At 60.9% G+C, this 458,057-nt stretch carries 409 protein-coding genes, 6 tRNA genes, 12 pseudogenes and 2 riboswitches (1 of these 429 only partly in view); of the genes and pseudogenes, 192 read left to right on the forward strand and 235 right to left on the reverse strand.

From position 1 onward, the window contains the following. Positions 1–410: 410 nt before the first annotated feature. Both K3555_RS18120 and K3555_RS18125 read right to left on the reverse strand, forming a co-directional pair. Positions 411–1,136 carry an NAD(P)-binding domain-containing protein gene (locus K3555_RS18120; RefSeq protein ID WP_259987819.1) on the reverse strand — a complete coding sequence of 242 codons (726 nt, stop codon included), beginning with the start codon at positions 1,134–1,136 and terminating at the stop codon, positions 411–413. A gap of 1 nt (position 1,137) precedes the next feature. Next, positions 1,138–3,183, reverse strand: coding sequence for an NADH:flavin oxidoreductase (locus K3555_RS18125; RefSeq protein ID WP_260006524.1), 2,046 nt, complete (start codon positions 3,181–3,183; stop codon positions 1,138–1,140). Positions 3,184–3,322: 139 nt separating this feature from the next. Between K3555_RS18125 and K3555_RS18130 the strand changes: the two genes are divergently transcribed. After that, positions 3,323–3,937, forward strand: a complete 615-nt coding sequence (locus K3555_RS18130; RefSeq protein WP_129369429.1) for a TetR/AcrR family transcriptional regulator — start codon at positions 3,323–3,325, stop codon at positions 3,935–3,937. A gap of 136 nt (positions 3,938–4,073) precedes the next feature. Here the strand turns inward: K3555_RS18130 and fdhF are convergent, their stop codons facing one another. The 5 genes from fdhF to K3555_RS18155 form a co-directional block, all read right to left on the reverse strand. Then, positions 4,074–6,848, reverse strand: a complete 2,775-nt coding sequence (fdhF, locus tag K3555_RS18135) for a formate dehydrogenase subunit alpha (RefSeq protein ID WP_260006525.1) — start codon at positions 6,846–6,848, stop codon at positions 4,074–4,076. A 3-nt stretch (positions 6,849–6,851) separates the two neighbouring features. Continuing rightward, on the reverse strand, positions 6,852–8,540 hold the full coding sequence (locus K3555_RS18140; RefSeq protein WP_259987828.1) for an NAD(P)H-dependent oxidoreductase subunit E: 1,689 nt from the start codon (positions 8,538–8,540) through the stop codon (positions 6,852–6,854). A gap of 95 nt (positions 8,541–8,635) precedes the next feature. Continuing rightward, a complete protein-coding gene (locus K3555_RS18145) occupies positions 8,636–9,544 on the reverse strand; it encodes a LysR family transcriptional regulator (protein WP_259996620.1) in 909 nt (302 codons plus the stop codon). Between the two features lie 53 nt (positions 9,545–9,597). Continuing rightward, positions 9,598–10,251: a winged helix DNA-binding protein gene (locus K3555_RS18150; protein ID WP_260006526.1), complete on the reverse strand. Its 654-nt coding sequence runs from the start codon at positions 10,249–10,251 to the stop codon at positions 9,598–9,600. A 356-nt stretch (positions 10,252–10,607) separates the two neighbouring features. Then, a tRNA-Arg gene (locus K3555_RS18155) sits at positions 10,608–10,684 on the reverse strand. 289 nt (positions 10,685–10,973) lie between these two features. Between K3555_RS18155 and K3555_RS18160 the strand changes: the two genes are divergently transcribed. Both K3555_RS18160 and K3555_RS18165 read left to right on the forward strand, forming a co-directional pair. Continuing rightward, positions 10,974–11,561: a GNAT family N-acetyltransferase gene (locus K3555_RS18160; RefSeq protein WP_260006527.1), complete on the forward strand. Its 588-nt coding sequence runs from the start codon at positions 10,974–10,976 to the stop codon at positions 11,559–11,561. A gap of 71 nt (positions 11,562–11,632) precedes the next feature. Next, complete coding sequence (locus K3555_RS18165) at positions 11,633–13,405, forward strand: adenylate/guanylate cyclase domain-containing protein (RefSeq protein WP_260006528.1); 1,773 nt, start codon at positions 11,633–11,635, stop codon at positions 13,403–13,405. Between the two features lie 74 nt (positions 13,406–13,479). Here K3555_RS18165 and K3555_RS18170 read toward each other — a convergent pair whose 3' ends face one another. From K3555_RS18170 to torT, 5 genes are all read right to left on the reverse strand, one after another. Then, on the reverse strand, positions 13,480–14,340 hold the full coding sequence (locus tag K3555_RS18170; RefSeq protein ID WP_260006529.1) for a hypothetical protein: 861 nt from the start codon (positions 14,338–14,340) through the stop codon (positions 13,480–13,482). A 148-nt stretch (positions 14,341–14,488) separates the two neighbouring features. Then, positions 14,489–15,787, reverse strand: coding sequence for a hypothetical protein (locus K3555_RS18175; protein ID WP_260006530.1), 1,299 nt, complete (start codon positions 15,785–15,787; stop codon positions 14,489–14,491). Positions 15,788–15,811: 24 nt separating this feature from the next. Next, positions 15,812–17,176 (reverse strand): TfuA-like protein, encoded by a 1,365-nt coding sequence (locus tag K3555_RS18180; RefSeq protein ID WP_260006531.1) that lies wholly within the window; start codon positions 17,174–17,176, stop codon positions 15,812–15,814. Further along, the gene (locus tag K3555_RS18185; protein ID WP_260006532.1) at positions 17,173–18,378 is read right to left on the reverse strand and encodes a YcaO-like family protein; all 1,206 of its coding nucleotides are present in this window, start codon (positions 18,376–18,378) and stop codon (positions 17,173–17,175) included. The genes K3555_RS18180 and K3555_RS18185 overlap by 4 nt, the downstream gene beginning before the upstream one ends. Positions 18,379–18,521: 143 nt before the next feature. Beyond that, the gene (gene torT / locus K3555_RS18190; RefSeq protein WP_260006533.1) at positions 18,522–19,574 is read right to left on the reverse strand and encodes a TMAO reductase system periplasmic protein TorT; all 1,053 of its coding nucleotides are present in this window, start codon (positions 19,572–19,574) and stop codon (positions 18,522–18,524) included. 92 nt (positions 19,575–19,666) lie between these two features. On the opposite strand from torT, the gene K3555_RS18195 reads away from it, so the two are divergent. Continuing rightward, positions 19,667–22,594 carry an ATP-binding protein gene (locus K3555_RS18195; RefSeq protein WP_260006534.1) on the forward strand — a complete coding sequence of 976 codons (2,928 nt, stop codon included), beginning with the start codon at positions 19,667–19,669 and terminating at the stop codon, positions 22,592–22,594. Here K3555_RS18195 and K3555_RS18200 read toward each other — a convergent pair. Continuing rightward, positions 22,575–23,267 carry a response regulator gene (locus tag K3555_RS18200; protein ID WP_260006535.1) on the reverse strand — a complete coding sequence of 231 codons (693 nt, stop codon included), beginning with the start codon at positions 23,265–23,267 and terminating at the stop codon, positions 22,575–22,577. The two genes, K3555_RS18195 and K3555_RS18200, sit on opposite strands and share 20 nt — an antisense overlap. A gap of 186 nt (positions 23,268–23,453) precedes the next feature. Between K3555_RS18200 and K3555_RS18205 the strand changes: the two genes are divergently transcribed. The 4 genes from K3555_RS18205 to K3555_RS18220 all read left to right on the forward strand — a co-directional run bounded on the left by K3555_RS18205 (position 23,454) and on the right by K3555_RS18220 (position 28,508). Then, the gene (locus K3555_RS18205; RefSeq protein WP_259987889.1) at positions 23,454–24,401 is read left to right on the forward strand and encodes an ABC transporter substrate-binding protein; all 948 of its coding nucleotides are present in this window, start codon (positions 23,454–23,456) and stop codon (positions 24,399–24,401) included. A 69-nt stretch (positions 24,402–24,470) separates the two neighbouring features. After that, positions 24,471–25,502, forward strand: coding sequence for a glycine betaine/L-proline ABC transporter ATP-binding protein (locus K3555_RS18210; protein WP_259987892.1), 1,032 nt, complete (start codon positions 24,471–24,473; stop codon positions 25,500–25,502). Then, positions 25,499–27,463 (forward strand): proline/glycine betaine ABC transporter permease, encoded by a 1,965-nt coding sequence (locus K3555_RS18215; RefSeq protein ID WP_260006536.1) that lies wholly within the window; start codon positions 25,499–25,501, stop codon positions 27,461–27,463. Before K3555_RS18210 ends, K3555_RS18215 begins: the two co-directional genes overlap by 4 nt. A gap of 4 nt (positions 27,464–27,467) precedes the next feature. Then, the gene (locus K3555_RS18220) at positions 27,468–28,508 is read left to right on the forward strand and encodes a GlxA family transcriptional regulator (protein WP_260006537.1); all 1,041 of its coding nucleotides are present in this window, start codon (positions 27,468–27,470) and stop codon (positions 28,506–28,508) included. Positions 28,509–28,670: 162 nt separating this feature from the next. Here the strand turns inward: K3555_RS18220 and K3555_RS18225 are convergent, their stop codons facing one another. Further along, entirely contained in the window at positions 28,671–29,588 is a 918-nt protein-coding gene (locus tag K3555_RS18225) for a LysR family transcriptional regulator (RefSeq protein WP_260006538.1), read from the reverse strand. A 115-nt stretch (positions 29,589–29,703) separates the two neighbouring features. Here K3555_RS18225 and K3555_RS18230 point away from each other — a divergent pair, with 115 nt between their 5' ends. The 5 genes from K3555_RS18230 to K3555_RS18250 all read left to right on the forward strand — a co-directional run bounded on the left by K3555_RS18230 (position 29,704) and on the right by K3555_RS18250 (position 33,663). Next, positions 29,704–30,669 (forward strand): glutathione S-transferase family protein, encoded by a 966-nt coding sequence (locus K3555_RS18230; RefSeq protein ID WP_260006539.1) that lies wholly within the window; start codon positions 29,704–29,706, stop codon positions 30,667–30,669. Positions 30,670–30,730: 61 nt separating this feature from the next. Beyond that, positions 30,731–31,543: a hypothetical protein gene (locus K3555_RS18235; RefSeq protein ID WP_260006540.1), complete on the forward strand. Its 813-nt coding sequence runs from the start codon at positions 30,731–30,733 to the stop codon at positions 31,541–31,543. 64 nt (positions 31,544–31,607) lie between these two features. Then, positions 31,608–32,279: a DsbA family protein gene (locus K3555_RS18240; protein WP_260006541.1), complete on the forward strand. Its 672-nt coding sequence runs from the start codon at positions 31,608–31,610 to the stop codon at positions 32,277–32,279. Between the two features lie 674 nt (positions 32,280–32,953). After that, positions 32,954–33,250 (forward strand): IS66 family transposase, encoded by a 297-nt coding sequence (locus tag K3555_RS18245; protein WP_260006542.1) that lies wholly within the window; start codon positions 32,954–32,956, stop codon positions 33,248–33,250. Positions 33,251–33,465: 215 nt separating this feature from the next. Continuing rightward, a complete protein-coding gene (locus tag K3555_RS18250; protein ID WP_260006543.1) occupies positions 33,466–33,663 on the forward strand; it encodes a transposase in 198 nt (65 codons plus the stop codon). 589 nt (positions 33,664–34,252) lie between these two features. Here the strand turns inward: K3555_RS18250 and K3555_RS25035 are convergent. From K3555_RS25035 to K3555_RS18260, 3 genes and pseudogenes are all read right to left on the reverse strand, one after another. Further along, entirely contained in the window at positions 34,253–34,375 is a 123-nt protein-coding gene (locus tag K3555_RS25035) for a CGNR zinc finger domain-containing protein (RefSeq protein WP_409201665.1), read from the reverse strand. Between the two features lie 260 nt (positions 34,376–34,635). Continuing rightward, positions 34,636–34,818, reverse strand: a pseudogene (locus K3555_RS18255) (ATP-binding protein); the annotation flags it as partial. A 60-nt stretch (positions 34,819–34,878) separates the two neighbouring features. Beyond that, entirely contained in the window at positions 34,879–35,694 is an 816-nt protein-coding gene (locus K3555_RS18260) for a response regulator (protein WP_260006544.1), read from the reverse strand. 92 nt (positions 35,695–35,786) lie between these two features. Between K3555_RS18260 and K3555_RS18265 the strand changes: the two genes are divergently transcribed. The 4 genes from K3555_RS18265 to K3555_RS18280 are packed head-to-tail and all read left to right on the forward strand — an operon-like array spanning position 35,787 to position 39,768. Further along, positions 35,787–35,987 carry a NepR family anti-sigma factor gene (locus K3555_RS18265; RefSeq protein WP_260006545.1) on the forward strand — a complete coding sequence of 67 codons (201 nt, stop codon included), beginning with the start codon at positions 35,787–35,789 and terminating at the stop codon, positions 35,985–35,987. Then, entirely contained in the window at positions 35,980–36,537 is a 558-nt protein-coding gene (locus tag K3555_RS18270; RefSeq protein ID WP_260006546.1) for an RNA polymerase sigma factor, read from the forward strand. Before K3555_RS18265 ends, K3555_RS18270 begins: the two co-directional genes overlap by 8 nt. Further along, a complete protein-coding gene (locus K3555_RS18275; protein ID WP_260006547.1) occupies positions 36,534–38,306 on the forward strand; it encodes a sensor histidine kinase in 1,773 nt (590 codons plus the stop codon). Before K3555_RS18270 ends, K3555_RS18275 begins: the two co-directional genes overlap by 4 nt. Continuing rightward, on the forward strand, positions 38,284–39,768 hold the full coding sequence (locus tag K3555_RS18280) for a phospholipase D-like domain-containing protein (protein WP_260006548.1): 1,485 nt from the start codon (positions 38,284–38,286) through the stop codon (positions 39,766–39,768). Before K3555_RS18275 ends, K3555_RS18280 begins: the two co-directional genes overlap by 23 nt. A 106-nt stretch (positions 39,769–39,874) precedes the next feature. Here K3555_RS18280 and K3555_RS18285 read toward each other — a convergent pair whose 3' ends face one another. Together K3555_RS18285 and K3555_RS18290 are read right to left on the reverse strand one after the other, a co-directional pair. Then, complete coding sequence (locus K3555_RS18285) at positions 39,875–40,000, reverse strand: entericidin A/B family lipoprotein (RefSeq protein WP_129369379.1); 126 nt, start codon at positions 39,998–40,000, stop codon at positions 39,875–39,877. A gap of 10 nt (positions 40,001–40,010) precedes the next feature. After that, positions 40,011–40,499 (reverse strand): hypothetical protein, encoded by a 489-nt coding sequence (locus tag K3555_RS18290; RefSeq protein ID WP_259987919.1) that lies wholly within the window; start codon positions 40,497–40,499, stop codon positions 40,011–40,013. Between the two features lie 322 nt (positions 40,500–40,821). Between K3555_RS18290 and K3555_RS18295 the strand changes: the two genes are divergently transcribed. The 12 genes from K3555_RS18295 (at position 40,822) to K3555_RS18350 (ending at position 47,454) form a co-directional block, all read left to right on the forward strand. Next, a complete protein-coding gene (locus K3555_RS18295; RefSeq protein WP_260006549.1) occupies positions 40,822–41,298 on the forward strand; it encodes an MgtC/SapB family protein in 477 nt (158 codons plus the stop codon). A gap of 175 nt (positions 41,299–41,473) precedes the next feature. Continuing rightward, positions 41,474–41,641: a NepR family anti-sigma factor gene (locus K3555_RS18300; protein ID WP_259987923.1), complete on the forward strand. Its 168-nt coding sequence runs from the start codon at positions 41,474–41,476 to the stop codon at positions 41,639–41,641. Continuing rightward, complete coding sequence (locus tag K3555_RS18305) at positions 41,638–42,186, forward strand: RNA polymerase sigma factor (RefSeq protein ID WP_260006550.1); 549 nt, start codon at positions 41,638–41,640, stop codon at positions 42,184–42,186. Before K3555_RS18300 ends, K3555_RS18305 begins: the two co-directional genes overlap by 4 nt. Positions 42,187–42,355: 169 nt before the next feature. After that, the gene (locus K3555_RS18310) at positions 42,356–43,081 is read left to right on the forward strand and encodes a Crp/Fnr family transcriptional regulator (RefSeq protein ID WP_260006551.1); all 726 of its coding nucleotides are present in this window, start codon (positions 42,356–42,358) and stop codon (positions 43,079–43,081) included. Positions 43,082–43,411: 330 nt separating this feature from the next. Beyond that, a complete protein-coding gene (locus K3555_RS18315) occupies positions 43,412–43,660 on the forward strand; it encodes a hypothetical protein (protein WP_259987929.1) in 249 nt (82 codons plus the stop codon). A gap of 171 nt (positions 43,661–43,831) precedes the next feature. Beyond that, the gene (locus tag K3555_RS18320) at positions 43,832–43,993 is read left to right on the forward strand and encodes a DUF1328 domain-containing protein (RefSeq protein WP_259987931.1); all 162 of its coding nucleotides are present in this window, start codon (positions 43,832–43,834) and stop codon (positions 43,991–43,993) included. Between the two features lie 62 nt (positions 43,994–44,055). Continuing rightward, positions 44,056–44,337: a hypothetical protein gene (locus tag K3555_RS18325; RefSeq protein ID WP_260006552.1), complete on the forward strand. Its 282-nt coding sequence runs from the start codon at positions 44,056–44,058 to the stop codon at positions 44,335–44,337. Between the two features lie 189 nt (positions 44,338–44,526). After that, on the forward strand, positions 44,527–44,712 hold the full coding sequence (locus tag K3555_RS18330) for a PLD nuclease N-terminal domain-containing protein (protein ID WP_019296341.1): 186 nt from the start codon (positions 44,527–44,529) through the stop codon (positions 44,710–44,712). 125 nt (positions 44,713–44,837) lie between these two features. After that, on the forward strand, positions 44,838–45,275 hold the full coding sequence (locus K3555_RS18335; protein WP_260006553.1) for a hypothetical protein: 438 nt from the start codon (positions 44,838–44,840) through the stop codon (positions 45,273–45,275). Continuing rightward, positions 45,262–45,663, forward strand: coding sequence for a phage holin family protein (locus K3555_RS18340; protein WP_260006554.1), 402 nt, complete (start codon positions 45,262–45,264; stop codon positions 45,661–45,663). The genes K3555_RS18335 and K3555_RS18340 overlap by 14 nt, the downstream gene beginning before the upstream one ends. Continuing rightward, complete coding sequence (locus K3555_RS18345) at positions 45,650–46,417, forward strand: hypothetical protein (protein WP_260006555.1); 768 nt, start codon at positions 45,650–45,652, stop codon at positions 46,415–46,417. The genes K3555_RS18340 and K3555_RS18345 overlap by 14 nt, the downstream gene beginning before the upstream one ends. Before the next feature lie 53 nt (positions 46,418–46,470). Then, the gene (locus tag K3555_RS18350; protein ID WP_260006556.1) at positions 46,471–47,454 is read left to right on the forward strand and encodes an AI-2E family transporter; all 984 of its coding nucleotides are present in this window, start codon (positions 46,471–46,473) and stop codon (positions 47,452–47,454) included. A 43-nt stretch (positions 47,455–47,497) separates the two neighbouring features. Here K3555_RS18350 and K3555_RS18355 read toward each other — a convergent pair whose 3' ends face one another. Further along, positions 47,498–48,844 carry a mechanosensitive ion channel domain-containing protein gene (locus tag K3555_RS18355; protein WP_260006557.1) on the reverse strand — a complete coding sequence of 449 codons (1,347 nt, stop codon included), beginning with the start codon at positions 48,842–48,844 and terminating at the stop codon, positions 47,498–47,500. Between the two features lie 638 nt (positions 48,845–49,482). On the opposite strand from K3555_RS18355, the gene K3555_RS18360 reads away from it, so the two are divergent. The 3 genes from K3555_RS18360 (at position 49,483) to K3555_RS18370 (ending at position 51,781) form a co-directional block, all read left to right on the forward strand. Then, on the forward strand, positions 49,483–49,902 hold the full coding sequence (locus K3555_RS18360; protein WP_260006558.1) for a hypothetical protein: 420 nt from the start codon (positions 49,483–49,485) through the stop codon (positions 49,900–49,902). A 256-nt stretch (positions 49,903–50,158) separates the two neighbouring features. Next, entirely contained in the window at positions 50,159–50,356 is a 198-nt protein-coding gene (locus K3555_RS18365) for a CsbD family protein (RefSeq protein WP_260006559.1), read from the forward strand. A 183-nt stretch (positions 50,357–50,539) separates the two neighbouring features. Then, positions 50,540–51,781 carry a cation:proton antiporter gene (locus tag K3555_RS18370; protein WP_409201701.1) on the forward strand — a complete coding sequence of 414 codons (1,242 nt, stop codon included), beginning with the start codon at positions 50,540–50,542 and terminating at the stop codon, positions 51,779–51,781. A gap of 170 nt (positions 51,782–51,951) precedes the next feature. On the opposite strand, the gene K3555_RS18375 is transcribed toward K3555_RS18370, so the two are convergent. Next, complete coding sequence (locus K3555_RS18375) at positions 51,952–52,377, reverse strand: hypothetical protein (RefSeq protein ID WP_259987952.1); 426 nt, start codon at positions 52,375–52,377, stop codon at positions 51,952–51,954. Between the two features lie 83 nt (positions 52,378–52,460). On the opposite strand from K3555_RS18375, the gene K3555_RS18380 reads away from it, so the two are divergent. Further along, a complete protein-coding gene (locus K3555_RS18380) occupies positions 52,461–53,198 on the forward strand; it encodes a Crp/Fnr family transcriptional regulator (RefSeq protein ID WP_260006561.1) in 738 nt (245 codons plus the stop codon). Between the two features lie 196 nt (positions 53,199–53,394). Here the strand turns inward: K3555_RS18380 and istB are convergent. Then, positions 53,395–54,164: pseudogene (gene istB, locus K3555_RS18385) on the reverse strand (IS21-like element helper ATPase IstB). Beyond that, positions 54,094–55,694: pseudogene (gene istA, locus K3555_RS18390) on the reverse strand (IS21 family transposase). Before istA ends, istB begins: the two co-directional pseudogenes overlap by 71 nt. A 300-nt stretch (positions 55,695–55,994) precedes the next feature. Here istA and K3555_RS18395 point away from each other — a divergent pair. After that, on the forward strand, positions 55,995–56,165 hold the full coding sequence (locus K3555_RS18395; RefSeq protein WP_259987956.1) for a DUF1328 domain-containing protein: 171 nt from the start codon (positions 55,995–55,997) through the stop codon (positions 56,163–56,165). Between the two features lie 694 nt (positions 56,166–56,859). On the opposite strand, the gene K3555_RS18400 is transcribed toward K3555_RS18395, so the two are convergent. Genes K3555_RS18400 through K3555_RS18415 form a run of 4 tightly spaced genes read right to left on the reverse strand, consistent with a single transcriptional unit; the run spans position 56,860 to position 60,538 of the window. Beyond that, the gene (locus K3555_RS18400) at positions 56,860–57,624 is read right to left on the reverse strand and encodes a hypothetical protein (RefSeq protein WP_260006562.1); all 765 of its coding nucleotides are present in this window, start codon (positions 57,622–57,624) and stop codon (positions 56,860–56,862) included. Beyond that, positions 57,614–59,536, reverse strand: a complete 1,923-nt coding sequence (locus K3555_RS18405) for an AAA family ATPase (RefSeq protein ID WP_260006563.1) — start codon at positions 59,534–59,536, stop codon at positions 57,614–57,616. Before K3555_RS18405 ends, K3555_RS18400 begins: the two co-directional genes overlap by 11 nt. Further along, positions 59,523–60,050 (reverse strand): ABC-three component system middle component 5, encoded by a 528-nt coding sequence (locus K3555_RS18410; protein WP_260006564.1) that lies wholly within the window; start codon positions 60,048–60,050, stop codon positions 59,523–59,525. Before K3555_RS18410 ends, K3555_RS18405 begins: the two co-directional genes overlap by 14 nt. Beyond that, positions 60,050–60,538, reverse strand: a complete 489-nt coding sequence (locus tag K3555_RS18415; RefSeq protein WP_260006565.1) for an ABC-three component system protein — start codon at positions 60,536–60,538, stop codon at positions 60,050–60,052. Before K3555_RS18415 ends, K3555_RS18410 begins: the two co-directional genes overlap by 1 nt. 662 nt (positions 60,539–61,200) lie before the next feature. On the opposite strand from K3555_RS18415, the gene K3555_RS18420 reads away from it, so the two are divergent. Both K3555_RS18420 and K3555_RS18425 read left to right on the forward strand, forming a co-directional pair. Continuing rightward, entirely contained in the window at positions 61,201–62,034 is an 834-nt protein-coding gene (locus tag K3555_RS18420) for a DUF4339 domain-containing protein (protein ID WP_260006566.1), read from the forward strand. 174 nt (positions 62,035–62,208) lie between these two features. After that, positions 62,209–62,448 carry a hypothetical protein gene (locus K3555_RS18425; RefSeq protein ID WP_260006567.1) on the forward strand — a complete coding sequence of 80 codons (240 nt, stop codon included), beginning with the start codon at positions 62,209–62,211 and terminating at the stop codon, positions 62,446–62,448. 245 nt (positions 62,449–62,693) lie between these two features. On the opposite strand, the gene K3555_RS25040 is transcribed toward K3555_RS18425, so the two are convergent. Further along, on the reverse strand, positions 62,694–62,963 hold the full coding sequence (locus K3555_RS25040; RefSeq protein WP_409201666.1) for a carboxypeptidase-like regulatory domain-containing protein: 270 nt from the start codon (positions 62,961–62,963) through the stop codon (positions 62,694–62,696). Between the two features lie 5 nt (positions 62,964–62,968). Then, the gene (locus tag K3555_RS18430) at positions 62,969–65,416 is read right to left on the reverse strand and encodes a S8 family serine peptidase (RefSeq protein WP_260006568.1); all 2,448 of its coding nucleotides are present in this window, start codon (positions 65,414–65,416) and stop codon (positions 62,969–62,971) included. Positions 65,417–65,827: 411 nt separating this feature from the next. Between K3555_RS18430 and K3555_RS18435 the strand changes: the two genes are divergently transcribed. After that, complete coding sequence (locus K3555_RS18435; protein WP_260006569.1) at positions 65,828–66,478, forward strand: recombinase family protein; 651 nt, start codon at positions 65,828–65,830, stop codon at positions 66,476–66,478. Positions 66,479–66,664: 186 nt separating this feature from the next. On the opposite strand, the gene K3555_RS18440 is transcribed toward K3555_RS18435, so the two are convergent. From K3555_RS18440 to K3555_RS18450, 3 genes are all read right to left on the reverse strand, one after another. Next, a complete protein-coding gene (locus tag K3555_RS18440; protein ID WP_260006570.1) occupies positions 66,665–67,087 on the reverse strand; it encodes a hypothetical protein in 423 nt (140 codons plus the stop codon). A gap of 8 nt (positions 67,088–67,095) precedes the next feature. After that, entirely contained in the window at positions 67,096–69,357 is a 2,262-nt protein-coding gene (locus tag K3555_RS18445) for a hypothetical protein (protein ID WP_260006571.1), read from the reverse strand. A gap of 818 nt (positions 69,358–70,175) precedes the next feature. Next, a complete protein-coding gene (locus K3555_RS18450; protein ID WP_260006572.1) occupies positions 70,176–70,319 on the reverse strand; it encodes a hypothetical protein in 144 nt (47 codons plus the stop codon). 87 nt (positions 70,320–70,406) lie between these two features. On the opposite strand from K3555_RS18450, the gene K3555_RS18455 reads away from it, so the two are divergent. The 3 genes from K3555_RS18455 to K3555_RS18465 all read left to right on the forward strand — a co-directional run bounded on the left by K3555_RS18455 (position 70,407) and on the right by K3555_RS18465 (position 73,044). Further along, complete coding sequence (locus K3555_RS18455; RefSeq protein WP_039185128.1) at positions 70,407–70,730, forward strand: H-NS family nucleoid-associated regulatory protein; 324 nt, start codon at positions 70,407–70,409, stop codon at positions 70,728–70,730. A gap of 977 nt (positions 70,731–71,707) precedes the next feature. Next, entirely contained in the window at positions 71,708–72,625 is a 918-nt protein-coding gene (locus K3555_RS18460) for a hypothetical protein (RefSeq protein ID WP_260006573.1), read from the forward strand. A gap of 2 nt (positions 72,626–72,627) precedes the next feature. Next, positions 72,628–73,044 (forward strand): hypothetical protein, encoded by a 417-nt coding sequence (locus K3555_RS18465; protein ID WP_260006574.1) that lies wholly within the window; start codon positions 72,628–72,630, stop codon positions 73,042–73,044. Between the two features lie 129 nt (positions 73,045–73,173). Here the strand turns inward: K3555_RS18465 and K3555_RS18470 are convergent, their stop codons facing one another. The 11 genes and pseudogenes from K3555_RS18470 to K3555_RS18520 form a co-directional block, all read right to left on the reverse strand. Next, positions 73,174–75,990 (reverse strand): DNA polymerase, encoded by a 2,817-nt coding sequence (locus K3555_RS18470; RefSeq protein WP_260006575.1) that lies wholly within the window; start codon positions 75,988–75,990, stop codon positions 73,174–73,176. Positions 75,991–76,900: 910 nt separating this feature from the next. Beyond that, positions 76,901–77,266, reverse strand: coding sequence for a hypothetical protein (locus tag K3555_RS18475; protein WP_260006576.1), 366 nt, complete (start codon positions 77,264–77,266; stop codon positions 76,901–76,903). A gap of 67 nt (positions 77,267–77,333) precedes the next feature. Beyond that, positions 77,334–78,344 (reverse strand): hypothetical protein, encoded by a 1,011-nt coding sequence (locus tag K3555_RS18480; protein WP_260006577.1) that lies wholly within the window; start codon positions 78,342–78,344, stop codon positions 77,334–77,336. A 211-nt stretch (positions 78,345–78,555) separates the two neighbouring features. Then, positions 78,556–78,714 (reverse strand): annotated as a pseudogene (locus K3555_RS18485) (helix-turn-helix domain-containing protein); the annotation flags it as partial. A gap of 162 nt (positions 78,715–78,876) precedes the next feature. Further along, a complete protein-coding gene (locus K3555_RS18490) occupies positions 78,877–80,064 on the reverse strand; it encodes a site-specific integrase (RefSeq protein ID WP_260006578.1) in 1,188 nt (395 codons plus the stop codon). Positions 80,065–80,162: 98 nt separating this feature from the next. Beyond that, positions 80,163–80,237: transfer RNA gene (locus tag K3555_RS18495), tRNA-Phe, on the reverse strand. Positions 80,238–80,318: 81 nt separating this feature from the next. After that, the gene (locus tag K3555_RS18500) at positions 80,319–80,522 is read right to left on the reverse strand and encodes a DNA gyrase inhibitor YacG (RefSeq protein ID WP_260006579.1); all 204 of its coding nucleotides are present in this window, start codon (positions 80,520–80,522) and stop codon (positions 80,319–80,321) included. Continuing rightward, on the reverse strand, positions 80,519–81,541 hold the full coding sequence (locus K3555_RS18505) for a ribonuclease E/G (protein WP_260006580.1): 1,023 nt from the start codon (positions 81,539–81,541) through the stop codon (positions 80,519–80,521). Before K3555_RS18505 ends, K3555_RS18500 begins: the two co-directional genes overlap by 4 nt. After that, the gene (locus tag K3555_RS18510) at positions 81,538–82,119 is read right to left on the reverse strand and encodes a nucleoside triphosphate pyrophosphatase (RefSeq protein WP_260006581.1); all 582 of its coding nucleotides are present in this window, start codon (positions 82,117–82,119) and stop codon (positions 81,538–81,540) included. The genes K3555_RS18505 and K3555_RS18510 overlap by 4 nt, the downstream gene beginning before the upstream one ends. Positions 82,120–82,297: 178 nt before the next feature. Further along, the gene (infA, locus tag K3555_RS18515; protein WP_005978431.1) at positions 82,298–82,516 is read right to left on the reverse strand and encodes a translation initiation factor IF-1; all 219 of its coding nucleotides are present in this window, start codon (positions 82,514–82,516) and stop codon (positions 82,298–82,300) included. Between the two features lie 83 nt (positions 82,517–82,599). After that, complete coding sequence (locus tag K3555_RS18520; RefSeq protein WP_260006582.1) at positions 82,600–83,478, reverse strand: carbon-nitrogen hydrolase family protein; 879 nt, start codon at positions 83,476–83,478, stop codon at positions 82,600–82,602. A 257-nt stretch (positions 83,479–83,735) separates the two neighbouring features. On the opposite strand from K3555_RS18520, the gene K3555_RS18525 reads away from it, so the two are divergent. Beyond that, positions 83,736–84,656, forward strand: coding sequence for a hypothetical protein (locus tag K3555_RS18525; RefSeq protein WP_260006583.1), 921 nt, complete (start codon positions 83,736–83,738; stop codon positions 84,654–84,656). Positions 84,657–84,695: 39 nt separating this feature from the next. Here the strand turns inward: K3555_RS18525 and K3555_RS18530 are convergent, their stop codons facing one another. Genes K3555_RS18530 through K3555_RS18545 form a run of 4 tightly spaced genes read right to left on the reverse strand, consistent with a single transcriptional unit; the run spans position 84,696 to position 86,616 of the window. Then, positions 84,696–85,283: a GNAT family N-acetyltransferase gene (locus tag K3555_RS18530; RefSeq protein ID WP_260006584.1), complete on the reverse strand. Its 588-nt coding sequence runs from the start codon at positions 85,281–85,283 to the stop codon at positions 84,696–84,698. Continuing rightward, positions 85,280–85,678 (reverse strand): ketosteroid isomerase-related protein, encoded by a 399-nt coding sequence (locus K3555_RS18535; RefSeq protein WP_260006585.1) that lies wholly within the window; start codon positions 85,676–85,678, stop codon positions 85,280–85,282. The genes K3555_RS18530 and K3555_RS18535 overlap by 4 nt, the downstream gene beginning before the upstream one ends. Continuing rightward, the gene (locus K3555_RS18540; protein ID WP_260006586.1) at positions 85,675–86,133 is read right to left on the reverse strand and encodes a low molecular weight phosphatase family protein; all 459 of its coding nucleotides are present in this window, start codon (positions 86,131–86,133) and stop codon (positions 85,675–85,677) included. The genes K3555_RS18535 and K3555_RS18540 overlap by 4 nt, the downstream gene beginning before the upstream one ends. Before the next feature lie 3 nt (positions 86,134–86,136). Next, positions 86,137–86,616 carry a UPF0262 family protein gene (locus K3555_RS18545; protein ID WP_027256610.1) on the reverse strand — a complete coding sequence of 160 codons (480 nt, stop codon included), beginning with the start codon at positions 86,614–86,616 and terminating at the stop codon, positions 86,137–86,139. Between the two features lie 160 nt (positions 86,617–86,776). Here K3555_RS18545 and K3555_RS18550 point away from each other — a divergent pair, with 160 nt between their 5' ends. After that, positions 86,777–87,535: an SDR family oxidoreductase gene (locus tag K3555_RS18550; protein ID WP_260006587.1), complete on the forward strand. Its 759-nt coding sequence runs from the start codon at positions 86,777–86,779 to the stop codon at positions 87,533–87,535. Positions 87,536–87,778: 243 nt separating this feature from the next. On the opposite strand, the gene hisD is transcribed toward K3555_RS18550, so the two are convergent. The 5 genes from hisD to K3555_RS18575 form a co-directional block, all read right to left on the reverse strand. After that, entirely contained in the window at positions 87,779–89,080 is a 1,302-nt protein-coding gene (hisD, locus tag K3555_RS18555; RefSeq protein ID WP_260006588.1) for a histidinol dehydrogenase, read from the reverse strand. Positions 89,081–89,238: 158 nt separating this feature from the next. Then, positions 89,239–89,751 (reverse strand): GNAT family N-acetyltransferase, encoded by a 513-nt coding sequence (locus K3555_RS18560; protein WP_260006589.1) that lies wholly within the window; start codon positions 89,749–89,751, stop codon positions 89,239–89,241. 3 nt (positions 89,752–89,754) lie between these two features. Next, a complete protein-coding gene (locus K3555_RS18565; protein WP_260006590.1) occupies positions 89,755–90,231 on the reverse strand; it encodes a DUF2948 family protein in 477 nt (158 codons plus the stop codon). Next, on the reverse strand, positions 90,231–91,499 hold the full coding sequence (gene murA / locus K3555_RS18570) for a UDP-N-acetylglucosamine 1-carboxyvinyltransferase (RefSeq protein WP_260006591.1): 1,269 nt from the start codon (positions 91,497–91,499) through the stop codon (positions 90,231–90,233). The genes K3555_RS18565 and murA overlap by 1 nt, the downstream gene beginning before the upstream one ends. 6 nt (positions 91,500–91,505) lie before the next feature. Further along, positions 91,506–91,661 carry a hypothetical protein gene (locus K3555_RS18575; RefSeq protein ID WP_164982766.1) on the reverse strand — a complete coding sequence of 52 codons (156 nt, stop codon included), beginning with the start codon at positions 91,659–91,661 and terminating at the stop codon, positions 91,506–91,508. Positions 91,662–91,746: 85 nt separating this feature from the next. On the opposite strand from K3555_RS18575, the gene K3555_RS18580 reads away from it, so the two are divergent. The 3 genes from K3555_RS18580 to K3555_RS18590 all read left to right on the forward strand — a co-directional run bounded on the left by K3555_RS18580 (position 91,747) and on the right by K3555_RS18590 (position 97,841). Further along, positions 91,747–91,821: transfer RNA gene (locus tag K3555_RS18580), tRNA-Thr, on the forward strand. A gap of 479 nt (positions 91,822–92,300) precedes the next feature. Continuing rightward, complete coding sequence (locus K3555_RS18585; protein WP_260006592.1) at positions 92,301–94,649, forward strand: methyl-accepting chemotaxis protein; 2,349 nt, start codon at positions 92,301–92,303, stop codon at positions 94,647–94,649. Between the two features lie 405 nt (positions 94,650–95,054). After that, complete coding sequence (locus K3555_RS18590; protein WP_409201667.1) at positions 95,055–97,841, forward strand: ATP-binding protein; 2,787 nt, start codon at positions 95,055–95,057, stop codon at positions 97,839–97,841. 51 nt (positions 97,842–97,892) lie between these two features. Here K3555_RS18590 and K3555_RS18595 read toward each other — a convergent pair whose 3' ends face one another. From K3555_RS18595 to K3555_RS18635, 9 genes are all read right to left on the reverse strand, one after another. Further along, the gene (locus K3555_RS18595; protein WP_260006594.1) at positions 97,893–98,732 is read right to left on the reverse strand and encodes a DMT family transporter; all 840 of its coding nucleotides are present in this window, start codon (positions 98,730–98,732) and stop codon (positions 97,893–97,895) included. 41 nt (positions 98,733–98,773) lie between these two features. Beyond that, complete coding sequence (locus K3555_RS18600; protein ID WP_260006595.1) at positions 98,774–100,450, reverse strand: Na/Pi cotransporter family protein; 1,677 nt, start codon at positions 100,448–100,450, stop codon at positions 98,774–98,776. Between the two features lie 160 nt (positions 100,451–100,610). Then, on the reverse strand, positions 100,611–101,402 hold the full coding sequence (locus K3555_RS18605) for a DeoR/GlpR family DNA-binding transcription regulator (protein ID WP_260006596.1): 792 nt from the start codon (positions 101,400–101,402) through the stop codon (positions 100,611–100,613). A gap of 384 nt (positions 101,403–101,786) precedes the next feature. Next, positions 101,787–103,070: a serine hydroxymethyltransferase gene (glyA, locus tag K3555_RS18610; RefSeq protein ID WP_260006597.1), complete on the reverse strand. Its 1,284-nt coding sequence runs from the start codon at positions 103,068–103,070 to the stop codon at positions 101,787–101,789. A gap of 13 nt (positions 103,071–103,083) precedes the next feature. After that, positions 103,084–105,744, reverse strand: coding sequence for a phosphoenolpyruvate carboxylase (locus K3555_RS18615; protein ID WP_260006598.1), 2,661 nt, complete (start codon positions 105,742–105,744; stop codon positions 103,084–103,086). After that, positions 105,744–106,715 (reverse strand): D-glycerate dehydrogenase, encoded by a 972-nt coding sequence (locus K3555_RS18620; RefSeq protein ID WP_260006599.1) that lies wholly within the window; start codon positions 106,713–106,715, stop codon positions 105,744–105,746. The genes K3555_RS18615 and K3555_RS18620 overlap by 1 nt, the downstream gene beginning before the upstream one ends. A gap of 99 nt (positions 106,716–106,814) precedes the next feature. Continuing rightward, positions 106,815–107,708, reverse strand: a complete 894-nt coding sequence (gene sucD / locus K3555_RS18625) for a succinate--CoA ligase subunit alpha (protein ID WP_027256624.1) — start codon at positions 107,706–107,708, stop codon at positions 106,815–106,817. Continuing rightward, positions 107,705–108,904, reverse strand: coding sequence for a malate--CoA ligase subunit beta (locus K3555_RS18630; protein WP_260006600.1), 1,200 nt, complete (start codon positions 108,902–108,904; stop codon positions 107,705–107,707). Before K3555_RS18630 ends, sucD begins: the two co-directional genes overlap by 4 nt. Positions 108,905–108,936: 32 nt before the next feature. After that, on the reverse strand, positions 108,937–110,187 hold the full coding sequence (locus K3555_RS18635) for an aminotransferase (protein WP_260006601.1): 1,251 nt from the start codon (positions 110,185–110,187) through the stop codon (positions 108,937–108,939). 310 nt (positions 110,188–110,497) lie between these two features. Between K3555_RS18635 and K3555_RS18640 the strand changes: the two genes are divergently transcribed. The 3 genes from K3555_RS18640 (at position 110,498) to K3555_RS18650 (ending at position 113,610) form a co-directional block, all read left to right on the forward strand. After that, positions 110,498–111,112 (forward strand): response regulator transcription factor, encoded by a 615-nt coding sequence (locus K3555_RS18640; protein WP_259992685.1) that lies wholly within the window; start codon positions 110,498–110,500, stop codon positions 111,110–111,112. A 177-nt stretch (positions 111,113–111,289) separates the two neighbouring features. Next, positions 111,290–112,267, forward strand: coding sequence for a CoA ester lyase (locus K3555_RS18645; RefSeq protein ID WP_260006602.1), 978 nt, complete (start codon positions 111,290–111,292; stop codon positions 112,265–112,267). A gap of 80 nt (positions 112,268–112,347) precedes the next feature. Next, positions 112,348–113,610: a glycerate kinase gene (locus K3555_RS18650; RefSeq protein ID WP_260006603.1), complete on the forward strand. Its 1,263-nt coding sequence runs from the start codon at positions 112,348–112,350 to the stop codon at positions 113,608–113,610. 72 nt (positions 113,611–113,682) lie between these two features. Here K3555_RS18650 and K3555_RS18655 read toward each other — a convergent pair whose 3' ends face one another. After that, positions 113,683–114,099: a group II truncated hemoglobin gene (locus tag K3555_RS18655; RefSeq protein WP_259988081.1), complete on the reverse strand. Its 417-nt coding sequence runs from the start codon at positions 114,097–114,099 to the stop codon at positions 113,683–113,685. 29 nt (positions 114,100–114,128) lie between these two features. Beyond that, positions 114,129–116,498: a trimethylamine-oxide aldolase Tdm gene (gene tdm / locus K3555_RS18660; protein WP_260006604.1), complete on the reverse strand. Its 2,370-nt coding sequence runs from the start codon at positions 116,496–116,498 to the stop codon at positions 114,129–114,131. 181 nt (positions 116,499–116,679) lie between these two features. Between tdm and K3555_RS18665 the strand changes: the two genes are divergently transcribed. Next, the gene (locus K3555_RS18665; RefSeq protein ID WP_260006605.1) at positions 116,680–117,522 is read left to right on the forward strand and encodes a DMT family transporter; all 843 of its coding nucleotides are present in this window, start codon (positions 116,680–116,682) and stop codon (positions 117,520–117,522) included. A 90-nt stretch (positions 117,523–117,612) separates the two neighbouring features. Here the strand turns inward: K3555_RS18665 and folD are convergent, their stop codons facing one another. From folD to K3555_RS18710, 9 genes are all read right to left on the reverse strand, one after another. Then, positions 117,613–118,515, reverse strand: a complete 903-nt coding sequence (folD, locus tag K3555_RS18670; RefSeq protein WP_259988087.1) for a bifunctional methylenetetrahydrofolate dehydrogenase/methenyltetrahydrofolate cyclohydrolase FolD — start codon at positions 118,513–118,515, stop codon at positions 117,613–117,615. 103 nt (positions 118,516–118,618) lie between these two features. Continuing rightward, a complete protein-coding gene (locus tag K3555_RS18675) occupies positions 118,619–118,924 on the reverse strand; it encodes a chorismate mutase (RefSeq protein ID WP_260006010.1) in 306 nt (101 codons plus the stop codon). A 59-nt stretch (positions 118,925–118,983) separates the two neighbouring features. After that, positions 118,984–120,660 carry a formate--tetrahydrofolate ligase gene (locus K3555_RS18680; protein ID WP_260006606.1) on the reverse strand — a complete coding sequence of 559 codons (1,677 nt, stop codon included), beginning with the start codon at positions 120,658–120,660 and terminating at the stop codon, positions 118,984–118,986. A gap of 298 nt (positions 120,661–120,958) precedes the next feature. Beyond that, a complete protein-coding gene (gene glnT / locus K3555_RS18685) occupies positions 120,959–122,290 on the reverse strand; it encodes a type III glutamate--ammonia ligase (RefSeq protein WP_259988089.1) in 1,332 nt (443 codons plus the stop codon). A 73-nt stretch (positions 122,291–122,363) separates the two neighbouring features. Beyond that, positions 122,364–123,701: an FMN-binding glutamate synthase family protein gene (locus tag K3555_RS18690; RefSeq protein ID WP_259988090.1), complete on the reverse strand. Its 1,338-nt coding sequence runs from the start codon at positions 123,699–123,701 to the stop codon at positions 122,364–122,366. A 12-nt stretch (positions 123,702–123,713) separates the two neighbouring features. Continuing rightward, positions 123,714–124,397, reverse strand: a complete 684-nt coding sequence (locus tag K3555_RS18695) for a protein GlxC (RefSeq protein ID WP_259988092.1) — start codon at positions 124,395–124,397, stop codon at positions 123,714–123,716. 1 nt (position 124,398) lies between these two features. Then, positions 124,399–125,295, reverse strand: a complete 897-nt coding sequence (locus tag K3555_RS18700; RefSeq protein WP_260006607.1) for a glutamine amidotransferase family protein — start codon at positions 125,293–125,295, stop codon at positions 124,399–124,401. 133 nt (positions 125,296–125,428) lie between these two features. Beyond that, entirely contained in the window at positions 125,429–125,644 is a 216-nt protein-coding gene (locus tag K3555_RS18705; protein ID WP_260006608.1) for a hypothetical protein, read from the reverse strand. An 11-nt stretch (positions 125,645–125,655) separates the two neighbouring features. Further along, positions 125,656–127,029 (reverse strand): ammonium transporter, encoded by a 1,374-nt coding sequence (locus K3555_RS18710; protein ID WP_259988097.1) that lies wholly within the window; start codon positions 127,027–127,029, stop codon positions 125,656–125,658. Between the two features lie 555 nt (positions 127,030–127,584). Between K3555_RS18710 and K3555_RS18715 the strand changes: the two genes are divergently transcribed. From K3555_RS18715 to K3555_RS18730, 4 genes are all read left to right on the forward strand, one after another. After that, positions 127,585–128,730, forward strand: coding sequence for an aminomethyltransferase family protein (locus K3555_RS18715; protein ID WP_259988099.1), 1,146 nt, complete (start codon positions 127,585–127,587; stop codon positions 128,728–128,730). 72 nt (positions 128,731–128,802) lie between these two features. Then, entirely contained in the window at positions 128,803–129,414 is a 612-nt protein-coding gene (locus K3555_RS18720) for a dimethylamine monooxygenase subunit DmmA family protein (protein WP_259988101.1), read from the forward strand. Next, positions 129,411–130,376, forward strand: coding sequence for a PDR/VanB family oxidoreductase (locus K3555_RS18725; RefSeq protein WP_260006609.1), 966 nt, complete (start codon positions 129,411–129,413; stop codon positions 130,374–130,376). Before K3555_RS18720 ends, K3555_RS18725 begins: the two co-directional genes overlap by 4 nt. Before the next feature lie 11 nt (positions 130,377–130,387). Further along, the gene (locus K3555_RS18730) at positions 130,388–131,431 is read left to right on the forward strand and encodes a DUF3445 domain-containing protein (RefSeq protein WP_260006610.1); all 1,044 of its coding nucleotides are present in this window, start codon (positions 130,388–130,390) and stop codon (positions 131,429–131,431) included. 315 nt (positions 131,432–131,746) lie between these two features. On the opposite strand, the gene K3555_RS18735 is transcribed toward K3555_RS18730, so the two are convergent. From K3555_RS18735 to K3555_RS18765, 7 genes are all read right to left on the reverse strand, one after another. After that, the gene (locus K3555_RS18735; protein WP_129372311.1) at positions 131,747–132,403 is read right to left on the reverse strand and encodes an XRE family transcriptional regulator; all 657 of its coding nucleotides are present in this window, start codon (positions 132,401–132,403) and stop codon (positions 131,747–131,749) included. Between the two features lie 242 nt (positions 132,404–132,645). Beyond that, entirely contained in the window at positions 132,646–133,254 is a 609-nt protein-coding gene (locus K3555_RS18740) for a tetratricopeptide repeat protein (RefSeq protein ID WP_260006611.1), read from the reverse strand. Next, positions 133,205–133,912, reverse strand: coding sequence for an ABC transporter ATP-binding protein (locus tag K3555_RS18745; protein WP_260006612.1), 708 nt, complete (start codon positions 133,910–133,912; stop codon positions 133,205–133,207). The genes K3555_RS18740 and K3555_RS18745 overlap by 50 nt, the downstream gene beginning before the upstream one ends. Beyond that, the gene (locus tag K3555_RS18750) at positions 133,902–134,669 is read right to left on the reverse strand and encodes an ABC transporter ATP-binding protein (protein ID WP_259988112.1); all 768 of its coding nucleotides are present in this window, start codon (positions 134,667–134,669) and stop codon (positions 133,902–133,904) included. The genes K3555_RS18745 and K3555_RS18750 overlap by 11 nt, the downstream gene beginning before the upstream one ends. Continuing rightward, positions 134,666–135,646, reverse strand: a complete 981-nt coding sequence (locus K3555_RS18755) for a branched-chain amino acid ABC transporter permease (protein WP_260006613.1) — start codon at positions 135,644–135,646, stop codon at positions 134,666–134,668. Before K3555_RS18755 ends, K3555_RS18750 begins: the two co-directional genes overlap by 4 nt. Continuing rightward, positions 135,639–136,508 carry a branched-chain amino acid ABC transporter permease gene (locus K3555_RS18760; protein ID WP_259988116.1) on the reverse strand — a complete coding sequence of 290 codons (870 nt, stop codon included), beginning with the start codon at positions 136,506–136,508 and terminating at the stop codon, positions 135,639–135,641. Before K3555_RS18760 ends, K3555_RS18755 begins: the two co-directional genes overlap by 8 nt. Positions 136,509–136,582: 74 nt before the next feature. After that, a complete protein-coding gene (locus K3555_RS18765; protein WP_260006614.1) occupies positions 136,583–137,872 on the reverse strand; it encodes an ABC transporter substrate-binding protein in 1,290 nt (429 codons plus the stop codon). Positions 137,873–138,351: 479 nt separating this feature from the next. On the opposite strand from K3555_RS18765, the gene K3555_RS18770 reads away from it, so the two are divergent. Then, positions 138,352–139,077, forward strand: a complete 726-nt coding sequence (locus tag K3555_RS18770; RefSeq protein WP_259988120.1) for a FadR/GntR family transcriptional regulator — start codon at positions 138,352–138,354, stop codon at positions 139,075–139,077. A 22-nt stretch (positions 139,078–139,099) separates the two neighbouring features. Here the strand turns inward: K3555_RS18770 and K3555_RS18775 are convergent, their stop codons facing one another. Next, the gene (locus K3555_RS18775; protein ID WP_260006615.1) at positions 139,100–140,401 is read right to left on the reverse strand and encodes an ABC transporter substrate-binding protein; all 1,302 of its coding nucleotides are present in this window, start codon (positions 140,399–140,401) and stop codon (positions 139,100–139,102) included. A gap of 163 nt (positions 140,402–140,564) precedes the next feature. Between K3555_RS18775 and K3555_RS18780 the strand changes: the two genes are divergently transcribed. Beyond that, complete coding sequence (locus tag K3555_RS18780; protein ID WP_260006616.1) at positions 140,565–141,911, forward strand: NAD(P)-binding domain-containing protein; 1,347 nt, start codon at positions 140,565–140,567, stop codon at positions 141,909–141,911. 105 nt (positions 141,912–142,016) lie between these two features. Continuing rightward, a complete protein-coding gene (locus tag K3555_RS18785) occupies positions 142,017–143,021 on the forward strand; it encodes a GlxA family transcriptional regulator (protein ID WP_260006617.1) in 1,005 nt (334 codons plus the stop codon). A gap of 95 nt (positions 143,022–143,116) precedes the next feature. On the opposite strand, the gene K3555_RS18790 is transcribed toward K3555_RS18785, so the two are convergent. Next, entirely contained in the window at positions 143,117–144,340 is a 1,224-nt protein-coding gene (locus K3555_RS18790) for a PA14 domain-containing protein (protein ID WP_260006618.1), read from the reverse strand. 1,076 nt (positions 144,341–145,416) lie between these two features. On the opposite strand from K3555_RS18790, the gene K3555_RS18795 reads away from it, so the two are divergent. The 4 genes from K3555_RS18795 to K3555_RS18810 are packed head-to-tail and all read left to right on the forward strand — an operon-like array spanning position 145,417 to position 150,581. After that, positions 145,417–145,578: a hypothetical protein gene (locus tag K3555_RS18795; protein ID WP_260006619.1), complete on the forward strand. Its 162-nt coding sequence runs from the start codon at positions 145,417–145,419 to the stop codon at positions 145,576–145,578. A gap of 39 nt (positions 145,579–145,617) precedes the next feature. Continuing rightward, positions 145,618–147,075 (forward strand): ABC transporter transmembrane domain-containing protein, encoded by a 1,458-nt coding sequence (locus tag K3555_RS18800; protein ID WP_260006620.1) that lies wholly within the window; start codon positions 145,618–145,620, stop codon positions 147,073–147,075. Between the two features lie 22 nt (positions 147,076–147,097). Next, entirely contained in the window at positions 147,098–149,239 is a 2,142-nt protein-coding gene (locus K3555_RS18805) for an ABC transporter transmembrane domain-containing protein (RefSeq protein ID WP_260006621.1), read from the forward strand. Between the two features lie 16 nt (positions 149,240–149,255). Next, a complete protein-coding gene (locus tag K3555_RS18810) occupies positions 149,256–150,581 on the forward strand; it encodes an HlyD family secretion protein (RefSeq protein ID WP_260006622.1) in 1,326 nt (441 codons plus the stop codon). A 90-nt stretch (positions 150,582–150,671) separates the two neighbouring features. On the opposite strand, the gene K3555_RS18815 is transcribed toward K3555_RS18810, so the two are convergent. The 5 genes from K3555_RS18815 to hpaR form a co-directional block, all read right to left on the reverse strand. Then, entirely contained in the window at positions 150,672–151,253 is a 582-nt protein-coding gene (locus tag K3555_RS18815) for a sarcosine oxidase subunit gamma (RefSeq protein WP_260006623.1), read from the reverse strand. After that, the gene (locus K3555_RS18820; protein ID WP_260008561.1) at positions 151,246–154,257 is read right to left on the reverse strand and encodes a sarcosine oxidase subunit alpha family protein; all 3,012 of its coding nucleotides are present in this window, start codon (positions 154,255–154,257) and stop codon (positions 151,246–151,248) included. The genes K3555_RS18815 and K3555_RS18820 overlap by 8 nt, the downstream gene beginning before the upstream one ends. 11 nt (positions 154,258–154,268) lie before the next feature. Continuing rightward, complete coding sequence (locus tag K3555_RS18825; RefSeq protein ID WP_260006624.1) at positions 154,269–154,556, reverse strand: sarcosine oxidase subunit delta; 288 nt, start codon at positions 154,554–154,556, stop codon at positions 154,269–154,271. Positions 154,557–154,571: 15 nt separating this feature from the next. Next, positions 154,572–155,822: a sarcosine oxidase subunit beta family protein gene (locus K3555_RS18830; protein ID WP_259988140.1), complete on the reverse strand. Its 1,251-nt coding sequence runs from the start codon at positions 155,820–155,822 to the stop codon at positions 154,572–154,574. A gap of 273 nt (positions 155,823–156,095) precedes the next feature. Further along, positions 156,096–156,536, reverse strand: coding sequence for a homoprotocatechuate degradation operon regulator HpaR (gene hpaR / locus K3555_RS18835; protein WP_129372328.1), 441 nt, complete (start codon positions 156,534–156,536; stop codon positions 156,096–156,098). A gap of 114 nt (positions 156,537–156,650) precedes the next feature. Here hpaR and K3555_RS18840 point away from each other — a divergent pair, with 114 nt between their 5' ends. The 7 genes from K3555_RS18840 to K3555_RS18870 all read left to right on the forward strand — a co-directional run bounded on the left by K3555_RS18840 (position 156,651) and on the right by K3555_RS18870 (position 163,533). After that, a complete protein-coding gene (locus K3555_RS18840; protein ID WP_260006625.1) occupies positions 156,651–157,043 on the forward strand; it encodes a 5-carboxymethyl-2-hydroxymuconate Delta-isomerase in 393 nt (130 codons plus the stop codon). Beyond that, positions 157,043–158,554 (forward strand): 5-carboxymethyl-2-hydroxymuconate semialdehyde dehydrogenase, encoded by a 1,512-nt coding sequence (hpaE, locus tag K3555_RS18845; RefSeq protein ID WP_260006626.1) that lies wholly within the window; start codon positions 157,043–157,045, stop codon positions 158,552–158,554. The genes K3555_RS18840 and hpaE overlap by 1 nt, the downstream gene beginning before the upstream one ends. Positions 158,555–158,645: 91 nt before the next feature. Next, a complete protein-coding gene (gene hpaD, locus K3555_RS18850) occupies positions 158,646–159,626 on the forward strand; it encodes a 3,4-dihydroxyphenylacetate 2,3-dioxygenase (protein WP_260006627.1) in 981 nt (326 codons plus the stop codon). Positions 159,627–159,686: 60 nt separating this feature from the next. Next, positions 159,687–161,099: a pyridoxal-dependent decarboxylase gene (locus K3555_RS18855; RefSeq protein WP_260006628.1), complete on the forward strand. Its 1,413-nt coding sequence runs from the start codon at positions 159,687–159,689 to the stop codon at positions 161,097–161,099. Next, positions 161,096–161,950, forward strand: coding sequence for a fumarylacetoacetate hydrolase family protein (locus tag K3555_RS18860; protein ID WP_260006629.1), 855 nt, complete (start codon positions 161,096–161,098; stop codon positions 161,948–161,950). The genes K3555_RS18855 and K3555_RS18860 overlap by 4 nt, the downstream gene beginning before the upstream one ends. Beyond that, the gene (gene hpaH, locus K3555_RS18865) at positions 161,947–162,747 is read left to right on the forward strand and encodes a 2-oxo-hept-4-ene-1,7-dioate hydratase (RefSeq protein ID WP_260006630.1); all 801 of its coding nucleotides are present in this window, start codon (positions 161,947–161,949) and stop codon (positions 162,745–162,747) included. Before K3555_RS18860 ends, hpaH begins: the two co-directional genes overlap by 4 nt. A gap of 15 nt (positions 162,748–162,762) precedes the next feature. Continuing rightward, complete coding sequence (locus K3555_RS18870) at positions 162,763–163,533, forward strand: HpcH/HpaI aldolase/citrate lyase family protein (RefSeq protein ID WP_260006632.1); 771 nt, start codon at positions 162,763–162,765, stop codon at positions 163,531–163,533. 191 nt (positions 163,534–163,724) lie between these two features. On the opposite strand, the gene K3555_RS18875 is transcribed toward K3555_RS18870, so the two are convergent. The 4 genes from K3555_RS18875 to K3555_RS18890 all read right to left on the reverse strand — a co-directional run bounded on the left by K3555_RS18875 (position 163,725) and on the right by K3555_RS18890 (position 168,234). Further along, positions 163,725–165,374: a DUF4139 domain-containing protein gene (locus K3555_RS18875; protein WP_260006634.1), complete on the reverse strand. Its 1,650-nt coding sequence runs from the start codon at positions 165,372–165,374 to the stop codon at positions 163,725–163,727. 102 nt (positions 165,375–165,476) lie between these two features. Beyond that, positions 165,477–165,824 (reverse strand): hypothetical protein, encoded by a 348-nt coding sequence (locus K3555_RS18880; RefSeq protein WP_260006635.1) that lies wholly within the window; start codon positions 165,822–165,824, stop codon positions 165,477–165,479. Between the two features lie 132 nt (positions 165,825–165,956). Further along, positions 165,957–166,979 carry an aspartate-semialdehyde dehydrogenase gene (locus K3555_RS18885; RefSeq protein WP_259988161.1) on the reverse strand — a complete coding sequence of 341 codons (1,023 nt, stop codon included), beginning with the start codon at positions 166,977–166,979 and terminating at the stop codon, positions 165,957–165,959. Between the two features lie 82 nt (positions 166,980–167,061). Further along, entirely contained in the window at positions 167,062–168,234 is a 1,173-nt protein-coding gene (locus tag K3555_RS18890; RefSeq protein WP_259996511.1) for an MFS transporter, read from the reverse strand. Positions 168,235–168,350: 116 nt separating this feature from the next. Here K3555_RS18890 and K3555_RS18895 point away from each other — a divergent pair, with 116 nt between their 5' ends. Continuing rightward, positions 168,351–169,514, forward strand: a complete 1,164-nt coding sequence (locus K3555_RS18895; protein WP_260006636.1) for a DUF3095 domain-containing protein — start codon at positions 168,351–168,353, stop codon at positions 169,512–169,514. A gap of 2 nt (positions 169,515–169,516) precedes the next feature. Here K3555_RS18895 and K3555_RS18900 read toward each other — a convergent pair whose 3' ends face one another. Then, complete coding sequence (locus tag K3555_RS18900) at positions 169,517–170,167, reverse strand: carbonic anhydrase (protein ID WP_129372341.1); 651 nt, start codon at positions 170,165–170,167, stop codon at positions 169,517–169,519. 193 nt (positions 170,168–170,360) lie between these two features. Here K3555_RS18900 and K3555_RS18905 point away from each other — a divergent pair, with 193 nt between their 5' ends. The 3 genes from K3555_RS18905 to K3555_RS18915 all read left to right on the forward strand — a co-directional run bounded on the left by K3555_RS18905 (position 170,361) and on the right by K3555_RS18915 (position 173,002). Then, on the forward strand, positions 170,361–170,705 hold the full coding sequence (locus K3555_RS18905; RefSeq protein ID WP_259988167.1) for a hypothetical protein: 345 nt from the start codon (positions 170,361–170,363) through the stop codon (positions 170,703–170,705). 85 nt (positions 170,706–170,790) lie between these two features. Then, entirely contained in the window at positions 170,791–172,173 is a 1,383-nt protein-coding gene (locus tag K3555_RS18910) for a M17 family metallopeptidase (RefSeq protein WP_260006637.1), read from the forward strand. A gap of 4 nt (positions 172,174–172,177) precedes the next feature. Beyond that, a complete protein-coding gene (locus tag K3555_RS18915; RefSeq protein ID WP_260006638.1) occupies positions 172,178–173,002 on the forward strand; it encodes a C40 family peptidase in 825 nt (274 codons plus the stop codon). Positions 173,003–173,095: 93 nt separating this feature from the next. Here the strand turns inward: K3555_RS18915 and K3555_RS18920 are convergent, their stop codons facing one another. The 3 genes from K3555_RS18920 to K3555_RS18930 form a co-directional block, all read right to left on the reverse strand. Next, a complete protein-coding gene (locus K3555_RS18920) occupies positions 173,096–173,440 on the reverse strand; it encodes a DUF2794 domain-containing protein (protein WP_129372345.1) in 345 nt (114 codons plus the stop codon). 115 nt (positions 173,441–173,555) lie between these two features. Then, positions 173,556–174,245 carry a helix-turn-helix transcriptional regulator gene (locus K3555_RS18925; RefSeq protein ID WP_260006639.1) on the reverse strand — a complete coding sequence of 230 codons (690 nt, stop codon included), beginning with the start codon at positions 174,243–174,245 and terminating at the stop codon, positions 173,556–173,558. 72 nt (positions 174,246–174,317) lie between these two features. Continuing rightward, positions 174,318–176,000: a DNA polymerase Y family protein gene (locus K3555_RS18930; protein WP_260006640.1), complete on the reverse strand. Its 1,683-nt coding sequence runs from the start codon at positions 175,998–176,000 to the stop codon at positions 174,318–174,320. 112 nt (positions 176,001–176,112) lie between these two features. Between K3555_RS18930 and K3555_RS18935 the strand changes: the two genes are divergently transcribed. Then, positions 176,113–176,589 carry a cytochrome c gene (locus K3555_RS18935; RefSeq protein ID WP_260006641.1) on the forward strand — a complete coding sequence of 159 codons (477 nt, stop codon included), beginning with the start codon at positions 176,113–176,115 and terminating at the stop codon, positions 176,587–176,589. 49 nt (positions 176,590–176,638) lie between these two features. On the opposite strand, the gene K3555_RS18940 is transcribed toward K3555_RS18935, so the two are convergent. After that, positions 176,639–177,256 (reverse strand): TetR/AcrR family transcriptional regulator, encoded by a 618-nt coding sequence (locus K3555_RS18940; RefSeq protein WP_259988178.1) that lies wholly within the window; start codon positions 177,254–177,256, stop codon positions 176,639–176,641. 137 nt (positions 177,257–177,393) lie between these two features. Here K3555_RS18940 and mbfA point away from each other — a divergent pair, with 137 nt between their 5' ends. After that, on the forward strand, positions 177,394–178,368 hold the full coding sequence (gene mbfA, locus K3555_RS18945; protein WP_260006642.1) for an iron exporter MbfA: 975 nt from the start codon (positions 177,394–177,396) through the stop codon (positions 178,366–178,368). A 375-nt stretch (positions 178,369–178,743) separates the two neighbouring features. Further along, a complete protein-coding gene (locus K3555_RS18950) occupies positions 178,744–179,667 on the forward strand; it encodes an AEC family transporter (RefSeq protein ID WP_260006643.1) in 924 nt (307 codons plus the stop codon). Positions 179,668–179,674: 7 nt separating this feature from the next. Here K3555_RS18950 and K3555_RS18955 read toward each other — a convergent pair whose 3' ends face one another. After that, positions 179,675–180,016 carry a cupin domain-containing protein gene (locus K3555_RS18955; protein WP_259988184.1) on the reverse strand — a complete coding sequence of 114 codons (342 nt, stop codon included), beginning with the start codon at positions 180,014–180,016 and terminating at the stop codon, positions 179,675–179,677. Between the two features lie 226 nt (positions 180,017–180,242). Here K3555_RS18955 and fghA point away from each other — a divergent pair, with 226 nt between their 5' ends. The 7 genes from fghA (at position 180,243) to K3555_RS18990 (ending at position 186,588) form a co-directional block, all read left to right on the forward strand. Continuing rightward, a complete protein-coding gene (gene fghA / locus K3555_RS18960) occupies positions 180,243–181,076 on the forward strand; it encodes an S-formylglutathione hydrolase (RefSeq protein WP_259996491.1) in 834 nt (277 codons plus the stop codon). Between the two features lie 18 nt (positions 181,077–181,094). Continuing rightward, positions 181,095–182,591, forward strand: coding sequence for a Si-specific NAD(P)(+) transhydrogenase (gene sthA, locus K3555_RS18965; protein ID WP_259988188.1), 1,497 nt, complete (start codon positions 181,095–181,097; stop codon positions 182,589–182,591). Beyond that, complete coding sequence (locus tag K3555_RS18970; RefSeq protein WP_260006644.1) at positions 182,588–183,043, forward strand: YaiI/YqxD family protein; 456 nt, start codon at positions 182,588–182,590, stop codon at positions 183,041–183,043. The genes sthA and K3555_RS18970 overlap by 4 nt, the downstream gene beginning before the upstream one ends. A gap of 83 nt (positions 183,044–183,126) precedes the next feature. Beyond that, the gene (locus tag K3555_RS18975) at positions 183,127–184,089 is read left to right on the forward strand and encodes a DMT family transporter (protein WP_260006645.1); all 963 of its coding nucleotides are present in this window, start codon (positions 183,127–183,129) and stop codon (positions 184,087–184,089) included. A gap of 5 nt (positions 184,090–184,094) precedes the next feature. Then, on the forward strand, positions 184,095–184,715 hold the full coding sequence (locus tag K3555_RS18980; RefSeq protein ID WP_260006646.1) for an HAD-IA family hydrolase: 621 nt from the start codon (positions 184,095–184,097) through the stop codon (positions 184,713–184,715). 29 nt (positions 184,716–184,744) lie between these two features. Next, the gene (locus K3555_RS18985; RefSeq protein ID WP_260006647.1) at positions 184,745–185,662 is read left to right on the forward strand and encodes an ornithine cyclodeaminase family protein; all 918 of its coding nucleotides are present in this window, start codon (positions 184,745–184,747) and stop codon (positions 185,660–185,662) included. Then, complete coding sequence (locus K3555_RS18990; RefSeq protein ID WP_260006648.1) at positions 185,659–186,588, forward strand: alpha/beta fold hydrolase; 930 nt, start codon at positions 185,659–185,661, stop codon at positions 186,586–186,588. The genes K3555_RS18985 and K3555_RS18990 overlap by 4 nt, the downstream gene beginning before the upstream one ends. Positions 186,589–186,688: 100 nt before the next feature. On the opposite strand, the gene K3555_RS18995 is transcribed toward K3555_RS18990, so the two are convergent. Beyond that, complete coding sequence (locus K3555_RS18995) at positions 186,689–187,933, reverse strand: MFS transporter (RefSeq protein WP_260006649.1); 1,245 nt, start codon at positions 187,931–187,933, stop codon at positions 186,689–186,691. A gap of 193 nt (positions 187,934–188,126) precedes the next feature. Here K3555_RS18995 and zapE point away from each other — a divergent pair, with 193 nt between their 5' ends. Next, positions 188,127–189,200, forward strand: coding sequence for a cell division protein ZapE (gene zapE / locus K3555_RS19000; protein WP_260006650.1), 1,074 nt, complete (start codon positions 188,127–188,129; stop codon positions 189,198–189,200). Further along, positions 189,197–190,102, forward strand: a complete 906-nt coding sequence (locus K3555_RS19005; protein WP_260006651.1) for a bestrophin family protein — start codon at positions 189,197–189,199, stop codon at positions 190,100–190,102. Before zapE ends, K3555_RS19005 begins: the two co-directional genes overlap by 4 nt. Positions 190,103–190,272: 170 nt before the next feature. On the opposite strand, the gene K3555_RS19010 is transcribed toward K3555_RS19005, so the two are convergent. The 3 genes from K3555_RS19010 to K3555_RS19020 form a co-directional block, all read right to left on the reverse strand. Continuing rightward, the gene (locus tag K3555_RS19010) at positions 190,273–191,544 is read right to left on the reverse strand and encodes a folylpolyglutamate synthase/dihydrofolate synthase family protein (protein ID WP_260006652.1); all 1,272 of its coding nucleotides are present in this window, start codon (positions 191,542–191,544) and stop codon (positions 190,273–190,275) included. A 110-nt stretch (positions 191,545–191,654) separates the two neighbouring features. Continuing rightward, positions 191,655–192,605 (reverse strand): acetyl-CoA carboxylase, carboxyltransferase subunit beta, encoded by a 951-nt coding sequence (gene accD / locus K3555_RS19015; protein ID WP_259996476.1) that lies wholly within the window; start codon positions 192,603–192,605, stop codon positions 191,655–191,657. A gap of 63 nt (positions 192,606–192,668) precedes the next feature. Then, a complete protein-coding gene (locus K3555_RS19020; protein ID WP_259988211.1) occupies positions 192,669–193,583 on the reverse strand; it encodes a CPBP family intramembrane glutamic endopeptidase in 915 nt (304 codons plus the stop codon). 181 nt (positions 193,584–193,764) lie between these two features. Here K3555_RS19020 and K3555_RS19025 point away from each other — a divergent pair, with 181 nt between their 5' ends. The 3 genes from K3555_RS19025 (at position 193,765) to K3555_RS19035 (ending at position 195,803) form a co-directional block, all read left to right on the forward strand. Further along, positions 193,765–194,562: a hypothetical protein gene (locus tag K3555_RS19025; protein WP_260006653.1), complete on the forward strand. Its 798-nt coding sequence runs from the start codon at positions 193,765–193,767 to the stop codon at positions 194,560–194,562. Positions 194,563–194,651: 89 nt separating this feature from the next. Continuing rightward, positions 194,652–195,413 (forward strand): DUF6478 family protein, encoded by a 762-nt coding sequence (locus K3555_RS19030; protein WP_260006654.1) that lies wholly within the window; start codon positions 194,652–194,654, stop codon positions 195,411–195,413. Between the two features lie 12 nt (positions 195,414–195,425). Beyond that, positions 195,426–195,803: a hypothetical protein gene (locus tag K3555_RS19035; RefSeq protein WP_129372367.1), complete on the forward strand. Its 378-nt coding sequence runs from the start codon at positions 195,426–195,428 to the stop codon at positions 195,801–195,803. A 7-nt stretch (positions 195,804–195,810) separates the two neighbouring features. On the opposite strand, the gene K3555_RS19040 is transcribed toward K3555_RS19035, so the two are convergent. The 6 genes from K3555_RS19040 to K3555_RS19065 all read right to left on the reverse strand — a co-directional run bounded on the left by K3555_RS19040 (position 195,811) and on the right by K3555_RS19065 (position 205,107). Further along, positions 195,811–196,554, reverse strand: coding sequence for an isocitrate lyase/phosphoenolpyruvate mutase family protein (locus K3555_RS19040; protein ID WP_259988217.1), 744 nt, complete (start codon positions 196,552–196,554; stop codon positions 195,811–195,813). Continuing rightward, positions 196,551–197,615, reverse strand: coding sequence for a bifunctional transcriptional activator/DNA repair enzyme AdaA (locus K3555_RS19045; protein WP_260006655.1), 1,065 nt, complete (start codon positions 197,613–197,615; stop codon positions 196,551–196,553). Before K3555_RS19045 ends, K3555_RS19040 begins: the two co-directional genes overlap by 4 nt. A gap of 429 nt (positions 197,616–198,044) precedes the next feature. Next, complete coding sequence (locus K3555_RS19050) at positions 198,045–199,379, reverse strand: S41 family peptidase (RefSeq protein ID WP_259988221.1); 1,335 nt, start codon at positions 199,377–199,379, stop codon at positions 198,045–198,047. Positions 199,380–199,386: 7 nt separating this feature from the next. Beyond that, on the reverse strand, positions 199,387–200,520 hold the full coding sequence (locus K3555_RS19055) for a murein hydrolase activator EnvC (RefSeq protein WP_259988223.1): 1,134 nt from the start codon (positions 200,518–200,520) through the stop codon (positions 199,387–199,389). Next, a complete protein-coding gene (gene gpmI, locus K3555_RS19060; RefSeq protein WP_260006656.1) occupies positions 200,517–202,034 on the reverse strand; it encodes a 2,3-bisphosphoglycerate-independent phosphoglycerate mutase in 1,518 nt (505 codons plus the stop codon). Before gpmI ends, K3555_RS19055 begins: the two co-directional genes overlap by 4 nt. Before the next feature lie 145 nt (positions 202,035–202,179). Further along, on the reverse strand, positions 202,180–205,107 hold the full coding sequence (locus K3555_RS19065; RefSeq protein WP_260008563.1) for an error-prone DNA polymerase: 2,928 nt from the start codon (positions 205,105–205,107) through the stop codon (positions 202,180–202,182). Positions 205,108–205,334: 227 nt separating this feature from the next. Between K3555_RS19065 and K3555_RS19070 the strand changes: the two genes are divergently transcribed. Beyond that, positions 205,335–205,799 carry a DUF1203 domain-containing protein gene (locus K3555_RS19070; RefSeq protein WP_260006657.1) on the forward strand — a complete coding sequence of 155 codons (465 nt, stop codon included), beginning with the start codon at positions 205,335–205,337 and terminating at the stop codon, positions 205,797–205,799. A 135-nt stretch (positions 205,800–205,934) separates the two neighbouring features. Here K3555_RS19070 and K3555_RS19075 read toward each other — a convergent pair whose 3' ends face one another. Then, entirely contained in the window at positions 205,935–206,873 is a 939-nt protein-coding gene (locus tag K3555_RS19075) for an ABC transporter ATP-binding protein (RefSeq protein ID WP_260006658.1), read from the reverse strand. Positions 206,874–206,944: 71 nt separating this feature from the next. Between K3555_RS19075 and K3555_RS19080 the strand changes: the two genes are divergently transcribed. The 3 genes from K3555_RS19080 (at position 206,945) to polA (ending at position 210,891) form a co-directional block, all read left to right on the forward strand. Further along, a complete protein-coding gene (locus K3555_RS19080; RefSeq protein ID WP_129372375.1) occupies positions 206,945–207,139 on the forward strand; it encodes a zinc-finger domain-containing protein in 195 nt (64 codons plus the stop codon). 131 nt (positions 207,140–207,270) lie between these two features. After that, entirely contained in the window at positions 207,271–207,756 is a 486-nt protein-coding gene (locus tag K3555_RS19085; RefSeq protein WP_260006659.1) for a flavodoxin family protein, read from the forward strand. 333 nt (positions 207,757–208,089) lie between these two features. After that, positions 208,090–210,891, forward strand: a complete 2,802-nt coding sequence (gene polA / locus K3555_RS19090) for a DNA polymerase I (protein ID WP_260006660.1) — start codon at positions 208,090–208,092, stop codon at positions 210,889–210,891. Between the two features lie 342 nt (positions 210,892–211,233). Here the strand turns inward: polA and K3555_RS19095 are convergent, their stop codons facing one another. Then, positions 211,234–211,470, reverse strand: a complete 237-nt coding sequence (locus K3555_RS19095) for a DUF2798 domain-containing protein (protein WP_260006661.1) — start codon at positions 211,468–211,470, stop codon at positions 211,234–211,236. Positions 211,471–211,560: 90 nt separating this feature from the next. After that, on the reverse strand, positions 211,561–212,313 hold the full coding sequence (locus K3555_RS19100) for a hydroxypyruvate isomerase family protein (RefSeq protein ID WP_260006662.1): 753 nt from the start codon (positions 212,311–212,313) through the stop codon (positions 211,561–211,563). A 288-nt stretch (positions 212,314–212,601) separates the two neighbouring features. Here K3555_RS19100 and K3555_RS19105 point away from each other — a divergent pair, with 288 nt between their 5' ends. Then, complete coding sequence (locus K3555_RS19105; protein ID WP_260006663.1) at positions 212,602–212,742, forward strand: hypothetical protein; 141 nt, start codon at positions 212,602–212,604, stop codon at positions 212,740–212,742. Between the two features lie 109 nt (positions 212,743–212,851). Here K3555_RS19105 and K3555_RS19110 read toward each other — a convergent pair whose 3' ends face one another. Beyond that, complete coding sequence (locus K3555_RS19110; protein WP_260006664.1) at positions 212,852–213,448, reverse strand: DUF1285 domain-containing protein; 597 nt, start codon at positions 213,446–213,448, stop codon at positions 212,852–212,854. A 64-nt stretch (positions 213,449–213,512) separates the two neighbouring features. Between K3555_RS19110 and K3555_RS19115 the strand changes: the two genes are divergently transcribed. The 4 genes from K3555_RS19115 to K3555_RS19130 are packed head-to-tail and all read left to right on the forward strand — an operon-like array spanning position 213,513 to position 220,254. Continuing rightward, the gene (locus K3555_RS19115) at positions 213,513–214,520 is read left to right on the forward strand and encodes a MoxR family ATPase (RefSeq protein ID WP_259988245.1); all 1,008 of its coding nucleotides are present in this window, start codon (positions 213,513–213,515) and stop codon (positions 214,518–214,520) included. Continuing rightward, complete coding sequence (locus tag K3555_RS19120) at positions 214,517–215,422, forward strand: DUF58 domain-containing protein (protein ID WP_260006665.1); 906 nt, start codon at positions 214,517–214,519, stop codon at positions 215,420–215,422. Before K3555_RS19115 ends, K3555_RS19120 begins: the two co-directional genes overlap by 4 nt. Further along, positions 215,419–218,202, forward strand: coding sequence for a DUF4159 domain-containing protein (locus tag K3555_RS19125; protein WP_260006666.1), 2,784 nt, complete (start codon positions 215,419–215,421; stop codon positions 218,200–218,202). The genes K3555_RS19120 and K3555_RS19125 overlap by 4 nt, the downstream gene beginning before the upstream one ends. Positions 218,203–218,211: 9 nt before the next feature. Beyond that, complete coding sequence (locus tag K3555_RS19130; protein WP_260006667.1) at positions 218,212–220,254, forward strand: hypothetical protein; 2,043 nt, start codon at positions 218,212–218,214, stop codon at positions 220,252–220,254. A 180-nt stretch (positions 220,255–220,434) separates the two neighbouring features. On the opposite strand, the gene pbpC is transcribed toward K3555_RS19130, so the two are convergent. Further along, entirely contained in the window at positions 220,435–222,435 is a 2,001-nt protein-coding gene (gene pbpC, locus K3555_RS19135) for a penicillin-binding protein 1C (RefSeq protein ID WP_260006668.1), read from the reverse strand. Between the two features lie 125 nt (positions 222,436–222,560). Further along, positions 222,561–228,011, reverse strand: a complete 5,451-nt coding sequence (locus tag K3555_RS19140; RefSeq protein WP_260006669.1) for an alpha-2-macroglobulin family protein — start codon at positions 228,009–228,011, stop codon at positions 222,561–222,563. Between the two features lie 148 nt (positions 228,012–228,159). Here K3555_RS19140 and K3555_RS19145 point away from each other — a divergent pair, with 148 nt between their 5' ends. Then, positions 228,160–230,448, forward strand: a complete 2,289-nt coding sequence (locus K3555_RS19145) for an ATP-binding protein (RefSeq protein WP_260006670.1) — start codon at positions 228,160–228,162, stop codon at positions 230,446–230,448. A 360-nt stretch (positions 230,449–230,808) separates the two neighbouring features. Here the strand turns inward: K3555_RS19145 and yaaA are convergent, their stop codons facing one another. The 3 genes from yaaA to K3555_RS19160 all read right to left on the reverse strand — a co-directional run bounded on the left by yaaA (position 230,809) and on the right by K3555_RS19160 (position 234,123). After that, positions 230,809–231,573 (reverse strand): peroxide stress protein YaaA, encoded by a 765-nt coding sequence (gene yaaA, locus K3555_RS19150; RefSeq protein ID WP_260006671.1) that lies wholly within the window; start codon positions 231,571–231,573, stop codon positions 230,809–230,811. Between the two features lie 56 nt (positions 231,574–231,629). After that, a complete protein-coding gene (recQ, locus tag K3555_RS19155; protein WP_260006672.1) occupies positions 231,630–233,711 on the reverse strand; it encodes a DNA helicase RecQ in 2,082 nt (693 codons plus the stop codon). A gap of 124 nt (positions 233,712–233,835) precedes the next feature. Beyond that, positions 233,836–234,123: a YggT family protein gene (locus tag K3555_RS19160; protein WP_259988262.1), complete on the reverse strand. Its 288-nt coding sequence runs from the start codon at positions 234,121–234,123 to the stop codon at positions 233,836–233,838. Between the two features lie 133 nt (positions 234,124–234,256). On the opposite strand from K3555_RS19160, the gene K3555_RS19165 reads away from it, so the two are divergent. The 12 genes from K3555_RS19165 to K3555_RS19220 all read left to right on the forward strand — a co-directional run bounded on the left by K3555_RS19165 (position 234,257) and on the right by K3555_RS19220 (position 244,389). Continuing rightward, complete coding sequence (locus tag K3555_RS19165; RefSeq protein ID WP_259988264.1) at positions 234,257–234,805, forward strand: acyl-CoA thioesterase; 549 nt, start codon at positions 234,257–234,259, stop codon at positions 234,803–234,805. Positions 234,806–234,855: 50 nt separating this feature from the next. Continuing rightward, a complete protein-coding gene (locus tag K3555_RS19170; protein ID WP_260006673.1) occupies positions 234,856–236,220 on the forward strand; it encodes an MFS transporter in 1,365 nt (454 codons plus the stop codon). Continuing rightward, positions 236,217–237,086 carry a penicillin-insensitive murein endopeptidase gene (gene mepA, locus K3555_RS19175; protein ID WP_260006674.1) on the forward strand — a complete coding sequence of 290 codons (870 nt, stop codon included), beginning with the start codon at positions 236,217–236,219 and terminating at the stop codon, positions 237,084–237,086. Before K3555_RS19170 ends, mepA begins: the two co-directional genes overlap by 4 nt. Next, entirely contained in the window at positions 237,059–237,973 is a 915-nt protein-coding gene (locus tag K3555_RS19180; RefSeq protein WP_260006675.1) for an esterase-like activity of phytase family protein, read from the forward strand. Before mepA ends, K3555_RS19180 begins: the two co-directional genes overlap by 28 nt. Before the next feature lie 189 nt (positions 237,974–238,162). Then, the gene (locus tag K3555_RS19185) at positions 238,163–238,798 is read left to right on the forward strand and encodes a queuosine precursor transporter (protein WP_260006676.1); all 636 of its coding nucleotides are present in this window, start codon (positions 238,163–238,165) and stop codon (positions 238,796–238,798) included. Between the two features lie 246 nt (positions 238,799–239,044). Beyond that, positions 239,045–239,464 carry an alternative ribosome rescue aminoacyl-tRNA hydrolase ArfB gene (arfB, locus tag K3555_RS19190; protein WP_259996396.1) on the forward strand — a complete coding sequence of 140 codons (420 nt, stop codon included), beginning with the start codon at positions 239,045–239,047 and terminating at the stop codon, positions 239,462–239,464. 67 nt (positions 239,465–239,531) lie between these two features. After that, positions 239,532–240,278 (forward strand): SDR family oxidoreductase, encoded by a 747-nt coding sequence (locus tag K3555_RS19195; RefSeq protein WP_260006678.1) that lies wholly within the window; start codon positions 239,532–239,534, stop codon positions 240,276–240,278. Then, positions 240,275–240,628 (forward strand): cupin domain-containing protein, encoded by a 354-nt coding sequence (locus tag K3555_RS19200; protein WP_260006679.1) that lies wholly within the window; start codon positions 240,275–240,277, stop codon positions 240,626–240,628. The genes K3555_RS19195 and K3555_RS19200 overlap by 4 nt, the downstream gene beginning before the upstream one ends. Positions 240,629–240,764: 136 nt before the next feature. Continuing rightward, positions 240,765–241,787, forward strand: coding sequence for a P1 family peptidase (locus K3555_RS19205; protein WP_260006680.1), 1,023 nt, complete (start codon positions 240,765–240,767; stop codon positions 241,785–241,787). Positions 241,788–241,896: 109 nt separating this feature from the next. After that, on the forward strand, positions 241,897–242,358 hold the full coding sequence (locus tag K3555_RS19210; protein WP_260006682.1) for a cytochrome c family protein: 462 nt from the start codon (positions 241,897–241,899) through the stop codon (positions 242,356–242,358). A 153-nt stretch (positions 242,359–242,511) separates the two neighbouring features. After that, the gene (gene idi, locus K3555_RS19215) at positions 242,512–243,054 is read left to right on the forward strand and encodes an isopentenyl-diphosphate Delta-isomerase (protein ID WP_259988282.1); all 543 of its coding nucleotides are present in this window, start codon (positions 242,512–242,514) and stop codon (positions 243,052–243,054) included. Positions 243,055–243,132: 78 nt separating this feature from the next. Further along, the gene (locus K3555_RS19220; protein WP_260006683.1) at positions 243,133–244,389 is read left to right on the forward strand and encodes a flavin-dependent oxidoreductase; all 1,257 of its coding nucleotides are present in this window, start codon (positions 243,133–243,135) and stop codon (positions 244,387–244,389) included. 307 nt (positions 244,390–244,696) lie between these two features. Here the strand turns inward: K3555_RS19220 and glpK are convergent, their stop codons facing one another. The 3 genes from glpK to panB all read right to left on the reverse strand — a co-directional run bounded on the left by glpK (position 244,697) and on the right by panB (position 247,954). Continuing rightward, entirely contained in the window at positions 244,697–246,187 is a 1,491-nt protein-coding gene (glpK, locus tag K3555_RS19225; RefSeq protein WP_260006684.1) for a glycerol kinase GlpK, read from the reverse strand. Between the two features lie 67 nt (positions 246,188–246,254). Beyond that, positions 246,255–247,115, reverse strand: a complete 861-nt coding sequence (panC, locus tag K3555_RS19230; RefSeq protein WP_260006685.1) for a pantoate--beta-alanine ligase — start codon at positions 247,113–247,115, stop codon at positions 246,255–246,257. An 8-nt stretch (positions 247,116–247,123) separates the two neighbouring features. Then, the gene (gene panB, locus K3555_RS19235) at positions 247,124–247,954 is read right to left on the reverse strand and encodes a 3-methyl-2-oxobutanoate hydroxymethyltransferase (protein WP_260006686.1); all 831 of its coding nucleotides are present in this window, start codon (positions 247,952–247,954) and stop codon (positions 247,124–247,126) included. Between the two features lie 164 nt (positions 247,955–248,118). Between panB and K3555_RS19240 the strand changes: the two genes are divergently transcribed. Beyond that, positions 248,119–249,597: an ABC transporter substrate-binding protein gene (locus K3555_RS19240; RefSeq protein ID WP_260006687.1), complete on the forward strand. Its 1,479-nt coding sequence runs from the start codon at positions 248,119–248,121 to the stop codon at positions 249,595–249,597. Positions 249,598–249,680: 83 nt separating this feature from the next. On the opposite strand, the gene K3555_RS19245 is transcribed toward K3555_RS19240, so the two are convergent. Next, positions 249,681–250,799 carry an acetoin utilization protein AcuC gene (locus K3555_RS19245; RefSeq protein ID WP_260006688.1) on the reverse strand — a complete coding sequence of 373 codons (1,119 nt, stop codon included), beginning with the start codon at positions 250,797–250,799 and terminating at the stop codon, positions 249,681–249,683. Between the two features lie 200 nt (positions 250,800–250,999). Here K3555_RS19245 and K3555_RS19250 point away from each other — a divergent pair, with 200 nt between their 5' ends. The 5 genes from K3555_RS19250 to K3555_RS19270 are packed head-to-tail and all read left to right on the forward strand — an operon-like array spanning position 251,000 to position 256,268. Beyond that, entirely contained in the window at positions 251,000–251,947 is a 948-nt protein-coding gene (locus tag K3555_RS19250) for an ABC transporter permease (protein WP_260006689.1), read from the forward strand. Further along, positions 251,944–252,759, forward strand: coding sequence for an ABC transporter permease (locus K3555_RS19255; protein ID WP_260006690.1), 816 nt, complete (start codon positions 251,944–251,946; stop codon positions 252,757–252,759). The genes K3555_RS19250 and K3555_RS19255 overlap by 4 nt, the downstream gene beginning before the upstream one ends. Then, positions 252,756–254,348, forward strand: a complete 1,593-nt coding sequence (locus K3555_RS19260) for an ABC transporter ATP-binding protein (protein WP_260006691.1) — start codon at positions 252,756–252,758, stop codon at positions 254,346–254,348. The genes K3555_RS19255 and K3555_RS19260 overlap by 4 nt, the downstream gene beginning before the upstream one ends. Next, a complete protein-coding gene (locus K3555_RS19265; protein ID WP_260006692.1) occupies positions 254,345–254,818 on the forward strand; it encodes a GNAT family N-acetyltransferase in 474 nt (157 codons plus the stop codon). The genes K3555_RS19260 and K3555_RS19265 overlap by 4 nt, the downstream gene beginning before the upstream one ends. Then, positions 254,811–256,268: an aldehyde dehydrogenase family protein gene (locus K3555_RS19270; RefSeq protein WP_260006693.1), complete on the forward strand. Its 1,458-nt coding sequence runs from the start codon at positions 254,811–254,813 to the stop codon at positions 256,266–256,268. The genes K3555_RS19265 and K3555_RS19270 overlap by 8 nt, the downstream gene beginning before the upstream one ends. A gap of 155 nt (positions 256,269–256,423) precedes the next feature. Here the strand turns inward: K3555_RS19270 and pncB are convergent, their stop codons facing one another. The 3 genes from pncB to pncA all read right to left on the reverse strand — a co-directional run bounded on the left by pncB (position 256,424) and on the right by pncA (position 260,714). Beyond that, a complete protein-coding gene (gene pncB, locus K3555_RS19275) occupies positions 256,424–257,713 on the reverse strand; it encodes a nicotinate phosphoribosyltransferase (protein ID WP_260006694.1) in 1,290 nt (429 codons plus the stop codon). Positions 257,714–257,775: 62 nt separating this feature from the next. Then, positions 257,776–260,043, reverse strand: a complete 2,268-nt coding sequence (locus K3555_RS19280) for a PAS domain-containing hybrid sensor histidine kinase/response regulator (protein WP_259996336.1) — start codon at positions 260,041–260,043, stop codon at positions 257,776–257,778. A gap of 74 nt (positions 260,044–260,117) precedes the next feature. Continuing rightward, a complete protein-coding gene (gene pncA, locus K3555_RS19285; protein WP_260006695.1) occupies positions 260,118–260,714 on the reverse strand; it encodes a bifunctional nicotinamidase/pyrazinamidase in 597 nt (198 codons plus the stop codon). Between the two features lie 178 nt (positions 260,715–260,892). On the opposite strand from pncA, the gene K3555_RS19290 reads away from it, so the two are divergent. Then, positions 260,893–261,804: a rhodanese-related sulfurtransferase gene (locus K3555_RS19290; protein ID WP_260006696.1), complete on the forward strand. Its 912-nt coding sequence runs from the start codon at positions 260,893–260,895 to the stop codon at positions 261,802–261,804. 80 nt (positions 261,805–261,884) lie between these two features. Here the strand turns inward: K3555_RS19290 and K3555_RS19295 are convergent, their stop codons facing one another. From K3555_RS19295 to K3555_RS19330, 8 genes are all read right to left on the reverse strand, one after another. Then, positions 261,885–262,553 (reverse strand): NapC/NirT family cytochrome c, encoded by a 669-nt coding sequence (locus K3555_RS19295; RefSeq protein WP_259988312.1) that lies wholly within the window; start codon positions 262,551–262,553, stop codon positions 261,885–261,887. Then, the gene (locus K3555_RS19300) at positions 262,553–263,038 is read right to left on the reverse strand and encodes a nitrate reductase cytochrome c-type subunit (protein ID WP_259988314.1); all 486 of its coding nucleotides are present in this window, start codon (positions 263,036–263,038) and stop codon (positions 262,553–262,555) included. The genes K3555_RS19295 and K3555_RS19300 overlap by 1 nt, the downstream gene beginning before the upstream one ends. A gap of 8 nt (positions 263,039–263,046) precedes the next feature. Beyond that, entirely contained in the window at positions 263,047–265,557 is a 2,511-nt protein-coding gene (gene napA / locus K3555_RS19305) for a nitrate reductase catalytic subunit NapA (RefSeq protein ID WP_260006697.1), read from the reverse strand. Next, entirely contained in the window at positions 265,554–265,832 is a 279-nt protein-coding gene (locus K3555_RS19310) for a chaperone NapD (protein WP_259996304.1), read from the reverse strand. The genes napA and K3555_RS19310 overlap by 4 nt, the downstream gene beginning before the upstream one ends. Continuing rightward, positions 265,829–266,344, reverse strand: a complete 516-nt coding sequence (locus K3555_RS19315; protein WP_259996302.1) for a ferredoxin-type protein NapF — start codon at positions 266,342–266,344, stop codon at positions 265,829–265,831. Before K3555_RS19315 ends, K3555_RS19310 begins: the two co-directional genes overlap by 4 nt. A gap of 12 nt (positions 266,345–266,356) precedes the next feature. Then, the gene (gene napE, locus K3555_RS19320) at positions 266,357–266,506 is read right to left on the reverse strand and encodes a periplasmic nitrate reductase, NapE protein (protein ID WP_129372422.1); all 150 of its coding nucleotides are present in this window, start codon (positions 266,504–266,506) and stop codon (positions 266,357–266,359) included. 495 nt (positions 266,507–267,001) lie between these two features. Continuing rightward, positions 267,002–269,419 (reverse strand): DNA topoisomerase (ATP-hydrolyzing) subunit B, encoded by a 2,418-nt coding sequence (gyrB, locus tag K3555_RS19325; RefSeq protein WP_260006698.1) that lies wholly within the window; start codon positions 269,417–269,419, stop codon positions 267,002–267,004. Positions 269,420–269,512: 93 nt separating this feature from the next. After that, positions 269,513–270,103, reverse strand: coding sequence for an NAD(P)H-dependent oxidoreductase (locus tag K3555_RS19330; RefSeq protein ID WP_260006699.1), 591 nt, complete (start codon positions 270,101–270,103; stop codon positions 269,513–269,515). Positions 270,104–270,212: 109 nt separating this feature from the next. Between K3555_RS19330 and K3555_RS19335 the strand changes: the two genes are divergently transcribed. Further along, the gene (locus K3555_RS19335; protein WP_259996296.1) at positions 270,213–270,806 is read left to right on the forward strand and encodes a TetR/AcrR family transcriptional regulator; all 594 of its coding nucleotides are present in this window, start codon (positions 270,213–270,215) and stop codon (positions 270,804–270,806) included. Here the strand turns inward: K3555_RS19335 and K3555_RS19340 are convergent. The 11 genes from K3555_RS19340 to K3555_RS19390 form a co-directional block, all read right to left on the reverse strand. After that, complete coding sequence (locus tag K3555_RS19340) at positions 270,803–271,423, reverse strand: LysE family translocator (protein WP_260006700.1); 621 nt, start codon at positions 271,421–271,423, stop codon at positions 270,803–270,805. The genes K3555_RS19335 and K3555_RS19340 overlap by 4 nt on opposite strands. Beyond that, entirely contained in the window at positions 271,420–272,517 is a 1,098-nt protein-coding gene (gene recF, locus K3555_RS19345) for a DNA replication/repair protein RecF (RefSeq protein ID WP_259996294.1), read from the reverse strand. The genes K3555_RS19340 and recF overlap by 4 nt, the downstream gene beginning before the upstream one ends. Positions 272,518–272,595: 78 nt before the next feature. Then, complete coding sequence (dnaN, locus tag K3555_RS19350) at positions 272,596–273,717, reverse strand: DNA polymerase III subunit beta (RefSeq protein ID WP_260006701.1); 1,122 nt, start codon at positions 273,715–273,717, stop codon at positions 272,596–272,598. Between the two features lie 295 nt (positions 273,718–274,012). Then, positions 274,013–276,463 carry an FAD-dependent oxidoreductase gene (locus tag K3555_RS19355; RefSeq protein WP_260006702.1) on the reverse strand — a complete coding sequence of 817 codons (2,451 nt, stop codon included), beginning with the start codon at positions 276,461–276,463 and terminating at the stop codon, positions 274,013–274,015. A gap of 83 nt (positions 276,464–276,546) precedes the next feature. Then, complete coding sequence (locus K3555_RS19360; RefSeq protein WP_259988335.1) at positions 276,547–277,560, reverse strand: GlxA family transcriptional regulator; 1,014 nt, start codon at positions 277,558–277,560, stop codon at positions 276,547–276,549. Positions 277,561–277,583: 23 nt separating this feature from the next. Beyond that, positions 277,584–278,480 (reverse strand): homocysteine S-methyltransferase family protein, encoded by an 897-nt coding sequence (locus K3555_RS19365; RefSeq protein WP_260006703.1) that lies wholly within the window; start codon positions 278,478–278,480, stop codon positions 277,584–277,586. A 124-nt stretch (positions 278,481–278,604) separates the two neighbouring features. Further along, entirely contained in the window at positions 278,605–281,052 is a 2,448-nt protein-coding gene (locus tag K3555_RS19370) for an FAD-dependent oxidoreductase (RefSeq protein ID WP_259988339.1), read from the reverse strand. A 15-nt stretch (positions 281,053–281,067) separates the two neighbouring features. After that, positions 281,068–281,439 carry a GFA family protein gene (locus K3555_RS19375; RefSeq protein ID WP_260006704.1) on the reverse strand — a complete coding sequence of 124 codons (372 nt, stop codon included), beginning with the start codon at positions 281,437–281,439 and terminating at the stop codon, positions 281,068–281,070. A gap of 9 nt (positions 281,440–281,448) precedes the next feature. Beyond that, a complete protein-coding gene (locus K3555_RS19380) occupies positions 281,449–282,018 on the reverse strand; it encodes a helix-turn-helix domain-containing protein (protein ID WP_260006705.1) in 570 nt (189 codons plus the stop codon). Positions 282,019–282,219: 201 nt separating this feature from the next. Beyond that, positions 282,220–282,675 (reverse strand): GAF domain-containing protein, encoded by a 456-nt coding sequence (locus K3555_RS19385; protein ID WP_259996268.1) that lies wholly within the window; start codon positions 282,673–282,675, stop codon positions 282,220–282,222. 93 nt (positions 282,676–282,768) lie between these two features. Further along, complete coding sequence (locus K3555_RS19390) at positions 282,769–283,941, reverse strand: acetyl-CoA C-acyltransferase (protein ID WP_260006707.1); 1,173 nt, start codon at positions 283,939–283,941, stop codon at positions 282,769–282,771. 95 nt (positions 283,942–284,036) lie between these two features. On the opposite strand from K3555_RS19390, the gene K3555_RS19395 reads away from it, so the two are divergent. The 3 genes from K3555_RS19395 (at position 284,037) to K3555_RS19405 (ending at position 286,744) form a co-directional block, all read left to right on the forward strand. Then, a complete protein-coding gene (locus tag K3555_RS19395) occupies positions 284,037–284,381 on the forward strand; it encodes an STAS domain-containing protein (RefSeq protein WP_129372437.1) in 345 nt (114 codons plus the stop codon). Between the two features lie 35 nt (positions 284,382–284,416). Further along, positions 284,417–284,866, forward strand: coding sequence for an ATP-binding protein (locus K3555_RS19400; protein WP_260006708.1), 450 nt, complete (start codon positions 284,417–284,419; stop codon positions 284,864–284,866). Between the two features lie 303 nt (positions 284,867–285,169). After that, complete coding sequence (locus K3555_RS19405; protein ID WP_260006709.1) at positions 285,170–286,744, forward strand: gamma-glutamyltransferase family protein; 1,575 nt, start codon at positions 285,170–285,172, stop codon at positions 286,742–286,744. Between the two features lie 36 nt (positions 286,745–286,780). Here K3555_RS19405 and hspQ read toward each other — a convergent pair whose 3' ends face one another. Continuing rightward, on the reverse strand, positions 286,781–287,107 hold the full coding sequence (gene hspQ, locus K3555_RS19410; RefSeq protein ID WP_260008565.1) for a heat shock protein HspQ: 327 nt from the start codon (positions 287,105–287,107) through the stop codon (positions 286,781–286,783). A 98-nt stretch (positions 287,108–287,205) separates the two neighbouring features. Between hspQ and K3555_RS19415 the strand changes: the two genes are divergently transcribed. The 3 genes from K3555_RS19415 to K3555_RS19425 all read left to right on the forward strand — a co-directional run bounded on the left by K3555_RS19415 (position 287,206) and on the right by K3555_RS19425 (position 288,403). Further along, the gene (locus K3555_RS19415) at positions 287,206–287,337 is read left to right on the forward strand and encodes a hypothetical protein (RefSeq protein ID WP_260006710.1); all 132 of its coding nucleotides are present in this window, start codon (positions 287,206–287,208) and stop codon (positions 287,335–287,337) included. A 103-nt stretch (positions 287,338–287,440) separates the two neighbouring features. Next, positions 287,441–287,632 (forward strand): hypothetical protein, encoded by a 192-nt coding sequence (locus K3555_RS19420; RefSeq protein WP_260006711.1) that lies wholly within the window; start codon positions 287,441–287,443, stop codon positions 287,630–287,632. 183 nt (positions 287,633–287,815) lie between these two features. Then, positions 287,816–288,403, forward strand: coding sequence for a lytic transglycosylase (locus tag K3555_RS19425; RefSeq protein ID WP_027256819.1), 588 nt, complete (start codon positions 287,816–287,818; stop codon positions 288,401–288,403). Positions 288,404–288,578: 175 nt separating this feature from the next. Here the strand turns inward: K3555_RS19425 and K3555_RS19430 are convergent, their stop codons facing one another. The 4 genes from K3555_RS19430 to K3555_RS19445 form a co-directional block, all read right to left on the reverse strand. Continuing rightward, the gene (locus K3555_RS19430; RefSeq protein ID WP_129372440.1) at positions 288,579–289,163 is read right to left on the reverse strand and encodes an outer membrane lipoprotein carrier protein LolA; all 585 of its coding nucleotides are present in this window, start codon (positions 289,161–289,163) and stop codon (positions 288,579–288,581) included. A 79-nt stretch (positions 289,164–289,242) separates the two neighbouring features. Further along, positions 289,243–292,263 (reverse strand): DNA translocase FtsK, encoded by a 3,021-nt coding sequence (locus tag K3555_RS19435; RefSeq protein ID WP_260006712.1) that lies wholly within the window; start codon positions 292,261–292,263, stop codon positions 289,243–289,245. A 116-nt stretch (positions 292,264–292,379) separates the two neighbouring features. After that, entirely contained in the window at positions 292,380–293,558 is a 1,179-nt protein-coding gene (locus K3555_RS19440; RefSeq protein ID WP_260006713.1) for an aminotransferase class I/II-fold pyridoxal phosphate-dependent enzyme, read from the reverse strand. A gap of 109 nt (positions 293,559–293,667) precedes the next feature. After that, a complete protein-coding gene (locus tag K3555_RS19445; protein WP_260006714.1) occupies positions 293,668–294,999 on the reverse strand; it encodes an amidase in 1,332 nt (443 codons plus the stop codon). A gap of 111 nt (positions 295,000–295,110) precedes the next feature. Here K3555_RS19445 and K3555_RS19450 point away from each other — a divergent pair, with 111 nt between their 5' ends. Next, entirely contained in the window at positions 295,111–296,337 is a 1,227-nt protein-coding gene (locus K3555_RS19450) for an FAD-dependent monooxygenase (RefSeq protein WP_260006715.1), read from the forward strand. A 26-nt stretch (positions 296,338–296,363) separates the two neighbouring features. On the opposite strand, the gene K3555_RS19455 is transcribed toward K3555_RS19450, so the two are convergent. From K3555_RS19455 to K3555_RS19465, 3 genes are read right to left on the reverse strand one after another with little or no spacing between them, the layout of a single operon-like run. Beyond that, a complete protein-coding gene (locus K3555_RS19455) occupies positions 296,364–296,552 on the reverse strand; it encodes a Trm112 family protein (protein ID WP_259988363.1) in 189 nt (62 codons plus the stop codon). Beyond that, complete coding sequence (locus K3555_RS19460) at positions 296,549–297,193, reverse strand: LON peptidase substrate-binding domain-containing protein (RefSeq protein ID WP_259988365.1); 645 nt, start codon at positions 297,191–297,193, stop codon at positions 296,549–296,551. Before K3555_RS19460 ends, K3555_RS19455 begins: the two co-directional genes overlap by 4 nt. 27 nt (positions 297,194–297,220) lie before the next feature. Next, complete coding sequence (locus K3555_RS19465) at positions 297,221–298,147, reverse strand: tetratricopeptide repeat protein (protein WP_259988367.1); 927 nt, start codon at positions 298,145–298,147, stop codon at positions 297,221–297,223. A 125-nt stretch (positions 298,148–298,272) separates the two neighbouring features. Here K3555_RS19465 and K3555_RS19470 point away from each other — a divergent pair, with 125 nt between their 5' ends. Then, positions 298,273–298,743, forward strand: coding sequence for a DUF6653 family protein (locus tag K3555_RS19470; protein ID WP_311200042.1), 471 nt, complete (start codon positions 298,273–298,275; stop codon positions 298,741–298,743). A 158-nt stretch (positions 298,744–298,901) separates the two neighbouring features. Here K3555_RS19470 and K3555_RS19475 read toward each other — a convergent pair whose 3' ends face one another. Then, a complete protein-coding gene (locus K3555_RS19475) occupies positions 298,902–299,690 on the reverse strand; it encodes an exodeoxyribonuclease III (RefSeq protein ID WP_259988369.1) in 789 nt (262 codons plus the stop codon). Positions 299,691–299,924: 234 nt separating this feature from the next. Further along, positions 299,925–300,611, reverse strand: coding sequence for a response regulator transcription factor (locus tag K3555_RS19480; RefSeq protein WP_129372450.1), 687 nt, complete (start codon positions 300,609–300,611; stop codon positions 299,925–299,927). Between the two features lie 173 nt (positions 300,612–300,784). Between K3555_RS19480 and ribA the strand changes: the two genes are divergently transcribed. Beyond that, positions 300,785–301,873 carry a GTP cyclohydrolase II gene (ribA, locus tag K3555_RS19485; RefSeq protein WP_260006717.1) on the forward strand — a complete coding sequence of 363 codons (1,089 nt, stop codon included), beginning with the start codon at positions 300,785–300,787 and terminating at the stop codon, positions 301,871–301,873. A gap of 14 nt (positions 301,874–301,887) precedes the next feature. After that, positions 301,888–302,382, forward strand: a complete 495-nt coding sequence (locus tag K3555_RS19490; protein WP_260008567.1) for a L,D-transpeptidase — start codon at positions 301,888–301,890, stop codon at positions 302,380–302,382. A 57-nt stretch (positions 302,383–302,439) separates the two neighbouring features. On the opposite strand, the gene K3555_RS19495 is transcribed toward K3555_RS19490, so the two are convergent. Continuing rightward, on the reverse strand, positions 302,440–303,090 hold the full coding sequence (locus K3555_RS19495) for a YggS family pyridoxal phosphate-dependent enzyme (RefSeq protein ID WP_260006718.1): 651 nt from the start codon (positions 303,088–303,090) through the stop codon (positions 302,440–302,442). 123 nt (positions 303,091–303,213) lie between these two features. Beyond that, entirely contained in the window at positions 303,214–304,260 is a 1,047-nt protein-coding gene (locus K3555_RS19500; protein WP_260006719.1) for a porin, read from the reverse strand. A 310-nt stretch (positions 304,261–304,570) separates the two neighbouring features. Here K3555_RS19500 and K3555_RS19505 point away from each other — a divergent pair, with 310 nt between their 5' ends. From K3555_RS19505 to K3555_RS19525, 5 genes are all read left to right on the forward strand, one after another. Continuing rightward, positions 304,571–305,059: a DUF3576 domain-containing protein gene (locus tag K3555_RS19505; protein ID WP_260006720.1), complete on the forward strand. Its 489-nt coding sequence runs from the start codon at positions 304,571–304,573 to the stop codon at positions 305,057–305,059. Between the two features lie 88 nt (positions 305,060–305,147). Beyond that, the gene (gene leuS, locus K3555_RS19510) at positions 305,148–307,712 is read left to right on the forward strand and encodes a leucine--tRNA ligase (protein WP_260006721.1); all 2,565 of its coding nucleotides are present in this window, start codon (positions 305,148–305,150) and stop codon (positions 307,710–307,712) included. Continuing rightward, entirely contained in the window at positions 307,699–308,214 is a 516-nt protein-coding gene (lptE, locus tag K3555_RS19515; protein WP_260006722.1) for an LPS assembly lipoprotein LptE, read from the forward strand. The genes leuS and lptE overlap by 14 nt, the downstream gene beginning before the upstream one ends. Then, complete coding sequence (gene holA, locus K3555_RS19520) at positions 308,211–309,239, forward strand: DNA polymerase III subunit delta (RefSeq protein WP_259988384.1); 1,029 nt, start codon at positions 308,211–308,213, stop codon at positions 309,237–309,239. The genes lptE and holA overlap by 4 nt, the downstream gene beginning before the upstream one ends. Before the next feature lie 75 nt (positions 309,240–309,314). Next, on the forward strand, positions 309,315–309,905 hold the full coding sequence (locus K3555_RS19525) for a glutathione S-transferase family protein (protein ID WP_260006723.1): 591 nt from the start codon (positions 309,315–309,317) through the stop codon (positions 309,903–309,905). On the opposite strand, the gene K3555_RS19530 is transcribed toward K3555_RS19525, so the two are convergent. Together K3555_RS19530 and K3555_RS19535 are read right to left on the reverse strand one after the other, a co-directional pair. Further along, positions 309,878–311,077: a TIGR03862 family flavoprotein gene (locus K3555_RS19530; RefSeq protein WP_260006724.1), complete on the reverse strand. Its 1,200-nt coding sequence runs from the start codon at positions 311,075–311,077 to the stop codon at positions 309,878–309,880. The two genes, K3555_RS19525 and K3555_RS19530, sit on opposite strands and share 28 nt — an antisense overlap. A 135-nt stretch (positions 311,078–311,212) precedes the next feature. Beyond that, positions 311,213–311,914 (reverse strand): GntR family transcriptional regulator, encoded by a 702-nt coding sequence (locus tag K3555_RS19535; RefSeq protein ID WP_260006725.1) that lies wholly within the window; start codon positions 311,912–311,914, stop codon positions 311,213–311,215. 204 nt (positions 311,915–312,118) lie between these two features. Here K3555_RS19535 and K3555_RS19540 point away from each other — a divergent pair, with 204 nt between their 5' ends. The 3 genes from K3555_RS19540 (at position 312,119) to K3555_RS19550 (ending at position 315,314) form a co-directional block, all read left to right on the forward strand. Then, positions 312,119–313,204, forward strand: coding sequence for a TRAP transporter substrate-binding protein (locus tag K3555_RS19540; protein WP_260006726.1), 1,086 nt, complete (start codon positions 312,119–312,121; stop codon positions 313,202–313,204). A gap of 65 nt (positions 313,205–313,269) precedes the next feature. Beyond that, positions 313,270–313,767 carry a TRAP transporter small permease subunit gene (locus K3555_RS19545; RefSeq protein WP_259996172.1) on the forward strand — a complete coding sequence of 166 codons (498 nt, stop codon included), beginning with the start codon at positions 313,270–313,272 and terminating at the stop codon, positions 313,765–313,767. Further along, entirely contained in the window at positions 313,764–315,314 is a 1,551-nt protein-coding gene (locus K3555_RS19550; RefSeq protein ID WP_260006727.1) for a TRAP transporter large permease subunit, read from the forward strand. Before K3555_RS19545 ends, K3555_RS19550 begins: the two co-directional genes overlap by 4 nt. A gap of 43 nt (positions 315,315–315,357) precedes the next feature. Here K3555_RS19550 and K3555_RS19555 read toward each other — a convergent pair whose 3' ends face one another. Genes K3555_RS19555 through K3555_RS19565 form a run of 3 tightly spaced genes read right to left on the reverse strand, consistent with a single transcriptional unit; the run spans position 315,358 to position 317,398 of the window. Continuing rightward, positions 315,358–316,044, reverse strand: coding sequence for a VOC family protein (locus K3555_RS19555; protein ID WP_260006728.1), 687 nt, complete (start codon positions 316,042–316,044; stop codon positions 315,358–315,360). Then, positions 316,041–316,652, reverse strand: coding sequence for an enoyl-CoA hydratase/isomerase family protein (locus K3555_RS19560; RefSeq protein WP_260006729.1), 612 nt, complete (start codon positions 316,650–316,652; stop codon positions 316,041–316,043). Before K3555_RS19560 ends, K3555_RS19555 begins: the two co-directional genes overlap by 4 nt. Beyond that, positions 316,649–317,398, reverse strand: a complete 750-nt coding sequence (locus K3555_RS19565) for an SDR family oxidoreductase (protein ID WP_260006730.1) — start codon at positions 317,396–317,398, stop codon at positions 316,649–316,651. Before K3555_RS19565 ends, K3555_RS19560 begins: the two co-directional genes overlap by 4 nt. 135 nt (positions 317,399–317,533) lie before the next feature. On the opposite strand from K3555_RS19565, the gene K3555_RS19570 reads away from it, so the two are divergent. From K3555_RS19570 to lpxK, 5 genes are all read left to right on the forward strand, one after another. Beyond that, the gene (locus K3555_RS19570; protein ID WP_260006731.1) at positions 317,534–319,057 is read left to right on the forward strand and encodes a DUF2125 domain-containing protein; all 1,524 of its coding nucleotides are present in this window, start codon (positions 317,534–317,536) and stop codon (positions 319,055–319,057) included. A gap of 122 nt (positions 319,058–319,179) precedes the next feature. Next, positions 319,180–320,526, forward strand: a complete 1,347-nt coding sequence (locus K3555_RS19575; protein WP_260006732.1) for a TldD/PmbA family protein — start codon at positions 319,180–319,182, stop codon at positions 320,524–320,526. Next, positions 320,513–321,316, forward strand: a complete 804-nt coding sequence (locus tag K3555_RS19580; protein ID WP_260006733.1) for a 3'(2'),5'-bisphosphate nucleotidase CysQ — start codon at positions 320,513–320,515, stop codon at positions 321,314–321,316. The genes K3555_RS19575 and K3555_RS19580 overlap by 14 nt, the downstream gene beginning before the upstream one ends. A gap of 182 nt (positions 321,317–321,498) precedes the next feature. Then, entirely contained in the window at positions 321,499–322,620 is a 1,122-nt protein-coding gene (locus tag K3555_RS19585; protein ID WP_259996143.1) for a 3-deoxy-D-manno-octulosonic acid transferase, read from the forward strand. After that, positions 322,607–323,608 carry a tetraacyldisaccharide 4'-kinase gene (gene lpxK, locus K3555_RS19590; RefSeq protein WP_260006734.1) on the forward strand — a complete coding sequence of 334 codons (1,002 nt, stop codon included), beginning with the start codon at positions 322,607–322,609 and terminating at the stop codon, positions 323,606–323,608. The genes K3555_RS19585 and lpxK overlap by 14 nt, the downstream gene beginning before the upstream one ends. 104 nt (positions 323,609–323,712) lie before the next feature. Here the strand turns inward: lpxK and K3555_RS19595 are convergent, their stop codons facing one another. Both K3555_RS19595 and K3555_RS19600 read right to left on the reverse strand, forming a co-directional pair. Beyond that, complete coding sequence (locus tag K3555_RS19595; protein WP_260006735.1) at positions 323,713–324,384, reverse strand: DsbA family protein; 672 nt, start codon at positions 324,382–324,384, stop codon at positions 323,713–323,715. Next, complete coding sequence (locus K3555_RS19600; protein ID WP_134831128.1) at positions 324,381–324,908, reverse strand: DUF721 domain-containing protein; 528 nt, start codon at positions 324,906–324,908, stop codon at positions 324,381–324,383. Before K3555_RS19600 ends, K3555_RS19595 begins: the two co-directional genes overlap by 4 nt. 84 nt (positions 324,909–324,992) lie before the next feature. On the opposite strand from K3555_RS19600, the gene mutY reads away from it, so the two are divergent. Then, positions 324,993–326,057, forward strand: coding sequence for an A/G-specific adenine glycosylase (gene mutY, locus K3555_RS19605; protein WP_260006736.1), 1,065 nt, complete (start codon positions 324,993–324,995; stop codon positions 326,055–326,057). Between the two features lie 85 nt (positions 326,058–326,142). Continuing rightward, on the forward strand, positions 326,143–327,276 hold the full coding sequence (locus K3555_RS19610; protein ID WP_260006737.1) for an alkane 1-monooxygenase: 1,134 nt from the start codon (positions 326,143–326,145) through the stop codon (positions 327,274–327,276). A 2-nt stretch (positions 327,277–327,278) separates the two neighbouring features. On the opposite strand, the gene K3555_RS19615 is transcribed toward K3555_RS19610, so the two are convergent. From K3555_RS19615 to K3555_RS19630, 4 genes are all read right to left on the reverse strand, one after another. After that, positions 327,279–328,667 carry an adenylate/guanylate cyclase domain-containing protein gene (locus tag K3555_RS19615; protein WP_260006738.1) on the reverse strand — a complete coding sequence of 463 codons (1,389 nt, stop codon included), beginning with the start codon at positions 328,665–328,667 and terminating at the stop codon, positions 327,279–327,281. Between the two features lie 192 nt (positions 328,668–328,859). Then, positions 328,860–329,963, reverse strand: coding sequence for a site-specific DNA-methyltransferase (locus K3555_RS19620; RefSeq protein WP_024092002.1), 1,104 nt, complete (start codon positions 329,961–329,963; stop codon positions 328,860–328,862). A gap of 107 nt (positions 329,964–330,070) precedes the next feature. Then, on the reverse strand, positions 330,071–330,688 hold the full coding sequence (locus K3555_RS19625) for a ribonuclease HII (protein ID WP_260008568.1): 618 nt from the start codon (positions 330,686–330,688) through the stop codon (positions 330,071–330,073). Positions 330,689–330,785: 97 nt separating this feature from the next. After that, the gene (locus K3555_RS19630) at positions 330,786–331,298 is read right to left on the reverse strand and encodes a hypothetical protein (RefSeq protein ID WP_260006739.1); all 513 of its coding nucleotides are present in this window, start codon (positions 331,296–331,298) and stop codon (positions 330,786–330,788) included. Positions 331,299–331,467: 169 nt separating this feature from the next. Between K3555_RS19630 and K3555_RS19635 the strand changes: the two genes are divergently transcribed. The 4 genes and pseudogenes from K3555_RS19635 to K3555_RS19650 all read left to right on the forward strand — a co-directional run. Further along, positions 331,468–331,761 carry a hypothetical protein gene (locus tag K3555_RS19635; RefSeq protein ID WP_260006740.1) on the forward strand — a complete coding sequence of 98 codons (294 nt, stop codon included), beginning with the start codon at positions 331,468–331,470 and terminating at the stop codon, positions 331,759–331,761. Then, positions 331,733–332,434 carry a hypothetical protein gene (locus K3555_RS19640; RefSeq protein ID WP_260006741.1) on the forward strand — a complete coding sequence of 234 codons (702 nt, stop codon included), beginning with the start codon at positions 331,733–331,735 and terminating at the stop codon, positions 332,432–332,434. The genes K3555_RS19635 and K3555_RS19640 overlap by 29 nt, the downstream gene beginning before the upstream one ends. A 142-nt stretch (positions 332,435–332,576) precedes the next feature. After that, positions 332,577–334,136: a DUF427 domain-containing protein gene (locus tag K3555_RS19645; protein ID WP_260006742.1), complete on the forward strand. Its 1,560-nt coding sequence runs from the start codon at positions 332,577–332,579 to the stop codon at positions 334,134–334,136. A gap of 478 nt (positions 334,137–334,614) precedes the next feature. Continuing rightward, a pseudogene (locus K3555_RS19650) lies at positions 334,615–334,935 on the forward strand (IS481 family transposase); the annotation flags it as partial. A gap of 223 nt (positions 334,936–335,158) precedes the next feature. Here the strand turns inward: K3555_RS19650 and K3555_RS19655 are convergent. Then, positions 335,159–336,279, reverse strand: a pseudogene (locus tag K3555_RS19655) (transposase). Positions 336,280–336,292: 13 nt separating this feature from the next. Then, positions 336,293–336,851 (reverse strand): annotated as a pseudogene (locus K3555_RS19660) (tyrosine-type recombinase/integrase); the annotation flags it as partial. A 3-nt stretch (positions 336,852–336,854) separates the two neighbouring features. On the opposite strand from K3555_RS19660, the pseudogene K3555_RS19665 reads away from it, so the two are divergent. Next, a pseudogene (locus tag K3555_RS19665) lies at positions 336,855–337,220 on the forward strand (transposase); the annotation flags it as partial. Between the two features lie 1,071 nt (positions 337,221–338,291). Here the strand turns inward: K3555_RS19665 and K3555_RS19670 are convergent. Together K3555_RS19670 and K3555_RS19675 are read right to left on the reverse strand one after the other, a co-directional pair. Next, positions 338,292–339,485 (reverse strand): IS91 family transposase, encoded by a 1,194-nt coding sequence (locus tag K3555_RS19670; protein WP_260005205.1) that lies wholly within the window; start codon positions 339,483–339,485, stop codon positions 338,292–338,294. A 12-nt stretch (positions 339,486–339,497) separates the two neighbouring features. Next, a complete protein-coding gene (locus K3555_RS19675) occupies positions 339,498–340,385 on the reverse strand; it encodes a site-specific integrase (RefSeq protein WP_260005203.1) in 888 nt (295 codons plus the stop codon). A gap of 977 nt (positions 340,386–341,362) precedes the next feature. Here K3555_RS19675 and K3555_RS19685 point away from each other — a divergent pair. Then, positions 341,363–342,338: pseudogene (locus K3555_RS19685) on the forward strand (IS5 family transposase). Between the two features lie 124 nt (positions 342,339–342,462). Here the strand turns inward: K3555_RS19685 and K3555_RS19690 are convergent. Next, positions 342,463–342,539 (reverse strand) — tRNA-Arg (locus K3555_RS19690). Between the two features lie 287 nt (positions 342,540–342,826). Between K3555_RS19690 and K3555_RS25045 the strand changes: the two genes are divergently transcribed. The 3 genes from K3555_RS25045 (at position 342,827) to K3555_RS19700 (ending at position 345,668) form a co-directional block, all read left to right on the forward strand. Beyond that, a complete protein-coding gene (locus K3555_RS25045; protein ID WP_409201702.1) occupies positions 342,827–343,063 on the forward strand; it encodes a hypothetical protein in 237 nt (78 codons plus the stop codon). Between the two features lie 377 nt (positions 343,064–343,440). After that, a complete protein-coding gene (locus K3555_RS19695) occupies positions 343,441–344,466 on the forward strand; it encodes a LacI family DNA-binding transcriptional regulator (protein ID WP_134831119.1) in 1,026 nt (341 codons plus the stop codon). Beyond that, entirely contained in the window at positions 344,466–345,668 is a 1,203-nt protein-coding gene (locus K3555_RS19700) for a winged helix-turn-helix domain-containing protein (protein WP_260006743.1), read from the forward strand. The genes K3555_RS19695 and K3555_RS19700 overlap by 1 nt, the downstream gene beginning before the upstream one ends. Positions 345,669–345,672: 4 nt before the next feature. On the opposite strand, the gene K3555_RS19705 is transcribed toward K3555_RS19700, so the two are convergent. The 5 genes from K3555_RS19705 to K3555_RS19725 all read right to left on the reverse strand — a co-directional run bounded on the left by K3555_RS19705 (position 345,673) and on the right by K3555_RS19725 (position 350,363). Continuing rightward, the gene (locus K3555_RS19705; RefSeq protein WP_259988434.1) at positions 345,673–346,116 is read right to left on the reverse strand and encodes a thioesterase family protein; all 444 of its coding nucleotides are present in this window, start codon (positions 346,114–346,116) and stop codon (positions 345,673–345,675) included. Between the two features lie 13 nt (positions 346,117–346,129). Further along, a complete protein-coding gene (locus K3555_RS19710) occupies positions 346,130–347,635 on the reverse strand; it encodes a TRAP transporter large permease (protein WP_259988436.1) in 1,506 nt (501 codons plus the stop codon). Continuing rightward, positions 347,632–348,213: a TRAP transporter small permease gene (locus K3555_RS19715; protein WP_260006744.1), complete on the reverse strand. Its 582-nt coding sequence runs from the start codon at positions 348,211–348,213 to the stop codon at positions 347,632–347,634. Before K3555_RS19715 ends, K3555_RS19710 begins: the two co-directional genes overlap by 4 nt. An 81-nt stretch (positions 348,214–348,294) precedes the next feature. Continuing rightward, positions 348,295–349,338, reverse strand: coding sequence for a TRAP transporter substrate-binding protein (locus K3555_RS19720; protein ID WP_260006745.1), 1,044 nt, complete (start codon positions 349,336–349,338; stop codon positions 348,295–348,297). 326 nt (positions 349,339–349,664) lie between these two features. Continuing rightward, positions 349,665–350,363, reverse strand: a complete 699-nt coding sequence (locus K3555_RS19725) for a fumarylacetoacetate hydrolase family protein (protein WP_260006746.1) — start codon at positions 350,361–350,363, stop codon at positions 349,665–349,667. A gap of 230 nt (positions 350,364–350,593) precedes the next feature. Between K3555_RS19725 and K3555_RS19730 the strand changes: the two are divergent. The 3 genes and pseudogenes from K3555_RS19730 to K3555_RS19740 form a co-directional block, all read left to right on the forward strand. Then, a pseudogene (locus K3555_RS19730) lies at positions 350,594–351,117 on the forward strand (hypothetical protein); the annotation flags it as partial. A gap of 338 nt (positions 351,118–351,455) precedes the next feature. Continuing rightward, complete coding sequence (locus tag K3555_RS19735; RefSeq protein ID WP_260006747.1) at positions 351,456–353,645, forward strand: alpha-ketoacid dehydrogenase subunit alpha/beta; 2,190 nt, start codon at positions 351,456–351,458, stop codon at positions 353,643–353,645. Continuing rightward, entirely contained in the window at positions 353,642–354,676 is a 1,035-nt protein-coding gene (locus K3555_RS19740; RefSeq protein WP_260006748.1) for an ACP S-malonyltransferase, read from the forward strand. The genes K3555_RS19735 and K3555_RS19740 overlap by 4 nt, the downstream gene beginning before the upstream one ends. A 768-nt stretch (positions 354,677–355,444) precedes the next feature. Here the strand turns inward: K3555_RS19740 and K3555_RS19745 are convergent. Further along, positions 355,445–355,520, reverse strand: a tRNA-Lys gene (locus tag K3555_RS19745). Positions 355,521–355,707: 187 nt separating this feature from the next. Between K3555_RS19745 and dapF the strand changes: the two genes are divergently transcribed. Together dapF and mtaB are read left to right on the forward strand one after the other, a co-directional pair. Beyond that, a complete protein-coding gene (gene dapF, locus K3555_RS19750) occupies positions 355,708–356,550 on the forward strand; it encodes a diaminopimelate epimerase (protein WP_260006749.1) in 843 nt (280 codons plus the stop codon). Next, complete coding sequence (mtaB, locus tag K3555_RS19755) at positions 356,547–357,809, forward strand: tRNA (N(6)-L-threonylcarbamoyladenosine(37)-C(2))-methylthiotransferase MtaB (protein WP_260006750.1); 1,263 nt, start codon at positions 356,547–356,549, stop codon at positions 357,807–357,809. The genes dapF and mtaB overlap by 4 nt, the downstream gene beginning before the upstream one ends. Positions 357,810–357,826: 17 nt before the next feature. Here the strand turns inward: mtaB and K3555_RS19760 are convergent, their stop codons facing one another. Next, positions 357,827–358,201, reverse strand: coding sequence for a nuclear transport factor 2 family protein (locus tag K3555_RS19760; protein ID WP_260006751.1), 375 nt, complete (start codon positions 358,199–358,201; stop codon positions 357,827–357,829). A gap of 302 nt (positions 358,202–358,503) precedes the next feature. Between K3555_RS19760 and K3555_RS19765 the strand changes: the two genes are divergently transcribed. Then, a complete protein-coding gene (locus tag K3555_RS19765) occupies positions 358,504–358,941 on the forward strand; it encodes a glyoxalase superfamily protein (protein WP_260006752.1) in 438 nt (145 codons plus the stop codon). A gap of 150 nt (positions 358,942–359,091) precedes the next feature. Here K3555_RS19765 and K3555_RS19770 read toward each other — a convergent pair whose 3' ends face one another. The 4 genes from K3555_RS19770 to K3555_RS19785 form a co-directional block, all read right to left on the reverse strand. Further along, positions 359,092–359,880: a cytochrome c1 gene (locus K3555_RS19770; RefSeq protein ID WP_259996035.1), complete on the reverse strand. Its 789-nt coding sequence runs from the start codon at positions 359,878–359,880 to the stop codon at positions 359,092–359,094. A gap of 19 nt (positions 359,881–359,899) precedes the next feature. Then, positions 359,900–361,234 (reverse strand): cytochrome b, encoded by a 1,335-nt coding sequence (gene petB / locus K3555_RS19775; RefSeq protein ID WP_260006753.1) that lies wholly within the window; start codon positions 361,232–361,234, stop codon positions 359,900–359,902. Positions 361,235–361,246: 12 nt separating this feature from the next. Continuing rightward, the gene (gene petA / locus K3555_RS19780; RefSeq protein ID WP_129372721.1) at positions 361,247–361,807 is read right to left on the reverse strand and encodes a ubiquinol-cytochrome c reductase iron-sulfur subunit; all 561 of its coding nucleotides are present in this window, start codon (positions 361,805–361,807) and stop codon (positions 361,247–361,249) included. A gap of 211 nt (positions 361,808–362,018) precedes the next feature. Continuing rightward, entirely contained in the window at positions 362,019–362,621 is a 603-nt protein-coding gene (locus tag K3555_RS19785) for a glutathione S-transferase (RefSeq protein ID WP_260006754.1), read from the reverse strand. Positions 362,622–362,735: 114 nt separating this feature from the next. On the opposite strand from K3555_RS19785, the gene K3555_RS19790 reads away from it, so the two are divergent. Then, positions 362,736–363,032: an antibiotic biosynthesis monooxygenase gene (locus K3555_RS19790; protein ID WP_260006755.1), complete on the forward strand. Its 297-nt coding sequence runs from the start codon at positions 362,736–362,738 to the stop codon at positions 363,030–363,032. 48 nt (positions 363,033–363,080) lie between these two features. Further along, a riboswitch (FMN riboswitch) is annotated at positions 363,081–363,230 on the forward strand. A gap of 74 nt (positions 363,231–363,304) precedes the next feature. Next, the gene (locus K3555_RS19795; protein WP_260008569.1) at positions 363,305–363,745 is read left to right on the forward strand and encodes a 6,7-dimethyl-8-ribityllumazine synthase; all 441 of its coding nucleotides are present in this window, start codon (positions 363,305–363,307) and stop codon (positions 363,743–363,745) included. Positions 363,746–363,804: 59 nt separating this feature from the next. On the opposite strand, the gene K3555_RS19800 is transcribed toward K3555_RS19795, so the two are convergent. The 3 genes from K3555_RS19800 to thiB are packed head-to-tail and all read right to left on the reverse strand — an operon-like array spanning position 363,805 to position 367,005. Further along, positions 363,805–364,497, reverse strand: coding sequence for an ATP-binding cassette domain-containing protein (locus K3555_RS19800; RefSeq protein ID WP_260006756.1), 693 nt, complete (start codon positions 364,495–364,497; stop codon positions 363,805–363,807). Next, a complete protein-coding gene (locus K3555_RS19805) occupies positions 364,484–366,040 on the reverse strand; it encodes a thiamine/thiamine pyrophosphate ABC transporter permease ThiP (protein WP_260006757.1) in 1,557 nt (518 codons plus the stop codon). The genes K3555_RS19800 and K3555_RS19805 overlap by 14 nt, the downstream gene beginning before the upstream one ends. Further along, on the reverse strand, positions 366,016–367,005 hold the full coding sequence (gene thiB / locus K3555_RS19810) for a thiamine ABC transporter substrate binding subunit (protein WP_260006758.1): 990 nt from the start codon (positions 367,003–367,005) through the stop codon (positions 366,016–366,018). Before thiB ends, K3555_RS19805 begins: the two co-directional genes overlap by 25 nt. A 32-nt stretch (positions 367,006–367,037) precedes the next feature. After that, positions 367,038–367,129, reverse strand: a riboswitch (TPP riboswitch). 221 nt (positions 367,130–367,350) lie between these two features. On the opposite strand from thiB, the gene aroC reads away from it, so the two are divergent. After that, entirely contained in the window at positions 367,351–368,451 is a 1,101-nt protein-coding gene (gene aroC, locus K3555_RS19815; protein WP_260006759.1) for a chorismate synthase, read from the forward strand. Between the two features lie 52 nt (positions 368,452–368,503). On the opposite strand, the gene K3555_RS19820 is transcribed toward aroC, so the two are convergent. Continuing rightward, positions 368,504–368,920, reverse strand: coding sequence for a helix-turn-helix domain-containing protein (locus K3555_RS19820; protein ID WP_259988470.1), 417 nt, complete (start codon positions 368,918–368,920; stop codon positions 368,504–368,506). Positions 368,921–368,993: 73 nt separating this feature from the next. Here K3555_RS19820 and K3555_RS19825 point away from each other — a divergent pair, with 73 nt between their 5' ends. Next, positions 368,994–369,632, forward strand: coding sequence for a cation transporter (locus K3555_RS19825; protein ID WP_260006760.1), 639 nt, complete (start codon positions 368,994–368,996; stop codon positions 369,630–369,632). Between the two features lie 122 nt (positions 369,633–369,754). Here the strand turns inward: K3555_RS19825 and K3555_RS19830 are convergent. From K3555_RS19830 to K3555_RS19860, 7 genes and pseudogenes are all read right to left on the reverse strand, one after another. Next, positions 369,755–370,003, reverse strand: a pseudogene (locus tag K3555_RS19830) (AMP-binding protein); the annotation flags it as partial. A gap of 78 nt (positions 370,004–370,081) precedes the next feature. Further along, positions 370,082–370,277: pseudogene (locus tag K3555_RS25050) on the reverse strand (transposase); the annotation flags it as partial. Positions 370,278–370,613: 336 nt separating this feature from the next. Beyond that, entirely contained in the window at positions 370,614–371,720 is a 1,107-nt protein-coding gene (locus K3555_RS19840) for a flagellar basal body P-ring protein FlgI (protein WP_260006762.1), read from the reverse strand. Continuing rightward, complete coding sequence (locus tag K3555_RS19845) at positions 371,720–372,724, reverse strand: flagellin (RefSeq protein WP_260006763.1); 1,005 nt, start codon at positions 372,722–372,724, stop codon at positions 371,720–371,722. The genes K3555_RS19840 and K3555_RS19845 overlap by 1 nt, the downstream gene beginning before the upstream one ends. Before the next feature lie 3 nt (positions 372,725–372,727). After that, entirely contained in the window at positions 372,728–374,176 is a 1,449-nt protein-coding gene (gene flgK / locus K3555_RS19850) for a flagellar hook-associated protein FlgK (protein WP_260006764.1), read from the reverse strand. Between the two features lie 46 nt (positions 374,177–374,222). Beyond that, positions 374,223–375,530 (reverse strand): flagellar hook protein FlgE, encoded by a 1,308-nt coding sequence (locus K3555_RS19855; protein ID WP_259988482.1) that lies wholly within the window; start codon positions 375,528–375,530, stop codon positions 374,223–374,225. Positions 375,531–375,654: 124 nt separating this feature from the next. Continuing rightward, on the reverse strand, positions 375,655–376,491 hold the full coding sequence (locus tag K3555_RS19860) for a flagellar motor protein MotB (protein ID WP_259992702.1): 837 nt from the start codon (positions 376,489–376,491) through the stop codon (positions 375,655–375,657). A 305-nt stretch (positions 376,492–376,796) separates the two neighbouring features. Between K3555_RS19860 and nirK the strand changes: the two genes are divergently transcribed. Further along, the gene (gene nirK / locus K3555_RS19865; protein WP_260006765.1) at positions 376,797–377,921 is read left to right on the forward strand and encodes a copper-containing nitrite reductase; all 1,125 of its coding nucleotides are present in this window, start codon (positions 376,797–376,799) and stop codon (positions 377,919–377,921) included. A 77-nt stretch (positions 377,922–377,998) separates the two neighbouring features. Beyond that, the gene (locus tag K3555_RS19870; protein ID WP_259988486.1) at positions 377,999–378,790 is read left to right on the forward strand and encodes a formylglycine-generating enzyme family protein; all 792 of its coding nucleotides are present in this window, start codon (positions 377,999–378,001) and stop codon (positions 378,788–378,790) included. A gap of 325 nt (positions 378,791–379,115) precedes the next feature. Here the strand turns inward: K3555_RS19870 and hemN are convergent, their stop codons facing one another. Next, entirely contained in the window at positions 379,116–380,471 is a 1,356-nt protein-coding gene (hemN, locus tag K3555_RS19875; RefSeq protein WP_260006767.1) for an oxygen-independent coproporphyrinogen III oxidase, read from the reverse strand. 217 nt (positions 380,472–380,688) lie between these two features. Between hemN and K3555_RS19880 the strand changes: the two genes are divergently transcribed. The 9 genes from K3555_RS19880 (at position 380,689) to K3555_RS19920 (ending at position 387,471) form a co-directional block, all read left to right on the forward strand. After that, a tRNA-Leu gene (locus K3555_RS19880) sits at positions 380,689–380,775 on the forward strand. Positions 380,776–381,001: 226 nt separating this feature from the next. Then, positions 381,002–382,483, forward strand: coding sequence for a M10 family metallopeptidase (locus K3555_RS19885; RefSeq protein ID WP_260006769.1), 1,482 nt, complete (start codon positions 381,002–381,004; stop codon positions 382,481–382,483). Positions 382,484–382,642: 159 nt separating this feature from the next. Beyond that, on the forward strand, positions 382,643–383,257 hold the full coding sequence (locus K3555_RS19890) for a ribonuclease D (protein ID WP_259988492.1): 615 nt from the start codon (positions 382,643–382,645) through the stop codon (positions 383,255–383,257). Further along, positions 383,254–384,222, forward strand: coding sequence for an SIS domain-containing protein (locus K3555_RS19895; RefSeq protein ID WP_259988495.1), 969 nt, complete (start codon positions 383,254–383,256; stop codon positions 384,220–384,222). The genes K3555_RS19890 and K3555_RS19895 overlap by 4 nt, the downstream gene beginning before the upstream one ends. Before the next feature lie 23 nt (positions 384,223–384,245). Continuing rightward, complete coding sequence (gene lptC / locus K3555_RS19900) at positions 384,246–384,845, forward strand: LPS export ABC transporter periplasmic protein LptC (RefSeq protein WP_259995981.1); 600 nt, start codon at positions 384,246–384,248, stop codon at positions 384,843–384,845. Positions 384,846–384,848: 3 nt separating this feature from the next. Beyond that, positions 384,849–385,361 carry a lipopolysaccharide transport periplasmic protein LptA gene (gene lptA / locus K3555_RS19905; RefSeq protein WP_259988500.1) on the forward strand — a complete coding sequence of 171 codons (513 nt, stop codon included), beginning with the start codon at positions 384,849–384,851 and terminating at the stop codon, positions 385,359–385,361. Beyond that, a complete protein-coding gene (lptB, locus tag K3555_RS19910) occupies positions 385,361–386,119 on the forward strand; it encodes an LPS export ABC transporter ATP-binding protein (RefSeq protein ID WP_129372594.1) in 759 nt (252 codons plus the stop codon). Before lptA ends, lptB begins: the two co-directional genes overlap by 1 nt. A 270-nt stretch (positions 386,120–386,389) precedes the next feature. Then, positions 386,390–386,950 carry a ribosome hibernation-promoting factor, HPF/YfiA family gene (hpf, locus tag K3555_RS19915; protein WP_129372595.1) on the forward strand — a complete coding sequence of 187 codons (561 nt, stop codon included), beginning with the start codon at positions 386,390–386,392 and terminating at the stop codon, positions 386,948–386,950. A gap of 56 nt (positions 386,951–387,006) precedes the next feature. Beyond that, the gene (locus tag K3555_RS19920; RefSeq protein WP_129372596.1) at positions 387,007–387,471 is read left to right on the forward strand and encodes a PTS sugar transporter subunit IIA; all 465 of its coding nucleotides are present in this window, start codon (positions 387,007–387,009) and stop codon (positions 387,469–387,471) included. Positions 387,472–387,688: 217 nt separating this feature from the next. On the opposite strand, the gene K3555_RS19925 is transcribed toward K3555_RS19920, so the two are convergent. From K3555_RS19925 to cysQ, 8 genes are all read right to left on the reverse strand, one after another. Further along, positions 387,689–389,137 carry a sulfotransferase domain-containing protein gene (locus K3555_RS19925; RefSeq protein ID WP_260006770.1) on the reverse strand — a complete coding sequence of 483 codons (1,449 nt, stop codon included), beginning with the start codon at positions 389,135–389,137 and terminating at the stop codon, positions 387,689–387,691. 6 nt (positions 389,138–389,143) lie between these two features. Then, positions 389,144–390,844 (reverse strand): beta-1,6-N-acetylglucosaminyltransferase, encoded by a 1,701-nt coding sequence (locus K3555_RS19930; protein WP_259995976.1) that lies wholly within the window; start codon positions 390,842–390,844, stop codon positions 389,144–389,146. Next, entirely contained in the window at positions 390,841–391,827 is a 987-nt protein-coding gene (locus K3555_RS19935; protein ID WP_259999695.1) for a glycosyltransferase family 2 protein, read from the reverse strand. Before K3555_RS19935 ends, K3555_RS19930 begins: the two co-directional genes overlap by 4 nt. A 193-nt stretch (positions 391,828–392,020) precedes the next feature. Beyond that, complete coding sequence (locus K3555_RS19940) at positions 392,021–393,061, reverse strand: glycosyltransferase family 2 protein (RefSeq protein WP_260006771.1); 1,041 nt, start codon at positions 393,059–393,061, stop codon at positions 392,021–392,023. 7 nt (positions 393,062–393,068) lie between these two features. Further along, complete coding sequence (galE, locus tag K3555_RS19945) at positions 393,069–394,052, reverse strand: UDP-glucose 4-epimerase GalE (RefSeq protein ID WP_260006772.1); 984 nt, start codon at positions 394,050–394,052, stop codon at positions 393,069–393,071. Between the two features lie 44 nt (positions 394,053–394,096). Then, positions 394,097–394,990, reverse strand: coding sequence for a UTP--glucose-1-phosphate uridylyltransferase GalU (gene galU, locus K3555_RS19950; RefSeq protein ID WP_259988512.1), 894 nt, complete (start codon positions 394,988–394,990; stop codon positions 394,097–394,099). 177 nt (positions 394,991–395,167) lie between these two features. Further along, positions 395,168–395,968, reverse strand: coding sequence for a 3-deoxy-manno-octulosonate cytidylyltransferase (locus tag K3555_RS19955; protein WP_260006773.1), 801 nt, complete (start codon positions 395,966–395,968; stop codon positions 395,168–395,170). After that, positions 395,968–396,765, reverse strand: a complete 798-nt coding sequence (gene cysQ, locus K3555_RS19960; protein ID WP_260006774.1) for a 3'(2'),5'-bisphosphate nucleotidase CysQ — start codon at positions 396,763–396,765, stop codon at positions 395,968–395,970. Before cysQ ends, K3555_RS19955 begins: the two co-directional genes overlap by 1 nt. A 112-nt stretch (positions 396,766–396,877) precedes the next feature. On the opposite strand from cysQ, the gene K3555_RS19965 reads away from it, so the two are divergent. After that, on the forward strand, positions 396,878–397,699 hold the full coding sequence (locus K3555_RS19965) for an ABC transporter permease (RefSeq protein ID WP_259988518.1): 822 nt from the start codon (positions 396,878–396,880) through the stop codon (positions 397,697–397,699). A gap of 75 nt (positions 397,700–397,774) precedes the next feature. Here the strand turns inward: K3555_RS19965 and K3555_RS19970 are convergent, their stop codons facing one another. Then, on the reverse strand, positions 397,775–398,377 hold the full coding sequence (locus K3555_RS19970) for an alpha-ketoglutarate-dependent dioxygenase AlkB (RefSeq protein WP_260006775.1): 603 nt from the start codon (positions 398,375–398,377) through the stop codon (positions 397,775–397,777). A gap of 214 nt (positions 398,378–398,591) precedes the next feature. On the opposite strand from K3555_RS19970, the gene dnaK reads away from it, so the two are divergent. From dnaK to radC, 3 genes are all read left to right on the forward strand, one after another. Further along, entirely contained in the window at positions 398,592–400,514 is a 1,923-nt protein-coding gene (dnaK, locus tag K3555_RS19975) for a molecular chaperone DnaK (protein ID WP_259995967.1), read from the forward strand. A 78-nt stretch (positions 400,515–400,592) separates the two neighbouring features. Beyond that, positions 400,593–401,753 (forward strand): molecular chaperone DnaJ, encoded by a 1,161-nt coding sequence (dnaJ, locus tag K3555_RS19980; protein WP_027257040.1) that lies wholly within the window; start codon positions 400,593–400,595, stop codon positions 401,751–401,753. Positions 401,754–402,005: 252 nt separating this feature from the next. After that, positions 402,006–402,770: a RadC family protein gene (gene radC / locus K3555_RS19985; RefSeq protein ID WP_260006776.1), complete on the forward strand. Its 765-nt coding sequence runs from the start codon at positions 402,006–402,008 to the stop codon at positions 402,768–402,770. Between the two features lie 101 nt (positions 402,771–402,871). On the opposite strand, the gene K3555_RS19990 is transcribed toward radC, so the two are convergent. From K3555_RS19990 to secA, 3 genes are all read right to left on the reverse strand, one after another. Next, on the reverse strand, positions 402,872–404,425 hold the full coding sequence (locus tag K3555_RS19990) for a phosphate ABC transporter substrate-binding/OmpA family protein (protein WP_260006777.1): 1,554 nt from the start codon (positions 404,423–404,425) through the stop codon (positions 402,872–402,874). A gap of 24 nt (positions 404,426–404,449) precedes the next feature. Then, positions 404,450–405,352 carry a hypothetical protein gene (locus K3555_RS19995; RefSeq protein WP_260006778.1) on the reverse strand — a complete coding sequence of 301 codons (903 nt, stop codon included), beginning with the start codon at positions 405,350–405,352 and terminating at the stop codon, positions 404,450–404,452. A 313-nt stretch (positions 405,353–405,665) separates the two neighbouring features. Then, complete coding sequence (gene secA, locus K3555_RS20000) at positions 405,666–408,368, reverse strand: preprotein translocase subunit SecA (RefSeq protein ID WP_260006779.1); 2,703 nt, start codon at positions 408,366–408,368, stop codon at positions 405,666–405,668. Positions 408,369–408,545: 177 nt separating this feature from the next. Between secA and K3555_RS20005 the strand changes: the two genes are divergently transcribed. Genes K3555_RS20005 through mutT form a run of 3 tightly spaced genes read left to right on the forward strand, consistent with a single transcriptional unit; the run spans position 408,546 to position 411,021 of the window. Next, a complete protein-coding gene (locus K3555_RS20005; RefSeq protein WP_260006780.1) occupies positions 408,546–409,397 on the forward strand; it encodes a peptidylprolyl isomerase in 852 nt (283 codons plus the stop codon). A gap of 2 nt (positions 409,398–409,399) precedes the next feature. Beyond that, entirely contained in the window at positions 409,400–410,626 is a 1,227-nt protein-coding gene (gene argJ / locus K3555_RS20010) for a bifunctional glutamate N-acetyltransferase/amino-acid acetyltransferase ArgJ (protein WP_260006781.1), read from the forward strand. Next, complete coding sequence (mutT, locus tag K3555_RS20015; RefSeq protein ID WP_260006782.1) at positions 410,623–411,021, forward strand: 8-oxo-dGTP diphosphatase MutT; 399 nt, start codon at positions 410,623–410,625, stop codon at positions 411,019–411,021. Before argJ ends, mutT begins: the two co-directional genes overlap by 4 nt. Before the next feature lie 644 nt (positions 411,022–411,665). On the opposite strand, the gene infB is transcribed toward mutT, so the two are convergent. The 6 genes from infB to K3555_RS20045 all read right to left on the reverse strand — a co-directional run bounded on the left by infB (position 411,666) and on the right by K3555_RS20045 (position 418,394). After that, positions 411,666–414,158, reverse strand: a complete 2,493-nt coding sequence (gene infB, locus K3555_RS20020) for a translation initiation factor IF-2 (protein WP_260006783.1) — start codon at positions 414,156–414,158, stop codon at positions 411,666–411,668. Between the two features lie 8 nt (positions 414,159–414,166). Continuing rightward, positions 414,167–414,787, reverse strand: a complete 621-nt coding sequence (locus tag K3555_RS20025; RefSeq protein ID WP_259988542.1) for an RNA-binding protein — start codon at positions 414,785–414,787, stop codon at positions 414,167–414,169. A gap of 26 nt (positions 414,788–414,813) precedes the next feature. Then, positions 414,814–416,430, reverse strand: a complete 1,617-nt coding sequence (nusA, locus tag K3555_RS20030) for a transcription termination factor NusA (protein WP_259995937.1) — start codon at positions 416,428–416,430, stop codon at positions 414,814–414,816. Continuing rightward, the gene (gene rimP, locus K3555_RS20035) at positions 416,430–417,020 is read right to left on the reverse strand and encodes a ribosome maturation factor RimP (RefSeq protein WP_134831092.1); all 591 of its coding nucleotides are present in this window, start codon (positions 417,018–417,020) and stop codon (positions 416,430–416,432) included. Before rimP ends, nusA begins: the two co-directional genes overlap by 1 nt. Positions 417,021–417,210: 190 nt before the next feature. Then, positions 417,211–417,960, reverse strand: coding sequence for an anti-sigma factor (locus K3555_RS20040; protein WP_260006784.1), 750 nt, complete (start codon positions 417,958–417,960; stop codon positions 417,211–417,213). Continuing rightward, positions 417,957–418,394 carry an RNA polymerase sigma factor gene (locus tag K3555_RS20045; RefSeq protein ID WP_259988550.1) on the reverse strand — a complete coding sequence of 146 codons (438 nt, stop codon included), beginning with the start codon at positions 418,392–418,394 and terminating at the stop codon, positions 417,957–417,959. Before K3555_RS20045 ends, K3555_RS20040 begins: the two co-directional genes overlap by 4 nt. 170 nt (positions 418,395–418,564) lie before the next feature. On the opposite strand from K3555_RS20045, the gene K3555_RS20050 reads away from it, so the two are divergent. After that, positions 418,565–419,503: a c-type cytochrome gene (locus K3555_RS20050; protein WP_260006785.1), complete on the forward strand. Its 939-nt coding sequence runs from the start codon at positions 418,565–418,567 to the stop codon at positions 419,501–419,503. Positions 419,504–419,527: 24 nt separating this feature from the next. Here K3555_RS20050 and K3555_RS20055 read toward each other — a convergent pair whose 3' ends face one another. Together K3555_RS20055 and pip are read right to left on the reverse strand one after the other, a co-directional pair. Then, complete coding sequence (locus tag K3555_RS20055; protein WP_260006786.1) at positions 419,528–420,373, reverse strand: ABC transporter substrate-binding protein; 846 nt, start codon at positions 420,371–420,373, stop codon at positions 419,528–419,530. Further along, entirely contained in the window at positions 420,370–421,350 is a 981-nt protein-coding gene (gene pip, locus K3555_RS20060; RefSeq protein ID WP_260006787.1) for a prolyl aminopeptidase, read from the reverse strand. The genes K3555_RS20055 and pip overlap by 4 nt, the downstream gene beginning before the upstream one ends. Positions 421,351–421,400: 50 nt before the next feature. Between pip and ubiG the strand changes: the two genes are divergently transcribed. Beyond that, positions 421,401–422,147 carry a bifunctional 2-polyprenyl-6-hydroxyphenol methylase/3-demethylubiquinol 3-O-methyltransferase UbiG gene (gene ubiG, locus K3555_RS20065; RefSeq protein ID WP_260006788.1) on the forward strand — a complete coding sequence of 249 codons (747 nt, stop codon included), beginning with the start codon at positions 421,401–421,403 and terminating at the stop codon, positions 422,145–422,147. A gap of 303 nt (positions 422,148–422,450) precedes the next feature. Here ubiG and K3555_RS20070 read toward each other — a convergent pair whose 3' ends face one another. The 4 genes from K3555_RS20070 to K3555_RS20085 form a co-directional block, all read right to left on the reverse strand. Continuing rightward, the gene (locus K3555_RS20070; RefSeq protein WP_129372623.1) at positions 422,451–422,891 is read right to left on the reverse strand and encodes a MarR family winged helix-turn-helix transcriptional regulator; all 441 of its coding nucleotides are present in this window, start codon (positions 422,889–422,891) and stop codon (positions 422,451–422,453) included. Beyond that, positions 422,891–423,721, reverse strand: a complete 831-nt coding sequence (locus tag K3555_RS20075) for a carbon-nitrogen hydrolase family protein (RefSeq protein ID WP_260006789.1) — start codon at positions 423,719–423,721, stop codon at positions 422,891–422,893. The genes K3555_RS20070 and K3555_RS20075 overlap by 1 nt, the downstream gene beginning before the upstream one ends. A 15-nt stretch (positions 423,722–423,736) precedes the next feature. Next, on the reverse strand, positions 423,737–423,994 hold the full coding sequence (grxC, locus tag K3555_RS20080; protein ID WP_129372625.1) for a glutaredoxin 3: 258 nt from the start codon (positions 423,992–423,994) through the stop codon (positions 423,737–423,739). Between the two features lie 82 nt (positions 423,995–424,076). Further along, positions 424,077–424,805: a ComF family protein gene (locus K3555_RS20085; protein ID WP_260006790.1), complete on the reverse strand. Its 729-nt coding sequence runs from the start codon at positions 424,803–424,805 to the stop codon at positions 424,077–424,079. A 13-nt stretch (positions 424,806–424,818) separates the two neighbouring features. On the opposite strand from K3555_RS20085, the gene K3555_RS20090 reads away from it, so the two are divergent. The 3 genes from K3555_RS20090 to K3555_RS20100 all read left to right on the forward strand — a co-directional run bounded on the left by K3555_RS20090 (position 424,819) and on the right by K3555_RS20100 (position 429,887). Then, complete coding sequence (locus tag K3555_RS20090) at positions 424,819–425,640, forward strand: methyltransferase domain-containing protein (protein WP_260006791.1); 822 nt, start codon at positions 424,819–424,821, stop codon at positions 425,638–425,640. 105 nt (positions 425,641–425,745) lie between these two features. Beyond that, the gene (hemH, locus tag K3555_RS20095; protein ID WP_260006792.1) at positions 425,746–426,807 is read left to right on the forward strand and encodes a ferrochelatase; all 1,062 of its coding nucleotides are present in this window, start codon (positions 425,746–425,748) and stop codon (positions 426,805–426,807) included. A 71-nt stretch (positions 426,808–426,878) separates the two neighbouring features. Beyond that, positions 426,879–429,887, forward strand: coding sequence for an aminotransferase class III-fold pyridoxal phosphate-dependent enzyme (locus K3555_RS20100; RefSeq protein ID WP_260006793.1), 3,009 nt, complete (start codon positions 426,879–426,881; stop codon positions 429,885–429,887). A 79-nt stretch (positions 429,888–429,966) separates the two neighbouring features. Here the strand turns inward: K3555_RS20100 and K3555_RS20105 are convergent, their stop codons facing one another. Together K3555_RS20105 and K3555_RS20110 are read right to left on the reverse strand one after the other, a co-directional pair. After that, positions 429,967–430,149: a hypothetical protein gene (locus K3555_RS20105; protein WP_024092111.1), complete on the reverse strand. Its 183-nt coding sequence runs from the start codon at positions 430,147–430,149 to the stop codon at positions 429,967–429,969. A gap of 138 nt (positions 430,150–430,287) precedes the next feature. Next, positions 430,288–430,905, reverse strand: coding sequence for a L,D-transpeptidase (locus tag K3555_RS20110; RefSeq protein ID WP_259988572.1), 618 nt, complete (start codon positions 430,903–430,905; stop codon positions 430,288–430,290). A gap of 170 nt (positions 430,906–431,075) precedes the next feature. Between K3555_RS20110 and K3555_RS20115 the strand changes: the two genes are divergently transcribed. Further along, positions 431,076–431,558 (forward strand): CAP domain-containing protein, encoded by a 483-nt coding sequence (locus tag K3555_RS20115; protein WP_259988573.1) that lies wholly within the window; start codon positions 431,076–431,078, stop codon positions 431,556–431,558. A 65-nt stretch (positions 431,559–431,623) separates the two neighbouring features. Here the strand turns inward: K3555_RS20115 and K3555_RS20120 are convergent, their stop codons facing one another. The 8 genes from K3555_RS20120 to K3555_RS20155 form a co-directional block, all read right to left on the reverse strand. After that, positions 431,624–432,151 carry a murein L,D-transpeptidase family protein gene (locus K3555_RS20120; protein WP_259988575.1) on the reverse strand — a complete coding sequence of 176 codons (528 nt, stop codon included), beginning with the start codon at positions 432,149–432,151 and terminating at the stop codon, positions 431,624–431,626. A 67-nt stretch (positions 432,152–432,218) separates the two neighbouring features. Further along, complete coding sequence (locus K3555_RS20125) at positions 432,219–433,028, reverse strand: ion transporter (RefSeq protein WP_259995914.1); 810 nt, start codon at positions 433,026–433,028, stop codon at positions 432,219–432,221. A 1-nt stretch (position 433,029) separates the two neighbouring features. Continuing rightward, positions 433,030–434,277: a class I SAM-dependent RNA methyltransferase gene (locus K3555_RS20130; protein ID WP_260006794.1), complete on the reverse strand. Its 1,248-nt coding sequence runs from the start codon at positions 434,275–434,277 to the stop codon at positions 433,030–433,032. 54 nt (positions 434,278–434,331) lie between these two features. Further along, the gene (locus tag K3555_RS20135) at positions 434,332–436,176 is read right to left on the reverse strand and encodes an ABC transporter ATP-binding protein (RefSeq protein WP_260006795.1); all 1,845 of its coding nucleotides are present in this window, start codon (positions 436,174–436,176) and stop codon (positions 434,332–434,334) included. Continuing rightward, positions 436,173–438,011 carry an ABC transporter ATP-binding protein gene (locus tag K3555_RS20140; RefSeq protein ID WP_260006796.1) on the reverse strand — a complete coding sequence of 613 codons (1,839 nt, stop codon included), beginning with the start codon at positions 438,009–438,011 and terminating at the stop codon, positions 436,173–436,175. The genes K3555_RS20135 and K3555_RS20140 overlap by 4 nt, the downstream gene beginning before the upstream one ends. A 217-nt stretch (positions 438,012–438,228) precedes the next feature. Next, a complete protein-coding gene (locus K3555_RS20145) occupies positions 438,229–439,380 on the reverse strand; it encodes a CCA tRNA nucleotidyltransferase (protein ID WP_260006797.1) in 1,152 nt (383 codons plus the stop codon). Then, on the reverse strand, positions 439,380–439,988 hold the full coding sequence (locus K3555_RS20150; protein ID WP_260006798.1) for a CoA pyrophosphatase: 609 nt from the start codon (positions 439,986–439,988) through the stop codon (positions 439,380–439,382). The genes K3555_RS20145 and K3555_RS20150 overlap by 1 nt, the downstream gene beginning before the upstream one ends. Continuing rightward, positions 439,981–440,967: an Hsp33 family molecular chaperone HslO gene (locus tag K3555_RS20155; protein WP_260006799.1), complete on the reverse strand. Its 987-nt coding sequence runs from the start codon at positions 440,965–440,967 to the stop codon at positions 439,981–439,983. The genes K3555_RS20150 and K3555_RS20155 overlap by 8 nt, the downstream gene beginning before the upstream one ends. A gap of 77 nt (positions 440,968–441,044) precedes the next feature. Here K3555_RS20155 and K3555_RS20160 point away from each other — a divergent pair, with 77 nt between their 5' ends. Continuing rightward, positions 441,045–441,488 carry an NUDIX hydrolase gene (locus K3555_RS20160; RefSeq protein ID WP_260006800.1) on the forward strand — a complete coding sequence of 148 codons (444 nt, stop codon included), beginning with the start codon at positions 441,045–441,047 and terminating at the stop codon, positions 441,486–441,488. 78 nt (positions 441,489–441,566) lie between these two features. On the opposite strand, the gene K3555_RS20165 is transcribed toward K3555_RS20160, so the two are convergent. Next, the gene (locus tag K3555_RS20165; RefSeq protein ID WP_259988592.1) at positions 441,567–442,820 is read right to left on the reverse strand and encodes a PP2C family protein-serine/threonine phosphatase; all 1,254 of its coding nucleotides are present in this window, start codon (positions 442,818–442,820) and stop codon (positions 441,567–441,569) included. A 187-nt stretch (positions 442,821–443,007) separates the two neighbouring features. Between K3555_RS20165 and K3555_RS20170 the strand changes: the two genes are divergently transcribed. Continuing rightward, positions 443,008–443,331 (forward strand): Hpt domain-containing protein, encoded by a 324-nt coding sequence (locus K3555_RS20170; protein WP_260006801.1) that lies wholly within the window; start codon positions 443,008–443,010, stop codon positions 443,329–443,331. A 14-nt stretch (positions 443,332–443,345) separates the two neighbouring features. On the opposite strand, the gene ilvA is transcribed toward K3555_RS20170, so the two are convergent. Together ilvA and K3555_RS20180 are read right to left on the reverse strand one after the other, a co-directional pair. Beyond that, the gene (gene ilvA, locus K3555_RS20175; RefSeq protein ID WP_259988596.1) at positions 443,346–444,572 is read right to left on the reverse strand and encodes a threonine ammonia-lyase IlvA; all 1,227 of its coding nucleotides are present in this window, start codon (positions 444,570–444,572) and stop codon (positions 443,346–443,348) included. 72 nt (positions 444,573–444,644) lie between these two features. Further along, positions 444,645–445,418, reverse strand: coding sequence for a hypothetical protein (locus tag K3555_RS20180; protein ID WP_260006802.1), 774 nt, complete (start codon positions 445,416–445,418; stop codon positions 444,645–444,647). 137 nt (positions 445,419–445,555) lie between these two features. Between K3555_RS20180 and K3555_RS20185 the strand changes: the two genes are divergently transcribed. From K3555_RS20185 to K3555_RS20195, 3 genes are all read left to right on the forward strand, one after another. Continuing rightward, entirely contained in the window at positions 445,556–446,782 is a 1,227-nt protein-coding gene (locus tag K3555_RS20185; protein ID WP_259988600.1) for an argininosuccinate synthase, read from the forward strand. Beyond that, the gene (locus K3555_RS20190) at positions 446,779–447,243 is read left to right on the forward strand and encodes a DUF1810 domain-containing protein (protein WP_260006803.1); all 465 of its coding nucleotides are present in this window, start codon (positions 446,779–446,781) and stop codon (positions 447,241–447,243) included. The genes K3555_RS20185 and K3555_RS20190 overlap by 4 nt, the downstream gene beginning before the upstream one ends. A 79-nt stretch (positions 447,244–447,322) precedes the next feature. Then, a complete protein-coding gene (locus K3555_RS20195; protein ID WP_260006804.1) occupies positions 447,323–447,607 on the forward strand; it encodes an SCP2 sterol-binding domain-containing protein in 285 nt (94 codons plus the stop codon). Between the two features lie 73 nt (positions 447,608–447,680). Here the strand turns inward: K3555_RS20195 and K3555_RS20200 are convergent, their stop codons facing one another. Both K3555_RS20200 and K3555_RS20205 read right to left on the reverse strand, forming a co-directional pair. After that, positions 447,681–448,394, reverse strand: coding sequence for an HAD family hydrolase (locus K3555_RS20200; protein WP_260008570.1), 714 nt, complete (start codon positions 448,392–448,394; stop codon positions 447,681–447,683). Then, positions 448,394–449,302 (reverse strand): D-amino acid aminotransferase, encoded by a 909-nt coding sequence (locus K3555_RS20205; RefSeq protein WP_259988605.1) that lies wholly within the window; start codon positions 449,300–449,302, stop codon positions 448,394–448,396. Before K3555_RS20205 ends, K3555_RS20200 begins: the two co-directional genes overlap by 1 nt. 185 nt (positions 449,303–449,487) lie before the next feature. Here K3555_RS20205 and msrA point away from each other — a divergent pair, with 185 nt between their 5' ends. After that, positions 449,488–450,117 carry a peptide-methionine (S)-S-oxide reductase MsrA gene (gene msrA / locus K3555_RS20210; protein WP_260008571.1) on the forward strand — a complete coding sequence of 210 codons (630 nt, stop codon included), beginning with the start codon at positions 449,488–449,490 and terminating at the stop codon, positions 450,115–450,117. A gap of 77 nt (positions 450,118–450,194) precedes the next feature. Here msrA and K3555_RS20215 read toward each other — a convergent pair whose 3' ends face one another. Both K3555_RS20215 and K3555_RS20220 read right to left on the reverse strand, forming a co-directional pair. Then, positions 450,195–451,067, reverse strand: coding sequence for a ribokinase (locus K3555_RS20215; RefSeq protein ID WP_260006805.1), 873 nt, complete (start codon positions 451,065–451,067; stop codon positions 450,195–450,197). Between the two features lie 6 nt (positions 451,068–451,073). After that, positions 451,074–453,329 (reverse strand): NADP-dependent malic enzyme, encoded by a 2,256-nt coding sequence (locus tag K3555_RS20220; protein ID WP_259995869.1) that lies wholly within the window; start codon positions 453,327–453,329, stop codon positions 451,074–451,076. Between the two features lie 300 nt (positions 453,330–453,629). Between K3555_RS20220 and K3555_RS20225 the strand changes: the two genes are divergently transcribed. Beyond that, on the forward strand, positions 453,630–454,463 hold the full coding sequence (locus tag K3555_RS20225; protein ID WP_259995867.1) for a flagellin: 834 nt from the start codon (positions 453,630–453,632) through the stop codon (positions 454,461–454,463). Between the two features lie 101 nt (positions 454,464–454,564). After that, positions 454,565–457,195 carry a DNA mismatch repair protein MutS gene (gene mutS, locus K3555_RS20230; RefSeq protein WP_260006806.1) on the forward strand — a complete coding sequence of 877 codons (2,631 nt, stop codon included), beginning with the start codon at positions 454,565–454,567 and terminating at the stop codon, positions 457,193–457,195. Between the two features lie 87 nt (positions 457,196–457,282). On the opposite strand, the gene K3555_RS20235 is transcribed toward mutS, so the two are convergent. Next, the gene (locus tag K3555_RS20235) at positions 457,283–457,846 is read right to left on the reverse strand and encodes a nucleotide exchange factor GrpE (RefSeq protein WP_259988617.1); all 564 of its coding nucleotides are present in this window, start codon (positions 457,844–457,846) and stop codon (positions 457,283–457,285) included. A 9-nt stretch (positions 457,847–457,855) separates the two neighbouring features. After that, a protein-coding gene (gene hrcA / locus K3555_RS20240; protein WP_259988619.1) for a heat-inducible transcriptional repressor HrcA crosses the window boundary here: on the reverse strand, positions 457,856–458,057 show its final stretch. The gene runs 863 nt beyond the window's last position; only the last 202 of its 1,065 coding nucleotides appear in the window; the start codon falls outside the window, past its right edge; its stop codon occupies positions 457,856–457,858.

Raw genomic sequence — 458,057 nt, forward strand, 5'->3', positions numbered from 1 at the left:
TGCCGGTGAAGGGGGTTCTAAGGTTAGACCAACAAACCCGCAAGCCAAAAAACAGCAAAAACCGAACTTTCCGCAGAGAAAAGATACAAACACAACAAAATCAACGGCTTACGCATCAAAAAAGTCAGTAATCCTGACCCGGATGCTGCAGCCGCAAACACCGCAGAACACCCAAACCGCCCCAGCACCGGACTTACCCACAGAAAGCCCCCGCTTATCCACAGACCCGCCGCCCGGAATCACAGCAAATCACCCCTCCGGAAACGAGTCGCCCCGCCCGGTACCGCAACAATCCAGACAAAAGCCCCCTCCCCGCGCCTCCCCGGTCAAAAATACCCAGCCAGAAATCCCGCCACAAAACAAAAAGACGGCCACAAAGGGCCGCCTTTCTAGTCAATCAGTTTGCCCTTTCAACCTTCGAGGTTACTCAAGCCCTTCGCAAGGCTGCTGCGCAGGCCGGCGTTCTCCATATGCAGCCGCAGCCGCTGGTTATAGCCCCCCGGGGTGTTCAGCGCTTCAATCAGTTCCGCGCAGCCCGAAGCCTGCAGACTGGTCGACACCAGCATCCGCAAAAAGGCCTCGCCCTGCGCCTTGTCCGAGACCCGATCGCCGAGCCATTCCGCGGCATCCCCCACCAGGCGCGCCGCTGGTGAAAGCACGGCCTGCGCTGACAGATACGCATTCAGTTCTCCCGCGTCCTTAAGCACAAAGACCTGGTTGTCCGGCTCAAAGAGACTGCCAAGCAGCGCGGTATTCCCCAGCGCCATGACCGGAGAGCCGCCCTGTGCGATGCCCGGAAAGGGGATCATCACTGCAACGGCTTCAGCCGGAGCGGCCAATTCTGCCACCCGGCCAAGATCCGCACCGGCCATGAAGGAGACCACCTGCTGATCTTCGCGGAAGGCCAGCTCCTTCAGAATGCGCTCGGCGGACTCAGCCATCAGGCCGAGGAAGATCACGTCGCTGGCGTCGATCACAGCCTGGTTTCCGGTTACGGTCACATCCTCGTAAGCCTCAGCAAGCGCCGCGGACTGCGCCTTGCTGCGCTCCGAAACCGTGATCTGGTGGCCCTTGCCGGCCAGTCCCCGCACCACGGCAGAAGCAATGGTGCCGCATCCCAAAAATCCCAAACGCATATCAGATATCCTTCATCAGCCGCAGCGCATCATAAACCGCCGCATGGGTGTTGCGGGCAGAAACCGCATCGCCGATGCGGAACAGCTGAAACTGCCCTTGCGGGTTGGAGAGTATCTTCTGCGGGCGGCCCGCAATTAGTGCCCCTTGTTCGATCTCACCGCGATTGGACGACTGCTCCTTCAGGTCGAAGTACAGGTCATCCAGCGGCAGCGTCCCGTAGTTGAGAACCACCTGATCATAAACGGCCTCATACACATGACCGCTGTAGTCTGTCCCGATGGAGGCTGTCAGCTTATTGCCGCTGCGCGCTACCTCCAGCAAGCGGCGGGTTACGGTAAAAGTGACGTCCTTGTCCTGCAGCGCCCGCATGTAGGGCACCAGGTTCATCGCCATGATGTCGGGGGCAAAGGTCCGGTCGGGCGTCATCACTTCTACTCTGGCACCAGCATTGGCGGCGATCTCTGCTGCCATCAGCCCAGGATGGTCGCCGCTCTCGTCATAAATCAGCACATTTGCGGCCGGTTTCACGTCGCCGGAAATGATGTCCCAGGCAGAAACAACATGCGAAGCCTCGCCGCGGGTTTCGAACAGTTCGATGTTTGGCAGGCCTCCCGTCGCGACGACAACCACATCCGGGTTCAGCGCTGTCACGTCTGCGGCCTCAGCCCAAGTGCTGAAGCGGAACTCCACGTCCCGCGCGGCGCATTGAGCCATGCGCCAGTCAATGATCCCGATCATCTCGGCCCGGCGCGGATTCCGTGCGGTCAAACGCACTTGGCCGCCCGGCTCTGCCGCAGCTTCAAACACGGTGACATGATGACCGCGCTCTGCCGCCACCCGCGCGGCCTCAAGCCCGGCGGGTCCGGCACCAACGATCACAATCTTCTTGCGGGCCTTAGCAGGTGCAATTTCATGCGGCATCGTCAGCTCGCGGCCCGTCGCTGCATTGTGGATGCACAGCGCATCCCCGGCCTGATAGATCCGGTCCAGGCAATAGGTCGCCCCCACACAGGGGCGGATCTCATCCTCGCGCCCCTCAATGATTTTCTTCACCACATGCGGATCAGCCATATGGGCGCGGGTCATGCCAACCATGTCCAAAAGCCCCGCGGCAACCGCATGGCGGGCAGTTGCCACATCCGGGATGCGGGCGGCGTGGAATGTGGGCATGCCGGTTGCATTCTTCACCTCCCCGGCAAAATCCAAATGCGGGGCTGATTTCATGCCCTGAACCGGGATCACGTCGGTCATCGCGGGATCAGTGTGAATACGGCCGCGGATCACGTTCAGAAAATCCACCATACCGCTGCCCGCCAGGCGCTTGGATATCTCAAGGCCTTCTTGCGGTGTGATGCCACCCTTCTGCGCCTCATCCGCCGTGTAGCGCAGGCCGACGATGAATTTCTCTCCGACCCGGTCCCGCACGGCCTGCAGCACGCCCATCGGGAATTTCATCCGGCTCTCCAGCGTCTGGCCGCCGTATGGCCCGTCCAGATCATTGGTCAGCGGCGACCAGAACTGATCCATCAGATGGCCATAGACCTGGAGTTCGATCCCATCCATGCCGCCGTCTTTCATCCGCTCTGCGGCATCGGCGAAGTCGCTGATGATCCGGGCGATATCCCAATCTTCGGCCAGTTTTGGAAAGGCGCGGTGAGCCGGTTCGCGGTGCCTGGACGAGCTGACTGAGGGCAGCCAGTCGCCTTTGTTCCAGCCAGTGCGGCGTCCAAGGTGGGTAAGCTGGATCATCACCGCGGCGCCATGTTCATGCACCTGATCCGTCAGGCTGCGGATCCACGGCACCACCTCATCCTTATAGGCCAGGATATTGTTGAACACCGGCGGGCTGTCCTTGCTGACTGCAGCAGACCCGGCGGTCATCGTTAGCGCCACGCCCGCCCTGGCCCGCTCCGCGTGATAGGCGGCATAGCGTGCCTTGGGCATCCCGTCCTCAGGGTAAGCCGGTTCATGGCTGGTGGTCATGATCCGATTGCGAAACGTCAGGTGCTTCAGCTGATAAGGCTGCAGCAGCGGGTCCTTGGACATGATGCGGGTCTCCTGGAACGATGTCTGGGCAAGCGCGGCATTGGCGAGTCGCCAACCGATCTTGACATATGTGTCGATTAAACAATCATACCTGTCAAGAAAAGTTGCACCCGCCCTGCCCCGCTGTTATGGCTGCCACATGGACACTCAGGACATTACCCGCACCCGGCTGGGTGACGAAGACTGGCTATCAGCCGCTTACGAAGTATTGACCGAGAGCGGCGTGGAAGCCGTGAAGGTGATGCCACTGGCCAAGCGGCTTGGCGTGGCCCGCACCAGTTTCTACTGGCACTTCAAAGACCGCGAGGCGCTGCTGGAGGCGATGGTGCGGCGCTGGGAAGAAAAGAACACCGGGAACCTGATCGCCCGATCCGAGGCTTATGCGGAAACCATTGCCGAGGCGCTGTTCAACCTGTTTGACTGCTGGATTGACGCAGGCCTGTTCGACTCCCGGCTGGATCTGGCGATCCGCAATTGGGCGCGCAATGACCCTGACTTGCAGGCCAGGCTGGACCAGGCAGATACCCGGCGCGAGAAGGCACTAACAGAGATGTTCATCCGCTTTGGTTTCGACGCCGGCGTCGCACTGATCCGCGCCCGGGCGATGATCTACACCCAGATCGGCTATATCTCGATGCAGGTGCACGAAAGCACGGAATACCGGATTTCACTTATGCCCGGCTGGGTTGAGGTTTTCACCGGCGCGCCACCGTCAAAGCGGGATCTGGACCGTTTTCTGGCCCGCCACAGCTGATGTAACTGACCGCTCGGGGCACAGGCCGGCCGCCTGCCTCAGATGTTCCGCTGGATAACCTGAAACCTCAAACGCAAAACGGGCGCGAAGCCGTCAGCTCCGCGCCCTCTCTGATCTCGCTCACACGCGGCCGGGATTACTCGGCAGCGATCTGGCTTTCTACCTTCTCAACCCGGACCGCCGAGAACTTGAACTCGGGGATCTTGCCGTAGGGGTCGACCGCAGGGTTGGTCAGGATGTTTGCTGCTGCCTCAACATAGGCAAAGGGCACAAACACCATATCCTCGGCAATTGCCCGGTCGGCCCGCGCCATGATCTCGATCGAGCCGCGGCGGGTGGACAGGCGCACCATCTCGCCCGGTTCCACGCCCATCGCCCGCAGGGTTTTGGGGTTGAGCGAGCAGTTGGCTTCCGGCTCCACCGCATCCAGAACCAGCGACCGGCGGGTCATCGACCCGGTGTGCCAATGTTCCAGCTGGCGGCCGGTGGTCATGATCATCGGGTACTCTGCATCCGGTGCCTCATCCGGCGGGATCACCGAGGCCGGAGTGAAACGGGCACGGCCTTCGGGACGCGGGAAGCCATCGCCGAACACAATCGCCTGACCGGGATCGGTCTCATGCAGCGACGGATAGGTGATGGTCTCGGTCTCAAGGCGTTCCCAGGTGATGTTGTTCAGGGACTTCATGTTCAGCTTCATCTCGTTAAAGACTTCGCTGACATCCTTGTAGTCCCAAGGCAAACCAATGCGCCGCGCCAGTTCCACGGTGACTTTCCAGTCCTCGCGCGCTTCACCCGGAGGTGCCACGGCAGGACGCACCCGCTGCACCTGACGGTTGGTGTTCGACACGGTGCCGTTCTTTTCATAGAGCGCCGAGGCCGGCAGGATGATGTCGGCATAGTTCGCCGTCTCGGTCAGGAAGATATCCTGAACGATCATCAGCTCCAGCTTGGCAAAGGCATCGCGGGCGTGATCGGCATCCGGATCCGACATCGCCGGGTTTTCGCCCTGAATGTACATGCCCTTGATATTGCCGGCATAGGCCTGATCGACGATCTCGGTCACAGTGAGACCCTTCTCGTTTGAGAAGTCGCCGCCGCCCCAGACATCGGTGAAGGATTTGCGCACATCATCCGAGGTCACGGTCTGGTAATCCGGCAGGAACATCGGGATCAGGCCCGCGTCGGAAGCACCCTGCACGTTGTTCTGGCCGCGCAGCGGGTGCAGGCCGGCGCCGGGCTTGCCGACGTTGCCGGTCATCAGCGCCAGCGAAATCAGGCAGCGCGAGTTGTCGGTGCCGTGAATGTGCTGGGATATGCCCATGCCCCAGAAGATCAGGCCCGCATTGGCATTGGCAAAGATCCGCGCCACACGGCGCAGCTGGTCCGGTTCGATGCCGCAGATCTCCGACATCTTTTCGGGTGTGAACTGCTTCAGATGCTCTTTTTCAGCTTCCCAGTTCTCGGTCCAGCGGTGGATATACTGGCTGTCATACAGCTCTTCCTCGACGATCACATGCATGATCGCGTTCAGCATCGAAACATCCGCACCCGGGCGGAACTGCAGCATCTCGGTCGCAAAGCGACGCATGCCCACACCGCGCGGGTCCATCACGATCAGCTTGCCGCCGCGTTTGGTGAACTGCTTGAAGTAGGTCGCAGCCACCGGGTGGTTTTCGATCGGGTTGGAGCCGATGATGATCGCCACATCCGCGTTTTCGATCTCGTTGAAGGTCGCGGTCACAGCACCGGAGCCAACGTTTTCGATCAGCGCCGCAACGGACGACGCGTGGCACAGACGGGTGCAGTGGTCGACGTTGTTGTGCTTGAACCCCTGGCGGATGAACTTCTGGAAGAGATAGGCCTCTTCGTTGGTGCATTTTGCCGAGCCGAAACCTGCAACCGATTTCGGGTCTTCATCGCGCAGCTTCATCAGGCTTTTGCCAGCCAGATCCATCGCCTCTTCCCAGGTCGCTTCGCGGAAGTGGGTGGAGAGATTGCCCGGATCGACATTCAGCCCCTTGGCCGGCGCGTCGTCGCGGCGGATCAGCGGCTTGGTCAGGCGGTGCGGGTGGTGGATGTAATCAAAGCCAAAGCGGCCCTTGACGCACAGGCGGCCTTCGTTTGCCGGGCCGTTGATGCCCTCAATATGCTTGACCTTGCCATCCTTAACCTTAAGCGAAACCTTGCAGCCGACGCCGCAGAACGGGCAGACGCTTTCGGTCTCGCTGTCATAGTCTTTCAGGTCGCCCTGACCTGCATCGTCCAGTACCGCAGAAGGCATCAGCGCGCCGGTCGGGCAGGCCTGCACACATTCACCGCAGGCCACACAGGTGGACGCGCCCATCGGGTCGGCAATGTCAAAGGTCGGATAGGCATCATGCCCGCGTCCCGCCATGCCAATCACGTCATTGACCTGAACCTCGCGGCAGGCGCGGACGCACAGACCGCAGGAAATACAGGCGTCCAGGTTCACTGACATCGCCACATGGCTGTCATCCAGCAGCGGAATGCGGCCTTCTTCCAGCTTGGGGAAGCGGGATTCCGTAACACCGTTCAACTCGGCCATGTCCCACATGTGGGAGGACTTGTCGTGCGCCTCTTCCTTCTTCGGCTGGTCGGCCACCAGAAGTTCCATCACCATCTTGCGGGCATTCTCAGCCCGCGCGTTATTGGTGGTGACAACCATGCCATCAGCAGGCTCGCGGATACAGGAGGCCGCCAGCGTGCGCTCGCCTTCGATCTCGACCATACAAGCCCGGCAATTGCCGTCCGGACGGTAGCCCGGCTGCGGCTTGTGGCACAGATGCGGGATCTTCAGCCCGCGGCCGTTGGCGACTTCCCAGATGGTCAGACCTGCGTCTGCCGTGACCTGTTCGCCATCGAGGGTGAAAGTGATTTTTTCGCTCATGGCTTATACCTCCTCGGGGAAGTGTTTGATGGTCAGGCGGATCGGGTTGGGTGCTGCCTGGCCAAGACCGCAGATCGACGTATCAACCATCGCGGCACTCAGCTCTTCCAACAGCCCCTGATCCCACTTCTTTTCGCCCATCAGCTTGACGGCTTTTTCGCAGCCCACCCGGCACGGAGTGCATTGACCGCAGCTTTCATCCTCGAAAAAGCGCAGCATGTTCAGCGCCGCATCGCGGGCCGAGTCCTTGTCGGACAGAACCACAACAGCGGCTGACCCGATGAAGGTGCCATGCGGCTGCAGCGTGTCAAAATCGAGCGGGATGTCATGCATCGACGCAGGCAGCAGACCGGAGGAAGGGCCGCCCGGCTGATACGCCTTGAAGGCATGGCCATCCAGCATGCCGCCGCTGGCCTCGATAACGTCGGTGATGGTGGAGCCGGCGGGCAGCAGATGCACGCCCGGGTTCTTCACACGTCCCGACACCGAATAGCTGCGCAGGCCCTTGCGGCCGTTTTTCTCAACCGAGTTCAGGCACTCCGGGCCTTCGCGGTTGATCTTGCATACCCAATACAGCGTTTCGACGTTATGCACGAGGGTCGGACGACCGAAGACACCCACCTGCGCCACAAACGGCGGACGGTGGCGCGGCTCGCCGCGCTTGCCTTCGATCGACTCGATCATCGCGGATTCTTCGCCGCAGATATAGGCCCCTGCCCCGCGGCGCAGATCGATATAGCCCGCCTCGACGATGCCTGCGTCTTCCAGCGCCTTAATCTCAGCCGCGAGAATTGCCAGCACCGCCGGATACTCGTCACGCATGTAGATAAAGGCTTTCTCGGCCTCAACAGCCCAAGCCGCCATCAGCATGCCTTCCAGGAAGACATGCGGCGTGCGTTCCAGGTAGTAGCGGTCCTTGAAGGTGCCGGGCTCGCCCTCGTCGCCGTTCACGGCAAGGTAACGCGGGCCTTCGTTGGCGCGCACGAAGCCCCATTTGGTTCCGGACGGGAAGCCAGCGCCGCCAAGACCGCGCAGGCCGGCTTCTTTGACTTTCGCCTGAACCGCCTCCCAGTCGCCACCCGCACGCAGGTCTTTCAGCGTGGCGTAACCGCCTTCGGCCTCGTAGGCCGCAAAGGTCTCATACTCGGGAACATGGGCGTGGGTATCATCCGCCGCAATCGCCGCTTCCACCTTTTCGACGGTGGCGTGGTCGATGTGGTTGTGGCCGATCTCCAGCACCGGCGCGGTATCGCAGCGGCCCATGCAGGGCGCGCGCAGCACGCGGACCTGAGAGGCATCAAGACCGTCTTCCAGCGCCTTCTGCAGCGCTTCGGCACCTGCCAGTTCGCAAGACAGCGAATCGCAAACCCGGATGGTCAGCGCGGGCGGCGGGGTCTCGCCCTCCTTCACCACATCGAAATGGGCATAGAAGGTGGCCACTTCATAGATTTCCGCCTGGCCGGTGCGCATCTCCTCCGCCAGCGCCCGGATATGCGCGGCGCTGAGGCAGCCGTATTTGTCCTGAATCAGGTGCAGGAACTCGATCAAGAGGTCACGGTTGCGCGGGCGGTCACCCAGCAGCTCCTGAACCTCGCTCAGCGCAATGTCGTCAACCTGGCGGCCTTTGGGCGTCTTGCGCCCTTTGCCCTTGCCGGACTTCCATACGCCCTTGCTATCATCCAATGGTGCCATGGGGTCCTCCAGTCAGCACGTAATTCAACCCGAAATGCCATCAAGAATGAATATCGTCAAATCTGGAAATTGGATTGCACGATAAGCCTAGCTTATCACGCCATTTGCGGCATCCCATCGTCCACAAACGTCGCAACCACCTCTTTTAAAGCATGCACAGTTGTGAGTTCCGGTGTCCGGTCCAAAGAAGCGATGCAAATCTGCCGGGTTTGTTCCGGCTTGTTCAGCGTCAGAACCCGGGTTCCGCCGAGGTTTCCCAAGGCGTGCATCAACGCACGCGGCAGAATCGTCGCCACCGAGCCTTCACGCGCCAGCACCATCGACGCCATGAAACCGTTGGATTCGGACACAATCTCCGGCTTCAACCCTAGATCGGCAAAGATCCGGTCCAGAATGCGGCGGTTCTGCATCTGCTGATCCAGCAAGCTGAGCGGCAGTTCTGCTGCTTCTGCCCAGCTGATCGCGTCGCCCCGGCCCGCCACCATCTGCTCCGGCGCCAGCAGAACATAGCTTTCCTCATAGAGCGGCTGAACTGTCACCAGATCCCGGCCCATGCTGTCGGAATAGGTGATCCCGGCATCAATTGTACCATCATAAAGGCGCTGCTGAATAGCCAGCGATGTGGTGACTTCCACGCGGGCCAGGATCCGCGGATAGGCCTGATGCACCTGATCCACCAGCTGCGCGGCCCAAGCGGTGGCAGTCGGCACCACCCCCAGCACCAGAGTGCCAGTCACTTCGCCGCGGGATGCCGCAATCTCCTGCTCCAGTGCCTTGGCATCGTCCAGGATCGAGCGCGCCCGGCGCACAATCATCATGCCTTCCTCGGTCAGCCCTTGGAACCGGTTGGCCCGGCGCACGATGGACAGACCCAGCCGTTCCTCCAGATTGCGGATCCGCATCGAAAACGCAGGCTGCGAAATACCGCAATCAGCAGCGGCCTTGGCGAAATGCTGATGCCGCGCCAGCGCCGTCAGCAGCTGAAGGTCTTTAAGTTCGATCATGACCAAACCTTACGCTGCCGCTGCCGCACTGCGCAATGGGATCTGCTGCGCCCTCAGGAGCCGCTGTGCGCTTCGGCCTGACGAGCAGCCGCGCCGAAAAGCTCAGTCAATTCTTCCAGGGTTTCCGCAGCGCTGTGCAACCGTCCGGTTAGATCCGGGTGCTCCGCCAGTGCCTGCAGCAGCAGGCGTTCACGGAAATCCTGCAGGCTCTCTGACACATGGCAGCCTTCCTCAGTCAAGCTGTAGGTGACTCCGGAGCGGCCCGCCCCTTGTTTGCGGGTCAGCCCGGCAGAGGCAAGTTTGCGCAAGGAATACTGAATGTTGGGAATGTCGGTCCGGTTGGTGGCCCGGGCCAGTTCCTTGATTGTTTTGGACTGGCCACCCTTGCCGATCAACTGCAGCAGAGTAATCTCTGCACTTGCCAAGGACATGGTGCTGAGCTGCTCAAAACTGCCAGCCTGCCATCGGGTCAAACCCTCTCCCGCCCTTTGAATCGCCATTTCCAGCATATGCAACCCGCCATCCGGCGACATCTCAACAGCCGTGTCAGCGGCCAGGCCAGCAGTCAAACAAGATAAAGGGGAACGGTCGACTTTTTTATCCAACGAACAACTCCGAAAAAAATAAATTATAGCTGCCCTGAAAAGGCATGAAGACAGCGGATCAGAAAATGTCTCTGCCCAAAGCCGCCTGTCTGGCAACGGCATGCAGTCAATCCCTGCATGTAGCGGCGGCGCCGGATGTCCTTCTGAAAAACCAACTCAAATTACCCGCAACATATCCAACCAAATCCAAGAGATTTCAATACCCGGCGTCGCCATCTGTTGCGCAACACCAGCAACAAACCGGCGACAAATAAGGGCATGCTCCGGTGGACTCTCGCGTTCACCACTTGACAGATCAGCAGGAACAGGCGGCTTCGCCAACTGAACCTGCAAATCAGCCCTGACTTTCCGGAAGGAAGATCAGATCAAAAGCAACTGGACGCGCGGGCCAAAAGCGGAAATTGGGTCAACGATCTGACAGAAAAGTCAGTTTTGCTTGGCATTTAACATGTAAAAAGTGGCGGACCGAGGAGGATTCGAACCCCCGACCCCTTGATTCGTAGTCAAGTACTCTATCCAGCTGAGCTATCGGTCCACTGCGGCGGGGTGTAATCGCAGCACCGCACAGGCGCAACCCCAAAAGAGATCAATGCCCTTATTTCTTGCCTGCCTTTCCCGCCAACGTGCACAGGCCGGTTGAGCACTGCCAGCTTCTGCAACCCCAGCCCGGCTAAATGTGGTATAAGGCAAAAGCTGACGATCTTGCCACTGCCCTTGAGCCAAGGGAAGCAACACTTAGAAACGGAAAAAGGGGACAGAAAATGCCGGACCGGCAGTCCGCAGAGTTTCAGCTTAGGCCGCTTGAATCAGAAGACCTCGCCACAATGGCCGACTGGTTTCAGAATGTGACCGACCTGGCCTGCTTTGACCGCGCTGCCCGGTCCCCCCTCAGCCTGCCTGCCATTGCACAGGCCTGGATCCCCCCTGCCGGTACTGCGCCGGATACCAGCAAGTGCTGGTTTGCAATTGTTACAAATACCAATGCACTGTGCGGTATTGCCGGGCTGGAAAGCATCTCCATGGTCAACCGGGACGCCATCATTGCGCTTTTCATTGAGCAGTCCAGACGCCGGCAGGGCATCGGGATCCGGTCGCTTGCGCTGCTTCTCGACTTTGCATTCCGCCAGATCGGGCTAAATCGCATTACATCATATTACCGTGCCGACAATACCCGCAGCGAGGAACTCACCACGCGCGCAGGCTTCGCAACCGAAGGCAGGATGCGGGCAGCCTGGTATGCAGAAGGCCGGTACTTCGACATGATCACTGTAGGCCTCCTCAGGGAGGAATGGGAGGCCGGCCGCAGGGTTCTCGCGCAGGAGCTTGACGCCTGTGTGAAGGCAAGCTTCCACGGCGCGGAGATTACAGGCTGGGCCTGGCCGCCGGGCCCGGCAGATCCGCCAGCAGGCTGACTGAAAGACCAAACGGGCAGAACCGGCTTCTCCGGCAGTTCTTGCCGACACTCACAGGAGGAGGACAGCTTGTGAGCGGCCAAAGTAAAAAAACAACGGTCCGGCGCCAGCTTGGAGCAGTGCTGTTTGCCGATGTTGTCGGCTATGCCCGGCTTATGGGCAATGACGAAATCGACACATACAGCGCGCTGAAATCCCTGCTGGAAGAACTGGAAACAGCATGCAATGCGCATGACGGTCAGGTGGTTGCCGTTCGCGGCGACGGGGTTCTAGCGTTGTTTGAAACAGCGACTAACGCGGTGAAATTCGGTGTCGAACTGCACCGCATTGCAGAGCAGAACAACAGTGCACGGCCAGAAGACCAGCAGCTTCGGTTTCGGGCCGGTGTGCATATGGGCGAAATCCTGGTCGATGACCGCGGCATTCACGGCGACAATGTCAACATTGCCGCCCGGCTGCAGGAAATTGCCGAACCGGGCCGGGTTTTTGTAAGCGGGTCGGTTTATGAACAGATCCGCAACCGGTTACGCTTTGGTTTTGAGTTTCTTGGCCCGCAGCGCCTTAAGAACATCGCGGAACCGGTGCCCTCTTATTGTGTCCGCAGCGAGGTCGCCGGAGCGGCCATGGCCGCCACCCGGCGCCCTCCGGAGGCTCAGCCCGCAGGCCGTCCGCCCCCCGGCATACCATCGGTCGCCGTGCTGCCGTTTGCCAGCCTGAGCGGCGATCAATCCGACAGCTGGTTTGCGGACGGGCTGACAGAAGACATCATCCTGAACCTGTCCAAATTCAAAAATCTCTTTGTCATAGCCCGCAATTCAGCCTTTTTCTTCAAGACCCGTTCGATGCCCCCTCAGGAAGCCGCGCGTGAGCTAGGGGTACGCTACGTCGCACGCGGCAGCGTCCGTCGGGCCGGAGCAAGGGTACGGATCGCCATTGAACTGATTGACGCGGATTCGGGGCGAACGATCTGGGGCGAGCGTTATGACCGGAACATCGACGATATTTTTGCCATCCAGGACGAGGTAACGGATGCAATCGTTGCGGCAACTGCCGTTCTGATCGAAGCCCAGGAACGCAAACGGATGGCGCAGGCAGCACCGGCAGATCTTGCGGCCTATGGCTTTGTTCTGCGCGGGCAGCAGTTTATTTTCCGCTACACCAGGCAGGATAACCGCGAAGCCCAGACCCTGTACGAACGCGCCCTTGCGCGGGATCAGGATTATGCCCGGGCCTCGGCCGCAATATCACGTACCCTGAACATTGATTGGCGCTATTCCTGGGCCAAGGATGCCGAGCACGCGCTGGATACAGCCCTGTCTTATGCCCAAAAAGCAGTGGAGCTGGATCCAACCGATGCCCGCGGTTTCGGTGAGCTGGGATTTGTGCATCTTTACCGGAAAGAGCATGACGCAGCGATCGGCGCTTACCGGCGCGCCCTTTCGCTTAACCCGAATGATGCCGACCTTCTGTCGGATTACGCTGACGCGCTGGCCCATTCCGGTGACAATGAAACAGCCATCGAAAGCCTGCAACAGGCGATGCGGCTGAACCCCTATTTTCCCGATCAATACCTCTGGCACCTGGGCGGCGCCTACTACAACCTCAAGCACTATGAGGCGGTCATAGAAACGCTCACCAAAATGAACAATCCGACCGAGGGACAGCGGATGCTGGCCGCCAGCTATGCGCAGATGGGCAAGATGGAACTGGCCCGGGACATGGCCGCCCGGCACCGCGAAGCACATCCGAATTTTTCACTGGAACGCTGGACCGAGGTGCAGCCGGACCGGCTGGAAGAAGACACCCAGCATTTTGTCGAAGGTCTGAAGAAAGCCGGTTTCTAAAAGGCCGGCCCCCAGGACAGGAACACCAGCCCTTTCCTATCAAGTCACAGCAACCCTCTGCCAGATACTCAAGCTCAGTCGCCGGACCCGCGTGCTTTCGCGCCGCTGACCTTGGCGCCGCTGACTTTGGCGCCGCTTACTTTGGCGCCGCTTACTTTGGCACCACTCACCTTGGCGCCGCTGACCTTGGCGCCGCTTATCGAAGGTCCACCGTCACCGAAATAGACATCCAGCAGCACCTGTTCCAGCCTGCCAGCCATCACATCCATCCGGATCGTGTAATCGGCCTTGTCATAATCCCAAACCCGGATGTCGTTTGCGATCTGATACTCCGCCGAGGCAACACCGGTCACCGAAGGGTCCAAAGGTGCCCTGGAAACTTGAACCTGGCCGGCGGGCGATTGTTGACCCGTCGCACTGTCGCCGTCACCATGCACAAGGAATATCACCGGTTCCGGCAGTTCAAAATAGGTGCCCTCATAGGAAAACCCGTAGATACGGGCGAGATTCGCATCATCGCTCAGCTGATCGCCAAGCAGGTTGTTTCTGCCCTGGCCTTTCTGCCGCCGCTTTCCTGCCTTTTCATAGTCCTGCTGCCCAGCGCCATAATCGCCGACTTGACGCCACAAACCTTGGCGGGGACCGTGAGCAATATCTAGTAGGGTTCCTTTAGGAAACTGGCGCTGATGAATCCAAGGATTTCCGCTTCCCGACCCAACCTCATAGAGGCCATTCTCCCCCTTGTCATTCTGGCCCATAACCAGAACTTTGTCGCCAGCCGCAACAGTTTCGCCGTTAACCTTGGTACCATCCAATTTCGGCAAATTACCAACCGTGCCAACAACAGCCCCCGCAATTTTGGGGACAATTTTCATGTCGTCGATCAAACGGCCAAATAACAACACTTCAGAAAAACTCAGCAAAGACTCGGCCACCTTACACACTCCTGTGGCTATGGAAACAACTCAGGATGACAATTCAAAAAAGGACAGGTCTGGAATTTCTGCAGGTTCTGATGCCTTGAATGTCCCCCTAAGGGGTAAAATAGCACAAAAAGAATAGAATTTGTAGACAATCAGCCTGTCAGCCGCCGGGCACCCGTGTCCGCACGGAATTGGCATGGCTGTCCTCATCCGCTTCGGCCAGTCGCGGTCCAGCCTGGGCAAAGCCAATTCCCCGCATGCGGAAGTTGCCTTCTATGATCGAGTGGAAGGCGCCACCGGTTGTTTCCTGGTCAACAATCAGCAACGCCTTCTCCACTGCCGCATAGGTGAGGTTTTCGGCATCCAGCATGCTCCACGCCGCCGCCAGATAGGCGCCCAGAAAGTCACGGGCTTCCAAAAGCGATACACGGAACCCTTCGGGATCAAGAGCATAGCGCGCATCAAACAGCGCCTGCATGACATCGCTGTAATAGGGGGTTTCCTCCAACTGGTCAGACAGGTCCTCCATTTCAGGCGTGATCAGCTCATGCACCAGCAGCCGCTCGTGAAAGATATCGACGAGGATATCGAACATCGCCCCCGTCAACGGTTCGGACAGCGCGTGTTCACTGCTCCAGCCGGAAACAAATTCCTGAAGTGTGCGGGTATTCGCTGCCATCCGGATTTGCGCGCTTCCGGCAAGTTCGGCAAAGCGGTTCAACTGATTGAACGTGTAAAGATTGCCCCTCGTGTTCTCCAGCAGTTCCTCCACAACCGATCCAAAGTGAAGCGAAGCTATCAGCGCCACCATATCGGCTGCAGATTCGTGAAACCCAAAGTATTCGCCCGGCACATCGTCCGAGACCGGCATGCCTGCGACACTGTAGATTATGGCGTGGCCGATCTCGTGGGCGACCACATCAAAGTTCAGGCTGTAGGCGCGGTATTCGCCGCCATGCTCCCAGGTGCCGCCGGTTTCCAGAAACCCCCAGCCAATATGCGCGTTGTCCAGGCTAGGCAGCAGCGACAGCTCCAGCCGGTCATAGTCGCGCGTAAAATGCCAGGGGATCGGGTGCCCGAAATACGCCTCCCACACATCCAGCGTGAAATGGGCGGCGGCAAACAAATGCGCGGCCTCAAAACCGGGATCCGACGGCAGAACATGCGTAAAGTGGCCATCTTCATCCGGCGCCGGCGGTTCCTGGACCTCTCCGTGCCAGGGCGGCAGATACATGCCGGGCCCCGACGGGCCAGGAACGATGGCCCCAAACGGAATGGTTTTGCCCAAAGGGTTGACTGTATACATCCGCGGCCCTGACGGTCCCGGCCCGATAGTACCGGGCGGCGCCGAAATCTCGACCAGTTCCGGTTCCGGGTCCGCAGTCCGGAACGGAGATTGCGGAAACAGAAGAAACCGGGTTCCCGGCGCTTCTTCAGCCATCTCAAACGTGTCGTCCATGTGCCCTCCAATTCTACGGAGGTTTCACCGTATTTTCCCTGCCTGGTCCCTGCTTTCCGGTGCAGACTGTGTTTTGCCCTTTTGATGATACATGAATTCACGCCGGATCATCGCATAGAATTCATCAAGGTCTTTAAGGCCGATACCCGAGGCATACTTATCCAGGTCATCTGGAACTTCCCGCTGCAGGCGTGTTTCAAAGTACCAGAGGGCCAACCGCACCCGGTTCTGGTCAGGCAGGTTGCTGCGCGGCTGATTTTGTTCAGCCAGCCACTGCGACTTGGAAATTGCACGGGATTTCAGCTGCGCATAAGCGCCTGCCTGCCGGAGCTCTGCCAGTAAATGCAGATCCAGCTGTTCGCCCAAGGCATTCACGGCGGTGCCAGCCAGCGTTGTTCCTTCAAGCAGCGCTTCATACCCGTCAGCCGTCAGCCTGTTTTCAGCCAGCCACTGTTTAAGGTCGGCGCTGCGGAAAAGCCTGAGTGTTTTCCGGTGGCTATTCAATTGTTCCAATATCTCTTGCCGGTCCGCGCGCAGATCTTTTCGTCTGGCAGTCTCCAGCGCCAAACAGCGCGCTGCAGCGCGGGTCCGGAAAATACCAAAGCGCTCCGGCTCCAGGCGCAACTCATCCAGCACCTGCAGGTCCGCGTCTGGCAGGCTGTAGTCCTCCGCCTCGATCCGCCGCACCAAACCCTGCCAGGCAAGCGAGCGTTCAACTTTCTCAGGCGGAACGGGAACGGTCTTGCCCCTTGCCTCCAGAAAGGCCGCCATACGGATCAGCATCTTCTGCGCATCCTCGCGCTTGGCGTCCACCCGTCCGGTTTCAAGCCAGGCCGAAAACTTGCCAAGCCAGGATGCATCCGCAAACCCCGCAATGATCTGTTCCCAGGTCCTGTCGTGGTAAAACAGTTGCTTGGCCGTTTTGAGAAGTTTCGCAGCCTGATCCGCTTCCAGCGCCGCATCAGCGACCGCGCGCGCCACGGTTGCCCGGATCGAGACCATCGGCTCACTCAGCGGTGCAAAGCCCAATTCTGCCGGGCTGTGCAGAACGGCAACTTCATCATCGTCGCAAATCTCACCAGCAGCATAGGCTTCATAGATGCCTCCGACGCCAACCATCCCGAACGCAGACAGCTCAGCCGCCCGCAGCGCCCCCATGCTGGCGCTGCCGAACACCGCAATCCCCTGCTCCAGCGCCCATAGGATTTCCTTGTGCCAGACCGAGGGCACGCCTTCGAAGTACCCGTCGATCAAGCCGATGACAGATGCACCTTGACGGGCAGCCCGGTAAATGTCGCCTTGACCAGCTGGCGGCAGAACAGTGGCATTCAGCAGGTTCAAGACCTCCTCAGCGCTGATTGTCGGGCCCGTGAAAACAACCGCCGTCAAATCTGCGCCTCCGCTGCCCTCAGAGCCCGCGGGCCTGCAATGAAATCCGGATCGTCATGCGGCGCCTCCAGTCCCGGGATCACCGCGCGCACCACAGAAATGCCCAGACCCGGGCGCGACAAATCAACCGTCAGAACTTGCCCCATCCCGGCATCCCCCAGCTGGTTCAGGAGCCATGCCAGGTCACCTTCGAAGGACGGCGATGAATAGGACGGACAATCTTGCAGCCGGTCCACTGGTTCGGTTCGAGCCAACAATGCCCGGACATATTGCGCGCGTTCTGCCGACGCCTTGGGGGTAAACTCATCCGGGTCCAGATCGTCGCGCGCGCCGGATATATAGGTCAGCCGCGTCTGAGCCGCCTCGGTCAGCGCCCGCAGCAAGGCAATGGCCCGGTCCGGGTGGCAACCGCTGCCAATGCCGATATGACCGGGCCGGCTGCCGGCTTCGCAAATCATGCAATGAAACGCCGGCACTCCGGTGTCCGAGGCAATATTCCAAACTCCGGCTTTCAATCCTGCTGCAGCAAACCGTTCCAGCGCCGCACGGCAGCGCGGATCGTCTATAGTTTCGGGATTGATACGCGGGCCTGGCGGTGCATGATGCCACAGAGTGATCGCATCCCTTTCAATCAATTCGCAAATCGCGTGGCAGGTGGCTTCTTCCAAACTGTTGCCGGACGCAAGACCGTTGGTAGTGCGCGGAAACGCCCCCAGTCCGCCGCAGGGCCGCGCGGTATAGTCGGTGTCCACCATTTCATAGGGCAGCCAATGTGGCTGGCCTGACGCAAGATCCTCCCCCTCAATCCACAGCATCGGATGGTGCGGATCAAAGCGGCCTCCGGTCACGCGGGGCAGACGATCAACATCCGTCACCAATGCGTCTTGCCGCAAGTCGTGATAGCTGGCCGCCCGCAAGGGCAGTGTGATCCGTTCCGCGTGCCAGGTCTCAATCGCTTCCATCACGCCCGAAGCCTGCGCCGCTTCCAGCGTCAGCCCCTTGCCCAGCGCTACCGCGACTGAACGGGAATTAGGCCGCGTCACCATCACGGTGGGCAGGCCGACCCGGTCCAGCCCGGTCAGATTGGCGATGCGGGTGATGCCCATACCGGCAAGATGCGGCCGGACTGCAGCCAGCGTCTGCGCGGGATCGCACAGCCGGTGGGTATCCAGAACATATCCCTTCTGCTGCGCCGTTGGCATAGGGCAGACCTCATTGTCACGACCGCCACAGAACGTCTGATCGCCGCCTGGTGGTATCCCGCAGTATTGAAAGAAGGATGGTAGATCACACGCCGCCGGTCAACAGACCTGCCGCCTGCCGGTCCAGCGCTGCCGCAGCACCGTCACCGCTGGGGAAGAAAATCAAACACCGGCACAAAACTAGCCGGTGCCAGGGATTGCTCCAGCATGTCCCCGCGCAGCGAATTCTGATCAAAGATCTGGATTTTCGGCCCGGCATGCTTGACTTGCAGCTTTCCCTCAATCGCGCGAACAGCCATTTCCACAGCCAGCCGCCCTTGCAGCACAGGGAAATCCGTGGGGGCTGCAATGATGCGGTCACGCAGAACACCCCGGTAGACGGCGTGGGTCATATAGTCAGACACAACCAGAACCTTCCCCTGCAAACCACGGGCACGCAGGACCGACACCGCAGCCTCGGCAGCCGGCGCAGACCCGGCGATATAGTCCAGATCCGGCGCCTCATCCAAAGCCTCTTCGACGAGGCGGACCTGAATCTCCCGGCCGGTGTCTCCGTATTTCGTCACCGCGACCACCGCCGAGCTTTCCGTCAGCGCCGCGCAGAACCCTTGTTCAACAAATTTCACCCAGCCCGCATTCTCCGGACCCGGAAACCAGGCCACTTTCACCGGCGGCGTGCCTTTGGGGTGCCGCGCCGCGATGATGCGCCCGGCCACAGCGCCCATTTCCGTCCAGGACACACCGACCTTGGCAGTGATTCCCGCATCGGCGATGTCATTCACTGCTGCAATTACCGGAACTTTCGCCGAAATCCGCTCCACCATTCCGGTCAGCCCCGCAAAAGAGACCGTCCCCAGGATCAGAGCATCTGCCCCCGCCACCACACAGTCTTCGGCCTGGCGGATCTGCCGCTGCAAGTTCGGATACCCGCCGGCCTCAACCAGTTTAAAGGAAACCCCCAGCCGTTCAGCCTCAGCCACCATTCCGTAGTTGACGCTCAGCCAATAGGCATCCTTCAGATGCGGATACGCAATACACAGCCGCCACATCTGCGCGGCCCGCTCCAACGGCTGATAATCTGCAGTCTCGTACCCGCTTTCGTAATCGAACGGAGTTTGCGGAACCTGCAGGCGCCAGCTGTCCGCGGCGGCTGCAGTGCAAAGCCCTGAGAAGAACAAAAACCAGAGTGCGCGCATGAAAATCCCTTCCAGACACTGAGGATAGGCAGCAGAACGCAAAAGGGAAATTCAAATTTGCACTACAGGCAAATGCGCGCGACAGTTCAGGGATGTTGAAAAAGCTTGGTCTTGGCGGAAAATTAAGCCTCGCATTCGTCGTCATTGCAGGACTGCCCACCCTTGCGGGCATCCTTGGCCTGGTTGAACTGCGAGTGCTTGCACGCCGCCAGGCAGAGGTGATCAGCCAGACCATACCTGCCATAGCCGAAGTTCGCGGCATGGCCGAGGAAAGCACCCGCATCATTGCCATCGCCCCTGAGCTGGCCGCAGTTGATACCCAGTCCGAACGGGAAACCCGGGCAAAATTCCTGTCCGCCCAAGTCCAAGCACTGACCCGGCGGCTTGAAGCGCTGGAGACAGCCGGCGGCACAGGGTCCGCCCGGCTGCGTGACACAGTGACAGAGGCATCCCGCGTTCTGCCCCTGCTGAACGCCCTGGTCGAAACCCGCATCGCCCTGCACAGCGAGTTCAACCAGCTGGCCGGGCAAAATCTTTCCGCTGCGAACAACTTGCTCAGCATGGCCGACACTTTGGTGGCAAATGCCGAGATGGGCACTACTGCAGTGATATCAAGCCTTTACGGACCCGGCTCCTCTCCGATCGAGGAGCAGGCCCGTACCGATACGCTGGACAAGCTGATCGAGGTTGACCTGTTCCAACTGGGCCTGATGTTCGAGTTGCGCTCGCAAACCGCTGAAATCGGGCTGCTGATCAACCGGATCGAAGACGCCGGCGATGAAACCGAGCTGGGTGAGATCGAAGCAACGCTGACCAGCCGGCTGCTTGTCGTTTCCCGCCGGATCAAGGCAATCCGCGACCCAGGACGGCGCCAGCAGGCCGAAAGCCATGCCGCGCAATTGCGCACCGTCTCAGAGCAGGACATCGGGCTGTTTGTGCTGCGCGACAGGATTCTGGCCACCGAAGGCCGAATAACCGCGCTCCAGCAGGGCCTGCAGGCTACCGCATTGCGGCTTGGCGACGAGGCCGCAGCCGTTGCGGATCAGGCTCAAGCACGGGTGATCCGGTCCGGCAATGCTGCCGCTCTCGACGTCCAACGGGCCCAATTGCGCAACGGCTTTGCTGCGATTGCAGGGTTTGTGCTGTCGCTTGCAGTCCTGTGGTTTTATGTGCGCGGAAGTATCACCCGACGCCTTAATCAGCTGTCGGGCACGATGGCGGCCCTGATGCGCGGCCAGCTGGACCACCGGGTACGGCCGAAAGGGCATGACGAAATCGCCCGGATGGAGGCAGCCGTCGAAGTTTTCCGCCAGCAAGCCATCGACAAATTGGAACTGGAAAGTGTCCGGGACCGCAACGAACAGGAACTTCGGGAACACCGCAACAATCTGCAGGTCCTGGTCAATGAACAGACCGAGCGGCTGCAGGAAGAAGTCGAAGCCCATGACGAGGCCCGCCGGAAAGCGGAAACCGCCGATCAAGCCAAATCCGAGTTCCTCGCAATGATGAGCCATGAAATCCGCACGCCAATGAATGGCGTGCTTGGCATGCTGCGGAGCCTTTCGGACGATGGCCTGCCGCCTACGCAGATGGAGCGGCTGCGGGCAGCTTTGGTCTCCGGCCAAAATCTGCTGAAGATTTTGAATGACATTCTGGACTACTCGAAAATCGAAAGCGGTGCACTTAAGCCGGAGATCAGCACATTTTCTTTGCGGGAACTGGTAACCGACATCGTCGTGCTGCTGCGGCCCGGCGCGGACAGCAAGGGCGTCCACCTGTGGCTTGATGCCCCCGGAAATCTGCCAGTGGCAGTGCAGGGCGATGCCGCCAAGCTCCGTCAAATTCTGTTCAACCTGCTTTCCAACGCCCTGAAGTTTACTGACGACGGCGAGGTCATTCTGCGGATCCGGATCAACGATACTGCCAGCGGACGCCACCGGGTGACCTTTGAAGTCAGTGACACTGGCAAGGGCATATCGGTGGAAGCAAAATCCAGAATCTTTGAGGCCTTCGAGCAAGAGGACACAGATACCGCCCGCAAATTCGGCGGCACCGGGCTGGGGCTCGCAATCAGCAGGCATTTCGCCGAAACCATCGGTGCCAGGTTGTCGCTGGAAAGCACCTCCGGCGTGGGATCCGTTTTCACACTGTCCCTGGAATTGGACCCGGGCAACCTCGCTGATCTTGTGCTTGAAGACCCGCCCGCACCGGCAAAGAAAGCTGAACACCCCCTGTCTGTTCTGGTGGTCGAGGACAACGAAATCAATCAGATGGTCGCGCGAGGGTACTTGGAGCGTATGGGGCACAATTGCCAATGCACCGGCAGCGCCGAAAGTGCACTGGAACTGCTGCCCGGCTCCGGTTTTGATCTGGTGCTGATGGATGTGAACCTGCCGGGCATCAGCGGCACCGAGGCCACCCGCCGCCTGCGCGCCCTGCCCGACCGGCGGATTGCCGAACTGCCGGTCATCGGCATTTCGGCGCATGTGCAAAAGGACCAGATCGAGACTCACCTGCAGGCTGGCATGAACGGTTTTGTCGCCAAGCCGGTCTCCCCTGAACGGCTGGCCAAGGCATTGGACAGCGTCATGCAAGGCCGCGAGGGCGCGATCTATTTATCGGCCCGCCAGGCAGTTCTGGAACAGCCGGACCGCCGCGCCGGCCTTCAGAAACAGATGCAGGAAAACATACGGGACCTTGGCAAAGTGCAAGCTCTGAACATCGCAAGAATATTCAAACAGGAGCTTCCACGAGGCCTTGCCCGGATGACTGCGGCTTTGGAAATGCAGGATTTAGGATCACTTGCCAAAGAAGCGCACCGCGCCAAAGGGGCTGCCAGCACCTTTGGCCAGCAGGATCTCGCGGCGCTGCTGGCAGCGTTGGAAGCACACTCAGAAAACGGGGAACTGAACGCAGCCCAGGACCAGCTGAAAAGGCTGACCGGTCTGGTCCCGCACATCCTGGAGGCGCTGGCCGCAGTGCTGCGCGAGTGCGAAACTGTCAGTTCAAAGGCGCCGTGAACACATAGCCCTCGCCATGCACGGTGGTGATCACCCGAGGATTGGCAGGGTCCTCCTCCAGCTTGCCGCGCAGACGCCGGATCAGCACATCCACGGTACGGGGGTTTGCGCCGTATTGCCGGTGGGTGACCCGGCTCATCAACGCATCGCGCGAGGCCACCTCGCCTGCCCGGCTGATCAGCATGTCCAGCACTTCGAATTCGGCCCGGGTCAGGGAAATGCTGTCACCCTGCACCGTTTGCAGATGCCGCGCCGCGACGTCGAACTGGAACCGCCCGAATTTGTAGATCCGGCGCGACAGACGCCGGACATCCTGCGTCCGCCGCAGCAGGTTTTTCAGCCTAGCCAGCAATTCACGCCGGTTGAAAGGCTTGCAGACATAATCATCCGCGCCAAGCTCCAATCCGACAATCCGGTCAATCTCATCATCCCGGCCGGTCACCAGGATAATCCCCACTTCGGACTTGGCACGCTGTTCCCGGGTAATTTGCAGCCCGTCTTTTCCGGGCAGGTTGATGTCGACGAGCAGAAGATCAACCTCCTGTTCTTCCAGAATACTTTCCGCGTCTTCGGCAGTTTCAGCCTGCGAAACACTGTACCCTTGGGCATCCAAATAACTGGCGAGAGTGGCCCGGGTGACCGGCTCGTCCTCAATGATCAAAATATGCGCCATGATTTTGAAACCCCCGAAAATATTCCTACCGGTTAACAAATTTTAACATAACTGACCAGCCTGTTCATCCCGCCGGGCTGACCTGTTCACAACTGCTGCCTAACTTCTTGTCTCGAAAGCCCGGCTTTCAAAACGCGGAAAGGCTCAGGCCATCAGGACCAGGGCTGCGACAATAGGGAGACACACATGAAATACCGGCAATACCTAATGGCCAGCGCTGCGGCCATGATGATGACGGCCCCGATGGCGATGGCCGAGGATTCCTCGGACCCTATCATCATTCCGATCCATAACTGGTCGAGCCAGATCGTGATGAGCCACGTTGTCGGACAAATCTTTGAATCGATGGGCAACAGTGTCGAATACGTATCGACCGACAGCCAGGCAGTCTATGAATCCGTCCGCCTTGGCGATGTGACCCTGGAACTGGAAGTCTGGGAAGGCGCCTTTGGCAAGTCCTTCAACGAGGCGCTGTCCAAAGGCGGCCTGCATGACGCAGGCGACCATAACGCCGTGACCCGCGAAGACTGGTGGTACCCGGCCTGGACCAAAGACGCCTGCCCTGGCCTGCCAAGCTGGGAAGCGCTGAACGACTGCGCTGCAGCCTTTGCCACACCTGAAACTGGCGACAAGGGCCGCTTCCTGGGCGGTCCCGTTGACTGGCTCAAGCACGACGCCGAGCGTGTCGAGGCGCTGAACATGAACTTCACAGTTGTGAACGCAGGGTCTGCCTCGGCGCTCTGGGCCGAAGTTGCCGCGGCAGAAAGGACCAAAAAGCCGGTGGTGATCTTCAACTGGACGCCGAACTTTGCCGAAGCTGTCTGGCCAGGTGAATTCGTCGAATTCCCCACCTGGGTCGAGGGCTGCGACAAGGACCCGTCCGTCGGCCCGAACCCGGATGCCACCTATGACTGCGGCAATCCGGCCAACGGCTACCTGAAGAAGGCCGCTTGGGACGGCATGAAAGAGAAATGGCCGGCGGCCTATGAAACGCTGACCGAAATCAGCTTCACCAACCCGCAAATCGCAGAAATGGCCAAGCTGGTCGACATTGACGAGATGGAGCCTGAGGACGCCGCAGCTGAATGGCTGGCCGCGAATGAGGGCCTCTGGAAGCCTTGGACCGGTTCCTGATTCCCCCTTCAGAACCCTTATTCCGGGGCGGCGCGCTGCCCCGGTTTCCCTGCCAATGAAAGAAAAGCCATGACCGCCGCCACCCCCGTCATTTCCTGCAAAAACGTCTGGAAGCTGTTTGGCGCCCAACCGGAACAGTATCTGAAGTCGCTGACCGGCAACCCCGGCTTTGATGAGATCCGCCAGGCTGGCTACATCGCAGCTGTGCGTGACGTCTCCCTGGATATCGCCAAGGGGGAAATGCTGGTGATCATGGGGCTGTCAGGTTCCGGCAAATCCACGTTTGTTCGCTGCCTGTCCCGTCTGATTGATATCACCGGCGGCGAGGTTCAGGTTGACGGTCAGAACATCGGCGAGATGTCCGAGAAAGAGCTGATCGGCCTGCGCCGCAACAAGATGGGCATGGTGTTCCAAAGCTTCGGCCTTTTGCCGCACCGCACGGTGCTGGACAACGTGGCATTCCCGCTGGAAATGCGCGGCCAGGACCGCCACGCTCGCCGCGCCCGTGCATTGGAAGTGATTGAACTGGTTGGCCTGTCAGGGCGCGAGGATTACTTCCCGCGCGAACTCTCCGGCGGCCAGCAGCAACGTGTCGGCATCGCCCGCAGCCTGGCGATTGAGCCTGATATCTGGTTCCTGGATGAGCCGTTTTCAGCCCTCGACCCGCTGATCCGCCGCGAGATGCAGGACGAATTCCTGCGGCTGCAGGAAATGCTGGGCAAGACCATCGTCTTCATTACCCATGATTTTGACGAGGCCCTGCGCCTTGCCGACCGGATTGCCATCATGAAGGACGGCGTGGTTGAACAGTGCGATACCCCCGATCAGATCGTGCTGAACCCGGCCACCGAGTATGTTGCGAAATTCACCGAAGAAATCGAGAAATCCCGAGTGGTGCACGCCGGTGTTTTGGCACGCGAGGTGAATGGACACAGCCTGACCGGCACGCCCATTGGCGAGAAACAGACCATCGCCGAACTGGCGCGCCTGCTGGTCAATGACAGCCGTGATTTCCTGCCGGTTGCGAACACCGCAGGCAGCCTGATTGGCGCGATGAACCGCCAGGAAGCACTCGACGTGCTTCTGGGAGAGCCGTCATGACAGATCAGACGATGGTTCTTTCAGAAAAACCTCAGACATGGACACGCGCCAGAACCGGCTGGGTGCTGTTTGCGCTGTCCTGCGTTCTGGCGGCGGGCAACGCCGTGCTGCCTGCAGGGCTGGTAAGGCCGCCTGAATGGCTGGTGCTGCCTTTTGCCGACTGGATCAACGCGATCTTTAACTTCCTGCGCGACGACCTAGGGCTTATCTACCTGACCCGCGCCTTTGCTGACGGGGTTGAATGGCTGCTCGATGTGACCGCCAACCTGCTTTACGGCAAGAACCGCTGGCCGCGCGTCGGCCCCATTCCGTGGACCGTGATTGCCAGCATCGGCTTTGTTATCGGCTATGCCTTGCAAGGCTGGCGGCTGTCGCTGCTGACCGGCGGTACCTTTGTCTGGATCGCCGTCATGGGACAGTGGAAATGGGCGATGGAAACCCTTTCGGTTATCGTTGTCGCGGCCCCGTTCTCAATCCTGTTCGGGCTGCTTATGGGCATCCTCGCCTGGCGCTCGAAAAGCTTTGAGCGGATCTTGAATCCAATCCTCAACATCGCGCAAAGCCTGCCGCATTTCGCCTATATGATTCCGGTGGTTGTCTTTATCGGCGTCGGCCCCAAGGCGGGTGCGATTGTCACAATTATCTTTTCGGTGCCGCCGATGATCCGCATGTCCCTGCTGGGCCTGCGCAAGGTCCCGCATGAGGTGATCGAGAGCGGGCACATGTGCGGCTCGACCCGCTGGCAGCTGCTGCGCCACGTCCGCATCCCCACCGCCCGGACCGAGATCCTGGTTGGTGTGAACCAGGTGATCATGCAGTGTCTTGCAATGGTGGTTCTGGCCAGTTTCATCGGCATGCCCGGGCTGGGCCAGAAACTGCTGCAGCTTTTGCAGGCGCTGAAGATCGGCCGCTCGGTCGAGATCGGCATCACCATCGTCCTGCTGGCCGTCATGCTGGACCGTTGCACCAAGGCCTGGGCGACCAAGCAGCCCGAGCATTTTGAAAAAGGCACGTCGTTTGCGGTCCGCAACAAGTTCCTGCTGATCGCTGCGGGCCTGTCGCTGGCCTGCATCCTGCTGGCACAGTTCCTCCCAGTAATGGACCAGATCGGCCGCCGCGACGCCTTCACCATTTCCAAACCGATTGATGCCGTCGCGGACTGGTTCATCGTACTGATAGATCCGGTCACCCAATGGCTGCGCTGGTTCCTGATCACTTGGGTGCTGATCCCGATCCGCGATGCCTTCCTATGGATGCCCTATGCCGCAGTGCTGGCGCTGCTGGCGGCCGCAGGCTGGGCCATCGGCGGGCTGCGTTCGGCGCTGGTGTGCGTTGCCTTCTTCGGCCTCATCGCTATGTCCGGCTGGTGGGACCGCGCGATGATCACCGTCTATACTGTCGTCGTCGCGGTCTCGATTGCGACCGTGCTGGGTTTTCCGCTGGGCATCTGGGGATCGTTTCACGAGAAACGTGCTGCCATTGCCCTGCTCATCTGCGACACATTGCAAACTTTTCCCAGCTTCATCTACCTGATCCCGGTGGTCATGCTGTTCGGGGTGAACGATGTGGCGGTGATCGGCGCGGTTGTCCTGTTCGCAGCCGTGCCGCTGGTGCGCTACACAATTGAAGGGTTGCGCCAAGTGCCCGAAACCCTGATCGAAGCCGCTGATATGTCCGGTGCCACCCGTATGCAGACCTTATGGAAGGTCCGCCTGCCGATGGCGCTGCCCACCATCATGGTCGGGGTGAACCAGTCGGTCATGTTCTCGCTGTTCATGGTAATCATCGCCGCCTTCATCGGCACCCAGGACCTGGGCCAGGAGATGCAACGCGCGCTGTCCTCCACCGATGTGGGCAAAGGGCTGGTGCTTGGTCTTGCCGTCGCTTTCATGGGGCTGATGGTCGACCACCTGGTCACCACTTGGGCGAAGACCAAGAAAGATGCGCTGGGGCTGGAGTGACATCATGACTATCCATTCCAACGACTTTGGCCCCGCCCCATCCACCCGCATAGGCTTTCTGCTGTTTCCAGGCTTTCCCATGGCCTGCCTGACCTCGGCAATGGAGCCGCTGCGTGCTGCCAATGAAATCGCTGGGCACCAGGTGTTTTCCTGGTCCTTGGTGACGGAAACCGGCGCGGACGCAGCGGCTTCAGCCGGGGTCCTTTTTCCAGCGGAAACCAGCCTTGCCAGGATCAAAGGACTGGACTGCCTGTTCCTGTTGTCCGGCCCGGAAGGTGAATTCGAAGATCCTGTCTCAGGGCATGGGCGGCTGCGCTACTTATCGCGGCATGGTGTGACCTTGGGCGCAGTGTCCGGCGGTGTTTTCCCGCTGGCGCGCAGCGGGGTTTTGTCCGGACGGCGCTGCGCTGTTCACTGGTGTTACCGCAGCGCCTTTGAGGCCGCCTTTCCCGATTGCCCGGCTGTTGACCGGCTGATTGTGCGGGACGGCAATGTTCATACGATTTCTGGTGCGACCGCCATGTTCGACCTGTCACTGGAACTGATCGGCACTACTCTCGGTGCAGACGCCAAAAATGAAATCGCCTGCCTGTTCCAGCATCCCGTCATCCGCAACGGCAGTGCCCGCCAGAAGGTCCCGGTGCTGCAAAGCGACCGCACCGTCGACCAGATGCCGCCCGCAGTAAAAGAAGCTATGGCGATTTTCTCGGAAAATTACGAAACACCGGTCTGCATCCGCGACGTGGCCCGCATGGCCGGCATCTCGCCGCGCCAGCTGGAGCGCAGCTTCCGTGCCGCCACCGGCCTCAGCCCCGGCGAATACTATCGCCGCCAACGCCTGAAAGCCGCACGGCAGATGGTGCTCCATTCCTGGGATACGGTGTCCCATATTGCCCATGCTGTTGGCTATGCCAGCTCCTCGACCCTGACACTGCATTACCGGAAGTTCTATGGAGTCACACCGGTTCAAGACCGCAAACACGCTTTCCAGCTGCCCGGCCGCCGCCAAGTTCAAACAGCGCCACCGCCTCCGGGCGGGCTCTAAGCAGGCTTGGCCGTTTACCCAGCTGCCGCCGGACCAAAACTGAAAGCGCCGTGTAAGGGCGCGCTGCTTGCGATACAGGGCAATAGCATATGCGTCGCGGCCCTGACCCGGTGGCCAAGGTGCTTAGTTAAAGGATTCCGGCGGGCAGCACCGTCGCGGCTTTCACACACGTGCGTCCCGATCCCAGGGCGGGACATCGCCGCCAAGATGTACCAGGATGAAATCAATAAAAACCCGCACTTTTGCAGGCAGATAGCGGCGTTCTGGATAGATGGCATATAGCGTCTGCGACGGCAGCGGGCAGTGTGGCAGCACCCGTACCAACCGCCCCGCCGCCAGGTCCGGGCCGGCAGTGAAAGTCGGCAGCCGGCCGATCCCCGTCCCGCCCAGGATCGCTTCCCGCAGCGCCTCGCCGTTGTTGACGCTGAAACTCCCGCCGGGCCGGAAGGTTTGCACCTCACCATCGCAATCGAAAACCCACTCCTGAAAATCCCGGCTGTAGGAATACTGCAGGCAGTTGTGGCGGCTCAGACCGCTGACCGTTTCCGGTGTGCCATAGCGATCAAGGTATGCCGGGGCAGCAGCCAGGACGTTGTGCAAAGGTGCGATCTTGCGGGCGACCAGCGCGGAATCCGCCAGGGTTCCGCCGCGCAGCGCCAGGTCGAACCCTTCCGCAAACAGATCCGCCACCCGGTCATCCATCACCATGTCCACCGACACACCGGGGTACCGCGCCAGAAACCCGGACACCAGCGGTGCCACATGCAGTCGCCCGAAGGCCATCGGCACATTCACCTTCAGACGCCCCTTGGGGGCCTCTTGTAACGCCAGCACGCCGTCCTCGGCCTCCTGCGCCGCCTCTTGCGCCCGGACCGCATGGGCATAGAAAAGCTCGCCCGCCTCGGTCAGGCTGACATTGCGGGTGGAGCGGTGAAACAGTTGCGCACCCAGCCTCTTTTCGATGAGCGTGATCCGTTTGCTGACCGCGGATTTGCTCACCCCCAGCCGCCGCGCCGCTGCGGCAAACCCCTGAGTTTCGGCAACCGCCACAACCACCGGGATATCTCCCATTCCTTCCATTTCTCTCTCTTACTCCGGATGGGGTGAGTTTTTCTCAACATTAGGTTTCAGTCTATCCGGATTATCGCGAACTTGGAAACCGCATACCTTTGCCAGGTCATCAAGGAGACGAGCCATGGCAAAGATGCTGATCGACGGTGTGCTCACCGAAAAGCCGAAACCGGGAGACGGGGTGTTCCGCCGCATGGGCAGCGGCTTCCGCGGGTGGATCGAGCCGCAAGCAGATGCTGAGTTCCCGGCGGAGCCCGGGCGCTACCACCTCTATGTCTCCATGGCCTGCCCCTGGAGCCACCGCACCACCATCCTGCGCGCGTTGAAAGGGCTGGAGGAGATCATCACCGTCACCCAGATGGTGCCGCTGGCAGGTCCTGACGGCTGGCAGATCCGCACCGCTGACTATAACCCCGCCGCCGGGGTGCCGCGGGATGAGTACCTTTATCAGGTCTATCAGCGGGCGGATCCCGGCCACACCGGTCCGGTTACGGTGCCAGTGCTGTTCGACAAGAGCACCGGCCGCATCGTCAACAACGATTCCGGCGACATCATGCGGATGCTGAATTCGGCCTTCGATGAGCTGGCAGGCGCCACGCCGGATTTCTACCCGCCGGATCTGCAGCAGGACATCGACCGGATCAGCACCGAAATCTATGCCCCGGTCAACAATGGCGTCTACCGTGCAGGCTTTGCCACCACCCAGGCCGCCTATGACGCAGCAATCACCGATTTGTTCGGCAAGCTGGAGGAGCTGGACACCCTGCTCGGCACCCGCCGCTACCTGACCGGGGAGCGGATCACCGAAGCGGACTGGCGCCTGTTCACCACCCTTGTCCGGTTCGACCCAGTTTATGCGACGCACTTCAAGACCGACCGCAAGCGGATCGCCGATTACCGCAACCTCGGCCCCTATCTGCGCGACCTATACCAAGTGCCCGGCGTGGCCGCCACGATCGAGATGGAGGCCATCCGCCAGCACTATTTCCTGAGCCACCGGCACATCAACCCGCACGGGATCATCTCTACTGGTCCGGATCAGGATCTCGATGACCCGCATGGGCGGGACGGCACAGCCTTCCCCACCTGAGCACATCACCCACAACCCCGCCGGGTCCACTGCCCCGGACACTGAACTGGAGAACTCCACTATGAAACTGCTTTCAAAACTTGCCGCAGCCGCAGCCGTGCTGTGGCTCCCCGCCCAAGGGCTTGCCGGCGCTGCGGACACCGCCGGCCTCCTGAAACTGGAATACACCGATGGCCGCCCGACCTCGCTTGGCGTGGAGGACGTGAACGCGGTGCTGAACAGCGTCGGTGTCCGCGTCAGCACTGTTGCGATCCCGGATGAAGCACTGCCGATCCTTGAGGCCTCCCGCAGCCGCGCCATCACAGCCGAGGAGGAGGCGCAGCTGATCTCTGCCTTTGAACTGACCCGCGAAGACCTGCTGGCAGAAATCGCTGCCGCAGGGCGGCAGCCGACGGTCGAAAACGGCGGCTCGCTCACCACTTCGGAACCGGGTGTTGCGCCCTACCCCAAGGTCTATGACATGAACAAGATGGACGCGGAGACCCGGATCTGGGTCCACAAGAAATTCGGCCCGCTGCACATCAACCACGCCGAGGACGGCACCGGCATCGACGAGGTGATGACCGTCATCTCCGGCGGTCCTTGGGTCTGGTTCTTTGAGCTGCCCGGCGATGTCATCGGCAAGCTGACCCTTGGTCATGTCGGCCCGGAGGGCGAGGCCTGGCGCATCAGCTATCCGGGCATCCGACCGCACGGCGGATTTCTTAACCCGGAATACGGGCTTGTTGTCGCCTATGCACACGGGCCCGAGCAGTTCGAGATCCATTTTGATGCGGACAATGTGGCCGGATCCCGCCTGAATGGCACCAATGCCTGGATCGACTTCTCCGGGGACAAGCCGGTGCTTCTGGATACCCCGCTAAGCGGCAACTGATGCATCTGCGGCTGCCGGCGCTTGACCTGCCGGCAGCCCTTTTCCTTCTCATCCAGGTGAAATGATGAAATCCCCCTTTCTGACCATCGACTTCTTCCACGACACCGTTTGCGGCTGGTGCTTTGTGATGTCCCCTAAGCTGCGTAAGCTGGCCTCCGAATTTCCAATCCGGGTGCGTCATCGCACCTTTGTCTTGCAGGACTCGCCCGCCAAACTGGCCGCGGCCTTTGGCTCTGCGAAGAAAGCCAAGGACGTCATTCTGGGCCATTGGGAGCGGTGCGCCGAACACGATGAAGGCGATCGCATCAGCGTGGAGGGAATGCGCCGCCAGAACTTCCCCTATCCCCCCGGCCTGCTGAGCGCCAAAGCCTGCAAGGCTGCAGAACTGCAGACCGGGGACGCCGGGCACTGGGACTATTTCGATGCGGTGCAGGCCGCGCATCTGACGGAGAACCGCAATATCGCAAACGAAGGCGTGCTGCTGGATGCGGCCCGTTCCTGCGGGCTGGATGCCGGACGGCTGCGCAAGGACATGTACAGCGCTGAAGTTACGCAATTGGTTTCCCAGGACCGGCAGCTGGCTGCTTCCTGGCGGATCAGCGCGGTGCCGACGCTGGCGGTTGCCGGCGGAAAATGGCAGTTGCACCATGGCCCGCTCGCTCAGATGCGCGCAGAGCTGGCTTTGGCTGTGACCGATGTGGCGGGTCAAGCCCCAGCCGGCAAAGATCTGCGGTGAGCAGTGCCCCCGGCATTTCGTAGAGCACACTGCCTGCTGCCAGTGTGGTTCAGTCACTTATCGTATTTGTGATATGCGTGCCGCCTATAGAGCAGCTTTGGAACCCGCTGCGCCATTAACACTGACGGCACACACCTGCCAGGGATCAGAGTTTCCGTTGCTAAGGCGCAGCTTTCGTGTTCCTGCCGTTCATGTGCCTTGCAGCATTGCAGACATACAGCGACTCTGCTTGGACAGCCGGGGCAGCAGCCGGCAATGATTAGCGGTTGGAAAAAACGGCGATCTCGAACATGGCTTCCGCGTTTGGCGGAAGGCCGACTGCCATTTCTAACTACGAACTAGAGATAAATTCGCGTACAAGGCGCGTGATCTGTTCAGAGACACCCTCCGGACCGTAATACCCTACCCACTCAGGTAGATGTACCTCCGCATCTGGAAACAGGGTAACCGTCCGGCTTCCTGCTCTACCTTGGGTCACTATGACCAGATACTGTCCATTTTGAAGTTAAGCGACCCTCCGGTAAAGGTGCCCTGGCGCAGTTCCCGCGATCCCTGTTACGCTTCGGGAGCAGCGTAGCGCCATGGTATGAGCTCATTCAGACGTGTGATCTTTGTGGTCTGCAATCCGGGCCAGCTGCGCGGCCAGCCAGGCCTCCAGATCGTCGAGCAGAGTATTGAGCGGGATTGGCGCAACTGTCTGTGATGAATGCCCCTGTGGCGGCGGCGGCCCGCCCGCTGCCTGGTACCGGTTTACGGCAAACCGCAAAGGCGGGCATCCTTCGGCCCATCTGGCCAGCGACCAGGGTTGGATGCATGCGGACGGCTTTTCCGGTTTCAATGAGCGGTACCGTTCCGGGGCAATCAGCGAGGCCGCCTGCATGGCTCATATCCGCCGCAAGTTCGTGGATGTGTTCCCATCTCAGGGCCTGCAAGCAGCCGAGGAGGCGATCCGGCGCATCGCCGGTCTCTAGCCCGTGGAAAAGGACGCCCGGAGTTTGCCGACTGGAGACCGCGTTCACCTGCGGCAAACCTGGTCAAAGCCTTTGTTCGATGAACTGGAGGCCTGGCTTGCCGTCCAGCTGTCCAGCGTTCCCGGCAAATCCGAACTGGCCAGGGCCATCTACTACCGGCATGTGATTGCAGCGCAATCACCGAAAGGCGTTATGCCCCGGCCCGGATCAAGAAATTGCGCCTGTTTCTGGATCACGGCATCCTGGAACCCGACAACGATTCCGCAGAGCGGGCGATGAAGCCAATTGCCATAGGCCGCAAAAATTACCTGTTTGCCGGCTCAGAGAGCGGCGGGAAAGCTGCGGCCATTGCCTATTGCTTGATAGAAACCGCCAAGATGAACGGCCGAGATCCGCAGGTCTGGCTCGCCTGAGTTCTGGCTCAAATCGCGGATCATAAAATCACCTGCCTGAATGAGCTCATGCCATCGCGCTACGCTGCTACCGCAGCGTAGCAGGCAGCACTGGAACCGCGCCAGAGCACCTTCACCGGACGGAAATCATGCCGCCGTAGCGCGCCACCCGGAACAGACACTTCACCCCCGCCAGGGTCTGGTTGCGCGTACAGATGCTGGTGCCGCTCTCCATGAGATGCCGTTGGACGTCCCGACATCATCCGGTGGCGCGGTCCCGGGGGATCGTCCGAGCCAGGCTGCAAACCGTGTGCAGGCCCGCAAGCGGCTGGTTTAAGGCGCCGGGCCCAGATTGCGTGCCGGCATATCCGCGATCAGGCACGTGAAGGGGTGCCGTCGGGATAGAACGCTGAATGGTCACGGCAAAACTCTCAGTCAACCAAGGTGAAATCACCTCTCCCGGCAGCACACACCCTGACCTCCGAAACCGCGAAAAGCAGCCCGCTTGCGCGCAACGCCTGCCACCCAGAGCCCCTATCGCGGAGCGATCCAATACCCGGGACAAAGTCTGCATTTGCCGCAAGCTGCCTGAAGGGCTGCTTGCAGCAAGTTAATCCAGGCTCTGCGCTCTATGTAAGTACCGTTTGGTGAACACCTTCTCTTTGGCCTTGTTGCCGCAGCGGCTCATGCTGCGCCACCGCCTTCTTGGATGCGAAAGACCCACATAATACACAGAGCAGTCTTCCGCCGCGCTCAGTCTGAGTTTGGAAATTCATTGCAGGTGAAGACGTCGATTGCTCCCCTCGCAATTACACTGTCTACGGGTTTGCCGTTAAGATCAGCATTTGTGCCAATCGGCATGATATCTGGGTTCAGTATAGAAATTCAAAAGGGATCCGGTTGACGCGCAGGAAGCTGGCCCGAGGCGCTATAATCTTCAATTCGCGCTGGCCGTTTAGGCCAGCGGATTTCATTGGACAACACTTGTGCATTGAAGCGCCGGCTTTCGTTGCCAGCTTCGATTAGGTCAAAGTGACGAGTGAACCGTTCAAGCAGCGCCAACGTCATCTTGGGATAGGCTAAGACGCTGGGCCATTCACCGGCGGCGAGGTTGGTTGTGCCTGCAATTGAGGTGCGCTCGTAGATGCGGCCGATCAGGTGAAAGAGCAGCTGGCCCCACATCTTACCCGGTCCGAAATCCGGACCGGGCCATGCGCTTCACATCCCCGGACCTGATCAGGCCTTCAGCGTTTCGGTCGAGGAAAAAAACATCGCCTGGCTCACTGCCGAACGCACCTGATCCTCGGTGTAGGGTTTTGAGATCAGGAAGGCCGGCTCTGGCCCTTCGCCGGTCAGCAGGCGTTCGGGGTAGGCCGTGATAAAAATCACCGGGCGATCGCCATGCTTGGCCAGGATACCGTTGACCGCGTCGATGCCGCTGGAGTTATCCGCCAGCTGAATGTCCGACAGGATCAAATCGGCCGGGGCCTGAGACGCCAGATCCAGTGCACGGGCTTCGGTTCGGGCAATGCCTGTCACACTGTGGCCCACTCCGGTCACGATGGCCTCGAGGTCCATTGAGATGATCGCTTCGTCCTCGATGATCATGATCCGGCCTGAGGTGGCACGCGACATTTCCTCGTAAGCGATCGCAATCAGTTCCGAAGCTTCGTCATCGCTCACGCCCATGATGATGCCGGTATCGGCTGCACTGAACTCCTCGATCGTGTGCAGCAGCAGCGCTTCACGGGTGTTCGGCGTAAGCCGCCGCATGTGTCTCTGTGCCTTCGCCGCCAGGCTTGTAACGCCTTCTTCTTCCCCGGCGGGCGCGCCGGAAGAGGACCAGATCGCATGAAAGACGCGGAACAGCGCAACCTTGGGTGAAAGTTCGCTGTCGTAATCGCTTTCGCCAGCCAGGATGGCTTCAAGCGAAGCCAGCGCATATTTGTCGCCGCTGCTCTGGCTGCCGGTCAGCGCCCGGGCATAGCGGCGCAGGTAGGGCAGGTTTGCGCCAATCTGGCTGGCGATCAATTCTCCCGATTGAGCAGTCATTTTGCGTCGTCCCTTTTTTTGCAATACATATGGAACTATACGCGCCTCAACGCGTTTGGTTCCAGAAACTGCGCAAAAAACCGATGGATTGCATGACACAGCCACGACGCGCCCGGCCGCGCAATGAACAGGCCGACCGCGAAATAGACGAAAACCTCAAACGGGCCTTCGATGAGATCGCGAGCGAACCGGTGCCGGACCGGTTTACCGATCTGCTGAAGCAGTTGAAGGAGAAGGAGGCGCACGCGACCCGCGCCCCGGACCAGCCGGAGGAGAACCGCTCCGATGACTGACTCCGCGCATGACCCGAGAGAGGACCTGGTCAACCACCTGGGCGCGCTGCGCGCTTTTGCCCTCAGCCTTGCCCGCAATGGGGCCACAGCCGATGATCTGGTGCAGGAAACGCTGGTCAAAGCCTGGACCAATATCGACAAGTTCAAAACCGGCACCAACATGCGGGCCTGGTTGTTCACCATTCTGCGCAACACCTATTATTCGCTGCGCCGCAAGCGCAAGCGCGAGGTGGAGGATGCAGATGGCGCGTTGTCAGGCGCCCTGGCGCAAAAGCCCGATCATGACGGGCGGCTTCACATGCGCGATTTCAACGCCGCCTTTGCGCAATTGAACGACGAGCAGCGCGAAGCTTTGGTGCTGGTTGGCGCAGGCGGATTTTCCTATGACGAAGCAGCAGAAATGTGCGGCGTGAAGACCGGAACTGTCAAAAGCCGGGTGAACCGTGCCCGTGCCCGCCTGGCAGAGCTGATGGAACTGGATGAAGAAAGCGAAATGGAACTGACTGATACGGTCACGGCTGGGATCGTCGCCCAGCAAAGCGCCGCATGATCAATGTCCCGCGGCTGCAGGCCGGCAGCCTGCTGGTACGCCTGGCCGCGCTGATGACATTTGCGCTGTTGCCGCTGGGCCTGATCGCTCTGTACCAGACCAACGCCGTGGTGGCAGAAGCCAACCGGCTGTCCCATGCGTCCTTGCTGGCACACACACAGCAGGCCGCCGCCAAGGAGCGTGAACTTTTGCAACGGGCCGGCGGCGCCACAGAAGGGCTGGCCGCAGCCATCCTGCCAGTGTTCGGCAGTGGCGACCGCTGTGCAAACCTGATGAAGGCGTTCATCCAGGGCCAGAACCCGTTCATTTTTGCCGCCTTCATCACGCCCGGCGGCTCGATGGAATGCACCTCGGACGGCAGCATCGGGGATGTCTCCGAGACGTGGCTGTTTCTCAAGGCCCGGAAGACTGCTCGCCTCTCGTTTGCGGCGGGCCAGGATATACTGGGCGGAGGCGGCCCCCAGCTGGTGGCGACCAGCCCGGTGCAGCGCGACGGTATCCTGCTGGGCTACGTCTCCATCGCGGTTCCGCACCAGCTGACCAAATCACTGTCCGGTACCAAATGGGCCGAGCAAGGTATCCGTTTTGTCACCCTGGACGCGCAAGGGGAGATCCTGTCCGCAAGCGTTCCAGAGCAGCAAGCCGCACAGTCACTGCCGGTTTCGGTACCGCGCCGGGAACTGCTGCAGCGCAGCGGCGACACATTTTTTGAAGACGCGCGCTCCGGCCAGGAACGGTTTTTCGCGGTGAGTGAAATTCTTCCCGGGCAAGTTTCCGTAGTCGGCAGCTGGCCGGTGGAAAATGCCATGACCGTAAGCGCCAGCCCAACCTCCTGGATGACGCTCGCTTTCCCGGTCCTGATGTGGCTTGCCGGGATTTCCGTTGCTGTTCTCGGCCTGCAGCAAATGGTGATCCGCCATCTCAGCGCGTTGCGCAGGGCAATGCGCCGTTATGCGCTGGGAGAGCGGGATGACCCAAGCCTGAAACTCAGCAGCCCTCCGCGCGAGTTCGAGGAAGCCCGGCTGTCTTTTAACCGCATGGTGGCAATCCTCAGCGAAGCAGAGCGGCGGCGTGAACTTGACCTTGAGGAAAAGACCATGCTGCTGCGCGAGGTGCATCACCGGGTGAAAAACAACCTGCAACTGGTGGCCTCTATCATGAATATGCAGGGCCGGAACGCGCAGACCCCCGAAGCACGGCGGATGCTGGCACAGCTGCAGCGGCGGGTGCGCGGCCTGGCGACGATCCATCGCAGCCTGAACACCAACCCCGACGTTTCCACCGTGGACAGCCGGGAGCTGATCAATGAGCTGATCGCGGAGATCGGCACGATGAATGCAGGAACCGGACAGGATGTTGCGATCGAAACGAACCTTGCACAGATGCCGCTCAGCCAGGATCAGGGGGTAACCTTGTCGATGCTTGTCTCAGAGGCGATGACCAATGCGGTCAAATACATCGGTGTGCCCGACGGGGGACGGCCGGAAATCAGCGTCAGTTTGCGCGAAACAGCCAAAAATTGGCTGGAGCTGGAATTGACCAACACCAAAGGGCAGCCTCTGCTGGATCCGGCGGAGGAATTCGGCGGAACTGGCATCGGAACACGGCTGATGGCTGCGTTTGCGACTCAGCTTGACGGCGAAGCCGCCACGCATGAAACAGAGCACAGTTTTACTTACCGGCTGGGCTTTCCCGCCGTAGCAGGGGCCGTACCACCGGCAGCGCCGATGCCGGAACAGGAGCAAGATGCAGCAGAACCCGCCGCCTGAACTCCGCCGCGGGGATTTTCAAGTTCTGATCACCGCAGAACAGGCCTGGCCCGCTTTTGAGCGCGCAGTCCTGAATGCCCGGAGCGAAATCACCGCCAGCTTCCGCCTGTTCGATTTCGCCAACCGCCTGCTGAGCCCCGAAGCGCTGGAAACCGGGGAAACCTGGGCCGATCTGATTGCTGACGCTTTACAGCGCGGGGTCCGGGTCCGGCTGGTTGTAAGCGACTTTGATCCTGTCATGGCCGCGCCGCTGCATGCCGCCGCACAAGACACGTTAAAACAGGCGCAAGAGATCGCGGCCGGGCTTGCACCGGATCAGGCTGCGCGGCTATCGGTCTCGGCCGTTCTGCATCCGGCGCGGGCGGGGCTGTTGCCGCGGCTTGCCTTTTCTCCGTTTGTTATGCGCAAACTGCGCAAGCTGCCGCAACGGTTGCGGCCTGCCGCGGCCAGCCGTCAGGGGGTGCCGCAGCTTTACCCGGTTTCGCAGCACCAGAAAGTCGCGGTGATCGACCGTGAGGTTCTGTATATCGGCGGGCTGGATCTGAACCGGCGCCGTTATGACACGCAGGAGCATGACCAGCCGGCGCATGAAACATGGGCCGATGTGCAGCTGATGCTGCGCGGCCCCGAAGCCGAAGAGGCTGCAAGCCATCTGGAGCGCTTTCAGGACGAAATCGCCCTGCGCAAGCAACCGCCCGATGGCAAGCATATCCGCCGCACGCTGTCTGCACCGCGTCGCGCCGGTTTCTGGGCCTTGTCACCAAGGACGGTCCTGAAGGAGATTGAGGAGGACCACCTGAAGGCCTTCAAACAGGCCCGGCAGATGATCTATCTGGAAACCCAATACCTGCGTTCCAGCGTAATTGCGCGCGGGCTGGCCGATGCCGCACGCCGCAACCCGGACCTGTCGCTGATCCTGATCCTTCCCGCGCTGCCCGAGGAAGTCGCCTTTGATGAAAGCCGCGGATTGGACGCGCGCTATGGCATGGCGCTGCAGGCCGAAGCACTGCAGGAGATTAGCGCCGCCTTCGGTGCGCGCGCCTGCATTGCCAGCCCGGTGCAGCGGCGCATGGCAGCCCGCGAAGCGCCTTCGGTGCTGGCGGGATCTCCGATGATCTACCTGCACAGCAAGGTTCTGCTCACTGACCAGGATTTCGCCATGGTGGGTTCAGCCAATCTGAACGGGCGCTCAATGCGATGGGATACTGAGGCAGCGCTGCGGATCACGCAGCAAGACAGGATCAGGACGCTGTGGCATGCGCTGACGCGGCACTGGTGGCAAGAAGAATTGCCGGCTGAAGCACTGGATCCGGCCCGTGCAGCTGCTTGGTGGCAGAACGAAATCCGCCGCAACAAGCTGCGCCGCCCCGAGGCGCGCCGCGGACTTTTGGTTCCGCATGACCCCGATAGGATGTCGGAACTGCGGCAACCCTTGCCGGGGGCGACTGAAGACATCGTCTGAACCGCCGCCAGTCCCGTTGCCTGGTGCTTCGACACAACCGGCGCAAAAAAGGCCCGGCGCCGATAAGCCGCCGGGCCAATAAACATCCAGGAAGTACAGCAGCTCTCTACTGTGCTTCTTGGGATTCTTCGGTGATTTCGTTGCCCAGGTTCGACACATCCCTGCCAAAGCCTTCGGTGGTTTCACAGGCGGCCAGGCCGGCCAGTGCGAATAGTGCGAGAATGATGCGCATAGTGTTTTCCTTACTTCAGTTTCGACGCAACGTTGCCTGCAAAGGCATCAATGATGGCGGTGTAAAACACCTCGCTGTCTACAGCGACGGCGGCCGGGTCAGTGCCTTCGGGGTAATATGTGCTCAGCTGGTCAGCTGAAACGGTCAGATCGTAACGCATATCCTTGGATGCGTCGGGCATATCGATGTCCACATCGCCTTTCAGCATCCATTCTCCAACGCCCAGCGCCTGTTCGAAATTGCTGGCCAGCATGACGGAGTCGATCTCGACATGGATTTCCGCCGCCTCTTCAGCATCTTTATCCGCGATTTGGCCGACAAGGCGCTCAGCCAGGGCGGTTTCCAAGTCTGTTTCCAGGCTGGTCCAGACTGCGGCTGCCGGGTAATTCTCGATCGCGCTCAGGTCTGCCGTCACGTCTATTTCGGAGACTTTTGAGCCGGCTGCAGCTGCCGTCGCCATAGCCGTAACAAGGGCGGTGGTGCGGATCAGATGAGTCATGTTTTAAGCTCCTTGCGTTTCTGCCCCTTCTTGGGGATGCACCGAAGCAACGCGCGGGCTTCTTGAAAGGTTCCTGAATTGCCTGGAGAAATTTTTGAAATGATCGGATTCCCGCAAGTATTCCCCTAATGATCAGCCCTTAAGCGCAGGAAACTGAGGACGGATGCAAGCGCTTGCTCGCGCAGAGAGGCATTCGAACTGGCGCCGGGCAGCGCGCCCGCAAAGGAGCCAGGCCAGGGAACCCGGCGCCGTTTCAGGCGTTTGCCCGTCATGCCTGTGCAGCCGCGCGGGGAACAGGGGGGATGTCGGGAGGATCGGCTGAATGGACATATTCGCAGGCGTAGGAAGCTTTTCAACACAGCTGGACTGGGCATTGCGACTGGCCGTTGCCTTGGCAGGCGGTGCGCTGCTGGGGCTGGACCGGGAGTTGCGCCACCGCCGGGTTGGCATCCGCACCTACATGATGGTTTCGCTTGGTGCGGCCGCTTTTGTTATCTTGGGTCTGGAATTCGGCCGTCAGATGCAGGCCGAGGGCCTGTCTTCCGATCCGACCCGCGTGGCTCAGGGGCTGATGGGCGCAATCGGCTTTATTGGCGCGGGGGCGATTATCAAGGGTGACAAGCGGGTCGGCGGCATCACCACGGCAGCCAGCATTTGGGTTGCCGGAGCGGTTGGAATGGCGGCGGGCCTCGGCTTCACTGTGATGGCCTTTCTCACGGCGGGGCTGGCGGCCGTGCTTCTGTCGGTCAGCCGTTTAATGACACACCGTGGCGCAGATGACCGGCCTGACATCAAATGACGTCCCTGGGGACGTTTCTGGCTGCGGGCAGGCAAGCAAGCTAGCGTAAACGCGGCTATTGATATCAGCGGCGGCCAGAGTGCTCGTCCAGCCAACGCCTGTTTTATTCGGCACCGGCAGGAACCATTCCCATCTTGACGCGTTGGCTTCCGGTGAGCGTCGAGCAGAGGGAAGAATGGCAAACCTAAAACATCAACAACAAGTGCCCCGTGCTGCGGACCATATCGACCGCAATTTGAAAAAGGCCTTTGACGAACTGGCAGCGGAACCGCTGCCCGAGCGGTTCACCGATCTGCTTGAACAGCTGCGCAAAGCTGAGCTTCATAAGAAGGACATCCAATGACAGCTGATCCGCGCGATGAGTTGACCGAGCATCTCGGCGCGCTGCGCGCCTTTGCGCTCAGTCTCACCCGGAATTCCGCAACCGCCGATGATCTGGTGCAGGACACGCTGATTAAGGCTTGGACCAACATCGACAAGTTCAAAACCGGCACCAACATGCGGGCTTGGCTGTTTACCATTCTGCGCAATACTTTCTATTCGCTGCGCCGCAAGCGCAAGCGCGAGGTAGAAGATGCCGACGGATCGCTGGCTTTGGCACTGGCCTCCAAGCCCGATCACGACGGCCGCCTGAACATGCGCGACTTTATGCAGGCCTTCGATCAGCTGCCTGACACCCAGCGCGAAGCACTGACCCTGGTGGGTGCAGGCGGATTTTCCTATGAGGAAGCCGCCGAAACCTGCGGTGTCGCGGTCGGCACGATCAAAAGCCGCGTCGGGCGCGCCCGTGCAACCCTTGCGGATCTGCTGCACCTGAAAGATGACGAGGCACTGGAGCTGACCGACAGTGTGACAGCCGGGATTCTATCCAAGACCCCCGCTGCCTGAATGTCTGGTCTGTGTGTCACTCCTGCGCTGTTCCTGGCGGAGAGCGCGGGCTTGTCCTGCGTCTTTTTTCTTCCCAGAGGTCGGACCAACTGACAATAGTAGCGCAGGCGCATCCGCTGGGCATCTGCACAGGCAGAACGGAGCCGTGCCTCTGCCGGTGAGGCTGGTCATGACAACCAAATGCGAAAACTGCCCGCTGCGCAGGCAGTCCCTGTTCCTGGAATTCTCGCCGGAAGAGGCCGACTTCATGCAGCGCTTCAAGACTGGTGAAATGCAGGCAGGCCCCGGAACCCACCTGCTGACCCAGGGGGAAAAATCACCGCAATTGTTCACCGCCCTGTCCGGCATGGGGCTGAAGTACAAGATGCTCAGCGATGGCAGCCGCCAGGTGGTTGGCTTTGTGATGCCCGGGGATTTCCTGGGCCTGCAGGCCGGGGTGATGGGGGAAATGGGCCACTCGGTCGAGGCGGTGACGGATATGACGCTCTGCGTGTTCAACCGGGCCGGCATCTGGGATCTGTTCACCTCCCACCCCGAACGCGCCTTTGCTATTGCCCATCTGGCTGCGGTCGAGGAGCATTTCCTGGGTGATGCGCTGGCCGCAGTCGGGCAGCGCCCGGCCTACGAGAAGATCGCCTGGGCAATGGCCCGTTTCTTTCACCGCGCGGAAGGTACTGGTCAGGTTCGCAAGAATTCGGCGCCCCTTCCCTATACCCAGCAGGATTTTGCGGACGCTTTGGGCCTTTCTCTTGTCCACACCAACAAACAACTTGCCGAATTGCGCAAGAATGGCGTCCTGAGCTGGCAGCAAGGTACGCTGACGATCCATGATATGGAAAAGCTGGAAGAGCTGGCGGGTGAGGAAAGCCATGTCCGTGAACGCCCGCTGGTCTGATCCCTCGCATTGCCAGACTGGCGCCCCGCAGCGCCTTTGCGCAGGCGAAGGAGCCACAGAATTTTGCGTTCCGCGCCTTTCTTGCGGAACCTTTCCGCGTGCGGTGCGTCTTTCAACTGTTAGCAGCCTGTAAACGCTGCAGGACCCGTCCCCGATTTGGTCCATTCACTGGACCCCTGCCTTTAATCCGGCTGGGGTCATTTTCTTTTTCACTCAGCGCGTTGAGCCTTGAAACGACTTGCATTTTTCTGCTGTGCCGGGCGGCTTTTTACGGAACCTTTCTGCCCGCGGGCGCGTTAGCCTGATGAAGCAACCCGAAAGGACAGTATCGTGAAACCTCCTATTATTCTTGCCGCCGCCGCTGGCATCCTTGTACTGGTTTTTGGTATCTATATGATCGACATCGATCAGACTCAGGATACCCGTCTTCCTGATGTGGAGGTCTCCGTCGAAGGCGGTCAGCTGCCGGAATTCGACGCCGAGGTTGGCGACATTGAAACCGGCACCAAAGAAGTGACCGTGACCGTCCCCACCGTCGACATTCAAAGCCCTGAAGAAGACGCCAGCGACGGTGGCTGATCAAGCGTCCCGGTTTCACAAAGCGCAGCGCCGGCCGCTGCGCTTTTTCTTTTACGCAGCATCCGCAGCATTGCAGTCATGGCAACGGAAGCCCGGAACCATTCGCCCGCTCAGCCGTTAAATTGCCAGATGGCGCTCATCGCAGCGCGCTAACAATGAAGGGAAAGAGCCATGCTTGGTTGGGCAATCACGTTTCTCATCGTGGCACTCGTCGCCGCAGTTCTTGGATTCAGCGGCATCGCGGGCGCATCCGCCGGGATCGCACAGATCCTCTTTGTGATTTTCCTGGTGCTCTTTGTCCTCTCGATCATTGTCCGCCTCTTAAAAGGCTGACCTGACACATCGCCCGCCACCCGCACACCGCAGAATGGCAGCAAGTAAAAGGAACCCGACACATGACCAACACAGCCGAAGCACAGCAGAAAACCAAAGGCAGCGCCGCATCCGCTTCAGACAGCGTGTCCGGCAATCTCGCAGGACGCGTAAAGGAGCAGGCCGCTCAAACGGTTCAGCAGGCACAAGAGCAGATTGACGCCGGGCTTCAGTACAGTTCCGGTGAAATGCAGCGTCTGACCAAAGAGGGGCAGGCATTTGTCAGGAAAAACCCGGGCCTTGCCATTGCCGGCGCCTTGGGTGTTGGGGTGCTGCTGGGCCTTGCCATGCGCAGCCGTTTTTGACCCTGCCGCCCGCAGGGGCTAGCCGGTTACTCGCCATTTGCCAAAGCCGCGCAGCCAGCGCGGCTTTTTTGCGGCTGGCCGGCCGCCATCACGAAGAAAATGAGCGCCTTCCAAATTTGCCCTGACAGGGAACCTTTCACCGGTTTCGCGCGTTTCCCCTTCAGAACAACAAACCGAAGGGAGCAAATCATGGAATATGGACTTATTGGCCTGCTGGTGCTGGCCGCCGACATTTATGCGATCATTCAGATCCTGTCTTCTGGCGCCTCCACCGCGGCCAAGATCCTTTGGACGCTGGTGATCCTCATTCTGCCCGTTGTGGGATTTATCATCTGGCTGATTGCAGGTCCAAAGTCCTCTGCCGCGAAAATCTGACACGACTGCCGCAGGCATTGTGCGGCCCGGACTTCGGACGCCGGGCCGTCTTCTTTTGACCCAGGGAACAAAAAGCGTCAGTGCGCGTTTTCCCTTTGAACACCGAGACCAAAGAGGCCGATGACATGACCGATACTTCTGATCTTGAATCGCAAGCCCGCGCCCAAGCTGCCTATCTGGGCCGCAAGGCCAAGGGTGCGGTTAAAGACACGGTTCGCGATGCCGCAGACGCCGCGCAGTCGCAGGCCGCCCGCGAGGTGCAGGCTACGGCGGATGCCGCTGGCGCCGCAGCGGATGCTTTTGCACCGGGCACCATGCAGTCGCAGGCCGCACAGATGGTTGCGGGTCACCTTGAGGACGCCGCCCACCGGGTGCGCAGCTTGGACATTGAACAGACTGCGCGTGATGTCAGTGCCTTTGCGCGCCGCAATCCGCTGCTGTTCCTCGGCGGTGCGGCACTGGCCGGGTTCGCCGCCACCCGCTTCCTCAAGGCAAGCGAACCGGACGGCCGCAGCAACGGTTCGGCAGATATGACTCAGGAGGCCGGTCATGGCACGTCATGATCTGCGCCAAGCACCGGATATGTTCCTGGAAGCTCTCCGGCATTTCACAGCACTGCTGCGCAGTGAAGCGGAGCTTGCCAAGAACGAGCTGAAGGAGAATGCCGCCCGCGCCGGAACCGGGCTGGCTTGTTTCGCCATTGCCGCTCTGGTGGCGCTGGCCGGACTGCATGTGCTTGCGGCAGCGCTGGTCGCCTGGATCGCATCCGCAGGCCTGTCCGCCGGATGGGCCGCGCTGATCGTCGGCGGCGGGCTGATCGCCATTGCCCTTGGTCTGTTGCTGTTCGGCAAGTCGCGGCTCAGCAGCGAGGCGCTGCTGCCATCACGCACCATCAGCAATGTTAAAAAAGATGCCGCCAGCATCAAGGAGGCCGCAAATGCCCGCTACTGAAGAGATCGAACAGCGCGTGGACGCAAACCGCCGCCGGCTGGCAGAAACCCTGTCCAGCCTGTCCGGCACCGTTGCGCCGCAATCGGTGACCGAACAGCTTTCGGCAGCGGCAAACGGCTATGGCGGCGAACTGGGGCGCCAGGCAATTACCGCAGCCAAGCGCAATCCCGCAGCCCTGGTTCTGGCCGGGGCTGGGTTGGCTCTTCTATTCACCGGAACCGGCAGCAGCCGCCGCCCGCGCACCGCCGCCAAGCCGGCCGCCGCCGTTCCCCCCGAAGCCGCTTTTGCCGGTTTCGACGCGCGTGTCGCCGCGGCAGATGCCGCCATGAAACAGGAGATGACCGGTATGAGTGAAGAACCCCTCCGCGCTGGCAAGATGCGCGAGACACTGAACGCAGGGCTGGACGCCCTGCCCGCAGCTGCCCGCAAGCGGGTGATGAAGGCGCGTACCGCTGCCCTGCAGGCGCAGGAGAAAGTTGAATCGCATACAGCCAAAGCCGCGGCCCGCTCGCGAAGTTTTTTCGATCAGAACCCGCTGGCCGCCGGGGCCATTGCCCTGGGTCTGGGCGCACTGATCGGGGCCTTGTTGCCTTCTACCCGCCAGGAGGACGAGTTGCTTGGCGCCCGCCGTGATGCGCTGGCCGCCAAAGCCGAGGCCGCCCTGCGCGAGGAAATGGACAAGCTGCACCGCAAGGCCAGCGCAAGTCTCGATCCAGCAGAAACCGACCCGGCACCGCACGCAGCTTCCGTCTGAAAGCAATGCCAGGTTATTTAAAGACCACACTCAGCGGCCGGGGGGTCCGGGTGATGCTGATGATCCTTACGATCATCAGCATCACAGCGGCATTGCAGCATGCACAGCAGATCCTGGCACCGATGAGCTTTGCTTTGGTGCTGGGCATCGTTGTGTCACCGCTTGCAGACAAATTGGCACGCCTTGGCGTCCCGCGGCTGGTGATTGCCTTGTCCCTGTTGCTAGCCTGCACATTGTTTGTAGCCACCGCCATACTGCTGATCGAGCCGGTCGTGAATGCCCTGATCGAGGAACTGCCGCGCATCAAGGCGGTCATGTCCTCATTGATCGACAAGGCCTCCTCCTTGTTGCGCGGGATAGAGACCATCAGCGAGGAAATCGAAAACACTGTCGGCGCTGAAGCCATGGAGCCTCAGACCGCCATCCCCTCCGTGGGGGACGCGCTGTGGCTGGCGCCCAGCTTTCTCTCTCAAGTGTTCATCTTCGTGGGCACGCTGTTCTTCTTCACGCTGACCCGGGACGATCTCTACCGCCTCACCGGTCCGTTGTACGGCCGGCTCAAGCATGCCGATAAGGCCGTGGCCCGCTATTTTGCCGCGATCACCGTGGTGAATGCTGGTCTTGGCGTGGTGACTGCAGGCATTTTCTTGGCTTTGGGGCTGGAATACGCCGTGCTCTGGGGGCTTGCGGCAGCTCTGCTGAACTACGTTCTTTACCTTGGCCCGCTGCTGATGATTCTGGGGCTGGGTATTGCCGGCGCTTTGCAATTCACCGGTGCCCTTGCTGTGGCGCCGCCGGTGCTGTTCCTTATCATTAACCTGACCGAGGCGAATATCGTCACTCCATTGCTGGTCGGCAACCGTCTGGCAGTGAACCCGTTGCTGGTGTTTCTGGCCATTGTTTTCGGCCTGTGGCTGTGGGGTCCCATCGGTGCATTTGTGGCGCTGCCGCTTCTGTTGTGGCTGGGGGTTATGCTGGATCCGCGCCACAGCCTGCCTGCAAAGACGGCTGAGGATCCGTTGCACAAGATTATGTAAGAGAAACATGCCCGCACCGCCAGGTGCGGGCGGCAGCCGGCCCTCACTCGGCGCGCTGCTGCGCATCCAGCAAGTTTTCCACACCATCCAGCCCCTCACGCTCCCGCTCAGCGGCCCCGGTCACCGCCGGTTCCGCCCGCGCCGGATCGGAGGCCTCGGGCAAATCAGCGCTGCTGGCCGCTGGCGGGGCTTTCCGGGTGTCAGCGCGCTTCGCCGGGGCGGCAGCAGCGGCGTCTTGCGTCCCGTCCAGACGGACCCGGTAGATTGGCTCAGGCAGGCCGAATCCCGCACCTTCCAGCGCCATTTTGGCTGCCCGGATCGCCTCACCGCGCGCCTTGGCGAAATCCACTTGGGTCTGATCTACCCAGCCGGTGAAGGTCAGGATCACGTTGGAAGCCCCGACTTCGCTGATCCAGGCGCCAACCTCCGGATCTTCCAGCACAAATGCCTGCGCCTCAAGTGCGGCAACTGCGGTGGACAACGCCGCTGCCAGATCGGCATCGGCATCCACGCCCAGATCAAAGCCGAAACGGCGATGGGGATCGCGGGTGAAATTCACGATGCGCCCCTTAAAGACCGTGGCATTGGGAATTCGGATATGGTTGCCCTCAGGAGAGATCAGGATGGTTGCCCGCGACGTCAGCCGCGCCACCGTTCCCTGATCGCCCTGAATGTCCACGTAATCATTGGGCCTGAACGGCTGGCGCAGGCTAAGCAGGATGGAGGCAATGAAGTTCTCCACCGTGTCGCGCACCGCAAAGCCAAGCGCCAGGCCAACCACCCCTGCCGCCCCCAGCACGGCACCAATCAGCGCCGTTGCGTTCATGATATCAAGCGCCAGAACCAGCCCCGTCAGAATGAACATGATACGCGCAACCGCCCGGTAGACATCCGCGATAAAGGGGTTGGGCGCCAGCCGGGTCCAGATGCCGATCCGCGTTGTCAGCAGCCAGCCTCCCGCCGCCACCAGAACGAAAGCCGTCACCGCGACCAGAAAGATCGGCCCGTTCGCCAGCAGGTTCCGCGTACGGGCGGCAATCCGGTCCACCGCGGGCGCCAGCCGTTCTTCGAGCGTGCCGCTGATTTCGGTTTCGTTCTCAAATGCCACGACACCCGCCACGCGGTTGACGATCTGCGTCAGCCTGTCTTGCGCCGCATTGTCGATCACCTGGCCGGTGATACGGACAACACCTTCGGAAACCGACACTGTCACGGCCCCATAGCCTTCAATTTCAGCGAGCAGTTTTTCGATCCTGCTCAGAATCGCGCTATCACGCACTGCCGCGTCGCCGACTTCGATCAGGCCGTCGGTCTGAACCGGATCAGTGGCGGTCTGTGCCTGGCCGCTGGCCGTTCCAAGGCAGAGTGCAGCCGCAGCAACCAGGCACACTAAAAACGCCTTCAGTCTAGGCCCAAGCGTCGGGATGCGTCCCTGATGCCGCCCGACAAAAATCTTTCTACGGTTCAAATCCGCATCCTCCCGATCAATTCCAAGGCAGTTGCACCACTCGGCTGCCATCGCTGCGGCAGTTCCGCACTGTTATGCTGATGACGGTCCGCCTGCCGGAGCAGTGCGTTCTCCGCATCCGGCTGCTGCTAACGGTCCGCAGGCAAAAAGCCGGATGACTGGCGAACTGGATTGTCCTCATACAAAAATTCATAAAGCAGTCCCCCTGGCTTTAACACGCCTTGAGGCAACCGAGCCGTTCGGCATGGGTCACGTTGCAAATCCGCCATATGACGCCCCAAAATCCCGCGCTGACCAAGGGGGCATAGCCCCTAACGTGCCGCCCGCTGGAGTAAAGTGTCCTGTGACAATTGGCTTTACCCGCCGCTGCGGCCGAAGCTTTCACGGAAGACTTTCCTCTTCCGAGCGCACCACCCCAGGGCAATGCACGACAACCAATATTTATCAATACGTTAGTTGACACCCTCCCTTGCCCGCCTTCGGGTTCGCCACCCCGCGGCAGAGTCCGGACAGAAAAACACTCTGATGGCATTTTTCGAGGCACGGTATGTCATAGTTTAATGCCAGCTGCCCGGCGCAATGCCATGGCTCCTCTACAAGTGAATGGAGACCTTATGGGTACTGAAACTCGCGGCGCGGAAGCGCCGGTATTGATCCTGACAAAGAACGCTTTTGAAGCGCTTGACATAAGCGACTATCTGATGCGGCGCGGTCTGGATCCCGTTTTGAGCGAAACCAAAATTGAGCAGTGTTCCGCATTTTTCGATGACAGCCTGCCGCCGCCCCGGCTGGTGTTCTTTGCCTTCCCGCTTAGTGATCCGGCGGCGCGTGACTGGCTTTACACCGCTCTGTCAAAAAAATGGCCCGTCATTCTGGTAAATGGGGACACCACCGAGCCGGAACTGCAATCCCTGCCCATGCTTTCCCGCCCGTTCAAGACATCCCACCTGGATGCTGTGATGGAGATGGTCAGCGAATAATGCATTCCGGCACAATGAATGAAGGTCACGCCCGGCTTCGAAGGGAGACACCCTGTCACGACGGTAGAGACCGCCCGGCAGCCAGCCGGTCCTGAAACTCCAATGTGGCCACTGCCGCACGCCGTCTGTGGTTTGCTGCCGATGCAAGTTTCATGGCCTACACGGAACCTTACGGCCTCGGCAGCGTTTTCTTATTGAGAGCGCGGCACCGCGGCACACCCTCGGTTTCCGCCCGATCTTGAAAGGAGAACACGACATGGACGACGACCGTTTCACCGGCAAATGGACCGAACTCAAGGGCCGCCTGCGCGAGACCTATGGCGATCTGACCGACGACGAACTGGAACAGGCCAGGGGCGAGCGCGAACAATTGGAAGGGCTGCTTCAGCAGAAACTGGGCAAGACCAAAGACGAAGTCCGCCAAGCTGTCGACCGCATGCTGGAGAGCATCTGAAATGGGCGCAGACCGCATAGCGTTTCTCACGCTATGCGGTGAGTACCGCCTATCAGGTACCAAACCCGTGCGGCCATCTGATGGCAATAATCTTAGGCCGCACGCTCTCCTGCAATTCAAAGACCGGTCCGCCAGACTGCCTAAGACTGGTCTGGCGGCGCAAAATGCTGCTCAATGGCGCTCATGGACCACACTGAATTCTTTGGCTTCGCCTCCTATCACCTGATGCTTGCAGCCATGGGCGTAGTGATCATTCTTGCGCATTGGTCACCGCGCTTCTTTTCAACGCGAGAGCCTGCCGCCGCACCGCTTCTCATTCTGCTCGGAATGGCGGCTTACTGGCTGGTTCCGGGCCTGCCTGAGCTTCCAGACCCGCGCTCTCACCCGAAACCTTGGGAAGTTGTCAGCGAGCTGACCGTGATAATTGCGCTGTTTGCAGCCGGTCTCCGCCTCGACAGCCTGAGGCCATGGAAAAAATGGGGCCCGACGGTCAGGCTTCTCCTCATCGGGATGCCGCTCACAATCCTGGCGGTTGCCGTGCTGGGGTGGGGCTTGGGCGGCATGACTGCTGCCGGCGCAATACTTCTGGGTGCCGTGCTGGCCCCGACAGACCCGGTGCTTGCGGGTGACGTGCAAGTCGGTCCGCCGATGGAAGGCAACGAACACCCGGTGCGTTTTACTCTGACAACTGAAGCGGCGCTCAATGACGGGCTCGCCTTCCCCTTTGTCTACCTAGGCCTCATTGTTGCCGTGCAGGGGTTGAACCCTCAGGCTTGGCTGGCTGACTGGCTTATCATCGATGTCGCGTACCGTATCTCAACAGGTGTTGTGATGGGCGCCTGCGGTGGGTGGGCGCTGGGGCAAGTGCTGTTTCGGTTTCCCCGTTCTGCGGTTCTGGCTGACACTGCTTCGGGCGTTGTGGCGGTTGCCGGGGTATTGCTTTGCTACGGTTCGACCGAACTGGTCGAAGGCTACGGGTTCATCGCCGTCGCTGTCATGGGGCTGACACTGCGCCGGATCGAAAATGAACACCGTTTTCACCGCAGGCTGCACGATTTCTGCGAAACAATCGAACACGCGTTGACCGCACTGCTATTGGTTGCCCTTGGCAATGTCCTGCCGGTTCTTCTTGAAGATCTAACTTGGGCACATCTCCTATTGGCGCTTCTGCTCATCGGTGTGATCCGGCCTCTGGCCGGCTGGCTCTCGCTGGCTGGTTCGCAGCTCCGCAAACGCGACCGTTTTGTGGTGTCCGTGTTTGGCGTCCGGGGGATCGGGTCAATCTACTATCTCTGCTACGCCGGCGCACATTTGGAGTTTGTGAACGAACCGGAATTATGGGCCCTGATCGGGCTAACCATTCTGCTTTCGACCATGTTGCACGGCTTCACTGTCGGCCGCGCTATGGATGCGATCGCAAAATAGGCAGGCCGGTCAATCTGAAAAACGCAGCCTATAGCCTCAAGCGTGCAAGAAACGGGAGAAATTCCGGGAAAGGGCGACCAGACATCCCTGGCATTCATGCGCACTTTAACACGCGCATCCAGTGCAACAGCCATCAACATTCACGGACTTCGGCAATTTTCCTGCAATCCCTATCTCAGCCCGGCAACACCGCGATTGTTCCGCGTCCTGCACTGCTGCTGCGCCAGATGTGCCAGATGCGCCTGAATCATCCGGGTGGAAACTGGCCGGGCAAGCACCGGCCATCTTAAGCGCGGTGAATGCCCGTCCAGTTCGTCTTCGGCAGCATCACCCAATAGGACCAGCCTCCCGCCGCGTCCCTGAACCGCCTGATCAATCTTGAGTCTGGTAACCTGTTCGGATCCCGCTTCGACAAAGGCCACCGCAATCCGCCGGTATGGCGTGATCGACATCAGCGCGCTTTCATGCCCCTTTTGCACACTGATTTCGGCCACCGGGTCAAAGTCCGAGATGGTATCGCAGATATCGCAGGTGATCAGATAGTTTCTGGACACGATCAGATAAACATGTGCCCTGTCTTGATTGGGCTCTTCCATTGCTTCCGCTCCCCCTACAGTCAAGCATTTTGGAACTTTTCAGGTTCAGGCGCATTAAACTGTGACATAGCTGCGAAAGAGGAATGCCCGTGTCACCAACCGCCTGCCAGAATTGCCCGCTGCGCAAGCGGCCCGTTTTTACACCGATGTCGCGTGAGGAAGTCATCTTTACCCAGGAGTTTAAAACTGGAGAGCTAACGGTGGATGCAGGCACGGCGATCCTGCTGGAAGGATCTAACAGCCCGCAGCTTTATACAGTACTGAACGGCATGGGCACGCGCTACACGACATTGGAAAATGGCCGCCGGCAAGTGATCAACTTTCTTTTCCCCGGCGATATTGCCGGCCTGCAGGCCAGCCTGATGGGAGAGATGAAGCATTCAGTGGAAGCGGCCACCCCGATGACGCTGTGCGTGTTCCGCCGCGCTGCGCTGTATGAGCTGTTCCAGCGGCATCCAGAGCGCGCATACGACTTGACGTGGATTGCCGCGGTCGAGGAGCATTTCCTGGGGGAAACCATTGCGTCTCTGGGGCAGCGGGATGCTTCGCAGCGCATTTCCTGGGCACTGGTGCGGATTTACGAGCGGCTCAAATCTGTTGGCATGGAGGTGAAGGACACAGTGCCGCTGCCATATCGCCAGCAGGATCTGGCAGATGCGCTTGGCCTGTCTCTGGTACACACCAACAAGATGCTGAAAATGCTGCGGGACAGTAAACTTGCACAATGGCAGAATGGAAATCTGCAGATCAGGAACCTGCCTGCGCTTGCCGAGGTAGCGATGATCGAATTGACCGCGCCCGAACGGCGGCCGTTGATCTGACACAGCATCGCCAGGTGCTTCTGCCAAATCTTCCGCCTGCCTCCAGCTTGGGCTTCCCAGGTTTCAGCGGTCTCTCTGCGTCGAGTTTCTTCCGCGGGGCATCACCACTTCAAAGATCAACAATGTCAATCGGCATGGAACTTTGACCCCCTATAGGCATCCAAAATTGACCCCCTGTTTGGCCAGCGTCGGTCGACTATTCTCGGGTTTTGAAGCGCCAGCTCTCGTTGCCTGTTTCGACGATGTCGCAATGGTGGGTAAGGCGGTCGAGCAGTGCAGTGGTCATTTTGGCGCCGCCGAAGACCGAGGGCCATTCGCCGAAGTCGAGGTTGGTCGTCACGATGATCGATGTGCGCTCGTAGAGGCGGCTGATGAGATGGAACAATAGCTGACCACCGGTTTGTGCGAAGGGGAGATAGCCAAGCTCGTCGAGGATCAGGAAGTCGAGGCGGCACAGCAGATCTGCCGTGCGTCCCTGTCGGTCGGCGCGGGCTTCCGTATCGAGTTTGTTCACCAGGTCCACAACGTTGAAGAAGCGCCCCCGTCTGCCGCGGCGGATGCACGCCCGGGCGATGCTGACGGCCAGGCGGGACTTACCGGTCCCTGTGCCGCCGATCAGCACGACATTGCGTTGCTGCGCCAGAAACTCTCCGGTCGCCAGATCACGGACCAGCGCCTCGTTGACCGGCGTGCCTTCGAAGCTGAACTCATCGGCTTCTTTCGCCAGGGGCAGTTTGGCAATCGTCATCTGGTATTTGATCGAGCGCACCTGCTTCTCACTGATCTCGGCGTTCAGCAGATCGCCCCCTCTCGGCAGCATGCTGCGCATGCGCCTGCCGGGCAATGGATGATCTGTTGCGGTTCGTGCTGACGCTTCACTGCCGTGGCGATGGTCTCATCGTAGGCGGCCTTCATGCCGTAGAGCTTCAGCTGGCTCATCGCGTCCAGCACCTGTGATCTTTCCAGGGATGGGTCTCCTTAGGCTGTCATAGCGTTTGCAGTCGGCCACGGGCTCGCAGGTCAGTCGCAGCGCGTCGGGCGTATCGATGGTCAGCGGCGGCGGCGGTTCACGATGCCGGGCCAGAATGTTGATGACGACCGAGGCCGCGGGGGCCCCTTCGTTCAGCGCTTCGGCACAGGCAGCATCCACTGCATCCAGCCCATCGGTCGGGATCATGCTCAGGATCTGGACCATCTGCCGGTCGCCATTGGGCACCTTGCCCAGTTTGCGCTGAATGCGCCTGATCGCTGATGGCAGCTCCCAGTCCTTGAAGGGAGCCCCATTCCTGAGGGCGTCCCGCTGCCCGGCAGCGCCCGAAGGCTCGATCATGCCGCCCTACGATCTTGCCGTCCTGCCAGATCTCGACCCGCTCGGCATAGGCGCGGATCTCGACTGGCCGGCCGACGGCGCGGCCATCCACCGAATAGCGGTTCTTGTCGAACCGGACGAGACAGGTCTTCGAGACTGATGCCGGAACAGCGTGGAATCCATCAAAGGGGCCGGCATATGGCACCAGACTCGCCCGCTCGCCCTCGAAGACCTCCCAGATCGTGCGGTCTCGAAGCTCCTGATGCGGATGAGATTTGGCCCAAGCAACGCAGCGGTCCTCGAGCCAGGCGTTTAGTTCGGCGAAGCTCTTAAACTTGGGCCTGGGCACGAAGAAGCGACGCCGGGCAACGCCGACCTGGTTCTCGACCTGCCCTTTCTCCCAGCCAGACGCCGGTGTGCAGGCAGCGGGATCGACAAGATAGTGCCCGCACATCTGCTGGAAGCGCCGATTGCAGGCCCGGTCGCGGCCCACGAAGATCGTGTCTGCCGCCGTCTTCGCTCGGCCTGGCCTCGGACCCATGGCGGCCAAACCTCGCTATCGTAGATCCCGCGCGTGCAGGCCCCGCCGAAGAAGGCGAAGGCCTTGTCATGGGCATCGAACACCATCTCTTGCGTCTCGCGCGGATAGGCCCGGACAAACAGCATGCGGCTGTGGCAAAGCCTGACATGCGCCACCTTCACAGTGGTGGTCGCGCCGTCGATCACCACAATCTCGTGGCTCCAGTCGAATTGGTAGGCCTCGCCCGGATCGAAGATCAGCGGGACATAGGCGGCCGCGGAGGCCTCTTGTTCTTCCTTGGACCACGCGGCCGCGTAACGCCGGACAGCATCATAGCCGCCGTCATATCCAAGGGCTCTCAGTTCTTCGAATATCCGGATGCGGGTCAACCGCTCGCGCTTTGGCTTCCTCGCATTCGCCGCCAACATCTCTTCGAGCTTGTTTTTCCATGGCCCGATCTTTGGCAGAGGCTGAACGCTGCGTTCGTAGGTTGCTTCCGTCACACCAGACCGGATCACCTTCCGCACCGTATTCCGCGATACCCGCAGTACCCGGCAGATCTGCTTGATCGGTTTGTTCGGCATTGGCCTCGGACCAATGGCGGCTCAATGCCTCAATCCTGAAAATACGCCCGCCGGATCTTTGCTATCGTCTCCACGACCAACATCCCACTCTGTGCTCCCCGATAAGCTCGGGGGCATCATTCACATCAGTGTAAGGGGGTCTTTTTGGACGCCGATTTCCCCGCTACGGGGTCAAAATTGCATGCTTGTTCACAGACAACAAATGCGCGCCGCGTATAGGTCCCTGGCCCGGCCTTGCGCCCGGATCGGCCGCCAGAACTATGTTTTGTCCTGACGTGTCGCGGTAAGCACTTTGCCGCTAACGAGGTTCCGGACCGCAATACGGAACTTTTGGCTGCCTGACGGGTTTTACTAACAGCAACTCGCAACCGAAAGGACAAGGTATGCTCAATTGGGCTCTCGTTTTCCTGGCCGTTGCCATCATTGCCGGCATCTTCGGATTTGGCGGCATCGCTTCGGCCTCCGCTGGGATCGCACAGATCCTGTTCTTTATTTTTCTCGTGCTGTTTGCACTGGCGCTGATCCTGCGCGTGATTCGCGGCGCCTCCCGCTGACGGCCAGTGCGGGCGGCCAGTGTGGGCCGCCGTCCGAAATCGCCGGATTGTTAACCCGGCACTGCACTTCAATCAAACTGGACCACGCAGGTGGGGCTGATCAAGGCTTTGGCGAAGGGCAAAGTGATCTCAAGACCTTCTTCAGCTACGGCAATGTTGAACACAGCACAGACTTTTTCAAAGTCCGGGTGATGCTGCTCCCTGTCAATCAGCGCTTGATCAGAGCATCACAAAAGGCGTTGGCGTCTGACTTTGTGTTGTCCGGTAGTGGTTTGTCGCCGCAAACATCGATCACATTGGACTTGCCGCTCAAAAGTTCCGGTCTCTCAGCTCATGTCAGGCAGCCCGTCTCTCGAAAGCCAATGGACTTTTCCCGCCAAGGGACGGCCCCCGCCTGCGCGGATTGCTGACTACATTGATGTATTGAAATGGGCTTTCGCGTCGAAGGCGTGCGGGCCAAGCGCAGACCGCGTAACGGGCATGGAACTGATACCCACAGCGAAATAGCACTATAGCAAACGACTCGCGGGGTGCTCCAAGTTTTTGTTTTTATTTAGATTAATTGTCGCCCCCCCCCGGGGGGGGGCAGAATCGAACCACCGACACGAGGATTTTCAATCACATTACCAAACGTGATTTCAATGGATTATGCGAAATTGTCAAGGCGAGTGTGGAGCTTTTTTCCGTGGACAGTTCAACTGCCTATGGGCCAGAAATTCAAAGATGCAATTACCCCATTAGGAAACCAACCGCTGTAGATCACACACAGAACTCGCTGAGTAAACGCTAACCCTGGTAATGCTAGCAAAGAAAACCCGAATGCGAAAAGTATGAGCACAAAATAAACCCAAAACCGCGAAGTATTGCGATCCTGCGCGCTGTAGTAGCTACTAAGCACGTCCATCTTCAGTTGGCCGTCTTCATCTTTTCGCAATCCATCTGAGGCAGTTTTTAAGCTTTTCGAGCGATCTAGCCACGGGGCTCTTTCAACGAGAGCTTTTGCTGCACTTGGCCGCCGGGACTTAATGGTTACGTACATGGCCCTCAGATTTCGCGCTGAAACGCTGTCGAGCGAAGTCGTCACATAGTCTTGTTTATTGCTAGCGCTCTTTATGACAGCCGGGGCGAAGACCCTAAATGCGATAGCTCCAAGCCCCAAACACATCAAACCAAGATACAGTATGTTCAAACGTGTCGGGAAATCGAACCATGGGCTACAGACTTGCGCAGAAGCCTGCTTTTCGAGCAAGCCTCCAAGACCACCTAGATAGGTTTCAATTTCAGAATGGTAGAGGACCAAGTATCCAATAAACGGCGCAGACATCGAAATTGTCGCCGGGACACTTTGACCGAAGCCTCTGAGTAAGTGCCAATTTATGACACGTTTTCTCCACCCCTCAGGTCTCCAACCTTTAGTTTTTTCACTTTTGCTAGAAGTCAAAATAGTGCTATCTGACATTTAGGTTCAATGTTCTGTTTTCATGGGTGTAGAAATCACCAACTGTAATGCCTGGCTTATTTAGCTCATCCGCAATCATTGAAGTAGCGATAATAATTTGGTTGCTAGAAGCGGCATTGGTAGACTTTTCGTGCAATATCCTCTGAAAGTTCTTACTACGATCGGGTTCCATGCCCTTATCTTCAACAGTATCCATCAACATGAAGCGAGGGTGTGAGAATGATTTTGAATTCGCCGCAGCAACGGCAAGTGACGCGATGAAGCTGTTCCGAAGATACACCATAGAGCTTGCCGAAAAGAAAGATTCTCCATTCACGTTCAAACGATCACCGTCAAACTCAAACCCAACAGTTTGCGCATTCGTAAATGTAGATTGCCGCTCGAGATCTCTCCTAAGGAAATCCAGAACTTCATTTTCCACAGTTCTTCTGGCGTTAGATATTTGCTCTCGATTTCGCCGCTCTGAAACCGCTATAATAGCCTTGGCATCATCAATCTGTCTTTGCAGATCATCTCTTCGTTCCTGAGCTTCCCTCAATTCGGCGATGGCGGCTTTGCGGGTTGCAAGCTCTTCCAGCTTTCTTTGGGAGTATCCTGCTTCACGGTTGAGTTTGCGAAGCTCTGTACGCAGCTCAGTTGTTGGGCTTCGAACAGAGATTGTGTAGTGGCGCCCTGCTTGCTCCCACAACTCAGTTTTAGCAGCTAGCTTAGCCCGAAGATCAGTGACTTTCTGATGCCTCGAAGCTTGCAAATCTAGAGAGCTTTGCCGTTGGCGTGCATACTCATTTATCAGGCGCAGGGCCCGCTCCTTAGTCTTCTCATGATCAGTAGCTTGCTTACATAGTGAACATGCCCCTTCTACTTCCACTTTGCTCACAGGAGCAAAGCAAGCTGGGCAGAAATCAAAGGCAAGTGCATTTAATTCATCGACAATGAGTTTGGACTCATGCAAAGCTTCAAGCTTCTTTGTAAGGGCGTCGATGAATTCGTCTGAATCAGCGGCATCCAATTCGACAGCCTGAAGCTCAGATGTGATTTCTGCAATCTCAGCCTGCAAAGTTTGCAACCGTGCAAAAGTTTCCTTTTGGTCGTTGAGTGACAACCTATCTTCGAACTGCGCTGAGAAGATCCGAGCTTCGATTTCTTCGATTTGAAGGTTCAATTTGTTTAGGTCATCCTCGAGGCGATTTTGCTCTTGATTGACCCAATCCAAAGTAAGAGGGTGGCCGTCTCTACCATGCACACGTGTAAGTGTAGAAATGCGATCTGAAGCGTCTTTTATTTCGGCCTCAAGAGCTTTCAGCCTTAAGCGAGCAGAATAGTACTCTTGACTATAGGCTCCGAGAAGCAAATCACCAACAGTTTGCCTAGTTATGGCGTCGTCGAAGGGTTGGCTTCTAAAAATCTTTTCCACAGAGCTAAGCTGGTCAGAGTACAGGAGCCTCAAAACCTGATTCATCGTAATCTTTGTATTGGTCTCACCGTACTGAACTTCTGGGAGCCCCAGCAGGCGGAATATTACCTGCGAAAAGCTCTCGGATTTCCCTCGTCGAAAAGAGTACCTTTCCCATCCTTGCTCTGCGCTTTTTGTCGCTTCCTCAACAGGCCCAAAGAAAATTTTCATAGGCTGCGACGATTTTCGCTCAACCTCTCTTCGTAATGTTAGCTCCTTGCCGTTCAGTTTTACACCCAGAACAACCACGTCGCAAAGAAGTGCAGCTTCCCTCCATTGGTTTTCGAGGAGGTCACCTCCCAAACCAAAAAAGATAAAGTCCATAATCGTTGATTTTCCAGAGCTATTTTCACCCCGGATGATGTTGAGGCCAGTGTGAAATTTCTCATCGAAGACAGCATGACCCCGACGAAGAACAGTTAGCGAGGTTACTTCGAGGTTGGGCTTATACGATATCATAGCTATAGTCACCTAATCTGGTCCGCGCAAAGATGCCGTCTTTCCCACGCTCGTCTATTTGCGGGAGTTTAGTGGACAAGAAATCTACGAGAGACGCGTGTGTTTCCGTAAATAAGTCAATGGCTTCTTGCATTCGTTCGCTGATTGCATCCCGATTTAAGATAATTTCCTCGTTTTGCAAATCGTTCGCTTCGATCATTTTGGCTCCCGCTAAAGCACTTACTGCAGCCGCGTGAATAACCTCCATTCTTTCAAACACTACGCGATCATTGGGCACACGTTCGTATGAACTAGGGGTGTAATCCTTCACAAGCGAGTTTCGGTGCCTCGCAAAGCCCTTTACATCTCTGGGAGCTTTCACGTCTTGCAACGCCCAGGGGAAGCAAAGAAAAAAATCAGCAACTCTAGCGGAACGGTAAGGTAGCCACGCACCCTCAGCAGAGTTCAGAAGAACAAGGTATCTAAACACCGTGTGATAGGGGTCATAGGCGGACGTGTAGGACAATGAAAACATTATTTCCACCTCACGAAGCACCGGTCAGCAAGCCAATATATCATGCCACGCACGTGGGCATGATTGATGGTGAAATGCTCGAAGCCCTCCCCCATGTCTTGGAGAGTAGGTTGAACAATCTTTTCCTCAATAATCCCATCGACCGCCCTCCGATCCAGGCCGGACTCGTTTGCGTGAGGGGTGATATGATGTTCGAAGACGTCGTTGATACGCGCTAGAAACAACGCGAAAATTCGCTGTGCGGACGGATAATGCTGCATCCTTAGAAGAAGCTTGGCGAACAGCTCTTTCTTCAGCTCGGCACTGTCAATTTCGTCTTCACGCTCGGCATCGGTCAACTTGGCTTTCAAACCCACGACACTCGAGGACGAGCGATGGTCTTGGAACATTTGTAGGTCATCGATGAAACCTTCTATGCCTGGACCGCCCTCTTCGATTTCTTTACCCAAACGCCTCAAGAGACCGGGTATCTGTGAATGGTTGCTCAAAAGGATAACCTAACTGTGTCTTCTTTTGGCCAAGAGGCGTAATCAACCTAGGGCACAAGAAGTCAGCACGCAATCAATCAAATAGATTTCTTGTGCCGAAATTTCCAGTTCCCAGCTTAGAGAGCCTAGAACGCATTCTAGGCTAGCGCGCATGCTACGGATATTCGTTCGCGAAACTAGAAGCTCTTCAGCTTCCCCAGATTAGCTGCTACGACTGCACTCGACATGGCAGACGCGGCCATGTTGGGGCGTGGAAACCCCTTCTCTGACTAGGCCGTAAACTCGGCTGAACACCTTTGACCTATGGTCGGGGTGCCTGTGTTATACAACAGGCTCCGGCTAAAGGCACAGGGTCCGTGTCAGAGCGGATTTCCAACACCCCGATCACCAGTCAACCGCGAGGGCGCTCGCTGATCGGGGCCGCATGAAGCCAAACACACTGAACCCAAGCCTGACGGCAGACACGGCGGTCCGCAACACGGATCGGTTTGCCCGTGATGTGTGCTGCAAAGCCGTCCCAACTTTTCCAACGCCAGCCCATTTGAACCTGTTGGCCTTCGGCCGTTCAGGAGGGATCGCCTTCTGGCCAAGGAGCGGAATTACCCAAAACACGGCTGGCCCTCGACAGGCCAACGGCTGCCAAGAAATTACGGAGGTCCGGTGTGACTGAAGCGACAACAGAATGGTTTTACATCATCGGCGGTGAGCGTCTGGGGCCGGTTACTTTCCCCGATCTGAAGGAGCGCTACGAGAACGGCGAGCTGACGGAAAAAACGCTTGTCTGGACCAAGGACTTTGCCGACGACTGGAAGAAGGCCTCGGAAGTTCCAGGGATGAGGGAAGCGAGCGAACCACCGCTGGTACCGACAACCGAGATACAGAACCACTGGCTGTACATGCTGATCTCGGTGCCGCTGGTGATGTCATTTGCCGAGGTCATATTGCTGAGACACGGCACAGAATCCTTCAACACGGGTGGCCTGCCTGGACTGTCGTTCCTGCTGTTCTTTTTTGCCAACACGATCTGTGCGCTGCTCGACCAGAACGCTGTTGAGCGAAGTGGCCGTAGGGATGCCGTGAACGGCTTGCTGCTTTGGATTCTGCTGCTCGTCCCAGCCTATATCTACTTGCGCTCGAAGCGGACAGGCCTCGGCAGCGGCCCATTGGTGGCGTGGATCGTTGCCTTGGTGCTGGGCGGTTTCATCACCGCGGCATGGCCAGGAGGCGGCTATGCTGGGGTGGGCTTGCCGAAGTGCGACAGCAAGGCATCCTTAAGCATGGTCGAAGACCTCTATCCTGATATCCCGATCAACTTCGGCAAGGCGAAGGCGGTCAGCATCACTGGTGTTGAGCAGGTTTCATATTCGGAAGCGTCCAGTCAGCGAAAGTGCCGGGCCGTCGTGACTAACACCAGCGGCATCGACACACCAATCGCCCTCACGATCTCCGAGCAAGACGGACAGTACTATTTCCACGTGCGTTTCGATGGCTTCTAGGCACCTGGCCTCCCAGATTTCAAACCAGGAAAGCATCTAGCAATGACAAGGTTTTTCAAACTCGCCGCGACAACAGCAACGCTACTGACGACACAGGCATGTATCCCGGCATCGGTCCCTATCAGAAACGCTGATGGTGAGGCGTTGATGGTAAGGTTTTACCCTGGTGGCGAAATGCTGCTTGATCTCCTGATCATCAACGACGTCAACTACTTCGGCAAAGCGCAGTACCAGTTTGACGACAATCTAGGGGATATCGGGTTCCGCTTCGAGACCGGTGAGCGCGTCCGGGCTGAGTGCATCGAGGCCGGGAAGGACATACTCGGCCAGGACCAATGCCTCATGTACAAAGTCTTCTGGAGCGATTTCGACCTATTCCCAGTGGGGACCATCGCTCCGAACCCCATTGTCTAACATCTCGACTCGCCCCGCATATCGTTCACGTATCGGCGGCAGAGTGGTCACCCTGCGGGAGTATCAGCAACGGTCAAGAGAGGACTGAACGCCTACCGGCTGGCGCCGGTAGGATCTCCGAAGAATATACTGCAGTCGTCGTATTTTCAAACAGCCTCGGACGTAACAGACAAAGCTCAAGTCATTGCTATCGCTATGTACTGTTCCCCGAATGCAAAATAGCCTGGCCGCAACACATTCGTCTTCTATCGTACCAACGTGACCACGGCTTCGAAGGTGTCCTCACTTCCCACGGTGATGGTTCGGGAGGTGGTCTCAAAGCCCTCCGCTGTACAGGTGATCCTGTATTCCGCATTCTTGAAAGCACCTAAGCGCACCTCGCCGCGATGATCGCTAAGCGCGGCGATATCTGGCAAGTCCACGTCCCTGGAGGTCATCATGACACGTGCATCGGGCACGGGACTTCCCCCCTCGCGCAGGACATGGACCCGGATTATCGTCGCGGCTCCCGGCATACAGGTCAGGTGGATAGCCAGTGGATGAAGTTCTGGTGGACGGGTGTTGTGATCCGTGTGGCAGAGTTCGTTGTTGCGCCGCCGTATGCATGAATTCCGAATGCCGTACGTTCGCCATCATGGATCCGATATACAGCCGATCCGCTCTGTCCGCCCGCTGTGTCGATGTCGTAATACACTTTCCGCGTGGAGACCGAAGCGATTCGATTATGATGATACCATTGCGTGCCCGCCGACTTGTCTCCGGGATATCCGGACAGATTGCCATGGGCCGCAAGGATCTCAGCATTCGACAACACGCCGAACCCGATTGTCCCGACCTGTTCACCCAGATTGGTGGGGATCGTGATTGCGCCATAATCGTACTGCGGGTCACCGTTATCAGCCCAGCCAACCACTGAATGGAATATCTCGCTTTTCACGATGTCATACGGCAAGTCAGTACCATTCCGCCCAGGCATAACATCGATATGGCGCACCCAGCCATTGCGTTCTGGGACCGGACTATTTGTGATGTAGACGACATGGCCCGCAGTGACCAGAGTGTGCGGCCCAATGAACCAAGCGGTGCCGATCCAGCGCGATCCATCCCGCGCAGTGATGAGCAGCGATGCGTGCGCCCGCCAAGGATAGTTGTGAGTCTGGGTGATCTGGATTCGATCATCAGCACCGTGCACGGTTGTCGGCTCAAATTCGGGAGATCCGTAGGAGGCCTCGGCGATGTTTCTCAAGCCTTCTGTATTGGGAGCGGAACGAACCAAGCTGGACGCATCAAGGCTGCCGCCACTGACGCTCTCGAGCGCCCCCCGAGTACGAGCGCGTGCCGTCTTCACGGACCCGGTAGATGCCGGATGCGTGACCAGAACCTCGACCTCGCTCTCGCTGTCGGGATCGGCATTGGTCACCGGCGCGTGGAGTCCCACCGGCACGACGACATCTTGCTGACCAAGCGCCGCCTTGACCGCACGCAGTACGTTCAATCTGCCATAGCCCATGCGGTCATTACGACCGTTCACATAGGGCAAGGGTCCGACTTTGTCTGCGGTCGAGCGGATGATCTGGCGAACCTCATCCTCCTTGAGGTCTGGGTTAACGGAGAGTACCAGACCGACCGCTCCCGCGACGATAGGTGTCGACGACGAGGTCCCGTTGAAACTGTCGTAGTAGTTTCCATGCGGTGCAGGCGAGGTGTTGTAGCCCCCCGACCCGGAATTATCGGTGGTGTAATTATGAACGCCTGGTGCTGCGACATCGATCTTCGGCCCCCAGTTGGAGCCCCACCAATGCTCACCATCCTGACTGGTCGGGGTCTTGGGCTCGTCGTACTCATTACTTGCCGAAATCGAGAGCACATTGTCGAGGTTGCTGGGATAGTCGTGCAGGGCATTGGCGTTACCGGCAGCAATCGCGATGACACAGCCCTTGCCATTACGGCCCTGGGTTCTCGCCCGTTCAAAGGCGTTGGTAATCGCAGACGACGGAGCGCCACCGCCCCAGGAGTTGCTCAGGACATCGGCGCCGTTTTTCCAAGACCAATCAATGGCGCGCATGATCCAGGAATTGCGCGTCACCCAATCAGCACCTTGCTGCGGTGAGTAGGCGATGCGAACTGCGAGGATCGAGCATCCACCGCCAATTCCCAAGACGCCCTTACCATTTCCATGGATGGCCGCGGCGAGCCCCGCACATGACGTGCCATGAGCATCCCAAGGATTGGGTTCTTGATAACTGTCGTCATCCGAACCGTCGTATGAACCTACAATGGCCGCTGCTAGGTCTTCGTGAGCAGTATCAACTCCCTCATCAAGGATCGCGATCTTTATTGCCGGATCGCCGACGGCCAACTTCCAAGCGTCGCGCGCCTCGGTGATGTCAATCGCGTACTGTTTGTTTGCTAAAGGGTCGGTGACAGACGACTCCCGCTGCTGCGGCTTCACGGTGTGTTTTCCGAAGATAACGAAGTCAGGTTCGACATAGTCGACTTCGCTTTGACTATCTAACGCTGCGATAACCTCAAACGGATCCTTCCCCGGATCCATGGTAACGACATACTCGTTCTTATCAGTTGCCTCGATGTCCAGATCGTAGCTCTTGAAGAACCGCGAGGCGTTGGTGCCAGACTTCAAGCCGACGAGCAAACGATCAGTGGCGACGCCGAAATTCTCACCGAACACGAAGACCGGCGAAGCACGCTCGACCACTGACTGTTGGCGAACACTATCCAGCGCGGCTTTCACGCGGACGTCCGGAGCAATCGGAGACCGTGCGACTGGGAAGATCGTGAATTTTTCTTTCGGGATCTCGAAGCGTTTGTCGAAATTGCCGAATTCCGGAGTGGACACACCGGCCAGACGATTGCTGTAATGTGCAGGCTCTTTGAATCTAACGGCAACGAACTCCGTTGAAACCTTCAGTTCAACACCCTCTCCATTAGCGCTATACTTGAAATCCATAACATTTCCCCTCCTAAAAACTGTATATGGGGGGAGACCCGACAGGGATCAATTTGTCCAAGCTAGCCAGCTTCCCCGCAGTACTTTTCTACCTTATTTTCACGAACGCATAAAGCCTGACATTCCCTCATAGGGTGAGCAAGCTCCGAGCAGCATCTCATCAACACCTCTCAGCGAAGCGCGAGAGCGTTCGCCTTTCACACTACAATGTAGCAATTATAACATATTGATATAAAGTAATAACTTTCACTTACCTTTGGGCGCTGACCACACTTTCGAAACGGGTTGCGCTAGTGTCCGCTATCAGAAAAAGGGTTGCGGACCTAAAGCCTCATACCAGTTGATATCTCGCCCAACCTCCCGGACGCCGTCTACGACAAACCAACGTTTGTCTGCTACGGAGGGATCAGAATGCCTGAATATGTTGTCTACTATCGGGTTTCGACGGAACGGCAGGGGCGGTCCGGCCTGGGGCTGGAAGCGCAGCGGGCGATGGTTGAGCAGTTCCTTCAGCCCGCCGACAACGTGATCGCCGAGTTCACCGAAATCCAATCCGGCAAGCGTGACGACCGGGCCGAGCTGTGGAACGCGATCAACCTCGTGAAGAAGACCCGGTCCAAGCTGTTGATCCCGAAGCTGGACAGGTTTTCCCGGAAGGTGTCGTTCATATCGGGGATCATCGACCAAGGCATTGAGCTGACTGTCTGCGAACACCCGAACGTCTCGACCTTCTTCCTGCACTTGCTGGCCTGCTTCGCCGAGGAGGAGCGCCGCCAGATTTCAGAACGCACCAGAGCCGCGCTCAGAGCCGCCAAGAAGCGGGGAACCGTGCTTGGCCGGAACGCCCAAGCCTTGGCGGCTAAACGGCGGTTAGAGAAGCGAGATTTCTTCGAGACAATACGCCCTGAGTTCGACCAAGCCCTCAGCGACGCGGGCAGCTATTCAGGAACCGCAGTTTTGCTGAACGAGCGGGGGGTAAAGACATACAAGAAAGGGCGTTGGCACCCTCAAACTGTGAAGAACTACGTTGCATTGACCCGTGAACCTCACGATGCTTCCTAGGGGGCAGGATCAATCTTCAAATAGGTCTAAGGTCGGGAAAGCGCAGACGAAGCTGACCACTCGTCAGTTCCTAAGATTGCCTGTTGTCAGTGTGATCACGAGCATGACTGAGTTTTATGACTCGGCGGTTGTCCACGTTCATTGAGATTGCCGCGTTCGGCCTGTTTAGGTCGCAGATCGTTCGTGTCATTCAGGTTCTTTTTTCGGTGCTTTTCCAACCACTGTAGCGATGACATGGTTTACAAAAAAACCGTTCTGAAAACTCAACGCAATAGTTTGCATGGTCTCTATGCCGTCGTCAGCAGTTTGGTAAATAGCAAAGAAGACAAGAGGTGAAACAAAGATGGAGAGATAAGTGTCACGTGAATTTCGAAATGATTTGACTATGTGCAAGAGCGGCACACGCGATGTCTTGCGTGACCAGACATACCGGAATGCTTGCCCGAGAACGATGCCAAAAAACAGCGGTATAGCGATCCAAACAATTCCGTCAATTATGGAAGCACCGGAACTGTCAAATGCCGCACCATAGGACGGCCAGTAATCGAAGGAGAATATCATCGCGCCAACGAGCAGCACACAGGCAAGGAATTGCAACAAAAGCGCCATCGAACTTCCTAGTTCTCCGCCCAAGCCAACATGCTACTAAGAGGTTCAAATCCTCCACATTTCGCAACCCTAGCTTCCGCACCACTGTAAGTAAAGGCAAACGTCTGAAGCGTGAGCTCATCGATTTCACCTATTAGTTCGCGCACTCTATCCTTGTTCCCCAAGAGAAAAGCAGCAGAATTATTGTAACTGAGGGTATTGATGCGCTCATTGTTTGTACGCGGCACGCCGTGGTCCGCGATTGCCTTCTCAGCTTCCACCATTGCTGCAGCCGCTGCGGCACCGTCGCAAAGTTGGATATGTGCCTCAGCTAAGGTTTCCCAGATACCAATCAAGGCTTTAGCCTCAGAAGTTTCGCTTGCCTGCCGCTCAAGTATTTCAATTGCTTGACCTGCTTCATTACGCAAAATTAGAATGCGGGCGAGTTTGAACTCCGCAATTTGCCGCCGGTTCGTGACCCATTCGTCGCCATGATCGCTAGACGCGTTTTCCACTTCCACAATCAAATCAAGAAGCTGTTCGACAATCGGAAGTGCACACTGCGTGTCATAGTCGCGCTCGCACTCGAACAATATCTCAAATAGGAGTTGGATGCGCTCAGGTCGAGGCAGTTGTTCTAGAGCAGGATTTTCTGCAACTGCAAGCAAGTGCTCGCGTACAGGCTTGATCGTTTGCAATTCACCAAAAAGAAAACCTGCTATAAGATCGGCATTAAACCGATCTGCAATATCTTGGCGCGCGGATAAACTGCGCAGGAGTGCGAACCAAGCTGGCAAAATAGTACCTTCAAACTCACTCGTCAAAGAAATAGCCGCAATCTTTAAGACCTTTTCATGCGAAAAAGGGTCTCTCAGGTCTTCTGACATAGCAATGTTGAGTGAGTGAATTCCCGAAATAGACCATTGCCCCATAGTCCGCCTCACTTGCTCGGCATACTCGACGCAATTGAAGGACGGCTCTGTGTGCAATCCCATATGGTTGGCGCCGCAATCGACAAACATGCCCTCGCCACCGAGAAAGGCTAAATAACTGTAGACGGGGTGCCCAGGCGTTTGCGACCAATCACGATCGCCATACCATGCGTACCAAAGCCTCTGATCAACCGCCGCTCCAGCCCCGTTAATGAACTGTACTGCCCAGTCGCGTCCTTCATCATCTGGCTTCAATAACACGGTTTGAGCGAGCGCAACCCAGAAGAAATGCTCAAGTGGAGCCACGTCCCGCATTGCTTCCAAAACCTTCACAGGAGCGACCGCGCATTTGGCACTGTTATCTAACAGCAACTGGGCCTGACACTCCATTAAGTAGATGTCCCAGTCCTTCCGCACGGTACCCGTGATTTCACCACGGCGCGAGATGACGTGTGCAGCAAGATTTTGGCGCTCTTCCCAAGACGATCTAAACCAGGAGAATGCGACGGATTGTAGGGTTGCTGGAGCGAGAGACTGCGCGCATGGCGAACCACAATGCGATGGGTCGATTTCCGGGACAACTGGTACCAAACCGGCGAACTCGGCTCTGTTTCCAAAGACCTGAACGCTTCGTGCCGCAATACTTTCAAAGCGATGTGAAAGATCATCGTGCTGAGTACGGGGCTGGTTAAGGAAATCCCAGATTCGGTTAAGGAAACCAGGGTCGCTAGGTGGCTCTGCGTCAGAGAAAACTGACTGCAGGAAAGCTTTTCGGAATGCTGGCTCCGCTAACATAATGGCAGCTTCATTGTCGGCTTCGCGCTCCCAGTTTCTGATCTGCAAGGTATCGGCTGAAAAATCCGGGGCAAGGGTCGGATGATCGTAGAAATGATGCGCCATTTCGTGTCCGAGTACTAATCGCGAGAAGAATGTTGGTTCGATAGCACCACCTAAAAGGCCAACCATTTCCTTAGAGGCGAACCTGAGTATTCCCAGATCGCAAAAGATGTATCTCAGTTCATCCTGCTTTATTGCTTTGCAGACTGAACCACTTTGAAAGCCTAGGCGCTGCAAGTCTTCACTGGGCAGTATGTATATGTTCACCAAATCTGGTTGAGGCAAGCCTTGCAGGTTGAAGTGAAGCCAACCTGTATCGCCATCAGTCTTATAATTAAGTGCTACGCTAAAGTTGGGTGGAAGCGACCGGTTGATGAATTCATAATCAGCATCTCTCAGTACCAGACGGCCTTCAGCATGCAATTCTCTAAGAATTTCGGAATATGCCTCCGCCCTTTGTCCCCAAACCATAGCTGAAACGGAAACGAAGCCAGCAGCTAGATAAATAAATATTTTTGCCATTCGCCCCTCATCTGAAACTAACTCACTTCAACAGCTTGAGATGCTCGATATCCTCTGGTTGCAGGTTACAGCTCCACTGATCAGAGGAGCCATCTTGAGGTAAGGCAAGCAGTGAAAATGTCAAAAGATGTAGGTTTCAAACTTTTTTCACGCACTGGTAGAGACGTCGACCCATAAGTGATACACTCCGAAGCAACGCTCTTACTGGTTTAGTTGTGTTTTGGGGTGGGTGATGCTGGAGCTTTATGTTGTGTGTGCAGGACTCGGGTACTTTGCCGGATTTGGTGCCTGCTTCTGGATAATGCGCTCAGAGTAGGTCGCGGCAAGTGTTCCGGTTTCATGAAGCTGATGGTGCCTGCTCGGCAAATTTCGAGTGCCCGGTGTGCCAGATCAAAATGGACATAGCTTTTGACGCAGTGCCTGCGAAAGGGGACGAATTCGATTGCCCGAATTGTCAGGCGCAGTTGATCGCGCACTATGCGCAGGACGAGCACAGTTAGGGGCTGCGGGATGGATAGCGGCGGGCTACCGGTCAGATTGGCAAAGGCGGATGAGGTCGCCGAGGTCCGGCAAAATGGGCGACGCGTCATCGGCTCCTACGAAGGTTTGACAGTTGTCGTCTACCACGATGAGGAACGGAACCTGGTTGCAGTTTCCCACGTTCTGCAAGTGGTAGCATCCAGCTAGGGCGCTGAGCGCTTAGGCATGGCATTCCCAGGTCACAGATGCCACAGCGAAACCGGCAGAAATGGTGATTGTCAGGCGCTCTCACCCACATAGTGCTTTTACCATGTTTTTAGACCGGGTGGGCCCCTGGGTCATTCGCTGAACGATAAAACCCAGTCCTTCATCGGGTCACGGGAATGCAGCTTCATGTCAGCCTGCAGCATATCCACGCTGAACACCGCCTTCAGGGCCAGGAATTGGTTAATCTCCAACTGCAGCGGTAGCTCATGTTTCACCTTCCTGAACCGCAGGTGTGTGGCTATTTGACTGTCTAAGTTTCACATATTAGTTCTCTATCAAAGACAGGCATAAGGAGCTGTAAAATGACCACGACACTCGAGGAACTGGAGAGGCAGAAAATCGAAATCGAAGCTGCCATCGAGCGTGAGCGCGGTAAAGAGGAAGCGAAGAAGAAGCTTGAGGCGTTGGCTGAAAAGCTGGGCTATTCGATTGAAGAGTTGTTTGTCTCGACAGCAGATGGAGAGCATACGAAACAGCGCCGGGCCAAAGCTAAGCCGAAGTACCGTGACCCTGAAAACCACCGCAAGAGCTGGGCAGGTGAAGATTCCGGGCGTCCGATGCCCGACTGGCTGCGAGAAAAGCTGGACGCTGGCCACAAGCTGGAAGAGTTCCTTATCAAGGAATGACCACAGGTCGGCTCCACCACCGACAGGGCGGGGTTCCAGGCCCCGTCCTTGCTGTTTCCGCATACCAAAACTCCTGCACGCCGAATACACAGACACTAAGAATACTTCGAACACACAGTAACCTAAACCGATACTAGACACGTCCGCAGCCTAGTAGACAAAAGGGCGGTTCAGAGTGATGTAACGTGACAATACCTCGGTCAGTTCCATGCAGTACTAAGGTATCAGCGACCGCTTCTCGTACTCCATCACATCCGACTCTCGGTTCTGCGTTAGCGGCGAGAAGATCGAAGCTGCTGACAAGGGTCGGATCACTTTCACATACAATGGTGACGACTGGTTGTTCATGCAGAAGGCACAAATGCGCTTCAAAGACAGTCGAAAAATCCACACTCTCTTCAACGCTAGTTACAACGGGGTCAACCGTGATGTCATCTATGAGGGAGAGGTCGAAGAATGGTACACTCACTCCTTTAAGCCAAGCACAACAAAGCAGAACCGGCACGGCTACGCTCAGTTCATACGAGAGCACGAACGGCGTCAAAAGGAAGGTCTTCCTACTGATTGCGCGATTCGTGCTCATGGTCGTCAGCACTACACAGATTACGACTGCCGATCTAGTATACACTTAGATGTTCCTATAATGTGGTGCATGAGGCGCTCATCTTAGAGCGCCACTTTGTTACTATTGATTCTCTTTTTTAGATTGACTGCTGCATAATCTCGTGATTAAAGCAGCGACATGACACGATGAGGATCAACGCCCTCCAGTGTCACTTTCAAAACAAAACACAAAACAATCCCTTTCGAGGGAAATGCGATAGGTTTTCCTGTCGTATTGGAAAGGTAACAAACATGACTGTTCAGGATTTCAAGTCAAGCTGGCCCACCATGGTAGAGGATATCGACACATACTGCGACTTAACCGACGACTGAACCCAAGCCTCAAAAAATAGTACCAAAGGAAACAACGCCATATGACTAATAATAAAATCCCCGAGTCCAACAAGCAGGCATTTGTAGAATTTGTCGAGCGGGCGGGACTCTGCCGACCTGCTGAGTGGTATCTCGAGCGGGTGACTGAAAATGCCAAGAAAAACCCTCATGGAGGCACAGGGCTATACAATCTCAGAGTCTACGGGCAGGAGGAAATAGTCTCCGAGAACAAAGACTATATTGGTCCTCTTACACCGTTCCTGCAGGCAATCGAAAATGTCATGGACATGGAAGTGTATCAGCATGGATATGATAGCCCATTCTGCGACGAGATGCTGCGGCAAGAAGAACACGATAAGGCACACCTAGTCTGTTTGGACGCGTGGCGGAAGGCTGACCATGAGGCGTTTCGGAAGTACGAACATGACCGGGGATACCACATTAGATTTGGTGACGAAGAGATTACTGCTGACCCTAGACAGGTGGACGTAAAGGTAGCAGGACAGATCGCTGAAATTCTCCATCGGTGGATTAATCAGGCCGTTCCTGAGTGGGTATCTACCGAAAATCTTCCCAGGTTGCCGATTTGGGACTTCTCACATCCTGTTGGTGACGTTCTACTGTTGATCACCCAATGTTTCAGCTTTCAGCCAACCAGAATGGAAGAGGACATGTGGATGTATGCCTACTACTGCGGAGATGAGAAAATTCTCTCGGAGCTTCGCCTAATCGACCAATGTCTTACAAAGCAGAGAGAAATCCTGTGCGCGTCGTCGGACAAATTTGAGACCGCTGAACGACGCCTTCTCATTCGCGAGATAAAAAACGAAGACCGAGATGAGCTGCACTCCCATGTCAACAAAATCAGGTCTTTGTTGGGCTTTGAGGACCTTATCACAGCACAGGCGAGGGTTTACGGAGAAAAGTGGAAGCAGATTAACAGCCGGGTGGAGGGTTGAACATGAACGATATCGAAGTCATCAAGTTCACCCCTTCAAAAGTAAGCGGTTCCCGTTCTGAAAACCGCTTAGCCATGAAGTGGATGCGAGAGAACGGCAAGGACCCGTCAAAGAAGGTCATGTTTGAGGGTGTTGGAAGAATGGAAGGGAAGAGCATCCACTTCGCCCTGATCAGAGGTGTGTCCGCTGCTGATGTGAAAAGACTCCTCAAGGAGAAGAAATCACAGTTGAAGGATGAGACGTGTTTCTACTGGGCATATTACCCAGCGGATGGTCACGGCGATACGATCGCAGATGGAGTGGACAGGTCTCAAGACCACCTTGACGACGTTCTCTTTGGACTCGGAGAGCGTGTCTTCGCAAAAGAGAATTCTGACAACGGCTTGCTTTTAAAACGTCCCCCAAAGGAAGATGTGTGAGAGGGGTAAGGTTTGATTGTGAACAACCACGAGGGCTGCCATTCGGCGGCCCTACGTTTGAGAAATGAAAAGAGCTAGAGTGGCTATCCAGAGGTCGCCACACTGTTGAGCAGTAAGGGTATAGAAGCGTCAAAAGTATCGAGGTTGCTCACCGAATGTTGCAACCCAGTCCTTCATCGGATCACGCGGATGCAATGTCATATCGGCGTCTTCCACATTCAGGTTGAACGCCGCCTTGGGCGTCAGAAATTGATCAATTTCCAGCTGGGGGAACAGGTCACGCTTCACCTTCCTGAGCACGACCTCGGCCTGGAAGCAGTTTGGCACCTGGTGCGGCACAAATGCTGTCTTCTTCCGCGTGTTGTCCACGTCCGTCTTGGTGCAAGGGATGCCAAGACCACCCGCTAGAATGTCAGCAAACTCCTGAGCCTTGAGCTTGTAGGTCGGGAAAATCTTCTTGTTGCCGAAGGCGTGAGGCTTGAGCTCGTGGGTTCCAGCTTTCCGAAGTTTATGGGCAATGATCAGATCCCTGCGCGCCCGTTTCAGGAGGCCGTCTTCCTTGGCCAGATAAGCTCCGGCTGGGCCTTGGGCGGCAAGCTTGCTCTCGAAGTATTCGGCCCATGCCCGGTAATCCGCCAACGTTTTCAGGCAATGGGGTGATTGCTTGTTATACTCTGACCAAATTTCACGGACGGTGTTGAACTGATCAACGGAGTCCCAAGCCCGCGTTGAGAATGCCAAGTGGTCGCACATGCCACCACTGCCGTAGGATGCCGGCACATTGCCTGCCTGGGCCGGGCGGCGTTTCCAGTCGAACTCCATCGACAGCCGCTTCTCCATCGTCTTGTCGACAAAATCCATGCCCTGTTCATACATCTCGCGAATGCCAGCACCCATGGTTACCGTCAGTGTGTCTGTGGGTTTGCGTTCAAAGAACAGACGCGTGATGTCAGCGTTCTGTTCAGCCTTGGTAAGGATGCCATTGAGCTTGATGCCGCCTTTCGCCAGCACAATATGTTCATCATCTTTCGGCACCATCCCAGTACCCTTCCAGTCGTCACCTTCTGAAGGTTGCAATGTCGCCTGACCACGTGTCCGCCACCCAACGGGCTGACGGACGACATGTTTGATTTCATAGATCTTGGATTCGACCTCTGATGGATCTTTGTCGCCAGCAGCCAGCCGGTATCTTGAGGCCGTGTAATTGCGGCCAAGAAAGCCCGTTGCAGCGTCCTGCATCTGCTGGTCTGTGGCCGTTGTTAGGAAACCATCTGTAGTCACGCTGAATATGCTGACGTCCAGAGGAAGGGCATTCATGATCTCCCCTAGGACCCCTCTGCAGAAGGCCGTGATGAAGGCAGCGTAGACAGGGTTGGTGATTGGGCTGGGCTCCAGAGGTTTCGTCTCAGCATCCCGCAAATCGTAGATTCGGCGCTCCCTGAGCCCTTGAGCCGTCTTGCCGTAGGTCGAGTTGACCAGCTCTTTCCAGAACAGGTTTTTCAGAGTCTTCTTGGGGTACTTGGACCGCTCCTCGATGCAGTGGAGGGCAAAGCCTGCAAAGGGGAGTTTTGGTTTAACGCCATCCGGACGAGTGCGTCTGGCAGAGTCGATTCGACGTCCCTCTACCATTTCAATGTCGGCGCCAAGCTGCAGGGCCAACAATATCTCACTGATGTGTGTGGTGCTGTTGCCCCGTCTTGGGAACAGCAACCCGTTTTCGGTTCGCACCGGCAGAACTGGATACCGAACATCCTCAGGGAACTCAAAATTCACATTGGCGAAAGCAAGGTCGCCGTGTGTCAGCTCACCGCTCAACAGCTCCTGCGTATCCCGGATAGACCGAATGCTAGACCAGTCCGGCTCACCGATCAGCGCCATCGCCGACGGATAAGCACTAGTCAGGTCATAGTCATACCAAACGCCCTCGGGAGCAGGGCCGAACCAGAATTGCTCATTCCTCCCGCCGTGATAGCACTCAGTAAAGAAGTCCTCGTTCCAGAATAGCTTTTTGACAGACACGGTCTTCTTCGCCGTCTGGAACCTTTGGTTTTTCTTGCTCCAGTATTTCTCGGTTATCTGTTCCTTACCGACAATGCCGAGAGGGTTGACACCTTGGGACCGCCAGTGTTCCTGGATCAGATCGACGCCTATCGAGGTCAATGTCACGGGAAGTTTGAACTTGCCGGTCTTCTCAAAATACAGCCGGATCATACTGACTGTGTACTGAGCGCAAACTTCGGCATCGCGAATGGCATATTCCCGAAATAGCGGCCAATTCGTCTCCATGACCTCGGCCATGTGTTGCTTGTAGTGCCGCTCTTGGTCAGGATCGTCAGATAGCTTCAACTTCTGAAAACCTAGGATGTCCCCAAGCTGGGCAAGGCTCTTTGCACCTGTGGGCGCGAGGGCAATCGTGTCACGAATTTTGACATTCAGCTGGATGGGGGCACCGCCACCGGTCTGCTTCAATTTGACGGAAATGTTCTTAGCAATATTCATGAACAGGTTGCGGACGTTTTCGAGGTTCATGGCTTTGCGGGAGGCCTCGTCCTTGAAGTCACTGAACCCCGGCACATCGGCACGGGTGAAATGCGCCACCAGATAGATGTCCACAGGGATCTTCAGATCCGGTATCGCACTGGCCCCAGCTGCAAGAGCATGTTCCACAAATTCAGACAGTGTTAGGCGATCATCATCACTTGTCCCTTCGGGCAACACGATCCCGGACCAATGCGGCTCGCTGTCGGCGTTATCAGGTGTGATTACGCGGCAGCTGTACTGATAGGAGAGCACCTGGTTCCGCAGCTCTACCTGACTGTCAGCATTGGTGACGGTCTCCCGTTGATACTCGGTGTCAAAGCCGATGATCAGATAGCGGGGATTCGGGTCGTTCTTCTTGTTCTGCGGAAGGAATTGATCTGTCCGAAACACACTGCTGCCTTGCATGGGAACCTGATTGTCGTGAAGCTACGAGATGAAGGTGCCGACTTGTCAATAATGGTAAAAGTCGTGCACCCACACCCATACGACACTTTTACTATTTTTGCCAGCCGTGATGGCAGCCAAACGCATGCCGCTGAGGTCGTGGGATAATCTGCCCCGTTCCCCGGTGTTTGGGGGACATTTTCCCGAATTTGCCAAACCGCCAAAAATCTCAGAAAACTCTTGGGTCTCAACGTATAAATAACCCCACACACAGAAAACACTTCGTACACACAGCCATATTGAACACAGCTCGCAGCTCTCTCGTATCAAGAACGCGATACAAACACACACATAGACAGCCCGAAGCGTCATGCAATCGGACCCAGTAGGGTCACGGCAATCTCCGCCAGTGGTGCAGAACCGAATTGAGTAGGTCGGCAGACATGACGTCATCGAAAAGTAGGGTTAGGAGACAGCGAAAGCGGGGGAAGGATGAAAGCCCCCATCAGAGAGCCAGAGCAAAATAATTGTCATCACGAGACGGGGAAGTGCCGTCGCCGAGCTAGCCGAACTGCCGTCCACGTAAAGCTAGCACATCGGTCCGCTGTTTAAGCAGCACGTAGGCTGAGACCGGATAACCGCCAGCCGCGCTTTGGAAAGCAATCGTGTGTGGATGGTTTGTCAGACCTTCGGGTCTCACAGGCTTCTCCTCAACGGATAGGAGAAGTATGTCCAAAACCCAATAATACCAAACAGATACAAACGCAGTTCTTGATCACGGAGTGATCAAGCGAATGGCCAAAGATTGGCTATGGCTTCACTTCGTGAAGTGCTTCGCAAGTGTCATAGGAATTACTGGCTGGTTGGGCCGGGCGGGCTGAGTTTCGAGTTCGGCCTTTGGCCAAACTGGCTCTGCAGCCCGCCTGCCATCTCATTTGCCGAAGCGGCTGCGGATGGCCGAGGCGGCCCCTTCCAGCACCTCATCCAGCTTGCCTTCGCTGGCGAGCGTCTTCAACTTCAGAAGGTTGTCGGCCACATCCTTGGCATCTGTGCATTTGATGGCGTTCAGGCCGGGGGCCAGCTCAAGCGGAGCCTTCCCGTAACGGGGCGAGATGAACCAATCGCCCTGATCCGATTTCCACACCCAAGTGCTTTTGATCGTGCTGGCATCACCATCCGGCATACCCGCCAACTGCTTGTCGACGGCAGTGATGAATTTCTGACGGCGTTGGCTCGACGGCTGACTTGCCTTCGGCTTCTCGGCGGCTTCAAGTTTGAACTGTTTCTCAAGTGCCATTGGGGTCTCCTTTGCTACCCCAACGGCGTCCCCTGGTTGCCCGCCAGAGACAACACGCTTACATCAACTAAAAATCACAGTATGCCTTGGTAATGTGCCCAAATACTGTCCATTCGCTGCGCCCACCGCGCGGAGAGCCATCGAGATTGACGTTTCTCCAGCAGAGCTTTGGCGTCCCCACAACCAGCCTGCTAAAAGCCCCTGGATCGACATGTTCTCGATCATCTTCGGAATTCGCCCACCTATTCTTTGCAAGCAATCTGAGGTAGCTGTGTTCAACCTCCCCCAAGAACAGCCTCTCGATTACTCCGGAGTTCTTCCAGCGCTCAGCCAAAGACCGACTGGTGCAAGCCTGCGACAATTCTGGAAGCGGTACAAATATTTCGATTTTCATCCATCTGCAATTTTCGAACCCAGGGCTCGTTGGCGTGCCATGATTGCAGTAGTTCCATTGCTCTGGGACCATGTTTCCGTCGGCCCGCGGACCGCTGTATATGGAGACACCGGATCGATACTCAGTATCGTGAAAATTTCCAATTTTCTCTTCAAAACCACATCCGTCTTTCTTAAATATCTGCTTCCTGCTACCCAAATCCTCCCAAAGAAATTGATTTGCCTCAGCAAAAACCGAAAACTCATGCCATCTACTCCTTGCGGAAGGGGATGAGACATCTCCATCGATCAACATGTTGGAAGAAACAAGTAATTTTGTTGAGTTGAGATCTAGGTCGACAGCACGCCCCAAGTTTACAAACTCAACAGCAATCACGGCGTCTTGTTTGCAATCTCGGGACTTGCCAAATTCCAGAGTGTCACCATTTTCCCCAGCAAATGCTTCAGTATCACCAACTGCTATGTTCTGGCAGGAGTGATCTGGCTTCAGAGGGCTCGGCAAAAGCTCAGGATTTCGATAAACAAATACAGCAACCAACATAAAAATCGGGATCAACAAAATTGGATTTCGTGCAACTAAGTTGAGGGCAGCCCGATATGAGGACTTAAGAAATGCAATAACTTTGCGCGCCCATGGTAATCGCCTAGCAATTTTGTAAGTTAACTCGACGAAAATTTTCCACATACTCCCTCACCAATGACAATCATATCAAGCGGTTACTGGTAAATAGGCAGTTAGCTGAACCCTGCAACACTAAGTGCGCCAAGCAACCGATAAGCAAATTCCCATTCCGGAAAACGCCTCACACTAAACTTTCCATGCAAGCTGCCGTAGTATTACTTAGTGCATTTTCACCAAAGATCCATCAAAATACCAACCAAGAAGGTTGTCCTAAGAGGCCGTGTTCCAGATGCTTGCGCACTGTCTTGCGGTCACAGCCAACTTTCCGCGCAATCGCGGAAATGCTGAGCCCCTGTTTCTTCAGATCATGGATCAAAACGATCTCCCTCAATCCCTTCACATGCCTGCCCCTGTCACCCTCTATTTGAAACATCAGGCCTGTGTCCCGCGGCAGCGCCAGTTCCGAATATTTGAGGTTCGGAATTGGCCCTGCCGCTCATGGCTGGGGATTTTTCAAACGGCGGTTTTGGGGAGATTACGCCCGGCGATTACAGATATTCCCAAAAACACATTTAGACAGCTGTCGGATGTCCCTCTAGTCATCGCCACGGGTCTGCAGGTTCTCGATCAGCTCTTTCGTCGGAGCCATGTTCTTTAGGTAGAAGCGCTCTAGCTGGTCCACAGAGGTGCCAGCATTCTTGGCTAGGGTGTAAAGGTTCACCTTCCCCTGAGAGCCCCTGAGGCGTGCCTGGATGGCGTAGTGCCGGAGGGAGTATGGAGACAGCTTCCTGTCCTCATCCAGCAGCTCAGCCTTCTCCAGGATGTGATTGAACAGACGCCGGGCCGTGTTGATGGCTGTCCTGCGGTTGGAATATTCCGGCATCCACACATAGTTGTTCCGATCCGGACTGCTCTCGTCGAACGGGTTCAATGTCCCCTGATAGAGGGGAACAGCCAGCGGCATGGTCACGCTAGTGCGTCCGCCGGTCTTGCCGCCGCGAACGTTCATTTCCAGATGCGGCGGGTCGCCTTTGACCTGAATATCCTTGTGCTTCAGTCCGAACAGCTCGCCCTCAGTAGGACGAAGGAACGTGTGGACGACAAAGCGGAACATCTTTGCATGGTGACCGGTGATCTGAACGCCACGGACCACATCCCCACGTTTGGCACACTCACCGGCAGCCTTCATGAACCGTTTGTATTCGTCGTCCGTGAAGGTGTGGCGGGGCGTGTCCACGGTCTTCTGCTTCGGCATCACCGGCAGGACGTTCAGGATGCCGTCTTCCACCGCCAGGGTCAGGACCTTACGGATGATGATGGTGTGTTTGGCCTTGGTCGATTCTGCCAGCCGCTTTGGCCGGTTCTCGTCCAGATGAATCAGGTAATCCCGAACCTTGCCGGTGGTGATCTTCGTGACGTCATACTTACCGAAATAGCATATCAGGCCGTCCTTAGACCGGTTCAGCAGCTTATTGTCGCCGTCCGACCACTTGGACTTGCCCTTCTGAATGCCCATCAGCTTCTTGGCATAGTGTTCGAAGCTGGTGGCTTTCTTCTGAGCATGGTCGCTGTTGGCCTTGCTGCGGTATGAGTCGGCAAACTCATAGGCCACTTCAATCGCATCCAGCCTCGATGTCTCCTTGGACGACCGGTGGACATATTTCCCTGCCAGGGGGTCTCTGAAGCGGATGTAGTAGTAAGGGGTGCGACCTGTCTTGTAGATCGCCAGCCCCTTCCGGAGGTGTTTGATCGTTGTAATTCGATTTTCGGAATCTTTGGCCAAACCGAGCCCATATGAGAAGTGTATAACCGTGTATAACTTTTAGAGTCGGCTCCGATGATCATCAACGGCCGAAATTCTTCAGTCATATCAGGATGTTATGGTGCCCGGGGGCGGAATCGAACCACCGACACGAGGATTTTCAATCCACTGCTCTACCCCTGAGCTACCCGGGCACCGGAAGGCTGTCCGCCTTGGGTGAGGGCCTTCTATGCCGGGCGCGCGGCGGTGTCCAGAGGGTTTTGCAAAGAAAAACACTAATGGCGGGTTTGCTGCGGATTTTTTTCCGGCGCCTGCACGCGGCCAGCTTCTTCCAGAGCGTTTTCAATGTCTTCCAGGTCCTGGCTGGGCACTGAATAGGCACCGGTCAGCCATTTCCCGAGGTCGATATCAGCACAGCGCTTGCAACAGAAAGGCCGGTGTGTCTTTTGCGTTTCCCCGCCGCAGATCGGGCAGCTCATTTCAGCACCTCATTCAGGGCAATGCGGCCGCGCTTTCGCTGCAACTCAAAATGGCCGAGGTTGGTCCAGCCGGCCAGAACCGTTTCCTCGGAATCGGCCCGGAAGGCGGCCCGCAGCGCGGTTTCAAAGCCGCGCCGGTCCTTCTTGGGCATCGGGGCCAGGTCCAGGATGATCTGGCCGCCCAGACCGCGCACCCGCAAGGCCCGGGGCAGGGCTTTGGCGGCCGCCATATTGGCCTTAACCCCCGACGCAAGCGAAGTGTCCGAGCCGGTGTTCACATCCACCGCCACCAGGGCGCGGGTCGGCTCGATGAACAGGAAGGCGCCGCCCGGCAGCGGCTCGCGGATACCCTGTGCAATGTCCAGCGCATCCAGTACGCCCAGGCGTTCGAACCCGCCGGGTTCGCGCTCAACATCAGCAGGCTCCACCCAGTCCCGCCAGGCCAGCAGATGGGGGGTGTCACCTTCGGCCAATACCTCCGGCTCGGAACCTTCATCCTGCATTACCTGCGCCGCCAGCGCCGCCATGGCAGCAACGTCTTCGGCGATCTCTTCGCTGTCCGCGCCGGCGCAGGCAGAGCGCAGGATCAGGCCGTAACCCGACTCGCCCATTTCCTCATGTGCAATCTCCAGCAGCCGGTCGCGCTCGTCCTCGTCGCGGATGCTGCGCGAGATGTTCAGACCCGGTGCCTCCGGCGTGACAATGGCATAGCGGCTCTTGCACAGCAGCTTCTGTGTTACCGGAATGGCCTTGCCCGATTCGGCATAGCCGGAGACCTGCACCAGGATCATCTGGCCAGGCGCCAGTCCTTTGACCTGGCGCAGGAAGGCCGGGCCGTCAGGCGTGGTCAGGAACATGCCGCCCTGCCCCTTGACCGGCCGGTCGGCGCGGGCGCGGTAGATGGTGCCGGGCGCGGGGGCGTCGCTTTCGGCCAGGAAGTCCTCCAGTTTGCCGTCCACCATCAGTGCTGCGGCTTCACGGTCCTGGATGTGGTCGAGAATGATGGTGCGGCCTTTCATGCGGCGGCCTCCTGGTACAGCGGCAGCCCGGCGGCGCGCAAAAGATTGGCAGTCTCGGACAACGGCAACCCGACAATCCCGGTGAAGGAGCCGCTGATCCATGGAATGAAGGCTCCCGCCGGTCCCTGGATGGCATAGGCGCCGGCCTTGCCTTTCCAGTCGCCTGTGGCGAGATACGCGTTCAACTCCTCGTCGGAGAGGTTTTTCATCTTCACCTGGCTGACCACGTCCTTCTCCCAGACATGGCCGCCGCGGCGCACAGCAACGGCGGTGATCACCCGGTGGCGGCGGCCTGACAGGGCCAGCAGGAACCCTGCTGCCTCACCTGCATCGCGCGGCTTACCCAGTATGCGCCGGCCTAATGCGACGGTGGTGTCGGCACAAAGAACAATATCCTCTGTCCCCGCGGGGACAGCTTGGGTTTTTTCCCGAGTCACCCGGGTGCAATAGGCGCGCGGCAGCTCGCCCTTCTGCGGTGTTTCGTCAATTTCCGGCGGGCGCACCTCGTCCGGATGCACGCCAAGCTGCGCCAGCAATTGCAGCCGCCTCGGGCTGCCCGATCCCAGGATAAATGCCATGCCGTGGCCCTCTTACCTCTTTGCGCCTGTCATAAGGCGAATTCCCTCAGCGGGAAAGCAGGCCGGGTCTTTTCCTCTTGCCCGAAATATCCCCGCCGGAGGCAGCGGCCCCCAGGGCCGCTTCAAAACAAAAGCCCGGCAGAATGCCGGGCCTTGATATTTCTTCCAGATCAACAGCTTACTTGAAGCGATAGTTGATCCGGCCCTTGGTCAGGTCATAGGGGGTCATTTCCACCTGGACCTTGTCGCCTGCCAGAACACGGATGCGGTTTTTGCGCATCTTGCCTGCCGTATGCGCGATGATCTCATGGCCGTTCTCAAGCTCGACCCGAAACGTCGCGTTAGGCAGGAGTTCCTTCACGACACCGGGAAATTCGAGCGTATCTTCCTTGGCCATGTTGTCTCCATCATTGGGTTAGCCCGCAAACTGCGGGACGTGCGCCTAAATGGGGTCATTTTTCCAATATTTCAAGGGCTCAATCAGCAAAGAGCGGCCTTTGTGACCGATTTCACCCGCGGCATTTGTTCTTCCCAATGCAGCCGGTTCAGCACCCCGCCAGCTGCCCGCACATGGGCGATGGCCTCCAGGTCGGCCTCGCCGTAGGTCCAGCCCGGCTGGTTCAGTGTGCCCTCGGCCAGAACGCCGGTTCCGGGGAAGCCCTTGTCCGGCGGGCCGAAAATGCCGCCGGTACCGGTGTTCAGGTCCACCGCTTCGGACCACTCGTTGGCGCCGACGATGGATGCCATGGCGGTCACGCATTGGTTTTCCAGCGCCCGCGACATGGCACCGATGCGCACCCGCCAGTATCCGGCCAGCGCCTCGGTGCAGGAAGGAACGAGAATCACATCCGTTTCCGCCAGCGCACGCCCCAGCAGCGGGAATTCGCTGTCATAGCAGATCAGCACCCCGATTCTGCCCAGAGCGGTATCGAAAATCTTGAGCGGCCCGCCGCCCATTATGCCCCAGTCCTCGCGCTCGAACCGGGTCATGATCTGCTTGTCCTGATGATCCCGTTTGCCCGCGGGCGTATACAGCTCTGCCCGGTTTACCGGCCTGTCCAGCCCGCTGTTCACCGGGGCAGAGGCGCCCAGGATATGCACCCCGTGTTCGGCGGAGAGCCGCAGATGCAGCGCGGCAGCATCCTCCATCTTTTCCGACACCGAATGGATCGACTGCTCCAGATCGGCGGCAACCGCCGCGCCGTCCAGCGTTGACAGCTCCATCGCGCCGTATTCCGGGAATACCAGCAAATCGGCGCCGTTTCCGGCAGCCTCTGCCACCCAGGCGGCCAGCTTGTCCTCATACTGTGCCCAGCTGTCGAGCCAGTCGAGCGGATAGGCGGCGGTAGCGATTTTCATGCGGTCTCTCCGGCGGCCGGCAGCCGCATCCCGGTGCGGCCTTGCGGCAGGATTGCCCTGCAAAGGCGCCCGGCGCAAGACGGGGCGGTATACAGAGTGCAGTTGCCGCCGGACCGATCCGCAATAATAGTTCGAAAAGGATGCGCATTTTTGCAACGGAAACAGCTGCATCCAGCGTTCCATCTTGGTGTTGCGCGGCTATTTGGCCATTCTCGGGCGCAGACACTCATTTGTTGATTTGAAAAAGGACCACTCCCTTGGCGACCAAACTTGATGACAGGAATCTGAAAGGCGTCATTGCCGATCTTCCCAAAAAAGGCTTCCGCACCAAATTCTGGCGCGAATACCGGGCCGGCGCCTGCAAGGGCAGTGGCGTGGGCAAATATATGGATCTGCTGGAGGAAATGGGGGTGCCGCCGTCGGGCGATCCGTCCAAGGCAGATCTGGACCAGATGCCTGACATCGTGCAGGCGTTCAGCATGCTGGCCAATGCGATGCTGAAGGCACGCGGCAAATGCGGCAAGCTGCAATCGCACAGCCGGGACCTGTGCCTGGCCTATGCCAAGCTGATCGAAAAGCGAGAGGATGCGGCAGCAGAGCTGGCCCGCAATGCGGACAAGATCAAGCAAAAGCAGATGGCGCAGCAGCTGAAGGTCGAGAAGGAAAATGAAGAAACCGACAAGCATCTGGAAAAGCTCAAGAAGGAGCATGAAGATACCCGCAAGCTGATCCTTAAGGAGATCAAGGCAGCTGAGGTGCGCGGCAAGAAGATCGAAGCCGCTTGCCTGGATATCTCCAAGGATGTGAACGCCGCGCTGGACAAGCTGGAAGCGATCAAGAAGGCTTGGAAGGGCGCCTATAACAAGGAAGGCGCCGACCGCCCCAAGATCGAAGCTCAGGCCGGCAAGGGCATCCGCGATCTGACCAAGGCCTACAAGATCGATGCGCACGCCAAGAACGTGAAAGGCGCCCTGCCCAAACTGTTCAAGGAACTGGCGGAGAACTACAAGCAGTTCAAACAGGAAGACTACAACAAGAAGGAATATGTTGCGGCCGGCAAGGCAGTCACTGCAGCCAAGCGCACCTTCGACGATGCCCGCGATTCCGTGAAGCTGTACGCAACTCAGCAGAAGATCGCACTGGAAGAAGTGCAGGCAGCGCGGCCTGAAGGCGTCTGAAGCAGCGCAAACAGGCGCCCGCGCGGGCGCCTGACCCCTTTACAGATCCCGGATCCAGAACTGCAGCGGCTTGCTGGTTTCCCCGGGCTGATCCACGTCCTTCCAGGAAAAATGCGCGATGGCACCCTCAAGCGGGGCATAGCCGCGCTTGCGCCAAAACGGGTCCAGCGGCGCGTAATCCGCAGGCCGCAGCGGATGGTCCGCCGGGCGCTGCACGCTGCAAAAGGCGATCTTGCTGAACCCATGCTTGCGGGCATGGGATTCGCGCGCATCAAAGAACCCGTGGCCGACGCCAGACCCGCGGCATTCCGGCAGCAGCACGGATTCGGCGCAGTAGAAGACGCCGTTCAGATCAATGCCCGTGCCCTCAAACGCCGCCGCGAAATCATCCGCATGATCGCTCAGCGGTGCGCCGGTGGAGGCCCCGACCAGGGTTTCACCGTCAAAAGCTCCGACCACCACGGCGCGGGGGCTGTCACGGTAGTTTTGCAGGTATTCCCGCTCATATGCCAAGTCGCCGTCATAGAGATACGGCCAGGCGCGGAAGACCTTGATGCGCAGGTGTGCCACATCGTCCAGCGCGGCCTCCAGCGCCGCGCCGGTTGTTGCTTCGACCCGGATGGTCATCCGGCAGAGACCTGGGCGGTCCAGTCCGCGAGGTTGTAATAGGTGGTGACGCGGGAAATCTTGCCGTCTTTCAGCTCAAAGAACGACCCGCCCGGCAGCCGGTAGGTCTGGCCCTTGGCTTCCGGCAGGCCTTCGTCGGTCACCAGATAAGTGCCGTTGACAATGAACTCTGCCGCTGCACGGGTGCCGTCGCCGTTGGAAAAGATCACCATGTCGGTCAGCTCTTCCTTATAGCAGTGGCTCATGTGGGCGCAGAATTCCGCGAATTTATCTTTGCCTACCCGGATTTTGCCCTCGTTCACATGGTGGGCAATCTGCTCATCCAGGCAGTCCAGCATGGTGTCCGTGTCGCCTGCGTTGAAGGCCGCGAAATAGCGCGCGATGGTATCGGTCATGTTCTCTCCGTCGGTTCACCCCAGCGGCTCTTCAAGTGCCGGATGATTTGGTCCCGTGATTGCCGGTAGACATCTAGCTTGGCTGCGCGTGTCTCGCCGAGCCCGGTAGGGTCCATAATCGGCCAATATTCGACATCGAGGTGAAAAAAACGGGTAAGTTCCAGCGCCCGGCGCTGGCTGGCCGGCGACAGCGCCACCACCAGATCAAAGGACGACAGGTCATCGCCCCAGCGTTCCATCTCGTCAAACGAGCGCGACCGGTGGCGCGACAGCTCGACATCAATTTCCTGGCAGACCGCGATGGCGAAACCGTCGATCTCCATGTCGTTCTTGACACCGGCGGACTGCACATAGGTGCCGGTGCCATAGAATTTCTTCATGATGCCCTCGGCCATCGGAGAGCGGACCGAATTGTGGTCGCAACAGAACAGAATGGACTGCGGCAGCTCCTCCACCCGTCAGCCTCCGAAATGCAAGACGCAGATCAAGGTGAACAGGCGTCTGGCGGTGTCGGTATCGACTTCGGCCTTGCCTTCCAGCCGTTCCTGCAGAACCCGGCTGCCTTCGTTGTGGATGCCGCGCCGCGCCATGTCGATAGTCTCGATCTGACTGGGCGGCATGGTTTTCACCGCGCTGAAGTAGCTTTCGCAGATTTGATAGTAGTCCTTGACCACCTGACGGAACGGCGACAGCGACAGGTGGAACTCTGCTGCTTTCTCGCCCGCTTCCGTATTGATATCAAAGACCAGCCGCTTGTCACGGATTGCCAGTCCCAAATGGTAGGGGCCGGCGGGCTGGTTATACCCTTCGCGAGGCGGCAAGGCAAAACTGTTGTCTTCGATCAGGTCATAGATCGCAACTTTTCGCTCCTGCTCAATCTCAGGCGTCGGAGGCGGCAGGTTGCGGTCGTCAAGTTCGATATGGCTGATGCGGCTCATGGGTCTTTGTCTCTAATATGCGCTGAGGCGTCCGGCCATGACTATCGCACCGGCGTGCCTGGGGCAATGCAGCAGCAGGCGTCAATGATATGCCGGTTTGCGGCAGTGCTTGACAGGCCACGCCTGTACGAACAGCTTGCCAGCAACAGGAGACAGGATGATGACAGGGCTTAATCAGTTTTCCCTCAAAGGCCAGCGCGCGCTGGTGACCGGGTCCACAGACGGGCTGGGGTTTGCCGCTGCCCGCCTTCTGTCTGAAGCCGGGGCCGAGGTTTGGGTGAACGGACGCAATGAAAAGAGGGTGGCAGAAGCCTTGAGCCGGATGCCTGGAAAGGCCCGCGCATTGGTTCTGGATGTGGCAGATGAGGGATCTGCAACCGCGGCATTCGAAGGCATCGCTGGTGAAGGCGGTCTCGACATTCTGGTCAATAATGTGGGGCAGCGAGACCGGCGCAGCCTAGCGGAATTCACGCGATCCGATTTGCAAGCGCTATGGGATGTTGATCTGATCGCCCCGTTCCGCCTTGCGCAATTGGCCGCCGCCCAAATGGCGCCAAAAGGGTATGGCCGTATCATCAACATATCCTCGATTGCCGGCCTCATCGCGCAATCCGGGGATGCGGCCTATACAACAGCCAAAGCCGGTATCAACGGCATGACCAAGGCACTGGCGGCGGAGCTTGGCCCCAAAGGCATCACAGTGAATGCCATTGCCCCGGGGTTCTTCAAAACCAGCCCCAACATGTCCGCGGCCGCTGACCCGGAAATTGCAGTGAAATTGAAAAATGCCACCTCGCTCGGCCGCTGGGGCGAGCCTGAGGAACTGGCGCCCGCCATCCTGTTCCTCGCCTCCCCTGCCGCGTCCTACATCACCGGGCAGGTGCTGGCTGTGGATGGCGGCTATACCGCGCACTATTGAGTGCTGCGTCATTTTTCCGGGAAAAATGACTTGCGGCCTCCGGCGGGGATATTTGGGGCCAGATGAAGCAACGGATCATTAACCAAACTTGGCGACCCTAGTCACGCGGTACAGGCGGGGACGCCGATGACCGCGCCAGGTGAAGCGCCCCGGCGGGCCCGGGGCGCGGATCCCTTTCATCTGGCGGAAAATATCCCGGGGTGAATGCGCGGCTCGCGCAGAGGGGCGGCGCCCCTTTCTGCCTCAACCGTTCAACGCATTCAGCCGCGCTGTGACCGACAGCCCATGCGCCTCCAGGCTTTCGCTGGTGGCCAGAATCTCGGCTGCCGGGCCAATTGCCCGCAGCGCGTCCGATGTCATCTGGCTAAGGGTCGTGCGCTTGAGGAAGTCCAGAACTGACAATCCGGAGGAAAACCGGGCCGAACGCGCAGTCGGCAGCACATGGTTCGGGCCGCCGACGTAGTCGCCAATGGCTTCGGGCGTGTATTGACCCAGGAAGATGGCGCCTGCGTGGATGGTTTTTTCGCTCAAAGCCACCGGATCGGCGACACACAATTCCAGATGTTCCGGTGCAATGCGGTTGGACAGCGCCGCCGCCTCATCCAGGTCCCGCACTGTTATCACCGCACCGAAATCCCGCCAGGAGAGGCCGGCAATTGCGCGGCGTTCCAGCGTTTCCAGACGCTTGTCCACCGCCGCGGCCACAGCCAAGCCAAATCCTTCGTCATCGGTGATCAGAATTGACTGGGCGCTTTCGTCATGCTCGGCTTGGCTCATCAGATCCAGCGCGATCCAGTCAGGGTTGTTGTCCTTATCCGCAATCACCAGGATTTCAGATGGCCCGGCGATCATGTCGATGCCGACCTTGCCGAACACCCGCCGCTTGGCAGCTGCAACAAAGGCATTGCCCGGGCCAGTGATCTTATCGACCGGAGCGATAGTTTCAGTGCCATAGGCCAGCGCCGCCACCGCCTGCGCGCCGCCGACCCGGTAGATTTCATCCACCTCTGCAATCTTTGCGGCCAGCAGCACCAGCGGGTTGATCTGCCCGTCCGGGGTTGGAACCGTGACCGCCAGCCGCTGCACCCCTGCAACCTTGGCCGGGATCGCGTTCATCAGCACCGAAGACGGATAGGAGGCCAGCCCGCCCGGAACATAAAGCCCAGCTGCCGAGACTGCCGACCAGCGCCAGCCCAGCGTTGCACCGGCCTCGTCCGTCCACTGCGCATCTTCCGGCATCTGGCGCATGTGATAGGCGCGAATGCGGTCGGCCGCCAGTTCCAGCGCCTGACGCTCTTCAGCAGAAACCGTGGCGATGGCCGCCTCCACCTCTGCATCGGTAATCCGCAGTTGCGCAGGCTCCAGCTCCATCCGGTCAAACTTCGCTGTCAGCTCCACCAGCGCCATATCGCCGCGGTCGCGCACGTCAGCGATGATCCTGGCCACGACAGCGTCCACATCCGGGCTATCCTCGCGCTTGGCGCCCAAAAGCACGGCGAAGGATTGTTCGAAATCGGAATCGGCGGTGTTCAGAAACTGCGGCATCGGAATCTCCTTTGGTCCTCGCATAGCTTTATGCCGGAGCGGCCTCAAGAACTATGGCGCAGAGCGGTGCAATTGGACGCAAGGACGGGGCGCTGCCCCTCTTGGCCGTATGGCCAATTCACCCCGGGGTATTTGCAACCAGAAAGAAGCAGCTGCAGTCAGAGAAGGGATTTTCGCATCGGGATGCAGGCTGTGCCGCAGCCCCCCTGAGCGGCATCAATTCTTTGCCAGCCATTGCTGCTGTAAAAGCCCAGCGCTGTTCGGGTCGCGTTCAGCCGCCCTTCGCTATGCCCTGCCCTGCGCAGTTCCGTTTCAAGGTGGCTCAGCACTCCAGACCCGGAGCCTTGCCCAACAGCGTCAGGGGAAACATAAAGCAAGGAGACCGTCCCATCCGGGCCCAAGCCGCCGACCGCCGCGGGTCCGCCGCCCCGTTCTGCCAGCCAGTAGCGACCCGGCCCATCAATCCAGTTGCGGATCTGTGCAGGCGACTTGTTTGCAGTCCAATCGGCTATCTTTCCAGCGTCGCCGCCGTGATCGGCCTGGCACAGATCGCGGATCGACGCGATGAGCACCTGGCTCATGGCAAATACATCAAAGACCGTGGCAGGGCGGATCACCAGCTCCGCTGCGGGGCGGGCAAAAGCCTGGGAAATGCCGCGCTTGTTCTGCACGGGTCAATCGCCATGATCCGGCGCGTGACCCGACGGTGCGCGGTAAGGCCGGGTGACATCCCGCAGCGACACCTCCAGCGCCTCGACCGCCAAGCGCACCGCGCCGTCGCCGGCCAAGGTCAGCAATACATGGCCGGCACCGTCCTCATCCGGCTTGAAATCAACCGAGAGCAGCGACAGGACCAGGTCCTTGTCCTTGCGGTCCACGCCCTGCGACGAAACCGCCAGCACATTGTCCACCACCAGCAGCGACTGCACCCGCTCAAATGCCTGGCCACGGCGTTCCGCAGCCTCGCGGTCTTCCCAGCGGAAACGGTTCACCAGCAGGGCAAAGCGGCGCTCGGATGCGCGCCAGCTCATTTCGGTGACCGGAAACACCGCATCCTGGACCAGCGTGGACAGGATCTTGAGATCCTCCTCCTCCAGTGCGCCCAGATTCAGAGGCGCCTCGCGGCCGTCTTCAAAGCTTGCATCCGCCATCACTCTTCCCTGATCCGTTCGATTTTGGCGCCGAGGCCAGACAGTTTGCGCACCACATGCTCATAGCCACGGTCCAAGTGGTAGACCCGGCTTACCTTGGTTTCGCCTTCCGCCGCCAGGCCGGCAAGAATCAGCGAGACCGAGGCGCGCAGGTCGGTTGCCATCACCGGAGCGCCTTTCAGCATTTCAACGCCAGTCACGGTTGCATGGCCGCCGTGCACTTCGATCTGAGCCCCCATACGGGTGAGTTCCGGGGCATGCATAAAGCGGTTCTCAAAGATCTTTTCTTCCAGAACAGACGTGCCTTCAGCAGTACACATCAGTGCCATCATCTGTGCTTGCAAGTCGGTCGGAAAGCCCGGGAAAGGCTCGGTCACCACATCCACGGCCCGCAGCCGGCCGTTCTTGCGGCTGACGGTCAGGCTGTTTTTACCCTCGGTGATCTCGATGCCGGCCGTCTCCAGTTTGCTGCAGAAGCTTTCCAGCAGGCTGCGGCGGCCGCCCAGCAGTTCCACCTCGCCGCCGCAAATCGCGGGCGCCAGCATATAGGTGCCCAGCTCGATCCGGTCGGTTACCACCTGATGAGTCGCCCCATGCAGGCGGTCGACGCCCTGAATGGTGATGTCCGGGGTACCGTCGCCGTCGATCTGTGCGCCCATTTTCCGCAGGCAATCGGCCAGATCGACGATCTCCGGCTCGCGGGCGGCGTTCTTGATGACGGTGGTGCCCTTTGCCAGGGTGGCTGCCATCATGATGTTCTCAGTTGCCCCGACCGAGGCAAAGCTCAGCTCTATCACAGCACCTTTCAGCCCCCCCGGGGCCTTGGCGTGCAGATAGCCGTCCTTCAGTTCAATCTCGGCGCCCAGCGCCTCAAGACCCTGGATGTGCAGATCCATCGGCCGGGCGCCGATTGCGCAGCCGCCGGGCAGCGACACCACCGCCTGCCCCAGCCGCGCCAGCATCGGACCCAGCACCAGGTTGGAGGCGCGCATTTTCCGCACGATGTCATAGTCAGCCACGTGGCTGGTCAGGTCATGGCTCGACAGTGCCAGCACCTGGCCGTCCTGCAGGCTGGACACTTCGGCGCCTAGTGACTGCAAGAGCAGTGTCATTGTCTTGATATCGCTCAACCGCGGTGCATTGGTCAGCGTCAGCGGTTCCTCGCTCAGGAGCGTCGCAGGCATCAGGGTGAGGCAGGCGTTTTTGGCCCCTGCGATTGGAATCTGCCCGTTCAGCGGGCCGTTGCCAGTTACCAGAATCGAATCCATCTGCCCTTACTCTCCGTTTTTGCCCGTATCCTGGTCCGGCTTTTCCGCCCGCGCCTTGGCCTGAGCCTTGCGCCGGGCCATGTTTGCCTTGAGCGCTGCCTTCAGCCGGTCTTCGCGCGATGCCGCTGACCTGTCGTTTTTCGGTGTTTTCTTTTCCGCCATAAGACTTCTGTAACTGAGTGGGAAAAAACCGTCCAGAATGCTCTTGCGCCCCTCAGCGTTTATGCCTAAAAGCCCCCTCACCGGCGCTGCTGTAGCTCAGAGGTAGAGCACTCCCTTGGTAAGGGAGAGGTCGAGAGTTCAATTCTCTCCAGCAGCACCATCTTTCAAAAATTGAATGTTTTCAGAATACTGGCCAGATAGCGCCGGTTATTCGGCAGCATGCTCCAGTAAGACGAGCGCTGCAAACACGCAAAATCACCGTGAGCTCAGGGGTTTTCATATCCTCAGACTCGCAGTCCGCCTGTCCCACCACCCTTGAATGCAATTTGCCCTGTGCAGCGGATACTGAAGCTGGCGCATGGGATTCGCTGCTATCCCAAGCCCCGGCCGGAGGGCGGCACGGCTCGGCGGTGCACCGGCGATTCGCAACAGGCTCGTAAGGCCACAGATAAAAATGGATCTGCTTTTTTGCTGCATCTGACCCGGCAAATGCAGCAAATCGGGGGTTTTGGCACATAATTTAACGCTGCCGAAATGAATCCCATCAAGTGTTTTCCATCAGGCGCCACCCGGCTGGCACCGTTCACGGCTGCTCCCAGGCTGCCGGCAGACTCAAATGTTGATGGGAACTACGCTGCAATGACTCGACTGTTCAAATTCTGGGCGAATATGCCATTGGGCCGCAAACTGCCGCTGTCTATCGCCGCCCCCACGATAATTCTGACCCTCGCCTCTGGCATTTTCTTTGCCTGGGAGGCCGGACAAGCCCTGAAGGCCAACCGGGAAGCCGCATATGCGACGCTGCTGGAAGAGCGCAAAGAAGCATTGGAGAACTGGGTGGCCGACCTGCGCTCGCAGACCCGGACACTGGTTGCCAGTAAAGCAGTTGAAACTGCATTGCGGGATTTCTCCAACGGTTTCTATTCTCTGGGCGATGACCCCAGCGGGCATTTGCGCGCCGCCTATGCAGACGGCAACCCCAACCCTGCAGGCGAACGCTACAAACTTCTCGATGCCAAAGACAAATCCGCCTGGTCCATCCGGCACAAGATGAATCACACTGGGTTTGTCACCTTTCTGGAGGAACAAGGCTTCCTGGACGCCTACCTTTTGGATGTGCAGGGCAACATGGTCTATGCGGTGCAAAAGAACGATGATTTTGCACTGAATTACCTGGATGGACCGTATCGGGACAGCGGGCTGGGCGTGGCATACCGCGCCGCGCTGGAGCTGGAGCGCGGCCAGGTGTTCCTGTCGGAAATGGCTGACTACAAAGCCGATGGCGGCCGTCCGGCAATGTTCATCTCTGCTCCGATCCTGAAGAAAGGCGCAATGATGGGGGCGCTGGTGCTGCGCGTCCCGGTTGAAGACATTTCAGAGCTTCTGTCCCACTCCAGTCTGCTGGGGGAAACCGGCCAGGCCTATCTGGTGCGCGGCGATGGCGTGGCACTGACTGCTTCGGACCGCGGCAACGGGCATCAGGCATTGTCGGATCTGCCCGGTTTGCCTCAGATTACGGCGGCACTTGGCGGCGGGAAAAGCAGTTTTTCGGGCACTCCGGGTCTGGCGGGCCAACCGGTCGAAGCCATGGCTGCGGGCGTCGCCCTCGAAGACCGGACCTGGGGTATTGTCCTGGAAGTTGACAGCGCAGAGGCGCTGGCGGCCCAAAACAGTTTATCCAACGCCGCCATGCTGCAGGCCGTTGGCGTGGCACTGGCTGTGGCACTCCTGTCCTGGGTGGCAGCCCGCAGCATTGCCCGCAAGGTTTCGGCCCTGTCCGATAGTGTCGAACACATCGCAGCCAAGGATTACAATCACCCGGTCGCGGGTCATGGCACCGGCGATGAATTCGGCAATATTGCCGGCATCCTCGAAGGTTTCAAAACTGACTTGCAAAATGCCCGGACGGCAGAAGATGAACGGGCTGAATTGCAACGCCAGCAGGATCTCGTGGTTGGCGAACTGCGCAATGGCCTGAAGCATCTGGCAAACGGGGACTTTTCGAACCCGATAACAGAACCCTTCCCCGAAGCGTACAAAGGCCTGCGCCTCGACTTCAACCAGACAGCTGACACTTTGAACAATACGGTGCGCGAAGTGGTGGAAGCCACCACCAGCATCCGCAATGGCACCTCGGAAATCAGCCAAGCCTCGGATGATCTGTCGCAGCGCACCGAAAGCCAGGCCGCCACGCTGGAGCAGACCGCTGCAGCGCTGGACCAAATGACCGCCAGCGTCAAGGCTGCTGCCGATGGCGCACGCCGGGTGGAAACCGCCATGAACGAGGCCCGGGACGAAGCCGAAGCCAGCGGTGAAGTAGTGCGGAACGCGGTTTCTGCGATGAACGGGATCGAAGCATCGGCCTCCCATATTTCGCAAATCATCGGGGTGATCGACGATATCGCCTTTCAGACAAACCTGCTGGCGCTGAATGCAGGCGTCGAGGCGGCGCGCGCAGGCGATGCCGGGCGCGGCTTTGCAGTTGTCGCCTCCGAGGTGCGGGCCCTGGCACAGCGGTCCTCGGATGCGGCCATGGAAATCAAGGCGCTGATCTCCAATTCCGGCGACCAAGTGGCTAAGGGCGTGGATCTGGTCGGCAAGGCCGGCGAGGCGCTGAACAGCATCGTCTCCCAGGTCACCCATATCTCGGGGCTTGTCTCGGGAATTGCCGAGGGCGCAGCGGAGCAATCCACGGGCATTGGTGAAATCAACACTGGCGTGATGCAACTGGACCAAGTGACCCAGCAGAACGCGGCGATGGTGGAGCAGATGACAGCAGCAGGCCAGCTGCTGAACGGTGACGCCTCCAAGCTGGCCGGACTGGTGGACAATTTCAATGTCGGAATGGACACGCCTTCGCCCCGCCAGGTGCCGGAACCAGTCCAGCCATCCGCTCATGGCTCTGGCTGGGATGATTTGCCAGAGACGCATTCCGCCATTCCGGCCACGGACGGCTCGGCCGCCTTGGCAAAATGGCAGGACTTCTGATCCTGTCTGGAACGGGGCACATTGAGGCAAAGACAACAGCCTGACTGCAAAACCCGTTGCGCAACGGCCCGCTGCGGCCGCTGCGATGGCCGCCGCAGCGCCGCTCAGCCTGCACCGGTGTTGTGAAAACCCTATTTTCAGACTTTAAGAGGACATTGGGGCTGAACCGAACACTTGGCATACATTCAGGACACGGATGCCAGCTGTGCGTCGTGCAAATGCAAAGGTGGCAAGATGGCCGTGTCTAAACTTCCTGCTCGCTGGCTGCGCGCCTTCAGCAACCGGACATACCTGCCCGCCCTGCTTGCCTTGGCGGTAGTCTGTGCAGCGGGGTTTTATGCTGAGCAGCAAAACGCCACAATCCACCACCAGTCTGAACGTGCCAGGGTCCAGCAAGAGGCAGGGATGCTCAAGTCCCGGCTGGAAGGCCAAGTCAATGGCGACTATCAGCGGCTGCGCGGGCTGGCCGCGATGCTGGCCACCGAACCGGACATGGGGCAGGCGCGGTTCAGCCGGATGGCCGCACAGGTGCTCGAGGGAAAGACCGCCATCCGGCACATCGCTGCAGCACCCGGCCTGGTGGTCTCGCTGGTTTACCCGGTGAAAGGGAACGAGCCCGTCATTGGGCTGGACTATAATCAGAATGCCGCGCAGCGGGCGGCGGCGCACCGGGTGCGTGATAGCGGTGACATGGTGCTGGCCGGGCCGGTAAACCTGGTACAGGGCGGCTCCGGGTTCATCTACCGGCTGCCGATTTTCACCGGGTCAGGGACTGACCGGCAGTTCTGGGGCATTCTCTCGGCTGTGGTCGCCACCGGCACTCTTTATACGGAGACCGGGATCAACGGAAACAAGGGCGGCCTGGAGATAGCGCTGACAGGCCAGGACGGGACGGGCCCCTCTGGCCGCCAGTTTTTCGGCGTGCCGGACATGCTGACCGGAGATCCCGTTCTGCTGGACATAAACCTGCCAGTTGGCTCCTGGAAACTGGCCGCCCGCCCCGAGGGCGGCTGGCAAAGCGTTCCTGGCAACCTGTGGAAGCTGAGGCTGGGTTTGCTGGCGGCGGCGGCACTGGTCGTTTTCCCAACGTTTCTGGCCGGCAGGCTGTCTGCTGCACGGCAAACCGTGATCGGCAAGCTGCGGCACAGGGAGGCGGAACTGGAGGCAGTCTCGCGGCGGTTGGAAATTGCAGTCAAAACATCCCGGGTTGGCATTTGGGAATGCGACTCGGAGAGGCAGGAAGTGAGCTGGGACAGCCGCATGCATGAACTCTACTGCGTACCCGTGCAGCACGGGCCGCCGGAGGGGGCCGAATGGATGGCCATGCTGCATCCCGGCGACCGGGACCGGGTGGCCAAGGCACTGCAGTCAGCAGAACGGAACAAGACACATTTTGCCTCGGATTTCCGGATTGTTCTGGAAGATGGCACCTTCAAGCATATCCGGGCGCTGGCAAGCCCGTTTACAGATGCGCAAGGCCGCGACTGGATGATCGGTGTGAACTGGAATGTTTCGGAGGATGTCCATCTTCGCGAAGAACTGATCCGCGCGAACCAGACACTGTCCGAGCGGAACAGCGAACTGAAACACGGCAAACGCGCATTGGAGGACGCCCACGCCGAATTGCAAAAACAACAGGCGGAACTGCACCGTCTGTCGCTGGTCGCAAAACACGCGTCCGACAGTATCATCCTGACCGATGCTGAGCGGCAGATCCTCTGGGTCAACGAGGCCTTCACCCGCGTCACAGGCTATGCCGCCAGCGAGGCGATTGGCCGGACACCTTCAGAATTGCTGGACGGCCCGGATACCGATCTTGGCGTGATCCGGGAAATGAACCGCCACAAGGACCTTGGCATCCGCTATCACAACGAAGTGCTCACCTACACCAAGTCAGGGGAAGAAGCCTGGTTCGACACCAATATCGTCCCGGTGACCGGCGAAGATGGCGAAGTCGACCTGATTATCGGCATTGAACGCGACATAACTCATAGCAAATTGCGTGAACGGGAACTGGCCGAGGCCAAGGTTGCGGCTGAACAGGCCGATCGGGCCAAATCCGAGTTCCTGGCCAACATGAGCCATGAAATCCGCACTCCGATGAACGGTATCATCGGCATGGCTGATTTGCTGGCAGAGGCGGAGCTTTCGCAGGATGAACAGCAAAATGTGGAAACCATCCGCAGTTCGGCCCAGGCACTGCTGAAAATCATCAATGACATCCTTGACCTGTCGCGGCTGGAAGCAGGGAAATTCTCTATAACCGAAGAGGACTTCGATCTGCGCGACTGTATTGGCAGTGCGGCGGGGCTGTTCCGCCCGAAAGCGCTGGAAAAAGGCCTGTCGCTGCAGGTCTCTTACGCGGATGGGCTGCCGGAACGGCTGCATGGAGATGACGGGCGCTTGCGGCAGATTCTGGTTAATCTGATCGGCAATGCTGTCAAGTTCACGCCGCAAGGCAGAATTGACGTCCGCGTCTCGCATGCAGTCGGAAACCCATGCCGCCTTGTCGCTGAAGTTGAGGACAGCGGGATCGGAATTTCCGAATCTCAAGCGCGCCATATCTTTGACCGTTTCACCCAAGCAGACGCAGCAACGACAAAGGAGTTTGGCGGAACCGGGCTGGGGCTTACCATTTCCAGCATGCTGGCCAAGCGGATGGGCGGCAGTATTTCCGTTAAATCAGATCCCGGCGAAGGCTCCTGCTTCCGGCTGGAGCTGCAGATGGCGCCAGCCAAGCAAGCGTCCTCCCCGGCTGCAGAGTTTTTACTGGACACCGCGCCTCAGATCAGACCTTGCAAGGTTTTGCTGGCTGAAGACAACCAGACCAACAGGCTGCTGATCCGAAAATTCCTGCGCGGTCAGCCGGTGGAGTTGGCTGAAGCCGGCAATGGCCGCGTGGCAGTTAACATGTTCAAGGAACAGCAGCCGGATATTATCCTGATGGATATGTCGATGCCCGAGCTGGACGGCATTGCCGCCACCCGGGAGATCCGCAACCTGCCCTTTCCCCAGCCAGTAATCATTGCCCTGACCGCAAACGCGTTTTCCAGCGACCGGCAAGCCTGCCTGGATGCGGGCATGGATCACTTTTTGGCCAAGCCGGTCAAAAAGGCAGTCCTGCTGCACACTTTGGCATCATTTCTGACAGATACTGCCGCCCTTGAGCAGCAGCCCAAAGCAAGAGCCTGAGGTCTCAACCCAATCCCATTGACTGCGCCAGCACATCAAACCGCACAGGAACTAGACAGCCATTCCGATCAGGGCCACGCCGCAGGCCATCAACACCGCAGAACCAAGCCGCCGCATCCAGTATCCTTCTTTGAGGAAGAAAAATCCGATCAGCGCAGCAAAGATCACAGAAGTTTCCCGCAGCGCAGAAACAGCACCCAGCGGGGCAAAGTTCTTGGCATAAAGCACCAGCCCGTAGGCCGTCATAGATACCAGCCCTCCGGTAATCCCCAGGATCCATGTCCGCCTGGGCAAAGCCGCCAGCGTGCGGCGCTTGCGCACGGCGATGAACCCGGCAATGAAAATGTGCAGAAATGCACCCCAGGCCCAGTAGCTGAGTGTGTTACCGGACAAACGCACGCCGATACCGTCGACCAATGAATAAATCGAAATGCAAAAACCGGTCCCCGCGGCAAAACCAAGAGCCGCGCGCCCAACACCCGAGCGCAGCGCCTTCCAGCTGCTGAGCTGGATGCCAAGGGCAATCACCGCAATGCCTCCCCAGGCCTGCAATGGCAAAACCTCGCCGGCAAAGATCATCGCCCATATGCCGACAAGCGCCGGCACGATACCCCTGGCAATCGGGTATACGACGCTAAGGTCACCGTGCTGATAGGCGCGGCCAAGCATGTAGTAGTAGCCGAAATGAACCACCGTTGAGAGCAGGATATAGAAAAAGCTTTCAGCAGAAGGCAGCGGCAGGACTGTGATCATCACGGCACTGGGGATCACTTGGCCAAAGGCAACCAGCCCAAGTGTGGTGGTGCGGTCCGCAGCCGTTTTCACAATGGCGTTCCACACAGCATGCAACAGCGCTGCCGACAAGATGATAGCGATGATAAAAAGGGTCATGTTCTGGACAGGTCTTTAGGCAGGCGGCAGGGTTTCAAGCGTCACTCGGCGTCTTCCGGCAGCATTTCATTGATCAGCCGGGTCTCCAGCAGCTGGCCATTCTGGTACAGAACCGGATAGGCTACCGCCGCAATGTGGCTGTTGAACTCACGCAAGGCACGCAGCGTTTCCAAATGGATGTCGGAGGTGTCAAAGCTTTCCCGGGCGCCATTTTGCAACCGTTTCAGATGGCGTTTCCGGCTGTCGTGCTCCATCCGCTTCAATTCGGTTTTTTCCAGGCTCAACAGCCGCGCACTTTCCAAGTCATCAGAAATCAGCACATTGGAGGCCAGCTGCATATTGGCCAGAATTGCCTCATGCATCCGGGTGATCTCCATCCAGCCTTCCCTGGAAAAACTCAGATTCCTTTTGTTCAAATCACCCGCCAGGACTGTCAGACGACGGGCCACCACATCGCCAGCGGTTTCCAGCCGGATCGCGTATTCCATCAGGCTGCGGGCCGTCTTCAGCTGTTCTTTGTCAAAGCCATCCTCGGGGATCGCAGCCACATATTTCCGGACACCGGAGAGACCAGCGTTGACCTCGGCGTCCATCGACTGAACGGTCTTGATTTTCTCCTTGCCACCCGATTGGTACAATTCCAGTACCGGGCGGAACATGGCATTGACCTGGTCCGACATCCGCAGCAGTTCGCGTTTAAGGTTCGAAACAGACACAGCAGCTGAACCATAGCTGCCCTGTTCCAGCGCACTGACAGGCCGCCCTGGATGGTTCATCTCTGTCTGCGCGGGTTCGGGGAACAGCCGGGCAAAGATATCTCCCAACTGTGTGCAAACCGGCAGCGCGAGCACCAGCAGTGACGCATTGAAGGCCAGATGCGCGTTGACCAGCATCTGGCCGCCTTGCGGATCCCCCAACAGCCCCTGGCGCAGTGCCAGATTGGCACCGAACAGGCAGATCACCGCCCAGGTGCCGCGCAAAACAAGGTTGGCATAAGGAATGCGGCGTGCCCGCAAATCCATTCCGCGGCTCAGCCAGACGGGAATGAAGGCAGAACCGAAATTCGCCCCCAATACCAGTGAAAGGCCAGCGGCAAAGGGGATCGCTCCGATCTGCACCAGCGTCACGCACATCAGGATAGCGGCAACTGACGAATGCATCACAAAAGCCAGCGCGCCACCGACCAGAAACGCCGTGATGTAATCCCGCGCCAGATAGCCCGCAACCGCCGGCAGAAAGGCGCTGTCGCGGATCGGATCCATCGCTTCGCGCAGAAACCGCAACGAAATCAGGATGAAGGCGACCCCCATCAAGATCCTGCCCAGCTGCCGCGCCTTCTTTGCCTCGGTTTTGACGAACAGATACCCGCCGGCCGCCAGCAGCAGCGGCACCAGCCAATCGAGATCAAAGGAGAGGATCTGAATGATCAGCGCCGAGCCCAGATCGCCACCCAGCACGATGGCCAGCCCAGTGGGAAAGGCCAGATAGCCGCTGGCCGCAAACCCGGAGGTAAGCAGCGCCACGGCAGCCGAACTTTGCAGTACGATCGCCAGCATCAGCCCCATCAGGCCCGCCTGCAGATGGCTTTGCCGTCCGGTCAGCAGCCGCTGGAACGAGGCGCCATAGCTGCGCTCGATCCCGGTGCGCACCATCCGCACCGCATAAAGAAGCAGCATCGTGGCTCCCGCCAGACTGATCAAAAAAGTCAAAATCGCCATGTCAGTTCCTGTTTGCGGCCTGTAGCCGGGGTGTATCTGTCCCAGTCGCAATCAATGCAACCTTACCCCGTTCTTGAGGCCGCTGCTTCGGGCATTTCCAGCGGCCGCCCATCAGGCCGCCTGCTTTCCAGGCAGCCGCAGGGGCAGAGTCAGCTGTTCGTCAGTCATCTTTGCCACCCGGAGCAACGTCCACTTTCACCCCCCAGCCTGCCAGCGCTGCAGAGAGTTTCTTGTCAGGTCTGCGGTCAGTAAACAGCAGGCTGATCTTGCGCGGAGAGGGTCCGCAATGCGGCGCAGTTTCGGTAAACTTGGGATGGGCCATGGCCAGGGCCACCTGCTCTGTGCAATCGGCAACCACCCCGGCCAGCTGCGCTTCGGCCGCACTGTGATAGAGCACGCCCTGTTTGGCAGAAAATGCATCTGCTGACAGTATTGCCAGATCCAGCGCAAACCGCCGGACTTGCTGCTCAGCCACAAAACCAAAGGTGCCGCGCTCATTGCTTTGCAATTCGCCACCCAGAAAATGCACCCTGTTGCCATTGTGGTTTGCCAGCGCCTGCGCAGCTCCGATAGAATTGGTGACCACGATCAACCCGGTCTTCTGCCGCAGTTCCTCGGCAACAAATGCGGTAGTAGAGCCAACATCCAGAAACAGCGCCATGCCATCACGGGCATGTACAGCGATCCGGGCCGCGATCCGGGCTTTTTCCTTTTGGTTCTCGGAAATCCGCCTGGCGAAGCTGGTCGCACTTTGCGGTCCTGCCAGAAAGGCTCCGCCATGCACCCGTTGCACGGCTCCAGCCTTGTTCAGCGCCTTGATGGTGCGGCGCACAGTTTCCTCGGAAACATCCAGCATTTTTGCAAGCTCCGCACTGCGGGCTGATCCGCCCAAACGCCGCAAAGCGTCCACCAGCTCCAATTCGCGGTGAGAAAGAGAAAGTGAGTCCGACAAGAGTGAGCCTGTTCGCGTTTAACTGCCTGGCGCTATAAGGCATGGCTTTTTTCCGGCTTACAAGATCAACCCACATTTTCCCACAAATTTCTGGGTCTTTCCACTTTTTTCCGGGCATTCTCCGGCAAACGGGCACCTTCGCGTCCAGTCCCCAGCCGCTCCCGCCCCTTTCCAGCCTGCCACAGGCAGGCCCGAAAGCGTTGGGCATGGCGCCGTGCTGGTGCACGGCGCGGGCAGCGCCCGGCAGGGGCGCTGCCGGGTCCAAGGCCCGTGCCGGGGCATCTTTGATGCACCTGCGGGGCGCGGGAGCCTTGCCCTTGCCGCAATAGAAAACCGCCGCGGCTGATGAGCCGCGGCGGTTTGTGGTCTCACTCCTGCAAAGGCTTACAGGTTCGGATACAGCGGGAACCTGGCGCAGAGATCCGCCACTTTGGCGCGCACCGCGGCTTCCACATCGGCGTTGCCGTCTTCACCGTTGGCCGCCAGCCCGTCAATCACCTCGATGATCAGGTCGGCGATCTGGCGGAACTCGCCCTCGCCGAAGCCGCGGGTGGTGCCTGCGGGGGTGCCCAGACGCAAACCGCTCGTCACGGTGGGCTTTTCCGGGTCGAACGGGATGCCGTTCTTGTTGGTGGTGATATGGGCGCGGCCCAGCGCCTTGTCGGCGATGTTGCCGGTCACACCTTTGGGGCGCAGGTCGACCAGCATCACATGGGTGTCGGTGCCGCCGGTGACGATGTCCAGGCCGCCTTTGATCAGCTGGTCCGCCAGCGCCGCGGCGTTGGCGCGCACCTGCTTCTGGTAGGTTTTGAATTCCGGCTTCAGCGCTTCGCCAAAAGCCGCCGCCTTGCCGGCGATCACATGCATCAGCGGGCCGCCCTGGATGCCGGGGAAGATCGCCGAGTTCACTTTCTTGGCAATCGCTTCGTCATTGGTCACGATCATGCCGCCGCGGGGGCCGCGCAGGGTCTTGTGGGTGGTGGTGGTGGCCACATGCGCATGCGGGAACGGCGAGGGGTGCTCACCGGCGGCGATCAGGCCCGCGATATGGGCCATGTCGACCATGAAATAGGCGCCGACGCTGTCTGCGATTTCCCGGAACCTGGCAAAGTCGATCTGGCGCGGAATGGCGGAGCCGCCGGCGATGATCAGCTTGGGGCTATGCTCGGTGGCCAGCGCCTGGATCTGGTCGTAGTCGATCAGGTTGTCGCTTTCGCGCACGCCGTAATGCACCGCGTTGAACCACTTGCCGGACTGGTTTGGGCGCGCGCCATGGGTCAGGTGGCCGCCGGAGGCCAGATCCATGCCCAGGATGGTGTCGCCGGGCTGGATCAGCGCCTGGAACACGCCCTGGTTCGCCTGGCTGCCGGAGTTCGGCTGCACATTGGCGAATTCGCAGCCGAACAGCGCCTTGGCGCGGTCGATGGCCAGGTTTTCAGCGACGTCGACATACTGGCAGCCGCCGTAATAGCGGCGACCCGGATAGCCTTCGGCGTATTTATTGGTCAGCACAGAGCCTTGCGCTTCCATCACCGCCGCCGAGACGATGTTCTCGGAGGCGATCAGCTCGATCTCGTCGCGCTGGCGGCCCAGCTCGGCGGTGATCGACGCATAAAGCTCAGGATCGCGCTCGGAGAGGGGTTGGGTGAAAAAGAGATCTTTGGACATTCGGGGCTCCTGTCTATCCTGTCCAGCCAAGCCCCGCGGCGACACAGTTCATTGACTGCATCAGCGGAACCGGCACTGTTGAGGGCTTCTCGGCGCGCTCTTCCCTTAGGAGACGCACCTGGGTTTTGTGAATTTCGCGCAGCATGGTCTCAACCCGGCCAAAGCGGGTGCGCAAGCGCGGGAAGCGGTCGGCGAGGCTGCTGTCACCCGTCAGGAATAGAATTGCCTCGCGGGCCAGTTGGTATTCCTTGCGGATGGTGCCAAAGATACGCTCGCGGATTTCCGCGTCCTGCACCAGTGTAGCGTAATCCGAAGCAATCTCCATATCGCTTTGCAGAAGCGTCTTTTCGACCTCATCCACCACCAGGCGGAACAGTGGCGAGTTACGGAACATGTCCTGCAGAACCCCATCACCGCGCGCGCCGCGGAACTTGCGGAAGCTGGCCACCGCCGAGCCGAAGCCGTACCAGCCAGTGATCATGTGGCGGTTTTGCGACCAGGCAAAGACCCAAGGGATGGCGCGCAGATCATCCAGTGAGCCCGCGCCGAAGCGACGGGCGGGACGCGAGCCGATCTTGAGCATGGCAAGCTCTTCTACCGGGCTGGCCTGCTGGAAGTAGTCCAGGAAGCCGGGCGCATTCAGCAGATTGGAATAGGCTGCCTGCGACATGCCGGCGAGGGCCTCGAACGCGTCGTCATGCTCTGGACACACCGGAGGCGTATCTTCCTGCAGCGAGTGGCGCAGGACCGAGGACGCCATCAGCTCCAGCTGGTGCAGCGCGGTGCCGCGATTGGCGTATTTGGAGCTGACCACCTCGCCCTGTTCGGTGATCCGCATCTGGCCTGCGATGGTGCCCGCGGGCTGGGCGGCAATCGCACGTTCGGCAGGGGCGCCGCCGCGGGAGACCGACCCGCCGCGGCCGTGGAAGAACACCGGCTTCATACGGTGCGCCGCCAGGGTACGGGTGATCAGGCGCTGCGCCTTCTCCAGCTCCCAGGTAGAGCAAAGGAAACCGCCGTCCTTATTGCTATCGGAATAGCCCAGCATCACCTCGATCCGGTTGTCGCCGGATTTCAGCGAACGGCGGGCAAAAGGCACGTTCAGCAGCCCGTTCAGAATGCCGGGCGCGGCACGCAGGTCGCCGATGGTTTCAAACAGCGGCACAACTTTCAGCGCGGCCTTTTCTGCGCCAAAGCCTGCGTAACGCGCCAGCAGATAGACGCCGAGCAGGTCGTCTGTAGAGCGGGTCATCGACAGGATAAACGGCCCCATCGCATGCGGGTCTTCGCCGGCACCGGCATCGCGCATCAGCCGCAGCAGTTTCAGCAGCTCGCCGCTTTGCGGGCTCAATTCATCCGGCATCATATAGGGCAGCGAGGCACTGCCCAACTCAGAGCGGAGGCGCGCCGACCATTCGGCGCTGCCGAATTCCGGCACCTGGCCGGAGCGCGACCAGATTTCAGTCAGCGTTTCAGTGGTCACGGTGGAGTTCTGGCGGATGTCCAGGGTCACTGTGCGAAAGCCAAAGACATCGGCCTGCCAGCGGATCGGACGCACGTAGCGGGCCGCCAGCCGGTTGGCGCCGATTTCCTCCAGCGCTTCCTCAACCCGGGTGAGATCGCTGACGAAATCGCCCAGATGCGCATAGGCACCGGTTTCCTCGGCGGCGGTGGCCTTGATACGGGCATGAATAGCTGTCAGCGCCTGGCGAAAGACTTCGCCCGGATTGCGGGCCGCAAGGTCGGCAGCGCCCGGCGCCGCTTCGAAGATTTTTGCCAGCCGGCTGGAGGCGCTGCCAGGCAACGCAAACACGGCGGCCGAGATCGAGATCCGTTCAGCAGCGGTGGTCAGCGCCTTCTGGTAGCGCTTGAGAATGGCTGCACGGTTCGCCGTGAGCGCTGCCGCCGTGGCATCCACCGTCACATTCGGGTTGCCGTCGCGGTCGCCGCCGATCCAGGAATGGAACTTTAGACAGGGCGCATCAGCGCTGTCACCCAGCCGCGGTTCGGCCGCGGCGATGTAGCGTTCGAACAGCTGCGGCACCGCCTCATACAGACTGTCGCGGAAGAATTGCAGCCCCCATTGAATTTCATCCTGCAGGCTGGGCCGGTCGCGGCGCAGCTCGCCTGTCATCCACAACAGGTCGATTTCCGATCGCAGATCCTCCAGCAGGCCGGCGCGTTCACGCGGAGTCCAGCGCTTGGCCTCCAGCGACACCAGCCCGCGGTAGATGCGGCGGTGAATTTCCAGAATTGTGACCCGCTTGGCTTCGGTCGGATGCGCGGTCAGGGTCGGACCGATCGAGAACTGGCTCGCCACTTCCTGCAACCGTTCGGGCGTTGCCAGCTCGCCGGCCAGATCAAGGGCGCGGGCAAAGCTGCCTTCGACCACCTCCGGGCCATCCTGGGTTTCGGCCATACGGCGGTCGCGCATGGCGGCATTTTCCTCGACGATCTTCAGCAGCTGGAACCAGATGTTGAACGCCTGCATATAGGCGGTCGCGTGCTGGCCATCGGAAAGATCCCAGGCAGGCTCGCCGGTGGCCCGTTCTGCCACCTCAGGCGCGCGCTGGCGCAGGACATCCAGCCAAAGGGCGTGCAATTCGGTGCGGAGCTCGGCGGCATAACCCGCGCCGGTATACTCCGCGTGGGCGGTTTCAGCAGGATCTGCCATCACATCACCCGGTCCCGTGGTTCGCGCCCTGCAAAGAAATCAGTCAGGTTGTCGAGCACACGGAAGCCCATCGCCTCGCGCGCCTCGCGGGTGGCGCTGCCCAAGTGCGGCAGCATCACCAGGTTGTCGCAGCCCATCAGATCCGGGTTGATGCGCGGTTCGCCATCGAACACATCCAGCCCGGCGCCGCCGATGGTTTCGAACCACAGGGCGCGGGACAGGGCCAGCTCGTCGATAATCTCGCCGCGGGCCGTATTGATAAGGAAGGCATCCGGCTTCATCAGGTTCAGCATCCGGGTGTTGATCAGATGCCGGTTTGCAGCGCCGCCAGGGCAGTGCAGTGACACGAAATCGCACTGCGGCATCAGCTCTTCCAGGCTGCCGGCCTGAGTAGCGTTGTAGCGGGCCAGAACATCCGGCGACACGCGGGAGCGGTTCTGCACCACGATCTTCATGCCAAAGCCATGATGCGCGCGGCGGGCCATTTCCTGGCCGATACGGCCAAAGCCAACGATGCCCAGCGTCTTGCCGGAAACCTTGGTGCCGACCAGATGGGTCGGACGCCAGCCGGTCCAAGCGCCAGCGCGCACTTCACGCTCACCTTCACTGGCGCGGCGGGCCACCATCAATAGCAGCGTCATGGCGATGTCGGCGGTACATTCGCTAAGAACATCGGGGGTGTTGGTCACAGTCATGCCGTGGCTTGCCGCACTGGGCATATCAATATGAGAGTAGCCCACACCGTAGTTGGCGAGGATCCGTGCCTGGGGCTTAGTGATATCAAACGCACTGGCCGGAATCTTGTCGGTCACCGTCGGCAGTACAGCGTCATAGGATCTCATTGCGTCGCGCAGTTGCGCTTCGCTCAATGGCTTGTCGCCAGTGTTCAGCACAGCATCAAAGGCTTCAGAAAGCTGCGCCTCAACTGCGGCGGGCCAGCGGCGGGTCACCAGAACCTTGGGCTTTGCCATGACTTCATCTCCCTGTCGTGCTTATGCTTTATTAATGCGCCCCACCCCTGCCATTGCCCCAGGCCAGGGGTGGAGCGTCGCGCCTGACCCAAAGCCGGATCAGGCGGCGTTCTTTTTCATCACGCTTGCGATGGTTTCGCCGATCACGGCGGGGTTTTCGGCAACGGTCACGCCGGCCGCCGACAGGATCTCCACCTTCTCGGAAGCGCTCTCGCCGAAGGCCGAGATGATCGCGCCCGCGTGGCCCATGGTGCGGCCCTTGGGTGCGGTCAGACCCGCGACATAGGCCACAACCGGCTTGGTCACATGGTTCTTGATGTAATCCGCCGCTTCCGCTTCCTGCGGGCCGCCGATTTCACCGATCATCGCGATGACCTCGGTTTCCGGATCCTTCTCGAACCATTCCAGGATGTCCTTGAAGGAGGAGCCGTTGATCGGGTCGCCGCCGATGCCGACCGAGGTCGAGATGCCCAGGCCCAGCTCTTTCAGCTGCGCTGCGGCCTCATACCCCAAGGTGCCCGAGCGGCCGATGATGCCCACGGTGCCCGGCAGGTAGATGTGGCCCGGCATGATGCCCAGCAGCGCCTTGCCCGGCGAGATGGTGCCGGCGCAGTTCGGTCCCGTCAGGATCATCCGCTTGTCCTTGGGATAGCGGTACATGTAGCGCTTCACCCGGATCATGTCCTGGGCCGGAATGCCGTCGGTAATGCAGACGCAGTAGTTGATGCCCGCATCCGCCGCTTCCATGATGGAGTCAGCTGCAAACGGCGGCGGCACAAACACCAAGGATGCATTGGCGCCGGTGGCCTCCACCGCTTCTTTCACGGTGTTGAAAACCGGCACGCCTTCGACGGTTTCGCCGCCCTTGCCCGGCACAACGCCGCCCACGACATTGGTTCCGTATTCGATCATGTCCTTGGTGTGGAACCGGGCAATCTTGCCGGTGATGCCCTGAACGATGACTTTGCTTTCGCGATCGAGAAGGATGCTCATTTGATTGCCCTCACACGAGTGTTCTGGTCGAGGTCGTTTTTCCACGCGCCGACGGCCCGCTCAGCGGCTTCCATCAGCGAGGTTGCGCGGATCAGCGGCAGGCCGGACTGGGCCAGGATCTTCTGGCCTTCCTCCACATTGGTGCCGGCAAGACGCACCACCACCGGCACGTCAACCTCAACTTCGCGCAGCGCCTGCACGACGCCTTCGGCCACCCAGTCGCAGCGGTTGATGCCGGCGAAGATGTTGACCAGAACCGCCTGCACATTGCTGTCGGACATCACCAGACGGAACGCCTTGGCCACCCGTTCCGGTGTCGCACCGCCGCCGATGTCCAGGAAGTTGGCAGGCTCGCCGCCGGCCAGCTTGATGGTGTCCATGGTCGCCATCGCCAGACCTGCGCCGTTGACGATGCAACCGATGTTGCCCTCAAGGCCGACATAAGACAGGCCGCGGTCAGCAGCGCGGCTTTCTCGCGGATCTTCCTGGCTCTTGTCGCGCAGCTCGGCGATCTGCGGGTGACGGAACAGGGCGTTGTCGTCAAAGGTCATCTTGGCGTCCAGCGCGATGACCCGGTTGTCCGAGGTGACCACCAGCGGGTTGATCTCAACCATGGTGGCGTCCAGTTCGGAGAACGCCTGGTAGCAGCCCTTGAGCGTGCGCACCATCTGCTGCGTCATGGCCGGTTCGATGCCCAGCTTGAACGCAATCTCGCGCGCCTGGAAATCCTGCAGACCAACGGCAGGCTCAACGGTCGAGCGCACGATGGACTCGGGGCGCTCGGCGGAGATCTCCTCAATCTCCATGCCGCCTTCGGACGAGGCAACGATCATCACCCGCTGGCTGGAACGGTCCAGCACAAAGCCCAGATAGATCTCGCGGGCAATCGGCACCGCACCTTCGACATAGACACGGTAGATGCCTTTGCCCTCGGGGCCGGTCTGGTGGGTCACCAGCTTCTTGCCGAACAGGTTCTCGGTCGCCTCATAGATCTCGGCTTCCGAGTTGCACAGCTTGACGCCGCCCGCCTTGCCGCGGCCGCCGGCGTGGACCTGAGCCTTGACGATCCATCTGTCGCCGCCCAGTTCCCGCGCGCGGTAGGCCGCTTGCTCGGGGCTGTAGGCCAGTGCGCCGGGCGGAACCGTCACGCCGAAGTTGCTCAGAACTTCCTTGGCCTGGTATTCGTGGATATCCATGGTCCTCTCCTCCTCATGGATGCGGAAATCTATTACTCAGCGGGCTCAAGAGCTGCTGTGTAATGCTGGTCGAGAAGGGCGTTGATCGCCTCCATGTCGACGCCTGCGCCCATGTCGTTCATCGCCTTGCCGAAGCGGTTGACGATGTCGGTGATGGCCGCAGGGGTGATCTGGTTCAGGATGCCGATGCGGACCTGGACCGGCTCCGACAGGGTCGGCCAGATGCCAAATCCCACGGCGCGGCAGTTGCCCACCAGCTCTTTTTCGCGCCCTGCCAGATCGCCGGGCAGGTTCAGCACGATAAGGCTGGTCATGTTGCTGGTCACGTCGCAGCCCATGGCGGTCACGGCATCGCGCAGCGCTTTCTCGTGGAAGGCATAGTCGCGGGCCTTCTGCGCACGGCCGTGCTGCAGGGTGATGCGCAGCGCCTCATGGAAAGCGGCAACCGCATAGCCGGAATGGGTGCGGTGGTAAGTGCCGACAGCAACGTCCTGGCCGTCCACGATGCCCCAGTGGCGGGCTTCCAGGATCGGGTTGTGGACATAGGAATGGCAGCCGTTCTCGCGCACGGTCTGGATGTAGCGGTCAGTGAAAGACACCGGCGCATAGGTCAGCGGCAGGCAGAGCACGCCTTTCTGCGGGCAGGAGGCCCAGCCGGCAACGCCCGGGAAATCGTCGATCGAGAAATCCTCGATGCCCAGCGAGGACACCGCGTCGATCAGGCCCATTACGCCGTGCTTCTCACAAGCGTCCGAGAAACCTTTGAGGTCGTTGATGCGGCCCGAGCCGGTTTCCCAATGCGCCATGAAGGCCCACTTAGGCTTCTTCTCAGCCAGCACCTGCTCCACCAGCTTGCCGGAGACCGACTCGCCGTGCGGCACGTCGACCACGGTGACGGAGGCCGGCTGCGGGTTCATCGCATCGGCGGCCAGCTCCTCGCGGGTGGCGGCTTTCATGCGGATGGTCATCGCGTCAATGCCGGAGAAGGTACCGTTCTGGAAGGCAACTACGGTGTCGCCCGGCAGGATTGCGTTCAGCATGCAGTCCAGCCCCGAGAAGCCGGTACCGCCAACGCCGTAGGTGTAGGTGTTGGTGGTGCCCCAAAGGTCGCGCAGCATCTGCTTGCACTCGATCATGCCGCGCAGCACATCCGCCTGCATGTGATCGGCCAAGCCGGTGTTGGCAAAGGCCTGCAGCACGCGGGGGTCGGTATTGCCCGGGCCAGGGCCTGCGGCCAGGGTTTCCGGGATTTCCAGGCTGGGGAAGATCGTGGGTTCTGTCATCGGGTCAAACCTCTGTTGGTGTCCGTTTGCCGATGTGCCGGAGGTCACGGGCCTTCATCACGGTGGTCTTCACTGCGGGAAGGTTTGTTTCCTGTCGTGCAACATCTGTTAATCCAAGGAAACCCTAGGTCGACAAAACCCGCAACATTCCTATATCCTGCTTTTGGGTATCTAATAGGATAGTAAAAAACCTACCGAAACCGGTAAAAATACCGTTGCATACCGAAACTGAACCTACCCATTCAGGTAGTTTTAAACAAAAGGGCACCAAATGGCTCCTATACGCGACAAAGTTTCCCCGATTTCGGTCATGCTTGCTGACGCAAATCCGCTGGTGCTGTCGGCGATGTCCGAGATCTTCGACAAGGACCCGCGATTCTCGCTGGTCGCGACCTCCGCCACCGCCGAAGGCTTCCTTGGAACGGTGATGCGGGTGCCGGTCCAGGTCGGGATTATCGACTGGAACCTGCCGGCACTTGGCGGTGCCAAGCTGATCGAGGTGCTGCGCGAGCAAGCCAACGCGCCGCGGCTGGTGGTCTACGCCGACGAAAGCGGCGACGTGCCCCGCAAGGCGATGAGCGCGGGCGCGGCCGGCTTTGCGCCGCGCTCCAGCGCCGTCGAAGACGTGCTGGACACCTGCCTCGCCGTCGCCGAGGGCAAGATGGTCTTCCCCTTCCTCGACGTGCGCGGTCTGCAGGCCGATCCGATCGAGCAGCTGTCCCGCCGCGAACGCACCATGCTGGAGGCACTGTCGAAAGGGCTGACCAACAAGGAGCTCAGCAAGGAGCTGGAAATCTCCACCAACACGGTGAAGTTCCACCTCTCGAACCTTTACGAAAAACTCTCGGTCAAGAACCGCGCCCAGGCGATTGCGTTCTACTACGCCAACCGCGCCGCCAAGGGTGACTTCCACTTCGAACAATGACCCCGGCGTGCCGCCCTCGCGCGAGTGTGCGCCCGCACGTACGCGAGAGCGCGACGCGCGGGCGCACACTCGCGCGAATGTATTCAAATGAAATCTTTTTTCTTGACAGGAAACACCCTGATGAGGAATGCCTAGAGAGGAGAGGACGAAAACCCGTCACGAATGAGGAGCAAACCCATGTCATTCCACACCATTGAACAAGCCCCCGGCCGCCTGAACCGCAGCGAATTGGCGATCCCAGGATCTCAGCCGCAAATGTTTGAAAAAGCGGCGAAATCTGACGTAGACGTGATCTTCCTGGATCTCGAAGACGCGGTTGCGCCGGACGAAAAAGAACAGGCCCGGAAAAACATCATCCAGGGCCTGAACGACATCGATTGGGGCAACAAATCCATGTCGGTGCGAATCAATGGCCTCGACACCCACTACATGTACCGCGATGTGGTCGATGTTGTTGAACAGGCAGGTGAACGTCTTGACCTGATCATGGTTCCGAAAGTCGGCACCGCAGCCGATGTTTACGCCGTCGACATGCTGGTCACCCAGATCGAAGACGCCAAGGGCCTGAAGAAGCGGATCGGCTTTGAGCACATCATCGAGACCGCGCTCGGCATGCAGAATGTGAGTGAAATTGCCGCAGCCTCCAAGCGCAATGAATCGCTGCATTTCGGCGTTGCCGACTATGCCGCCTCGACCCGCGCCCGCACCACCATCATCGGCGGTGTGAACCCCGATTACTCGGTGCTGACCGACCCCGCCGCAGACGGCTCCCGCGAAGTGCACTGGGGCGATATGTGGCACTATGCGCTGGCCCGCATGGTGGTTGCTGCACGCGCCAACGGTCTGCGCCCGATCGACGGCCCGTTCGGTGATTTCCAGGATCCGGAAGGCTACAAGGCCGCCGCCAAACGCGCCGCAGTTCTGGGCTGCGAAGGCAAATGGGCCATCCACCCCAGCCAGATCGAACTGGCCAACGAGGTGATGTCGCCGTCGGATGCGGAGATCACCAAGGCGCACCGTATTCTGGAAGCCATGGCCGAAGCCGAAGCCGCCGGAAAAGGCGCGGTGTCGCTTGATGGCCGCCTGATTGACTATGCTTCGATCCGTCAGGCAGAAGTGCTGGTGGAAAAAGCCAAGCAGATCGCCGGCAACTAAACCGCCGTTCTGTTTCAAGATCTTACGCCGCCCCGGTTTTGGCCGGGGCGGCTAAGCGCCGCTATGCCAGGGAGATGCAGATGACCGGATTGCTGACCACCGCCAAGGCCCTGTTTCAGGCCGCCGTAGACCGGGCCGACCCGGCACAAGCCCTGCGTGCCCAGCTGGCGTCTACGCCATTAGCTCCGCTGCCAGAAGGCGGCAGCAACGTGCTGCTGGCAGTGGGCAAAGCCGCCGTCCCGATGATGCGCGAAGCGCTGAAGCTGATCCCCGGCACCGCCCAAGCCCTGGCCATCACAAACCCCGAAAATTACACCGAAATTCCTGGCGCCACAGTGATCTGCGGCGCCCATCCGGTGCCGGATGAAAACAGCGCTGCCGCAGGTCAGGCTGCCATAGAAATGGCTCACTCCCTGGGCTCCGATGACCGGCTGATTGCGCTGATCTCCGGCGGCGGCTCCGCGCTGATGGTGGCCCCCGCCCCCGGCCTCTCGCTGGCCGACAAGTCGGCAGTGAACAAACTGCTGCTCGCCTCCGGGCTGGAAATCAACGAGATGAACCTGATCCGTCAACAGTTGTCGGACACCAAGGGCGGCGGCCTGCTGCGTCATGCCGCACCAGCCCAAGTGCAGGCCTTCATCCTGTCGGACGTAATCGGCGATGACCTGCGTGCCATTGCCTCCGGCCCAACCGTGGCCCCCATCGGCACACGCGCTCAGGCGCGGGAAATCATGCAGCGGGCGGAGCTCTGGGACAGCGCGCCTGAGGCGGTCAGAAACCACCTCAGTGCCGCTGAGGGGACCAAGGACGCCCCGCCTCCGGCCACCAACACCCTGATCGGCTCCAACCGCCACAGCCTCAAGGCGATGATGGCGGCAGCCGCGGAAGACTGGAACCCCAAGCTGGTCTCCCACCGGCTGGTCGGCGATGTGTCAATGGCCGCTGAAACGGTCGTTGCGGCTGCGGAGGCCGCCCCCAAGGACAAACCTGCCGCATTGATCTTCGGCGGCGAAACCACTGTTCAGCTCCGCGGCAAAGGCCTTGGCGGGCGCAACCAGGAATTGGCCCTGCGCGTCGCCAAACTGGGTGCTGACCGGCTGAATGGCGATTGGCTGTTCCTCTCCGGCGGCACTGACGGGCGTGATGGCCCTACAGACGCAGCTGGCGGCATCGCCACCCCCGCCACCTGGGCCGCAATCAAGGCTGCCGGTCATGACCCGGACGCTCTGCTTGCCGACAATGACAGCTTTGCCGCTCTCAAGGCTGCGGACGCATTGCTGACCACCGGCGGCACCGGCACTAATGTGGCCGATGTGCAAATCTTCCTTAGACGGCCGGATTGATCAACCAGCCAGCCATTCACCTTTGCAAAATACTCCCGCCGGAGGCTCCCGAAAGTGCAACAGGCGCTGCGCTCAAGCTGACGCGCGCGCCTCGCCCCACTCGGCAAGGTCATTGACCAGCATCAGCGCCACGCGCCGGAACACCTGGCGCAGCCGCTCCACATGCGGCCCTTCCAAGGACAGGTCCGCCAGCGCCTGATCCATGCACTGGAGCCAGTTCTCGGCGTCCTTTTCAGTGATGGGCACATGGGCGTGCATCAGTTTCACGTCCATGTGGCCGTGTTTTTCTTCGTAATACCGGCGGCCGCCCATGAAACCAGACAGAAAATTAAACTGCTCCATCCGGGCATGGTCCATCCCATGCCCGCGCTTGTGCAGCTTGACGATCCGGGCGCCGGTTTCCGTTTCCTCGACAATATCGTAGAACCGCTCGACCAGCGCGCGGATCACCTCTTCGCCGCCGATCTGGTCAATCAACTTCTGAACCATGTAACCTCCGTGCACCGAACCGGCCGGCCTCAGGATTGAGGCCGGGTTTTCTTGGGGTCGTAATGGGCAAAGGGTACGATCTTGGCGGGCAGGCGTTTTTGATGTCCATCAAGTTTACCGATTTCCACCTTTGTTCCCACCTCTGAACAGGATACGTCCACCCGCGCCAGCGCGATGTTCTTGCCCAGCAGCGGCGACCGCATTGCAGAGGTCACCTCGCCAATTTGCGCGCGGCCAATGCGAACACAGTTGCCATGCGCCACGTCAATTGCCGAATCGATATCCAGCCCCACCAGCTTGCGCGCTGGCGTGGTCTTGCGCCGGATCAGCGCGTCGCGGCCGATAAAATCATCCTCTTTCGACTTCAGCGGCACGGTAAAGCCGATGCCCGCCTCAAACGGATCAGTCTGGTCGCTGAAGTCATAACCCGCGAAAATCAGCCCGGCCTCGATCCGCACCATATCCAGCGCCTCCAGCCCCATCGGGCGGATGCCGTGGTCCTGTCCGGCATCCCAAACCGCGTCGAAGACATCGCTGGCGTGTTTCGGATGACAGAAGATTTCATAGCCCAGTTCGCCCGTGTAGCCGGTCCGCGAGACCACAACCGGGACACCATGCTCACCGCCGATGCGAGCGGGGGTGAAACGGAACCAGCCCAGTTCTTCCAGCGTCGGGTTATGCGGCATTGTCCAGATGATCTTCTTCAGCAAGTCCCGGCTCTCGGGGCCTTGCACGGCAATATTATGCTGCATGTCAGTGGATGAGCGGATCAGAACGTTCAGTCCCAGCTTCTCTGCCTGTTCGCGGATCCACTCTCCGCCATAGTCCGAGCCGCCGATCCAGCGGAAATTATCCTTGCCCAGACGGAACACGGTTCCGTCGTCGATCATGCCGCCATGCGGGTAGCACATCGCGGTATAGACCACCTGTCCTACTGCCAGTTTCTTGATGTTGCGGGTAAAGATATACTGGCACAGCGCCTCTGCATCCGGCCCGTGGATCTCAAACTTGCGTAAGGGCGTCAGATCCAGCAGCACACATTTCTCGCGGCAGGCCCAGTATTCCTCCAGCGGTCCGGATTCAGCATAGCAATTGGCCAGCCAATAGCCGTTATACTCAATGAAATTGCGGGTCATCTTGCTGAGGCGGTCGTGGAAACCGGTTTCCTTGGTCATCTTGGGCTCCGATTCAGGGGTCGCGCGGTACGCAATCGCCCGCTTGAAAGTTTCTTGGCCGCTGTATGTGCGGACGTGAATATCAGTGGGGTTCCAGCCATTGGCGGCGCTGGTGTCATCCGGGCAGGCCGAGCTGACACAGATCAGATCGGTCAGCGCCTTGAGCAGCACATAGTCGCCGGGCCGGGTCCAGGGCTCGTCAGCATGCATCACACCGTGCTCATCCAGGCCGGTGTTGAAGAAGAAGTTGATCGCCATCCAGCCCGCGCGCGGCGTCACCCCGTGCTGGGCCAATACGCCGTTGAAATTATCCGAACAGTTGGCATGGCCGGGATAACCGATGTCGTCATAGTATTTCGCCGCACAAGCCAGGGCAAAGGCATCGTGACGGCCAACCGTATCCTGCACCACTTCGACCAGCGGCAGCATCTCCTGGTCATAATATTTCGCGTGCAGCCCCGGCATCGGGTAAGCATGGCCCATCAGCGTCCGGGTTGTGGTCACATCCAGCGCATGCTCGATCCCCTTGTCCAGCTTGCGGGCCGCAAAACACTGAAAATCCGTACATTGGCGCCCATCAACATCAAGCACCTGGATGTAGTCGCCAGCCTTCACAAAATAGGCTTCGGCTGTCGCGCTTTTCACCCGCAGGTCCAGCACCGGATCAGCCAGCGGATCAGGCAATTCAAACCGTGCCACTTGCTTGATCACCGCCCGCTTGACCATGGCCGTCAGCGGCGTTGCCGTATCCTGCTGTTCAAAGTCCATGATGCCGCCCGGTGCGGCGATGATCACCACACCCTCTCGCTGCGCGGTAAAGCTCTCCCCGGTCTTTGCAGGCGTCGCCGCATCAAACAGCCGTACCGCACCGCCCTGCGCCAAGTCGATACCGCGTGTTTCCATCCCCAGCCGCAAGCCGCGCAAGGACTGGTCCGTCGAGGTCAGCAGCGCCTTCAAACCGCCGGCATCACTGTTGGCTGCCGCGCCGATGATGCCCGCATCAATGCGCCCTTTGTCGTCAGCCGCGACGATCTCGCAAGGCTGGCCGCCTTCGTCATTGGTCACCGTCACCGTATCGCCGGTTTCCACCCGGATCAGGATCGCGCCACATCCTTCGACGACGTAACGCTCGGTCCCCTTGGGCAGTGAAAACACCGACGGCTGATACAGTCCAGACGGCTTGGGCGGCCCTTTGACAACTTCAGGGAAGCTCATGTCATTCATCGCGCATCTCCTGTTGGACACCGGCCAAAAATTGCACAGCCGGAATATTTATTTATTGAAAAGAATATTCCGTTCCCCCACTCTAATCAACAAACATGTTGATTTTCTGCAGTAAAATGGCAGATGCCCGGGATGCGTCATTTTCCTGGGGGTGAATGCCGCAAACAAAAGGATAACCGCTATGCACTCGCTGCTCCTGGGTTTGATTGCCGCGCTTGCCTGGGGCATACATGACCTTTGCGTACGGTTTGTCTCGCAACGAACCGGCATTCTGCCTGCCATGCTGATCGTCTTTTCCACCGGGGCGATTCTGGTGGCCGGGGCTGCCCTGCCCCTGGGCAACTGGCAGGCAATGACCCTGCAGGCTGCATGGCTGGCCGGGCTTTCGGGCACCATTTTCGCCCTTGGGTCCTACGCCCTTTACCGTGCCTTTGCCCTAGGCCCGGTCAAGCTCGTGGCACCTCTGGTGGGCGCCTACCCGGTTCTGTCGCTTGGCATGGCATTGCTGCAAGGCCAGCCGGTCGGCCCGGGCCACTGGCTGGCGGTTGCCGTCGTGGTTGGCGGCGTCGGCTGCATAGCCGTCTTCTCCACTGAAGACGACGACAGTCCGGTCAACCTGCAAGCAGCCGCTTGGGGGCTGGCCGGCGCCATCGGTTTTGCGCTCACCTTTGCAATTGGCCAGACAGCCAGCCAGGCCGGCGCTGAGCTGCCAGTGCTGATCGTCGCCCGCCTGGCCGCGATCCTGCTGCTGCTGGGCCTGGCGCTGCAAGCCAGGATGGCGCAGCTGCCCGCACGCAAGATGCTGCCGCTTCTGGTTCTGATGGGTGCGCTGGACGCCTTGGCCCTCGGCTTGGTGATTTACTCCGGCACTCTGCCCCGGCCCGAATTTGCTTCGGTCAGCGCCTCGCTGTTTGGCCTTGTCACCGTGGTGCTCGCCTGGCTGGTGCTGCGCGAAAGCATGAACCGCGCGCAATGGATCAGCGTCGCTGTCACTTTCGGCGGAATTGCCTACCTCGGCTTTTGAACCCCGCCCCTTCTTCTTTGTAAAAAAATACTCCCGCCGGAGGCGTCCGGCGGGAGCTGTTTGGTACAGGTTTCAGCGTTCTGCGCTGCCTCAGGCGGTCAGGCCTTCGGGCTCTTTCAGACCGTTGGCGCGGCAGCAGGCGGTGACGGTGTTCGCGAGCAGGCAGGCAATCGTCATCGGGCCGACACCGCCCGGAACCGGGGTGATGGCGCCGGCGCGCTCGGACGCAGAGGCAAAGTCGACGTCGCCGACCAGCTTCATCTTGCCTTCCCCTTTTTCGGGCGCATCAATCCGGTTGATGCCCACGTCAATCACGGTGGCGCCTTCCTTGATCCAGTCGCCCGGCACCATTTCCGGGCGGCCCACGGCGGCCACAACGATGTCGGCGCGGCGCACCACCTCGGGCAGGTCCTTGGTGCGCGAATGCGCGATGGTCACGGTGCAGCTGTCGCCCAGCAAGAGCTGCGCCATCGGCTTGCCGACGATGTTGGAGCGGCCAATGACAACCGCATCCATGCCCGACAGCGAGCCGTGGTGCTCGCGCAGCATCATCAGGCAGCCCAAGGGCGTGCAGGGCACCATCGATTTCTGGCCGGTGCCCAGAAGGCCGACATTGGAGATGTGGAACCCGTCGACGTCCTTCTCCGGCGCGATCGAGTTGATCACCAGGTCTTCGTTCATGTGCTTGGGCAGCGGCAGCTGCACCAGGATGCCATGCACCGAAGCGTCGTTGTTCAGCTGCTCGACCACGGCCAGCAGGTCCGCCTCGGAGGTGTCCGCATCCAGCTTGTGCTCATAGGAGTTCATGCCGGCCTCAACGGTCTGCTTGCCCTTGGAGCGCACATAGACCTGGCTTGCCGGGTCTTCGCCGACCAGAACCACGGCGAGGCCCGGGGTGATGCCGTTTTCCTCTTTCAGCCGCGCCACATGCTCGGCCACCTGGCCGCGCACCTTGGCCGCAAAGGCCTTGCCGTCAATCAGAGTTGCTGCCATTTGATCTCTTCCTCTTTGCCGCAGACGCGGGCGTCCGCCCGGATGCCTGCCCTATTCCTCTTTAGCGGTCGCGATGCCCGAGCCGCAGGTGCCCTGCTCAGCATCACTCCTCACGGATCACCCGCGCCTCGCGGGCAATCGACCACTCCACCAGCTGCCGCCACAAACGCTCAGCCAGATCGGGGTCCAGCCCTTCCCTGTCAGCCGCGGCGCGGGCATTCAGCACCACTTCCTCAACCCGGTCCGGGATCCGCGCCGGCCAGCCGTTTGCCTGCTTCAGCGCGACCGCCCGGTCGATGTATCCAGCCCGCACGGCCAGCAGCGCCACCAGTTCCCGGTCCAGATGGTCGATCTGAAGCCGAAGGCTGGCCATATCGCTGCAGGCATCTGGCGGGGTGCGTGTGCTCATGTCTTAAAACTCTCACGGCCCGGGATGGGTCCCGGGCCGTGAGTGCCGCATATCGCCGTTTAGAACAAGCCTTCGATCTGGCCGTCGTCATTCAGGCGGATGGTTTCCGAGGCCGGCTTGCGCGGCAGGCCCGGCATCGTCATGATCTCGCCGCAGACCGCCACGATGAAGCCGGCACCGGCCGACAGGCGGACCTCACGCACCGGCACCGAATGGCCGGTGGGCGCACCGCGCAACGACGGGTCGGTCGAGAAGGAATACTGGGTCTTCGCCATGCAGACCGGCAGATTGCCGTAGCCCGCGGCTTCCCATTCCTTCAGCTGGGTGCGGATCTTGTTGTCCGCCAGCACCTCGTCGGCGCGGTAGATGCGCTTGGCGATGGTTTCGATCTTCTCGAACAGCGGCATGTCATCGGGGTAGATCGGCGCGAAGTTGGCAGTGCCGGCATCGACGATCTCGACAACTTTCTCGGCCAGCGGCGCGGAGCCCTCGGAGCCCAGCTCCCAGTGGCGCGACAGAACCGCCTCGACACCGTGGTTGGCGCAGTAGGCCTTGACCGCGTCAACTTCGGCATCGGTGTCGGTGACGAAGTGGTTGATCGCAACCACAACCGGCACGCCGAAGGATTTGACGTTCTCGATGTGGCGGCCGAGGTTGGCACAGCCGGAGTTCACCGCCTCGACGTTCTCGGCGCCCAGATCCGCCTTGGCAACGCCGCCGTTCATCTTCATCGCGCGCACGGTGGCAACCAGCACCACAGCCGACGGCGCGATGCCTGCCTTGCGGCACTTGATGTTCATGAACTTCTCGGCACCGAGGTCAGCGCCGAAGCCTGCCTCGGTCACCACATAGTCGGCGACTTTCAAGGCGGTCTTGGTGGCGATGACCGAGTTGCAGCCGTGGGCGATATTGGCGAACGGGCCGCCGTGCACAAACGCCGGGTTGTTTTCCAGGGTCTGCACCAGGTTCGGCTGCATCGCGTCCTTCAAGAGAACGGTCATAGCGCCTTCGGCCTTGATGTCGCGGCAGTAGACCGGGGTCTTGTCGCGGCGGTAGGCCACGATGATGTCGCCCAGGCGCTTTTCCAGGTCCTTGAGGTCGTTGGCGAGGCAGAGGATCGCCATCACTTCGGAGGCCACGGTGATGTCAAAGCCCGCTTCGCGCGGGAAGCCGTTGGAGACGCCGCCCAAGCTGGCGGTGATCTGGCGCAGCGCCCGGTCGTTCATGTCGACCACGCGGCGCCAGGCGACGCGGCGCACGTCGATATCGCACTCGTTGCCCCAGTAGATGTGGTTGTCGATCATCGCCGACAGCAGCGAGTGGGCCGAGGTGATGGCGTGGAAATCGCCGGTGAAGTGGAGGTTCATTTCCTCCATCGGCACCACTTGCGCGTAACCGCCGCCTGCCGCGCCGCCCTTCATGCCGAAGTTCGGACCCAAGGACGCCTCGCGGATACAGATCATCGCGTTCTTGCCGATCCGGTTCAGACCGTCGCCCAGACCCACGGTGGTGGTGGTCTTGCCTTCGCCCGCCGGTGTCGGGTTGATCGCGGTCACCAGGATCAGCTTGCCGTCTTCCTTGGACTGAACCGAGTTAATGAACGACTGGGACACCTTTGCCTTGTCGTGGCCGTAGGGCAGCAGATCGTCGCTGGAAATCCCGATCTTCGCACCAATCTCCTGGATCGGCTGCTTCTGCGCTTCACGCGCAATCTCGATGTCACTCTTGTAGCTCATGGCTCTCTCCCTTTTGCCGTCTCGTCTGGCTGAAACCCCGTGGCACGTGCCCTGGCGAGATGCTTTATATTCCTATTAATTAAATTATTTTCCTGAACGTCAACACATTCCTGGCTACATTTGCCTGAAAAACAGGGCCTTTTCAGCGCATCGGGCGCCGATCGGAAACAGGCGGAATTTCACCCGGGGTGAAGACGGCGCATATGCGGCAAGTGCTGCCGCAAACAAAAAGGGCCCGGGCAATGCCCGGGCCGTGCAGGGTCCGGCCCGAAGGCCAGACGGGGGAATCACTGCCGGGTCAGATATCCAGCGTGTTGTCCTTTTCCCAGCGGGAGAAGTGGTTCACGAAGGAGTTCCACTCCTGCTGCTTCATCTTCAGATAGGCTGCCGAGAACTCCTCGCCCATCATCGCTTTCAGGCCGTCGTCCTTGTCGTAGAACCGCAGTGCATCCAGCATGTTGAGCGGCAGTTTCGGCGCGTCGGTGATGGTGTGGCCTTCGGCGTACATGTCGATGTCATGGCGCGGGCCGGGATCGGCCTTGGCCCGAATGCCTGAGAGGCCGGCGGCAATGATCACCGCCTGCAGCAGATAGGGGTTCACCGCGCCATCGGGCAGGCGCAGCTCAAACCGGCCGGGACCGGGGACACGCACCATGTGGGTGCGGTTGTTGCCAGTCCAGGTGACGGTATTCGGCGCCCAGGTGGCACCCGACATGGTGCGTGGCGCGTTGATGCGCTTGTAGGAGTTCACCGTCGGATTGGTGATCGCCGCCAGCGCCGAGGCGTGCTTCATGATGCCGCCCAGGAACCAGCCGCCCTGTTCGGACAGACCCAGTTCCGCAATATCGCCAGCGCCCTTGTCAGCGGCAAAGACGTTGGTGCGCGAATCCGCGCCCGGAGCATCCCAGACCGAGATATGCGCATGGCAGCCATTGCCAGTAAGGCCTTCTACGGGCTTCGGCATGAACGTCGCGCGGAAGCCGTGCTTTTCCGCCACCGATTTTGCCATGAACTTGAAGAAGCTGTGCTTGTCAGCCGTCGCCAGGGCATCGTCGAAGTCCCAGTTCATTTCCCACTGGCCGTTGGCGTCCTCGTGGTCGTTCTGATAGGCACCCCAACCCAGTTCCAGCATGTAATCGCTGATTTCGCGGATCACATCCAAACGGCGCATCATCGCCTGCTGATCGTAACAGGGCTTTTCAGCGTTATCGAAGGGGTCCGAGATTTCCTCGCCGTCGGGGGTCAGCAGGAAAAACTCGGCCTCGATGCCGGTTTTCACATGCAGGCCTTCATCCGCGGCTTCCTTGATCAGGCGGCGCAGCACGTTGCGCGGCGCCTGGGCGACGTCTTCGCCCTCCATCACGCAATTGCCTGGAACCCAGGCGATTTCCTTGTTCCAAGGCAGCTGGATCACCGCGTCGGGATCCGGCACTGCCAGCATGTCGGGATGCGCCGGTGTCAGGTCAAGCCAAGTGGCAAAACCAGCAAATCCCGCGCCGTCTTCCTGCATATCCGCGATCGCCCGCGCCGGCACCAGTTTGGCGCGCTGGCCACCGAACAAGTCGGTGAAGGAGATCATGAAATACTTAACGCCTTTTTCTTTTGCGAAAGCAGCCAGATCTGTTGTCATGGTCCCACTCCCTTTCCCTGTTGAACGTATTTTGAAAAAGGCGCGGCCATTGCCCGGCCGCGCCTGCCAATCATCAGAACCCTGCTTTGCCAGGGTACCAGTCGGTACCGGCCAGCGGCACACGCGCCATGGCGGCGGCCTCCATTGTCAGGGCGCACAGATCCTCGGGCTCGAGGTTGTGCAAATGGTTGTGGCCGCAAGCCCGCGCAATGGTCTGCGCTTCCAGCGTCATTACCTTAAGATAGTTGCGCAAGCGGCGGCCGGCTTCAACCGGGTCAACGCGCTTCATCAGTTCGGGATCCTGAGTGGTGATACCCGCCGGGTCCATACCTTCGTGCCAGTCATCATAGGCGCCGGTGGTGGTGCCCAGCTTCTGGTATTCGCTTTCCCATTTCGGATCATTGTCGCCCAGTGCAATCAGTGCCGCGGTGCCGATGGCCACCGCGTCAGCGCCCAACGCCATCGCCTTGGCCACATCTGCGCCGGAGCGGATGCCGCCGGAAACAACCAGCTGCACTTCGCGGTGCACGCCCAGATCCTGCAGCGCCTGTACGGCCGGGCGGATACAGGCCAGCGTCGGCAGGCCGACATGTTCGATAAAGACGTCCTGGGTCGCGGCGGTGCCGCCTTGCATCCCGTCCAAAACCACCACGTCTGCGCCGGCCTTAACCGCCAGCGCGGTGTCGTAATAGGGCCGGGTGCCGCCAACCTTGATATAAATCGGCACCTGCCAGTCGGTGATTTCACGCAGTTCCAGGATCTTGATTTCCAGATCGTCCGGGCCGGTCCAATCCGGGTGGCGGCAGGCAGAACGCTGGTCGATACCTTTCGGCAATGTACGCATATGCGCGACCCGGTCCGAGATTTTCTGCCCCAGCAGCATACCGCCGCCGCCGGGTTTGGCGCCCTGGCCGACCACAATCTCAATCGCATCAGCCTTGCGCAAATCATCCGGGTTCATGCCGTAGCGGGACGGCAGATACTGATAGACCAGCTTGCTGGAATGACCGCGCTCTTCCGGGGTCATGCCGCCGTCGCCAGTGGTGGTCGAGGTGCCTGCAGCGGATGCACCGCGGCCCAGGGCCTCCTTGGCGGGACCGGACAGCGCGCCAAAGCTCATGCCCGCGATGGTGACCGGGATATCCAGTTCAATCGGTTTCTTGGCAAAACGGGTGCCAAGCGTCACCTTGGTTTCGCATTTCTCACGGTAGCCCTCCAGCGGATAGCGCGAAACCGAGGCGCCGAGGAAAAGCAGGTCATCGAAATGCGGCACCTTGCGCTTGGCGCCGCCGCCGCGGATGTCATAGATCCCGGTCGCCGCAGCGCGGCGGATTTCAGCGTTGATCGGGTTGGTGAAGGTCGCCGACTGGATCGGCTCGGTGCGGGGGATTTTAGTATCCTGATCTGACATAGCCTTAAATCCTTAGTACGCTTGCGCGTTGTCGACATCGAAGTTGTAAAGCTGACGGGCAGACCCGTAACGCTTGAACTCCTCCGGCTTGGCATCGGCGCCGGCGCGCGCCAGCAGATCCTTGAGGATAGCGATATGCTCGGGGCGCATTTCCTTCTCGATGCAGTCAGCGCCCAGGCTCTTGACCGAGCCGCGCACAAAGAACCGCGCCTCATAGCAGCTGTCGCCCAGCGCGTCGCCGGCATCGCCCAGCACCACCAGGTTACCCGCCTGCGCCATGAAGGCGCACATGTGGCCGATATTACCATGCACGACGATGTCGATGCCCTTCATCGATATCCCGCAACGCGAGGAGGCGTTGCCCTTGATCACCAGCAACCCGCCATGGCCGGTAGCACCGGCGTACTGGCTGGCGTCGCCTTCGACGATCACGGTGCCGGACATCATGTTTTCAGCAACACCGGGACCAACCGAGCCTTCGACCTTGACAGTCGCCTGCTGGTTCATGCCGGCGCAGTAGTAACCGGTGGACCCTTTGACGGTGACTTCAATCGGCGAATTCAGACCCACGGCAATTGCATGGCTGCCCTTGGCATTCACAATTTCCCAGGCGGTTTTGTTGGTGCCGCCATTCTGTTCCTGCAAGGTGGAGTTCAGACCGCGCAGGCCATTTGCTTCAAGATCATATGTCTGCATCTTAATGGTTCCAGAAGTAAACGGTTGCGGGTTCGGGCTCCCATACACGGGCAGTTTCAATGCCCGGCAGATTCACCAGCGCGCGGTATTCGCTGCCGAACGCCACATACTGATCAGTTTCTGCCATCACGGCCGGTTTGCAGGCGATCGGGTCACGGACCACGCCAAAACCGTCCTTGGTGCCCACCACGAAATTGAAGAAACCATCCAGATCTTCCAGGGTGCCTTCCAGCGCTTCCCCCAGAGTGGCGCCGTTCTGCATCTTCCAGGTCAGATAAGCGGCACCGACTTCGGTGTCGTTCTGGCTTTCAATCCGTACACCGTCACGGCGCAGCTTGCGGCGCAGCGAGTTATGGTTGGACAGAGATCCATTGTGCACCAGGCACTGATCCGAACCGGTGGAGAACGGGTGTGCGCCCTCAGTGGTCACTGCAGATTCCGTGGCCATACGGGTGTGGCCGATGCCGTGGCTGCCACCCATGCCGCGCACGTCGAAACGCTCGGCGACTTTTTCCGGCAGACCCACTTCCTTGTAGATCTCGATGGTGTCGCCTGCGCTCATGACACGCAAGCCGGGGCGCAGTTCGGCCAGCGCGCTGCGGGCCTCTTCGGCCTTGCCCGCGGGCACATCCAGCACCGCGTGGGTATCGATCACCCGGATCGACACATCGGTGCTCAGCGCTTCGGCAAGCGCACCGTCCAGCCCGTCAAAGGCCTCCTCCGGCGCATCGGACTGAACGGTGAGCTTGGTGCGCCCGTCCGCCTCGGATCCGTAGATTGCAATGCCCGCACTGTCCGGACCGCGGTCCGTCATGGTGATGAGCATATCGGTGAGCATATCGCCTAATTTCGGCTCAAGTGATTTGTCTTTTAGAAAAAGACCGACAATCCCGCACATGGGTAAGCCTCCTGCTTTTCATCTCGAATCAACGCTAGCAGTTTGCGATCTGCCATTCAACTCTTGTGAAACTTTTTTTCCTAAGAAGGTGAGGTGGGACGCGCCAATCTGGCGCGTCCCTGAAGGGGCAGAGTTAGTATTTTTCAAGCAAGGAGTTTATTTTATCCTTATCTCCCATTTGCTTGGCTTTCTCCAAATGGGCACCCTCACGCACAAATTGTATCCGGTGCCAGGCAATCCAGAAGACTACCCCCAAGACCACCATCAACCCTTCTGATCCCTGGAAGGGGTAGACCGCCCCTACATCAGCCAGGTCCACTGCCCAGCTGTCGTAACCGATCGTAGACATTTCAATTCTCCTTATTCAGCTGGAACACTGCCACCGTTCAGCGCTGCCTTGTCAGCGGCGATGATTTCGGCCTTGGCTTCTTCGTAGGCATGATGTTCGGCGTAATCGAGACCTTGCAGTTCGACCTCAACCGGGATGCGCAGCACACCTGCGGCGGCCTGCATCTTGGCAATCAGGAAACCCGGCAGCCAGCCCAGAACACCAAACATGATCACCGCGCCAATGGTCTGACCAACCGGGTTCACGGTTGCATACCCCTCATACGGCGAGCTCGGCGCACCCCACAGCAAGAACCCTGCAAGGATCAGCCCGACAATGCCGGAGTACCCGTGTACGGCAACCGCACCAACAGCGTCATCCAGCTTAAATCTACGCTCGACCCAGTAGTGCAGCTTGTAGACGATCACGACACCAACGGCGCCAACAAGCATCGCCTGGATCGGGTGATACAGATCATTGCCCGCAGAGGCGGTAATGATCCCGGCCAGACCGCCGGAGAAGGTCCAGAACGCATCGCCTTTGGACACCACATAGGCCGCCATCAGACCGCCTGACAGCGACATCAGGAAGTTGAAGGTGATCGCAGACAACGAAGTCGGTGCCAGATAGATATTGGTTGCGGTCCAAGTGTCACCAGTCAGCAAGCCACCAATGCCTTCAGGTGAGATTACCGGAATGTTGCAGGCCGCATAAAAGCCCCAGAACCCGGAATAGATCAGGAAGATACCAATGGTCAGCATCCAGGGATTATGCGGCGGGATATCGCGCGGCGTGCCGTCAGCGGCAAACTTGCCCAGGCGCGGGCCAAGAACCATGATCACACCCAGCGCGTAACCGCCGGCAATCGCGTGGATCACACCCGATGCATAGGCATCGTGATAGCCGAGGTACTTCACCATCCAGCCTTCGGCATGCCAGCCCCAGGCCGCATCGATGATCCAGAACACCGAGCCGATCATCACCGCATGCACCCACAACGCGGATGACCGGATCCGTTCGATTACAGCGCCCGATACAATCGACGCAGCAGTCCAGGAAAACAGCAGGAACGCTGCCCAGAACACACCGGTGATCCGGTCGGACAGGTTGGTGGCCATATTCTGCGACCACGGCAAGTTTGCCGCAGCGGCCTCGTGGTTCAGGCCTCCGAAGAACGGGAAGTTCGGGAATGCCCAGTAAATCCACCAGCCGAAGAAGAAGAATGTCACCGTGACCAAGGGAATGATCATGATGTTCTTCATCAGCGTGTGCATATGGTTGCGGTGGCGGCTGGCGCCGACCTCATACATACAAAAGCCTACGTGTATGAGGAACATGAAGACAACGGTCACCCAGTAGTAGAACTCGGTGAACACCGTTGTTAACGCGTTCAGATTTCCATCCAATGTTTTGCCCTCCTGTTGGCAGTTCTCCCGGGCATTTTTTGCCTCTCGGGAATATTATTTTCATTTATTATTGTGTCTCTGGAGGTCAGACTGTCAATAATCATGTGAAAGTTTGTTCACCCTCAGAAAAGCTCAAACTGCCCTGCAAGCGCCGTATCTGCGCTCCTGCCAGCCGCCTAAAGCCTACCCTCTCAAGGGTTTAAGGCGTTCTGCCTTCATCCCCCTCACGGCAGTCTCCCAGGCCCTGGGCATTAGGCAAATGCGTGGTGCAATCGTGGATTTGCGACAGAATCAAGCGAATCTCCGGCACCGGAAGGGAGCGATTCTCCCCTGGAACAGGGCACTCTGCAGCCGTCTCCGCCACTAGCAGCCTGCCGAAAAGACCATTTCGGGCCAATCCTTGCCGCAAACCCGTTCGGAATCGGCCTTTTAAGCAAAATCTTTTTCCTGTTAGGAATAATCGTTGACACAGCGCCCCCTCTTTTGGCTAACTGGACCGGACCAATGGAACCAAATCGAGAAATTTGGTCCACCACTATCAGGGAGACATAGACGATGGCCATTATCTGGCGGACTTCAGCACTGGCTCAGCGGCACAAGGAAATCGGCGGCGAGCTGGAAGATTGGAACGGCATGGGAACCGCCTGGTTCTATGACCATACCCCTGAACGCGCTAAAGCCGACTATGAAGCGGTCCGCACCAAGGCCGGCCTTATGGACGTATCAGGCTTGAAAAAAGTCCACGTCGTGGGTGAGCACGCAGCACAGGTCATCGACCGGGTCACCACCCGCAACGTCGAAAAGATCATGCCCGGCCGCTCGACCTATGCCTCGATCTTGAACGATCAGGGCAAGTTTGTCGACGATTGCATCATCTACCGCCTGTCAGTGAACAGCTGGATGGTTGTGCATGGCACCGGAACCGGCATGGAACAGCTGAACGCGGTTGCCGCAGGCAAGAATTGCTCGGTGATCTTCGATGACAATCTGCACGACATGTCGCTGCAGGGGCCTGTCGCAGTTGATTTCCTGGCCGAATATGTCCCAGGCATCCGCGATCTGGCCTATTTCGGCATCATCCAGACCAAGCTGTTCGGCTGCCCGGTGATGATCTCCCGCACCGGCTATACCGGCGAACGCGGCTACGAGATTTTCTGCCAGTCCAAAGACGCGGTTCACCTGTGGGACAGCATCCTGAAAGAGGGCAAAGGCCTGGGCATCGTCCCGGTCCAGTTCTCGACGCTCGACCTGCTGCGCACCGAAAGCTATCTGCTGTTTTACCCGGGCGACAATTCCGAGACCTATCCGTTCGATGATGAAACCTGCGGCGACACACTGTGGGAGCTGGGTCTGGAATTCACCGTATCCCCCGGCAAGACCGGTTTCATCGGCGCCGAGAACCACTATGCCGCTGAAGGCAAGGAACGGTTCAAGATCTACGGCGTCGTGCTGACAGGCACCACCCCGGCGGATGAGGGCGCGGACCTTCTGCAAAATGGCGAAAAGGTCGGCGTGGTCACCTACGGCATGTATTCCGAGGTCAACAAGCACAACGTGGGCATCGCGCGGATGCCGGTGGCCTGCGCCAAGCCGGGCACCGAGCTGACAGTCCGCAATGGCGATGGCACCGAGATTGCAGCCACCGCTGAAGAAATGCCCTTCTACGACAAGGACAAATCGATCCGCACCGCAAAGGGCTGAGCCGGATCCGGGGCGCCCTTTCTCAGGGGGCGCCCGCTTTCGTTCACCCGGACTGCAGGAAAAGCGACCCACATGTCTAAAACCGAATTCCCCCCCTCCATCAACAGCCGCCCTGTCTATGGCGAGCTTGAAGCCCGCCCGGGCAGCGGCCACCTGATGATTGCCGACGCGGCAGGTGCCGAGGCAATCCTTGAATTGGCCAAATTCGTCGACCCGGGTTTCTGGGCCAAAGCCCATATCATCTATATCCCCAAGGGAACCGGCACCAAATTCACCAGCCAGCTGGAAGCGATTGGTGCGGGCCAGTATTATGCGGGTCCCTCCTATGAGGCCGCGCAAAGCCGCATCCGCCGTGCCCTGCAGGATTGCCACATGGGCACCCAAGTTTACCTGACCGGCACCGAAAGCCTGATGGGCCAGGCCATGGCCGAGGCCACCGCAGCCGGCATCCCGCATACCGCGATCCAGACCGAACACCGCGGCTCCACCGCACGACGCATGCAGTGCGTCCACTGCAAAGGCATCACCGAGGACGTCACCACCGACCCGTTTGAATGCAGTCACTGCGGCCTCAGCCTGTTCGTGCGCGATCACTACTCGCGCCGCCTGGCGGCCTTCCAGGGGGTGCGGGTGGATGCCGAGGATCCGGGCAACATCCCCGAAAAAGTGGAGCTGTTCAAATGAGTGCTGGCACCGCAAAACTGAATGTCACCGTGGCCGAAGTCAAACCGGTCAATGATCTTGTCACCCGATTCAAATTTGTCCGCACCGGCGGCGGCGACCTGCCCACCTTCTCGGGCGGAGCGCATACCGTGGTGGAAATGCAGGACGGCGATATCACCCGGCTCAACGCCTATTCCCTGATGTCCAATCCGGCCGATCGCGGCGCCTACACCATCTCGGTCCGCCGCGACGACCAAGGCCGCGGCGGCTCCAAATTCATGCACTCCCAGGTGAAAGAGGGCATGGAGATGGTGATCTCCAACCCGGTGAACCTGTTCTCGCTGGATCTGCGCGCCAAGAAGCATCTGATGCTGGCCGGCGGCATCGGCATCACACCCTTCATGGCCCAGATGCATCAGCTGGCAATGATGGGCGGCCAGTTTGAGCTGCACTATTCCGTGCGCAATGCCTCGCTTGGCACCTACGCCGAGGACTTGGCGGCAAAATATCCGGGCAAGGTGCACATCTATCACGACGACCAGGGCGAGGCGATCAACCTTACGACCCTGCTCGCCACCCAGCCGCTGGGCACCCATGTCTATGTCTGCGGCCCCAAGGGCATGATCAACTGGGTACACGGCACCGCATCGGAAATGGGCTGGCCGCGTGAGGCGGTGCATTCCGAGGAGTTCCTGGCCCCTGCCTCCGGTAAACCGTTTGAGGTCAAGCTGGCGGTCTCTGGCAAGGTGATCCAAGTCGGCGAGCACCAATCGCTGCTGGAAGCGATTGAGGCCGCAGGCGTCGACGCCCCCTATCTCTGCCGCGGCGGCGCCTGCGGCCAGTGCGAAACCAATGTCGTCGGCTACGACGGCAAGTTCCTGCACTACGACCATTGGCTCGACGACGAACAAAAGGCGGGCGGCAAACACATCATGCCCTGCGTGTCGCGCTTTGAAGGCAAGACACTGGTTCTGGACCGCTGAGGGAGAAAAAGATGACTATCCAATTCAACGACGAAACCTTCTACGGCGATTTCACCTTTAAGAACTCGGAATGGGCAATCAAGCGCTTCCCCTTCCCGTTTCACGAAGACAGCTACATGTATTCCGTGAACATGGAGCCGCATAAGTCTTACCGGCCCGGCTCGGTTTTCGAACGCACCTTCGATGTGGACGAGCATTACGTCTCGGAAATGAAGGACCGCGCGCGGGTGCTGGCCAACGACCCGCTGCGCTGCCAGTCGCTGCCGCATATGACCCTGGCCGGCTGGGACCTGGTTGAGCTGATCATGGAGGCCAAGGCGGCTGAATATCCTGATCTGTTTGAACTTCACAAAGACGGCAACCGCTGGCGCTGGGTCAACAAGCCGCTGGGCATCGACGACACGTTCACGTTCCTGGATGAAAGCACCCTGCCCTACGGGCCGATGGAATACATCACCCGCCAAACCCAGGGCGACTTTGCAGTGCTGGACCAGCGCGACGACAACCTGTGGATGGATGCCGGCATGGTCACCACCCAGGCGGACTGGAGCCTGGATTTCGACATCGGCATGAACTTCTTTGAGTGGCATGCGCCGGTGCCCAAGGCAAATGAAATGGGAATCTTCGTGCGCGCATTGAAGTTCCTCCTCAACATCCAGCAGGGCCAGCCGGCCCGCCGCCTGAACTGGACCATGACCGTCAATCCGCTCTTGGACACCAGCCCTGAGAATTATCACAAATGGGGCACCATGAAGCAGGAACTGACAAAGGAAAACATCGGCGAGAAGCAGCACCTTAGGGTCGAACTGCAGACCTTCTTCCGCCTGCCCCGCTCCAACGCGCTGGTGTTCCCGATCCGCTGCTACCTGATCCGGTTTGAAGATCTGGTAACGGTGCCGAAATGGGCACGCCGCCTGCACAGGGTGATCCGCGACCTGCCGGAGGAGCTGGCCACCTACAAAGGCTTCATCGACAACCGCCCGCTGATGGTGGAGTACCTGTCGCAGTTTGATGACGGCAGCCCGACCTCGGACGGTATCTGGGCAGACGACTGATTCTGAACCAACCCGGCGGGCCGTCCCTACCCCCTGTCATTCAGGCCCGCCCCACTGACTGCCGCCGCCTCTGGCCCGGCAGTTTCTTTTTGCCCGGAGATAAGCGGCGTTGCACTCCCGCCCCCGCACCAGACAGCAGGCTCCGCCTGCCCCCTGTGCAGCGTTGGGCCGGGCAGCGCGCTTCGCGCGCTGCGGGCTGTTTCGGCAACATCAGCCCCATAACGCAACCGCGCCGCGCAATGCGCGGCGCCACGCCCAACTGTGCAGGGGCATCTTCAGATGTTCCGCAGCAGGCGGGAGCGCTCCGGCTGCGGCTCAGCTCGATTGCGGATACGAAATGATCGACAGATAGCGCGCGGGCAGCTTGATCAGCTGTTCCGGCCCATGCGGCGCGTCGGCATCAAAAAACAGCGTGTCTCCAGGCTTCAACGGAAAAACCTTGTCGCCATGCCGGTAATCCACCTCACCTTCCAGCATATAAAGCAATTCAACGCCATCATGCTGGAAGGTCGGGAAGACATCCGACTCTTCGGTCAGGGAGATCATGTAAGGCTCCACCAAAACACCCGAGGCATTGGCGCCCAGATGCCCCAGCAGCTGATACTGATGGCCCGCCCGCGTTCCGGCACGCTCGGTCTCGACGCCTTCGCCCGACCTGGTATGCACCGCTTCGCGGGTTTCCTCGAAACGGCGGAAGAAAGATGTGATCGGAACGCTCAGCGCGTTGGCCAGCAATTGCAGCGTGGTCAGCGACGGGGATGTATTGCCGTTCTCGATCTTTGACAGCATTCCGATCGACAGCCCGGTCAGCGTGGCCAGATCGGCCACAGTGATCCCCTGCTGGCGCCGGAACGACCGGACCTCGCGGCCAATCGCTACTTCCAGAACTTTTTCCGCGCCGTCGCGGACCCGATGCGGATCTTGAGAAAGGTTATTTGCCACTGCGTCGCTATCGTCTTTGGGTTTAGCCACTGTGTTATCTTCCTTATGGACGGCCTCTGACAAGCGCGCAGCGGGCGATACGCAAAAACTTTTCCGGACGCAAGAAACCACGCGAAAATTATTTTACTGACATTACCACTTTTTCCCAAGCCCTCACCGTCACAGGAAAGAAAATTGTTGCTGTGCAACCCAGCTGAACAATAACGCTGACAAGGAAACCCGGACCATCCGGCCCGGGCATTCAATCGCCAGCTTTCCGGATCTCCCAATCTTCAGTCATCCAGCAGCAGTAAACAGGCGCCAAGAACCTTGCGCGTGCCGTCAAACACCACTGGTTTTTCGCCGCGCCAACGGCTGGCATGGCGGTGGCCGACCGGCCAGCCGGAGGTCAGGCTGCGAAGGGTTTCACCGGTCTCCGCTGCGATCCGGCCCACCCGGGTTTTCAGATTGGCATGAAAAGTATCCCGGTGCAGTGCTTCCATCCGCAGATGAAACAGAGATGACCGGCTGCGCGGCGCGATTTGCATGGCGTCCACCTGCTCTTCCGCTCCGGCCCAAATCGCCAATGCACGGGCTTGCAGCCGTTCGGCCTTTTCCGACGCACCTGCCCGGAACTGCAGCACCGCCAAATTGGCAACCGCCGCCGAACGGCGCAGATCATCTGCCGCAAAGGCAACCCGCGCCACAAGATCCGCCAAGCGGAACAGCTTCACCGCCTTGCGCGGGCGGTCACGCCCAGCCTCAGCCAGCGCCCTCTCCATCAGCCGCTCCCAGATCAGATCGGCGCGGGACCATCCCGCTTCGCGCGCGACCCGCATTTCCGCGTCAGGCTTAAAGCCCCAGATACGCGGCCCGGACGTGTTCATTGCCGTGAAGCTCATCTGCTGGCCCCTCCATTGCTGCATTTCCCGTTTCCAGAACATAGGCGTAATCGGCCAATTCCAACGCCAGTTCGGCGTTCTGCTCAACCAGCACCACCGACAATCCGTTGGCGTTGATCTCCTCGACGATCCGGGCGATTTCCTCGACAATCACCGGTGCCAATCCCATCGAAGGCTCATCCATCAGCAAAAGCCGCGGCTTGGACATCAGTGCGCGGCCAATCGCCAGCATCTGCTGCTCACCCCCGGACATTGTCTTGGCCATCTGTGTGCGACGCTCGCGCAGGCGCGGGAAGCGGCTGAAGACATCTTCCAGATCCTCCTCCACTCCATCCGTATCCTTGCGCAAAAACGCCCCGGTGCGCAGGTTTTCCTCCACTGTCATATCGGGGAAGATCCGCCGCCCCTCCGGCACATGGGCGATGCCGTGTGCCACCACCTTATGCGCGGGCAGATGGTCGATCCGCTTGCCCTCAAACGTGATCTCGCCCGCAATGATCGGCATCATCCCCGACATCGCCCGCAGGGTGGTGGTCTTGCCCGCCCCGTTGCCGCCGATGATGGTGACGATCTTGCCCTCCGGCACCGCAACCGAGATGTTCCGGATCGCGTTGATCTTGCCGTAGTTGACAGCAATGTTCTTCATCTCAAGCAACATGGCGTGCGCCTCCCAAATAGGCCTCAATCACCGCCGGATGGTTGCGGATCTCCTGCGGGCCGCCTTCGGCCAGAAACTTGCCAAAACTCATGCAGGTGATGTTGTCGCACAGCCCCATGATCGCCTGCATGTCATGTTCAACGATCAGGATGGTGATCCCGTCCGCCTTCAGCCGTTCCATCAGATCCATCATCTGCCGGGTCTCTTCCGGGTTCATGCCGGTGAACGGCTCGTCCAGCAGGATCACATCCGGATGGCTGGCATAGGCCACCGCCATGCCCAGCGCCCGCTGGTGACCATGACTCAAGTCGCCCGCGCGCTCGTGCATCACATGATCCAGGCCGAAGAACTCTAGCGCCTCCTTGGCGCGCGCCTCAGCACCACTGCGGTCCTCGTGGTCCCAGCCGATGATCGCGGCAAAGATATTGGGGCGGAACGGCATATGGGTGCCGACCAGCGCATTCTCCAGCACCGTCAGCTCGGCAAACAGCGTCGAGTGCTGAAACGTCCGCACCACCCCGCGCCGCGCAACCTCGTGCATTTGCAGGCCGGAGATATCTTCACCACGCAGCAGCACCTGGCCCTCGGTGGGCTTATAAAACCCCGAGATCATGTTGAACGTCGTGGTTTTGCCCGCCCCGTTCGGGCCGATCAGCCCGTGGATGGTACCGTGTTCCACCTTGAACGACAGGCTGTCCACCGCTGTCAGGCCGCCAAACCGCATGGTCAGGTCTTTGACCTCAAGAAAATCAGTCATTCTGCCGGCCTCCGTTCCGGCGCGCCGCCCGCGGCACGTCTCTGGGTGAACTTCTGCACGATGCTTTCCAGCCCGTTGGGCAGGAACAGGATCGACAGGATCATGATGGCGCCATAGATCAGCGGCCGCATCTGCTCGAGGCCCAGCTCACGCAGCACAACCTCGTTGATCACCGTCAGCACCACGCAGCCCAGGATCGGGCCGTAGAATGTCGCGGTGCCGCCAACAATCGCCCAGGTCAGCACATAGACCATCAGATCAATATCAAAGGCGTTGGGATTAATGGTGCCAATGTAATGCGCCAGCAGCGCACCCGAGATGCCGGCAAAGCCCGAGGCAATGGCAAAGGCCAGCGTCCGGTAGGCCCGCACATTCACGCCCGAGGCCTGCGCCAGCTTGTCTTGCCAATGCACCGCATGGAAGGTCAGACCAACCGGCGATTTCTCAATCCGCCACAAGATCCACAGGCAGACCGCCACAATGACGCCTGCGAAATAGTAGTAGGATGTCGGTTCAAAGAAATCGAACTGATAGAATCCGACCGAGAAATCCGGCATCGGGTCGATCCCCTTGATCCCTTTGGCGCCGCCAAACGGATCGCGGAAGCGCTTCCACAGCAGGCGGATGATTTCACCCGCTGCAAACGATCCGATCAGGAAGTAAAACCCCTTCATCCGGAACAGCGGGAAGGACAGCAGCACCGCAATCAGCGCCGCAATCACCCCGCCCAGCAGCATCGAAACCGGCACATAAACGCCCAGCTTCTTGGTCAGCAGCGCCGAGGAGTAGGCCCCAACCCCCATGATCACCACATGCCCCAGCGACCATTCGCCGGTCAGCGTCAGCAGCCGGTAGCTGGCAACCAGCAGCACATTGATGGTCAGGAACACCAGGATTTCCTGCTGCGAAAAGCTAAGGCCATGCGGCAGGGCAATCAAAGCGGCCAGCGCCGCGATCCATATCAGGAACTTAGGCACGGTCCGCACTCCCAAACAATCCGGTGGGCTTCACGATCAGCACAACCAGCATCAGCGACAGACCAACGATGTCAGCCAGCACACCATCATAGAAGGTGGTCACAAACGTATGCACCAGCGCATAAGCGACCGAGGCGACAATGGCGCCTTCCAGCGAGCCGACCCCGCCGACGATGATGACGATAAAGGCGGTGACGATCACCGAATGGCCCATATGCGGGTTGACCGAAACCAGCGGCGCGGTCAGCGCGCCTGCAATCCCGGCCAGGCCCGCCCCGATGAACATGGCAATCCGCGCAGTCATGGTGATTGAAATCCCCTGCAGCGCCGCGGCTTCAGGATCCTGGGCTGATGCGCGCAGTGCCCAGCCGAACTTGGTCCGCTTCAAAAAGTACCAAAGCGCCGACAGCAGCACGATTGCGGCAATGATCACATAGAGCCGCGCCACCGGCAGCCGCACCTTGTCACTGAACACAATGACCTCTTGGGTTACCGGTGGAATATGCACCATCCGCACGCCGAACCCCATCACCGCCAGCGCCTGCAGGATCATCAGAAACCCGATTGAGGCGACCAGCCCGCCCAAGGGATTGTCCTTCAACGGCCGGAACAGTGCCTTTTCCATCAACAGGCCCAGACAGCCCACAAACAACAGGCCAATGGCAACTGCGATAAAGAACGGCACGTGCAGCTCTGCATAAAGCGCCACAATCGCATAAGCGCCCGCCATGAACAGTTCGCCATGGGCAAAGTTGATCACCCCCATGACGCCAAAAATCAGCACAAGCCCCACGGCAACAAGGGAAATATAGCTCGCAGCATACACGGCGTTCAGGCCGGTCTGCGCCAGAAGGTCCAGCATTGGATTGTCTCTTTAATCAGTCGGTCTGCGGCGCGAGGATCTGCCCCCCGCCGCGGGATTGCCTGCCTGAAAGATCAGCTGCGCTGATCCCACATCTGGTCATAGGCCTGCATATGCTTGATCAGCAGATCGCCATGTTTTGCGTACCAGTCCGGGATCGAACGGAATTCCTTGATCCGGGCCTTGCCGCTCTCAATCGCCACCACAGGCCAGTCGCCAACCAGCGCGTTGTCGATGCCGAACAGCTCGGTGCCCCACCACTCCGCATCGCCAAAGGCATGCTTGCCCTTGCCCTCTTTCATCGCAGCCGCCACGGCATCCGGGCTGGCCGATCCTGCCTTCTCCGCTGCAGCCCTCCACAGATCCATGATCGAGGCATACTCCCAGCTCACAGCCCCCCATTGGCCCGGGTGGCGGGTGTTGAACTCCTCATAGAACCCATTCGGATCGGTAAAGTTTATGTTGTCGCCATTCAGCGCCGGATCATCGAAATCCGGGAACTGGAAGACAAACCCTTCCATGAACTCTTCCGAGGTCTTGGCGATCATCTGGTCATAGAAATCCGCAGTGCAGGAAATGATCTGCCCCTTGAACCCTTGCTGGAACAGCTGCTCGGCAATGGGATGCACGTAATCACTGTAGCAGGTGTCGAGGCAGACAATATCCGGGTCCTTACTGATCAGACGGGTGACAACCGGCGCAAAATCGGTGGTGGCAGGGTCAAACAGCAGCGGTTCATCCAGCATTTCAATGCCCGCGGCCTCAAACGCCGCCAGATAGGTCGCAACCGAGGGCAGGCCAAGCGCATCATCCTGCGCGCACATCACCGCGGTTTTCAGGTCCGGCTTGTTCTCGGCCAGCCACTCCACCCCGGTCACATTGTAAATCGGGTGCACCTCAGCCGGTGCAATCAGCGTGTTGGAATCGGGTGACAAATCCGATGGCAGCAGGGTCGAGAACAGCATCCCGGTCTTGTCCGCCACCGGCTGCACACCGGGCCAGGTGTCGCCGCCCAGCATCATGATAAAGCTGACACCGTCCTCGCGGATCAGCTTGGTGGCCCCGGTGCGCGCCTTGGCCGGGTCGTATTCGTTGTCATAAGACACAAACTCGACGTTATAGCTGCTATCGCCCAGCTTGATGCCGCCCGCGGCATTCACCCGCTCAGCCCAAATCTGGCAGCCGTCCAAGCCGGGTTTGCCCCAGGCTGCCACAGCTCCGGTCAGCGGCGCCAGGAAACCGATCTTGATGGTGCTGCCTGCGGCCAAGGACGCGGCCGGCAGGCCGGCACTCATCGCGGTAACCGCCGTCGACTTAAGGAACGTCCTCCGGGTCAGCCCCGATTTCACGATCTTGGAAATCATTTTCTTCTCCCATGTTGGACCCGCCTGTTTTTACGGCGGTGTTTTCAGCAGGATGCGGCCGCTGTCTTCAGCGCCCCTTGATTTCAGCTCAACACGGCTGAACCAATTGGGATAAATTGGCCCCATCCTGGACCAAGGCTAGCAGCGAGTTGGTTCACCGCAAAGAAATTTTCTTTCATGCAACGGACCAAAAAGGCACCAATACAAGACCATTCGCTCAGATATACGGCAAAGCAGATCCTGAAAACGACACAAAAACATGACCTTGCGGCACATGTTATTCGAGCACGCCCTCAACCAATTTAAGAACCAATTTTTTCAACTTTCTTGCCGCCGGACTTAAGAATCGTTAGCCTTAAGACCAATCCCAGCTGTGTCAGACGGTTGCATTGAGGCCGCCAAAACGGGTAACTGCACATCTGTCACAGCGATCAGGCGCAGGGGATTCCCCCGCCCATCCGGCCCGGAAAAAACAGACCATGAGCTCAGCGGAAGACACCACCTCGCAAATCCTGACCACCCATTCGGTTGGTGCCACGGTGCAAGTCGTGATCGACACTCTGTTTGCACGTATCAAGGCGGGCACCTACCCGGTGGACACCCGGCTGCCGTCAGAACGCACCCTGGCCTCGGAGCTGGGCGTTGCCCGCAATACTGTGCGCGAAGCACTGGACGTTCTGGCCAGCCAGGACGTGATCCATCGCCGCCCCGGGTCCGGCAGCTTTGTCAAATTCCGCTCTGATCCCAAACCCGAAACCACTTATTCGTCACTGGCCAAAGAAGTTTCGCCGCTTGACCACTTGGTGGTGCGCGGCATTCTGGAGCCGGAACTGGTGCGCCTTGCAGTGATCAACATGACCCCGCGGCAAATCGAGGAGCTGGACCAGATCCTCTCGCGCGTCGAAGCGGTCCGCACTGATCCGGGGGAATTCATCGAGGCTGAGGAGGATCTCTACCGCAAGATTGCCGAGGGTACCGGCAACCCGCTGCTGCACTCCTGCTACGAGCTGACAATCGAGGCCTGCCGCCTGTCCTACCGTACTGCGCTGCGCCGTCGCCATCTGACGCCGCAACGGATGCAAGAATACCAGAAACGCTACAACACGCTGTTCAACGCCATCGCCTCACGCGATGTGGAATCCGCGGTTGAATTCATCAAGCTGCACCTGATCGACGAGCAGAAGCTGCTGCTGCAGGAAGTCTAAGCCCGGCCGGTCTTCCGCCCGCTCAGCCCTTCACTGCGCGTGAGCTGACCTCGCTGCCCGGCGCACCGCTTTCCAGCCGCTGGTGCCACAGCTGCCCCAATGCCGCCATTTCGGATTTCAGCAAGGCGGAATGCTGCGCGAGCCAATCGGGGATCGATTTAAATCCGGCAATCCGCGCCTTGCCTTCCTGAATGGTCACGACAGGCCAATCGCCAACCAAGGCATTGGAAATACCGAAAATATCCTCGCCCCACCATTCCGCATGGCCAAACGCGTGGGTGACATGCCCCAGCTGTTTCATCGCGGCCAGCACCGATGGGGGTTCGACGGAACCAGCCTTCTCCACCGCGCTGTGCCAGATGTCGAGGATCGCCACATACTCCCAGCTGACCGCCGACCAGCTGCCTGGGAAACGGCGGTTGTATTCCTCAAAAAACACATGCGGGCGGTTAAAGAAAAACGCCTTTTCCCGCAGCAGCGGATCGTCAAAATCCGGAAACTGGAAAACCACGCCCTCCATGAATTCGGGCGACGTCCGTTCCACCAGTTGATCATAGCCATCCATGGTGCAGCTGATAATCTGCCCCTTGAACCCTTTGGCATAGGCATATTCGGTCATCGCATGCACCATGGGCGCATAAGACGAGCACCAGCACAGGATATCGGCGCAGCTCTCCAGCATCGGGTCCACCACCGGCCCCGGATCGCTGGAACCCGGATCATACTGCACCTCGCGCAGGATCGTTTTGCCTGCCGCCTTGAACGCCGCGCGGTAGACCGCCTGTGACGGCATCCCCAGCAGATCCGCCTGGCTGCATAAGGCCACGGTTTTCAAACCCGGTTTATTTTCCGCCAGCCAGGCTACGCCGGTCACATTCTGGATCGGGTGCGCTTCGCTGGGCGCGATCAGATAGGGCGTATCGGGCGACAAATCGGATGGCAGCAGCGTCGAGGTCAGCACCTTGTTGCGCATCAGAAATTCGCGCACCGGCGCAAAGGTATCGCCGCCCAGCATCAGCATAAGCTTCACCTTATGCTTCTGTACCAGTTCCACCGCGCCCTCCAGCGAACGTTCCGGGTCATATCCGCAATCGTAGGAATGGATGCGGATCGGGTAGCGGCGGCCGCCAATCAGCACCCCGCCCGCCTTGTTCAGCCCGTCTTCCCAGATCCGGCAGCCGTTCAGCCCTGGCAGCCCCCAGCTCTCCACCCGACCCGAAAGCGGGCCAAGAAAGCCGATATTCACTGATTCTGTCATTCCCACCGACAGCCGCGGCAGCGCCGCGCGGGCCGTCAGCTGGTGTACAAAACTGGTCGTCTTCATGGCTTGAATCCTAACAACAATTCACTGCTTCGCCAGTCCCATCAGAGAAAAAACATATTCCCTCCGTGAAAATATGTTGACTCGGCAGTGCAATTTTGGACCTAATTGGATCAGACCAAAAGAACCAAACCACAATATTGGTCCGTACCAATGGGAGAGCCACATGACAAAGAAACGTATCGCCATCATCGGCGCCGGCCCCTCCGGCCTGGCCCAGCTGCGCGCATTCCAGTCCGCCGCCAACAAGGGCGAAGAAATCCCGGAGATCGTCTGCTTTGAAAAGCAGGACAACTGGGGCGGGCTGTGGAACTACACTTGGCGCACCGGCCTGGATGACAACGGCGAACCGGTGCATTGCTCGATGTACCGCTACCTGTGGTCCAACGGACCAAAGGAAGGCCTGGAATTTGCCGACTATTCCTTTGAGGAGCATTTCGGCAAGCAAATCGCATCCTACCCACCGCGCGCTGTACTGTTCGACTACATCAAAGGCCGGGTGGAAAAAGCCGACGTGCGCAAGTGGATCCGCTTCAGCTCGCCGATCCGCTGGGTCGAATACAATGAGGACGCGGGCAATTTCACCGTCACCGTGCACGACCACGCCAAGGACAGCACCTACAAGGAAGACTTCGATCACGTTATTTGTGCATCGGGCCATTTTTCGACCCCGAATGTGCCGTTCTATCCGGGTTTTGACACCTTCAACGGCCGCGTGCTGCACGCCCACGACTTCCGCGACGCGCGCGAGTTCAAGGGCAAGGACATCCTGATCCTCGGCGCCTCTTACTCGGCCGAAGACATCGGCTCGCAGTGCTGGAAATACGGCGCCAAATCGATCACAACCTCCTACCGCTCTGCTCCGATGGGCTTCAAATGGCCGGACAACTGGGACGAGGTTCCGGCGCTGGAGTCGGTCAACGGCAACACCGCAACTTTCGCGGACGGTACCCAAAAGGAAGTTGACGCGATCATCCTTTGCACCGGCTACAAGCATTTCTTCAGCTTCCTGCCGGACGATCTGCGCTTGAAAACTGCCAACCGCCTTGCCTCGGCTGACCTCTATAAGGGCGTGGTTTTTGCCCATAACCCCAAGATGTTCTATCTGGGCATGCAGGATCAGTGGTTCACTTTCAATATGTTCGACGCCCAGGCCTGGTGGGTCCGCGATGCGATCATGGGCAAGATCGAAATCCCCGCGGACAAGGCAACCCTGCTGGCCGACGTGAAGGAGCGTGAAGCGCGCGAAGAAGCCTCGGATGATGTTAAATACGCGATCAAATACCAGGGCGACTATGTGCTGGAGCTGATCGAAGAGACAGACTACCCGACCTTCGACGTGGCCGGCGCATGCCAGGCGTTCTATGAATGGAAGGGGCACAAGGCCGAAGACATCATGGCTTTCCGCAACCATTCCTACAAATCGGTCATCACCGGCACCATGGCGCCGGTCCACCACACACCGTGGAAGGACGCCTTGGACGACTCGCTGGAGGCCTACCTGCAGAACTAGGATCTGCTTGCTTTGGCAGATCCGCCTGCGCCGTTTTCCTTCCTGGGCGGCGCAGGCACCTTTCGCCGCTGTGCGAATCCCTCTTCGCAAGCTAATATCCACCTTATGCAGCGCGATAATACCATGACACTTGGCTTCCTGATTTTCCCGGGCTTTCCAATGGCCTGCCTGACCTCGGCTATCGAGCCTTTGCGGGCGGCGAATGAAATTGCCGGCACTGAAACCTTTCACTGGAAACTGGTCTCGGAAACCGGCGCCAGCGTGAACGCCTCTGCCAATGTGGCCTTTCAGCCTGACTGCGCCCTGGATCAGGCCGATGACATCGACACGCTGTTTCTACTGTCCAGTCCGCAAGGCAAGTTCGATGACCCCAAAGGCTCCAACGGCAAGCTCCGCCACCTGGCCCGCCACGGCACCACCATGGGTGCGGTCTCGGGCGGAGTGTTCCCGCTCGCGCGTTCCGGCCTGCTCGACGGGCACAGCTGCTCGGTCCACTGGTGCTACAAGGCCGCCTTCAGCGCCGAATTCCCGTCGCTTGCCACCGTCGACGATGTAATCGTTCTGGACCGCCGCCGCTTTACCGCCAGCGGTGCTGCGGCAATGTTCGACCTCTCGCTCAAACTGATCGAGCAGACCATGGGCGACGCGGTGATGACCGAGGTTGCCTGCTGGTTTCAGCACCCGATGGTCCGGGCCGAGGGCGTGCGTCAGAAGATCCCCGCCTTTAAGACCGACAGCACCGCCGACAGCCTGCCGCCGCCAGTGGCCAAGGCAGTGGAGCTTTTTGCCGACAATCTGGAGCATCCGGTGTCGATCCGCGACGCCGCCAGCGAAATCGGCGTCTCCCCGCGGCAGCTGGAACGCAGCTTCAAATCCGCCACCGGGCAAAGCCCCGCAATCTATTACCGTACACTGCGGATGAACGCGGCCCGGCAGCTGGTGATGTACTCCCGGGATTCCATTACCTCGATCGCCAATGCAGTTGGATATGCCACATCCTCGACCCTATCGCAGCACTACCGCGACAGTTTTGGCGTCACTCCGCAAGAGGAGCGTCGCAAGGTGAACCTGTTCCGGGTCCAGGACAACCGCCCAATTCCTTCAGCCTAGCGGCCCCTCTAAACAGCAGGGGCGTTGACCATAGCGTTTCATTCGAGCAACACAGAAGCTTGTCGCACATTCAATGCTAGTTACATTGGCATCCCTCAGAACAACACCTGCACACCACTTGGATCCAGTTGTGCCGCGTGCGGCTGAGCGGCCATTTCCAAGGGCTCGTCCAATGCGGGTTCAGCAAGAACCTCTCCGGGTAAAACCGGTTGGGCTGCCAGTTCGACACCCAGCCCCAATGGCAAAGGAAGACCACCCAATCCCAGATCAAGGTCCAGCACGATCCCATTTTCGGGAACCACATTTACACCAAAACTGCTGGAAGACGTCTCGCCCTCTCCACCCGGTGCTTGCAGCGTAGTTTCGACATTGATCGTAGCGGCCCCCAAGTCCCCGGAGGCCGGCGCGATTGTCAATTGTGACAAATCCCAGCCCGTGACGTCCAGCTCCCCTCCGGCAGGGATGCCTGCATTCCCATCCGAACTGATCACCCAATTGTCCGGAACATCGGTCAATTTGACCGAAAGCAATGCGGACGTTCCGGTGTCGATGTCCACGATGAACCCAGCATCATCATCATCTTCGATGGTACCGGCCGGGCTGGGCGTCACCAGGCTGAAATCTGTCTCTCCAGGCCCGCGCCACTCCAGCGTCATCTCTGCGTCGCCATTCAGGTCGAGGTGATGAATGACAATTTCATGCTCACCTGCGCCCATGTTGCAGGCTCCGATCTGCACGGTGGCAAGTCCCTCAACCGCATTGATAACCACAGGATCCCCATCGATCCACATGACAACAGTATCACCGCTGGTCAGCCGAAACTCATAGTTGCCCGGATCATCAACTTGGATACGACCGGTGACCCGGGTTGCAAACACATCGGCTGATGCTGCATCAAAAAACGAAAACGGGGTGCTCGGGAAATCAATGGTCTCGGTATAGAAATCCCCTAGCGGATCACTGCCAAAATCGACACCCAGGATACCTAGCACCCCATCCGCAACTGCGATCTGTTCCACATGGAAACTGGTGCTCACTGTCACAGCAGCCGGCGGGACAGCAACATCCCCGACCGTCAGGCTGAAGGTCTCGCTGCTGCTCAGCCCGCCCGGATCGGTGGCCGTGACCGTCACCGGGACCGAAGGCTCCGCCTCATGGTCCAGGCTGATGCCGTCCTTCAGCTTCAGCACCCCGCCCGAGACCTCAAACCGCGCATCATCCACCGTATAGGTCAGCGCATCGCCCTCCGGATCGCTGGCCGAGACCGCGCCGACCGCCGCCCCCGCCGCGTTTTCCGCAACCGTAGTATTGTCCAGCACTGGCGCGCCCGGGGCCGTGTTGACAGAAGGATCGCTGGGATCCGGATCCGTTGGTATCGGGTCAACTGGGTCAGGATCCGTTGGCGTCGGATCCACTGGGTCCGGATCCACTGGGTCAGGATCCGTTGGTGTCGGGTCCACAGGGTCAGGATCCGTTGGCGTCGGGTCCACAGGGTCAGGATCCGTAGGCGTCGGGTCAACTGGGTCCGGATCCGTTGGTGTCGGGTCAACTGGGTCCGGATCCGTTGGTGTCGGGTCAACTGGGTCAGGATCCGTTGGTGACGGGTCAACTGGGTCCGGATCCTGCGGTGTGCCAGGCTTACCGGTTCGACCCCCGGCAGGAGGCGCAGGAGAAAACAGGGCCTGTGGCCCGGCATCACTGCTTTGAAAGGCGTCGGCATTGGCGGACGGTTCGGCAATTGATGCTGGCAATGCGGCTTGCTGTAAATCCGGCGTTGCCGTCGTATCCCCTCCACGAATGGTAGAAAGCGCGGCGGGCAGCCGTCCTTGATCCGGCAAAGCTAAGGAAGGATCTTCTAAACCGTCGGCTTCAGCTGGCTTTTGCGCAGCACGGCCTGGTTGACTACCGGCTTTTTGCGGCAGCACATCCCAGTCATCGCCCTGGGCTTTGTCCATTCCAGGGTAGTCCATAGCACCGCGATGCAAAAGTGACTGACGCTCTCCATTACCGGTGCCATCCCCCTCACCGAACTTTGGCGCCGTATTTGCCGCTTTCGTACGCAATTCACGCTCTGTTTCCTGAACCCGGACCCCAATCGGCTCAGCACTGAAATTTCCGGCACCTCCTGTGCCAAACGGATTATCCGCAGCCATCTAAAACTGCCCGGCAGAACATTACCATTTCACTCAACAAGTATCCCGGGCAGCGGCCTGCAACGTCCGGCAACCCTGATGCTTTCCTGTACATTAATAGCACTCAACTCCACCATAAGGCGAATGATCCGTCTGTAAATCTGCACCTAAATTGTAGCCGCCCTTGCTCAGCCGTTTACGCGGGATAAAGAGAAGACCCGCAATATTCAATCTATAGTAGTGTTTGTGTTTAAGGAGTAAATATGTCGGGGACAGGCCAGTCCAGCACTGCCGCCTTGCGGCCGGGTGTTTTGAAACTCGATCCCGATTCGATTCTTTCAGCGATCATCATCAATCTTCTGACACTCGCCTTACCTGTTGCGATGCTTCTGGTTTTCGGCCGGGTCATTCCCAATCAATCTTAGGACACTCTGTTCGGGATTTTTCTGGCCCTGATTGCCGTCTTGCTGATCGACTTTGTGCTGAAGGCTGCGCGCGCCCATTACGTGCTGGAAACCGTACGGCATGAAGGGGAACGGGCAGGCGAAACCTTGTCCGATGCCCTGTTTGAAGGCGCTCCCGGCGCGTTGGAGCAGATGGGGCAGGAAGCCGCTGTTGAACGTCTGATGGGGGTGCTGGGCCTGCGCCACGCTGTGAAAGAGCAGATCGTCAAAATGTCGGTAGATCTGGTGTTTTCCGTACTTTTTCTGCTGGTTATTGCCGCAATGGGCGGCTGGCTGGTGGCGGCTCCGCTCACCGTGACAGCCGGGCTGTTGCTGACGGTTGCCCTGCTGCGGCCGCCCTACCGGACAGCTTCGCAGCTGCAGCGGGAATACGACAAACGCAGGCTGTCATTCCTGCAGGAGATCCTGCAGCGGGCACAGCTGATCAAGCTGCTTGGCCTGGAGCATCAGATGCTGCGCCGGTATGAGCTGCTTCATGCCAGTGCCTCTGCGTCCGGGGAAAAAATCATCCGGGTGAGCAACGCCGGACAGGCTGCAGCCAGTGCCGGCTCCCAGATCGCAACAGTCCTGACCTGCGCCCTGGGAGGGCTGCTTGCCATACAAGGCAGCCTGTCAGTTGCAGAACTGGCTGCCAGCATGCTGCTGACCGGACGTGCCGTGCAGCCGGTCATCCAGCTGACATTTCTAAGTGCCGTCAAGGATGACGACAGGGCACGAACCTCCGGGCTGGCCAAGGTGGCTGCAGTGAAGAAAGCCGCCGCAGCGCCGGTGCGTGTCCCGGTGACCGGGGCGATCACCGTGAAAGGCTTATCTCTGGACCGGCCCGGGAAAAACGGCAGCTGGTTCCGCAATATCAGTTTTTCGGCGGCACCCGGGCAGCTGATTGCCATTGAAGGCGGTGTCCAGTGCTGCTCGGGGACGTTCCTGCGGATCCTTGCCGGCGAAGTCCCGGCCAGCAGCGGAACGGTTTATCTGGACGGGCCCGGATATCTTGACCCGGATGCCGCCAACTCCCCGCCAGGCCTGGTGTTCGAGCCGCGGCAGCTTGCGCTGACGGATGGCGAAATTCTGGAGAACCTCACCCTCTTCGACCCCCAGCGGCACACCAAAGCCCTGCAGGCCGCAGCCTTGAAACTTGGTGTCAGCAGCCAGCTCGCCCAGCTTCCCAACGGGGTGCACAGCCAAGTTGCGCGCAATGGCCAAGGCGCCGGCAGCCCGGGGTTTTTCAGGCGCCTGGCGCTGGCAAGAACATTTGCGCAGCAACCCGCAATTCTGTTGCTTGAAGATCCCTTTGCCGACTTGGACCCGGACGGGGTGCGGGCGCTCGAAGCGCTGCTGCTGTCCTTGCAAGGCAAGACAACCTGTGTGCTGACCCGGGCCGCCCCGGCAATTCTGGATGCTGCCAATACGACCATCCGGCTCAGCTCTGAAACCGCTGCATCCAGCGGCACGCGATGACCCGGCAAGGCGGAGATCTGATATGAACAGTATCAACACCGGCTTTGGGCAGCTGGACGGCACCCGGGTGCAGGGGCCGCACAGCAGTGTTCTTAAGTGGGCGGCAAGCAGGCAGCTGCAGGCAGAACCGGCGCGTGCCGCAGAACTGCTGACGGCCTTGCTGCGGTTTGGCGGCTGGGACGCGATGGAGGCACAGGTGCGCGCGGCACTGCCGCACGGGCGCAGCAGTTTTGACGGCTGGGATTTATGCGACGCGCTGATTGCCTTGCGGGTGCCGTACCTGCGCCAGGATGGCCGTGCCGCGCAAGGTCCGGCAGAATCGGGGATCAGCCTTTACATCCGCCGGGATGGCAGCTTTCGCCTGGCCAGCCCTGCGTCAGGGCGGGCAATGGCAGGCCCGGATGAAACCCGGCTGTCATTGCTTCCGGCGTCGGATGCCAGCCGCCGGCCGGCAGCGCAAAGCACTGCGGCGCTCCTCAAGGGGCTGCAAGACCATGTCTGGTCGCTGCTGTTTGCCTCTTCTGCCATCAACCTGGCCGGACTGCTGACCCCGATTTTTGTCGTTCTGGTCTACAACCGCGCAATTCCGGCGGGCGCACCGGGGGTAATCACTGTGCTGGCCGCCGGGCTTTTTCTGGCCCTCGCTACAGAGCTTGCCATCCGCTGGATCCGCAGCCGCGCCCTGGTCAGCCTGGCAGCACAGCTGGAGCACCGGCTGAGCCTTGCATTGCTGGAAAAACTGATGGTCTTCCCAAGCGCCTTGCAGCAGCAATCGGCCTCGCAACAGCAGCGGGCCCGGCTCAAGCAGTTCGAGACCGTCAGGGATGCACTGGTGGGTCCGCTGATGCAGGTCGCCCTCGACGCTCCATTTGTGGTGATTTTCGGCGCGCTCCTGTTCTATATTGCGCCGCCTGTCGGTTTCGCGGCCCTGGCTGCGGCGCTTGCACAAGTGGCGTTCCTTGCTGCTTTCGCACCGCATTTGCGCCGTCAGGAAGTGATTGCAAACGATGCCGCACGCGATTGGCGGAAGCTGTGCGAAACCGTCGTCAGCCAGCGCTGGCATTTGCGGCGCCTGCATAGCGCCAAACCCTGGAGGCAACGCTTCCACGCCTCCCTTGCCAATGCGCTGAACGCGTCCATGCGGCAGCAGTTCCTGATCGAGCTTTCAGCCCATGCCTCCCAGTTTCTCATCCTGCTGGCCGGGGTGGCCGGCGGGCTGCTGGCAACCAGAATGGCAATCCAGGGGGAGCTGACCATTGGCGGCTTCGTCGCAATTCTGGTGATGATTTGGCGGTTCCTGTCCCCGGTCCAGTCGCTGGCCCGGGCGACGGGCCAGGCGCTGGCCGTCCGGCAAAGCTTGCGGGACATCGACAAAGTTCTGGCCCAGCCAGAGGAAATGCGCCGCGAAGTGGCCCCCCGCACCGCACCGCCGGTGGCAGCACCGGTGGTGGTGGAACAGGCTGCTCTGCGGTTCGGCGGCAGCGGCGACCTGGCCCTGGCCGGCGCAAGCCTGAGCTTGCACAGCGGCACCATAACCGTTCTGTCCGGCGCCAATATGTCAGGCCAGACACTGCTGGCGGAAATCTTGCCGGGATTGCACCAGCTTGCGGCCGGACGGGTTCTGTTCAAAGGCACCGACCAGCGGCAGATTCCGGTGGACGACCTTCGCGGCGCAATCGCCTTTGCGCCTCAAGAACCAGCCTTCGTCTATGGCACGATCTGGCAGAATTTTGAATTTGCCCTGCCGGGCGCGTCGCAGCGGGAGGTTCTGGACGTTCTGGAGGAAGCAGGGGTCCGCAGCGAAATCGAAGCCCTGCCGGACGGCATGAACACCCGCCTGACAGTCGAAGCCAGCGGCCGCCTGCAGCAAGAACTGCTTCAAGGCATGTCGCTTGCCCGTGCGCTGCTGCAAGCCGGACCGATCCGTATCTTCGATCAGCCCTGCGAAGGGCTGGACCCCGAACATGCCAAACGGATCCGCGCCGCCATTGCCCGGCGGCGTGCAAGCAGCACCACGCTGCTGATTTCAAACCGGCCCGGGGATCTTGCGCTAGGGGACAGTTTCACAGTGCTGCACCGCGGGCGAACGGTGCTGAACGGCAAGGGCCGCAAAGGGCGCGACAAGGCCAGCGCGTTTTTGAACGGCTCCCTGACCGGCGGATAGAGGCAAGGAGAGAGTGATGGAGCAGGAAACAACAGCCCTTTGGACCCCCAGCCTGGACGAGGCCAAGAAACGAGGGCTGAATGTGATCCACAAACCGGTCACCGGAACATCCCGCCGGGTGGCGCGCATTCTGTTTGCGGCGCTGGCGGCTGCAACGGCCTGGGGCTGGTACGCGGAACTGCCGGAACTGACCTATGCCAAAGGCCGGCTGGTGCCGTCGTCAAACCCGCGCCCGGTCGAGCATCCCGACGGCGGCGTCCTGGACGAAATCCTGGTGCGGGAGGGACGTTTTGTCGAGGCGGGCACCCCCGTGGCCCGGCTGTCCGCCAACCTGCTGACAGAAGAACAGGGCCGGCTCAATGTCCGTGAAGCTGCCCTGTCACGCGACACCGCCCGTTTGCAGTCTGTTATTTCGGTGATCAGCGGCACACTTTCCAGCAGTGCCGCCCGCGGCCAGCTGGAACCGGGCCACAGGCTGCTGGCCCAGCTGGATGCGTTTGAGGCCAGCCGCGCCCGCCACCGGGCCAGGATTTCGGAGCTGGAGCGGGCGCTTGAAATCCGCCAGCAAATCCTGGGAAACGCCCGCCGCCGCGAAGAAACCTTTGCGATCGAGCAATCCGCTGCCCTTGCGCTGCATGGCAAGGGGCTGCTCAGCACCACCGCGATGAGCCGGCTGAGCGCGCAGCAGCTTGAGATCGAAGGCGACCGGCTGCGGGCCTTTGCGGCACTGGCGGATGGTGAACGCAACCTGCACGAAGCCCGCCGCCAGGAACAGGAATTCGTGGCAGGTATCAAGGACACGCTGATGTCTGAACTGGAAACAGAAGAAGAAGAGCTTGCCTTGGTTTTACAGGCCTCGGCTGACAATGCCGCCCGGCAGCAGCGGCTGACCATCCTGTCCTCGGTGCCCGGGATTGTGCAAAAGCTGCATTTCAGCGGACCCGGCGAGGTGGTTGCCCCCGGGGAACCCATCGCCGAGATCCTGCCGACCCAGGACAGGCTGATTGCCGAGGTTGAGATCCAGCCTCAGGACATTGGCCACGTTGCAATTGGCGATCCGGTGGAGCTGAAATCCACCACGTTTGATGCCAGGCAATACGGCGTGCAGGCGGGTGAAGTCTTTGAAATATCGCCGAACTCCCGCCTGAACGAGCGTAATGAGGCGTATTTTGACGTCCGGATCGCGCTTATTGATGAAACCGCCGATGCAGAGAATCTAAGCAGCCGCCTGTCCGCCGGCATGGAAGTGAACGCGGCCATCCGGACCGGCGAGCGCACGGTTCTGGACTATATCCTGTCCCCAATCGCCGATCCGATCAACCGCGCCTTTCACGAACGCTGAGCGGCGGCCGCCGTTGCCCCGGCCGGTGCGCCAAACAGCACAAAGGCAGCCGCCCGTTGCGGACGGCTGCCTTGTTCTGACCAGCCTCGTTCAGATCACCGATCTTGCGGCTGCCATCAGCGCATGATGCAGCGAGGCTGCAGAGGAACGCGGGCCGATGATCGAATACTGCTGCCCCGGAACATGGCACAGCATGAAGACGCCGAGATGCTCCATCGAGGTGCGCACCGCACTCCCCGCTTTTGCGCCGCGGATATCAGCATTGCACAGCCGCTCCAGCACATCAGAACAGCGCGCGCCTTCCAGGTCGAAGCGGCACCAGCCGTCGGTCTGCTCCACCACGGAACCGGCCTCGCCGACGGCCAGTTTCAGCTCACCCGCCAGCAGCTCGTGGCTGTCATGCGGGGCTGAGACCATCCACAGATCCGGCCCCATCCACCAGGCAGAGAACACACCGGTTTCAGCCCAGCCAGCCGGGTCTGGCAACGCACCACCCAAATATGCCGCAGCCGTAGATTTCACCGCCTCCTCCTGCCCCTGGCGCGCCGCCAGGGAGGCCAGCGCCCGGTCCGTGACCTCGTGGATCAACAGACCGGTGAAATTATCCGCCCGCGGCTCATACCCGCCCAGCGGAGAGATGGCTTTCAGGCCATGATTATCGAACTTACCCACGAAGACGCTCCCCTTCCGGATCCACAAAATGCGCGCTGACAACTTCGACCCGGGTTTCGCGGCCTTCCAGCGGGTTGACCGCGCGGATCACCTCGCCCTTACGCGCGTCGCCGCTTTTGAGGAAACCGATCCCGATCGAACATCCCAGCACCGGCGAATAGGCGGCAGAGGTGATGTAACCCTGATCGGTGGCCGCGCTGACTTCGCCATCAGCGTTCATCAAATGCGACCCGGCCGGCACCGGATCGGCGGCATTCACCGGCTTGAAACCGACCAGCTTCAGCGCATCTTCCCGGTTCATGCCTTCGCGCTCGCTCAAGGTATTGCCGATACAGTCCTTCTTCTTGCTGACCATCCGTCCCATGCCAAGGTTCAGCGCCGAAGTCGTCCCGTTCAGCTCGTTGCCAGCCGCATGACCCTTCTCGATCCGCATCACGCCCAGCGCCTCGGTGCCATAAGGAACGGCGCCGAACTCCTCGCCCGCTTCCATCAGCTTGCGGATCATCGCATCGCCGTACCGGGTCGGAACCGCGATCTCATAGGCCAGCTCGCCCGAGAAGGAGATCCGGAACAGCCGCGCCCGGCAGCCGCCCGCCACGGTGACTTCCCCGCAGCCCATAAAGGGAAACGCCTCGTTCGAGAGGTCGAATTCGGGGTCCACGACCTTTTGCAGCAGCTTGCGGGCATTCGGACCGGCCACCGCGAACTGTGCCCAGGCCTCGGTGGTCGAGATCAGCTGCACATCCATGTCAGGGAACAGGCACTGGCGCGCAAATTCCATGTTGCGGTAGACCAGAACTGCGTTGGCGGTGGTGGTGGTGACCACGAAATGATCCTCGGCAAAGCGCGCGGCGGTGCCGTCATCGTAGGCGATACCGTCCTCGCGCAGCATCAGCCCGTAGCGGACCTTGCCCACCGGCAGCTTGGCGAATGCATTGGCGTACATCTTGTTCAGGAACGCCGCCGCATCCTTGCCCTGGACATCGATCTTGCCCAGCGTGGTCACATCGCAGATGCCGACCGAGTTGCGGGTCTGCAGCACCTCGCGGTCCACCGACTGGCGCCAATGGGTTTCACCCGCCTTGGGGAACCACTGGGCGCGCAGCCACTGGCCGACTTCGACAAATTCCGCGCCCTGCTCCTCCGCCCATTTGTGGCTGGGGGTCTTGCGGGTGGGGCGGAATTCCTCACCCACCGAGCGGCCTGCCATCACGCCAAAGGACACCGGCGTATAGGGCGGGCGGAACATGGTGGTGCCGACCTCGGGGATCTGCTTGCCCGCCAGTTCCGCCATGATCGCCAGGCCGCCCATGTTGGAGGTCTTGCCCTGATCGGTCGCCATACCAAGGGTGGTGTAGCGCTTCAGATGCTCGACCGAGCGGAAGTTTTCCTGATGCGCCAGTTTCACGTCTTTGACGGTAACGTCGTTCTGCTGGTCCAGCCAGGCGCGGCCCTTGCCTTCCTTGACATACCAGAAGGGGGTCACGTTGATGGGCGCATCCTCGGTCTCGGGCAGATCTGCCGGTTTGGCCTCAATCCCCAGTTCCGACAGCGCCGCCACGGCGCCCTCGGCACCGGCGCGCAGCGCGGCAGCGGTGGAGAAATCGCCGTTTGCAGCACCGGCCACAGACATGTTTTGCGGCAGTGTCCCCGCGGGGACAAAGGCGGCAATGTCTTCACGCCAGGCCGGGCGGCCGCGCTGGTGGCAGGTCAGATGCACGTTCGGGTTCCAGCCGCCGGAGACCGCCAGCGCGCCGCAAGGCACGTCGCGGGTGGTTCCATTGGCCAAACGCAGCTGCACCATTTCCAGGCCCAGCCGGCCCTTGGTATCGACCACCTGCGCACCGGCAAACAGCTCGGCGCCGTCAACCTTGGGCGCATCGGCGCGGGTGTCGATCACCGCGGCCACATTCACACCTTTGGCGATCAGGTCCGCCGCGGTGCGGTGGCCGTCGTCATTGTTGGTGAAGACCGCAACACTCTGATCCGGCGTCACCGCCCAGCGGTTGGCATAGGCACGCACGGCCCCCGCCAGCATCACGCCCGGACGGTCGTTGTTTTCAAACGCGATGGGGCGTTCAGTGGAACCCGCCGCCAGCATCGCCCGCTTGGAGTAGATCCGCCACAGGATCTGCCGCGGCTTGCCCGCTTCCGGCGCCAGCACGTGGTCGGAAACCCGCTCCACCGCGCCATAGATACCGTGATCGAAGGCACCGATGATGGTGGTACGCGGCATCACCCGCACATTGTCCATCGCGGCCAGTTCAGCCTGCACCTGCGCCACCCAGGCAGTGCCGGTCAGATCACCAATGCCAAAGCTTTCGGCATTCAGCCGCCCGCCCAGCAGGAAATCCTCGTCGGCAATGATCACCTGCGCCCCGGCCCGGCCAGCGGTCAACGCCGCCATCAGGCCGGTAGGGCCGGAGCCGATCACCAGCAGGTCGCAATGCAGGAAACCCTTGTCATAAGCGTCCGGATCGTCCTCAAAGCTGATGCTTCCCAGACCCGCGGCCTTGCGGATGATGGGTTCGTACAGCTTCTCCCAGAACGCAGCCGGCCACATGAAGGTTTTGTAGTAAAATCCAGCCGTCAGGAAGTTCGAAAACCTGTCGTTGATCGCCATGAAGTCATGCTGCAAGGACGGCCAGCGGTTCTGCGAGTTTGCTTCCAGCCCCTCGTACAGCTCAGCTGTGGTGGCGCGGGTGTTCGGCTCCTGCCGCCCGCCGCTGCGCAGCTCAACCAGCGCGTTGGGCTCTTCGGAACCCGCGGTCAGCACGCCCCGCGGACGGTGGTATTTAAACGAGCGGCCCATCAGGCGCACGCCGTTTGCCAGCAGGGCCGAGGCCAGCGTGTCGCCCTCAAACCCTTTGTAGCGTTTACCGTCAAAAGAGAAGGTCAGCGTCTTGCTACCCTTGATCAGCCCGCCGTCCAGACGGTTCACTTGGCTACCCTTGCGGGCACCGGTGCTGCCGTCGGCCTGAAAGGCCACGCGGCCGGCGTTCATTACTGCATCAGTCATTTGCTGCGCCCCCTTGCCCGGGCCACATCGCGGGCCAGCTCAACGTTCAGGATTTCATGGGTCACGGTGTTGCGGGTCACCACCAGCCAGGAGCGGTCGCCCTGCTCGTGGAACCACAGCTCGCGGTGTTCGCCCGCCGGATTGTCGCGCAGGTACAGGTAATCGTGAAACTGGTTCGCCGCGTCTTCGGCCTGCCAGTCAGGCCGGTCGATCAGGCTGGCGTCGCCCAGATAGGTGAATTCCTGCGAGTCGCGCGGCCCGAGGATCGGATGGGTAATAATCATCGTCTGGTCCTTTCCTCAGTGCAGGTTCGGCTGGGCGCCCTGGCCCTTTTCATCAATCATGCAGCCGCGGCGGAACCGGTCGAGCCGGTATTCCGCGGCCACCTTGTGCGGCGTGTCCGTTGCCAGCAGATGCGCGTAACACCAGCCCGAGGCCGGGGTCGCCTTGAACCCGCCGTAGCACCAGCCGCCGTTGAAATAGAGCCCGTCCACATGGGTCTTGTCGATGTAGGGAGAGCCGTCCATCGACATATCCATGATGCCGCCCCAGCTGCGCAGCATCCGCACCCGGCCTAAGCTGGGGATCAGCGCCATGCCGCCTTCCATCACGTCCTCGACAACCGGCAGGTTACCGCGCTGCGCATAGGAATTGTACATGTCCAGATCGCCGCCAAAGACCAGGCCGCCCTTGTCGGACTGGCTGCAGTAAAAATGACCCGCGCCAAAGGTGATGACCCCGTCCAGCACCGGCTTCAGCCCTTCAGAGACAAAGGCCTGCAGCACGTGGCTTTCGATCGGCAGGCGCATGCCCGCCTTCTCCATCACCCGGCTGGATGAGCCGGCGACGCAGCTTGCCACCTTGTTGGCGCCGATGAAGCCCTTGGAGGTTTCCACACCCAGGCACTTACCGTTCTCGATCTTGAAGCCGGTGACTTCGCAGTTCTGGATGATGTCGACGCCGCGCAGATCCGCCCCGCGGGCATAACCCCAGGCCACCGCATCATGGCGCACGGTGCCGCCGCGGCGGTGCAACAGGCCGCCCTTGATCGGGAAACGCGCATTGTTGAAGTTCAAGAACGGGTACATCGCCCGCACACCGTCCACATCCAGCAGCTCCGCGTCGGATCCGTTCAGGATCATCGCATTGCCCCGGCGCCGCGCCGCATCACGCTGTGCGTCCGAATGCACAAGGTTCAGAATGCCGCGCTGGCTGACCATGGCGTTGTAGTTGAAGTCCTGCTCCAGCCCTTCCCACAGCTTCAGCGACAGCTCGTAAAACGGCTCATTGCCGTCCAGCAGATAGTTGGAACGGATGATGGTGGTGTTGCGGCCCACATTGCCGCCGCCGATCCAGCCCTTCTCGATCACTGCAACATTGGTTAGCCCATGGTTCTTGGCGAGGTAATAGGCCGTCGCCAGCCCGTGGCCGCCGCCGCCGATGATCACCACATCGTAGCTTTTCTTAGGTTCCGGATCGCGCCAGGTCGGGCGCCATCCCTTGTGGCCCGTCAGGGCCTCCTTAATTACTTTCAGGCCGGAGTACCGCATGATGTCCTCATCAACTGTCCCCGACAGATTTGTTGAGAAATGCGGCAATTCACAGTGTGATTTCGGACATCAGCGGCGCCATATGCGTCAGAAACAGAATATCACCAATGCGGCTGCAGCATTCCCTCCGCAATGAGAAATGCACCAGCATTGATTTAACTATCTGAAATTAAACAATATATTTGAAATTCGGCAGAGCGGCGTCACGATTCCAGAATACGCGCGGTTTGCGTCACCCATCCCGGTATCCGCGCCAAATGCGTCAGAAGCGATTCACTCAGACAGGTCGATCTCATCCAGTTCGTTCAGCAGGTCCAACAGCGCCTCATAGCGGTCCTCACCCATCTTCTGACGGGTCCGGTTCATCAGCGCGAGGCTCGCCTCAATGTTGCCGGCGATGACCTTCTCCCCCTCCGGTGCGATCTGCACCACCTGGCGGCGGCGGTCTTCCTTGTCGCGCTCCCGGGTAATCAGCTGCTTTTCCTCAAGTTTCTGCAAGATCCGCGTCAGGCTGGGCAGCAGCAGGCAGGCCAGCTCGGCAATCTGGGTCGGATCAATCGGCCCGCTTTCCTGCACCACCCGCAGGACACGCCATTGCTGTTCGGTCAGACCGGCGCCGCTCAGCAGCGCACGGATCGGTCCCATCACACGCTCCCGCGCCCTGAGAAGGGCAATCGGCAGCGAACGGTCGGTAGAGGGCATCATCCTGGTCATGCCCGATTATCACCCCGCTTCCGGCTAAACGCAATTGCCGCTTGGGTTTCTTATGCTTGACTCACGGCAGTGCATTTGCTACACATGTTAAGTAATTCAGAAAAGGTAGCTGACATGCCGCACATCACGCTGGACTACTCGGCCAACATGGAGGCGCGCACCGATATCGCCGCCCTGTGCACCCACCTGCGGCAGGCTGCAGCGGCCACCGGCGTGTTCCCTCTGGCGGGCCTCCGGGTGCGGGCCTTTACGGCCAATCATGTCTCAATCGCCGACGGTGATCCGCAGCATGGATACATCGACATCTCCATCCGGCTGCGGGCCGGCCGCGATCTGGAAACCCGCAAACGCGCCGCCCAGACGGTGTTTGACGCGGCCCGCACCTTCCTCGAACCGGCGATGCAGCAGCATTCCATCGCGCTGTCGCTGGAGATGCGCAATATCGACCCTGAGCTTTCCCCAAAATGCGGCACCATCCGCGACCACATGCAAAAGGCGGACCAGTGATGAGCGATCTGACCTCCAACATCGAAACGCTGAACGGCCATCTGGCCCGCTACCGCGAGGCCGGAATTCAGAACCTGATCGGTGGTGAAAGCCGCCCTGCAATTTCTGGCGCCAGTTTTGAAACAACCTCACCGGTGGATGAAAGCCTGATCTGCTCCGTCGCCAAAGGCGGTGCCGAGGATATTGATGCAGCCGCAAAAGCCGCCAAGGAGGCTTTCCCGGCTTGGCGCGACATGCCGGCGCTTGAGCGCAAGAAGATCCTGCACCGCATCGCCGATCTGATTGTCGAACGCGCCGGGGAAATCGCGCTGTGCGAATGCTGGGACACCGGCCAAGCCTTGCGCTTCATGTCCAAGGCAGCGCTGCGCGGCGCCGAGAACTTCCGCTTTTTCGCCGACAAGGCCACCGCCGCCCGCGACGGCCAGCAGCTGCAATCGCCGACGCTGATGAATGTCACCACCCGCGTGCCGATCGGCCCGGTGGGCGTGATCACCCCCTGGAACACGCCCTTCATGCTGTCGACCTGGAAGATCGCGCCCGCGCTGGCGGCCGGCTGTACAGTGGTCCATAAACCGGCTGAGTTCTCCCCCCTCACCGCCCGCATCCTAGCCGAAATCGCCCATGAGGCCGGCCTGCCGCCGGGCGTCTGGAACCTGGTCAACGGCTTTGGCGAAGACGCCGGCAAGGCGCTCACCGAACACAAGGACATCAAAGCCATCGCCTTTGTCGGCGAGAGCAAAACCGGCTCGATGATTATGAAACAGGGTGCCGACACCCTGAAACGGGTGCATTTCGAACTGGGTGGCAAGAACCCGGTGGTGGTCTTTGACGATGCCGATCTCGACCGCGCGCTGGATGCGGCCATCTTCATGATCTATTCGCTGAATGGCGAGCGCTGCACCTCTTCCTCGCGCCTTTTGGTGCAGGACAGCATCGCCGATGGTTTTGAATCCAAGCTGATCAAGCGCGTCAACAGCATCAAAGTCGGCCACCCGCTGGATCCCGCCACTGAAGTCGGCCCGCTGATCCACAAGGTGCATTTCGACAAGGTGACCTCCTATTTCGAGACCGCCAAACAGGACGGCGCCACCATCGCCGCAGGCGGCACCCGCGCCGGAGACAAGGGCTGGTTCGTCCGCCCCACCCTGTTCACGGGTGCCACCAACGACATGGCCATCGCGCAGGAGGAGATCTTTGGTCCGGTCCTCACCGCGATCCGATTCAAAGACGAAGATGAGGCTCTGACACTGGCCAATGATACTCAATACGGGCTGACGGGCTATGTCTGGACCAACGACCTGACCCGCGCCCTGCGCTTCACAGGCGCGCTAGAGGCGGGGATGATCTGGGTGAACTCGGAAAACGTGCGCCACCTGCCAACCCCCTTTGGCGGCGTCAAATCAAGCGGCATCGGCCGCGACGGCGGCGACTGGAGTTTCGAGTTCTACATGGAACAAAAACACATCGGCTTTGCCCTCGGCCACCACAAGATACCGCGCCTCGGCGCCTGACCCGTGCTTCTTTCTGGTCTCAAACACCCCGGGGAGCGCGAGGGGCCGGCCCCTCGCTCCCGCCCGTTACTGCAAGTGAAAGGTTCAAACCATGCCCGTCCCCGCCCCGAACCTCTATCCGCCTTTTAACATCGTGCGGCTGTCCCATGTGGAATATGCCGTGACCGACCTCGCCGCCTCCCGCGCCTTCTATGTGGACACGCTCGGCCTGCAGGTCACGCATGAGGACGACAGCCGCATCTACCTGCGTGCGATGGAAGAACGCGGCCACCACTGCATCGTGCTGGTCAAGGCAGACACGGCCTCCGTAGGCGTATTGGGCTTCAAGCTCTATGACAAACCGGACCTGGACAAAGCAGCCGAATTCTTCGCCTCCAAGGACCTGCCGGTTGAGTGGGTGGACCGCCCTCATATGGGCCGCACTTTACGTACCCGCGATCCTTGGGGCATCCCGCTGGAGTTCTATGTGAAAATGGACCGGCTGGAACCGATACATCAGAAATACAGGCTCTATAACGGGGTAAAACCGCTGCGCATTGACCATTTCAACATGTTCTCAGCGGATGTGGATGCCTCGGTCGCCTTCTATAACGAGATCGGCTTCCGCGTGACTGAGTTCACCGAGGATGACGACAGCGGCAAGATCTGGGCCGCCTGGATGCACCGCAAGGGCGGCGTGCATGACGTCGCCTTCACCAATGGCCTCGGCCCCCGCCTGCACCACACCGCCTTCTGGGTGCCGAACCCTTTGAACATCATCGACCTGCTCGATTTAATGTCGACCTCCGGCTATGTGGACAACATTGAGCGCGGCCCGGGCCGCCACGGCATCTCCAACGCCTTCTTCCTCTATGTGCGCGACCCCGACGGCCACCGGATTGAGATCTACTGCTCCGACTACCAGACCGTCGACCCGGATCTGGAGCCGATCAAATGGTCGCTCACCGATCCGCAACGCCAGACCCTCTGGGGCGCCCCGGCACCGCGCAGCTGGTTTGAGGAAGGCTCGGTGTTTGAAGGCACCACCCCCAAGCCAAGCGCCTTGAATGCCCAGCCGATTATTGCACCCTGATGAAAAGGATCGCACCCGGCCCCTAGCCGGGCACACTCCCATAAGAACAAGGTAAGAAAAATGAAATGGGATGACTTCTCCGAATGGGGCCGCAAGGTCGCGGATTGGACGCAGGACTACCACCTGACCGTCGGCGACCGTCCGGTGCGGGCCCAAACCGAACCCGGCCAAGTGCTGAACGCCCTGCCCGAAACCCCGCCCGAGGATGGCGAAGGGATGGAGGCAATCTTCCGCGATTTCGAGGACATCGTGATGCCCGGCATCACCCATTGGCAGCACCCGCGCTTCTTTGCCTATTTCACCTCCAACGCAGCAGCGCCTTCAGTGCTGGCGGAATTCCTCACCTCCGCCATCGCACCGCAATGCATGCTGTGGCAGACCTCGCCCGCGGCGACCGAGATGGAAACCCGGATGATGGACTGGCTGCGCCTGGCGCTGGACCTCCCGGACCAGTTCCAGGGCGTGATCCAGGACTCCGCCTCCTCCGCCACCCTTGCTGCGGTGCTGACCATGCGGGAAAAGGCGCTGAACTGGCAGGGCAACAGCCAAGGCCTGTTCGGACAGAAATCCCTGCGCATCTACTGCTCGTCCGAGGTCCACACCTCCATCGACCGCGCCATCTGGGTCGCGGGCATCGGCCAGCAGAATCTGATCCGGGTTCCAATCAAGGGCGATTGGCGCGGCATGGACCCCGACGCACTGGAAGCCGCGATTGAGGCCGACCTCGCCGCAGGCCACCAGCCCGCCGGCGTGATCTTATGTGTCGGCGGCACCGGCACTGGCGCCACTGACCCCGTGGATCATGTGCTGGACGTGGTGGAAAAATACGGCCTCTACACCCATGTGGATGCGGCTTGGGCCGGCTCCGCCATGATCTGCCCGGAGTACCGCCACTACTGGCCAGGGGTAGAGCGCGCCGACAGCATCGTCTTCAACCCGCATAAATGGCTCGGCGTGCAGTTCGACTGCTCCGCCCATTTCCTGAAAAACCCGGATGATCTGGTGCAAACCCTTGCAATCAGCCCGGAATACCTGAAGACCCACGGTAAAGACGGGATCATCAACTATTCGGAATGGTCAGTCCCCCTGGGCCGCCGCTTCCGCGCGCTCAAGATCTGGTTCCTGATCCGCACCTATGGCCTCGAAGGCCTGCGCCAGCGCCTGCGGAACCACGTGAACTGGTCCACTCAGTTGCACGAAAAGCTAAAGTTAGAGCCAGATTTTGAAATCGTGACCCCGCCGATGTGGTCGCTGTGGTCCTTCCGCTACGCCCCCGAGGGCGCCACGGATCTGGACGACCTGAACCTCGCGTTAGTGAATGCCATCAACGACGACGGCCGCATCTATCTGACCCAGACCCGCGTCGACGGCCAGTTGGTGATCCGCTTCCAGGCCGGCCAGTTTGAAACCACCGAAGCAGACGTGATGATGGGTTTTGACGTCATCACCGAAATCGCAAGGAACCTGCCATGACGCGCTTTGCCACCTACACCGCCGATGGCGAGGTTTTCTATGGCGCGGTGACAGACGCCGGCATGATCGCCCTGTCGCCGCAGTTCCCGGACTGGCCCACCCTGCGGGACGTCATAGCCGCCGAAGGTTTGCCCGCGCTGGCAAAGGTCGCCGCAGGCAAACCCGTCACCCACACGGACTTCACTTTTGAAATCCCGATCCCCAACCCGGAAAAGATCATCTGCGTCGGCGTCAACTTCCCGGACCGCAACGCGGAGTACAAGGACGGCTCATCCCAGCCCAAGCACATGTCCCTGTTCCCCCGCTTCCCGCGCTCCTTTACCGGCGCGGACCGCCCGCTGATCCGCCCGCCGGAGAACCACACGCTGGATTACGAGGGCGAAGTTGCCGTGGTAATCGGCAAACCAGGCCGCCGGATCAAGCCTGAGGATGCCTACGATCACATTGCGGCTCTAACATTGGCAAATGAGGGCACGATCCGCGACTGGGTGCGCCACGCCAAGTTTAATGTGACGCAAGGCAAGAACTGGGACAATTCCGGTTCGATCGGCCCGTGGATAGTGCCTTTCACCGACGCTGCCCAGCTGGATAGCGCCCGCATTGTCACCCGCGTAAACGGCGAGGTTCGCCAGGACGACACCCTCAGCCGGATGATGTTCCCGATCCGCGAGGAGATTGCTTATATCTCCACCTTCACCACCCTGCAGCCCGGCGACGTGATCATCACCGGCACCCCCACCGGCGCCGGCGCCCGTTTTGATCCGCCGAAATACCTGGTCCCCGGCGATGTGGTCGAGGTTGAGGTCGAAGGCATTGGCATACTGCGCAATACCGTTGAGGACGAGGCATGACGCCGGAGCAGCACCAGGAGGCCGCCAATCGTCTGTTCAAAGCCGAGCAAACCGGCCAGCAATGCGGCCTGCTCTCATTGGCCTATCCCGGCATGACGCTGGATGATGCCTATGCGGTGCAACAGGCTCTAATACAGCAGAAACTGGCGTCCAGGCGCAGGAAAATCGGTTGGAAAATCGGTCTTACCAGCCGCGCCATGCAGCAGGCGCTGAACATCACCACGCCGGACAGCGGTGTGCTGTTGGACGATATGCTCTTTGCAAATGGCGCCACAGTGCCAGCCGGCCGCTTCATCCAGCCGCGGATCGAGGCGGAGATCGCCTTTGTCATGAAATCCCCCCTCGCAGGCGCCGAGTGCACCCGCGGGGACGTGCTGGCCGCGACAGACTATGTAACGCCCTCGCTGGAGATCCTCGACACTCGCATCCTGCGCGCGGACCCGGCAACCGGCCAGGCCCGCATCATCACCGACACCATCAGCGACAACGCCGCCAATGCAGGCGTCGTGCTGGGGGCGGAGCGCCACGCAGTGGACGGCCACGACCTGCGCTGGGTTGGTGCCATCGCCGCCCGCAACGGCACGGTCGAGGAAACCGGCCTTGGCGCCGGCGTTCTGAATGATCCCCTCACCTCGGTCTTATGGCTGGCCCGGCGGATGGCCGAATATGGACAACAGATCGAAGCCGGGGATATCGTGCTCTCAGGCTCTTTCATCCGCCCCATCGAATGCCCGCCGGGCACGGAAGTCACCGCAGATTTCGGCCCCTTCGGTTCCGTATCCATCAATTTCGCCTGACAGGAGGCCCCGCCCATGCCCGCGCCCAAGAACACCTTCAAACAGGCTCTATCACAGGGCAAACGCCAGATCGGCTGCTGGATGAGCTTTGCCGACGGCCAGATCGCCGAGATCATGGGCACCTGCGGCTTCGACTGGCTGGTGATCGACGGCGAACATGCGCCCAACGACATCCGCTCGATCCGCGACCAGCTGATGGCGCTGGCAGCCTCACCCAGCCATCCCGTGGTGCGGGTGCCAATTGGCGAGACCTGGATGATTAAGCAAGTGCTGGATGCCGGCGCGCAAACAGTGCTGGTGCCGATCGTCGAAAGCGCCGATCAGGCCCGCGAGCTGGTCCGTGCCTGCCGCTACCCGCCCCGGGGACTGCGCGGTGTCGGAGCCACGGCAGCGCGGGCAACCATGTTCGGTTCGGTCAGCGAGTACATCCAGACCGCTGATCAGGAGATCTGCCTGCTGGTACAGGTTGAAAACCACGCTGGGATCGAAGCGCTGGACGAGATCCTGCTGATCAAGGGCATCGATGGTGTTTTCATCGGCCCGGCGGATTTGTCCACCGACATGGGCCACCAGGGCAACTCCGCCCATCCCGAAGTGCGCGCGGTGATTGCCAATGCGATCAAGCGGATCAAGGCCGCAGGCCTGGCGCCTGGCATCCTCGGCACCACGGATGAAGCCACTCAGTCCTACGCAGACATGGGGGCACAATTTCTGGCCGTCGGCATCGACGTGATGGTGCTTGCCCGCAATGCCCGCGATCTGGCCGCACGCTGGAAGGCAGAGTAACACAGCCCTTCAGACCTTCAAAAGCGAAGCACTCCCGTGCCCGCCCGCCGCCCTGGCAAAGCCAGAGCACCGGCAGCGGCCTTGGGCGTGGCACCGCGCCATGCGCGGTGCCACGCCCAACGGGAGGAAGGCATTTTCAATGTCTGACGACGGGCGGGAGCATCTCCTGTGCCGCCATCGCAGCACCCGGGTCAGCGCAGCACCATATCCTCGGGCCAGTTAAGCGTGGTGTCCAACCGGATGGTCCGGCTCTGCCCCGCCTCAAGCTCCATGTCCCAGGCCAGTATGCCGCGCTGCTTTTCGACGTTTTCTGCCGTAGGCTGCGGTTTCGCACTCCACTCGATCTCCAGATCATCCTGCTGCGAATAGGGCACCCGGTCCAAAACACGCAAAGGCCAGTCCTGCCCTGTCAGGTTCTCCACCATGATCTCGACCTTCTGCACCTGCGCGTTGCTGCGCGAGATCAGCCCCTGTTCCCCCTCGCTCTGCCGCAGCACATCACGGCGCAGCTGCAAGCCTTCGATCGGGCCGAATCCCGCCTTCATCTCCGCTCCCGGTGCCAGCCCGGCAAAATTCTCGACAGTGATCAGCTTGCCGTCAACGAAACGCGGCACCTCATCCGAGGCCAGCAGCTGCTCGCCGAAACTGTTGGTGAATTTCACCACCCGGTAAGCGGTTTCATCCCGCGAAGGCACCGCCACCGCGGTCAATTCAGCCGCAGCAGACAGGCTATCCATTTCCAGCCGGAGCAAGTCCGCGCCGGAAGCAATCGAAACCGGCAGCTCAAACCTGTAGGTCGCAGCCGCACCGCCCAGGTCAACTCCCCATCCGCCACGGGCATCCTGCGCAAAGGCTGGCGCCTCAAGCGCCGGCTCGGCAAATGCAGACATTTCCGCCACGTCCAGACCAAGTGATTTCCGAGCGCGGGGTGGCTCTGGTTCTTCAATCCGGCGCAGCCACGGGTTCACAGCCGACGGGCTGCCCTGACCGAATGGCACCGCAGTTGACAGTGTCAGCGCTACGTCCTGCCAATTCTCGCCGGTATTCTGCACCAGCGTAACCGCGCGTTTCAGGGTAACCTCAGCCGCATCCCCAGTGCTGAGATGCATTTCATAAGACGGCTGCCAGCCGATATTACCGCCCCCGGCGGTGAAATAGCTAAGCCTTACCGTGCCTTCGCCCGCCTGTTCTGCCTTAACATCCACCGCGATGTACAGCCGGTCCCTGTCCTCCAGCGCGATGGCCGCCAGCGCCGTGCGGGCCGCTGCCAGGTCTTCGTCCAGCGCTTCCAGACGCAGCTCAATCCGGCGTGCCCCGGCTTCAGCTTCCACCGCTGTCTGGCTCGCCTTACCGGCCTCCAGGGAGATCATCCGCGCAATTTCACTCAAAGCCGATGCATCCGCCTGAGCCAGGCCCTCATTGCCGCCAAGCTGCTGCAGGAACCCGATTGATGCCTCTGCTGCCCGTACTCCGGCGCGGGCGCCCGCAGCCTCATCCCGGACCGAAGCAACCTGAGCCTCCAGATCGCGGATCCGTGCTTCGGCGGCCTCGACCTCCGGGTCGTCCGCATCCCGCGGCGGCACGTAGTCCTCGCGCAACAAAGTGGCGATGCGGCGGGCGCCGGTGATTTCAACCTGCAGAGTCTCCAGCAGCGCAGACTTCGGCACATTCTGCAGGATCAGCCGGTGCCGTCCTTCAGGCAGCGTAACCGCAGCGCGCCGGGTCACCTCGGCCAGGCCGGGATAAAGGGTCACTTCGGACACCCGGCTGCTGACAGAAATGGTATCGGCCGCTACAGCGGATGCGGCAGCCTGAACAAATGAACAAACGGCAAAAGCCATCAAGGAAAATCTCATTGGCATCTCTCAATCAATCAAGTGGCGGGCCGGAACTGCCCGCCTGATGCCAAACCTACCCTTCAGTCTGCGGCGTGGCCAGCACGCTCAGGCACCATGCGCGGCGGCCTGCTGCGGCTGCGACGGGCCAAAGCGCAGCTCCAATTCATCTGTGTCGATCCCCAGATCCTCGCAGGAGGAGATCGCCGCCAGGCTCAACGCGTCATAGACCCACAGATCCCCGCCACGCATCCGCAAACAGATACCCTTGCGGCGCAGGCCCCGGCACAGGGTGAACCAGTCGCTGGAGGCGGAAAAATCCGCCGCCAGCTGCTGCCGCAACTCTGCCGCGGATGCGCAATTCAGCTTGGGCTGCGACGGAACAGCCGCCATGGCGCCAAAAGGCAGAGTTGCGGAAACGGGGGCGGAGCGGCTGAAATCCTGCAGTGCGATCATGGCTTTGGTCCTTAGGTCTGCTGTTGTTCCTGTCTCCCTCAACCTACCGGAGCGGCCTGCCGCCGGGCAGCCGTGCAAAAGAAAAGGGGCCGCCTCTTGCGAAGCAGCCCCCTCACCAAAAGGATATAAGGCTTAGCCTTTTTTCAGAACCTCACGGCCCAGGAGCTCGGCTATCTGCACCGCGTTCAGGGCCGCGCCCTTGCGCAGGTTGTCCGACACGCACCACAGGTTCAGGCCGTTCTCGATGGTCGAGTCCTGGCGGATCCGGCTGATGAAAGTGGCGAAATCGCCCACACATTCGATCGGGGTCACGTAGCCGCCGGCTTCCCGCTTGTCGATCACCATGACGCCCGGCGCCTCGCGCAGGATGTCGCGGGCCTCGTCCTCGTCCAGGAACTCTTCGAACTCGATGTTCACGGCTTCCGAGTGGCCGACAAACACCGGCACGCGGACGCAGGTTGCGGTGACCTTAATCGCCGGATCGACGATTTTCTTGGTCTCCACCACCATCTTCCACTCTTCTTTGGTGGTGCCGTCTTCCATGAACACGTCGATCTGCGGGATGACGTTAAACGCGATCTGCTTCTGAAATTTGTTCGGCGGCACATCAGAGGTCGGATTATAGATCGACTTGGTCTGGTCCCACAGCTCGTCGGCGCCCTCTTTGCCGGCACCGGATACCGACTGATAGGTCGAGACGACAACGCGCTTGATCTTGGCGCGGTCATGCAGCGGCTTCAGCGCCACAACCATCTGCGCGGTCGAGCAGTTGGGGTTGGCGATGATGTTTTTCTTGGCGTAACCGTGAATCGCTTCCGGGTTCACCTCGGGCACGATCAGCGGAATCTCCGGATCATAGCGGTAGAGCGACGAGTTATCGATCACAGTGCAGCCTGCGGCCGCTGCCTTGGGCGCGTAATCCTTGGTCGCGGCGGACCCCACGGCAAACAGCGCCATGTCCCAGCCGGTGAAATCAAAGGTGTCCAGATCCTGGGTCTTCAGTGTCTTATCGCCAAAGCTGACTTCAGTGCCGAGAGATTTGCGGCTGGCCAGCACAGCGATCTCATCCACAGGGAACTGGCGCTCGGCCAGGATGTTCAGCATTTCGCGGCCCACGTTGCCAGTGGCGCCAACGACGACGATGCGGTAACCCATTTGTCTGTTTCTCCAGTAATACCCGGCCCCATGGCCGGCGCCGGAGTGATAATCCCTCTGGGGACAAGTTTAAAGTCCCGGATCAGTCCATGCTGTCCCGGCTGAACAGATAAATTGCGCATCCTAACGCCAGACAGACCAAAAAGAAGGCGAAAATCCCCGTATAGGGCAAAGATGGGTCCGCTCCGGCCATTTCCACATGGATACGGCCAGTGGCAAACTGCATGATTCCCGCGCCTCCGATGCCAAACAGGTTGAGCAGGGTAACGCCCCGCCCGGCCAGATGCGGCGGCACAAAGGCCCGGCCATGCGCCATGATTACCGGGAAAGAGGCGCCAAAGAACCCGACCACCGCCATCATCGCAACGGGCACCCAGACCGGCGCGCCCGCCGCCAGGATCAGCCCGCCCAGTGCAGCACAGCTTAAAACATTGCCGCCCAGGATTACCCATTTGCGGCTGCCCAGCACCCGGTCCAGCGGCCCATAGGCAAAGGTGCCGGCAATCATTGCCGCCCCCATCACCAGTGTCGCCAGCCCCACAGCTTGGGTGCTGAGCCCGTAAAGGTCATTCAGATACGGCCCGATCCACAGCCCCCGCAGCGCGCCGGAGGGCGCATAGGACACCAGCATCAGCGGAAAGATTGCCCACATCACCGGCATCTTCAGCAGATCCAGCACCGATCCCTTGTGCTCGCCATCCGGCTTTTCCGGGTCTGAAACGGTCAGGAAAATTCCCGCCGCCACCGCCACGGAAACCACTGCCAGTCCCGCCAGCGTCTCCCGCCAGCCGAACAGGTCCACCGCCAGCGCCGTCGGGTAAGAGGCCACCAGATTGCCGGCCGATCCCACCCCCAGCATCAGCGCCGCCAGGGTTGCAAAGCGTGCAGGCGGGTACTGGCGCGCAAAGATGTAATATGAGGCCATCAGCACCGGCGAACAGCCGATACCGATCAGAAACATCGCGATACTGACATGCAAGGGGCCGGTGGCCGCGGCAAACAGCGCCGCTCCGCCGCCACCGCCCAAAAGCAGCAGCAGCGCCGCGGTCCGGCGCGGCCCTGCCTGGTCCAACGCCCAGCCCACCGGCAGCTGCATAGCCGCAAAGGACAGGAACCACATGCCCGAGGCAAAGGCGAGATCATCCGGCGCCGCCCCGATATCCTGTGCCAGCACGCTGGACAGCACCGCCAGGAACGCACGGAAAAACTGGCTCAGTACATAAGCCAGGCACAATAAGACCAATCCTGCCTGCATTTCCCGTCCCCCGGTTTGCCGTTTCCGCGGCACAGCTTGCATGTTTGGCCCCGGCACACAATTCGTTTAGGTAGGAACAGCAGGTCACTGGCACTGGATACTGGGGCGGGAACGGAATGACGACAGACACTTTCTATTCCAGCCTGGCAAGCACCCGGTCTTTCGACAGCCTTGCCGCGCCAGAGGCCTTTGTGCCGCTGCCGCCGGACTGGCACCTGTGCTGCACCGATATCGTGAACTCCACCGGGCTGGCGGCTGCAGGCCGCTACAAAACGGTCAACATGATCGGCGCCGCGGTGATCGCCGCCATGCGCAACGCGCTTGAGTGCGAGGCCTTCCCCTATGTTTTCGGCGGTGACGGCGCCTCCTTTGCGGTGCCGCCGCGGCACAAGGACACCGCCAAACAGGTGCTGGCAGGTCTGCGCAGCTGGACTGAAGCGGAATTCGGTGTCAGCCTGCGGGCTGCGATGCTGCCGATGGGCTGGATCCGTGCCGAGGGGCTGGACGTCCGGATTGCCCGCTATGCCGTGTCGGAACACGCGGATTTCGCCATGTTCAACGGCGGCGGCCTGGCCTGGGCCGAGGCGCAGATGAAGGCCGGCGCCTTCGAAGTGCCCGCCGCCCCGCACGCCGCCCCCCCGGACCTCAACGGCCTGTCCTGCCGCTGGAGCAACACTCCGGCGCGCAATGGCATTATCCTGTCGGTGGTTGCCCAGCCCGCGCCGGGCACCAGCCAGCGGGCCTTTGCCCGGCTCTCGGCAGAATTGCTGGATCTGGCCTCCGAACTTGCGGAAAACGGCCACCCGGTGCCCGATTCCGGTCCCAAACTGCGCTTTCCACCCTCCGGCCTGGCTTTGGAAGCCCAGGCGTCCCGCGGTAAATTGCCGGTGATTTTGCGGAAGTTTTATCTTTTCTCACACAGCCTCTTTGCCGGGCTGATCTTCGCCTTGAAACGCCCCGTGGGCGCCTTTGACCCGGTGCATTACCTGTCGGTTCTCAAAGCCCATTCCGATTTTCGCAAATTTGATGACGGGCTGAAGATGACACTGGATTGCACGCCGGCCATCAGCACCCGGATCCGCGACCGCCTGCAACAGGCCGCCGGGGCGGGGCTGGTGCATTTCGGCCTGCACGAACAGGACGCCGCCATGGTCACCTGCATCGTGCCCTCGCCGGTTGAGGACGACCACGTCCACTTTGTCGATGGGGCCGGCGGCGGCTATACGCAAGCAGCCGCCAATCTGGCGGCTGCTTTTGGTGGCGGCAAAAATCCGGGATGACGTCAGACAGGCGCAAACGCGCCCGTCTTGGGATCATAACATTCCAGCCCGCCCTCGCCGATATCGGTCCACAGGCCATGCAGGCTCAGCTGACCGGCCTTCACCGACGATTCGATAAAGGGAAAGGTCATCAGGTTTTCCAATGAGGCAACAACAGCTTGGCGCTCGAACTGGCGCGCTTGCAGGTCTGGATCCTCAATACCTGCGACGCCTTCGAACTTGGGCTTCAGAATATCCATCCAGCGGCCGACAAAACTGGTCTTTTCCTCCAGCTGCGGCGCGTTGCCCTTGCACATGTCGATACAGCCCTGCACGCCGCCGCACTGTGAATGGCCCAGCACGATCAGATGCGACACCTTCAGCGCGGTCACTGCATATTCCACCGCAGCCGAGGTGCCGTGGTGATCGCCATCCGGTGCAAACGGCGGCACCAGATTGGCAATATTGCGGTGAATAAAGAACTCGCCCTGGTCGGCGCCGAAGATCGACGTCACATGCACCCGGCTGTCACAGCAGGAAATCACCATGGCCCGCGGACGCTGGCCTTCGGTCGCCAGGCGGCGGTACCAGCCCTGGTTTTCCTCATATGATGTGGCCTTCCAGCCGTGATAGCGGGTCACCAGATAACTGGGGAGAGGTTTGGCAAAGTCCATTGTCGAATCCTCCGATCGTTGCACGTTGCCGGACGTGTTACTCTGCATTGTCCGCAAATTCGAGCGATTTGAGCCCCCCTTCAGAAACCTTTTGAAAACTTGTGGGCTTCAAATTGGCAGTTGTGCCGTGGGGGCACATAGAATTTGGGTGAATGTGGTGGCCAATATACTAACAGTAATACGTTCTGAAACAGTGCGCTTGGATCCGGACAAACTCTCCGCGCTGTACGAGCAGCTTGGAGAAACCGGCGCCGAAGATGTGGTGTGCCGGGCGGTCGAAGAAATGGCTGTCCGCCTGACGCATTGCGAGCGTCTGTGGCGGCAGAATGACATGATCAACCTGCGCAAAAGTGCGCGGTCGCTGATTGCGATTGCCGATCAGATCGGCATGACAGCGCTGGCAACCATTGCCAGGGATGCGACGGTGGCCATTGATTCCGGGGACGCTCCGGCGGTTGCCGCGATCCTGTTCCGGCTGATGCGGGTGGGCGAACGCTCGCTGACCGCGGTCTGGGATCAGCAGGACATGACGATCTGATATTTCCGCGGCCTGCAGGGCTTGCAGGCGGCGCTGCGGCGGCTACTCTGGTGCATCCTTATTGATCCGCTACCGGAGTATGCCCATGCCGCCCGTCTTTGCCGCGTCCAGCCCGGACGCCTGTCCAGTGCATGTTATCGCAAGCGACACTTTTGACAGCTGGCTTTCAGGCCAGCCGCAGCGCGTTCAGGCTTGGGTTTCGGCACAGGGTTTTACCGGCACATGCGGTCAGGCCGTCACGGTGCCAGGCGCAGATGGCAAGGTTGAGATGGCCCTGGCCGGCTTTGGCAGCGCCGCCCAGCGCGCGCGCCGCCGTTTCGTGCTGGCCGAGGCTGCCGCGAAACTGCCCGGCGGGACGTACCGGATCGCCTCCGGCCTGCCGGAAGAAGCTGCTGCCACCGAAACGCTGGGCTGGCTGCTGACCGCCTACCGCTTTGACCGGTATAAGAAAAGCGCGGCACAGACCGCTTCACTGGTAGCGCCGGAAGGCCTGAATGCAGGCGCCGTAGAATCACTGGCTGCCGCCGAATGCCTGACCCGCGATCTGATCAATACGCCTGCCTCTGACATGGGCCCGCAAGAACTTCAGGCTGCCGCCGAAGCCCTGGCCGGGGAGTTCGGCGCCAGCTGTTCCGTGATCACCGGCGCGGATTTGCTGGACCAGAATTTCCCGCTGATCCACACCGTGGGCCGCGCCTCGGACCGCGCGCCGCGGCTGATCGATATCGGTTGGGGCACGTCCGGCCCCCGGCTCACCCTGGTGGGCAAGGGCGTCTGTTTCGACACCGGCGGGCTGAACCTCAAACCCGGCAGCAGCATGGCACTGATGAAAAAGGACATGGGCGGCGCAGCCAATGTGCTGGGGCTGGCGCGGATGATCATGGCCGCCGGGCTGCAACTGCAGCTGCGGGTGCTTATTCCGGCAGTGGAAAATGCCGTGTCCGGCTCTGCCTTCCGCCCCGGCGATGTGCTGATGTCCCGCAAGGGGCTGACGATTGAGAACAACAACACCGACGCCGAGGGCCGCCTGGTGCTGGCCGACGCGCTGGCGCTCGCGGCCGAGGACGCGCCGGATCTGCTGATCTCCATGGCCACCCTCACAGGGGCTGCCCGCGTGGCCGTCGGCCCGGACCTCTCCCCCTTCTATACCGGCAATGATGCAGATGCCGCCGCGCTGGCGGCCGGTGCGGCACGCACTGCCGATCCGGTCTGGCGGATGCCGTTCCATGACCCTTACGAGGCCATGATCGAACCCGGCATCGCCGATCTGGACAATGCGCCGTCTGGCGGTTTTGCAGGCTCGATCACCGCCGCGCTGTTCCTGCGCCGTTTCGCCGGAGACACCCGCTATATGCATTTCGACATCTACGGCTGGACCCCCAGCGCCGCCCCCGGGCAGCCCAAGGGCGGTGCCCTGCAGGGCGCCCGGGCGCTGTTTGCCGCCCTGCCGGACATGCTGGAGCTTTAGCAGAATGACCGACCGCCGCCGTTCTCCCCTGAACTCCCGCATCGCCGCCGTGCATCTGGCGGATGTCCCCGCCGGCCTGGAACCCGTGGAGGGCACCGCCGCCCGCATCGGCGTGCCGGTTGCAGACCTGTTGCGCACACCGGACGGCACCCGCGACCGCCAGCTTGTCTATGGCGAGCCGGTGACCGTCTACGAGGACCGGCAGGGCTGGTCATTCCTGCAAGCGGCCAAGGATTCCTACGTCGGATATGTGCCCGGCACTGCCCTCACGGTGCCGTTTGAAGCCACCCATTGGGTCAGCGCCCCGGCGACCCACAGCTATTCGGCGGATGACTTCAAATCGCCGGAGACGCAGGCGCTTAGCCACGGCAGCCGGGTGCAGGTCCTGGGCGGCACCGGGCGGTTTCTTGAAACCGACTTGGGGTTCATCCCCGCTCGCCACCTGTCGCCGCTGGGCGCCCATGCTGCTGATCCGGTGGCGGTGGCAGAATTGTTTCTCGGCACGCCCTACCTCTGGGGCGGCAACAGCCGGTTCGGCATCGACTGCTCCGGCCTGGTGCAAGCGGCTCTGCTGGCCTGCGGCACGGCCTGCCCCGGCGACAGCAATATGCAGGAAGCAGAGTTGGGTGAACCCGCCCCTGATACAGACTACCAGCGCGGCGATCTGCTGTTCTGGAAGGGCCATGTCGCAATGGTGCGGGACGCGGAAACCCTGATCCACGCCAATGCCCACGATATGGCGGTGGCGATCGAAGCGATCGGCACGGCGATCAAACGTATTCAAGCCCAGGGCGACGGCCCGGTCACCGGACACAAACGGCTGGCGTAATCCGCATCAGCCGCCCCAAGCGGCAAAAATCTTGCAAGATTTTTGACCGGAAAATTTGAATTTTCCGGCCCCCGCGCGGCTGCAGCCCTCGCGTTAGTCCACGGACCGGATCAGCTTGCGTTCCAGCACTCGCAGAACGGTTTTCAGATCCGCCCCGCGCTTCAGAATATGCCCGTCCATGCCGACCACCGAATACTGCCCTTGCCGCACCCGCAGCTTGGGGCGCTTTTCGATCCGGTAGAGCGGGTGCTCTGCCGTGCGCCGGAAAACGGAGAAAACTGCCAGGTCGCGCAGGGAGGCAATGCCGTAATCGCGCCACTCCCCCGCGGCAACCATCCGCCCGTAGAGGGATAGAATGACCGACAATTCCCGCCGGTCAAACGCGACTTGCTGAGGGTAGGGAGATCCGGGAAAAGGCTGCACCTGATCAAAGCTCATAGATTAAAGGTTGCGCCGTTTCCGGGGCAAATCAAGGTTTATCCCCTTCGAATTTTCGTGTGATGCAGAAGGCGCACAGGCTCTGCCTCCTGTTTCCAGCCCGCTCCGGCCTGCCTCAGGCCGCCACCAGGCCGCCGCAGCTAAGGCCCAGAATCTGCTCCAGCGCGCGCGCTCCAGGTGCTGTCAGCACCAGCCCGCGCTTGTGCCGATGGCGTTTGACCCAGCCGCTGTCCAGTGCGTGATCCAGGATCAGCCGCCCCATCGGCCCCGCCACATGCAGCTTGCGCTCGGTCCAGTCCAGACAGGGCCGGGCAAAGGGCTGGCGGCCCGGTTTCTCAGGCAGAACAACCCCAAGTTTCAGCCATTCCCCGGCGGGAACAGCGCGAAAGGCGCCGTGTTCCTCGCGCAGCATCCCCCGGTCCAGAAGCGCGCGGGTCATCGCGACAGCCAAAGGCCCGGCCAAATGGTCATAGCAGCTGCGCACCTGTGCCAGATCCCCCGCCTTGCGCCGCTGCGCCCGGTGCAGGCTGTCCGCAGGCGCAATCGCCGCCAGCTGCTCCAGCGCATGGGCCACCTCAGCCCCGGCCAGCCGGTGATAGACACAGCGGCCGCGTTTTTCGGCCACCACCAGCCCGGCATCCTGCAACAGCCGCAAATGCGCCGAGGCGGTTTGCGGCGTCACCCCCGCAGCGGCAGCCAGTTCCTTGTTGGTGTAGGCGCGCCCCTCCATCAGCTCGCACAGCATCTGCGTGCGGCTGGCGTCGCTGATGGCCTGGCCCAGAATGTCGAAACGCGGTGTGATCATGCCCTTACCCTAAGCGGTTCCCGCAGGCAGGCCCAAGCAAAACCCTTCGCTGCGCATCGAACTGTCCGGCCGTCACGTAAACGACCCATGACAGAACCAGCCCGGCGACAGCGCGCCGCCATGGGCAAAGAACAGCCACAGCCGTTCACCGCTGCGGGTCACAACCACCCAGTAATCGCGCACACCGCTGCGCCAGTTCGGATCCTCCAGCCACCATTCCGGCGCGATCCGCTCAGGGCCTTCCGCCGCCGCCGGCTCCCAGTCGCGCCCCCGCCAGCGGAAACGCTCCGGCACCTCAGGCCGCTCTGGCGCATGAACGAGTTCGGGCCGCCAGATCAGCAGCGGACGCGGACGGGGCGGGCACGGCCAGTCCCCGGCGGCAGGCTCAGACCAGGCTGCGGCCTGCACGGTGAAGGTCTTTTCCGGAATATGGCTCTCTGCCGGGTGGCAGCGGGTGATAGCTTCCAGCCCCAGCCGCGCGCCCAGACGCCCGATCAGATCTTCCAGCGCCGCGCCATCCTCCTGCCGCGCCTGCACCGCAGCACCCGCCTGCATATGGCCCGCAGGGGTGCGGGCGTGGATCGCTTCGGCCTGCAGCACCTCCAGCCGCAGCATATCGATGCCATAGCCCGCATCAATCTGTTCCAGCTTCATCTCCAGCAGCGGGCGGATGCGGTCCGGCGCGCGGCTGGCACGGGCCAGGCCCAGGGTCACGGCCTCCATCGCCTGATCGCAGCGGTGCGCCTCCAGCCGCAGCACCCGCGCGCCCTTGCCGCGCGCCTCCAGCCGGGCGCAGAGCCTGGGCAGCATCCGGTCAATGCCTGCCAGCAGATCTTCCATCAGCCCGATCGGCTCCGGCAGGGTCAGCCGCACCGCAAAATGATCCGGGCTGCGCGCGGGCGAGACCGGCTCCGGCGCGCTGCCCATCGCCTGATCCAGCCGCAAAACCAGCCCGCGCCCGAACCGGCGCGCCAGGCCGGCCCGCGGCTGACCCAGCAGGTCGCCAATCCGGCGAAGCCCCAGCCGGTTCAGCTGCGCCACCGTGGCAGTGTCCAGCCGCAGCGCCGCCACCGGCAGCGGCCCAAGCGCGCCGTAAGCCTGCCCAGGCCCGGCAATCCGCCCCATCTGCGGCGGCGGCGCCTGCACCTGCGGCGCCGCGCCGCCGCGGGTCCAATGGCGGCGCTTGGCGCTGTGCCCCGGCGTGCGTTTCTGCGCCCGGGCCCGGGTCGCGCGGGCCTCCTGATCGATGGCATCGCCCGAGCGGTCCGGCACGGCGTCCTCCCCCGCATAACGCGCCAGCGCCCAAGCCGCGCCCAGGGTATCCGCCAGCCCCATCTGCACGCTGAGGCCCATCTCCGCGCAATCGCGCCCCGCCGTCTCCATCAGCACCGCCTCGCTGCCGAACAGATGCGCGCAGCCGGTAAGGTCAAGGATCAGCCCGTCCTCCCCGGCTTCTGCCACCCAGGGGCTGAACTTCCCGGCCCAGCGCCTGAGGGCGGCCAGGAACGCCGCCTCAGCCGACCGGTTGCGCGGCCGCACCACCAGCGCCGCACACATCGCATGGGCATCGCGCAATGGCTGGCCCGGCTGCAAACCTTGTGCCGAAGCCGCCGTGTTTAACGCGGAAATAACCTGGGTGTTGGACACTTCTTCGGCAACGGCCAGCGGCCCGGCAATGCCGCCGCGCTCTGCCCGCATGATACGTTCGGCGCCAAGGCGCGGAAACCAAAGCGATAAGATGCGGCGATGGGGCATGGGCAGATCGGGCAACAGGGGCCGGCGGGCGGCAGATTACAGGAGTTCCACAGCATATGTTCTTATTTTGTTCATGTCATGCGATTCGGCCGATCCGCCCGGGGGCCGCGCAATGACCATCCGCCTGTTCAAAACCATGGCCTTCATGGTCATCCTTGCGGCTCTTGCCATTGGCACCACCGCCCCGGTCACAGCCAGGGACGGCACCAGCAAGCACGTGACACGCAGAATGGCCCTGATGACCTCGCAAAAGGCCGCGATGGATGTGCTGACCGGCATGATGGCCGGGCGCACATATTTTGACCGGGACAGGGCCCGCGCGGCCCGGCGGCAGCTGATCAGATCCACCGGCACCATCCGCAAGCATTTCAAAAAGCCGCAGCTGGATCCGCGCTCTCATGCGCGGCCCTTGATCTGGCACGCCTGGAAGGATTTCAAAACCCGTGCAGACACCGCCGAAACGGCAGCCAGGAACCTCAGCACCCGGTCCCTGCCCGCTCTGCGCCGCACCCTGCCCAGCCTGATGCAAAGCTGCCTCAGCTGCCACGAGACCTACCGCAATGCGCCCAACAGCTTTACCACGCACTGATGACCGGCGGGCATTGACCAGCACGCTCTGACCGGCATGCCTGCCGCCGTCAGGTGCCGAACCGCGCCATAAAGGTCTCGATTGCCCCGGCGATCACCCGCTCGCGTTCGGCCTCGGTAAAATGCTCGTCGATGTTGAACAGGAAACGCAGGAAAATATCCGCCTTGCACAGCTCAATGAATTGCGCGGCAGCCAGGTCCGCATCCGGAATTGCCAGCTCGCCCCGCTCTGCGGCGATCTTCAGGTAATCACGGATCTGCCCGTGCAAAACCATCGGGCCGCTTTCATAGAACATCGGCCCCAGCTCAGGGAAACGGTCGGCCTCGGCCACAAAGATGCGGAACAGCTGCAGGCTTAGACCGCCTATCAGAACCGCGTGAACATGTTCCGCCGCCACCCGCAGCACCTCGCGCGGGCCGCAACTGCCCGCCGCCAGATCAAGCGACGCTTCAGACTGCTGCACGCAGACCGAACGCACCACTTCCATGAACAGCACCCGCTTGTCGGGGAAATAACTGTACAGCGTTGCCTTGGACACGCCCGCCGCCTTGGCAATGTTGTCAACACTCGCGCCCTCAAACCCGTCGGCCAGAAACACCTCGCGGGCCCCTGCCAGGACCTGATCAAATTTCCGGCCTGTACGCAGGACGCTGGCTTGCTGATTCATGCGGGTTCCTTTGGCTGCCTGCGGGTCTGGACCTAGTGTAGCCTCTGCTGCCGCATAGCAACAGCATAAGCCGCACCGTCTTGCGCTCCCTCGCGGAACCGTTATATTTAGAATCATTCTAAACCGAGGGGCAGCAGATGCGTTTTTTCACTCAGCGCAAGCGGTTTGCGGAGCTGACCGGGCAGGAGATCCTCGCCCTTGCGATCTCTTCCGAGGAGGATGATGCGCGTATCTACCGCGGCTATGCAGAGCGCCTGCGCGCAGAATTTCCGGCAACCGCGGCGATGTTCGACGGCATGGCCGCCGAGGAAGACGAACACCGCGCCCAGCTGATTGCCCTGCACCAGGCCCGGTTCGGGCCGGCAATTCCGCTGATCCGGCGCGAGCATGTGGCGGGCTACTATGCCCGCCGCCCTATCTGGCTGATGGAAAACCTCAGCCTGGACCGCATCCGCGGCGAGGCCCGCGCGATGGAGCGCGACGCCGAACGCTTCTACACCGCCGCCGCCGCCCGCACCCGGGATGCCGCCACCCGCAGGCTGCTGGGTGATCTGGCCGCAGCTGAGGCCAGCCATCAGGCACGCGCAGGCGAATTACAAGACACGCATCTGGACACGGATACGCGCGAAGACGAGGACCGAGCCGCCCACCGCCAGTTCGTGCTGACCTGGGTACAGCCGGGGCTGGCCGGGCTGATGGACGGTTCGGTCTCCACCCTGGCGCCGATCTTTGCCACCGCCTTTGCCACCCAGGACACCTGGACCACATTTCTGGTCGGCATGGCCGCCTCGGTCGGGGCCGGCATCTCGATGGGCTTCACCGAGGCGGCTTCCGACGACGGAGAACTCTCTGGCCGCGGCTCGCCGCTGAAACGCGGGCTGGCCTCCGGCATCATGACCACCGTGGGCGGGCTGGGCCACGCCCTGCCTTATCTGATCCCGGACTTCTGGACCGCCACCACACTCGCCTTGCTGATCGTCTTCGTGGAACTGTGGGCCATTGCCTGGATCCAGAACCGTTTCATGCAAACCCCGTTCTGGCGCGCCACCATGCAAGTGGTGCTGGGCGGCGCCCTGGTGCTGGGTGCCGGTGCGCTGATCGGCAGCGGTTAGAACCGGCCCCGGCGCGCTCCCGCCCGCTTCGGAACAGCCACAGGCTGCCCTCCCCGATTGGGCCCGGCAGCGCTGACGCGCTGCGGATGCGCCTTTGGTTACTCCGGGCTTCTCAAGGTCAAGGGCGGCAAAGCCGCCGCACGCTAGCGCGGTCTACCATTGAGGGTGTCATGGCCAGTCTCACAATTGACTTGGTGCTCTTTTGGCACACCTGCCCTTAGAGCGCATCTCAGCAAAACCGCCTGCCCCGTGCGCAGCACGGGGCCACGCCCAACTGCGAAAGGCATTCCGAAGGATGCCCATGAGCAGGCGGGAGCACACCCCTTTTGCCAAAAACAACCTTTGCCAATTGGTCAGCTCTTGTTACCAATCCCCATGGCCGAGATCTTCTTCCGCACCCTGCCCTTCTTTGCAATCATCGGCTTCGGCTACTGGGCCGGGCGCAGCCGCTTCTTTACTGAGGAAGCCACCGCCTACCTCACCCGCTTCGTCTTCTACTTCCCGCTGTCGGCCATGATCTTCGGCTTTGCCGCCAACCTCTCCTTTGCCGAAGTCTTTGATCCTACCCTGATCCTCGGCTATCTGGCGGGCACCTTGGCGGTCTACCTGCTGGTGACAGCCGTGGCCGTGTTCCGCGGGCTGGACATGCCAACTGCAGCGGTTGAGGCGCAATGCGCGGCGATCGGCAATGTCGGCTTTCTCGGCCTGCCGATGATGGCGATCCTCTTCGGCCCGGCCTCGGTGGCGCCGATGATGGTGGTGCTCAGCGTCGATCTGGTGGTGTTTTCCTCGCTGATCGTCATCCTGATCAACACGGGCCGCGGCCAGGGGTTTGGATTGGCAACGCTGAAACTGGTGGGGCTTGGCCTGCTGAAGAACCCGATGATCCTGTCCATTGTTGCGGGCCTCGCCTGGTCGGCCTCCGAGCTGCCGATCCCGGCGCCGGCAAACGACTTCCTCACCATCCTCGGCGGCGCTGCCACCCCCGGAGCCCTCTTTGCCATCGGCGCCTCGCTCGCCTCGAAATCGGCGGAACGGGTGCAGATCTCCGGCTGGCTCAGCTTTGCCAAGCTGGTGCTGCACCCGGCCTGCGTCGCCATCGCTGTGCTGTGGCTGATCCCCGCCGCGCCGTTTTCTGCTGCCGTCGCCATCGCTGCCGCATCGCTGCCGGTCGCGGGCAATGTCTACATGCTGGCGCAGCATTACGGCGTGGCCCCGCACCGGGCCTCCGCCGCTATCCTGATCTCGACCGTGCTGTCGATCATCACCGTGCCTGCGGTGATCGCATGGGTGTCCTGACGCAGCTCTATAGACGGATCACGTAATCCTTGCGGGTGGTCTCGATCACTTCCCAGGTACCGCTGAAACCGGGGCGCAGGATGAAACTGTCGCCTGCCGCCAGCGGATACTCAGCGCCGTCGTCGCTGGTGATCACCGACCGCCCCTGCAGGATCCGGCAATATTCCCATTCGTCATAAGAGATCCGCCACTTGCCCGGCGTCGATTGCCAGATGCCGCAGTAAAGCCCGTCCCGCTCCTCTGCATTCCAGGTGGTGAACACCGGGTCGCCCGCAACCACCTTGGCCGGATCCGGGCGTTCGGTTTCCGGTTCGGCGGCGCTGGTGGTCAGTCTTTGAAAATCGCTCATATCTCTGTCGCTCCCTGTTTTCCGGCCGCAGACTGTTCCGGCATTCCGGCCCGGTGTCCAGCATCCCGTCGCGCCTTTCACCAAACAATCACCGGCCTGGCGCCCGCATGTTTGCGAAATCGCAAGCCTTGTGCCGCAAAAACGGGCATTGCTGCCGCCCATCCGCTGGACCCTGAGGCCAACTGCGGATAGCGATAGGGCTAACAGATTATTAGGAGCCTCACCGATGGAAACCGTTTCCGAGAACCGTGCCTTTGGCGGCACCCAGGGCGTCTACAAACACGCCAGCAGCGCCACCGGCGGCGACATGACATTCGGCCTGTTCCTGCCGGAAGAGGCCAAAGACGGCCCGGTGCCGGTGCTGTGGTATCTGTCGGGTCTCACCTGCACCCACGAGAACGCGATGTCCAAGGCGGGCGCCCAAGCCTGGTGCGCCGAGCAGGGCATCGCCATCGTCTTCCCTGACACCAGCCCCCGCGGCGAAGGCGTGGCGGACGATGACGCCTATGACCTGGGCCAGGGCGCAGGTTTCTATGTGAACGCCACGCAACAGCCCTGGGCGCCGCATTTCCGCATGTGGGACTACGTGGCAGAGGAACTGCCCGCACTCTTGGGCGAAAAATTTGCCATCGACCTCAGCCGCCAGGCGATCACCGGTCATTCGATGGGCGGTCACGGCGCGCTGACGCTGGCGATGAACCTGCCGGGCCGCTACAAATCGGTCTCCGCCTTCGCGCCGATCTGCAACCCCACCGCATCGGATTGGGGCCGCAAGCAGCTGGCCGCTTATCTGGGCGAAGATGAATCCGCCTGGGCCAAACACGACGCCACCCGTCTGATGCAGGAGAAAGGCTTTGACGGCCCGGTCCTGATCGACACCGGCACCTCTGACCAGTTCATCGACCTCCTGAAGCCCGAGGCGCTGGCCCACGCCATCGCCGAACGCCGCCAGCAGGCCACCCTGCGGATGCAGCCGGGCTATGACCACAGCTATTTCTTCGTGTCCACCTTCATGGAGGAGCATGTCTCCTTCCATGCCGACGCGCTGTACCAGAACTAAAAGACAAAGGATGCGGCCATGAGTGAAGACTTTGATTATGACTTGATCATCATCGGCTCCGGCCCCTCGGGCCGCTCCGCTGCCATTCAGGCAGGCAAGCTGCACCGCCGGGTGCTGGTGATTGATCGCAAGGACCGTCTGGGGGGCGTGTCGGTGCACACTGGCACCATCCCGTCGAAAACCCTGCGCGAAACCGTGCTGAACCTCTCGGGCTGGCGCGAACGCAGCTTCTATGGCCGTTCCTACCGGGTGAAGGATGACATCCTTGCCGAGGATCTGAAGGCGCGCCTGCACAAGACCCTGGATCACGAGGTTGACGTGCTGGAACATCAGTTCAACCGCAACCATGTGGACACGCTGATGGGGCTGGCGAAATTCATCGGCCCGAACGAGGTTGAAGTCGCCACCGAAGCCGGCGAAACCACCCGGCTGACGGCAGAGAAGTTCCTGATCTCCACCGGTACCCGCACCTACCGCCCGGACTATGTTCCGTTCAATGGCCGCACCGTGGTGGATGGGGATGATTTTCTGGAAATGGCGGATATCCCGCGCTCGCTGGTGGTGATTGGCGCCGGCGTGATCGGGGTGGAATATGCCACCATGTTCTCGGCGCTTGATGTGCGCGTCACCCTGATTGAGCCGCGCGAGAGCTTTCTTGATTTCATCGACAAGACCCTGATCCAGGAATTCACCCATCAGATCCGTGAAAACGGCGTTGATCTGCGGCTCGGCTCCGCGGTGGAAACCATCGAAGACGCAGGCGAGCATGTCGAAGTGACCCTGGCCAACGGCCGCCATGTGCGTGCTGAAATGCTGCTGTTTGCGGCCGGGCGCCTGGGCGCCACGGCCTCGCTGAATCTCGAGGCGACCGGGCTGAAGACCGACCACCGCGGCCGCCTCAGTGTTGACCGCAAGACTTACCAGACCGAAGTGCCCCACATCTATGCCGCCGGCGATGTGATCGGCCATCCGTCGCTGGCCTCGACTTCGCTGCAGCAGGGCCGGGTTGCCGCCTGCCATGCGCTCGACACGCCTACCATGCCCGAAAGCCCCTGGTACCCCTATGGCATCTACTCGGTGCCGGAAATGTCCACCTGCGGCATGTCCGAGGAAGAGCTGCAGGAGCGCGGCATTCCTTACGAGGTCGGCGTCGCCCGCTTCCGCGAAACCTCGCGCGGGCACATCATGGGGCTGGAGCACGGCATGCTGAAAATGCTGCTGTCGCTGAAAACCCGCCGGGTGCTGGGCGTCCAGATCGTTGGCGAAGGCGCGACCGAACTGATCCATATCGGCCAGGCGGTGATGAACCTGCAAGGCACGGTGGATTACTTCGTGCAGAACACCTTCAACTACCCGACCCTTGCCGAGGCGTACAAAATCGCCGGCCTCGACGCCTTCAACCGGATGCCGATTCCGGAGGAGTTCAAGGTGAAGAAGCACGCCCGCAAGGCTAAGGCCAAACCCGCCCCCAAGACAGAGACCGCCCCTGAGCCCGAGAAGAAGGCAGCCGAGTGACCGCCCTCTACATCGACGCCGACGCCTGCCCGGTCAAACAAGAGGCCGAGCGGGTCGCCACCCGCCACGGGCTGCGCATGTTCGTGGTCTCCAACGGCGGATTGCGCCCCTCGCCGAACCCGCTGGTGGAAAATGTGATCGTTTCCGAGGGCGCCGATGTCGCCGACATGTGGATCGCAGACCGCTGCGGCCCTGGCGATGTGGTAGTAACGGGCGACATCCCCCTTGCCGCCAAATGCATCGAAGCAGGCGCACGCGTGCTGCGCCATAACGGCGAGCGGTTTACTGAGGCCAATATCGGCCAGCAACTGGCAATGCGCGACCTGATGGCCGACCTGCGCGCTGCCAATCCGCTGGGGGCAGGCGGCAGCGGCAAGGGCTTTACCAAGGCCGACCGCTCGCGGTTCCTGGATGCGCTGGAACGCGAGCTAAGGGCAGCAAAACAGGCCTGACCCCGGGTCAAGGATCTGCGGGAGCAGGCCGCCGAAAACCCGGACAGGCGCGTTCTAGGGGCAGGAAACAGGAGGGCAACGGCATGAGCGCAGACATAAAGATCAGCGTCCCCGGCCTGTTTGCCGCGGCCGGTGCCGGCGTTGCCTTCTCGGTCATCGACATGATCTTCAAGTTCCTGTCGGGTGATTACCCGCTTTATGAAATGGTGCTGTTCCGCTCCGTCATCGCGGTGGCAGTAATGCTTGCCATCATCGTACCGCTGGAGGGCGGCTACCACCTCTTGCGCACCCACCAGCCGAAACTGCACCTTGCGCGCTGTCTGGTGGTGTTCTTTGCCAATATCTGCTTTTTCACCGGCCTCACCCTGCTGCCGCTGGCAGAGCCAGTAGCGATTGCCTTTGCCACCCCATTGATCGTCACTGCCCTGTCGGCGCTGTTTCTGGGCGAACGCCCCGGCCCCTGGCGCTGGGGCGCGGTGTTTGCCGGCTTCCTGGGCGTGCTGATCATCATGCGCCCCGGCGCCGGCAGCTTCCAGGCCGCTGCCATCCTTCCCTTTCTGGGCGCCTGCGGCTATGCCACCCTGCACGTGCTGACCCGCCGCGCCGGCAGCAGCGAGGCCGGCGCCACGCTCGCCTTCTACCCGATGATGGGCTTTCTGATCCTCAGCGCCCTGGGTGGTCTTGCCTTTGGCGACGGCCGTTTCTCTACCGGCGACAGCCCGGCCTTCGACTTCATCCTGCGCGCCTGGATCTGGCCCGCGCCGCAGGACTGGCCTTATCTGATCGGCGTCGGCATTGCAGGCTCTGCGGGCGGCTATCTGGTCAGCCAGGCCTACCGCATGAACGAAGCCGCGCTGGCCGCACCGTTTGAATACATCGCCATGCCGATGTCGGTCCTATGGGGCGTGCTGATCTTCAACGAATGGCCCGACCTGCCGGTCTGGCTCGGCAGCGCCCTGATCATCGCCTCCGGCCTGGTCTCTGTCTGGCGCGAGACCCGCCGCAACCGCCCCGCGCCGCGCCCCCGCCCGCGCGCAGAAGGATAAGCCACATGCCCATTGACGCCGTCGTCTTCGACATCGGCCGCGTGCTGATCGAGTGGGAGCCGGAACGCTTCTACGACAGCCGCATCGGCGCGGGCCGCCGCCGCCAGCTGTTTGCCCAGGTGCCGCTGCATGAAATGAACCTGAATGTCGACCGCGGCCACCCCTTCCGCGAGAGTGTTTACGCGCTAGCAGAGCAGCACCCGGAGTGGTCTGAGGAAATCCGCTGGTGGCACGACTGCTGGCTGCAGATGGTGCCGCAGGCCATCCCCCATTCTGTCCGCCTGATGCAGGCTCTGCAGGCCACAGGCACGCCTGTTTTCGCCCTCAGCAACTTCGGCGCCGAGACCTTTGAGCTGGCCTGCGGCTCTTATCCGTTCTTGCGTGGCTTTGACCGCACATTTGTCTCTGCCCATTTGAAATGCATCAAGCCAGAGGCGGAAATCTATGCCATTCTCGAACGTGATACAGGGGTAGCGCCGGACCGGCTGCTGTTCACCGACGACCGCCTAGAGAACATCGAGGCCGCCACAATTCGCGGCTGGCAGACCCATCTGTTCACAACCCCCGCCCTCCTGGCGGCGCGGCTGGTGCAGGCAAAGCTGCTAACAGAACATGAGGCCGCCTGAGACGGCACACGAAAAAGGAAGACAGGCACATGAGCATCCCATTCATCGGGTTTGACGAGGGCGAAGCGCTGCTCGATTGGATCAGTTTCACGGACGCGCTGGCTGCCAGCCACGATTTACCCAAGGCCGGGATCGGCGATACATTCCTCTACCGCGATCCTGACACGCTGCTCAGCCGCTCCGCCTGGATTGACGGCATGGGCCTGGCAGTGAAGACAGCCAACGTCTTCCCGGGCAACCCCGGCGCAGGCAAGCCGATGATCAACGGCTCCGTCTGCCTCTACTCGGACGCGGATGGCACGCTTGAGGCGCTGGTCGACTTCCACCTGGTCACCAAGTGGAAGACCGCGGGCGACAGCCTGCTCGGCGCCCTGCGGCTGGCCAACCCCGCCGCCCGCGAAGTGCTGATCGTCGGCGCCGGCACCGTCGGCGGCTCCCTGATCGAGGCTTTCGGCGCCGGCTTCCCGCAGGCGCAGATCCGGGTCTGGAACCGCACCGGCTCCAAGGCCGGGGACCTCTGTGCCAAATACCCCGGCACCCTCCACGCGCCGGAGCTGGAAACCGCCGTCAGGGCGGCGGATATCATCGTCACCTGCACCATGTCCTCCGAGCCGGTGATCAAGGGCGAATGGCTCAGCCCCGGCCAGCATCTCAACCTGATCGGCGCCTACCGCCCCGACATGCGCGAAGCAGACGACGAGGCCCTGAGGCGCGCGCAGATCTTTTGCGACAGTTTCGATACCACCCTGGACCACATCGGCGAATTCAAGATCCCGCTGGCTGCCGGCACCATCCAGCGCAGCGACGTGCTGGCGGACTACTATTCCCTCAGCCGGTTCCAGGCCTATGACCCGGACCGGATCACGCTGTTCAAGAACGGCGGCGGCGCCCATCTGGACCTGATGACCAGCCACCACATCCTGCAAAAATGGAAGGCCAAGGCATGATCTGGCTGCTGGTCCTTGTTGTTCTGCTGATCGCCGCCGCGCCTTTCCTGCGCGAACGCCTGCGCAAGCCGATGAACAGCCAGGCCCGGCAATCCGCCCCCGGCGCCTTTGCGCAGCTCTCCGGCGGGCTGACCCACTACCGCTGGTCCGGTCCCTTGCGCGGGCCGGTTGCGGTCTGCGTGCACGGCCTCACCACACCGTCGTTTGTCTGGGACGGCGTCGCCCGGGGACTGGCCGCCATGGGCTACCGGGTGCTGAGCTATGACCTCTACGGGCGCGGCTACTCGGACCGCCCCGAAGGGCTGCAGGACAGCCGTTTCTTCACCACCCAGCTGGAACAGCTGCTGCAGGATCAGGAGGTTGGCGATGATTTCACCCTGATCGGCTATTCCATGGGCGGCGCCATCGCCACCGCATTTGCCGCCGCTCACCCCACCCGCCTGCGCGAGCTGATCCTGCTGGCTCCGGCCGGCTTCGGCAGCAGCCAGGGGCGCCTTACCCGGATGATCCGGCATGTGCCGCTGATGGGCAGCTGGCTGATGCACACGCTCTACCCGGCCCTGCACATCCGCAGCACCGAGGCCGAGCGCAACCTGCCAACCTCTGTGCCCGGCATCACCGACCTGCAGCAGCGCGAGCTGGGCTTTCAGGGTTTCATCCCAGCCGTGCTCGCCGCCCTGCGCGGCATCCTGAACGAAGATTTCACCGATGAGCTTCGCGGCCTGCACAAGGCCGGCGTGCCGGCGCTGGTGATCTGGGGCCAGGACGACGCAGTGATCCCGCCAAACTCCGCCGGCCGCCTTGCCGAACGCGCCCGCTCGGTCCGCCAGGAGGAAATCCCGGGCGCGGGCCACGGCCTGCCTTACACCCACACGGACGAGGTGCTGCAGATCATCGCCGAAAACCACCGCCGCGGCCTGATGTGACACCCGCGGATAGGCCCCTTTTGCTTCATCTTTGCAGAAATACTCCGGGGTCCGGGGCTGGCCCCGGTCCGGCAGCCGGCATCACAGCAAACCGCCGGCGTTACCCCGCCGCCGCGGCAGCCCGCAGCGGACGTTCCTTCACCGGCAGATGCACAATCGCGCTGAACGCCCCGACACCGACACCGATCCACCACACAAAGGTGTAATCGCCATAAGCGTCATACATCCGCCCGCCCAGCCAGACGCCCAGGAAACTGCCCAGCTGGTGGCTGAAAAACACGATCCCGTAAAGCGTGCCCATGTAACGCAGCCCGTAGATATGCGCGACCAGGCCTGAGGTCAGCGGCACCGTCGCCAGCCACATGGACCCCATCGCAACCGAGAAGATGATCACGCTCATGGGGGTGATCGGGAACATGATGAATGCCGCCGCCGCAATCGTCCGCCCGGTGTAAATCGCCGCCAGCAGGTATTTCTTGGAATAGCGCTTGCCCAGATAGCCTGCCAGCAGCGTGCCGCCCACATTGGCCGCCCCGATCAATGAGATCGCCGCCGCCCCCAGCGCCGAGGTGGTGGTAATGCCCAATGAGTGCAGCGCCCCGCCCGGCAGGATCGGTCCGCACATCTCGGTCACGAACGCCGGGAAATGCGCGGTGACAAAAGCCAGCTGATAGCCGCAGCTGAAAAAGCCGAGGAAGATCAACGTGTAAGACGGGTCCTTGAAAGCCTTCACCAGGATCGCGCCCATGCTCTCTTCCAGCTCTGCCTTGCCGGCGGTCTCCGGCGCCCGCATCAGCGGCAGCAAGGCAATCAGCGCCAGCACCACACCCGCAAACACCAGAAAAATCGTCTGCCAGGGCAGAAAGCCCAGCATCCACTCCGCCGTGGGCGCACCGAAGATCTGCCCCGCGGACCCTGCTGCGGTGACAATCGCCAGCGACATCGAGCGGTTCTCGTCGGAACTCGCCCGCCCGACAACCGCCAGCACCACGCCAAAACCGGTGCCCGCAATGCCAAAGCCCACCAGCCATTCATAGCTTTGCATTTCAAACGGCGTCGTCGCCCAGGAGCTCAGCACCAGCCCGGCGGCATAGACAATTGCCCCCATGACGATCGCCTTGCGGTCGCCGACCTTCTCGGCGATGGCACCGAAAATGGGCTGGCCGATGCCCCAGGCCAGGTTCTGAATGGCAATAGCCAATGAGAACTCCGAGCGCAGCCAGCCGAACTCCTCGGCAATCGGGATCTGGAACACCCCGAACGAGGCCCGCACCGCAAAGCTCACCATGATGATAATGCAGCCGACGATCAGAACGGGGGTAAACAGCGGCGCGGGACGGTCCATGGGGTCTCTCCTGACAGGCCGCGCAACCCTCGGGGAAATTTGCCTCACGGTCAAATCAGGAATATTGCGCACATCATTAAGAATTATTGATGTGAAGCCGGCACTTCCCGGCCGCCATCCAATTCTGCACTCTTCCTGCACCTGGATCATTGCGGCGCTTCCCATCCCCAGCGCCCCGCGCTATCCCTGTCCCATGACCCATCTGACCACGCTGTACCGGCAGAAGATCGACGCGGGCGAATTGCAGCCCGACCCGGCCCAGGAGGCCGTGCTTCCCCATTTCGACCGCATCGCTGACGGGCTGATGGCGCCGCCGGTGAAACGCGGCTTCTTCCGCAAGGCGGAATATGAACCGGTCCAGGGGCTCTACCTCTGGGGCGGGGTGGGCCGCGGCAAGTCGATGCTGATGGATCTGTTTGTCGATAGCCTGGAGGACATCCCCGCCCGCCGGGTGCACTTCCACGCCTTCATGCAGGAAATCCACACCCAATTGCACGAGGCCCGCCAAAGCGGGGTGGAGGATGCGCTGGCCCCGGTGGCCAAGGCGGTTGCGGACTCGGTGCGCCTGCTGGCCTTTGACGAGATGCAGATCACCGACATCACCGACGCGATGATCGTGGGACGCCTGTTCGAGGCGCTGTTTGCCGCCGGCGTCACCGTGATCACAACTTCCAACCGGGTGCCGGACGACCTGTATAAAAACGGGCTGAACCGGCAGCTGTTCCTGCCCTTCATTGATCTCATCAAGGTGCAGATGCACGTGCATGAGATGGTCAGCCCGACCGACTACCGCCAGCACCGTTTGACCGGTGCCCAGGTCTATTTCGCCCCCGTCGATGCCGAGGCCCGCGCGCAGATCCGCGCCATCTGGACCGATCTTTCCGGTGGCCCGGCGCAGCCGCTGACGCTGGAGGTGAAGGGCCGCGAAGTGACCTTGCCCGCCTTCCGCAACGGGGTCGCGCGCGCCGCCTTCTATGACCTGTGCGGCAAGATGCTGGGCCCCGGCGACTATCTCGCCATCGCCGAAGAGGTGAAGGTGCTGGTGCTGGAGGACATCCCCCGCCTCTCCCGTAACAACTTCAACGAGGCCCGGCGCTTTGTGACCCTGATTGATGCCCTGTACGAGGCCAAGGTGCGGCTGATCTGCTCGGCGGCGGCGCAGCCCGAAATGCTCTATGTCGAGGGCGAAGGCACCTTTGAGTTCGAACGCACCGCCTCGCGCCTGCGCGAAATGCAGGACAAGGATTGGGGAGCCGCCACCCTATGATTGTCCGCGATACGCCCAGCCGCTGGGAGATTTTTCTGATCCTGAACGGGTCGGTGGTGCCGCGCATCCTGCCCAATATCATCGGCGCCGCGCTCTGGGCGCTGCTGGTGCTGCTGCTGGACCGCTACGTTGTTGCGATGCCGCAGATTTCCATCGCCGCAATGGGGGTGTTCGGCCTGTCGCTGTCGCTGTTCCTCAGCTTCCGCAACAACGCCGCCTATGACCGCTGGTGGGAGGCGCGGCGGATCTGGGGCCGCATGGTCTCCGACGTGCGCAGCCTGGCGCAGGAGCTCAGGATCTTTGCAGGCAAGGGCCCGGACGAGGACTTCATCCTGACCCGCATCCTTGCCTTTCACCACCTGCACCGCGCCCAGTTGCGCGGCGACGAGGTACGGGAGACGGTGCAGCACTGGGTCGGGCCGGAGGCAGCAGAGCAGCTGATGCAGGCACAAAACAGCCCCAACGCCGCCCTGCGCGACATCGCCGACCGGCTGCGCGAGATGGCAGAGGACGGCCGCATCGACGGCTTCGGCCAGCGCGCCCTGGCCGAACGGCTGGCGGCCTTCCCCGCCGCCCAGGCTGGGAACGAGCGGCTGCTGACCACGCCATTGCCCTTCGTCTATTCGCTGCTGGTCTGGCGCACGACGTATCTTTACTGCCTGCTCTTGCCCTTTGCCCTTCTGGACAGCGCCGGCTGGTTCGAGCCGCTGGTGGCGGCGGTGGTGGCTTATGTGTTCTTCGGCCTGGCCGAGGTCACGCATGAGCTGGAACACCCGTTCCGCAAACAGGCCAACTCAGTTCCGCTCAGCGCCATGTGCCGGGTGATGGAAATCTCGGTCTGCAATGCGCTGGGGCGCGACGTGCCGCCCAAACTGGAGCCGGTGGACTACGTACTGGACTAGGGCGCAGGCAAGAAGGGGGCGCTGCCCCCTCGGCCTCACGGCCTCACCCCCGGGGTATTGAAACCAGAAAGAAGCAGGAGGCGCGCCGCGCCAGCGGCGCCCGGCCCAACGGGATGAGATCGCCAGATCGAAGCCGGGCGGGAGAGCCTCCCCCGCCGCAGCTGCAAACCTCAGCCGTTTTCGCGCAGGATGTGGCCCGCCAGATACAGCGAACCGCAGATCAGTACCCGCGCCTGCGGGTCCTTGGCGGTGATCGCCTGCAGCGCCGCCAGAGTGCTCTCCGCGGTGCCGGCCTCCATGCCAACCGATTGGGCTGCGGCTTCGGTCTCTTCGGCGCTCAGCGTGTTGATCTCATCCGGGATCGAAATCGCCGTCAGGCTGGCAACATGCGGCACCAGGGGAGCCATGTAGCCGCTCACGTCTTTGGTGTTCAGCATGCCGCAGATGAGGTGCGTGGGGCGTTCCGGCAGTTTCGCCAGGACATCCGCCAATGCAATACCCGCCGCAGCATTGTGGCCGCCGTCCAGCCACAGCTCTGCCTCCGGCGCCGCCTCAATCAGCGGGCCGGTTTTCAGCTTCTGCATCCGCGCAGGCCATTCGGCGTTCACCATCGCCGCCTCGCAGGCCGCCTCATCCGCGCCCAGATGGCGCAGCGCCGCCAGCGCAGCACCGGCGTTCTGGACCTGGTGCGCCCCCAGCAATGCCGGCAGCGGCAAGTCCAGCAGGCCGGTTTCATCCTGGAACACCAGCCGGCCGTGTTCCTGATGCACATGCCACTGCTGGCCATAGGCAATCACCGGCGCGCCAAGACGGGCGGCGGTGGCCTCGATCACTTCCATCGCCTCGTCGGACTGCGGGCCAACCACCACCGGCACGCCGCGCTTGATGATCCCGGCCTTCTCGGTAGCGATCTTGGTCAGCGTGTCGCCCAGGAACTGCTCATGGTCGATGGAGATCGGGGTGATCACGCTGATCACGGGCTTATCAATCACATTGGTTGCATCCAGGCGCCCGCCCAGGCCCACCTCCAGCAGCGTGCAGTCCGCCGGGGTGCGGGAAAACGCCAGCAGCCCCGCCACCGTGGTGATCTCGAAATAGGTGATGTTCTCGCCGCCGTTCGCGCCGTAGCATTCGTCCAGCACCTCAGTCAGATACTGTTCCGAGATCAGCTCCCCCGCCAACCGGATCCGCTCATGGAACCGCGCCAGATGCGGCGAAGTATAGGCGTGCGCGCTCTTGCCCATGCCTTCCAGCCCGGCGCGGATCATCGCCTGGGTCGACCCCTTGCCATTGGTGCCGGCCAGATGGATCACCGGCGGCAGCTTGTCCTGCGGGTTGTCCAATGCGGCCAGCAGCCGCCAGACCCGGTCCAGCGTCAGGTCGATGATCTTGGGGTGCAGCGCCATCATGCGGGCGAGAATCGCGTCGGAGGTCTGGGTCATCAGCCTGGTCCTGTCAGATCGGATAGTCTTGCGTGGCAAAAAACAGCGCCCGCCCTGGTAAGGACGGGCGCGGCCCGGCCGGACAGCCGGGCAGGTCAATATAGACCGGTTTACTCGGCAGCTTCTTCGCTGACTGCGGCCTCGGCTGGCGCATTTGCGGCCTTGGCGGGATCTTCCTCTTCCGGTGAGGGCAGATCACCCACCACCTGCGGCGGCAGGCCCATCAGCATCCGGATGATGGTGATCAGCTCACCGCGCATCTCGGTGCGCGAGGTCACCCGGTCCAGCATACCGTGGTCCAGCAGATATTCGGCGCGCTGGAAGCCCTCGGGCAGCTTTTCGCGGATGGTCTGTTCGATCACCCGCGGTCCGGCAAAGCAGATCAGCGCGTTCGGTTCGGAAATATGCACATCGCCCAGCATCGCATAAGACGCCGTCACCCCGCCGGTGGTCGGATGGGTCAGCACCACGATATAGGGCAGGCCCGCCTCTTTCAGCATCTGCACCGCCACGGTGGTGCGCGGCATCTGCATCAGCGACAGGATGCCTTCCTGCATGCGGGCGCCGCCAGCGGCGGAAAACAGCACCAGCGGGCGGCCCAGCTTCACCGCTTCTTCAGCCGCGGCAATGATCGCATTGCCCACATACATGCCCATCGAGCCGCCCATGTAGGAAAAGTCCTGCGCGGCGGCGATAATCGGAGTGCGGCCGATTTCACCGGCAGCCACTAGCATGGCGTCTTTCTCGCCGGTCTTTTTCTGCGCTGCCTTGATCCGGTCGGGATATTTCTTCTGATCCTTGAACTTCAGGGGATCGGCCAGCGGTTCCGGTACCGCAACCTCGGTGAACACACCGCCGTCAAACAGCGCGGTGAACCGGTCGCGCGGGGTGATATGCATATGGTGGCCGCAGCTGGTGCAGACATTCTGATTGTCGCTCAGCTCGCGGTGAAACAGCATGGTGCCGCATTCATCGCATTTCTGCCAAAGGTTCTCGGGCACTTCACGGCGCGAAAAGATCGAGTTGATCTTGGGCCGGACGTAGTTGGTGATCCAGTTCATATTGCTTGCCTCTCCGGGGGCGCGGTTTGCCCCCCAGATAAGGCGCCTTGGCCGCAATTGCAATCAGCGGCGTATGGCAAGCCGTGCGCAAAGCCAGCTGACCAGCATCAGCGCAAAGTCCACCGCCATCCACGGGCGCAGCGCCTGAACATCGGCCATCTCAAAGGGGATCAGATACAGCGCCAGCCCGTTCAGGCTGGTCGGCGAGGCAAACAGCAGCAAAGCAGTAACGTTGTTGAAGAAATGCACCGCCATCGCCGGGCCCAGGGTACCGGCCCGCGCTGTCAGATCCGCCATCAGCACCCCGAACAATCCGGCCCAGACCGTGATCAGCAGCGCATTCTCCCCGGCCTCGGCAGGCAGGTAATGCCCCAGCGCAAACAGCGCCGACGGCCCCAGCAGCCACACTGCCGGGCTGCGGAACCGCGCCGCCAGCGCCTGCTGGATATAGCCGCGGAACAGGATCTCCTCTGCGGAGGTCTGCACCAGCACCGCAGCAATGGACAACGGCAGAATGCCCAGCCAGGTCCAGACCGGCAGGTTCGGGGTCATCGCCGGCCCCATGCTGTAGGGCGGCAGCAGCATGATCAGCACGCTTAAGCCCAGCAGATACAGGCTGACCTTGCCGAACTGCCAGACCAGCGGCACCAGATGCCCCGTGACGGTGGCAAAGCTGCGCTGGTGGAACAGCCGCGCCGCCATGGCTACGCCCAGCGATAGAAAGGCAAAGCTGCCCAGCAGCACCAGCATGGCGCCGGGCGTGCTGCCGTCACCCAGCCCCTGCAGCCAGGCACCGGGGAACAGGCCCGCCACCATCACCTGCAGCGCCGCGGTCATCGCAAAGCTGACCGCCGCCACCAGCACCAGCCCCAAAAGCAGCCGCCACAGTGCGGGCTGCAGCCGGGCAAAGCGCACCAAGGCCTCATGCGCCCTGTAACTGTGCCCGTCGCTGTACCGGTTTCTGTGCCTATGCTGCATGTGTCCTCCGGCTGGAATGGCGGCAAATTGCGCCAACGTTATGCATTGCTGCAACGCCATGGCAAGGCAGACAGCCCGGTGCACGGTTCACACTTGCCGCGAGGCAGCCCGGCCCGTAATAAATTTGTCAAAAAACAGACCGGCAGGGACCGCAGTGACCAGAATAAACAACGGAAAACCCGTGCCTTTTTCGCCCCCCGGCGGAAAGGCGCCAAGACTGCGCAGGGCTGCAGCCGCCGCCGCGCTAGCCGGCCTGGCCCTGGCAGGATGCAGCCCCGCCCCCACAGGCATGTCCTTTGCCGCCCGCGTGTCCGGCCCGGCGCCGCGCCTTAGCGGCCAAGTGATGTCCTTTGCCGGCGGCGGCGTGCTGCTGGCTGCCCCGGAAACCTTTTGCTTTGACCGGCGCAGCAGTACGGCGGATGACAGCGGCGGTTTTGCCTTGATTGCCCATTGCAGCCGGCTGGACCGGAACCGCTGGTTCGGCTCCCGTAATGCGGCCGTGCTGACTGCCTCGATCGGTCCGGCACAACAAGACGCCGCAGCTCCGCAAGCGGCTGATATCGTGGCCATGTTCCCCGGCGCCACGCTGCTGGAAACCCGCGACGACCAGTTGCTGCCGCTGGTCCGGCTGGAATTCCCCGAAGCCGTCGCCGAAGGGGCCAGCCCGGTCCACTGGCGCGGCGCCTTTGTGCTCGACCGGCATCTGGTGGCCCTGGCGCTTTATGCACCGGAGGGCAGCCGCGCCCTTGGCCGCCAGGGGGCAGCGCTGCTGAACGAAGTGACCCACCGCTCGCTGGAAGCCTCCACCCTGCCGGATCTTGAGGAAGCTGGCGCGGTGCTGCCCAAAGGCCCCCGGCAGTCCCTGCGCCCCCTGGCACGGCCCGCAGCAGCAGCCGCCGGCGCCCCGGAAACCGGCGCCACGCCTGCCCTGCGTAAAAAACGCGGGCTTGGCCAGCGGATTGCCGGTTTATTTCAATAGCCGCCAGCGGTTACACTGGCGCCAGCGCCCGCCGCATTACCGCACGGGCCGGACTCCGCAATACGGCGCAACAGGCAAGAGAGAGCACGATGGGCAGGATCATGGACCGGCTGATGCACCTGCGCAGCCTGCGCCGCTGGCGCGCAGCCGCAGAAGAGTCGGCCCGCGCGCCGCTGTCTGAACTGCGCCGCCAGCGCAATCAGGCCCGCCAGCTGCGTACCCATCTGGACCGGCTGATCCACACCGCCGACGGCCGCCTGGCGCTGCCGCAGATCGGCTCCTCCTTCTTTCCGCGTCCGCATGGCACCGATTGGTCCTGGCGCCCGGAGCTGTGGCGCGGGCCGCTGCCCGAATGCGGGCTGTCCTCCGTCCCCGCCAAGGCCCGGCTCGGCGATGAGGCGCAGCTGTTTCACGATTGCGCCTTCTCCGAACTGACCCTGCGCCAGCTGCGCAACACCCGCGAAGAAGACCTCGCCCCCTTCGGTCTGCGCATGGATGTGTTCCAATTCGACGGCTCGTTCCTATCGCTGGTGATCGACCTGCCACCCGCTGCTGCCAACGGCATGACCCGGCAGCATCTGCTGCGGATCGACAGCATTATCGAATCCGAAAAACCGATCGAGATTTTTGCCCGGCTCAACATCCAGCACGGTCCCAATACCGAACAGATCGTGCGCGAGCTGCCGCAGGAGCAAAAGAACATCGTGGTGGAGTTCGATCTAGCCTATTCCAAGCTGAACGAGAAGCGGATCGAAAAGATCTGGCTTGATCTGATATTTGAAGCGCCGGATATGAACCAGGTGATCCTGCGCGACCTGACCTTCTCGCGCCACCGCCGCGCGGCGATCTGAGGAACCTGAGCCATGAGCGACCTGTCACTGACCAAAATCCGCTTCCGCAACGGCATCTGGGAGGGCCGGATCAGCAACGCCCCCGCCAGCGGCGCGCGGCCCGAGATTTCCGTGATGTTCCAGGATCAGCCGGTGGCCGATGCAAAGCTTAAAGAAGGCCAGGCAGGCGGCGAATGGCTGATCTCAGTACCGGTCCCCGCCGAGGCATTGGCCGACGGGGTGCAGACTTTCGTGATATTCGATGCCGCCGGCGGCACCCGTCTGGGCGATTTCACCCTGATCGCCGGGGAGGCGGTGGCGGACGATCTGCGCGCCGAGGTCGAACTGCTGCGCGCAGAACTCGACATGCTGAAACGCGCCTTCCGCCGCCACTGCCTGGAAACCACCTGAGCGGCGGTTACACCAATGTCTGGAAATGCTCTGCCAGCACCTGCATCAGCTTGGCGTGCGGGATCGGGCCATAGCTGCAGCGCGCAACACCTGCCTGCCGCGCGGTTTCCAGCGTGATGCCGCGCATCATCGTGTTGACCGGCAGGCTGCAGCCCTCGCAGACTTGTGCAATCAGATCCGGATCGGTCAGGCCCGGGATGAAATACCCATTGCCGCCGGCCTCGGCATAAGCCGCGCCGCGCTCCAGCGTCTCCGCCATCAGGCCCGCGTGTTTTGACGTATCTTTTTCCTTCAAAAACAAATCTGTACGCGCATTGACGAAGATATCCGCATTGGCTGCCCGTACTGCGGCAACCCGCCTGGCTTGCTCCTCGATGCCGTAAAGATCCGCAGTGCCGACCACCTGATCCTCGAAGTTCAGCCCCACCGCACCGGTCTCGGCCAAACGCTTCACATTGGCGGTCAGCTGTTCCGGCGCACGGGCATAGCCGCCCTCAAAATCAATCGTCACCGGCAAATCCGTGGCGGCGATGATGCGTTCAGCGTTACCCAGAACAAACTCCAGCGGGATCTGCTCGCCATCGGCAAAGCCCTGCGCCACGGCCACCGGATAGCTGCCGGTCGCCAAGGCCGCGGCCCCCGCCCCGGCAATCGCCTTGGCGCTGCCAGCATCCCAGATGTTATACAGCACCACCGGGTTGCCCGGCTGATGCAGCGCCGCAAAGGCGCGTGCGCGGTCGGAATATGTCATGCAGAAATCCTCTGTTTGTAGCTTGTCTCAATCTCGATCAACCGCTGCTTGCGCCACAAGCCGCCGCCATAACCTGTCAGCGATCCATCCGCCGACAGCACCCGGTGGCAGGGTACGACCAGCGCCAGCTGGTTGGAACCATTGGCCCGCGCCACCGCGCGGGTGGCCGAAGCCCGGCCCAGCTCACGCGCGATCTGCGAATAAATGCGGGTTTCACCCGCCGGAATGGTCAGCAGATAACGCCAGACCTCGCGTTCAAATCCGGTGCCATGCAGGGCCAGCGGGGTTTGAAAATCCGCCCCCTCTCCGGCAAAGAACCGCTGCAGCTCATCGGCGATCTGCTGTGTCGGCGCCGGCCGCCCAAAGCCGATCCCGCCGGGCTGCGCCTTTTGCAGCTTGGCCACTTCCCGCGGCAGCGCCTTGCGGTCGGCAAATTCCAGCAGATGCAGCTGGTGCCGGCAGCTGATCGCAATCATCGCGCCCAGCGGCGTGTCGATCCAGTCGGCGAGCAACAGCGCGTCCTTGCGGAAGGCGCCCGGCGCAATCCCGACCAGCTTGGCAAAGGCCACGCGAAAGGCGCTGGCGCTTTCAAACCCGGCATCAATCTGCGCCGCAATCACCGGCTCGCCGGCCTTTAGCGCGGTGAAACCCTCGCGCAGGCGGCGCTGGCGGGCCATTTCCAGAAAGGTCATGCCGAAATGCCGTTTGAACGCCCGCCGAACGGTGGACGCATCCAGCCCCATCCGTGCCAGATCGCCCTCGCCCCAGCGATAGGCGGGGCGCTCCTCCAGCCGGGCCAGCAGATCCTGCACCATCGGATCATCCCCGGCAGCAGCCGCCAGCGGCTTGCAGCGCTTGCAGGCGCGGAACCCTGCCTCAATGCATTGGCCGGGGCTGGCGTAGAACCGGCAGTTCTCGAATTTGGGATTGCGCGCCGGACAGGTCAGGCGGCAGAAGATGCCGGTGGAGGTCACACCGACATAGGCGCGCCCCTCATAGGCGTCATCACGGGTGATCAGCGCTTGGTACAGCGTCGGGGAATCAGGCAGGTCAAACATCATGGGGCGAACATAGCCCAGCCCATGCAATCAATCCGCCGGAGATCGGGCGTTGATATTCACTTTGACGCGACAAATGCGTTGCGCCGGGCTGGGTGTTGCCCTTTCAGCGTACGCCGGTTTCACCTGATCATCAGGTTTTCACAACATACTCTCCCCTGATCGATCACCCATTGCACAAGGCGCGGGCAAGCTGTGCGGCTGCCCGCGTATCACCCGGAGACCGGCCCCGATAAAAGGGGGGGCGTTCAGGAATTCCTGTCCGAGCAGGCCCTGCGGGGTCTGTCCATTCTCTGCCCGGCGGCGCCGCCATCCCTATTACCGGCAGCCCCAGACATCAGCAGATCTGCCACCGGCAGTTCCGGCGGCACATCAGACATGAAAAAGGCCGCCCAACCGGACGGCCCCTTTGTGCTGCAATATGGCCAAGCCTTATTTCGGTCCCAGGGCAACCAGCCCCTTCAGGATGTCGATGGCATAGGCCAGCTGGTAATCCTCTTCGCGCAGCTCGGCGGCCTTCTCGGCCTTTTCGCGGTCGGCTTCGATCTGGCGGATCTCATCCTCGCTCAGGCTGTCATTGTTCAGACTGCCGCGCAGATCGGCCTCGGAGCGCGAGCGGCGGGCAGGCGAGTCGTTCTCCTCCTCAGCCGCAGCGGTTCGGCGGGGCTGCTGCACCACAATATCAGGGCTGACGCCCAGCGCCTGGATCGACCGGCCCGACGGCGTGTAATAGCGCGCAGTGGTCAGACGCATCGCGCCCTCGCCCTTCAGCGGCATCACCGTCTGCACCGATCCTTTGCCGAAAGACTTGGTGCCGATGACAATGGCGCGGCGGTGATCCTGCAGCGCACCGGCCACAATTTCCGAGGCCGAGGCCGAACCGCCATTGATCAGCACCACAATCGGCTTGCCATCCGCCAGATCGCCCGGCGTTGCGTTGAACCGCTCGCCGTCCTCGGGGTCGCGGCCGCGGGTCGAGACGATCTCACCGGATTCCAGGAAACTGTCTGCCACCTTGATCGCCTGGGTCAGCAGCCCGCCGGGATTGTTGCGCAGGTCCAGAACGATGCCGTTCACATTGTCCTTGCCGCCAGCATCCTCGATCTGCTTTTTCAGCCCGGACACCAGGTTGGTTGTGGTTTGATCGTTAAAGGTGGTGATCCGCATCACCACGGTATCGCCCTCAACACGGCTGCGCACCGCCGTCAGCTTGATGGTGTCGCGGATGATCGAGACATCAAACGGTTCGGACTCGCCTTCGCGCACCACGGTGATCACAATCTCGGACCCCACCGGTCCGCGCATCAGGGTGACCGCATCGTCCAGCGACAGGCCCAGCACGCTTTCGCCATCCACATGGGTGATGAAATCGCCTGATTCCATGCCGGCCTCGTCCGCCGGGGTACCGTCGATCGGCGAGACAACTTTGACAAAACCCTCTTCCTGGGTGACTTCGATCCCAAGGCCGCCGAATTCGCCGCGGGTCTGCACCCGCATGCTGGCCGCATCATCCGGCGACAGATAGCTGGAATGCGGATCCAGCGACGTCAGCATGCCGCCGATGGCCGCCTCAATCAGCTCTTTCTCGTCAACTTCCTCGACATATTGGGCGCGGATGCGCTCGAAGATGTCGCCGAACAGGTCCAACTGCTCATAGACATTTGCCTCGCGCGTGCCTTCCTGCGCCAGTAAAGGACCCGCCACATAGGTTGTTGCCACGATCCCTGCCAGCGTGCCGCCAATGGCCGCCATCGCAAATTTTCTCATCAAGCCTTCATCCACCTTTTCCAGTGCGGAACCATGTTTCCGGGTCCACCGGGCTGTTGTCCATTCTCACTTCTATATAGAGCGTTTCTGTCCGGTCAGTTCCACCCCCTTCACCGCTAAGTGACAGAATTGCGTCCGGCTTGGGGTTTTCTCCGCTCATCAATCCCACCGGCGTGCCCTCGGGGATCACCTGCCCCGCCTCGCCGAACACCTCGGCCAGGCCGGAGAGTACAAACAGCGTCTCCGGCTGCGGTTCCAGAATCACCACATTGCCCAGATCCAGCAGCGGCCCGCGGTAGCGGATGGTGGCCGCCGTTGGCGCCGTGACCAGCGCCCGGGGACGCGCCGCGATCAACAGACCGGGCCGGGCAATGCCCGCCGCATCGCGTTCGCCGTAGCCGCGCAGCAGCAGCCCTTCGACCGGCAGCGGCAGGGTGCCGCGCAGCTCTGTGATGTCGGCGCTGGTCCCGGCGATGTCACCGCCGGCAATCTCGGCCAGCCCGTCGGCAAAGCCCGACAGGGTTTCAGTCGAGGAGATCAGGATCGCAGTGCGCACCGGATCAGCAGTGAAACGACGCGGCAGCGTGGTGCGGTCGGCAATCGCGGTGGACAGCTGCACCCGCGCGGATTGCACGCCTGCCAGCCCCTCCTCCAGCGTCCTGGCCGCATTCTGCTGCAGCAGCCGCAGGCTCTGCACCTCGTCCAGATCCATCTTCAGCGACTGCGCCCTGGCGTGCAGGGCCGGGGTCACTTCGGCCAGCATCATCGCCGAGCGCGCCGCGCCCAAAGGCCCCGAAGGATGCACCATCAGCACCGGCGGCGGCGAGGTTTCAATGGTCTGGATAATTCCCAGCAGCCCCGAGACCTCCTCTTGCCGCGCCGCCAGCTGCGCACTCAGCTGCGCCTCGCGCCGCGCCACCCGGCGCAAGCCGTCGCGCATCGCCGCCAGCCCGGCCTCAAACGCCTGCACGGTTGCGGTCAGCGCCTTCACCCGGTCACGGGAGCTGCCGGCCTCCTGCAATTGCACCGAAGCCCCCTCCAGCTGCGCCGCCGCCGTGCGTGCGGCCCCGGCAGGGTCCGCCGCAACCTGCAGCGGCGCGGCCAGCAGGGCCAGCAGCAAAAGACCCGCCCGCAAGGTCATGACAGCAGGCTCTCCCCGGTCATCTCTGCCGGTTTCTCCAGCCCCATCAGCTCCAGAATAGTCGGCGCCAGATCCGCCAGCCGGCCATCCCGGAGTGTGGCGCCTTCCGGCCCGCCGACCAGCGCCACCGGTACCAGGTTCAGCGTATGCGCGGTATGGGCACCGCCGGTTTCCGGATCCACCATCACCTCGCAATTGCCGTGATCTGCGGTAACAATCATCGCGCCGCCCGCCTTTTCCAGCGCTTCCATCACCTGCGCCAACCCGCGGTCCACCGCTTCACAGGCCAGCATCGCCGCCTTCAGATCGCCGGTATGGCCGACCATGTCGGGGTTGGCATAGTTGGTCACAATCAGGTCATAGCCCGCAGCAATTGCCTCAACAAACTTCTCCGTCACCTCGGGGGCCGACATCTCCGGCTGCAAATCATAGGTCGCCACATTGGGCGACTTCGGCATGAACCGGTCCTCGCCCTCTTCCGGGTCTTCCTTGCCGCCATTCAGGAAGAAGGTCACATGCGGATATTTCTCGGTCTCCGCCAGCCGGAACTGCCGCTTGCCCTGTTTGGCCACCCAGGCGCCCAGCGTGTTCACAATCGCCGCCTTGGGATAACAGGTGGTCATGTAATCGCTGTGGCTGTCGGAATACTCCACCATGCCCAGCAGGCCTGCCAGTTTGGGGCGCTCGCCTGCATCAAATTCAGCAAACCCCGGTTCGCCAATCGCGCGCAGAATCTCCCGCGCGCGGTCAGCCCGGAAGTTCAGGCAAAAGACCCCGTCGCCGTCCTTCACCCCCTGATAGCCGTCCAGCACGGTGGCGGCGATGAACTCATCCGTTTCCGACTGATTATAGGCGTGGTCCACCGCGCTGTGGGCATTCATCCCCGGCCGCCCCTTGGCGTGGATCATCGCATCATAGGCCTCGCTGACGCGGCCCCAGCGGTTGTCGCGGTCCATCGCGAAATAGCGCCCGGTGACGGTGGCAATGCGTGCGCCTTCGGGCAGCTTCTCCTCCAGCCGGCGAAAGTGGCGAAAGGCCGATTTCGGCGCCACATCGCGCCCGTCGGTGATTGCATGCAGCCAGACCGGCACGCCCGCGTCCGTCACCGCCGTCACCGCCGCCAGGATGTGGTTGATATGCCCATGCACGCCGCCGTCCGAGACCAGCCCCATCAGATGCGCCGCGCCGCCGCTGTCCTTCAGCTGCTTGATAAACGCCTGCAAAGCGCCGTTTTCAAAGAACGACCCGTCTTCAATGGCCAGGTCGATCTGCCCCAGATCCATCGCCACCACCCGGCCCGCGCCGATATTGGTGTGGCCCACTTCTGAATTGCCCATCTGCCCGGTCGGCAGCCCCACATCCGGCCCATGGGTGATCAGCCGGGCGGCAGGCCCCTTGGCCAGGATCGCATCAAAGGTTGGCGTTTGCGCCAGATAAGGCGCGTTTGCCTTGCCGGGCTCGCCGCTGCCCCAGCCGTCAAGAATGCACAGGACAACGGGTTTGGGTGCGGTCATGGGGTAGCTCCGGGGCAAGGCTGTGTTCGCAAGCCTTCTAACGCCTCGCCGCGCCGGGGTGAACCGGCATTCCTGCCACAGTTGGCGTTATCAGCGCGCAGGCCGGCGCAAAGCCCGCCAATCCGCTTCATCTTTCCCCAAATACTCAATCCCCCGGCCCGCCACCCGCGCCGCCGCCCGCGTTCTGCGGTGTCAGCAGATGCCGGATCAGCGCCACCGGATGGGCCCGCAAGGACAGCCGCATGGCGACGTAATCCTCCACCACTTCCTCGCCCAGGCCCATCTGCGGCAGATCCGCTTCCGGCTCATAGATCCCCTCGCCCTCCAGCTCGCGGGCAAACAGCGGCAGCGGCTTGCGGGCGGTGATCGCCTTGGCCGCCCACAAGGCCTCACGCCGGTTCAACCCGAGGGCAGCAAAGGCATCGGCTTCGGCCAGCCGCTCGATCACCGGCGGCGGGGTGCCTGCCTTGCGCCAGACGTCCTCCACCTCTGTATAGCCATTGCCGCGCGCCGCAGTCAGCCAGGCGGCGTCCTCATCGCGCAGACCTTTCACCTGCCGGAACCCCAGCCGCAGCGCCAGGCCGCCATGGCCGTCGGGCTCCATCACATTGTCCCAATAGGAATTATTGATGCAGACCGGGCGCACGTCTACGCCATGTTCGCGGGCGTCGCGAACGATCTGGACAGGCGCGTAGAACCCCATCGGCTGAGCGTTCAGCAGCGCACAGGCAAAGATGCCGGGATGGTGGCATTTGATCCAGGCAGAGGCATAGACCAAGAGCGCAAAAGACGCCGCATGGCTTTCCGGAAACCCGTAAGAGCCGAAGCCCTCGATCTGGGAAAAGCAGCGCTCGGAGAACTCTGTGTCATAGCCGTTCCTGGCCATGCCACGCAAAAACAGGCTGCGGAATTCGCTGACGTTGCCGTGTTTTTTGAAGGTGGCGAGCGACCGCCGCAGCCGGTCGGCCTGCTCGGGCGTGAAACCGGCACCAACGATGGCGATCTGCATCGCCTGCTCCTGAAACAGCGGCACGCCAAGGGTCTTGCCCAGTACCTCGCCCAGCGCGTCCGAGGGGAAATGCACCGGCTCCTCGCCATTGCGGCGGCGGATATAGGGGTGCACCATATCGCCCTGGATCGGGCCGGGGCGGACGATGGCAACCTCGATCACCAGATCATAGAAATGGCGCGGCTTCATCCGCGGCAGAAAGTTCATCTGCGCCCGGCTTTCGACCTGAAAGACGCCAATGCTGTCGGCCCGGCACAGCATGTTGTAGACCGCCGGATCCTCGGGCGGCAGGGTGGCCAGGCTGTAGTCCAGCTGATGGTGCTGCTGCAGCAGATCAAACGCCTTGCGGATACAGGTCAGCATGCCCAAGGACAGCACATCGACCTTGAGGATACCAAGCGTGTCGATGTCGTCCTTGTCCCAGCAGATGACCGTGCGGCCCTCCATCGTGGCGTTCTCGATCGGCACCAGCTCGTCCAGCCGGCCTTGGGTGATGATAAAGCCGCCCACATGTTGCGACAGGTGGCGCGGGAAGCCGATGATCTGCTCCACCATCTGCATCGTCAGCTGCAGGCGGCGGCTGCCGGGGTCCAGCCCGATCTCGCGCATCCGCTCGGCCTCCACCCCCTTGGCGCTGAAAAACCCCCACAGCTGCGAGGACAGGGCCGAGATGGTGTCCTCGGTCAGGCCCATGGCACGGCCCACCTCGCGGATGGCGCGCTTGCCGCGGTAGTGGATCACCGTGGCACACAGCCCTGCGCGGTGGCGGCCGTAGCGTTCATAAATCCACTGGATCACCTCCTCGCGCCGCTCGTGCTCGAAATCGACGTCGATGTCGGGCGGCTCGTCGCGGGCCTCGGAGACGAAACGCTCGAACACCATGGTGCCGAGTTCGGGGCTGACCGACGTCACGCCGAGACAGTAGCAGACCACCGAATTCGCCGCCGAGCCGCGCCCCTGGCACAGGATCCCGCGGGAGCGGGCAAAGGCGACGATGTCGCGCACCGTCAGGAAGTAGGGATCATATTTCAGCTTGCCGATCAGGGCCAGTTCATGCTCCAGCAGGCTGCGCACCTTGTCCGGCGCGCCGCCCGGATAGCGCCATTGCAGGCCCTCCTCGGCCAGCCGCCGCAGGCGTTGCGGCGGGGTCTCACTGCCGCGCCCCTCATCCGGGTAGTCATAGCGCAGCTCATCCAGGGAGAAATTCAGCTGCTCCGCCAGCCGGGCGGCATTGTCCACAGCGTCTTCATACCCGCGGAACAGACGGCGCATTTCCGCCTCTGACCGCAGGCGCTGCTCACCATTGGCCATGGCGGCGCGGCCCAGGGTTTCGACCTTGCAGCGCAGGCGGATGGCGCTGAGGACATCGCCCAGGCGGCGGCGGCTGCCGTGGTGCATCTTTGGCGCGGCACTGGCGAGCGGCGGCAGGTTCAGATGCCGGGCGAGATCCGCGAGCTGCGCAAACCGTGTTTGGTCGCCGCCGTCATAGGCAGGCGCCATCAGCAGATGCATCCGCCCGCCAAAGCGGCGCGTCAGCCCGTCCATATGCGGCCCCCATCCGCCCGCACCGCTGAGGTCATGTTCCGCCTGCGGCAACAGGAGCAGGTGGAGACCCTCCGCGAATTCCAGCAGGTCAGCGATATGCAGGAGACAGCTGCCTTTCTCCACTCTGAGCCGCCCGGTGGAGATCAGCTGTGTCAGACTGCCCCAGCCCGCGCGGTTCACCGGCAGCGCGATCACCTCTGGCGCATCACTGAAGATCAGCCGCGCCGCCGGGATCAGCCGTGGCGCATCGCAGATAGGGAAAGAAAGCGGCGGCGCAATGCCCTCGGGGGGCGGCGGGCCGATGGGCGTGTTCTGCCGGTTCCAGTCCTGCCGCTCGCGCACCTGGCGGGCAATGCCGCGGCATTCGGCATGGGCGCGCACGATGCCCGCCACCGAGTTTTCGTCGGCAATGGCAACCGCCGCGATCCCCAGCTCCAGCGCGCGGGTCACATACTCCTCAGGGTGGGAGGCCCCGGTGAGGAAGGTGAAGTTGGAAAGGCAGGCAAATTCGGCAAACATGACCTGCATGATATTCCCGTTTTGTTCTCATGTGGAGTCCTGCCGCAACGCCAGCCGCAGACGCCGCCCGCGCCGCGCGGCGCTTGGCCCAACCGCCGCAAGGCATTTTCAATGCCCGCACGACGGGCGGGAGCGCTTTGTTTCAGGCCACACCAGGATGCGCAAGATCCGGGTCGATTGCGGCGGGGCGGGCCGGGCATGGTGGTGTCAGCAAAAGGAGAAAACCCATGATCAGGATCACCGCCCTGCCCACAGAGATTGTCCGCACGCTGCAGGAGGGCGGCGCCGATGCCCACGGCCAAGCGCCGGAGCGCGCGGTGTCCGGCGGCGGCAGCAACCCCTGCCGCCACTGCCTGCAATACATCCCCGATGGTAAAGACATGCTGATCCTGGCCCACCGCCCTTTTCCCGAAGCACAGCCCTATGCAGAAACAGGGCCGATTTTCCTGTGCGCCGATCATTGCGAACGGCACGAAGGCGAAGATATGCCGGAGATGTTGACGGGCTCCCCGGATTACCTGATCAAAGGCTACAGCGCCGATCACCGGATTGTTTACGGCACCGGCATTGTCATCCCGCAGGCCGAGATGAGGCGGCAGACGGAAGCGATCTTTGCGGATGAGCGGGTCAGCTACATCCACGTCCGGTCATCACGCAACAACTGCTACCAGGCGCGGATCGACCGGGGGTGAAGGGGTAACCGGGGGGTGAAGGGGAAAGTGCCGACCCTCACGTTGGCCTCGGAACACTGAGGGCGGCGTCTGCCTGGTCAAGCGCGGCCCGGCTTGTCGGCCGCGCGGAACAGATGTTCCAACCTGCCGGACAGGCTATCCCGCTCTGGCTGATTTTGTCAGCGACAGGAAAACGTCCTCCAAGTCTGCCTCTTCGGTCTTCACATCACGGATCGAAATACCGGCGGCATGGACCGCGGCCAGCACGTCCTCGGCGCTGGTCAGGCGGCTGCGGTAGCGCAGCACCACGGCGCCGTCTTCGCGCAAACAGGCCTCGATCCCCTCGCCCTGCGGCACGACCGTGGCGGGCACCGCCGGATGCACCACCATGGTCTTGGCATCAAGCCGCCCCAGCAGGCTGGATTTGCTGTCCCGCGCCACCACCTCGCCCTGGTTGATAATGGCGATCTCGTCGCACATCTCCTCGGCTTCCTCCAGGTAGTGGGTGGTGAGGATGATGGTCATGCCTTGGGCGTTCAGCTTGCGGATGTTCTGCCACAGCATCTGGCGCAGCTCGATATCGACACCCGCCGTGGGTTCATCCAGCACCAGCACCGACGGGCGGTGAACCAGCGCCTTGCCCAGCAGCAAGCGCCGCCGCATGCCGCCAGAGAGGGTCCGGGCATAAGCCCCGGCCTTGTCCGTGAGGCCGATCATCCGCAGGATTTCGTCGCTGTGGCGCTCGGGTTTGGGCACACCGTAAAGACCCGCCTGCACCTCCAGCGCGCCGCGCGGGGTGAAGAAAGGATCAAGGTTCAGCTCCTGCGGCATGACACCGATGGCAGCCCGGCTCTGGCGCGGGTTTTCGTCCTGGTCAAAGCCCCAGATCGACACCTGTCCGCTGGTCTTGCGCACCAGCCCTGCCAGGATATTGATCAGAGTGGATTTACCGGCGCCATTCGGCCCCAATAGCCCAAAGACCGAACCGCGCGGCACCGTGAGATCGACGCCCTTCAGCGCGTGTTTCCCGGGCTGGCCATTGTGCCCTTTGTAAATTTTGCGCAAAGCTTTGATACGGATTGCATCGCTTGTCATCGCCGCTCTTGCCCCCGGTTTTTCCTTGGCTCATAAAAGCGCCTAGCCGAAAAGTGAAAGGACTGCCAGCCATGAGCACCGCCACGCCCCCTGAAGCGCCGGAAACCAGGATCGTGAACAGCCGCAAGGTGGCCTGCGACGGCAGCGAGGGCGCACTGGGGCATCCGCGGGTCTATTTGCAGATCCCCGAGGCCGAGGGTTTCGTAGAATGCCCCTATTGCGACTGCAAGTATATCTATGAGGATGCGGCCAAGGCGGCGGAGTGATCCAACGCGGCCCAGCCCAGGCCTGCAGCGGCCGGGAACCGGAAAATTCAAATTTTCCGGCCAAATTTCTTTGAAGAAATTTGCCAGCGCCCGGTATGGTCCCGCAGGGCTTAAGCAAACGGGTGGCGCACATGGCACAGCTTCTGATCGTCTACCACTCGCGCACCGGCGGCAGCCGCCGGATGGCGGAGGTGGCGGCGGAGGCGGCACGTGGTGAGGTTTCCACAGTTCTGAAGCGGGCCGCAGAGGCCAGGCCCGAGGATCTGCTGGCGGCGGATGGCTACATCTTCTGCGCGCCGGAAAACCTGGCGGCGCTGTCCGGCCAGATGAAGGAATTTTTCGACCGCTGCTATTATCCCGTGCTGGGGCGGCTCAGCGGACGGCCCTATGCGCAGATGGTCTGTGCCGGCTCGGATGGGGAGAACGCCGCCCGCCAATGCGCCCGGATTGCCACCGGCTGGCGATTAAAACAGGTGCAGGAGCCGCTGATCATCTGCACCCATGCGCAGACGCCTGAGGCCATTCTGGCTGAGAAGGCGATCCCCAAGCACCAGCTGGATGCCTGCCGCGAACTGGGCCTGGCGTTAGGCGCGGGGCTGGCGATGGGGGTGTTTTGACCCTTCATTTGCGCCACTGAAAACCACGGCTGTGTCACGCCTGAGGACGTTTCGCCGCTAAAACTGCCCTTAAGCCAGCCTGTTGCGGCCCCGGTGAAAATCTCTCCTCCTTCCAGGCAGGCCGCCAGGAACGCACAGTTGCCCGGGCTGCCTTGCACGGTTGAACGCACTGCGGGAAAAGGGCGTAGATTGTGCCATCATTGCCCACAGGTTCAGTGCAAGACACAAGAACCGTCAGTAGCAACTGGCAGAACGGCAATTGCAGTGCAGCGGGGGATGAAGGATAAGGATTTTTGAAACACGCGGGCGCCAAATCAACGGGAGTGAATAACCATGAGCAATACTCAGTTCGGCAAAGGTTGTCATCTCCATCTGATCGACGGCTCGGCTTTCATCTTCCGCGCCTATCACGCGCTGCCGCCGCTGACGCGGAAATCCGACGGGCTGCCGATTGGGGCAGTGGCCGGCTTCTGCAACATGCTGCAGCGCTATGTGGAGGGCAACACAGGCCCCGATGCGCCGACCCATGTGGCGGTGATCTTTGACCATTCCGGCAAGTCGTTCCGCAACGAGATGTACGACCTTTACAAGGCCAACCGTCCGCCCGCGCCTGAGGACTTGCGCCCGCAGTTCCCGCTGACCCGCGAGGCGACCCGCGCCTTCAACATCGCCTGCAAGGAAGTTGAAGGGTTTGAGGCCGACGATATCATCGCCACCCTGGCGCATCAGGCGCGCGATGCCGGCGGGCGCTGTACCATCATTTCATCCGACAAGGACCTGATGCAGCTGGTCGGCGGCGGCGTTGAAATGCTGGACGCGATGAAGAACAAGCGGATCGACAGCGACGGCGTGCATGAGAAATTCGGTGTCGGCCCCGACCGGGTGGTGGATGTGCAGGCGCTGGCGGGTGACAGCGTTGATAACGTGCCGGGCGCGCCGGGAATCGGGATCAAGACCGCAGCGCTTTTGATCAATGAATTCGGCGATCTGACCAGCCTTCTGGACCGGGCTGAGGAGATCAAACAGCCCAAGCGCCGCCAGACCCTAATCGAACACCGCGCGCAGATTGAACTGTCCAAACGGCTGGTGCAGCTGGATTGCAATATGGCGCTGGATTTCTCGCTGGAGGATCTGGAAGTGATGGAGCCGGATGCCGAGACCCTGCTCACCTTCCTGTCGGAGATGGAGTTCCGCACCCTGACCAAGCGCCTTGCCGATCAGCTGGGCATGGATGCGCCTGCTATTCCCGAAGCGGCCGCCGCTGCGGCTGAGGTCACAGCACCCGAAGCAGTGCCGTTCGACAAGGACAAATACGAATGCGTCCGCGAGGCGGAAGCCTTGCAGGTCTGGGTGGACCGCATCCGCCGGCGCGGCTGGGTGGCGGTGGATACCGAGACCACCGGGCTGGATGAAATGATCGTCGATCTGGTCGGCATTTCGCTGTGCGTGGAGCCTGGCGAGGCCTGCTATATTCCGCTGGCGCATAAGGCCGGGGGCGACGATCTGTTTGGCGGCGAGGGGTTGTCCGACGGGCAGATGCCGCTGAAAGACGCCGTGGCAATGCTAAAGGACGTGCTGGAAGATCCGGCGATCCTGAAGATCGGCCAGAACATGAAATACGACGCTAAGATTCTGCACCGCTACGGGGTGGATGTGGCGCCGATTGATGACACTATGCTGATGTCTTATGCGCTGCATGCCGGGATGCACGGGCATGGCATGGATGCGCTGTCGGAACGCTACCTGGACCACACGCCGATCCCGATCAAGCCGCTGCTGGGCAGTGGCAAATCGGCAATCACCTTTGACCGGGTGCCGATTGACGATGCGGTGCCTTATGCCGCCGAAGACGCCGATATCACCCTGCGCCTGTGGCAGGCGTTCAAGCCGCAGCTGCATCAGGAGCGGGTGACCACGGTCTACGAGACGCTGGAACGGCCCTTGGTGCCGGTGCTGGCGGATATGGAACGCAACGGCATCAAGGTGGACCGCGATACGCTGAGCCGGATGTCCAATGCCTTTGCCCAGAAGATGGCTGGCTTGGAGGCCGAGATTCACGAGCTGGCGGGCCGCAGCTTCAACGTCGGCTCCCCCAAACAGCTGGGGGAGATCCTGTTTGACGAAATGTCCCTGCCCGGCGGCAAGAAGGGCAAGACAGGCGCCTATGCCACCGGGGCGGATATCCTGGAGGATTTGGCGACCGAGCATGATCTGCCCGCGCGGGTGCTGGACTGGCGGCAGCTCAGCAAACTGAAATCGACCTACACGGATGCGCTGCAGGACCATATCAACGCAGATACCGGCCGGGTGCATACGTCTTATGCGCAGACCGGGGCCAGCACCGGGCGGATGGCCTCGACCGATCCGAACCTGCAGAATATCCCTGTGCGCACCGAGGAAGGCCGCCGCATCCGCGAAGCCTTTGTGGCGGACGAGGGCAATGTGCTGCTGTCGCTGGATTACAGCCAGATTGAGCTGCGTATTCTGGCGCATATGGCCGGGATCGACGCGCTGAAGGCGGCCTTTGCCGAAGGGCAGGATATTCACGCGATGACTGCGTCGGAGATGTTTGAGGTGCCGCTGGACCAGATGACACCGGAGATCCGCCGTCAGGCCAAGGCGATCAACTTCGGTGTGATCTACGGCATCTCCGGCTTTGGCCTGGCGCGTAATCTGCGCATTCCGCGCAAGGACGCGCAGGGGTTCATCGACCGGTATTTCGAGCGTTTCCCGGGCATCCGCAAATACATGGATCAGACGGTGGAGTTCGCCAAGGAGCATGGCTATGTGCAGACCTTGTTCGGGCGCAAGATCCACACCGCGGAAATCAACGCCAAGGGGCCCAAAGCAGGCTTTGCCAAACGCGCCGCGATCAACGCCCCGATCCAGGGGACTGCTGCCGACGTGATCCGCCGGGCGATGGTCCGGATGCCTGCGGCGATTGCCCATCTGCCCGCGCGGATGCTGCTGCAGGTGCACGATGAACTGCTGTTCGAAGTGCCGGAAGCGGCCGTGGAAGAGACCATCGCAGCCGCCCGCCAGGTGATGGAGACTGCCGCCGATCCGGCGGTGCATCTGGACGTGAAGCTGGTGGTGGACGCAGGCCGCGGCCAGAACTGGGCCGAGGCGCACTAAGCCAGTTTTTTGAGGCGGCCCTCGCGCGGCAGGCGGGGCACTCCCGCCCGGCTTCGATCTGGCGATCTCATCCCGTTGGGCCAAGCGCCGCTGGCGCGGCGCGGCGATTGCCGCATCCTCTCCACCCCGGGTCAGGAGAGCCGCAAGGCTCCGCGCGTTCAGCGCAGCTTGCCCTTGACGCGGACTGCACAGAAAACAATCGGAAACACCCCTCAAGGGCAGGCCTGCCCTTAGGGGCTTCCTAGCGGAACCTCTGCGCCGCGCCAGCGGCGCCACGCCCAACGGCTGCTGCGGCATCGCAGATGCAGCTTGCAGCGGGCGGGAGTTTTCCCTTGCCCGGCCTCAGCCGCCGGCCGGTTTCTTGACCAGTTTTCCCACCAGCCGCCGCACCAGCGGTGCGGCCGTGAAGGCGACGGCAAACGCAATCGGCCAGCTGACCGACCAGGCCTGCATCCAGGCCTGCATAAACCCCGCACCAATCCCCAGCGCTTTCCAGGTCGCCACACCGGTCACAATGAAGGACATCAGCCCCGACAGGATCAGGCTGAACAGCAGAGGGGCAAAACGGGCGGGCAGCATCGGCGGGGTCCTTCCTGTGATCCTGCCGCCCTTATGCAGGCCGCCGCATCATATTTCAATTCACGAATGTAACAGCCCGCCTGCGGCGGCTTAACGCATCCAGCCAAGGCTGTCTTCGGTGCGCCGGGTCGAGGGCGTGTATTCGGCACTGACCCAGCCGTCATAACCGCTGGCGTCGATGGCGGCAAACAGCGCCGGGAAATCGACCGGACCGGTGCCTGGCTCGCAGCGTCCGGGTGCTGCACCGATCTGTACATGCACGGCGCGGGAGCCGAACATCTCCCAGACCTTGGCCGCATCGCCGTGGATCAGCTGGGCATGGTAGGCATCATACTGCAAACCGACATTGGGGCGGTCCACCGCCTCCAGCACCTCCATCGCCAGGTTGTAGTCGTCCAGGAAGTAACCGGGCTGGTCGCCGCTGTTCAAAGGTTCGATTGTGAACTGCTGCTCCGGCGCGCGGCCGGCGGCCCATTGCAGGTTCTCAACAAAGGTCCGCTGCGCCTCTGCACCCTTGGTATAGCCCGCCATCACATGGATCTTGCCAGCCTTCAGTACCTCGGCGTAACGCAGCACCCGGCGGATGTCGCGCTGGAACCGGTCGACGCCCTCGGGGATGGCCGCATAGCCGGGCGTGCCGCCGGTGTAATTCGGCGGCGGCGCGTTGATCAGCAGCAGCTCCAGCCCGTTAGCCAGCAGGGCGCGCTGGGTTTCCTTGGCGGCAAGCTCGTAGGGATAAAGGATTTCCACCGCTTCGAACCCCGCCGCCGCTGCGGCCTGGAACCGGTCGGAATAGGGCAGCTCGGCAAACAGCATCGAGATGTTGGCTGCGAATCTGGGCATCGGGTTTCTCCTGGCTTCACGGTGGTTTATCCCGCGCAAATCCATGAGGCCAAGAGATAGAAAACGACGCATTGTCGCTTTCCCGCAATAGCTGAGGCCGCGATTCGGCTGCAGCTTCAGGAAACCGGCATGTTTCCGCCGGAAATCCGAAGGATAGCAGCCATGACGATGCGCCGCGAGCGCCTGACCGCAGGTCTTTATGCGCCTCTGCCGGCAACTGGGTTTGGCGGCATTGCCCTGGCAGCAGCCGCGATGATCCCCTAGTCAGCAGGCCTTTCAGCGGCTGAAATGCTGCTGCTGATTTTCGGCCTGGTGCCGGTGATGCTGAGTCAGCTGTTGCGGCTGTCCTCGGTTGACCGGCTGGGGGGAAGTGCCGCACAGAACAAGCGGCCCAAGCCGGCAGAGCCGGTGGACGGCAGCCGGGTTTAGCTCTACCGCGATTATCTACGTTGGCCTGTCGCGTCAGCGGCGGGCGCATGCCGCCTCCGCCCGGACGAACGCTCAGCGTATTAATCGGATACGCACCTTGGTTGCAGGTTTAGTCCGCTTCCAGCTCCACCGAAGGGATCAGCGGAAAAAACTCCCCGCCGGACCAGACCCCGAACCAGCCGTCGTGGTGCTCGCCCAGCTCCGCCAACCGGTAGAAGCTTTTGCGGTCGATCAGCGCCTCAAGCCCGGCCCGCATCATAACGTACGGAGACGGCTCGCCGGTTTCGCCATCGCGTTCGGCCCGGACCGGATACTCCGCCCCCGCCGCGGCAGTGTCGCCGATATTGGTGGTGAAGGTGATCAGCTGATCACGCCCCGCGCCTTCAACATCGAAATCCACCGCCACGAATGGTGCGTCCTCGACGGTGATTCCAACCTTTTCCACCGGGGTCACAAGGTAGTATTTGCCATCCTCCAGTTTGAGGATAGAGGCGAACAGCTTGACCAGTTCGAACCGGGTGAACGGCGTGCCGAGGTAATACCAGCTGCCGTCACGGGCAATGCGGATGTCCAGATCGCCGCTGAACGGCGGGTTCCACAGGTGGACCGGCGGCAGCCCCCCGCGCTTCCTGGCTTCCTTGCCGGCCGCTTTGGCCGCCGCGGCAAGGCCTTCGGCATCGGGTGTCACAGCTTTTTGTCCGCTCATTGCTTTTGCCATTTCCAGTCAGCACGATAGAGTAACAGCATATATCCGGGAAACGAGGAATGTCATGCCTGAAACGGACGATCTGCTGGCCGGCATCGAGGCGCTGGAAGCCAAGCTGCAACAGGCGCGCGCGTCAATCACCAAGCGCTTTATCGGGCAGGAACGGGTGGTGGACCTGACGCTGTCGGTGCTCTTGTGCGGCGGCCACGGGCTGCTGATCGGCCTGCCCGGCCTTGGAAAAACCCGGCTGGTAGAGACGCTCAGCACGGTGATGGGGCTGGATGGCAGCCGGATCCAGTTCACCCCGGACCTGATGCCGGCGGATATTCTTGGCTCCGAGGTGCTGGACACGGCAGAGGACGGCCACCGCTCGTTCCGGTTTGTGCCGGGGCCGGTGTTCTGCCAGCTCTTGATGGCGGATGAGATCAACCGCGCCAGCCCGCGCACCCAGTCGGCGCTGCTGCAGGCGATGCAGGAGCGGATGGTGACGGTGGCGGGCGAGGACCGGCCCTTGGGCGCGCCGTTCCATGTGCTGGCGACCCAGAACCCGATTGAGCAGGAGGGCACCTATCCGCTGCCCGAGGCGCAGCTGGACCGGTTCCTGTTGCAGATCGACGTGAATTACCCGGACCGTGCGACCGAGCGGGATATTCTGCTGGCCACCACCGGCGCCGATGAGGCCGAGGCTTATCAGGTGTTTACGGCAGCGGAGCTGATCGGCGCGCAGACCCTGTTGCGGCGGATGCCGGTGGGGGAATCGGTGGTCGAGATGATCCTGGATCTGGTGCGCGCCTTCCGCCCCGAAGAACCCGGCGTGTCCGACCATGTGGCGCAGACCGTGGCCTGGGGGCCGGGTCCGCGGGCGGCGCAGGCGCTGATGCTGGCGGTCCGGGCACGGGCGCTGCTGCAGGGGCGGCTGGCGCCCAATACCGAGGACGTGCTGGACATGGCGCAGCCGGTGCTGAGCCACCGGATGCAGTTGAACTTTGCGGCGCGGGCGCGCGGTGACAGCCTGGCGGCCCTGATTGCCGAAACCGCCGCTGATCTGGCCCGCACCGGTGCCGCCGCGTGACCAGAGAAACCGCCTCCGTTCCGGCCTCTGGGGCAGCAGCAGGGCTGCGGCACCGGGCCGAGGCCGCGGCCAGCGCCCTGCCGCCCTTGCTGGTGCAGGCGCGGCATTTGGCCGGGTCTGTCCTGATGGGGGAGCATGGCCGCCGCCGCGCGGGCACGGGGGATGATTTCTGGCAGTACCGGCCTGCGCAAGCGGGCGACAGCCGCCGGATGATCGACCACCGGCGTTCGGCCCGCGGCGACATCCAGTTTGTGCGCGAGCGGGAGTGGCAGATTTCCCAGACGGTGCATCTGTGGGTGGATACCGGCGCCTCAATGCGCTTTGCCTCCACGCCAAAGCTGCCGCAGAAGGCAGACCGCGCCAGGTTGCTGGCGCTGGCGGCCTCGGTGCTGATGGTGCAGGGCGGCGAGCGGGTTGGCCTGACCGGCGGCACCCTGCCGCCCCGGCGCGGCAATGTGCAGATCCTGCGGCTGGCCGAGGCGCTCTCGGACGACGCGGAACAGGAATACGCGCCGCCGAACGACCGCGCCCTGATCCCGCATGCCCGCGCATTGTTCATTTCGGATTTCCTGGGACCGTCCGAACCGATGGAGCAGGCGCTGTCCAAGGCTGCGGCACGCGGCGTGCGCGGGGTGCTGTTGCAGGTGCTGGACCCGGCAGAGGAGGCCTTTCCGTTCTCCGGGCGCACGGTGTTTGAAAGCATCAAGGGCGGTGTCACACATGAAACATTGAAGGCCTCGGCGCTGCAGGAGCGCTATCTGGACCGGCTGGCCGAGCGCCGCAGCGTGCTGGAGCGCCTGTGCCGCGAGGCCGGCTGGCGGTTCGGCCAGCATCACACCGGCGATACGGCGCAAAATGCGCTGATGTGGCTTTACCACGCATTGGAGCGGACCGCGCCATGACAATGATTGCAGGCATCGGTTTTACCGCGCCCTGGCTTTTGCTGGGGCTCTTGGCTTTGCCGGTGCTGTGGCTGCTGTTGCGTGCGATACCGCCCGCCCCCAAGCGCCAGCTGTTTCCGGCGGTGACGCTGCTGCTGGGCCTCAAGGACGACGAGAGCCTGTCGGACCGCACCCCCTGGTGGCTGTTGCTGCTGCGGATACTGGCGGTGGCGGCGGCGATCATCGGGCTGGCGGGACCGGTGCTCAATCCCGCAACCGAAGAGGCAGGCGGCCGCGGGCCGCTGCTGATCGTGATGGATGCCAGCTGGGGCGGAGCTGCGGGCTGGAAACAGACCAGCGCCCAGGCCGCGGCGCAGCTGGAGGAGGCGGGCCGCGCCGGACGCCCGGTGGCCGTCCTGCGGCTGAGCGCGCCGGAACCCTTGCAATTCCGCGCTGCCAGCGACTGGCAGCGGCAATTGGCCGGGCTGGCGCCGCTGCCCTGGCAGCCGGGGCCGGATCAGCTGCAGCAGACCGTGGCCGCGATTGCCGCGGCAGAGGGCGGATTTGACACCGTCTGGTTCAGCGACGGGCTGGCGTATCCGGACCGCGGCAGAGTGATCGAAGCCCTGGGCCGCCGTGGTGATATCGAAGTTTTTGAGCAGCCGCTGCCGGTGCTGGGGCTGCAGCCCGCCAGCTATTCCGGCGGGGCGATCGAACTGACTGTGCAGCGCAGCCGCGCCGGGCCTGCACAGGAGGTTTCGGTGGTCGCGCAGGGCAAAGACCCCGGCGGCACCGCGCGCAGCCTGGCGGTGCTGCCGCTGCGGTTTGCGGATGGCGCCCGCAGCGCCACGGCTGAGCTGTCGCTGCCGGCCGAGCTGCGCGCGCGGCTGTCGCGGTTCGAAATCCGCGATGTGAAATCCGCAGGCGCAGTGGCGCTGACCGATGACAGCCTGCGGCGGCGCGAGGTGGCGCTGGTCTCCTCTGAAAGCGCAGATGAGGCGTTGGCGCTGCTGTCGCCGCTGCATTACCTGCGCCAGGCGCTGGCGCCTTCTGCCGAGCTGCTGGAAGGCGCGCTAACGGATCTGCTGCCTGCCAACCCGGATGTGATCGTGCTGGCGGATGTGGCGCGGCTGGCGCCCGCACAGGAAGAGGCGGTGATCACATGGGTGGAAAACGGCGGTCTCCTGTTGCGCTTTGCAGGGCCAAGGCTGGCCGCCAGCGACACCGCGCGCAGCGGCGAAGAACCCCTGATGCCGGTGCGGTTGCGCATTGGCGGCCGCAGCATTGGCGGCGCGATGAGCTGGGGCGAGCCGAAGACACTGGCACCCTTTGCCGAGACCTCGCCCTTCTACGGGCTGGCGGTGCCGGGCGAGGTCGCGATCAGCTCGCAGGTGGTGGCACAGCCCGATCCGCAGCTGGCGGACCGGGTGATTGCCGAACTGGGCGACGGTACGCCGCTGGTCACCCGCAAGACGCTGGGCCAGGGACAGGTGGTGCTGTTTCACGTGACCGCCAATGCAGAGTGGAGCAGCCTGCCGCTGTCCGGCCTGTTTGTGTCGATGCTGGAGCGGCTGGCGGTGTCTTCCTCTGCCGCCGCACCTACGGCTGCGGACCTGGAGGGCACCACCTGGACCCCGGTTGAAGTGCTGGACGGCTTTGGCCGGCTGGCGGCGGCGGAAACCCTGCCCGGCGTCAAAGGACCGGATCTGGTGGCAGCACCCGCCGGGCCGGAGCTGCGCCCCGGCGTCTATGATGGCGGGCGCCGGATGCTGGCCCGCAATGTGCTGCGTCCGGGCGACGAGCTGCTGGCGGCGCGCTGGCCTGCCTCGGTTGCGGTCAGCAGCTATGACGCGCCGCAGGAGCTGCCGCTGGGCGGCGCGCTGCTGACGCTGGCGCTGGGACTCTTGGCACTGGATGTGCTGGGTACGCTGGCACTCTCCGGCCTGCTGGGCGGTGCCCGGACTGCGGCTCTGGCGGCTGCGCTGGGGCTGGCGGCATGGGCCGCGCCGCAGGAGCTGCAGGCGCAGAACGTAGCGGCGCCTGAAGATTTCAGAGCGGCGGAGCTGGCCTCGGAACTGGTGCTGGCGCATGTGCTGACCGGCGACCGGCAGGTGGACCGCATCGCAGCGGCCGGCCTGCGCGGATTGTCCGAGACGCTGTTCTTCCGCACCTCGGTCGAGCCTGCAGCCCCGGCGGGCGTCGATCTGGAGCGCGATGAGCTGGCGTTTTATCCGCTTCTGTACTGGCCGGTCACGCGGGATCAACCGCTGCCCTCGTCCCAGGCTTACGGCAAGCTGAACGCATATTTACGGGCGGGCGGCATGATCCTGTTCGACACCCGGGATGCGGATCTGGCGGTCTCTGGCGCCACCAGCCCGGCGGCGCGGCGGCTCCAGCAGATTGCGCTGCCGCTGGACGTGCCGCCGCTGGAAGTGCTGCCGGAGGACCATGTGCTGACCCGCGCCTTTTACCTGCTGCAAGCCTTTCCCGGCCGCCACAGCCGCGGCCCGGTCTGGGTCGAGGCCGCACCGCCGGATGCCGAACAGGCCGAGGGCATCCCGTTCCGCAACCTCAACGACGGAGTGACGCCGGTGGTGATCGGCGGCAACGACTGGGCGGCGGCCTGGGCGGTGGACGGCAACGGGCGGCCCTTGCTGCCGGTCGGACGCGGCTATGCCGGCGAGCGGCAGCGCGAACTGGCGTTCCGGTTCGGCGTCAACCTGGTGATGCATGTGCTGACCGGCAATTACAAATCCGACCAGGTGCATGTGCCCGCACTGCTGGACCGGCTGGGGCAATAGGGGAACCCGATGACACAGACGATCCTGTTTGACCCGCTGGTGCCATGGCCGGTGATCTGGGCTGCGGGTGCCATAACCCTGGCGGCGCTGGTGCTGGGCCTGTGGAAAGGGCTGTCCGGCTGGGCGCTGCGGGCGCTGGCGGCGCTTGTACTGCTGGCCGCGCTGGCAGGCCCGGTGCATCAGAGCGAGGATCGCGCCCCTTTCAGCGACATCGTGATTGTGGCCGAGGACCAGACTGCCAGCCAGCAGCTGCGCGGCCGCCCGGAACAGCTGGCGCGGGCACGGACCCAGCTGAAGGCTGCATTGGCGGCCCGGGCAGGCACTGAGGTGCGCTGGGTCACCGTTCCGGACAGTGAAGGCGACGCGGGCACACGGCTGATGGCGGCAGTGGCCGGGGCACTGGCGGATGAGCCGCGGGCGCGGGTGGCCGGCATCATTGCTCTGTCCGACGGGCAAGTGCATGACGCGGATCAGGTGCTGAACCTGCCTGCGCCGATGCATTTGCTGCTGACGGGCCGAAAAGACGATTGGGACCGCCGCCTGATCGTGAAAAACGCCCCCGGCTTTGCGATCATCGGCGAGCCGGTGAAGCTGACGCTGCGGATCGAGGATCAGGGTGCGGTGCCGGTTCAGGGCGGCTTTGCGGATCTGAACATTTCAGTCGGCGGCGACGCGCCGCAGCGTTTCACCCTGCCAATCGGCGTCGATTTCGAGCTGCCGATGGTGCTGCAGCACGGCGGGCGCAATGTAATCAGGTTCAGCGTGCCGGAAGAGCCGGGCGAGCTGACGGCGCGCAACAACCAGGCCTTGGTGCAGATCAACGGGGTGCGCGACCGGCTGCGGGTGCTGCTGGTCTCGGGCGAACCGCACGCGGGCGGGCGCACCTGGCGCAACCTGTTGAAATCCGACAGCGCCGTGGATCTGGTGCATTTCACCATCCTGCGCCCGCCGGAAAAACAGGATGGCGTGCCGGTGGAGGAGCTGTCGCTGATCGCCTTCCCGACGCGCGAGCTGTTCCTGGAGAAAATCGACGATTTCGACCTGATCATCTTTGACCGCTACAAGCGGCGCGGCATCCTGCCTGCGGTCTATCTGGACAATGTGGCCAATTACGCGATGGGCGGCGGCGCGGTGCTGGTGGCCGCCGGCCCCGATTTTGCCAGCGCCGACAGCATCTACCGCTCGCCGCTGTCGCTGATCCTTCCCGCCGAACCCTCGGCGCGGGTGCTGGAAGAGGCCTACCGCCCGGAAGTGACGGATCTGGGCAAGCAGCATCCGGTGACCTCAGGCCTGGAGGGGGCTGCGGACTGGGGCCGCTGGCTGCGCCAGGTTGAGCTGCGCCGCCCCGAGGGCCATGTGCTGATGAACGGCGCGGGCGAACGCCCCCTTCTGGTGCTGAACCGGGTGGGCGAGGGGCGGGTGGCGCTCTTGGCTTCGGATCATGCCTGGCTGTGGAGCCGCGGCTATGAAGGCGGCGGGCCGCAGCTGGAACTGCTGCGCCGTCTCGCCCATTGGATGATGAAGGAACCGGAACTGGAGGAGGAAGCACTGTGGTCTGAGGCCTCGGGCCAGCGGATGCGTATCCTGCGCCGCACGCTTGCCGGTCAGGCAGGGCCGGTGACGGTGACCAACCCGGATGGCTCCACTGTGGAGCTGGCGCTGCGCCAGACTGCACCGGGACAGTGGGAGACCCGTTATGAAGGCCCGGAAGCCGGGCTGTACCGGCTGGAAGAAGGCGGCGAGACGGCAGTGGCCGGGCTGGGGCCCGCGGCACCGAAAGAATTCGAGGAAACCATTGCCACCGGCGAAGTGCTGGCGCCGGTTCTGGAACCTTTGCGCGGCGGTGTGCTGCGGCTGGAGGACGGGTTGCCGTCCTTGCGCAACGTGCGGGCCGGGCGCCCGGCGGCGGGACGCGGCTGGATCGGACTTACGCCGCGCGCGGCATATGAGACTCTCTCGGTCAGCCAAGGACCGCTGCTGCCCGGCTGGCTGGCGCTGGTTATGGCGTCTTTCTTTATCGTCGCGGGCTGGCTGCGGGAAGGGCGGCGGTAGGCGGTTTCAACCGGTTTCACAACGGGCGGGGTCCTCCCGCCCATCGCAGGTTTCCTGCCGGAACCCCGCGAAAGTTGGGCCAAGCGCCGCGCCAAAGGCGCGGCGCGGGTCGCTTCGGGCGCAGCCCGAAGCGAAACACCTCTGCCCGGCAGTGCCCCGCGTCGATTGACGCCACCCGCATTAGTCTATCCGCAGGTCAACCCGGTCAGACCGGCCTGCACCATCGACAATCACCAGCGAAGAAAAACCAGGGCCGGGGCTGGGCAGGGAGAACTCGCGCCGGCGCTGTCCCGTCAGCACCGGCAGGCCGTTTGCCATCACCAGAAACGGCGCGGTGCCGCCGCGGAGTTTCAGTGTCAGGTCCGCGCCTTCCAGCATCAGCCGGGCGCCTTCGGGCGGGAAGATCAGTTCCGGCGCATCTTCGGGTTCCGAGAAGGCGGCATCGCGGGAGCGGAAGCGCTGCAGGGGCTGCGGCAATTCGGCCGAGCTGACGATCAGCGTGGCGGGGGGCGGCGGCGGCAGCGGGTCGAGGGCGGGTTTCAGGCGGCCAAATGCTTCAAACAGCACCGGCGCTGCAAGGTCACCGCCAAAGATACCGGGAACAGGCGTGCCGTCGGCACGGCCCATCCAGACGCCGATCACGTGGTGCCCGTCCCAACCGATCGCCCAGGCATCGCGGTGGCCATAAGAGGTGCCGGTCTTATAGGCGATGGTGCCGCGGCGCACACCTGCAGGCACCGGCAGGCCGCGCAGGATGTCTGCGACTTGCCAGGCGGCCTCGGGCGAGGTCAGGCGGCCTGCAGTCGCGGGCGCTTCGCCCTGCAGCATGCGCAAGGCCGGTCCCTGCCCGCCTGCTGCCAGCCCGGCGTAAAGCTGCACCATGTCTTGCAGGCTGATGCCCAGCCCGCCCAGCGACAGCGCCAGGCCAGGGGCGCCGCCGGGCAGCTCCGGCTTGGCGCCGCCAGCGCGCAAAGATGCCAGCACGCGCGCCGGTCCCAGCTCCTGCGTCAGCTTCACCACTGGGATGTTGAGCGATAGCTGCAGCGCTTTACGCACCCTTATGTCGCCGCGGAACTCACCATCGAAATTCTGCGGCGCGTAGCCTGCGAAGTTGACGGGACCGTCGTGGATCAGGGTTTCCGGATGCGCCAGCCCCTGATCGAAGGCGAGGCCGTAAATCAGCGGTTTCAGGGTCGAACCGGGAGAGCGGATCGCCTGTGTCATGTCGACAAAGCCGCGCCTTTGCGCATCGGAATAGCCGGGAGAACCAACCAGCGCCAGCACTTCGCCGGTCTGGTGGTCCGCGGCGATCAGCGCAGCGGAGAGACTCGGGGTGGTGCTGCGGGCGGCCTCTGCCAGCAACTGTTGCATCCGGGATTGCACCGCGCTGTCGATGGTCAGCCTGATCTGCCGCTTACCAGGGTGCTGTGCCTTCACCCGGTCCGCCAAATGCGGTGCCAGCCGAGGAAAGGCCGCCATTTGGTGCGGCAGCGGGGTGCGGCGGGCGGCCTCGGCCTGTTCTTCGCTCAGAAGGCCCTGGCGCTGCATCCGGGCGAGCACCCGGTCGCGGGCCTCGCTGGCGGCCTCTGGGAAACGGTCGGGGCGGCGGCGTTCGGGGGATTGCGGCAGGGCAACCAGCAGCGCCGCTTCTGCCGGGGTGAGGCGTTTGGGTTCTTTACCGAACCAGCTGTAGGCTGCCGCGCGGATACCCTCTGCCGCGCCGCCATAGGGAGCGTGGGTCAGGTAGAGGGTGAGGATCCCGTCCTTGCTGAGGCGGCGTTCCAGCGCCAGCGCCACCCGCATCTGGCGCAGCTTGCCGGCCCAGCGGCCGGTGGTGCCGTCCTCCAATAGGCGCGCCACCTGCATGGTCAGGGTAGAGCCGCCGGAGACCGCGCGGCCATTCCAAAGCGCCTGACCTGCGGCGCGCAGCAGGGCAATGGGGTCGACACCGGCGTGGGAGCGGAAGCGCTTGTCCTCGTAGCGCAGCAGCATGCCGAGGAAGCGCGGATCGACGTCCTCGGGCTGGACAGCGAGACGCCAGAGGCCTGTGCCGACTGGGTAGGCGCGCAGGAGCTTGCCGTTGCGGTCGAGCACCTCGGTGGAGGTTTCGGCGAGGCTGAGGGGAAGATCTGTGTTGTCGATCCAAGCGTCGAAGCTGCGCCACGCCGTGAAAGCAGCCACAAGCAGGACCGCTAAAGTAGCGGTATACCATTCCCATCTTTTGCCTGGCCGAAGGCCGGGCAGCGCCCGTCCCGCCGCGTGGGGGGCGGGACGGGCGCTGCCGCCAGTTCTTTTCCACCAGCGCTTCACCTGACTTCCACACGGCCTGCCGCCGTGCGGGCGCGATAAGCGGGGCGGTACATGTCCTCGACCGAGGCTGCCGGGTGGTGGAACACGCCGGGCGTCACCGCGCGGGCGATATAGGCCAATGTCACCGGCGCGGCATCGCGCATATTCACAGCCGCCAGAAAGCGGTCGCTGCGGAATTCGGTGTGTTCGGCCCCGGCCGGGTTCAGCCAGTCCAGATCGCGCAGGTCGCCAGAGCGCAAGAGGTTCGGATTGTCGATCTCGAACCCAGCAGGCAATGGATCGTTGATCATCAGCCTCGCACCGGTCTTCCCATGCGGTTTCACCCGCAGGACGGTGACAAAACGCGCGCCTGTAGTGACAGACTGCACGTCCAGCGGCTGGCCCTCCAGCGTGTAGTAGCTGCGTTCGATGGTGTAGCCGAAGCCGCCCGCGGCCGGCGGGACCTGTGGCACGCCAAGCGTGGTGAGGGTGATCTCCGCAGTCCGCCCGCTGGCGGCAGTCAGCGCCAGCTCCGGCGTGTTTTGCCCGTCTGCAGCCTGCACAAATGGCCCCTGAACGGGCTGACCGTTGACCAGCAAGCCAGAATCCTCGGGGGTCCGGGTCAGCGTGTGAGCGGCCATCAGGGTCCAGGCAGACTCCTGCGTGGAGCGATGGCCGCTGGCGTTAGCAAGCCGCGACGACAGCCTGACGCGGTCCACAGCCTCGGACCCGGCCTCGGCGGCAAGGGCCAGAACGCCGGCAGTATCGCGCAAAGCGGTGCCAAAGTCGGCGCGCCAGAGGCGGCTGTCCTTTTGCCCTTCAGCCCCGATCATCTGCGCGGCGCGGGTGAACATCCGGTCCGCACGGCGCTGGTCGCCATAGGCTGCAAGGGCCGCGCCCAATTGAGCGGCAGCAAGCGGGGTGGCAAAGGCCTCACCCTTCACATCGGCGTAATAGCGCAGGTCGCCCATCCGGGCCGCACCCTCGCGCGCCAGAACATGAAGGGCATAGGCAATCTCCTCGCCGCCGGTGTCGAAGTCGGGGGCGTAGTTGATGCGGTTGCGCAGGTTGTCCATCGCCTGAGCGAAGGCCTGTTGCGGCACGGCGTAGCCTTGCGAACGCGCGCGGCTGAGGAAGTCGCTGGCATAGGCGTCCAGCCAGAACTCACCGCTGTCGGCGCGCCAGAGACCAAAGGCGCCGCTGGAGGCCTGGCGGGTCAGCACCTTGCGGATGGCGGCGTTGATGCGGGCGTCCACCGCCGGGCCGCCGCCCAGCCCTGCTGCCTGCGCGACGCTGCTGAGGTAGAGGAGCGGCAGCGCCTTGGAGGTCACCTGTTCGGTGCAGCCATAGGGGTACTGGTCCAACTCTGCCAGCAGACCCGGCACGTCGAATTTGGCCAACGGGCCAGAGGAGATGGCGGCGCGGGCGGTACCGGGGCGCAGGCCGGTGAAGACGTCCTTGCTGAACAGGAAAGTGTCACCGCCTGCGAGCGTGAAGCGGCGGGTTTCAGAGACCACCGGATCATTGGCACGGACCGGCAGACGCAGGTTTTGACGCAGCTCCTGCCCGTCCGGGGTGGTGAGGGTAAGGGTAAGTTCGTGGTCGCCAACGGTTTCTGCCGTCACCGGCAGTTCCAGCACTGTCTTGCCCTGTTCCGCCAAGGTGACGGAGGCGGGCAGGCTGCCCAGCGTCAGACCGCCTGCGGTGCTGGCGGTCAGCGCCATGTCTCCGGCAGGGCCGTCGGCATGGACGATCTCGATCCTTGCGCGGCTTTCATCGCCGGGCGCCAGGAAGCGCGGCAGCGAGGCGGTGACCACCACCGGGTCGCGCACCAGCATGTCGGCCTCGGCCTGACCGACAGCGCGGCCGGACCAGGCGACGGCCATCAGCCGCACGGTGCCGTTGAAGGCGGGCAGGGTCAGCGGAAACTCCGCTGCGCCATTGGCGTCTACTTTCAACGGACCGGAGAACAGGGCCACCAGGTCCTGCGTGGGCGGCGGCGATTGCATCTTGAGGCCGCTGTCAGAATCACCGCCGGAGCGGATGCGGCCCATGGCGCCGTTGCCGGGGTCGATGAGGCGGCCATAGATGTCGCGCAGCTCCATCCCCAGCCTGCGCTGGCCATAATAATGCGCGCTGGGATCGGGACTGGTGAAGCCGGTGAGGTTGAGGATGCCAAGGTCCACGGCGGCGACGGTGAGCCAGGCTTCATCGCCCCCTGCCGCGCCCTCCACGCGAAGTTTCGCCACTTGCGTGCCGCGCGGGCGGGCCACGCCGGGGACGTCAATCGTCACCTCCAGCTGCTGACCGGGCTGAGTGACGCTTGCGTGGGCCAGCCCTAGGGCGCGCAGCGGGGTGCGGCCCCGGTCGCCTGCAACAGGCTGGATTATGGTGGCGGTCACATAGGCGCCGCTGCCCCAGTCCTGTGTCACCTGCAGCGGGATCACGGTTTCGCCGGCGGGGACATCGACAGCCATGCGGTGGATCAGGTGGTTCGATACCACCGAGACCAGCGCGGTGCCTGCCGCTTGCGGCACGATGCGCAGGCGGGCGGTGTCGCCGGGTGCATAGCTTTTGCGGTCCAGCGACAGCTCCAGCCTGGCGGGCGTCCCGGTGCTGCCTTCGGGGGCATACCAGCCGGCGTAGAAGTCATAAGCGGCAGAAGCATAGGCGCCGTCCAAACGTTCCACTACCATTTCATAACGCCCCCAACCGACTGGCTGAGACAGCGGCAGGGGATCGCTGCCCAGCTGCGCCTCGCCCGTCGCGATGCGGGTGCGGCGCGTTATGGGTTCCCAATTCCAATTGCCGTAAAGCTGATACCACTGATAGCGGGTCTCGACCCGGTTCAGGGTCCATTTGACACGCATCGGCATCGGCGTCAGGTCCGGCGACAGGGCGATGAGTTCAAAGCCTGCCTCGGAGCCTTCTGCCGCAACCTCGTCAAACTGCGGCTTTATGCCGAGGACCGGACCGGCGGGACGGACAGGGATGTCCACTGAGCGTTCCACCGGGCGGGCGGCGCCATCGGCGACGCGGGTGGTGAGAGTGGCCATGAGCGGCTTGCCTTCTGCCGGGGCCGCAGCGGGCAGATTTACAGCAAAGGCCGCGCTGCCATCAGTGCCGGTTTCCTGGCCGCCGAAAAATCCGGTCTGGGCAGAGGAGGCCGTATCATAGCGGCCAAAGCGGAAACCCGGCCATTGATCCAGGGTATTAGCGGCAGTGAGGCGGATGTCTCCTTCCACCTTCAGCCCGGCACCCGGCGCGCCGAACAGGTAGTCTGCCTGCAGTGCAATCTGCGCTGCACTGCCGGGCTGGAGGGTGTCTGCATTGGTGACCTCTTGCGCAAAGTCGATGCGTTCTGGCAGGAAATCCTCGACCAGGATCTGGCGGCTGGCGAGCGCGGGGGCCTTGAGGTCGCTTTTGATTTCGATCCGCCAGGTGCCGCGCGGGGCGGCGGGGCCGGTGGGCAGGGCAAAGACATGGCCGCCCTGATGGCCTGCGGATGAGGTCTGGCGGGTGTATTCCACCCCGTCAGGGCGCAGCAGGATTGCGGTGAGCGGCAGGCCCACGATCGCCTGCGCCCTGTCGTCACGCGCCAATGCGGTCACATGCACGGTTTCGCCCGCACGGTAGGCGCCGCGGGTAGTGGCGAGGAAGACATCCACCGGCCCCGGCGCGGGCCGGCCGGCCACGCCGCGGTCTGACAGATCAAAAGCGGCATCGTTCAGGGGCAGGAAGGTGAAATCGCCCTCCCCCGCCCGGGCAGTGATCAGCGCCGGTGACGCGCCGCCGGTACCGCGCGTCAGGCCGGGCCTAAAACGGACATAGCCGCTGGCGTCGCTTGTTTCAGTTGCCAGAACCTCATTAGCGCTGGAGATCAAACTGACCTCGGCACCGGCCTGCGGTTTGGCGTCCGCCAGGCCCTGCACCTGCACATGCAGGCCATCGCTGCCGGACATGGTGCTGAGACCCAGGGTGGTCAGCACAAACCATTGCGTGGCACCGGCGTCGTCATAAGGGTCGGCACCCGGTACCCGTGCGGTAAGGGCGTACAGACCCGGTGTCTTTTGCCCAGTCAGGGCATCTTCCAGCGGCAGACGGCTGGTCATCGCCTGATTGAGCGCAGTGTCCACCTCGGCGCTGCCCTGCCAGATCTCCTCGGCGATATCGGAGGCGAAATGCTTGTCCTCCCACTGGGAAAGCGGCTTGGCAAAATACCCCTCCTGCAGGGTGCGCAGCACGTTGCGGCTGCTGACCCGGCGCAGGCGCAGGTCCAATTCCGTCAGGTTCACGGTTTCCACCGGCAGCGCCGCAGCAGCGCCCGCGGGCAGCACATAGGCGCGGCCCGGGAAGCGGACCTTGGGCGCGCGGTCGCGCACGTAATGGGTCAGTTCCACATCTTTATAGAGCTGCTCGCCGCTGGCCGCCGGCAACCCGCGGCGCAGGGTCAGCTGGTAGCGTTTGCCGTGCTCCACCCCGTCAAAACACAGCTGCCGGCCGGATGCGGTGACTGCCAGACTACTGCCGGCCAAGCGCACATAGTTTTCGTAATCGGTTCCGGCCTGTTCCAGATCTTCGGAGAATTCAGCGCAGATACGGGGGGCTGCACTGTCGCTTTCGACCGTGGAGCCAGTCACGCGAAAACCGTATTTCCGGATCGCATAGTGGATCATCTCGGCATTCGCCTTAAGCGGAATGATGTTGTCAGCCAGGCGCAGCAGCGGCAGCATCTCGCGGCCGCGGCCAAGTGCCTCTACCGCTTCGGCGGCCTGACGCAGGGCCTGCGCCTGATCTGCCGGTGCCGCTGCCCGTAAGTAGCCATTGAGGGCCGCCAAGTAAGCTTCCTGCCGGAAACGGTGCTGCTGGGAACGGTTGCCGGAGTCTTTGGCAGCCCGCAGCAAATAGGCCGAGAAACGGGTCCAATCCTGAGCAGAGTCAGTCAGCACCACGGCCTGCCCCATCCAGCGCAACGCCGCAAGCGGCTCTGCGGCACGAAACAGCGAACGGGCCGCCGAAACCGCCTTGGCGGCGTCCTCTGTGGTCAGCGGATAGGCCAGGCCCAGCGACTGGGCAAACCCGGCCGCGCGCGGCAACTCCAGGTCCGGGATTGCGTCCAGCCGGCCTGCCCGCATGGCGGCCTCTGCCTGAAGCCCGCCGGTTGCCGGCTGTTTCAGAGCCGAAAAGGCGCCCTCATAGGTACTGGGCTGAGTCAGCGCGGATTTTGGAAAACAGGCATTTGCCTTTTGGTTGAACACAAAACCGGCGCAATCCGTCTGGGCAGAACACGCCCGCGCGCAGGACTCGACATCCGTGTCGAACAGCGGCTGCAGGTCCGAGCCGAAGAAATCGGTGTTGGCAAAAGCCTTGTACCGGAAACCGGGAACCTCCGGCCCGGCCCAGGCAGCGGGCAGAAACGCAATAAAAGCAATAATATACAGTAGAACCGAAGCAAACAGACGCGGCATGGCACCCTCCAATACTTGGCGCAGGCTGGCACGGGCTTAACGTCATAGCAAGATTCACCCGCGTAACACGTAAGGGCAGCCCTGCTGTCTCTGGCGTGCGGAATTGCCGCGCGCTGTTCGTGTTAATGTATTGCCGGAGTTCGCAGGGATGCCCCTTGCCGACAAATTAGCGGAAGAAAGACGGGCCCGGCTGGCCGCCGAGCGGCTGCTTGAGCTGAAGCAGGCGGAGCTATCTGCTGCCAACCGCAAGCTGGGCCGCCATGCGCTGGCATTGACCAAGCAGATCGGCCAGACCCAGGCCGAAGTGGCCACCGTGCGCGATGAAAACGCCAAGGTGAAATCCGACCTCGATACAGCGCATGAAAAGGTTGAGACTGCCGAACGGCGGCTGTGGCATTCGATCCAGGCGTTTCAGGACGGATTTGCCTTTTTTGATTCTGATGGCAGTCTGATCGGGGCGAACACCGCCTACCTCAATATCTTCGACGGGCTGGAAGAGGTCTCGCCCGGTATCTCCTATGTGCGGATCCTGCAGCTTCTGACCGACGAAGGGCTGATCAATACCGGCGAGCTGGGCACCGATGCCTGGCGCGAAATGATGAGTGAGCGCTGGCTTTCGCCTTCGCCCGAACCGGTGGTGATCCAGCTGTGGGATGAGCGGTACTTGCGGCTGATCGATCAGCGCGGCCACGGCGGCGATGTGGTGACGCTTGCGCTCGATATCACTTCGACCGTGCAGTATGAAAAGGACCTGCGCGGCGCCCGCGCCCGCGCCGAAGCGGCAAACCGGGCAAAATCCGCCTTCCTTGCCAATATGAGCCATGAGATCCGCACCCCGATGAACGGGGTGGTGGGCATGGCAGAGCTGCTGAGCGATACCGAGCTGGACGAGGAACAGCGGCTTTATGCCAACACCATCAAAAACTCGGGCGAAGCGCTGCTGGTCATCATCAATGACGTGCTCGACTATTCCAAGATCGAAGCCGACAAGCTGGAGCTGCATCCAGAACCCTTTGACCTGGAACGCAGCCTGCACGAGGTGGTGATGCTGCTGCAGCCCACCGCGCGGGACAAGGGGCTGACGCTGCTGGTCGATTACGACCTGTTCCTGCCAACCCGCTTTACCGGCGATCCAGGCCGGATCCGGCAGGTACTGACCAATCTGGCCGGCAATGCGGTGAAGTTCACCAAGGAGGGCCATGTGACCCTGCGGGTGACCGGTGTTTCGTCGCCTGATGACAAGCAATGCGCGGTGCATATTTCGATCGAGGACACCGGCATCGGCATCCCGGAAGAGAAGATCGAGCATATTTTCGGCGAATTCAACCAGGTCGAAGATGAGCGCAACCGCAAGTTTGAAGGCACCGGGCTGGGGCTGGCGATCTCCAAGCGGCTGATCGAATTGATGGGCGGCGAGATCTGGGTCGACAGTGAGGAAGGCAAAGGCTCCTGTTTCGGCTTCCGCTTGCCGCTGCCCCTTGAAGGATCCGCTGAGCGGGCCTTGCCGAAGCTGCCCAGCGCGCTGCGCCATGTGCTGCTGGCGGATGATGCGCCGCTTAACCGCGAGATCCTGCAAAAGCATCTGCTGATGCTGGGCATTCAGGTTACCACGGCCGAAACCGCGCCTGGCGCGCTTGCTGCGATGCACGGCAATATTGATCTTGTCATCAGCGGCCACAACCTGCCCGGGCTGGATGGCGTGCAGCTGGCAAGGGATCTGAAATCCGGATCCTGGCGCGGGGTGCCGGTGCTGATGCTGAATTCCGGCCCGCATGGTGCCAATGATCCGGAAATCCGCCAGCTGGCAGACGGGGTGCTGCAAACCCCGGCGCCGCGGGACGATCTTTTCAACCAGCTGGCCAAGCTGGGCGCCGGTGCTGCCGGCCCCGGCTGCGAGGCTCCGCTGCAGGACCCGCTGACGGCAGACAGGGCGATGGCACCGCAAGCAGGTCTTGAGGCACAGCAGACCGGACCATCCGCCGGCCCGCCGCCGGACCCGGAAATCCGCCGGATGCGGGTGCTGGCAGCAGAGGACAACAAGACCAATCAACTGGTGTTCAGCAAAATGGTGAAAGAGCTGAACATAGAGCTCAAGTTTGCCAGCAACGGGCTGGAGGCGGTCGAAGCCTTCCAGGCGTTCCGCCCGGATCTGATTTTCATGGATATATCGATGCCAATGATGGACGGCAAGGAAGCCACCGCCAGGATCCGCAGTATCGAGGCGGACACCGGCGGCCATATCCCGATTGTTGCCTTGACCGCACATGCGATGGCAGGCGATTCAGATGGTATCCTTGCGGCCGGCCTGGACCATTACCTGACCAAGCCGTTGCGCAAGGCGCTGATCCACGAAAAGATCCGCGCCTGTGCGCCTGACGGGACACAGGCGTTGGATCAAGACGGCCCGCCTGCCCCGGCAGCCGCCCAAGCACTCTGAGCTGACAGGTCTCCCCCGCCGCCGCCACGCCATGGCGGTCAATCTTTGAACTAAACTGTTCTCAGGGTGCGCCAGGGCTTCTGCTCTTGGCACAGTGCTGAGCTGTGTCCCGGTTGCCGGGCGCCGCCAGGATCCGGCTTTTCCAGGTCTTCTCCCATCCGTTTGCAGCGTACGCCTTTTCCATCACCCGGCCGGTATTTAACAACGGCGAAACTCTCCCGCGCCCGCAGGCGCACCGGCTGCGCCGGCACCGCCCTTGTGCGGCCTTGGGCGTGGCAGCGCGCAGAGCGCGCTGCCACGCCCAACCGTGAAGGTGCATTCTTTGAATGTGCCGGAGCGGGCGGGAGCCTTTCTCCTGCCTCAGGCGCTGCGCAAAAAGACAGGTTTGCCAGGGTCCGACATTCCCGGCTGAAACACGTAGCCGCCAGCATCAAATTCTTTGAGGCTCTCCGCATCTGTCAGCCGGTTCTGGATAATGAACCGCGCCATCGCGCCGCGGGCGCGCTTGGCGTAGAAACTCACCACCTTGGGGGTGCCGTTCTTGTCTTCCATGAACACCGGAGTGACGATACTCGGCTTCAGCGCTGCTAAATCCACTGCTCCGAAATACTCCTGGCTGGCACAGTTGACCAGCACGCTGGCATTTACCGCATCCGCCTGCGCATTCAGTGCCGCGGAAATCCGGCTCCCCCAGAATTCATAGAGGTTTTTGCCGCGCGCATTTTTCAGACGCGATCCCATTTCCAGCCGGTAGGGCTGCATCGCGTCCAAGGGACGCAGCACACCATAAAGACCTGACAGGATGCGGAAATGCTCCTGCGCCCAGGCCATTTCATCAGCATCAAGCGAAGACGCCTCCAGGCCCTGGTAGGTATCGCCGGCGAAGGCCAGCGCCGCCGGGCGGGTGGCCGCGGTTGCCGGATCCGCAGTAAACTCTTGAAACCGTGCGTGATTCAGCTTGGCCAGATCTTCGCTGATATGCATCAGCTTCATCAGATCCGCCACGGATTGTCCGTGGGCCACCTCTGCCAGCTCTACCGCGTCGTCATGCAGCGCGGGCCAGGTCATGTCCTGATCCCGTTCCGCCCAGTCCAGCTTCTTGGCCGGAGAGGTCACTACCAGCATATCTGCCCCTTTGAATTCTTGGCCCGGCTGCCAGGCCCGGCTTCCTTGGCGCGACCCTAGCCCGCGCTGCGCAGGACGTCCAGAAACGCCGCCGCGAAACGTTCGGCGCGGCGCTCCCCTAACAGTCTTGTGATCCCCGCCTCATCACCGGCGCGCAACTGCGCCACTTTCGCAAGCAACGACGCGGAACAGCTGAGCGGTTTCATGGTGCCGCAATCCCCGCGGGCAAGCTGTGCCTGCACTTCCAGCAGCGAGTCGTAAACCGAACCGGACCCGCTCCCGGCCAGCCTGCGCCTTGCGGGATGCAGCTGCTCGGCGGCGCCGGTGATCACGCTCAGGAAATCATCACCATAGCGCTCCAGCTTCTTGGCGCCGACGCCGTTCACACGCGCCATCTGGTCCAGCGTTTCCGGGCGGGTCTCGGCCATCTCGATCAGGGTGCGGTCGGGAAAGATCACATAAGCCGGCACTTTCTGCGCCTCGGCCAGGGCGCGGCGTTTGGACTTCAGCGCCGACAGCAGCGGCGCGTCTTCTTCCGAAACCAGTGCCTTCACTGCGGGGCGGCGCTCAGCCGCCTTGATGGTGTCGCGGCGCAGCTCGATCGACTGCTCGCCGCGCAGGATCGGCAGGGCGGATTCCGTGAAGCGGAGCGCGCCGTGGCGTTCCGGATCGGGGCGCAGCAGGTCGTGGCCCATCATCTGCCGGAACACCGCCTGCCACTGGCGCTTGCCGAATTCCTTGCCGCAGCCATAGACCGACAGCTGGTCATGGCGCTTGGCCCGGATCCGCTCGTTGTCAGCGCCCAAAAGGATGTCGATCAGATGGCCCGAGCCGAACCATTCCTCGGTCCGCAGCACCGCTGACAGCGCCTTCCTGACCACAGTGGTGCCATCGAACACATCCGCGGGCGTGTCGCAGAGGTCGCAATTGCCGCAGGGGTTTGACTCCTCGCCGAAATAGGCCAGCAGCTTCTGGCGGCGGCAGCGCAGCGCCTCGGCCAGACCAAGCAACGCATTCAGCCGGGCATGGTCCGCGGCGCGGCGTTCCGGCGGGGCCAACCCCTCGTCCACCTGGGTCCGGCGCAGGCGGATGTCGTCGGGGCCGAACAGAGTCAGGGTTTCCGCAGGTGCCCCATCACGGCCCGCGCGGCCGATTTCCTGGTAATAGGCCTCGATGCTTTTGGGCAGGTCAGCGTGGGCAACCCAGCGGATGTCCGGTTTGTCGATCCCCATTCCGAAGGCCACGGTAGCAACCACGATCAAGCCGTCCTCGCGGGCAAAGCGGGTCTCAACAATGCGGCGGTCCTCGGCGTCCATGCCGCCGTGGTAGAAACAGGCGGAGTGGCCACCTTCGCGCAGGGCTGCAGACAGTGCTTCGGTCTTGGCGCGGGTGCCGCAATAGACGATGCCGGACTGGCCCTTGCGGGCGGCGGCAAATTCCAGAATCTGGCGGCGCGGGCTGTCCTTGGCACCAAAGGCCAGGTGAATATTGGGCCGGTCAAAACCGCGCAGGAAGCTGCGGGGAGCCTCGCCGTCAAACAGTTTCTGGACAATCTCTTCCTGGGTTTCCTGATCCGCGGTGGCGGTGAAGGCAGCCAGCGGCACGTCCAGGGCGCGGCGCAATTCGCCGATGCGCAGGTAGTCGGGGCGGAAGTCATGGCCCCATTGGCTGACGCAATGCGCCTCATCCACCGCAATCATGCTGACGCCGATCCGGCGCAGCATCCCCATCGCGGCCCCTGAGGCGAGGCGTTCCGGCGCCATATAGAGGAGTTTCAGGCGGCCGGCCTCGATCGCCTGCCACACCGCTTCGGTTTCTTCCTCGGTGTTGCCGGAGGTGAGCGCGCCGGCGGTCACACCCGCCTCTTGCAGCGCACGGACCTGATCGCGCATCAGCGCAATCAGCGGCGAGATCACCACAGTGACTCCGTCGCGCAGCAGCGCAGGCAGTTGGAAGCACAGGGATTTGCCGCCGCCGGTGGGCATGATTGCCAGCACGTTTTCGCCCGCGGTCACGGCGTCGACGATTTCCTCCTGGCCGGGACGGAAGGCGTCAAAGCCGAAGATCTCGCGCAGGATCGGGGACGCGCCTGTCAGGGCTGGCGCGGCTAACTCTGCCGGGGATGCCGGGGCTGTCATGGGGGCGATGGGCCTCAATGTGGTGGTCTGCTCTTGTTGGCAGGCACAATCCCACAGGAGGTATCAGCCGGCAAGGGCTGGCGCGCAAAAGCCCGGCGAAAGCCGCCGGGCCGGAACGCTGAGATCAGTAAAAGGCCGAGACGTTGTTCACCAGGATGATGCGCAGTGCATAGACGCCAATCAGTACAGCCAGCGGCGCCAGGTCGATGCCGCCCATGTTCGGCATAATCCGGCGCACCGGAGCATAGAGCGGCTCAAGAATCCGGTTCAGCATGTACCAGATCTGGGCCACCAGCTGCTGGTGCAGGTTCAGCACCTGGAAGTTGATCAGCCAGCTCATGATCACATGGGCAATGATGAAGAACCAGACAATGTCCAGGATCAGCATCAGGATTTGGAACAGCGAGACCATCTGTAATTCCCTTTTTCGAACAGCCACACAGGTAAGCAGGCGCGGTGAAATGCGCAAGGCTTCCGCGAGGTTGCGGTTGACGCGCTGTAAACGGGTGGCATCACGGGCACAAGCGAAACAGGAGGCCTTGCGTATGTACCCGATATTCCGCCTGATCAAGGATACCGTTCTGGCCAGCCGGATGCCGCGGCTGGCGATCACCGGGCTGCATGTCTCGCACCACATCTGCTGGCCGTGGGACCTGGACATGTGGATGGAGCTGAACAACGGCCGCACCATGACACTGTATGACCTGGGCCGCACCATGCTGGCGCAGCGGGCGGGGCTGATCGGTGCGCTGAAGAAAAACCGCTGGGGGCTGACGGTGGCAGGGTCTTCGGTGCGCTATCGCCGCCGCATCCGCGGCTTTGAGAAGTTCGAGATGCGCAGCCGCGCGGCGGGCTGGGATGACAAGTTCATCTATGTCGAACAGTCGATGTGGAAGAAAAACGGCGACTGCGCCAGCCATGTGATGCTGCGCACCGCAGTCACGGACCGCAAGGGCATCGTACCGCCCGCCAAGGTGCTGGCGGCATTGGGGCAGGACGCTGAAAACTCACCCGAATTGCCCGGCTGGATCAAGGATTGGTGCCAAGCGGATGGCGGCCGGCCCTGGCCGCCGATGCAGGACGGGCTTGCCTAGGCCCCTGCCCGCCTGCCATACCTGAGGGCAACGATAAAAAGAGGCCGGGCATGCAGCAGGTATCCACGCGCAAGCGGATCTGGGGATGGTGGTTCTTTGACTGGGCCAGCCAGCCGTATCAGACGCTGCTGGTGACGTTTGTTTTCAGCCCGTTCTTTGCCGCTGCGGCCGCGGATTACTTTATGACCCAGGGGCTGGCGGGCGAGGCTGCCAAGGCGCAGGCGCAGACTGTCTGGTCGCTGTGCCTGACCGTGACCGGTCTGATCATCGCCTTTGGCGCGCCGTTTCTGGGTGCGCTGGCCGATATCACCGGGCGCCGCCTGCCTTGGATCATGGTGTTTTCGCTGATGTATCTGATCGGTGCCTGGGGGCTGTGGTACATGGACCCTGCGGGAAGCAACCTGTGGTGGATGCTGGTCAGCTTTGGTTTTGGCTTTATCGGTGCCGAGTTTGCGCTGATCTTTGTCAATGCGCAGCTGCCGACGCTTGCCAGCCGCGAGGACGTTGGGGCGGTCTCTGGCTCCGGCTTTGCATTCGGCTATCTTGGCGGGGTGATTGCGCTGTTCATCATGCTTTTGCTGTTTGTCGAGCAAAGCTCGGGCAAGACGCTGATCGGCCTTAGCCCGGCGCTGGGATTGGATGCCGAGGCAAAAGAGGGCACCCGTGCTGTCGGCCCTTTTACCGCCGTCTGGTTTGCTGTTTTCATGGTTCCCTACTTTCTGTGGGTCCAGGACCGCGGCGCCACCGGGCGCAAGGCCAGCCTGGGCAAAGCCTGGCAAATGGTGGTCACGCTGGTTGTCAGCCTGCGCCACCGGCTGAGCCTGGCAACCTATCTTGGCTCGTCGATGTTTTACCGCGACGCGCTGAACGGCTTGTACGGTTTTGGCGGTGTCTACGCCAAGCTGGTGCTGGGCTGGGAGATCACCCAGATCGGCATCTTCGGCATTGTCGCCGCCTTTGCCGCCACTGTCTTCAGCTGGCTGGGCGGCAAGGCAGACCGGCGGCTGGGCCCGAAGCCGGTGATCATCACCTCAATCCTGGTGCTAGCCTTTGTCTGCCTGATCATCGTCAATATGTCGCGAAACCAGATTTTCGGCATAACGCTGGCAGAAGGCTCTACCCTGCCTGACACGGTGTTTTTCGGCTGCGGCATGCTGATCGGCGGCTTTGGCGGTATCTTGCAAGCCGCCAGCCGCAGCCTGATGGTACGCCACACCAGCCCTGCGGACGCGACCGAAAGTTTTGGCCTTTATGGCCTGTCGGGACGCGCCACGGCCTTTCTGGCGCCGGCGCTGATCGGCCTGGCCACCACGGTGACCGGCAGCGCCCGGCTGGGGATCACCCCCGTGATCGGGCTGTTTCTGATCGGATTGGTACTGTTGTTCTGGGTTCAAGGAGAAGGAGATCAGGATTGAAACTGTTTCTTGCCATATGTTTAGCGGTTGCGGGCTTATACAGTCCGGCAAGTGCGCAAACCCCGGCCAAGGCCCTGTTCGGAGCCAAGCCAAGCGCCTCGCAGCAGCGCCCCGCGCCGTTCGGCTCTTATGCCAAGGGCTGCGTTGCCGGCGCCGCCCAATTGCCCGAAACCGGCCCGACCTGGCAGGCGATGCGCCTTAGCCGCAACCGCAACTGGGGGCACCCGGCGGCAATTGATTTTGTTCAGGACCTGAGCCGCGTGGCCGCCAAACAGCGCGGCTGGAAGGGGCTGTATATCGGCGACATCAGCCAGCCGCGCGGCGGGCCGATGCTGTCGGGCCACCGCAGCCATCAGATCGGTCTCGATATCGACATCTGGATGCGGCCGCCGGACCGGCTGAACCTCAGCCGCGGTGCGCGGGAAAACATCTCCTCAATCTCGATGCGCCGGGCCAAGGGCGCCTATGTGAACTCCAGCTGGACCCGTGCCCATCATGAAATCCTGAAAGCCGCGGCGCAGGATAAACGGGTGGCGCGGATCTTTGTCTTTCCCGGCGCCAAGGTGCAGATGTGCAAGGACGCAAAGGGCGACCGCCGCTGGCTGCGCAAGATCCGGCCCTGGTGGGGGCATCACTATCACTTCCACGTGCGGCTGGCCTGTCCGCGCGGCGCGCGCGGTTGTGCCGATCAGGCGGCCCCGCCCAAGGGCGACGGCTGCGCCGATGCCCAGCGCTGGGTCAATGACATCCTGAACCCGCCGCCGCCGAAACCAGTTGACCCCAACGCGCCAAAGCCTAAACCGAGACGCGATTACACCCTTTCGGACCTGCCCAAGCAATGCGCCGCCGTTCTGCAATCAAACTGATCCTGGCCTTCACTGCTGCTGCCGGTCTGGCAGCAGCGGCCTATGCGGCAAACCGCCCCGCGGCTGCGGCAGCAGGCAAGGCGCAGCACCTCAGCAGCTATACCTGGAAACTGAACCAGCGCTGGTTCGGCGGGTTCTCGGCGCTCAAGCTTAGTGACGGCGGCAAGTCCATGACCGTGCTCAGCGACCGCGCGACACTGGTGACAACCCGGATCCAACGCAGCCAGGGTCTGATTTCCGGCATCACGGCCCGGCGCGCGCATGAACTGCGGGCCTCTACCGGCAAAACGCTCCGGGGCTTTGCCGGCGACAGCGAAGGGCTGGCGGTGGCGGCGGACGGCAGCCGCTATATCTCCTTTGAAGGTGCCGCACGGGTGGCGCGGTACCATAGCCCCGAAGGCCGCGCCACGGTGCTGCCGCGCCCCAAGGCCTTTCGCGGCCTGCCGCCTAAAAAATCGCTGGAAACCCTGGCCATCGATGCCCGCGGGCGGCTGTATACCTTGCCCGAACGCGCCTTGGACAAACACGGGCAGATCCCGGTCTGGCGCTGGAACGGCCGCCGCTGGTCGCGCCCCTTCAGCCTGCCGCCCGAGGGTGGTTTTCTGCCGGTGGATGCCGATTTCGGCCCTGATGGGCGGTTCTATCTCCTGGAACGCGACTTTACCCTGTTTGGCCTCCGCAGCCGGTTGCGCCGCTGGGACATCACCGCCGCAGGGCCCGCGAACGAGGCGATTCTGCTGCAGACCCGCGCCCGCACCCATGACAATCTGGAAGGGCTGTCGGTTTGGGCGGATGGAACCGGGCGCCTGCGCGCCACGATGGTGTCGGACGACAATTTCCTGCCCTTTCAACGCACCGAAATAGTAGAATACGCGCTGCCCCGCTGACCACCAGTCCCCGGCGCCGCGCCAGCGGCGCCGGGCCCAACCGGGAGTGTGCATTTCCTGAAATGCGCCCGAACGGGCGGGAGCCGCTGCCCTGCAGGATGCTTGCAGCAGCAGGACGTCCGGTTTAAACGGCCAGTCTTCTGCCGTGGCAGTCATGATGCCCGCGGCCTTGAAAAATGGATCCGGCCCATGACCCGCTCACATATTCCCGGCATCGCTGCCATGGCCGCCGTCGTTGTGGCGTCCAACATCCTGGTGCAATTCCTGTTCGGCCAATGGCTGACCTGGGGCGCCTTCACCTATCCCATCGCTTTCCTGGTCACTGACGTGATGAACCGGGTCTATGGCACCGCAGCGGCCCGCAAGGTGGTGCTGGCCGGTTTCCTTGCCGGGGTCATCTGCTCGCTGATCGGCACTCAAATCATGCTGCAGGGCGACGGCTTCACCTATCCGGCCGTAACGCTGCGGATTGCACTTGGCTCCGGCCTTGCCTTCCTCACCGCCCAGCTGTTGGACGTTGCTGTCTTTTCCGCCCTGCGGACAGGCAAATGGTGGCGCGCACCGCTGGCGTCCACGCTGGCCGGTTCTTCGGTGGACACAGCAATTTTTTTCACCATTGCCTTCTCAGGTGCGCTTGCCTGGCTCGAGCCCGGCAACGATGTCGCCTGGGCCGCTGAGGTGCTGCCGCTGCTGGGCATCGGCCCTATGGCCCCCCTGTGGGTCTCGCTTGCCGCGGCCGATTGGCTGGTGAAACTGTCGCTTGCTTTGGCCGCCCTTGTGCCCTTCCGCATCATCGTGCGTAAACTGACCGCAAAGACCACATGATTTTGTTTTGACATTAACCGAATCTATGGCAGGCTGGAATCACACGAAACATTCAGAAAGGAGGTGCCCATTGTCTAGAGAAGCTATGGAGAGCAGTGCCGGAACAGTTCAGAAGGTGTGCGGCCGAGGCAGCCCTTGGCGCGTATAGACCCCTGAATTGGTGCTGACCTAACCGGTGCACCTCCTATCATCTCGAAGGGCTGTTCCCGCGTGTGGGAACAGCCCTTTTCGATTACCGACTGAGCCATGATCCACGTTGACGCGCAAATCACCCTGCAGGATTGGGAACTCACCGAGAGCTTTGTCCGCGCCTCGGGCCCCGGCGGGCAGAATGTGAACAAAGTGGCCACCGCGGTGGAACTGCGGTTCGAGGCCGAACGCTCGCCTGCGCTGACACCTGCGGTCAAAAACCGGCTGAGACGGCTGGCCGGGCGCCGCTGGACCAAGGAAGGCGCGATCATCCTGCAATGCGACGAGACCCGGTCGCAGCAGCGCAACCGCGAAATCGTGCGCGAGCGGCTGGCCGAGCTAGTGCGCAAGGCGCTGGTGGCGCCCAAGCGGCGCATTGCCACCAAACCCACCCGCGGCTCGGTCAAGCGGCGGCTTGAGGCCAAGAAACAGCGCGGCGGCCTGAAGGCGACGCGCGGTAAAATCGACCCGGATTGATCCGGCGGATTGCACCCGCCGCCCGCTCCGCCCATGCTGCTGGCAAAACAGCAGGGAGGATCAGAATATGCGGCTGGATGGGAAAACCGCCATCGTGACCGGCGGCGCCTCGGGCTTTGGCGCCGGGATTGCGCGCAAGTTCCTGGCCGAGGGCGCCCGGGTGATGATTGCTGACATCAATGGTGCTGCGGCAGCGGAAATGGCCGCAGAGCTGGGCAGCAACGCCACCGCGCGGACGGTGGATGTCTCCGAGGGCGCCTCGGTCAATGCGATGGCAGAGGCCGCCCTGGAGGCCTTTGGACAGTTGGACATCCTGGTCAACAATGCTGGCGTCACCCATCTGCCTGCGCCGCTGGAGGATGTCACCGAGGACGACTTTGACCGGGTGCTAGGCGTCAACGTCAAATCCGTCTACCTGACAGCCCGCGCCCTGGTGCCGCATATGAAGGCGCGCCAGGCCGGCGCGATCCTGAATGTCGCCTCCACCGCCGGTGTCTCGCCGCGCCCCAGCCTCAACTGGTACAATGCCTCCAAGGGCTGGATGATCACCGCCACCAAGACCATGGCGGTTGAGCTGGCGCCCCATGGCGTGCGGGTAAATGCGATCAACCCGGTGGCCGGAGAAACGCCGCTGCTAAAAACCTTCATGGGCGAAGACACACCGGAAATGCGCGCCAAGTTTCTGTCCACCATCCCGATCGGCCGGTTTTCCACGCCTGAGGACATGGGCAACGCGGCGTGCTTCCTGTGTTCGGACGAGGCAGGCATGGTGACCGGAGTGGCGATGGAAGTGGACGGGGGACGCTGCATATGAAGACTGTGAACTTGGCCGGAAAACTCAGCCAATTCTCCACCCATTGGGACCCGCATGTGGTGGCGGATTACAATGGCAACGACGTGATGGTGGTGAAGTTTCAGGGTGAGTTTCCGTTCCATCATCATTCGGATACCGATGATTTCTTCCTGGTTCTGGAAGGTGAAATGGTAATGGATATCGAAGGCCAGCAGCCGCAGACCGTCCGCGCAGGTGAGCTGTTCGTGGTGCCCAAAGGCATCAGTCACCGCCCCCGTGCCGAACGGGAATGCAAGGTGCTGCTGATCGAACCAAAGGGCGAACCGAATTCAGGCGATCCGGCGACGGCAGCGCCCAAGCCGCGGATCTGACGCCGCGCTTTCATCTTTCCCCGGGCTCCGCCCGTTCGGCCTTGAAACCCTCCCCCGGAGGGTTTCCATGACAGGCCTCACCCCCCGCCGGAGGCAGCGCGCCCCAGCGCGCTTCATGCAAGAAGGACTTCTCACCATGCTCCCCGGCCCCCGAAACCTGATCACTGACATCCCCGGCATACTGGTTGGCAATGCGCAGGATGCGGCGCTGAAATCCGGCACCACAGTTCTGACGGCAGACAAGCCCTTCACCGCATCGGTGCATGTGATGGGCGGCGCACCGGGAACACGTGAAACCGACCTGCTGGCGCCGGACAAATCGGTGGCAAAGATCGACGCGCTGGTTCTGTCTGGCGGCTCGGCCTTTGGTCTTGATGCCTGTTCCGGCGTGATAGATGCGCTGCACAGTCAGGGCCGCGGTTTTCCGGTTGGCCCGGCGCGGGTGCCGTTGGTGCCGGGCGCGATCCTGTTTGATCTGCTGAACGGCGGCGGCAAGGCTTGGGGTGAGAATCCCTACCGCGCCCTGGGCCGGGCGGCGTTTGAAGCCGCGGCAGATACCTTTGACCTTGGTACTTTTGGTGCGGGCACCGGCGCGCTGACCGCGATGGTCAAGGGCGGGCTGGGGTCGGCCTCGCTGGTGCTGGACAGCGGCGTGACCGTCGGTGCGCTGGTGGCCGCCAACCCGCTGGGCGCCGTCACCACACCGGGTGAGCGGCATTTCTGGGCGGCGCCATTTGAAATCGGGGATGAATTCGGCGGTTTGGGCCCGGATCCCTCCGCCGGCCTGGGCCGCAGTCCGGAAAGCCGCAAACTGGCCGCCATGCAGAAGCTGGGCGGCACCCCGATGCCGCAAGAGCGCGCCAATACCACCATCGCCATCGTCGCCACGGATGCCGCACTCAGCAAGGCGCAGTGCCAGCGCCTGGCCACTGCCGCCCATGACGGCATCGGACGCGCAATTGTCCCCGCCCATGCGCCCGGCGACGGCGATCTGGTCTTTGCCGCAAGCACCGGCGCCCGCGCCCTGGAAAACCCGGATGCGGACCTTGGGCCGGTCTGCCATGCCGCAGCGCTGTGCCTTAGCCGTGCCATTGCCCGTGCCGTCTCACACGCCCGGCCAGAACCCGGCGATCTGCTGCCCTGCTGGGCGGCGCCATAAAGGTCCGCAACTTCCTGCCATGACTTTGATGCGCGTCAAACTGCCGGTTGACACCGCCGGCTATTGGATCATGAGTCACACCTGCCAACTCAAAACCGGAGCAAGCAATATGAAACCTCTCGTTACAGCCGCCATTTTCGGCCTCCTCGCCGCCCCTGCCTTTGCCGAAGGCGACCCGGCCAAGGGGGAGAAGGGGTTTAACAAATGCAAATCCTGCCACATGGTTGTCTCGGACGACGGCGATGTGATCGTGAAGGGCGGCAAGACCGGCCCCAACCTGTGGGGCCTGGCAGGCCGCACTGCGGGCAGCACCGAAGGCTTCAAATACAGCAATGACCTGGTTGCGGCGGGCGAAGCCGGACTGGTCTGGGACGAAGCGAATTTCGTCGGCTTCACCACCGATCCCAAGAAATTCCTGCAGGCTGAAACCGGCAACGCCAAAGCCAAGTCAAAAATGTCTTTCCGCCTGAAGAAGGGCGGCGAGGATATCTTTGCTTTCCTGGCCAGCCACGGCCCGGCGCCGGCTGAAGAACCCGCCGCGGAAGAAAACGCAGAAGCCGCTTCCGAGTAAGGCCGGATTTTCCGGCAGCACGGCCAAAAAGCCGCGGCATTTTCGCCGCGGCTTTTCGCGTAATTGCTTTCGTAACCCGCAGAGGTTAGCGGTAGGAGCCAGGCCATAGCAGTTGCGGCAGGCCGCGCCAGAAAAAACCGTCACGGACACAGCATGAGCCATATGATCCCCGCCTGGGTGAACGGCGATTTGACACCTGTTGACAAGCTCGCCGCGCATGAGCGCGGGCTGAAACACAAGGCGGTCTCCGTTTTTGTGGTGAAAGGCGTGGAAATCCTGATGCAGCGCCGGGCGATGGGGAAATACCACACCCCCGGCCTCTGGGCGAACACCTGCTGCACCCATCCGATGTGGGACGAGCAGCCCTCGGCCTGCGCGGTGCGGCGGATGCAGGAGGAGCTGGGGCTGACCGGCCTCTACCCTGAGTTCCGCCATCACCTGGAATACCGCGCCGATGTCGGCAATGGCCTGGTCGAGCATGAAGCCGTGGATGTGTTCCTGGCCCATGCCCACCGCCCCTTGAACATCACCCCAAACCCGGACGAAGTGATGGAGACCCGCTGGGTCGATTACCATGACCTTCTGGCCGAAGTCAGCCGCCACCCGGAACGGTTCACGCCCTGGCTGAAAATCTATCTGCACAATTATGCCGATGTGATCTTTGGCCCCGACCTGATCATCGGTCGCCGGCGCTGACCTTTTACCCTTTCTGCCAGCTTGCTCCCCGTCGCGCGCCGTGGTTATCTGCCCGCGCAATTAGGGAGTATGCTTATTATGTCCATCCTCATCGCGGGCGGCGGCATTGCAGGGCTGACGCTGGGGCTGACGCTGCATCAGATCGGGGTCCCCTTTCAGATTTATGAGGCAGTCCGCGGCCTGAAACCGCTGGGTGTTGGCATCAACCTGCAGCCCAACGCGGTGCGGGAGCTGTTCGATTTGGGGCTGGAGGCGGAACTGGACGCAATTGGTGTCCGGACCCGTCAGCTGGGATTTTACAGCAAGCTCGGCAAAACGATCTGGGAGGAGCCGCGTGGTACCCGCGCCGGCTATGCCTGGCCGCAGTATTCGGTTCACCGGGGCGCATTGCAGATGATGCTCTGCCGCGCACTGGTGGAGCGCGCGGGGACGGGCTGCTTTAAGACCGGCGCACGGGCGGCAGGGTTTGACAATGCAGCGGAGGGTGCTGCGCTGCTGCTGGCGGACGGGCGGCGGGTCGAGGGATCGCTGGTTGTCGCAGCAGACGGCATCCATTCCGCCCTGCGCGCACAGATGGCGCCGGATGAGGGCGCGCCAATCTGGAACGGCCGTATCCTGTGGCGGGCCACCGCCCGCGCGCCTGCCTTCAAGGGCGGCGCGGCGATGGCGATGATCGGCAATGATCATCTGCGGCTGGTGGCCTACCCTATCTCGGCGCCGGATGGTGATGGCCGCGTCACAATGAACTGGATCGCCGAGAAGAGCTTTGATCCCTCCACCCCCTGGCGCCGGGAAGACTGGAACCGGCCCGCGGATATCACTGAGTTCCTGCCGGACTTCGCAGGCTGGCGGTTTGATTGGATTGACGTGCCCGCCCTGATCCGCGGTGCCGGGACGGTCTATGAATACCCAATGGTTGACCGCAACCCGCTGGAGCGCTGGACGATCGGCAACGTGACTCTGATGGGTGACGCTGCCCATCCGACCTATCCGGTAGGATCGAATGGCGCCAGCCAGGCCATTGTGGACGCGCGGGTGATCGGCGCGCAACTGCTGGAGCACGGGGTGAACGCTGGCGCTTTGCAAGCTTATGAAGCAGAAGTGCGCCCAGTAACGACGGCAGTGGGTCTCGCCAACCGCGCAGGAGGCGGACCGGACGGGGTGCTGCAGCGGGTCGAGGACCTCTGCGGTGGCGGCTTTCAGGACATCAGCGAAGTCATTCCGCAGGCGGAACTGGCCGCCCATGCCGCCAAATACAAGATGATTGCGGGCTTCTCCATCGAGGAGCTGAACGCCCGCCCGCCAACCATCCCGGCAGGCGCCCGCACCAGCTGAGGCACGCCGCGGCCAGCCGCGGGTCAAGGGCGGCACAGCCGCCGTGCCGCAGGCACGGTTTTGCCAGGGCTCCGCCCGTTCGCAAGCGAAACGCTCCCCCGGAGCGTTTCCGGGCAGCTTGCTCACCCTTGAGGCGCGGATGGCCGCTATCACCCTTGAATGGGCGCGTTTAAGGGCAATTCTGACCTTAAACCGCTTCTCAGCAAAGGGATGGCGCCGCGCAAAGCGCGGCGCTACGCCCAACTGTGAGGCACATTCGCAGAATGTGGCGGAACAGGCGGGAGCGCCCTGCCCTGCCCGCCTGACGTCAAACCCCGATCACCGCCTGAACCGCGCGCTGCCAGCGCGCATAAGCCGCCTGCCGCGCCGCGGGCTGCATTAGCGGCGAAAACTGCCGGTCGAGCTTCCAAGTGTCGGCGAACCCCGTCTGATCCGGGTAGATCCCCGCCCGCATCCCCGCCAGCCAGGCAGCGCCAAGTGCTGTGGTTTCCTGCATCACCGGGCGGTCGACTGCGGCGCCTAGGATGTCCGACAGGCTCTGCATCGTCCAGTCGCTGGCGCTCATGCCCCCATCGACACGCAGGGTCACGGTGTGGTGGCTGTCGTCTTCCCAGTCGGCGCGCATCGCCTCATAGAGATCGCGGGTCTGATAGGCGACGCTTTGCAGCGCGGCGCGGGCAAATTCGGCGGGACCCGAGTTGCGGCTGAGGCCGAACATGCCGCCGCGGCAGTCAGGCTCCCAGTAGGGTGCGCCGAGGCCGGTGAAGGCGGGCACCAGGATCACATCCTGGCCCGGATCGGCGCGCAGGGCCAGTTCGCCCGAATCCGACGCCTGTTCGATGATGCCCAGCCCGTCGCGCAGCCATTGCACCGCCGCGCCGGCGATGAAGATCGAGCCTTCCAGCGCATAGGTCGGCTTGCCGTCCAGCTGATAGGCGATAGTGGTCAGCATCCGGTTCTTTGACACCACCGGCTCATCCCCGGTGTTCAAAAGGGCAAAGCAGCCCGTCCCGTAGGTGGATTTCATCATCCCCGGCTGGAAGCAGGCCTGGCCGATGGTGGCCGCCTGCTGGTCGCCCGCCACCCCCAGGATCGGGACCGGGCCGCCCAGGATTTCCGGATCGGTGGTGCCGAAATCTGCCGCGCTGTCCTTCACCTCCGGCAGCATCTGCTGCGGCACATCCAGCAGATCGCTGATGGTGCGGCTCCAGCGGCCCTTGCGGATGTCGTACATCAGCGTCCGTGCGGCGTTGGTGGCGTCGGTGACGTGGGAGGCACCGCCGGTCAGCCGCCAGATCAGGAAGGTATCCACCGTGCCGAACAGCAGATCGCCCGCCGCCGCCCGCTCGCGCGCGCCGGGCACCATGTCGAGGATCCACTTCACCTTGGTGCCGGAGAAATAGGGATCGAGCAGCAGCCCGGTGCGGTCAGAGACCATCTCAGCCTGGCCATCCTGGCGCAGCTGCTCGCAAATAGATGCGGTGCGGCGGTCCTGCCAGACAATGGCGTTGTGAATGGCTTTGCCGCTGGATTTGTCCCAGACCACGGTGGTTTCGCGCTGGTTGGTGATGCCAATGCCCGCGATCTCCGCGGCAGACACATCCAGATCCGCCATCACCTTGCGGCAGACGGCGATAGTGGTCTCCCAGATCTCTTCCGGGTCATGCTCCACCCAGCCCGCCTGCGGGTAGTGCTGGGTGAACTCCTGCTGTGCGGTGCCCGCGACCTGCATTCCCGCATCAAACAGGATTGCCCGGGTCGACGTGGTGCCCTGATCAATTGCCAGAATATAGGTCATCGGCTGCCCTCCAGTCTCCTCTGACCGGGGAGCATAAACGCAAAAGTGTTACCGCTGCCAGCCCCTACTAAAGATTTAGTTGAGGAACTTCGATATTATCGATCAGCCGGACGCCATCCATCCAGGCGGCGGCCAGCAGACGGGCGGGACGAGAGGGGCTATCCAGCGCCTCTAGCGTTTCGGCACATCGCAGGTCGAAGTATTCCACGTCGCCGAATCCCGCCTCCGCCAGTGTCTGGCGCGCAACAGTCTCCAGCGGCGCCCAAGGTTCGCCCGCAGAAGCTTTGGCAGCCGCCTCCCGCATCGCGGCATTCAGCGCTGCCGCCTTGGCAAGCCTGTCCTTTGGCAGCAGCAGATTACGTGAGGACATGGCAAGGCCCGACGCCTCGCGCACGGTTTCGCAGCCGATGACCTCGATCGGGATATCCAGATCGCGGGCCATCCGGGTGACAACCATCAGCTGCTGGTAATCCTTCTGGCCGAAAAACGCCTTATCCGCGCTGGTTTGCAGAAACAGCTTGGCCACAACCGTTGCCACCCCGTCGAAATGACCGGGGCGGAAGGGGCCTTCCATCACCTCCGTAATGCTGCCGCCGACCGAGACATTGGTGGCGTAGCCCTGCGGGTAGATCTGGTCCGGATCCGGGACATAGATCAGATCCACCCCCAGATGTGCGAGCTTTTGCGCGTCGTCAGCTTCAGTCCGGGGGTAGTTATCCAGGTCTTCCGGCTTGTTGAACTGCTTGGGGTTCACGAAGATGGTCACGATCACCCGGTCGCAGGCCTGTTTGGCGGCCTCGGCCAGCGACAGGTGGCCCGCGTGCAGCGCGCCCATGGTCGGCACCAGACCGATGGTTTCGCCGGCACGGCGCCATGCGGTTGTCTTGGCGCGCAGATCAGACAAGCGGCGCAGGATCGGTGCGGTCATGTCGGCAGTCATCCTTTGGAGGGCGCCTGATCGGCAAACACATGCTCAGCCGCCGGGAAGGAACGGGCACGGACCTCGGCGGCGTATTCGGCAATACCAGCCTCGGCCAGCGGCCCAAGATCGGCGTAGCGTTTCACGAATTTCGGTTTGAAGGCGGTGAAGAAGCCCAGCATGTCATCGACAACCAGGATCTGCCCGTCGCAGCCGGCGCTGGCACCGATACCGATGGTGGGAATCGCCACCTCGGCGGTGATTGTGTCGGCCAGTTTCTGCGGTACCTTTTCCAGCACCACCGAAAACGCGCCGGCCTCGGCCACCGCGCGAGCATCGGCCAGCACGGCGTCGGCTTGCGTATCGCGGCCCTGCACCTTGTAGCCGCCCAGAGTATTGATCGACTGCGGCGTAAGACCAATGTGCGCCATCACCGGGATGCCGCGCTTGACCAGAAAGCGGATGGTTTCGGCCATCCCAACGCCACCCTCCAGCTTGACCGCGGCGCAGCCGGTCTCGGCCATCAGCCGGGCGGCATTGCGAAACGCCTGTTGCGGGCTTTCTTCATAAGACCCGAAGGGCATGTCGATCACCAGCATCGCCTGTTCCAGACCACGCGCCACCGCCTGGCCGTGCAGGATCATCATCTCCATCGTCACGCCCAGGGTGGAGGTCAGCCCGTGCAGCACCATGCCGACGCTGTCGCCGACCAGCACAAAGTCGCAATGGGCGTCCATCAACCGCGCCATCGGTGTGGTATAGGCCGTCAGGCTGACCAACGGGGTGCCGCCTTTGCGGGCCCGGATGTCTTCGGCGTTGGGCGCCTGTTTCTTGGCTGTTGCGCTCATGGTGTCCTGTCCGCGGTTCAAGAGTGGGCACGGATTACCAATTAACGCCGCGTGCTTCCAGTGCGCGAAATGCCGCCCGGTCTTGATTACGCTTGGGAAACAGGGAAACTCGTTTCCAATAGGCGCCCAAACAGGCCCGAATTTTGTACACAGGGAGTTTTCCGATGGCCTTCAGATCCTACGTTTTCGCCGCCAGTTCCGCGCTGGCCTTGATGGCGGGCGCCGCCTGGGCCAAGGACAGCGTCACCATTGGTCTGCAGCTGGAACCACCGCATCTGGACCCGACAAGCGCCGCCGCACAGGCTATCGATTCGGTGGTTTACAGCAACATTTTCGAAGGGCTGACCCGGTTCATGGGCGATGGATCTGTGGTGCCGGGATTGGCGGAAAGCTGGGAAATTTCCGGGGACGGCACCGTTTACACCTTCAAGCTGCGCGAAGGCGTCATCTTTCACGACGGCAGCGCGATGGATGCGGAGGACGTGAAATTCTCGCTCGACCGCGCCCGTGCCGAAGACAGCACCAACGCACAGAAAGCGCTGTTTGAGGGGATCGTGTCGGTGGATGCGGTGAACCCGCAGACCGTCAAAGTCACTCTGGACGCGCCGAACGGCAGTTTCCTGTTCAATCTGGCCTGGGGCGATGCAGTGATTGTGGCACCGGAGAGCATCGAGGACATCAAGACCAGCCCGGTCGGCACAGGTGCTTATACGTTCCAGGAATGGGTGCAGGGCGACCGGATCAGCCTGGCGCGCAATCCGGAGTATTGGGGCGAACAGCCCACGCTGGCCTCGGCCACCTTTAAATTCATCTCCGATCCCACCGCCGCCTTTGCCGCGATGATGGCCGAGGATATCGACGCCTTTGACAACTTCCCGGCGCCGGAGAACCTGCCGCAGTTCGAGGCCGATCCGCGGTTCCAGGTGCTGGTGGGATCGACCGAGGGCGAGACGATCCTGTCCACCAATAACAAACAGCCGCCGTTCGACGATGCGCGCGTACGCCAGGCTGTGGCCCATGCCATCGACCGGCAGTCCATCATTGACGGCGCGATGTTCGGCTATGGCACCCCCATCGGCACCCATTTTGCACCGCATAACCCCGCCTACAAGGATCTGACCGGCGCGTCATCCTTTGATCCTGAGAGGGCCAAGGCGCTGCTGGCAGAGGCCGGTTTGCCTGACGGGTTTGAGACCACATTGCACCTGCCGCCGCCCTCTTATGCCCGCCGCGGCGGTGAAATTGTTGCCGCACAGCTGGCCCAGGTGGGGATCAAGGCGGAGATCATCAACGTGGAATGGGCACAGTGGCTGGAATCTGTCTTTCGCGGCAAAAGCTTTGGCCTGTCGATCATCAGCCATACCGAGCCGATGGACATCGGCATCTATGCCCGGCCCGAGTACTACTTCCAGTATGACAGCAAGCCATTCCAGGAGCTTATGGCGACGCTGAACGCCACCACCGATCCGGACGCCCGCACCGCGCTGCTGCAAGAGGCGCAGGAGATTATCGCGGCGGATTACGTCAACGGTTACCTGTTCCAGCTGGCCAAGCTGGTGGTGGCCAAGGCCGGATTGCAAGGGCTGTGGGAGAACGCGCCCACCGCCGCCATCGACCTCAGCGTGCTCAGCTGGGCTGACTAGTCCAGGCTTGCAACCGATCGCCCGGCCGGCAGGCCGGGCAGCGCCCGAACCGCCCCCACGGGGCGGGCGATGCCCTTACCGCATTACAGCCCCCGTCTAGCACGCAAGTAAGCCACCCCCTCCCGGATCACCTGCCGGACCTCCCCGCCCCGCGGCTGGTCGCGCAGCGTGGTGAACCAATGCTCCGGCGGGTTTCGGCCCAGACGGTTGCCGTTGAACTCCAGCCCGCGCAGCACATCTTCGCCCCCCGCGGGCAGCCTCTCCGGCACCTCATACCCGTTCAGCGTGGCCCAGACCCCGGTCCAAAGACGCCCGACCGACCAAGGGTTATAGCCGCCGCCGCCCAGCACCAGCAATCGCGGCGCCATCCCCATCAGCGCCCGCACCACCGCCCAATGCGCATTGTTCGACAGATCCAGATGCGGCAGCGGATCCTCTGTCACCGCATCCGCCCCGCATTGCAGCACGATGGCATCCGGCCCGAAACCTTCCACCGCGGGCAGAATCAGCGCGTCTCGGATATAGGCCATCTCATCATCGTTGAAGCCGCGCGGCACTGGCAGGTTCAGGGCCGAGCCGCCCGCATCCTCCGTCAGCGCGCCGGTCTTGGGCCAGAGGTTCTCCTCATGCACCGAGATCATCAGCGCGTCCCTGTCGCCGGTAAAACCATGCTCTACCCCGTCGGAGTGATGCGCGTCGATGTCCACATAGGCGATCCGCCGGGCGCCGTGATGGCGCAGTGACAGCATCGCCAGCACTGGATCGTTCAGATAGCAAAAGCCGTTGGCGCGGTCCGGCATCCCGTGGTGGGTGCCGCCCGCCGGGTTGTAGACGATGCCGCCCCCTGCCAGCAGCTCACCCGCCAGGATCGACCCGCCCGCGGCTGTGGCCGGGCGGCGGAACATCTCCGGAAACACCGGGTTGGAAATGCTGCCCAAATGGTGCCGCACCCGAACGTCTTCGCTTACAGACTGCGCCGCCTCTGCCGCTTGCAGCGCCGCGACGTATTCGGGCGTGTGCCAAGCGGTCAGCGCTGCCGGTTTCGCCCGGGGCGAATTCACATAGGCCTGATCCGGCAGCCAGCCCAGCACCCGGGACAGATCCATCACAGTTGAGACCCTTGGCACCCGCAGCGGATGCGTGCCGCCATAAGACGATCCGCGATAGATTTCCGATCCAATGAACAGGGGGCGCATCAGCATAAGGCAGTGATAGCCGGTTTCCGCCCGCTGCCAAGGCACATCGCACCGGGGCGGGCAGCCGCTTGCCCGGCGCGGCGCGGCGCGCTTGTTCCGGTCAGACCCTGTACAACTTATTGACGTTGCGCGTTTTTATGCTCTGCCGCTCGTTTCTCTTCGCTGCCCACTGGACCGAACCGCCCGGCGCTCCTAACGTGGCGGGCATGTTGCGTTACGCCCTGAAACGCCTGTTGTCGCTGATTGCCAGCCTGGCCGTGGCCTCGCTGGTGATTTTTCTTGTGGTGGAGGTGGCGCCGGGTGATCCGGCCTCCTTCATGCTGGGGGTCAATGCGCAGGCCGACACCGTCGCCGCACTGCAGGCGGAGCTGGGGCTGGATCAGGGCAAGCTGGCCCGTTACCTTAGTTGGGCCGCCGGCATGCTGGGCGGCGATTTCGGCACCTCCTACACTTACCGCACGCCAGTTGCCGGCATGATTGCCGACCGGCTGTGGGTGTCGCTGCCGCTGGCGCTCTATGCGCTGACGCTCTCCACGCTCATCGCCTTTCCGGCCGGCATCTACGCTGCTGCCCGCCGCGGCAAGCCCGGGGACATGGCTGTGATTGGGGCTACCCAGCTGGGTGTCGCCGTGCCGAACTTCTGGTTTGCGATGATGCTCGTGCTGATCTTTGCCATCAACCTGCGCTGGTTCGGAGCCGGCGGCTTTCCGGGCTGGGAGGCCGGGCTTTGTGCAGGTGTCCATGCGCTTACCCTGCCTGCGATTGCACTGGCGCTGCCGCAGGCTGCGATCCTGACGCGGGTGATGCGCTCGGCGCTGCTCGACATCCTGGGCGAGGATTTCATGCGCACTGCCCGCGCCAAGGGGCTCTCGCGCCGCCAGGCTCTGTGGCGGCATGGGGTCAGGAATGCCCTGATCCCGGTGCTGACCATCATCGGCTTGCAGTTTTCATTCCTGCTGGCGGGCGCCATCATTATTGAGCAGGTGTTCTACCTGCCCGGCCTCGGGCGGCTGGTGTTCCAGGCGATTTCCTCGCGCGATCTGATCGTGGTGGAGTCGGTGGTGATGCTGCTGGTCTTTGCCGTCATTACGGTGAATTTCCTGGTTGATCTCGCCTATGCGCTGGTCGACCCGCGCCTCAGGAGCCGGACATGACCCGCAACCTGATCCTTGGCGGCGTGCTCTCCTCGCTGGTGCTGCTGGCGGCGCTGGTGTCGTTTCTGTGGACGCCATTCGACCACGCGGCAATGAACATCCCCGCCAAACTGCAAACGCCGAATGCGCAGCACTGGCTGGGCACCGATCATTTCGGGCGCGACCTGATGTCGATGATCATGGTCGGCGCCCGCACCTCCATCGCCGTGGCGCTGGTGGCTGTCGGCATTGGTATGGGCGCGGGTGTGCCGCTGGGGCTGGCCGCCGCCGCGCGCAACGGGTCGTGGCTGGATGAGGGGATCATGCGCGGCAATGATCTGGTCTTTGCCTTCCCGTCGCTGGTGATCGCCATCCTCATCACCGCCGTCCTGGGTGCCGGGGCAGTCAACGCCATCATCGCCATCGGCATCTTCAACATCCCGGTCTTTGCCCGCATCACCCGCGGCGCGGCTTTGTCCCTGTGGGAGCGCGAGTTCATCCTGGCCGCACGGGTGGCAGGCAAGGGCGCGGCACGGATCTCGGCTGAGCATATCCTGCCCAATGTGATGAACCTGCTGATCGTGCAGGGCACCATCCAGTTCTCGCTGGGTATCCTGGCGGAAGCGGGTCTCAGCTATGTCGGCCTCGGCGCCCAGCCGCCCACCCCTAGCTGGGGCCGGATGCTGGCCGACGCTCAGACAATGGTCAGCTTTGCCCCGCATCTGGCGCTGGTGCCGGGCATGGCCATCATCCTGACCGTGCTGGGGCTGAACCTGCTGGGCGACGGGTTACGCGATTTCCTGGACCCGAAACTAAGGGTGGCACGCGCATGACGCTACTGGATGTCACCAGCCTGTCGGTCAGGATCGGCGCCCTTCAGGTGCTGAAGGATGTCTGCTTCCACATCGAGCCGGGCGAGATCGTGGCGGTCACCGGTGAAAGCGGGTCGGGCAAGTCGATGACCGCACTCGCCATCATGCAGCTGCTGCCGGACCTTGCGGAGGCCAAGGGGTACATAACGCTGAGCGGCACCCAGTTGCTGGAGCAGTCCGAGACGCAAATGTGCGCCCTGCGCGGCCAGTCCATCGGCATGGTGTTCCAGGAGCCGATGACCGCGCTGAACCCGGTCAAGACCATCGGTGCGCAGGTGATGGAGACGATTCTTATCCACAAGGCGATGCCCCGCCGGCAGGCCGAAGCCCGCGCCCGCGAGGTGCTGGAGCGGGTGGGCCTGCCGGCGGACCGTTTCCCCCTGTCGCGCTATCCGCATGAGCTGTCGGGCGGCCAGCGCCAGCGGGTGGTGATTGCAATGGCCATCGCTTTGCGCCCCAAGCTGCTGATCGCGGATGAGCCGACAACCGCGCTGGATGTCACCACCCAGGCGCAGATTCTGGAGCTGCTGAAGGACCTGGTTCAAGACTATGGCATGGGGTTGATGATCATCAGCCATGACCTGGCCGTCGTCGCCGACCTGGCCGACCGGATCGTCGTCATGCGGAACGGCGGAGTGGTGGAAACCGGCCATACCACCTGGCTGTTGCGCAACATGCGGCATCCCTACACGCGGATGCTGTTTGAAGCCTCCAGACATCAGGTGGCGCTGCCGGACCCGCCCGCCCCCGCGCCGTTGCTGGAAGTCAGGAATACGGTCCGCGACTACAGAACCCCGCGCGAATCGCTGTTTTCCAAACCCGGCACATTCCGCGCCGTGAAAAATGTCTCCTTTACCCTGAACCGCGGTGAACGGCTGGGCCTGGTGGGTGAGTCGGGGTGCGGAAAATCGACCCTGACACGGGCGATTCTGGGGCTGGAACCGTTGCAGGGCGGGGAGATCCGCCTCGATGGAGAGAGTGTTGCGACTCACCTCAACCCGGCGATTCGACGCAAAGTCCAGGTTGTGTTCCAGGACCCCTATGGCAGCTTCAACCCGCGTCACCGGGTGGAGCGGCTGATCACCGAACCATTCCATCTGCTGCCAGATCCGCCAAGCGGGGCGGCGCGCGCCGGGCTTATTTCCGAAACCCTTTCTGCTGTCGGGCTAAACCCTGAAGATGCCGGCAAATACATCCACCAGTTCTCCGGCGGCCAGCGCCAGCGTATTGCGATTGCCCGCGCATTGATCACCCGTCCAGAGCTGATCATCTTTGACGAGGCGGTCTCTGCTCTCGACGTCTCGGTCCGGGCCCGGATCCTCGACCTGCTGGCGGAGCTGTGCGAGGCCTATGCCCTCACCTATCTGTTCATCAGCCATGACCTGAGCGTGGTGCGGACGATCACCGACCGCTGCCTGGTGATGCAAAAAGGCGAGATCGTCGAGCAGGGCGCAACCGAGGCCATGTTCAGCAATCCGCAGCATCCCTATACCCGGCAGCTGATTGCCGCTGCGCCGGTTCTTCCCGATCTGAATTCGGGGGCTGCATGACCCTGTCTCTAGCGCTGATCATGCCGCGGGAACAGGCCTTGCTGGCCGCAGCGATGGCGCCCTATTTCAAGGAGACAGCGCCGCACGCTGCAATCGATCCCACCGAGCGTGCGGGCCAGATGCTGCACCGCAAGGATGTGACCGCCTTCTGGCTGCGCAAGGACAGCGCCCGCATCGGTTTTGCCATCGTGCTGAACCTGCCCGATGACCGGCGCGAGTTGTCGGAGTTCTGCATTCTGCCGCAGCACCGCCGCCAGGGTTGGGGCCAGGAAGCCGCTTGCCTTATCCTGCAGGAGTTTCCGGGGCGCTGGCGCATGGGATTGTCGAAATCCTCACGCCAGGCTGTGGCGTTCTGGGGCACATGCCTCAGCCTCCTGCCCGGCATCCGGGGTTTGCGCGAGGGCGCGCCCTTCACCGGACATCAGATCAAAAGCTACACATTCGACGTTGCAGGAGCCCATGATGACTGACGCCTCCCCTCTCTGGTTCGATCCCGCGCTGTGCCTCATTGGCGGCGCTTGGCTTCCCGCCGCCAGCGGCGGAACCCTGCCGTTGGTGAACCCCTCGGACGGCAGCGAAATCTGCCGGATCCCTCGCGGCGGTGCAGCGGATATAGAGGCTGCGGTGCAGGCCGCAGATGCTGCCTTGGAGGGGGAATGGGGCGCGATGACAGCGCTGGAGCGCGGCCGCATCCTGACCCGGATCGGACCGCTGGTGCTGGAGCGGGTAGAGCAACTGGCCGCACTGGAAGCGATGGACGTGGGCAAGCCGCTGACCCAGGCGCGGGCCGATGCGCTGGCGCTGGCGCGCTACTGCGAATTCTACGGCGGCGCAGCGGACAAGGTGATGGGAGAGACTATCCCTTATCTGGACGGTTTCACCGTCTATACGCTGCGCGAACCGCATGGGGTGACGGGGCATATCGTGCCCTGGAATTACCCGATGCAGATCATCGGGCGTTCGGTGGGTGCGGCGCTGGCAATGGGCAATGCCTGCGTGCTGAAACCGGCCGAAGAAGCCTGCCTGACGGCACTGGCTTTTGCCCGTATCGCGGTCGAGGCCGGGCTGCCCGCCGGGGCGCTGAATGTGGTGCCGGGTCTGGGAGGGGAAGCCGGCTCGGCACTGGCAGGGCATCCAAATGTGCAGCATATTTCCTTTACCGGCTCGGTGCGCACGGGCGCGCTGGTGCAGCAGGCCGCAGGCGCCAATGTGGTTCCGGTGACGCTGGAGCTGGGCGGCAAGTCTCCGCAGCTTGTGTTCGACGATGCGGATATGGACGCCGCTTTGCCGTTTCTTGTGAATGCAGGCATCCAGAATGCAGGCCAGACCTGTTCGGCCTCCTCGCGTATTCTGGTGCAGCGCGGGGTCTACGGCGAGGTGAAGGCGCGGATGGCAGATGCCTACCGTGACCTGAAGGCGGGGCCGGCAAAGGACGACCTGCAGCTGGGACCGCTGATCTCTGCCCGGCAAAAACAGATTGTCGAGAGCTATCTGGAGCAGGGCGCGAACCTGCCGGTTGCTGCCCATGGCGCCATTTCCCCGCAGGCGCCGGAAACGGGCGCCTATGTCCGGCCCACTCTGTTTGCCGACGTGCCGCCGGATCATGTGCTGGCGCGCGAGGAGGTGTTCGGCCCGGTGCAGGTGCTGATCCCGTTTGAGACCGAAGAAGACGCCGTGCGGATTGCCAACAGCACCGATTACGGCCTGGTGGCCAGCGTCTGGACCCGAGACGGCGCACGGCAGATGCGGCTGGCAAAGCGTCTTCGGGCCGGGCAGGTGTTCCTTAACAATTACGGCGCCGGCGGCGGGGTTGAGCTGCCCTTTGGCGGTGTCGGGAAATCCGGCCATGGGCGGGAAAAGGGGTTTGAAGCGCTCTATGGGTTCTCTCAGCTCAAGACCGTGGCCGCCCATCACGGTTAGGTCCCGCTGCCGCAAGAGGTTTTGCGCCGTGCGTTGCACAATGCCCGGCAGGCCGCGCCTCCAGCGCGGCGTGCCGGGTCCAAGGGGCGCCCTTGCTTTTCAAAGCAGGGGCAACGCGCGGGAGCCAGCCCGTTCTTTGCAGCGCAGGAAGAGAGTTAAACAATAACGTCCAGCCGTTCCTGAGAACCGACTCCGAACACTTGCTTGTAGCGCGCAATCTCCTTTGCAGGCCCCATTGCCTTTTCCGGATTGTCCGACAATTTCACGGTCGGCCGGCCATTGGCGGCAACCGCCTTGCAGACCAGCGAAAACGGCGCCAGCGCGTTATCCTTCACCAGCCCGCGGAAGTCGTTGGTCAGCAGCGTGCCCCAGCCAAAGGACACTTTGGTGCGGTCCGAAAACTGCGCGTGCAGGTCCTGGATCTGCTGCACGTCGAGCCCGTCGGAAAAGATCACCCGCTTCTCCGCCGGATCCTCGCCGCGGTCTTGCCACCAATTGATCGCAACCTCGGCGCCCTTGGCCGGATCGCCGCTGTCGATACGGATGCCGGTCCAACCGGCCAGCCAATCGGGCGCACGGTCCAGGAAGCCTTGGGTGCCGTAGGTGTCGGGCAGGATGATGCGCAGGTTTCCCTCGTGCTCATCATGCCAGTCGGACAGAACGTCATAGGGCGCTTGGGCCAGCTTCGCGTCATCTTCAGCCAGCGCGGAATAGACCATCGGCAGCTCATGGGCATTGGTGCCGATCGCCTCCACTTCGCGGCGCATCGCGATGAGACAGTTGGAGGTGCCGGTGAACTTGCCGCCCAGCCCCTCGTGCATCGCCTGCACGCACCAGTCCTGCCACAGGAACGAGTGCCGCCGCCGGGTGCCGAAATCGGCGATGGTCAGCCCGTCCACGTCCCGCAGGCGATCGATCTTTTCCCAAACCTTGGTCATGGCGCGGGCATAAAGCACCTGCAGCTCAAACCGGCCCATGCTGTTGATCACGGCACGGCTGCGCAGCTCCATCAGCACCGCCAGCGCTGGGATTTCCCACAGCATCACTTCGTGCCATTTGCCCTCGAAGGTCAGCTCATACTGATCGCCCCTGCGTTCCAGATGATAGGGCGGCAGGCGCAGGCCCTCGAACCATTCCATGAAGTCAGGGCGGAACATCTGCCGTTTGCCGTAAAAGGTATTGCCGCGCAGCCAAGTGCTTTCACCGCGGCTGAGCGACAGCGAGCGGATATGGTCGAGCTGTTCGCGCAGCTCGCCCTCGTCGATCAGCCGGGCCAGCGGCACCTGCGCGGAACGGTTGATCAGAGAGAAGGTCACCGTCGTGTCCGGCTTGTTGCGGAACACCGACTGGCACATCAGAAGCTTGTAAAAATCCGTATCAATCAGCGACCGGACAATCGGATCGATTTTCCATTTGTGATTGTAGACGCGGGTTGCAATATCCACCGGCAGCCTCGTGCATAAGGGTCACTGATTGATAGAATAGCGCGCCTGCGGGAGCAAGGAAATCAACCCGCGCGGCGGGCTTGTGCTTGCGGTGCCAATTGGCCCAGCACCTCCAAAAGCACACCCCGGTTGATCGGCTTGCTCATAAAGTTATCCATGCCGGCATCCAGGCAGGCCTTGCGGTCAGACTCAAAGGCATTGGCGGTCAGGGCCACAATGGCCGGCTGCGGGCGGGCCCTGGCCCGGATCATCCGGGTGGCCTCCAACCCATCCATTTCCGGCATCGACATATCCATCAGAATGACATCGGGCGCAAAATCCTCAAAACGCGCCACTGCCTCGCGGCCATCCTTGGCAAAGGCCAGCTCTACCGGGGCGGATTGCAGGAACTTTTCAATCAGCACCCGGTTCACCGCGTTGTCCTCGGCCACCAGAACCCGCAGGCCGTCCAGTGCCGGGGAGCTGTCCGGATAGGCCGGTGCCGCGGGCGCCTTTGCAGGTTCCGGCTGAGGCGTTTGCAACCGCAGCCGCACCGTAAAGCAGGACCCCAAGCCCGGTTCCGACGTGACCGTGATACTGCCGTCCATCGCTTCCGCAATGCGGCGGGATATGGCCAGCCCAAGCCCGGTGCCGCCAAAACGGCGGCTGATTGCAGCATCCGCTTGGGAAAAACGCTCAAACACCTTGCCAAGCTTTTCCGCGGCGATGCCAATTCCGGTATCTGCGACCGAGAACACCAGGTCGCGGCCTGTCCCTGACGCCGCCGGTTCGGCATCCAGTGTCACCAGCACCCGGCCCTGATCCGTGAACTTGATCGCATTACCGGTGAGATTCATCAGAACCTGCCGGATCCGCCGGTCATCCCCCCGCAGCAGGCTGGGCACACGACCGGTGATTTTCAGAACCAGCTCCAACTCTTTGGCGTCTGCCTGGGCCTGCAGCAGGCGGATGGTTTCCTCAAAACAAGCGTGCGGATCGAAATTGACCTGGCTGAGGTTAAGCTCCTCGGCATCCATTTGCGAAAAATCGAGCACATCATTAATCAGCGCCAGCAGGGTATCCGCCGAACTGAGGATGGTGTCAGTGTAAAGGGTTTGCTCTTCATCCATGCTGCTTTCGCGCAGCAACTGGGCCATGCCGATCACACCATTCATCGGTGTCCGGATTTCGTGGCTCATCGTGGCCAGAAAATCAGCCTTGGCCCGGGCGCCTTCCTCGGCGGCGATACGGGCCTGTTCCAGTTGCTGGGCATGTTCCTTGGAGGCGGTGATGTCCCGCTCCACCGCGATCAGGGTCTCCAGTTCACCGGCCGCGTTCAGCATCGGCACCTGGCTGGTCTCGATCCAGACCCGCCGGCCGTCCTTGCAGCGATTGCGGATTTCCACCCGCAGAGGACGCGCATGGAGAACACTGTCTTGCAGCTGGCGGATAGTCTCGGCGTCCGTCTCGCCGCTGTTCAGCAGATCGCCGGGCAACTGACCCAGCGCCTCGTCAAAACTGTAACCGGTGATGCGGGTGAAACTGTCGTTCACCCAGGTAATGCGCCCGTCGCGATCCATCAGCATCACGCTGTCATTGGCGCTTTCAGCAACCAGCGCCAGGCGCTTGGCCTCCATCTTCTGGTCGGAAAGCCGGACATAGGCGGCTTCCAGTTCCTCCTGCTGGAGCGCCTGGGCCAGCAAAGCGCCGCGGGTCCGGCTGAAATTGCGCCTGACATAGCTCAGAAACCAGAAAAAGGAGGCAAAAAGAACTGCCAGCCCTGCCAGATGAAGGAAATACGCAGGTGCCAGAACCGGGGTTTCAACGATCTCCACGGCCAGAAAGGCAACCGGCAATGCCGCATAGGTGACAAGTCTGGTTATGACTGCAAGCGGATGATACGGCAGCACCAGCCCGGCATTGATCGCCATCCCGGTAAGCAGTCCGATTGTAAAAAGCGGCTCATTATGGGCGTGCGGCACCAATCCCGGCATTTCGACCCAGAACGGGGCTGACGCGGCCGCGCCGAGCGCCAAGGCATGCAAAAAGGCGGTCAGCGCCGTCAGCAGCCGCAGCCACCCTTCGCTCATCCCGCGGCGGACCAGATGATCCGCCTGGCGCAGCAGAAGGCAGTCCGCAACATCCCCGGCAAGCGCAAGCGCAAAAGCCAGCAGCGAATAGAGCGGCGGCACGACCAGCCCAAGAACGGCAAAAGCAAAAAGCATGAACAACAGGCGGGCCCGGAACGCGCGGACACGGCCGCGGCAATAACGCAGCAACAGCTCAAGCGAGCCGTATCGTTTACTAAAGTTGGCCAGCGGTCCGTTGCCGGTCCAGTCCGAAGTGTCCATCAATCAGCCTTGGCATCTGTCGGGGTGCCCGCACAGCATAGCAACGCCTTTGTTAATATTTCGCGCCATTCTCCTTAAGATTGCAGGTTTATATTTTTGCTCTCCATTCTCTCCAGCGCCGCCTGCAGCGATCCGTCCAGATCAATGGCGCGGCAGGCTGCCAGCTCAACCGTTACGGAAAAGCCAAGCCGCGCCGCATCCAGGGCAGTGAAGGCAACACAGAAATCAGTGGCCAGTCCAGCCAGGGTCAGCGCAGTGATGCCGCGGCTGCGCAAATAGCCCTCCAGCCCGGTGGGGGTGGAGTGATCGTTCTCAAAGAACCCGGAATAGCTGTCAATCCCTGGCCGGAAGCCCTTGCGGAGGATCAGGTCGCCATCGGTGCGCAAACCCTTGTGAAATGCGGCCCCATCGCTGCCCTGCACGCAGTGATCCGGCCACAAAACCTGGGTGCCATAAGGCATCTCGGCCGTTTCAAACGAATCCTTTCCCGGATGCGAAGACGCAAAGGAGGTATGCCCCGCCGGGTGCCAGTCCTGGGTCAGGATCACCGCATCGAACCGGTCCATCATGGCGTTTATCGGGGCCACCACCTCATCCCCGCCGGGCACGGCCAGCGCGCCCCCAGGGCAGAAATCATTCTGTACATCCACGACAATCAGAGCCTGGGTCATCGGCAATTCCTTTGCTGGGCACACAATATGTAGCGGCGGCAATGGATCTTGGAAACTCCCGCTGGCCAGTCGCATACCGGTGCAGCAATTAACATGCATCCAAAGCCCTTATTTTACTGGCTCAGCGGGGGTGGCTCTTTCTCTTGAATTACCCGCGCCATGGTTCTAAGGGCGGGGTATGTACACAATTGCTGCCCTCTATCACTTCACCCGTTTCCCCGATCCCGCCGCGATCCGTCCGGCGCTGCTGGAGCTTTGCCAGGCGCAAGGCGTCAAAGGCTCGCTGCTGCTGGCGCAGGAGGGGATCAATGGCACCATCGCCGGACCGCGCGCAGGTATCGATGCGGTGCTGGCCCATATCAAGGGCTTGCCCGGCTGCGCGGATCTGGACTGGAAAGAAGCCACCGCCGCTGAGCCGCCCTTTGGCAGGATGAAGGTGCGGCTGAAGAAAGAGATCGTGACGATGGGCCAGCCGGACGTGGATCCGCTGGCATCTGTTGGCCATTACGTTGAGCCGGAGGAATGGAACGATCTGATCCGGCAGGACGATGTGGTCCTGATCGACACCCGCAACGATTACGAAGTGGCGATCGGCACATTTGAAGGCGCGATTGATCCCATGACCGAGTCGTTCCGCGACTTTCCGGCCTGGTGGGAAAAGAACAAGGAGCGCTTTCACAACAAGCGGGTTGCGATGTTCTGCACCGGCGGCATCCGTTGCGAGAAGTCGACCAATTACCTGCTGGGTCAAGGGGTGGAGGATGTCTATCACCTGAAGGGCGGCATTCTGCGCTATCTGGAGGAAATGCCTGCGGATAACAGCACCTGGGAAGGCGAGTGCTTTGTCTTCGACAACCGGGTGTCAGTCGGCCACGGGCTGGTGGAAGGCCCGCATGAGCTGTGCCACGGCTGCCGCCGCCCGATCCTGCCCGAGGACAAGGCGCGCCCCGGGTTTGAGCAGGGCGTCACCTGCCATCAGTGCATCGATCAGACCTCGGAAGAAGACAAGGCGCGGTTCCGTGAGCGTCAGAAGCAGATGATGCTGGCCCGCAAACGCGGCGCGGATCATCTGGGCAGCATCCCCCTGTAAACCGCCAGCCAACTGACACCAAAAAGGCCGATGCCCATCGAGGCAGCGGCCTTTATTGTTGGTTGCGGGGGCTGGCAGCGTCAGTCGCTGCTCAGGCCCAGATAGCTGCGGGTGCTGGCCAGCAGGCCTGCGCCATGGGCCGGGGCCAGCAGACCGGCATGATCTTCGCCTTCGGCAGCACTCATGTCGGGCAGCTGGTGGGCGATGCCTTTGTGGCAGCTGATACAGGTCTTTTCGCCGGTGAACAGGAAGCGTTCATGGGCATCCGCCGCCCGTTTGGACTGGCGTGTGATGTCCATCGACTCGTCCGAGTGGCAGTTGCGGCACTCCAGACTGTCGTTGGCCTCAAGCCGCGCCCATTCATGCTGGGCCAGTTCCAGCCGGTGCTCCAGGAATTTCTCGCGCGTGTTGATGGTGCCGAAGATCTTGCCCCAGACCTCCTTGGAGGCCTGCATCTTGCGGGCGATCTTGTTGGACCATTGATGCGGCACGTGGCAGTCCGGGCAGGACGCCCGCACGCCGGAGCGGTTGGAGTAATGGATCGTCGGCTTCAGCTCCTCAAACACGTTGTCGCGCATCTCGTGGCAGCTGGTGCAGAAGGCCTCGGTGTTGGTGACCTCAAGCGCGGTGTTGAAACCGCCCCAGAAGATGATCCCCATCACAAAGCCGCCCATGGTCAGGAAGCCAAGCGAGAAGAAGGCGCTGGGGCGGGTGATGATCCACCACAGACGTTTTAAGAAACCCCACATCAGTCAGACCCGCCCTGTTTCGAGTGCACGTAATCCAGCACCTGGTCGACATCGACAAACTCATTTTCAACCAGCGGCCGGGCATTGGTCTGCACCACGTGGCACTGGGTGCAGAAATAGCGCCGCGGGCTGACCGCGGCGAGGGTCTGGCCCTCGCGGTTCATGAAGTGGGTGACCGAGATCATCGGCGCCTGGCTGACCTCCACCGCGGTGCGGCTGTGGCAGGTCAGGCATTTGTTGGAATTGAGATCCACCTGATAATTGTCAGTCTTATGCGGGATCAGCGGCGGCTGGTCCGGGTAGTTGCGCACCTGGCGGATGTCGGTGTTGACGATGCCGGGGATCTGGGTGGCTTCGCCCTCTTCCGCCAGCGGCGCATTGTTGCGCAGCGTGGCGACCTGGTTCTGGGCAAAAGCTGGTGAAGCCATAAAGACCGGGGCCAGCAGGATCGGAGCGGCCAGGATGGCGAGACGGAGATGTTTCATGACGGGCCTCACACTGCTTCGATACGGACTGCGCATTTCTTATAGTCCGTCTGTTTCGAGATCGGATCGGTGGCATCCAGCGTGACCTTGTTGATCAGCCGGCGCGCATCGAACCAGGGCACAAACACCAGACCTTTGGGCGGCTTGTTACGGCCGCGGGTCTCGACCCGGGTGCGGATTTCACCGCGCCGCGAGATGATCCGCACCTCGGTGCCGCGCCGGAACCCTTGGGCCGAAGCATCGTCCGGGTGCATGTAGCACAGCGCGTCGGGGACTGCCTGATACAGCTCTGGCACCCGCTGGGTCATTGAGCCGGAGTGCCAGTGTTCCAGCACGCGGCCAGTGGCCAGCCATATCGGGTATTCTTCATCCGGGCTTTCTGCCGGCGGCTCGTAAGGCAGCGCAAAGATCACCGCTTTGCCGTCGGGCTTGCCATAGAACTCGTAGTCCGAGCCCGGGGTCACATAGGGGTCCGAGCCTTCCTTGAAGCGCCAGCGGGTTTCCTTGCCGTCGACCACTGGCCAGCGCAGCCCGCGTTCCTCGTGGTAGCGGTCAAAAGGCGCCAGATCGTGGCCGTGGCCGCGGCCAAACTCTGCATATTCCTCGAACAGGCCCTTTTGGAGATAGAACCCAAAGTCTTCGGATTCGTGGTTGCCGTACTCTTTGGCTTTCTCGGTCAGTTCAAACTGGTCAACCTTGCCGTTGGCAAACAGCACGTCGAACAGGGTCTTGCCTTTATACTCCGGGTTTGCGTCCAGCAGCTCGGCCGGCCAGACCTCGTCGGTGGTGAAGCGTTTGGAGAATTCCGCCAGCTGCCACAGGTCGGACTTGGATTCACCCGGTGCATTGACCAGCTGGTACCAAAACTGGGTGCGGCGCTCGGCGTTGCCATAGGCGCCTTCTTTCTCCACCCACATCGCGGCGGGCAGGATCAGATCGGCAGCTTCCGCGGTCACCGTCGGATAGGCGTCCGACACCACGATGAAATTGTCGGGGTTGCGGTAGCCCGGCAGCCCTTCCTCCATCATGTTGGGGGCGGCCTGCATATTGTTGTTCACCTGCACCCAGTAGCAGTTGATCTTGCCGTCCTTCAGGTCGCGGTTCTGTTTCACCGCGTGGGAGCCGACCCAGCCGGGCACGGTGCCGTCGGGCAGTTTCCAGATCTTTTCCGCAAAGGCACGGTGTTCGGGGTTCTTTACCACCAGATCCGCAGGCAGACGGTGCGAGAAGGTGCCCACCTCGCGCGCGGTGCCGCAGGCCGACGGCTGGCCGGTCAGCGAGAACGGCGAGTTGCCGGGGGTGGAGATTTTGCCGGTCAGCAGGTGGATGTTGTAAAGCAGGTTGTTGGTCCAGACACCGCGGGTGTGCTGGTTGACGCCCATGGTCCACAGCGACATGACCTTGGTGTCGGGATCGGCATAAAGCTTAGCGATCTTCTCCAGGGTCTCGGCCGGAACGCCGGACATTTCCTCGGCTTTTTCAAGCGTGTATTCGGAAACGAATTCGGCGAACTCCTCAAACGACATCGGCTCGGAGCCGCCTGCCTTGTCGTTGTTCTCGGCGGCCTGCTCCAGCGGGTGTTCAGGACGCAGGCCATAGCCGATGTCCTGATTACCGCGGCGGAAGTTGACGTGTTTGCCGACGAAGTCCTTGTGCACCGCATCATTCTGGATGATGTAGTTGGCGATGTAGTTCAGGATCACCATGTCGGTTTGCGGGGTGAACACTGCCGGGATATCGGCCAGATCAAAGCTGCGGTGGGTAAAGGTCGACAGAACCGCCACCTTCACATGCGGGTGGCTGAACCGGCGGTCGGTGATGCGGGTCCACAGGATCGGGTGCATCTCTGCCATGTTCGAGCCCCACAGCACAAAGGCGTCGGCGTTCTCGAAGTCGTCGTAGCAGCCCATCGGCTCATCGATGCCGAAGGTGCGCATGAAGCCGCCCACGGCAGAGGCCATGCAGTGGCGCGCGTTGGGGTCGATGTTGTTCGAACGGAAACCCGCCTTCATCAGCTTGGAGGCGGCATAGCCTTCCCAGACGGTCCACTGGCCGGAGCCGAACATGCCGATGCCCTCGGGGCCTTTTTCGGCCAGGGTCTTCTTCCATTTCTCGGCCATGATATCAAAGGCCTCATCCCAGCTGACCGGGGTGAATTCGCCCTCTTTATCATATTCGCCGTTGGTCTTGCGCAGCAGCGGCTGGGTCAGACGGTCGGCGCCGTACATGATCTTGGACAGGAAGTAGCCCTTGACGCAGTTCAGGCCGCGGTTGACCTCGGCCTGGGTGTCGCCATGGGTGGCAACCACGCGGCCGGCCTTGGTGGCAACCATGATCGAGCAGCCGGTGCCGCAGAAGCGGCAGGCGGCCTTGGACCACTTCAGCTCGGTTACATTGGCGTCGGTGACAAGGTTCTGCGCGGCGGCGGGGATCGGCAGCCCGGCAGCAAGTGCCGCAGCTGCGGCGGCCTGCGCCTTGATGGCGTCGCGGCGGGTCAGGCCAGTCTTGGGGCCGGTCATTGGGGGACTCCTTCTTCAATGGCGAGGTCCTGCGCATCGCAGGTTTGATGGAAGACAAGCGCCGCGCTGGCGACGCCGTCGAGAAGCTGAATTCTGGCCAAGGCATCGCCAATGGCCCGGTCGCTGTCCGCCTCAAACAGGACGACGATCTTGCCCGAGGGATCGGCTTGCGAAATCTCGGCGCCTGCCATGGATTTGATGTTGGCCAGAACATCCTCCATCTGCGCCGGATTGCTGCGCACCAGCAGGCTGGAAATATGGATCTCTTCTGTCACGCGGGCGTCCTTTGCTGGCGGGGGTCGCAGAGTGCGATGGCATTGTTGGGACAGGTGGACAGGCAGGCACCGCAGCCGGTGCAGGCGCCGGGATCCACCTGAATGGCGCCGACCGGACGGACCGACAGGTCCATCCGAAGGGCACGAGGGTCACAGATATCGGTGCACAGCTGGCAGGCGATTCCGGCGGCATTCAGGCAGCTGCTGGTGATCTCCACTGTCACCGGCCAGGGCGCTGGCTGTGCCAGATCGAACACCGCCTGCGGGCAGGCTTCGGCACAGGCGCCGCAAAAGGTGCATTCGCCACCGTGGAAACTGATCCGCGGGCGGCTGCGGCTGTCGAATTCGATGATCCCTTGCGGGCAAGCCTCAACACAGGCATTGCAGCCGGTGCACTGCGCCTGCACCCGGGCCTCATCCGTCCAGGGCGGACGGAATTCCGGCTCCGGGCGGGCCACTTTCCCGGTCAGGAAGGCGCGCCGCGAGGGGGCTGTGCTGGCATGTGCTGGCATTGGCCTGGCCTCTTACCCGGCGGGCGGTCCCAGGAAGATCTGGGAGATCCAGATGATCAGGCCGTATCCGCCGACCAGTCCCACCGCCAGTACCGGCGCCAGAACCACGGCGAGGAACAGGAAGGTGTTCCGCTCTTCGGCTTTGCTTGGCTGTTCGGACATTTTTTGTCCTCCTTGGCTCGTACAAATGTAGCGCAGCAAGCCGGCCGGAAAAGGCCGCATCTGATTCCGGTTTTCTGAACAGTGCCGCGTCGCTGGCAGGAGAATGCGCAGGACGGCTGTCCTGCACTTTGATCTGAATCATTTCCCGGGCGGTAGATTTGGCAAAACCAAACATTCAAACAATCGAAATTAACGATATCAATGCGTCCATAGCGCTTCCAACCGCGGATATCTCCAACCTATTTAGAACACGCCCATATCTCGGAATTTGTATGGGAAGTGCCGCCAGCCAGCCTCGTGCCGCTTGGCCAGTGAAAGCGCACTGAATTTGCCATCACCCTTGCGATGCCATTCGGCCGCAATTACCGGGGCCAGCAATACGCCTGCCGCGACGTGGCGGGGAAGCCCTCGCAGCAGCGCTTACGCGCAAACCATTGGGCCAATCGCGCAAACTTATGGGGATCGCGCACGAATATGCGCGATCCTACAACCCGATCAGAAATCCAGGTTTTCGACGCTAAGCGCGTTCTTTTGGATAAACTCGCGACGGGGTTCGACAACATCGCCCATCAGCTTGGTGAACAGATCATCCGCCTCGATCATATCGTCGACCCGCACTTGCAGCAGTGTCCGGGCGTCCGGGTCCAGTGTCGTCTCCCACAGCTGGTCCGGGTTCATCTCGCCCAGGCCTTTGTAGCGCTGCAGCGAGAGACCCTTTTCGCCTTCATCAAGGATCGCCTTCAAAAGATCCAGCGGTCCGTGAATAATCTGGCTGCGATCGCGGCGGATCAGCTGGGAGGAGGTGCCGTAGACTTCCTGCAGGCTTTGGGTGAAGCTGCCGGTTTTGCGCGCCTCGCCGGAGCGCAGCATCGGACCGTCCAGGGTACGCACTTCCTCGACGCCGCGCAGGATGCGGGCCAGGCGGATGCCGTGATCCTGTGTGATCCGGCCCTGCCAGCCGCGCTCATATTCCAGGGCAATGGCGTCCAGCCGCGCCGCAACCTTGTCGGCCACGCCCTGCAGGTTGGAATCCACCGCACCGGGCACAAAGGCACCGGCCACGGCAGCTTGCTCCAGGATGTGGCGCGGGTAATGGGTCGGGAAGGCATCCAGCACACGTTTGAGCTGGCGCGCCTCGTCGACCACGCGGGCAAGGTCGGCACCGGCAATCTCGGAGCCGTTACCGAGTTTCAGCAACGCGCCGTCAACACCTTGGTTAATCAGATAGTCATCCAGCGCCGCCTGATCCTTGAGGTAAACCTCGGATTTGCCGCGCGCGACCTTATACAATGGCGGCTGCGCAATGTAGAGATAGCCGCCCTCGATCAGCTCCGGCATCTGCCGGTAGAAGAAGGTCAGCAGCAACGTCCGGATATGGGCGCCGTCCACGTCCGCATCGGTCATGATGACAATCTTGTGGTAGCGCAGCTTTTCAATCTTAAATTCGTCCCGGCCAATACCGGTGCCCAATGCCATCACCAGGTTGCCGATCTCCTGGCTTCCCAGCATCCGGTCAAAGCGTGCGCGTTCAACGTTCAGGATCTTGCCGCGCAGGGGCAGGATTGCCTGTGTCCTCCGGTCCCGGCCCGTCTGGGCGGAACCGCCGGCCGAGTCCCCCTCGACCAGGAAGACTTCGGTTTTGGACGGGTCTTTTTCAGAGCAATCCTTCAGCTTGCCGGCCAGGTAATTCACGTCCATCGCAGTTTTGCGGCGGGTCAGTTCGCGTGCTTTGCGGGCGGCCTCGCGGGCCAAAGCGGCCTCGACAATTTTGCCAACGATTTGCTTGGCCTGGCCGGGATTTTCCTCAAACCATTCTGCCAGTTTTTCCCCGACCAGGCTTTCGACCACCGGGCGCACCTCGGATGACACCAGCTTGTCCTTGGTCTGGCTGGAAAATTTCGGATCCGGCACTTTCACCGACAAAACGCAGGTCAGCCCTTCGCGGGCGTCATCACCAGTAAAGGAGATCTTTTCCTTCTTCGCGATGCCCGAAATCTGCGCATAGTTGTTGATCGTCCGGGTCAGCGCGCCGCGGAAACCTGCAACATGGGTGCCGCCATCGCGCTGCGGGATGTTGTTGGTAAAGGGCAGCACAGTTTCGTGATAGCTGTCATTCCACCACATGGCGATTTCGACAACGATTTCGTCCTTTTCACCGATAATATAAACCGGAGTTTCCATCACCGGAGTCTTGTGGCGGTCCAGGTATTTGACGAATTCCTTGACGCCGCCGTCATAATACAACTCCACTTCCAGCCGTTCCGCCGGGCGTTCGTCGATCAGGATGATGCGCACGCCGGAGTTCAGAAAAGCCAGTTCCCGCAAGCGCTTTTCCAGCGTTTCAAAGACATATTCGAGGTTGGAAAACGTATCCGTCGAGGCCATGAAACGCACTTCGGTGCCGGTCCGGTCGCCGCAATCGCCGACCACCTCCAGATGCCTGGCGGTATCACCGCGCTCAAACCGGGCAATGTGTTCCTTGCCGTCGCGCCAAACGCGCAATTCCAGCCAGTCAGACAGCGCGTTCACCACCGAAACACCCACACCGTGCAGGCCGCCGGAAACCTTGTAGGAGTTGCTGTCGAACTTACCGCCGGCATGCAGCTGGGTCATGATGACCTCGGCCGCGGATACGCCTTCTTCCTCGTGGATACCCACCGGAATGCCGCGACCGTTGTCGCTGACGGATACGCTGGAATCGGCGTGGATTTTCACCGTCACGTGGTCCGCGTGGCCTGCCAGCGCCTCGTCGATGCCGTTGTCCACGACCTCATACACCATGTGATGCAGGCCCGAGCCATCGTCGGTGTCCCCGATATACATGCCGGGGCGTTTTCGAACCGCCTCCAACCCTTTGAGAACTTTGATGGAATCCGCGCCATATTCTGCGGGGGCCTGCTCGTTTCCGGACATTCACATCTTCCTGTCTTTGCTTCAGGATTTTATACGGAGTCTGGCCGGGATTGTCACGCGCAAGCCCCCTTTTTTCAGGGCTGTACCAGACGATTATGCAGCCAAGGCGCCAAGCTCCGACGCGGTGCTCAGCCAGGCTGCGCGCTCATCCGAACTTGACCCTTGCAATGCGCCGAAATGGCAGGTCTCTACCGGATCAATTCCCACGAAATTCATAATCTGCCGCTCCACCTGAACATGCGCTGCATTGCCATAGAACTGCTCCATCAAGTCAGGCGGCGTGTCCGATGCCACCAGCACCCGGCCCGACTTTCCGGCCAAAAGCGGTTTCGGCAGGCCATCGGTCACAATGCGCGGGTCAAACGTGCGGCCGGGAAGCAGAATACGGTCAAACAACCCCTTCAGTTTCCCCGGCATCCCGCCCCACCACAACGGAAAGGCAACGACCGCATGCTCTGCCCATTCAAAGTCCGCAAGCACTGCTTCGATCTGCGGCTCCAGCCTCTTTGCTCCGGAAAACCCGGCCTGGCCAAAGTCTGCGTCGAACTCCAGCTGCGACAGCTTGTGCAGGCGCACATCGTGCCCCGCAGCTTGTGCCGCAGTTGCGTAGGCTTCGCATAGCGCCTGCGTAAAAGTGTTCTCAGCCGGGTGGCCGTTCAAGATCAGTATTTTTCGGGCAGACATGTCATTCTCCATGAGTTAAGTTGACCGCGGTCACTTTAGTGAAAGAAAAAATGACCGCGGTCAATTATAAAAGTGACCGTGGTCAATAACAAACCCGTGAGGATGAGGCATGACACGTGCTCCACAAAAGCGGCGGCTGGAAACCCGCGCAAAACTGCTCAGCACCGCAACCGTCATTGTCCAGGAACAGGGCTATAGCGGTTTGCGGGTTGAAGATGTGGTTGCCCGGGCCGGCGTTGCAAAGGGCACCCTGTTTTCCCATTTCAAGGACAAGGACGGGCTGCTGGCCGTCCTGATCGGAGAGGAAGTGACACGGCTGCTTGACGGGATGGAAACCGCAGGCGCCCCCTCGGATGTCGCGGAGCTGACCGCCCGTCTTGCACCGCATCTTGATTACGTTGCCCAGGACCGGGTGATCTTCGATCTGCTGCTGCGCTATTCAGGCACCACTGCGGATGAGCCGGACGAAGTTGTCACTGCAAGCTTCACCCGGCAGGTCGCCTTGCTGACAGGCTGGCTGCAGGACATGCAAGCGGCGGGCGGGGTTCGCCGGAACCAGCCGCCGGAATTGCTGGCAGAAGGCATCCAGGCGTTTCTGAACCATGTGCTGGGCTTATGGTTCTGCATTGAGCATGAGACTGAAGCGCACCCGGCCCAGACGCTGGAACCTTACTTGCAGGCCTGGTTGCAACCATCCGCCTAAAGGAACGGGATCGCAATCCCCACACAGATCAGCAGCCCGCCGGACACCAGGTTGATGCGCCGCAGGATCCGGGGCGAGGCAACCGCCCGCCGGACCCGGTGCACCATCCCTGCCAACGCAAGGTTCCCTGCCAGCGGAACCGCAAAAGACAGCACCACAATGGCGGCAACGTCCGGCCAGGTTGTACCTGACAGATCAAAGAAACCAGGCAGAACGCCCATGTAGAACAGGATTGCCTTGGGATTGCCCAGGATCACGGCAATTCCCGCCATGAACCCGGCCCAGACGCCGGGCCGGGTGAGGGCGCGGCTTTCTTGAACCGCTTCGCCCGCGTGGCGGATCAGCAGCCCCCCCATGCCGAGGAACATCAGGCAGGCCAGCCAGCGCAACAGGGTCATGATGCCGGTGAATTCGGAGACCACCCAGGACATGCCGCCCACCGCCACCAGCGGCCACAGAATATCGCCGCAGGCAACCCCCAGCGCCAGCGGCCAGGCCGCCGGAAACCCGCCGGAAACCGAGCGCGCCATCAACGCCAGCCAGACCGGGCCGGGTGTCAGGAACAAGATCAGCAGCGCCCCTGCATAAAGCGACAGATCCCAAGCGGTGACAGTCATTTCTGCGTCACCTCTGACCCGCTGCCGCTGTCTGAGACTTCCAGTATCTGCGCCCGGCCTGCCAGCTCGCCAAACAGCTCCGGCCCGGTGCCCGTCATCCAGGCCTGGGTTCCCAGGGTGCAGATCTCGTCATAAAGGACCGCACGGCGGCCAGCGTCCAGATGCGCGGCAACCTCATCCAGAAGCAGGATCGGCGGCGCGCCCTCGCGCTGCGAAAGCGCCCGTGCGTTGGCCAGGATCAGCGACACCAGCAGCGCTTTCTGCTCACCGGTCGAACAGTCCTTGGCCGGGATGCCCTTAGCCTGGTAGGTGCCGATCAAATCGGTTCTGTGCGGCCCGACAAGGGTCCGGCCCGCCGCCAGATCCCGGAACCGGCTTTCCTCCAGCGCCTCCTTGAAATCCGCCTCAGTGGACGGCATGCTGCCTTCGGATTGCAGCAGCTCCAGCTCAGCCGCGGGGAATACGGTTCCGGCTTCGGCCTGGGCAATCTGCAGCAGTTCCACCGCTTGCACGCGCGCCGCATGGATCCGGTGCCCGGAGGCGGCCATCCGCTCTTCCAGCACCCGGTACCATGCGGCATCGCGCACCTGCTCCTTCAACAACCGGTTGCGCTCGCGCATCGCCTTTTCATAGGCCAGCGAGGCCTCGGCATGGGCGGGTTCAAAGCTCAGCGCGATCCGGTCGAGAAAGCGCCGGCGGCCTTCTGCCGCTTCAATCCACAACCGGTCCATCGCCGGGATCAGCCAGACCACCCGCGCCACCTGGCCCAGCGCGATCTGGCTGGCGGGCTTATTGTCGATCTTCACCTGCCGGGCATTGCCGCCTTCGGACCAGGTTTCCACCTCATAGGCCTGCGAGGGTGCCCGCAGCTCACCCTTCAGTTTCCACCCCAGCGCTTCGGGCTGGCGTGCCATCTCTGCCGCACTGGCCCGGCGCAGGCCCCGGCCGGGCGAGAACAGCGACACGGCTTCCAGGATATTGGTCTTGCCCGCACCGTTATTGCCGTGAATGGCTACCGGACGCCCGTCCAAACGCAATTCCGCCCGCAAATGCGAGCGGAAATGGGACAAGGTCAGGGCAGTCAGGGCCAGCACGCGGCGCGCTCCCGTTTCATCTTTCCAAAAATACTCGCGTCCCGCCGCCCGGCAGGGGAGGCAGCGCCGTCAGGCGCTTCAGACACGCATCGGCATCACGACGTAAACAGCGCTTTGATCGCTGCCTTCGCGCATCAGGGTCGGATCGCCGGAGGAGTTGAACATGAACACAGCGTTTTCGCGGTCTACCTGGTTGGCAATTTCCAGCAAGTACTTGGCGTTAAATCCGATTTCCAGGCGTTCGTCGTTATAGGCCACCGCCAGCTCTTCCTCGGCGGCGCCGCTGTCAGGAGCGTTCACCGACAGGATCAAACGGTCCTCTTCCAGCTGCAGCTTCACCGCACGAGAGCGTTCGGAGGAAACAGTGGCAACCCGGTCAACGGCCTGGGCGAATTCGGCGGCATCCACTTCCAGACGGCGGGTGTTACCGGCCGGGATCACCCGGGTGTAGTCCGGGAAGGTGCCGTCGATCACTTTGGAAGTCAGGGTGATGTTCGGGGTCGCAAAGCGCACCTTGGTTTCCGAGACCGACACCGCGATGTCCATGTCATCGTCATCCAGCAGTTTGCGCAGCTCACCCACGGTCTTGCGCGGCACGATCACGCCCGGCATGTCTTCGGCGCCCAGCGGCAGCTCGGCGTCGATGCGCGCCAGGCGGTGGCCGTCGGTGGCCACAGCACGCAGAACCTTGCCGCCTTCGGCACTGTTGGAGACATGCAGATAGACACCGTTCAGATAGTACCGGGTCTCCTCGGTCGAGATTGCAAATTTCGACTTATCGAACAGACGGCGCAGCACCGCGGCCTTGGCCGCGAAGTTCGAGTGGTACTCCGACGACGCCATCACCGGGAAATCCTCGCGCGGCAGGGTCGCCAGCGAGAAGTTGGAGCGGCCGGCCTCAACGGTCAGGCGCCCGGTTGCGGCGTCGGCGCTTAGTGTGACCAGCGCGCCGTCCGGCAGCTTGCGGACAATCTCATGCAGAGTGGTGGCGGCCACGGTGGTGGCCCCGGCGCGTTCCACCTGGGCGGGGGCCTTGTCGACCACCTCGATATCCAGGTCGGTGGCGCGGAACTGGACGCTGTCGCCTTCGGCTTCGATCAGCACATTTGCCAGAATCGGAATGGTGTTGCGGCGCTCGACCACCGACTGTGCCTGAGCCACAGCCTTGAGAAGCGTGCCGCGTTCGATGCTGATCTTCATGTCCCAAATCCTCTCCGTCTGGCCCCGTGTCACTGGCCGGGACAAGCAACCTACCTGTTTACCCCTGCCGTACAAGGCTTTTGTGGATTTCTCCAAGGGATTCCCGGCGGGGTCAAGAGGCGGTGGGCAGCTGGGCCGCGAAACCGGAGGAAACGTTGCAGCAGAACCCGGAATTGTCCCCGCGGGGACAGAGCTGCAAAACCCAGGCTTGTCCCCGTGGGGACACCTACGGAAAACGCCCCGGCGCTTGGACCGGGGCGTAATACGGAACCGGTTAAACCTTTGGAGAGGCGGCTTAGGCCTTCACCCGTTCCGATTTCGGATCATACATCGGCTTCAGCGAAGCCTCGGCCTTCACTTTCACGCCGCAGACGTCGATCTCGTAGGTGGAGGCCAGCACATCAGCAGCCTTTTCGCCTTCGCACGGCACATAGCCCATGCCGATGGCAGCACCCAGGGTATGACCGTAGTTGCCGGAACTGAGGTAGCCCACGTATTTGCCGTCACGGATGATCGGCTCGTTGTGGAACAGCAGCGGCTCGGCATCCGTCAGTTTGAACTGAACCATGCGGTTCCTGGGGCCGGTTTCCTTACGCTCCAGCACCGCGGCTTTGCCGATGAAGTCGTCCTTGTCGGTCTTCACCGCAAAGCCGAGGCCTGCGTCGATCACATTGTCCTCGCAGGTGATGTCGTGGCCGAAGTGGCGGAAGCCCTTCTCGATCCGGCAGCTGTCCATCATGTGCATACCGCAGAGCTTGAGCCCCATGTCCTGACCCGCCTCGTGCAGCGTTTCGAATGCGTGGCCCGCCATATCGGCGCCGACATAGATTTCCCAGCCGAGTTCACCCACATAGGTCACGCGGTGCACACGGGCGAGGCCCATTCCCAGTTCGATCTCCTGCGCGGTGCCAAAGGGGTTCACCTCGTTCGAGAAATCGTTCGGCGACACTTTCTGCAGCAGCTTGCGGGCGTTTGGCCCCATCACTGCCAGCACGCCTTCGCCTGCGGTCACATCGGTGATCACCACCCGGTGGTCGCCCACGTGGCGCATCATCCAGGTCTGGTCGGCCAGACGGGTCACCGCCGGGGTCACCACCAGATAGGCGGTTTCCGACAGGCGGGTGACGGTCACATCGGCCTCAATCCCGCCGCGGGTGTTCAGGAACTGGGTGTAGACGATCTTGCCCGCGGGAACCGACAGGTTGGCGCCGCAGATGTAGTTCAGGAAGGTTTCGGCATCCGGGCCTTCGACGCGGATCTTGCCGAAGGAGGACATGTCGTACATGCCGACGTTTTCGCGGACTGCCTTGTGTTCAGCGGCCGAATTCTCAAACCAGTTCTGGCGCTTCCAGCTGTATTGGTATTCGCGTTCCTGGCCTTCGTTGGCAAACCAGTTGGCGCGTTCCCAGCCGCCGATTTCGCCCATCACCGCGCCCTGCTCCAGCAGGTGGTGGTGGAACGGGGTGCGGCGCACGCCGCGAGCGGTGGCCTTTTGACGGTAGGGGAAGTGATCAGCATACAAGAGGCCCAGCGTCTCCTTGGAGCGCTCGAACAGGTAGTGCTTGTTACCCTGGAACGGCTGCATGCGGGAGATGTCCACGTCGCCAAGGTCGAACGGTTTCTGACCGTCTTCCATCCACTGCGCCAGCGCCATGCCAGCGCCGCCCGCCGACTGAATACCGATTGAGTTGAAACCTGCAGCGACCCAAAAATTGTCCATCTCGGGCGCCAAGCCGAGGTGGTAGGCGTCATCCGGAGTGAAGCTCTCGGGACCGTTAAAGAAGGTGTGGATGCCTGCTTCAGCCAGCATCGGCATCCGATTGCAGGCGGCTTCCAGGATCGGCTCGAAGTGATCGAAGTCCTCAGGCAGCTGGTCGAATTCGAACGTGTCGGGGATGCCGTTCATCGCCCAGGGTTTGGCGTTCGGCTCAAACGCACCCAGCAGGATTTTCCCCGCATCTTCCTTGTAGTAGGCGCATTCGTCCGGAACGCGCAGCACCGGCATCTGGGTCAGGCCGGTAATGCCTTCGGTCACGATGTAGAAATGCTCGCAAGCATGCAGCGGCACGTTGACGCCCGCCATACGGCCTACCTCATGGCCCCACATGCCGGCGCAGTTCACCACCATGTCCGCCTCGATGTGGCCCTGGGATTGGCCATCATCGCTGGCCCAATCGACGCCGGTGACTCGGCGGCAGTCCTTGGAGATGCCAGTAACCTTGATCCGTTCCTTGACCAGCGCGCCGCGCTGGCGGGCGCCCTTGGCCAGAGCCAGCGCGATATTTGCCGGGTCGCCCTGCCCGTCTTTCGGCAGCCATACGCCGGCTGTCACGTCACCGACGTTCAGGTGCTCGTAGCGGGCTTTCACTTCCTCAGGCGAGATTTCTTCAACCTCAACGCCGAATGCCCGTGCCATGGCGGCCTGGCGGAAGATCTCTTCCTTGCGTTCTTCGGTCAGCGCAACCGTGATTGAGCCGCAGCGCTTAAATCCGGTCGCGACACCGGTTTCGTCTTCCAAAGCGCCATAAAGCTCCTGACTGTATTTGGCGAGCTTGGTCATGTTGGCAGTGGCGCGCAGCTGGGCGATCAGGCCCGCGGCGTGCCAGGTGGTGCCGGAGGTCAGCTGTTTGCGCTCCAGCAGCACCACATCCGTCCAACCCAGCTTGGTCAGGTGATAGGCGACCGAACAGCCAATCACGCCGCCGCCGATAATGACCACGCGGGCCTTGTTGGGAAGATCGCTCATATCATCGCTCCACAATCAGTGTTTGCGTCTGATTACCACGGAAAGGCGGCGCAAAATGCATCAAAAACGCCAAGTTTCCCCGGCTATTCTCCGGCTTTGAGGATATCTCCGGAACCGTCTTCCCCCAGCCGGCGGCGCTTGCGCAGGGTAAAGGGGGTGATGCCGAAGAAGCTTTTGTAAAGCGAGGAAAAGCCATTCGGGAAACCGCAGGCAAGGCCGATCTCCCGCACGCTCATGGTGGTGTTGAGCAACAGGTTATTGGCCTTGGACAGCCGCATTTCCCGGTAAAACCCGTTGGGCGTGGTGCCGAGGAAGGTCTTGAACTTGCGCTCCAGCGACCGGGTGGAGATGCCCAGCTCATCGACGATTTCGCTGATCGGCACCGGTTCTTCGATATTGCCCTGCATGATGCGGATGCAATGATCCAAGTCGCTGTCGCCGGTGATCGTCGGCTTGGCGCCGGCAAAGGGCTGCAGCGAGGAAAAGTCGCGCACCTGTTCGTGCAGCATGATGTTGGCCACGGTCATCTGCGCCGCCGCCGAGGTCAGCCGCCCGACCAGCGCCAGCACGATATCGACCGTAGACCCCATGCCGGCACAGGTCACCACCAGCCCGTCTTCGCTGGCCAGGGCATGGCTGGAATCGTTCAGCCCCATACGTTCGCGCAACAGGGCGGAGTTTTCCCAATGCGTCGTCAGCCGGCCGGCCGCGCCGCCCTGATCGCGGATGTAGCGGGCTGCGGCTTCGGCCAGCAGATAGACCTTACTGCCGCGGCAGGTGTAGCTGGAGATCACCCGGCCCAGGCTGAGGCCGGGGTGGTCCGGGTCCGAATTGCCAAGGAAGAAGGCAAAATCCGCAGCAGGCTTAACCGCGAAGGGTTCGGTGTCCACGCTAAGGCCCGCCTTGCAGCCGACGCGCCCGCCCTGCAGGGACCGTACAGTCCAATTGAACGGCGGCTGCGCCAGCACCCGGTTGGCGATCCGCAGCACTTCGACCACAGCCGACATCTCAGTCAGCACAAATCCCTCGCTGACGATGATGTCGATACTCCAGACCCGGGCCGGATCCGCGGTTTTGAGTTTTTCCTGCGTTGCCATGCTGATCCCCCTGTCAGACGATGTCAGACGATCCGATGCCCGGCCGCGCGTAAGCAGCGGGCCAGTTCGGCGATGTGGTCCGGGCCGACCTCACAGCAGCCGCCGACGATGGTGGCACCTTGCGCAACCCAACCCATTGCAAATTCCGCATAGGCCACTGGCCCCAGATCCTGGCGCTGCTCCAGCGCATCCACGGTAGGGGCGTCCTTCAGGAAATCCTCGGATATCCGGGTGAAACCGTTGGCATAGGCCCCGTAAGGCTTGCCGAATGTTTTTACGGTCTCCAAACCTTTGCTGATGACCTCGGGCCGGGAACAGTTGAGCAGAACCGCATCGGGCTGGAATTCCTCAACCAGCGGGGCCAGCGCGGCAAGCGGCTCCCCCGAACGCAGCAAGGTGCCGTCTTCGTCGGAAACAGAGGCCGCCAGCCAGACCGGTTTGTCCGTAGCCGCACAGCCCAGCAACGCGCCTTTGGCATGTTCCAGCGAGGCGACGGTTTCGATCAGGAACAGATCCGCCTGCGGGCCGAGTAATTCGACAAGTTCTGCGTAGACAGGTTTCGCCTCATCAGGCGGCGGGCAAATGTCAGGCCGGTAAGATGCGATCAACGGGCCAAGCGCTGCCGCGACACGGCCCGTTCCATGGGCGTCCCGCGCTGCAGCGGCTTGAGCGGCGGCTTTGTTCAGAAGCTCTTCGAAGTGGTCTTCCAGACCTGCGCGCTGCAACCGGTCACGCAGAACCGCATAGGTGTTTGTTGTGGCAACCGTGGCGCCTGCGGCAAAGTAATCGGCATGGATGCCGCCGACCACCCCGGGTCGGTCAACCATCACCGCGGTGGACCACAAAGGGGTTGCGCGGTCGCCGGACCGTTTAACAACCTCTTGCCCGATCGAGCCATCCAGAAGCGTGATCTCAGCCATAGCAAACTGTCCTTTGTGCGGGTTGCCTTGCGCCGCCAGGATACAGGAAACGATCCGGCGGCGCAGGCTGTCTTTTATAGGGGCATCAGCCCGGACCTATGCGGCCCGGACTGATACGGGTTGATCAGGCGCGCAGGCGCTCGTTGGCCGGATCCCACAGCGGTTCGTCTTTTTGAACCACGGCCCGGCATTTCTGCCCGTAGATCTCAACCTCCAGCTCGGTGCCCGGCACGGCCAGTTCACTGCGCACCATGCCCAGCGCAATGGAAGCACCCACACGGTAGCCCCAGTCTCCGCTCGTGGTCTCGCCCACGATCTCGCCATCCTTGGAGATGCAGGACATGTAAGGCGCATCCGCATCGCCGGCCTCGACGATCATGGTGACAAAGGACTTTTTCACGCCCTGCTGCTTTTCGCTTTGGATTGCGGCCTTGCCCGGGAAATCCTGCGGCTTGTCGAGTTTGACAAAGCGCTCCAGCCCGCCTTCAAGCAGCGAGTAATCGGTGCTGAGGTCACCCTTCCAGGTGCGATAGCCCTTCTCGATCCGCAAGGAGTTCAGCGCATACATGCCGAACGGCTTGGCGCCGCCTTCGATCAGCGCCGCATAGATCCCGGCCTGATGCGCGTTGGCGCAGTGCACTTCCCAGCCGAGTTCGCCGGCATAAGACACCCGCGCCAGGAAGGCAGGTTTGCCCGCGACCGTGGCTTCCTGATGGGTCAGCCAGCCCAGCGACAGGTCGGCGTCAGAGATGCCCGCAAACAGCTCCCGCGACTTCGGACCGGTGACAATCATCGTCGCGAATTCGGTGGTGCGGTCGGTCAGGGTCAGGCCAGCGGGCAGCGCCTTGCGCAGGATCTCAAAGTCGTGCCACTGGGCCGAACCTGCGGTGATCATGGTAAAGTGGTCTTCGCCATGACGAATACAGGACATCTCGGTCAGGATCCGGCCGCGGTCGTCCGAGACATAGACCAAGTTCATCCGGCCCACTTTCGGCAGGCCGCCGGTGACCAGTCCGCGCAGGAATTCCGCGGCGCCTTCGCCATCCAGATTGAAGCGCGAGAAACCCGGCAGATCCAGAACACCGACGCCGTCGCGGACCGCTTCGCATTCTTCCTTGATGCGCTGCTGCCACGGGCCGGAGCGGCCCCAGGTGTGGGTGGCTTCTTCAGAGGTGTCATCACCATCCTTGGCGAACCAGTTGGCACGCTCCCAGCCATTGTAGGCACCCATCTGGCCACCCAGTTCCTTGATCTTGGCGTGTACCTGGCTGACCTTCTTACCGCGCGCGGCCGGCCATTCGTGCTGCGGGAAGTGCATGGCGTATTCATTGCCGTAGACTTCCATGCCTTTCTGATCACAGTAGTCCTGATCCGTGTAGTCGGTGTAGCGGCGCGGATCGACCGCCCACATGTCCCACTCGGTCCCACCATCGACGATCCATTCCGCCAGCACCTTACCGGCGCCGCCGCCCTGGGCGATGCCGAAGGTAAAGACGCAAGCCTCGAACGCGTTGTCGACACCCGGCATCGGGCCGATCAGCGGCAGACCATCGGGGGCATAGGGGATCGGGCCGTTGATCACGCTGGAGACGCCGGAGGATGCCATCAGCGGCACGCGTTCCATGGCGTCGGTCACGATATCCTCGATCCGGTCCAGATCATCCGACCACAGCTGGAACGAGAAGTCGTCCGGCATCTGATCGTCTTCGGTCATCCAGTGGCCTTTGCAGTTCGGCTCATAGGGGCCAAGATTGTAGCCGTTCTTTTCCTGGCGCAGGTAATAGGACACGTCCACGTCGCGGATCAGCGGCAGCTTCTTGCCATGCTCCTTGCTCCAGGCTTCCACCTCGGGGATCTGCTCGGTCAGCAGATACTGATGCGACATCACCATCATTGGCACGGTGCGGCCGCCGTAAGGCTTGAACCACTCACCGATACGCTGTGCGTAATAGCCAGCGGCGTTCACCACATAGTCACATGCGATGTCGCCCTTTTCAGTGTGCACGATCCAGGTCTTGTCTTCCTGTTGCGTGACACCGGTCGCCGGGCAGAAGCGAATGATCTTTTGCCCCATGTCGCGGGCACCCTTGGCCAGCGCCTGGGTCAGCTGCGCCGGATCAATGTCGCCATCAGACGGGTCCCACAGGACACCTTCCAGGTCGTGGGTTTCCAGGAACGGGTAGTTCTCCTTGGCCTGTTCCGGGGTCCACATCTCCATCTCAATGCCCTGATAACGGCCCATCGAACAGGCGCGTTCAAATTCCTGCATCCGCTCTTTATTGTGCGCCAGACGGATCGAGCCGGTCTGGTGGTAGTTCATCGGATAATCGACCTCTGCCCCGAGGCGTGAATACAGCTCTGTCGAATAGCGCTGCATGTTCATGATCGACCAGGACGTCGAAAACGTCGGCACATTGCCGGCCGCGTGCCAGGTCGAACCGGCGGTCAGCTCGTTCTTCTCCAAAAGCACACAATCGGTCCAGCCTTTCTTGGCCAGATGATAAAGCGACGAGGCGCCAATGACGCCGCCGCCGATGATGACCACGCGGGCCTTGGTTGGAAAATCAGACATGTTCGCTCCCTAATCTCAGTCCTTCTGCGGCACGCCGTCCGCAATCTCGTAGTAGTCGCCCTTGGAGGCGGCAAAGATGTGCTTTTCGACGCTGAGACCGGTGTTCCCGTCGACAGCGCCCAAAGCGAAACTGGTGGTATCTTCGTCATGCGCCTTCCAGAACAGGAAGGAGCCGCAGCGCGGGCAGCAGCCGCGCTTGGCCGCTGCGCTGGCTTCAAACCAGCTGACCCGACCGGTGATATTGAGGTCTTCGTCGCGCACATAGGCCGAAGACCAGATGCCGCCCGACTGCTTGCGGCACTGGCTGCAATGGCACATGGACGCGCCTTTGGGCTGCGCTGCAGTATCAAAGCGGATATCGCCGCAGAGGCAGGATCCTTTGATCATCGAGGCCTCCTAATACACCGGCGGTGCAATCACCCAGACGGCCACTGCGGGTTCGTCATAGGGATTCGACCACTGATAAGGTTCATGCTTGATCCGGAAACTGTCGCCCGGACCAACGGTGAAGCTGCGGCCCCCGATCAGCAGATCCAGCTTGCCCGAGATCACATAGCCAACCTCTTGTGTCGGCCGGTGGGCCGGCGTCTGCATGCGCGACTTCGGGCGGAAGGTGGAATGCACCATCTCGAAATCGTCGGTCAGGTCGGGTGACAGCAGCTCTTCGATCAGCCCTTCCTCGCCCGAGCCCATCGGGCGGCGCGAGCCTGCGCGAACAATATAGCCATGCTCATCCGCCGGCGCGCCGGTATGGGCAAACAGCATCGACATCGGAACGCCCAGGGCCTCGGCAATCTGGCGCAGGTCGGAAATCGACGGTTCGGACATGTCCCGCTCAACCTGGCTGAGCCAGCCAACCGAGCGGTTCAGCATCGCCGCGATATCCGACAGCGTCAGCCCGCGCGCCTTGCGCAAGGCCCGGATATCCGCCCCCAGTGTCGCCGCTGCCAGGGTTTGATCGTTCACCGGCTCTCTCCCCGCTCGTGAAAAAATGCTCTCGTTTTTCACGATGCCTTGGGATCGTGAAATTTCCAAGCCTTTTTTCACGAACGGGCCGCGAACCAAGAAAAAACCCAGCGCCTTCAGGCACCGGGCTGCTTCTTTCTGGGTGAAAATACCCTGGGGTGAGGCCGCAAGGCCGAGGGGCAAAGCCCCTGCAAGGGCGAATCAGCTGCGGCTGAAGACCTGCCGCAGGATTACTGCCAACTGCTCAGCATCTTCCTGAGTAAAGGCGTCCGGCTGGTCGCTGTCGATATCAAAAACCCCGATCAGCCCGCCTGCGGCATTCCAAACCGGCAAAACCAGTTCCGACCGGGTGGAAGAAGCGCAGGCGATATGGCCGGGAAAGGCATCCACATCCGCAACCAGCTGCACCTCTCCGGTGCGAGCTGCCGCGCCGCAAACGCCGCGGGAGAACGGGATTTGCAAACAGCCGTGCCCGCCCTGGTATGGGCCGATTTTCAGCAATTCCGGTGCAACGGCGCGATAAAAGCCGGTCCAGTCGAACCGGTCGTCGGCGTGATGCACTTCGCAGGCGACAGTGGCCATCAGCGCAACCTCATCCGTTTCGCCAGCGGTCAGCGACGCGATGGTCTTGGCAAGGGTTCCGAAATCAGCCTGCATGCCTGCCTCTCCTTCAACGCATTGAGGGGGCTGTCTGCCCCCTCTTGACCTGACGGTCAATTCACCCCCGAGAGTATTTTTCAAAGGTGAATGTCACAGCCGCTCAATTGCAATCGCCGTGCCTTCGCCGCCGCCGATGCAGATTGCCGCCACGCCGCGCTTAAGGCCGCGTTTTTCCAGCGCGTTCAAAAGCGTGACCATGATCCGGGCACCGGACGCCCCGATCGGGTGGCCCAGCGCGCAAGCGCCGCCGTTCACGTTCATCTTATCGCGGCTGATGCCCATTTCATGCATAAAGGCCATCGGCACCACAGCAAAGGCTTCGTTCACTTCCCACAGATCGACGTCTTCAACCTGCCATCCAACGTTTTTCAGCAGCTTTTGCGCAGCGGGAACCGGCGCGGTCGTGAACAAGCCCGGTGCCTGCGCATGGCTGGTGTGGCCCAGGATTCGGGCGCGGACCTTCAATCCCTGTGCCTCGGCAGCTTCAGAAGACGCCAGCACCAACGCTGCAGCGCCATCGGAAATAGAGGATGCATTGGCTGCTGTCACAGTGCCATCCTTGCGGAAAGCAGGTTTCAGCGCCGGGATCTTCTCCGGGCGCGCAGACTTTGGCTGCTCATCCGTGTCCGTTACCACGCTTCCCTTGCGGGACGTCACCGTAACGGAAGCGATTTCCCCGTCAAATGCACCGCTTTCCTGGGCTTCCAGCGCGTTGGCCAGCGACTTCAGTGCGTATTCGTCCTGAGCTTCGCGGGTGAACTGGAATTTTTCAGCGCAATCCTCGGCAAAGGTGCCCATCAGGCGGCCCTTGTCATAGGCATCTTCCAGCCCGTCGAGGAACATATGGTCAATCACCTGGCCATGTCCGATACGGGCGCCGCCGCGCATTTTGGGCAGCACATACGGCGCGTTGGTCATGCTCTCCATGCCGCCGGCGATCATCGTATCCGCGTGGCCCAGCGCGATCTGGTCAAAGGCGATCATCGCCGCCTTCATGCCAGAGCCGCACATTTTGTTAAGGGTCGTGGCCGGCACCTCATCGCCCAGGCCCGCGGCGAATCCGGCCTGACGCGCCGGCGCCTGGCCCTGGCCCGCAGGCAGAACGCAGCCCATCAGCACCTCATCGACAGTGGCTGCACCGGCGCCTTCGAGGGCCGCCCGGATAGCCGCGCCGCCCAGTTCCGAAGCCGTCACCCCGTCATACATGCCCTGAAACCCGCCCATCGGCGTCCGGGCCGCTCCGGCGATAACAACATCTTTCATGCAATTTTCCTCCAATCGTCAAAATAATACCTACAGAATAGTAAGCTTTGCGGTCTAGAGTGCTGACAAATGACGTTACATCCCGGGGGATCAAAATGAGCCTGACGACCACCATGACGGACGATGCGCAGATCGTTAAAGTCAATGCCGAACGCATTGATGCCGCCATGGCCATCCAGTTCAAGGAGGACATGCGCACGGAAACAGAATCCGGTGCGGACCGTGTCATCCTGGACCTTTCCGAAGTGCAGTTTATCGATTCCAGCGGGCTTGGCGCGATCGTCGCCGCGATGAAACAGCTTGGCGGCACCCGGAAACTGGATCTCGCCGGGCTGACCCCCATGGTCGAAAAAGTGTTCCGGCTGACCCGCATGGACACGATCTTTGACCTTTATGGTTCCCTTGGCGACGCAATCGCTCCGGCTGGCGCAAACTCCTGAAGACCAATGCGCTGTCAGTGCAAAGCGAGAAATCGATGGTAAAAACTTTTGCCTGCTCGTTCACGGCTACGAACCTGAATGCCCGTTCAGGCATCTCATCGGTTGTAGACCAGCTTCGGTCCCTAGGGATCCCGGGTGCCCGTGTGGATGAGGTGCAAATCGCTCTGACCGAGGCTGTGAACAACGTAGTCGAGCACGCCTATGAAAGTGCTCCTCCGGGAGACGTGCGGATCCGGGCTGAGCTTTATCCTGAACGTTTGTGGATCAGCATCCAGGACGCCGGTGTTCCTTTTGCTAAGGGAGAATTGCCGGAGGGCAAACCTGCAGATATCAGCGTTCCGGTTGAAAGCATGCCCGAAGGCGGGTTCGGGTGGTTTCTGATCCGCGAATTGGCAAGCCAAGTCCAATATGAGCGTTCGGAGGGAAACAACAATCTATCGCTCTGCTTCGAAATCAAAGTGACCAGCCCCTCGGCCGAAGTCTGAACAGCCCCAGGTTTGCAGAGGCACGGCTGCGGGTTTGCTGCATTTTAACGCTTTGTCATAATCGCGCCGCAATCCCGGCCCACCTCAGCCCGATAGGTATGCGATTTTTAAACTGTAGCTGAAATGAGCTTCCCCCGGTACCGCGTGTTCTAGCCCCCACCAGTGCGCGGCACCGGGGATACTTCCATTGGCCCGCTTTTCTGACCCAGGGTAACGTTCCGTTCCTTCAGAGCCGCTGAAGATTTGAGTTGCCTTCCCGCCGTGTGCGCCTAGCCTTTGCAAGGTGACGGCAGGAGCAGGGCAATGCGCGACTTTCATCTTCCGGGGCGATCAGCCGTCTTGGCCCAAAACGGCCTGTGCGCGACCTCGCATCCTCTAGCTGCCAGCGTCGCCGTCGATATCTTGAAACGCGGCGGCAATGCAATGGATGCGGCTCTGGCCGGGGCGGTCTTACTGGGAATTTGCGAGCCGCAAATGACAGGCATCGGCGGGGATTGCTTTGTTCTATACTCCCGCCCGGGACAGGGCATCCAGGCGCTGAACGGATCAGGCCGCGCCCCTGCCGGGGCCAGCGCTGCTGCGCTTCGGGCACAAGGGCTGGAAACCGTTCCGCTGGGCAGCCCCGATGCGGTGACTATCCCTTGCGCGATTGACGCGTTCTGCCGTCTGGCCGAAAGCGAAGGACAGCTTGGGATTGATGCACTGCTGCAGCCGGCAATACACTATGCCGAAGAGGGCGTTCCCGTGGCGCCGCGCACGGCGTTCGACTGGAACAACAGCACATCAGCTTTGCAAGGCGCGGCGCGGCACCATTACCTGAAAGACGGCCAGCCGTTCATCAGCGGCGATGTGTTCCGCACACCCGGGCAGGCCGAAGTGCTGCGCCGCATCGCTAAAAACGGGCGGGATGCCTTTTATTCCGGGGACGTGGCCGAAGATATGGTGGCCGCGCTGACGGCGCTTGGAGGCGTTCACACTCTGGCGGATTTTGCCGCTGCCAGCAGCTTTGCAACACAGCCGGTTGACGGCCAGTACAATGGCCTGGGCCTGACCGAGCATCCGCCCAATGGTCAGGGTGCAACTGCGATTTTGCTGCTGAACATACTCAAGCATTTTGAAATTTCTAACATGGATCCGTTTGGCGCTGAACGTGCGCATATCGAGGCGGAGGCCGCCAAGCTTGCCTATGATGCGCGCAACCGGTTCCTGGCCGATCTAGATCACACCACCCGGCTGGCGCATATGCTGGCACCCGAAACGGCTGCCCGGCTTGCCGCGCTGATCGACCCCAAGCACGCCCTGCCGGCAGCGCAGCCGCTAACCGAGGCGGTGCACAAAGACACGGTCTATATTACTGTGGTGGACAAGGACCGCATGGCGGTCTCGCTGATCTATTCTATCTTCCACGGTTTCGGCTCGGGCATTGCGTCTGAACAATTCGGTATTCTGCTGCAGAACCGCGGCGCCGGCTTTACCTTGGAAGCGGGTCATCCGAATGAATTCGGACCAGGAAAACAGCCGATGCATACGATCATCCCCGCCATGCTGGAGCAAGACGGAGAAGTAATCATGCCCTTTGGCGTCATGGGCGGCGGTTATCAGCCGACCGGCCACGCCCGGCTGGTCTCCAACCTCGTTGATTTTGGCATGGACCTGCAATCCGCTGTCGATGCCCCCCGCTGCTTTGCCGATAACGGAGTGCTGAAAATCGAGCGCGGCTATGCGGCTGAGGTTCGCCGGAAGCTTGCGGATATGGGGCATCGCGTGGTGGTGCCGGACACGCCGCTGGGCGGCGCGCAGGCGATCCGGATCCATGCCTCGGGCGTGCTGGAAGGCGCCAGTGATCCGCGCAAAGACGGCTGCGCGCTGGGATATTGATGAAGGGGAGTTCCGGCCGGCCGAAAACAGCGGAATTCAGTTCAGCTGATAGTGCAACGCATAGGCGCCGCCATCGAAATTCCCAAACATTTCAGGGACATCCGGGTGGCCAATAGGCTCCCCGGAATAGTCCGCCACCAGGTTTTGCTCAGAGACGTAGGCGACATAATAGCTTTGGTCGTTTTCCGCCAGCAGGTGGTAGAACGGCTGGTCCTTTACCGGGCGGCTGTCTTCCGGGATCGCTTCATACCATTCTTCGGTATTGGAGAACTCGGGATCAACATCAAAGACCACCCCGCGGAAGGGGTGCTTCCGGTGGCGGACGACCTGCCCGAGGTTGTATTTTGCGCGTGTTCTCATCATGGTCATGTTCGCCCCCGTACATTGTAAATAGCGCGCGCGCCAAGCAATTGTCCAACTCTTGACGCAAATTTTCAGGGAAACAGACTGTGAACCTCGCTTTGACAGTACTCGAAATCACCGCCCCGGTGTTCCTGCCGGCCATGGCCGGGTTCACATGGGTGAAACTCGGGCTCAAGTACCGCACGCAGTTTGTCACCCGGTTGACGATGACCCTGGCGGTGCCTGCCTGATCTTCACCGAACTGATGAAAACGGAGCTGGACAAGGCGGCGCCCGGGGCTTTTTTGCTGGCCGCCTTGGCAGGCCTATGCAGTACTGGCCGGCATAGACCGGATTGGGCTATGCCGTTGTCATACTTGCTGTTTCAGCCATCCTGTCCTCCACCTATGGGATCTATCTGGTGGCGGGCCGCAATGCCGGCAGCAAAGCTATCCGGGAACCGATGGTTTGGGCAACGTTTCCGGGCGGGCTGTTCCTGTGGCAGGAATTGGGAACACCGCGCTTCCTGACCAATGCGCTGGAATAGACCGGGCAAAGAAATTCGAAGCCGATTCCAGCGCTGTGGCCGGGCTTGTGGTGGTCTCAACCCTGATGTCAGCGGCATTGCTGCCACTGCTGCTGACCCAGATTCTGTAATTGTGATTTCCTCACCTGCCGCAATCCGCTAAACTTGCCGCAAAATAACCCAAATCAAAAATGGGCAGAGGCAATGAGCAGAATAATCAGCGCCCTCGTTCTCCTCATGGCGGTAGCGTCTTGCGGAGGCGGGCACAAAGCGCCGCCGCGCAATCTGGATAATGCGTGCAGCATCATTCAGCAGCGGCCCGAATACCTGAAAGCTTTCCGCGCGTCCCAGCGCCGCTGGGGTGTCCCGGTGCATGTGCAGATGGCAACGATCTATCACGAAAGCCGGTTCCGCGGCGATGCCCGCACGCCGCACCAGTACCTGCTGGGAGTGATCCCTGTCGGGCGGCAATCCAGTGCTTACGGTTACAGCCAGGCGCTGGACGGAACCTGGGACGATTACCGGCGCGATACCGGCCGGCGGCGGGCCAAGCGCGACCGGATCAGCGATGCGGCCGATTTCATGGGCTGGTACATGCGCAAGAGCCGCGAAAAGAACGGTATCCAGCTGTATGACGCGCGCAATCAATACCTCGCCTACCACGAGGGGCATTATGGCTACTCACGCGGCAGCTACCGGTCCAAACCGTGGCTGCAGCGTGTTGCCGGACAGGTCGAATCCCGCGCCCAGACTTATCAAGCCCAGCTCGCGACCTGCCGTAAGTTCCGCTGAGATCCAGATGGGGCTTTCTTTGTGAAAGCCTCTCAGCCGTTGGACTGATATTGCGATTGCTCCCTAACCGCTGAATTCACGCGGAGCCGCACCGGGCGCCAGCCCGGTGCCGGACCCAAGGCCGCCAGGCTGTTCCGGCAAGGCCGGAGCAGCCGCGGGCGCGGGAGCCGCAGCCCTAGCGGGATCTGCCGCTGGTGGTGAACAGGCTGGAGGACAGTTTTTGACCGGTTTCCATTGCACCCAGAATCACAGTTGTCTGGCCGCCTGCACCGTCGTGAATGACCCATTTGCGCAGTTCTACCGGGGCACCGGTGAACATCATTTCGATACTGCCGTAGTCCGGGTGTTCCGGGTCCTGCGCCCGCACAATAGTAGAGGTGCCGTCAAAACTGTGCCCCACCACCATATTTGCACGCCCTAAATTCACGTTGCGGTCCAGGATGATCGACAGCGGAGTCCGCTTGAGCGGGTAGGTCTCAGGCGGCTGGTTTGATTTGGGATCGTGGATCACCACCGCCCCGCCGCCGGCAACCACGGTACCACCGCCCTTGCCGTCATACTCAAACCGCATCCGGCCCGGGCGGTGCATGTAAAGCTTGCCCGTCGACAGGCTGCCGTCGTCATTGATCTGGGTGAAGGGGGAGGCTGCGGTGGAAATCCCGTTCAAATAACGGGAAATCTCATTGAGGCTAAGCTGTTCAGCCGCCCAAGCGGCCGGCGCAGCAAGGGTCAGCGCAAAGGCGAGTGCAATCCGTTTCATGGCCTCAACATAGGCACGCTGCTGCAAAAGTGAAGATGCCGGATCCCTGCGGGACCGGCATCGGCAGAATTTTGTCAGCTCATTGTTCGGGAACCAGAATTTCCCGCTTGCCCACGTGGTTGGCAGCCGACACGACGCCCTCGTCCTCCATCTGTTCAACCAGCCGCGCGGCTTTGTTATAGCCGATCGCCAATTTTCGCTGGATGTAGGAGGTGGAGCATTTGCGGTCCTTGACCACGATCGCAACTGCAGTGTCGTACAAAGCGTCCTCGGTATCAGTATTGCCGCCGGTGTTCAGTCCCAGAACTGCATCAATGTTATCAGCCTTGTCGTCAGCCGGACCATCCAGAACGCTGCCGACATAGTCCGGCGGACCGAATTGCTTGAGGTGGTTGACCACTTCCTCGACCTCTTCGTCCGAACAGAACGGCCCGTGGCATCGGGTGATCTTGGCGCCGCCGGCCATATACAGCATATCCCCCATACCCAAGAGCTGTTCAGCGCCCATTTCACCCAGAATGGTGCGGCTGTCGATCTTAGAGGTGACCTGGAAGGAAATCCGGGTCGGGAAGTTTGCCTTGATGGTGCCGGTGATCACGTCAACCGAGGGGCGCTGTGTCGCCATGATAAGATGAATGCCCGAAGCCCGCGCCATCTGCGCCAGACGCTGGATGCAGGCTTCGATCTCTTTGCCGGCCACCATCATCAGGTCTGCCATCTCGTCAACAATCACAACGATATAGGGCAGGACAACGGGTTGAAACTCTTCGGTCTCGAACACCGGCTCGCCGGTGTCGTCGTCGAAACCCGTCTGCACGGTTCGCGAGAACATCTCGCCCTTGGCCAGCGCTTCCTTCACGCGGCCATTGTAGCCGGCGATGTTACGCACACCCATCTTGGACATCTTGCGGTAGCGGTCCTCCATCTCGCCCACCACCCATTTCAGCGCGACGACGGCTTTTTTGGGGTCGGTCACAACGGGCGAAAGCAGATGCGGGATGCCGTCATAAACGGAAAGCTCCAGCATCTTGGGATCAATCATGATCAGGCGGCATTCAGCCGGCGTCAGCTTATACAGCAGCGACAGGATCATGGTGTTGATCGCCACCGACTTACCGGAACCGGTGGTGCCGGCAATCAGCAGGTGGGGCATTTTGGCGAGGTTCGCGACCATGGAATCGCCGCCGATATCCTTGCCCAATGCCAGTGGCAGCGCGTGGTTGCCGTCGCCGAAATCCCGCGACGACAGGATCTCGCGCAGGACCACTTTTTCGCGTTTCTCATTCGGCAGTTCGATACCGATCACTGTACGCCCTGGCACGGTTGAAACCCGTGCCGAAAGCGCCGACATCGAGCGGGCGATGTCGTCAGAAAGGCCAATCACCCGGGATGCCTTGAGGCCCGGTGCCGGTTCCAGCTCATACATGGTGACAACGGGACCGGGACGGACCGAGGTGATCTCTCCCTTGACGCCATAGTCATCCAGAACGGCCTCCAGCATCCGCGCATTTTCTTCCAGCGCTTCGTCGCTCAGGTGGTGGCGCTCGATGCCGGTCGGGTTGGTCAGCAGGCTCAGCGGCGGCAATTCAAAATCGCTGCCGCTGGCATCGAACGCCAGATTGGGCTGCGCTTCGGCCTTGGCACGCGCCGAGGGCTGTACGGTTTTGCGTGCCGGCTGTTCGACCACTGCCTTGCGCGGCTCGGCCACGGGCAGATCAACGGTCAGACGCGGTCCCGGCACCGGGCGCGGTTCGGGCGCGGAGGAAACTGGCGCAGGCGGTTCCGCAGCATCCGGCAGATCCTCGGACGGGACGTAGTCCGGAGCTATCATACTGTGATCCGAAGCGGTGTCTGCAATCTCATCTTCGTCCCGAAGGTCAGCATATGATGCTTCCGAACCAAAGGCGTCTTCTGCGGAAGCCTGCCAGGAAGGCGAGGGATCTTCCGGCAGCGGCGGCATCGTTGCAAGCGCAGCGGTCAGAGGCGGCTCAGGCGGCAGGCCGTCCTGGTCCATGGCAGGGTTGTAGATCAGCGGTGCGGGACGCTGGCCGCGGCCTTTGGTCAGCGGCAGGGCCGGATCCTGCTCCGGCGGCACATCTGCTGCCCGGCGAATGCGCACGGCATTGGCGATTTTCTGGGAAATCCGGTCTTCACCGCCTTCGCCATCAGCCGGAAATTCAGCCGCGTCCTCATCCTGCATGTCAGCCGCATAGGCGCTGTCCGCCTCCGGCGCAGGTGCAACACGGCGGATCAGGCCGGGCACACGCGACAGCAAACCGCCTTTGGCAGGCGCTTCCGGCTCTTCCTGCTGGCTGTCCGCAATGTATGCGTCTTCTGCATAATCCTCGAACATCTCCGTCTCAGCGTCAGCAGCGTCATAGGCAGATTCTTCCGCTTGTTCCGCCCGCGCCTTACGATAGGTCATTGCGGCCTGCAGCCCGCTGGACGCCCCGCGCCCCAGCAATGCGGCCACAGCGCCATAGCCCAGGATCAGGCCGATCATCACTTTGTGCAGGCCCTTCTTCACCTCGGGCCAGGTGAAGCCAAGCACCGCGCAGCCAAGCGCCAGCATTCCCGCGGCACTCAGCAGCGACATGATTTTCACCATGAAATGCAGGCCCACGGGCAGCAGCGCCAGCAATGCGCCAAGGAAGGTGTAACCAACCATGCCGCCAAGGCCGAAGTCATAATTCTGCTGCCAGGTGGAGCTGGCGTTCAGGGTTTCCATGTGCAGCGCCACCACCAGCAGCCACGGCACCGACAAAAGCAGCGGCCAGACCACCCGGTCCTCGCCCTTGTGCAGCACAAACCGCAGACCCCAGGCTGACAGGAACAAAGGCACGGCCCAGCTGGCCTTGCCGAACAAGGTAATCAGGATGAAAGAGACAGAAGCGCCGGGACGGCCCAGCCAGTTCTGCACTGGCGCATCGGTGGACACGGTCCAGTTCGGATCGTCCGGCGTATACGACCCCAGCATGGCGGCAACCATCAGCCCCACGAGGATCAATGCAATCCCAATCAGTTCCTTGCCGCGCTTTTCAATAGCCGCCTGCATATTGCTGTCGAGCAGCGGATCGCGGCTGCGGGTTTGAAATGCCATGCCTACCTCAGTTCCGTTTCTTTTGCCCGTGCCCGCTGTTACCCGCAAGGTCACGATCCTGTCCGTTTATTGGTCTTGGCTGCGCGGCCCCAAGCCAGGGGCCGCGCAGCAGAATTTCAGTACAGGCAGCCGCGCAGCGTGGTCAGCGCCCTGCGGGTGTCCTCGGCGGGGGCGACCAGCGCCACCCGGATATATGTCTCGCCCGGGTTCTGTCCCGGCGCGCCTTGCGCCAGATAGGCGCCTGGCAGCACCCGCACGCCGGTCTCCTGCCACAGCTTCAGTGCGGCCTGCTCGCCATTCTCTACCGGAAGCCAAAGGAAGAAGCCCGCTTCGGGCGCCATGTATCCATTGAGGCCGGCAAAGACCTCGTCAGCTATTGTGTATTTTTCCTGATAAAGCGCACGGTTCTCCGCCACATGCACCTCATCCGCCCAGACCCTGGCCGCGGCCGCCTGCAACGGGGCTGGCAGCGGAGACCCGGAATAGGCGCGCAGCTGTTTGACCCGTTTGATGGTCTCGGGACCGCCAGCAATCAGCCCGGAGCGCAGACCCGGAAGGTTTGAGCGTTTTGACAGGGAATTGAACAAGACCACACGCTCGGGGTCGGCGCCCAGCTCTTGGGCGACGGTCAATGCGCCGACGGGGACTGCGTCGCGGTAGATCTCGGAATAGCATTCATCTGCGAAGATGCGGAAATCATATTTCTCGGCCAGCTGGATCAGCCGGGTCCAGTAGCCGCGCGACGCGACAGCACCCTGGGGATTGGCGGGCGAACAGATATAGGCCGCAACGGTACGATTCAGCACGTCCTCGGGCAGGTTCCCGTAGTCCGGCAGATGGCCGGTGGCCGTTGTTGCGGGTACAAATACCGGCTCTGCTGCCACCGAAATCGTGGCCACCATATAGACCTGGTAGAAGGGGTTCGGGATCAGCACCACCGGCTTTTGCCCGTTCTTCTGCTCAGGACACAGCGCCATGGCGGCGTTGTACAGTCCTTCGCGGGTGCCGTTCAGTGCCATGATCTGCGTTTCAGGGTCCGCGGTTACGCCGTAACGGCGGGCAATCCAATCCGCGATGGCACCGCGCAATTCGGGCGTGCCATCATTGTTAGGATACTGGTTAAACCCGGCGGCGTTTTCAGTGATGACATCGGTGACCCAGGCCGGAAACGCATGTTTCGGCTCGCCAATGGTCATATGCACCACATCCCCGCCAGGGGTGTGATGGTCCAAAAGCGCCCGCAGGCGCGGAAACGCATAGGCTGGCAGGTTTGAAAACCGCTCAGGAAAATCCATATCTAATGCCTCGGTCACAGGATCATTGGCGCCCCGTTTGCGCCTCAGGTTACAGGTGGCGGGCGGGTGCGTCCACCCGGTGAAGTGCCCGCTGGGCCGAATGTGGCTTTCAGGCCAAGGCCATTTCAATCGCGGCACCGGTGCGCAGCAAGGCTTCCTCGCAGTCCGGCAGGCCGAGCACCTGCAGGCCGCAGCTGGGTGTTCCGGTGGGCAGCGAAAGCGCGCACAGCCCCATCAGGTTTCCGATCCGCGTGTTGCGCAGTGCCAGCAGGTTGGACTGCACGTAATAGTCATGATCGCTTTGCAGCCGTTGCAGATTCGGCGGCAAAATTGGCGAAACGGGGCTGAGCACCGCATCAAACCCGGCCACTGTCTGGTCCCAAGCCATACGGCATTGCTCCAGCTTAGCCCAGGCCGCGACATAGTCCGGACCGCTGAACTGCGCACCGGTGCGGAAGCGCTCAAGTATTTCCGCATACATCAGATCCGGCGTTGCCTCGATCACGTCTTTCCACAAGCCGTAGGCTTCGGTGGTGTAGAGAATCGGGCTCAGCGCCATGGCCTCTTCCAGCTCTGGAACCTCCAGCGGCACGATTTTTGCGCCGGCGTCTTTCAGGCGCTGCAGCGTATCACGATGGGCGGCAGAAACCTTTGGGTCCAAATCGTTTTGCGCCACATTTTGCAAATCGGCAAACCGGCACCCTTTCAGCGATCCGGGATTGCGCAGATCCGGTCCCGCCGTTCCCTCCAGCAGCCCTAACAGCAGCCCGGCATCCTCCACCGAGCGAGCCAGCGGACCGATGGTATCGAATTTCAGGCACAGCGGCACCACGCCCTCCAGAGTAATCCGGCCTGAGGTGGTTTTGAGCCCTACCAGATCATTCCAGGCAGACGGAATACGGACCGAACCGCCCGTATCAGAGCCGATTCCGGCTGCGGCCAGACCAAAGGCAACTGACGCCGCCGCACCGGAAGACGACCCGCCTGGCGCGGCCTCCTGATCATTGACGCAAGGCGGTGTTTCCTTGATCGGGTTGAAGCCAAGGCCAGAGAACGCCAGTTCGCTCATATGGGTTTTGCCCAGGCAGACCGCCCCCAAGAGTGTTGCGTTGCGCAGAACCGCTGCATCCTGTTCCGGCACTCGGCCCTTCAGCAGATCCGAACCGGATTCGGTTGCGGTGCCTGCGCTGTCAAACAGATCCTTCCAACTGACCGGCACCCCGTCCAGCGGCGACCGGCGCAGGCCCAGATCCGCACGTGTCTGCGCAGCCTCGGCTTCGGCCAGGGCGCGATCATGGGTCACTTGGGTATAGATCCGGTCCTTCAGCGGATGGGCATCTATGGCGTTCAGATAACAGCGGGTCAGCGCCACCGGACCGATTTCACCCGCCTCAATCCCCCGTCCCAAAGCGGCGGCGGTCATTGTCAGCCAATCTTGCATCAGCCCGTCTCCCCAAATGCAGTTGATGCAAACGGTAGCGGCAGTAAGACACAGGCACAATCCCGCGCTTCCCGGATGGACAATCCCGCCAGCAGGCGCATATTGCGGGGCATGAAAAATGCCTCTGATATCCTGATCGTGGGCGGCGGGCTGAACGGCCCCGCGCTGGCCCTGGCCCTCGCGCAGACCGGCCACAGCGTCACTGTGGTCGACGCACTGACCCCGGACAAGCTTGCTGATGAGAGCTTTGACGGGCGCGGTTACGCGCTGGCGCTGGCCTCGCAGCGGCTGCTGCTGCAGACCGGCGTCTGGCAGCATGTCGGGGACAATGCGCAAGCAATGCTGGAGATCAAGGTGACAGACGGTCATGCGGGCCACGGCCCGTCACCGTTTTTCATCCATTTCGACCATGCCGAGCTGGAAGAAGGCCCGATGGGCTATATGGTTGAAGACCGTTTCCTGCGCCGGGCCTTTCTGCAGGCGATGGAAGACGCGCCGGGCATCACCCTGGTGTCCGGGCGCACCGTGGTTGCACAAGCACCGGACCAAAGCGGTGTCACGGTCACCCTGGACGATGGCGGCGAGCTGCGCGGTCAGGTTCTGGTCGGCTCGGACGGGCGCCGCAGCGGCACCGCGCAACGGGCGGGCATCAAGCGCACCGGCTGGGACTATGGCCAGACAGCCCTGGTCTGCGCCATTGACCACGAAAAACCACACCACGGCATCGCGCATCAGTTCTTCATGCCGCCCGGGCCGCTGGCGATCCTGCCGCTGCCGGGCAACCGCTCCTCCATCGTGTGGAGCGAGCGGACGGAGACCGCCAAGGCCATCCACGCGTTGAATGACGCCGAATACATTCAGGCGCTGCGGCCGCGCTTTGGTGATTTCCTCGGAGAGATTTCCCTGGCAGGCAAACGCTTCACTTACCCGCTGAACCTGACCATCGCCAACAGCTTTATCGGCGACCGCATGGCGCTGGTGGGGGATGCGGCGCATGGGATGCACCCGATTGCCGGTCAAGGACTGAATGCAGGCCTGCGCGATGTCGGAGCAATGGCCGAAGTGATCACCGAGGCCACACGGCGCGGTGAAGACATCGGCTCCTCCCTGGTGATGGAGCGCTACCAGCAATGGCGCCGGTTCGACACAGCCTCGCTGGCTGCAGCCACGGATGTGTTCAACCGGCTGTTTTCCAACGACAACCCGCTGCTGCGTCTGGGACGGGATATTGGCATGGGCTTGGCGGGAGCGATCCCCGGCCTGCGCCGCAATTTCGTGCGCGAGGCTGCGGGCCTGACCGGCGACTTGCCCAAGTTGCTGAAAGGGCAGCCAATCTAAAGCCTGGGCGCTGCCTTTGTGCAGCGTCAGTCCAGCGCGCGCGCCTCATCTGCCAGCATCACCGGGATGCCATTGCGGATTGGAAAAGCCAGGTTGGCAGCACGCGAAATCAGTTCTTGAGCCGCGGCATCATATTCCAGCACCGCCTGCGTCAGCGGGCAGACCAGCGCTTCCAGCATCCGGCGGTCAAAGGCAGGCGCCTGTGTCTCGGTCATTGCAGGGTTTCCTCCTGAGAGCCGCCGCGCAGGGCGAATTCAATCAAAGTGACAAGCGTTTCCCGCCTTGTGACAAGGCAGGGCGCTTCGAGCAAGGCCTGTTTCTCTTCGGTGTCGAATTCCAAGAGCATGGCCAGAGAATTGATCAGCAACTCGTCGTCCGCGTCTTTCAATGCCTCCCAATCGGTTGACAGGCTCCGGGAAGAAAAGAACCGCTCCAGCAGATCCAGGAAAGACGACCGGTCAAGGGTATCGTCCGCCTCGGAACGGCCAAGGTCCCGGTCAAATCCTGTCCAGCTGACATCACAGCGCTGATAGGGGGTAAAACCGTTGGCTTCACGGGTAATCCTGAATCTGGAGACGCCCGAAAGCGTGACCAGGTACCGTCCGTCTTCTGTCTCGGAAAACTGTGTGACGCGCCCGGCACATCCAATCGCATGCAGCTCCTCCCCGGTTCCGTGCGGACCCGGACAGGGCTGCACCATGCCTATCAGACGCTGCCGCGTCTTTAGCGTATCTTCGAGCATCTGCAAGTAGCGCGGCTCGAAAATGTGCAACGGCAAACGCGACCGGGGCAGCAAAAGCGCCCCGGGCAATGGGAACACGGCAATCGTGTCCGGCAGATCAGCAGGCTGGATCATGGGACAGAGTGTAGTGCTGCCCCGGTCTTAGGCAAATATCATTGAGCTAAGTTTCCGGCGCCCGTTGAGAACCACCGGGTCGTTGGGTTTCAGCGCATCAAAGATGGTGAAGAGCTGCACCTTGGCGGCGCCCTCGTTCCACTCGCGGTCGCGGCGGAAAAGCTCCAGCAATTCGTCTACTGCGGCTTCTGCATCTCCAGCCGCATGCAGCGCCTGCGCCAGGTCGAAACGCGCCTGCAAGTCATCCGGACTCGCGTCCACCGCAGCCCGCAATTCCCCCACCGGGCCAGCATTCTCGGCCTGCCGCGCCAGGGCGATCTGCGCATGAGCGGCTTCAATCTCGGCTGCATCCGCAATCTCGGCGGGTGCGCCATTCAAAACGGCCTCCGCCTGATCCAGATCGCCAAGCGCGATATGCGCGCGTGCCAATCCGCCATAAGCCGCGGCGTTCTTGTCATCTTCGCCCAGGATGGCAGCAAAAGTCTGCGCTGCATCCGCCACGGCACCCTCAGTCAGCATCAGCTCGGCTGCTTCCAGCGCCTCGCCCAGACCGCCGTCGGCTGACCCGCCCCCCGCCTCGATGGCCTTGTTCACAAAGGCTTCGATCTCCGATGCCGGCAGTGCGCCCTGGAACATGTCCACCGGACGTCCCTCCACAAAGGCGACCACAGTGGGGATCGACTGCAGCGGCAGCCCCTGCTGCGCCAGTGCCTGCGCCAGGCGCTGGTTTTCATCGACGTTGATCTTGGCCATGGTGGCGGCACCCTTGGCCTTGGTGACAGCCGCCTCCAGCATCGGACCCAAGGTTTTGCACGGACCGCACCAAGGCGCCCAGAAGTCCACGATCACCGGTGCCTGCATCGACGCTTCGACAACGTCCTGCATGAAAGTGGCTTCGGTCACGTCTTTGATCAGATCACCCGCCGGTGCGGTGCTGCCAAGAATTTCGGTCATCAGATTGTTCTCCGCTTGGAACTTGCCCCCTATATGGAATCCTAAGCGCCGGAAACCAAGAGAGGAGTTTGCCGATGGCCAGCAGCAGGTTCGATCTCTTTGCGTTATCTGAAAAGATGATGCGTATGGATGACGCAGCTTGGGCACGGCACGCCAACCCGTGGAGCGTTGTGAGCCGAATGGCAGTTCTTCCTCTGATGACACTCGCCATCTGGTCCCGGGCATGGCTGGGCTGGGGGGCGATTTTACCCGTTTCGCTGGTGCTGGCGTGGACCTGGTGGAACCCGCGCGCCTTTGGCCGGCCTGCCAGCACCGGCACCTGGGCGTCCCGCGGCACATTTGGCGAGCGGGTGCTCCTGAACCGGGCGCAAGTTCCCATACCGCGCCATCACCTGGGCTGGGCAAAGGGCCTGGCGTGGGCGTCGGGCATTGGAGCGATCCCTTGGATCTATGGTATTTGGATCTTGGATCCCGGATTCACCTTTGGCGGCCTGACGCTGATGGTTGGCGGTAAGCTGTGGTTTGTGGACCGGATGGTCTGGCTCTACCAGGACATGCAGGACAGACACCCCGAATACGCCCGTTGGCTGCGCTAAACGGCAGTGCTCCCGTCCCCGTCAGCGCGCCCTGGCTGCGCCAGGGCCCTTACGGTGTTGGGCCGGGCGCCGCACTGCGCGTCAGCGCAGTGCCATCCCCAACGGAGGAGAAACATCCTGCGGATGTTGCGGATCAGGCGGGAGCGCTCCGCCTGCTGTCACAGATCAAAGGTTGCAAATACCGGCGCATGATCGCTGGGCTTTTCCCAGCCGCGGGCACCCCGCAGGATCCGGCTGGAATGCGCCGCGTTTTTAATATCCGGCGTCGCCCAAACGTGGTCGAGACGGCGCCCTTTGTCAGCCGCATCCCAATCCTTGGCCCGGTAGCTCCACCAGCTGTACAGGCGGCCGTCGGGGATATCGTTCCGGGTCACATCGGACCATCCGCCCGCATCCATCACGTCTGCGAAATGCTCCACCTCAATGGGCGTATGGCTGACAACCTTCAAAAGCTTCTTGTGGTCCCAGACATCATCCTCGCGCGGGGCGATATTAAGATCCCCGACCAGGATGGATTTTTCCGGTTTATCGGCTTGGAACCAGTCGCGCATCTCCGTGAGGTAATCGAGCTTCTGGCCGAATTTCTCGTTCTTTTCCCGGTCCGGCACGTCACCGCCCGCCGGTACATAGAAGTTGTGGATCACCACTCCGTTTTCCAGCCGTCCGGCCACATGGCGGGCATGGCCAAGGCTGGCGAAATCCTGGTCCCCTGCATCCTCAATCGGCAGGCGCGACAGGATTGCCACCCCGTTGTAGCCTTTCTGGCCGCGTGCAACCATGTGGCCGTAGCCCAGAGCCGCAAAGCCGTCCAACGGGATCTTGTCCACCGGGCTTTTGCACTCTTGCAGGCAAAGCACATCCGGCCCCTCCTCCTGCAACAGCTTCTGCACAATCGGTTCGCGCAGGCGGACCGAGTTGATATTCCAAGTGGCAAGAGTAAATGGCATCGCGCGCCTCATCGTGAAATCCGGGTTCCGGCGCGATACTGCCTGTCCGGGCCGGGAAGGACCAGAGATGAATTGGCCTACGGGTTCAAACAATCCAGACAAAAAAAGGCCGGGCATCACGCCCGGCCAAGTCCAACAGGGATGTGCATACCGTGACCCGGATATGCGCGGGATAGGGTCTGTTTTAAAGATGAACCTCAAGTTCTTCTTTGATCTGGCTCAACGCCGGTTACATCACGCGACCAGCCGGTAACCGCCGGATTCCGTCACCAACAGGCGTGCATTCGACGGATCGGGCTCAATTTTCTGCCGCAGACGGTAGATATGGGTTTCCAGCGTATGCGTGGTCACACCTGCATTGTATCCCCACACCTCATGCAGAAGAACATCCCGCGGCACCACACCATCGCTGGAGCGATAGAGAAACTTGAGGATGTTGGTTTCTTTCTCGGTCAGCCGGATTTTACGCTCATCCTCCGCGATCAAAAGCTTCATCGACGGTTTAAAGGTGTAAGGGCCAAGCGCAAAGACTGCGTCCTCGGATTGTTCATGCTGACGCAGCTGCGCCCGGATCCGGGCCAGCAGCACCGGGAACTTGAAGGGTTTAGAAACATAGTCATTGGCACCGGCATCCAGACCCAGAATAGTGTCTGCATCGCTGTCGTGGCCTGTCAGCATCAAGACAGGCGCCTTCACTCCCTGCTTGCGCAGCAGGCGGCACAGTTCGCGCCCGTCCGTATCCGGCAGGCCCACGTCCAGAATAATCAGATCATACAGGGCTTCCTTGGCGCGCTCCATCGCGCCTTGACCGTTCTCCGCCTCGAATACATCGAAGTCCTCGGTCATCACCAGTTGCTCGCTCAAGGCCTCTCGCAGGTCTTCATCATCATCAACCAGCAGAATTTTCTTCAGTTGCGCCATCGGCTCGCCCTCCTGTTCACATGACAACACATGCGCATCCCTTGCGCCCTCGGCAAGATTTGCTGCAATACTCTCACGCCGACGTGTCCATGGCAGGGAAAATGTTTCACATCCGTTGCAATTGGGCGTAAAGACAGCGAGCCTTTGTTACAAAATAACACCGGAATCCCCGTATGAGCCTGATGCCCACTATAATCGAACTGCTGGCCCGTGCCCGGGTCGATCTGCGCATGGGCCTGCCGGTGGTATTGAGCGATGGAAAGAGTGCCGCGCTGGCAATTGCTGTGGAATCGCTGACAGAAACACGTCTGGCAGACATGCGTGCCTTGGGCGCTCTGACTTTGGCCTTGACCGCCCGGCGGGCGGAAACGCTAAAGGCCCGGGTGTATGACGCGGACACCGCCCGCATTATTGTTCCCGGTACTGAGGGGCTGAAGTGGATCCAGTCGCTGGCCGACCCGGCCGATGATCTGAACACACCGATGAAGGGTCCGCTTTCCAGCCAGCGCGGCGGCAGCGCAGACCTGCACCGGCTGGCAATTGCACTGGTGAAATCCGCGCGCCTGCTGCCAGCTGCCGCTCTTGTGCCCATCAGCGATCCGTCCGGGTTTGCCGCGGTCCACGGCCTTACCTCCATTTCGCGTACAGCCGCAGACCCCTTGCTGAGTGAAAGCTCCCCCCTGCATCCGGTTGCGGCCGCCCGCCTGCCAATGAATGCCGCCGAAGCCGGCAGGCTTCATATCTTCCGCCCGGAGGATGGCGCCGAGGAGCATTATGCTGTGGAAGTCGGCCGCCCCGACAGATCCAAGCCTGTTCTGGCCCGGCTGCATTCGGCCTGCTTCACCGGTGACGTGCTGGGTTCGCTGAAATGCGATTGCGGCCCGCAGCTGCAGGGCGCACTGGCACAGATGGGCGCAGAAGGTGCGGGTGTCCTTTTGTACCTGAATCAGGAGGGTCGCGGGATCGGCCTTGCCAATAAAATGCGGGCCTACTCCCTGCAAGACCAGGGCTTTGATACAGTGGAGGCCAATCACCGTCTGGGGTTTGAGGATGATGAGCGCGACTTCCGCCTGGGCGCCTCCATTCTGCAAGAATTGGGCTTCTCCCAAGTGCGGCTGCTGACCAACAACCCGAACAAGATTGCGATGATGGAAAAGACCGGCGTGCATGTGGCGGAACGGGTGGCGCTGAAAGTGGGTGAAAACGCCCACAACCAGCATTACCTGGCGACCAAGGCCCAGAAATCCGGGCATATGCTGTGACATCACCCGCCGATCTGGTCCTGACCCCCCGCGGCCTGCGTTTTCTGGGGCGGGTGCTGCCGTGCACAATCGGCAAAGGCGGGCTGTCCCGGAACAAACGCGAAGGGGATGGTGCGACTCCCGTCGGCGTGCATCGCATTGCAGGCATGTTTTACCGCGCCGACAGGCTGGGCCGCCCTGCCTCCTGGGCCAAGCCCATTGGTCCGCAGGATCTATGGTCGGATGACTCGGGAGATGCAAATTACAACCTCCATGTGCGGGCGCCGCACCCGTTCAGTCACGAACGACTGCGGCGCAGCGATCCGCTGTATGATCTCGTATTGATCACCGACTGGAACTGGCCAGCCGCAACCCCGGGAAGCGGTTCTGCGATCTTCCTTCATCAATGGAGGAGGCCTGGATACCCCACTGAAGGCTGCATCGCCTTCTCACGCGCGGATCTCCATTGGCTTGCTGACCGGGTTCAGCCTGGATCCCGGGTTATCGTCCCGCCTCTGGCACGCATCTGACGCAACCAAGACTTTTCAAAAAGTCTTGGCAAAAGTTTTGCCCAAAACTTTTGTGCCTCAATAGGTGCGGGCGCCGAAAATGGCGGAACCGACGCGAACATGGGTGGCACCAAGGGCTATGGCTTTCTCGAAATCGCCGCTCATTCCCATCGACAGGCCCTTAAGCCCGTTGCGCTCAGCAATCTTTGCCAGCAGCGCGAAATGCAGGCTGGCCTCTTCTTCCACCGGCGGGATGCACATCAGCCCCTTTAGAGGCAGATCAAGCTGGCGGCAATCTGCGATGAAAGCATCTGCATCGGACGGCATCACGCCTGCCTTTTGCTCCTCCTCGCCGGTATTCACTTGAATGAACAATTCCGGGCATTTGCCCAGATCTTGCGCCAGCCTGGCCAGCGTATTGGCCAGTTTGGGCCGGTCAACTGAATGGATGCTGTCAAACAGCTCCATCGCCTGGCGGGTTTTGTTGGTCTGCAGCGGGCCGATCAAATGCAAGTCGATACCGTCAAACTGCTCCGCAAATCCCGGCCATTTTCCAGCCGCTTCCTGCACCTTGTTTTCACCGAAACAGCGATGGCCTTCCTGCAGCACCGCCTCGACCCGCGCGTCCGGCTGCACCTTGGAAACCGCAATCAGCTGCACGCTGCCCGGCAAACGGTCTGCCTGCTGTTCAGCCTTGGCGATTCTGGATCTGATTTCTTCAAGCGGCATGGGTTTGGCCTCATAGCTGTTTGGCCGCAAAAAACACTGTTTGACCGCAATTGTTAAGAGGCAAAAGAAAAGGGCGGGTCCCCGAAGGAACCCGCCCCGAATTCACGCTAGGTGAACTTCAGCTTAGAAGCTGAAGTGCAGACCTGCCTGAACGGAGTTTTCGTCGGATGCAGCTGCGGTCTGAACATAGCCAGCAACAAAGGTCACGCCGCCACCCAGGTCATACTCGTAGTTGATGCCGAAGGCGGTGCCGTCGGTTACGGTCTGGCCTGCGGTCACGGTGGTGTCGATGTCGGTCGAGTTCACCCAGCCGATCAGGGTCGACGCGGCGCCGATTTCGGCTTCGCCTGCCAGGGTGAAGCTGTCAGCTTCTTCGGTCTGAGCGTACTGCAGGGTCGCGCCGTACTGACCGAAGTTTGCACCAGCAGCGAAGAACAGGATGTCGTCATCAGCCTGAACGGTTGCGCCGCCTTTGGTGATGGTACGGCCATCGTCTGCGGACTGGTAAGCACCGGTCACGAAGTAGTCGCCAAACGAGTAGTTCAGCATGATCGCGGTGCGCTCAACACCATTCGCATCATCAGAAACAGTGTCGATTACACCGTCGCCGTCCAAATCGTTCGAATTCTGCTTCGAGTACGAAATATGACCGGTGAAACCGCCAACGGAGTAGATTGCCTCGATGCCGCCAACGCCGGAAGTCCCGGAAGTGAAAGTGTCAAAGCCAGCGCCTTTGATGGCCAGGGAGTTGAAGCCCATGCCGTCAATGCCGGTGCCAACCGAGGTGGTGTTCAGGTACAGGCCCGGTGCAGAATCGATCGCGCCCCAGATGTTGCCAACATTAACACGCAGACCGCCATACGCGACGTGGAATTGCGGGCTGGAAAAGGCTGCTGCCTGAGAACCGTCCGAACCGTCACGGTTTTCTGCCTGTGCGCGGATGCGCGCACCAACTGTTACGCCGCCATCGGTTTCTTCCGACACATCAAAGGTCAGACGGAAACGGCTGGTGATGTTGGTTGCTCCGGTATTGTCGGCGTCACCCACAACATCGTTGGCTTCATTCCAGTCCAGACCAAAACGGCCGTAGCCGGAAATGTTGACGCCTTCAGCCGCGGCCATGCCTGCGGTGGCGATCAGCGCGGTAGTCGCGAAGAGAACCTTTTTCATCGTTTTTCCCTCGGTTTTCTAATCTTAAGCCCAAACCGGGGAATCCGGTGTGGGTATGCCAAGGGGTTTCGCTCTTTCACCCCCGTTTTGGCAAGTGTTGGGAAAGTCAGGCGAAACGATGCGCCGCGGGATGGTGCAGCTTTGCCACAGTCCTCCTGCCGCAGCGTCTGTCCTGAGGAACCTTTGCCCATTCTATGTTCAGAATTCCCCGGAAACGCACGCTGGGGGCAGTCCTATAGAAGCTAAGGCCTTGCTCCGCCGGCGCGGCTTGCGTTAGGTGTGCGCGCAGAAAATGGCTCCGGGAGCGGTTATGAAATACGGAAAGACCCTGCGGGTAACACTGATCGGCGCGATCTGTCTTGGCGTTGCGGCCTGCGGTGACGGAAATAAAGGCGGAAAGCCGCCGGCAAGCACCGCACGGACGATCAGCCATAAGGAAGAGATCCAAGGCGCCGCGACGCAGTCCTCAATCTGGGATGTGTTCCGCGGCGAGCCGGACCAGAACGTGCAGGTCAACCGCTACCTGTGGGCGGCCAGCCTGGACGTGCTGAACTTCCTGCCCGTGCAATCGGTTGATCCCTTCACCGGTGTTATCATCACGGGCTATGGCACCCCGCCTGGCGGCGGCCGCACCTACCGAGCCACCGTCCACATCAAGGACCCGGCCCTGGACGCGCGTTCCTTGAACGTGGCGCTGCAATCCAAGGGCGGCCCGGTCAGCGCCAGCACGTCCCGCGCTGTTGAGGACGCGATTCTTTCCCGCGCACGGCAGCTGCGGATCGCGGATAAAAAACTCTGACCCGCTGCGCTCTGGAAACACCAGCCAAACCCCATTATCAGAAGCGCCGGGCCACTTGCCCGGCGTTTTCATGCAAAGGACCGCTCTGATGTCGCGTTACTCCGCCACGGAAATCGAAGCTAAATGGCAGGAAGCCTGGGACAAGGCCGGGATTTTCCAAGCCAAGCGCACCGGCGGCAAGCCGAAGTACTATGTGCTGGAGATGTTCCCCTACCCGTCAGGCAAACTGCACATGGGCCATGTGCGCAACTATACGATGGGCGATGTGATCGCGCGCTACAAGCTGTCCACTGGCCATAACGTGCTGCATCCGATGGGTTTTGACGCCTTCGGCATGCCGGCCGAAAATGCCGCGATGGCCTCGGGCGGACATCCCAAGGACTGGACCTATTCGAACATCGGCACGATGGTCGAGCAGATGAAGCCGCTGGGCCTGTCGCTGGACTGGAGCCGCATGTTCGCCACTTGTGATCCGGAGTATTACGGCCAGCAGCAAGCGCTGTTCCTGGATTTCCTGGAAAAGGGCCTGGTCTACCGCAAGAACGCCGTGGTGAACTGGGATCCCATCGACATGACCGTGCTGGCCAACGAGCAAGTCGAGAACGGCCGCGGCTGGCGCTCCGGCGCGCTGGTGGAGCGGCGCGAGCTGACCCAGTGGTTCTTTAAAATCTCCGATTTCTCCGAAGAGCTGCTGTCGGCGCTGGACGGCTTGGAGAACTGGCCGGCCAAAGTCCGCCTGATGCAGGAAAATTGGATCGGCAAATCGCGCGGGTTGCAGTTCTCGTTCGACCGCACCGACGGCGGCGAACCGATTGAGGTCTACACCACCCGTCCCGACACGCTGATGGGCGCGTCTTTTGTCGGCATTTCGCCCGACCATCCGATTGCCAAGGCGCTGGAAGCCGAATCGGAAGAGGTCGCGGCCTTTGTCGCTGAATGCCGCAAGGGCGGCACCACCGAGGAAGCCATCGAGACGGCGGAAAAGCTGGGCTATGACACCGGCATCCGCGTAAAGCACCCGCTGAACCCGGATTGGGAGCTGCCGGTCTGGATCGCCAACTTCATCCTGATGGATTACGGAACCGGAGCCATCTTTGCCTGCCCGGCGCATGACCAGCGCGACCTGGATTTCTGCCGCAAATATGATCTGCCGGTCAGCGACACCTTCTTTGCGCTGGACAATGATTCTCCGGTTGCGGGCGAAGCCTTTGTGCCGCCGAAGACCGAAAAGGTCCGCTGGGTTGATCACTTTGCCGGTCTGGCCGAGGCCACCGGCGAAGAAGCCATCAACGCCACCGTGGATTTTGCCGAGAAAGCCGGCTGGGGCAAGGGCGTCACCAAATTCCGCCTGCGTGACTGGGGTCTGTCGCGCCAGCGCTACTGGGGCTGCCCGATTCCGGTGGTCCATTGCGAAGACTGCGGCGTGGTGCCGGAGAAGAAAGAAAACCTGCCGATCGCTCTGCCCTATGATGAAGACGGCAAACCCATCGACTTCTCGGTCCCCGGCAACCCGCTGGACCGCCACCCTAGCTGGCGCAACTGTGCCTGCCCGTCTTGCGGAAAGCCGGCCCAGCGCGAAACCGATACCATGGACACGTTCGTCGATTCGTCCTGGTATTTCGCCCGTTTCACCGCCCCGCGCGCCGAAACCCCCACCGATCTGGCCGAGGCTGAATACTGGATGAACGTCGACCAGTACATCGGCGGCATCGAGCACGCGATTCTGCACCTGCTCTATTCGCGCTTCTTTGCCCGCGCGATGCAGATTTGCGGCCACCTGCCTGAAAAATCCATTGAGCCGTTTGACGCGCTGTTTACGCAAGGCATGGTGACCCACGCGATCTACAAGACCACCGGCGGCAATCACCGCCCGGTTTACCACTACCCTGAAGAAGTGGAGCTGCGCGACGGCAAGGGCTTCCTGAAGGACGGCACCGAGGTAGAGATTATCCCCTCTGCCAAGATGTCAAAGTCCAAGAACAATGTTGTGGACCCGCTTCACATCATCTCGTCCTTTGGCGCCGATACCGCACGTTGGTTCGTGCTGTCCGATTCGCCGCCCGAGCGCGACGTGGAATGGACCGCCGCCGGCGCCGAGGCTTCCTATAAACACCTGAACCGGGTCTGGAACATGTGTGACCGGATCGGAAAAATGGACCCGGAAGCGGCGGGCGAAGGCGACGAGGATCTGCTGCGCGAGATGCATAAGGCAATCCGCGACGTGACCCTGGGTGTCGATTCCTTTGGGTTCAACGCCGCAATTGCCAAGCTTTACGCCTTTACCAACACGCTTGCCAAATCCAAGGCCGGCGCATCGGTTCAGAAACAGGCGATCATGACCCTGGCGCAGCTGATGTCCCCGATGACCCCGCATCTGGCCGAGGACATCTGGAACCATCAGGGCGGCGAAGGCCTGTGCGCCACCGCGCCCTGGCCGGTTGCAGACGACGCCATGCTGGTCGAGGACACCGTCACCCTGCCGATCCAGATCAACGGCAAGCGCCGCGGCGAGATTGAGGTCGCCAAGGATCTGGACAAGGCAGAGGTTGAAAAACTGGCGCTGGCACACGAAGCTGTGCAGAAGGCGCTGAATGGAAGCGCCCCGAAAAAGGTGATCGTGGTGCCGGGCCGGATTGTGAATGTCGTTGCTTAACCGCAGAACCCTGCTGCTGGCCCTGCCCCTGGTGGCATCGGCCTGCGGCTTTACCCCGGTGTACGCCCCTGGCGGCACCGGCTCCGCTCTGTATGGACAGATCGAGGTTCAATCCCCCGAAGAGATCAAGGATGCCAGCGGTACAGACGCCTATTTCCTGGTTCAGAATCTGGAGCAGCGTTTGGGCCGCGGCGGCAGCGCTGCCTATAAACTTGACCTGACGCTCAGCACCCAGGAAGAAGGCCAGGCGATCACTGCAGGCAATGAGATCACCCGCTATTCGGTGATCGGCAGTGCTGGCTTTTCTCTGACCCGCTTGTCGGATGGCAAGATCGCCTCCAGCGGCACCGTGCGGAATTTCACCGGCTACTCCGCAACCGGCTCCACCGTAGAGACGCTGGCAGGTGAACGTGACGCGCATGAACGGCTGATGGTCATTCTGGCCGATCAGATCACCGCACAGATTCTGGCAACTGCGGATCTGTCCGCGCCGGTGGAATGAAGCTCTCTCCGCGCGAAGCGGATGGCTATTTCGCCAAGCCTGATCCCGGCAAGACCGGCATTCTGATCTATGGCGCAGACGCAATGCGCGTGTCGCTGAAGCGGCAGCAGGTGCTGGCGGCCCTGCTTGGCCCCGGTGCCGAAGAGGAAATGCGTCTGACCCGCCTGCCCGGCAGCGACCTGCGCAAGGATCCAGCACAGCTGCTGGATGCCGTGAAGGCGGTGGGGTTCTTTCCGGGTGTCCGGGCGGTTTTTGTCGAAGGCGCCAATGACACCGCCACCCCTGCCATTGCGACAGCGCTGGAAGACTGGCAGCCGGGGGATGCGCAGATTGTGGTCACAGCCGGGCAGCTCAAGGCCACCTCGAAACTGCGGAAGGCGTTTGAAGGCCACCGAAATGCCTATTCGGTGGGAATCTACGACGACCCGCCTTCGCGTGCCGAGATCGAGCGGATCCTGGGGGGGGCTGGTATCCGGGACGTTCCCGGCGACAGCATGTCAGCGCTGACGGATATCGCTAATGATATCGGCCCTGGCGACTTCTCCCGCATGATCGAGAAGCTGGCGCTTTATAAACACGCCGACAGCAGCCCGCTGTCACTGGAGGATATCGGCGCCGTTGCCCCGCAATCGACCGAGGCCGCGCTGGACGATGTTCTGAATGTGGTGGCCGAAGCCCGAAGCGCCGAAATCGGCCCGCTGATCCGCCGCCTTCAAGCACAAGGCACCAACGCAGTCACCCTCTGCATCGGGGCAACCCGGCATTTCCGTACGCTTTACACAATTGCAGCGGCTCCCGGCGGCCCTGCCCAGGGGATTGGCCAGCTGCGCCCGCCGCTATACGGCAAACGCCGCGACCGGATGCTGCGCCAGGCACAAAACTGGGGCGCAAACCGGCTGGAGACCGCGCTGACGATCATTACAGATACCGACCTGGCGTTGCGTTCCGCCGGCCAGACCGCGCCGGCGCTGGCGCTGATGGAGCGCGCCCTGATCCGGCTGGCCATGCTGGGCCGCGCCCGCTGATCCGGTAATGCCTCTCCTGGCTTGATCCCCCCTGCTGTGCCGCCCATCTTAGGGACACACAACAGGAGAGAGACGATGTACACCGTCACCGGCATTCCGCTTACCCGCACGTTCCGGGTGCTTTGGGCGCTTGAAGAGCTTGGGCAGCCCTATGAGCTTAAACAGCACGGCCCCCGCAGCCCGGAAGTTCAGGCACTGAATGTCTCGGGCAAGGTGCCAGTGCTGCAGGCCGAAGGCGAGGCCATCAGCGATTCAACTGCCATTCTCACTTACCTCGCTGACAAGCACGGCGCCCTGACCGCACCCTCTGGCACGATAGCCCGTGCCAAGCAGGATGCGATGACGCATCTCCTGCTGGACGAAGTGGATGCTGTGCTGTGGGCAGCGGCCCGCCACAGCTTCATCTTGCCCGAAGAGCAGCGGGTGCCCGAAGTGAAAGGCAGCCTGAAGTGGGAATTCTCCCATAATCTGGCGCGGCTTGAAGGCAGGATGGGCGCGGAGTTCCTGATGGGTACGGAATTCACAATCGCTGACATCATCTGCACCCATTGCCTGAATTGGGCCCATAGCGCCAAATTCCCGATCGAAGGCGAAAAGCTGCTGGATTATGGAAAACGAATGCGGCAGCGCGACGCCTATCAGCGGGTGGCCGCACTCGCCAAGTAACCTGCCGCTGCCCGGCCCGCCCAGCGCCCGGTGGCCAGGCACGCTGTCAGCAGATAACCGCCCGTCGGCGCCTCCCAATCCAGCATTTCCCCGGCGCAGAACGTGCCGGGGATTTGTTTCAGCATCAGGCCGTCATCCATCGCGTCCCGCCGCACACCGCCAGCGGTGGAAATCGCCTCGTCCATCGGCCGCAGGCCTGCATGTTTGACTGGCAGCGCCTTGATTAACCCGGCCAGGGCCTGGGTATCCTGTGGCAAAGGCCGTCCGAATTCCTGCAATACTGCTGCCCGTGCATCGCCCAGCTTCAGAACCTTTCGCAGATGGTTTGAAACGCTCGCCTTGCCACGCGGGCGGGACAGGCGGCGTGCTATTTCTGCCGTATCCAGGTCCGGAAGAAGATCCATCTGCAATGTCTCTCCCTCCCGTACCGCGGCACAGACGGAATAGACGCCACCGCCTTCCAGCCCGCGCTCAGATATCACGGCTTCCCCCCGCGAAGACAAAGGACCGGCGTGCAATGCAATACCCTTAAGCGGCTGCCCGAACTGCGGTGCCATGTGGCCGGACCAATCCACCAGAAGCCCTGCATTGGCAGGTTTGAACGGTGCAATCTCTACAGCTTTTCCATCCAGCAGAGGGACCCAGCCCCCGTCCGACCCAAGCCGCGCCCAGCTGGCGCCGCCCAGAGCCAAAACCACCGCCCTGGCTTCAATCCGCTTCGGCCCATCCGGCGTTTCAAATGCAAGCCCGGTGCCCTCCCAGCCAGCCCAGCGCCAGCGCGTGCGGATCTGTGCGCCGAAACCATCAAGGCGTGCCAGCCAAGCGCGCAGCAGCGGAGAGGCTTTCATGACCGTCGGGAACACCCGGCCTGTCGAGCCGGTGAACAGCTCGCTCCCCAGTCCTTGTGCCCAATCCTGAACCGCCTGTGCATCAAAGACGCGCATCATTGGCGCCAGCCAGTCTGCGGCCTCTCCATAGCGGGTGATCAACTGGTCAAACGGTTCGTCCTTGGTCAGATTCAATCCGGACTTGCCCGCCATCAGGAGCTTGCGCGCCACTGATGGCTTGGCCTCTGCCACCAGAACGCGATACCCGGCGCGGCCCAGCTCCTCGGCGGCCATCAGCCCTGCAGGCCCGGCGCCGATCACCACTGCATCCCAAGTCTCCATCATGCCATCCCCTTGCCAGCGCCCGTTTCCTGCGCCCGGCGCCAGCGCTTGTTTTCGCTGCACCGAGCCAAGGCCCATGTGTTTCCGTTCCAATCTGCCCGCTTTGCGGCCGGCCATTTTCGAGCGCTCAACATTGCATCAGCCCTGGGTGAACAGCTGATAACCCGGATGGGCAACGGCGCGCAGACTGGTGATCGGGGCGTCGCCGATCCAGGTTGTGCGTTCCATGACAAACAGCGCGTCCCCGATCGCACTCTGGAGAACTTCGCTGTCGTCCTTGGTTCCGGGGCGGGCATAAAGGCGCAAATCGCACCTGCTGTAAGGGCGGTTGCGGACAAGCCATTCGTTTGCGCTTTCGCGTGTCAGGTCCACCGTATTTATTTCCGGCACAGTCTCCAGGCAGATCCAGCGGTCCTCGAAAATATAGGGGCGGCTGTCGGCAAGATGCAAAGCTTCAACCCGCAGCATCGGCCGGGCTTCATGCAGGCCGAAATTGGCCATTATAGCCGGGCTGGAAGGCTGCACCGACTGCCGCACCAGCTGGTAGCGGTGCACGCAACCTTTCTGCTCGACCTCAAGCCTGGTGATCGGGATATTCAGGGTTGCCCGGGTCACAGGATCGCGCTGTACCATTGTGCCGCCCTTGCGGCGCCGTTCCACCAGCCCGCTTTGAGCCAGATCCCGCATGGCCCGGTGAACGGTGGAGCGGGCACAGCCGAACCGTACGGCGAATTCCTCATCCCGCGGCAGCTTATCCCCTGGCCCGTAGGTGGAGTTCAGGATCATCTCCCGGATGCTGTCCCGGATGGTTACCCAGGAATGCCGTGGCTTGTCCGTCAATATTCATCCCCCAGGTCAAACGGGAAAATGTTTGCCGCCGCTCCATATTGCATTCTGCGCAGAAAGGCGAACTTGAACCGCGCAACTGTGATTGACAAGAATATGTAGCTACATATTAATGTAAAGCGCCTACAAAACACAATAAAGTCTGCGCAGCCGGCATCCGCCCATCGCAGATGCACCGACAGACGGAGGAATGGACACATGGAAAGACGCGCGTTTTTGAGAACCGGCGCTTTGGGTGCGGCGGCAACGGCGCTGGCCAGCCCCGCCATTGCCCAGGGCAAAATGCAATGGAAGATGGTAACCGCCTGGCCGAAGAACCTGCCTGGACCCGGTGTGGCGGCACAGATGCTGGCTGACCGGATCACCACCCTGTCAGGCGGCCGGATCGAGGTGAAACTGTTCGCCGCGGGTGAGCTGGTACCGGGCCGCGGCGTGTTTGACGCGGTTTCTGAAGGCACCGCCGAGCTGTATCACGCCGTGCCGGCCTATTGGGGATCGAAATCCAAAGGTATCCTGCTGTTCGGCTCGCAGCCGTTTGGCCTGCGCGCGGATGAGCAGTTCGGCTGGATGTACCACGGCGGCGGCCAGGCGCTGTATGACGAGATGTACGGCCGCTTTGGCATCAAGCCGTTCCTGTGCGGCAACTCCGGCCCGCAGTGGGGCGGCTGGTTCAAGACCGAGATCAACTCTGCCGAGGACCTGAAGGGACTCAAGTTCCGCACCACCGGGCTGGCCTCGGAAATGGCATCGAAACTTGGTATGGCGGCTGAGGCCACCAGCGGCCCGGCGATGTTCCAGGGCCTGCAGACCGGCGCGCTGGATGCCGGTGAATTCATTGGCCCCTGGACCGACAGCGCGCTCGGCTACTACCAAGTGGCCAAGAACTACTATTGGCCGGGTGTGGGCGAGCCTTCCTCTGCCGAGGAATGCGGAGTCAATGCCACCGCTTTCGGGAACCTGCCGGAAGACCTGCAGCAGGTTGTGTCGCTGGCCTGCGAAAGCCTCTACAATCCGGTTTGGACGGAATACACCACCAAACACGCCCTGGCGCTGAAGAAGATGGTCGAAGAGGATGGCGTGCAGGTGAAGATGTTCCCCGAGGATGTGATCGCCGCAATGGGCGCTGCTGCCAAGGAGGTTATCACCGACTTGCAGGAGGACGACGATGAGCTGGTGCGCCGCATTACCGAAAGCTTCCTTGGCTACCGCGACAGCATCGGCAGCTATATGACCTATGCCGATAACGGCCAGATGAACGCCCGTGCCTCGGTAATGGGTTACTGACGGGCAGCAACGGCAGCCGGCGCCCGGAACGGCGGGCGCCGGCTTTTTGATGGGGAGAGAGCGGAATGCGGCGGGTTGCAAATGCGCTGGACGGGATCAACCGGGGGCTGGCGCATGTGGTGCGCTGGCTGGCGCTGATCATGGTGCTGACACAGTTTGCGATCGTAGTCGGCCGATATGTGTTCGGAGTGAATTCCATCGCCGCACAGGAAAGCGTCCTCTATATGCACGCAACCCTGTTCATGCTCGCCGCGGGCTACACGCTGCTTGTCGACAAGCATGTGCGGGTTGATGTGTTTTACGCCGGCCTCAGCCCCCGGTCGCAGCGCCGCATCGACATCTTCGGCCACCTGTTCCTGCTGCTGCCATCAATGGCCGCGCTTTTGTACTGGTCCTGGCCGTCGGTGCGCAATTCCTGGGCAATTTTCGAAGGCCCGATTGCGGTTGGCGGCATCGAAGCCGTGTTCCTGCTGAAGTCACTGATCCCAGCCTTTTGTGTGCTGGTTATGCTGCAATCTGCTGCCCTGCTGATCCGCCTGTTTTCCGAAAGTGACGCCCAATGACCGCATACCTTGACCTGATCATGTTCGCAGCCCTGATGGCGGCGATCCTCATTGGGTTTCCGGTGGCCTTTTCCATCGCCGGCGTTGCGATCATCTTTGCCTGTCTCGGGTGGATACTGGGGGTGATGGACATCTCGCTGCTGGGCGCGCTTGGCCAGCGGGTTTTCGGCCTGCTGAGCAACCAGGTGCTGATCGCCATTCCGCTGTTCGTTCTGATGGGGGCGATCCTGGAGAAAAGCCGCATTGCCGAAGACCTGCTGGACACCATGGGACGGCTGTTCGGCCAGTTGAAAGGCGGGCTGGGCATCTCGGTTGTGCTGGTGGGGGCGCTGCTGGCGGCCTCGACAGGCATTGTCGGCGCCACGGTTGTGGCCATGGGCATGATTGCCCTGCCAGCGATGCTGCGTGCCGGGTACGATGCCCGGGTGGCGTCAGGTATTGTCTGCACAGCGGGCACGCTGGGCCAGATCATTCCGCCATCGACGCTGCTGATCATTCTCGCCGACGTGATGTCAAACGCCTATCAGCAGGCCCAGTACGAGCAGGGAAAATTCTCTGTCGAGGCGCTGTCTGTGGGCCAGTTTTTTGCGGCCGCGCTGGTGCCCGGGCTGGTGCTGGTGCTGCTGTATCTTCTTTATATCCTGGTCAGAGGCATGCTGCGGCCTCAGGACATGCCCTCCGCCCCAGCGGAGCTGGCCCGCCCTGGCGGACGCCAGATCATGCGTGCCGTGGTGCCGCCGATCCTGCTGATTTTCGCCGTGCTCGGTGCCATCCTGGGCGGTGTTGCCACCCCGACCGAGGCCGCATCGGTGGGCGGCATCGGTGCCTTGCTGATGGCGGGAGCGCGTGCAGGCGGCCCCTCCCGGCTGATCCTGTCCGGTGCCGCCGCGCTGATCCTGCTGGGGATACTGTCAGGGATTCATCCGGTCCGTCTGCAACGCAGCGACCTCAGCGGGGCCGACCTCGCAGCGGGGCTGTTCTACGCGCTTCTGGCCGCGGTCGCAGCCATTGCCGTTTTGGCCGCCTTGCGCAGCGGTTTGAAGAAACGCATCCTGCACGATGCGGTAACTTCGACCACAACCATGACCGCAATGATCTTTGCCACCATCCTGGCCGCAGGCATGTTCTCGCTGGTGTTCATCGGCCTGGGCGGCGAGGAGCGGGTGGCGCATATCCTTGGCAACATGCCCGGCGGTCCGTCCGGTGCGCTGCTGTTCTGCATGCTGTTCATTTTCGTGCTCGGCTTCTTCCTCGATTTCGTCGAGATCTCTGTCATCGTGCTGCCGTTGGTGACGCCCGCCCTGATCATCATGGGGCACGATCCGGTCTGGCTGGGCATCCTGATTGCGATCAACCTGCAGACCAGCTTTTTGACGCCGCCATTCGGCTTTTCGCTGTTCTATCTGCGCGGCGCCGCGCCAAAGGAGGTCACCACCCGCCAAATCTACCAAGGGGTCGTGCCGTTCATTGGCCTGCAGGCGCTTGGGGTGCTGCTGGTCTGGCTGATACCCGGCCTCGCAACCTGGCTGCCATCTGCAATTTTCTGACGCCGGGCGCCTTGGTGGCGGGCGCCTGGAACACAGCGCAAGGCTAGGTCGTTTCCAGACCCAGAAACGCTGGACTCTCCCGCATCTGCGCACCGGCAATATGCTGAAATTCCAAAGTGGTATATGGGCGCCGCCACAACCATTCGCGGTTTGCCACGGCCCGCAAATCCGGGTCCGGCGGTGTTTCGTCTGTGAAGGCAAGAAAATGCAGGTCGAACCCGAGTTCCGCAACATTTTGCACCGACAACAGCTTCATATCCGCATGCGCCAAAACTTCGGCGGCGATATCCCCGGTCCGCAAGGTGATCTGCCCGATATGCGCCCCGCCGCCCAGCGGCAGTGCTGCATTTCCTGCTCCGTCAGGGCGGTTGCCGAGAAAATCATGCTGCAGCAGCTCAACCGCAAAACCCTCGGGATCATGCAGATGCGCCATATACCCGATATCGCGGAACTGATGCGGGGCGGAGACCTCCACTCCTTTCTGCCGCAGGTATTCGCAGGCGATGTCCAGATCGGGCAGACAGATCCCGATCTTCCAATACCGCTCGTCCCGCCTGTGCGGACCCTGGACACCGCCGGGCAGAAGGATCAGATCTGCATCCTGTCCTGCGTACCCCGCGCGCCAGGCCTCGCCTTCGGTCCGCACATCCATGCCGAACACATCCGCATAGAACCCGGCGAGGCGTTCAGGGTTCTTTACCTGCAGCCGCAGGCCGGACAGCCGTTTCACCGGCACATCCTCAGAATCCCGGCTGCGATCTCTGGCTGAGTATCAAGAGAATGCGCCAGCAGGTCCTGCGCAGTATCAATCAGCGCATCCGGTTCCACGATCCGGTCGACCAGGCCATAGTTGCAAGCCTCCTGCGCGGTGATTTTCTGCCCGGCTGCCAGGATCATCTTGGTGCGCGCAGGTCCAATCAGCGCCGCCATCCGCCCAGCGTCCGAGGGCTGCGGCAAATACCCAAGCTTCATCACCGGGTAAAAAAACTTGGCCGAAGGCACCGCAATCCGGATGTCACAGGCCAGCACCATGCCATTGGCACCGCCAGCCAAGGTGCCATTCAGCGCCGCCACTTTCAGGCAGGGAATTGAAGCCATAGCATTGGACAACCGTTCCCACACCGGCGAGGTCGCCAGGCCTGTCCGCGCCTCGTCCAGGTCAGCACCCGCGCTGAACACCTTGCCGGTTCCGGTCAGGATCAACCCGCGGGCCTCCTGCGCGCGTTCGGCGATTTCAGCCAGCTCTGTCAGCATCGCTTCGGTCAGCGAATTGGCTTTGTCCGGGCGGTTGATGGTGAGGGTCCACAGACCGTTCTGCGCAATCTCCAGATCAATCATGCCAGTCCAACCCGCTGACGGATGCTGTCCTCGCGCAGGGAAACTTCCTGGCCGATGCAATCGTCCGCCTCATCCGTGCACATCCACATCAGCGTCCGCGCGGGCCATTCGGCAGGGATATGGTCTTCCCATTCAAGCTCGCTCACCGGGTTAATGCCGCTGGTCTTGATTTCACGCTGCATCCGGGTTGCGACCGTGCCCGGCGACAGCCCCATGGCGCGGATACCATTGGCACGTTCTTCCAAATCCAGTGCGCTGGTCAGCATCGCCGCGCCCGCTTTAGACGAACAATACGCGCTCCACCCCTCCAGCGCATGATGCGCCGCGCCCGAACTGACGGTGATAATAGTGCCTCCGCCCGCCGGCTTCATCAGCGGCAGGGCGGCGCGTATCCCGTTGAACACTCCGGTCAGGTTGATATCAATCAGCTTGCTCCACTCGCCGGGCTGGGCATCCGCCAACCGGGCAATAGGCTCAATCACGCCGGCGTTGTTGATCAGGATGTCCAGGCTGCCGAAGTGCTGATGGGCCTTGGCCAGCGCGCCCTCCACCGATGCGTAGTCTGATACATCGCAAGTAAAGGTCAGCACATTTCCGCCGATCTCCTCCGCAAGCTCCCGCAGTGCCTCTCCGCTCCTTGCCAGCAAGGCCAAATTGGCCCCTGCGGCGGCAAAAAACCGGGCCGTATCCGCGCCGATCCCGCGGCTGGCTCCTGTAATTGCAACTGTTTTTCCATTGAAATCCATCGGCCGTCCCTCCAAGTGGCTGCTGACCCATGTGGTAAAGCGGTTAGGGGGAACGGTCCAGCCCAAGGCCCCCTTGACGGCACCGCCTGCCGGGCCGACGATGATTTCAATTATCTCACTGAGAAAGGTTCTCTTATGTCCGTTAATTTTGCACGCAGCGGCGTTGCAGCGGTAATTTTTGTTGTTTCCGCCCAGAGTGCCCTGGCCGATCTGAGTGCCCAGGACGTCTGGGCTGACTGGAAAGCGTATCTGACCAGCACCGGTTACACGGTTTCCGGCACTGAAGCTGTTTCGGGCAGCACCCTGACTTTCTCCGATGTCTCGATGGTCATGCCGATCCCGGATGAGGACGGCTCCGGCACGGTGAGCTTGCCGGAAATCCAGTTTGTGGAAAACGGCGATGGCACCGTCAACGTGCTGCTGCCTGCGGAATTCCCGATGGGTTTTGATTTCACCGCTGAAGGTGAGAGCTTTTCGGGCAAACTGATCTATGCCCATGACGGCACCCCGATGAAAGTGTCGGGTGACGCCGAAAGCATGAGCTATGATTACAGCTCGTCCAATGTCACCATGACGCTGGATAGTCTGACTGCAGACGGCGAGGCCGTGCCGGCGGACGTGGCGAAAATTCAGATCGTCATGAACGACGTTGCTACAAAGACCGATATGAAAATCGCTGGCGCGCGCAACTATGACCAGACGCTGACTGCTTCCAGCCTGAGCTATGACATGGGCTTTAACGATCCCGAAAGCAACGGCACAGGCTCTTTCAAAGGCGCCCTGCAGGGCCTGAACTTTACCGGCACCAGCACCGTTCCCGCTGATCTGGAAAGCCCCGATATGGCGGCGCTGCTGGAGGCCGGATTTGCCTTTGATGGCATCTTCACTTTTGACAGCGGCAATGGTTCCGTCTCCGGTGTGGACGGCAGCGAAAACTTCGCCATGGAAAGCAACTCCCAGGGCGGCTCGATCGCGGTGGCGATGGACAAGCAGCATCTCACCTATGATGTGTCCCAGACCGGCACCAATGTGAATATCTCCGGTTCCGAGATCCCCTTCCCGCTGGCGCTCAGCATGGCGGAGACCGGTTTCAAACTGATGATGCCGCTCGCCAAATCCGACGAAGAGCAGGACTTTGCCCTGGGCATTACCCTGCGCGACTTTGCGGTTCCGGATATGCTGTGGGGCATGGTCGACCCGACCGGCCAGCTGCCGCATGATCCAGCCACCGTGGTGCTGGACCTTGCCGGCAAGGGCAAGGTGCTGTTCGACCTGTTTGACCCGGAAGCCATGGAATCGGTGGAATCCGGCGAAGAACAGCCGGGCGAACTGAACGCGCTGACCGTGAAACAGCTGCAAGTCACCGCAGCAGGCGCCGAGCTGACCGGCACTGGCGACTTTACCTTCAACAACGAAGACCTCGTCAGCTTTGACGGCATGCCTGCCCCCTCGGGTGAGGCTGACCTTAAACTGACCGGTGCCAACACCCTGATCGACAAGCTGATCGGGATGGGCCTTATGTCCGACAGCGACGCCATGGGCGCGCGGATGATGATGGGCATGCTGGCCGTGCCGGGCGAGGGCGAAGACACGCTGACCTCGAAGATTGCGATCTCCGAGGACGGCCAGATCCACGCCAATGGCCAGCGCATCAAATAACCGTCAAATCCCTGACAGGTTTTACAAAGGGGCTGCTATGTGCAGCCCCTTTTTTGCTGCCCGCCCTTGCGGCAAGCCGCCTCACTGGATAGCTCTGGAAGGGAGCAGAACAGAAGGTGCCCATGACCCAGTCCCCCGAAGCGCTTTGCCACGCCCTGATTGATGCCGCCCGCAAGTCCGGCGCGGATGCCGCCGATGCCATGGCCGCGGAAGGCAGTTCCCTCAGCATTGAAGTGCGGGAAGGCAAGCTGGAGCATGCGGAACGCTCTGAGGGCACTGACCTGGGCTTGCGGGTATTCGTCGGCAAACGGCAGGCGCTGGTTTCATCATCGGATATGCGCCCGGAGACCATCGCAGCAATGGCCGAACGTGCGGTTGCCATGGCCAAGGAAGCACCTGAGGACCCTTATGCAGGCCTAGCTGATCCGTCGCAGCTGGCCAAAAACTGGAACCTGGCAGAGCTGGAACTGGAAGACTCGCGCGGCGAGCCGGAGCCTGCTGCCCTGCAGTCTGACGCATTGGCGGCAGAGGCCGCCTGCCAGGAAATCGACGGCATTACACAGGTGCAGTCCGCAGCTGCAGGTTATGGCCGCCACGTTGTGCATATGGCCGCAACCAATGGGTTTTCCGGCGGCTACCAGCGTACCGGGCGTTCCCTATCCTGCACCGGGATTGCAGGCAGCGGAACAGGTATGGAGCGTGACTACGACGGGGATTCCCGCACTTTTCAGGCCGATTTGCGCAGCGCTCAGGACATTGGCCGCACTGCCGGTGAACGCGCGGTAGCCCGGTTGGGCGCCCGAAAGCCCAAGACTGGCAGCTTTCCGGTGCTGTTTGACGAGCGCATCTCTTCCTCTCTGATCGGCCACTTGCTGTCTGCTGCCAATGGGGCGGCGATTGCCCGCGGCTCCTCTTGGCTGAAGGGGTCATTAGGTGAGCAGGTTTTGCCCGAAACCCTGTCCATTATAGAGGACCCGCACCGCCCGCGTATTTCCGGCTCCCGCCCGTTTGATGGCGAGGGTCTGCCGACCCGCAAGCGCACTGTCGTTGCCAACGGCGTGCTGACCGGCTGGACGCTGGACCTCGCCTCGGCCCGAAAACTAGGCCTTGAAAGCACTGGCAACGCCGCCCGCGGCATCGGCGGCGTGCCCTCTCCCGCGACCTGGAATCTTGCGTTGACTGAAGGAGAAGCCAGCCGCGAGGATCTCGTCGCGCAGATGGGCACCGGTCTCTTGGTGACGTCGATGATCGGCTCCACTATCAACCCCAACAACGGCGACTACTCCCGCGGAGCCTCGGGATACTGGGTGGAAAACGGCGAGATCGCGTATCCGGTCAACGAATGCACCATCGCGGGCAATCTGCTTGATATGCTGCGGCGGATCGTTCCCGCCAATGACGCGCGCCGGCACCTGTCGACCGTGGTCCCGTCACTGCTGATCGAAGGAATGACCCTTGCCGGCAACTGACCTTTCCCTGCTTGTGAAAGCGGCGGAACAGGCCGGCGATATTGCGTGCCGTTTTTCCGGTCCCGAAGCCAAACGCTGGGACAAGCCGGGCGGCGCTGGTCCCGTGACCGAGGCCGACCTGGCCGTCAATGCTATGCTCGAAGACATGCTGCAACAGGCGCGGCCCGGCTATGGCTGGCTGTCGGAAGAAACTGAGGACAATGACGCGCGGCTGTTGCGCGACAAGGTTTTTATCATCGACCCCATAGACGGCACCCGCAGCTTTGCCGAAGGGTCCCGCACCTGGGCGCATTCCTTTGCCGTCGCTGAACACGGCAAGGTGACCGCCGCCGTGATCTACCTGCCGCAGCGGGAGCTGATGTACACTGCCGCCAAGGGCCAGGGGGCGGATTGCAATGGCAGCCAGATCCATGTGTCCCCCGCCACAGAACTTTCCAGTTCTGAAGTGCTGGCCGCCAAACCCAACCTGCAGGCCCATCACTGGCTGGGCGGCACCCCGCCTGAGTTCATCCGCAGCTACCGGCCCTCGCTTGCCTACCGGCTGGCCAAGGTGGCAGACGGCCGTTTCGGCGCCATGCTGACGCTGCGCCCCAGTTGGGAATGGGACATAGCGGCGGGCGATCTGCTGATACGCGAGGCAGGTGGCATCCTTACCGATCAAACCGGCCGCCCCTTGTGCTTCAACAATCCGCATCCGCGCCTGAACGGAGTGGTTGCCGGAAATCCGGCCCTTCAGAATTCGCTGCTGACGGCGCTGGACCCGAATGCGCCTGGCATCGCTGGACATTAAACCGGACTGGCTTTAAGCGGCAGCAGCAGCGCTATCGTCATACCCAAATTTTTCACAGACAAGCCCGCATGTTGCAGGTACCTTGGGCCGGAAATTTCAGATCGAGCCAGATGCAACGGCGAACCGCAGCACCCAACCGCACTTCCGTTCTGCAGCCCCGCCCCAAAGGAGAGCTGTTGTGGGTGCACGCAACCACCCCTGAACGCTATCAAGCGCTTTGCGATATCGGCCGCCGCCTCAAATCCCTGCGCCCGGACTTGTCGGTGCTGGCAAGCTGGGAACCCGGACTGCGGCTGACCGGTACAGTTGGCTGCGATATTCCGATTGGCCCGCTGCCTGAGGACACCTTGGCCGAGGCCCGCGGGTTTTTGAACCATTGGCGGCCCGACGCTTGCATCTGGACCGGCCCGCCGGCACGGCGGGTGCTGCTTCGGCAAATGCGCGAGCGCAGTACCGGATTACTGCTGGCGGATCTTCTGGAGGATGAAATGCCCAACCGCACCAGCCGCTGGCTGCCGGACCAGCGGCGGCGGCTGCTGGACGGGCTGACCTGCATCCTGACCCCGTCCAAATCCGTGCAGGCCCGGCTGGCCCGGATCGGACTGCCAGCAGAACGGGTGCAACTGGCCGGCAAGCTGCGGGTGTCTGCAATTCCGCCCGGTTGCAATGACGAAGAGCTTTCTGCCATGCAACAGACCCTTGGCAGCCGGCCGGTCTGGCTCGCCGCCCATACCAAGCTCAGCGAACTGCCCCGTATCCTGGACGCGCATCGCGGCGCATTGCGGCTGCTGCACCGGCTGCTGCTGGTGGTCGCGCTGGAAGACGGCGCGGATCTTGCAGCAGCCCGCCGCCAGCTGCAGAACAGCGGGCTGTATTTTGCCGATTGGGAAGACGGCGGTGAACCCGAGGACCTGACGCAGGTGCTGTTGGCGGGCAGCGAGGATTTGGGATTGTGGTACCGCCTGTCTCCAGCCGCGCTGATCGCCAGCAGCCTGGATCCTATGGCGCAGGGCCAGTCGCCTTTGGACGCCGCAGCCTTAGGCTCGGCACTGCTGCACGGACCGGGTATCCACGCGCATCGGGACCTTTATGAAAGACTGGCCGCGGCGGGCGCTGCCCAGCCGGTGCTGACCCAATCGGAACTGACCGATGCTGTCATTGCGCTATCTGCTCCGGACAAGGCCGCCGAGATGGCGCTGGCCGGCTGGCAGAGCGTCACCGAAAGCGCCGCCACAGCCGACATGTTACTGGAAAAGGTCCAGACCCTGCTGGACCAGCGCGAGGATACCGATGCGGGCACCTGAATTCTGGCACAAACCGCCGGGGGATTTTGATCTTCGGGCAGCATTGCTAGCGCCGCTTGGCTGGGTCTATGCGCGCGCCACCGCTTCCCGGGTCGCCAAAGGCAGCCCGGTGCGTGCCAGTGTCCCGGTGATCTGCGTTGGCAATCTGAATGCTGGCGGCACCGGCAAAACGCCCACTGTGATCTGGCTGCTGGAAACGCTGCGCAATCAGGGGCATGAACCGCATGTTGTGACCCGCGGCTATGGCGGCACCATGGAGGGGCCGGTGCAAGTCTTGCCTGGCCGGCACAAGGCCGCGCAGACGGGGGATGAACCGCTTCTTCTGGCCGCCTTTGCCGAAGTTTGGGTTGCCAAGGACCGCGCCGATGGCGCGCGCGCCGCAGCAGACGCAGGGGCAACCGTCATCGTGCTGGATGACGGATTTCAGAACCCCGCGGTGGCCAAGGACCTGTCACTGATCGTGGTGGATGCGCAGCAGGGCTTCGGCAATGGCCGCTGCCTGCCGGCCGGCCCATTACGGGAGCCGGTTGCCATTGGCCTGAAACGGGCTGACGCGGTGCTCTCGCTTGGGCCTGGGGAGGCCCAGAAGAAATTTGCAACGGCCTGGGGAAGCCATCTGCAGGGCTTGCCGCATTTCAGTGGTGCGCTGGAGCCATTGCAAACCGGGATGCCCTGGAACGGCACACGCGTTCTGGCTTTTGCCGGCATCGGCCACCCGCAGAAATTTTTCAACACCCTGCGCAGCCTTGGCGCCGATATCGTCCGCGCCGAAGCGTTAGACGATCACCAGCCGCTTTCACCGGCGCTGATGAACCGGCTGGAGAACGAAGCCAAACTTCTGAACGCCCAGCTTGTCACGACAGAAAAAGACGCCGTCCGCCTGCCGGACAGCTTCCGCTCCAAGGTCATTACCCTGCCTGTGCGGCTGCAGGTTGCAGGAGATGATGGGTTAAAGGAACTGTTGAAGAAAGCCGCGCCTGCACCCTGACCCCCAGCGCAATCTGAAGCCGCCGGGAGCGCGCCTGCCCGGTTTGCTCTGCCCTGAAAAGCCCAGGTACACGGCCCGGGCTTAAATTTTTTTTCTGGAAGAGCTTAGCCTTCCAGCTCTGCGTCCAACAGCGTCTTGAACTCTGTATAAGACTGATTGGAAATCTTTTCACCATTCAGGATGAACGACGGCGTTGCCTCGATGCCGTGCTCAGTGGCGTTTTCCTGATACCAGGCTACCAGGGTTTGCGCTTTCCCGCCATCCTGCAGGCAGGCTTCCAGCTGCTCATTTTCGATCCCCGCCAGGCGGCCGATCTTGCGCAGCTCATCGACAATCTCGGTTGCGCCGCCGGCCCGCGTCCATTCGGACTGGCCCTTATAGATCAGATCGGAAATACCAAAGAACTTATCCGGTCCGCTGCAGCGCGCAATCATCGAGGCCCACAGCCCGTAGCGGTCGAAATAGACCTCGCGGTAGATGAACTTGACCTTGCCGGTATCGATGTAGTCGGCCTTCAGCTTCTTGAAGGTTTCATTGTGAAAGCTGGCGCAATGCGGGCAAGTGTAAGAGGCGTATTCGATCAGCGTGACCGGCGCGTCCTCGGCCCCCAACGTCATCTCGGCGATTGTTGAGATGTCCACCTCGGCCTCCTGCGCAACAGCGGCGCCAACCAGCGGGTTCTGCGGCAGATTGTTCTGGGTGTTGAATCCCGACAGGGCATAACCGCCCGCAACAACCGCAACCGCGGCAAAGACACCAGACATCAGACGGGTCATTTGAACCCCTTTCCTTGCGTTTTCTGTTTTGTCAGCACGTTCTGCCCCAGGCGTTCCAGGGCGGCGCGCAGATCGTCGTTTTCCACACCGGCAGCCGCCTGGCTGGCAGCCGCAGTATCCTGCGGGTCGGGCTGCCGGGGCGCTTGCACTTTGGGGGCATATTTGAATTCCACGCGGCCGTCGGAAAATCCCGTCGGTGCCGTTTGCGTGATCCGCACCTTGGAGATGGCATTGAAGCCATAAACCGCGTTCACCCGCTCACGCAGGCGCTCTTTTTGCATTTCAAGCATTGGTGCATTGGCTCCGGTCGTCAGCACCGTCAGCGTTGCGCCAAAGGAACCGCGCCCGTAGCCCACGTTCACCGGACGCGCCATGGCAGCGATATCCGGACCGGCGATCTCTTCCCAGTGGGTCAGCAGCCGCGACACCGCAAAACCACGGCTTTCCCCCGCCTTGCGGATCTGCTCGTTAAGGAGCTTGGAGGTTCGTGCGAACCCGCGTGTGGTACTGCGCCTGAATGCCATGATCTAGCTTTTGCGTGACTGCCTGCCCTATTGTAAAGAGCCGGAATGCAGGCGCCAGCCAAACCGCGAGCCAAGGAATAACGAATGCGTGACTTGATCAGTAATTCCGCCGCGATGAGCGGAGACCTGCTTGCGTGGTATGACGTCCATGCCCGCGGGATGCCCTGGCGGGTGGGGCCCGCAGAGCGTGCGGCAGGCAAACGCCCCGATCCATACAAGGTTTGGCTCAGCGAAGTGATGCTGCAGCAGACCACGGTGGCCGCGGTGCGGGACTATTTCCTTCGCTTCACCAGCCGTTGGCCTACCGTATCCGATCTTGCCGCGGCGGCGGACGCCGAGGTCATGGCCGAATGGGCCGGCCTTGGCTACTATGCCCGCGCCCGCAACCTTCTGAAGTGCGCCCGTTCGGTCGCAGGCGGTTCCGGTGGAGAGTTCCCGGACAATTACGATGACCTGCTAAAGCTGCCTGGTATCGGCCCCTATACCGCCGCCGCCATCGCCTCGATTGCGTTTAACCGCCCAGAGACCGTTCTGGATGGTAATGTGGAGCGGGTGATGGCCAGGCTGCACGACATTCACGATCCGCTTCCCGGTGCGAAACCTGTACTGAAAGAACGTGCTGCGGAACTGACCCCGTCTCAGCGGCCCGGTGACTACGCCCAGGCGGTGATGGACCTTGGCGCCACCATCTGCACGCCCCGTAACCCGGCCTGCGGCATCTGTCCCTGGCGCAATCCCTGTGCTGCGCGGGCTGCAGGCACTGCGGTTGAGCTGCCGAAAAAGGTGCCGAAAAAACCAAAACCCACCCGGAGCGGCATCGTTTACCTGGCGAAATCCGCCGACGGCACATGGCTGCTGGAACGGCGGCCAGACAAGGGGCTGCTGGGCGGCATGCTGGGCTGGCCCGGTTCGGAGTGGAGTGACGCCCCGGGTCCGAACCCGCCTTTTGAAGCGGATTGGCAAGAGCAGGATGGGGAAGTGCGCCACACTTTCACTCATTTCCATCTGATCCTGCGGGTGATGACGGCCGAATTGCCAGCAGGTTATAACCAGAATGCAGCGCAGGAACTGATACCACACCACGACTTCCGCGCCGCCAGCCTGCCCACAGTAATGCGCAAGGCTTTCGATCTTTATCAAGGCCTCTAAAGAAGCCGACGCCGCTCTTGGGTTTTCAGATGTTAGGGCATAGTGTCAGCGCAAACGCGCGCTGATTGATTTGGGAGACACAGGCATGATCGCCCCCGAAACCCTTGCCCGCTGGCAAAGCGCCCTGCCGTTCTGGATGTCCTTTTTGCTGTTGCCGCTGGTTTGGTTCGCCGCTCTTTGCGGCGGTTGGACACTGATCCTGCCGCCGCTGGTAACCTGGCATCTGTTTGCGATGCTGGACGGGGCATTCGGGCTGAACCTGGAGAACGCCGACCCGGAAACGCCGGACAGAGACCTCACTTGGTACAAGGCGCTGACCGCTGCTTGGGTGCCCCTGCAATTCGTCACGCTGTTCGGATTGATCTGGTACGTCAGCGGTGCCGATCATCTGAGTGCATTTGGCAAATTCGCTGTTTTCTTTGGGGTCGGCGTCGTAACCGGCGCCGTGGGTATCACCTACAGTCACGAGCTGATGCACCAGTCCAGCCGGGTTGAGCGCTGGCTGGGGGATATCCTGCTGGCTATGGTGATGTACTCGCATTTCCGGTCCGAGCACCTGCTGGTGCATCACCGCTATGTCGGCACTCCGCGCGACCCGGTGACAGCCCGCTATAACGAGGGGTTCCACCGGTTCTACCCGCGTGTGTTGCGGCAATGCTGGCATTCCGCATTCCGCGCTGAACGGGAGAAGCTGGCGAAGAAGAACCGCAACTGGACCGACCGTTCGAACCCGTTCTTCCGCTATTGGGCGCTGCAGGCCGCGATGCTGCTGCTGGCGATGCTGCTGGGCGGGCTGACCGGGGTGCTCTTGTTTCTGGTGCAGGCCGGGGTCGCCATCTGGCAGCTGGAGGTGGTCAACTATGTCGAGCATTACGGGCTGACCCGCAAACACTTGGGCGATGGCAAATACGAACCCGTGCAGCCACGCCACTCGTGGAATGCGGCGCATAAGGCGTCGAACTGGCTGCTGATCAACCTGCAACGCCATTCGGATCATCACTACAAACCAAACCGCCGCTTTCCGCTGTTGCAGAACTATACTGAAGCCGACGCGCCGCAGCTGCCTTATGGCTACCCGGTGATGACCGTCGCTGCGATGATCCCGCCCTTGTGGCGCCGGGTAATGAACCCGCGGGTGCGGCGCTGGCGGCAGACGTATTATCCCGAGATCACCGATTGGCACGCCTACAACAAAGCGCAGAATCCGGTGCCCCGATAGCCTTACGCCCAGGCTAGAACCGTCATCGGCTGATCCAGCCCGCGCACCTCTTGATCCGGATGCCGGACGTTGCCGTCCAGCAGGTGCAGGCCGGCCTGCTCCGCCCTCACCTGCGCGGCCAGCGTTTCGCTGATCACAATCCCGGCTTGCAGCTTGCGGGTCAGGTTCTCCAGCCGGGCGGCAATGTTCACTGTCATACCCAGCACCGCAAACTCCAGCCGGTTGGAGCCGATGTCGCCCAGCAACGCTTCGCCATAGTGAATTCCGATCCCGGCGCGGATTTCCGCCTTACCCTGACGGGCGCGTTCCCTGTTCCATGCGATCAGCGACTCGCGCATGGAATGGGCACAGGCCAGTGCATTGGTGGCATCCTGCCGGCCTGCTACCGGCGTTCCAAAAGTCGCCATCAGCCCGTCGCCCAAGTATTTGTCCAGCGTGCCGTGATGGCGGAACACCTCGCGCTCCATCCGGCCGTGGAATTCCCGCAAGAGGTCAATCACCATTCGCGGGTCCATCCCCGAAGACAGTCTGGTAAAGCCAACGATATCGATGAACAGCACCGCCACATTTTCGCTGCGCACCTGTTTCAGCGGCTCGTCGTTCTGCGACAGCTGATCCACCACATTGGGCGAGAAATAGCGCGACAGATTGGCCCGCTCCCGCTCCAGGCTGGCGTTGCTCCTCAGCAGCGCGTTGAACCGGCGCACCGAAAAGCCCAGCGTCACCGCCACCAGCACAAAGACCACGGCCTCCTGCACCCGCAGCTGAATCACAAAACTGTTTGGGTCAAAAAACTCCGCCAGCTCCGGGGCAAAGCCAAGCGTCGCGGCCACAGCTTCCGAAAGTCCGGGAACCGGAGTGGCAAACCACCAGGCCAGCGCCAGCGCGCTGAGCCACATCGTCGCCGTCCATGTGCCGATCGCAATCACTGTGCGCCAGGAATAAGCCATGGTGCCTGCGGCCAAGATGACAAAGAAATACTGAAAGTTATCAAACCGGTACTGCATAGCCACCGGTATTTCGCGGGCGTCAAACGGGTTGGGCATGACCAGACCGATGGTCATGATGAGAAGATCAAGGAAGATCAGAAACAGCTCCAGCCGTGACCTGCCCACTTTTCCCACCCGGCTGATGAACCAGCCGTTGAGGCACAAAAGCGCAAGGATCCCATGATAGTAGAGGATCTCCCAGGCCGGGTTCAGGAAGATGATGAAGACTGCGATAATGGGCAGTGCGATCCAGCGGGCCCGTACTGCCAGCTGCAGCCCCCGCTGTTTATGCGCATCCAGGGCCGCTTCGGCAAATCTGTTTTCCGCAGTTGAGATTTTCCGGCCGCCGGTTCCAGGTTCCTGGACAGCTCCGGTTCCGGAGATAAGTGCGGTATCGGTCATGGGCTTTCCCCTCTTCCCGCTGGCTGCCGCAGCGTCAGTATTGCAGATAGTTGCGCTGTTCTGATCAGGGAATAGCGCATCACAGCGCAGAAACTAAAAAACCCCGCCTGATGCAGGCGGGGCAAGGTGTGCGCCTGCGCATTATGCACAGGCGCCTGCAATAGGTTTTCACGTTCACAAAAGCCCCGGGCCTCAGTTCTGCATCTCAGCCCGGATCTGCTGGCGCAGCACGTCGATCGGCACTGTCTTGCCCTCGCGCTTGAAACACCAGTAGGTCCAGCCGTTGCAGGACGGCGCGTTTTCCAGATGAGCGCCCACCTGATGAATCGAACCTTTGATGTTGTCGCCAATCAAAGTGCCATCGGCGCGCACTTTGGCCTTGTGGCGGCGGTTCATCGAATACAGCTCCTCGCCCGGGCGCAGCATGCCGCGCTCCACCAGCTGGCCAAAGGGCACCCGCGGTGCTGCGCGTTTGCTGGCGGACACTTCCAGGGCCTCGCGGTCGAACTTGCGCACAGCCTTGATGCGTTTCTCCGCCACCTTGCGATAGGCTTCCTCGCGTTCGATGCCGATGAACTCGCGTCCGAGCATCTTGGCCACAGCGCCGGTAGTGCCAGTGCCAAAGAACGGATCCAGCACCACATCGCCCGGGTTTGTCGAGCCGACCAGGATCCGGTGCAACAGCGATTCCGGCTTTTGCGTCGGATGCGCCTTGTCGCCGTTTTCGTCTTTCAGCCGCTCATGTCCGGTGCAGATCGGCAGCACCCAGTCGCTGCGCATCTGAATGCCCTCGTTCAGCGCCTTCAGCGCTTCGTAGTTGAAGGTGTATTTCGCGCCTTCCGACTTGGACGCCCAGATCATCGTCTCATGCGCGTTGGTGAACCGCTTGCCGCGGAAGTTCGGCATCGGGTTCGACTTGCGCCAGACCACATCGTTCAGCACCCAATAGCCTGCGTCCTGCAGCGCCGATCCGACACGGAAAATATTGTGGTAGGAACCGATCACCCAGATAGACCCGTTCGGCTTCAGCACCCGGCGCGCCGCCTTGAGCCACTCGCGGGTGAACTGGTCATAGACCGCAAAACTGGAAAACTGGTCCCAGTGATCATCCACGGCATCGACTTTGGAATTGTCGGGACGGTGCAGCTGGCCTTTCAGCTGCAGGTTATACGGCGGATCCGCAAAGATCAGATCGACCGAATTGGCCGGAAGACTGTTCATCGCCTCGATGCAATCGCCGCCCATAATCGTGTTTAAAGGGAGCGCTGCCGCGCCCTTTGTCATAGTTTTGTTCATTGCTCTGCCTCATACCCGCGGCGCATTTTTGCGCTCATTAGGTTGTCCACAGGATGAGTCATCGCGGATTCGAGGTCAATTTGTTTATTAGAACAACACCCTACGGTTCACTCTTGATACAAGATGTTGTGTACGGGTTTGAATGACCGCCGATGATGTGGGGTCACACCTAATTCAACTAGCGCCTCGCGGTGCTGTTTCGAGGGGTAGCCTGCGTTTTTCTCCCATCCATATCCAGGAAACTGTTGCGCCAAATCCACCATGACCCTGTCACGCACCAGTTTGGCAATAATCGACGCCGCCGCGATGGAGACTGATTTGGCATCTCCTTTGACCACAGCTTCCGACGTCAAAGCCAATCCTTTGGGTATCAGGTTGCCATCTATCAGCAGATAGTCCGGTGCTGGATCCAGGGCTGCTACCGCGCGCTCCATCGCCAGATGCGAGGCACGTAAAATATTCAGGGAATCAATCTCTTCGACTGAGGCGTGGGCAACGGACACCTGACCAGCGGCCAGAATTTTTCCTTCCAGCGTTGCGCGTTTTTTCAAGCTCAGTTTCTTGGAATCGTTGAGCCCCTCGGGAATAGCAGAGATGTCCAGCACCACCGCTGCGGCAGTGACCGGCCCGGCCAGCGGGCCGCGGCCCACCTCGTCCACTCCGGCTATTCTCAGGTACCCTTTGGCAAGGGCGGCATCTTCCAGGCTGTAATCAGGTTTTGTCATTCCAGTGAGAAAGCCAATTCGAGCCGGAATTTCAACCCGCACAAAAAAGAGGGGGCCGAAGCCCCCCAAGTTGCTGCTGCCCGAAAGCGGAGTATCGTTAGCGGTTGACCATCCGGAAGCCATGCTGCTTCAGACAGCGGGGTTTGTAGCCGGTGCGGTTGCGTTTGCCGTTCCAGAAGGTCACCTTGCAAGCCCGCGGCAGTTTCTGCGTGTACCCGTAATTGCGGTCGAGACAGCCTTTGCCGGCCAGCGGATAGTTGCGGCTGTAGCGCGGAAAATAGCGGACACATTGTGTCGGCAAATCATAACGGTGCACCCGCGGCGGCAGCGGTTTCACATGCCCGCCATGGCGGTTGTGCGAGTTATGCCTGTGGCCGCCATGCCCATGGCCACGCGGCGGGTTGTAAGTCCGGGTTACTGCGTGATCGTCTTTCCTGGCATCATTAATGGCCGCGCCAAGAATCCCAAGCAGAGCCATGCCGGCAATAAATTTAGCGACATCCTCGTCTGCGCGGGCAGGCGCTGCCGAGAAACCGGTAATGGCAATAGAGGCTGCCACGATCATGGCAATGAATTTGCGGTGCGGCTTGGAACCATATGTCTGGGCCATTTCGGGACCTTTCTTTTGATTGTCGGATGCGCAGCCTGTGCGCTTGGATGTCTCCAACCTGGCCCCACCCCCTTCAGACAGGCAATATCGGCCGCTTGTTATCGGATATCAGCGGTCTCAACCCCCTGCGGTTATTGAATTTCAAGGCCCGCCACCGCAGGATGCCCATATGAAACAGAACCTCCTGATCCCCGCACTTGCGGCTGCCCTTCTGGCGCTATCGCTGCCAGCCCAGGCGGCAGATTGCTATGCCGATTACAAGGCCAAGCAAGACAATCCGCTGCGCCTGCACTACGGCGTGATCCAGCTCTCCGGCGCCTGCAAGAAAAAGGCCGCCCGGCGCGAGGTCCAGACCCGTATTGCACCCGGCGGCTGGAAGCTTTTGAATGTCCTGTCCGTCTTCGGTCCCGAAGGCCTGCAGCAAAGGAAGGCCAATGCCGGATCCTACTATCTCCGTTTCTGAGGCCCGCGCGGCTGGCAGCAGGGTGATCGCGCTCGGCATTGCTGCGATTGTTGCGCTTCTGGTGATTGCCGGCACGGTTCTCTTGCTGACGCTGCCCGATGCCAATGCCTTTAACGCGCGGGTTGAGCAGCTGTTTGTCGAAAACGATCTGACAACCCAGACCGAGATCAAGCTGCTGGAAATCCTGGCCCAGTCCGGCACTGCCTTTGCCGAGACGCTGACCAGTTACCGGATGGTGATTTTTGTCTTGCTGCTGTTTGCCACTGCGATGATGGTGGCAGCATTGACGGTGCTTGGCATGCTGGTGATGCTCAACCGCCGCATGGCGCAGATCGAACGCTCCGGCATCCAGGTGAACGAACTTCTGATCAGCCGCGATGAAAACACTGTCTACCTGAACAACATGGGGTTCAAACTAACGCCCGCCGCGATGGAAACTCTGGCGGTTCTGGCGGAGGCCCGGCTCGACGATGACGTGCTGTCAGGCGCCGAAATCGAAGCAGTGATTTCCGGCCGCATCTCCGCCGACTGCGAGGAAGCCGCCGGCGCCACCCGGATAAAACGCCTGCGGGACACGCTGGGCAACCAGATGGTGAGTGAGCTGCTTGTCAAAAACATCGCCAAGCGCGGTTATGTGCTGGCCATCAGCAGAGACGTGATCCGTATGGTCTGAACCGTCTGGCTCCGCTTTGCTCAACATCATGTGTTCAACTCTGGATTTTCCGCCCCCAGACCCCACATAGTCCAGAACCGGCCCACGCCGGCCGGTCCTGGTTTTCAGCACATTTCCGGCGCAACGGACAAGGACCTCAGGGATGGATGCACAGGTACACGCACCGCATCGGGGCTACGGCATTGTTATCGAGCCGCTTCAAGGTTTGGTCACGGCCCGGCGCAATGGCACCGTTCTGGCGCAAAGCTCCCGCGCCAAGGTGATGTATGAAACCCGGCTTCCCCCAGCGATCTATTTTCCCTCGGAAGACGTGACAGCACAGCTATCGTCCAACACCCCCTTGCAGACCTTTTGCCCCTTCAAAGGCACGGCCAGTTACCGCGACATGCTGTTAACTGGCGGCGGTATACAGAACGCTGTCTGGTCTTACGACGAGGCAATGCCGGAGGCAGCAGCCATATCCGGCCATATTGGCTTTATGCCTGGCGCCGAGGCCGAATTCGATCTGGGCAGCAACAGCGTGGAAATGCCGGACTACGGCAATATCTCCGGCCCGGTGATCGACTGGCTGCTGCGGGACGCCGCCCTGGTTCCGTCCCCCGAGGACCTGACGGCCGCTCTGGCAGAAAAATTCGTCGAGCAAGGCATCTATTTGTCCCGCATGTCCGTCATGGCATGGTCGCTGCACCCGCTGATCGCGGGCAAGAACTACATCTGGCAAAAGAATACCGGCGAGGTCACCACCTACGCGCCGTCTTACGAAATCCACGACCACCCAGCCTATCAGAACAGCCCGCTGCGCCACGTCTCCAACGGCATGGGCGGTGTGCGCCACCGGCTCGGCTGTTGCCGGTCCGCAGATGCGTTTCCGATCCTTGAAGACCTGCGCAAGGAGGGGGCCACCGACTATGTCGCCATGCCGTTGCGCTTTTCCGACGGGCGCATCAATGTGCTGACCCTCACCAGTGATCACCCGAACGGCTTTTCCACGGCTAACCTGGGGCTGATCTTCGAATGCTCGGATGTGATTGCCCGCTACTATGAAATCTTCATGCAGCGCGAAAACGCGCAGTCGCTGCTGGAAACCTATGTTGGCAAGCGCACCGGCGCCCGGGTACTGGGCGGCGAGATCCGCCGCGGCGACGGAGATGAAATCGACGCCGCCATCATGTTCTGCGACCTGCGCGGCTCCACCCGGCTGGAGGAACAGCTGGGCCGCCAGGACTATATCGCGCTTCTGAACCAGTTCTTCGAGACTGCCTCGACCATCGTGCATGAGCACGGCGGCGAAGTGCTGAAATTCATCGGCGATGCTGTGCTGGCGGTGTTCCCGGCCGGCAGCGATCCTGAAAGGGCCCGCAGGCAGGCCCTGAACAGCGCCCGCACCATCGTGGCCCGGTTGGAGGAAATCGCCCAGGAAGAAGACGGCCACCGCTGCGAAGCCGCCATCGGCATCGCCTACGGGCGCGTGACTTACGGCAACGTCGGCTCGCGTGAAAGGCTGGACTTCACGGTGATCGGCCAGGCCGCCAATATCGCCGCCCGGCTGGGCGACTACGGCAAGACGGTCAACCATCCGGTCATTGTCAGTCAGGACATTCTGAGCGATCCATCACAAGGCGTTTCGCTGGGGGCGGTCACCCTTCATAACGTGTCCCAGCCGGTCACCTGTTTTGCTGTCCCGGCCAAGATTGAACCGTAAGCGCCTCGGCGCTCCCCTACGCGGCGCGGCTTGACGCGAGCCAGAAACTCCAAGGCACGAGGTCGTCGATACGGCTTCTGGGATGGCCGTCGAGCAACGCGCGCAACGTGCCGGAAAGGCAGCAGACCGAATCGACGACGCACATTTTGCAGTTCGCGATCAAGCTGGTGAGCAATTGACCTGCCAGTGAACTTTCATCCAGAGCAAGGGTCGAGTGGCTGAGCGCTTCATCATCGCGCTTCCCGGGGAAGCCTTTCCCAGGTGTTTGATCCCATGGTTTGATGGTGGGATCTGCTCTTTGGAATGGAAGGAAGCATTATGGGACAAGTTCGTCACGGGAGCGCCACGCACTGTCACCTGGCAGGCGGTTTGCATGGCAAATCTGCCGAGAGGGCACGCACGCCATCAGAGCAGCAATACAGCGATCCGCTGCCCGGCAGGGTTATGCGAAGCATGATCCCGAAAGGGACAAGCTTCGATCGCGGCACTGAGCAAGGAGCTGGACATCAATCCCAAGACCGTTGCGAAGTGGCGCAAGCATGCGACGGTGGAGGATTTTAGGACCGGGCCGAAGGAGCCGCGTTCAACCGTTCCCTCCGAAGCGGAGGAGGCAATGATCGCCGCATTCCGGCGGCATACGCTACTGCCGTTGGATGATTGCCTTTATGCTCTCCAGCCGTCGATCCCGCATCTGACGCGGCCGGCGCTGCATCGGTGCCTTCAGCGGCATGGCATCTCGCGCTTGCCGGATGCCGCGGGTGACAAGCCAAAGCGGCAGCGGTTCAAGCGATACCCCATCCACTGCCCGGCAGTGCATGTTCACATGCATGGGGTCTGGCCAGCGACCGGGCAGGACGTGTCGATCGCTGGAGGTCGCTCGGACGACTAGGGGCGTGGGTTTCGGATGCCGGCGGAACAGTTGATTGCATTTTCCTGAGCAAAGCGCGGCGACGAGCAGGCCAGGAGCGGTCCAGCCTGCGGGCGGCAGCTGGTGAGTTTCGCGCGTTTAGACGGGCGTTGCGTCATGCGGCCTGCTCCCGGGGGGGTGCTCGAGATGGCGGCTTCTGACCGCGGCGGAAGATCTCGATGATGCGCATCGCGCCGCCACAGCAGGGGCACGGTTCGCACAGTGTGAGAGGGATGACCTCGGCACTCTCCTGCGGGTCCGGGTCCTGCGGCGCCTCGCCGAGCAATCCGCGGATGCGGGCGATGGTGGCCTTGCGAGCCGCGCTGGCCAGCAGCCCGTAGTGCCGGATGCGGTGGAATCTGTCGGGCAGGACGTGGATAAGGAACCGGCGGATGAACTCGCCGGTCTCGAGGCGCATCACCTTTTGCAGGTCGCGGTGCTTGATGCGGTAGTCCTTCCAGCGGAACGCCACGGCGGCAGCATCGGCGCTGATCAGGCGATGGTTCGAGATCGCCACGCGGTGGGTGTATCGGCTGAGATAGGCGAGCACGGCCTCGGGGCCGCCGAAGGGCGGTTTGGCGTAGATGACCCACTCGGTCTTGCGCAGCGGGGCGAGGTAGGTGGCAAAAGCGCCGGCCTGAGCCAGGTTTTTGAGGTCGCCGAAGAACTGAAGCGCGCCCACCTTGTGCAGGACCGCCAGCCCTTCAAGGAAGAGTCGCCGGAACAACCGGGAGAGGACGCGCACCGGCAGGAAGAACCCGGGGCGGCAGGCGATTGCGCAGCAATCTGCCGAGAGGGGGGCACGATCATGTGGACATGCGGATGGTGGGGCCACGCCGGAGGCGTACTTTCAGCACGACGCCGAGCCCCAGGTGTGGAGCACGCTGGTCATGCCGACCCGGGCGCCGAGATGCCGGGGATCCGCGGCGATGGTCGTCACGGTCTCAGCCGAGGCGCGGAACAGCAGGCTGTAGACTGCCTTTTTGTTCCAGTAAGCGATTTGCGCGATCTCGGCCGGCAGGGTGAAGACCACGTGGAAGTACTCGACCGGCAGCAAGTCCTCGGTCCGGCAGGCCTTGATCGCCCCCTCTCGGGATCTTGCTTTGCAAGACCCTGCCGGGCAGTGGACATCACCTTGAGCTGGGTTAGGCTGACATGCCCGGCATTGGCCCGCCGCCACGCGGGTCCGTGTCTTCGGAAGATGTCAGCAAGCTCCAATCCCGGCCGCCCGGGCACCCACGGCGTCCGGTCACTCCAGTCCGCGCCGGAGAGTGTGGTCCTGCAGATCCTTCAGACGTTCGTACGGGCTGACGGTGGAGCGGATCGTCTTGGTGGCCACATGAGCGTAGCGGGCGGTGGTGCTGAGCTTGGCGTGGCCCAGCAAAACCTGCCCTCTCATCGATTGCTGAGCAATCGACTGCCGGGTAATAAATGATCCGCACATCCTTCCCCGCCTCCAGCAGATGCGTTGCGAAGCTATGGCGGAGCGTGTGCAGGGTTGCGGGCTTGTTGATCCCTGCCATGTGTTTTGCGGACGTGAACGCCCGGTTCAATTGCCGCGGTGACAGCGGGTTGATCTTCGGCTTGTCCGGGAACAGCCAGCCCTCCGGCCGCGCCTCGCGCCAATAGTCGCGCAAAAGCTCCAGCAGCCCCGGCGACAGCATCGCCTTGCGGTCCCGGCTGCCCTTGCCGTCCTCGACGTGGATCAGCATCCGGTCACTGGCGATATCCGCGACCTTGAGATTGCAGACCTCGGAGGCCCGCAGACCTGCTCCGTAGCTGATACCCAGGGCCGCACGGTACTTCATGAGCTACCAATGAGAAGAGACATCACACCGGGGCAAACATCGGACTATCTGGGTTTTGATCTTGTGATGACGGACAACCTCCCCGAACCTCGGGTACTGCTCGCTGACCAGGGCCATGACGCTGATCGCATTCCCAAAGCCATGAGCCAGCGCGGTATTCTCACCCAAATCCCAATGCGCAAGATACGGAAGATGCGGGTCGGCGTGGATCGTGGGCTATATAGGCTGAGAAACATGGTTGAACGGTGCTTCAACAAACTCAAGAATGCCCGCCGCGTCGCCACGCGATACGACAAAACCGCTGAAAGCTACCTCGGCTTCGTTGAAATCACATCTATCCGCATTTGGTTCCGCCATTTGTCAACATGACCTAAGGAAACGCTTTTCGAAGGCAAGACTGAGAAAATTGCATCTCGATCCCAAGACCAGATGAGACAAGGGATGCACTTGCAGCTGTAGTGCTTAGCAAGATGAAAACGATGCATACCTACGTCGATGTGAATTTGGTTTTGTACAGTGCGTATGAGCGGTGGTGTGACTCCCCGACCATGCGACCAGCGATACACAATCCCGCAACTTTTGCGTTTGTATTCCCTGTGCCATGGATGACGGTCGCGACTGGCGTTAAACGTTAGCAGTCTGTCAACCTCCGCAACATCTACGTTAACTAGCTCGAGCTCATCCGCATGCTCGTCATTTGGAGCAGAACCGTCGAACACGAGGTAGAAGTGTTCAGGCAAAAGATCCCACAAAGGTTCCACGGCAGTCGGGATGCTCGACATGTTTGTGCACCATTTATTGATCTCAACCCGTTCACCCACACGGGCCACTTCGAACGACTCGTCCCTCCTTCCCTCCGCAACATCCACTGCAGTCATTACGTCCAGCCCTAACGCAACAAGGCGGTTTATCTCTTCGACAGAACCACTTTCTTGGTCTTCCGTCATTTTGGACCAATCCAATTCTAGTAGTGCTCAAATTATTCAGCTTTAGCTGATGTCAGTAGCATTGCCTTTGTTCAATCTGAAGAGTTGTCCACTCTGAAAGTCCTGTTTGACGGACCGCACTGCAGCATCCTCGAAGTAGGGTGGAGGTCCGCTATGGTGAAGGTTTTCTGATGCGGGCCGCGGTGTGAGGGTGCGGCTTGGCGCGACATCGGCCCGCGTTGGAAAACCTCCCAAGGTGGAAGCCGCGGGACTCTTGGGGCTGTCTATGGGGAAAGAGCGCAGACGGCGGGGTCTGCGGTTGGAGCCAGCGGCCAAGCCGGAGGCATTCCGATGCCGGTTGGGATGCTCTTAACGGGGGCCTCCGGACAATTGCTGCGACGAAAGCGGCGTTTCGGCGTGGTTCTGAGCTTGCAGGAGAGTACAGGCGTAAATGGAGACAGCCGGGCGGCTGCGGATGCCCGGTGTTCACAATACCGGAATGACGGGCGTTTCGTCATGCCGCCTCCTTCCGCGGTGGCGCGCGCGACCGGGGTTTTTGCCCGCGCCGGAAGATCTCGATGATATGCATTGTTCCGCCACAGCACGGGCATGGCTCACGCAGGGTGAGCGGGAGAACCTCGGCGGCTTCTGGCGGTTCTTGAGCCGGGCACCTTGTCCCGAGCAGGGCACGGCACCGGGCGATGTTGGCCTTGCGCTGCGCTGAGGCGAGCAAGCCGTAGTGCCGGATGCGGTGGAAACCAGCGGGCAGGACGTGGATCAGGAAGCGGCGGATGAACTCGGGCGTGGCCAAACGCATGACTTTCTGCCTGTCGCCGCGCTTGATCCTGTAGTCCTTCCAACGGAATGCCACGGTGCCTGCGTCGGCGCTGACGAGGCGTGCGTTCGAGATGGCCACCCGGTGGGTGTACCGGCTGAGATAGGCGAGAACGGCTTCCGGGCCTCCGAAGGGCGGTTTGGCATAGACCACCCATTCGGACTTGCGCAAAGGAGCCAGCCACTCTGCGAAGGCATCGGCCTGCGCCAGCGGTTCCAGGTCGCCGAAGAAGGCCAGCTCCCCGGCGCGGTGAAGCGCCATCAGCCCCTCCAGAAACAGCCGCCGGAACAAGCGCGACAGGACCCGCACATGCAGGAAGAACCCGGGCTTGCAGGCAATCCATCTCGCGCCGTCCAGAGACAGGCCGCCACCGGGAACGATCATATGGATGTGGGGGTGATGGGTCAGCGCCGATCCCCAGGTATGCAGCACGCTGGTCATGCCCACCCGAGCACCAAGGCGCTTGGAGTCCGCTGCGATGGTCATGACCGTTTGTGCCGACGCCCGGAACAGCAGACCGTAGACCGCCCGCTTGTTCCAGGAGGCGATCCGGGCGATCTCTGCGGGCAGGGTGAAGACCACGTGGAAATACTCCACGGGCAGCAGGTCCTCGGCGCGGGCTTCCATCCAGTCGCGCGCCGCTGGCCCTTGGCACTTCGGGCAGTGCCGGTTCTTGCAGGAATTGTAGGCGATGTGGCGATGGCCGCATTTGGCGCACCCGGCCACATGCCCGCCGAGCGCTTCGGTCCGGCAGGCTTCGATTGCCGACATCACCTTGAGCTGGGTCAGGCTGACATGCCCTGCATTGGCCCGCCGCCACGCGGCACCATGGGCACGGAATATATCAGCAATCTCCAGCCCCGGGCGGGACACCCCAGTGCCCCGTCACTTCAGGCTTCGCTTGATTGTCTGATCCTGCAACTGCTCCAGCATCTCGTAGGGGCTGACCGTGTCACGGATCGTCTTGGTGGCGACATGGGTGTATTGGGCCGTCGTGCTCAGCTTGGCATGGCCGAGCAGCACCTGGATGACCCGGACATCGGTGTTGGCCTCCAGCAGATGCGTCGCAAAGCTGTGCCGCAGGGTATGCAGAGTGGCGGCCTTTTTGATGCCGGCCATGTTCTTCGCTGACGTGAAGGCGCGGTTCAGCTGCCGTGGCGACAGCGGGTTGATCTTCGGCTTGCCGGGGAACAGCCAGCCCTCCGGCCGCGCCTCGCGCCAGTAGTCGCGCAGCAAGCTCAGAAGCCCGGGTGACAGCATCACCTTCCGGTCCTTCCGCCCTTTGCCCTGTTCGACATGGATCAGCATCCGGTTGCTGTCGATATCGCCGATCTTGAGGTTACAGACCTCGGCGGCCCGCAGCCCCGCGCCGTAGGAAATGCTGAGCGCGGCACGGTATTTGAGCCCGGGCCCCGGCGCCGCCATCAGGATGTCCGATACCTCTTCAACGCTGAAGACTACAGGCAACCTCCTGGGCTGGGTGCGGAACTGCATGTAGCGCTTCATCTCCTCGCGCCCGCAGGTCATGCCGAAGAAGAATCTGAGCGCCACGATCCTGGCGTTGAAAGTCGCCGGCGTGACCCCTGTATCCGTCATGTGCAGTTGATAGGCGCGGAGTTCCTCCGGTGAGGCGGTATCCGGCGGGTGCCCGAGGAAAATGGCGAAATCCTTGACCGCCCGGATATGCGCTTTCTGCGCCTTGTCGCCCATCCCGCGGATGCGCATGTCCTCGATCATCCGCTCTCGAAGCGGGGTTGATCTCTCCTCTGTCATGGGAGCCTCCTGTCTGATGATTGAGAAGGGCTCAATCGTCAGGCAGAAATGCCGTTCCCCAAATGCACCACTGTCAGATCATCGCTGAACATCAGCCACCCGCGCCAATGCCGCGGAGCGGCTTCGTCCATGGGCCGACCTCGCCCGCCAGGGCCTGCAGGACGCGCCCAGGGCCGCCGCGGCGCGGAGATCGGCCGGTTTGAGCCCAACCTGCTCCTTGGAGTTTAGCGCTGCGTGAGCGCGCAGTACGAAAATCGCTGCAAGCGCTCAGGTTCCACCGCCGCAGGGCAGCGACACAAACTGCCATTCGTCGATTGCGCCGAAAATCTAAGACGGCAGATTCACAGATTGCGGAAAAAGCCGCAGCATCCGTCGCTGGAGATAATGACAACAGACAGCCCAACGCCGTCCCATACCGGGTGACAAACCTGCCAAGCCAGCACATGCAGTTCGGGCGGAATGCCTTCATTCGCGGCATCTGCGAGAGCAACTGGTCAGATCTCTGAAGGCGGTCATTCAAAGTTTATAGGCAAGTTCTGTCGGGTAGCAGAAACGCCGGAAATGCAGCAGCATCCGGATTTTGCTTCGCCGTGCCGATTGCCGGTTCGAGAGATCATTTTTGCATCTTAGGCGACAGTAGATTGCCAAGACTTATAGGTCGCGCACGCCATTTCGCGACGCCTTTCAACAGCTTGCCCTGTCTGACCTGGCCGAACTGATCCCGCGCCATGGTGCCTTTATTCGTAGGTCCGGACCGGCGGAACTAATGGAGATGTTCGAGGTGATGGCAGAGCTGAAGGCCGTTTGCGGTCGGCTGGCTACGCTGCGGATCTCGGAAGAGACGCCAACCTCAATCAGGAACGGCCCATTTTTCGGGCCTTAACGAAATGTATAAATGCCTGAAGGCGCGCCGGGGCTTTGTTGCACAAATCGTCTGAAGGGATTCACTGTATGAATCCAGCGTGATAGCTGAAGACATGAGCAGTTGGGGCCCTAAGAAGTACAAGACCAAGAATTGGTCGTCTTACAATGACAGCTTGAAGCAGCGCGGATCGTTGTCAATTTGGTTTGATCCGGAGATGGTTTGGACGCCGCCGCCAAACGGCAAGCGAGGTCGGCAACAGCAATTCAGTGATGCCGCCATTCAGACGTGTCTGACGTTGAAGATCCTGTTTGGCATGCCGCTTCAGCAGACAACTGGGTTCGTCCAGAGCCTGTTGCGATTGGTCGGGCTGGACTGGACCGCGCCGGACTTCAGCACCTTATGCCGCCGCCAGAGAACACTGAATGTGGGCCTGTCATATCGAGGCTCCAAAGGTCCATTGCACCTCCTTATCGACAGCACAGGTATCAAGGCCGAAGGTGAAGGCGAGTGGAGTGCGGAGGATCAGAAAACAGTCCGGGGGACTGTTTTCCCGACAAACGCGCAAGCATGACGGCCCCAAACGCCGCATCTGGCGAAAAATACATATTGGAATTGACGAAGAAACACTGGAGGTTCGGACGGTCGAGGTCACCAGCAGCAACGTCGGAGATGCTCCCATGCTGCCAGAACTTCTGAACCAAATCCCGCCCGACCAGGACATCGGCAGCGTCACAGCTGATGGGGCATATGACACGCGTAAATGCCACGAGGCGATTGCCGCCAGAGGTGCCAATGCCGTGATCCCTCCGCGCAAGAATGCCAAGCCCTGGAACCCGGCGAACGCCGGAGCGATTGCCCGAAACGAAGCGGTCAGTGCGCAGCAATATCTGGGCCGCACCTTGTGGCGACGTTGGAGCGGATACCACCGCCGAAGCCGCGTCGAAACGAAGATGCATTGTATGAAACTACTTGGCCAATCGCTGGTGGCGAGGGACTTTGATCGGCAGGTTGCAGAAATCCACGTCCGCATCGCCATCCTCAACCGCTACACGGCTCTTGGCATACCCGTCACTGAGCCTGTAGGCTGAGTCCGTATGGGGTATAAGGGGAAGAGCGTCCTTCGCCTGATTTGTGCAACAAAGCCATTGACAGCCGGTGTGCATAAAATCCGGCTTCCGTGCATTCTTATGCCTCATTGGCAATTGATTTTCTTGGCGACCCCGGCAGGATTCGAACCTGCAACCTGCCCCTTAGGAGGGGGCTGCTCTATCCAGTTGAGCCACGGGGCCGCGCTTGTTTATGCGATAACAAATCCCTCCTGCGATCACAATGGTAAGCGATGCAACTGCCCCCCTCGATGGCATCTGAATGCGCTCAACTACCCTGTGATATGTAGGCCTCCAATCCACAGCAGGATGCTAACATGCCGAAACATGAGGTTTGAGGGTTCACCATTGAAACATCTCCTCCAGGCAAGAATATCTGGCCCATAGACCTGAAACGGGAAGCAACTCGGCGCTTCGGCGCGCTGCAAAACGGCAAGGCTTGGTCCGAAGACCTAGGTTACGATTTCGAGCTGAAGCATGATCGGCGGACTTGGCTAATCGAGGTCAAATCCAGCCAAGGCGATCGGTGCCAGTTCGAGATGGAAGTGTCCGAGGTTCGCGCCGCGCGGGAGGTGACCAGGCCTCAATCCGGTCAGCGTTATGTCGTGATCTATGCTGCCAACCCTGCGACTTTGAGCGCAACACGGGTCGACATTTTGCCGAACCCTATGTGCGATGAACCCGAATTGGGCGGTGACAGAGATTGAGCGAAGAATTGAAACTCTGCTCTTGCCGGTTTTTTGCGGTTGCGGTGCTGCAACATCAGAGGCGGTTTCCCGCCCTGCGTGCCTGCGCCGCGTTTGTGCGGTGAGCGCGACGTCAGACCGCAATGGGCCAAGAACGCTCGTGCAGTGCGCTTGAGCCGATGGATCGCTTTGGCCGAGGCTGTTTCGTATTGGCGCTGCGCGCCAATATAGAGACCATAGGGTGCGTCAGCTAGAAGCCTCTGCCGGGGTCAGTTGCAACGCTTGCTCACAATGGGATGGGCGGGGCCGATTGCCGGTTTGCCGCGCGCAGTTTCCATTGTGCAGCAACCGATGTCTGCGCTAACGTTGCACACAGCAATAAAAAGAGGCTCAGGAACGTGACCACGGACAGCAAGCGCCCTCTCACCCTCCGCGATGTATCCGAAGCAACCGGTGTATCCGAAATGACCGTAAGCCGCGTACTGCGCAATCGCGGCGATGTGTCGGAAAAGACCCGCACCAAGGTGCTGAGCGCCGCCAAAGAACTGGGCTACGTGCCCAACAAGATCGCCGGCGCGCTGGCTTCGAACCGGGTGAACCTGGTGGCGGTGATCATCCCCTCGTTGTCGAACATGGTGTTCCCCGAGGTGCTGACCGGCGTCAACAAGGTGCTGGAGAATACCGAGCTGCAGCCGGTGGTCGGCGTCACCGACTATCAGCCCGAGAAAGAGGAAAAGGTGCTTTATGAAATGCTCTCTTGGCGCCCCTCAGGTGTGATAATTGCAGGATTGGAACATACCGAGGCCGCCCGCGCCATGCTGAACAGCGCCGGTATCCCGGTGGTGGAGATCATGGATACCGACGGCAAGCCGGTGGATGCGATGGTCGGCATTTCCCACCGTCGCGCGGGCCGCGAAATGGCCAAGGCGATCCTTAAGGCCGGATACCGGCATATTGGCTTCATGGGCACCAAGATGCCGCTTGATCACCGGGCGCGAAAGCGGTTCGAAGGTTTCACCGAGGCGCTGGCCAAGGAAGGCGTGGAGATCGAAGACCGCGAGTTTTACTCAGGCGGTTCGGCGCTGGCCAAGGGGCGCGAGATGACTGAAGCCATGCTGGAGCGCTCACCGGAATTGGATTTTCTCTATTTCTCCAATGATATGATCGGCGCGGGCGGGTTGCTGTATTTGCTCGATCAGGGCATTGATGTGCCGGGCCAGATTGGCCTGGCTGGTTTCAACGGGGTGGAGCTGCTGCAGGGGCTGCCCCGCAAGCTGGCCACTATGGACGCCTGCCGCCTGGACATCGGACGCAAAGCGGCTGAGATCATTGCGGCACAGCTGGACGATCCGGACACAGAGATCGATAAGCATGTCACGCTGACCCCGACCATTTCCTATGGCGACACGCTGAAACGGCGCTGATGGCGCTGCAACGGCTGGACAATCAAAGCGCGCGGCGGCTGTTCCTGGACCGCCATGCCTTGCTGGAGCAGCCTGCTGGCCCTGCCAAGGGTGCGGACTTGCTGGCGCTGATCCAGCGTTTGGGGTTTGTGCAGCTCGACAGCATCAACACGGTGGCGCGCGCCCATGACGTGATCCTCTATTCACGCCGCCCGGGTTATCGGGCCAAACATCTGAAGCAGCTCTACGAGCGGGACCGCGGGCTGTTTGAACATTGGACCCATGACGCCGCGATGATCCCGATGGGGTTCTACCCCCATTGGCATCTGAGGTTTCAGCGTGACACCGAGTTGCTGCGCAATCGCTGGCGCAACTGGCGGCGCGACGGGTTTGAGGCGCAGTTCGAAACCGTCCTGAACCATGTGCGGGATCACGGCCCAGTCAGTTCTTCTGACCTTGGCAAGGATGAAAAGAAGGGTTCCGGCGGCTGGTGGGACTGGCATCCGTCCAAAACCGCGTTGGAATTTCTCTGGCGTTCCGGCGCGCTGACAGTAGTGGGGCGTGAAGGATTTCAGAAACGCTATGACCTGACCGAGAGAGTGATTGATGAGCATCTGCGCCCTGGCACCTCCTGCGATGCGACTGCGACCATTAACTGGCTTTGCTCCGCTGCGATGGACCGGCTGGGCTTTGCCACCTCCGGCGAGCTCGCGGCGTTCTGGGACACCGCTTCTCCGGCGGAAGCCAAGCTATGGTGCGCCGAACAGCTGCGCCTGGGAGAGCTGGAAGAGATCGAGATCCAGCAGGCTGACGGCAAGCTGCGCAAAGTGTTCGCCCGTCCGGGCACCGTGGAGAGCACTGCGGAATTGGGACCGGCACCGGGCCGGATGCGGGTGCTCAGCCCCTTTGACCCAGCCCTGCGCGACCGCAAGCGGGCGGAACGGCTGTTCGGTTTCCACTACCGGATTGAGGTCTTCACCCCCGCACCCAAGCGCCAGTACGGCTATTACGTCTTTCCGCTGCTGGAGGGCACACGCCTGGTCGGCCGCATCGATATGAAGGCGGACCGGGACGTGGGCGTCTTGCGCGTCACCGCCGTATGGCCTGAACGGGATGTGAAATGGTCGCTGCCCCGCACAAAGCGGCTGGAGGCAGAACTGGACCGGGTTGCGCGCTTTGCCGGCCTCAGCAGAGTGAGTTTCGCTGACGGCTGGTTGCGCTGAGGAATTACTCGGGCCGTAGCTGGGCCTCGATTACTTGGCGGTAATCCTCCGGCGCGGGTATTGCAGTAAAGCTCTCCGGAGCAATGAAAACGCAAACAAACTTGCCTTCAAAGCACAGCACCCCATCCTGCCGCGCTTTCACCCGGAAAGTCACCGACTTTCCACCCAGTGCCGAAGGCCAGACCTCGCATTTCAACCGGTGCCGCGGGGTGACCGGCGACCGGAAATCGATGCTCATATGCACGAACGGCGTACCGGTGCCGCGGTCCAGCTCCATCTGATACCAGCCATCGCCGCCCAGGTGATGCTCCCACCAGGCGTCAATCGCCTCCAGCGCGAAAACTGGCAGCCGCCCGGTATAGGCAATCCGGGCCGGGTCGCAATCGCCCCAGCCCACGCGGATTTCATGCTCGAAACTCGACTGCTGCCCTGTACTGTTCTGCGCCATCACACTAGCCCCGTCATTGCATCAGCATCAGCGGCAGCAGCGTGATGATCGGGAAGGCAACCAGGATGACCACCCGGATAAGATCAGAGGCAACAAAGAACATCACCGCCTTGTAAGTGTCGATCATCTTGGTCTTACGGTCCATTGCGCTGATGATGAACAGGTTCATGCCCACTGGCGGGGTGATCAGGCCAACCTCGACCACGATCAGTACCAGGATCCCGAACCAGATGGCGACATATTCCGCCTCGATCCGGTTCACCCGGCCTTCGGTCACCCGGATGCCCAGCTCTTTCATCTGCTCGCGGGTCAGCTCCGCTCCGGCCGCAATGGCGTCCTTGATCGAGGCGAGCATCTCGGCCCCCATCCCCTCAGGCACTCCAGCCTTCAGCACCTCCATCGCTGCATCCGCCTGCATCGCTGGCAACGACAGCAGACCGAAATCCATCGCCGAGATTACTGGAAAGAAGATCGGGATTGTCAGCAGGATCATCGACAGCGAATCCATCAGGCAGCCGAAGACCAAGTAGAATCCCAGGATCAGTGCCAGCACCATCCAAGGGCTAAGACCCTGGCTCACAACATAATCCGCCAGTTCCTGCGGTACTTTTGTGAGTGCCAGGAAACCATTGTAAAAACCAGCACCCAGCACGATGAAGAAGATCATCGCGGTGGACCGTGCGGTCACCAGGAAACTGTCAGCCAGCGTTTCGCGGTTCAGCCCGCCATTGGTCCAGGCGATAAAGCCGGTGCCAAATGCGCCCACGGCTGCGCCCTCGGTCGGAGTGAACCAGCCCAGGTAGATACCGCCCACCACCAGGCCGAACACCAGAAGCACCGGCCAGACATGTATCAGCGCGGCAAAACGCTCGCGCATCGGCACTGGCGGGCGGGTGCCTGCACTTTCCGGGAACAGCCGCACATAGACCGAGATTGCAATTACATAACCCAAAGCCGCCAGCAGGCCCGGAATGAAGGCGGATAGGAACAGCTTGGCGATGTTCTGCTCGGTCAGGATCGCATAGATGACCAGCACAACAGAAGGCGGGATCAGGATACCCAGCGTGCCGCCCGCCGCCAGCGTCGCGGTCGAAAATCCGCCGGCATAGCCGTATTGCTTCAGCTCCGGCAGTGCCACACGGCCCATGGTGGCAGCGGTGGCCAAGGACGAACCGCAGATCGCACCAAAGCCTGCGCAGGCGCCGATGGCCGCCATCGCAACCCCGCCTTTGCGGTGGCCCAGGAACCCTTCAGCTGCCTTGAACAACGCGGTGGACATGCCGCCGAGCGTCGCGAAATGCCCCATCAGCAGGAACATCGGCACAATGGTCAGCGAATAAGAGGAAAAGGTCGAATAGGTCTCGCTTTTCAGCCGCCCGAACGCCACTTGCGTGCCGTCCGTGACCCAGATCAGCCCGCCAAGGCCGACTAGAAACATCGAGAGCCCGATCGGAACCCGCAGAAAGATCAGCAGCATCAGAACCGGGAAGGAGGCGATGCCAATTTCAAGAGCCGTCACTGTTCGCCCTCCACGCCGTCCCAAATCAGGATCCGGCCGGTAAAAAATTCGATGGTGCGGATTGCACCCATATAGAGGCCCACAATCGCGGCGACGACAGCCGCCACCATGCTGATGCCGTAGGCCCACCAGACCGGAAACTCGAGCAGGAAGGAGGTCTCGCCATTGGAGAATTTGCTCGTAAGCCCAGCCCCCAGCCGCCAGGCGATAAGAATCAGCACCGCGGCAAAGACAGTTTCGGTCACCATCCGCAAAAACCGGTTCACTCCGCGTGGAAACGTATTGGCCACCACATCAACCGAGGCATGTCCCGCGGTGATCTGGCACAGCGGCATAAAGGCGAAGATGGCAAAGGCCACACCGGCCTCGACCAGTTCAAAATCGCCGTTGACCGGCCCGACCCAGCCGGTCATCCACTTTGAGAACCCCGGCGCAATCCGCTCCATCAAATCGCCATGGAAGACGCCGTTGAGCAAACGCCCAGCGATCGAAACACATGTCAGAATGATCAGAAGAGTGAGGACCGCACCGCCCAGGTAGGCCATGGATTTGGCCAGCCGCATCATGAGCTTGTGCATCGTTCAGTTGCCTTATTCCGGTATGCAAAGGGCCGCAGTGCAAATGCCGTGCGGCCCTTCACTTTTATCAATCAAAACGCCTTACTGATACTGCGGCGTGTATTTCTCGATCAGCCCGCTGGCTTCTTCGATCAGCGCGGTACCGTCGAGGCCTTTTTCGGCCATGTCGGCGATCCACTTATCGTAGATCGGCTGCGAGCGTTCACGCCAGACGGCAGTTTGTTCTTCGTCCAGAGTGATCACAGTGTTGCCCAGATCCAGCGCCATCTCGCGCGAGGGACCATCCGAATCCGCCTGGGTGCCGCCGGCAAAGACCGAGAATTCCAGGCCAGAGTTATCGTCGATGGCCTTTTTCAGGTCATCCGGCAGGCTCTCATACTTCTCTTTGTTCATCGCCAGAACAAAGGTCAGCGTATACAGTGCTTTGCCAGTGAACTCAGTGTGGTTCTCCACCAGCTCCGGGACCTTCAGCGCCGCAGTCACTTCCCACGGAATGGTGGTGCCGTCGATCACGCCCTTGGACAGACCTTCCGGAATCGCCGGAACTGGCATCCCCACCGGGGTTGCACCCAGCTCAGTCAGCAATGCGTTGACTGACCGGCCACCGCCGCGGATCTTCATGCCTTCCAGATCTTCAGGCGTTTCCACCGGGTCGGAGGTGTGGATCAAGCCGGGTCCATGCACCCAGGTGCCCAGAATGTGGACATCCTTGAACTCGGTGTCCTTCATGTGCTTGTCGAACATTTCCCAATAGGCGTGCGACACGGCGCGCGCATTGGTCATCATGAACGGCAGCTCGAACACTTCGGTCGACGGGTAGCGGCCCGGGGTATAGCCTACCACAGTCCAGACAATATCCGCCACGCCATCAATGGCCTGGTCCATCAGCTCAGGCGGCTTGCCCCCCAGCTGCATCGACGGGAAGCGATCAACCTTGATGCGCCCGCCCGAGGATTCCTCGACGTTGTCCGCCCAAACATCCAGGATCAGTTTCGGCACGTTTGCCTGTGCCGGCAGGAACTGGTGCAGTTTCAGGGTCACCTCCTGGGCAAATGCCGGCATTGCGCCGAACATTGCCAAGGCCGCTGCCCCCGCTGCCCCCAATAGCTTTCTCCGAGTAGTCATGTCTGTCCTCCCTTAGACCAAATCATTTGCAGGGTCCGCCGCTCTCGCAACATTACTGCGGCAGATGGCAGAATTCTTTCCGTTTCCGCCACCAAGGCCCCGCGCAGGGTTCGTTTTACGAACCAGTTGCCCCCCTGCTATTAGGTGCATTTGTAACTATCAACAGCGGATCATGCATTTTCCACTCATGAAATCTGCCTGCGCTTCCTGATCTCAGACAAGTTTCACAGCTGATATGTTACAAGCCTCCCCGCACTCACATTCAAATTGATACATATTAAGATGGCCGCATGGCAACAAAAATCATGGCTTTGCGCCGCCTTGCGTCATTCCGCAGCAGCCAGCGTCAAGTCGACCTGTGGCAGCCCATCAACCCCGCCGCGCATCCGGTCGCCTGCCTGAACGGCTCCAACACCGGCCGGCGTTCCAGTCAGAATCACATCTCCGGGCCGCAAGTGATAATAGCCGGACAGATGGCAGATAATCTCCTCAACGGACCAGATCATTTCCTCCAGCGCGGCGTCCTGCCGGATCTCCCCGTTCACCTCCAGCCAAATGCGCCGGCCAGACGGGTTGCCCCAATCTGCTGCCCGGGTCAGCGGCGCAAACACCGTCCCATTCTCCAGATCCTTGCCCAGATCCCAGGGGCGTTGTTTCTGCCGCTCACGGATCTGCAGATCGCGCCGGGTCATATCCAGCGCACATCCATAGCCAAAGACAGCAGCCTTCGCCTCCTCGGCGGATGCTCGGAACACCGGCGCGCCAATCGCCACAGACAGCTCCATCTCATAGTGAAAGTTTTCAGTCCCAGGCGGATAGGGCACAACCGCGCCCGTCAGCACCGCATTGACCGCCGTCTTGGTGAAATAGAATGGCGCCTCGCGGTCCACTTCATTGCCCATTTCGGCAGCATGAGCCGCGTAATTGCGCCCAACGCAGAAAATCCGCCCGACCGGGTATCCAGACGGTTCTCCGGCAACCGGAATCACCGGTGCTTCCTGCAATTTGAACAGAATCTCACCCATCAAAGAATCCTTCATACCTCGGCAGATTCAGGCTGCCTCGCCAAGTCAGAGCCGCAATCCAACAGCCTGTAAACCCCGCTTTCGGCTTGAATGGTTTGATTACCCTGCACACGGCCGTCCAGCACAATCCTGATCTTCTCCTCCGATGAATACTGCTTGCGCGTCGCGCATTTGATGCAGAGCCTCCCCAATTAAGTGGTCCGCGCCTATTTTTGGGAAAGCGGAGGACCATAGATGGCCAAAAGAGACCGAAGCCCGAAGAGATTGACGTGAAGTTGCGGCAGGTTGAAGTCCTGATGGGGCAAGGCATGCCCCGGATTGATACAATCAGACAGATCGGCCTGCCTGACCAAACTTGTTACCGCTGGAAGAAGTACGGTGGAATGGGCACCGAGAAGCTTAAGGAACTGAAGGTTTCAGAAGGAGGACGAGCGCTTTCGCAGGGTGGTACCGGACCTGACGTTGGACAAATTGATTCTGTCCGAGGCCGCAAAGGGAGCAAAGAGCGTCCCGGAAACGGTCACCAGACCGTTTCAGCCCAGAACGGGCGGAGCCCCTAAGCCCCTCACGCCGCCGTGCTTGCATTGATCTTGCGCAGCCAAATGAAGGTTTCCGAGCGTCGCATTTGCCGCGTCCTGGGCCAGCACCGATCCACACAGGGACAGGAGCCGGTTGGTCGGGCTGACGAAGACCGTCTGGTTGCGGACATGATCAAGTTAACACGTCAGTATGACGATACGGCTACGCCGCAGTTCCCGGTGGACGTATGCCCAATCTGGCTGAAAGCCGCAGTACGTCTCGTATCTTGCGCATCCACTGCCCGGCAGGCGCATACGCGCTTGCTGCCGAGAGGAGGCAATCCCTTCATCGCGCTCCCTCTGGCCCCAAAAGAACCGCAAGGTAGCGGGCTGCTGATCGCCTCGCAGCAACACGTCTGAGAGGTGGCCGGATGTCGTTGGAACGGGTGGCCGGATCACACCGGATTACGCAGGCAAGGCATTCCAACTTGGAATGACAGCAGTAGGCAATCTCATTGGTTTTGGCGGCGCGTTCGCGGATAAATGCACCCAGAGCTTATTCCAAGGAGGCCGCATGGACCGCGCCCAGATCGTGCATAAGAATTTCCTGGACCGGGTAAAGACCGCAGACTTCCCTGCAGGTGCGGCGCCCGCAGGACCGCTTGCCGTATCAGAGGCAGTTGGCACCTTCCGTGCACAGGTGTTGAGCCGGGCGCTGGACTTGACCAGCCGGGCGATGCAAAAAGCGGGAGAGGGATTTTACACCATCGGATCCTCGGGGCATGAGGGGATGGCGGCAGTGGCGCGGGCGCTGCGCCCGACCGACATGGCCTTCTTGCATTACCGTGATGCTGCGTTTCAGATTGCCCGGGCGGATCAGGTTCCGGGGCAACGGATTGCCTGGGACATGCTTTTGTCCTTCGCCTGTTCCAGCGAAGACCCAACCTCAGGCGGCCGGCACAAGGTTCTGGGCTCCAAGACACTGATGATCCCGCCGCAAACGTCTACCATTGCCTCGCATCTGCCCAAGGCGGTGGGAGCAGCTTACTCCGTCGGTGCAGCCAAGCGGCACCAGCCAGAGCATCAGGTGCTTCCGGAAGACGCCATTGTCATGTGCTCTTTCGGGGATGCTTCGGCCAACCATTCGACCGCGCAAGGGGCAATCAACACCGCGGGCTGGAGTTCGGTGCAATCGACGCCACTGCCTTTGCTGTTTGTCTGCGAGGACAACGGTATCGGCATTTCCGTGAAGACGCCGAAGGGCTGGATCGAGGCCTCGATGGCGCAGCGGCCGGGCATCAAGTATTTCAAGGCAGACGGGCTGGATATCTATAACGCCTTTGCAGTGGCGCAAGAGGCAGCAGAGTATGTGCGGACCCGCAAGAAGCCGGCCTTCCTGCATCTGCGCACCGTGCGGCTGTACGGCCATGCCGGGGCGGATGTTCCGACCACTTACCTCAGCAAGACCGAGGTTGAGGCGGATGAAGCCAATGATCCGCTGCTTCATTCGGTGCGGCTGCTGAATGAAGCCGGGGCGCTGCAGCCCAAGGAAGCGCTGAAGATTTACACGGACACTTGCGCGCGGGTGGAGCGAATCCGGGCAGAGGCGGTGACACGGCCGCATCTGAAGACGGCAGAAGATGTGGCTGCCAGCCTGATTCCGCCAACGCGGAACTGTACGCCCACCAATGGCCCGCGTTTAGAGGAGCGGACGGCGGCGTTCGGCAGCGACATGCGGGCGATGGAGGAGCCGCAACCGATGTCGCGGCTGATCAACTGGGCGCTGACCGATTTGATGCTGGAGCATGGCGAGATCGTCATGATGGGCGAGGATGTAGGCCGCAAGGGCGGTGTCTACGGCGTGTCTCAGAAATTGCAGCAGCGGTTCGGACCGGACCGGGTCATCGACACCCTGCTGGATGAGCAGTCGATCCTGGGACTGGCGATTGGTATGGGGCACAATGGGTTTGTGCCCATCCCGGAAATCCAGTTCCTTGCCTATCTGCACAATGCCGAGGACCAGCTGCGCGGCGAAGCGGCGACTTTGCCTTTCTTCTCAAACGGGCAATTCACCAACCCGATGGTGCTGCGGATTGCAGGCCTTGGCTATCAGAAGGGTTTTGGCGGGCACTTCCACAATGACAACTCTCTGGCGGTGCTGCGGGATATTCCTGGAATTGTGATTGCCTGTCCCTCAGATGGGGCTGAGGCTGCAATGATGATGCGCGAGGCGGTGCGGCTGGCGCGCGAGGAGCAGCGGGTGGTGGTTTTTGTGGAACCGATTGCGCTGTATCCGATGCGGGACCTGCATGAGGCGAAGGATGGCGGCTGGATGCGGACTTACCCCTCGCCGGACCGGCGGATCGCTTTGGGCGAAGCGGGTGTGCATGGGGAAGGCACCGATCTGGCCATCGTGACCTATGGCAATGGAAGGTATCTTTCGGCCCAGGCGCAGGCGGAACTGGCGGCCCAGGGAGTGGACGCGCGGATTGTGGATCTGCGCTGGCTGGCACCGTTGCCGGAGGCGGCGCTGTTGGAAGCGGTAAAAGATTGCAGGCATGTGCTGGTCGTCGATGAATGCCGCATCACCGGCAGTCTGTCAGAGGCGTTGATGGCACTGTTTGCGGAACAAGGCGATGCCCCAACGGCGCGGGTGGCGGCCAGTGATTGTTTCATTGCCACAGGACCGGCATATGGTGCCACGCTGCCGTCGAAGGAGAGTATTGTTGCAGCTGCTTTGAAGCTGGCAGGAGGCAAGTCATGACTCGCACGGCTGTTCTGATCTGCCCGGGACGGGGCACTTACAACAAGGCGGAACTGGGGTACCTGCACCGTCACCATGCGGACAAGGCGGCGCTGTTCGCCGGATTTGATGCGCAGCGAAAGGACGCCGGGCAGGAGGAAGTCACGGCGTTGGACGGGGCAACCCGGTTTTCGGTGTCAAAGTACTCCCGCGGGGATATTGCATCGCCATTGATCTATGCCTCAACCCTGGCGGATGCGCAGTCGCTGGCGGATGACATTGAAATTGTCGCGGTTACCGGCAATTCCATGGGCTGGTACACCGCGCTGGCGGCAGCCGGAGCGCTAAGCGCGGCAGATGGGTTCAAGGTGGTGAACACCATGGGCACGCTGATGCAGCAGCAACTGATCGGCGGCCAGCTGGTCTATCCCTTTGCAGGTCCGGATTGGCAGGATAACCCGCGCCGCAAGACCGAGCTGCTGGACTTGGCGGCAGAGATCAATGCGCGCGAGGAGCATGATCTGGGGCTGTCGATTGACTTGGGCGGAATGCTGGTGCTGGCCGGGAATGAGGCTGGGTTGACAGCGTTTGAGGCAACGGTGCCAGTGCTGGACGACCGCTTCCCCATGCGGCTGGCCAACCATGCCGCGTTCCATACAGCGCTGCAAGCACCGGTGGCAGCCGAGGGACGCAAGCGGCTGAGTGCCGAAATGTTCTCTCAGCCGGATGTGCCGCTGATCGATGGCCGCGGGCAGATCTGGTGGCCGGGTGCCATGGATAAACAGGCGCTGTGGGATTACACGCTTGGGCGTCAGGTGGTGGAGGCCTATGATTTCACCCGCGCGGTGCAGAATGCAGCTTATGAGTTTGCGCCGGACCTGTTCATCGTGACCGGCCCCGGCACCACACTGGGCGGCGCCGTGGCCCAATCCCTGGCACAAATCAGTTGGAAAGGGATAATTGGAAAGGCGGGTTTTAAAGCGCGGCAAGCGGAGGATCCGCTGTTGATCTCCATGGGGGATGACGCACAGCGGTCATCGGTAAGCGGCTGATCCAGAAGCATCCCGCGTCTTTTGCCTGTATCAAAGATGCAGGCAAAACAGCCTTGGGCGTATCGTCTGCAAAGATCGCCTGACCCGCTTGAATATGACGGCCAAGGCCATCTGCTGCCCGGCAGTTGATTGAGCAGCAATCAATGAGTGTGGGTCATCACCGTCTTCACCCTGCTCCAATCCGGCCCAAGGATTTCCTGCCGGCGCAAACCTGTCGTTATAGCGATCAGAACAATTGTCTCTAAGAACGGATTTTCATTCCCGGCACATGCCTCGAAAAATGCCCCCGCTCTGCTGTGTTCAGATATCTTACCCTGCCTTGCGGCTCCTTCAGTTTCTCGATCCGCTTCATGGGATTTTGTTCCAGCTGCCCATACTCCTGAACAGTAACTTTGAGGGTTTGATGGAGCGCGACCAATAGCGGTTCACAGTCGCGCTCGAAACACGGCCTCGGATCCTACTGGTATCTTCCCAGCGTTGATTTCCGCTTCGATCTGCCCGACCCAAGCTTCAGCATCGCTTTTGCGATAAAGTAAGCCGGCTACTGCTCGTAACCCTTGCGGCGAATCTGAGCTTGCCTGCGAATACTTTTAGCACTTTGGACCCTTTGAACAGACGCCAGACTCACCACTCTGTTGGCAATGTTGGTTGTCGTCCGGTTTAGGGAGTTTTCGGGGAGATTTGCACTGTTTTTGCACCAAAAACCGCGCCACTCTCGTAGCTTTCGCTCACTAAGGTGGCAGGTTCTTGTCTTTTTGGTGAAAGAAGTGGTGAGCCGTGTTGGGTTCGAACCAACGACCTACTGATTAAAAGTCAGTTGCTCTACCAACTGAGCTAACGGCCCACTTCTTCGTTGCTGTCTAAGCGTTTTCTCCAAGAGGATCAAGCACTTATTTCGCTTCGGAACTGCCTGGCAGCCTGTGTCATGCTGTCCCGATAGGCGGCGTATCTAGGGCCAGTGCGGCGGGGGGTCAACCCCTTTTTTCAACTTTTCTCACCGAAGACTGGATTCATCTGCAGCGCAGGTCTATATGCCCGGAATGAACACCCAAGCAGATACCGCACTCCCCTTCATGAAGATGCACGGGCTGGGCAATGACTTCGTTGTTGTCGACGCGCGTGCACAGGACATTGCCATTACTCCGGCTATGGCCAAAGGAATCGCCCACCGCCAGTTCGGCGTTGGATTTGATCAGCTGACGGTCATCTCGAATGGTCCCGGAGACGCGCATCTCACCTTCTACAATGCCGATGGCTCCACCTCAGGCGCCTGCGGCAATGCCACCCGCTGCGTGGCGCGCCACCTGATTCTGGAAAGCGGCAAGCCCGGGCTGCATCTGACTACGGACCGCGGCGACCTTTATGCACGCGATGCCGGCGATGGCCTTACGTCGGTCAATATGGGGCATCCACAGCTTGACTGGCAGGACATACCGCTGGCCGAAGACGCGGACACGCTGGAACTGCCTATCGAAGGCGGCCCAACCGCAACCGGTATGGGCAACCCGCATTGCACATTCTTTGTCGAGGATGCCGGGATCATTCCGCTGGAAGAATTCGGCCCCCGCTACGAGCATCACCCGCTGTACCCCCAGCGCACCAATGTGCAAGTCGCCCAGGTGACTGGCCCCGACCGCATCCGCATGCGCGTGTGGGAGCGCGGTGTGGGGGTGACACTGGCCTCTGGCTCCTCCTCCTGCGCCACAGCCGTTGCTGCGGCCCGCCGCGGGCTGACAGGACGCAAGGTGCAGGTTGATCTCGATGGCGGCACTCTGTGGATCAACTGGGCCGAGGACGGTGTCTGGATGACTGGCCCGACCATGCATGTGTTCGACGGCAGCTTCACACGCGAGTTTCTGGAGACACTGAAATGAGCGTACCCAAGTTCACCACCCTTGGCTGCCGCCTCAACGCCTATGAGACCGAGGCGATGAAGGAATTGAGCCAGCAGGCGGGCCTTGAGAATGCTGTGGTCGTCAATACTTGCGCGGTGACTGCAGAGGCGGTGCGCAAGGCACGCCAGGAAATCCGCAAGCTGCGCCGGGAGCACCCGGAGGCGCCCATCATCGTGACTGGCTGCGCCGCCCAGACCGAGCCGGAAACCTTTGCCGCGATGGAAGAAGTCACCCGCGTCATCGGCAACACCGAGAAGATGCAGGCCGAGACATGGCAGCAGATCGCCAAGGGCCCGGACTTCATCGGCACCACGGAAAAGGTGCAGGTCGACGACATTATGTCGGTGACTGAAACCGCAGGCCATCTGATCGACGGCTTCGGCACCCGCTCCCGCGCCTATGTGCAGGTCCAGAACGGCTGCGACCACCGCTGCACCTTCTGCATCATCCCCTATGGCCGCGGCAACTCCCGCTCCGTCCCCGCAGGCGTGGTCATCGACCAGATCAAGCGGCTGGTGGACAAGGGCTATAACGAAGTGGTTCTGACCGGCGTGGACCTCACCTCCTGGGGCGCTGATCTGCCTGCGCAGCCGCGTTTGGGCGATCTGGTGATCCGCATCCTGAAACTGGTGCCGGACCTGCCGCGCCTGCGCATCTCCTCGATCGATTCGATTGAAGCGGATGATAGCCTGATGCAGGCCATCGCCACCGAACCGCGGCTGATGCCGCATTTGCATCTGTCATTGCAGCATGGCGACGATCTGATCCTGAAACGCATGGCCCGCCGCCACCTGCGCGACGACGCCATCGCGTTTTGCGAGGAAGCCCGCCGCCTGCGCCCGGAGATGACGTTTGGCGCCGACATCATCGCCGGCTTCCCGACCGAGACCGACGCACATTTTGAGAACTCGCTGAAGCTGGTCACCGACTGCGACCTGACCTGGCTGCACGTCTTCCCCTATTCCAAGCGGGACGGCACCCCGGCCGCAAAGATCCCCAGCCAGGTGAATGGAAACGTCACCAAGGAACGCGCCGCCCGTCTGCGCGCGGCTGGCGACGCCCAGGTCGCCCGCCACCTGGCTGATCAGATCGGCCAGACCCACCGCATCCTGATGGAAAACCCGCATATGGGACGCACCGAGCAATTCACCGAGGTGGCCTTTGCCGCCCCGCAGCCAGAGGGCCGGATCGTCACCGCCGCCATAACAGGCGCCAGCGGCAGCCAGCTCACCGCCTGATCAAACCTCGCAAAACGTCAGCAGGTAGCCGCTGCCACCGAAGCGGAATCGTAGAACTCGTGCAGCTCACAGATGCGCCCGTCCCGGAATCGGCAGACAATGGCAACAGGCGTCTCCACCCGCTTTCCTGTGGCCTTGCAGGTCCAGGCCGTGGTGCCCAACCCAATCACCCGGTCGCCCTCCGAGACCGTCTCTTCCAGCGTCCAGTATTCCATTTCAAAGGCACTGGTCAGCTCACTCAGATAGCTCTGCAGCTGCGCGCGCCCGTTCCGTGCAGCACTGAAATCCAGCCCATGCGCGCCCTCCCCCATCGAACGCATGCACATGTCCTCGGTGGTATAGTCATCCCACATGGCCAGATCGCCCGCTTTGCAGCCATCCCACCTGGTCATTGCTTCCCGCAGAATCTCCGCATTTGATAGCCCCGTCATTGCAACGCCTCCCAACTCGTATTGATACACCCTCTGAATGGTGCGCTCCGGCTTACTCCTCCGTCAAGCGTGTCTGCACGCAGTTGCAGCACAGCCCGGACTGCGCTATGACATCAACAGGTCCCGGATACCTGCCGCTCGCAGCCTTTGGCTTTGGTGAAATCCGGACAAGGATCCTTCCTGACGCCTGGGTGCACGCCCGGATAGCAACGCGAGCCCTTGTCTGCATCGGCAACTGCACCCTTCACGCGAAAGGTAACCCCATGCAGCCACCGCCTGCTCTCCCCCCCATTCCGCAGCTCAAGACTGAAGCGCACCTGCTGCGTAAGCATTCACAGGCCCAGGGCCAGCCCATAAGCCACAGCACCGCGCTCGAACGGATCGCGCAATACTATGGCTTCCGCGACTGGAACACCCTTAGCGCCCGCGCCACAAATCTCCCGGATCTGCAGGTCGGGATGCGTGTTGAAGGCCAGTACCTGGGCCAGTCCTACACCGGCTATGTCCACGGCCTCTCGGCCTGCGGCATCAACGGCCACCGCCGGATTACCCTGCAGTTTGACAACCCGGTGGACGTGGTCCAGTTCGACAGCTTTTCGTCCTGGCGCCAACGGGTGTCCGCGGTGATCGGCGCGGACGACCGGTCTCCGCAAAAAACCTCCAACGGGCTCCCCCATCTGGTGGTCAGCCCGCTGTTGTGAGCAGTCCGCCCGGCTTCTTTCTGGTCCAGAATACCCCGGGGTGAATGCCCGCAGGGCAGAGGGGCAGCGCCCCTGGCCCCTCACAACGAAAAACCCCCGCAAGCAGCACTTGCGGGGGTTTGATGTTTCAACCTGTCAGTCGGACAAGGATCAGTCTTTGCCCTTGTGCGGCGCCCACAGCTTCTTGTTGGTCAGATACAGCAGAACCGACAGAACGGTCAGGAACAGCACGCCGACAAAACCGGCCTGCTTGCGCGCCATCATCTTGGGTTCAGCAGTCCACATCAGGAAGGCAGCGACGTCCTGCGACATAGCTTCCACGTCATTGGCATGGCCGTCAGCAAACTCCACCTGCTCATCCGACAGCGGCGGCGCCATCGAAATCCAACCGCCCGGGAAGGCAGTGTTTTCATAGAAGGTGGTGCCAGCTTCTTCTTTGGTCTCGCCGGTGTAACCGGCCAGCAGCGAGGCGATGTATTCAGCGCCGCCCATGCCCTTGAACAGCTGGTTCAGACCCGAACCGTAAGGGCCGTGGAAACCCGCACGCGCCTTGGCCATCATGCTGAGGTCCGGGGCGCCGGCGTTGTTGTTTTCCGGGAAGTGGTCGACCGGCTTGGCCGGGCGGTCCTCATCCAGTGCCGCATCATAGACGCTGAAGTTATCGGCCGCGTAGGCACGCACCTGATCTTCCGGCAGCTGCGGGCCGCCCTCGTCGCCCAGGGTGCGCAACGGCACCAGCTTCAGCCCGTGGCAGGCTGCGCAAACCTCGGTGTAGATCTGCAGGCCGCGCTGCAGCTGGTTGCGGTCATAAGTTCCGAACGGGCCTTCAAACGAGAAGGCGTAGTCGGTGATGTGCTGCTCGCCGCCGCCTGCTGCGTAAGACGCAGCAGGGATCATGGCCAGAGCGAAGGCGGCACCGGTTGCCAGTTTCTTGAACATTGCGAGGTGTTCCTTCTTCTTATTCGGCAGGAGTGGCTTCAGCAGAAGACTTCTTGCCGTAGTGGGCGTCGAAATCCTCTTCGATGGTGGCAGGCTGAGCCGTCGGCTTCTCGATCACACCAAGCAGCGGCAGGATCACCAGGAAGTAGCCGAACCAATAGGCCGATGCGATCAGCGAGAATGATGCATAGGGCTCTTCCGCCGGCATCGCACCCAGCCACATCAGGGCAAAGAAATCGACCAGCAGCAGCGCAAACCACCATTTGAACATCGGACGGTAACGGCCCGAACGGACGCGCGAGGTATCCAGCCAGGGCACCAGCGCCATCACGGCAATCGCACCGAACATCGCCAAAACACCAAAGAACTTGGCGTCAACGATGCCGCCGGTCACGAAGGAGGCAAACTGAACCACCCACACTTCCGAGGTAAATGCCCGCAGGATCGCGTAGAACGGCAGGAAGTACCATTCCGGAACGATGTGCGCCGGGGTCACCAGCGGGTTGGCTTCGATGTAGTTGTCCGGGTGGCCCAGGTAGTTCGGCATGAAGCCGACGATTGCCCAGAAGATCACCAGCACAACGGCCAGGCCCAGGAAGTCCTTGATCACGAAGTACGGCCAGAACGGCAGGGTGTCTTTTTCGGCTTCAGCCTTGGAGCCCTTACGGACATCAACACCGGTGGGGTTGTTGTTGCCGGTGGTGTGGAAGGCCCAGATGTGGATGATCACCAAGGCTGCAATCACAAACGGCAGCAGGTAGTGCAGCGAGAAGAAGCGGTTCAGCGTCGCATTGTCCACCGCCGGTCCGCCCAAAAGCCAGGTCTGGATCGGCTCGCCGATGAACGGGATCGCGCCGAACAGGCCGGTGATCACGGTCGCACCCCAGAAGGACATCTGCCCCCAAGGCAGAACATAACCCATGAAGGCGGTGCCCATCATCATCAGGTAGATCAGCATGCCGACAATCCAGATGATCTCGCGGGGCGCCTTGTAGGAGCCGTAGAACAGGCCGCGGAAGATATGGATGTATACAGCAACAAAGAACAGCGAGGCGCCGTTCATATGCAGGTAACGCAGCATATGGCCGCCGTTCACGTCGCGCATGATGTGCTCGATCGAGGCAAAGGCCAGATCGGCATGCGGCGTGTAATGCATCACCAGGACAATGCCGGTGACAATTTGCAGCACCAGGCAGAACGCCAGGACGATGCCCCAGATCCACCACCAGTTCAGGTTCTTGGGGGTGGGGATCATGATTGTGTCGTAGACGAGACCGACGATGGGCAGGCGGCTGTGCAGCCACTTCTCTGCACCTGTCTTCGGCTCGTAATGGTCGTGCGGAATACCGGACATGAGCGCGTTTCCTTATCCCAGCTTGATGGTGTTGGCGTCGGTGAACTCAGCCACCGGCACATGCAGGTTCTCAGGCGCCGGGCCTTTGCGGATACGGCCTGCGGTGTCGTAGTGCGAACCGTGGCAGGGGCAGAACCAGCCGTGGAAATCGCCGGAACCGTCGCCCAGCGGCACACAGCCCAGGTGGGTGCAAACACCCATCATCACCAGCCATTCGCCGGCCTCGTCCATGGTGCGGTTCGCGTCAGCCGCGTCAGTACCCGGCTTGTTCGGGTTTTCCGACCGCGGGTCGATCAGTTCGGACAGTTCCACGGCGCGGGCTTCATCAATCTCTTCCTGGGTGCGGCGGCGGATGAACACCGGCTTGCCAAGGAACATGACCGAGATCTGCGTGCCTACTTCTACACCGCTGACATCGACCAGAATCGAGGACAGCGCTTTCACGTCGGCGGAGGGGTTCATCTGGTTGACCAGGGGCCATACGGCGGCACCCGCGGTCACTGCCCCGGCGCCGGCAGTGGCGTAGTAGAGGAAATCTCTCCGGGTTCCTTCGTGGTCTTCTGCGTGGGACACGAGGTTTTCTCCAATTCCAGCGCCCGTTTAGGGCAAACATGCGCATGCACCGCGATTGCTCGCAGTGACTCTGGCGCGTGTCTAGCGGGGAGAAGGGCATTCGTCCAGCGGTCATAGGCGCGCAGAAAGCCGCAGACGGCAATTCTGTCACTGCTGTGTGACCGTGCCGCACCCATATCGGTGCGGCACCTGTCATGATCAAGAGGCGCGCTTAGCCCGCCGGCGGTTTTGTGGCCTGCATCGAGGGGCGCGATTCGAAGCCCGCAAACCACTCCGCCAGTGCCTCGTTGCCCTGACGCCAGCCCGCATCCGGGTGGCGCAAGTCCACATATCCAAGCGCACAGGCCACCGCGATCTGGCCAATATCAAGCGGCCCCTGCAGATGGCTCATCCAGCGCGCATTCAGCGCGGCACAGCCGCCCAGCACCTTGCTGCGCTGCGCATCCAGCCAGCCATCCCATTGTTTTTCCTCAGGGCGCAGACGTTTTTCATAAGCCATCAAGATCGCCGCATCCATAATGCCGTCGGCGGTGGCTTCCAGAACCTTACTGTCCCAGCCGCCGCCATACAGCCTGCCGCCGGCCCGGTCGTCCAGAAAGGCGCAGATCACCCGGCTGTCATAGAGCGCCGGCCCGTCATTGCGCTCAAGCGCCGGGATTTTGGCCAGCGGGTTGCTGGCTTTCACCTCTGCACTGGGGCTGAGAGGCGTTGTGGTCACATTCAGGACTTCAACATCCTCAATCTGCCCGGTCTCATGCAGCAGCACCAAAACCTTGCGGGCAAAGGGCGACGCCGGTGAATATGTAAGCTTCATGGAAAATCCTCCGCTGTTTTGCAGCAGCCTACTGCATGCCCTGCCAAGGGAAAGGGGCAATCAGCACACTGTGCTATACTGGTCCGGCTCAGCCAATGTCAGGAGGACCCTCAAATGATCATGCGGATATTCCAGGTTGTCATCCGGCCGGGCAAGGAGGCGGATTTCAGCAAGTTCTTCCATGAGACCGCCATTCCGCTAATGAAAGGCACTGATGGCATCGTCACGGTTCTGCCCGGTGCGCCACGCACCGATAGCCCGCGGGAGTTCAGCTTTGTCATGGTGTGGAAGGATCTGGCGTCGCTCAAGGCCTTTGCGGGCGAGGACTACACCAGTCCGCACATCGACCCGGCTGAGGCCGAACTGGTCGAGTCGCGCAGCATCAAACACTACGATCTGGTCGAGGTTTGATGCCGCGCGTTTAACGCTTGCAGAATGCCGCACGGATTGGCACGTTCGACCTGTTCTCAGGGCGGGGCGGAATTCCCCACCGGCGGTAAGCGGGCATTGCCCCGTAAGCCCGCGAGCGGCTTCCGGAACCGGAAGTGTCCAGCAGATCTGGTGCGATTCCAGAGCCGACGGTTACAGTCCGGATGAAAGAGAGCGTTCGCCAGGGCCGCTTAGAGCGGTGCCTGTTGTTCGTTATCGCCTTGGGTGACGTGTCAAAACGCAAGGAGATAACAATGACACACACCCGCTATGCCTTTATCAAGGCGCAATGGCATGCCGATATCGTCGATCGTGCGCTTGATGGGTTTCTGGATCTCGTCTCCAGCTCTCAAGTCGATGTCTTTGATGTTCCCGGTGCTTTTGAGATGCCGCTGATGGCGCAGGAGCTGGCAAAAAGCGGCAAATACGCAGCTATTGCCTGTGCCGCCTTTGTCGTCGACGGCGGCATTTACCGGCACGATTTCGTTGCCCAGGCTGTTGTGGACGGGCTGATGCGCGTGAGCCTTGAGACAAGCGTGCCCGTGCTTTCGGTATCCTTGACACCGCACCAGTATCAGGAGACCGAACACCACAATACAATCTACCGCGACCATTTCGAAGAAAAAGGCCGCGAAGCAGCGCAAGCCGCCTTGATGATAACCAAGTCACGCGCGCAGGCCTTGGCAAACGCCTGAACCTAGCCCCTGCATTTGCCAGCGCGCAGGTGCAGGCCCTCTTGTATCTCAGGCATTATTTACCCCAGATAAGCCTTCAAAGCAGGCGGCGGATTGTCCAGCAAGTCCGCCGTCGCTTGCGACGGATGCGCCTTGCCGTCCGCCACAAGCACCACTTGGTCCGCAATCCGGCGCGCGTCGTTCGGATCATGGCTGACCATCAGCACCGTGGCGCCGCTTTCGCGCGCCAGTTCCGCAACCAGATCCAGCATCTCAGCCTTCAGCGCCGGGCCAAGTGCTGCAAAAGGTTCATCCAGCAGCAGGATGTCGCGGCCCTGTACCAGTACCCGCGCCAGGGCCACCCGGCTTTGCTGCCCGCCGGACAGAGCCGCAGGTTTCCGCCCCCCCATGCCGCCAAGACCAACCCGGATCAGCGCTGCGTCAATCTTTTGCCACTCCATCTGATTGAGCCGCAGGTTCGCATGCAGCCCCAAGCCAACGTTCTGCGCCACGGTCAGATGCGGAAACAGGTTGCCGTCCTGAAACAGCATGGCGACCGGCCGCTTGCCCGGCGGCCTGCCGGTCAGGTCTGAGCCGTTCCAAGAGACGCGCCCACGGGTAACGGGCAGGAAACCGGCCACTGCCTCCACCAGCGTAGACTTACCGGCACCCGATGGACCAATCACCGCGACGCAGGCACCCGGCGCAATCTCAAGATCCGCCTCCACCACATAGCCGCCGTTCATGATCCGGCAATCCTCAAGCCTCAGCATGCCAGCGCCCTCCGCGGTCCAAAATCCAAAACGCACCCATCGACAGCATCAGCAGGAGCAGTGCAGCACCCGCTGCGGCCTCCATCCGGTATGCCCCCATCAGCCGGTAAATCTGCAAGGGCAGCGTTGCGAAATCCGGATCGGCAAACAGCGTTACCACGCCCAGATCCCCCATCGACAGTGCCGCAGTCAAGCCCGCGGCAAACCCTGTTTGCGCCCGCATCCGGGGCAGAAAGACCCGGCGCACAAAGGCCCAGCCCTGCATATCCAGCGACAGCGACAACCGGCCATAGCGACCCAGCACTTCCCGCGCCCGCGGCACCAGGATACGCATGGCAAATGGCAGCGCCATCACCGCATTGACCAGCGCCGTCACCGGCAGCGCCAGGGCAAATGGGTCTGCGACGGGGTAGATCAGAATGAACAGCCCGGTGCCAATCACCAATGGAGAGGCCGCAAGCCCAAGAATGCCCGACAGTTCGGTCAGGCTGTTCCGGCCAGCTGCAACCGCAGCTGCCATCGGCAAGGCCAGCGCAAGAAGGATCACAGTGCTGATTGCAGCCACCAGAATGGAGTTCCCCGCGGCCTGCCAGACACTACTTTTTAAACCTGCCAGCCCCGGCAATCCCGCCAGCACGATTGCGGCCAAAGGCAGCAGCAGGAACGCCGCAGACAGGAAAATCCAGAAAACATCCAAGCCGCGCGCCAGCGCCCCCTGCCCGTCCCAGCGCCGCACCGCGCGGTCAAGACCGGCGCCAAAGCCCTCACCCGCCGACACCCGCAGCGCTGCCAGTGCAGCGGTGCCAGTCAGCAGCAGCTGCAGCCCCGACAGGAGCGCTGCGCGGCCCAAATCAAAATCAAAGCGGAACGCCTGATAGATGGCCAGCTCGATCGTGGTCGCCCTGGGGCCGCCGCCCAGAGTCAGCGCAACCGCAAAACTGGAAAGGCAGATGGCAAAGACAACAGCCAAAGCACCCGGTGCCACCCGCCGGAGCATCGGCCCCTCTAGCAGCCGCCACATCGCCAGCGGACCGGCATCCAATTGCGCGGCCAAGCGGAAGCGTTCAGCCGGGATTTCCTGCCAGCCCTGCAGGATCAGCCGGGTCGCCAGCGGCAGGTTGAAGAAGACATGTGCCAGGACCACGCCGTGCAGGCCGTAAATTTGCACCGGCTCCAGCCCGAACAGGCCGAACAAGCTGCTCAGCCAGCCAGCCCGGCCAAACACCGCCAGAAGGCCCAGAATGGCAACGATCACCGGCAGAATGAAGGGGGCGCCAAGCAGGGCAATCAGCAATGCCCGCCCTGGAAACCGCCGCCGCGCCAGTGCACGGGCCACGGGTATCGCCAGACCGACGCTCAGCAGCGCCGACAGGCTGGCCTGTGTCAGCGTAAACCGCAACGCCGCCCAATCGCTGGCACCAAATCCGGTTCCGGCCTCGGCCCTGAGTGCCACAGCACCCAAGGTTCCTAAGATCAGCGCGACGACAAGCAGTGCCGCGCTGATTCCGGGAACGGAGCCTACTGGCTGAGCGCGTCCAGCCATTCGCCAAGCGCTGCATCCCGCACCTCTGCCGCTTCAGTTTCGCTCAGCAGCAAGGACTTGCCTGGCGCGATCAGCGTCTCGAAACCCTCCGGCAGACCCGCAGCCGGTGTCACTGCGGGGTACATCCAGTTGGTGGTCGGAATGATCGACTGAAAAGCGTCGGATACCATGAATTCCAGAAACTGGTCGGCCAGCTCAGGCTGATCGGTGTTTGCCAGTTTGCCTGCAACTTCCACCTGCATGTAATGACCCTCGTCAAAGGCGGCAGCCGCCTTGGAGCCGTCTTCCTCAGCAATCAGGTGGTAGGCGGGTGAGGTGGTGTAGGAAAGCACCATGTCGGCCTCGCCTTCCAGGAACATGCCATAGGCCTCGGACCAGCCCTTGGTCACGGTGACAACATTGTCAGACAGGCCCTTCCAGATTTCCGGCGCCTCATCGCCATAGGCGGCTTTCACCCACAGGAGCAGGCCCAGACCGGGGGTCGAGGAGCGCGGGTCCTGGATCACGATCTTCATGTCGCTGGTTGCCAGCGCCTTGAAATTCGACGGGAAATCCGCCGGCGCCGCTGCATCGGCGTTGTGAACAAAGGCAAAATAGCCCCAGTCATAAGGCACAAAGGTCGCGTCGTTCCATGCAACCGGCAGCGCATAGTCGGCGCTGACCGAATGCTCTGCAAACAGGCCGGTTTCCTTGGCCGCCGCGGTCAGGTTGGTGTCGAGGCCAAGAACCACATCGGCATCCGAGCGTGCGCCCTCCAGCTTGACCCGCGCCAGCAGTGCCGCGCCATCGCCTGCGCCAACCAGTTTCAGGTCGCAGCCGCAAACCTCCTCAAACGCCTTTTCCACCGCCGGGCCCGGGCCCCAATCGGAAACAAAGCTGTCATAGGTATAAACGGTGAGTTCGGGCGTTTCGGCAAAAGCTGCCGAGGCGCCAAGCAGTCCCGCTGCAAATGCAAGATGTTTCAAGCCATCCTCCTTTGCGGCGTTGGGCAAGGGTGGAGGCTGTCCAGTACCTTCCCTCCGCCGGTGTGATCCGGTTCAGGTTCAACGGGTGTCATCTCAGCGCTGTTGCGCACCCCGAGGTCGCGCGGACATTATGCCCGGGCCGCAGCAAAGACAAGCCAAAGCCCGCCAGGACCTGCGTCTTGGCCAAACAAAACCACTTCCATCTCTTCCTCTTGCTGAAAATATCCCGGGGGAGCCGCCGCAGGCGGCGGGGGCAGCGCCCCCTCGGTTCTATGCCGCAGAGGAATCCGCTTGAGGCACAGCCCCCTGCCCGCTAAGCACGTCCGGCAAAGGAGACCGCGCCTCATGTCGATGAACAGCTTTGGACACCTCTTCCGCGTCACCACCTGGGGCGAAAGCCACGGGCCCGCGCTTGGCGCCACCGTCGACGGCTGTCCGCCGAATGTGCCGCTGGAGCCGGAAATGCTGCAGAACTGGCTGGATAAACGCCGCCCGGGCCAGAACAAGAACACCACCCAGCGCAATGAGCCGGACGCGGTCAAGATCCTGTCCGGCGTGTTCGACGGCATGACCACCGGCACGCCCGTACAGCTGATGATCGAAAACACCGACCAGCGGTCCAAGGACTACGGCGAGATTTCCCAGACCTTCCGTCCGGGCCATGCCGACATCACCTATTTCCAGAAATACGGCAACCGCGACTACCGCGGCGGCGGCCGTTCCTCGGCGCGGGAAACCGCGGCGCGTGTTGCTGCGGGCGGTGTTGCACGTGAAGCAATCAAGGCGCTGGTGCCGGGGCTGGAGATCAAGGGCTATATGACCCAAATGGGTAAGCTGGAGATCGACCGCAGCCGCTTTGACTGGGATGCGATCGAACAGAATGATTTCTGGATCCCCGATGCCGGCGCTGTGCAGGAGTGGGAAGATTACCTGCAAGGTCTGCGCAAGGCGCATGACTCGGTGGGCGCAGTTGTCGAAGTTGTTGCGCGCGGCGTCCCTGCCGGCATCGGCGCGCCGGTTTATGGCAAGCTGGACACCGATCTGGCGGCAGCAATGATGTCAATCAACGCTGTTAAAGGCGTAGAGATCGGCGAAGGCATGAACGCCGCCCGGCTGAAGGGCTCGGAAAACGCTGATGAGATTTTCATGGGCGAAAACGGGGTGGAGTATTCCTCAAACCACGCCGGCGGCATTCTGGGCGGGATTTCCACCGGTCAGAATGTGGTGGTGCGTTTTGCGGTGAAACCGACCTCCTCGATCCTTACTCCACGCCAATCGATCCGCAAGGATGGCTCGGCAGTGGAGGTCATCACCAAGGGCCGCCACGACCCTTGCGTCGGCATCCGCGCCGTACCCGTGGCCGAGGCGATGATGGCCTGCGTGATCCTGGACCACCTGCTACTGCACCGTGGCCAGATTGGCGTGAATCAGGGCAGGATCGGCTGAGTATGCGGCTCTAACAAGGAGTTTCCCGGCGATCACAGCTGGGAAAGCACTCTCAGCTGTGATCGCCCGAGCATTGGCTGTGGTCACCGAGAGCCGTCAGCACCTTGCAGCAGCCGCCATTGCCGCCGTCGCAAAGATGGCTGATCCGCTCCAGCTCCGCCGCCAGCTGCTCCAGCTTGCGGATCCGGTCTTGAACATTGGCCAGCTGACTGCGGGCAATCCGGTCGGCTTCGGCGCAGTCATCTCCGAGATTCCCGTCCAGTCCCATCAAAGACTTGATATCTTCCAGCGGGAAACCGAGGTCGCGAGCATGTTTGATAAATCCCAGCGCGTTCATTCCGTCCTCCCCGTAGCGGCGCTGATTGCCGGCATTGCGGCCGGGCTGCGGCAACAGGCCGATCTCCTCGTAATAGCGGATGGTGGGAACCTTTACGCCGGTGGTCTTGGACAGCTGACCGATGGAAAACATCTGCGGAACCTCTTGAAGCTCTAGTGACTAGAGGCCCTACATTGATCTCGAATCAGGAATGAGGACAAGAGCAATGGCAGGCTGCTGCAATCACAACGCCCGTTTTGACGGGGTCTCGGCAGACTATAAACGCAGGCTTTGGCTGGTAATCGTCATAAACGCCGGCATGTTTGCGGTGGAAATGAGCGCGGGCCAGCTGTCGGGCAGCCAAGCGCTGAAGGCGGACGCGCTAGACTTTCTGGGCGACGCGCTGACCTATGGTATTTCGCTGGCGGTGATCGGCGCTAGCCTGCGCACCCGGGCGCTGGCGGCGCTTGGCAAAGGCATCAGCCTTCTACTGATGGGTGCCTGGGTGTTTGGCTCCACCGTTTATCAGGTGTTTTATGTCGGAGTGCCGCAGGCACAGATCATGGGTGTGATCGGCTTTATGGCGCTGGCCGCCAATCTGATCTCGGTCATGCTGCTGGCGCGCTACAAGGATGGCGACGCCAATGTGCGCTCTGTCTGGCTGTGCTCGCGCAATGATGCGATCGGCAATGTGGCGGTGATGATCGCGGCGCTGGGTGTCTGGGGAACCGCCACCGGCTGGCCGGACCTGATTGTGGCCGGCATCATGGGCGGGCTGTTCCTAAGCTCCGCCTACCAGATCCTGGTGCAGGCGATGCGGGAATGGCGCGAGGAAGAGGCGCGCACTGCGGCGTATCAGAACTGAACACCTGTCCCGCTTGCGGCACGAGCGGCGCCCTGCGTTGTTCAGACAAACAGCCCTGCGCATGCCTCGCGCAGGGCTTTCTTCTGCACCTTGCCCATGATGTTGCGCGGCAGGGCCTCCAGCAGGATGAGGGAAGTGGACGCCAGGTTGCCGTGGATCAGCATCGCGCCTTTGGAGCGCCCGGTAGTGCCGGAGGTGTAAAGAAACGCGGCCAGATCGCCGGATTCGCGGGCAACAGGGTCAAAACCGGGCTGAACATCCGCCAGGTTGCGCAAAGATCCCTGCCCTCCGGCATCCAGAGTCAACACCCGCGCCTCATCTGCAATAGCGCTGATCTTCCCCATTCGCGCCGGATCGCAAACCACCACGCGCAGAGAATGAGCCTCGTGACCAAGCGACAGATATCCTTTTTCTCCAAAGCCCTTATGCACCCAATAGTTTAGGACCGTGTCAGACACTTCCATGCCGCCATCCTTCGAGCGCCTTTTGTAGCACGTGCCATCGCCCCTCTCGGGACATTGCTGCGCAATGCCCTGACGGGCAGTGGATGCCGTGCTTGCGGCACAATTCCTTGGCCCCAATGCCGACTTGGGGTTCCTTCGGGATGCCAATGATCTGCTCTTCGCTGAATCGGCTTTTCCGCATTGTCTGTCTCCTCGGGTGGAGAACAGGCTAGCGTAAAAACGCGGACATTTCTGGGGAGCAGGTCAGGAGCAGCACCTTGTTATCATCACAACTAACCTCGCCTTCTGCGGCGTCAAGAAGACAAGGCCAGAACCTAATATATAGTTCTTGCAACTTTCAAGTTGCGCGGGCTGCGAAATTCGAGCGGATGCGAGAACATCCCCGCCCAAGCGAAACCGTGCATGAGTATGCGGGATTGTTAAACATTCTACGTCCCGCCGACATGTCGCGATACACAAAAAAGCCCTGGCTGTTGCAAGCAAAGCCAGGGCTCTTCGCTAGTCTGCTTTAGCTAGCCTAACGGACGACAAATTCTGCATGCAATGCGCCGGCCGCTTTCAGGCTTTTGAGGATATCGATCATGTCCCGCGGCGACACGCCCAAGGCATTCAAACCTGCCACGACTTCGGACAGCGAAGTCGTCTCCGGCACTTCGGCAAGTTGGACGCCCTCTTCTTCCTCAATAGCTGCACCTGTGCGCGGAACAACAACCGATTCGCCATTTGCGAAGGGATTGGGTTGCACCACCAGCGGTGTCTCTTCGATCCGCAAAGTGAGGTTTCCTTGAGCCACAGCAACACGGGAAATCCGCACATCGCTGCCCATCACGATCGTACCGGAACGCTGATCCACCACAACCCGCGCCTTGCGCTGAGGTTCAACCAGGATGTTCTCGATCCGGCCCACGGCATGAGCCGTCGAGCGGGTATTTGTTCGCTTGATATCGATCTCGACAGTTCCGGAATCCCGCATCAGGGCAACGTTGCGGCCAAACTCATCGTTGATCGCCCGTTCAATCCGGCCGGCAGTGGTGAAATCCGGCTCCCGCAGGGCCAGACGCATGGAGCTAAGAGAGGACAGATCAAAGCCGATCTCACGTTCGACCCGGGCGCCCGAAGGGATCACACCGGCCGTTGGCACCCCTTGGGTTACCGTGGCCGCGTTGCCTTCGGCAACCGCTCCACCCGCCAGGATTGTACCTTGGGAGACGGCATAAATCTGCCCGTCCGCAGCATTGAGCGGCGTCATGATCAGGGTGCCGCCCAAGAGGCTCTTGGAATCACCGATAGCTGACACTGTTACATCAATGGTGCTTCCAACCCGGGCAAAAGGCGGCAGTGTGGCCGTTACAAAGACCGCAGCAACGTTTTTTGGCCGGAACTGCTCACCGGTCACATTGACACCAAGCCGCTCCAGTATGTTGGACATGATTTCTTCGGTAAACGGCGAATTCCGCAGCCCGTCACCGGTGCCGTCCAAGCCGACGACCAGGCCGTAACCGACCAGATCGTTGCCCCGGACGCCATCAAATTCGACCAAGTCCTTGAGACGAATGGTATTTGCCTGCGCCACTGCGGGCAGCAGGAACAGGCAAGTGAAAAGGAGGCGAAGAAATACCAGCATCAGAGATAGTTCAACAATGAGAGCTGCGAACTGCGCGAAGTGATTGTATAAAGACCTTCAAGCTGTGTTTGTGCTTCTTCCAGCCGTGTATAGGTTTCATATGGATCAGCTGACACCAGGTTGTTTTTGACAATGCTCAGGCTGGTTTTAGAAGCCTCGTTGCGGGTGTTCACCGCTTCAAGCTGGCCTTCGATAAAGCCGACATCCGCTTGCAGCTGGATCAGTTTGTCCACGCTATCCGTAAGTTCGCTGCTGGCCTGGCGGACCAGGTCAATTTTCACACCATCCGTCAAACCGAGACTGGGTTCATCTGCCAAAGCTGTAATGACGTAACTTTGCAATGCATGCTTGAGGTTGTCGTCATCAGCGCGGATGCCCAGTGTAACCTGTTCACCCTCGCCCACGGTGACAGGCTGCAGCGATGTTGTGGAACCGCTGTACATGACAGTGTCGAATCCAGCTGGATCATCAAACCAGTCCTTCACGGCTTGAATGATGTCATTGCTTGTCGTCAGTCCGGAGACCTCAGTGAGGATGGAACTCATAAGGGTGCCGGTGTCATTGAGCGGCGTAGTATCCGTTGCAGTGCCCGCAAAGATTGTCCGCCCACCAACAGATGTATTCAATAGACTGATTGCACTTGATAGCCTTTTCTTGGCTTGACTGCCAAACTGTTCTGCGTTCTCCACATCCATGGAGGGCAACAATGCCAGGGTGTCATCCCGCATTGCCTGCACCTGGCTTTGGATCTTATCAAGACTCCCTTGCGTCGTGGTGGCAAACAGCTGAACTTCGCCATTGGCGACCATATAGCTGTCAAGCCGGTTCAAGGAGTTTTCGAGATCCGCCAGATAGGTAAAGTCACCGCCCAGCCGCTCGGTCAGGTTGGACGATTTTCCGGTAGCAAACTCTTCGGAGAGCGTGGTTATATTCTGCTGCAATTCCGCATTGCGGCTGCGGAGAAAGAGGTGCTGCGCCATATCACCATAGGAATTCAAAATCATGCGTCAGATCCTCAATAGTGTATCCATAAGTTCGTCGACAACGCTGATCACCCGGGCATTGGCCTGGTAGTACTTTTCCACCAGCAACAGGTTCTGCAATTCAGCATCCGTATCAACGCCGAGCCCCAATTCCGCTTGGCTCAATTCGTTGAAACTGGCCGCCGCAAAGGTTGATGCGCGTGACGCTGTTTCATTGTCCTGGGCGAACCGCGACAACAGGTTTGCACTCAGCGTCGAGGCTGTCATGTTCGCTGTGCCCAGCCCGACAGAAGATACCGTCCGGGTGGTGTTCAACGTGTCGGAGTAAGCCTGCAGCAAGCTGGAATCACCTGGATCACCTTGACCCGCTGCATAAAGGCCGTCGCGGAACCGCCATGTTTCTCCGGTGCCGTCCAAGGCCACCAGATCATTCAATTCAATGCGGTTAGAGATACCGACGAAGTTTGCCGGGTCATAGAAACCGCCATCATCCGTGAAGATGCCGGCATCGGCGACGCCAATGGTGGCATCCAGTGCAGGATCCTGAAACCGCTCGATCAGATCGGCGGCCATTGTGTCAAGATCCTCTTGCGCTTCCACAGCTGTTACATCCCGGATTTCGAACTGGGCTGTAAGCATGCCACCCCGAAGTGGCCCGTCCGGGCTGGTGTCAATCACCTTGCCGTTGACCTCAAGGCCGGAAATCAATGCATTGCCCAGTGTCATGTGCGGAAGGATATCCCGCGACGGAGTAAAGCTCAGCTCGGACGCCTTACCATCCAACAGCATAACCCCGCCGGTTGAGTATAGCGTCAATTGGCCATTACCGCGCCGGACAACATTGACTGGAATGATTTCGTTAACCTGATCAACCAGTTGATCCCGCTGGTCATGCATCGCCACTGCATCCATGCCACCGGCTTCGACGACCATAATGCGGGCATTCAGTTTTTCGATTTCCTTCAGCGCCTGGTTCACGGTTTCAACCTGAGAGCCGATCGCATTGTCCGCATTGATCCTAAGATCCCGCAACCCTTCAGCAGTGCGGGAAATCATGTCGGCCAGCGAATTTGCCTTCACGGCCAAATCATTCAGCCTGGGCTGTGAATCCGGGCGAGAGACCGCCTCAATCAATGAAGACTCGAAATCCGATAGGTGCGAAGCCAGTGACATCTCGTCGTCAACTGTGCCAACCAGGTCGGACATCCGGCCGTAGAAATCAGACTGGATCCTGGACGCGCCGTAGTCTGCCTCGGCAACTCTGCGGTTAGTGATCAGAACCGGGTCGTTCATGCGCTGAACATGCCCGACCCGGACACCGGGAACACCCGCTCCGGGGCTGTTCAGGTCCAACACCCGGCGCGAGTAACCAGGTGTCAGAGCGTTGGCCAGGTTTTCCGAAACCACTTGCGAGGACCGGCTGGCCGCGGTCAGCCCGCTCATCGCGCTGTTCAGGGCGGAATAAATAGACATGTTCAGCCTGCTTTCGTGAAGCCAATGTCAGGGGGCATCAAGCGCATTAGCGCTTGATGTTGGTGGTTTCCTGCAGCATTTCGTCAACAGTCTGGATGACCTTGGCATTTGACGAATAGGCGCGCTGGGTCTGGATCATATCCGTCAGTTCGGTCGCCACATCCACAGCAGATTCTTCCTGGGCATAACCGAGAATCTCACCCGTCGGCCCGTCGCCGGCATCCCAAAGGTAGAAATCCCCGGATTCGTCAGTCGGCATGTAAGTTTGCGAATCCAGAGCCCGCATGCCGTTGACGTTGGAAACATCTGCCAGCGGCACTTTGTAAATGACTTTGGTGTCGCCGGAGTCATATTCTGCTATGACTTCACCGCTCTCGTTGATCTCAACCGAGACAAAGGAACCAACGGGGTTACCGTCTTTTTCAGTGGTGCCTGGAACGAATTCATCACCGAGCTGGCTCATACCGGTGTTGCCGCCGATGGCGCCAATGTTAATCTCAACCGGTCCGCCTGCAAGGTTAACAGTCACCGATCCCGCGGCGCCATCGTATGCACCGCCTGTAACAGTTGCCACGCTCGCCAGAGAACCGCCCGTGGTGCTGCTGTCATCGAAGGTAAGCGTGTATTCCCCGATATTAGCCGCCCCTGTTGCGGAATCCACGATTTCCATCGTCCATTCATTGGTGCCAGACGTTGCCGGCAGAGTCGCAACATTCGGTGTGTAGGTAATTGTCAGCTCTTCAGCGTTGCCCATATTGTCGTAATACAGGACTACCTGCTCAAACGGGTCGCCTGATGCCCCGACGTCGGTTTCATCAGCAGGCAGGTTGGCTGTCAGACTGATCTCCGTAGTGGGTTCTGCCGACAGGCGGTTCAGGTCAACATGGATCGGTTCAAGGGCATCGTCTGTATCACGTGCTGCATCCGGAACGCTGCCATCTGCAAGCGCGGGCCAACCCATCAGCACCAAACCGGATTCGGTTGAAAGATACCCGTTCGAATCTGTGCGGAAAGAGCCTGTGGTCGTTAGCATCATAGACGGGCTTCCGCCCGCCTCCACTTCGGTAATTGAAGCCACAGGCAGCATTCCACGACCGCGCACTGCAAGATCAGTGGCATTGTTGGTCGATACCAGCGGGCCGCGCTCATCGATCAGGCGCACATTGGTGGTGCGGACACCACCAGCCGAATAGGTGCCTCCTGAATTCGACAAAACCATGGAATGGAAATCTGTTTCAACCCGTTTGTACCCGCGGGTCGAGGAATTGGCGATGTTATCGGAAATGGAAGCCAACCGGCTGGCGTTGGCGCTCAATCCTGAAACACCCGCGTTCAGCGACGAAGAAATGGTCATAGCGCGCCTTTCTGCTGCATCTAATCATTCTGGATGCAACAGCTAGCGCAGGAGCGATTAACGGGCGGCTAACAGATAAAATATGACTTATCTGCTAGCCGCCTGCCGTAATGTTTTCAGTGACTTAATCGCGTAGTAGGATAATTTCGATCCGGTCATTGCGGGCTGCCATCGGGTTTCCGACCGCCAGCTTGCGGTCGGCATGGCCGGTCACCCGGTGAATCCGGCCTGTTGCCAGTCCGCCTGATTCGAGCAGCGTCCGTGTTTTGTCGGCTCTGTCATGGGACAGCTCCCAAACCGGATTTTTTGCCAGCACAACAGGATGGGACCTGATGTGGCCACCGATGGCTACATTGCTGGTAACATTTTCCGACACCCGGGCAATCATCCTGACCAGATCGCGGAACAACGGCGTAGGCTCAGCCGCATCCTCTTTGAACAACGGCATGTCTTCTGTTGCAAAAAGCTCGATAATCAGCCCTTCGTCAGTGACCCGGGTCACAATGTGGCGGGCCATCGCAACCGTCACCATGCTCTCGCCGCCACGTCCAGACAATTGTTCTTCTATAGCGCGGAACTTGGAGTCTTCTTCCTCGCGCTTCTCGTCGGTCTCGACTCCGGTATCCCCTTGCGCCTGCTGGGCATCCATCGGGTTAATGTCCGTTGCCCCGGTGCCTGATTGCGGCTGAATTTCCTCGGTGAACATGCTGTCACCCTGAAACGCACCATTGCCGCCGCCGGAGACCCGGCTTAGCGGAATTGACGGCGAGAAGTAATCCGCCAGACCCTTGCGTTGTTTTTCCGTCGTCGCGTTCAGCAGCCACATCAGCATAAAGAAGGCCATCATCGCGGTCACGAAGTCGGCATAAGCCACTTTCCACGCGCCACCGTGATGGCCATCGCCACCACCTGATTTTTTCTTCTTGATGATAATGGGCGCCACATTGCTTTGTGCGCTCATATCCACCACCACTATTTTCACCCATCCCCGGGATAACAGGCGGCGCGTTAAACCGGGCTTAACAATTAAACTTGCCGGCAGTTCTGTGCCTCCGCACGGCAATTTCCGCCAAGTCCAGGCGGTTTATTTGCGAAAGTTGCCTGCAACACTATGGCAAAGCCCCGGCAGGAATTGCTGCATCTTAAAATCCATTTATCTTGGCATCGAACAATCTTATCAAAGGTTGATCAAGAGCAACCAGTCCAAACGCGCCCAGCGCTAGAGTCTCCTCAACACGGCACATGGGACACAAAAAGGAGAACACTATGCTGACCCGCAGAGCCGCATTGATGGGAGCAGCCGGTGTAGCAGCGCTGCCCGTACTTGCCAAAGCCGCCAAGGCTGAAGGCACCACTGTCCACGAGGCCGCTGCACCGGCGGACCTGTCCAGCCTGCAGCGTATCAAGCGCGAACTGGTTGCCCCGCCCTTCGTGCATGAGCACGAGCAGGTGGCACCAGATGCGCCGCGCATTATCGAATTCGAGATGAAGATCGTCGAGAAGGAGATTGAGATTGATCAAGGGGCCTATCTGCAAGGCATGACTTTCAACGGCTCCATTCCAGGGCCGATGATGGTGGTGCACGAGGGCGATTATGTAGAGCTGACCCTGATCAACCCGCCGGAAAACATGCTGCAGCATAATATCGACTTCCATGCGGCTACCGGCGCCCTGGGCGGCGGCGCGCTGACCCTGATCAACCCAGGAGAGAAGACCGTGCTGCGGTTTAAGGCCACCCGCCCCGGCACCTTTGTCTATCACTGTGCGCCGGGCGGTCCGATGATCCCATGGCACGTCGTTGCAGGCATGGCCGGCTCAATCATGGTTCTGCCGCGAAACGGGCTTTCAGACCATAATGGCGATCCAGTCAGATACGACCGCGTCTACTATATTGGGGAAAACGAGTTTTACATTCCAAAGGACGAAAACGGCGACTACCTGCGGTACGAGGATGTAGGCGAAAGCTACCCTGATACCCTGGAAGTCATGAACGGGCTTATCCCCAGCCACGTGGTGTTCAACGGCGCAGTTGGTGCACTGACCGGTGAAACCGCGCTGAAGGCCAAACAGGGCGAGAAAGTGCTGTTCATCCACAGCCAAGCCAACCGCGACAGCCGCCCGCACCTGATCGGCGGCCACGGCGACCTGGTCTGGGAGGCCGGCAAGTTCAACAACGTGCCGGACCGCGACCTGGAAACCTGGTTCATCCGCGGCGGCTCCGCCGGGGCTGCGCTCTATGAATTCCTGCAACCGGGCGTCTACGCCTATGTGAACCACAACTTGATCGAGGCGGTGAACCTTGGCGCAACCGCGCACGTGGTGGTCGAAGGCGAATGGAATAACGACCTGATGGAACAGGTGGTCGCCCCGACCGAGTACTCCGGCTCCTAAGCTTGGGACTGGTGTGACCTCTCGAGGGCGGCTGCATTATGCGGCCGCCCATTTTTTGTCTTCTTGGGAGCATACCCATGAAATTCGAACTCATCACCGCTGCCCTGGCCGCCGCGATCGGCATTCCCGGTCTTTGGCTTTACGCCCCGGAACCGGCGACGCAGGTCGAAACCGCCGTCATTGCCGCAGCGACAATCCGTTACCGGCCGATCGGCAATTTCCACCAAGGTGGCAAAAGCGTGGTGCCGCCGGAACAGATGCGGCAAGTGGCAGCATTCGAGATCATGAAACATCAGGTCTCTCATGCCGAATATGCCGCCTGCGTGGCGGACGGCGGCTGCAAGCGGGCAGATGCAAACCCGGCGGATGGCAGCCGGCCGCAAACACACGTCAGCTGGCATGACGCCACCGCCTACGCGCAATGGCATTCAAAGAAGACCGGCCAGCCGTGGCGGCTGCCGGATGAGGCGGAATGGCAGCTGGCTGCAGCTGAAATCTTTGGCGACGCTTCGGTTGAGACGGATAGCACCGACCCGGCCCAGCGTTGGCTGCGCCAATACGCCCGCGGGGTGACACTGCGCGGCCTGCCAGGGCCTGCACAGGATCCCAAAAGCGAACCCGGAACCAACAGCCACGGCCTCAGCGGTCTAGGCGGCAACATCTGGGAATGGACTGCCGGCTGCATGCAGAACGGCGAGTTGCGCAAAGATGGCAGCCTCGCATATGGCGATCCATATTGCAGCGCACGCATTACCGGCGGCCGCCACCGGGCCGTAGTGATCGACTTCATACGCGACGCCAGTGTTGGCGGCTGCGCGGTCGGATTGCCGCCGGATTACCTGGGATTCCGGCTGGTCAAGGACGGCTGACTGCTGAGCAGAAGGGGTCCTCCCGCGCCCGCAGGTGCCCCGGCTGCACCGGGGCCCCTTGGCAGCCTTGGGCCCGGCAGCTGCGCTGCGCCTTCTGTTGCGAAACCGTTCAAGGACCAATCTGCCTTGAACGGATTTTCCTGTTTTGATGTTCAATTCCCGCCTAAATTGAATCCGTGCCTGGGCACGGTGCATAACCCCGGTGTCGGCAATCGAATTGCATTGAAAAGAATGGCCGCGCTGTGCCACAGCACAGCGCCATGCCCAACTGTGAGGGGCCTCTGGAAAGAGGCACCGGAACAGGCGGGAGCGCCCGGCCTTTGGATCAAGAGGCCCGGCTGTAGCGCACCCCTTCAGGCACATGCGCATCAAAGCAGCTTGCGATGATCCGGGTCAGCGGCCGGCCTTGGGGCAGGATCGTCAGTGCCGCATCATCCAATTGCACCAGATCGCCGAACCGCGCCGCGATCTGTGCCAGATCCGCATCCAGCATCGCTGCAAGGCTTCCGAAACGCTGCTTCAGCTCTGCCCGGTTCAGCCGGAACTCGCACATCAGCATCTCGATAGCACGGCCGCGCAGCAAGTCTTCATCGCTCATCACATGGCCACGGGCGCCAGTCAAATGCCCTGCCTCGACCCTTTGCACATAGGCAGGCGTGGCAGCTGCGTTCTGAATATAGCCGCCGGCAAAACGGGAAATCGACGATGCGCCGAATCCGATCAGCGTCGGGCAGGTGTCATCGGTGTAGCCCTGGAAGTTGCGGCGCAGATGCCCGGTGCGGGCTGCTGCCTCCAACCCGTCGCCTGGCTTGGCGAAATGGTCGATGCCAATGGCGGCAAAGCCCGCCGCGGCGAATTTTTCAGCTGCCAGGCCGGCCAGATGGTACCGCGCCAGATCGTCCGGCAGCGTCTCCTCCTTGATCAGCTTCTGCCGCTTTGCAACCCAAGGCACATGCGCATACCCAAATAACGCCAGCCGGTCGGGATTCAGGCTCAGCACTTTTTTCACCGTATCCGCCATCCGCGCCTGGGTCTGATGCGGCAGGCCGTAGACCAGATCAGCGTTCAACGAGGTGATCCCCGCCGCGCGCAGATCCTCGACACAGGCCTTGGTCACGTCAAACGGCTGTTCGCGGCCTATTGCCTGCTGCACCAGCGGATCAAAATCCTGAATGCCGATGCTGGCGCGGTTCATGCCCTCTGCCGCCAGCGCTGCTATCTTGTCGCGGTCGACCATTGTGGGGTCGATCTCCACTGAGAACTCCCAGTCTTCGGTCTGAGGAAACACAGCCTTCACCGCTTGCGCCAGCCGGTGGATCAAAACGGGCGGCAGAATGGTCGGCGTTCCGCCGCCCCAATGCATCCGCCCCATCCGCAACCCGTTTGGCAGTAAAGGCGCCACCTGTTTCAGCTCTTGCTCCAGCGTGCCAATGTAGCTTTCCACCGGACTCAGCGTCTGAGTACCCTGTGTGCGGCAGGCGCAGAACCAGCACAGACGCTCGCAAAACGGTATATGCAAGTAAACGGAAACCGGCACTTCCGGATCCAGCGCCTGCAATTCGCGGGCCTGATCCGCGGCGCCGACGGCTGCAGTAAACACCGGCGCGGTTGGGTAGGATGTGTAGCGGGGCACCCGGCTGTCGAACAGCCCAAGGGCTTGGAGGCGGTCAATCTGTTTCATGACTTTGGTATGCCCCTTTTCAAGCTCCCCTACTTTGCGCAGGATCAAATCAGACGTTGTTTTGACGTCTGTTGCGGCGTCAGAATCGTTTATTCAACACGCTGATTTAAAACGTAAAAAATTTTTAGCCCTGTTTCTTTCGGAAATCCGGCATCCACGTGCATTTTCTGTTTGACGGCCCCAGAAAACCGCCTTATATGCCGGTCTCACGACACCTGCCCAGGTGGCGGAATTGGTAGACGCGCTAGCTTCAGGTGCTAGTGTTCGTAAGGACGTGGAGGTTCGAGTCCTCTCCTGGGCACCATTCCCCAAAATGATGCAACACCCAAAACTCTTGGAGTTTTGCAAAGTCAGGCCGCTTTGCCAGCCGCCGAGCTGACCATCAGCATCCAGGGTTACAACCCCGGAGCACAATTAATCCAAGCACTTTGATTACGGGTTCCCCTGCGAATTGCAGTTTGCACACCTTGCGCGAAGTCGTTCAAATCGATACACGCCTAGGCTGTTCACACACTTTTACGGAGCGCATTATGGCGACACCTCAATTTGGCGGCCTCGGCGAAATGGCGGCCTATCTCACCGATGGATTCTGGCAAGACAATGGCCTTGGCCGCCGCAGTTTTGATACTTCCCAAAGCAATGTGATCACGGTCAATATCACCGGCCTTACCACTGCGGGCAAAAAACTCGCCCGCAACGCCATGGAAGCCTGGGAAACCGTTGCTGACATCAAATTTCAGGAAACAACAGGTTCGGCGCAAATTAATTTTGACGACGAGGGCAGCGGAGCCTTCACCAGTTTCAACATGTCCGGTAACGTCATTAGTTCCGCAGCAATCAACATCGACAACAATTGGCACGGCGGCCAGACTTGGTCCAACTCCTATACTCAGCAAACCTATATCCACGAACTGGGTCACGCCCTAGGCCTGGGCCATCAGGGAAACTACAACGGCTCAGCGGACTATACGACCGACGCCACCTTTACCAATGACAGTTGGCTGCGGTCGGTAATGTCCTATTTTGATCAGGACGAGAACCCGACAGTTGATGCCAGCAAGGCTTATGTCATCTCAGCGATGAGGGTGGACATTATCGCGATACAAGAATTGTATGGCGCCCCTGGCAGCAGCAGCGCCACTGCTGGCAATACCACTTGGGGGGTAAACTCCAACCTTGATGGTGCTCTTGGAGACCTGTTTGACAGCTGGACCGATGGATCTGACCCAAACATCGCCAACCTGCCAACTGCCTTCACAATTTATGACAAAGACGGCAAAGACACACTGGACGTCAGCAACTTTTCCAGCGGCAGCAACATCGACATGCGCGACAGCAAGTTATCCGATGTTGGCGGGCTGTCGGGCAATATCGCAATCGCCCGCGACACTGTCCTGGAGAACCTGACCACCGGGATTGGCGACGATACCGTGACCGGCAACAGCTCTGACAACTTCATCAAAACCGGCGATGGCAAGGATTCGGCCAAGGGCGCCGACGGCGAGGATACGATTTGGGGGCTATCCGGGGAGGACACACTCTTTGGCGAAGATGGAAACGACACGCTGAATGGCGGCAAGGGCAATGACAAATTGTACGGCGGGAATCACAGCGATACATTGGTCGGCAGCCTCGGACACGACACAATGTTTGGCGGTACTGGCTCCGACAATCTGCATGGAGGGCATCACCAGGATCTGCTCTACGGCGGCGGCGGCAATGATACACTAACCGGCGCCAATGGGGATGATTTCCTGAAGGGGAACTCAGGGGCCGACATTTTTGTCTTTGGCGATGGTCACGGCGATGACACCATTCGAGACTTCGACGCCACCAGCAATAGCGAACGCATTGACTTCTCCGGCCTCTCCTCGCTGAACTCCATCTCCGAAGTCCGGGCAGCGGCAACCCAAACCGGCGACGACGTGCTCCTCCAGACCGGCGACGGCAATTCAATTCTGCTGAGGGATGTGCAGTACAGCGACTTGCACAATGGCGACTTCCTTTTCTGATCCTTGCGCGCCATTCGCGGGGGCTGGCTGCCCGGCCTCCGCACTTGCAGTCCAGTCACCACCGCTCCCGAATGACAGCGACCGTTGAGTTTGCACGGCAAACCACCTATTTCCCCAATACGGCACCCTTCGGGGCAATTTGAACACAGGGGAACACCAGTGGCCAACCACCTTTACAAGAACGACCTGCCCGACGGGCTGGATCTCGGTTCCGTCGTCGCAATTGACTGCGAGACAATGGGGTTGAACCCGCATCGTGACCGGCTTTGCGTGATTCAGATGTCCGGCGGCGACGGCAATGCCCATATCGTGCAGGTCGAAAAGGGCCAGACCGAAGCGCCCAACCTGTGCCGGATGCTGGAAGATGCAAATGTGTTGAAACTGTTCCACTTCGGCCGCTTCGATATTGCCGCCATGCACCACGCATTCGGCGCCCTCGCGGCCCCTGTCTATTGCACCAAGATCGCCAGCCGCCTGGTCCGCACGTACACCGACCGGCACGGGTTGAAGAACCTAACCCAGGAACTCTTGGCCATCGACATATCCAAACAGCAGCAGATGAGCGACTGGGGCGCAGAGGAACTGACCGATGCACAGCTTGAGTATGCCGCCTCCGACGTGCTCCACCTGCACAAGCTGCGCAAGGCGCTGGACAAGCGCCTGGCCCGCGAAGGCCGCACTGGAATGGCGCAGGCCTGCTTTGACTTCCTCCCCATGCGTGCCAAGCTGGACCTGGCCGGCTGGCCCGAAATCGACATCTTTGCGCACTCATGACTGATACAGAAAAACTCCTCGTCACCGCACGGCAGGTGATCACCGATGAAGCCAGGGCGCTGGACACCCTGGCCGAAAGCCTGGACGGACGCTTTGCCGAAGCGGTGCAGCTGATCCTGCAGGCCAAGGGCCGCATCATCGTCAGCGGCATCGGTAAGTCCGGCCATATCGGCCATAAGATCGCCGCCACCCTGGCCTCGACCGGCACGCCGGCCTATTTCGTGCACCCCGCCGAAGCCAGCCATGGTGATCTGGGAATGCTCTCTGAAGGCGATGTGGTGCTGGCGATCTCCAACTCAGGCGAGGCGCCGGAGCTGGCCAATCTGCTGGTTTTCACCCGCCGTTTCGGCATTCCCCTCATAGGGCTGTCGAGCAAGATGGACAGCGCCCTGATGAAGCAAGCGGATGTGCACCTGCAAATCCCCTCGCTGGGCGAGGCCTGCGGATTTGGCATGGTGCCTTCCATTTCCACCACGCTGACACTGGCAATGGGTGATGCGCTGGCGATAGCACTGATGAAATACCGGGATTTCCGCCCGGAGAACTTCCGCGACTTCCACCCTGGCGGCAAACTGGGGGCGCAGCTCAGCAAGGTGCGCGACCTGATGCACGCTGGCGACGCCCTGCCGCTTGTCACTGAGAACACGCCGATGTCCGATGCGCTGATCGAAATCAGCCAGAAGGGATTTGGTGTGGCGGGTGTGGTTGCCGCAGACGGATCCTTGGCCGGCATCATAACAGACGGCGATTTGCGCCGCCACATGGACGGCCTGCTGGACAAGTCTTCCGCCGAAGTCATGACCGCAAGCCCCGCCTCAATCACCCCCGGCGCAATGGCACAGGAGGCTGTCGCCGTGATGAACCAGCGCAAAATCACTTGCCTGTTCGTGGTTGATCCGGACAATGGCGGCAAGGCCGAGGGCTTGTTGCACATCCACGATTGCCTGCGCGCAGGCCTGGGCTGACGCAAGCCCGGAGGAGGAAAAGCATGGACAGCTACTCCAGAGCCGTTGCCTATCTTAAGGTACTGCTGCCGCTGGCCGCACTGGTTCTGATGTCCACCATGTTCCTGATCTCCCGCGGGGTGAACACCGACGCGGTGATCCCCTTTGCCCAAAAGGAAATCGAAGACCGGATGAAAGGCCAGCAAGTCACTGCCCCTTTCTTTTCCGGCACCACCGCACAGGGCGATGAAATTATGGTCACTGCTGCGCTCGCCCGTCCCGGCGGCGACGGCACACCCGCAGTTGCCAGCGATCTTTCCGCTGAATTCGATCTGGCTGAGGGCGGCAGGATCACGCTTAAATCGGAAAGCGGTGCGATCCACCCTGGCCGGGACATGGCGCGCTTTACCGGTAATGTGATTATCACCTCCGCAGACGGGCTGATTGTCGAGACCGAAGAGCTGAACACAGCGCTTAGCGGGCTTGAAGCCGACAGTCCCGGCGCAGTCCGTGCGACTGGTCCGATCGGCGAGCTGACCGCCGGTAATATGCGGATCGGAGTGAAAACCGAGGGCGGACCGGTCCATATGCTGTTCAAAAACGGGGTGAAGCTGCTATATGAACCCCAGAAACCGGAAAGATAACCTGTGTCCTATTTGCGCGCATTGATTTTTTGCCTGCCGCTCGCGGTATTTCCCAGCCTCGCGGCGGCGCAGACGGCATCCGTCGCTTTTGGCGCCGTCAAGGCCGACCCCAGCCAGCCGGTTGAAGTCACCGCCGACAATCTGGCGGTCAACCAGGCAAATGGCTCGGCAGAGTTTACCGGCAATGTGCTCATTATTCAGGGCATCATGCGGCTGTCTGCAGACAAGGTTCTGGTGATTTACAAAACCGCCGACGAAGCAGACGCCAAAGCGGGCATAGAACGGCTGGAAGCCACCGGCAATGTGGTTCTGGTCAGCGGCCCGGACGCCGCCGAGGCACAGCGCGCCGAATACACCATTGACCAAGGCACTATCGTGATGACCGGCAATGTGCTCCTGAACCAGAAAAGCGGTACCTTGGCTTCCAACCGGCTTGAGGTGAACCTGACTTCCGGCACTGCCAAAATGGCCGGCCGGGTGAAGACTATCCTGAACCCGAACGGCGGCAGCAACTGATGGCGAAACCTGGTCTGACCGTCACCGAAGGCTCCTCCGGGCTGCGTATTGAAAAACTGCGCAAATCCTACCGCAAACGGGTGGTGATCCGCGACGTGTCAATGTCGCTGAACCGCGGCGAGGTGGTGGCATTGCTGGGTCCCAACGGGTCTGGCAAGACCACCAGCTTCTACGCCATAGCAGGTCTGGTTTTCCCCGAAGCGGGCACCGTCAGCATCGACGGCCAGAACGTGACCGGCCTGCCGATGTACCGGCGCGCTCGCCTTGGCATCGGCTATCTGCCACAGGAAATGTCGATCTTCCGCGGCCTGTCGGTGGAGGACAACATCTCTGCCGTGCTCGACATCTCGCAAAAACACGAACACAAACGCCGCGAGCGGCTGGAAGAACTGCTGTCCGATTTCTCGATCGAGCACCTGCGCCGCGCACCCGCGTTGGCGCTGTCAGGCGGTGAACGGCGCCGGGTTGAGATTGCCCGCTGCCTGGCAGCGGACCCGAAATACCTGTTGCTCGACGAACCCTTTGCCGGCGTCGACCCGATCTCAGTCGGCGATATCCGCCATTTGGTTTCCGACCTCAAGAAACGCGGTATCGGCGTGCTGATCACAGACCACAACGTGCGCGAGACCCTGGAGATCGTGGACCGGGCCTATATCCTGCATGACGGCCAGGTACTGATGTCCGGCAGCCCCGAGGAAGTGGTTGAAAACGAAAACGTCCGCCGGGTTTACCTCGGCGACAACTTCCGCATTTCCTGACTTCCGCAGTCAAAGCCAGACAACCGAAAATATGCCCGAAACCTGTGTTTCTTTTTCCGGGTTATCCATTGACTCTCCCGCTGTCTTGCCGTCGAATTGACCCATGGCATACGCGCAGACCGATGCAATCCGCTTAGCAGCCTTGGCGACAAGGCCCGGACGGATGCAACCGGATGCCTGGCCTGCCCCCCGGTTCCAGACCTGACGTGACAGCGCCAAGGATTGCCTTGGCGACGGGTTTGGGCCGCAATAATTCGTAAAGGAGATCACATGCGTTACAAAATAAGCGGTAAACAGATCGACATCGGCGAAGCTCTGCAAACCCATGTGCAGAACGAGCTGGGTTCGGCCGTTCAGAAATATGCAGAACGGCCGACCGACGCGACAGTGGTCTTTTCCCGTTCGGCGCATGAATATGTGTGTGAAGCCACCGTCCATCTGTCGACCGGGCTGAGCGCTCAGGCCAAGGCGCACGAAACCGAAATCTACGCCGCATTCGACTCTTGCTGCGAAAAGATGGAAAAACAGCTGCGCCGTTACAAGCGCCGCTTAAAAGACCACCACAAGGATCGCAGCGAACCGGTTGAACATTTGGGCGCCAATTCGTATATCCTCGCCTCTGAGGAAGCGGAAACAACCGAGCCGGACTCGCTGCAACCGATCATCGTCGCCGAAATGGAGACTCGCATACCGTCCCTGTCTGTCGGGGAAGCGGTGATGCAGATGGAAATTGCAGGCGCACCGGTTCTGGTCTTCCGCAAAGAAGGCAAAGACGGGTTGAATGTGGTCTACCGCCGCGAAGACGGCAATATAGGCTGGATCGATCCGTAATCACATCTAAGGCATCGGCGCCCCTCGACAACGGGGCGCCGGAACGGAGCAGACACATGCAGATTTCCAGCATCCTCAAGCCAGAGGCCGTCCGGGTGATCGGTGCGGCCTCAAGCAAGAAGCGCTTGTTTCAGGAAATTGCAGACATTGCTCAATTTGCATACGGGCTGGACGCCCAGGCAACGGTCGAGGCTTTGCTGGACCGCGAAAGCCTGGGCCCCACTGGGGTTGGCCATGGCGTCGCCCTGCCGCATGCCAGGCTGGACACGGTCAGCGAGGTCCGCGGCATCTTCCTGATCCTGGAGAAGCCGCTGGACTTCGGAGCGGTGGACCGCCAGCCAGTGGATATTGCCTTTGCCCTGTTTGCTCCGGAAGATGCCGGCGTCGAGCATTTGAAAGCGCTGGCGCTGGTGTCACGCACCCTGCGCGAACAAAGCTTCTGCACCAAACTGCGCGCCAACCACGACCCGGCAACGCTTTATACCATCCTGACAGAAGATCAGTCCGTCCAAGCGGCCTGATCTCCGGGCTGCGTCTGCCCGCACCTGATTTTCCCGGTTTTTCTGCGCGTTTTCTTGCGGCCAGGAATTGCTATTCTGCCGCTTCTTTCCCGCAAGCTCTCTCGTCCGTCATCAGCCGCCATCCGGCGGAACTCTTCCCGTTAGCCCAGGCCCACGACCGCCCCAGAGGTTTACCTCAGCCAAATCTCCGGCGGGCACGGTAACACTGCGCCTGCATTCATGCTGCCGGATCAGCCTGACGCCACGGACCAAAGCCAAACGCCAGATAGTCGCGCTGGTAAACAGAGGCAATCAGCGCCTCCAGATCCGCGTCGTAGATATCATCCAATGCAAACGGCACCTGCGGCGCAGCGGCCGGCACCGTTCCCGGCTCCATCCGGCCCTGCCTGCGAGCCAGTGCAGGCAGATCCTCACTCATCTCCGCCTCGCGGATCAGCAAATCCGGAGGTCCAAGTTCAGCAAACCCGGCCAGTACCTGGCTTTGGCTGACCCATTCCGCATCCGCCCGGATCGACGTCTGCCCTGACAGATTGGACCGGACAAAATTCAGAAAACCGGCAAAAGCGTCCCGGTGCTGCGCACGGGTATAGCCGTCGTCCGGCCCTTCCTCCGGCAAAACCAGCCCGAACTGCCGCCGCAGGGTATTGCGGATGGCCCGGTAGCTGCCCTCGCCGGCATTCAGGATCCGGTGGCAGAACACCGCATGGGCCCGCGCCGCAGGGTGGCGCAGAACGGTAAAGCTGCGGAACCCCTTATTGCCGCGTTTCCACTGGCGCAGCTGTTTCTGGTTCATGCCCTGGATCAACCCGTCTGGCGCCACATGATCCAGCCCGGCCATCCATTGAACAACTTCCCTCTCCGGCCCGCCCTTAAGCGGCAAGTATAACAGCGGCGTCACCACCCCCGCCACATACCCAGGCACCGCCGGACCGCGGCGCGGCTCGAAATTCGGGGTGCGGGTCAAGTTGAAGCGGTCCATGCCCGACAGTGCCTCTTGCATTGCGTCAGGGTTTGCCACCTTAGCCAGAACCGGCGCCGGGTTCTGCCGCTTGAGGCTCTCATCCAGCGCCTCAAGCTGTTGCGAAACGCCCAGCCAGCGTGCCAGCCCGTTCATCACCTCAACGCTTTGCAGATCCTCATAGGCTACGTAGAACGCCGTCTGGCCCAGCCCCTGCAGCCGGTTCAGCAACGTGACCTGGAAATCTTGCAACGCCCCTACATGGGCGGAAAATTCCGCTGCATCAAACTGCGCTTTGGCTTCCTTGCGGCGCTTTACATCGGTCAGTTTCCACTGCCCGGTGGCCTTGGCAATTTTCCAGGATACATAGCTATCCAGCGGGTTGCGGGTTAGGATGATCTTGGCACAGCGCGGATCCTCCAGCATCAGGTCCAGCACCCGCGGATCATGATCATGGAAGTAGCGGCAGCCGCCCAGCGCCTTTGGATCTGCCTTGATCCGCTGGATCAGCCGGGCTGGATCCGCTTCCCGCATAGCCTGAGTCACCCCCAGAATATCGCTCTTGTTCGGATAGCCGATGAAATGCGGATTGAAGGCTTCGCCGTGGCAGGCAAGCCCGTCAAAAGCATTCAGATTGGTCTCCAGAAAATTGGAGCCCGTCCGCATTTCAGCAAAGACAACAAAATAGTCGAATGAGGAATCAGACATCAGAATTTATCGTACCAGATAGGGTTTGCGTTGCGGCTTGGAGAGGCTGACAGGGCTTTGCTCAACCGGGAAATCCCCCATCAAATAGGGATGCATGCCCTGGTTCTTCAGGTTCTGCAAAAACTGCCCAAAGCCCTCAAGGTCCGTCATTTTGGGAGCCTCGCTCAGATGACGCGCCGCAAGAGGACCGATTTCGTCAATGATCGTCTGCAATGGCTCCATTGGCGCCTCTACGAACTCTGCCATGCTCCAGATCCGGACCCTTGCCTTGGTCCATTGCGAGCGCAGGATCTGCAATTGCTCAGCCTCGGTCTGCTGCAGCTTTGCCGCTTCCTGCCGGAGTTCTGTGAAGTTGCGGTTGGATTTGAACAGCGGCACTGCCCAGGCACCGCTGATGACAGAAATCTGCACATTTGCATCCCGTGCCAGCAGCCAGTTCACTGCCTGATTGTCCCCTGGCCCGAACTGAAAGCACTGCCGTTCGCCGCGGGTGTTCCAAATCAGGCTGGTGAGAAAGCTTTCGGGATTGTAGTCACGGATCCTGGCATGGCCGTTGAGGCAGCCATTGACCAGTCTCTGCCCTTCGGAGAACGCCGCCCCATCCGGTGCAAATATGTGCCCATGAACACGCGCCCCGGTGGTTCGAGCCAGCCAGGTTTCAAAATCGTCGAACAGTTCGGTAAAGCCCTGAAACACTGAATAGGGGCTGGAAGTGATGCCATTCTCCGAGCCTTGGCCGGGAAACCGGCTTTGCATGTACAAACCGGGTCTGCCGCGGGTGCGCCGCTCTACCGCCTTGGCAAAAATCCGGTCGATTTTGCCCGGGTTCGGCTCGGTCCGCTTCATCGCGCCGGCAGAGTCGGTCAGAAACGCCTGATACAGACGTTCTGCATGTGGCCAGATCTTGCGGGCAACAAAGCAGTCTGACCGGCGCAGAAGCTGCAAATGATCATCGTAGAAGATATGCGGCTTACCCTGGAAATCGAATTTCGACAGCGTCAGCGAGCGGCTTTCGATATTGCTGGAATACTGCCGCACCAAAGTCTGGAAATAGCTCTCATCCGGAATCCAGACCTTGCGGAAATAGGTATCATAAACCGGACGTTCAGGATCCTCCAGGATCGCCGACAGGGTTTGCCGGGTCAGGCACCACCACTGGCTCCCCATATGCGGCACTAGCCCGGGGGGAACCCGGCGCCTGATGCGCAACTTGCGCTGCAAATCCACGTAGCGGTCGAACAGATAGCGGTGTTTCTTCCAGGAAAACGGGAACCGCAAAGTGAACCGCTCGTGGCTGAGCCCGCCGACAATCCATGGCACATCCGCAGTGGTGGCGCTTTCGATGAAATCCGTGCGCGGGCGGGCTGCCAGGTAATCGATCAGCTCCTGCACCGGCCGGAGCGGCAGGCACGACCCGGAGGCCAGATAGACATGGCGCACTAACGGAAACTCCGCCAGCATCACCTCGGACGCCGATTGCGACGCCGCAACAATCCCCCAAGTGCCCCATTCGCACCGGTGGCGGGCGGAAAACCGGACCAGCGGATCATCCGCCAGCACGTCTTTGAAGCGGGTGAACGCCTGATGCCCGACGTTGCGGTCCACATGCAGCACCACCGGGCAACCGCTGGCGGTCCAGTGCCGCACCACCTGTGCTGCCCGATCCAGCGCGGTATGCACAAGCATGACGACCCCAACCGCGCTCATGCCCAGTTTCCTTTGGACATCATCCCCAAAATTTCAAGCTGGCGCCAGTTGATGTATTTTTCACTCCATTTGCACCACAGCTCCGGCTGCTCCGCCAGTTTGCCTGCATAAGCCTTATACTCTGTGGAGCTGGCATAATGCTGCCCGCGGACCAGCTCCTCCTGCGCCTTTACGGTAAAGGTATCGAGGAACTTGGTATGCAGCAGCGCCCCGCTTGCCTTCTCACCGCCATCAGCCTCATAGACCTGGTTCAATCCGCGCGGCAGCAGCGCGTGGGTAGAACTGGCATAGGCATAGCGGCGGTGCCATTTGACGAGCGGTATCTTGTTCAGCGCCGGCGCCCGTTGGGGCTGATCTGCAAAGAACACCCGCGACCGCGGCCCGCCCTGAATCCACAAATTGCCGTATTCCGGGTTGCGGCTGATTGTATAGTTGCCGCTGTCAAACCAATGGGCAATCTCCAAAGGATTCTGCCCCGTCTGATACGGCACCTCGCCAATCCTGCCCTTGGGATAGACATCAATCAGCATAGCCGAAAAACTGCGGATCGCGGAATTGTCCAGCCAGTCAGTCAATGCGCGGATCGGCCGGGTGTCACAAAACGGGTAGATAAAAAACTCATCCGGATCGACCACCAGAACCCAATGCCCATGCGCATACTTGCGTTTCAGGCCGTTCATCCAGTCGATGCCGAAACCTGAACGCTTGTAGCTCGCCGTAGTGTGCCACAGCGAAACATCGTCCGTGCCGCGCAGATAGTCGGCGCTGCCGTCGGTGGAACCATTGTCGACAAACAGGAAATGGTTGATCCCCATGCCGCGGTAATACTGCAAGAAATAGGGCAGCCGGATCTGCTCGTTGCGCATGGTACAGACCAGCAGGATATCCCCTGGCCGGATAGCTTTGGTGTTGTCCTGCACAACGGTCAGCTCACTGGATTTGCGCACCGCACGGACCAGACGCCGCTTGCGCCGCAACCGCATCCGGTAAGAATCCCAAAGCCCCACGTTCACTCCAAACCAATATCCAGGGAGCGCACTCACCCGTTCAGGCCTAACAGGACCTGCCTCAAGTTTCCGCGCAATATGTCACGGGAGCATTGTATTAACAACGAATTTAGAAACAGTTACGCATCCGCACGGCCTGGCTGCAACAGTTCTGTGGCTGTTCGGTACTTCACCAGTTGATCGGTGTCATCAACCCAAGCGCTGCCAGCTGTTCCGGATCTTGGTACCGAACCGATCCAGAATGCCACAAATCCGGAGTTCCCGAGATCCCATCGTAGTAGCCGTCAAACTGCAGCGGAGTGTGAAAGTGCTGCTGACGCTGCTTTTCTGTTGCCGACTTGGAAACAATCTCGGGCAGGAACTTGGTGTGCAGCAGTATTCCTGAGGGTTCCGCCCCTCCTGGCCCGTCATAGAGCACGTTCATCAGCGGCGGCAGCAGCGAATGGGTTGAGTTCATATAGGCATAGCGGCGGTTCCAGCGGATCAGAGGCAGCTTGTTCAGCGTCGGAGACCGTTCCGGCTGCTCTTGAAAAAACACTCTCTCGCGGGCGCCGCCCTGAACCCAAAGGTTGCCCATCGGCTGCTGCCGAACGGCCCGGTACGGCCCCGCATCAAACCATTGCAACACGTCACAAGGGTTCTGGCCGGGCACATAGCTTTGCCCGCCCAGCGGTCCCTTGGGGTAGAGATCAAGCATCAGTGCGCCAAAACCCTGGCGCCCTTGCTGTTCCAGGTTTTGCGTCAGGTCGTCCAGCCCGTGTTCTTCCATACCGGAATAGACCAACAGCTCATCCGCATCGACTGTCAGGCACCAGCGGCCATGGCCGTAGCGGATCAGCAGCCAGCCCAGCCAGTCCAGGCCAAAGCGCGCTTCCCGGTAACTGGCAGCTGTCTGCCACACAGAGACATCCGGCTGCGCCGCCAGCAGTTCGGCGCTGCCGTCATCGCTGCCATTGTCGACAACCAGGAAATGCGCGGCACCCAGCCGCCGGTAAGACTCCAGGAAGTAAGGCAGACGGCTGATCTCGTTACGTAAAACGATTAAGACCAGAACCCCGTTTGCGGGGATCTGGTCTGTACGGTCAGCCATTTTGCGCATCTGGCGCCGGGCGCGCAATGCCCGCCACAGCATCCGCCGCCGTTTCCACCGCATCCGGTAGGCCCCAGCGAGGCCCAGGGGCGGCATGTCAGCAGCAGCGGAGCGCGTCATGTTATGATCAGGCCTCGTAGTGGCCTGTCTTATGCCACTCCCAGGCATCGGCGATCATCACCTCCAGGGTTGAGCGGCGCGGCTCCCACCCCAGATCGGTGACCGCCCGGGTCGAGCCCGACACCAGCTTGGTGCAGTCTCCCGCCCGGCGCTCACCTGTGTTGCACGGTACCTTATGACCGGTCACCGCCTCGGCCTTGTCCATCACTTCGCGCACAGAAAAGCCAGAACCGGTGCCAAGGTTGAACACCTGGCTTCCCTTACCTGCTTCCAGCCACTTCAGCCCCAGCACATGCGCGTCCACCAGATCGCAGACATGCACATAGTCGCGGATGCAGGTGCCATCCGGGGTATCGTAATCGGTGCCAAAGATGGTCAGCGCATCGCGCTTGCCTGCAACAGCATCCAGCACCAGAGGCACCAGATGGGTTTCAGGGCGGTGAAACTCGCCCACCTCTGCCTCTGGATCAGCACCCGCCACATTGAAATAGCGGAAAATAACCGACCGCAACCCGTTCGCAGCCCCAAAATCTTTGAGGATATCCTCCACCGCGCGCTTGGAGGCGCCATAGGCATTCAGCGGCAGCTGCGGCGTGTTCTCGTCCAGCACAACATTGTCGTGCTCGCCATATGTGGCGCAGGTCGAGGAGAACACGAAATCCATGCAACCTGCCGCCACCGCAGCCTCGATCAGATTCAGCGACCCGCCTGTGTTGTTGGCCCAGTAGCGGCCCGGCTCGCTCATCGCTTCGCCAACCTGGCTGAGCGCCGCAAAATGCATCACAGCAGCAGGATTGTACTTGGCAAAGACCTCATCCAGCCGCGCCCGGTCATTCAAGTCGCCCTGCTCAAACGGGCCAAACTTCACCGCGTTCTGCCAGCCGGTCACCAGGTTGTCGTAGGTTACAGGGGTGTAGCCCGCCGCTTTCAGCGCCTTGCAGGCATGCGAACCAATATAGCCGGCACCGCCGGTCACCAGGATATGTGTCACTGTCTCTGCCCCATGCAGGGCCGCCCCGGGGGCGGCCAGAGTGGTTATTGCGCGGCTTTGCCAACCTGCGCGATTTCGGAGATGTAGTTCATCAGATCATCCCGCAACTCTTCACGTGCCAGCGCAAAAGCGACAGTGGCCTGCAAAAAGCCGGCCTTGGAACCGCAATCAAACCGCTGGCCGCGGAACCGGTAGCCGTAAACCGGCACGTCCTGCGCTATGTCCTCGGCAATGGCGTCGGTCAGCTGGATCTCGCCGCCCGCACCCGACTTCATCTTGTTGAGGTTCTTCAATACAGAAGGCGACAGGATATAACGGCCGATCACAGCCAGGTTCGAAGGCGCCTCGCCTGCACTTGGCTTTTCTACCATCCCATTGGCCGCAACCACCTGGCCCATGTCGTCCTTCACGTCCAGCACACCGTAAGAGGACGTCTTTTCAGGCGGAACCTCCATCGCAGCCACCATGTTGCCGCCGGTTTCCTCGTAGGCTTCGACCATCTGCTGCAGGCAGGGTTTTTCTGCCGCAATCACATCATCCGGCAGGATCACCGCAAAGGGTTCATTGGCGATCAGCCGGCGGGCACACCAGACCGCATGGCCCAGGCCCAGCGCCTTGTGCTGGCGGATATAGGCGATGGCACCGGATTCCATATTGGTGTCTTGCAGCAAATCCAGCAGATCCTGCTTACCCTTTTTACGCAGTTCCTGCTCCAGAACCGGTGAATGGTCAAAATAATCTTCGAGCGCACCTTTGCCGCGCGACGTGACAAAGATGAATTCCTTGATCCCGGCAGCGCGCGCCTCGTCGATGGCGTATTGCACCAGTGGCCGGTCGACCAATGTCATGATTTCTTTCGGAACGGATTTGGTTGCTGGAAGGAACCGCGTTCCCATGCCCGCAACGGGAAAAATAGCTTTAGTTACCTTTTTACGCATGGCGCTCTCTCAATACTAAAATTCCAGGCCGGATACCGCCCTCCCCGCAAGCGGGGAGAGGTAAAGCTCCGCTAGACCTGGCTGTCCCCAACAATTCGCGATGCAGCTGCCAGCGGTCCCGGGCTGCATCCCATCAGTGTGCTTCTGCCTGTGTCAGTACTTTTTACCATTCTTCGCCTACTCGTGACCCATCTTCTTCATCATCGTCTCCAGCCGCGGCACATCTTCCGGGTTATTCAGCTCCCAAAACTCGCGCCCTCGGGCTTCGACTTCGACACACAGAACTTTGCGGCCGTTCTCCAGGAAGCGCAGCTGTTCCAGCCCTTCCAGTTTCTCCAGCGGCCCCGCCGTCCAGCCAGAATACGCCGCCAAGGCGTCCGGGCGGTAGGCATAGACGCCGACATGGTGAAAGACCGGCGTATTTTCGCCATCACCAAAGGTCTGCGCGCAGTACGGGACCACTTCCTTAGTGAAATAGAGCGCACTGCGGTCTTCGGCAAATACTGCGGTGGTGCCGCCAACCCGGCCGGCCTTGCGATCGGCCAGAAGACTGTTCAGCGTCTCGCCATTGCAGCGCAGCACCGGTGTCGCCAGCCCCATGCCGGGCGCTGCACGCAGCCCCGCCACCAGATCTTCGACAAACCAGTGCGGCGTCAGCGGAGCGTCGCCCTGCAGGTTCACCACAATCTCATAACCGCCGCCCAGCGCTGCATGCGCCTCGGCGCAGCGTTCAGTGCCATTGCCGCAGGTCTCCGAAGTCATCACCACTTCGGCACCAAAGGCTTCGGCTGCCTGCCTGATGCGATCATCATCAGTCGCCACCACCACCCGGTCCACGCCTTGCACCGAACAGGCCGCCCGCCAGGAGCGTTCCACCAGCGTGCGGACCTCACCGGTGGCACCGGTCAGCGGCACCAGCGGCTTGCCGGGATAGCGGGTCGAGGCGTATCGGGCGGGGATGACGATCAGGACGGACATCAGGCTTTCTTCAGCTCCACAGCCGGCGCATAGGCAATGAAAAACGGGTTCGCATAACCTTCCTTGCCGTAAACAAGCGGGGAGTGATCGTCAAAACGCACCACTTTGCCCCCAGCGCCGGCAAGCACCGCGTGACCGGCAGCTGTGTCCCACTCCATAGTGCGGCCGACACGCGGATACAGATCCGCCTCACCAGTGGCCACCAGGCAGAACTTCAGCGAAGAGCCGGCGCTTTTGCTGTCCTTCACATTGTACTTGCCGATATAATCGTCGGTTGCCTGGTCGCGGTGCGATTTCGACGCCACCACCATCAGCGCAGCGTTATCGCTGCCGGCGACCCGGATCGGCGTTGTTGCACCGATAGTTTCCGGATCGAACGCGCCGGTTTCTTCAACCGCGCTGCCATCCGCCAGGGTAAAGAACATCCGTTCTTTGGCCGGTGCATAGACCACGCCGCGGGTCGGCACGCCTTTTTCCACCAGTGCAATGTTCACAGTAAAATCGCCGCGGCGGTGAATGAATTCCTTGGTGCCGTCCAGCGGGTCGACGATCAGAAAGGTATCGCCGCGCTCTTTGTGCGAGTCAGACTGCTCTTCGGTGACCAGCATCATATCCGGGAAGGACGCCCGCAGCCCGGCCGAGATCAGCGCATCAGCAGCCTCATCCGCAGCTGTTACCGGGCTATCGTCAGATTTCACCTTCACGTCGAAATCGTCAGAATTATAGATCTCCATGATCTTTGCACCGGCTTCAATTGCCAGTCGGCGGATCACGGGCACTAGGTCTTCATACGTCACGCAGATCTCCCTAACACGGGTTTAATTGAAAATTTGCCTCTTGCCCCTTATGATGCGCAGATAGAGGAACGGCAAGCAGCCGCATCAAAATCGAGCAGAGAATACAGGACACATGTTTCAGCAGCGCACGCAGCAATCCTCGTTGTCCGGGTTCCTCACGCTTGGCGAGGTGGTATTCCATTCGGTCGTGCGCAGCGTCCGTTCCAAACACAACAATGCCTTTGCAGCCCTGGCGCTGAACATCTTGCAAGCCGTCCTCTTCGTCGGGGCGTTTTTTGCCATGTTCGCGTTGCTCGGCCTGCGCGGATCAGCCATTCGCGGCGACTTCCTGCTCTATGTAATGTCCGGTGTGTTTCTGTTCATGGTCCACACCAAAACCGTCGGTGCCGTTGCCGGTGCTGAGGGACCCAGCAGCCCGATGATGCAGCATGCGCCGATGAACACGATGGTGGCCATTCTGTCTGCCGCAATCGGCGCGCTGTACATCCAAGTGCTGTCACTGTTCATCATCCTGTTTGTCTATCACGTCGCATTCACGCCGGTGCATATCGAAGAGCCGATACCCGCCTTTGGCATGATTTTGCTGGCCTGGACCACCGGCGCATCTGTCGGGCTGGTGTTTCTGGTGCTGAAACCCTGGGCACCCGGGCTGGTGAGTATTCTGACGATGATCTACCAGCGCGCTAATATGATCGCGTCGGGCAAGATGTTCCTGGCCAACACGCTGCCCAGTTTCATGCTTGCCATGTTCGACTGGAACCCTCTGTTCCACTGCATCGACCAGGCCCGCGGCTTTGTCTTTATCAACTACAACCCGCATTTCAGTTCCTGGCAGTATGCTGCATGGGTCGCGCTGGTGCTGATCGTGATCGGCCTGATGGGCGAGTTCTACACCCGCCGTCAGGTTTCCATCAGTTGGAGCGCACGGCGCTAGCCGCAGAACCCGGACCAAGACTTTTCAAAAAGTCTTGGCAAAAGTTTTTCTTAAAACTTTTGCGCCCTGCCGGCGTCACGCAACCATTCTGAGCGTCAGATTGATCCGGCCGCCCTTGGGCAGCAGCCGCGAAGACTTGAACCGGATCCGGTCCACCCCGTGATATGTCAGCCGCGCATCACCGCCCATCACCACCGCATCGCCTGAGTTGAGCCAAATCGATTCCGTCTTGCCGCCACGGCTGCGGTTGCCGATCCGGAACAGCGCGTCATCGCCCAGGCTGATGGATACCACGGGATAAGAGAAATCCGCCTCATCCTTGTCCTGATGCAGCCCCATCCGCGCTCCCTCTCCGTAGTAATTCAGCAAGCAGCATTCCGGTGCCCGCTCCAGCCTGGTCAATTGCCGCCAGATCTCCAAAACTGCCTGCGGGATATCCGGCCAGTTCCGCCCTGAGGGGTGCTGCTCTGCATAGCGGTAGCCGGAGGCGTCAGAATACCAGCCGAATTGCCCCGCCGATGTCATCCGTACCGACATCTGCCCGCCCCCCGGCACCTTGGGTGAGAACAGCGGCGCCGCTTTCAGCACCGGCCGCAACGCGTCTATTAACGCTGCTTGCCGGGCCGGTTCAAGAAACCCTTTGTAGACATCAAATCCGCGCACACGCAGCAAGGTCATTGCCGTTCATCCATCCTTAACCATGACCCTTGCAAAAAAGCGCATTGATTCACGCATCAACGCGTGTCTGAGCGCTTGCAGGGGCGTTTTCTGCTCCCTATATACGCCGGGACGCGGCAAGGTGCAGACCAAACCGCAACTTCCATCGGGGCCAGGATGCCGCAACGGGTTCAGGCCTCGGGTAATCGCCTTGAGTAGTAAAAAGGGATCGCAAATGAGCAAAGTTATCGGCATTGACCTAGGCACCACCAACTCCTGCGTGGCCATCATGGATGGCTCTCAGCCCCGCGTGATTGAAAACGCCGAGGGTGCACGCACAACCCCGTCGATTGTTGCCTTTACCGACAATGAGCGCCTGGTCGGCCAGCCGGCTAAACGCCAGGCCGTCACCAACCCCGACAACACCGTGTTTGGCGTCAAGCGCCTGATCGGCCGCCGGTTCGACGACGCCGCAGTCGCCAAAGACAAAAAGATGGTGCCGTTTTCCATCGTCAACGGCGGCAACGGTGACGCATGGGTCGAAGCCAAAGGTGAGAAATACTCCCCGTCGCAAATCTCTGCCTTCACCCTGGGTAAGATGAAAGAGACCGCGGAATCCTACCTGGGCGAGGAAGTCACCCAGGCGGTGATCACCGTTCCGGCCTACTTCAACGACGCACAGCGTCAGGCCACCAAAGACGCCGGTAAGATTGCGGGCCTCGAAGTTCTGCGCATCATCAACGAGCCGACCGCGGCTGCGCTGGCTTATGGCCTCGACAAGGAAGAAACCCAAACCATCGCGGTTTATGACCTTGGCGGCGGCACCTTTGATGTGACCATCCTGGAAATCGACGACGGCCTGTTCGAAGTGAAGTCGACCAACGGCGACACATTCCTGGGCGGCGAAGACTTTGACATGCGTATCGTCAATTATCTGGCGGACCAGTTCAAAAAGGAAAACGGTGTCGATCTGTCCAAGGACAAGATGGCCCTGCAGCGTCTGAAAGAAGCCGCAGAGAAAGCCAAGATCGAGCTGTCCTCCACCTCGCAGACCGAGATCAACCAGCCGTTCATCTCGATGGACCCGTCTTCGGGCCAGCCGCTACACATGGTGATGAAACTGACCCGCGCCAAGCTGGAAAGCCTGGTCAGCGACCTGATCAAACGCTCGATGGATCCTTGCAAGGCAGCCCTCAAAGACGCAGGCCTGTCGGCTGGCGACATTGACGAGGTTGTTCTGGTCGGCGGTATGACCCGCATGCCGCGCGTCATTGAAGAAGTCACCAAGTTCTTCGGCAAGGAACCGCACAAGGGCGTGAACCCGGACGAAGTGGTTGCTATGGGTGCGGCCATCCAGGCCGGCGTTCTGCAGGGCGACGTCAAAGACGTGGTGCTGCTCGACGTGACCCCCCTGTCTCTGGGTATTGAAACCCTGGGCGGTGTCTTCACCCGTCTGATCGACCGTAACACCACCATCCCGACCAAGAAGTCCCAGGTGTTCTCGACCGCGGAAGACAACCAGAACGCCGTGACCATCCGCTGCTTCCAGGGTGAGCGTGAAATGGCCGCCGACAACAAGATGCTCGGCCAGTTCAACCTCGAGGAAATCCCGCCGGCGCCCCGCGGCCTGCCGCAGATCGAAGTGACCTTTGACATCGACGCCAACGGCATCGTGTCGGTCGGCGCCAAGGACAAGGCGACCGGCAAGGAACAGCAGATCACCATCCAGGCATCGGGCGGCCTCTCGGACGACGACATCGAAAAGATGGTTAAGGACGCTGAGGAGAACGCCGAAGCCGATAAGGAACGCCGCGAGCTGATCGAAGCCCGGAACCAGGCCGAAAGCCTGATCCACTCGACCGAAAAAGCCGTGGAAGAGCACACTGATAAGGTCGATCCGTCGACCGTCGAGGTGATCGAATTGGCCATCGCCGCGCTGAAGGATGATCTGGAGAACGAGAAATCGACTGCCGAGAAAATCAAAGCGGGCATCCAGAACGTCACCGAGTCCGCCATGAAGCTGGGTGAAGCAATCTACAAGGCTCAGGCCGAAGCGGACAGCGAAGAAGAGCCGGCCGCCGCGGATGAGGCCGCAAGCCCTGCGGATGACGACATCGTTGACGCGGAATTCGAAGACCTGGACAACGACAAGCGCTAACGCCTGATACGCAGGCCATAGCGGGCCGGTCCGGACCCCGGACCGGCCCATTTTCGTTGAGGCAGATGGGGTTATCCGATGTCAAAACGCGACTATTACGACGTTCTGGGCGTGGCCAAGGGCGCCACCGCAGACGAAATCAAAAAGGGCTTTCGCAAGAAGGCCAAAGAACTGCACCCCGACCGGAATTCCGACAATCCGGACGCCGAATCGCAGTTCAAGGAAGCCAACGAGGCTTATGACGTCCTGAAGGACGCCGAAAAAAAAGCCGCCTATGACCGCTTTGGCCATGCGGCATTTGAAAACGGCATGGGCGGTGGCCAGCGTGGCGGCCAGGGCCAGGGCTTTGGCGGCGGTGATTTCTCCTCCGCCTTCTCCGACGTCTTTGACGATCTGTTCGGCGATTTCATGGGCGGCCAGCGCGGTGGCGGCGGCGGACGGCAGCGGGCTTCCCGCGGTGCTGACCTGCGTTATAACCTGCGTGTCTCGCTCGAGGACGCTTTTGGCGGCTTGCACAAGACCATCAAGGTTCCGACTTCGGTCTCCTGTACCTCCTGCGAGGGAACAGGCGCCGAAGGCGGCGTGGAACCCACAACCTGCCCGACCTGCTCCGGCATGGGTAAGGTCCGCGCACAGCAGGGTTTCTTCACCGTTGAGCGCACCTGCCCGACCTGCTCGGGCCTCGGCCAGATCATCAAGAACCCGTGCAAATCCTGCCATGGCCACGGACGGGTAGAAAAAGACCGCTCATTGTCGGTGAACATCCCGGCAGGCGTTGAAACAGGCACACGCATCCGTCTGGCAGGCGAAGGCGAAGCAGGCCTGCGCGGCGGCCCTCCCGGTGATCTCTACATCTTTGTCGAGGTTGCTCCGCACGCCCTGTTCGAACGCGACGGCAACAACCTGTACTGCCGGGTGCCAGTCAGCATGGCCAAGGCAGCCCTTGGCGGCTCCATCGAGGTGCCGACCATCGACGGTGGCCGCGGCCGGGTCCAGATCCCCGAAGGCAGCCAGTCCGGCCGCCAGATGCGTCTGCGCAGCAAGGGTATGCCAGCCCTGCGCGGCGGTGCCACCGGCGACATGTTCATCGAACTGGCGGTGGAAACCCCGGTCAACCTCACTGCCCGCCAGAAAGAGCTTCTGCGCGAGTTCGAGGAAATGTCCGAGGACAACACCAACCCCGAATCCCGCAGCTTCTTCTCTTCGGTGAAGAGCTTTTGGGATGGCATGAAGGGGTGAGCAAGCTCCCTGGAAACGCTCCGGGGGGGCGTTTCGCTTTCGAACGGGCAGACCTCCGGCTCATTCCCGCAAACGTCACAGAAGAAAGCGCCCCTGCCCGGGGGCGCTTTTCTTTTATCCTCGCTCTGCAGCCCTCTCCCCATGCCGCACCGCGGGGGTGTACAGGGGGTGCACGCCTTTCACCCCCCAGTTGCCGCTCCTCTGCGGCGCCCCTTAACACTTCCTCAACCATGATGACGGCACCATGGCGCCATGGCACAGGACCCCTCATTCCAGGACGTCTCCCTGCCGCTGTTCCCCGGCAGCGACGAAACCCCTGCGGCCCCCCTGCCCCAAGGCCGCCTGCCCTCCTACATCAAGGACCACCGCTCCCGCCTGCGCGACCGTTTCATGGCTGGCGGCGCCTCGGCGATGCCGGATTACGAGCTGCTGGAACTGGTCCTGTTCCGCTCCATTCCGCGCCGCGACGTCAAACCTTTGGCCCGGCAACTGCTTGACACTTTTGGGGATTTCAACCGCGTTGTAACGGCCGCTCCGGAACGGCTGGCCCAGGTCAGGGGCATCGGCGATGCGGTGATCACAGACCTTAAGGTACTGGAGGCCGCAGCCCACCGCATGGCCCGCGCCCGCGTGATGCAGCGGCAGGTGATTTCCAGTTGGGACGCGTTACTGGACTACTGCCATACCACTATGGCGCACCGCGAAACCGAACAATTCCGTATCCTGTTCCTGGATCGCAAGAACGTGCTGATCGCCGACGAAGAACAGGCGCGAGGCACCGTCGACCATGTCCCGGTTTACCCCCGGGAAGTCGCCAAGCGGGCTCTCGAGATCAACGCTAGTGCTTTGATTTTAGTTCATAACCACCCATCCGGCGACCCCACGCCTTCGGACAGCGACCTCAGCATGACAGATCAGGTTCAGGCCGCCCTGACCGCCCTTGGCATCACCCTGCACGACCACTTGATTATCGGAAAATCCACCGAACTCAGCTTCCGCGCCCGCGGGCTTCTCTAGCGCTGCCGCAGCGCGCGCCAGCGCGGTGCCCGGCCCAAGGATTTACAGGGCATCTCTGATGCCGTGTCAAATGCACGGGAGCCCGCCCGCCGCCCCGGCACTTAGCGCACCCAGACCTCAACCCGGCGGTTGATTTGCCGCCCCCATTCGCTGTCGTCACAGGCCATCGGCAGGGCCTCGCCGAAGCCATGTGTGCTGATCTGCACCCGGGTTGCATCTGCCGTCTCTGCTGCTTTGATCACCGCATCCCGAACCGCACCTGCCCGCTTCAAAGCAATCCGCCGATTTCCTTCAGATGGCCCGACCCCATCGGAAAATCCAGCAAAAACAATTTCTTTTCCGTCGAACTCTCCTGCCTCCAGCGCGCGGGCCAGCTGCTCGACGTTGCTGCGGGACTGCGCATCAGGGCGCGCCGACCCAGGTTCGAACCGGAACGAGATGGTCAACCGCCGCATGTCGTCCAGCAGGGTCACCAGCCGCTGAAGTTCCTCCAGTCCGGATTTTTCCTTTGAAGCCAGAATCGCATTTGCCAGGCGGCGGCCCTGGCGGCTGACCGGGATCCGTTCCGGCGCCTGATCGACAAATCCTGCCCGGCGAATAACTGCCTGCGCCGCGGGCCCCCGCACATAAGCCAGGAAATCCCGCGCAATTTTGGGCAGGCGGCGGGCCGGCAGGTAAAGGAACATGGGAACCGTCAGCGGGTAGTCTTCAGTCTTTACTGCCCGGCGGCTGGCCTGCAAAGAGAACCCGCAAGGACCCGTCAACGTCAGCATCCGCGCCGCGCCTTTCTCGGCAAAGCTGGCGATACCTATGGCAAAGGGATCGACGAGAACCCGGCGGGCAAGTGTACTGCTGCGGTCATGGCGGCGGATTCGCGTTGTGAACCCAGCCCCAAAAGGCACCATCAGCCGATCCTCCACCGCCTGGGCGAGGCCGGAACCGGAAACCGGCATATGCAGCGAAATCGGGGCATCAGGACCGCCAATCGTTTGCCAGTTAGTGATCTGACCGGAAAATATCCCAGCAAGCTGCGGCAAGGAAATCTCGCGCACCGGATTGCTGGGCGCCACCACCGGCACAAAGGCGTCCAACGCGAGAACACGGCTACGGCCCGGTCCGGTCAGATCACCCAGTCCTGCGGCGCGGGCGGCCTTTTGTTCAAGCGTACGGATCTCCCGCAGTGCCATCGTCACATCCGCTTCATCCGCGATAAGAGCCGCAAACCCGCCATCGGTATTGCTGGCCAGGAAAGTGAAGCGTGCGGCCGGCTTTTGCCCGCGCAGCAGGACATGGCTGAAATTCCCGTCGGGCAATGCCTCCAAGTGAGTCTGATAGCCATTACGCAGAGCAAAGCCTTCAATCAGCGCAGGCATCAGAACTTCTGACATGGCTGAAGAACCAGCCAAAGTGATCTCCGAAACAAATCCGGACAGACTGGGGCAGCCTGGCCCATCGCACGCAACGCCTGAACCATCGACGGTGAGTTCGCCGAACTGCGTCTGTACCCGATAAAACTCGCCGTCGAATCCCAGCAGCGTGCCAGTGATTTCAACTGCGCCATCCGGGGAAGACAGGGTGACGTCCTGAGCAGCAAGACCGCGCGCAAAGACTGCCAGAAAAAGTGCGGCGCAAATGGCCGCACGAAAGAAGGTCATATGGATACCTGAAGTTACCGCAAATCAGTTGGATGCGATTTTCAAGTCTTCTACCAGATTATTCAACACCAGAAAGCTGCCTGTTGCATCGCAATCCGGCATTGCCATCACCAAATCCCGGCTTGTGAGCTGTCCACCGCGCAATTGCAGCGCCTGGGCGGAAACATCCCTGCCGCAATTGCCGCCCGTCACTTCGGCCTCAGCAGTCAGGGACACGGTACCGGACTCGCTTGTGTCACTTGGCAGGCTGTAAACCTCGGCAATACGCGGTGCCAATTGGCTGTCATCACCCAATCGCACGACCTGCCCAGCCCCGGCCGCGCCGTGCCAGACATGGCCGGCGCTGCCATAAGCGGCGCCGAATTCGCGGGCATGGATTTCGAAGCCGCTGTTACCGGTCCATTGAAGAACAATCCGCTCAACAGTTTCAAGGCCGTCTACCTCCGCGACGGCGACAGCTCCGCTGCCGCCTGAAGTCTCTGCAATGAAGACCGATGTTCGGGTCAAAGCCGGCACCAATGTGCTGAACCGGCCTGAGTGGTCCAGCGCAGCCGTAAAGGTCATGCCGCTGTGATGCACAGTTAAGCGTTCGTTTGGCCTGCAGGATGCCTCAACAAAGAGATTAACCATCGCCATCGGGGCAGCTTCAGCCTTGGCCGTCAACTGGCAGGACGCTCTGTAATCGGGTTCTGCTGGCTCGCTGCCCGCTTTCAACGCAATTGCAGCAGGCGGCGCTGACGTCAGGGTGATCTTTTCGATCTGCAGCTGAGCAGCTTCGGGTTCCCCTGGCAATTCGGGATCAGCCGCCGCAGTCCGGCCGGCCATGCCGATCACCAAGCCCGGGCCAGACGCCTGCATGTAGAATCCGATGCCCAAGGCACAAGCCAGCGTCATCGCGCTTGTCAGCATCACCTGTTTGCTTAGCATTGGATCCTCCAGAACCAGTTTGGTTAAGGAAGCATGTCTGCAAATGCCGGCCAGTTTGTGGCCCCCAGCAGGAGAGATTCCGGCAAATACGGCAATCACGCCATCTTTGTTGCGTGTCCGGAAACAAATCCGATCATAGCCCCGTAGCCTTGGCAGCTCCAAAGGCCCTTGGCGGCCAAGCGCGCTGCGCACTGCGCAGCGCCACGCCCAACGGAAGCAGTCTTTGCCAAAAGACCGGCGACGGGCGGGAGATCATCCACGCACCGCCGGACGCAAGGTTAGAAAACTGGATCCTGCGTGCTTCTTCCGGATATCAGGTAAGGCTGCCGTGGCAGTGCTTGAACTTCTTACCCGACCCGCAAGGACATTTGTCATTGCGTGAGGGGTTGCCCCAGGTCGCCGGATCCTCCTCCACGAAACCCGGTGCCGGGGCTTCTGCCAACGCTTCGACAGCAGTCGGCTGCGGGACTGCCATTTGCTGCATTGCAGCCTGGCGGGCAGCCATTTCCTTCAGCATCTGCTGCTGCTCATCCTCAGTCATTGGACGCACGCGGCCAAGCTGCTGGGACACTTCTTCACGCAAGGAATCGAGCATGCTTTCAAACAACTGAAAGCTTTCGTTCTTGTATTCATTGAGCGGATCACGCTGCGCATAGCCGCGGAAACCCACCACCGAGCGCAGATGCTCCAGCGTCAGCAGATGCTCGCGCCAATTCTTGTCTATGGTCTGCAGCAGAACCTGCTTTTCGATGTTGCGCATGTTTTCCGGACCAAAGGCCGCGGCTTTTTCCGCCATCATCTCATCAGAAGCCTGGACCAGACGTTCCCGGATCTGCTCGTCATCGACGCCTTCCTCGGCGGCCCACTCCGCCACCGGCGCGTCAATGCTCAGCATCTCGCGGACCTGCTCCTGCAGGCCTGCTGTGTCCCACTGATCGGCGTAGGTCTTGGGCGGCATGTGGGTGTCGAGCAGATCGTCGATCACCTCGTGGCGCATATCATCGACAATCTCGGACAGATCCTCGGCGGCCATAATTTCGCGGCGCTGATTGAAGATCACCTTGCGCTGATCGTTCATCACATCGTCGAACTTCAGAACGTTTTTGCGCATGTCGAAGTTGCGGCCTTCGACCTTGGCCTGCGCGCGTTCCAGCGATTTATTCACCCAAGGGTGAATGATCGCCTCGCCTTCCTTCATGCCCAGCGATGACAGCAGTTTGTCCAGCCGCTCCGAGCCGAAAATGCGCATCAGGTCGTCTTCAAGGCTGAGATAGAACCGGGTCCGGCCCGGATCGCCCTGACGGCCCGAACGGCCGCGCAGCTGGTTGTCGATGCGGCGGCTTTCGTGGCGTTCGGAAGCCATCACAAACAACCCGCCTGCGTCCAGCACCTTCTGCTTTTCCTCGGCGTGTTTGGCTTCTTCGGCGGCACGCAGTTCTGCGGGATCAGCCTCCGGATTTTGCTCCAGCACTTCCAGCACTTTCATCTCGACGTTGCCGCCGAGCTGAATATCGGTGCCGCGGCCGGCCATGTTGGTGGCAATGGTCACCGCGCCATAACGGCCGGCATCGGCAACGATCTGCGCTTCCTGCTCGTGGTGGCGGGCGTTCAGAACGTTGTGCGGGATGCTGTCCTGCTGCAGCATCTGGCTCAGCAGTTCGGATTTCTCGATCGAGGTCGTGCCCAGCAGGACCGGCTGGCCCTTTGCGTGCGCGACCTTGGCTTCCTTGATCATCGCCTCATATTTTTCACGGGCAGTGCGGTAAACCTGATCGTCCTCATCCACCCGCGCAATCGGGCGGTTGGTCGGCACTTCAACCACACCCAGGCTGTAGATCTCGGCGAACTCATCAGCCTCGGTCATCGCGGTGCCGGTCATGCCCGAGAGCTTGTCATAAAGCCGGAAGTAATTTTGGAAGGTCACCGAGGCCAGGGTGGTATTCTCCGGCTCGATGTTGACCTCTTCCTTGGCCTCAATGGCCTGGTGCAATCCTTCGGACAGGCGGCGGCCCGGCATCATACGGCCAGTGAATTCATCGATCAGAACAACTTCGCCATTGCGGACGATATAATCCTTGTCCCGCTGGAACAGCTTGTGCGCACGCAGGGCCTGGTTCACGTGGTGGACAACAGTGGTGCTTTCCGGATCGTAGAGCGAGGCATCCTCTTCCAGCAGACCGTGCTCACGCAGCGTCTGCTCCAAGTATTCATTGCCGTCCTCAGTAAAAGTCACACCACGGGTTTTCTCGTCGATCTCATAGTGTTCTTCCGACAATAGCGGGATCACTTTGTCGATAGTCGAATAGAGTTCGGACCTGTCCTCGGCCGGGCCGGAGATGATCAGCGGGGTACGGGCCTCGTCGATCAGGATCGAGTCAACCTCATCGACGATGGCAAAATTGTGCTGCTTCTGGAACACTTGGTCCAGAGACGGTTTCATGTTGTCACGCAGATAGTCGAAACCCAGTTCGTTGTTGGTGGTATAGGTGACGTCGCTGTCATAGGCGGCCATCTTCTCGGCGTCGGCTTGCCCTGACCAGATCACGCCGGTGGTCATGCCCAGCTGGGCAAACACCTTGCCCATCCATTCACTATCCCGCGTGGCCAGGTATTCGTTCACCGTTACCACATGCACGCCCTTGCCGGTCAGCGCATTCAGATAAGCCGGAAAGGTCGCCACCAGGGTTTTGCCCTCGCCGGTCTTCATCTCGGAAATGTTACCCTGATGCAGGAAAATACCGCCCATCAGCTGGGTATCAAAAGCCCGCAGACCCAGCGCCCGTTTGGCCGCTTCACGCACGTTGGCAAAAGCTTCGGGCAGCAGCGCATCCAGGCTTTCACCGCCCAACGCGCGCTTGCGCAGCTCCTCAGTCTTGTCCTTCAGCCCGTCATCGCTAAGCTTCGCGAACATATCCTCCAGCGCGTTGATCTGTGCAATCAGCGGCCGTGTCGCCTTGATTTTACGGTCATTCGGCGTGCCGAAAACCTTTTTGGCGAGTGTTCCGAAACCCAGCATGTCTTCTCCAGCGATCCTATGTCCGGCCTTTGCATCGGGCAGGCTTGCCCGCCGTGTCCGCAACCCATAAACAATGGTGGAAAGACGGTCCTGCCAATGGCCTCAAGGCGATGTAAGCGGCAGGGTATAGAGTGTCAACGGCAGGCCCCTATGCGGCCTAGGAATAGGAAGGTTTCAATGCGTAAAGGTCTCACTTTTCTGCGTGGCGTGGCGGTGGCAGCCTGTGCTGCGCTGCCGCTGACCGCAGCTGCTGCGCCTCATGCCAACACGGTTGTTGCCTCGGTCAATGGTGAAGAAATCACCATCGGCCATATGGTCATGGCCCGCGAAAACTTGCCCGACCAGTACAAACAGCTGCCTGATGACGTGCTCTACAATGCCATCCTGGATCAGCTGGTTCAGCAAACCGCACTGAAACAGCAGCTGCATGGCGAAGTGCCTCGCTACGTGCAGTTGTCCGTTGAAAACGAAGAGCGCGCCATGCTGGCCGCAAACGTGATCGATATGATCATGGAAAAGGCCAGCGGCGAGGATGCGCTGCGCGCCGCCTATGACGGAAAATACTCTTCCGGTGACGGCGGAGACGAGTTTCATGCCGCCCATATCCTCGTCGAAAGTGAAGAGGACGCACAGGACGTCAGAAAGGAGCTAGACGCCGGCGCCGATTTCGCCACGCTTGCCAAGGAAAAGTCCACCGGCCCCTCCGGTCCCAGCGGCGGCGATCTGGGCTGGTTCACCACAGGCCGTATGGTGCCGGAGTTCGAAGATGCTGTTCTGAAGCTTCATTCGGGCGAAATTTCAGGACCCGTGAAAACCCAGTTCGGCTGGCATGTGATCCTGCTGCGCGAGCGCCGCAAGACCGAAGCCCCCGAGTTTGAAGAAGTGCGGGCACAACTGGCCGAGGAATTGCGCCAAAAGGCAGTGGAAGAAAGCGTGAATGAACTGACCGCGTCCGCCGAAATCGAACGGTCCGAGATTGAGGATCTGAATCCGGCAATTCTCAAAGACCTTAGCCTGGTAAGGAACTGATCATGGCCGCCCCCATGCCTGTCTCGCCGCTGGCACCTGCCAGCTTCCCCGATCTTCCGGTGATCAAGGGCGTGCGTTTTGCATCAGCCGCGGCCGGGGTCAAGTATCAGGGCCGGACCGATGTGATGCTGGCAGTGATGGATCCGGGCACTGCGGTTGCTGGGGTTTTCACCCGCTCCAAGACCCGTTCTGCCCCGGTTCTGGACTGCCAAGCCAAGCTGGGAGGCAATGCTGATGCCGGTGCGGCAATACTGGTGAACTCCGGCAATTCCAATGCCTTCACCGGTCATTTCGGGCAAAGCTCGGTTGCGGAGATCACCACTGCAGTTGCGGAGGCAACCGGCCTGCCTTCCACGCGTGTTTTTACTGCCTCCACCGGTGTCATTGGCGAGCCGCTGCCGCATGACCGGATTGTCGCGAAAGTCAGCGAACTGAACAATGCCTTGGATGAAGGCTCGCTGGAAGGTGCCGCCCAGGCGATCATGACCACCGACACCTTTGCCAAAGGCGCCAGCGCCACGGTGGGGATCGGAGGCAAGACAGTCAAGATCGCCGGCATCGCCAAGGGTTCAGGCATGATTGCGCCGGATATGGCAACCATGCTGGTCTACATCTTCACCGATGCGAAGGTCGGGCAAGCTGACCTGCAGGAACAGCTGGCCGGGATTTGTGACCGGACTTTCAACTGCATCACCGTGGACAGCGACACCTCGACTTCCGACAGCCTGATGCTGTGCGCCACCGGCGCTTCGGGCGTCGACGCGACTGGAAACGCGGAGTTTGCGGCAGGCCTGGAGCGGGTAATGCTTGACCTGTCACACCAGGTGGTGCGCGATGGCGAGGGCGCGACCAAATTTGTGGAAATCCAGGTGACAGGCGCGGCTTCGGATGCGGATGCAAAGGTGCATGGCCTAGCTATCGCCAACTCGCCGCTGGTGAAAACTGCAATTGCGGGCGAGGACCCGAACTGGGGCCGTGTGGTTATGGCAATCGGTAAATCCGGCGCGGCTGCCGACCGGGACCTGCTGTCAATCTCATTTGGCAACGTGCTAGTGGCCGAAAAGGGCTGGGTCGCACCGGACTACAAAGAAGATCTGGGCGCAGCAGAGATGAAGAAACAAGAGATCACCATCAAAGTAGGCTTGGGACTGGGCGCGGGCAAAGCCACGGTTTGGACCTGTGATCTGACCCATCAGTATATCTCGATCAACGCGGATTACCGGTCATGAAGGTGATCCTTGTTTCCGCAGTTGCGCTGATCGACGTGGATGGGCGCGTGCTGCTGGCGCAGCGCCCCGAAGGTAAATCCATGGCCGGCCTGTGGGAGTTTCCAGGCGGCAAGATCGAACTAGGCGAAACACCCGAGGCAGCATTGATCCGTGAGTTACAGGAGGAGCTAGGCATTGACACCTGGGCGTCCTGCCTGGCACCGCTGACCTTCGCCAGCCACTCCTACGAGGATTTCCACCTGCTGATGCCGCTTTTTGCCTGCCGCAAGTGGGCGGGCGTCCCGCAGGCCAATGAGGGGCAAACCCTGAAATGGGTGCGGCCGCAGGATTTGCGGGACTATCCAATGCCGCCCGCCGATATCCCGCTAATCCCGATTCTGCGGGACTGGCTGTAAAGAACATGGAGCCGCAACGCAGCGGTTTCATGCTTTCCCAATGGTGAATTTTGCCGTTTTACCGGGGCTTTAGCTCCCCGGCCCGGCGCCCGTGAACCCTTTGTTAATCATTCTCCATAAGCATCAGGTACGAAGAATTTGACTACCCGAAGTTCCAATTGGGCAGGAGAAGACCATGCTAAGGACAATCGCAGTTGGCAGTTTTTCGCTGGTTCAGGGCATTTTCATAAAGACACTCCCTGACGGGAAAATCGCGGTGCGGGTTGGTAAAAGAACCTATGAAGGCCGCCCGGTGCCGCCAGTTGCCTGAACCATCACTCATCACGCATGTCAGGAAAAAAATGGGGTTGCAGACAGTGCTGCCCCATTATTGGACCCGTAAGGCCAAGGCAAATTGACAAAATTTTGCTTTGCGGGCTGGCCTGTCCCATTTCCTCTCTGTCGTTCCGCCAATTCGTCAACTGTCTTTGCGCCCTCAGCACATTCAGAATGCACCTGCGTGGACGGCGCATTCAGTATCAACGACAGGGTCGCCTTCAATTGCGCTTTGTTGGCCCCTGCGGCAGATGACAATGGAACCGCCTAAAGAAACAGGCCCCGGCAATGGTGCCAGGGCCTGCTTTTCAATTTAGATTTAGCAACGATCAGTCGAGGGTCCGGGTGACTTCTTCGCGTTCGAAGATCTCAATCACGTCGTTCGGACGGACATCATCGTAGTTTTCAAACGCCATACCGCATTCCTGACCGGACTGAACTTCGGACACTTCGTCTTTGAAACGCTTCAGTGTCTTCAGCGTGCCTTCGTGGATTACCACGTTGTCGCGCAGCAGGCGGACACCTGCCGAACGGCGGGCAATACCCTCGGTGACCAGACAGCCGGCAACCTTGCCAACACCGGTAACCTTGAAGACTTCCTTGATCTGCGCATAGCCGATGAAGTTTTCGCGGATCTCGGCAGACAGCAGGCCGGAGGCCGCCGCTTTCACGTCATCCACCAAGTCGTAGATCACTGAATAGTACCGGATCTCGACGCTCTTCTGATTGGCTGTGTTGCGGGCGGAAGCATTGGCACGGACGTTGAAGCCCATGATCGGCGCGCCGGAAGCTTCGGCGAGGCCGACATCAGTTTCGGTGATCGCACCGACGCCCGAGTGCAGCACGCGCACGCGCACCTCGTCATTGCCGATCTTTTCCATCGCCTGAACGATGGCTTCGGCGGAACCTTGCACGTCAGCTTTGACCAGGATCGGCAGCTCGGAGACATTTTCGTCGTCCTTGGCCTTCTGCATCAGCTGTTCCAGCGTGGTCGCAGCACCGGCAGCGGCGCGCTTATCCTTGGCGGCCTGCTCACGGTATTCTGCGATCTCGCGCGCCTGTGCTTCGGTGTCTGTCACGTTCAGCACGTCGCCTGCTTCCGGGGTGCCGTTGAGGCCAAGAACCTCGACAGGAACCGAAGGACCGGCTTCCTGAACGCGCTCGCCCTTGTCGTTGATCAACGCACGGACCTTGCCGTATTGCTCACCCACAACAAAGATATCGCCCTGGCGCAGGGTCCCGGTCTGAACCAGAACGGTCGCCACGGGGCCGCGGCCCACATCCAGTTGTGCCTCGATCACGGCGCCCTGGGCGGCGCGGTCGGGGTTGGCCTTCAGTTCCAGAATTTCCGATTGCAGTGCAATGGCTTCCAGCAGCTCGTCCAAGCCCTGGCCGGTTACCGCGGAAACTTCAACGTCCTGCACGTCGCCGGACATCGCTTCCACAACCACTTCGTGCTGCAGCAAGTCGGTACGGACCTTTGTCGGGTCAGCAGCCGGTTTGTCGATCTTGTTGATCGCCACGATCATCGGAACCTGCGCCGCCTTGGCGTGGTTGATGGCTTCGATGGTCTGCGGCATCACCGCGTCATCTGCAGCAACAACCAGAACCACGATATCCGTCACCTGGGCGCCGCGCGAACGCATCGAGGTAAAGGCCGCATGGCCAGGCGTATCCAGGAAGCTCAGCACAGTGCCGCTTTCGGTTTTCACCTGATACGCGCCGATGTGCTGGGTAATGCCGCCGGCTTCGCCAGCCACAACACGGGCATCCCGGATGGCATCAAGCAGCGAAGTTTTGCCGTGGTCAACGTGGCCCATGATTGTGATGACCGGCGGACGCGGTTTCAGATCGTCGTCCTTGTCCTCGATCTCTTTGATCACGTCTTCGACGTCAGAGGCGGACACCCGGACCACTTTATGGCCGAATTCTTCGATGATCAGTTCAGCGGTATCGCCGTCGATGGTCTGGTTCTGCGTGACCATCATGCCCATGTTCATCAGCGATTTGACAACTTCGCCAACGCGCTCCGCCATCCGGTTGGCCAGTTCTGAAACCATAATCGCTTCAGGCAGCTGAACGTCGCGGATGACCTTTTCACGCTCGACCTGGCCGCCCATGGCTTTTTGCCGGGCACGCTCTTGCTTACGCTTCATCGACGCCATCGACCGGTGGCGATTGCCGCCGCCGCCAGTGGCCTGGCCCAATGTCAGCTTGCCCGAGCGGCGGCCATCATCCTGGCCCTTGCCGCGGTTCTGACGCTGTTCGCGTTCACGGTCTGCTTTACGCGGCGCGGCAGCAGGTGCGGGTTTGTTCGGCGCCGGGCGGGCCGCTCTGGGCGTATCCGCAGCAGGAGCAGGAGCAGCGGCTGCAGCAGCGGCGCGTTCTTTTGCCACTTCAGCTTCACGCTTCTTGCGCTCTTCTTCTTCTTGCTTGGCCTTGGCGCGTTCTTCAGCTTCCCGCTGCTCGCGTTCCTTGGCTTCCGCTTCGGCGCGGCGGCGGTTGCGATCTTCTTCGCGCGCTTTTTCGTCCGCGGCCCGGGCGGCCGCTTCTTCGACCTCGCGCGCTTTGGCAGCCTGCAGCGCCTTCAGGCGGCGCTCCATCTCAGCGTCACTGATGCCGGCAGGCCGGCGCGATCCGGATGTGGAAGGCGCAGCGCCGCCGCCGCCCTTGGCCGCACCCGGCTTGGGAACCACAACGCGCTTGCGCTTGGTTTCCACTACGACATTCTTGGTCCGTCCATGGCTGAAACTCTGTTTCACGTTCCCCGGACGGGAACCCCCACGCAGACCCAGTGTCTTTTTGCCGTCACTATCGCTCATAAAGCTTCTTATCCTTCCGTGCGGCCGTCGCCGCCCACCATTTCGCGCAAACCTTGCAGTCGTTGCGCCTCATCTACAACACGTTTGCTGAGTCCGCCAGAGGCGAGGGCGGCATGTATTGCAGTTTGGCGCCCAAATGCCATTCCCAGCTCGTCCGCCGTGAGGCAGCCGATGAATTTGCCCTTGTAGGGGGTGCTCAGCTTCGACTTTCCACGGCCAGACCCGTCAGACGCCTGGATCAGCACCCGGGCATCCTCTTTGTAAAGCCAGTCTTTCACCCGCTCAAAACCGGACACCGCATCACCCGATTTACGCGCCAGGCTGATCAGTTCAATAAGCCGGCGGACAACCTGCCGCTCAACTTCCTGAACCAATTCGTCCGGCACCTGGACCTGGGCCTTGAAGCCGCGGGCAAACAGCTTCTTCTTGACCGCGGTTTCCAATGCGGCCCGGCTGGAGGCCACATAGACACCACGGCCGGGCAGTTTGCCCATCACATCAGGCACAACTTGCCCGTCAGGACCCATCACAAAACGGATGAGGCCCTGTTTGGGCTGGATCTCGCCGGTTGCGATGCATTTACGCTCGCTGTCGTCGGTCCGGTCTTTTGTGGCGCCGCCGCGTGTCATGCAGTTCTCCTCTGCAAAGCCTGAATTCAGGCTTCGCCTTCCTCTTCGCCAGTGTCTTCGTCTTCTGCCGCGTCTTCTTCCAGTTCAGCCGGATCAACCCAGCCCAGCATGATGCGGGCAGTCATCACCATGTCCTGCGCCTGTTCGAGCGTCATACCGAAAGGTTCCAGGATACCATCATCCTTGACCCGTTCGCCGCCATCGTTGGTCCAGCCGCCGGCCAGTTCCCAGTCTGCACAAGTGGCGAAATCTTCCAGCGACTTTACGTCGTCCTTGGCCAGTGCCTCTACCATCTGCGGGGTCAGGCCCTCGAACTGAATCAGGCTGTCTTCGGCGCCCAATTCGCGAGCCGCATCCAAGGCCGCCTTGGCCTTGGCCTCCAGGTAGTCGCGGGCACGGGCCTGCAATTCACCGGCGGTGCTTTCGTCAACACCGTCGATGACCAGCAGCTCATCAAGCTCGACATAGGCGACTTCTTCGAGATTGGTAAAGCCTTCGGAAACCAGCAACTGGGCAAAGAACTCATCCAGATCCAAGGTTTCCATGAACAGCTTGGTGCGCGCCTCGAATTCCTTCTGGCGGCGGGCCGATTCTTCTTCCTCGGTCATGATATCGATGTCGAGGTTGGTCAGCTGCGATGCCAGGCGGACGTTCTGGCCGCGGCGGCCAATGGCCAGGCTCAGCTGTTCTTCAGGCACGACAACTTCGATCTTGCCGGCTTCTTCGTCCAGCACAACCTTGGTCACTTCAGCCGGCTGCAGTGCATTCACCAGGAAGGTCGGCTGATCCTCGTTCCACGGGATGATGTCGATTTTCTCGCCCTGCAGCTCGTTCACCACGGCCTGCACGCGGGAGCCGCGCATACCAACACAGGCACCGACCGGGTCGATCGAGCCGTCATAAGAGATAACAGCAATCTTGGCGCGCGAACCGGGATCACGGGCAACCGCCTTGATATCGATGATGCCGTCATAGATTTCCGGCACTTCCATCTTGAACAGCTCGGCCATGAATTCCGGCGCGGTGCGCGACAGGAAAATCTGCGGGCCGCGCGGCTCGCGGCGCACGTCCTTGATGTAGCAGCGCACACGGTCGTTCGGGCGATAGCTTTCGCGGCCGATTTTTTCATTGCGGCGCAGGATTGCTTCGCCAGCGCCCACATCGACGATGACGTTGCCGTATTCCTCGCGCTTGACCAGACCGTTGATGATGGTGCCGGCGCGGTCTTTGAATTCTTCGAACTGGCGGTCACGCTCTGCTTCGCGGACCTTCTGCAGAATCACCTGCTTGGCCGACTGGGCGGCGATCCGGCCCATTTCAACCGGCGGCACTTCCTCGACATAGGTCTGGCCCACTTCAGGATTCGCCATGTACTGGCGGGCCTGGTCGACGGTCAGTTCAGCCTGATAGTTTTCCAGCTCTTCATCCGCCACGACAGTGCGCACGCGGGTGAATTTCGCCCGGCCGGTCTTGCGGTCAATCGATACGCGAATGTCCATTTCGGCGCCGTAGCGGCTTTTGGCCGCACGGGCGAGGCTCTCTTCCATCGCCTCGATGACCAGACCGGGGTCGATCATCTTTTCGCGCGCCACGGCCTCGGCGGTTTGCAACAGCTCCAGCTGGTTTGCAGAGGTGATAGCCATTACTTGTTCTCCTCTTCGGACTCTTCGGTCTCGATTTCGTCGAATGCGTCTTCGTTGAGCGTGCCGGCCTCTTTGCGCTGGCGCAGCATTTCCTTGATCAGATCATCGGTCAGAACCAGCTTGGCATCGCTCAGCCAGTCAAATTTCAAACCAATGGTCATGGTTTCGCCCTGATCTTCGATGTTGATCAGGACTTCGTCTTCCTCGGTGCCCGCCAGCTCGCCCTTAAAGCGGCGGCGGCCGCCGACCAGCTCGTCGGTTTCGAGCTTGGCTTCATAGCCCTCGAACATATCAAAATCTTTCAGCCGGGTCAGCGGCCGGTCGATGCCGGGGCTCGACACTTCCAGCGCATAGGCGTCGAGGATCGGATCCTCAACGTCCAGTGCCGCGCTGACCGCATTCGAGATCACGGCGCAATCATCCACCTCGATGCCGCCATCCGGCTTGTCAGCCATGATTTGCAATGTGGTCGCCTTACCAGACATCAGCCGGATCCGCACCAGCTCATAACCCAGATCCTCAATCACCGGGATGATGATCTCGGCCAGACGCCGGTCGATGGCAGCTTTGGCAATCAGGTCGTTGGTCATCAGACCTCCACTTGGGGCTTGCAGGCGATGGCCTGCGGGCACAAAAAAACGGGCGCGCGGCCCGTTGAAATTCCCGGTGGAGCCTTAAACCAGAGGTTCAACGCGCCGCTGTTGTCAAAGGCATATAGGACGGTTCTGGCGAAACTGCAAGAGGGTCGTGCAGCGCGCAGAGTTTCTGACCGCCGGACCGCTACCCCAGCTTGCCTTGAAGATCCGCGGCAACCCCATCGACAAAGCTCTGATCCTGACCGCCAATCACCAGATAACCGATGCCATCACTGACCCATGAGGCAGCGGCCATGCCAGCCAAAACCTCGCTTTGCATCGCCTTATCGGCGCCAGAGGACCGAATGATACAGAAGGCCACCGGCACGCCGTCCGGACCAAGATAAGCCATTTGCAATAGAGGCTTGCCTTTGAAGCCAAGCAACTGGGCGCGTTTGAATTCCAGCCCTTCGACAGTTTGAGCAGGAGACAAGTCCACGCCCTGGCGGCTGCTGAATCCATCCAGAACTTCGGCTGTCACTTCGGCCGGCTGACTGCCATTCGCCACAGTGTCGGTGATATAGAGCGACTGATAAGATGCCACGACGGCTTTCCATCCCGGCGCCGTTTGCGGTTGGGGTCCGGGCTGCAACATATAGGTGGAAAGAACACCTAGGCCAAAAGCCATCGCCAGCCCGGCAACCAGCCGCAGCGGCGCACGGGCGGGGCGGGATGCGGGAATCAGCCCTTCCGGCATCTGCGGGGCACCCAGCGCCGCGGCAGAAAAGACATCCCGCAACGCAGCCACCGGCAGATCCAACGTCTGCAGACGCTGCGCCAAAGCCGCATCCGTGGTCAGCACAAGCTCGACCCGGCTGCGCAGTTCCGCGTCTGCCTCGCCATCCAGGTAGGCAGTCAGCTCTTCATCGGTGAATGCCGCTTGCGCTTCATTCATGTTCCCGTCTCCGTTTCCGCCAACTCTCCCGCAATCTTCTTGCGGGCGGCCGCCAGTCTGCTCATCACCGTGCCTATGGGGATATTCAGGATTTCCGCTGCCTCCTTGTAGGCAAAGCCTTCGACATAGACGAGCAGAACCGTGACCCTTTGGCTTTCAGGCAGCTCCCCTACCTTTGAAAACACCTGACGGGCGAAAATATTCGTTTCCGTGTTTACCCGCTGATCCGGAATCTCGGTTTCTTCCAGCGCCACCAGCCCGCCGCCTGTGCGCACGGCCGTTGCCCGCAACTCATTCAGCCACAGCCGGTGCGCGATCCGGAACAGCCAGCGGTCCAGATGCGTGCCGGGCTGATATCCTGCGTGTTTTTCCAACGCCCGCAGGCAAGTCATTTGCGCCAGATCGTCCGCCCGGTCACGCCGCCCGGTCTGCATCAAGCAAAAGCGCCACAACCGGGGGTAGAGGGGACTTATCCCCTCCCTGACCTCTTCCTCAGCCGTCTTTTTGCCAAACCAGCGAATAATCCGCGCTCCTGCCGTGTTTTAATCTCAAGGCCGGTCAAGACGCCGTGCCGCAAGAACATTGATAATAGGAAGGACATAGGATGCTCAACTCACTGTTTCGTGGCGTTTCTGTTGCAGCGCTGATTTTTGCGGGTCAAGCCGCGCTGTCGGCAGACTGGGTGCTGGACGGCGCAAGCTCCAAGCTCGCCTTTGGCTCAGTTAAAAAAGACACGGTGGGCGAGGTGCACAGCTTTGAAGAGCTGACCGGCAGCGTAAGCAAGGACGGCACTGTCACTGTGGCAATTTCGCTGCCATCGGTGGAGACCTTCATCGATATCCGCAATGAACGGATGATTGATCTTGTGTTCAATGGCGAGGCTCAGGCGACGCTGACGGCCAAGGTCGACATCGCTGCGCTGGAGGCGCTGCCAGCGGGTGGTACAATGGTTTCGGATGTGGAAGGCAAGCTGAGCCTGCTGGGGCGCGATATTCCTGTGGAAACGGAAATGTTTGTGGCCCGCCTGTCTGACCGGAAAGTCATGGTCACCACCAATGATCTGCTGTTTCTGGGTGTCGAGGACGCGGGCCTGACCAAAGGCGTTGATATCCTGCAAGAGCTTGCGAAACTCTCCGGCATTACCCGCACCGTCCCGGTTACCGCCCGGTTTGTGTTTGAAGCTGGTAGCGACACCGCCCAGGCGTCCCCTGCAGCACAGGAGACAGAGGTGGCGCTGTCAGGCGATCCGGCCAAAGGCAAGAAAGTCTTCCGCAAGTGCCAGGCCTGCCACAGCTTTGAAGAAGGCAAAAACGGCACCGGCCCCAGCCTGCACAGTATCATCGGTGCTGGTTCCGCCGCGGCCGATGGCTTTAAATACTCAGGCGCCTTTCAGGACGCCAACCTGACCTGGAGCGAAGACCAGCTCGCGGCTTTTCTTTCAGATCCCAAGAATGTGGTGCCCGGCAACCGCATGGGGTTCAAAGGTTTGAAGAAAGATGACGATGTCCAGAACGTTATAGCCTACATCCGTCAGGAAAGCTGAAGCGTCAAAACCGGGGATGGCCGCTCAGGCCATCCACCAGCGCTCGGCGATGCGGCCATCGTCAAGCGGTGAGCGCTGACCCACTTTCCGCGGAATGCCGACATTGTGGCGGGCGGCCAAAGCCATATTGCTGGAAGACGGATGATACAGGAATTCCCCGCGCTTCAGCAGGCCGCGCGGTTCCGGCAATGCCGCGACATCAACGTACCCGTCCCGCAAAGCTTCGGCACGGACTGCAGCATCAGGGATCACAATAATCTCTACAGTCTCAGCCCAGCCCGCGATGCCGGATTTGTAGTGATTTGCGACTCGGGACGCGCGGAAATGGCGGCCTTCCCGGGCTCGTTCCACCTTGTAGCACCCCGTGCCAATCGCAGCGGACAGCAGTTCTGGCAGTTCACCAGCGGGTGCAATCATCAGATCGGCACCAGCCAGAAGGTAGGGCAAATGCGGATTGGGCTGCGCCAATTCCACCAGCAATTGCAGGTTGCCCAGCGCAGTGACCGCGCGTACTTCAGCCCCGGTAATGCCCTGTGCCGAAAGCGACGCGGCTGCATCCTCTGCTGTCAGCAGTGAGCCGTCATGAAAATCCACGCCTGCACGCAAATCAAAGGTCCAGGTTTTGGCGTCCGGCGTCGAATGCCAGCCTGTAGCCAATTCTCCGCGCAGCAAACCATCAGGGGCAATTTCGGTCAGTGTGTCATAGACCGCGTAACGTGCGGCCTGTTCCAAAAGCCCGCCGTCGCGGGGAACCGCAAGACGCAGCGCGCCACCGGCCTTGGGCGATGCATTTACGGCTCCGCCAGCCGCCGCCAGCAGGGCTGCAGCAGCACCCGAGGTGAACAGCGCGCGGCGGTCAATGCGCGTCATGGCACAAGCTCTCCTGCAATCCGGTCCATCGCCCGCACCAGCTCTGCGCTGATTCCCGGCTCCGACAAAGCATGGCCGGCATTGCGCACCATCTTCAACTCCGCATTTGGCCACAGCTCATTCAAGCGCCAAGCCGAAGACGGCGGGCAGATCATATCGTAACGCCCCTGCACAATAACGCCGGGGATATGAGAGATCCGGTCCATATTGGCGAGGATCTGGCCGTCGTAATCGAGGAAACCGCTATTGATGAAATAGTGGTTCTCCAACCGGGCAAAGGCACGTGCATAATCGCCGGGGCTTTCGCCGCTCTGGCCGTTGGAATGCACCGACGCCAGCGCATTTTCCCAGGCCGACCAGGCCCGGCCAAAGCGTACTTCTTCATCCAGATCGCCGGAAAACAGCCGCTTGTGATAGGCGGCGATCATGTCGCTGCGCTCTGCATCCGGGATCAGCGAGACAAATTTGACCCAGGTTTCGGGCCAGAACTTGCCGGCACCGCCGCCATAGAACCAATCCAGCTCAGCCTTGGTCATCAGGAACACGCCGCGCAGGATAATCTGCTGGACCCGGCTGGGGTGGGTCTGGGCGTAAATCAACGCCAGTGTCGCTCCCCAGCTGCCGCCGAACAGGATCCAGCTATCGATGCCCAGCTGGCGGCGAATCAGTTCCATATCGGCAACCAGATGCCAGGTGGTGTTGTCCTCGCAGGACGCATAGGGGCGCGAGCGGCCGCAGCCGCGCTGATCGAACAGGATGATTCGATACACATGCGGATCGAAATACCGCCGCATCGCCGGACTGCTGCCGCCGCCGGGGCCGCCATGGCACACAATCACGGGAATGCCATTGGGATTGCCGCTTTGTTCAGCATATATATTGTGGCCCTGGCCTGCGTCGATCATGCGCTGGTCAAAAGGCTCGACCGGCGGATAAAGATAATGCACAGCGCGCTTTTGGTCCGGGTATCTATCCATTACTGACCTTAGTGAAACGTCAGACTACAAAAGAGCACACGGAGACAGGAATGCAAGCGCCTCAATCCACGGTCGACCCTGCGGAAATTGCCAAATTCGAAGCAATGGCGGCGGAGTGGTGGGATCCGAACGGCAAGTTCAAGCCTTTACACATGCTGAACCCGTGCCGGCTGGACTATATTACCCGTCAGATCGCCGGGGAATTTGGCCGCGACCTGACGTCACAGTGCCCTTTCAAAGGGCTGCGGCTGCTGGATATCGGCTGCGGCGGCGGACTGCTGAGCGAGCCGATGGCGCGGTTGGGTGCAACAGTTGTGGGCGCCGATGCGGCAGAAGGCAACCTGCCGGTTGCCCGCATTCATGCCGAACAATCGGACTTGGAAATCGACTACCGCCACACCACCGCCGAGGCACTGGCTGCTGCCGGTGAACAATTCGACGTTGTGCTGAACATGGAAGTGGTCGAGCATGTGGCCGATCCGCAAAGCTACCTCACCGCTACCCGTACACTGCTGAAGCCCGGCGGGCTGGAAATATGCTCCACCATCAACCGCAACCCAAAAAGCTTTGCAATGGCAATTGTGGGAGCCGAGGTGATCATGCGCTGGCTGCCGCGCGGCACTCATGAGTGGTCCAAGTTCATAACCCCGGATGAACTCTACGAACTGCTGCGCAATGCCGGTCTGAAGCCTGTTGACCGTAAGGGGTTCGTATTCAACCCGATCACCTGGAACTGGTCCGTATCCGAACGGGATCTGTCGGTAAACTATGTGACCGCCAGTATAAAACCTGGCTAAGAGTGCCTCGCCGGCCAGTTTTTTCTGCCACCTATCCTAAAGGATAGGTAGTAATCCTTATGCACTCTTTGGCCACCGCGTCCCGCTTGCTATCTTTAACAAGCGGGGTTGGAGTATTTTTTCAAGCCGCGATTGGGCGCAAGCTAAGTACCAAGTAACTGCTTGCCATTGTGACTGGGGGGGTCTGCCCAATGGTTAAACGATCGCCGTTCACGGCATGATGGGGACTGATGGGGAAGAGGGGCGCCTGCTTGCAGGCGTCCCTTTATTAACCCGAGCAGATGACTGTTTGGGTCCAGCCGCTCAGCCGCTCTCTTCCAGTTTGCCGCGCAGCTCGCGCAGAATAGGCAAGGTCGCCCGGACCCGATCGCTGCCCAATTCACCCACAACCTCTGAAATCACCGGAATGATTCCGGCCAGTGCCGCATCCCGGGCCTGTTTGCCGGCCGGGCTGATCGCCACCATCTTGCGCCGCGCATCGTCCCAATCCGGGCGGACATGGATGTATCCGGCAACTTCCAGCTTGCCCAGGGTGTTGGTCATAGCCCCGCGGGTTACGTGAAACGCCTTGGCCAGCTGCGCGGGCGAGCGTTCCAGCCCGGCCCGGGCCAAGTGGTTCAGCACCGAGAAATGCGACAGCTCCATCCCTTTGGGCAGCACTTTGCTGAGACGTGACCGGGCCAGCTGGTCAGCCATCAGAATCTCGCTGAACAGCGATACCGCCAGGGAATGTGTCTCATCCATCAGGGTCCGTCAAACTCCCGGTCGTGGGTCAGGGAAGGCACGCGTTTGCGCGCTTCTGCCACTGTTTCGAGGTCGAGATCAACGAAAGTCACGCCTGGTTCCTGACCGGCATCGGCCAGCACCTCGCCCCAGGGGGATACGGCCAGAGAATGGCCAAAGGTTTTGCGGCTGGGCCCGCGGGAGGCCGGATGTTTCCCAGTCTGCGCAGGCGCCAGCACAAAGCAGCCGGTTTCAATTGCACGGGCGCGCAGCAGCGAATGCCAATGTGCGGCGCCGGTGACATAAGAAAACGCCGCCGGCGCAGTGATGATCTGCGCCCCGCCTTTGGCCAGCGCCCGGTGCAAATGCGGAAAACGCACGTCATAACAGATGGTCATGCCGATACTGGCAAAAGGCGTCTCTGCCACAACCGCCTGGGTGCCCGGGCGGTAGCCATCGGACTCGCGGTAGGTTTCCTCGGGTGTGACCTCGACATCGAACATGTGGATCTTGTCGTAGCGCGCCTTGATTTCACCTTGCGGGCTGATCAGGAACTGCCGGTTGGCAAAGCGCCCGTCACTGTCGTGGGTCTTGATGCCCAGCGACCCCAGCAGCAGCCAAATGCCGTGTTTTGCCGCCTCGTCACGCAGGGCGGCCAGCGTCGGGTCATCCTCTTCGTGACAAAAGACACCGTTCTGATGGGTCCGGCTGCCGGAGAGGCAATTGGTAACTTCGGGCGTCAGCACAAAGCCCGCCCCGCCGCGCACAGCCTCCGCCATCGTCGCCTTCACGGTCTCCAGGTTTTCAGCCGGGATGTCGGTGGATGTCATCTGAAGCAGAGCTGTACGCATTTTATCTCTCCGGGTTCAGGCCGCCAGCAGCGGGTCCAGTTTGCCCGCCTGTTCCAGCGCAAAAAGATCGTCACAGCCGCCGACATGGGTTTCGCCGATAAAGATCTGCGGCACAGTGCGGCCTCCATTCGCGCGCTGAATCATTTCAGCTTTGCGATCCGGTTGCGCCAGCACGTTGATTTCCGAAAAGGTAACACCCTTCTGATTCAGCAGACGCTTGGCGGCGTGGCAGTATCCGCACAGAGGCGAGGTGTAGATTTCAACGGTTTTCATTCAGGACCCCATAGTCTGGTTTCGAAGGTTGTGGATGAATTGGGGGTTCAATGCAACAATTGCCAGAGGCCGGCGGGCAGCCTCACGCTTGCGTGACCCGGGCCAGCACCGCCACCCGCACCTCCGCCGCACCGGCCTGCAGGCAGGCATCAGTGCAAGCGCTGAGAGTGGCACCGGAGGTCATCACGTCATCCACGATCAGAACCGTGCGCCCTTTGATCCGCTCCTCCCGGCCCGGATGCGCTGCAATTGCTGCACCCAAATGCTGAAAACGCTGGTCCCGTGTCTTGCCTTCCAGTGCGGGGGTCCGCCGGAATCTGCGCAGCAGATCCGGGCAATGTTCCAGGCCAATCCGGGCCGCCACTGCTTCAGCAAGCAAGGCGGATTGATTATACTTACGCTTCAGCAGCCGGGTCCAATGCAGCGGCACCGGGCATATCAGGGGATTCTCTGCCAGCATCGGCTGCACGGCCCGCTCCAGCCATCCAGAGGCCATATGTGCAATTTCCGTCCGGTCCCCGTGTTTCAAAGCCAGAACCAGCTTGCGGCCCCGCCCCTCATAGAGCAGCGCAGATCGCCCTTGGCTCCAAGGACGCGGATGACGCAGGCAGCTGTCGCATTCCAGCCGAAAGCCGTCCGCCTCGCCCGGCAGCGGAGCGCCGCAGCCCTCGCAGACCGTGCCGCTGATGAAATGCATCTCGGCCCAGCAAGAACCGCACAGGCCAAAGTCGCTGCCAACCAGCCCCCCGCAGCCCATGCATTGCGGCGGATAGATCAGCGAAACAGCAGTTTGAATCCTGGTCAGCAGCATCTAAACAGCCCTCATGACACAAGCACCCGCACAGCTTTTTGACCGCCGCACCCTGGCAGCCCGCCGCGCACGCCGGCGCGCGGATGCGTTGTTCCTGCACCAGATGGCGCGGGATGAGGCCGAGGATCGCCTGAACCTGGTTAACAGAACCTTTACAGCGCCTGCCGTTGTCTGCCCTTTCCCGGAAGTCTGGGAGGGGTTTCTGCCTGGCGCAGCTGTGGTGCCGGATGACGATGTCCTGGCTTTGGAAGAAGGTGCGCATGATGTGGTGATCCACGCCATGTGCCTGCATTGGGCCAATGACCCGGTTGGCCAGCTGATCCAATGCCGCCGTGCCCTGAAGGAAGACGGGCTGCTGCTGGTCATCCTGCTGGGCGGCCAAACCCTGCACGAACTGCGCGCCGCCATGGCTGAAGCCGAAACCATGGTGTTGGGCGGGCTGTCGCCCCGCGTCGCGCCCATGGGGGAAATCCGCGACCTGGGCGGTTTGCTGCAGCGGGCAGGTTTTGCCCTGCCGGTAGCGGACCTGGTACCGCTGACTGCCGAATACCGTGATCTGACCCACCTGATCCACGATCTGCGCGGCATGGGAGAGACCAACGCCCTCGCCCAGCGCCTGAAGCGCCCGGCTCCGCGAACCCTGTTCCAGCTGGCCGATCACATCTACCGCGAGCATTTCGCAACGGCTGACGGCCGGCTGCCAGCGACATTTGAGCTGGTCTGCCTTACCGGCTGGTCGCCGTCGGACAGCCAGCAGAAACCCTTGCGCCCCGGCTCTGCCCGGATGCGCCTGGCCGATGCGCTGAAGGTGCCGGAATCCAAGCTCAAGCCGTGATAAATTTCCGTTATGTCTGCGCCAATGTGATCCAATTGGCCTTCTGCGCGCAAAGACAGTAACGTCCCGCCAACAACTGAATTCCAAGCCCCACAGGACCTGCCCATGCTGGACGCCGCCCGGACCGCCAAATGCCCTGCCCACGCCCCTGCCGATCACCCAAAGATCCCGGCAGAGAAAGCCGGCATCCTGCTGGCCAACCTCGGCACGCCGGATGATTATTCGTACTGGCCGATGCGCCGTTACTTAAACGAATTCCTGTCTGACAAACGGGTGATCGACTACCCATCGTGGAAGTGGCAGCCGCTCTTGCAGTTGATCATCCTGACCAAACGCCCGTTCTCTTCGGGCGCCGCATACAAATCGATCTGGAACCACGACAAGGGTGAAAGCCCTTTGATGACCATCACCAAGGACCAGACAACCAAGATGGCGGCGGCGATGAAGGCACGCTATGGCGATCAGGTGATGGTCGATTTCTGCATGCGCTATGGCAATCCCTCGACCAAATCCAAGGTGCGGGAAATGGTTGCGGCCGGCTGCAAGAAAATCCTGTTTGTGCCGCTGTATCCGCAATACGCCGGCGCCACCTCAGGCACCGCCAACGACCAGTTCTTCCGTGCGCTGATGGACGAACCCTGGCAGCCCGCCGCCCGCACGATCGAACCCTATTTCGACCAGCCCGCCTATATCGACGCTTTGGCGCGATCGGTGGAAGAGGCCTATGCCAAAGCTGAAAAGCGCCCGGATATCCTGGTGGTCTCCTATCATGGCATGCCGAAGCGCTACCTGATGCAGGGCGACCCGTACCACTGCCAGTGCCAGAAAACGACACGCCTGCTGAAGGAGCGGCTGGGCTGGGACGACACCCGGATTACAACCACTTTCCAATCGGTGTTTGGACCCGAGGAATGGCTGAAACCTTACACGGTGGATCACGTCGCAATGCTTGCCAAAGAAGGCAAAAAGAACATCGCGGTGATCGCGCCGGCCTTCTCTGCCGACTGCATCGAGACGCTGGAAGAGATCAACGAAGAGATCCGTGAGAGTTTTGAGCACGCGGGCGGCGAGGACTTCCTTTATATCCCTTGCCTCAACGATGATGACGATCACGTTGCGGCACTGGCCGGTGTGATTGAGCAGAATCTGCAAGGCTGGCTGGACTAAAGCGCTCTCCCGGTTCAAATAGGATCCAAAATTGGATCGCCGGGCAGACCGGCAGACCGGGGAGAGTTTGGATGACGCTTGCGCATTGGGCAGCAGCCCTGAAACAGCATTGGGGCATCCAGGCGGAATTGAGCCGCTTGGATGGAGAATATGACCTGAACTTTCTGGCCAAAGGTGCCGATGACCAGGGCTATATTCTCAAGGCGATGCGCCCCGGCTGCGAAACCTGGCTGGTCGACATGCAGGTAAAGGCGTTTGAGCATATCGCCGCGCGCCAGCCGGATCTGCCCTGCCCGCGGGTGATCGCCGCTGCGGATGGCCGATCGCTGCTGACACTCCCGGATGAAAAAGGGCAAAACCGGCTGGTCTGGCTGCTGAACCAACTGCCCGGGCGGTGCTATGCCAAGGCAGAACCCAAAAGCGATGCGCTGATCCATGAGATTGGTCAGGTTCTCGGCGGCTCGGCCAAGGCGCTGGCCGATTTCCGGCACGATGGGCTGGAGCGTGATTTCAAATGGGACCTGATGCGCGCGGGCTGGATCAAGGATCAGCTGTTGTGCATCACCGATCCAGCACGCCGTGCGATCCTTGAAGGGATTTCTGCAGATTTCGCAAAGTTAGAGCCTGTTTTAGCGAAGCTACCCAAGCAGGCCGTCCACAATGACGCCAATGACTACAACATCATGGTGGCGGGAGAGCTGGGTGAAACCCGCAGGGTGTCAGGCCTCATCGACCTAGGCGACATGTGCGCCGCACCGCGGATCTGCGACCTGGCAATTGCTGCGGCTTACATCATGCTGGACCACCCGGCGCCGGAGGCAGCAATGGCAGCACTGGTTGCGGGGTATCACGAGGTTTATCCGCTGACGCCTGCAGAGGTAGACATGATCTTGCCGCTGCTACGGGCACGGCTGGCGGTGAGTGTTGTCAATTCCACAATGATGGCAGCGGACAATCCGGATGATCCCTATGTGACGATCTCGCAGGCTCCGGCCTGGCGATTCCTGGAGGGAAACACACTGCACGGCGGGCTGCTGACTGCCCGGCTGCGCGCGGCCTGCGGGTTGCCGGTTGTTGATGGTGCAGACCGGGTGATGGATTGGCTAGCACAGAATCGCGGCAAATTCGCCCCGCTGATGGGCCAGGACCTGGCAGATGCGCCGATGGGATCACTGTCGGTGGAACACTCCACCTGGCCGCAGAACCCATTTCACATGCCGCTGGAAGAAGCCGCCCGCGTGGGCGAGGAATACGAGAACCAGGGCCGCATCTGGCTCGGCTACTACCACGAACCGCGGCTGATCTATGCGGAACCGGCTTTCCGCAAAGGCCCTTGGAAAGCCAGCGACCGCCGCACTGTGCATTTGGCGGTGGATGCCTTTGCCGGCGCTGGCACGCCGGTATTTGCCCCCATGCGTGGTGAAGTCTTTGCGGCAGAGTACCGGGACGGGCATCTGGACTACGGAGGGGTGATCATCCTGCGTCATGAAACGCCTATGGGCGATCCGTTCTTTACCCTCTACGGCCATTTGGATCCGGAATTCCTGAGCCGTCTGAAACCGGGTGATATGGTGGAAAAGGGCGAGGAATTCTGCCGCCTGGGTGACCCCCGCCAGAACGGCGGCTGGGCACCGCATGTGCATTTCCAGCTAGCCCTGACCACCGAAGGGATCGAGGCCGGCTGGCCCGGCGCAGGCGACCCGGATGAGATGTACCTGTGGCGCGCAATCTGCCCCAACCCCGCGGCCCTGCTCAACCTGCCGGATGAAAAGGTCCGCTATCACCCAACCGACAAAGGTGAGGTTCTGGCCGGTCGCCGCACCCATTTTGGCGGTAACCTCAGCCTCACCTACAATGACCCGGTGATGCTGGTGCGCGGCTGGAAGCACCACTTGTTTGACGAATGGGGGCGGCCCTATCTGGACGCTTACAACAACGTGCCGCATGTGGGCCACGCCCATCCGCGCATCCAGGCCGTGGCAGCGGATCAGTTGAAGCGGATGAATTCGAACACCCGCTATCTGCATCCGGCACAAACCGCCTTTGCAGACAAGGTGCTGTCCAGGCTGCCAGATCCTTTTGAGGTCTGCTTTTTCGTAAACTCGGGCACCGAGGCCAATGAGCTGGCCCTGCGCCTCGCCCGCGCTCATACCGGCGCCAAAGGCATGGTGACGCCCGATCACGGCTATCACGGCAACACAACAGGCGCGATCGACATCTCCGCTTACAAGTTCAACAAGCCCGGCGGAGCAGGCCAGGCAGACTGGGTGGAGTTGGTGGAAGTTGCAGACGACTACCGCGGTTCATTCCGCCGCGGTGATCCAAAGCGCGCGCAAAAGTTCGCTGATCTGGTCGATCCGGCAATCAAGAACCTGCAAGGCAAGGGCCACGGCATCGCGGGTTTCATCGCCGAAACCTTCCCCTCGGTCGGTGGTCAGATTATCCCGCCGACGGGATATCTGCCTGCAGTTTACGAAAAGATCCGCGCGGCAGGAGGTATCTGTATCGCCGACGAAGTGCAAACCGGGCTGGGCCGTCTAGGCGAATACTACTTCGGCTTCGAACACCAGGGCGCAGTTCCCGACATCGTGGTGATGGGCAAGCCGGTTGGCAACGGCCACCCGCTGGGGGTGCTTGTCACGACTAAGGCGATTGCCAAAAGCTTTGACAACGGGATCGAGTTTTTCTCGACCTTTGGCGGGTCTACCCTGTCTTGCCGGACCGGCAAGGAGGTGCTGGATATCGTTGACGATGAGGGCCTGCAGGACAACGCCCGGGTGATAGGCACCCGGCTGATCAAAGGGTTGCAGGGATTGGAGCAGAAATACGCCTGCGTTGGCGATGTGCGTGGAATGGGGCTGTTCCTGGGGTTGGAACTGATCAATCCGGATGGCTCTGAGGCCACCGGAATCTGTTCCTACGTCAAAAACAGGATGCGTGATCACCGGATCCTGATCGGCAGCGAAGGCCCCAAGGACAACATTCTGAAGATCCGCCCGCCGCTGACAATAGATGCAGAAGACGCAGACATGATCCTCTATGTCTTGGATAGTATCCTGCGCGAAGTGGAGGCGGCCTGACAGCCCCTCCTGACCCGCAGATCAGGCAACAAAAAAGGCGGAGGAAAACCACCGCCCTTTCCGTAACCGTGTACCGAACTTAGTTCGATGCAACAGCTGCGCCGACCAGAACCAGCAGCAGCAGCGGCAGCAGAATGCCGCTGGAAGAACCCTGAGCTTCTTCCACGATGACCGGCGGTTCTACAACCGGCTCGGACAGGTTGCCAGCAGTGGCAGTCGAAGCAGCAGCAGTCAGCGCAGCAGCGATAACGAGTTTTTTCATGTTAACCTCCAGAATTCGCACGGATCATACAACTGAACCACGCACCCAAGACTTATCTCGTATTTTTTTCTAACCAGCAAAACCGCGGGATTGCAATTGCTTGTTATAGTTAACAGCTTAGCGCCCCGCCACGTGTCGTCAAATAAGCAACACCTGGGTGCCGACTTTGGTCAGGCTGAACAAATCGGCGATATGTTCATTGTAAAGCCCGATGCAGCCGTTGGACGATTTGCGGCCGATTTTCCGCGTATCGTGGGTTCCATGGATGCGGTAATACTTCCAGCTAAGATACAGCGCATGGGTGCCAAGCGGGTTATCCGGCCCCGGCGGAATGAACGCAGGCCATTCCGGGTTGCGCTTGCGCATATTCGGGGTTGGAGCCCAGCCTGGGCCGTCAACTTTGCGAACAATCTTGGTCCGGCCGCGGCGGGTCAGATCGTCGGACAGCGGCACAGAAGACGGGAACAGTTTGTAAACGCTTTCATCCTGGGACCAATAGTGCAGAGCCCGGCTGTCGATATCGACCAGAATCGCCCCGTTCCGCAGATTATCAAAATATGGTCGCCAGGATTTGGCCCGGAATGCAGAGATGTTGCGCTGGACAGCCGGTTCCGGCTCTGGCGGCGGGCGCAACGGATCAAAGGCCTGCTGCGCCTCGTCGCCGGTCTCTTGCGCAAAGGATGGCGACGAGATCAAAGCAGCGCTGCCGGCAAGAAAATGCCGCCTGCTGAAGGTATCAAAGGGGTTTTGGGGCATCACTCTTTCCAACTTGCGCAATCAGGATCAATGGCTGCGCCATTTTATGACCGGAAAGCCGCAGTCGCAAATCAATCCGACCGGCAAGTCTGCATATTTCTGCCGGTCCATTTGCACCTCTGCAACAAGAAGGATAAGTGCATCAGCAACCGACGGAGCGAGAGAGCAATATGAAACGTGTTTTTCTGCTGATGGCTGCTGCCTTTGTAACTGTTGCGGCAGCATGTACGCCCGCAACAGAATCCGGCAGCACCTACCGTATTAGAAATGCAGACAAAGTGCAGATCCGGATGCTTGATTCAGTCAATGCGCTGCGTCAGGCGGCTGGTGCACAAGCTGTCCAGCTGAATGCCGAGCTGACTGCGGCCGCGGCGACCCATTCCCGGGATATGTCAGTGCAAAACCGGCCCTGGCATTTCGGATCCGACGGCTCCTCGCCGCTGGACCGGGTGTCGCGTGCAGGTTACACCGGCTCGCTTCTGGGGGAGAACATCTCCGAAACCTACGAGAACGAGCAGCAAACCCTGTCTGCGTGGCTGGAACGCCCGGCCACACGCGCGGTGATTCTCGATCCAAAAGCCGTGAATATGGGGTTCTCCTGGTTCCAGGAGCCGAACGGCAAAATCTGGTGGACGATGGTTATGGGCAGCTGAGCCGCCACGCGTCTGCTGATGCACGGCGCCGCCGCATCTGCAGAATCGGCGGTCCTGGCAGATATTCAGGGCCGCAAAGCGATGGCCGTGCCGTCCTGCACCATGGCATAGATTTCTTCGATTTCTTCATTTGACACCGCGATACAACCGGCGGTCCAGTCGTTAACCCGGGCTGCGCGTTTGCGCTCCTTGCCGTTGTTCGGCTCTCCGTGGATAAAAATCTCACCACCCGGACGCTTGCCTTGAGCATGCGCATTTGCCCGGTCCTGCCCGTTTGGATAAGAAATTCCGACCGACAGATGATAGCGGCTGTTGGGATTTCGCCGGTCAATCACATACGTGCCCTCAGGTGTCTTTCCGTCACCCTCAAACGCCTTGTGCCCCAAGGGTGCGAACCCCAGGTCGACTTCATACTCGCGCAGGATATCTTCGTTGTGCATCAGGTAAAGCTTACGCGCACCCTTGTTGATCACGATCGAAGTCACTTGCGGTCCGTCATATGAGTGAAACCGGCTCACTGCGCTGCCGGAGGTGCTGCAACCAGCCAGCGCAAGGCTCGCGGCCGCACCGAAACCAAATGCCCGTCTGTCCATTCTCAATGCCTGTATTTCTTTTTTTGCCTCTATTCAGCCTTTACCGCGAATTGCCAGTTAAGGAAATTCACAATTTCCTGTCCGGGGCCGATTGACTGCTTAGTCTCTGTTCAATTGCTTCCAGGCGGCTCAGCACTTCGTCCCTATATGCATCGGTGCGTTCCACCTCTTCTTCGCCATGGGCATCCTGCATGGAATTGACGATCAGACCGACAAGAAGGTTCACCACGGCAAAAGTCGTCACCATGATGAACGGCACAAAGAACGCCCAGGCGTGCGGATGCACTTCCATCACCGGCCGAACAATACCCATCGACCAGCTTTCCAGCGTCATGATCTGGAACAGCGAATAGGCGCTGCGGCCCAGATCGCCGAACCATTCCGGGAAGTCCTGGCCGAACAGCTTGGTCGCGATCACGGACCCGATGTAGAAAATAATCGCCATCAGCAGGAAAACCGATCCCATCCCCGGCAGCGCGGTGATAAACCCCTCGACCACCCGGCGCAGGCGCGGTGCAACTGAAATAACCCGCAGCACCCGCAAAATACGCAACGCCCGCAGCACTGACAGCCCCTGTGTCCCCGGCGCCAGCGCAATGCCGACGATCACGAAATCGAACACATTCCAGCCGCTCAGGAAAAACCGCAACCTGCGCACAAAGAGTTTGGCCAGTATCTCCACCACGAAAATGGACAAGCAAATGTTGTCGATCAGGTGAATCAGACCGCCAATCTTAGCCATGACAGATGGGGCGGTCTCCAGCCCCAGGGTGACTGCATTGACCAGGATGACAGCGGTAATAAACCGGCCGAACCGGTCACTGTCCAGAATAGCTGCCAGGCGGCGGATCGGGGTGGACGCTTGGGTATCAGTCATCTCAGTCTTTCACAGTAAATCGCGCAACCAGCTCGGTATGGGCGGACCAGCGGAACTGATCAACAACCTGCACCCAGTCAAGGCTGTAACCCGCCGTAACCAGCACTTTGGCATCGCGGGCAAAGCTCACCGGATTGCAGGAGACATAGGCAATCACAGGTGTTCGGGCTTTGGCCAGCTGGGCAGTCTGCGTCTCAGCGCCTGCGCGCGGCGGATCAATCACAGCAGCTTCAAAAGCTGCACCAAACGGGTTCAAATCCTCGGGCAGCAACGGATTGCGGAACAGGTCGCGGACCTCGGTGGTGACTTTCTTCAGCCCTGCCGCCCTGCGCCAGCCTGCATCCAACGCTTCCAGCATTGAATGTTCACCCTCCACCGCATGCACTTCGGCGGTCTGGGCCAAAGGCAGGGTGAAGGTACCGCAGCCTGCAAACAAATCGACGATCCGCTTGGCTCCGCTTGTTATTTCCTGAACCGCCGCCAGCAACGCCGCCTCACCATCCCGGGTGGCTTGCAGGAAAGCCCCCGGCGGCGGGCAAACGCGCGCCGCGCCAAAGGGTTGCACCGGCGGCTGCTCCATCGCAACCGGTTCATCGTCCCACGTCAACCGGGCAATCCGGTTCTGGTCTGCCAGCTGCGCCAGTTTGATCCGCAATGGCCCGTCCAGCGGCTTGCCGTTCCTGACCAGTATGTCCAACCCAGCGTCTGAGGTGGTAACCGTCACCGCCAACGGTGTCTTCCGGCTTGCCCCGGCCATCGCCAGCGCCTCTGCAACGGGAATCGCGGCCTTTAACGCAGGTTCCACCAGCTGGCAGTCGGGAATTTCAGTGATCACATCCGACGCCTGACCATGAAATCCGGCCATCGCACCCTTTTTGGTACGCCGTACTGCCAGCGTCGCACGGCGGCGGGAGCCGGGCGGCGAAGTGTGGATCGGGCGAAACTCAGCCTCCAGCCCTTGTGCCGTCAACGCGGTACGCACGACGTCCGTTTTCCACTCAGCCACAAATCCGTCACTTGCGTGCTGCAGCTGACAACCGCCGCAGGATTTGTAGTGGCGGCAGGGTGGCTGCACCCGGTGCTCGGACGGGGTCTCGATCCGGATACTGGTCAGGCGGCTGTTCTCTGCGAAACCTGAAACGGTTTCCCCCGGCAGTGTGCGCGGGGCAAACAAGGGTCCATCGGCCACGCCATCGCCTTGATGGCCTAGCCGGCTGATCGTTGCTGTAGTTCTGGCTGCGTCAGTCATGGCCGCTCATTACAGCGGCAAGCCGGTCAGCAAAAGCAAAATGCGCCGGATTTTTTATTCAGCCGCCGCCTTGTTCTCATCCGTGCAGATAAAGCCACCGGACTGGCGCGCCCAGAAAGCAGCATAGAGCCCCGCCTTGGCCAGCAGCTCTTCATGGCTGCCGCTTTCAGCGATCCGTCCTTTATCCATCACGATAATCCGGTCCATCTCGCTAAGTGTCGACAGCCGGTGGGCGATCGCCAATACCGTCTTGCCCTCCATTACCCGGTGCAAGGCGGCCTGAATGGCGGCTTCAACCTCGGAATCCAGCGCCGAGGTTGCCTCGTCCAAAACCAAAATGGGCGCGTCCTTCAGGATAGCCCGGGCCAGAGCAATCCGCTGCCGCTGACCGCCCGAAAGCTTCACACCGCGCTCACCCAGAAAAGCGTCATAACCATGGTTGCCCTGCCCGTCTTCCAGCTCGGTGATGAATTCATGCGCCTCAGCTTTCTTCGCAGCGGCGATCAATTCTTCCTCCGGCGCATCCGGCCGTCCATACAAGATATTGTCCCTGGCCGAGCGGTTGAACATGGCGGTTTCCTGGGTGACCATGCCGATCTGGCTGCGCAGCGAATTCTGGGTGACGCCGGAAATATCCTGTCCGTCGATCAGAATACGCCCGTTTTCTCCATCATAGAGCCGGAGAAGAAGTGAAACGAGCGTTGACTTGCCTGCCCCGGAAGCACCGACAATCCCCAGCTTCTCACCTGGTTTGATGTTCAGGCTGATGCCCTGCACCCCGCCCACGTCGCGGCCATAGGCGAATTCCACCTGATCAAACTCGATGCCGCCTTTGCTGACAACCAGCGGTTCAGCACCGGATGTATCCTCAACTCTTTCGCGGGCCGAGAGAGTCTTCATTCCGTTTTCGATCTCACCAATGTTGGAATAGATCGCCATCAGCGTGAAGCTGACCCAGCCTGTCATCTGCGCAATCCGGATCGAGACAGCGCCTGCGGCCACGATATCGCCTTCGGTTGCGCTGCCCGCCTGCCATAAAAACAGCGTCGCGCCGATCAGCAGCACCGGCAGGATGCCGGCCAGGCACATCAAGCAGAACCGGAAGCTGGCCGAGAGATAGCCGAATTGCAGCGACTTTTCACGGTAGCTGACCATAGCATCCTGGGCAGTGCGTTCTTCGTGATCAGCATGTGCAAACAATTTGACCGTCTTAATGTTGGTAATGGAATCCACCACTTGCCCGGTCACCATCGCCCGCGCCCCTGCCCGCGCGCCAGAGCGCTTGCGGATACGCGGCAGGAACCAATGGATCAGCCCGAAGTAGCCAACCAGCCAGACCAGAAACACGCCGGTAATGCGCCAATCAATAGAGCCTAACAAGGCCAATGACCCCGCAAGAGATGCCAGAGCAAACGCAACAACACTGATCATCTCGGTAGTGACCGAGGTGACAGCCGCCGCCGTTTGCATCTGTTTCTGAGCGATCCGGCCGGCAAAATCATCGTCGAAGAACCGCACCGACTGTCCCAGCGTCCAGCGGTTCAGGCGCGACAGCACCAGCGGGTTCACGTTGGGCTGGACAATTATTGCATTAGAGGCTGCAGACAATCCGAACAGCACCGGCCGCACAAACAAGAAAAATCCCAATGCCAGTGCGATCACCGCCACATTGCCGGCCGAGAAGAACTGCTCAGGTCCGCTGGTTATTGCGGTGTCGATCACAATTCCCAGGATATAGGCCGTGCCCGCCTCCATCGCGCCGGCCAGCGCCGAGAATGCCGCAGCCAGCAGCAGCATTGGCCAGGCCCCGGTCAAACACCAGTGCAGAAAAGCCCCCAGCCGCTGCGGCGGCGGGCCATCGGCCGGGCGAAAGGCGTCGATCAGATTGCCAATCTTCATTCTGCTGCCTTGATGTTCAAGAAGCCTCCGGACTGGCGCGCCCAGAGCTGTGCATAAAGTCCCTGTGCCTGCAAAAGCGTCTCATGCGAGCCTTCTTCAACAATACGGCCCTGATCCATCACAAGGATACGGTCCATCTGCGCGATGGTGGACAGCCTATGTGCGATGGCGATCACCGTCTTGCCTTGCATCATGCCGTAAAGCGTTTCCTGAATCGCCGCCTCGACTTCGGAATCCAGCGCCGAGGTGGCCTCGTCCAGAATCAGGATCGGCGCGTCCTTCAGGATCACCCGGGCCAGTGTCACACGCTGGCGCTGGCCGCCCGACAATTTCACCCCGCGCTCACCCACATGGGCGTTATACCCCTTGCGGCCCTGAGGGTCTTCCAAGTCCAGGATGAACTCATGCGCCTGCGCCTGTTTGGCGGCGGCTATCATCTGCTCTTCGGTGGCGTCCGGACGGCCGTAAAGCAGATTGTCCCGCACCGAACGGTGCATCAGCGCGCTGTCCTGCTGGACCATACCGATGCGGCTGCGCAACGAGGCCTGCGTCACCGCACGGATGTCCTGACCGTCGATCAGGATCTGGCCGCTTTCGGCGTCATAAAACCGCAAAAGCAGCTTCACCAGTGTCGACTTGCCGGCACCAGAGCGACCAATCAGGCCGATCTTCTCGCCCGGCTGGATTGTCAGGCTGATCTTGTCGAGCCCGCCGGCCTCGCGTCCGTAATGGTGCGAGAGGCTTCGCAGTTCGATCTCCCCCTTGGTCAGCTGCAACGGATCCGCATTGGCCGCATCCACCAGATCGATGGGGTGGGCTATGGTCTCCATCCCCTCAGCCACAACACCCAGCTGACGGAAGAACGAGGTCAGTGCCCACATGATCCAGCCGGTCATCGCGTTGAGCCGCAGGGTCAGCGCCGTGGCCGCCGCCACCAGGCCCACCGAGGCAGTCCCTTGCGACCACAGCATAATCGCCCAACCGACCACACCAACAATCAGCAGCCCGTTCAGCGTGACCAGTGCGGCATCCATAACGGTGAAGATACGCATCTCTGCCTGGAAGGTTTTGCGGGTGTTCTCGATCGCCTCACGGGCATAGGTCAGTTCTTTGTCGTGATGCGCGAACATCTTGACCGAGTGAATGTTGGAGTAACTGTCAACTACCCGCCCCGTCACGGTAGAGCGCGCATCAGATGACGCCTGGCTGGCCGGGCCGACCCGCTTGACCGTCCACATCACCAACAAAGCGTAAAGCGCAAACCAGATCCCCAACGGCAGCATCAGCCTCACGTCTGCTACCCACAGCAGCACCGCAGCGCCTGCCAGATAGGCCAGCGAAAAGGTGATTGCGTCAAAGACTTGAAATATCACCTCCCCCGCGGCCGGCGGGGTTTGCATGATCCGGTTGGCAATCCGGCCTGCAAAGTCGTTCTCGAACCAGCCCACCGATTGGCGCAGCACATGTTTATGCGCCCGCCAGCGGATCAACGTGCCAAAGTTCGGCAGGATCGCATTGTTCAGCAACACCACATCCAGAAGCTGGATCAATGGCCGCAGCAACAGAATGAACAATGCAACCAGGATCAGCTCGGTTCCATGCGCCTCCCAGACTTGCTCAGGCCTGCCGGACATCAGGTCGACAATCCTGCCCATGTAGTAGATCAGCCCGACCTCGATCGCGGCAACAATGACCGACATCAGCGCGGTCAGGATAAAGACTGTTTTGAACGGCGTTGAATAGTCGCGCAGGAACGGCCACAGCCGCGTTGGCGGCGTGTTGGTCTCAGGGTGGGCGCAATATGGGTCAATGAGGTTTTCAAAGAAGCGAAACATGCGGGTGCTCCAAGTGTTCGAGCATTGATTTGGAATACAGATGAAGACAGCGGGCCGCCTATGGCTCCCATGTCAAACGGGGCAAGGTCTCAGGCGTTAAGGAAACCAGATCCCAGAATACATCAGCATTCCTCCGTCATGTGGTGGCTGCCCTATGCGTACGCAAGATATTTTTTCTTGTCACCCCTAAAGGTTCTGACGCTGCTGACACCTTATGTCAGTGGAAGGAGTCCAGCAGCTGTTCCCGGCTGAGCAAGAAGCCCGAAGCAATCCAGTCCGCCTCGAGCTTCCGCAGCTTCGCTCCCAGTTCCGGGCCTTTGCAGTCCGGCATCAGATCCCGGGCTTTCACCGGAAAAACAGCCTTTGCGCCCAGCGCGATATCGCATTCCAAATCGGGCAAAACCGGCTGTTCCAGCAATGCAGACCGCAACAGCAGCGCATCCAGCGCCTGTTCCGCACCCAATCGGTAGCCCAACTCCCCTGCCCCGGCCATGCCGGCCGCAGCTTCGCGGATCGCCTGCAGATGAGAGGTCTGCGCTTTGCTGAGCCGCAAGGCCTCCTGAAGGCCTTCCCCCCCGAGCGCGGCAAGCCGCCGGATGCTGGATGCAGCTCGCCCGGCCTCAAGGTGAATCAGCGGCGCTAGGGCGCGGTCATCGGCGCCAGGCAAAATCTGTGCCAGAACACCAGCCTGCCGCATAGCCGCAGCCGAGGGCGCAGGATCAGGTGCCGCCAGCAGTTTCAGCATCTCAGACCCGACACGTTCCTTGGAGAGCGTGGCCAGCCCCTCCAGACAAGCTGCAATCGCTGCCAGCGCATCCGGGTCAAAGCCCAGCGCGTGATCGCCGTACCAAGCGTGAAAGCGAAAATAGCGCAAGGACCGCAAGTAGTCTTCGCGTATGCGATTCTCTGCTGTGCCGATGAACCGGATACGGCGTTTCTGCAAATCTGCCATGCCGTCCAAAGGGTCGACAATCTCGCCATCCGGACGTGCATAAATCGCGTTCATTGTGAAATCGCGGCGGCGGGCGTCCTCAGTGATATCTGTTGAAAATGCGACAATTGCCCGGCGGCCATCAGTCGCAACATCCCTGCGGAATGTCGTTATTTCATGCGGGATACCGTTCTTGATCAGCGTCACGGTACCATGATCAATACCGGTGGGAACCACCTTGATCCCGGCTCGGCCCGCCAGCGCCACCACCTGGTCCGGCAATGCATCGGTGGCGATATCCATGTCGGAGACCGCCTCCCCCAGCAGCGCATTGCGAACGCAGCCGCCGACAAACAATACCTGCGCGCCGTCTGCCGTGACTGCCGCGCAAACAGCCTGGGTTGCAGGATCCTTCAACCAGGATTGGTCAATCCGCATTACATCTCCATCCGTGCCGCAAAACCGCGCAGCATCCGCGCTGTGGCCCCCCATATGTAATAGGAGCCGTAGGGAACGGTATAGTAGCGGCGGCGGGTGCCGCGCCAGCGGCGGGATTCAATGATGTATTTTTTTGGATCCAGCACATGGGCTAGCGGGACGGAAAATACCTCGGCCACCTCCCCCGCTTCTGGACGCACAGTGAATTCCTCCTGGATCAGTGCCACAACCGGCGTCACCGAAAATCCGGTCACCGTCTCATGCTCCGGCAGGCAACCGATAATCTGCGGCTGCTCCTGCGGCAGCCCGATTTCCTCCCAGGCTTCGCGCAGTGCCGCGGCGCAGGCGTCCGTGTCGCCGGCATCCACCTTGCCGCCGGGAAAAGCGATCTGGCCCGGATGATGCTTCAGCGCCGATGAGCGTTTGGTCAAAATAAGCCGCGGCGTATTTCCGGCGACAGAAATGGGCACCAGCACCCCGGCCGGCCGCAGCTTGCGCCCTTCTGGCAGCACGGTACCGGGGTTGAGATCAAAGTCGGAAGAGCCGCCGCCCTGGTGTTTCAGCGCGGCGGAAATTCTGTTGGCGAGGTTCTGCGCGGCCTCACTCACCGGACGGGGTTTCCGCTTCAAACCCCACGCTTGCCGGGTCCAAATCGTAATGCGCGCTGCAGAACTGGCAATCCGCCGTAACCCGGCCATCTTCGTTTGTCATGGTGCCAATGTCCTTGGCCGAATAGATCGACAGGCTTTGGCGTACTCGGTCTTCGGAGCAGGTGCAGCCGAAACGGACGGCCTGGACATCAAAGACCCGCGGTTGTTCCTCGTGAAACAATCGGATCAACAGATCAGCCGGGGACACAGACGGTCCGATCAGCTCCAATGCCTCCACGGTATTCAACAGGATAGTGGCCCGATTCCAGTTTTCCTCCTGATCACCGGACATCAGATCGCTGGCCTGCAAAACTTCTCCCGACCCTTCGCTTTGCGCAGCAAAGGGTGACGCTTTGGGCATGCTCTGCAGCATGATGCCCCCCGCGCGCCAATGCTCGTCAACTCCAGGCTCGGATGATTTTCCAAAGCTCATCTTGAACATGGTCGGCAGCTGTTCGGATTGCGCAAAATAAGCCTCGGCACAGGCGCGCAGCGATCCGCCGGACAATGGTGTGATGCCCTGGTACGGCTTGGTACCCTGGCCTTGGTCGATCATGATAGCAAAGTACCCTTCGCCAACCTGATCAAAGGGGTTGCTATCGGTAATCCGGTCCCGGTCGAAGCTTGCATAGGCACGGATCCGGCCGATTTCGCCTTCTTTTTGCGGTGCGTAATAGTCGGTCGCGATCATCCGCACAGCACCCTTGGACTGCACCTGCAACGACAGCTTCCAGCGCAGGGAAATTGTCTGCCCGATCAGTGCCGTCAACAGCGCCATCTCGGCGACCAGCGCCTCAACCACCGGCGGGTAATCATGCTGTTTCAGGATGCCATCCAGCACGCCGTCCAGCCGCGCAACGCGGCCGCGCATGTCCGATGCATCAAGCTGGAAGGGCAGGACAGTGTCGTCCCACGCGATTTTCGAACCAAGTGTCATGGGGTTTCCTTACGCGCCGGGGATTGGCATACCGGGGCTATATAGGAGAATTGATACTGGAGTGAAGGGGCCGGCCCGTGATCAGGCGATTTGGTAAGACACCGGAAAACGGCCAGCGTTACCGGATGCGCCCGGGCGCCTATGCTCTGCTGCCGCGGGGCGGCAAGCTGCTGATTACCTGCCAGTATGCTCCTCATCCAGACCTGCAGCTGCCAGGAGGCGGTATCGATCCAGGCGAGTCACCCATTCCCGCACTGCACAGAGAGGTCTATGAGGAAACCGGCTGGAAGATTGCCGCGCCGCACAAGATGGGCGTGTTCCGGCGCTTTGCCTATATGCCGGAGTATGATCTTTGGGCCGAAAAAATTTGCCATATCTACATCGCCTGCCCGTTGCGCCGGATCGGCCCGCCTGCAGAAGAAGGGCATAAAGCGCTGTGGGTCACTCCACAGGAAGCCGCCCTCCGGCTGGGCAATGCTGGCGACCGGCATTTTGCAGCCCGGCTGGCAGCCCGGTTGTAAGGGTCTGAGACGCCAACCACCGAAAATACAACATCCCAGCCGAAGCCAGGACAACATCAGACAACCAATCTGACTGGTTTACGGACCCTGATACTCGAACAATGTGGCCGAGACGTCATCCTCAAGCCCATGTTCCTTGCTCATAACTTGCGTCAGATGCCAGTAAAGATCATCCAGAAATTCCTTACTGCTTTGCTCTGAACCGCATTTTTCAACCAGCTCCAGCAGACCCTCCGGCTCCAGCATGGAGCCATCTTCCAGCCGCGCCTCTGTAAAGCCGTCAGAGAACAGCAGCAGGCGGTCGCCACGTTCCATGACAAATTCTTCCTGACTGTAGCCGATATCTGGAACCAGCCCCACCGGCACACCACCCTTACCGATGAACTCCAGTTCACCGTTCTTGCGCAGCAACAGCGGATGCGGGTGGCCTGCTTGCACCATCTTAACAACACCGCTGCGCAAATCGGCGATGCAATAGGCCATGGTGAAGTACTCTTCGATCCCGGTATCAGCGATCAGCCGTGCATTCAGCAGGCTGGCGACTTCCTCCGGCTGGCGCAGAGCGTAGAACCGGTTGAAGCGTTTTTCCATCCCGACATTCTGATCGAAGTAATTCGAGGACAGATAGCCGCCGAGACGCGCTGTCATCATCGCTGAAGTGATGCCGTGACCGGACACGTCAATAGAGTAAAAGCCGATTCGGTTCACGCCAGGAGAGAACATTCCCACCAGATCGCCGCCGATATGGCCGCAGGGTTTCAGCAGCAGACTGACGGTGGAGGATCCGAAATCCTTGGAAAGTTCCGGCACCAGCGATTCTTGAATCTTGCGGGCTTGGATCAGATCCTTGTCGATCGCATCATAAACCCGCTGCAACTCCCCCAGAGTTTCGGACACGATACGGTTCTTCTCGGACAGTTCCCGCTGCATTCTCAGGATACGCTCACCCGCAGAAATCCGCGCCCGCAGTTCATCCGAACTGACCGGCTTGGTCAGGAAATCGTCAGCGCCTGCGTCAAGCCCTTCTGCAACCTCGTTCTTTTCGCTCTTTGAGGTCAGCAGGATGAAATAAGCATACTCCTCGCTGGAGCGGGTACGGAACGCGCGGCAAAACTCCAGCCCGTTCATGCCCGGCATCATCCAGTCGCTGAGGATCAGGTCAGGAGTTTCTGTCTGGCAAATTTCCATCGCGGCCTCGCCGCTCTCAGCCTCGACGACCTCAAATCCCCATTTTTTGAGAGAAGCAACTAGAATGCGTCTTTGCAGGCGGCTGTCGTCAACAACCAGCACACGGCGTATTGATCCGGCCACTGTGTGGTCCTCGTTGTCCATCGAACTTTCTGGCAGCACCGAAGGCACCTCACAAATGACAAAATCAGACGATCTTGTGATACTATCGGTCCAGAAATTTAACAGGCGGTGAAACCTAAAATTTGAGCTTCCCTCTTTATTTCACTATATTTTTACTGCAATCAACTTAAGAAATTGCGCATGGCGACTGATCTTAGGGATATATGACATGATTGACTGGCCGCGAGTGACCGAGCTGCGCGAAGAAGTTGGCGCCGAGGATTTCGAGGAAGTTGTTGAAATTTTTCTCGAAGAGGTCGAGGAAGTTATCGGCCGGCTGCAAGGCGGTGATTGCAGTCAGCTGGAGCAGGACCTGCATTTCCTGAAAGGCAGCGCGCTCAACCTCGGGTTTGATGAATTTTCGGGGCTGTGCCTGGACGGCGAGCGGAAGTCGGCACAAGGTGAATCAGAAGATGTCGATGTCGCTGCCATCATCACCAATTTCCAAGCGTCCAGATCTGCTTTCCTGACCGGGATGTCCGAAAAATTCTGACTCCGCTTCCGGTGTCAGATCACAAACTGCACCAAAGTCTCGTCCTGGGTGATGTCCGTAAAGGTCATCCCGGCCGCATCAAGCCGCGCAAACAGTTGCTCGAAATTCTCCGGCCGCTTGGTTTCGATCCCGATCAGCACCGAGCCGAAATTGCGGGCGGACTTTTTCATGTATTCAAAGCGGGCAATGTCGTCCTCCGGGCCTAAGATGCCAAGAAACTCCTTCAGCGCTCCAGGCCGCTGCGGCAGGCGCAAGATGAAGTACTTCTTAACTCCGGAATAGCGCTGCGCCCGTTCTTTGACCTCTGGCAGACGTTCAAAATCAAAGTTGCCGCCGGATGTGACGCAAACCACCGTCTTGCCGCGGATCCAGGAGCGCACATCCTGCAGCGCCTCGACCGACAGCGCGCCGGCCGGCTCCAGCACGATGCCTTCCACGTTCAGCATCTCGATAATGGTGGCGCAGATCCGGTCCTCGGAGATGGCCAGGACATCCGGCAGCGGCACGTCTTTTAGAATATCAAAGGGCAGCGCGCCGATCCGCCCCACCGCAGCGCCATCGACAAAAGTGTCGACATGATCCAACGCAACCGGCTTGCCTGCAGCAAGCGCTGCCCGCAAACAAGCACCGCCTTCAGGCTCAACAAACAGGCTATGCACCCCGTCACCAAACCAGGAGGAAACACCGGCCGACATGCCGCCGCCGCCAACCGGCAGCAGCACGTGATCCGGTGTTTTACCCAGCTGCGCCTCGATCTCCACGGCGATGGAGGCCTGGCCTTCAATCACATCCGCATCATCAAAGGGCGACAGGAAATGCCCGCCCTCCTTGGCACACCACTCCTGCGCAGCAGCCAGGCAAATGTCGAAATAGTCGCCGACCAGATGGATTTCGATATTGTCGCCGCCGAACATCCGGGTTTTCTGGATTTTCTGCTGCGGCGTTGTGACCGGCATGAAGATTACGCCGCGCTTGCCTAGATGACGGCACATGAAAGCAACACCCTGAGCATGGTTGCCGGCCGAGGCACAAACATACAGCTCCTGATCCGGCTGCTTGCGCATCGCGTTCAGCGCCCCGCGGATCTTGTAGGAGCGGACCGGGCTCAGATCCTCGCGCTTGAGGTAAATATCCGCGCCGAAACGCTCGGACAGATGCACATTGCGCTGCAACGGAGTTGCGGGAAACACATCGCGCATCGCCTGTTCTGCGGCACGGGCCTGGGACTTGAAATCGCTCATGGAACATTCAGTGGCGCAAGCCCGCCCCCAAGGCAAGGGGCGGGTGCAAAGCATACATAAGAATACCGGAAGTTAGATCGGGCGGCCTTCGACATAGTGTCCATAAAAAGTAGTAAGAACGCTGGCACTCACCAAAGACATGGCCAGCATGGCAAACGCAGAAAAGACGAAACCAAGAGGGGCAAAAACTGCAAAAGACAAGCCGGAAACGAACTGCATCAAAAGCTGCAGCACGCCCAACAGAACAAGCACGAGAAAGACCGTGCCAGAGGCTCCGGAAGTCGCTTGCCATGACTCGCGCAGCAAAAGCGGTCGACCAATGGCTACTGCCGGTAATACAGGAAGCAGACGATACATCGCGATCAAAACAAAAACAGAGTACCCAGCAATCACTAGAAGCATAGGAACCAGCGCTCCCGATCCCATCGCCGCGATAAGTCCATTCACAAGGAATATCAACGGGATAAAAAGCACAAACACAAGAAATCCTATGAGCAGCATGTGCCCAAAATAGGATAATATCCGATCTCGCTTGAAAGCAGGGAGCCAGCTTGTTGGATACTCTTCCAACAGAATGAGTCGGTGCCATGCTACAAAGACCCAAAACTGAACCGCTATAAATATCAGTGTGGCGGTGACAAATGACAGGCCGAGCTTGCCGGATTGCAATGCATCTGACAAAGCTTGCTCATCCCAAAACATTGCGATCGGCTGCCCTCCTGCACTGAGTACAACAAAAATAAGAGCAATTCCGATCAAGACGGGCACAAGGGCAATTCTGACCGCCCATTCGAAGTTCCTAAGAACCATACTCACCGAGTGAGCGAAAATCGACCAGCCTTTCATGCGGGCATTCTCCAATAGATTGTTCTGCTTCTCCGCGCACGTTATGCGTGCCTGGCAGATTAGAAAACCCCGGTTAACCTTGCCCTTCCGGGCAAAACCCGCTACGCCGCAGGCGTTCTGACCTGAGAGGGAATTCCATGTCCGCGCCTAAGAAAGTTGTGCTCGCCTATTCCGGCGGCCTCGACACCTCGATCATCCTGAAATGGCTGCAGACCGAATACGGCTGCGAAGTTGTCACCTTCACCGCCGATCTCGGCCAGGGTGAGGAACTGGAGCCCGCCCGCAAAAAAGCGGAAATGCTGGGCATCAAGCCGGAAAACATCTTCATCGAGGATGTACGTGAGGAATTTGTCCGCGACTTCGTCTTCCCGATGTTCCGCGCCAATGCGGTTTACGAAGGCCTGTATCTGCTGGGCACCTCGATTGCCCGCCCGCTGATCTCCAAACGTCTTGTGGAAATCGCCGAGTCCACCGGCGCCGACGCGGTCGCCCATGGCGCCACCGGCAAGGGCAACGATCAGGTCCGCTTTGAGCTGGCAGCCTATGCATTGAACCCGGACATCAAGGTGATCGCGCCCTGGCGTGAATGGGATCTGACCTCGCGTACCCGTCTGCTGGAATTTGCCGAAGCAAACCAGATCCCGGTGGCCAAGGACAAACGCGGCGAAGCTCCCTTCTCAGTTGACGCAAACCTGCTGCACACGTCCTCCGAGGGCAAAGTTCTGGAAGACCCGGCGGTCATGGCGCCTGATTATGTCTACCAGCGCACCGTTCACCCCGAGGACGCACCGAATGAACCTGAGTTCATCGAGGTCGGTTTTGAAAAGGGCGATGCTGTCAGCATTAATGGTGAAACGCTGAGCCCGGCAGACCTGCTGACCAAACTGAACGAATTGGGCGGCAAGCATGGCTGCGGCCGTCTTGATCTGGTCGAAGGCCGTTTTGTCGGCATGAAATCCCGCGGCATTTATGAAACCCCGGGCGGCACCCTGTTGCTGGAAGCCCACCGCGGCATTGAATCGATCACCATGGACCGCGGTGCAATGCATCTCAAAGATGAATTGATGCCGAAATACGCAGAGCTGATCTACAATGGTTTCTGGTATTCGCCCGAGCGCGAAATGCTGCAGGCTGCTATCGACAAGAGCCAGGAACATGTCACCGGAACCGTGCGCCTGAAGCTTTACAAAGGCTCCGCAGCCTGCGTGGGCCGCTGGTCGGATCACTCGCTCTACTCCGAAGCGCATGTGACTTTTGAGGAAGACGCCGGCGCCTATGACCAGACCGATGCTGCAGGTTTCATTCAGCTGAATGCCCTGCGCCTCAAACTGCTGGCCGCACGCGAGCGCCGGCTCAAAAAGTGAGTGATTACCGCGGCATAGACGGCGGTTTCGAGGACGATTTCGCGGAAGAACTGGAAATGTTCGTCGAAGCTCAGGACACCGTTTGGGCGGCTGTCCTGACTGAACTCTCTGCAGGAAAAAAGACGAGCCACTGGATGTGGTTCGTCTTTCCCCAATTGGCCGAACTAGGCCAATCCCACATGGCACAGCTTTATGGGATCGAGGACCTGACCGAGGCCGCAGCCTATCTGAACCACGAAAAACTGCGCAGCCGCCTGGTGGACGCCAGCCAACTGGTGCTGCAGCATAAGGGTACCGATCCCGCGCAAATCCTGGGCAGTACCGACGCTAAGAAACTACGCTCCTCGATGACGTTGTTTGCAGCTGTGCCCGGTGCGCCGGCGGAATTCCGGCAGGTGCTTGAAACCTTCTATGGCGGCCAGCCCTGTCCGCTGACCAAGGCAGCCCTTGCCGAAACGTAACCCGGCGCCCTCCCCTTTGGTCACTATTGCCCGGCATCCCTTGCGTGCCTAACCCTCACCGCAAGCAAGGGAGGAACATATGTCACTTCAGGACATCGCCAAGGACATCCGCACAGGTCTGGCTGGAAAGAACTTTGACGGCACGCTGAAATTCGACTGCGGGAAGGATGGCGTTATCGTGCTCTCCGAAGGCGGGGCCACCACCGATGACTGTGACACCGACTGCACGCTGCAGCTTTCCAGAGAGAACCTGAAAAAGCTGCTCACCGGCAAGCTCAACCCGATGACCGCCGTAATGATGGGCAAAATCAAGATCTCCGGCGACATGGGTGTCGCCATGAAACTGGGCAAACTGATCAGCTGAGCCTCTTCTTCTTGCTGAAAACATCCTGGGGGTGAGCGCCGCAGGCGCGAGGGGGCAACGCCCCCTTCTCCCCTCAGATTTTCGCTGCCTTCATTTGCTCATATAAAGGCAGCGCCGCCTGCAGCACGGGCTGCAGGTCTTCCGGCACCTCCGGCAGCGGGCCTTCCGGGCCAGCAAATCCGGTTGAATTCCAGACCGCACCGTACCAATGCGCCGCCCACACGCCGTCGTCCTTATGTCCGCCCCTTGGCCAGGTCAGCATCTTCGGGGAATACGGCATGCCAACCGTCTCGCACAACTGTTCCAGTTTGCCTGCCGGATCATGCCGAATGTCATGGCTGTCCACGACAACCGGTGCATGTCCCCAGCTGCGCACCAGGTCGAGCAGCTCCGCCTGCTGGCGGAATCCAATGTCTTCCAGTGTAGGATTTTCCCGTTTCACCGCATATGAGGCGATCACACGGGCAGGATGACGGATCAGAAAGACATTTGTGACCTCTTGCATCCACTGCCGCGGAACGCCGGGGATCATGTGCTGAGTCATATGTTTTTGATAGTAGTACGGCTTGGCGCCTCGAACCTCTCCCAGCAGCTCCTTTGCTACCTCGTCCGGATCCCGCGGCTGGCTGTCCAGAATTTCTCCCCGCATCGGGTGGCTCAGGCCGGTCATCGCCAGATAGGCGGCATAAAACGGTTCATCCACCACCGCGCAATCACCCCGGTTGCCAAAGGCGTACATCAACGCCGTCGACAGGTTCCGCGGCCCGGACCACATGGCAATCCGCATCATGCGCACTCCTTTTCGATGAGATCCTTATAGAGGGCACGAAGATTTTCGGTCATGGGTCCCATCTGGCCGCTGCCGATCTGCCGCCCGTCGATGCTGCCCACCGGTGTCTGCGCCCCGAAAGTGCCAGTCAGAAAGGCTTCGTCGGCACCGTATGCATCCACCAGCGAATAGTTCCGCTCGTGAACTGGAATACTGTTGGCGCGGCACAAATCGATCACTTTCTGCCGGGTAATGCCGTTCATGCAATAATCCCCGGTCGAAGTCCAAACCTCCCCCTTGCGCACGATGAAAAAGTTGCAGGCGTTTGTGGTGTTCACAAAGCCATTCACGTCCAGCATCAGCGCCTCATCCGCGCCCGCCTTTTCGGCGGCGATACAGGCGATGATACAGTTCAACTTGGAGTGGGAATTCAGTTTGGGGTCCTGCGTCATCGGCAGCCCGCGGATATGCGGCACTGTGGCCAATTTTATCGGACGCGGCAGATTGGGGCGGGAATGCTCCATGATAATGGTAATCGTCGGACCCTGCTGCGACAGCGAAGGGTGCTGGAAAGGGCGTGTTTTTACCCCGCGCGTGACCATCAGCCGGGCATGGGCATCAGTGGTCATTCCATTGGCTTTCTGTGTCTCTAACACAGCGGTTTTCACGCCCTCCCGGTCCAACCCGATGTCCAGGTCAATCGCCTTGGCAGCCTCAAACAGCCGGTCCAAATGTTCGTCAAAGAAGGCCCAGGTTCCATTGTACAACCGCAGCCCTTCCCACACGCCGTCGCCCAGCATGAAACCGCTGTCATAAACACTCACCTTGGCCTCAGCCTTGGGGACAGTTTTTCCATTCAGATAGATCAGGATTTCTTCGTTGCGCTGATCTTCCTCAGCCTGGTGAGTGCTCATCTTTTCAGTCATGGGATCCTCCTTTGCCGGCACGTTAGTAATATTGGATCCAATTTCCAAGCAGTAACTTGCTGTCACCAGTCCGTGAAATCCGCCGCTGCCGGGTTGAGAGACGCAGCAACAGCCGGCAGGGTGGCAGCAAAGCAGAATGGAGGCCCAAGATGCGTACACTGGAAAGACTGAGATTTTTGACTTTGATGGGCTTTATTGCCATCGGTACGGTTGCTCATGCCAATCCGGTGCAGGCGCAAGCAACTGAAGTTTTGACCGTGGCCGGGGGGTGCTTCTGGTGTGTGGAAAGCGATTTTGAAGGCGTGCCCGGGGTGATCGAAGCCGTGTCGGGCTATACCGGAGGCAAGACTAAAGGCCCGACTTACAAAGACGTCAGCCGCGGCGGCAGCGGCCATTACGAAGCGGTGCAAATTACTTTTGATCCGGCAAAAGTCTCGCGCGGGCATTTGCTGGAATTGTTTATCCGTTCGGTTGATCCAACCGACGCAGGCGGCCAGTTCTGCGACCGCGGAGAGAGCTATCGCACCGCAATTTTTGTCTCTAACAAAGGCGAGAAGGCCCTAGCCAGGCGGGTTGTATCCGAAGCTCAGGATGCCTTGGGGAAAACAATCGTGACGCCTGTCCTTTCAGCAAAGACCTTCTATGAAGCAGAAGACTATCATCAGGACTACTACAAAGGAAAAAACCTGGTGTTCACCCGCTTTGGCCCCAAACGCCAGGCGGAGGCCTATAAGCGATACCGCCAGGCCTGCGGCCGCGATGAGCGGGTGGCGCAGCTGTGGGGCGATGCCGCGCCTTTTGCAAACGGGCATTGAAACGGGGCGCTGCCCCCTTGGCCTGACGGCCAATTCCCCCGGAGTATTTTGACCAGAAAGAAGCAGGCTGCCGCAACCTAAAAACCGGCTTCCTGCACTTCTTTCAGCTCAGGAATCACATCTGCCGTGCCATGCCGCGTGACCATCAGTGCCGCAGCCTTTGCGGCCAGTGGCATTGCTTGTGCCAGCGGCAAACCCTGATCCAGACCTGCGAGGACATATCCGGTGAAAGTGTCCCCTGCCCCCGTGGTATCCACGGGCGTTACCGGAAGAGCTGGAACATCCAGAACCGTACCGGTTTCGCCGTCGATATGCCGGGCTCCTTTAGCACCAAGAGTGATAATCACGTCTTTGATGCCAAGCTCATCCGGCAACTTGCCAGAGGCCTCCTTCAGCTGTCCGGCTTCCACCTCGTTCAGGATCAAGAGGTCGAGAAACGGAAGAACCGCTTGGACGGCGTCCGCGTCAAAGGGGGCGGCGGCGTAGCAGACCCGCATCCCGTGATCCCGGCCCGCATTGGCAGCTTCCGCCTGCATATTGGTTTCATTCTGCATCACCAGAATGTCGCCTGCATTTGCCCGCGAAAGCGCTTGCTCCAGCTGGTCTTGGGTCAGTGCACGGTTGGCGCCTGGAAACAGGATGATCTGGTTTTCACCCTCCGGCTCCACCGCAATGATGGCGTGGCCGGTTGGGATGTCCACCTGGGCAATGTCGCGAATTCCGGCGCCATAACCCTTCAACCGCTCAATTGCCCAAGACCCATCTGGCCCCACCGCGCCGATATGATGCACCTTGCTGCCAGCGCGGACGGCGGCAACGGACATGTTGGCGCCTTTCCCGCCCAAAAAGCGGTCAAGGCGCCTAGCGGCAAGGGTTTCTCCCGCCGCCGGCAGATGCGGCAAGGCATAGACCATGTCCGCATTGATTGATCCCAGGTTCCAGATCGCCATCTCAGATCACCCGATGTTGCAGGCTGCCAGTACCGCCATATTCAAAATGTCATTGGTGGTGGAGGTGGTCGAGCAGATCTGGATCGGCTTGTCGATGCCAGACAGGATCGGGCCGATTACCGTGGCGCCGCCCATCTCCTGCATCAGCTTGACCGAGATCGAGGCCGAGTGGCGGGCTGGCACGATCAGGATGTTGGCCGGGCCGGTCAGACGCTGGAACGGGTAGTACCGCTGCGCCCGCTCGTTCAGTGCAACATCAACGGTCATCTCGCCTTCGTATTCGAAATCAACACCGCGCTTGTCCAGAACGGCGGGCGCGACATGCATCTTTTCCGCGCGTTCTGACACTGGGTAACCGAAGGTGGAGAAGCTGACAAAGGCCACCCGCGGTTCAAGCCCCATATGGCGGGCAACACCCACGGCACGTTCAGCGATGTTTGCCAGGTGGTTTTCATCCGGCCATTCATGCACCAGCGTGTCCCCGATCAGCACGATCCGCCCTTTGTGCAACAGTGCAGTTACACCAGCGGCACCATGATCGGCATCGGCATCAAACACATGGTTGATCCGTTCCAGAACATGGGCCGATTTCCGGGTTGCACCGGTAACCAGACCATCGCCATGCCCATGCGCAAGCATCAGGCTGGCAAACACGTGCCGGTCACGTCCGACCAGCCGGTGAATATCTTTGTGATCAAAACCTTTACGCTGCAAGCGGCTGTACAGGAAGTCCTTGTACAAATCGAAATTCGGCGTGTTGGCAGCGTTGACAATTTCCAGCTCACGCACAGCATCGCCAAGGCCGGCTTTTTCCAGTTTGGTGCGCACATCCTCCTGCCGGCCCACAACCAGTGATTTCCCAAAGCCCGAACGCTGGTACATCACTGCAGCGCGCAGCGCACGCGGGTCATCACCTTCGGCAAAGATCATCCGGGACTGGGCGGACCGGGCACGGGCATTCAAGCCGCGCAGGATAGAGGCGGTCGGATCCATGCGGGATTTCAATCCCACCTCATAGGCGTCCATGTCCACGATCGGACGGCGGGCGGCACCGGTGTCCATGCCTGCCCTTGCCACCGCCAGCGGGATCCGATGGATAAGCCGGGGATCAAAGGGTGTCGGAATGATATAGTCGCGGCCAAAAGACAGAGATTTGCCATAGGCCAGCGCCACTTCATCCGGCACATCCTCGCGCGCGAGTGCTGCCAGAGCGTGGGCACAGGCGATCTTCATCTCGTCGTTGATAGCGCGGGCGTGGATGTCCAGCGCGCCGCGGAACAGGTAGGGAAATCCCAGCACGTTGTTGACCTGGTTCGGGTAATCGGACCGGCCGGTGGCGACGATGGCATCAACACGTACTTCATGCGCTTCTTCGGGAGTGATTTCCGGATCCGGGTTTGCCATCGCAAAAATCACCGGATTGTCGGCCATCGCGGCGACCATCTCCTGGGTTACCGCGCCCTTGACCGATACGCCCAGAAAGACGTCGGCACCGCGCATGGCTTCTTCCAGAGTGCGCAGATCCGTGCTGATCGCATGGGCGGATTTCCACTGGTTCATGCCCTCGGTACGGCCCTGATAGATCACGCCTTTGGTGTCGCAGACAATGCAGTTTTCGTGCCGCGCGCCCATGGCTTTCAACAGCTCGATACAGGCAATGCCGGCTGCCCCTGCCCCATTCAGGACGATCTTCACATCCTCAATCTTCTTGCCCGACAGATGCAGCGCGTTGATCAGGCCGGCCGCACAGATCACCGCAGTGCCGTGCTGATCATCGTGGAAGACGGGAATGTCCATCTCTTCCTTGAGCTTCTGCTCAATGATGAAACACTCTGGCGCCTTGATGTCCTCCAGGTTGATGCCGCCAAAGGTCGGCCCCATCAGCTTAACCGCTTCGATGAACTTGTCCGGATCCTCGGTATCCAGTTCGATGTCGATCGAGTTCACGTCGGCGAAGCGTTTGAACAGGACAGACTTGCCCTCCATCACCGGCTTAGAGCCCAAAGCCCCCAGATTGCCCAGACCCAGCACCGCCGTGCCGTTTGATATCACCGCAACCAGATTGCCCTTGTTGGTGTAATCATAGGCGGTCTCAGGATTTGCCGCGATTGCTTCGCAAGGCACCGCAACCCCCGGAGAGTAGGCCAAAGACAGATCCCGCTGCGTTGTCATCGGGACAGTGGCATTGATCTCCCATTTGCCCGGAGACGGCTCCAGGTGAAACGCCAGGGCTTCCTCATCGGTGATCTTTGTTTTGGGCATTTTATCTCGTGTCCTCTCCTCGTCGCGGTCCGTCTTAGCCCAGCCAACCGCGCCCCTCAATCCGGGCTTTCAAGAATCTGTATAGCCAGAATTGAGATAAATACGACTAAAGGACGATGGATAACGCCAAGTTTTCACCTTAAAGTAGACGCCCGGCTGCTGTAATTTATTAATAGGTATTAACACGCACCTGCAAGCCAGGTGGCGCTGCGCGCTCGAACTCATGAGCCTGATAAGCACGTGTCAGAATGACAATTGTCCGCCCGGAACACGGGCCTAGGATCAAAGGAATAGTGAGGAATGATAAGTTTCCAAAACAATTCCGGCGCGATGGTTGCCTTGCAGACATTGGGTGGCGTCAATAGCCAGCTCAACACCGTGCAAGACAGCATATCCACCGGCAAAGAAGTCAACACGGCGCAGGATAACGCCGCGCTTTGGGCGATCTCCGAACTGATGGATTCAGATATTTCGGGGTTGCGTTCTGTCTCAGACACGTTGTCGCTGGGTGAAGCCACCGTGGCGGTTGCTTCTGCCGGAGCGGAACAGATCACTGATACTTTAACAGAAATGCGGTCACTGGCAGTTATGGCAGCAAGCGGGATGGGGGATTTCAGCAAATTCGAAGCCGCCCTGTCGCAAAAGACCGAGCAGATCAATTCCATAATCTCATCCTCCAGTTTCAATGGTGTGAACCTGCTGAAAACTGATGTGGACGGCAATGGCGGCACAGCGCTGACTGTCCCGTCAGCACTATCCGCGACCGGAGGCGTGACCACGCTCAGCGTTGATGGCGCGGACTTCGAAGGCAGCCCGCAGTTTGACATTGGCAACCGGACAGCCATCACCGACAGCGCCAGCGCACTGACCGCCCTGGGAGAAATCGAGGGGTTCCTGGCTTACGCAATCGACAGTTCCGCTGCTCTTGGCGCCAGCGCCGGCGGCATTGCAGAACAGAACCAGTATGTCGGCAAGCTGTCGGATTCGATCACCCAGGGAGTCAGCTCGATGATCGACACCAGCATGGAGGAAGCGGCGACAAAACTTCTGGCGTTGCAGGCGCAGCAACAGCTGAGCACCCTGTCGCTCTCAATCGTCAACACAATGCCCGACACACTGCGCAACCTTTACTGACAGCAGACTGCCGCCAGTGTTCCTGGCGGCAGTCACATCCGGGTTTTCCTCGGACCGCCCCCAATGTACACGTTTTACAACGACGACCCGGGGGAATTTTCATGACCGTAACGCCCATGATGGCGCAGTATCTCGAGATCAAGGCGGCGCACGCGGATGCGTTGCTTTTTTATCGGATGGGCGACTTTTACGAGATGTTCTTTGAGGACGCAGTCAACGCCGCAGAAGCCTTGGACATCGCGCTGACCAAACGCGGCAAGCACAACGGCGAAGACATTCCGATGTGCGGCGTGCCCGTCCATGCCGCCGAAGGCTATCTGCTGACGCTGATCCGCAAGGGCTTTCGCGTTGCCGTAGGCGAGCAGCTGGAAAGCCCGGCCGAGGCTAAAAAGCGCGGATCCAAATCGGTGGTGAAGCGGGATGTGGTGCGGCTTGTGACCCCGGGCACTCTCACCGAAGAGTCTCTGCTAGAAGCGCGCCGCCACAATTTTCTGGTTTCTTACTCTGAACTGCGGGACGAGGCGGCGCTGGCTTGGGCGGACATCTCCACCGGAGCGTTCCACGTGATGCCGGTCGCGCGGGTCCGCTTGTCGCCCGAGCTCGCCCGCCTGGCGCCATCAGAGCTGATCGTTGCTGATGGTCCGGCCTATGACGCTGCCCTCCCTCTGGCTGAAGAATACAAGATCCCGCTCACTCCGCTGGGCAAGGCGAGCTTTGACAGCACCGCTGCGGAAAGGCGCATCTGCTCTTTGTTCAACGTCAGCGCATTGGATGGGTTCGGCACTTTCACCCGGGCCGAGGTCTCAGCCATGGGCGCGCTGATCGACTATTTGGAGATCACCCAAAAGGGCAAGCTGCCGCTGCTGCAGCCGCCACAGCAGGAGGCGCAGGACCGGGTGGTCCAGATCGACGCCGCCACCCGCCGCAATCTGGAGTTGACCCGTTCGCTGTCCGGTGGCCGTGCCGGCTCGCTGCTGGCAGTAGTTGACCGCACTGTCACTCCCGGCGGCGCGCGTCTGCTGGAACAACGGCTGTCCAGCCCCTCCCGTAATCTCGAAGTGATCCACCAGCGCCTTGCTGCATTGGATTTCACTGTTGAACAATCTCAGACCGCCGAAGACCTGCGCGCGGCTTTGCGCAAAACACCGGACCTGGACCGGGCACTCTCCCGTCTGGCGCTGGAGCGCGGCGGCCCGCGCGATCTGGCTGCTATCCGCAACGGGCTGTCGCAGGCCGAAGCAATTGCCGGGTTCTGCGCCGGCCTGGAACTGCCTGCGCTGATGGCCGGGGCCATGTCGGATCTGCAAGGTTTCGACGATTTGCTGTCTCTCCTCGATGCAGCCCTGGTAGCCGAACCGCCGCTTATGGCACGGGACGGCGGTTACATCGCAACCGGTTACGATCCGGAACTGGACGAAGCCCGCACTCTGCGCGACGAAGGCCGCTCGGTGATTGCTTCGATGCAGCAGAAATACGCCCAACACACCGGCGTCACCTCACTGAAGATCAAGCATAACAACGTGCTGGGCTATTTCATCGAAACCACCGCAACCCACGCGGACAAGATGATGTCGCCACCTCTCAATGAGACCTACATTCACCGCCAGACAACAGCAAATCAGGTCCGTTTCACCACAGTGGAGCTAAGCGAGATCGAAACCCGCATCCTGAATGCCGGAAACCTGGCGCTGGAGATTGAAAAGAGGCTCTATGCAGGGCTTTCCGGGGCAATTCTGGAAACTGCCGCCCGTCTTAACACGGCCGCCCGCGGGCTCGCCGAGCTGGATGTTCTGGCCGGGTTGGCCGATTTGGCACGCGGCGAAAACTGGACCCGTCCGAAGGTTGATGGAAGCCGTGCATTCCACGTGGAGGGCGGCCGCCATCCGGTGGTGGAACAAGCGCTGCGCCAGCAGGGCGGCGAAACTTTTGTGGCCAATGACTGCGATCTGTCAGCCCAGGAAGGTGCAGCAGTTTGGCTGCTTACCGGTCCGAACATGGCCGGTAAGTCGACCTTCCTGCGCCAGAACGCTCTGATCGCTTTGCTTGCCCAAATGGGCAGTTACGTTCCCGCGGAAGGTGCCCATATCGGCGTCGTTAGCCAGCTTTTCAGCCGGGTCGGTGCTTCGGACGACCTCGCGCGCGGCCGCTCCACCTTCATGGTGGAAATGGTGGAAACTGCAGCCATTCTAAATCAGGCCGACGACCGCGCTCTGGTGATCCTGGATGAGATCGGCCGTGGCACAGCCACCTATGATGGCCTCTCCATCGCCTGGGCCACGCTGGAACACCTGCATGAGGTTAACCGCTCGCGCGCGCTTTTTGCGACCCATTACCACGAGCTGACCCAGCTTGCCGCCAAATTGGAAGGCGTCGACAACGCCACAGTAGCGGTCAAAGAATGGGAAGGCGAAGTGATCTTCCTGCATGAAGTGCACAAAGGCGCTGCTGACCGGTCCTATGGTGTACAGGTGGCGCAGCTGGCCGGCCTGCCGGCATCGGTAGTTGCGCGTGCGCGAGATGTACTCGGCATGCTAGAGCAAAGCAGCCGCGAAGGCGGAACGAAGGTGCAAATCGACGACCTTCCCCTCTTCGCAGCAGCCCCGCCACCACAACCCACGGCGCCGGCGGGGCCCTCTCCGGCCGAAGAACTCCTCGCCGGTATACAGCCGGACGATCTCTCCCCAAGAGAAGCACTGGAAATGATCTACAAACTAAAAGAAGCTGCAATCTAAAAAAAAGGCGGATCCAAACGGACCCGCCCTTTCATCTTTCCGAAAATACTCTCGCCGAAGGCACAGGCCCGACAGGGTCTGTTCACATCAGCTGGCCGGCGTGGAAGACACACCAACCTGCGCGGCCCGCAGCAGGCGGTCGTGCAGCATGAAGCCTTCGGCGGACACCTGGATGATGTCACCAGCCTTGGTGCCCGGCACCGGTGCTTCGAACATCGCCTCATGCACCTGCGGATCAAACTTGTCGCCAACCTCTGGCGATACAACCCGGATGCCGTGCTTTTCAAACACACCCAGCAGCGAGCGCATGGTCAGTTCCACACCTTCGATCAGCGCCGCCGCAACTTCGCGCTGCTCATCGGTCGCCGCTTCGATCGCGCGCTTCATGTTGTCGTAAACCGGCAGCATGTCACGGGCCAGTTTCGAGCCACCGTAATTCTCCGCTTCCCGGCGTGCTTTGTCACCGCGCTTGCGGGCGTTCTCAGCATCCGCAAGCGCCCGCATGAACCGGTCCTTCAGCTCATCCCGTTCCGCCCGGAGTGCATCGATTTCCAACGAGGCATCATCAAATTCCTCGGTCTGCCCCGCCAGCTCTTCTGCCTCGGCGGCAGCGATATCATCCAGAAAGTCTTCGTCCTTGAGCTCTGCCATGTTTCACCTCTAACTCCGGTCCGACAACAGTTTGCCGACCAGTTGTGCCGTATAGTCTACAATCGGCACAATCCGTCCGTAATTCAGGCGCGTCGGGCCAATCACCCCCACCGCACCGATGATCTTTCGATCCGCGTTCATATAGGGAGACACCACCAAAGAGGAACCCGAAAGTGAGAAAAGTTTGTTCTCCGAACCGATAAAAATGCGC

The organism is Leisingera sp. M527 (assembly GCF_025141525.1).
In the GTDB taxonomy this organism is placed as follows: domain Bacteria; phylum Pseudomonadota; class Alphaproteobacteria; order Rhodobacterales; family Rhodobacteraceae; genus Leisingera.

Bases quoted from the DNA above. Each gene is read 5' to 3' on its own strand.
- K3555_RS19210 (WP_260006682.1), top strand. From the start codon at position 241,897: ATGAAACCTCTCGTTACAGCCGCCATTTTCGGCCTCCTCGCCGCCCCT.
- K3555_RS19625 (WP_260008568.1), bottom strand. From the start codon at position 330,688: ATGACAAAACCTGATTACAGCCTGGAAGATGCCGCCCTTGCCAAAGGG.
- lpxK (WP_260006734.1), top strand. From the start codon at position 322,607: ATGCGGGCACCTGAATTCTGGCACAAACCGCCGGGGGATTTTGATCTT.
- K3555_RS18475 (WP_260006576.1), bottom strand. From the start codon at position 77,266: ATGGCACTTGAGAAACAGTTCAAACTTGAAGCCGCCGAGAAGCCGAAG.
- lptE (WP_260006722.1), top strand. From the start codon at position 307,699: ATGTCGTTGCTTAACCGCAGAACCCTGCTGCTGGCCCTGCCCCTGGTG.
- K3555_RS18410 (WP_260006564.1), bottom strand. From the start codon at position 60,050: ATGTTTTCATTGTCCTACACGTCCGCCTATGACCCCTATCACACGGTG.
- K3555_RS19550 (WP_260006727.1), top strand. From the start codon at position 313,764: ATGACCGCATACCTTGACCTGATCATGTTCGCAGCCCTGATGGCGGCG.
- ilvA (WP_259988596.1), bottom strand. From the start codon at position 444,572: ATGAGCGATTTCAAGTCCCAGGCCCGTGCCGCAGAACAGGCGATGCGC.
- K3555_RS19675 (WP_260005203.1), bottom strand. From the start codon at position 340,385: ATGACAGAGGAGAGATCAACCCCGCTTCGAGAGCGGATGATCGAGGAC.
- pip (WP_260006787.1), bottom strand. From the start codon at position 421,350: ATGGATAGATACCCGGACCAAAAGCGCGCTGTGCATTATCTTTATCCG.
- K3555_RS18140 (WP_259987828.1), bottom strand. From the start codon at position 8,540: ATGGCACCATTGGATGATAGCAAGGGCGTATGGAAGTCCGGCAAGGGC.
- K3555_RS19450 (WP_260006715.1), top strand. From the start codon at position 295,111: ATGAAAAATGCCTCTGATATCCTGATCGTGGGCGGCGGGCTGAACGGC.
- mtaB (WP_260006750.1), top strand. From the start codon at position 356,547: ATGAGCGTACCCAAGTTCACCACCCTTGGCTGCCGCCTCAACGCCTAT.
- K3555_RS19790 (WP_260006755.1), top strand. From the start codon at position 362,736: ATGATCATGCGGATATTCCAGGTTGTCATCCGGCCGGGCAAGGAGGCG.
- K3555_RS19110 (WP_260006664.1), bottom strand. From the start codon at position 213,448: ATGAGCGGACAAAAAGCTGTGACACCCGATGCCGAAGGCCTTGCCGCG.
- K3555_RS18310 (WP_260006551.1), top strand. From the start codon at position 42,356: ATGACAACCAAATGCGAAAACTGCCCGCTGCGCAGGCAGTCCCTGTTC.
- idi (WP_259988282.1), top strand. From the start codon at position 242,512: ATGAGCCATATGATCCCCGCCTGGGTGAACGGCGATTTGACACCTGTT.
- K3555_RS18930 (WP_260006640.1), bottom strand. From the start codon at position 176,000: ATGCCCCATCGCCGCATCTTATCGCTTTGGTTTCCGCGCCTTGGCGCC.
- K3555_RS18975 (WP_260006645.1), top strand. From the start codon at position 183,127: ATGAGCGCAGACATAAAGATCAGCGTCCCCGGCCTGTTTGCCGCGGCC.
- K3555_RS19920 (WP_129372596.1), top strand. From the start codon at position 387,007: ATGCAGATTTCCAGCATCCTCAAGCCAGAGGCCGTCCGGGTGATCGGT.
- K3555_RS18880 (WP_260006635.1), bottom strand. From the start codon at position 165,824: ATGATCGCACTGCAGGATTTCAGCCGCTCCGCCCCCGTTTCCGCAACT.
- K3555_RS19075 (WP_260006658.1), bottom strand. From the start codon at position 206,873: ATGACAAGCGATGCAATCCGTATCAAAGCTTTGCGCAAAATTTACAAA.
- K3555_RS18900 (WP_129372341.1), bottom strand. From the start codon at position 170,167: ATGGACTTTGCCAAACCTCTCCCCAGTTATCTGGTGACCCGCTATCAC.
- K3555_RS18325 (WP_260006552.1), top strand. From the start codon at position 44,056: ATGACCAACACAGCCGAAGCACAGCAGAAAACCAAAGGCAGCGCCGCA.
- K3555_RS18175 (WP_260006530.1), bottom strand. From the start codon at position 15,787: ATGGACGACACGTTTGAGATGGCTGAAGAAGCGCCGGGAACCCGGTTT.
- K3555_RS19570 (WP_260006731.1), top strand. From the start codon at position 317,534: ATGTCCGTTAATTTTGCACGCAGCGGCGTTGCAGCGGTAATTTTTGTT.
- K3555_RS18405 (WP_260006563.1), bottom strand. From the start codon at position 59,536: ATGATATCGTATAAGCCCAACCTCGAAGTAACCTCGCTAACTGTTCTT.
- K3555_RS19405 (WP_260006709.1), top strand. From the start codon at position 285,170: ATGCGCGACTTTCATCTTCCGGGGCGATCAGCCGTCTTGGCCCAAAAC.
- K3555_RS18280 (WP_260006548.1), top strand. From the start codon at position 38,284: ATGCAGCAGAACCCGCCGCCTGAACTCCGCCGCGGGGATTTTCAAGTT.
- folD (WP_259988087.1), bottom strand. From the start codon at position 118,515: ATGGCAGCAACTCTGATTGACGGCAAGGCCTTTGCGGCCAAGGTGCGC.
- K3555_RS19840 (WP_260006762.1), bottom strand. From the start codon at position 371,720: ATGCTGGTATTTCTTCGCCTCCTTTTCACTTGCCTGTTCCTGCTGCCC.
- panB (WP_260006686.1), bottom strand. From the start codon at position 247,954: ATGAGCGCAACAGCCAAGAAACAGGCGCCCAACGCCGAAGACATCCGG.
- K3555_RS18205 (WP_259987889.1), top strand. From the start codon at position 23,454: ATGAAATACCGGCAATACCTAATGGCCAGCGCTGCGGCCATGATGATG.
- K3555_RS20100 (WP_260006793.1), top strand. From the start codon at position 426,879: ATGACGCTTGCGCATTGGGCAGCAGCCCTGAAACAGCATTGGGGCATC.
- K3555_RS19390 (WP_260006707.1), bottom strand. From the start codon at position 283,941: ATGAAAGATGTTGTTATCGCCGGAGCGGCCCGGACGCCGATGGGCGGG.
- K3555_RS19195 (WP_260006678.1), top strand. From the start codon at position 239,532: ATGCGGCTGGATGGGAAAACCGCCATCGTGACCGGCGGCGCCTCGGGC.
- K3555_RS19805 (WP_260006757.1), bottom strand. From the start codon at position 366,040: ATGGCTGGACGCGCTCAGCCAGTAGGCTCCGTTCCCGGAATCAGCGCG.
- K3555_RS19295 (WP_259988312.1), bottom strand. From the start codon at position 262,553: ATGTGGGGTTTCTTAAAACGTCTGTGGTGGATCATCACCCGCCCCAGC.
- ubiG (WP_260006788.1), top strand. From the start codon at position 421,401: ATGCAAGCGCCTCAATCCACGGTCGACCCTGCGGAAATTGCCAAATTC.
- infA (WP_005978431.1), bottom strand. From the start codon at position 82,516: ATGGCCAAGGAAGATACGCTCGAATTTCCCGGTGTCGTGAAGGAACTC.
- secA (WP_260006779.1), bottom strand. From the start codon at position 408,368: ATGCTGGGTTTCGGAACACTCGCCAAAAAGGTTTTCGGCACGCCGAAT.
- hpaR (WP_129372328.1), bottom strand. From the start codon at position 156,536: ATGACCAGGATGATGCCCTCTACCGACCGTTCGCTGCCGATTGCCCTT.
- hpf (WP_129372595.1), top strand. From the start codon at position 386,390: ATGCGTTACAAAATAAGCGGTAAACAGATCGACATCGGCGAAGCTCTG.
- hpaH (WP_260006630.1), top strand. From the start codon at position 161,947: ATGACGCCGGAGCAGCACCAGGAGGCCGCCAATCGTCTGTTCAAAGCC.
- K3555_RS18665 (WP_260006605.1), top strand. From the start codon at position 116,680: ATGCACTCGCTGCTCCTGGGTTTGATTGCCGCGCTTGCCTGGGGCATA.
- K3555_RS19365 (WP_260006703.1), bottom strand. From the start codon at position 278,480: ATGGCTGAGATCACGCTTCTGGATGGCTCGATCGGGCAAGAGGTTGTT.
- K3555_RS20215 (WP_260006805.1), bottom strand. From the start codon at position 451,067: ATGGCGATCTGGAACCTGGGATCAATCAATGCGGACATGGTCTATGCC.
- K3555_RS18350 (WP_260006556.1), top strand. From the start codon at position 46,471: ATGCTGATGATCCTTACGATCATCAGCATCACAGCGGCATTGCAGCAT.
- argJ (WP_260006781.1), top strand. From the start codon at position 409,400: ATGGCCGCCCCCATGCCTGTCTCGCCGCTGGCACCTGCCAGCTTCCCC.
- K3555_RS18650 (WP_260006603.1), top strand. From the start codon at position 112,348: ATGACCGGATTGCTGACCACCGCCAAGGCCCTGTTTCAGGCCGCCGTA.
- K3555_RS19595 (WP_260006735.1), bottom strand. From the start codon at position 324,384: ATGACCCGTCTGATGTCTGGTGTCTTTGCCGCGGTTGCGGTTGTTGCG.
- K3555_RS18585 (WP_260006592.1), top strand. From the start codon at position 92,301: ATGACTCGACTGTTCAAATTCTGGGCGAATATGCCATTGGGCCGCAAA.
- K3555_RS19545 (WP_259996172.1), top strand. From the start codon at position 313,270: ATGCGGCGGGTTGCAAATGCGCTGGACGGGATCAACCGGGGGCTGGCG.
- K3555_RS18840 (WP_260006625.1), top strand. From the start codon at position 156,651: ATGCCGCACATCACGCTGGACTACTCGGCCAACATGGAGGCGCGCACC.
- K3555_RS18855 (WP_260006628.1), top strand. From the start codon at position 159,687: ATGAAATGGGATGACTTCTCCGAATGGGGCCGCAAGGTCGCGGATTGG.
- napE (WP_129372422.1), bottom strand. From the start codon at position 266,506: ATGTCCGAACAGCCAAGCAAAGCCGAAGAGCGGAACACCTTCCTGTTC.
- K3555_RS18545 (WP_027256610.1), bottom strand. From the start codon at position 86,616: ATGAGCCGCATCAGCCATATCGAACTTGACGACCGCAACCTGCCGCCT.
- K3555_RS19315 (WP_259996302.1), bottom strand. From the start codon at position 266,344: ATGCCAGCACATGCCAGCACAGCCCCCTCGCGGCGCGCCTTCCTGACC.
- K3555_RS18700 (WP_260006607.1), bottom strand. From the start codon at position 125,295: ATGTGCGGGATTGTCGGTCTTTTTCTAAAAGACAAATCACTTGAGCCG.
- K3555_RS18950 (WP_260006643.1), top strand. From the start codon at position 178,744: ATGGCCGAGATCTTCTTCCGCACCCTGCCCTTCTTTGCAATCATCGGC.
- K3555_RS19055 (WP_259988223.1), bottom strand. From the start codon at position 200,520: ATGACCTTGCGGGCGGGTCTTTTGCTGCTGGCCCTGCTGGCCGCGCCG.
- K3555_RS18460 (WP_260006573.1), top strand. From the start codon at position 71,708: ATGACTAATAATAAAATCCCCGAGTCCAACAAGCAGGCATTTGTAGAA.
- K3555_RS19200 (WP_260006679.1), top strand. From the start codon at position 240,275: ATGAAGACTGTGAACTTGGCCGGAAAACTCAGCCAATTCTCCACCCAT.
- hisD (WP_260006588.1), bottom strand. From the start codon at position 89,080: ATGCCGCAGTTTCTGAACACCGCCGATTCCGATTTCGAACAATCCTTC.
- K3555_RS18505 (WP_260006580.1), bottom strand. From the start codon at position 81,541: ATGAAAGGCCGCACCATCATTCTCGACCACATCCAGGACCGTGAAGCC.
- K3555_RS19995 (WP_260006778.1), bottom strand. From the start codon at position 405,352: ATGCTAAGCAAACAGGTGATGCTGACAAGCGCGATGACGCTGGCTTGT.
- K3555_RS20085 (WP_260006790.1), bottom strand. From the start codon at position 424,805: ATGCTGCTGACCAGGATTCAAACTGCTGTTTCGCTGATCTATCCGCCG.
- K3555_RS20170 (WP_260006801.1), top strand. From the start codon at position 443,008: ATGATTGACTGGCCGCGAGTGACCGAGCTGCGCGAAGAAGTTGGCGCC.
- K3555_RS18215 (WP_260006536.1), top strand. From the start codon at position 25,499: ATGACAGATCAGACGATGGTTCTTTCAGAAAAACCTCAGACATGGACA.
- K3555_RS20125 (WP_259995914.1), bottom strand. From the start codon at position 433,028: ATGACTGATACCCAAGCGTCCACCCCGATCCGCCGCCTGGCAGCTATT.
- K3555_RS18590 (WP_409201667.1), top strand. From the start codon at position 95,055: ATGCTCAAGTCCCGGCTGGAAGGCCAAGTCAATGGCGACTATCAGCGG.
- K3555_RS20180 (WP_260006802.1), bottom strand. From the start codon at position 445,418: ATGAAAGGCTGGTCGATTTTCGCTCACTCGGTGAGTATGGTTCTTAGG.
- gpmI (WP_260006656.1), bottom strand. From the start codon at position 202,034: ATGACCGCACCCAAACCCGTTGTCCTGTGCATTCTTGACGGCTGGGGC.
- accD (WP_259996476.1), bottom strand. From the start codon at position 192,605: ATGAACTGGATCACCAACTACGTCCGGCCCAAGATCAACTCGATCTTT.
- recQ (WP_260006672.1), bottom strand. From the start codon at position 233,711: ATGACAGCCCCGGCATCCCCGGCAGAGTTAGCCGCGCCAGCCCTGACA.
- K3555_RS20105 (WP_024092111.1), bottom strand. From the start codon at position 430,149: ATGAAAAAACTCGTTATCGCTGCTGCGCTGACTGCTGCTGCTTCGACT.
- K3555_RS18300 (WP_259987923.1), top strand. From the start codon at position 41,474: ATGGCAAACCTAAAACATCAACAACAAGTGCCCCGTGCTGCGGACCAT.
- K3555_RS18695 (WP_259988092.1), bottom strand. From the start codon at position 124,397: ATGCAGACATATGATCTTGAAGCAAATGGCCTGCGCGGTCTGAACTCC.
- K3555_RS20130 (WP_260006794.1), bottom strand. From the start codon at position 434,277: ATGACTGACGCAGCCAGAACTACAGCAACGATCAGCCGGCTAGGCCAT.
- hemH (WP_260006792.1), top strand. From the start codon at position 425,746: ATGCTGGACGCCGCCCGGACCGCCAAATGCCCTGCCCACGCCCCTGCC.
- K3555_RS19465 (WP_259988367.1), bottom strand. From the start codon at position 298,147: ATGACCGAAATTCTTGGCAGCACCGCACCGGCGGGTGATCTGATCAAA.
- K3555_RS20155 (WP_260006799.1), bottom strand. From the start codon at position 440,967: ATGACACTTGGTTCGAAAATCGCGTGGGACGACACTGTCCTGCCCTTC.
- K3555_RS19260 (WP_260006691.1), top strand. From the start codon at position 252,756: ATGACGCTACTGGATGTCACCAGCCTGTCGGTCAGGATCGGCGCCCTT.
- K3555_RS18785 (WP_260006617.1), top strand. From the start codon at position 142,017: ATGCAGCGCGATAATACCATGACACTTGGCTTCCTGATTTTCCCGGGC.
- K3555_RS18270 (WP_260006546.1), top strand. From the start codon at position 35,980: ATGACTGACTCCGCGCATGACCCGAGAGAGGACCTGGTCAACCACCTG.
- glnT (WP_259988089.1), bottom strand. From the start codon at position 122,290: ATGACAACAGATCTGGCTGCTTTCGCAAAAGAAAAAGGCGTTAAGTAT.
- K3555_RS20040 (WP_260006784.1), bottom strand. From the start codon at position 417,960: ATGAATGAAGCGCAAGCGGCATTCACCGATGAAGAGCTGACTGCCTAC.
- K3555_RS18375 (WP_259987952.1), bottom strand. From the start codon at position 52,377: ATGGAAGAGCCCAATCAAGACAGGGCACATGTTTATCTGATCGTGTCC.
- mutY (WP_260006736.1), top strand. From the start codon at position 324,993: ATGCGTGACTTGATCAGTAATTCCGCCGCGATGAGCGGAGACCTGCTT.
- K3555_RS19180 (WP_260006675.1), top strand. From the start codon at position 237,059: ATGCGCCGCCGTTCTGCAATCAAACTGATCCTGGCCTTCACTGCTGCT.
- K3555_RS18145 (WP_259996620.1), bottom strand. From the start codon at position 9,544: ATGATCGAACTTAAAGACCTTCAGCTGCTGACGGCGCTGGCGCGGCAT.
- rimP (WP_134831092.1), bottom strand. From the start codon at position 417,020: ATGACCAACGACCTGATTGCCAAAGCTGCCATCGACCGGCGTCTGGCC.
- hpaD (WP_260006627.1), top strand. From the start codon at position 158,646: ATGCCCGTCCCCGCCCCGAACCTCTATCCGCCTTTTAACATCGTGCGG.
- K3555_RS19035 (WP_129372367.1), top strand. From the start codon at position 195,426: ATGAGCGACCTGTCACTGACCAAAATCCGCTTCCGCAACGGCATCTGG.
- K3555_RS19170 (WP_260006673.1), top strand. From the start codon at position 234,856: ATGCAGCAGGTATCCACGCGCAAGCGGATCTGGGGATGGTGGTTCTTT.
- K3555_RS18895 (WP_260006636.1), top strand. From the start codon at position 168,351: ATGACGACAGACACTTTCTATTCCAGCCTGGCAAGCACCCGGTCTTTC.
- K3555_RS19760 (WP_260006751.1), bottom strand. From the start codon at position 358,201: ATGACCAGGTGGGATGGCTGCAAAGCGGGCGATCTGGCCATGTGGGAT.
- K3555_RS19245 (WP_260006688.1), bottom strand. From the start codon at position 250,799: ATGCTGATGCGCCCCCTGTTCATTGGATCGGAAATCTATCGCGGATCG.
- K3555_RS20185 (WP_259988600.1), top strand. From the start codon at position 445,556: ATGTCCGCGCCTAAGAAAGTTGTGCTCGCCTATTCCGGCGGCCTCGAC.
- K3555_RS19115 (WP_259988245.1), top strand. From the start codon at position 213,513: ATGCCTGAAACGGACGATCTGCTGGCCGGCATCGAGGCGCTGGAAGCC.
- K3555_RS18890 (WP_259996511.1), bottom strand. From the start codon at position 168,234: ATGCAGGCAGGATTGGTCTTATTGTGCCTGGCTTATGTACTGAGCCAG.
- K3555_RS19720 (WP_260006745.1), bottom strand. From the start codon at position 349,338: ATGACTACTCGGAGAAAGCTATTGGGGGCAGCGGGGGCAGCGGCCTTG.
- K3555_RS19300 (WP_259988314.1), bottom strand. From the start codon at position 263,038: ATGAAACATCTCCGTCTCGCCATCCTGGCCGCTCCGATCCTGCTGGCC.
- K3555_RS19700 (WP_260006743.1), top strand. From the start codon at position 344,466: ATGGCGCTGCAACGGCTGGACAATCAAAGCGCGCGGCGGCTGTTCCTG.
- K3555_RS18160 (WP_260006527.1), top strand. From the start codon at position 10,974: ATGGCCGACTGGTTTCAGAATGTGACCGACCTGGCCTGCTTTGACCGC.
- K3555_RS19070 (WP_260006657.1), top strand. From the start codon at position 205,335: ATGATCAGGATCACCGCCCTGCCCACAGAGATTGTCCGCACGCTGCAG.
- K3555_RS19005 (WP_260006651.1), top strand. From the start codon at position 189,197: ATGATTGTCCGCGATACGCCCAGCCGCTGGGAGATTTTTCTGATCCTG.
- K3555_RS19640 (WP_260006741.1), top strand. From the start codon at position 331,733: ATGCCGGATCCTACTATCTCCGTTTCTGAGGCCCGCGCGGCTGGCAGC.
- K3555_RS18290 (WP_259987919.1), bottom strand. From the start codon at position 40,499: ATGACTCATCTGATCCGCACCACCGCCCTTGTTACGGCTATGGCGACG.
- K3555_RS19540 (WP_260006726.1), top strand. From the start codon at position 312,119: ATGGAAAGACGCGCGTTTTTGAGAACCGGCGCTTTGGGTGCGGCGGCA.
- K3555_RS19240 (WP_260006687.1), top strand. From the start codon at position 248,119: ATGGCCTTCAGATCCTACGTTTTCGCCGCCAGTTCCGCGCTGGCCTTG.
- K3555_RS18630 (WP_260006600.1), bottom strand. From the start codon at position 108,904: ATGGATATCCACGAATACCAGGCCAAGGAAGTTCTGAGCAACTTCGGC.
- K3555_RS18915 (WP_260006638.1), top strand. From the start codon at position 172,178: ATGACCGACCGCCGCCGTTCTCCCCTGAACTCCCGCATCGCCGCCGTG.
- K3555_RS19820 (WP_259988470.1), bottom strand. From the start codon at position 368,920: ATGTTTTCCATCGGTCAGCTGTCCAAGACCACCGGCGTAAAGGTTCCC.
- K3555_RS19165 (WP_259988264.1), top strand. From the start codon at position 234,257: ATGTACCCGATATTCCGCCTGATCAAGGATACCGTTCTGGCCAGCCGG.
- tdm (WP_260006604.1), bottom strand. From the start codon at position 116,498: ATGAATGACATGAGCTTCCCTGAAGTTGTCAAAGGGCCGCCCAAGCCG.
- K3555_RS19765 (WP_260006752.1), top strand. From the start codon at position 358,504: ATGCAGCCACCGCCTGCTCTCCCCCCCATTCCGCAGCTCAAGACTGAA.
- K3555_RS18830 (WP_259988140.1), bottom strand. From the start codon at position 155,822: ATGCGGTACTCCGGCCTGAAAGTAATTAAGGAGGCCCTGACGGGCCAC.
- K3555_RS18480 (WP_260006577.1), bottom strand. From the start codon at position 78,344: ATGTGGAAAATTTTCGTCGAGTTAACTTACAAAATTGCTAGGCGATTA.
- K3555_RS19825 (WP_260006760.1), top strand. From the start codon at position 368,994: ATGGCAGGCTGCTGCAATCACAACGCCCGTTTTGACGGGGTCTCGGCA.
- K3555_RS20140 (WP_260006796.1), bottom strand. From the start codon at position 438,011: ATGTTTCGCTTCTTTGAAAACCTCATTGACCCATATTGCGCCCACCCT.
- K3555_RS18955 (WP_259988184.1), bottom strand. From the start codon at position 180,016: ATGAGCGATTTTCAAAGACTGACCACCAGCGCCGCCGAACCGGAAACC.
- K3555_RS19800 (WP_260006756.1), bottom strand. From the start codon at position 364,497: ATGCTGAGGCTTGAGGATTGCCGGATCATGAACGGCGGCTATGTGGTG.
- msrA (WP_260008571.1), top strand. From the start codon at position 449,488: ATGGGCTTTATTGCCATCGGTACGGTTGCTCATGCCAATCCGGTGCAG.
- K3555_RS18305 (WP_260006550.1), top strand. From the start codon at position 41,638: ATGACAGCTGATCCGCGCGATGAGTTGACCGAGCATCTCGGCGCGCTG.
- K3555_RS18395 (WP_259987956.1), top strand. From the start codon at position 55,995: ATGCTCAATTGGGCTCTCGTTTTCCTGGCCGTTGCCATCATTGCCGGC.
- K3555_RS19265 (WP_260006692.1), top strand. From the start codon at position 254,345: ATGACCCTGTCTCTAGCGCTGATCATGCCGCGGGAACAGGCCTTGCTG.
- K3555_RS20145 (WP_260006797.1), bottom strand. From the start codon at position 439,380: ATGCGGATTGACCAATCCTGGTTGAAGGATCCTGCAACCCAGGCTGTT.
- K3555_RS19065 (WP_260008563.1), bottom strand. From the start codon at position 205,107: ATGTTTGCCGAATTTGCCTGCCTTTCCAACTTCACCTTCCTCACCGGG.
- K3555_RS20135 (WP_260006795.1), bottom strand. From the start codon at position 436,176: ATGAAGATTGGCAATCTGATCGACGCCTTTCGCCCGGCCGATGGCCCG.
- K3555_RS19460 (WP_259988365.1), bottom strand. From the start codon at position 297,193: ATGATCCAGCCTGCTGATCTGCCGGACACGATTGCCGTGTTCCCATTG.
- K3555_RS18150 (WP_260006526.1), bottom strand. From the start codon at position 10,251: ATGCCGTTGCCAGACAGGCGGCTTTGGGCAGAGACATTTTCTGATCCG.
- K3555_RS18825 (WP_260006624.1), bottom strand. From the start codon at position 154,556: ATGATTATTACCCATCCGATCCTCGGGCCGCGCGACTCGCAGGAATTC.
- K3555_RS19040 (WP_259988217.1), bottom strand. From the start codon at position 196,554: ATGACATATTCCGACCGCGCACGCGCCTTTGCGGCGCTGCATCAGCCG.
- K3555_RS19990 (WP_260006777.1), bottom strand. From the start codon at position 404,425: ATGACCTTCTTTCGTGCGGCCATTTGCGCCGCACTTTTTCTGGCAGTC.
- K3555_RS20025 (WP_259988542.1), bottom strand. From the start codon at position 414,787: ATGACACGCGGCGGCGCCACAAAAGACCGGACCGACGACAGCGAGCGT.
- K3555_RS18740 (WP_260006611.1), bottom strand. From the start codon at position 133,254: ATGAGCTTCACGGCAATGAACACGTCCGGGCCGCGTATCTGGGGCTTT.
- K3555_RS18980 (WP_260006646.1), top strand. From the start codon at position 184,095: ATGCCCATTGACGCCGTCGTCTTCGACATCGGCCGCGTGCTGATCGAG.
- K3555_RS18640 (WP_259992685.1), top strand. From the start codon at position 110,498: ATGCTTGCTGACGCAAATCCGCTGGTGCTGTCGGCGATGTCCGAGATC.
- grxC (WP_129372625.1), bottom strand. From the start codon at position 423,994: ATGAAAACCGTTGAAATCTACACCTCGCCTCTGTGCGGATACTGCCAC.
- K3555_RS18320 (WP_259987931.1), top strand. From the start codon at position 43,832: ATGCTTGGTTGGGCAATCACGTTTCTCATCGTGGCACTCGTCGCCGCA.
- K3555_RS19140 (WP_260006669.1), bottom strand. From the start codon at position 228,011: ATGCCGCGTCTGTTTGCTTCGGTTCTACTGTATATTATTGCTTTTATT.
- K3555_RS19930 (WP_259995976.1), bottom strand. From the start codon at position 390,844: ATGAGCGCGGTTGGGGTCGTCATGCTTGTGCATACCGCGCTGGATCGG.
- K3555_RS18780 (WP_260006616.1), top strand. From the start codon at position 140,565: ATGACAAAGAAACGTATCGCCATCATCGGCGCCGGCCCCTCCGGCCTG.
- K3555_RS18225 (WP_260006538.1), bottom strand. From the start codon at position 29,588: ATGGAAGGAATGGGAGATATCCCGGTGGTTGTGGCGGTTGCCGAAACT.
- K3555_RS18595 (WP_260006594.1), bottom strand. From the start codon at position 98,732: ATGACCCTTTTTATCATCGCTATCATCTTGTCGGCAGCGCTGTTGCAT.
- K3555_RS19425 (WP_027256819.1), top strand. From the start codon at position 287,816: ATGAGCAGAATAATCAGCGCCCTCGTTCTCCTCATGGCGGTAGCGTCT.
- K3555_RS20195 (WP_260006804.1), top strand. From the start codon at position 447,323: ATGTCACTTCAGGACATCGCCAAGGACATCCGCACAGGTCTGGCTGGA.
- K3555_RS19615 (WP_260006738.1), bottom strand. From the start codon at position 328,667: ATGACCGATACCGCACTTATCTCCGGAACCGGAGCTGTCCAGGAACCT.
- petB (WP_260006753.1), bottom strand. From the start codon at position 361,234: ATGTCCGGTATTCCGCACGACCATTACGAGCCGAAGACAGGTGCAGAG.
- sthA (WP_259988188.1), top strand. From the start codon at position 181,095: ATGAGTGAAGACTTTGATTATGACTTGATCATCATCGGCTCCGGCCCC.
- K3555_RS18745 (WP_260006612.1), bottom strand. From the start codon at position 133,912: ATGTTGCTTGAGATGAAGAACATTGCTGTCAACTACGGCAAGATCAAC.
- K3555_RS20090 (WP_260006791.1), top strand. From the start codon at position 424,819: ATGACACAAGCACCCGCACAGCTTTTTGACCGCCGCACCCTGGCAGCC.
- K3555_RS19030 (WP_260006654.1), top strand. From the start codon at position 194,652: ATGGGCAGGATCATGGACCGGCTGATGCACCTGCGCAGCCTGCGCCGC.
- K3555_RS18295 (WP_260006549.1), top strand. From the start codon at position 40,822: ATGGACATATTCGCAGGCGTAGGAAGCTTTTCAACACAGCTGGACTGG.
- K3555_RS19705 (WP_259988434.1), bottom strand. From the start codon at position 346,116: ATGGCGCAGAACAGTACAGGGCAGCAGTCGAGTTTCGAGCATGAAATC.
- K3555_RS19735 (WP_260006747.1), top strand. From the start codon at position 351,456: ATGGACCGCGCCCAGATCGTGCATAAGAATTTCCTGGACCGGGTAAAG.
- K3555_RS18690 (WP_259988090.1), bottom strand. From the start codon at position 123,701: ATGTCAGATCAGGATACTAAAATCCCCCGCACCGAGCCGATCCAGTCG.
- yaaA (WP_260006671.1), bottom strand. From the start codon at position 231,573: ATGCTGGTAGTGACCTCTCCGGCCAAGAAGCTGGACTGGGCGGAACGG.
- K3555_RS19795 (WP_260008569.1), top strand. From the start codon at position 363,305: ATGACACACACCCGCTATGCCTTTATCAAGGCGCAATGGCATGCCGAT.
- K3555_RS19455 (WP_259988363.1), bottom strand. From the start codon at position 296,552: ATGACCGAGACACAGGCGCCTGCCTTTGACCGCCGGATGCTGGAAGCG.
- K3555_RS18430 (WP_260006568.1), bottom strand. From the start codon at position 65,416: ATGGATTTCAAGTATAGCGCTAATGGAGAGGGTGTTGAACTGAAGGTT.
- K3555_RS19340 (WP_260006700.1), bottom strand. From the start codon at position 271,423: ATGACTGTCACCGCTTGGGATCTGTCGCTTTATGCAGGGGCGCTGCTG.
- K3555_RS19575 (WP_260006732.1), top strand. From the start codon at position 319,180: ATGACCCAGTCCCCCGAAGCGCTTTGCCACGCCCTGATTGATGCCGCC.
- K3555_RS18435 (WP_260006569.1), top strand. From the start codon at position 65,828: ATGCCTGAATATGTTGTCTACTATCGGGTTTCGACGGAACGGCAGGGG.
- K3555_RS18680 (WP_260006606.1), bottom strand. From the start codon at position 120,660: ATGAGCTACAAGAGTGACATCGAGATTGCGCGTGAAGCGCAGAAGCAG.
- K3555_RS18985 (WP_260006647.1), top strand. From the start codon at position 184,745: ATGAGCATCCCATTCATCGGGTTTGACGAGGGCGAAGCGCTGCTCGAT.
- K3555_RS20120 (WP_259988575.1), bottom strand. From the start codon at position 432,151: ATGGACAGACGGGCATTTGGTTTCGGTGCGGCCGCGAGCCTTGCGCTG.
- K3555_RS18730 (WP_260006610.1), top strand. From the start codon at position 130,388: ATGACTATCCAATTCAACGACGAAACCTTCTACGGCGATTTCACCTTT.
- K3555_RS18635 (WP_260006601.1), bottom strand. From the start codon at position 110,187: ATGACAGAACCCACGATCTTCCCCAGCCTGGAAATCCCGGAAACCCTG.
- K3555_RS18345 (WP_260006555.1), top strand. From the start codon at position 45,650: ATGCCCGCTACTGAAGAGATCGAACAGCGCGTGGACGCAAACCGCCGC.
- K3555_RS19475 (WP_259988369.1), bottom strand. From the start codon at position 299,690: ATGCCATTTACTCTTGCCACTTGGAATATCAACTCGGTCCGCCTGCGC.
- holA (WP_259988384.1), top strand. From the start codon at position 308,211: ATGAAGCTCTCTCCGCGCGAAGCGGATGGCTATTTCGCCAAGCCTGAT.
- pncA (WP_260006695.1), bottom strand. From the start codon at position 260,714: ATGACCCAGGCTCTGATTGTCGTGGATGTACAGAATGATTTCTGCCCT.
- dapF (WP_260006749.1), top strand. From the start codon at position 355,708: ATGCCCGGAATGAACACCCAAGCAGATACCGCACTCCCCTTCATGAAG.
- murA (WP_260006591.1), bottom strand. From the start codon at position 91,499: ATGGATTCGATTCTGGTAACTGGCAACGGCCCGCTGAACGGGCAGATT.
- K3555_RS19855 (WP_259988482.1), bottom strand. From the start codon at position 375,530: ATGACCATTTCTTCGTCGCTGAACGCGGGTGTTTCAGGATTGAGCGCC.
- K3555_RS18535 (WP_260006585.1), bottom strand. From the start codon at position 85,678: ATGACCGATACCATCGCGCGCTATTTCGCGGCCTTCAACGCAGGCGAC.
- K3555_RS19845 (WP_260006763.1), bottom strand. From the start codon at position 372,724: ATGATTTTGAATTCCTATGGTGATATGGCGCAGCACCTCTTTCTCCGC.
- K3555_RS18465 (WP_260006574.1), top strand. From the start codon at position 72,628: ATGAACGATATCGAAGTCATCAAGTTCACCCCTTCAAAAGTAAGCGGT.
- K3555_RS19525 (WP_260006723.1), top strand. From the start codon at position 309,315: ATGTACACCGTCACCGGCATTCCGCTTACCCGCACGTTCCGGGTGCTT.
- K3555_RS19620 (WP_024092002.1), bottom strand. From the start codon at position 329,963: ATGAACAAAACTATGACAAAGGGCGCGGCAGCGCTCCCTTTAAACACG.
- K3555_RS18530 (WP_260006584.1), bottom strand. From the start codon at position 85,283: ATGACCATCCGGGTCGAAGCAACAACCGGCGCGGCGCTGGAGGCCGCG.
- K3555_RS18365 (WP_260006559.1), top strand. From the start codon at position 50,159: ATGGACGACGACCGTTTCACCGGCAAATGGACCGAACTCAAGGGCCGC.
- K3555_RS18400 (WP_260006562.1), bottom strand. From the start codon at position 57,624: ATGTCAGATAGCACTATTTTGACTTCTAGCAAAAGTGAAAAAACTAAA.
- K3555_RS20050 (WP_260006785.1), top strand. From the start codon at position 418,565: ATGCTCAACTCACTGTTTCGTGGCGTTTCTGTTGCAGCGCTGATTTTT.
- K3555_RS20225 (WP_259995867.1), top strand. From the start codon at position 453,630: ATGATAAGTTTCCAAAACAATTCCGGCGCGATGGTTGCCTTGCAGACA.
- K3555_RS18565 (WP_260006590.1), bottom strand. From the start codon at position 90,231: ATGGCGGATGCAAGCTTTGAAGACGGCCGCGAGGCGCCTCTGAATCTG.
- panC (WP_260006685.1), bottom strand. From the start codon at position 247,115: ATGACCGCACCGATCCTGCGCCGCTTGTCTGATCTGCGCGCCAAGACA.
- K3555_RS18120 (WP_259987819.1), bottom strand. From the start codon at position 1,136: ATGCGTTTGGGATTTTTGGGATGCGGCACCATTGCTTCTGCCGTGGTG.
- arfB (WP_259996396.1), top strand. From the start codon at position 239,045: ATGATCCACGTTGACGCGCAAATCACCCTGCAGGATTGGGAACTCACC.
- K3555_RS19330 (WP_260006699.1), bottom strand. From the start codon at position 270,103: ATGTCTGCCCGAAAAATACTGATCTTGAACGGCCACCCGGCTGAGAAC.
- K3555_RS18455 (WP_039185128.1), top strand. From the start codon at position 70,407: ATGACCACGACACTCGAGGAACTGGAGAGGCAGAAAATCGAAATCGAA.
- K3555_RS18550 (WP_260006587.1), top strand. From the start codon at position 86,777: ATGACAGGGCTTAATCAGTTTTCCCTCAAAGGCCAGCGCGCGCTGGTG.
- K3555_RS18920 (WP_129372345.1), bottom strand. From the start codon at position 173,440: ATGAGCTTTGATCAGGTGCAGCCTTTTCCCGGATCTCCCTACCCTCAG.
- K3555_RS18810 (WP_260006622.1), top strand. From the start codon at position 149,256: ATGGAGCAGGAAACAACAGCCCTTTGGACCCCCAGCCTGGACGAGGCC.
- K3555_RS18795 (WP_260006619.1), top strand. From the start codon at position 145,417: ATGTCGGGGACAGGCCAGTCCAGCACTGCCGCCTTGCGGCCGGGTGTT.
- K3555_RS19020 (WP_259988211.1), bottom strand. From the start codon at position 193,583: ATGCAGCATAGGCACAGAAACCGGTACAGCGACGGGCACAGTTACAGG.
- K3555_RS18645 (WP_260006602.1), top strand. From the start codon at position 111,290: ATGTCATTCCACACCATTGAACAAGCCCCCGGCCGCCTGAACCGCAGC.
- K3555_RS19255 (WP_260006690.1), top strand. From the start codon at position 251,944: ATGACCCGCAACCTGATCCTTGGCGGCGTGCTCTCCTCGCTGGTGCTG.
- K3555_RS19480 (WP_129372450.1), bottom strand. From the start codon at position 300,611: ATGGCGCAACTGAAGAAAATTCTGCTGGTTGATGATGATGAAGACCTG.
- gyrB (WP_260006698.1), bottom strand. From the start codon at position 269,419: ATGTCCGGAAACGAGCAGGCCCCCGCAGAATATGGCGCGGATTCCATC.
- radC (WP_260006776.1), top strand. From the start codon at position 402,006: ATGGCACAGGACCCCTCATTCCAGGACGTCTCCCTGCCGCTGTTCCCC.
- fghA (WP_259996491.1), top strand. From the start codon at position 180,243: ATGGAAACCGTTTCCGAGAACCGTGCCTTTGGCGGCACCCAGGGCGTC.
- K3555_RS20165 (WP_259988592.1), bottom strand. From the start codon at position 442,820: ATGGACAACGAGGACCACACAGTGGCCGGATCAATACGCCGTGTGCTG.
- K3555_RS18370 (WP_409201701.1), top strand. From the start codon at position 50,540: ATGGACCACACTGAATTCTTTGGCTTCGCCTCCTATCACCTGATGCTT.
- K3555_RS19050 (WP_259988221.1), bottom strand. From the start codon at position 199,379: ATGAGAAAATTTGCGATGGCGGCCATTGGCGGCACGCTGGCAGGGATC.
- aroC (WP_260006759.1), top strand. From the start codon at position 367,351: ATGTCGATGAACAGCTTTGGACACCTCTTCCGCGTCACCACCTGGGGC.
- K3555_RS19645 (WP_260006742.1), top strand. From the start codon at position 332,577: ATGGATGCACAGGTACACGCACCGCATCGGGGCTACGGCATTGTTATC.
- glyA (WP_260006597.1), bottom strand. From the start codon at position 103,070: ATGTCCAAAGATCTCTTTTTCACCCAACCCCTCTCCGAGCGCGATCCT.
- K3555_RS18185 (WP_260006532.1), bottom strand. From the start codon at position 18,378: ATGCCAACGGCGCAGCAGAAGGGATATGTTCTGGATACCCACCGGCTG.
- K3555_RS19045 (WP_260006655.1), bottom strand. From the start codon at position 197,615: ATGATGTTTGACCTGCCTGATTCCCCGACGCTGTACCAAGCGCTGATC.
- K3555_RS20115 (WP_259988573.1), top strand. From the start codon at position 431,076: ATGAAACGTGTTTTTCTGCTGATGGCTGCTGCCTTTGTAACTGTTGCG.
- K3555_RS19500 (WP_260006719.1), bottom strand. From the start codon at position 304,260: ATGAAAAAGGTTCTCTTCGCGACTACCGCGCTGATCGCCACCGCAGGC.
- K3555_RS19895 (WP_259988495.1), top strand. From the start codon at position 383,254: ATGACTGATACAGAAAAACTCCTCGTCACCGCACGGCAGGTGATCACC.
- K3555_RS18230 (WP_260006539.1), top strand. From the start codon at position 29,704: ATGGCAAAGATGCTGATCGACGGTGTGCTCACCGAAAAGCCGAAACCG.
- K3555_RS18750 (WP_259988112.1), bottom strand. From the start codon at position 134,669: ATGACTGATTTTCTTGAGGTCAAAGACCTGACCATGCGGTTTGGCGGC.
- K3555_RS18935 (WP_260006641.1), top strand. From the start codon at position 176,113: ATGACCATCCGCCTGTTCAAAACCATGGCCTTCATGGTCATCCTTGCG.
- hemN (WP_260006767.1), bottom strand. From the start codon at position 380,471: ATGAAACAGATTGACCGCCTCCAAGCCCTTGGGCTGTTCGACAGCCGG.
- K3555_RS18995 (WP_260006649.1), bottom strand. From the start codon at position 187,933: ATGGACCGTCCCGCGCCGCTGTTTACCCCCGTTCTGATCGTCGGCTGC.
- K3555_RS19360 (WP_259988335.1), bottom strand. From the start codon at position 277,560: ATGGCAACGCAGGAAAAACTCAAAACCGCGGATCCGGCCCGGGTCTGG.
- K3555_RS20055 (WP_260006786.1), bottom strand. From the start codon at position 420,373: ATGACGCGCATTGACCGCCGCGCGCTGTTCACCTCGGGTGCTGCTGCA.
- K3555_RS20205 (WP_259988605.1), bottom strand. From the start codon at position 449,302: ATGACTGAAAAGATGAGCACTCACCAGGCTGAGGAAGATCAGCGCAAC.
- mbfA (WP_260006642.1), top strand. From the start codon at position 177,394: ATGCGTTTTTTCACTCAGCGCAAGCGGTTTGCGGAGCTGACCGGGCAG.
- dnaJ (WP_027257040.1), top strand. From the start codon at position 400,593: ATGTCAAAACGCGACTATTACGACGTTCTGGGCGTGGCCAAGGGCGCC.
- K3555_RS18875 (WP_260006634.1), bottom strand. From the start codon at position 165,374: ATGGCTTTTGCCGTTTGTTCATTTGTTCAGGCTGCCGCATCCGCTGTA.
- K3555_RS18765 (WP_260006614.1), bottom strand. From the start codon at position 137,872: ATGATTTCCAAGATCGTGAAATCGGGGCTGACCCGGAGGACGTTCCTT.
- K3555_RS19220 (WP_260006683.1), top strand. From the start codon at position 243,133: ATGTCCATCCTCATCGCGGGCGGCGGCATTGCAGGGCTGACGCTGGGG.
- lptC (WP_259995981.1), top strand. From the start codon at position 384,246: ATGGACAGCTACTCCAGAGCCGTTGCCTATCTTAAGGTACTGCTGCCG.
- K3555_RS20235 (WP_259988617.1), bottom strand. From the start codon at position 457,846: ATGGCAGAGCTCAAGGACGAAGACTTTCTGGATGATATCGCTGCCGCC.
- K3555_RS19335 (WP_259996296.1), top strand. From the start codon at position 270,213: ATGACACGTGCTCCACAAAAGCGGCGGCTGGAAACCCGCGCAAAACTG.
- K3555_RS19970 (WP_260006775.1), bottom strand. From the start codon at position 398,377: ATGACCTTGCTGCGTGTGCGCGGATTTGATGTCTACAAAGGGTTTCTT.
- K3555_RS20005 (WP_260006780.1), top strand. From the start codon at position 408,546: ATGCGTAAAGGTCTCACTTTTCTGCGTGGCGTGGCGGTGGCAGCCTGT.
- K3555_RS19560 (WP_260006729.1), bottom strand. From the start codon at position 316,652: ATGATTGATCTGGAGATTGCGCAGAACGGTCTGTGGACCCTCACCATC.
- K3555_RS19130 (WP_260006667.1), top strand. From the start codon at position 218,212: ATGACACAGACGATCCTGTTTGACCCGCTGGTGCCATGGCCGGTGATC.
- K3555_RS19495 (WP_260006718.1), bottom strand. From the start codon at position 303,090: ATGCCGCTTGAAGAAATCAGATCCAGAATCGCCAAGGCTGAACAGCAG.
- K3555_RS20220 (WP_259995869.1), bottom strand. From the start codon at position 453,329: ATGCCCAAAACAAAGATCACCGATGAGGAAGCCCTGGCGTTTCACCTG.
- K3555_RS18265 (WP_260006545.1), top strand. From the start codon at position 35,787: ATGACACAGCCACGACGCGCCCGGCCGCGCAATGAACAGGCCGACCGC.
- K3555_RS19095 (WP_260006661.1), bottom strand. From the start codon at position 211,470: ATGCTGCCCGCCCGTTTTGCCCCTCTGCTGTTCAGCCTGATCCTGTCG.
- K3555_RS18235 (WP_260006540.1), top strand. From the start codon at position 30,731: ATGAAACTGCTTTCAAAACTTGCCGCAGCCGCAGCCGTGCTGTGGCTC.
- K3555_RS18330 (WP_019296341.1), top strand. From the start codon at position 44,527: ATGGAATATGGACTTATTGGCCTGCTGGTGCTGGCCGCCGACATTTAT.
- napA (WP_260006697.1), bottom strand. From the start codon at position 265,557: ATGACCGGCCCCAAGACTGGCCTGACCCGCCGCGACGCCATCAAGGCG.
- nusA (WP_259995937.1), bottom strand. From the start codon at position 416,430: ATGGCTATCACCTCTGCAAACCAGCTGGAGCTGTTGCAAACCGCCGAG.
- K3555_RS18860 (WP_260006629.1), top strand. From the start codon at position 161,096: ATGACGCGCTTTGCCACCTACACCGCCGATGGCGAGGTTTTCTATGGC.
- K3555_RS18705 (WP_260006608.1), bottom strand. From the start codon at position 125,644: ATGTCTACGATCGGTTACGACAGCTGGGCAGTGGACCTGGCTGATGTA.
- K3555_RS18195 (WP_260006534.1), top strand. From the start codon at position 19,667: ATGTTGAAAAAGCTTGGTCTTGGCGGAAAATTAAGCCTCGCATTCGTC.
- K3555_RS18285 (WP_129369379.1), bottom strand. From the start codon at position 40,000: ATGCGCATCATTCTCGCACTATTCGCACTGGCCGGCCTGGCCGCCTGT.
- K3555_RS19600 (WP_134831128.1), bottom strand. From the start codon at position 324,908: ATGGCATTCAGGCGCAGTACCACACGCGGGTTCGCACGAACCTCCAAG.
- K3555_RS18335 (WP_260006553.1), top strand. From the start codon at position 44,838: ATGACCGATACTTCTGATCTTGAATCGCAAGCCCGCGCCCAAGCTGCC.
- galU (WP_259988512.1), bottom strand. From the start codon at position 394,990: ATGCGTAAAAAGGTAACTAAAGCTATTTTTCCCGTTGCGGGCATGGGA.
- K3555_RS19470 (WP_311200042.1), top strand. From the start codon at position 298,273: ATGGATGACGCAGCTTGGGCACGGCACGCCAACCCGTGGAGCGTTGTG.
- K3555_RS19280 (WP_259996336.1), bottom strand. From the start codon at position 260,043: ATGGACACTTCGGACTGGACCGGCAACGGACCGCTGGCCAACTTTAGT.
- K3555_RS19400 (WP_260006708.1), top strand. From the start codon at position 284,417: ATGGTAAAAACTTTTGCCTGCTCGTTCACGGCTACGAACCTGAATGCC.
- K3555_RS19870 (WP_259988486.1), top strand. From the start codon at position 377,999: ATGAAATTCGAACTCATCACCGCTGCCCTGGCCGCCGCGATCGGCATT.
- K3555_RS19105 (WP_260006663.1), top strand. From the start codon at position 212,602: ATGCTGCTGCTGATTTTCGGCCTGGTGCCGGTGATGCTGAGTCAGCTG.
- K3555_RS19770 (WP_259996035.1), bottom strand. From the start codon at position 359,880: ATGTTCAAGAAACTGGCAACCGGTGCCGCCTTCGCTCTGGCCATGATC.
- K3555_RS19610 (WP_260006737.1), top strand. From the start codon at position 326,143: ATGATCGCCCCCGAAACCCTTGCCCGCTGGCAAAGCGCCCTGCCGTTC.
- dnaN (WP_260006701.1), bottom strand. From the start codon at position 273,717: ATGAAGATCAGCATCGAACGCGGCACGCTTCTCAAGGCTGTGGCTCAG.
- K3555_RS18775 (WP_260006615.1), bottom strand. From the start codon at position 140,401: ATGAAGACGACCAGTTTTGTACACCAGCTGACGGCCCGCGCGGCGCTG.
- K3555_RS18885 (WP_259988161.1), bottom strand. From the start codon at position 166,979: ATGGGTTACCGCATCGTCGTCGTTGGCGCCACTGGCAACGTGGGCCGC.
- K3555_RS19935 (WP_259999695.1), bottom strand. From the start codon at position 391,827: ATGCGGTTGCGGCGCAAGCGGCGTCTGGTCCGTGCGGTGCGCAAATCC.
- K3555_RS18600 (WP_260006595.1), bottom strand. From the start codon at position 100,450: ATGGCGATTTTGACTTTTTTGATCAGTCTGGCGGGAGCCACGATGCTG.
- K3555_RS19375 (WP_260006704.1), bottom strand. From the start codon at position 281,439: ATGATCAAAGGATCCTGCCTCTGCGGCGATATCCGCTTTGATACTGCA.
- K3555_RS20075 (WP_260006789.1), bottom strand. From the start codon at position 423,721: ATGCGTACAGCTCTGCTTCAGATGACATCCACCGACATCCCGGCTGAA.
- K3555_RS19440 (WP_260006713.1), bottom strand. From the start codon at position 293,558: ATGGATTTTCCTGAGCGGTTTTCAAACCTGCCAGCCTATGCGTTTCCG.
- K3555_RS20110 (WP_259988572.1), bottom strand. From the start codon at position 430,905: ATGCCCCAAAACCCCTTTGATACCTTCAGCAGGCGGCATTTTCTTGCC.
- K3555_RS18805 (WP_260006621.1), top strand. From the start codon at position 147,098: ATGAACAGTATCAACACCGGCTTTGGGCAGCTGGACGGCACCCGGGTG.
- K3555_RS18910 (WP_260006637.1), top strand. From the start codon at position 170,791: ATGCCGCCCGTCTTTGCCGCGTCCAGCCCGGACGCCTGTCCAGTGCAT.
- K3555_RS19010 (WP_260006652.1), bottom strand. From the start codon at position 191,544: ATGACCCAGACCTCCGACGCGATTCTCGCCCGCATGATGGCGCTGCAC.
- mutS (WP_260006806.1), top strand. From the start codon at position 454,565: ATGACCGTAACGCCCATGATGGCGCAGTATCTCGAGATCAAGGCGGCG.
- K3555_RS19785 (WP_260006754.1), bottom strand. From the start codon at position 362,621: ATGAAGCTTACATATTCACCGGCGTCGCCCTTTGCCCGCAAGGTTTTG.
- K3555_RS19715 (WP_260006744.1), bottom strand. From the start codon at position 348,213: ATGCACAAGCTCATGATGCGGCTGGCCAAATCCATGGCCTACCTGGGC.
- K3555_RS19080 (WP_129372375.1), top strand. From the start codon at position 206,945: ATGAGCACCGCCACGCCCCCTGAAGCGCCGGAAACCAGGATCGTGAAC.
- K3555_RS18655 (WP_259988081.1), bottom strand. From the start codon at position 114,099: ATGGTTCAGAAGTTGATTGACCAGATCGGCGGCGAAGAGGTGATCCGC.
- K3555_RS18260 (WP_260006544.1), bottom strand. From the start codon at position 35,694: ATGACTGCTCAATCGGGAGAATTGATCGCCAGCCAGATTGGCGCAAAC.
- sucD (WP_027256624.1), bottom strand. From the start codon at position 107,708: ATGAGCATCCTTCTCGATCGCGAAAGCAAAGTCATCGTTCAGGGCATC.
- hspQ (WP_260008565.1), bottom strand. From the start codon at position 287,107: ATGATGAGAACACGCGCAAAATACAACCTCGGGCAGGTCGTCCGCCAC.
- K3555_RS19100 (WP_260006662.1), bottom strand. From the start codon at position 212,313: ATGCCCAGATTCGCAGCCAACATCTCGATGCTGTTTGCCGAGCTGCCC.
- K3555_RS19530 (WP_260006724.1), bottom strand. From the start codon at position 311,077: ATGATGGAGACTTGGGATGCAGTGGTGATCGGCGCCGGGCCTGCAGGG.
- K3555_RS19395 (WP_129372437.1), top strand. From the start codon at position 284,037: ATGAGCCTGACGACCACCATGACGGACGATGCGCAGATCGTTAAAGTC.
- K3555_RS18470 (WP_260006575.1), bottom strand. From the start codon at position 75,990: ATGCAAGGCAGCAGTGTGTTTCGGACAGATCAATTCCTTCCGCAGAAC.
- polA (WP_260006660.1), top strand. From the start codon at position 208,090: ATGAGCAATACTCAGTTCGGCAAAGGTTGTCATCTCCATCTGATCGAC.
- K3555_RS19965 (WP_259988518.1), top strand. From the start codon at position 396,878: ATGTTTCAGCAGCGCACGCAGCAATCCTCGTTGTCCGGGTTCCTCACG.
- fdhF (WP_260006525.1), bottom strand. From the start codon at position 6,848: ATGAGCGAAAAAATCACTTTCACCCTCGATGGCGAACAGGTCACGGCA.
- K3555_RS20070 (WP_129372623.1), bottom strand. From the start codon at position 422,891: ATGGATGAGACACATTCCCTGGCGGTATCGCTGTTCAGCGAGATTCTG.
- K3555_RS18925 (WP_260006639.1), bottom strand. From the start codon at position 174,245: ATGATCACACCGCGTTTCGACATTCTGGGCCAGGCCATCAGCGACGCC.
- K3555_RS18990 (WP_260006648.1), top strand. From the start codon at position 185,659: ATGATCTGGCTGCTGGTCCTTGTTGTTCTGCTGATCGCCGCCGCGCCT.
- K3555_RS18940 (WP_259988178.1), bottom strand. From the start codon at position 177,256: ATGAATCAGCAAGCCAGCGTCCTGCGTACAGGCCGGAAATTTGATCAG.
- K3555_RS19940 (WP_260006771.1), bottom strand. From the start codon at position 393,061: ATGACGCGCTCCGCTGCTGCTGACATGCCGCCCCTGGGCCTCGCTGGG.
- K3555_RS19445 (WP_260006714.1), bottom strand. From the start codon at position 294,999: ATGCAAGATTGGCTGACAATGACCGCCGCCGCTTTGGGACGGGGGATT.
- K3555_RS18380 (WP_260006561.1), top strand. From the start codon at position 52,461: ATGCCCGTGTCACCAACCGCCTGCCAGAATTGCCCGCTGCGCAAGCGG.
- K3555_RS18715 (WP_259988099.1), top strand. From the start codon at position 127,585: ATGGCCATTATCTGGCGGACTTCAGCACTGGCTCAGCGGCACAAGGAA.
- K3555_RS19885 (WP_260006769.1), top strand. From the start codon at position 381,002: ATGGCGACACCTCAATTTGGCGGCCTCGGCGAAATGGCGGCCTATCTC.
- K3555_RS18770 (WP_259988120.1), top strand. From the start codon at position 138,352: ATGAGCTCAGCGGAAGACACCACCTCGCAAATCCTGACCACCCATTCG.
- torT (WP_260006533.1), bottom strand. From the start codon at position 19,574: ATGCGCGCACTCTGGTTTTTGTTCTTCTCAGGGCTTTGCACTGCAGCC.
- K3555_RS19725 (WP_260006746.1), bottom strand. From the start codon at position 350,363: ATGGGTGAGATTCTGTTCAAATTGCAGGAAGCACCGGTGATTCCGGTT.
- K3555_RS18870 (WP_260006632.1), top strand. From the start codon at position 162,763: ATGCCCGCGCCCAAGAACACCTTCAAACAGGCTCTATCACAGGGCAAA.
- K3555_RS19160 (WP_259988262.1), bottom strand. From the start codon at position 234,123: ATGGTCTCGCTGTTCCAAATCCTGATGCTGATCCTGGACATTGTCTGG.
- K3555_RS18240 (WP_260006541.1), top strand. From the start codon at position 31,608: ATGAAATCCCCCTTTCTGACCATCGACTTCTTCCACGACACCGTTTGC.
- K3555_RS18675 (WP_260006010.1), bottom strand. From the start codon at position 118,924: ATGAGCACACGCACCCCGCCAGATGCCTGCAGCGATATGGCCAGCCTT.
- K3555_RS19955 (WP_260006773.1), bottom strand. From the start codon at position 395,968: ATGTCCGTCCTGATCGTCATCCCCGCCCGATACGCCTCGACCCGCTAT.
- K3555_RS19355 (WP_260006702.1), bottom strand. From the start codon at position 276,463: ATGAGCGATCTTCCCAACAAGGCCCGCGTGGTCATTATCGGCGGCGGC.
- K3555_RS19565 (WP_260006730.1), bottom strand. From the start codon at position 317,398: ATGGATTTCAATGGAAAAACAGTTGCAATTACAGGAGCCAGCCGCGGG.
- K3555_RS18340 (WP_260006554.1), top strand. From the start codon at position 45,262: ATGGCACGTCATGATCTGCGCCAAGCACCGGATATGTTCCTGGAAGCT.
- K3555_RS19290 (WP_260006696.1), top strand. From the start codon at position 260,893: ATGTACACAATTGCTGCCCTCTATCACTTCACCCGTTTCCCCGATCCC.
- K3555_RS18445 (WP_260006571.1), bottom strand. From the start codon at position 69,357: ATGGCAAAAATATTTATTTATCTAGCTGCTGGCTTCGTTTCCGTTTCA.
- K3555_RS18575 (WP_164982766.1), bottom strand. From the start codon at position 91,661: ATGGCGGAAAAGAAAACACCGAAAAACGACAGGTCAGCGGCATCGCGC.
- K3555_RS18615 (WP_260006598.1), bottom strand. From the start codon at position 105,744: ATGGCAGATCCTGCTGAAACCGCCCACGCGGAGTATACCGGCGCGGGT.
- K3555_RS19205 (WP_260006680.1), top strand. From the start codon at position 240,765: ATGCTCCCCGGCCCCCGAAACCTGATCACTGACATCCCCGGCATACTG.
- K3555_RS18360 (WP_260006558.1), top strand. From the start codon at position 49,483: ATGCCAGCTGCCCGGCGCAATGCCATGGCTCCTCTACAAGTGAATGGA.
- ribA (WP_260006717.1), top strand. From the start codon at position 300,785: ATGAGCCTGATGCCCACTATAATCGAACTGCTGGCCCGTGCCCGGGTC.
- K3555_RS18425 (WP_260006567.1), top strand. From the start codon at position 62,209: ATGCTGCTTGATCTCCTGATCATCAACGACGTCAACTACTTCGGCAAA.
- K3555_RS18440 (WP_260006570.1), bottom strand. From the start codon at position 67,087: ATGGCGCTTTTGTTGCAATTCCTTGCCTGTGTGCTGCTCGTTGGCGCG.
- K3555_RS20200 (WP_260008570.1), bottom strand. From the start codon at position 448,394: ATGCGGATTGCCATGTGGTCCGGGCCGCGGAACCTGTCGACGGCGTTG.
- K3555_RS19270 (WP_260006693.1), top strand. From the start codon at position 254,811: ATGACTGACGCCTCCCCTCTCTGGTTCGATCCCGCGCTGTGCCTCATT.
- K3555_RS18760 (WP_259988116.1), bottom strand. From the start codon at position 136,508: ATGCTGGACCTTCTGGCGCAGACCGGCCTGAACGCCGTGTATGCTGCG.
- K3555_RS19505 (WP_260006720.1), top strand. From the start codon at position 304,571: ATGAAATACGGAAAGACCCTGCGGGTAACACTGATCGGCGCGATCTGT.
- K3555_RS19635 (WP_260006740.1), top strand. From the start codon at position 331,468: ATGAAACAGAACCTCCTGATCCCCGCACTTGCGGCTGCCCTTCTGGCG.
- K3555_RS18620 (WP_260006599.1), bottom strand. From the start codon at position 106,715: ATGGCAAAGCCCAAGGTTCTGGTGACCCGCCGCTGGCCCGCCGCAGTT.
- K3555_RS19145 (WP_260006670.1), top strand. From the start codon at position 228,160: ATGCCCCTTGCCGACAAATTAGCGGAAGAAAGACGGGCCCGGCTGGCC.
- glpK (WP_260006684.1), bottom strand. From the start codon at position 246,187: ATGACCTATATTCTGGCAATTGATCAGGGCACCACGTCGACCCGGGCA.
- K3555_RS18725 (WP_260006609.1), top strand. From the start codon at position 129,411: ATGAGTGCTGGCACCGCAAAACTGAATGTCACCGTGGCCGAAGTCAAA.
- zapE (WP_260006650.1), top strand. From the start codon at position 188,127: ATGACCCATCTGACCACGCTGTACCGGCAGAAGATCGACGCGGGCGAA.
- K3555_RS19925 (WP_260006770.1), bottom strand. From the start codon at position 389,137: ATGTCTGATTCCTCATTCGACTATTTTGTTGTCTTTGCTGAAATGCGG.
- K3555_RS18510 (WP_260006581.1), bottom strand. From the start codon at position 82,119: ATGGCATTTATCCTGGGATCGGGCAGCCCGAGGCGGCTGCAATTGCTG.
- K3555_RS25040 (WP_409201666.1), bottom strand. From the start codon at position 62,963: ATGCCGGGAGCCGCGACGATAATCCGGGTCCATGTCCTGCGCGAGGGG.
- K3555_RS18275 (WP_260006547.1), top strand. From the start codon at position 36,534: ATGATCAATGTCCCGCGGCTGCAGGCCGGCAGCCTGCTGGTACGCCTG.
- K3555_RS20045 (WP_259988550.1), bottom strand. From the start codon at position 418,394: ATGCAGACCGGGCGGCGTGACCGGGCGGACGATCTGGCGCAAATGACT.
- infB (WP_260006783.1), bottom strand. From the start codon at position 414,158: ATGAGCGATAGTGACGGCAAAAAGACACTGGGTCTGCGTGGGGGTTCC.
- K3555_RS19740 (WP_260006748.1), top strand. From the start codon at position 353,642: ATGACTCGCACGGCTGTTCTGATCTGCCCGGGACGGGGCACTTACAAC.
- K3555_RS18720 (WP_259988101.1), top strand. From the start codon at position 128,803: ATGTCTAAAACCGAATTCCCCCCCTCCATCAACAGCCGCCCTGTCTAT.
- mutT (WP_260006782.1), top strand. From the start codon at position 410,623: ATGAAGGTGATCCTTGTTTCCGCAGTTGCGCTGATCGACGTGGATGGG.
- K3555_RS19630 (WP_260006739.1), bottom strand. From the start codon at position 331,298: ATGGCCCAGACATATGGTTCCAAGCCGCACCGCAAATTCATTGCCATG.
- flgK (WP_260006764.1), bottom strand. From the start codon at position 374,176: ATGTCTATTTATTCCGCCCTGAACAGCGCGATGAGCGGGCTGACCGCG.
- hpaE (WP_260006626.1), top strand. From the start codon at position 157,043: ATGAGCGATCTGACCTCCAACATCGAAACGCTGAACGGCCATCTGGCC.
- K3555_RS18210 (WP_259987892.1), top strand. From the start codon at position 24,471: ATGACCGCCGCCACCCCCGTCATTTCCTGCAAAAACGTCTGGAAGCTG.
- K3555_RS19125 (WP_260006666.1), top strand. From the start codon at position 215,419: ATGACAATGATTGCAGGCATCGGTTTTACCGCGCCCTGGCTTTTGCTG.
- K3555_RS19370 (WP_259988339.1), bottom strand. From the start codon at position 281,052: ATGTCTGATTTTCCAACCAAGGCCCGCGTGGTCATCATCGGCGGCGGC.
- nirK (WP_260006765.1), top strand. From the start codon at position 376,797: ATGCTGACCCGCAGAGCCGCATTGATGGGAGCAGCCGGTGTAGCAGCG.
- lptB (WP_129372594.1), top strand. From the start codon at position 385,361: ATGGCGAAACCTGGTCTGACCGTCACCGAAGGCTCCTCCGGGCTGCGT.
- K3555_RS18220 (WP_260006537.1), top strand. From the start codon at position 27,468: ATGACTATCCATTCCAACGACTTTGGCCCCGCCCCATCCACCCGCATA.
- K3555_RS18820 (WP_260008561.1), bottom strand. From the start codon at position 154,257: ATGAACGCCGGCCGCGTGGCCTTTCAGGCCGACGGCAGCACCGGTGCC.
- K3555_RS19085 (WP_260006659.1), top strand. From the start codon at position 207,271: ATGGCACAGCTTCTGATCGTCTACCACTCGCGCACCGGCGGCAGCCGC.
- K3555_RS18520 (WP_260006582.1), bottom strand. From the start codon at position 83,478: ATGAAAATCGCTACCGCCGCCTATCCGCTCGACTGGCTCGACAGCTGG.
- K3555_RS19430 (WP_129372440.1), bottom strand. From the start codon at position 289,163: ATGAAACGGATTGCACTCGCCTTTGCGCTGACCCTTGCTGCGCCGGCC.
- K3555_RS19435 (WP_260006712.1), bottom strand. From the start codon at position 292,263: ATGGCATTTCAAACCCGCAGCCGCGATCCGCTGCTCGACAGCAATATG.
- K3555_RS18125 (WP_260006524.1), bottom strand. From the start codon at position 3,183: ATGTCCAAGGACCCGCTGCTGCAGCCTTATCAGCTGAAGCACCTGACG.
- K3555_RS19250 (WP_260006689.1), top strand. From the start codon at position 251,000: ATGTTGCGTTACGCCCTGAAACGCCTGTTGTCGCTGATTGCCAGCCTG.
- K3555_RS19860 (WP_259992702.1), bottom strand. From the start codon at position 376,491: ATGAGCGCACAAAGCAATGTGGCGCCCATTATCATCAAGAAGAAAAAA.
- K3555_RS19385 (WP_259996268.1), bottom strand. From the start codon at position 282,675: ATGCAGGCTGATTTCGGAACCCTTGCCAAGACCATCGCGTCGCTGACC.
- K3555_RS18500 (WP_260006579.1), bottom strand. From the start codon at position 80,522: ATGAGCTGCCCGATCTGCGGCGGGGAAACGCAAAAGACACACCGGCCT.
- K3555_RS19185 (WP_260006676.1), top strand. From the start codon at position 238,163: ATGACCCGCTCACATATTCCCGGCATCGCTGCCATGGCCGCCGTCGTT.
- dnaK (WP_259995967.1), top strand. From the start codon at position 398,592: ATGAGCAAAGTTATCGGCATTGACCTAGGCACCACCAACTCCTGCGTG.
- K3555_RS18200 (WP_260006535.1), bottom strand. From the start codon at position 23,267: ATGGCGCATATTTTGATCATTGAGGACGAGCCGGTCACCCGGGCCACT.
- leuS (WP_260006721.1), top strand. From the start codon at position 305,148: ATGTCGCGTTACTCCGCCACGGAAATCGAAGCTAAATGGCAGGAAGCC.
- K3555_RS18130 (WP_129369429.1), top strand. From the start codon at position 3,323: ATGGACACTCAGGACATTACCCGCACCCGGCTGGGTGACGAAGACTGG.